General features: G+C 66.3%; 335 protein-coding genes and 5 pseudogenes. 175 read left to right on the forward strand and 165 right to left on the reverse strand.

All coding sequences use genetic code 11. From position 1 onward, the window contains the following. The 4 genes and pseudogenes from BN996_RS13630 to BN996_RS13645 form a co-directional block, all read right to left on the reverse strand. Positions 1 to 292: pseudogene (locus tag BN996_RS13630) on the reverse strand (hypothetical protein); the annotation flags it as partial. A gap of 93 nt (positions 293 to 385) precedes the next feature. Then, positions 386 to 988: a hypothetical protein gene (locus BN996_RS13635; protein ID WP_226908748.1), complete on the reverse strand. Its 603-nt coding sequence runs from the start codon at positions 986 to 988 to the stop codon at positions 386 to 388. Positions 989 to 1,148: 160 nt separating this feature from the next. Further along, positions 1,149 to 2,315 (reverse strand): aspartate-alanine antiporter-like transporter, encoded by a 1,167-nt coding sequence (locus BN996_RS13640; protein WP_089779966.1) that lies wholly within the window; start codon positions 2,313 to 2,315, stop codon positions 1,149 to 1,151. 259 nt (positions 2,316 to 2,574) lie between these two features. Beyond that, positions 2,575 to 3,837, reverse strand: coding sequence for a glycosyltransferase family 2 protein (locus BN996_RS13645; RefSeq protein ID WP_089779969.1), 1,263 nt, complete (start codon positions 3,835 to 3,837; stop codon positions 2,575 to 2,577). A 158-nt stretch (positions 3,838 to 3,995) separates the two neighbouring features. Between BN996_RS13645 and BN996_RS13650 the strand changes: the two genes are divergently transcribed. The 11 genes from BN996_RS13650 to BN996_RS13700 all read left to right on the forward strand — a co-directional run bounded on the left by BN996_RS13650 (position 3,996) and on the right by BN996_RS13700 (position 13,874). Further along, entirely contained in the window at positions 3,996 to 4,637 is a 642-nt protein-coding gene (locus BN996_RS13650) for a dimethyl sulfoxide reductase transcriptional activator DmsR (protein WP_089780516.1), read from the forward strand. A gap of 133 nt (positions 4,638 to 4,770) precedes the next feature. After that, complete coding sequence (locus tag BN996_RS13655; protein WP_089779971.1) at positions 4,771 to 5,010, forward strand: 4Fe-4S ferredoxin N-terminal domain-containing protein; 240 nt, start codon at positions 4,771 to 4,773, stop codon at positions 5,008 to 5,010. Then, positions 5,003 to 7,522 (forward strand): molybdopterin-dependent oxidoreductase, encoded by a 2,520-nt coding sequence (locus BN996_RS13660; protein ID WP_089779973.1) that lies wholly within the window; start codon positions 5,003 to 5,005, stop codon positions 7,520 to 7,522. Before BN996_RS13655 ends, BN996_RS13660 begins: the two co-directional genes overlap by 8 nt. Before the next feature lie 2 nt (positions 7,523 to 7,524). After that, positions 7,525 to 8,346: a sulfate reduction electron transfer complex DsrMKJOP subunit DsrO gene (gene dsrO / locus BN996_RS13665; RefSeq protein WP_089779975.1), complete on the forward strand. Its 822-nt coding sequence runs from the start codon at positions 7,525 to 7,527 to the stop codon at positions 8,344 to 8,346. Next, complete coding sequence (gene nrfD / locus BN996_RS13670; RefSeq protein ID WP_089779976.1) at positions 8,346 to 9,659, forward strand: NrfD/PsrC family molybdoenzyme membrane anchor subunit; 1,314 nt, start codon at positions 8,346 to 8,348, stop codon at positions 9,657 to 9,659. Before dsrO ends, nrfD begins: the two co-directional genes overlap by 1 nt. Next, positions 9,656 to 10,243, forward strand: coding sequence for a TorD/DmsD family molecular chaperone (locus BN996_RS13675; RefSeq protein ID WP_089779977.1), 588 nt, complete (start codon positions 9,656 to 9,658; stop codon positions 10,241 to 10,243). Before nrfD ends, BN996_RS13675 begins: the two co-directional genes overlap by 4 nt. 152 nt (positions 10,244 to 10,395) lie before the next feature. Next, a complete protein-coding gene (locus tag BN996_RS13680) occupies positions 10,396 to 10,869 on the forward strand; it encodes a molybdopterin-dependent oxidoreductase (RefSeq protein ID WP_089779978.1) in 474 nt (157 codons plus the stop codon). 4 nt (positions 10,870 to 10,873) lie between these two features. Beyond that, positions 10,874 to 11,644, forward strand: a complete 771-nt coding sequence (gene mobA, locus BN996_RS13685; RefSeq protein WP_089779979.1) for a molybdenum cofactor guanylyltransferase — start codon at positions 10,874 to 10,876, stop codon at positions 11,642 to 11,644. 56 nt (positions 11,645 to 11,700) lie between these two features. Next, positions 11,701 to 12,615 carry an extracellular solute-binding protein gene (locus tag BN996_RS13690; protein ID WP_089779981.1) on the forward strand — a complete coding sequence of 305 codons (915 nt, stop codon included), beginning with the start codon at positions 11,701 to 11,703 and terminating at the stop codon, positions 12,613 to 12,615. Next, positions 12,596 to 13,405, forward strand: a complete 810-nt coding sequence (locus BN996_RS13695; protein WP_089779983.1) for a molybdate ABC transporter permease subunit — start codon at positions 12,596 to 12,598, stop codon at positions 13,403 to 13,405. The genes BN996_RS13690 and BN996_RS13695 overlap by 20 nt, the downstream gene beginning before the upstream one ends. A gap of 67 nt (positions 13,406 to 13,472) precedes the next feature. Beyond that, entirely contained in the window at positions 13,473 to 13,874 is a 402-nt protein-coding gene (locus BN996_RS13700; RefSeq protein ID WP_089779985.1) for a MaoC/PaaZ C-terminal domain-containing protein, read from the forward strand. Between the two features lie 67 nt (positions 13,875 to 13,941). Here BN996_RS13700 and BN996_RS13705 read toward each other — a convergent pair whose 3' ends face one another. After that, positions 13,942 to 15,432 (reverse strand): aldehyde dehydrogenase family protein, encoded by a 1,491-nt coding sequence (locus BN996_RS13705; protein WP_089779987.1) that lies wholly within the window; start codon positions 15,430 to 15,432, stop codon positions 13,942 to 13,944. 388 nt (positions 15,433 to 15,820) lie between these two features. Here BN996_RS13705 and BN996_RS13710 point away from each other — a divergent pair, with 388 nt between their 5' ends. From BN996_RS13710 to BN996_RS13720, 3 genes are all read left to right on the forward strand, one after another. Next, the gene (locus tag BN996_RS13710; RefSeq protein ID WP_089779989.1) at positions 15,821 to 16,036 is read left to right on the forward strand and encodes a hypothetical protein; all 216 of its coding nucleotides are present in this window, start codon (positions 15,821 to 15,823) and stop codon (positions 16,034 to 16,036) included. 244 nt (positions 16,037 to 16,280) lie between these two features. Next, positions 16,281 to 17,018: a sporulation protein gene (locus BN996_RS13715; RefSeq protein WP_089779991.1), complete on the forward strand. Its 738-nt coding sequence runs from the start codon at positions 16,281 to 16,283 to the stop codon at positions 17,016 to 17,018. A gap of 78 nt (positions 17,019 to 17,096) precedes the next feature. Beyond that, positions 17,097 to 18,107, forward strand: a complete 1,011-nt coding sequence (locus BN996_RS13720; RefSeq protein WP_089779993.1) for an aldo/keto reductase — start codon at positions 17,097 to 17,099, stop codon at positions 18,105 to 18,107. Between the two features lie 25 nt (positions 18,108 to 18,132). Here BN996_RS13720 and BN996_RS13725 read toward each other — a convergent pair whose 3' ends face one another. Next, positions 18,133 to 19,152, reverse strand: a complete 1,020-nt coding sequence (locus BN996_RS13725; protein ID WP_089779995.1) for a lipid II:glycine glycyltransferase FemX — start codon at positions 19,150 to 19,152, stop codon at positions 18,133 to 18,135. Between the two features lie 260 nt (positions 19,153 to 19,412). On the opposite strand from BN996_RS13725, the gene BN996_RS13730 reads away from it, so the two are divergent. After that, a complete protein-coding gene (locus tag BN996_RS13730; protein WP_089779997.1) occupies positions 19,413 to 19,805 on the forward strand; it encodes a pyridoxamine 5'-phosphate oxidase family protein in 393 nt (130 codons plus the stop codon). A gap of 23 nt (positions 19,806 to 19,828) precedes the next feature. Here the strand turns inward: BN996_RS13730 and BN996_RS13735 are convergent, their stop codons facing one another. From BN996_RS13735 to tenA, 3 genes are read right to left on the reverse strand one after another with little or no spacing between them, the layout of a single operon-like run. Continuing rightward, on the reverse strand, positions 19,829 to 21,358 hold the full coding sequence (locus tag BN996_RS13735) for a sodium:solute symporter family transporter (protein WP_089779999.1): 1,530 nt from the start codon (positions 21,356 to 21,358) through the stop codon (positions 19,829 to 19,831). After that, on the reverse strand, positions 21,352 to 22,122 hold the full coding sequence (locus BN996_RS13740) for a TenA family protein (RefSeq protein ID WP_089780001.1): 771 nt from the start codon (positions 22,120 to 22,122) through the stop codon (positions 21,352 to 21,354). The genes BN996_RS13735 and BN996_RS13740 overlap by 7 nt, the downstream gene beginning before the upstream one ends. Continuing rightward, the gene (gene tenA / locus BN996_RS13745) at positions 22,119 to 22,784 is read right to left on the reverse strand and encodes a thiaminase II (protein WP_089780003.1); all 666 of its coding nucleotides are present in this window, start codon (positions 22,782 to 22,784) and stop codon (positions 22,119 to 22,121) included. The genes BN996_RS13740 and tenA overlap by 4 nt, the downstream gene beginning before the upstream one ends. Positions 22,785 to 22,996: 212 nt before the next feature. Between tenA and BN996_RS13750 the strand changes: the two genes are divergently transcribed. From BN996_RS13750 to BN996_RS13760, 3 genes are all read left to right on the forward strand, one after another. Further along, entirely contained in the window at positions 22,997 to 23,563 is a 567-nt protein-coding gene (locus tag BN996_RS13750; RefSeq protein ID WP_089780005.1) for a TATA-box-binding protein, read from the forward strand. A 760-nt stretch (positions 23,564 to 24,323) separates the two neighbouring features. Next, positions 24,324 to 25,556: a Cdc6/Cdc18 family protein gene (locus BN996_RS13755; RefSeq protein WP_089780007.1), complete on the forward strand. Its 1,233-nt coding sequence runs from the start codon at positions 24,324 to 24,326 to the stop codon at positions 25,554 to 25,556. A 123-nt stretch (positions 25,557 to 25,679) separates the two neighbouring features. Next, positions 25,680 to 26,837, forward strand: a complete 1,158-nt coding sequence (locus BN996_RS13760; RefSeq protein ID WP_089780009.1) for a M20 family metallopeptidase — start codon at positions 25,680 to 25,682, stop codon at positions 26,835 to 26,837. 53 nt (positions 26,838 to 26,890) lie between these two features. Here BN996_RS13760 and BN996_RS13765 read toward each other — a convergent pair whose 3' ends face one another. Together BN996_RS13765 and glyA are read right to left on the reverse strand one after the other, a co-directional pair. Beyond that, positions 26,891 to 27,310 (reverse strand): GlcG/HbpS family heme-binding protein, encoded by a 420-nt coding sequence (locus BN996_RS13765; RefSeq protein WP_089780011.1) that lies wholly within the window; start codon positions 27,308 to 27,310, stop codon positions 26,891 to 26,893. A gap of 221 nt (positions 27,311 to 27,531) precedes the next feature. After that, positions 27,532 to 28,779: a serine hydroxymethyltransferase gene (glyA, locus tag BN996_RS13770; RefSeq protein ID WP_089780013.1), complete on the reverse strand. Its 1,248-nt coding sequence runs from the start codon at positions 28,777 to 28,779 to the stop codon at positions 27,532 to 27,534. Positions 28,780 to 29,153: 374 nt separating this feature from the next. Here glyA and ilvA (BN996_RS13775) point away from each other — a divergent pair, with 374 nt between their 5' ends. Then, on the forward strand, positions 29,154 to 30,395 hold the full coding sequence (ilvA, locus tag BN996_RS13775) for a threonine ammonia-lyase (RefSeq protein ID WP_089780014.1): 1,242 nt from the start codon (positions 29,154 to 29,156) through the stop codon (positions 30,393 to 30,395). A 119-nt stretch (positions 30,396 to 30,514) separates the two neighbouring features. On the opposite strand, the gene BN996_RS13780 is transcribed toward ilvA (BN996_RS13775), so the two are convergent. After that, entirely contained in the window at positions 30,515 to 31,390 is an 876-nt protein-coding gene (locus tag BN996_RS13780; RefSeq protein WP_089780016.1) for a DUF8073 domain-containing protein, read from the reverse strand. A 242-nt stretch (positions 31,391 to 31,632) separates the two neighbouring features. Between BN996_RS13780 and BN996_RS13785 the strand changes: the two genes are divergently transcribed. After that, a complete protein-coding gene (locus tag BN996_RS13785) occupies positions 31,633 to 32,283 on the forward strand; it encodes a helix-turn-helix domain-containing protein (RefSeq protein ID WP_042665745.1) in 651 nt (216 codons plus the stop codon). A 24-nt stretch (positions 32,284 to 32,307) separates the two neighbouring features. Here the strand turns inward: BN996_RS13785 and BN996_RS13790 are convergent, their stop codons facing one another. Continuing rightward, positions 32,308 to 32,682: a hypothetical protein gene (locus BN996_RS13790; RefSeq protein ID WP_089780018.1), complete on the reverse strand. Its 375-nt coding sequence runs from the start codon at positions 32,680 to 32,682 to the stop codon at positions 32,308 to 32,310. After that, positions 32,675 to 33,817 carry an aromatic ring-hydroxylating oxygenase subunit alpha gene (locus BN996_RS13795; protein WP_089780021.1) on the reverse strand — a complete coding sequence of 381 codons (1,143 nt, stop codon included), beginning with the start codon at positions 33,815 to 33,817 and terminating at the stop codon, positions 32,675 to 32,677. The genes BN996_RS13790 and BN996_RS13795 overlap by 8 nt, the downstream gene beginning before the upstream one ends. Positions 33,818 to 34,014: 197 nt before the next feature. Between BN996_RS13795 and solA the strand changes: the two genes are divergently transcribed. The 4 genes from solA (at position 34,015) to BN996_RS13810 (ending at position 40,085) form a co-directional block, all read left to right on the forward strand. After that, positions 34,015 to 35,157 carry an N-methyl-L-tryptophan oxidase gene (gene solA / locus BN996_RS13800; RefSeq protein ID WP_089780023.1) on the forward strand — a complete coding sequence of 381 codons (1,143 nt, stop codon included), beginning with the start codon at positions 34,015 to 34,017 and terminating at the stop codon, positions 35,155 to 35,157. Between the two features lie 291 nt (positions 35,158 to 35,448). Further along, positions 35,449 to 37,203 carry a BCCT family transporter gene (locus BN996_RS13805; protein WP_089780025.1) on the forward strand — a complete coding sequence of 585 codons (1,755 nt, stop codon included), beginning with the start codon at positions 35,449 to 35,451 and terminating at the stop codon, positions 37,201 to 37,203. 35 nt (positions 37,204 to 37,238) lie between these two features. Next, positions 37,239 to 37,397: a hypothetical protein gene (locus tag BN996_RS20200; protein ID WP_167344146.1), complete on the forward strand. Its 159-nt coding sequence runs from the start codon at positions 37,239 to 37,241 to the stop codon at positions 37,395 to 37,397. A gap of 174 nt (positions 37,398 to 37,571) precedes the next feature. Further along, complete coding sequence (locus BN996_RS13810) at positions 37,572 to 40,085, forward strand: GcvT family protein (RefSeq protein ID WP_089780026.1); 2,514 nt, start codon at positions 37,572 to 37,574, stop codon at positions 40,083 to 40,085. Positions 40,086 to 40,230: 145 nt separating this feature from the next. Here the strand turns inward: BN996_RS13810 and BN996_RS13815 are convergent, their stop codons facing one another. The 4 genes from BN996_RS13815 to BN996_RS13830 all read right to left on the reverse strand — a co-directional run bounded on the left by BN996_RS13815 (position 40,231) and on the right by BN996_RS13830 (position 42,202). Next, entirely contained in the window at positions 40,231 to 40,605 is a 375-nt protein-coding gene (locus tag BN996_RS13815; protein ID WP_089780029.1) for a type II toxin-antitoxin system VapC family toxin, read from the reverse strand. Further along, positions 40,606 to 40,836, reverse strand: coding sequence for an AbrB/MazE/SpoVT family DNA-binding domain-containing protein (locus BN996_RS13820; RefSeq protein ID WP_004968458.1), 231 nt, complete (start codon positions 40,834 to 40,836; stop codon positions 40,606 to 40,608). Between the two features lie 95 nt (positions 40,837 to 40,931). Continuing rightward, positions 40,932 to 41,342, reverse strand: a complete 411-nt coding sequence (locus BN996_RS13825; protein ID WP_089780031.1) for a DUF7970 domain-containing protein — start codon at positions 41,340 to 41,342, stop codon at positions 40,932 to 40,934. Further along, entirely contained in the window at positions 41,339 to 42,202 is an 864-nt protein-coding gene (locus tag BN996_RS13830; RefSeq protein ID WP_089780033.1) for a ParA family protein, read from the reverse strand. The genes BN996_RS13825 and BN996_RS13830 overlap by 4 nt, the downstream gene beginning before the upstream one ends. 262 nt (positions 42,203 to 42,464) lie before the next feature. On the opposite strand from BN996_RS13830, the gene BN996_RS13835 reads away from it, so the two are divergent. The 6 genes from BN996_RS13835 (at position 42,465) to BN996_RS13860 (ending at position 50,758) form a co-directional block, all read left to right on the forward strand. After that, entirely contained in the window at positions 42,465 to 43,835 is a 1,371-nt protein-coding gene (locus BN996_RS13835) for an SLC13 family permease (protein ID WP_089780518.1), read from the forward strand. Between the two features lie 145 nt (positions 43,836 to 43,980). Then, a complete protein-coding gene (locus tag BN996_RS13840; RefSeq protein WP_050460023.1) occupies positions 43,981 to 44,634 on the forward strand; it encodes a helix-turn-helix domain-containing protein in 654 nt (217 codons plus the stop codon). A gap of 183 nt (positions 44,635 to 44,817) precedes the next feature. After that, positions 44,818 to 46,683 (forward strand): ABC transporter substrate-binding protein, encoded by a 1,866-nt coding sequence (locus BN996_RS13845; RefSeq protein WP_089780035.1) that lies wholly within the window; start codon positions 44,818 to 44,820, stop codon positions 46,681 to 46,683. A 51-nt stretch (positions 46,684 to 46,734) separates the two neighbouring features. After that, positions 46,735 to 47,730, forward strand: a complete 996-nt coding sequence (locus BN996_RS13850; RefSeq protein ID WP_089780037.1) for an ABC transporter permease — start codon at positions 46,735 to 46,737, stop codon at positions 47,728 to 47,730. Continuing rightward, positions 47,727 to 48,647: an ABC transporter permease gene (locus BN996_RS13855; protein ID WP_004972224.1), complete on the forward strand. Its 921-nt coding sequence runs from the start codon at positions 47,727 to 47,729 to the stop codon at positions 48,645 to 48,647. The genes BN996_RS13850 and BN996_RS13855 overlap by 4 nt, the downstream gene beginning before the upstream one ends. After that, complete coding sequence (locus BN996_RS13860; protein ID WP_089780039.1) at positions 48,644 to 50,758, forward strand: dipeptide ABC transporter ATP-binding protein; 2,115 nt, start codon at positions 48,644 to 48,646, stop codon at positions 50,756 to 50,758. The genes BN996_RS13855 and BN996_RS13860 overlap by 4 nt, the downstream gene beginning before the upstream one ends. A 394-nt stretch (positions 50,759 to 51,152) precedes the next feature. Here BN996_RS13860 and BN996_RS13865 read toward each other — a convergent pair whose 3' ends face one another. Further along, positions 51,153 to 52,193, reverse strand: coding sequence for a zinc-dependent alcohol dehydrogenase (locus BN996_RS13865; protein ID WP_089780041.1), 1,041 nt, complete (start codon positions 52,191 to 52,193; stop codon positions 51,153 to 51,155). A 99-nt stretch (positions 52,194 to 52,292) separates the two neighbouring features. Between BN996_RS13865 and BN996_RS13870 the strand changes: the two genes are divergently transcribed. The 3 genes from BN996_RS13870 (at position 52,293) to BN996_RS13880 (ending at position 55,920) form a co-directional block, all read left to right on the forward strand. Beyond that, a complete protein-coding gene (locus BN996_RS13870) occupies positions 52,293 to 53,066 on the forward strand; it encodes an SDR family NAD(P)-dependent oxidoreductase (RefSeq protein ID WP_089780043.1) in 774 nt (257 codons plus the stop codon). 763 nt (positions 53,067 to 53,829) lie between these two features. Further along, complete coding sequence (locus BN996_RS13875; protein ID WP_089780045.1) at positions 53,830 to 54,699, forward strand: fumarylacetoacetate hydrolase family protein; 870 nt, start codon at positions 53,830 to 53,832, stop codon at positions 54,697 to 54,699. Positions 54,700 to 54,942: 243 nt separating this feature from the next. Further along, the gene (locus BN996_RS13880; protein ID WP_089780047.1) at positions 54,943 to 55,920 is read left to right on the forward strand and encodes a D-xylose 1-dehydrogenase; all 978 of its coding nucleotides are present in this window, start codon (positions 54,943 to 54,945) and stop codon (positions 55,918 to 55,920) included. 27 nt (positions 55,921 to 55,947) lie between these two features. Here the strand turns inward: BN996_RS13880 and xacC are convergent, their stop codons facing one another. Further along, positions 55,948 to 56,808 carry a pentonolactonase XacC gene (gene xacC, locus BN996_RS13885; protein WP_089780049.1) on the reverse strand — a complete coding sequence of 287 codons (861 nt, stop codon included), beginning with the start codon at positions 56,806 to 56,808 and terminating at the stop codon, positions 55,948 to 55,950. A 73-nt stretch (positions 56,809 to 56,881) separates the two neighbouring features. Beyond that, positions 56,882 to 57,622, reverse strand: a complete 741-nt coding sequence (locus BN996_RS13890; RefSeq protein ID WP_042665766.1) for an SDR family oxidoreductase — start codon at positions 57,620 to 57,622, stop codon at positions 56,882 to 56,884. 323 nt (positions 57,623 to 57,945) lie between these two features. On the opposite strand from BN996_RS13890, the gene BN996_RS13895 reads away from it, so the two are divergent. The 5 genes from BN996_RS13895 to xacK are packed head-to-tail and all read left to right on the forward strand — an operon-like array spanning position 57,946 to position 63,601. Further along, a complete protein-coding gene (locus tag BN996_RS13895) occupies positions 57,946 to 59,328 on the forward strand; it encodes an ABC transporter substrate-binding protein (protein WP_226908750.1) in 1,383 nt (460 codons plus the stop codon). Between the two features lie 54 nt (positions 59,329 to 59,382). Then, a complete protein-coding gene (gene xacH / locus BN996_RS13900) occupies positions 59,383 to 60,336 on the forward strand; it encodes a xylose/arabinose ABC transporter permease XacH (RefSeq protein ID WP_042665761.1) in 954 nt (317 codons plus the stop codon). A 2-nt stretch (positions 60,337 to 60,338) separates the two neighbouring features. Continuing rightward, positions 60,339 to 61,268: a xylose/arabinose ABC transporter permease XacI gene (gene xacI / locus BN996_RS13905; protein WP_042665763.1), complete on the forward strand. Its 930-nt coding sequence runs from the start codon at positions 60,339 to 60,341 to the stop codon at positions 61,266 to 61,268. 3 nt (positions 61,269 to 61,271) lie between these two features. Beyond that, complete coding sequence (locus tag BN996_RS13910) at positions 61,272 to 62,447, forward strand: ABC transporter ATP-binding protein (RefSeq protein WP_089780051.1); 1,176 nt, start codon at positions 61,272 to 61,274, stop codon at positions 62,445 to 62,447. A gap of 2 nt (positions 62,448 to 62,449) precedes the next feature. Next, a complete protein-coding gene (gene xacK, locus BN996_RS13915; protein WP_089780053.1) occupies positions 62,450 to 63,601 on the forward strand; it encodes a xylose/arabinose ABC transporter ATP-binding protein XacK in 1,152 nt (383 codons plus the stop codon). Between the two features lie 268 nt (positions 63,602 to 63,869). Here xacK and BN996_RS13920 read toward each other — a convergent pair whose 3' ends face one another. Further along, positions 63,870 to 65,108: a xylonate dehydratase gene (locus BN996_RS13920; protein ID WP_007274193.1), complete on the reverse strand. Its 1,239-nt coding sequence runs from the start codon at positions 65,106 to 65,108 to the stop codon at positions 63,870 to 63,872. Positions 65,109 to 65,264: 156 nt separating this feature from the next. Between BN996_RS13920 and xacF (BN996_RS13925) the strand changes: the two genes are divergently transcribed. Then, positions 65,265 to 66,713 carry a 2,5-dioxovalerate dehydrogenase gene (xacF, locus tag BN996_RS13925; protein ID WP_089780054.1) on the forward strand — a complete coding sequence of 483 codons (1,449 nt, stop codon included), beginning with the start codon at positions 65,265 to 65,267 and terminating at the stop codon, positions 66,711 to 66,713. Between the two features lie 316 nt (positions 66,714 to 67,029). On the opposite strand, the gene xacR is transcribed toward xacF (BN996_RS13925), so the two are convergent. From xacR to cobN, 11 genes are all read right to left on the reverse strand, one after another. Then, on the reverse strand, positions 67,030 to 67,785 hold the full coding sequence (gene xacR / locus BN996_RS13930) for an HTH-type transcriptional regulator XacR (protein ID WP_089780056.1): 756 nt from the start codon (positions 67,783 to 67,785) through the stop codon (positions 67,030 to 67,032). 660 nt (positions 67,786 to 68,445) lie between these two features. After that, complete coding sequence (locus BN996_RS13935; protein WP_089780058.1) at positions 68,446 to 70,284, reverse strand: IucA/IucC family protein; 1,839 nt, start codon at positions 70,282 to 70,284, stop codon at positions 68,446 to 68,448. An 8-nt stretch (positions 70,285 to 70,292) separates the two neighbouring features. Then, entirely contained in the window at positions 70,293 to 71,666 is a 1,374-nt protein-coding gene (locus BN996_RS13940; protein ID WP_089780060.1) for a lysine N(6)-hydroxylase/L-ornithine N(5)-oxygenase family protein, read from the reverse strand. Further along, entirely contained in the window at positions 71,663 to 72,304 is a 642-nt protein-coding gene (locus tag BN996_RS13945) for a GNAT family N-acetyltransferase (RefSeq protein WP_089780061.1), read from the reverse strand. The genes BN996_RS13940 and BN996_RS13945 overlap by 4 nt, the downstream gene beginning before the upstream one ends. Further along, positions 72,301 to 74,082 carry an IucA/IucC family protein gene (locus tag BN996_RS13950; protein WP_089780063.1) on the reverse strand — a complete coding sequence of 594 codons (1,782 nt, stop codon included), beginning with the start codon at positions 74,080 to 74,082 and terminating at the stop codon, positions 72,301 to 72,303. The genes BN996_RS13945 and BN996_RS13950 overlap by 4 nt, the downstream gene beginning before the upstream one ends. Beyond that, positions 74,079 to 75,638, reverse strand: coding sequence for a pyridoxal phosphate-dependent decarboxylase family protein (locus BN996_RS13955; RefSeq protein WP_089780065.1), 1,560 nt, complete (start codon positions 75,636 to 75,638; stop codon positions 74,079 to 74,081). The genes BN996_RS13950 and BN996_RS13955 overlap by 4 nt, the downstream gene beginning before the upstream one ends. Then, positions 75,635 to 77,014: a diaminobutyrate--2-oxoglutarate transaminase gene (locus tag BN996_RS13960; protein WP_089780067.1), complete on the reverse strand. Its 1,380-nt coding sequence runs from the start codon at positions 77,012 to 77,014 to the stop codon at positions 75,635 to 75,637. The genes BN996_RS13955 and BN996_RS13960 overlap by 4 nt, the downstream gene beginning before the upstream one ends. A gap of 439 nt (positions 77,015 to 77,453) precedes the next feature. Beyond that, the gene (locus tag BN996_RS13965) at positions 77,454 to 78,662 is read right to left on the reverse strand and encodes an ABC transporter substrate-binding protein (RefSeq protein ID WP_089780069.1); all 1,209 of its coding nucleotides are present in this window, start codon (positions 78,660 to 78,662) and stop codon (positions 77,454 to 77,456) included. A 78-nt stretch (positions 78,663 to 78,740) separates the two neighbouring features. Next, entirely contained in the window at positions 78,741 to 79,535 is a 795-nt protein-coding gene (locus BN996_RS13970) for a cobalt-precorrin-7 (C(5))-methyltransferase (RefSeq protein ID WP_089780071.1), read from the reverse strand. Then, positions 79,528 to 80,208, reverse strand: coding sequence for a precorrin-8X methylmutase (locus BN996_RS13975; protein WP_089780073.1), 681 nt, complete (start codon positions 80,206 to 80,208; stop codon positions 79,528 to 79,530). Before BN996_RS13975 ends, BN996_RS13970 begins: the two co-directional genes overlap by 8 nt. Continuing rightward, positions 80,201 to 84,067, reverse strand: a complete 3,867-nt coding sequence (cobN, locus tag BN996_RS13980; protein WP_089780075.1) for a cobaltochelatase subunit CobN — start codon at positions 84,065 to 84,067, stop codon at positions 80,201 to 80,203. The genes BN996_RS13975 and cobN overlap by 8 nt, the downstream gene beginning before the upstream one ends. Positions 84,068 to 84,111: 44 nt before the next feature. On the opposite strand from cobN, the gene BN996_RS13985 reads away from it, so the two are divergent. Then, entirely contained in the window at positions 84,112 to 86,220 is a 2,109-nt protein-coding gene (locus BN996_RS13985) for a VWA domain-containing protein (protein WP_089780077.1), read from the forward strand. A gap of 35 nt (positions 86,221 to 86,255) precedes the next feature. Here BN996_RS13985 and BN996_RS13990 read toward each other — a convergent pair whose 3' ends face one another. From BN996_RS13990 to cbiT, 11 genes are read right to left on the reverse strand one after another with little or no spacing between them, the layout of a single operon-like run. Next, complete coding sequence (locus BN996_RS13990) at positions 86,256 to 87,494, reverse strand: PQQ-binding-like beta-propeller repeat protein (RefSeq protein WP_089780079.1); 1,239 nt, start codon at positions 87,492 to 87,494, stop codon at positions 86,256 to 86,258. Positions 87,495 to 87,500: 6 nt separating this feature from the next. Next, positions 87,501 to 87,884 (reverse strand): DUF3209 family protein, encoded by a 384-nt coding sequence (locus BN996_RS13995; protein ID WP_089780081.1) that lies wholly within the window; start codon positions 87,882 to 87,884, stop codon positions 87,501 to 87,503. A 2-nt stretch (positions 87,885 to 87,886) separates the two neighbouring features. Continuing rightward, positions 87,887 to 89,107 (reverse strand): CbiX/SirB N-terminal domain-containing protein, encoded by a 1,221-nt coding sequence (locus BN996_RS14000; RefSeq protein ID WP_089780094.1) that lies wholly within the window; start codon positions 89,105 to 89,107, stop codon positions 87,887 to 87,889. Then, complete coding sequence (locus tag BN996_RS14005) at positions 89,104 to 89,826, reverse strand: cobalamin biosynthesis protein (RefSeq protein ID WP_089780096.1); 723 nt, start codon at positions 89,824 to 89,826, stop codon at positions 89,104 to 89,106. The genes BN996_RS14000 and BN996_RS14005 overlap by 4 nt, the downstream gene beginning before the upstream one ends. Continuing rightward, positions 89,823 to 90,080 carry a ferredoxin gene (locus tag BN996_RS14010; protein WP_089780098.1) on the reverse strand — a complete coding sequence of 86 codons (258 nt, stop codon included), beginning with the start codon at positions 90,078 to 90,080 and terminating at the stop codon, positions 89,823 to 89,825. The genes BN996_RS14005 and BN996_RS14010 overlap by 4 nt, the downstream gene beginning before the upstream one ends. Before the next feature lies 1 nt (position 90,081). After that, entirely contained in the window at positions 90,082 to 91,101 is a 1,020-nt protein-coding gene (gene cobJ, locus BN996_RS14015) for a precorrin-3B C(17)-methyltransferase (RefSeq protein ID WP_089780100.1), read from the reverse strand. Positions 91,102 to 91,104: 3 nt separating this feature from the next. Then, positions 91,105 to 91,992, reverse strand: a complete 888-nt coding sequence (locus BN996_RS14020) for a precorrin-3B C(17)-methyltransferase (RefSeq protein ID WP_089780102.1) — start codon at positions 91,990 to 91,992, stop codon at positions 91,105 to 91,107. Continuing rightward, positions 91,989 to 92,957 (reverse strand): cobalt-precorrin 5A hydrolase, encoded by a 969-nt coding sequence (cbiG, locus tag BN996_RS14025; protein WP_089780105.1) that lies wholly within the window; start codon positions 92,955 to 92,957, stop codon positions 91,989 to 91,991. Before cbiG ends, BN996_RS14020 begins: the two co-directional genes overlap by 4 nt. After that, positions 92,954 to 93,790, reverse strand: coding sequence for a precorrin-4 C(11)-methyltransferase (cobM, locus tag BN996_RS14030; protein ID WP_089780107.1), 837 nt, complete (start codon positions 93,788 to 93,790; stop codon positions 92,954 to 92,956). The genes cbiG and cobM overlap by 4 nt, the downstream gene beginning before the upstream one ends. Continuing rightward, positions 93,787 to 94,494, reverse strand: a complete 708-nt coding sequence (locus BN996_RS14035) for a cobalt-factor II C(20)-methyltransferase (protein ID WP_089780109.1) — start codon at positions 94,492 to 94,494, stop codon at positions 93,787 to 93,789. Before BN996_RS14035 ends, cobM begins: the two co-directional genes overlap by 4 nt. Beyond that, entirely contained in the window at positions 94,491 to 95,045 is a 555-nt protein-coding gene (gene cbiT, locus BN996_RS14040; protein WP_089780111.1) for a precorrin-6Y C5,15-methyltransferase (decarboxylating) subunit CbiT, read from the reverse strand. Before cbiT ends, BN996_RS14035 begins: the two co-directional genes overlap by 4 nt. 170 nt (positions 95,046 to 95,215) lie before the next feature. On the opposite strand from cbiT, the gene BN996_RS14045 reads away from it, so the two are divergent. The 4 genes from BN996_RS14045 to BN996_RS14060 all read left to right on the forward strand — a co-directional run bounded on the left by BN996_RS14045 (position 95,216) and on the right by BN996_RS14060 (position 97,200). Then, on the forward strand, positions 95,216 to 95,401 hold the full coding sequence (locus BN996_RS14045) for a CbtB domain-containing protein (RefSeq protein WP_089780113.1): 186 nt from the start codon (positions 95,216 to 95,218) through the stop codon (positions 95,399 to 95,401). A 2-nt stretch (positions 95,402 to 95,403) separates the two neighbouring features. Next, entirely contained in the window at positions 95,404 to 96,240 is an 837-nt protein-coding gene (locus tag BN996_RS14050) for a CbtA family protein (protein WP_089780115.1), read from the forward strand. Continuing rightward, the gene (locus tag BN996_RS14055) at positions 96,240 to 96,581 is read left to right on the forward strand and encodes a (2Fe-2S) ferredoxin domain-containing protein (RefSeq protein ID WP_089780117.1); all 342 of its coding nucleotides are present in this window, start codon (positions 96,240 to 96,242) and stop codon (positions 96,579 to 96,581) included. The genes BN996_RS14050 and BN996_RS14055 overlap by 1 nt, the downstream gene beginning before the upstream one ends. Positions 96,582 to 96,705: 124 nt before the next feature. After that, positions 96,706 to 97,200: an Lrp/AsnC family transcriptional regulator gene (locus tag BN996_RS14060; RefSeq protein ID WP_042664723.1), complete on the forward strand. Its 495-nt coding sequence runs from the start codon at positions 96,706 to 96,708 to the stop codon at positions 97,198 to 97,200. A gap of 126 nt (positions 97,201 to 97,326) precedes the next feature. Here the strand turns inward: BN996_RS14060 and BN996_RS14065 are convergent, their stop codons facing one another. Together BN996_RS14065 and BN996_RS14070 are read right to left on the reverse strand one after the other, a co-directional pair. After that, positions 97,327 to 98,739, reverse strand: coding sequence for an APC family permease (locus BN996_RS14065; RefSeq protein ID WP_089780119.1), 1,413 nt, complete (start codon positions 98,737 to 98,739; stop codon positions 97,327 to 97,329). Between the two features lie 264 nt (positions 98,740 to 99,003). Then, positions 99,004 to 100,383, reverse strand: a complete 1,380-nt coding sequence (locus BN996_RS14070; protein ID WP_089780520.1) for an NAD-dependent succinate-semialdehyde dehydrogenase — start codon at positions 100,381 to 100,383, stop codon at positions 99,004 to 99,006. Positions 100,384 to 100,640: 257 nt separating this feature from the next. Between BN996_RS14070 and BN996_RS14075 the strand changes: the two genes are divergently transcribed. After that, complete coding sequence (locus tag BN996_RS14075) at positions 100,641 to 101,951, forward strand: aspartate aminotransferase family protein (protein WP_089780122.1); 1,311 nt, start codon at positions 100,641 to 100,643, stop codon at positions 101,949 to 101,951. Positions 101,952 to 101,984: 33 nt separating this feature from the next. On the opposite strand, the gene BN996_RS14080 is transcribed toward BN996_RS14075, so the two are convergent. The 10 genes from BN996_RS14080 to BN996_RS14125 form a co-directional block, all read right to left on the reverse strand. Next, positions 101,985 to 102,515 (reverse strand): Lrp/AsnC family transcriptional regulator, encoded by a 531-nt coding sequence (locus BN996_RS14080; RefSeq protein ID WP_089780124.1) that lies wholly within the window; start codon positions 102,513 to 102,515, stop codon positions 101,985 to 101,987. Positions 102,516 to 102,719: 204 nt separating this feature from the next. After that, positions 102,720 to 103,835, reverse strand: a complete 1,116-nt coding sequence (locus tag BN996_RS14085) for a DUF917 domain-containing protein (protein ID WP_089780126.1) — start codon at positions 103,833 to 103,835, stop codon at positions 102,720 to 102,722. Then, entirely contained in the window at positions 103,832 to 104,920 is a 1,089-nt protein-coding gene (locus BN996_RS14090; RefSeq protein ID WP_089780128.1) for a DUF917 domain-containing protein, read from the reverse strand. Before BN996_RS14090 ends, BN996_RS14085 begins: the two co-directional genes overlap by 4 nt. After that, on the reverse strand, positions 104,920 to 106,464 hold the full coding sequence (locus tag BN996_RS14095) for a hydantoinase/oxoprolinase N-terminal domain-containing protein (protein WP_089780130.1): 1,545 nt from the start codon (positions 106,462 to 106,464) through the stop codon (positions 104,920 to 104,922). Before BN996_RS14095 ends, BN996_RS14090 begins: the two co-directional genes overlap by 1 nt. Then, entirely contained in the window at positions 106,457 to 107,548 is a 1,092-nt protein-coding gene (locus BN996_RS14100; protein ID WP_089780132.1) for a DUF917 domain-containing protein, read from the reverse strand. Before BN996_RS14100 ends, BN996_RS14095 begins: the two co-directional genes overlap by 8 nt. Next, complete coding sequence (locus tag BN996_RS14105; RefSeq protein WP_089780134.1) at positions 107,545 to 108,609, reverse strand: ABC transporter ATP-binding protein; 1,065 nt, start codon at positions 108,607 to 108,609, stop codon at positions 107,545 to 107,547. Before BN996_RS14105 ends, BN996_RS14100 begins: the two co-directional genes overlap by 4 nt. A 1-nt stretch (position 108,610) precedes the next feature. Next, positions 108,611 to 109,723 carry an ABC transporter ATP-binding protein gene (locus tag BN996_RS14110; protein ID WP_089780136.1) on the reverse strand — a complete coding sequence of 371 codons (1,113 nt, stop codon included), beginning with the start codon at positions 109,721 to 109,723 and terminating at the stop codon, positions 108,611 to 108,613. Further along, the gene (locus tag BN996_RS14115; protein ID WP_089780138.1) at positions 109,720 to 110,619 is read right to left on the reverse strand and encodes an ABC transporter permease; all 900 of its coding nucleotides are present in this window, start codon (positions 110,617 to 110,619) and stop codon (positions 109,720 to 109,722) included. The genes BN996_RS14110 and BN996_RS14115 overlap by 4 nt, the downstream gene beginning before the upstream one ends. Further along, on the reverse strand, positions 110,616 to 111,647 hold the full coding sequence (locus tag BN996_RS14120) for an ABC transporter permease (protein WP_089780140.1): 1,032 nt from the start codon (positions 111,645 to 111,647) through the stop codon (positions 110,616 to 110,618). The genes BN996_RS14115 and BN996_RS14120 overlap by 4 nt, the downstream gene beginning before the upstream one ends. Next, positions 111,644 to 113,365 carry an ABC transporter substrate-binding protein gene (locus BN996_RS14125; RefSeq protein ID WP_089780522.1) on the reverse strand — a complete coding sequence of 574 codons (1,722 nt, stop codon included), beginning with the start codon at positions 113,363 to 113,365 and terminating at the stop codon, positions 111,644 to 111,646. Before BN996_RS14125 ends, BN996_RS14120 begins: the two co-directional genes overlap by 4 nt. A gap of 745 nt (positions 113,366 to 114,110) precedes the next feature. Here BN996_RS14125 and BN996_RS14130 point away from each other — a divergent pair. Continuing rightward, a complete protein-coding gene (locus BN996_RS14130) occupies positions 114,111 to 114,986 on the forward strand; it encodes an SMP-30/gluconolactonase/LRE family protein (protein ID WP_089780141.1) in 876 nt (291 codons plus the stop codon). Between the two features lie 84 nt (positions 114,987 to 115,070). Here the strand turns inward: BN996_RS14130 and BN996_RS14135 are convergent, their stop codons facing one another. Together BN996_RS14135 and BN996_RS14140 are read right to left on the reverse strand one after the other, a co-directional pair. After that, the gene (locus BN996_RS14135; RefSeq protein ID WP_089780143.1) at positions 115,071 to 115,487 is read right to left on the reverse strand and encodes a GlcG/HbpS family heme-binding protein; all 417 of its coding nucleotides are present in this window, start codon (positions 115,485 to 115,487) and stop codon (positions 115,071 to 115,073) included. Between the two features lie 169 nt (positions 115,488 to 115,656). Continuing rightward, positions 115,657 to 117,291 (reverse strand): glycoside hydrolase family 28 protein, encoded by a 1,635-nt coding sequence (locus BN996_RS14140; protein ID WP_320055250.1) that lies wholly within the window; start codon positions 117,289 to 117,291, stop codon positions 115,657 to 115,659. 56 nt (positions 117,292 to 117,347) lie between these two features. Between BN996_RS14140 and BN996_RS14145 the strand changes: the two genes are divergently transcribed. Further along, complete coding sequence (locus tag BN996_RS14145; protein ID WP_089780145.1) at positions 117,348 to 118,775, forward strand: sulfatase family protein; 1,428 nt, start codon at positions 117,348 to 117,350, stop codon at positions 118,773 to 118,775. A 118-nt stretch (positions 118,776 to 118,893) separates the two neighbouring features. Beyond that, complete coding sequence (locus BN996_RS14150; RefSeq protein ID WP_089780146.1) at positions 118,894 to 120,024, forward strand: enolase C-terminal domain-like protein; 1,131 nt, start codon at positions 118,894 to 118,896, stop codon at positions 120,022 to 120,024. Positions 120,025 to 120,173: 149 nt separating this feature from the next. On the opposite strand, the gene BN996_RS14155 is transcribed toward BN996_RS14150, so the two are convergent. The 7 genes from BN996_RS14155 to BN996_RS14185 all read right to left on the reverse strand — a co-directional run bounded on the left by BN996_RS14155 (position 120,174) and on the right by BN996_RS14185 (position 126,998). Next, the gene (locus BN996_RS14155) at positions 120,174 to 120,392 is read right to left on the reverse strand and encodes a hypothetical protein (protein ID WP_089780148.1); all 219 of its coding nucleotides are present in this window, start codon (positions 120,390 to 120,392) and stop codon (positions 120,174 to 120,176) included. A 133-nt stretch (positions 120,393 to 120,525) separates the two neighbouring features. Next, positions 120,526 to 121,587, reverse strand: coding sequence for an ABC transporter ATP-binding protein (locus BN996_RS14160; protein ID WP_089780150.1), 1,062 nt, complete (start codon positions 121,585 to 121,587; stop codon positions 120,526 to 120,528). After that, positions 121,584 to 122,654: an ABC transporter ATP-binding protein gene (locus BN996_RS14165; protein WP_089780152.1), complete on the reverse strand. Its 1,071-nt coding sequence runs from the start codon at positions 122,652 to 122,654 to the stop codon at positions 121,584 to 121,586. Before BN996_RS14165 ends, BN996_RS14160 begins: the two co-directional genes overlap by 4 nt. A 45-nt stretch (positions 122,655 to 122,699) precedes the next feature. Beyond that, positions 122,700 to 123,722 (reverse strand): ABC transporter permease, encoded by a 1,023-nt coding sequence (locus BN996_RS14170; RefSeq protein ID WP_089780154.1) that lies wholly within the window; start codon positions 123,720 to 123,722, stop codon positions 122,700 to 122,702. A 2-nt stretch (positions 123,723 to 123,724) separates the two neighbouring features. Further along, positions 123,725 to 124,729 (reverse strand): ABC transporter permease, encoded by a 1,005-nt coding sequence (locus tag BN996_RS14175; RefSeq protein WP_226908753.1) that lies wholly within the window; start codon positions 124,727 to 124,729, stop codon positions 123,725 to 123,727. Between the two features lie 73 nt (positions 124,730 to 124,802). Beyond that, on the reverse strand, positions 124,803 to 126,602 hold the full coding sequence (locus BN996_RS14180; RefSeq protein WP_089780156.1) for an ABC transporter substrate-binding protein: 1,800 nt from the start codon (positions 126,600 to 126,602) through the stop codon (positions 124,803 to 124,805). Between the two features lie 174 nt (positions 126,603 to 126,776). Further along, positions 126,777 to 126,998, reverse strand: coding sequence for a hypothetical protein (locus tag BN996_RS14185; RefSeq protein WP_089780158.1), 222 nt, complete (start codon positions 126,996 to 126,998; stop codon positions 126,777 to 126,779). An 87-nt stretch (positions 126,999 to 127,085) separates the two neighbouring features. Between BN996_RS14185 and BN996_RS14190 the strand changes: the two genes are divergently transcribed. Beyond that, entirely contained in the window at positions 127,086 to 127,547 is a 462-nt protein-coding gene (locus tag BN996_RS14190) for a universal stress protein (protein ID WP_089780159.1), read from the forward strand. 122 nt (positions 127,548 to 127,669) lie between these two features. Here BN996_RS14190 and BN996_RS14195 read toward each other — a convergent pair whose 3' ends face one another. Next, positions 127,670 to 129,322 (reverse strand): right-handed parallel beta-helix repeat-containing protein, encoded by a 1,653-nt coding sequence (locus BN996_RS14195; protein ID WP_089780161.1) that lies wholly within the window; start codon positions 129,320 to 129,322, stop codon positions 127,670 to 127,672. A gap of 130 nt (positions 129,323 to 129,452) precedes the next feature. Further along, on the reverse strand, positions 129,453 to 130,292 hold the full coding sequence (locus tag BN996_RS14200; protein WP_089780163.1) for an NAD-dependent epimerase/dehydratase family protein: 840 nt from the start codon (positions 130,290 to 130,292) through the stop codon (positions 129,453 to 129,455). 228 nt (positions 130,293 to 130,520) lie between these two features. On the opposite strand from BN996_RS14200, the gene BN996_RS14205 reads away from it, so the two are divergent. The 4 genes from BN996_RS14205 (at position 130,521) to xacF (BN996_RS14220) (ending at position 135,700) form a co-directional block, all read left to right on the forward strand. Next, entirely contained in the window at positions 130,521 to 131,459 is a 939-nt protein-coding gene (locus BN996_RS14205) for a dihydrodipicolinate synthase family protein (protein WP_089780165.1), read from the forward strand. 610 nt (positions 131,460 to 132,069) lie between these two features. After that, positions 132,070 to 133,104, forward strand: a complete 1,035-nt coding sequence (locus BN996_RS14210) for an SGNH/GDSL hydrolase family protein (protein ID WP_089780167.1) — start codon at positions 132,070 to 132,072, stop codon at positions 133,102 to 133,104. A gap of 98 nt (positions 133,105 to 133,202) precedes the next feature. After that, on the forward strand, positions 133,203 to 134,111 hold the full coding sequence (locus BN996_RS14215; protein ID WP_089780169.1) for an AEC family transporter: 909 nt from the start codon (positions 133,203 to 133,205) through the stop codon (positions 134,109 to 134,111). Between the two features lie 137 nt (positions 134,112 to 134,248). Then, a complete protein-coding gene (xacF, locus tag BN996_RS14220) occupies positions 134,249 to 135,700 on the forward strand; it encodes a 2,5-dioxovalerate dehydrogenase (RefSeq protein WP_089780171.1) in 1,452 nt (483 codons plus the stop codon). Between the two features lie 19 nt (positions 135,701 to 135,719). Here xacF (BN996_RS14220) and BN996_RS14225 read toward each other — a convergent pair whose 3' ends face one another. Beyond that, positions 135,720 to 136,493: an IclR family transcriptional regulator gene (locus BN996_RS14225; RefSeq protein ID WP_089780173.1), complete on the reverse strand. Its 774-nt coding sequence runs from the start codon at positions 136,491 to 136,493 to the stop codon at positions 135,720 to 135,722. Between the two features lie 185 nt (positions 136,494 to 136,678). Between BN996_RS14225 and BN996_RS14230 the strand changes: the two genes are divergently transcribed. After that, positions 136,679 to 137,746 carry a glycoside hydrolase family 88/105 protein gene (locus BN996_RS14230; RefSeq protein ID WP_089780175.1) on the forward strand — a complete coding sequence of 356 codons (1,068 nt, stop codon included), beginning with the start codon at positions 136,679 to 136,681 and terminating at the stop codon, positions 137,744 to 137,746. Positions 137,747 to 137,847: 101 nt separating this feature from the next. Then, entirely contained in the window at positions 137,848 to 138,945 is a 1,098-nt protein-coding gene (locus tag BN996_RS14235; protein ID WP_089780177.1) for a Gfo/Idh/MocA family protein, read from the forward strand. A gap of 543 nt (positions 138,946 to 139,488) precedes the next feature. Here BN996_RS14235 and BN996_RS14240 read toward each other — a convergent pair. Next, a complete protein-coding gene (locus tag BN996_RS14240; RefSeq protein ID WP_089780180.1) occupies positions 139,489 to 139,791 on the reverse strand; it encodes an L-rhamnose mutarotase in 303 nt (100 codons plus the stop codon). A 79-nt stretch (positions 139,792 to 139,870) separates the two neighbouring features. Here BN996_RS14240 and rhcC point away from each other — a divergent pair, with 79 nt between their 5' ends. The 13 genes from rhcC to BN996_RS14305 all read left to right on the forward strand — a co-directional run bounded on the left by rhcC (position 139,871) and on the right by BN996_RS14305 (position 155,218). Further along, positions 139,871 to 140,740: an L-rhamnono-1,4-lactonase gene (gene rhcC / locus BN996_RS14245; protein ID WP_089780181.1), complete on the forward strand. Its 870-nt coding sequence runs from the start codon at positions 139,871 to 139,873 to the stop codon at positions 140,738 to 140,740. A 211-nt stretch (positions 140,741 to 140,951) separates the two neighbouring features. Further along, positions 140,952 to 142,295 carry an ABC transporter substrate-binding protein gene (locus BN996_RS14250; protein ID WP_089780183.1) on the forward strand — a complete coding sequence of 448 codons (1,344 nt, stop codon included), beginning with the start codon at positions 140,952 to 140,954 and terminating at the stop codon, positions 142,293 to 142,295. 58 nt (positions 142,296 to 142,353) lie between these two features. Beyond that, entirely contained in the window at positions 142,354 to 143,280 is a 927-nt protein-coding gene (locus tag BN996_RS14255) for a carbohydrate ABC transporter permease (protein ID WP_042665828.1), read from the forward strand. Next, complete coding sequence (locus tag BN996_RS14260) at positions 143,280 to 144,245, forward strand: carbohydrate ABC transporter permease (RefSeq protein ID WP_004041047.1); 966 nt, start codon at positions 143,280 to 143,282, stop codon at positions 144,243 to 144,245. The genes BN996_RS14255 and BN996_RS14260 overlap by 1 nt, the downstream gene beginning before the upstream one ends. 95 nt (positions 144,246 to 144,340) lie before the next feature. Continuing rightward, positions 144,341 to 145,522, forward strand: a complete 1,182-nt coding sequence (locus BN996_RS14265) for an ABC transporter ATP-binding protein (protein WP_089780185.1) — start codon at positions 144,341 to 144,343, stop codon at positions 145,520 to 145,522. A 168-nt stretch (positions 145,523 to 145,690) separates the two neighbouring features. Then, entirely contained in the window at positions 145,691 to 146,725 is a 1,035-nt protein-coding gene (rhcE, locus tag BN996_RS14270; protein ID WP_089780187.1) for a 2-keto-3-deoxy-L-rhamnonate dehydrogenase, read from the forward strand. A gap of 87 nt (positions 146,726 to 146,812) precedes the next feature. Further along, on the forward strand, positions 146,813 to 148,018 hold the full coding sequence (gene rhcD / locus BN996_RS14275; protein WP_042665832.1) for an L-rhamnonate dehydratase: 1,206 nt from the start codon (positions 146,813 to 146,815) through the stop codon (positions 148,016 to 148,018). Between the two features lie 2 nt (positions 148,019 to 148,020). After that, entirely contained in the window at positions 148,021 to 149,049 is a 1,029-nt protein-coding gene (locus BN996_RS14280; protein ID WP_089780189.1) for a TIGR03560 family F420-dependent LLM class oxidoreductase, read from the forward strand. A 215-nt stretch (positions 149,050 to 149,264) separates the two neighbouring features. Then, positions 149,265 to 150,023: an IclR family transcriptional regulator gene (locus tag BN996_RS14285; RefSeq protein WP_089780191.1), complete on the forward strand. Its 759-nt coding sequence runs from the start codon at positions 149,265 to 149,267 to the stop codon at positions 150,021 to 150,023. A 90-nt stretch (positions 150,024 to 150,113) separates the two neighbouring features. Beyond that, complete coding sequence (gene rhcF / locus BN996_RS14290; protein WP_042665834.1) at positions 150,114 to 150,965, forward strand: 2,4-diketo-3-deoxy-L-rhamnonate hydrolase; 852 nt, start codon at positions 150,114 to 150,116, stop codon at positions 150,963 to 150,965. A gap of 51 nt (positions 150,966 to 151,016) precedes the next feature. After that, positions 151,017 to 151,814, forward strand: a complete 798-nt coding sequence (gene rhcB / locus BN996_RS14295; protein WP_089780193.1) for an L-rhamnose 1-dehydrogenase — start codon at positions 151,017 to 151,019, stop codon at positions 151,812 to 151,814. Between the two features lie 751 nt (positions 151,815 to 152,565). Beyond that, the gene (gene rdfA / locus BN996_RS14300; RefSeq protein ID WP_042665835.1) at positions 152,566 to 153,189 is read left to right on the forward strand and encodes a rod-determining factor RdfA; all 624 of its coding nucleotides are present in this window, start codon (positions 152,566 to 152,568) and stop codon (positions 153,187 to 153,189) included. Positions 153,190 to 153,268: 79 nt separating this feature from the next. After that, a complete protein-coding gene (locus tag BN996_RS14305; RefSeq protein WP_089780195.1) occupies positions 153,269 to 155,218 on the forward strand; it encodes an archaea-specific SMC-related protein in 1,950 nt (649 codons plus the stop codon). Between the two features lie 130 nt (positions 155,219 to 155,348). Here the strand turns inward: BN996_RS14305 and BN996_RS14310 are convergent, their stop codons facing one another. Beyond that, positions 155,349 to 156,113 (reverse strand): IclR family transcriptional regulator, encoded by a 765-nt coding sequence (locus BN996_RS14310; protein WP_089780197.1) that lies wholly within the window; start codon positions 156,111 to 156,113, stop codon positions 155,349 to 155,351. Between the two features lie 363 nt (positions 156,114 to 156,476). Here BN996_RS14310 and BN996_RS14315 point away from each other — a divergent pair, with 363 nt between their 5' ends. Then, positions 156,477 to 157,889: an amidohydrolase gene (locus BN996_RS14315; RefSeq protein WP_089780199.1), complete on the forward strand. Its 1,413-nt coding sequence runs from the start codon at positions 156,477 to 156,479 to the stop codon at positions 157,887 to 157,889. Positions 157,890 to 157,985: 96 nt separating this feature from the next. Here the strand turns inward: BN996_RS14315 and BN996_RS14320 are convergent, their stop codons facing one another. After that, on the reverse strand, positions 157,986 to 158,690 hold the full coding sequence (locus BN996_RS14320) for a creatininase family protein (RefSeq protein ID WP_089780526.1): 705 nt from the start codon (positions 158,688 to 158,690) through the stop codon (positions 157,986 to 157,988). Between the two features lie 221 nt (positions 158,691 to 158,911). Here BN996_RS14320 and BN996_RS14325 point away from each other — a divergent pair, with 221 nt between their 5' ends. From BN996_RS14325 to BN996_RS14340, 4 genes are all read left to right on the forward strand, one after another. Continuing rightward, on the forward strand, positions 158,912 to 160,498 hold the full coding sequence (locus BN996_RS14325; protein WP_089780528.1) for an ABC transporter substrate-binding protein: 1,587 nt from the start codon (positions 158,912 to 158,914) through the stop codon (positions 160,496 to 160,498). A gap of 60 nt (positions 160,499 to 160,558) precedes the next feature. After that, complete coding sequence (locus BN996_RS14330) at positions 160,559 to 161,566, forward strand: ABC transporter permease (RefSeq protein ID WP_089780530.1); 1,008 nt, start codon at positions 160,559 to 160,561, stop codon at positions 161,564 to 161,566. Further along, positions 161,559 to 162,539: an ABC transporter permease gene (locus tag BN996_RS14335; RefSeq protein ID WP_193310960.1), complete on the forward strand. Its 981-nt coding sequence runs from the start codon at positions 161,559 to 161,561 to the stop codon at positions 162,537 to 162,539. The genes BN996_RS14330 and BN996_RS14335 overlap by 8 nt, the downstream gene beginning before the upstream one ends. A gap of 180 nt (positions 162,540 to 162,719) precedes the next feature. Next, positions 162,720 to 165,227 carry a dipeptide ABC transporter ATP-binding protein gene (locus tag BN996_RS14340; protein ID WP_089780203.1) on the forward strand — a complete coding sequence of 836 codons (2,508 nt, stop codon included), beginning with the start codon at positions 162,720 to 162,722 and terminating at the stop codon, positions 165,225 to 165,227. 26 nt (positions 165,228 to 165,253) lie between these two features. On the opposite strand, the gene BN996_RS14345 is transcribed toward BN996_RS14340, so the two are convergent. Both BN996_RS14345 and BN996_RS14350 read right to left on the reverse strand, forming a co-directional pair. Next, the gene (locus tag BN996_RS14345; RefSeq protein WP_089780205.1) at positions 165,254 to 166,078 is read right to left on the reverse strand and encodes a polysaccharide deacetylase family protein; all 825 of its coding nucleotides are present in this window, start codon (positions 166,076 to 166,078) and stop codon (positions 165,254 to 165,256) included. An 82-nt stretch (positions 166,079 to 166,160) separates the two neighbouring features. Continuing rightward, positions 166,161 to 167,114, reverse strand: coding sequence for an LLM class flavin-dependent oxidoreductase (locus BN996_RS14350; protein ID WP_089780207.1), 954 nt, complete (start codon positions 167,112 to 167,114; stop codon positions 166,161 to 166,163). A gap of 119 nt (positions 167,115 to 167,233) precedes the next feature. Between BN996_RS14350 and BN996_RS14355 the strand changes: the two genes are divergently transcribed. From BN996_RS14355 to BN996_RS14370, 4 genes are all read left to right on the forward strand, one after another. Further along, entirely contained in the window at positions 167,234 to 167,959 is a 726-nt protein-coding gene (locus tag BN996_RS14355; protein WP_089780209.1) for an SDR family NAD(P)-dependent oxidoreductase, read from the forward strand. 582 nt (positions 167,960 to 168,541) lie between these two features. Next, positions 168,542 to 168,949, forward strand: a complete 408-nt coding sequence (locus BN996_RS14360) for a PPC domain-containing DNA-binding protein (protein WP_089780211.1) — start codon at positions 168,542 to 168,544, stop codon at positions 168,947 to 168,949. Positions 168,950 to 169,491: 542 nt separating this feature from the next. Continuing rightward, the gene (locus BN996_RS14365) at positions 169,492 to 170,355 is read left to right on the forward strand and encodes an HFX_2341 family transcriptional regulator domain-containing protein (RefSeq protein ID WP_089780213.1); all 864 of its coding nucleotides are present in this window, start codon (positions 169,492 to 169,494) and stop codon (positions 170,353 to 170,355) included. A gap of 66 nt (positions 170,356 to 170,421) precedes the next feature. Next, positions 170,422 to 171,651: an outer membrane protein assembly factor BamB family protein gene (locus BN996_RS14370; protein ID WP_089780215.1), complete on the forward strand. Its 1,230-nt coding sequence runs from the start codon at positions 170,422 to 170,424 to the stop codon at positions 171,649 to 171,651. Positions 171,652 to 171,712: 61 nt separating this feature from the next. On the opposite strand, the gene BN996_RS14375 is transcribed toward BN996_RS14370, so the two are convergent. The 4 genes from BN996_RS14375 to BN996_RS14390 all read right to left on the reverse strand — a co-directional run bounded on the left by BN996_RS14375 (position 171,713) and on the right by BN996_RS14390 (position 176,041). Beyond that, complete coding sequence (locus BN996_RS14375; protein WP_089780217.1) at positions 171,713 to 173,344, reverse strand: hypothetical protein; 1,632 nt, start codon at positions 173,342 to 173,344, stop codon at positions 171,713 to 171,715. Further along, the gene (locus tag BN996_RS14380; RefSeq protein WP_089780219.1) at positions 173,341 to 174,117 is read right to left on the reverse strand and encodes an ABC transporter ATP-binding protein; all 777 of its coding nucleotides are present in this window, start codon (positions 174,115 to 174,117) and stop codon (positions 173,341 to 173,343) included. The genes BN996_RS14375 and BN996_RS14380 overlap by 4 nt, the downstream gene beginning before the upstream one ends. 86 nt (positions 174,118 to 174,203) lie before the next feature. Then, on the reverse strand, positions 174,204 to 175,070 hold the full coding sequence (locus BN996_RS14385; RefSeq protein ID WP_089780220.1) for a DUF7847 domain-containing protein: 867 nt from the start codon (positions 175,068 to 175,070) through the stop codon (positions 174,204 to 174,206). Positions 175,071 to 175,222: 152 nt separating this feature from the next. Beyond that, positions 175,223 to 176,041: an alpha/beta fold hydrolase gene (locus tag BN996_RS14390; RefSeq protein ID WP_089780222.1), complete on the reverse strand. Its 819-nt coding sequence runs from the start codon at positions 176,039 to 176,041 to the stop codon at positions 175,223 to 175,225. 131 nt (positions 176,042 to 176,172) lie between these two features. Between BN996_RS14390 and BN996_RS14395 the strand changes: the two genes are divergently transcribed. After that, positions 176,173 to 176,859: a helix-turn-helix domain-containing protein gene (locus tag BN996_RS14395; RefSeq protein ID WP_089780224.1), complete on the forward strand. Its 687-nt coding sequence runs from the start codon at positions 176,173 to 176,175 to the stop codon at positions 176,857 to 176,859. A 66-nt stretch (positions 176,860 to 176,925) separates the two neighbouring features. Here BN996_RS14395 and BN996_RS14400 read toward each other — a convergent pair whose 3' ends face one another. Then, entirely contained in the window at positions 176,926 to 178,149 is a 1,224-nt protein-coding gene (locus BN996_RS14400; RefSeq protein ID WP_089780226.1) for an outer membrane protein assembly factor BamB family protein, read from the reverse strand. Next, positions 178,146 to 179,435, reverse strand: coding sequence for a PQQ-binding-like beta-propeller repeat protein (locus BN996_RS14405; protein WP_089780228.1), 1,290 nt, complete (start codon positions 179,433 to 179,435; stop codon positions 178,146 to 178,148). Before BN996_RS14405 ends, BN996_RS14400 begins: the two co-directional genes overlap by 4 nt. Before the next feature lie 127 nt (positions 179,436 to 179,562). Between BN996_RS14405 and BN996_RS14410 the strand changes: the two genes are divergently transcribed. The 3 genes from BN996_RS14410 (at position 179,563) to BN996_RS14420 (ending at position 183,097) form a co-directional block, all read left to right on the forward strand. Beyond that, a complete protein-coding gene (locus BN996_RS14410) occupies positions 179,563 to 180,753 on the forward strand; it encodes a PQQ-binding-like beta-propeller repeat protein (protein ID WP_089780230.1) in 1,191 nt (396 codons plus the stop codon). After that, positions 180,743 to 181,999: an outer membrane protein assembly factor BamB family protein gene (locus BN996_RS14415; protein WP_089780232.1), complete on the forward strand. Its 1,257-nt coding sequence runs from the start codon at positions 180,743 to 180,745 to the stop codon at positions 181,997 to 181,999. The genes BN996_RS14410 and BN996_RS14415 overlap by 11 nt, the downstream gene beginning before the upstream one ends. An 87-nt stretch (positions 182,000 to 182,086) precedes the next feature. Next, on the forward strand, positions 182,087 to 183,097 hold the full coding sequence (locus tag BN996_RS14420; protein WP_089780234.1) for a HEAT repeat domain-containing protein: 1,011 nt from the start codon (positions 182,087 to 182,089) through the stop codon (positions 183,095 to 183,097). A 102-nt stretch (positions 183,098 to 183,199) separates the two neighbouring features. Here BN996_RS14420 and BN996_RS14425 read toward each other — a convergent pair whose 3' ends face one another. From BN996_RS14425 to BN996_RS14435, 3 genes are all read right to left on the reverse strand, one after another. After that, positions 183,200 to 184,246 (reverse strand): sensor histidine kinase, encoded by a 1,047-nt coding sequence (locus BN996_RS14425; protein ID WP_089780236.1) that lies wholly within the window; start codon positions 184,244 to 184,246, stop codon positions 183,200 to 183,202. 209 nt (positions 184,247 to 184,455) lie between these two features. Continuing rightward, a complete protein-coding gene (locus BN996_RS14430) occupies positions 184,456 to 186,630 on the reverse strand; it encodes a hybrid sensor histidine kinase/response regulator (protein WP_089780238.1) in 2,175 nt (724 codons plus the stop codon). After that, a complete protein-coding gene (locus tag BN996_RS14435) occupies positions 186,627 to 186,935 on the reverse strand; it encodes a hypothetical protein (RefSeq protein WP_042663654.1) in 309 nt (102 codons plus the stop codon). The genes BN996_RS14430 and BN996_RS14435 overlap by 4 nt, the downstream gene beginning before the upstream one ends. A gap of 485 nt (positions 186,936 to 187,420) precedes the next feature. On the opposite strand from BN996_RS14435, the gene BN996_RS14440 reads away from it, so the two are divergent. After that, positions 187,421 to 188,482, forward strand: a complete 1,062-nt coding sequence (locus BN996_RS14440; RefSeq protein WP_089780239.1) for a zinc-binding dehydrogenase — start codon at positions 187,421 to 187,423, stop codon at positions 188,480 to 188,482. An 84-nt stretch (positions 188,483 to 188,566) separates the two neighbouring features. Here the strand turns inward: BN996_RS14440 and BN996_RS14445 are convergent, their stop codons facing one another. Then, positions 188,567 to 189,406, reverse strand: a complete 840-nt coding sequence (locus tag BN996_RS14445) for an aldo/keto reductase (RefSeq protein ID WP_089780241.1) — start codon at positions 189,404 to 189,406, stop codon at positions 188,567 to 188,569. Between the two features lie 181 nt (positions 189,407 to 189,587). Here BN996_RS14445 and BN996_RS14450 point away from each other — a divergent pair, with 181 nt between their 5' ends. The 6 genes from BN996_RS14450 to BN996_RS14475 all read left to right on the forward strand — a co-directional run bounded on the left by BN996_RS14450 (position 189,588) and on the right by BN996_RS14475 (position 196,387). Further along, positions 189,588 to 190,394, forward strand: coding sequence for an aldo/keto reductase (locus tag BN996_RS14450; RefSeq protein WP_089780243.1), 807 nt, complete (start codon positions 189,588 to 189,590; stop codon positions 190,392 to 190,394). A 316-nt stretch (positions 190,395 to 190,710) separates the two neighbouring features. After that, positions 190,711 to 191,055: a cupin domain-containing protein gene (locus BN996_RS14455; RefSeq protein ID WP_042663657.1), complete on the forward strand. Its 345-nt coding sequence runs from the start codon at positions 190,711 to 190,713 to the stop codon at positions 191,053 to 191,055. A 149-nt stretch (positions 191,056 to 191,204) separates the two neighbouring features. Beyond that, a complete protein-coding gene (locus BN996_RS14460; RefSeq protein ID WP_089780245.1) occupies positions 191,205 to 191,711 on the forward strand; it encodes an LUD domain-containing protein in 507 nt (168 codons plus the stop codon). Then, positions 191,708 to 193,903: an LUD domain-containing protein gene (locus BN996_RS14465; protein ID WP_089780247.1), complete on the forward strand. Its 2,196-nt coding sequence runs from the start codon at positions 191,708 to 191,710 to the stop codon at positions 193,901 to 193,903. The genes BN996_RS14460 and BN996_RS14465 overlap by 4 nt, the downstream gene beginning before the upstream one ends. Positions 193,904 to 194,031: 128 nt before the next feature. Continuing rightward, positions 194,032 to 195,384 carry a nickel pincer cofactor-dependent isomerase, group 22 gene (locus BN996_RS14470; RefSeq protein ID WP_089780249.1) on the forward strand — a complete coding sequence of 451 codons (1,353 nt, stop codon included), beginning with the start codon at positions 194,032 to 194,034 and terminating at the stop codon, positions 195,382 to 195,384. 49 nt (positions 195,385 to 195,433) lie between these two features. Then, positions 195,434 to 196,387 (forward strand): mannonate dehydratase, encoded by a 954-nt coding sequence (locus BN996_RS14475; RefSeq protein ID WP_089780251.1) that lies wholly within the window; start codon positions 195,434 to 195,436, stop codon positions 196,385 to 196,387. A gap of 127 nt (positions 196,388 to 196,514) precedes the next feature. Here BN996_RS14475 and BN996_RS14480 read toward each other — a convergent pair whose 3' ends face one another. The 5 genes from BN996_RS14480 to BN996_RS14500 all read right to left on the reverse strand — a co-directional run bounded on the left by BN996_RS14480 (position 196,515) and on the right by BN996_RS14500 (position 202,402). Continuing rightward, positions 196,515 to 197,555, reverse strand: a complete 1,041-nt coding sequence (locus tag BN996_RS14480) for a 2-hydroxyacid dehydrogenase (RefSeq protein WP_089780253.1) — start codon at positions 197,553 to 197,555, stop codon at positions 196,515 to 196,517. Further along, entirely contained in the window at positions 197,545 to 199,089 is a 1,545-nt protein-coding gene (locus BN996_RS14485) for an FGGY-family carbohydrate kinase (RefSeq protein WP_042663666.1), read from the reverse strand. The genes BN996_RS14480 and BN996_RS14485 overlap by 11 nt, the downstream gene beginning before the upstream one ends. 5 nt (positions 199,090 to 199,094) lie before the next feature. Continuing rightward, positions 199,095 to 200,093 (reverse strand): class II fructose-bisphosphate aldolase, encoded by a 999-nt coding sequence (fba, locus tag BN996_RS14490; protein ID WP_089780254.1) that lies wholly within the window; start codon positions 200,091 to 200,093, stop codon positions 199,095 to 199,097. Positions 200,094 to 200,544: 451 nt separating this feature from the next. After that, positions 200,545 to 201,414 (reverse strand): fumarylacetoacetate hydrolase family protein, encoded by an 870-nt coding sequence (locus tag BN996_RS14495; RefSeq protein ID WP_042663667.1) that lies wholly within the window; start codon positions 201,412 to 201,414, stop codon positions 200,545 to 200,547. A gap of 256 nt (positions 201,415 to 201,670) precedes the next feature. Beyond that, positions 201,671 to 202,402 (reverse strand): fumarylacetoacetate hydrolase family protein, encoded by a 732-nt coding sequence (locus BN996_RS14500; RefSeq protein WP_042663669.1) that lies wholly within the window; start codon positions 202,400 to 202,402, stop codon positions 201,671 to 201,673. 192 nt (positions 202,403 to 202,594) lie between these two features. Between BN996_RS14500 and BN996_RS14505 the strand changes: the two genes are divergently transcribed. Further along, positions 202,595 to 203,359, forward strand: a complete 765-nt coding sequence (locus BN996_RS14505; protein ID WP_042663671.1) for an IclR family transcriptional regulator — start codon at positions 202,595 to 202,597, stop codon at positions 203,357 to 203,359. Positions 203,360 to 203,550: 191 nt separating this feature from the next. On the opposite strand, the gene BN996_RS14510 is transcribed toward BN996_RS14505, so the two are convergent. From BN996_RS14510 to BN996_RS14520, 3 genes are read right to left on the reverse strand one after another with little or no spacing between them, the layout of a single operon-like run. Continuing rightward, positions 203,551 to 204,663 carry a UxaA family hydrolase gene (locus tag BN996_RS14510; protein ID WP_042663672.1) on the reverse strand — a complete coding sequence of 371 codons (1,113 nt, stop codon included), beginning with the start codon at positions 204,661 to 204,663 and terminating at the stop codon, positions 203,551 to 203,553. Further along, complete coding sequence (locus tag BN996_RS14515) at positions 204,660 to 204,974, reverse strand: UxaA family hydrolase (RefSeq protein ID WP_089780256.1); 315 nt, start codon at positions 204,972 to 204,974, stop codon at positions 204,660 to 204,662. The genes BN996_RS14510 and BN996_RS14515 overlap by 4 nt, the downstream gene beginning before the upstream one ends. After that, complete coding sequence (locus tag BN996_RS14520) at positions 204,971 to 206,158, reverse strand: UxaA family hydrolase (protein ID WP_089780258.1); 1,188 nt, start codon at positions 206,156 to 206,158, stop codon at positions 204,971 to 204,973. Before BN996_RS14520 ends, BN996_RS14515 begins: the two co-directional genes overlap by 4 nt. 85 nt (positions 206,159 to 206,243) lie before the next feature. Here BN996_RS14520 and BN996_RS14525 point away from each other — a divergent pair, with 85 nt between their 5' ends. Next, entirely contained in the window at positions 206,244 to 207,533 is a 1,290-nt protein-coding gene (locus BN996_RS14525) for a four-carbon acid sugar kinase family protein (protein WP_089780259.1), read from the forward strand. Beyond that, positions 207,520 to 208,521 carry a 4-hydroxythreonine-4-phosphate dehydrogenase PdxA gene (gene pdxA / locus BN996_RS14530; protein WP_089780261.1) on the forward strand — a complete coding sequence of 334 codons (1,002 nt, stop codon included), beginning with the start codon at positions 207,520 to 207,522 and terminating at the stop codon, positions 208,519 to 208,521. Before BN996_RS14525 ends, pdxA begins: the two co-directional genes overlap by 14 nt. A gap of 48 nt (positions 208,522 to 208,569) precedes the next feature. Here the strand turns inward: pdxA and BN996_RS14535 are convergent, their stop codons facing one another. The 3 genes from BN996_RS14535 to BN996_RS14545 all read right to left on the reverse strand — a co-directional run bounded on the left by BN996_RS14535 (position 208,570) and on the right by BN996_RS14545 (position 212,461). Then, entirely contained in the window at positions 208,570 to 209,667 is a 1,098-nt protein-coding gene (locus tag BN996_RS14535) for a Gfo/Idh/MocA family protein (protein ID WP_089780263.1), read from the reverse strand. 2 nt (positions 209,668 to 209,669) lie between these two features. After that, positions 209,670 to 210,845 carry an enolase C-terminal domain-like protein gene (locus BN996_RS14540; protein WP_089780265.1) on the reverse strand — a complete coding sequence of 392 codons (1,176 nt, stop codon included), beginning with the start codon at positions 210,843 to 210,845 and terminating at the stop codon, positions 209,670 to 209,672. A gap of 722 nt (positions 210,846 to 211,567) precedes the next feature. Beyond that, positions 211,568 to 212,461, reverse strand: a complete 894-nt coding sequence (locus BN996_RS14545) for an NAD(P)-dependent oxidoreductase (RefSeq protein WP_089780267.1) — start codon at positions 212,459 to 212,461, stop codon at positions 211,568 to 211,570. 96 nt (positions 212,462 to 212,557) lie between these two features. Between BN996_RS14545 and BN996_RS14550 the strand changes: the two genes are divergently transcribed. Next, positions 212,558 to 214,243, forward strand: a complete 1,686-nt coding sequence (locus BN996_RS14550) for a TCP-1/cpn60 chaperonin family protein (protein ID WP_089780268.1) — start codon at positions 212,558 to 212,560, stop codon at positions 214,241 to 214,243. 55 nt (positions 214,244 to 214,298) lie between these two features. On the opposite strand, the gene BN996_RS14555 is transcribed toward BN996_RS14550, so the two are convergent. Next, positions 214,299 to 215,855: a TCP-1/cpn60 chaperonin family protein gene (locus BN996_RS14555; protein WP_042662167.1), complete on the reverse strand. Its 1,557-nt coding sequence runs from the start codon at positions 215,853 to 215,855 to the stop codon at positions 214,299 to 214,301. 131 nt (positions 215,856 to 215,986) lie between these two features. On the opposite strand from BN996_RS14555, the gene BN996_RS14560 reads away from it, so the two are divergent. From BN996_RS14560 to BN996_RS14600, 9 genes are all read left to right on the forward strand, one after another. After that, positions 215,987 to 217,570, forward strand: a complete 1,584-nt coding sequence (locus tag BN996_RS14560; protein ID WP_226908755.1) for an ABC transporter substrate-binding protein — start codon at positions 215,987 to 215,989, stop codon at positions 217,568 to 217,570. Between the two features lie 64 nt (positions 217,571 to 217,634). After that, positions 217,635 to 218,576, forward strand: a complete 942-nt coding sequence (locus BN996_RS14565) for a carbohydrate ABC transporter permease (protein ID WP_226908756.1) — start codon at positions 217,635 to 217,637, stop codon at positions 218,574 to 218,576. Between the two features lie 2 nt (positions 218,577 to 218,578). Continuing rightward, positions 218,579 to 219,412: a carbohydrate ABC transporter permease gene (locus BN996_RS14570; protein WP_089780273.1), complete on the forward strand. Its 834-nt coding sequence runs from the start codon at positions 218,579 to 218,581 to the stop codon at positions 219,410 to 219,412. A gap of 93 nt (positions 219,413 to 219,505) precedes the next feature. After that, positions 219,506 to 220,660 carry an ABC transporter ATP-binding protein gene (locus tag BN996_RS14575; RefSeq protein ID WP_042662164.1) on the forward strand — a complete coding sequence of 385 codons (1,155 nt, stop codon included), beginning with the start codon at positions 219,506 to 219,508 and terminating at the stop codon, positions 220,658 to 220,660. A 101-nt stretch (positions 220,661 to 220,761) separates the two neighbouring features. Then, complete coding sequence (locus tag BN996_RS14580; RefSeq protein WP_089780275.1) at positions 220,762 to 221,817, forward strand: 3-isopropylmalate dehydrogenase; 1,056 nt, start codon at positions 220,762 to 220,764, stop codon at positions 221,815 to 221,817. A gap of 7 nt (positions 221,818 to 221,824) precedes the next feature. After that, complete coding sequence (locus BN996_RS14585; RefSeq protein ID WP_089780276.1) at positions 221,825 to 222,964, forward strand: hypothetical protein; 1,140 nt, start codon at positions 221,825 to 221,827, stop codon at positions 222,962 to 222,964. A gap of 34 nt (positions 222,965 to 222,998) precedes the next feature. Next, on the forward strand, positions 222,999 to 223,283 hold the full coding sequence (locus BN996_RS14590; RefSeq protein ID WP_042662186.1) for a hypothetical protein: 285 nt from the start codon (positions 222,999 to 223,001) through the stop codon (positions 223,281 to 223,283). Between the two features lie 4 nt (positions 223,284 to 223,287). Then, complete coding sequence (locus tag BN996_RS14595) at positions 223,288 to 224,361, forward strand: hypothetical protein (protein WP_089780278.1); 1,074 nt, start codon at positions 223,288 to 223,290, stop codon at positions 224,359 to 224,361. Positions 224,362 to 224,425: 64 nt separating this feature from the next. After that, a complete protein-coding gene (locus BN996_RS14600; RefSeq protein ID WP_089780281.1) occupies positions 224,426 to 225,202 on the forward strand; it encodes an HpcH/HpaI aldolase family protein in 777 nt (258 codons plus the stop codon). A 147-nt stretch (positions 225,203 to 225,349) separates the two neighbouring features. Here the strand turns inward: BN996_RS14600 and BN996_RS14605 are convergent, their stop codons facing one another. Next, a complete protein-coding gene (locus BN996_RS14605) occupies positions 225,350 to 226,252 on the reverse strand; it encodes a dihydrodipicolinate synthase family protein (protein ID WP_089780283.1) in 903 nt (300 codons plus the stop codon). Positions 226,253 to 226,344: 92 nt separating this feature from the next. Here BN996_RS14605 and BN996_RS14610 point away from each other — a divergent pair, with 92 nt between their 5' ends. Both BN996_RS14610 and BN996_RS14615 read left to right on the forward strand, forming a co-directional pair. After that, the gene (locus BN996_RS14610) at positions 226,345 to 226,773 is read left to right on the forward strand and encodes a universal stress protein (protein ID WP_042662159.1); all 429 of its coding nucleotides are present in this window, start codon (positions 226,345 to 226,347) and stop codon (positions 226,771 to 226,773) included. A 19-nt stretch (positions 226,774 to 226,792) separates the two neighbouring features. Next, the gene (locus BN996_RS14615) at positions 226,793 to 228,112 is read left to right on the forward strand and encodes a nickel pincer cofactor-dependent isomerase, group 22 (RefSeq protein ID WP_089780285.1); all 1,320 of its coding nucleotides are present in this window, start codon (positions 226,793 to 226,795) and stop codon (positions 228,110 to 228,112) included. Positions 228,113 to 228,977: 865 nt separating this feature from the next. Here BN996_RS14615 and fdhF read toward each other — a convergent pair. Both fdhF and BN996_RS14625 read right to left on the reverse strand, forming a co-directional pair. Continuing rightward, positions 228,978 to 232,304, reverse strand: coding sequence for a formate dehydrogenase subunit alpha (gene fdhF, locus BN996_RS14620; RefSeq protein WP_089780288.1), 3,327 nt, complete (start codon positions 232,302 to 232,304; stop codon positions 228,978 to 228,980). Next, positions 232,301 to 233,821, reverse strand: coding sequence for an NADH-ubiquinone oxidoreductase-F iron-sulfur binding region domain-containing protein (locus BN996_RS14625; RefSeq protein ID WP_089780290.1), 1,521 nt, complete (start codon positions 233,819 to 233,821; stop codon positions 232,301 to 232,303). Before BN996_RS14625 ends, fdhF begins: the two co-directional genes overlap by 4 nt. 198 nt (positions 233,822 to 234,019) lie before the next feature. Here BN996_RS14625 and BN996_RS14630 point away from each other — a divergent pair, with 198 nt between their 5' ends. Then, positions 234,020 to 234,295 carry a DUF8113 family protein gene (locus BN996_RS14630; RefSeq protein ID WP_089780291.1) on the forward strand — a complete coding sequence of 92 codons (276 nt, stop codon included), beginning with the start codon at positions 234,020 to 234,022 and terminating at the stop codon, positions 234,293 to 234,295. Between the two features lie 108 nt (positions 234,296 to 234,403). On the opposite strand, the gene BN996_RS14635 is transcribed toward BN996_RS14630, so the two are convergent. Further along, positions 234,404 to 234,784: a Rid family detoxifying hydrolase gene (locus tag BN996_RS14635; protein WP_089780293.1), complete on the reverse strand. Its 381-nt coding sequence runs from the start codon at positions 234,782 to 234,784 to the stop codon at positions 234,404 to 234,406. Between the two features lie 316 nt (positions 234,785 to 235,100). Here BN996_RS14635 and BN996_RS14640 point away from each other — a divergent pair, with 316 nt between their 5' ends. Next, entirely contained in the window at positions 235,101 to 236,258 is a 1,158-nt protein-coding gene (locus BN996_RS14640; protein ID WP_089780295.1) for a glutathione-independent formaldehyde dehydrogenase, read from the forward strand. 69 nt (positions 236,259 to 236,327) lie between these two features. Next, positions 236,328 to 236,489 carry a hypothetical protein gene (locus BN996_RS20205; protein ID WP_167344148.1) on the forward strand — a complete coding sequence of 54 codons (162 nt, stop codon included), beginning with the start codon at positions 236,328 to 236,330 and terminating at the stop codon, positions 236,487 to 236,489. On the opposite strand, the gene BN996_RS14645 is transcribed toward BN996_RS20205, so the two are convergent. Further along, the gene (locus tag BN996_RS14645) at positions 236,490 to 237,623 is read right to left on the reverse strand and encodes a CobW family GTP-binding protein (protein ID WP_089780532.1); all 1,134 of its coding nucleotides are present in this window, start codon (positions 237,621 to 237,623) and stop codon (positions 236,490 to 236,492) included. 269 nt (positions 237,624 to 237,892) lie between these two features. Between BN996_RS14645 and BN996_RS14650 the strand changes: the two genes are divergently transcribed. Together BN996_RS14650 and yqeC are read left to right on the forward strand one after the other, a co-directional pair. After that, entirely contained in the window at positions 237,893 to 239,647 is a 1,755-nt protein-coding gene (locus tag BN996_RS14650) for an aldehyde ferredoxin oxidoreductase family protein (RefSeq protein WP_089780297.1), read from the forward strand. Positions 239,648 to 239,775: 128 nt separating this feature from the next. Continuing rightward, entirely contained in the window at positions 239,776 to 240,507 is a 732-nt protein-coding gene (gene yqeC / locus BN996_RS14655) for a selenium cofactor biosynthesis protein YqeC (protein WP_089780299.1), read from the forward strand. Here the strand turns inward: yqeC and BN996_RS14660 are convergent. Next, entirely contained in the window at positions 240,504 to 241,115 is a 612-nt protein-coding gene (locus BN996_RS14660; RefSeq protein WP_089780301.1) for a molybdenum cofactor guanylyltransferase, read from the reverse strand. The two genes, yqeC and BN996_RS14660, sit on opposite strands and share 4 nt — an antisense overlap. 615 nt (positions 241,116 to 241,730) lie before the next feature. Between BN996_RS14660 and BN996_RS14665 the strand changes: the two genes are divergently transcribed. Together BN996_RS14665 and BN996_RS14670 are read left to right on the forward strand one after the other, a co-directional pair. Beyond that, positions 241,731 to 241,988 carry a hypothetical protein gene (locus BN996_RS14665; protein WP_089780303.1) on the forward strand — a complete coding sequence of 86 codons (258 nt, stop codon included), beginning with the start codon at positions 241,731 to 241,733 and terminating at the stop codon, positions 241,986 to 241,988. Between the two features lie 181 nt (positions 241,989 to 242,169). Beyond that, positions 242,170 to 242,379, forward strand: a complete 210-nt coding sequence (locus BN996_RS14670; RefSeq protein ID WP_089780305.1) for a helix-turn-helix domain-containing protein — start codon at positions 242,170 to 242,172, stop codon at positions 242,377 to 242,379. A gap of 635 nt (positions 242,380 to 243,014) precedes the next feature. On the opposite strand, the gene BN996_RS14675 is transcribed toward BN996_RS14670, so the two are convergent. Both BN996_RS14675 and BN996_RS14680 read right to left on the reverse strand, forming a co-directional pair. Then, complete coding sequence (locus tag BN996_RS14675) at positions 243,015 to 243,899, reverse strand: bile acid:sodium symporter (protein WP_089780306.1); 885 nt, start codon at positions 243,897 to 243,899, stop codon at positions 243,015 to 243,017. Positions 243,900 to 243,917: 18 nt separating this feature from the next. Continuing rightward, positions 243,918 to 246,236: an arylsulfatase gene (locus tag BN996_RS14680; RefSeq protein ID WP_089780308.1), complete on the reverse strand. Its 2,319-nt coding sequence runs from the start codon at positions 246,234 to 246,236 to the stop codon at positions 243,918 to 243,920. Positions 246,237 to 246,460: 224 nt separating this feature from the next. Between BN996_RS14680 and BN996_RS14685 the strand changes: the two genes are divergently transcribed. Beyond that, complete coding sequence (locus tag BN996_RS14685; RefSeq protein WP_089780310.1) at positions 246,461 to 248,176, forward strand: cation:proton antiporter; 1,716 nt, start codon at positions 246,461 to 246,463, stop codon at positions 248,174 to 248,176. Positions 248,177 to 248,263: 87 nt separating this feature from the next. On the opposite strand, the gene BN996_RS14690 is transcribed toward BN996_RS14685, so the two are convergent. The 4 genes from BN996_RS14690 to BN996_RS14700 form a co-directional block, all read right to left on the reverse strand. Further along, positions 248,264 to 248,932, reverse strand: coding sequence for a DUF2238 domain-containing protein (locus BN996_RS14690; RefSeq protein ID WP_089780312.1), 669 nt, complete (start codon positions 248,930 to 248,932; stop codon positions 248,264 to 248,266). Further along, positions 248,929 to 249,531, reverse strand: coding sequence for a hypothetical protein (locus BN996_RS14695; protein ID WP_089780314.1), 603 nt, complete (start codon positions 249,529 to 249,531; stop codon positions 248,929 to 248,931). Before BN996_RS14695 ends, BN996_RS14690 begins: the two co-directional genes overlap by 4 nt. Positions 249,532 to 249,677: 146 nt before the next feature. Then, the gene (locus BN996_RS20840; protein WP_394326172.1) at positions 249,678 to 249,896 is read right to left on the reverse strand and encodes an SUMF1/EgtB/PvdO family nonheme iron enzyme; all 219 of its coding nucleotides are present in this window, start codon (positions 249,894 to 249,896) and stop codon (positions 249,678 to 249,680) included. After that, entirely contained in the window at positions 249,809 to 250,561 is a 753-nt protein-coding gene (locus tag BN996_RS14700) for an SUMF1/EgtB/PvdO family nonheme iron enzyme (protein WP_209446891.1), read from the reverse strand. The genes BN996_RS20840 and BN996_RS14700 overlap by 88 nt, the downstream gene beginning before the upstream one ends. Before the next feature lie 390 nt (positions 250,562 to 250,951). Between BN996_RS14700 and BN996_RS14705 the strand changes: the two genes are divergently transcribed. Both BN996_RS14705 and BN996_RS14710 read left to right on the forward strand, forming a co-directional pair. Further along, positions 250,952 to 251,578, forward strand: a complete 627-nt coding sequence (locus BN996_RS14705) for an HdeD family acid-resistance protein (RefSeq protein WP_089780316.1) — start codon at positions 250,952 to 250,954, stop codon at positions 251,576 to 251,578. Between the two features lie 412 nt (positions 251,579 to 251,990). Next, positions 251,991 to 253,316 (forward strand): AI-2E family transporter, encoded by a 1,326-nt coding sequence (locus BN996_RS14710; RefSeq protein WP_089780318.1) that lies wholly within the window; start codon positions 251,991 to 251,993, stop codon positions 253,314 to 253,316. A 665-nt stretch (positions 253,317 to 253,981) separates the two neighbouring features. On the opposite strand, the gene BN996_RS20210 is transcribed toward BN996_RS14710, so the two are convergent. The 6 genes from BN996_RS20210 to BN996_RS14735 all read right to left on the reverse strand — a co-directional run bounded on the left by BN996_RS20210 (position 253,982) and on the right by BN996_RS14735 (position 259,818). Beyond that, on the reverse strand, positions 253,982 to 254,158 hold the full coding sequence (locus BN996_RS20210; RefSeq protein WP_167344149.1) for a hypothetical protein: 177 nt from the start codon (positions 254,156 to 254,158) through the stop codon (positions 253,982 to 253,984). A 237-nt stretch (positions 254,159 to 254,395) separates the two neighbouring features. Next, positions 254,396 to 255,355: an energy-coupling factor transporter transmembrane component T gene (locus BN996_RS14715; RefSeq protein WP_089780320.1), complete on the reverse strand. Its 960-nt coding sequence runs from the start codon at positions 255,353 to 255,355 to the stop codon at positions 254,396 to 254,398. Beyond that, on the reverse strand, positions 255,352 to 257,172 hold the full coding sequence (locus BN996_RS14720; protein ID WP_089780321.1) for an ABC transporter ATP-binding protein: 1,821 nt from the start codon (positions 257,170 to 257,172) through the stop codon (positions 255,352 to 255,354). The genes BN996_RS14715 and BN996_RS14720 overlap by 4 nt, the downstream gene beginning before the upstream one ends. 19 nt (positions 257,173 to 257,191) lie before the next feature. Next, positions 257,192 to 258,055 (reverse strand): DUF8171 family membrane protein, encoded by an 864-nt coding sequence (locus BN996_RS14725; RefSeq protein ID WP_226908759.1) that lies wholly within the window; start codon positions 258,053 to 258,055, stop codon positions 257,192 to 257,194. 235 nt (positions 258,056 to 258,290) lie between these two features. Continuing rightward, the gene (locus tag BN996_RS14730; RefSeq protein WP_089780536.1) at positions 258,291 to 259,088 is read right to left on the reverse strand and encodes a sugar phosphate isomerase/epimerase family protein; all 798 of its coding nucleotides are present in this window, start codon (positions 259,086 to 259,088) and stop codon (positions 258,291 to 258,293) included. Continuing rightward, positions 259,081 to 259,818, reverse strand: coding sequence for a 2-phosphosulfolactate phosphatase (locus BN996_RS14735; protein WP_089780323.1), 738 nt, complete (start codon positions 259,816 to 259,818; stop codon positions 259,081 to 259,083). Before BN996_RS14735 ends, BN996_RS14730 begins: the two co-directional genes overlap by 8 nt. Positions 259,819 to 260,503: 685 nt before the next feature. On the opposite strand from BN996_RS14735, the gene BN996_RS14740 reads away from it, so the two are divergent. The 6 genes and pseudogenes from BN996_RS14740 to BN996_RS14765 all read left to right on the forward strand — a co-directional run bounded on the left by BN996_RS14740 (position 260,504) and on the right by BN996_RS14765 (position 265,838). Next, a complete protein-coding gene (locus BN996_RS14740; protein WP_089780325.1) occupies positions 260,504 to 260,944 on the forward strand; it encodes a DoxX family protein in 441 nt (146 codons plus the stop codon). 96 nt (positions 260,945 to 261,040) lie between these two features. Beyond that, on the forward strand, positions 261,041 to 262,015 hold the full coding sequence (locus BN996_RS14745) for a deoxyhypusine synthase (protein ID WP_089780327.1): 975 nt from the start codon (positions 261,041 to 261,043) through the stop codon (positions 262,013 to 262,015). Between the two features lie 161 nt (positions 262,016 to 262,176). Then, positions 262,177 to 263,280, forward strand: a complete 1,104-nt coding sequence (locus BN996_RS14750) for an extracellular solute-binding protein (RefSeq protein ID WP_089780329.1) — start codon at positions 262,177 to 262,179, stop codon at positions 263,278 to 263,280. A gap of 2 nt (positions 263,281 to 263,282) precedes the next feature. Next, positions 263,283 to 264,220: pseudogene (locus tag BN996_RS14755) on the forward strand (ABC transporter permease). Then, the gene (locus BN996_RS14760; protein WP_089780331.1) at positions 264,217 to 265,098 is read left to right on the forward strand and encodes an ABC transporter permease; all 882 of its coding nucleotides are present in this window, start codon (positions 264,217 to 264,219) and stop codon (positions 265,096 to 265,098) included. Before BN996_RS14755 ends, BN996_RS14760 begins: the two are co-directional and overlap by 4 nt. Beyond that, positions 265,098 to 265,838: an ABC transporter ATP-binding protein gene (locus BN996_RS14765; RefSeq protein WP_089780333.1), complete on the forward strand. Its 741-nt coding sequence runs from the start codon at positions 265,098 to 265,100 to the stop codon at positions 265,836 to 265,838. The genes BN996_RS14760 and BN996_RS14765 overlap by 1 nt, the downstream gene beginning before the upstream one ends. On the opposite strand, the gene BN996_RS14770 is transcribed toward BN996_RS14765, so the two are convergent. Next, positions 265,760 to 267,055, reverse strand: coding sequence for a DUF6498-containing protein (locus BN996_RS14770; RefSeq protein ID WP_226908761.1), 1,296 nt, complete (start codon positions 267,053 to 267,055; stop codon positions 265,760 to 265,762). The two genes, BN996_RS14765 and BN996_RS14770, sit on opposite strands and share 79 nt — an antisense overlap. A 121-nt stretch (positions 267,056 to 267,176) precedes the next feature. Here BN996_RS14770 and BN996_RS14775 point away from each other — a divergent pair, with 121 nt between their 5' ends. Further along, entirely contained in the window at positions 267,177 to 267,524 is a 348-nt protein-coding gene (locus BN996_RS14775; RefSeq protein WP_089780337.1) for a DUF8153 family protein, read from the forward strand. Between the two features lie 284 nt (positions 267,525 to 267,808). Here BN996_RS14775 and BN996_RS14780 read toward each other — a convergent pair whose 3' ends face one another. From BN996_RS14780 to BN996_RS14790, 3 genes are all read right to left on the reverse strand, one after another. After that, positions 267,809 to 268,120, reverse strand: coding sequence for a DUF7521 family protein (locus tag BN996_RS14780; RefSeq protein ID WP_089780339.1), 312 nt, complete (start codon positions 268,118 to 268,120; stop codon positions 267,809 to 267,811). Position 268,121: 1 nt separating this feature from the next. Continuing rightward, the gene (locus tag BN996_RS14785) at positions 268,122 to 268,493 is read right to left on the reverse strand and encodes an ArsR/SmtB family transcription factor (protein WP_089780340.1); all 372 of its coding nucleotides are present in this window, start codon (positions 268,491 to 268,493) and stop codon (positions 268,122 to 268,124) included. 340 nt (positions 268,494 to 268,833) lie between these two features. Then, on the reverse strand, positions 268,834 to 270,018 hold the full coding sequence (locus tag BN996_RS14790; RefSeq protein WP_089780538.1) for a LolA family protein: 1,185 nt from the start codon (positions 270,016 to 270,018) through the stop codon (positions 268,834 to 268,836). 300 nt (positions 270,019 to 270,318) lie between these two features. Here BN996_RS14790 and BN996_RS14795 point away from each other — a divergent pair, with 300 nt between their 5' ends. From BN996_RS14795 to BN996_RS14805, 3 genes are all read left to right on the forward strand, one after another. Next, entirely contained in the window at positions 270,319 to 271,884 is a 1,566-nt protein-coding gene (locus BN996_RS14795; protein WP_089780342.1) for a PAS domain-containing sensor histidine kinase, read from the forward strand. A 785-nt stretch (positions 271,885 to 272,669) separates the two neighbouring features. Further along, on the forward strand, positions 272,670 to 273,131 hold the full coding sequence (locus BN996_RS14800) for a nucleoside deaminase (protein WP_226908762.1): 462 nt from the start codon (positions 272,670 to 272,672) through the stop codon (positions 273,129 to 273,131). Between the two features lie 1,032 nt (positions 273,132 to 274,163). Then, a complete protein-coding gene (locus tag BN996_RS14805) occupies positions 274,164 to 274,538 on the forward strand; it encodes a fumarylacetoacetate hydrolase family protein (protein ID WP_089780344.1) in 375 nt (124 codons plus the stop codon). A 236-nt stretch (positions 274,539 to 274,774) separates the two neighbouring features. On the opposite strand, the gene BN996_RS14810 is transcribed toward BN996_RS14805, so the two are convergent. Beyond that, positions 274,775 to 275,908: an ABC transporter ATP-binding protein gene (locus tag BN996_RS14810; protein WP_082256299.1), complete on the reverse strand. Its 1,134-nt coding sequence runs from the start codon at positions 275,906 to 275,908 to the stop codon at positions 274,775 to 274,777. Positions 275,909 to 276,112: 204 nt separating this feature from the next. Here BN996_RS14810 and BN996_RS14815 point away from each other — a divergent pair, with 204 nt between their 5' ends. The 4 genes from BN996_RS14815 to BN996_RS14830 all read left to right on the forward strand — a co-directional run bounded on the left by BN996_RS14815 (position 276,113) and on the right by BN996_RS14830 (position 280,027). Beyond that, entirely contained in the window at positions 276,113 to 277,498 is a 1,386-nt protein-coding gene (locus BN996_RS14815) for an ABC transporter substrate-binding protein (RefSeq protein ID WP_089780346.1), read from the forward strand. 63 nt (positions 277,499 to 277,561) lie between these two features. Next, the gene (locus BN996_RS14820) at positions 277,562 to 278,437 is read left to right on the forward strand and encodes a carbohydrate ABC transporter permease (RefSeq protein WP_052367789.1); all 876 of its coding nucleotides are present in this window, start codon (positions 277,562 to 277,564) and stop codon (positions 278,435 to 278,437) included. Further along, the gene (locus tag BN996_RS14825) at positions 278,430 to 279,305 is read left to right on the forward strand and encodes a carbohydrate ABC transporter permease (RefSeq protein WP_042662769.1); all 876 of its coding nucleotides are present in this window, start codon (positions 278,430 to 278,432) and stop codon (positions 279,303 to 279,305) included. The genes BN996_RS14820 and BN996_RS14825 overlap by 8 nt, the downstream gene beginning before the upstream one ends. After that, positions 279,302 to 280,027 carry a YesL family protein gene (locus BN996_RS14830; RefSeq protein ID WP_089780348.1) on the forward strand — a complete coding sequence of 242 codons (726 nt, stop codon included), beginning with the start codon at positions 279,302 to 279,304 and terminating at the stop codon, positions 280,025 to 280,027. The genes BN996_RS14825 and BN996_RS14830 overlap by 4 nt, the downstream gene beginning before the upstream one ends. Positions 280,028 to 280,036: 9 nt before the next feature. On the opposite strand, the gene BN996_RS14835 is transcribed toward BN996_RS14830, so the two are convergent. Together BN996_RS14835 and BN996_RS14840 are read right to left on the reverse strand one after the other, a co-directional pair. Next, a complete protein-coding gene (locus BN996_RS14835; RefSeq protein ID WP_089780350.1) occupies positions 280,037 to 281,365 on the reverse strand; it encodes a glycosyl hydrolase in 1,329 nt (442 codons plus the stop codon). A gap of 78 nt (positions 281,366 to 281,443) precedes the next feature. Beyond that, positions 281,444 to 282,979, reverse strand: coding sequence for an alpha-N-arabinofuranosidase (locus tag BN996_RS14840; RefSeq protein ID WP_089780352.1), 1,536 nt, complete (start codon positions 282,977 to 282,979; stop codon positions 281,444 to 281,446). Positions 282,980 to 285,343: 2,364 nt separating this feature from the next. On the opposite strand from BN996_RS14840, the gene BN996_RS14845 reads away from it, so the two are divergent. Next, positions 285,344 to 286,648 (forward strand): acetamidase/formamidase family protein, encoded by a 1,305-nt coding sequence (locus BN996_RS14845; RefSeq protein ID WP_089780354.1) that lies wholly within the window; start codon positions 285,344 to 285,346, stop codon positions 286,646 to 286,648. On the opposite strand, the gene BN996_RS14850 is transcribed toward BN996_RS14845, so the two are convergent. Next, a complete protein-coding gene (locus BN996_RS14850; RefSeq protein ID WP_042662773.1) occupies positions 286,649 to 286,909 on the reverse strand; it encodes a ubiquitin-like small modifier protein 1 in 261 nt (86 codons plus the stop codon). An 879-nt stretch (positions 286,910 to 287,788) separates the two neighbouring features. Here BN996_RS14850 and BN996_RS14855 point away from each other — a divergent pair. The 6 genes from BN996_RS14855 to BN996_RS14880 all read left to right on the forward strand — a co-directional run bounded on the left by BN996_RS14855 (position 287,789) and on the right by BN996_RS14880 (position 296,414). Next, positions 287,789 to 288,490 (forward strand): polyprenol monophosphomannose synthase, encoded by a 702-nt coding sequence (locus BN996_RS14855; protein WP_089780356.1) that lies wholly within the window; start codon positions 287,789 to 287,791, stop codon positions 288,488 to 288,490. Then, the gene (locus BN996_RS14860; RefSeq protein ID WP_193310963.1) at positions 288,487 to 289,608 is read left to right on the forward strand and encodes a glycosyltransferase family 4 protein; all 1,122 of its coding nucleotides are present in this window, start codon (positions 288,487 to 288,489) and stop codon (positions 289,606 to 289,608) included. Before BN996_RS14855 ends, BN996_RS14860 begins: the two co-directional genes overlap by 4 nt. Further along, positions 289,605 to 292,328 carry a GtrA family protein gene (locus tag BN996_RS14865; RefSeq protein WP_089780358.1) on the forward strand — a complete coding sequence of 908 codons (2,724 nt, stop codon included), beginning with the start codon at positions 289,605 to 289,607 and terminating at the stop codon, positions 292,326 to 292,328. The genes BN996_RS14860 and BN996_RS14865 overlap by 4 nt, the downstream gene beginning before the upstream one ends. Beyond that, positions 292,325 to 293,677, forward strand: coding sequence for a sulfatase (locus BN996_RS14870; RefSeq protein WP_042662776.1), 1,353 nt, complete (start codon positions 292,325 to 292,327; stop codon positions 293,675 to 293,677). Before BN996_RS14865 ends, BN996_RS14870 begins: the two co-directional genes overlap by 4 nt. Positions 293,678 to 294,127: 450 nt before the next feature. Next, on the forward strand, positions 294,128 to 294,931 hold the full coding sequence (locus BN996_RS14875) for an inositol monophosphatase family protein (protein WP_089780360.1): 804 nt from the start codon (positions 294,128 to 294,130) through the stop codon (positions 294,929 to 294,931). A gap of 685 nt (positions 294,932 to 295,616) precedes the next feature. Beyond that, positions 295,617 to 296,414: an IclR family transcriptional regulator gene (locus BN996_RS14880; protein WP_089780362.1), complete on the forward strand. Its 798-nt coding sequence runs from the start codon at positions 295,617 to 295,619 to the stop codon at positions 296,412 to 296,414. Between the two features lie 51 nt (positions 296,415 to 296,465). Here the strand turns inward: BN996_RS14880 and BN996_RS14885 are convergent, their stop codons facing one another. Next, entirely contained in the window at positions 296,466 to 298,133 is a 1,668-nt protein-coding gene (locus tag BN996_RS14885; protein WP_089780365.1) for an aldehyde ferredoxin oxidoreductase family protein, read from the reverse strand. A 158-nt stretch (positions 298,134 to 298,291) separates the two neighbouring features. Between BN996_RS14885 and BN996_RS14890 the strand changes: the two genes are divergently transcribed. Together BN996_RS14890 and BN996_RS14895 are read left to right on the forward strand one after the other, a co-directional pair. Further along, a complete protein-coding gene (locus BN996_RS14890) occupies positions 298,292 to 299,671 on the forward strand; it encodes an aspartate aminotransferase family protein (protein ID WP_089780367.1) in 1,380 nt (459 codons plus the stop codon). A gap of 42 nt (positions 299,672 to 299,713) precedes the next feature. Then, positions 299,714 to 300,100 carry a Rid family detoxifying hydrolase gene (locus BN996_RS14895; RefSeq protein ID WP_089780368.1) on the forward strand — a complete coding sequence of 129 codons (387 nt, stop codon included), beginning with the start codon at positions 299,714 to 299,716 and terminating at the stop codon, positions 300,098 to 300,100. A gap of 76 nt (positions 300,101 to 300,176) precedes the next feature. Here the strand turns inward: BN996_RS14895 and BN996_RS14900 are convergent, their stop codons facing one another. After that, positions 300,177 to 300,830 (reverse strand): DUF8102 family protein, encoded by a 654-nt coding sequence (locus BN996_RS14900; protein WP_089780370.1) that lies wholly within the window; start codon positions 300,828 to 300,830, stop codon positions 300,177 to 300,179. A gap of 452 nt (positions 300,831 to 301,282) precedes the next feature. On the opposite strand from BN996_RS14900, the gene BN996_RS14905 reads away from it, so the two are divergent. Both BN996_RS14905 and BN996_RS14910 read left to right on the forward strand, forming a co-directional pair. Then, the gene (locus BN996_RS14905; RefSeq protein WP_089780371.1) at positions 301,283 to 302,917 is read left to right on the forward strand and encodes a BCCT family transporter; all 1,635 of its coding nucleotides are present in this window, start codon (positions 301,283 to 301,285) and stop codon (positions 302,915 to 302,917) included. A gap of 194 nt (positions 302,918 to 303,111) precedes the next feature. Further along, positions 303,112 to 304,470 (forward strand): aspartate aminotransferase family protein, encoded by a 1,359-nt coding sequence (locus tag BN996_RS14910; RefSeq protein WP_089780373.1) that lies wholly within the window; start codon positions 303,112 to 303,114, stop codon positions 304,468 to 304,470. A gap of 74 nt (positions 304,471 to 304,544) precedes the next feature. On the opposite strand, the gene ilvA (BN996_RS14915) is transcribed toward BN996_RS14910, so the two are convergent. After that, entirely contained in the window at positions 304,545 to 305,843 is a 1,299-nt protein-coding gene (gene ilvA / locus BN996_RS14915) for a threonine ammonia-lyase (protein ID WP_089780375.1), read from the reverse strand. Next, complete coding sequence (locus BN996_RS14920) at positions 305,840 to 307,147, reverse strand: amidohydrolase (RefSeq protein WP_089780377.1); 1,308 nt, start codon at positions 307,145 to 307,147, stop codon at positions 305,840 to 305,842. Before BN996_RS14920 ends, ilvA (BN996_RS14915) begins: the two co-directional genes overlap by 4 nt. A gap of 129 nt (positions 307,148 to 307,276) precedes the next feature. On the opposite strand from BN996_RS14920, the gene BN996_RS14925 reads away from it, so the two are divergent. Further along, entirely contained in the window at positions 307,277 to 308,245 is a 969-nt protein-coding gene (locus BN996_RS14925; protein ID WP_089780379.1) for a D-2-hydroxyacid dehydrogenase, read from the forward strand. A gap of 6 nt (positions 308,246 to 308,251) precedes the next feature. Then, positions 308,252 to 311,416, forward strand: coding sequence for an FAD-binding and (Fe-S)-binding domain-containing protein (locus BN996_RS14930; RefSeq protein WP_089780381.1), 3,165 nt, complete (start codon positions 308,252 to 308,254; stop codon positions 311,414 to 311,416). Between the two features lie 81 nt (positions 311,417 to 311,497). On the opposite strand, the gene gdhB is transcribed toward BN996_RS14930, so the two are convergent. Both gdhB and BN996_RS14940 read right to left on the reverse strand, forming a co-directional pair. Next, positions 311,498 to 312,802 (reverse strand): glutamate dehydrogenase GdhB, encoded by a 1,305-nt coding sequence (gene gdhB / locus BN996_RS14935; RefSeq protein ID WP_089780383.1) that lies wholly within the window; start codon positions 312,800 to 312,802, stop codon positions 311,498 to 311,500. 29 nt (positions 312,803 to 312,831) lie between these two features. Further along, positions 312,832 to 314,010 (reverse strand): M24 family metallopeptidase, encoded by a 1,179-nt coding sequence (locus BN996_RS14940; RefSeq protein WP_089780385.1) that lies wholly within the window; start codon positions 314,008 to 314,010, stop codon positions 312,832 to 312,834. A 358-nt stretch (positions 314,011 to 314,368) separates the two neighbouring features. Here BN996_RS14940 and BN996_RS14945 point away from each other — a divergent pair, with 358 nt between their 5' ends. Both BN996_RS14945 and BN996_RS14950 read left to right on the forward strand, forming a co-directional pair. After that, complete coding sequence (locus BN996_RS14945; protein ID WP_089780388.1) at positions 314,369 to 315,391, forward strand: LLM class flavin-dependent oxidoreductase; 1,023 nt, start codon at positions 314,369 to 314,371, stop codon at positions 315,389 to 315,391. Between the two features lie 67 nt (positions 315,392 to 315,458). Next, positions 315,459 to 315,815: a DUF5658 family protein gene (locus tag BN996_RS14950; RefSeq protein ID WP_089780391.1), complete on the forward strand. Its 357-nt coding sequence runs from the start codon at positions 315,459 to 315,461 to the stop codon at positions 315,813 to 315,815. Between the two features lie 27 nt (positions 315,816 to 315,842). On the opposite strand, the gene BN996_RS20365 is transcribed toward BN996_RS14950, so the two are convergent. The 5 genes from BN996_RS20365 to BN996_RS14975 form a co-directional block, all read right to left on the reverse strand. Beyond that, on the reverse strand, positions 315,843 to 317,723 hold the full coding sequence (locus BN996_RS20365) for a hypothetical protein (protein WP_089780392.1): 1,881 nt from the start codon (positions 317,721 to 317,723) through the stop codon (positions 315,843 to 315,845). Positions 317,724 to 317,730: 7 nt separating this feature from the next. Next, a complete protein-coding gene (locus BN996_RS14960) occupies positions 317,731 to 318,537 on the reverse strand; it encodes a signal peptidase I (RefSeq protein ID WP_089780394.1) in 807 nt (268 codons plus the stop codon). A 3-nt stretch (positions 318,538 to 318,540) separates the two neighbouring features. Next, positions 318,541 to 320,217 carry a TasA family protein gene (locus tag BN996_RS14965; protein ID WP_089780396.1) on the reverse strand — a complete coding sequence of 559 codons (1,677 nt, stop codon included), beginning with the start codon at positions 320,215 to 320,217 and terminating at the stop codon, positions 318,541 to 318,543. A 110-nt stretch (positions 320,218 to 320,327) separates the two neighbouring features. Beyond that, positions 320,328 to 320,960, reverse strand: a complete 633-nt coding sequence (locus tag BN996_RS14970; RefSeq protein WP_089780398.1) for a TasA family protein — start codon at positions 320,958 to 320,960, stop codon at positions 320,328 to 320,330. A gap of 207 nt (positions 320,961 to 321,167) precedes the next feature. Continuing rightward, the gene (locus BN996_RS14975; RefSeq protein WP_089780400.1) at positions 321,168 to 323,144 is read right to left on the reverse strand and encodes a helix-turn-helix domain-containing protein; all 1,977 of its coding nucleotides are present in this window, start codon (positions 323,142 to 323,144) and stop codon (positions 321,168 to 321,170) included. Positions 323,145 to 323,348: 204 nt separating this feature from the next. Between BN996_RS14975 and BN996_RS14980 the strand changes: the two genes are divergently transcribed. The 3 genes from BN996_RS14980 to BN996_RS14990 are packed head-to-tail and all read left to right on the forward strand — an operon-like array spanning position 323,349 to position 325,874. Next, positions 323,349 to 325,055, forward strand: coding sequence for a sensor histidine kinase (locus BN996_RS14980; RefSeq protein WP_089780402.1), 1,707 nt, complete (start codon positions 323,349 to 323,351; stop codon positions 325,053 to 325,055). 58 nt (positions 325,056 to 325,113) lie between these two features. After that, entirely contained in the window at positions 325,114 to 325,479 is a 366-nt protein-coding gene (locus BN996_RS14985; protein WP_193310964.1) for a DUF8064 family membrane protein, read from the forward strand. After that, the gene (locus BN996_RS14990; RefSeq protein ID WP_089780404.1) at positions 325,476 to 325,874 is read left to right on the forward strand and encodes a hypothetical protein; all 399 of its coding nucleotides are present in this window, start codon (positions 325,476 to 325,478) and stop codon (positions 325,872 to 325,874) included. The genes BN996_RS14985 and BN996_RS14990 overlap by 4 nt, the downstream gene beginning before the upstream one ends. A gap of 269 nt (positions 325,875 to 326,143) precedes the next feature. On the opposite strand, the gene BN996_RS14995 is transcribed toward BN996_RS14990, so the two are convergent. Further along, positions 326,144 to 327,118 carry a DMT family transporter gene (locus tag BN996_RS14995; RefSeq protein WP_089780405.1) on the reverse strand — a complete coding sequence of 325 codons (975 nt, stop codon included), beginning with the start codon at positions 327,116 to 327,118 and terminating at the stop codon, positions 326,144 to 326,146. Between the two features lie 196 nt (positions 327,119 to 327,314). Between BN996_RS14995 and BN996_RS15000 the strand changes: the two genes are divergently transcribed. Next, positions 327,315 to 328,103: a helix-turn-helix transcriptional regulator gene (locus tag BN996_RS15000; protein ID WP_089780407.1), complete on the forward strand. Its 789-nt coding sequence runs from the start codon at positions 327,315 to 327,317 to the stop codon at positions 328,101 to 328,103. A 286-nt stretch (positions 328,104 to 328,389) separates the two neighbouring features. After that, positions 328,390 to 329,391: an outer membrane protein assembly factor BamB family protein gene (locus tag BN996_RS15005; RefSeq protein ID WP_089780546.1), complete on the forward strand. Its 1,002-nt coding sequence runs from the start codon at positions 328,390 to 328,392 to the stop codon at positions 329,389 to 329,391. Positions 329,392 to 329,504: 113 nt separating this feature from the next. On the opposite strand, the gene BN996_RS20215 is transcribed toward BN996_RS15005, so the two are convergent. From BN996_RS20215 to BN996_RS15015, 3 genes are all read right to left on the reverse strand, one after another. Continuing rightward, positions 329,505 to 329,666, reverse strand: a complete 162-nt coding sequence (locus tag BN996_RS20215; RefSeq protein WP_167344150.1) for a hypothetical protein — start codon at positions 329,664 to 329,666, stop codon at positions 329,505 to 329,507. 107 nt (positions 329,667 to 329,773) lie between these two features. After that, positions 329,774 to 330,391 carry a class I SAM-dependent methyltransferase gene (locus tag BN996_RS15010; RefSeq protein WP_004971616.1) on the reverse strand — a complete coding sequence of 206 codons (618 nt, stop codon included), beginning with the start codon at positions 330,389 to 330,391 and terminating at the stop codon, positions 329,774 to 329,776. 359 nt (positions 330,392 to 330,750) lie between these two features. After that, positions 330,751 to 331,152 (reverse strand): hypothetical protein, encoded by a 402-nt coding sequence (locus BN996_RS15015; RefSeq protein ID WP_089780409.1) that lies wholly within the window; start codon positions 331,150 to 331,152, stop codon positions 330,751 to 330,753. Positions 331,153 to 331,579: 427 nt separating this feature from the next. On the opposite strand from BN996_RS15015, the gene BN996_RS15020 reads away from it, so the two are divergent. The 4 genes from BN996_RS15020 to BN996_RS15035 all read left to right on the forward strand — a co-directional run bounded on the left by BN996_RS15020 (position 331,580) and on the right by BN996_RS15035 (position 335,614). Further along, a complete protein-coding gene (locus BN996_RS15020) occupies positions 331,580 to 333,133 on the forward strand; it encodes a helix-turn-helix transcriptional regulator (RefSeq protein ID WP_089780411.1) in 1,554 nt (517 codons plus the stop codon). A 110-nt stretch (positions 333,134 to 333,243) separates the two neighbouring features. Next, entirely contained in the window at positions 333,244 to 334,017 is a 774-nt protein-coding gene (locus BN996_RS15025) for a helix-turn-helix domain-containing protein (RefSeq protein ID WP_089780413.1), read from the forward strand. A gap of 97 nt (positions 334,018 to 334,114) precedes the next feature. After that, positions 334,115 to 334,417, forward strand: coding sequence for a stress response translation initiation inhibitor YciH (gene yciH, locus BN996_RS15030; RefSeq protein ID WP_089780415.1), 303 nt, complete (start codon positions 334,115 to 334,117; stop codon positions 334,415 to 334,417). A 168-nt stretch (positions 334,418 to 334,585) separates the two neighbouring features. Further along, positions 334,586 to 335,614 (forward strand): transcription initiation factor IIB, encoded by a 1,029-nt coding sequence (locus BN996_RS15035; RefSeq protein WP_089780417.1) that lies wholly within the window; start codon positions 334,586 to 334,588, stop codon positions 335,612 to 335,614. Positions 335,615 to 335,742: 128 nt separating this feature from the next. On the opposite strand, the gene BN996_RS15040 is transcribed toward BN996_RS15035, so the two are convergent. Together BN996_RS15040 and BN996_RS15045 are read right to left on the reverse strand one after the other, a co-directional pair. After that, the gene (locus BN996_RS15040) at positions 335,743 to 336,180 is read right to left on the reverse strand and encodes a hypothetical protein (protein WP_089780419.1); all 438 of its coding nucleotides are present in this window, start codon (positions 336,178 to 336,180) and stop codon (positions 335,743 to 335,745) included. Between the two features lie 93 nt (positions 336,181 to 336,273). Further along, the gene (locus tag BN996_RS15045; RefSeq protein WP_089780421.1) at positions 336,274 to 336,777 is read right to left on the reverse strand and encodes a TRAM domain-containing protein; all 504 of its coding nucleotides are present in this window, start codon (positions 336,775 to 336,777) and stop codon (positions 336,274 to 336,276) included. Positions 336,778 to 336,927: 150 nt separating this feature from the next. Here BN996_RS15045 and BN996_RS20220 point away from each other — a divergent pair, with 150 nt between their 5' ends. Beyond that, positions 336,928 to 337,101, forward strand: a complete 174-nt coding sequence (locus BN996_RS20220; RefSeq protein ID WP_167344151.1) for a hypothetical protein — start codon at positions 336,928 to 336,930, stop codon at positions 337,099 to 337,101. A 46-nt stretch (positions 337,102 to 337,147) separates the two neighbouring features. On the opposite strand, the gene BN996_RS15050 is transcribed toward BN996_RS20220, so the two are convergent. The 3 genes and pseudogenes from BN996_RS15050 to BN996_RS15060 form a co-directional block, all read right to left on the reverse strand. After that, a complete protein-coding gene (locus BN996_RS15050) occupies positions 337,148 to 337,666 on the reverse strand; it encodes a phage tail protein (RefSeq protein ID WP_089780423.1) in 519 nt (172 codons plus the stop codon). Next, positions 337,663 to 338,286: a phage tail protein gene (locus BN996_RS15055; protein WP_089780425.1), complete on the reverse strand. Its 624-nt coding sequence runs from the start codon at positions 338,284 to 338,286 to the stop codon at positions 337,663 to 337,665. The genes BN996_RS15050 and BN996_RS15055 overlap by 4 nt, the downstream gene beginning before the upstream one ends. Before the next feature lie 162 nt (positions 338,287 to 338,448). Further along, positions 338,449 to 340,546 (reverse strand): annotated as a pseudogene (locus BN996_RS15060) (heavy metal translocating P-type ATPase). 439 nt (positions 340,547 to 340,985) lie between these two features. Between BN996_RS15060 and BN996_RS15065 the strand changes: the two are divergent. The 8 genes and pseudogenes from BN996_RS15065 to BN996_RS15100 all read left to right on the forward strand — a co-directional run bounded on the left by BN996_RS15065 (position 340,986) and on the right by BN996_RS15100 (position 348,403). Beyond that, positions 340,986 to 341,580 (forward strand): annotated as a pseudogene (locus BN996_RS15065) (helix-turn-helix transcriptional regulator). Between the two features lie 220 nt (positions 341,581 to 341,800). Continuing rightward, positions 341,801 to 342,157: a hypothetical protein gene (locus BN996_RS15070; protein ID WP_089780427.1), complete on the forward strand. Its 357-nt coding sequence runs from the start codon at positions 341,801 to 341,803 to the stop codon at positions 342,155 to 342,157. A gap of 57 nt (positions 342,158 to 342,214) precedes the next feature. Continuing rightward, complete coding sequence (locus BN996_RS15075) at positions 342,215 to 342,565, forward strand: SHOCT domain-containing protein (protein WP_089780429.1); 351 nt, start codon at positions 342,215 to 342,217, stop codon at positions 342,563 to 342,565. Between the two features lie 126 nt (positions 342,566 to 342,691). Beyond that, entirely contained in the window at positions 342,692 to 343,750 is a 1,059-nt protein-coding gene (gene bioB, locus BN996_RS15080; RefSeq protein ID WP_089780431.1) for a biotin synthase BioB, read from the forward strand. A 248-nt stretch (positions 343,751 to 343,998) separates the two neighbouring features. Then, positions 343,999 to 345,471: an ABC transporter substrate-binding protein gene (locus BN996_RS15085; protein ID WP_089780433.1), complete on the forward strand. Its 1,473-nt coding sequence runs from the start codon at positions 343,999 to 344,001 to the stop codon at positions 345,469 to 345,471. 23 nt (positions 345,472 to 345,494) lie between these two features. Beyond that, on the forward strand, positions 345,495 to 346,388 hold the full coding sequence (locus BN996_RS15090; protein WP_089780436.1) for a carbohydrate ABC transporter permease: 894 nt from the start codon (positions 345,495 to 345,497) through the stop codon (positions 346,386 to 346,388). Between the two features lie 4 nt (positions 346,389 to 346,392). After that, positions 346,393 to 347,259 (forward strand): carbohydrate ABC transporter permease, encoded by an 867-nt coding sequence (locus BN996_RS15095; RefSeq protein WP_089780438.1) that lies wholly within the window; start codon positions 346,393 to 346,395, stop codon positions 347,257 to 347,259. 10 nt (positions 347,260 to 347,269) lie between these two features. After that, entirely contained in the window at positions 347,270 to 348,403 is a 1,134-nt protein-coding gene (locus BN996_RS15100; RefSeq protein WP_089780440.1) for an ABC transporter ATP-binding protein, read from the forward strand. A gap of 35 nt (positions 348,404 to 348,438) precedes the next feature. Here the strand turns inward: BN996_RS15100 and BN996_RS15105 are convergent, their stop codons facing one another. The 5 genes from BN996_RS15105 to BN996_RS15125 form a co-directional block, all read right to left on the reverse strand. Continuing rightward, positions 348,439 to 348,840, reverse strand: coding sequence for an avidin-fold protein (locus tag BN996_RS15105; protein WP_089780442.1), 402 nt, complete (start codon positions 348,838 to 348,840; stop codon positions 348,439 to 348,441). A gap of 100 nt (positions 348,841 to 348,940) precedes the next feature. Next, positions 348,941 to 349,126: a hypothetical protein gene (locus BN996_RS15110; RefSeq protein ID WP_089780443.1), complete on the reverse strand. Its 186-nt coding sequence runs from the start codon at positions 349,124 to 349,126 to the stop codon at positions 348,941 to 348,943. Between the two features lie 676 nt (positions 349,127 to 349,802). Next, complete coding sequence (locus tag BN996_RS15115; protein ID WP_089780445.1) at positions 349,803 to 350,570, reverse strand: IclR family transcriptional regulator; 768 nt, start codon at positions 350,568 to 350,570, stop codon at positions 349,803 to 349,805. A 103-nt stretch (positions 350,571 to 350,673) separates the two neighbouring features. Beyond that, the gene (locus tag BN996_RS15120) at positions 350,674 to 351,780 is read right to left on the reverse strand and encodes a Gfo/Idh/MocA family protein (RefSeq protein ID WP_089780447.1); all 1,107 of its coding nucleotides are present in this window, start codon (positions 351,778 to 351,780) and stop codon (positions 350,674 to 350,676) included. A 99-nt stretch (positions 351,781 to 351,879) separates the two neighbouring features. Continuing rightward, entirely contained in the window at positions 351,880 to 353,982 is a 2,103-nt protein-coding gene (locus BN996_RS15125) for a pectate lyase (RefSeq protein WP_193310965.1), read from the reverse strand. Positions 353,983 to 354,362: 380 nt separating this feature from the next. Between BN996_RS15125 and BN996_RS15130 the strand changes: the two genes are divergently transcribed. Continuing rightward, a complete protein-coding gene (locus BN996_RS15130; protein ID WP_089780450.1) occupies positions 354,363 to 355,511 on the forward strand; it encodes a Gfo/Idh/MocA family protein in 1,149 nt (382 codons plus the stop codon). A 24-nt stretch (positions 355,512 to 355,535) separates the two neighbouring features. After that, positions 355,536 to 356,912 carry a nickel pincer cofactor-dependent isomerase, group 22 gene (locus tag BN996_RS15135; protein ID WP_089780451.1) on the forward strand — a complete coding sequence of 459 codons (1,377 nt, stop codon included), beginning with the start codon at positions 355,536 to 355,538 and terminating at the stop codon, positions 356,910 to 356,912. 46 nt (positions 356,913 to 356,958) lie between these two features. Here the strand turns inward: BN996_RS15135 and BN996_RS15140 are convergent, their stop codons facing one another. The 3 genes from BN996_RS15140 to BN996_RS15150 form a co-directional block, all read right to left on the reverse strand. Next, positions 356,959 to 358,497 carry a glycoside hydrolase family 28 protein gene (locus BN996_RS15140; RefSeq protein WP_089780452.1) on the reverse strand — a complete coding sequence of 513 codons (1,539 nt, stop codon included), beginning with the start codon at positions 358,495 to 358,497 and terminating at the stop codon, positions 356,959 to 356,961. Positions 358,498 to 358,592: 95 nt separating this feature from the next. Beyond that, positions 358,593 to 359,657: an alpha/beta hydrolase family protein gene (locus BN996_RS15145; RefSeq protein ID WP_089780550.1), complete on the reverse strand. Its 1,065-nt coding sequence runs from the start codon at positions 359,655 to 359,657 to the stop codon at positions 358,593 to 358,595. A gap of 498 nt (positions 359,658 to 360,155) precedes the next feature. Next, positions 360,156 to 360,398 carry a hypothetical protein gene (locus tag BN996_RS15150; RefSeq protein WP_226908766.1) on the reverse strand — a complete coding sequence of 81 codons (243 nt, stop codon included), beginning with the start codon at positions 360,396 to 360,398 and terminating at the stop codon, positions 360,156 to 360,158. Positions 360,399 to 360,558: 160 nt separating this feature from the next. Here BN996_RS15150 and BN996_RS15155 point away from each other — a divergent pair, with 160 nt between their 5' ends. Both BN996_RS15155 and BN996_RS15160 read left to right on the forward strand, forming a co-directional pair. Continuing rightward, complete coding sequence (locus BN996_RS15155; protein ID WP_089780460.1) at positions 360,559 to 362,652, forward strand: ABC transporter substrate-binding protein; 2,094 nt, start codon at positions 360,559 to 360,561, stop codon at positions 362,650 to 362,652. Positions 362,653 to 362,859: 207 nt separating this feature from the next. Continuing rightward, entirely contained in the window at positions 362,860 to 364,986 is a 2,127-nt protein-coding gene (locus tag BN996_RS15160; RefSeq protein ID WP_089780462.1) for an ABC transporter permease subunit, read from the forward strand. 233 nt (positions 364,987 to 365,219) lie between these two features. Here the strand turns inward: BN996_RS15160 and BN996_RS15165 are convergent, their stop codons facing one another. Next, positions 365,220 to 365,438 carry a hypothetical protein gene (locus BN996_RS15165; protein WP_089780464.1) on the reverse strand — a complete coding sequence of 73 codons (219 nt, stop codon included), beginning with the start codon at positions 365,436 to 365,438 and terminating at the stop codon, positions 365,220 to 365,222. Between the two features lie 215 nt (positions 365,439 to 365,653). On the opposite strand from BN996_RS15165, the gene BN996_RS15170 reads away from it, so the two are divergent. Together BN996_RS15170 and BN996_RS15175 are read left to right on the forward strand one after the other, a co-directional pair. Then, a complete protein-coding gene (locus BN996_RS15170) occupies positions 365,654 to 366,715 on the forward strand; it encodes an ABC transporter ATP-binding protein (RefSeq protein WP_089780466.1) in 1,062 nt (353 codons plus the stop codon). Further along, positions 366,712 to 367,827 carry an ABC transporter ATP-binding protein gene (locus BN996_RS15175; RefSeq protein WP_089780468.1) on the forward strand — a complete coding sequence of 372 codons (1,116 nt, stop codon included), beginning with the start codon at positions 366,712 to 366,714 and terminating at the stop codon, positions 367,825 to 367,827. The genes BN996_RS15170 and BN996_RS15175 overlap by 4 nt, the downstream gene beginning before the upstream one ends. 85 nt (positions 367,828 to 367,912) lie before the next feature. On the opposite strand, the gene BN996_RS15180 is transcribed toward BN996_RS15175, so the two are convergent. The 3 genes from BN996_RS15180 to BN996_RS15190 form a co-directional block, all read right to left on the reverse strand. Beyond that, positions 367,913 to 369,034 carry a Gfo/Idh/MocA family protein gene (locus tag BN996_RS15180; protein WP_089780470.1) on the reverse strand — a complete coding sequence of 374 codons (1,122 nt, stop codon included), beginning with the start codon at positions 369,032 to 369,034 and terminating at the stop codon, positions 367,913 to 367,915. A 78-nt stretch (positions 369,035 to 369,112) separates the two neighbouring features. Then, positions 369,113 to 370,138: a Gfo/Idh/MocA family protein gene (locus BN996_RS15185; RefSeq protein WP_089780471.1), complete on the reverse strand. Its 1,026-nt coding sequence runs from the start codon at positions 370,136 to 370,138 to the stop codon at positions 369,113 to 369,115. Positions 370,139 to 370,264: 126 nt separating this feature from the next. Next, positions 370,265 to 371,449 carry an MFS transporter gene (locus BN996_RS15190; protein ID WP_320055251.1) on the reverse strand — a complete coding sequence of 395 codons (1,185 nt, stop codon included), beginning with the start codon at positions 371,447 to 371,449 and terminating at the stop codon, positions 370,265 to 370,267. 155 nt (positions 371,450 to 371,604) lie between these two features. On the opposite strand from BN996_RS15190, the gene BN996_RS15195 reads away from it, so the two are divergent. The 3 genes from BN996_RS15195 to BN996_RS15205 all read left to right on the forward strand — a co-directional run bounded on the left by BN996_RS15195 (position 371,605) and on the right by BN996_RS15205 (position 373,334). Next, positions 371,605 to 372,288: a carbohydrate-binding family 9-like protein gene (locus tag BN996_RS15195; protein WP_089780476.1), complete on the forward strand. Its 684-nt coding sequence runs from the start codon at positions 371,605 to 371,607 to the stop codon at positions 372,286 to 372,288. A 79-nt stretch (positions 372,289 to 372,367) separates the two neighbouring features. Continuing rightward, positions 372,368 to 373,021, forward strand: a complete 654-nt coding sequence (locus BN996_RS15200; protein ID WP_089780478.1) for a ThuA domain-containing protein — start codon at positions 372,368 to 372,370, stop codon at positions 373,019 to 373,021. A 70-nt stretch (positions 373,022 to 373,091) separates the two neighbouring features. Continuing rightward, on the forward strand, positions 373,092 to 373,334 hold the full coding sequence (locus BN996_RS15205; protein ID WP_089780480.1) for a DUF8074 family membrane protein: 243 nt from the start codon (positions 373,092 to 373,094) through the stop codon (positions 373,332 to 373,334). A gap of 56 nt (positions 373,335 to 373,390) precedes the next feature. On the opposite strand, the gene BN996_RS15210 is transcribed toward BN996_RS15205, so the two are convergent. The 4 genes from BN996_RS15210 to BN996_RS15225 all read right to left on the reverse strand — a co-directional run bounded on the left by BN996_RS15210 (position 373,391) and on the right by BN996_RS15225 (position 377,756). Next, the gene (locus tag BN996_RS15210) at positions 373,391 to 374,473 is read right to left on the reverse strand and encodes an LLM class flavin-dependent oxidoreductase (RefSeq protein WP_089780482.1); all 1,083 of its coding nucleotides are present in this window, start codon (positions 374,471 to 374,473) and stop codon (positions 373,391 to 373,393) included. 78 nt (positions 374,474 to 374,551) lie between these two features. Next, positions 374,552 to 375,985, reverse strand: coding sequence for a family 4 glycosyl hydrolase (locus BN996_RS15215; protein ID WP_089780484.1), 1,434 nt, complete (start codon positions 375,983 to 375,985; stop codon positions 374,552 to 374,554). 64 nt (positions 375,986 to 376,049) lie between these two features. Further along, positions 376,050 to 376,514, reverse strand: a complete 465-nt coding sequence (locus tag BN996_RS15220) for a universal stress protein (RefSeq protein WP_042665194.1) — start codon at positions 376,512 to 376,514, stop codon at positions 376,050 to 376,052. A gap of 105 nt (positions 376,515 to 376,619) precedes the next feature. Next, positions 376,620 to 377,756: a mandelate racemase/muconate lactonizing enzyme family protein gene (locus tag BN996_RS15225; protein ID WP_089780486.1), complete on the reverse strand. Its 1,137-nt coding sequence runs from the start codon at positions 377,754 to 377,756 to the stop codon at positions 376,620 to 376,622. 264 nt (positions 377,757 to 378,020) lie between these two features. On the opposite strand from BN996_RS15225, the gene BN996_RS15230 reads away from it, so the two are divergent. Further along, the gene (locus BN996_RS15230; RefSeq protein WP_089780488.1) at positions 378,021 to 379,232 is read left to right on the forward strand and encodes a hypothetical protein; all 1,212 of its coding nucleotides are present in this window, start codon (positions 378,021 to 378,023) and stop codon (positions 379,230 to 379,232) included. Between the two features lie 63 nt (positions 379,233 to 379,295). On the opposite strand, the gene BN996_RS15235 is transcribed toward BN996_RS15230, so the two are convergent. Next, positions 379,296 to 380,540, reverse strand: coding sequence for a mandelate racemase/muconate lactonizing enzyme family protein (locus tag BN996_RS15235; protein ID WP_089780490.1), 1,245 nt, complete (start codon positions 380,538 to 380,540; stop codon positions 379,296 to 379,298). Between the two features lie 93 nt (positions 380,541 to 380,633). Next, entirely contained in the window at positions 380,634 to 381,686 is a 1,053-nt protein-coding gene (locus BN996_RS15240) for a Gfo/Idh/MocA family protein (RefSeq protein ID WP_089780492.1), read from the reverse strand. Between the two features lie 114 nt (positions 381,687 to 381,800). Here BN996_RS15240 and BN996_RS15245 point away from each other — a divergent pair, with 114 nt between their 5' ends. From BN996_RS15245 to BN996_RS15255, 3 genes are all read left to right on the forward strand, one after another. After that, a complete protein-coding gene (locus tag BN996_RS15245; protein WP_089780494.1) occupies positions 381,801 to 382,739 on the forward strand; it encodes a dihydrodipicolinate synthase family protein in 939 nt (312 codons plus the stop codon). Between the two features lie 243 nt (positions 382,740 to 382,982). After that, on the forward strand, positions 382,983 to 384,932 hold the full coding sequence (locus BN996_RS15250) for a DUF8034 domain-containing protein (RefSeq protein ID WP_089780498.1): 1,950 nt from the start codon (positions 382,983 to 382,985) through the stop codon (positions 384,930 to 384,932). A gap of 496 nt (positions 384,933 to 385,428) precedes the next feature. Then, complete coding sequence (locus tag BN996_RS15255; RefSeq protein ID WP_089780500.1) at positions 385,429 to 386,151, forward strand: ThuA domain-containing protein; 723 nt, start codon at positions 385,429 to 385,431, stop codon at positions 386,149 to 386,151. Between the two features lie 202 nt (positions 386,152 to 386,353). Here BN996_RS15255 and BN996_RS15260 read toward each other — a convergent pair whose 3' ends face one another. Continuing rightward, complete coding sequence (locus tag BN996_RS15260; protein WP_089780501.1) at positions 386,354 to 386,779, reverse strand: DUF5518 domain-containing protein; 426 nt, start codon at positions 386,777 to 386,779, stop codon at positions 386,354 to 386,356. Between the two features lie 250 nt (positions 386,780 to 387,029). Between BN996_RS15260 and BN996_RS15265 the strand changes: the two genes are divergently transcribed. After that, a complete protein-coding gene (locus BN996_RS15265) occupies positions 387,030 to 387,383 on the forward strand; it encodes a cupin domain-containing protein (RefSeq protein ID WP_089780503.1) in 354 nt (117 codons plus the stop codon). A 42-nt stretch (positions 387,384 to 387,425) separates the two neighbouring features. Further along, positions 387,426 to 388,250 carry a carbon-nitrogen hydrolase family protein gene (locus BN996_RS15270; RefSeq protein WP_089780505.1) on the forward strand — a complete coding sequence of 275 codons (825 nt, stop codon included), beginning with the start codon at positions 387,426 to 387,428 and terminating at the stop codon, positions 388,248 to 388,250. Between the two features lie 21 nt (positions 388,251 to 388,271). On the opposite strand, the gene BN996_RS15275 is transcribed toward BN996_RS15270, so the two are convergent. From BN996_RS15275 to BN996_RS15300, 5 genes and pseudogenes are all read right to left on the reverse strand, one after another. Continuing rightward, entirely contained in the window at positions 388,272 to 390,575 is a 2,304-nt protein-coding gene (locus BN996_RS15275; RefSeq protein WP_089780508.1) for a pentapeptide repeat-containing protein, read from the reverse strand. Positions 390,576 to 390,791: 216 nt separating this feature from the next. Continuing rightward, positions 390,792 to 391,748 (reverse strand): DUF8108 domain-containing protein, encoded by a 957-nt coding sequence (locus BN996_RS15285; protein ID WP_089780510.1) that lies wholly within the window; start codon positions 391,746 to 391,748, stop codon positions 390,792 to 390,794. Between the two features lie 22 nt (positions 391,749 to 391,770). Continuing rightward, positions 391,771 to 392,301: a hypothetical protein gene (locus BN996_RS15290; protein ID WP_089780512.1), complete on the reverse strand. Its 531-nt coding sequence runs from the start codon at positions 392,299 to 392,301 to the stop codon at positions 391,771 to 391,773. A gap of 5 nt (positions 392,302 to 392,306) precedes the next feature. Continuing rightward, entirely contained in the window at positions 392,307 to 394,142 is a 1,836-nt protein-coding gene (locus tag BN996_RS15295) for a spermidine synthase (RefSeq protein ID WP_089780514.1), read from the reverse strand. Positions 394,143 to 394,217: 75 nt separating this feature from the next. Next, a pseudogene (locus BN996_RS15300) lies at positions 394,218 to 394,652 on the reverse strand (hypothetical protein); the annotation flags it as partial.

Genomic DNA, 394,652 nt, shown 5'->3' on the forward strand with positions numbered 1-394,652 from the left:
CTCGTCGGCCGCCACCGCCGCCGCTCTTGCCTTTCGCGCTCGCGACCCCGACGGGGCTGAGCGCGGCCAGCGACTGCGGGTCGAATCCCGACAGCGACGACTGGTCGGCGGCTTCGTAGCGGGACATCACCCACGTCTGGTCGGCGAGGTCGACGACGAGCGAGCCGTCGGACACCTCGAAGTCGGAGACGACGCTCGATTTCCGCGGGGGAGGGGAGTTCGAACCGAGACAGCCGGCGAGTCCGCCGACGGCCCCGAGACCGGTCAGTTGGAGGAACGTACGACGCTTCATGGGGACTCTCGTCTCTGTCAATCAGAAAACTAGGATAACAGTCTTGTGGTTCGATACGTCTCGCGCGACGGACAGTACGGTTCGCTGATCGGTCTAGGAGGGAACCACCCGGAACGCGGCTCTGACGCTCCCGACGACCAGCCTGTCGAGCGAGCGCGTCGCCGCGCCGAACGAGACGAAGAAGACGACCATCACGAGGAACTCGACGAGGGGGAACGCGCCGAACAGGAAGACGCCGAGACCGAGGTCCGCGACGAGTCGGATGAGCGCGATGCCCGCGTCGACGGCGCGGTCGAACGTGACCGCGGCGATGAACCCGGCGACGACGGCGACGACGGCGGACGACAGAAGTCGGAGCGCAGAGGGGGCGGCCCGCACCGACCGCGCGCCGTCGGTTCGGCGGCCGTCGTCGGAGACGAGCCCGAGCGCCGCGAGTTGCCGGCGGAGTTGGTCGAGCGTCGTCACCGCGAAGACGAACCACAGCACCGCCGCGAGTCCGAAGCCGACCGCCGACGCAGAGAGCCCGGTGACGGCGCTCGTCAGGATATCGACGACGGTCGGCGTGGCGCGCTCGACGAACAGGTAGAAGACGACGAACCCGAGTGCCGCGTCCACGGGTCCGTACGCCGGGAAGGGCTCGCGTCCCCGGGGCCGGTCCGGGTCGGGTTCGGGGTCGGCCCCCGCATGCGCGTTCATGTGTGAGCGGACGTGCCCCGAGCCCATCAATCGGCCAGTCGATTTTGTCACGGCGCGGGAGCCGGCCCCCGAGCGTCGTCGGTGTCACCGACTTCGACCGAGGGCGGGCGCGACCGCACTGGGCGCGCGACCGCGTCGAACGCACTCGATTCTCGACTCGCTACGCGGCGAGCGGGATGACGAGGACGAGTAGCTTCGCGTAGACTACCATGAACAGGAGCGCGAAGGGGTAGGTGTTACCGTAGCCCGCGGCGACCTCGTCGGCCCCGGTGGCGTCGACGGCGGCCGCGAGCCCTTTCGTGTCGGTGTGGCCGCCGGTGATGCCGCCGGCGGCGCTTATCCAGTCCATGCCCCAGACGTACCGCGTGAGCGCGAGGCCGGCGAGGATGGCGACGAAGCTCGTGAGCGCCGAGGCCGCCACGATTTGGAGGCCGTACTCGGCGATGGTGGCGAGGAAGCCGCCGCCGGCACCCACGCCGACGACCGCGAGGAACATCGCCAGCGTGAACGCCCGAATCTCCGAGAGGATGCCGGTGTCCATCCGCGTCGGTACGGGGCCGACCCGGCCGAAGTAGCCGAAGACGAGCGCCGCGACGAGCACGCCGCCGGTCGTCCCGAGCGAGGGCGTGCCGAACGGTCCCATCGGAATCGGAATCGACCCGATGACCGCGCCGGCGACGATGACGAGCGCGTAGCCCATCACGCTGAACGTCACCTCGGTGACCGACGAGCCCGATTCGTCGTCGTCGGTGCCGCCGATAGCCTCGTCGAAGCGGCGTTTTTCGTCATCGAGGTCGAGGCGGGCGATGACGGGGTACAACTGCTGGAACACGACGATGACGAGCACGCCGACGACGTAGCCGACGGAGTGACCGATTTGGTAGTCCTGCCGGACGGCCGCGGGGAGCGCCTCGATGGCCGACCCGAGCCCCGGACTGCTCGTCAGCGCGCCCGAGAACGACCCCATGATGAGGGGCGTCGACGCGTTGGGGAAGACGAACTGCGTCCAGACGTACGTGAGCGCCAGCGCGACGGTCGGCATCAGCACCGCGACGGCGACGAAGTTGAGGCCGTACGCCTTGACGGTTCCCTCGATTTCGTGGGCCGCGATGAGGCCGACCGCGGCGACGAACAGCGCCAGCGTGAGTCCGCTGTACGCGTCGGGGACGGTGAAGCCGAAGTGGCCGAGCACCAACCCCGCGAACAGCGGCCCCGCGACGCCGAACTTGACGCCGCGGACGCTGATTTTGCCGAGCCCCATCCCGATGAGCACCGCGAGGAACAGGACGAACAACCCGTTGCCGACGAGTGAGTCGACTATCGCCACGGGAACTCACCCCCGGTACCGAGACGGTACGCGCGGGCCGTCGTGCCGGTCACAGCCGAGCGCCGTGAACGATAATGATGAATTTGATTTCTCGGTGACATACGAGTAACAGTTCGCGGATTCGGTGGATAAGGCTTGATTCGATTCCCACGGGATGGCGACGCGGGAAAATCGACAGACAGTACCGGCGAACACGCTGTATTTATCGGGGTATTATCGGGCGCAACCGCGAGAACGACTCGGCTCGGACGAGCCCATATTAATCATCATCGATATGAAACGATTCGCGGAGTTCGCTCGTGAATCTGGTCACATCCAGCTGTTCCGGCAGGTCGTTCCGGCCGTCGTGGTCCGTGAGCGAGCCGGGTTCGAACGCGGGGTTGCGCTCTTCGACCGTCTCCAGCGGCACCTTCGTCGTGACGGTGAAGTGTTCGACCGGGGAGACGAACCCCCAGAGGGCGCCCGCGGTGTTGAGGACGACGAGAATCGGCGTCCACGGGACCGCGAGGAGCGCGAGTTTCGACTCGGCCCAGTAGCTCGCGACGCCGACGCCCGTCACGACGAACAGCGTGGCGAACTCGATGAGCGAGCCGATTCGGTAGAGCATCAGGTCGGGGAGCGCGCCGGGGACGAGGAACGTGACGACCGTTATCAGCGGGATGAGCGGCGAAAAGCCCCACGCGACGAGGCGGAACTGCAGGAACGCCTGATAGTGCAGCGGGAGCAAGTCTGAGTCCTGCCGCGTCCCGGAGAACCACCGCCGCCGCTGTTTGAGCATCGTCGGCACCGACGGCGGGGCCTGATTGCGGAACTTGCAGTTCAGCACGGTGAAATCGAGGTCCGACGCGCTGGCGGCGCGCCACGCGAAGTCCGTGTCCTCGGTGATGGTCTTCGAGTCCCACGTGATTTCGTTTTCGAGGCTCGACCGAATCGCGATGCCGCCGCCCCACGCGTACAGCGGGAAGCTGAACCGGCCGAACGCCCGCTGTTCGCGCTGGTAGCCGATGCGGAACACCTCCGAGAGGTACGTCACCCACGACCCGGTGTACAGCGGAAGCTCCGTAATCTGGACGATATCGCCCTCCGGCAACCCCGCGAAGTTCGCCATCAGCGTGTCCTCGTCGAGGTAGAGGACGAACTCCTCGTCGCAGGGCACCTCGCGGCGCGCCCATTCGAGCGCTCGGCCCTTGTGGGTCGCCGTGCAGGTGAACTCCTCCGGGACGACGTGGACCGACGCGCCGTCCACCGAAATCGGCTTCTCGGCGACGACTCGCACGTCCGCGAGGTCGTCGGGGACCGCGTCGACCGTCGACTGGACGATGTCCGCGGCGTCGATGGTGATGACGCGCACTTGGATGTCGTCGTAGCCGTAGACGACATCGCCGGCGGAGGTCGTCTGTCGCCACGCGAGGACGAGCACCTCGACGAGCCACGTGAAGACCGACGCCGAGTAGAGCACGAAGACGGTCCAGACGAGCATCAGGAGGACGAATACCGCCAGCTCGGACTGGACCCCGAACATGTAATTCAGAAATGCTTTCTGAGAATAATGAATGTGTGGATTTCGGACCCGACGCCTCGATTCGGGCCGGCGACCGTCTATGCGCCGACGAGACGGCGGAGTTCCGAAACCTGAGAACCAGCACAACCCACTTCCCCGGTGTTGACCGACTGAACACGATGGCTGATTCCACGGGCGGCGTCGCGGAGGCGGAACACGACACGTCGCGAGAGCAACACATCCGACTCCTGTTGGAAATCGAGCCCGCGAAACGCTGTTCATGCCCGTTAGCCGCCCCCGAGTCGTCGGTCGAGAACGTTCACACCCAGCTTGACGGAGACACCTGCCACGCCGAAGTAACCGTCGGCGACGGGGAAACCTCGAAGGTGGTTCACACGACGACGCACGTCGGCGACGACTGCCTCTGTCGGGCGTTCGGGGAGTTCGGGTGCGTGCCGCGTATCCGACGCGCCGACGGGAAACACATCGTCGTCGAGACGTATCTCTCGGACCGCGAGACGATTTCGAACCTCGTGGGGCGGCTCGACGAGGTGGCCGAGCGCGTCTGTCTCAGGCGGCTCACCTCCGACGGGCGCGGCGATTCGAACGAGTCGAAGACGGCGACCATCGACCTCTCGTCGCTCACGGCGAAACAGCGCGAGGCGGCGCTCATCGCCGTCCACCACGGCTACTACGAGACGCCGCGGCGGACGGAGTTGGCGGCGCTCGCGGAGGCGCTCGGCATCTCGAAGTCGGCGCTCTCCCAGCGGCTGAACGCGGTGGAAGCGAAGCTCGCGACGGCGGTGTTCGACTCCGAGTGACGGCCGAGTCGGCCGAGCGAAAAACGGCAGACGGTTGACGTCCGAGGCGGTCCGCGCGTCGGCGAGTACATAAACTGCTTCATTATCCAGCGGGCGGCCTACCGGGGGAGGCCTCCACAGTACGTGTGTACCTATGACCGACCCACAACAGCCGCGACTGACTCCGCTCGACGAGTGGGAGTCGGAAGCGGCGACCATCCTCGACGGGGGCGACTACGACGCCGAGTTGGGACTGCGGATGGCCCGCGACGCGATTCGGGTCTCGAACGGCGAGCTCTCCGACGCGGCGTTCCACGAGAAATATCACGAGGCGGTCGTCGCGGAGTTCGGCGAGGACTCCCGCCCGACCGAGCCGGAGGGGTTCGATGAGTGACGACGGGAGCGGCCCGAAGGGGGGTGACGGCGACGGCGTGTTCAGACGCGACGTGCTGAAGGCCAGCGGGGCCGCGGCCGTCGCGCTCGGACTCGGGGGCGGCGGCTACGCCTCCTCGCTGGCCGAGACCGGCGACGAGGCGGCGTCGAGACAGAACCCCGGCATCGAGAGCTACGTCGGACAGGACGAGATTATCAGGACGGCGTGCGCGCCGAACTGCCGCGGGAAATGCCCGCTCGAAGCGCACGTCCGCGACGGGCGCGTCAGGAAAATCGAGCCGCAGATTCCCGAAGACGAGCGGTACAAGCGCGCCTGCACCCTCGGGCTGTCGCACACCCAGCGCATCTACAACGCCACGCGGCTCAAATACCCGATGAAGCGCGTCGGCTGGGAGCCGGGGAGTCCGAACCCCGAGGGCCGCGGCGACGACGCCGAGTTCGAGCGCGTCGCGTGGGACGAGGCGCTCGACTACATCGCCGCCGAGATGGAGCGCGTCCGCGACGACTACGGCCCCGAGAGCGTCTACTTCGAGACGGGGTCGGGAAACAACGGCGTCAGCGGCACCATCCAGAGCCGGCTGTCGTCGCTGTTCGGCGGGACCCAGAAGTCGTGGTCCATCGACATCAACGTCGGACTCGGCTTCAGCCGGCTCGCCGGGGCCGGCTTCTTCAACGTGCCGACCAACGAGGTGGTCGACTGGCGGAACGCGAACACCGTCATCGTCTGGGGGTCGGACATCTTCGCCAGCAACCTCCAACAGGACGCCTCGAAGCTCCTCGACGCGGTCGAAAACGGCGCGAAGCTCGTCTGCGTCGACCCCGTGTTCACGAACACCGCCGCGAAGGCCGATCTCTGGCTCCCCATCAAGCCGGGCAAGGACACGCTCCTGACCCTGTCGATGATTAAGACGGTCCTCGACGACGAGACCTACGACACCGAGTTCCTCAGAAGGCGGACGCTCGGGCCGGCGCTCGTCCGCGACGACACGGGCGAACTGCTCGACGCGAGCGACGTGTTCGACGACGTGACCGAGGACCTGCCCGTCGCGGTCGACGAGTCGACGGGCGAGCCGGTCGCGCTCGAACCCGAAACGTACGGCGAGTACGCGCTGTTCGGCGAGTACACCGTCGCCGGCGTCGCCTGCCACACGGCGCTTTCGCTCCTCGAAGCCCACGTCGCCGACTACGACGCCGACGCCGTCGCGGCCGAGGTCGGCATCAACGCCGACAACATCCGGACCGCGGTCCGGTGGCTCGCCACGCGCGGCCCCGGCGGCATCGCCTCGGGCTACGGCGTCGACCGCTACAAGTACGGCCACACCTTCGGGCAGGCGTACGCCATCCTCCTCGGGCTGACCGGCGACTTCGGTCGCCACGGGAGCATTCAGGGGAGCCACCCGCTCGGCGGGTCGTACGACGACGGCGGCTACGGCTCACCCGAGGACGGGCCCGGAACGACGTCGCTCCCGCAGACGGACATCCTCACCGCGATAGAGTCCGGCGACCCCTATCAGCTGAAGGTGATGTACTCCCAGGAGTCGAACTTCATCGCCAACCAGATGCCGGACAGACAGCGGTGGCTGGAGGCGTCGAAGAACCTCGACCTCATCGCCGTCGCCGACATGCACCACACGCCGTCGGTCCAGCACGCGGACATCATCCTGCCCGCGTCCCACTGGTTCGAACGCGAGGACGTCGTGGACACGTGGGGCGGCCACCCCCACATCATGTACCGCCAGCCCGCCCACGACCCGCTGTGGGAGTCGAAGTCCGACCACTGGATGCTGGTCAGGCTGGCCGAGCGCCTCGGCTTCGGCGACTACTTCAACCGCGACAAGTCGGCGACGCTGCGCGAGATGCTCGCCCACGACGACGAGGTGGACTACGAGACGCTGAGAGAACAGGGGACGGTGAAGGTGAGCACGCCGGTCGTCAAGTTCACGGGGCCGTTCAACACCCCGTCGGGCCGGCTGGAACTGTACGACGAGGACGCGCCGACCGAAAACGGCGTCACGCTGGAACTGCCGAAGCACATGGAGAGCCGGACGGCCGACGACTGGGACACGGCGGCGGACTATCCGCTGATGTTCATCCAGAAGCACTCGAAGTGGCGCATCCACTCGCAGTACGAGTACCAAAACTGGCTCCGGGAGATAAACAACGAGCCGCAGTTGGACATCAACCCGAAGGACGCCGCCGCCCGCGGCATCGAGGACGGCGACTACGTCCGCGTCCACAACGAGCGCGGCGAGATGGTCGTGAAGGCGAAACTGAACGACGGCATGCAACCCGGGCTGGTGAACACCGACCAGGGCTGGTGGGGACGCGACTACGTCCGCGGCCACCACAACGACCTGACGCACACGGACGTCTGCGAGGTGACCGGGAACTTCGCGTTCTACGACACCAGGGTCGAGGTCGAACCGGCACCGAGCGACGTCGACACGAGCAAGTACACGAGCGGCCAGCCGACCGGTTCGGGCGCGACCAGCGCCGGGGCGGGAGGTGACTGACCATGACTAACTACGGCTTAGTAATCGACCAGGAGCGGTGTATCGGCTGTCACGCCTGCGCCGTGACGTGTAAACAGGAGAACAACGTCGGCCTCGGCCAGTACTGGAACCGCGTGCTCACCGAGGGGGGCGACAAGATGGACACGCCGGCCGGGACGTACCCGGAGAACGGCGAGGACGGCACGCTGGAGATGTCCTACCAGCCGACGGCCTGCCAGCACTGCGAGAACGCGCCGTGCGTGAAAGTGTGTCCGGTCAACGCGACCTACACCCGCGAGGACGGCATCGTCGAAATCGACTACGACAAGTGTATCGGCTGTCGCTACTGCATGGCCGCCTGCCCGTACAACGCCCGCGTGTTCAACTGGGACGAACCGCAGACGGTCCCCGAAGACGGGACCGGCGACGTGCCGGCCCGCCCGCAGGGCGTCGTCGAGAAGTGTACGTTCTGTTCCCACCGCGTCGAGGAGGGGCTCGACCCCGCCTGCGTCGTGAACTGCCCGGCTGACGCCCGCATCTTCGGCGACCTCGACAACGAGGAAAGCACCGTCTCGAAGTACATCAGGAAGTACCAGACGACGCGACTGCTCGAAGACCGCGGCACCGACCCGAAGACGTACTACATCCGCGGCGAGATGAGTCCGGGTCGCCCGCAGACCTCCGACAAGATGGAGAGCGAACTCGACGACGTGTCGGTCTGGTCGGAGCCGAAGGACAACGGTCCGGTCGAGGAAACCGGCGGAAGCGGCGGCGGCGGGTCGCACGGCTCGCTGTCGAACGACGCGCTTCCGCACGTCCCCGCGTTCGAGGGGGGTGACGACTGATGTCGAGAGAGACCGCCACCTCGCGGTTCGTCGTCCCCGAGTTCGGGAGCGCCGGGAAGCTCTGGGTGGGCTTCCTCGCCGCGCTCGTCGTAGTCGGCGTCGCCGCGTGGGCCTACCAACTCGCCACCGGCCTCGTCGTCACGGGGATGCGCAACGTGTTCTCGTGGGGGCTGTACATCATGATGTTCGTCCTGTTCGTCGGGCTGTCGGCCGGCGGGCTCATCATCTCCAGCGCGCCGAAGTTCTTCCACTCGCACCGCTACGAGGGATTCGCCCGCCTCGGCGTGCTGGTGAGCCTCGCGTGCATCACCGTCGCCGGGCTCCTCATCCTGCCCGACATCGGCCGCCCCGAGCGCCTCTACCAGTTTTTCACCTCGCCGGACTTCCGGTCGCCGATGGTGTGGGACTTCGGCATCGTCATCCTCTACGGCGCGCTGAACCTCTGGTATCTCTGGCTCCTGACCCGGCGCGACCTCGCGGCCCGCGGGTCGCGGCTGGCGCTCGGCGTCGAGGACACGGACGCCGGCCGCGAGCGCGACCGGACGCTCATGTTCTGGACCGCCGCCGTCGCACTGCCGACCGCGGTCGCGCTCCACTCGGTCACCGGGTGGATTTTCGCCACGCAAATCGGCCGCGGCGACTGGTTCAGCCCGCTCGTCGCGCCGGTGTTCATCGCCAAGGCGCTCGTCTCCGGCCTCGGCCTGCTGTTGGTCGTGTCCGTCCTCGCCTCGCGGTTCACCCGCTTTACCGTCGACCGCGAGGAACTCACGAGCCTCGGGAAGGTGCTCGGCATCTTCCTCGCGTTCCACGTCGTCTACCTGCTCGCGGCCGAGCGCCTCCCGCACGCGTGGGCCGACCACTTCGGGTTCTGGGCCATCACGGGGAGCTTCCTCATCGGCGAGTCGGCGTACTTCTGGCTCTGGACGGTCGTCGGCGGGGCGGTCCCGCTGGCGATGCTCGCGCTCCCGTCGTTCCGCGAGCGCGTGTCGGTCATCTTCACCGCCAGCGCCCTCGCGGTGTTCGGGACGACGTTCGAGGGGGTTCGGTTGGTCTTCACGGGCTACGACGCGGCCAACATCGACGCCGCGCCCGGCATCTCCGTCGGCGGCGAGTACGCCGGGGTGACGACCGACATCTGGGCGAGCGCGGGGTCGTACACCCCCACGCTCGTCGAGATTGCGGTCACCGCGGGCGTCATCGCCATCGGCGCGCTCATCGTCACCTTCGGACTCCGGTACGTCCCGATTCAAGCCGAAAACGAATCGACCGCGGTGGCGACCGACGGAGGCGAGACGCGGGGGGAAGACCGATGAACGAACCCGCCGCGCGAAACGCGAGCGAGGAACACGACGCGGCCGGCGGCGCGGCCGGCGACGCCTTCGAGTCGGCCCGGACGGCGACGTACGCGGTCCTCGCGGCCTGCTGGCGCGAGCCGACCGAGCGGTTGGTCGACGTCGCCAACGGCGGCGGGCTGTCGGCGCTTTTCGGCCCGCTGGAATCGCTCGAACTCCACGCGCTTCGGAGCGAGTACGCCCGGCTGTTCATCGGCCCGGACGGGCCGCCGTGTCCGCCCTACGAGAGCGTCTACCGCGACAGGGAGAGCGACGACGAGTTCGGCGAGGTACTGGGGCCGGCGACGATGGCAGTCGAGCGCTGGTATCGGGCGTTCGGCGTCGAGCACCGGCCCGAGCAGCGCGACCTGCCGGACCACGTGGCGACGGAACTGGAGTTCTGCGCGCACCTCGCCGAACGCGGCCGCGACGACCGCCTCGACCAGTTCCGCGACGAACATCTCACGCGGTGGGTCGGCGACCTCTGCGACCGGGTCGAAGCCGAGACGCGGTCGCCGTTCTACGCGGCGCTCGCCCGGACGACGCGAGAGGTGGTCAAAGACTGACACTCGGCCGCGTTGGAACCGCCGAACCGAATAGAATCGCCAGTTCGCTCTCGCACCGAGCCGACTCGGTTTTCGGGGGCTCTTTAAAAGCCTTAATTATCAGCGGTTACATACACCGTTAGAGTCAACCAATATCGGACTAGTGAGTACGCATGCACGCACACCACGACCGGTCGCGGCCGGCGACCCCCCTCTCCGAGCCGATTCTCGTCCGCGGCGACAGTAGGGTGTCGCTGTCCGGCCCGGAGCTACGCGGGTTGCCCGCCGAGGACCGAACGGTGACGGTCGCGTGCGCGTCGGGGACGCGACACACCGCGACGTGGACCGGGGTTCCGGTCCTCGACCTCTTTGCCGACGCCGGCCTCGACGACGAGACGACGCACCTCGTGGTCGAGAGCGCCGACGGCTATCGGGTCTGCATCGACGTGTACGCCGCGTTCGACGCCGTCGTCGCCTACGCCCGCGACGGGACGCCCATCCGCGAGGAACACGACTACGAGACGCGCTTTATTGCCCCCGACGTCGACGGGTCGCGGACGGTGAAAGGCGTCCGCGCCGTCGAGGCGCGCGCGCTCGACCCCGCAACCGACCCCGAATCGCTCGAAGACATCTTCAAGAAGCCCTGACCAGATGACGCGAGAGAGACAGAACCGACCGAGCCGGACGGACGCGCCGACAGCGGCGACCCCGCCGAGTCCACGGACCGCGCCGGACGCGACGGCCGTCGTCCTCGCCGGCGGCGAGAGCAGTCGCTTCGGACCCGGACACAAGGCCCTCGCGACGCTCGACGGAGAGCCGCTAATTCGGCGCGTCGTCGGGACGCTCCGAACCGTGACGGGTCGCCCCCCGATAGTCGCGGTTCGGACCGCCGGCCAGCACGAGCGTCTCACCGCGGCGCTTCCGGCGGCGTGGGGCGTGCGGTTCGTCGGCGACGACCCGAGTCTGTCGGGGCCGCTCGCCGGCGTCGCCGCGGCCGCCGAGGCGGCCGCGACACCGTGGCTGTTCGTCGCCGGCTGTGATATGCCGCTTCTCGAACCGCACGCGGTGGCGGCGCTGTTCGAGCGCGCCGCCCGGCGAGACGGCGACGGCGACCACCTCGTCTCCGCGGACGGTGACCGCCTCGCCTCCACCGGCGGCGACCGTTCCGTCCCGCCGGCCATCGTCCCCGTCTCCGAGCGGGGTCACGAACCGCTCCACGCCCTGTACCGTCGGTCTGCGGTCCGGGACAACGCCTTCGAACTCGCTCCCGACGACGGCCTCGGGGCGCTCTTGGACCGCGTCGACGGCGTCGAGTACGTCGGGTTCGACGCGCTTCCCGAGAGCGTCGGCCGGTCGGTGACGAACGTGAACACGCGCACTGAGTTGGCGCGGGTCGCCGCCGGGTGCGAGGTGCGGCGATGAGATGCGAGGTGCGGCGATGAGATGCGAGGTGCGGCGATGAGATGCGAGGTGCGGCGATGAGTCGTGACGCGCGCGGTGCGTCGAGCAGGCGGACGTTCCTCGCGGCCGTCGGCGGGGTCGCGGCGGCCGGTTTCACCGCGACGGCGGGCTGTCTCGGCCGGGCGGGCTCGACACCGACCGTGTCGGTTCTCGCCGCCGGAAGCCTCCAGCGGGCGCTCACCACCGAATTCGAATCGCCGGAAGGGACCCGCGTCGAGGTCGAGGCTCACGGCTCAGCGCGCGTGGCTCGGATGGTCGCCGACGGCCAACGCGACCCCGACATCGTCGCGCTCGCGGACCCGACGCTGTTCGACGCGCCGCTTTCGGTGCCGTGGTACGCCACGTTCGCCAACAACGCGCTCGTCGTCGCGTACAACCCGCAGACCGACGGCGGAACGCGGGTCGCCGAAGCCGCGTCGTGGCCCGACGCCCTCCTCGACGACGCGGTCAGCCTCGGCCGAACCGACCCCGACCTCGACCCGCTGGGCTACCGGACGCGGTTCGCGCTCGCGCTCGCGGCCGACCACTACGACCGGCCGGCGCTGGCCGACGACCTGCTCCGGCGCGACCAGGTATACCCCGAGACGCAACTGCTCGCGCAGTTCGACGCCGGCGGCGTCGACGCGGCGTTCGTCTACCGGAGCATGGCCGTCGAGCGCGGCTACCCGTCCCTCGAACTCCCGGCCGCAATCAACCTGAGCGACCCCGACCACGCGTCGGCGTACGAGACGGCTTCCTACACGCTTCCGGGGGGCGTCACCGTCCGCGGTGCGCCAATCCGGTACGCCGCGACGCGCCGCACCGACACGGCGGCGGCGAAGTCGGTGTTCGAGGCGCTCGTCGGGACCGCCGGCGACCTCCTCGAACCCTCCGGGTTCACCGTGCGCGAGAGCCACCCACACTACTTCGGAGATGTCCCACCGACAGCCTAACCGCCGCGAGCGCGGCGTCACGCGACTCCTGCCCGAGACGTGGCGAGGCCTGACGCTGGTTCTCGCCGGGATGCTCCTCATCTACTACCTGCTTCCCATCGGCGCGCTCGTCCTCGCGCAGTCGCCGGCGTCGCTGGCCGCCGACGTGACGAGCGAGGTCGTCCTGACCGCCGCCACCAACTCCGTCGTCGCGGCGACGCTCAGCACGCTGGTCGCCGTCGCCTTCGGCGTCCCCTTGGCCTACTGGCTCTCGCGCACGTCGTTCCGCGGCCGCGACGTGATTCTGGCGCTGGTGATGCTCCCGCTGGTTCTCCCGCCGGTCGTCAGCGGGATGCTACTCCTCAAGCTCGTCGGCCCCGCCGGCCTCGGCCAACTGACGAGCGTCCCGCTGACGCGCTCGCTCGTCGGGGTCGTCCTCGCCCAGACCTACGTCGCCTCGCCGTTTCTGGTCGTGACCGCGAAGACGGCCTTCGACGGCGTGGACAGACAGCTCGAAGCGGCGGCCCGCTCGCTCGGCGAGGACCGCGTCGGGAGCGTCCGGCGCGTGACGCTCCCGCTGGCGAAACAGGGCATCCTCGCCGGCGTGACTCTGACGTTCGCCCGGGCGATGGGCGAGTTCGGCGCGACGCTCATGCTGGCGTACTACCCGCGGACGCTCCCGGTGCAAATCTGGGTGTCGTATCTCTCGACCGGCCTCGACGCCGCGTTCCCCGTCGCGCTCGTCCTCGTCGGCATCGCCGTCGGGGCGATTTTGCTGGTCCACGCGCTGGGGACAAACCCGTGGGAGTGAGGGCGGGCGAGACATCGGCGTCACGCCGCACCCGAGGATTGAGTTCGGCGGCCGTCGAAGCGACCGTATGCCAGTCGCGACCGTCGGCGACCGCGCGGGAGCGGAGCGCGCAGTGACCGAGGAGACAATCGACCGATTCGCCGAGGTATCGGGCGACGAGAACCCGATTCACCTCGACGCGGAGTACGCCGCCGAGACGACGTTCGGCGGGCGCATCGCCCACGGGATGCTCGCCGCGTCGGTCGTCAGCGCCGCGCTCGCGCGGCTTCCGGGCGATATTGTCTACCTCTCGCAGGACCTGTCCTTCGAGCGGCCGGTCCGCCCCGGTGACACGGTGGTCGCCGAGGTGGCCGTGGTCGAGTCGCTCGGCGGCGACCGACTCGCCGTCGAGACGACCGCGAGCGTCGGCGACGAGACGGTCGTCTCCGGCGAGGCCGTCGTGTTGTCGCTGGCGCACGACGGGGCGTGAGAGGACGGAACGAAGGGAGGAATCGGGCCACCGACCGCAGTTCTCACTCAGTTCGGCGTCGTCCGGCTTACAGCGGGTAGTCGCGCGGTTCGTGCTGGAGAGAAATCCACTTGTCCTCCGTGATTTCGTCGAGGAAGGCGTCGCTGTTGTAGGTGCCGACGCCGGAGGCTCCGATACCGCTGAACGGGACGTGCGCCTCGTCGTTGATGGGTTGGTCGTTGACGTGGACGTTGCCGGTCTCCATGCGGAGGGCGATTTCCTTGCCTGCGGCGAGGTCGCCGGCGTGGACCGACCCGGAGAGACCGTACTCGGTCGCGTTGGCGAGTTCGACCGCCTCGTCCACGTCCGAGAACGGAATGACGGGCGCGATGGGACCGAAGTGCTCGTTGCAGGCCGCGGCCATGTCGTTCGTCACGCCCGAGAGGACGGTCGGTTCGACGACCAGCGAGTCGTCGACGCCGTCGAGGTCGGCCGTCGAGCCGCCGGTTTCCAGCGTCGCGCCGGCGTCGACCGTCTCCTCGACGTAGCCCAGCATCTCGTCGCGCTGGGACTCGTCGATGATGGGGCCGACGACCGTGTCGCCCTCGTGGGCGGAGCCGACGGGCAACTCCTCGGCCCGGGCGGTCAGCTTCTCGACGTACTCGTCGTAGACCGACTCGTGGACGATGTGGCGGTTGATGGAGATACAGACCTGCCCCTGGTGGACGAAGCTCCCGAAGACCGCGGCGTCGACCGCGCGGTCGACGTCAGCGTCCTCGGTCACGACGTGGGCGTTGTTGCCGCCGAGTTCCATCGCGGGGACGGCGAGGTTCTCTCCGGCGATGCCCGAGACGCGCTTGCCGACTTCGGTCGAGCCGGTGAACGCCACCACGTCGCTCTCGGGGTGGCCGGCGACGCGGTCGCCGATTTCGGAGCCGCGGCCGGTGACGACGTTGACGACGCCCTCGGGGAGGTCGGTCTCCTCGAACAGCTTGGCGAACAGCAGCCCGCCGGTGATGGGGGAGTTGGTCGAGGGCTTCAGCACGACCGCGTTGCCCGCGGCGACCGCGGGCGCGACCGCCCGCATCGACAGGTTCAGCGGGAAGTTCCACGGCGAGATGACCGTCACCACGCCCTTCGGGTTCTTCTGGACGATGTTCTCCTTGCCGGGGATGTTGGAATCGACGTACTCGCCCCGCATCCGCCGGGGGAGCGTCGCGGCCTCGCTCGCGTGGTCGGTGGCGATCTGGACGGACGTCTCGCCCATGATGCGCGAGCCGCCGACCTCGTGTGCGAGAAGGTCGATGATTTCCGCTTCGTACTCCCGCAGTTTCTGGAGGAACTGCTCGACGACTTCCTGTCGTCTCGCGGGCGGCGCTTCGGCCCACTCCGCTTGGGCTTCGGCGGCCGCCTCGTAGGCGGCGTCGACGTCGGCCTCCGTCCCGCGAGGGACGTGCGCGACCGTCTCGCGGGTCGACGGGTCCTCGACTGCGATGCTCTCACCGCTCTCGCTTTCGGTCCACTCGCCGTCGATGTACAGGGCGTTCCAGTCGGCGTCGGTGGCGATTTCGTCGACCATGTGCAGCCGTTCGTTGGGGACTGCCGGATAAATGGGGCCGTAATGGGGAGAAGGGCTCGCGTTGCGACAGCCTCAAAAACGTCTGTCCCTACGACGCCGGCCGACGGTTCGAAGTCCCACGGTAACAGCAGGACGAGGCAGACAGGACAAGGCAGGACAAGACAGCACAGGACAGCTATCGGTTCACGCATCCGCGAACGGAGCGAGCGGTTCACCGCCGGCTTCGAGGCGGAAGCCCGAGGAGTCGGCCATTTTCGCCCGGGGGGTTTCGAGGAGCGGTGTGCGACGAAGCGAGAACACCCGACGAAGAAGAACGGAGGGTATCGGAACACCCGAATCGACACCCACCTTCTTTACGGAGCGCTCCGTGGTTGCGAATAGAGGCTCGATGACACCGAATCAGGGTGGACACACGCCGCTTTCTCCTCGCGCGACGCGAGCGTTCGAGCATCTCCGACCCCTCGTCACCGACCGCGACGCGGGGATGCCCGTGGCGGACGCTCGCCGCCGGGTTCGCTCGGCGGGCGAAGACCCCGAGGCCGTCGACGAACTCCTGAACAAGGGGTATCTCTACGAAGTCGAAGGCGACGTGTACGTGACGTGACGGCCGTCGCGCCGGCCTAACCGGACCCCGATGGTGGGCACCGAACCCGGTCCGGACGCGAAGCGGCGCGAGGCCGAACGCCGACCCGTGACCCGCTTTCGGGGTCGGGGGTCGACTACCCCGTGACACGCGAAATCCTCGAACGATATACCGACCGGCCGACTCGTGAGACGCACGGATCCGTCACGAGAATCGCGAGGGCCACGAGATACTTACACCGCGAGCGACACCTGCGGCGTGCATCATGAAGAAGGTCCTCGCACGAATCGGGATCGGCAACGCGACCGTCGATACCGTCCTCCCCTCCGACACCGTCCGCCCCGGTGAGACGGTCGACGCCGAGGTTCGCATCGAAGGAGGGTCGACGGAACAGGAAATCGGGAAGATTCGGTTCGAACTGGAGACCCGCTACCGGACCGAAGAGGGCTACCGTGAGATCGATATCGCGCAGTACACCCTCGCGGAGAGCCTCACGGTCCACCCCGACGAACAGGAGGTCCGGGACGTGTCGCTCGACATCCCTCACGGAGCCCCAGTCACCCTCGGGAACGTCGACGTGTGGGTCGAGACGGAACTCGACATCGAACTGGCAGTCGACCCCGAGGACAAAGACTACCTGAACGTCCAACCGACGCCGCGGCTGCAGTCCGTCTTCGACGCGCTCGACGACCTCGGCTTCTCGCTGCACAGCGCCGAGTGCGAGGCCGACCCCCACGGCGTTTTCGCCTCGACCCGGCGGTTCGTTCAGGAGTTCGAGTTCCGACCCACGTCGGGGCCGTTCGCCGGTGAGTTGGACGAACTCGAAGTCGTCCCCCGACCGGGAGAAGACGCGCTCGAACTGTACCTCGAAGTCGACCGCCGCGGCGGCGTGCTGAGCGAACTCGGCGACTTCGACGAGCGGGCGGTTCAGACGACGGTTCGGACCACCGACGCGAGCGAGGTACGCGACGAACTGGCGTCGCTGATTCGCGCGAACGCCTGACTGGAACGCGGTCAACTCACCCCAATCGCCTTCCGGCTACCCAACGTTTTTGCGGTAATTCGGCGTATCTGCGCGGGCATGACGACACTCGAAGACATCGACCTGGATTTCGTTCCGTTCGGCGAGACGGGCCTCCGGACGAGCGAACTCCAGTTCGGGACCTGGCGGTTCGGCAAGGAGACCGAACGGGGGAACGTCGAAATCGACGAGGAGCGCGCGCACGAACTCCTCGACGCCTACGAAGCGGCCGGCGGTCGCTTCATCGACACCGCGGACATCTACGGCGGCGGGGCGAGCGAGCGCTGGATCGGCGACTGGCTCGAAGATCGAGACCGAGAGCGGTTCACCATCGCGTCCAAAATCTACTGGCAGATTCGAAGCGGCGACCCGAACAGCCTCGGGACGAACCGGAAGAACGTCCGCCACCGCATCGACGCCCTGCTCGACCGCCTCGATACCGACTACGTCGACGTGCTCTACATCCACCGCTGGGACGACGAAACCCCCACGCGCGAGATGATGAAGACGCTCAACGGCCTCGTCGAAGACGGGAAGGTCCACTACCTCGGCGCGTCGACGCTCCGACCGAACGCGTGGAAGGTGGCGAAGGCGAACGAAATCGCCCGCGCCGAGGGCTGGGAACCGTTCACCGTCGCACAGCCGCGGTACAACCTCGTCGACCGCGAAATCGAGGGAGACTACTTGGAGATGACCCGCTCGTACGGCATCGCGGTGTGCCCGTGGAGCCCGCTCGGACAGGGCTTCCTCACCGGGAAGTACACCCGCGAGGAGGGCCTCACCGGCGAGTCCCGCGCCGCGGAGTCCAGTCGGTTCGAGGACTCCTACCTGACCGAGGAGAACTTCGACGCGCACGACGAACTCGACGCGGTCGCCGAGGAAGTCGACGCGACGCCCGCACAGACGGCGCTCGCGTGGCTCATGCACCGCGACGGCGTGACCGCCCCCATCGTCGGCGCGCGCACGGTCGAACAGCTGACCGAGAACCTCGAAGCCGCCGCCATCGACCTCAGCGACGAGCAGGTCGACCGCCTGACCGAGGCGAAGCCCGACCCCTACGCGGGGCTCTAACAGTCAGGCGAGGCAGTATAGTCCGCTACACCCCCTCGCGAATCGTCTTGTAGAGGTGCGCGAGCGTCTTCATCCCCGCCGCGTTCCGTTCGAGGCTGTAGAAGGGGTGGAGTTCGGGGTTGAACTTCGCCTTGTATCGGTTGATGCGGCGGTTGTTCGCGCCGACGAGGTCGTAGGTGGTCCGCCCGCGGTCCATCGCGTCGCGCATGATGCGCCAGTCGAGCAGGTCGTTGATGGCGAGGTCGGAGTCGATGTCCGTCCGAACGCCGCCTTGCCACCGCGAGACCGTCTCCTTGTAGTCGACGACGAGGATACCGCCCGCGAACTCGCCGTCGGTTCGGAGGACGTAGGGTCGAATCTGTCCCTCGGGGAGGGTCGAATAGAGGTCCCTGACGAACCCCGGAGTCGACCGATAGGAGATACCCTGCGACTCGTAGCGCGAGGCGACCTGTTCGACGATCTGTTCGATTGCCTCCGGGCCGCCTTCCTCGATGGTGTACGCGTCGTCGGGCGCGTTCCGGATGTTCGACCGGGCGTCGCTGCTGAAACTCATGAACACGTCGTCGACGCCGGGCGAGAGGTCGACGTGGTAGGTGTACTGCGGCGTTATCGCGTAGTCGTTCCACGAGAACGCTCTGAGGTCGTCGTACCGGCCGCCGAGGCGGATGTGAGTGTACCGCGGACGAATCTCCTCGCGGACCCAGTCGAGGCAGTCGTCGATGAACTCGTGGTGTCGGCCCTCGCGCTTTCGCTGTTTCATGTGGTCCATGTTCAGGAGGACCGGACCGAGGTACGCCACCCGAAGCTCCGGCGGCGGTGAGAACACCGTCGCTATCGGCCCCTTGTTGATTCGGAACAGCGGGAACAGCCCGACGACTTCCTCGCCTTTGCGACCGACGAGCGGAATCAACTCCGCGCCGGCGTGCGCCGCCTGAATCTCCAGTGCGTCGAACTGATGGAACGCGTTGCCGTGGGGTGACTGTTCGACGAACGTGTCCCAGTTGTGGACGTCGTCTTCAGTCGCCCGCCGAACCTCGATACTCATGAGTAAGCTGCCTGAACTGTCGCGTCCGACCCCTTTGTTATGCGCCCGTTATGCGGGGGATTTCACCCGGTTCGGACGGGTCACAACCGCATCACGGCATCGGTTAACGGCAAATTTCTGATAAGAATCCGAAGACGGTGCGAACGTTTACGGGTCGGAAGTCGGCGAGCCGGGAGACAACCGTCGAAGCAGGGACTACCCTCGCGTTTGTAAAATCGGGTCGGAGCCACCGTTTTACGCCGGGAGACAGATATCTAACCATGTCAAGCCTCTCCGAACGCGCCGCGGCGCTCGTGACGAGCGAACCGCTCATGGCGCACCTCGCGACCAGCGTCGACGACCGGCCTCACGTCGCCCCCGTCTGGTTCGACTACGCGGCCGACCGCGGGGTGTTCGAGGTGCTCACTTCGGGTCGAAAGCTCGAAAACATCCGCGAGAATCCGCGCGTCGCGCTCTCCATTCAGAAAGACGAGCGGGGACAGGCGCAATGGAAGGTGACGGTGCTCGGGACGGCCACCGTCGTCACCGACGAGGACGCCGTTCGAGACGCCACGCGGCGAATCAACCGGAAGTACGGGACCGAGGAGTCGGCGTGGCCCGAAAACGAGTTGGTCCGAATCTCGGTGGGGACCGCGGCGGTCAGCGAGTACTGAGGCGGACAGCCGGAAGGCCCGCGTCAGTCGGACGACCGCGCGTCGGTTCGGCCGTCGTCGAACCGCCGAATCTCCCGCGAGAGCCGGCCGAGGTCGAACCCGGCGTCCGTGAGTCGGGCGGCGACGAGCGCCGCCGCCGTCGACACCACGAACGCGCCGCCGAAGGAGGTGAGATACAGCGGGTCGGCGGCGGGCAGCAGGCCGCCGACGACCGGAATCGACGTGATGACGCCGCGGAGGTCGGGGAAGAACGCGAGGCCCACAGCGAGCCCGGTGAGACTGCTCGCGAGCGCGCCGGGACCGGTGATTCGCGTCGAGTACAAGCCGTAGACGAGCGGGAAGGCGACGGCCGCGCCGAGCAGGTCGGCGAAGAAGAACAGCCGGAGGACGCTCTGTGCGCGGAGGCTGACGTAAATCGCGGCGACCGCGACGGCGATTGTGAGCGCCCGCGACCCGAGGGCGAGGCGGCGGTCGCTCGGCGCCGCGAGCAGGCGGGCGAGGTCCGCGGTCACGAGGCTCGAAAGCGCGTTGAACAGCGTGTCGATGGAGCTCATCACGAGCAGGAGCGCGAGGAGGACCGCCGCGAGGACGAGCCACTCGGGGAACGCCTCGCCGAGGAGGACGAAGAAGGCGGCGTCGGCGTTGTAGCCCGCGCTCGCGGGGTCGGTGACCACGGCGGCGTTGCCGACCGCGACGACGCCGAAGAAGGCGGTGACGAACACGATGGCACCGTTGGCGAGCGCCGCGGTCCGAAAGCTCCGCCCGACCGTCTCCGACGAGTCGGCCGCGTAGATGCGTTGCCACCACGTCTGGTTGATGAGTTCCGCGCCGAGGATGGCGAACGCGAGCGCGAGTCCGAACTGGAGGCCGGCGACCGCGCCGAGGTCGAGGAGCGCGGGGTTCGTCTCCGTGATGCCGTCGATGGCGGCGGCGGGGCCGCCGAGCGCGACGAGCGCGCCGGCGAACGCAAGCAGGAGAAGCGGGATGACGATGACCGCTTGAACCGCATCGGTCGCGATGCTGGCCCGGAGGCCGCCGTAACTCGTGTAGAGGAGGACGAAGCCGCCGACGAGGAGCGCGGTCTGCCACTGCGGGACGCCGGCGACGAGCGAGAGCGCGCCCGCGATGCCGGTCAGTTCGGCGGCGAGGAAGATGAACATGTAGAGCGCGCTCACGAGGAGGACGAAGGCGTACATCGCGGTCCCGTAGCGCGCGTGGGCGTACTCGGTCAGCGAGTGGCCCTCGGGGATGAGCTTCCGGATTCGCGGGCCGAGGCGGGCATAGACGAGCATCGGGACGGCCTCGCCGACCGCGTAGCCGACGACGGCCGCGATACCGAAACTTGCGCCCGCTTCGGGAGCCGAAAAGAGCACCCAGACGCCCATGACGGACGCGACGAGCGTCGCCGTCGTTCGCCGACTCCCCGCGGAGTCGCGCGCGGTGATGAGGTCCTCGACGGAGCCGACGCGACCCCGGGAGAACCACACGCCGACGCCCGTGAAGGCGACGAGCGTTGCGACGGTCAGTCCGAGCGCGACGGTCGAGCTCACCATCGGCCGTCACCCGGCTGGGAAGAACCGCCGGTCGAATCGGTGGACGGAGCCAGTTCGTACGCCTCGTCGAAGAAGGCGACTTCGAGTTCGACCGTGCGACGGAACAGCTGTTCGAGCCGCCGTTGCCGACGCGGCGAGGCCGCTGCGCCCTCGCGGTCGAGTTCGGTTCGGAGCCACCCGACGAACGCCGCGAAGTCGTCGACCGCGTGGAGATCGATCCACTCGGAGAGGTAGAACCGCGAGGGAGAGTTGGCAGAGTCCGCCGCGGCGGTCGCCCACGACAGGTAGACCCACTCGGCGGGGACGAGCACCGCCAGCGTCTCGGCGTACCCGCCCTGCCCCCCGGCGCGTTCGAGGAGGTCGATAAAGGCGCGCGTCGTCGGCGTGGTTTTCGGGTCCGCGTAGACCGACTCGGGAACGTCGAGCGCGTCGAACGCCCGCAGGAAGTAGTCGTCCTCGTCGTCGGTCAGAACGCCGAGAAACGAGACGAGTTCGGACTTCGACTCCATGGTCGGCGCGGTGCCGACGGCGTGGCCGAAGACGCCGACGAGCGTCTCCACGAAGGCGTAGTCCTGCACGAGATACTGCCTGAACACGTCGTCTGCGAGTTCGTCGGCGGCGAGTTCGCGCGTCAGTCGGTGAGCGGTCGCGTCGTCCCACGACTCGCCCGCGCGCTCGCGGAGCCAGTCGGTAAAGCGCGGGTCCGACCGCGACGCGGCGAACTCGTCGTACGTCTCGGGGGCCGACGGCTCCGTGTTGCTCATAGCGGCCACTCCTCTTGCCGCCACGCGGCGTCCCAAAACAGGTACTCGTACTGCGCCGACGTGCGGAACAGGTCGCGGAAGCGCTCGCGGTCCGATTCGGTGGCGCTCGCGGCCACGTCGTCCATGAGCGACTTACACCAGTCGGTGAGTTCGGTGAACTCGTCGCCGGCGTACATCTCGACCCACGCGGCGTACTGGTCGTGGTCCGGAACGCCCGCGTCGGCGAGTCGGCGTCCAGTCTCGTTGAACCCCCACATACAGGGGAGCAGGGCGGCGACGATGTCGCCGAACGAGCCGAGCGTCGCGGTGCGAACGAGGAAGTCCGTGTAGGCGCGGGTCGTCGGCGACGGCGTCGTCGCTTCGAGGTCGGCGGTGTCGATGCCGAACTCGGCGGCGTAGCTCCGGTGGAGGTCCATCTCCTCGTTGACGGTCGATTCGAGGAGGCTCGCGAACGTCCCCATCGAGTCGAGCGTCGGGGCCTTCGCGGCACCGAGCGCGAAGAGGCGACTGTACTCGACGAGGTAGACGTAGTCCTGCCGCACCCAGTAGCGGAACGGCCCCTCGTCGAGGCTCCCCTCCCCGAGTCGGGCGACCATCGGATGGTCGAGGATGGCCGACCAGAACTCGTCGGCCTCGTCGTGAATCGTATCTGTGAACGCCATAGCGAGTAATCGGAGAAGACGCTGAAAAGAATTATGAAGAGATGATATTCGCCGGTTATCCGTCGCGTAAGAAACCCCGTTTCTCGGTTTTTGTCTCGTGGGTTAGCCATCGACTTCGTCGTGCGTTTCGATTGTTGTCCAGTTGTCCGGTGATTAACGCGGGCGAACGACCCCGGTAGTTTAACACGACCGAGTGTCAACGAGTTCACAAGATGTCGCACGTGAACGCCGTCAGGTCCATCGAGATTCAGAACGTCGTCGCTTCGACGGAGGTCCCGGTCGAACTCGACCTCGAACGACTCTCGCTCGATATGGACGGAACCGACTACGACCCGGAGAACTTCCCCGGTCTCGTGTATCGAACCCGCGACCCGAAGTCGGCGTGTCTCGTCTTTCGGTCGGGGAAGATCGTCTGTACCGGCGCGAACAGCGTCGACGACGTGAACACGGCCATCGAAACGCTGTTCGACGAGTTCACCGACTTCGGAATACCGATTCCCGACGAGCCGGACATCACGGTTCAAAACATCGTGTCGAGCGCCGACCTCGGTGCGGCGCTCAACCTGAACGCGCTGGCTATCGGCCTCGGTCTCGAAGCCGTCGAGTACGAACCCGAGCAGTTCCCCGGACTCGTCTACCGCCTCGACGGACCGAGCGTCGTCGTCCTCATGTTCGGGAGCGGGAAAGTCGTGATTACGGGAGCGAAGCGAGTCTCCGACGCTGAAACGGCTCTCGAAGTGGTCGATGAGGACGTCCGCGAACTCGGACTGCTCGGGTGAGCACTCGGCAGGTACTCGGTGGGCGTCGAGGGACGGGATGTCGTACTGACGTGCTGGCGTCGCTGGGTAGGCGGTGGACTGGAACCCGGTAGACTGGTCTCTGGTTCGTTGTTCGTTGTTGTGTTGTGTTGTGTTGAGTAGTAGAACTAGTAGTGTAGCTAGACTACTAGTGTGGCTACACTACTAGCCTAGCTACTAGTGATAGCTCGGTGTCGAGAATCGTGGCTGTTCTTCGAGAAACGGGTGTTGCTCGTGATTTGTCCGTCTACGTCCGGGAACACACACACACCACCCTCGCGTTTGTAACGGCTACGCCAGTCCCTAGGAGGATTCGACACACCCCCCTCGCGTTTGTAAATCTAGGGGCAAAATAAACCGATAACACCTCGCTCGTCGACCCACCCCCACACCGATTCGCGTTACAAACGCGAGGGTGGTGTGTCTGCACCACCGCTCCCAGCGCTCGGCGTTACAAACGCGACGGTACTCCCCCGCTCGATTACAAACGCGAGGGTGGTCTGTCGGGTCCCGTGTTACAAACGCGAGTGTACCCCCACGAACCGTGTCATCCACGTGACCGTCTCGCGCGTTACAAACGCGAGGGTGGTGTCTGACGGTCTTACTTGCGCGACACTACTCGTTGATCATCGAATCCAAAACCGGGTTCAAAGTACGGTTCAAACGGCCGTATTTGTCGCTGTTACAAACGCGAGACCACCCCTTCACCTTTATTAGGGGTGAGTATGAATACCGAACTCACATGACATCGGACGAGGGCGAGGGTGGGACTCGCGACCCGCTGTTCCGGTACGACCAACCCATCTTCGCGAACGAGGATATCCTCAAAATCTCTCATCTTCCCGGTCCCGACAAGATTGTCGGCCGCGACGAGCACATGTCGAAAGTCGCGCAGGCGCTCAACCCCGCCATCTTCGGACGCGAACCGACCCACCTGTTCATCTTCGGGAAGACGGGGTCGGGCAAGACGCTCACCGCCCGGCTCGTGAGCGAGCGACTCCAACAAGAGGCGGTCCGCGAGGACGTCGACGTCCGTATCGCCGTCATCGACTGCGGCGAACAGCACACCGAGGCGTCGGTCATCAAGACGCTCGCCTCGCAGGTCAACGACCCGGCGAAAAGCGGGATGACGATTCCCGAGCGCGGGCTGTCGACCGGCGACTACTACAATCGACTGTGGCAGGTGCTCGACACCTGCTCCGACGTGACCATCGTCATCCTCGACGAGATAGACATGCTCCGCGACGACGAGGTGCTTCGAAAGCTCTCGCGTGCGGGCGAAAACCAGAAGATAGTGGACTCGCGCATCGGCATCATCGGCATCTCGAACAAGATCGATTACCCCGAGGAACTCACGGAGCGCGTCAAATCGAGTTTCGCCCACGACGAACTCGTCTTTCCGTCCTACGACGCGAACCAGCTTCGCGAAATCCTCGCAAACCGGAAGGACGCCTTCAAACCCGGCGTTCTCACCGACGACGTGATTCCCCTCGCGAGCGCGCTCGCCGCCCAGGAACACGGCGACGCTCGGAAGGCCATCGACATCCTCCGGAACGCCGGCCGCATCGCGCGAAACGAGAGTGCCGAGACCGTCACCGACGACCACGTGCGGGCGGCCAAGGAGAAAAGCGAGGCCGACCGCTTCAGCGAACTCCTCGAAGGGACCGCCACGCAGTCGAAGGCCGTCCTCTACTCGCTGGTCCTCCAGACCGGCGGCCGAAAGACCGCCGAAATCACGACGAACAAGATTTACCGGCAGTACCTCACCGTCGCCGACGACCTCGACATGGACCAGCTCTCCGAGCGTCGCGTGCAGGAACTCCTGCAGGAACTCGACTTCCTCAACGTCATCCAGTCCGAAGTCCGCGGGCGCGGGCGCGGTCAGGGCGTCCACGGGACTCACCGTCTTCTCGAAGACCCGGACATCGTCAAGCGGGTGCTCCTCCGAGACAGCCGTATCTCCACGCTCGAATAGCGACGCGCGACGCACGGCGTTCGAACGGGGCCGGAACCCTCCGACGCTGACAGTCGAATCGGAAAAAAGCTACCGCACGAACCATTATCCCGCGCCCGTCTCTGTCGATAGACGACCGAAACCATGGACGAGGAGTTACTATCGTTGCTCACGAGTCTCGTCGAAATCGAGACCGAGAACCCGCCGGGAGACGAGGCGGCGGCGGCGAACTTCGTGTACGACTGGCTCGAATCCCGAGGCGTCTCGGCGACGCTCGTCGAGGAACCGTATCCCGACCGACCGCAGGTCGCGGCCCGCGTCGGCGAGGGCGAACCCTCGGTCGTCCTCAACGGCCACCTCGACGTGGTTCCGGCCGGCGACCGAGACCAGTGGGACCACCCGCCGTACGAGCCGACCGTCCGAGACGGAAGGCTGTACGGCCGCGGGAGCGCGGACATGAAATGCGGCGTCGCCCTCGCGATGCTCGCGACGGTCGAGTTCGCCGACGCGCTCGACTCCGGAGAGCTCGACGGCTCGCTCGTGTTCCACGCGGCGGTCGGCGAGGAGACGGCCGAACCGGGGACGAAGACGCTCCTCGAACGCGGCTACGACGCCACCTACGGCGTCGTGCTCGAACCCACGTCGTTGCGGACCGCGACGAGCGCGAAGGGGCTCGGCTGGTACGAAATCTCGGTCGGCGGCGACCCGTCGCACGCCAGCCGACCGGACGAGGGAGACAACGCGATACAGAACGCCCGGCCGGTTCTCGACGCGCTCGAAGCGTACGACGAGGAGATTCGAGCGCGCTCCGACTCGCTCGTCGGTCGGCCGACCGCGACGGTCACGCGGTTCGAGGCGGGGACGAAGGAGAACGTCGTCCCGGAGGGCGCGACGATAACGGTCGACAGGCGGTTCGTTCCATCGGAATCCGTCGAGGCGGTCGACGCCGAAATCGACGCGCTGCTGTCCGACGTGGCGGCCGAACACGACCTGCGCGTCGAGTGGACGCGAACGCGGGTCTACGAGTCCGCGGCGGTTCCGACCGACAGCGAGGTCGCGGCGCGCTTTCGGGACGCGGCCGCCGAGCGGGCAGACGTCGACCCCGAGCCGTGGGGTATCCGGGCGGCGACCGACGTTCGGAACCTCGTCAACGACGCCGGGATGGACGCGATTACGTGGGGACCGGGGTCGATGGCGCAGGCCCACGCCTACGACGAGTACATCGAGCTGTCGGAGGTCGAGGTCGGATACGACATCCTCCGCTCGGCGCTCCGGGCACTGTTCGAAGACGGCGGGAACTGAGCACTCGGCCGTCGAACGAACGGCTCGAAAAAAGCGGCTGACGGCCAGTTCGGCTATTCGACGAGCTCTTCGAACCGCTCGACCGCGGCGCTCGCGACCGCCATATCCTCGGACACTTCGCCGCCGCTGACGCCGACGGTCCCGACGAGTTCGCCGTCGACTTCGAGGGGATAACCGCCGCCGAAGACGACGAGTCGGTTCTCGTCGGTCGTCTGGAGTCCCCACAGCGACTCGCCGGGCTGGCTCCCCTCGGCGAGTTCGTGGGTGGGCATCTGCAGCGCGGCCGCCGTGTACGCCTTGTTCCGAGAGATGTTGACGCTCGCCAGCCACGCGTCGTCCATCCGGTGCTGTGCGACGAGGTTACCCTCCGGGTTCGCGACCGTAATCACCATCCGCAGCCCCATCGACTCGGCCTCCGCTTCGGCCGCCTCGATGAGTACCTTCGCGGTTTCGAGATTGATTGCGTCGGACATATCGCTTCGTCGAAACCGGTCTCGACGACCGTACTTATACGTGTGCCGCCGCCCCGACTCGGCGGCCGAAATCGGCGTGTACACGCCGATTTCGGCCGCTTGAGGCTCCCCGAACGACGCTGCCGGCGAAACAATAGTAGTCGAAATACCGACAACTCGTGTCGGCGACGACGGGAGCGACCCGGGGACCGGTCGGTTCGAGGTGAGTCGCTCGGACCGACTCAGTCGTACAGTGGGTACTCCTCGGTCAGTTCGTCGACCTTCTGGTCGACGAACCCCTTGACCGACTCGTCGTGCGGCGCCTCGACGATTTCGTAGATGAGGTCGGCGACGGTCCGGCAGGCCTCCTCGTCGAAACCGCGGGTCGTCAGCGCGGGCGTGCCGGCGCGAATCCCGCTGGGGTTGAACGCCGAGCGACTCTCGCCGGGGACCGTGTTGGCGTTGAGGACGATGCCGACCTCTTCGAGGGCCGCTTCCACGTCCTTGCCGGTCGTGTCCGGGTGCGACGGACGGAGGTCGACAAGGACTAAGTGCGTGTCAGTTCCGCCGGAGACGAGTTCGAGGCCGCGCTCCTGTAGCCGCTCGCCGAGGGCGGCGGCGTTATCGACGACCTGCGAGGCGTACTCCTCGAACTCGGGGGAAAGCGCCTCGCCGAAGCCGACGGCCTTACCGGCGACGTTGTGCAGTATCGGCCCGCCTTGGAGGCCGGGGAACACCGCGGAATCGACGTCGTCGGCGTGTTCTTCGTCGCACATGATGATACCGCCGCGACCCGAGCGAATCGTCTTGTGGGTCGAGCCGGTGACGAAGTCCGCGATGCCGACGGGCGAGGAGTGTTCGCCCGCGGCGACGAGGCCCGTGATGTGGGCGATGTCGGCGAGGTGGTAGGCGTCGACCTCCTCGGCCGCGGCCTGCACGCGCTCCCACTCGACCTCCCGGGGGTACGCGGAGTAGCCCGAGATGACGATGTCCGGGTCGAACTCCTCGGCCTTTTCGGCCAACTGGTCGTAGTCGACGTAGCCGGTCTCGGCGTCGACCTCGTACTGTTCGACCTCGTACGTCTTCCCCGCGACGTTCACCGGGTGTCCGTGGCTCAGGTGACCGCCGTGGGTCAAATCGAGCGAGAGAATCTTGTCGCCGGGGTCGAGCACCGCGAGGAACACTCCCATGTTCGCCTGCGACCCGGAGTGCGGTTGGACGTTCACGTGGTCGGCTCCCCAGAGTTCCTTCGCGCGGTCGATGGCGAGCTGTTCGACCTCGTCGGCGTACGCACAGCCGCCGTAGTACCGACTTCCCGGGTAGCCCTCGGCGTAGTTGTTCGTCAGCTCCGAGCTTTGGGCCTCCATGACCGCCTCGCTGACGTGGTTCTCGCTCGCTATCATCGCGAGGGTGTCGTTCTGTCGCCCGCGTTCGCCTTCCAGCGCGTCGGCGACGGCCGGGTCGGTCTCTCGAACGGTGTCGTAAGGCATCGTGGGTGCATCTCGACTCTGCGGTATAACGCTTCGCTGCGGCCGGACCTGAGGCGACGACGACCGACGAAAACCACAAATTGACAGAAAACGTATGGTATGTGGTCGCGTCGGTCGCCCCGACGAGGTGGCCCTTGGTGGTCACGAAGAATCTCCGAACATGAGGTCTCTAATTCCCGGAATCGACGTTTTCAGTGTTTCGTACGCCTCACCGCAGTTCGTCGACCGGCGATAGCTCTATATTGGAACTTCGTCACGTTCGTCACACATACCGTGCTAAGAACTATCACAGCTCACCGGAAGTCCCGGGGCCGAGGCGACGGGCGTGCGTCGCCTCACCGCGCAGGACGGCGGATCGCCGGAGTGGGTCGCCGATGAACGAGACGCGGCCGTCCCCGATACAGTACAGCGACATCGAACGCGCGCGTGAGCGTCTCGAAAACGACCGCGTCGTCAAGCGGACGCCGATAGAGCGGAGCACCTCCCTCGGCGACCTCGTCGGCGCGGACGTCTACCTGAAGATGGAACACCTCCAGTGGACGGGGTCGTTCAAGACGCGGGGCGCGTACAACAAGATTCGACAGGACACCGACCGGGGAATCGACGAGTTCGTGGCCGCGAGCGCCGGCAACCACGCGCAGGGCGTCGCGCTCGCCGCGACCGAGTGCGGCGCCGACTCCACGGTCGCGATGCCGGAGAACGCCCCGCAGACGAAAATCGACGCGACGCGCGACTACGGCGCGGACGTCGAACTCGTCGGCGAGGACTTCCAGGAGACGATGGCGTACGCGCAGTCGCTCGCCGAGGGCTCGGACGCCGAGTTCGTCCACGCGTACGACGACCGCGACATCGTCGCCGGGCAGGGGACGCTCGGCGCGGAGATGTATCGCGACCTTCCCGAGATGGACACCGTGGTCGTCCCCATCGGCGGCGGCGGACTCATCTCGGGCATCGCCACCGCCATCAAACACCACGACCCCGAGATTCGCGTCGTCGGCGTGCAGGCCGCGGGCGCGGAGACGGTCCACGAGAGCCTCGACAAGGGCGTTCCCGTGACGCTCGACGACACGAACACCATCGCCGACGGCATCGCCACCGGCGGCATCTCCGAGTTGACGCTCCGAACCATCGAGGAACACGTCGACGAGGTGGTCACGGTCTCCGACGGGGAAATCGCAGAGGCGATTCTCCTCCTGCTCGAACGCGCCAAGCAGGTCGTCGAGGGAGCCGGTGCCGCCTCGGTCGCCGCCGTGCTGAGCGACGACCTCGACGTCGAGGGCGAGACCGTCATGCCGCTTCTCTGCGGGGGGAACCTCGACATGACGATGCTCCAGACGGTGCTCGTCCACGCGCTCACCGGCCGCCGACAGACCCTCCGACTGCGAGTTCGGATACGCGATCGACCGGGCGAGATGGCGCGGCTCTCCCGACTCATCGCCGACCGCGACGCGAACATCCACGACGTTCGGCACGTCCGCGCCGTCGACGCCCTCGACGTCGGCGAGGCCCATCTCCTGTTCCGCATCGAGACCAAAGGAGCAGAGCACGCGGCCGCCGTCGTGGACACCATCGAAGACGCGGGCTACGCGGTCGACGACGTCTCGGAGGAGAGATAGCTCCGACCTCCCGGCGTCTCGACCGTTCTCGTCGCCGAACCACGTGCTATCTCACTTCTAACAGGAGCCGCGGGCCGCGGCCGTCGAAGCCGTCGCCGCGGCCGAGTCGCGCAGCGCCGCTAGTTCTCGCCGGCCGACTGTCTGATACGCGCGACGACGTCGTTCCGACTCACGTCGGGGTCGTCGTCGGTCGTGAGACGCCCCATCACGAACTCCAGCAGGTCGAGCGTCTGGAGTAGTTCGAGCGCTTCGGTTCGGTCGAGGTCGATGGATTTCCCGAACTCGCGAATCGTCTTCGCGTCGTTGGCGGCGTCGGCGAGTTGGTCTATCGTCACGGACTCGGGCAGGCCGATTCCGTCGGCGAGCGCCTCGGGCGACCCGCCGGAATCGTCCGCGGCCGTCGGTCCCGGTGTTTCCACCGGCGACTCGTCGGCGAGCGACGTCTCGTAGGAGTCCGGTTCGTGGACGCCCTGTGCGATCATGTACCGTCGGACCGTCTCGTCCGACACGTCCATCTCGAACGCCGCCGCCATCCGGTCGAACGTCTCGTACCTCGCGTACACCGCTTCGAGATACGCCGTGTCCTCGAACGCCGGCACGTCCGGACTCCGCACGCTACCGAGCGATTCGGGAACGTCGGGCCCCGCGGAACCCTCCGCGGAGGGCGCGTCGGTTGTGACCGTCACGACGGCCGTCGGCTCGGCGTCGAGCGAGACTTCGGCCGCGTCGACGTCGACGTGTTCGTGGTCGCTCGGAACGACGTCGTCGATTTCGAGCGTGAGCCCGATGGTCCCGTCGGACTCGATTGCAGTCTCCCGGGTCCGGGTCCGCACGGGCGACTCGGCTTCGTCGCTCGGCGAGAGCGCGAACTCGATGTCCGCCGACGCTCCCGACTCCGTGACCGCCACGGACGAGTCCCGGACGCTCGCGGCTCCCGCCCGCTCGCACTCTTCGAGGAATTCACCCAGTCGCCGAAGCGATGTGCCCACGCTCATTGTGCGGTTCCCCAGACGCGCCGAGGCCCCCTGAAAAGCGGTGTGGAATACTGAGTCGGTTTATATAACCCCACAGAATATACGGCGAAAACTATAAACGAGAATCTGCTGTTCAAAATACTATACCGTGCCCATGAGACACGTTTCTATCGCGAACGTCGAAACGACTTCGCGTACTTCAACCGATTCGACACTCTGGTTTGGTCGGTGTCGAATCCACTGGGCCACGAGGTGAAGCCACAATGAGCTTGATAACTGTCGCCGACATCGCGCACGACGACCTCGCGCTGACGCCGACGATTCAGTCGGAAGCCGCGAGCGAGATAGACGTTGTCTCTCAGTCCGGGACTGATCCCGAGACGGGCCAGTTCTTCTTCGCCGTGAAGAACGCGGACGTCGCCGCGTTCGAAGAGGCGTTGGAAGCCGACCACACCGTCCGCGACTGGTGGCTCGTCTCCGAGCGTGAGGACTCCGTCGTCTATCGCATCGGCCACACGAACGACGCGATACTGCTGTCGCCGATAGTCACGGAACTCGGCGGACTCATGCTCGACGCGTGCAGCAACGAGACGTCCGGGTGGCGGGTCCGTCTCCAGTTGTCGGACCGCGAGGCGCTCGCGGAGCTCTGGGAGTACTGCGAGGCCAACGACATCTCCTTCGACCTGAATCGGATGTTCCAGCAGGACGGCTGGATGAACGGCGAGCCGAGTAAGCTGACCGACGCGCAGCGCGACGCGCTCGTGGCCGCCTACGAGCACGGCTACTTCGAGGAGCCGCGAGAGGCGGCGTTAGACGACCTTTCGGACGTACTCGACATCTCGCCGACTGCTGTTAGTGGGCGTATCAGGAGAGGGACCGCGGAGCTGGTCGAGTCGATTCTCGTAGACGAGTGACCGCCTCAGAAGGGGCTGCGGGAGTCAGACCGCGAGAACGTGGTCGTCCCGCGGTTCGTAGATTTCTCCGCTCATTCGCAGGTCGTAGACGGCGTCGAGCGCGTCGCCGATGGCGACGCCGCTGTCCGTGAGCGCCGCGGCGAGTCGCCCGAGTTCGACGCCGTCCGGGTGACGTTCGCCGAGTTCGACGAGGGCTGTTTTCACGTCTTCGGCGTCGACTTCGGCGTCGAACGCGACGCGTTCCCACTCGACGTCGTGGCCGGTGACGTCCGCGTGTCGCCGGTACAGTTCGACGGCGTCGTTGGGCTCCGAAACCGCGACGTGGAGGTCGCACGACGGGCAGGTGACGACCCCGGCGCGGGGCTTTTCGGCCGGTTCGACGTCCCCGTCGTCAGGCATTGTAAGCGTCCTGCGCGAGCCGGTGGAGTTTGTGGACCGTGTGTTCGTTCGGCCCGAGCTGCGCCTGCCCGAGCGCGCCGGACGTGAGCCCCTCGTACTGCCGCTCGACGAGCTCGAAGTCCTCCTCTTGGAGCTGGCGGCTCGTCTGGACGAACTCCTCTTCTTCGTCCGAGAGGTCGGCGTCGCGGAAGTAGTAGTCCGCGATGAGCTGGAAGCGCCCCTCGTCGATTGGGTCGATGATGTACGTGCCGTAGCCGTCGGCGGTGCCGTACATGTTGACCGTGAAGTTCGGCCAGAAGTAGTAGAACTTGGCCTCGTGTTCGGGGTGGATGCGCATCTCGTCGTCGACGTCCTCTCTGTGCTTGTAGTGGAGCACCCAGTGGTAGTCGTTGACTTCGAGCTCGGATTCCATGAGTTCGAGCCCCTGCACCCAGTCTTGGTGGTTCGCCTGACAGTGGTCGCACTCCGAGTAGTTCCCGCTGAACGTCTTCCAGTTGCACTCGACCTCGGAGACGTAGCGCCGGGCGTGTTCGTACTCGCCGAGCGGCAGGTCTTCGAGTTCCGTCTTCATCGACCCTGCCTGTTCGGCAAGCGAGAGGCTCGGTTCATCCTCGAAGTTGACGAACACGAGCGGCCCGATGGCGTCCGTGTTGACCTCCATGAGGCCGTTTTCTTCGGGGTCGAGCTCGCCGACGGCGTCGTCGTCGAGGTCGGGGTTCAGACTCGCCTCCTCGAAGCTCTTCGGGGTGCTCTGGAGCGACCCGTCGAGTTCGTACGCCCAGAGGTGGTACGGGCAGGTGATTCGACTCAGGCTTCCGGGGTCGGTCATCGGCGTCTCGTCGAGCATCTTCGACCCGCGGTGGGCACAGACGTTGTAGAACGCCCGAACGTCGCCGTCGCCGTCGCGGGTGACGATAATCTGCTTGTCGCCGATGGTCCGCGTGAAGTAGTCGCCCGCGTCCGGGATGTGGGTCTCGTGACCCGCGTAGACCCAGTACTGACCGAACACTTTCTCCTTTTCCATCTCGTGGACTTCGGGGTCCGTGAAGTACTTCGCCGGTAACGCGTTCGTTTCCGCGGTGATGTCGGCACTTACTGCACCGATTTCGTCACGACCGTTGTTCCACCGTGTCATGGGAGGAAGAAACACACATCCGATGAAAAGGATTCGTCGGGAATAGTTGAGCCGTATAAGTGGCGGTGGATATCCGCGAGCGGTCGGCGTTCGGCCGCCAGCGCCGATATCGACGACTCAGGCGTCGTCTCCCTGAAAAAGGGGCTCCGTGATACAGGTCAAGAGTGAAGGGGGGACGTTCCGAACCGCCGGACACCATGAGTGTCCGTGACAACCGATACGACGTCGCCGTCGTCGGGGTCGGCGGGATGGGGAGCGCGACCGCGTACCACCTCGCCGACCGCGGCCTCGACGTCGTCGGTCTCGAACGCTACGACATCCCCCACTCGCAGGGGTCCTCGCACGGTATCACGCGCATCATCCGGCGCGCGTACTACGAACACCCCTCGTACGTCCCGCTCATCGAGCGGGCGTACGACCTCTGGGACGACCTCGCCGAGGAGACCGGCCGCGATGTCATCCACCGAACCGGCTCCATCGACGCCGGGCCGGTCGACAACGACGTGTTCGCGGGTTCGAAACGCTCCTGCGAGGAACACGACATCCCCCACGAGGTGCTGACCGGCGCGGAGGTCAACGAGCGGTTCCCCGGCTACGAACTCCCAGAGGAGTACCGCGCGGTCTATCAGGAAGACGGCGGGTTCGTCGTCCCCGAGCAGGCGATTATCGCGCACATCGAGGCCGCACAAGCACGGGGTGCCGAGATTCGCGCGCGCGAGCGGGTCGAAGACTGGGCGGAGACGAACGACGGCGGGGTGCGCGTCCGCACCGACCGGGGGGTCTACGTCGCGGACGCGCTCGTGCTCGCCGCGGGCGCGTGGAACTACAAACTCGCCGACGCCCTCGACGGGCTTGCGGTCCCCGAGCGACAGGCGCTCGCGTGGTTCCAGCCCGAGTCGCCGGCGACGTTCGCGCCCGAGGAGTTCCCCGTCTGGAACCTCAGCGTCCCCGAGGGCCGGTTCTACGGGTTCCCGGTCCACGACGTGCCGGGGTTCAAACTCGGCAAGTACCACCACCGCGACGAGGATGTCGACCCCGACGACTTCGACCGCGAGCCGAACCGCGCCGACGAGGCGATACTCCGGGACGTCACGGAGAAGTACTTCCCGGAGGCCGCGGGGCCGACGATGTCGCTCGCGACGTGCATGTTCACGAACTCGCCGGACGAACACTTCATCCTCGACACGCTGCCCGACCACCCGCAGGTCGCGGTGGGAGCCGGCTTCTCGGGACACGGCTTCAAGTTCGCCAGCGTCATCGGCGAAATCCTCGCCGACCTCGCCGTCGACGGCGAGAGCGACCTGCCGCTCGGCATGTTCTCGCTCGACCGGTTCGAGTGACGACGGACGCGTTTCGATTGTCATCCGTAAACTGTTCATGCGATATTATCTTTGCACTATCTATTCATTTGCGTATAAATACCACTATTATCGGAGACTACTCGTTATGATGTGTAATACCAATGGGTTGGTTGAATCGTGAGGGGTGTGGACTCGCAACATGGGTCAAACTGACGTGCCGAACCTGACCATCGACCGTCTCTCGGCGGTCGCGGCGGGTGCCCCAAAGCGGGGAAAACAACATGATCGAACACGAACTCAAGTGGCGGTCGTCCACGGAGGGTGTGACGGATGACAGATAACAACGACTCGGCCGGTCGGTCGACGAGCGGACTACAGGCGGACCTGTTCTACCCCGAGACGGAGCGGGAACCCGGCGACGGGAACATCCAGCGGTGGGGGTTCGACATCCACCCCGTCGTCTTTCCGGTCGCGCTCTTGATCATCGGCGTCTTCGTCGCGGTGACGCTCGTTCTCGGTGAACAGGCGGCGACTATCTACTCGGACGTCAGGGGCTTCTTTGAGGGCAACTTCGGTTGGTTCTACCTCCTGTCGGTGAACCTCTTTATCGTCGTCTTGGCGTACTTCGCGCTGAGTAAGTACGGCGAGATAACCCTCGGCGGCGTCGAGGCCGAAAAGGAGTTCAGCGACTTCTCCTGGATGGCGATGCTGTTCAGCGCGGGCATGGGTATCGGGCTCATGTTCTACAGCGTCTCGGAGCCGCTGTACTACTTCACCAACGTCCCCGGCTTCTTCGACGTCGAGGCCGGGACCGGTGGTGCGGGCATCGCAGCGATGACCCAGACGTTCTTCCATTGGGGGTTCCACCCGTGGGCCATCTACGGTCTCGTCGGACTGGGGCTCGCGTTCTTCTCGTTCAACCGGGGGCTCCCGCTCACCTTCCGGTCGATTTTCTGGCCGCTCCTCGGCGAACGAATCTACGGCTGGCCGGGTCACCTCATCGACCTCGTCTCGGTGTTCGCGACGCTGTTCGGCCTCGCCACGTCGCTCGGTCTCGGGGTCGCACAGATAAACACGGGCGTGTCGTACATCCTCGGCGAGAACATGCTCGGCATTCTGAGCGTTCCCAACAACACCGGCATGCAAATCGCGCTCATCGCCGTGATAACTCTCATCGCCACCGCCTCCGTCGCGGCCGGACTCGAAGCCGGAGTGCGGCGGCTGAGCACGGTGAACGTCTTCTTTATGTTCGCGCTGTTGGCGTTCCTGCTCGTCGTCGGCCCGACGATGAGTATCTTCGGCGCGTGGGTGCAGGGTCTCGGGAACTACTTCAGCGACTTCCTCTCGCTCGCGTTCTTCACCGGGACGCTCGGCGACGGCGCGTCGACCGTCCACAGTTGGACGGTGTTCTACTGGGCGTGGTGGATCGCCTGGTCGCCGTTCGTCGGCATGTTCGTCGCGCGCATCTCCAAGGGTCGCACGGTCCGCGAGTTCGTCTTCGGCGTGTTCGTCCTGCCGTCGCTGTTCTCGACCGTTTGGCTCTCGGCGTTCGGCGGCAGCGCGCTGTTCAACTCGCTTCAGGGTAACGGCGCGGTTCTCGCGACCTACGGCGAGGCAGGACAGACGGTGGCGATGTTCGCGCTCCTCGAACAGTTCCCGTTCAGCGCCGTCTCGGGGCTGCTCGCCGTGACGCTCGTGGTGACGTTCTTCGTGACCTCCTCGGACTCGGGGTCGCTCGTCGTCGACCACCTCACGTCGGGCGGTAAACACAACGTTCCGCGGAGGCAGCGTGTCTTCTGGGCGGTCACGGAGGGCCTCGTCGCGTCGCTTCTCCTCTACGGCGGCGGGCTCGGCGCGCTCCAGACCGCGGCCATCGCCACGGGATTCCCGTTCGCCGTCGTCCTCGTCGTCATGTGCTACACGGTGTATCTCGGCCTCGACAAGGAGTACGAACTCCTGCAGTCCGAGGAGTTCGCCGAGCGGATCGAGGACTTGGCCGACGAGGACATCGACTTCGCCGTCGGTCGCTCTCGGACGTCGGTCGTGACCAACGTTCGGGAGAACCCCGGCACGACGGACGATTGACGACCGACTCACCAAACGATGACTCGACGCTATCGATGAACGCGCTCGCTGTCGGTTCGGCGGCGTTCGCGGTCTTCCTTTTCGCCGTTGCGCTGGTCGCGATGACCGTCGGTGAGCTACGGGGGGCGGGGCTCGCGTTCCTGAGCGCCAGCCTCGTCATCTACCTCAGAGAGAAGCACCTCGTCGGCGACTGACGCCCGCCGGCGACCGCTATTCGTCGGCGTGCGATTCTCGCCGGCGCACAATTCTTGCCGAGGCCGACGTTCGTCCGCGACGAGACCCGGCTCTCGTCACCCCCCGGTACGTATACACCTCAGATAGTGGACCCGGAGAGATATCCGGGGGCCGCAGTCACTACTGTTTGGTACATGAACACATGGTCTACGTTTCCCGAACGCGCCGGAACGGTTGTCGTCGGGGCCGGCTGTGTCGGCTGTAGCGCGGCGTATCACCTCGCCGAGTCGGGCCGCGAAGACGTCGTCGTCCTCGACCGCGGACCGCTGTTCGAGACCGGGGGGTCGACGTCTCACGCACCCGGGCTCGTGTTCCAGACGGCCGGGAACAAGCTGATGACGGAGATGGCGTCGTACACGCGCGACCTCTACGACGGGTTCGGCGACTTCCGGACGTGCGGCGGCATCGAAGTCGCCTACTCCGAAGCGCGCTGGGACTTCCTCAAGCGCAAGCGCGAGTGGGGACAGTCCTACGGCATCGACGAGGGCGAACTGCTCACGCCCGAGGAGGTCGAAGCGCGCGTCCCGCAGATAAACTCCGACGTCATCTACGGCGGGTACTACGTCCCGTCGGACGGGAAGGCTGACGCCGTCAGCGCCGCCGAGTCGATGGCGGAGGAGGCGCGTGAGGTCGGCGTCGAGTTCTACGGCCACACCGAGGTCACGGACATCGACGTCTCCGACGGCAGTATCGACGCGGTCGACACCGAACACGGCCGCATCGAGGCCGACGAGGTGCTCGTCGCCACGAACATCTGGGGGCCGCTGTTCGGCGAGATGGTCGGCACGGACATCCCGCTCGTTCCCTGCGCGCACCAGTATCTCGTCTCCGACGAACTGGACGAACTCGAAGGCGCGGAGCGCGAAATCGAACAGCCGCTCCTCCGGCATCAGGACCACTCGCTGTACTACCGCCAGCACGGCGAGCGCTACGGTATCGGCTCGTACAACCACGAGTCGCTTCTGGTCGACCCGGCGGACATCTACGGTCCCGACAAGCTCGACGACCTCGGACTCGAATACCCGTCGCTCCGCGAGTTCACGGAGGAGCACTTCTACGAGAACACCCACCCGGACCACGACCGGTCGGCGTTCGACGCCGCTAGCGAACTCGTCCCCGGCTTCGAGGACTGCGAGTGGACCTCCGCCATCAACGGCATGTTCTCGTTCACCCCCGACGGGATGCCCATCCTCGGACCGGACGAGGACACCGAGGGACTCTGGTGGGCGCTCGCCGTCTGGGTCACGCAGTCCGGCGGCGCGGGCGACATCGTCGCCAGCTGGATGGAAGACGGGACGCCGCGGCTCGACGGCTCCCGCGTCAACGCTTCCGGCGCGCACGTCTCTCGGTTCCAATCGCACACGGGCAGTCGAGAGTACACCTACGGGCGCGGCGCACAGCAGTACCGCGAGGTGTACCAGCTCATCCATCCGCGCGAGCAACCGAGCGGGCAGCGCGCGCTCCGCCGGAGCCCGTTTTACGACCGGCAGGACGACCTCGGCGCGGAGTTCTACGACAGCGACGGCTGGGAGGTCCCGCAGTGGTACGAGTCCAACGAGACGCTGCTCGAAACGTACGACGTGCCGGACCGCCCCGACTGGCTCTCCCAGAACTGGTCGAAGGTCCACGGCGCGGAACACCAGCACCTCCGCGAGAAGGTCGGCATGGTCGACATGACGACGTTCACGCCAATCGAAGTGACGGGACCGGGCGCGCTGGAGTTCCTGCAGGGTCTCCTGACCAACGATATGGACGTCACGCCGGGTCGGATGCGCTACTCGGCGATGCTCAACGAGGACGGCGGCGTGCTCGCCGACCTGACGGTCGCCCGTCTCGGCGACGACCGATTCGTGCTGTTCACCGGCGGCGGAAGCTCGGCGACGCTCCACTCGCGGTGGGTCGAAGAGCACGCGCCCGACGACGGCTCCGTCGACGTGACCGCACACGTCTCCAGTCGGACCGGCATCGGCGTCTTCGGACCCGACTCCCGGAAGGTGCTTTCGGACCTCGTCGAGGCCGACCTCTCGAACGACGAGTTCCCGTTCTACTCCGCACAGGAGACCTACCTCGGAAGCATCCCCGTCACGATGCTTCGACTCTCGTACGCCGGCGAACTCGGCTGGGAAATCTACGCCCCGACCGAGTACGGAAGCCAGCTCTGGGACGCGATTCGGGAGGCCGGCGAGGAGTACGACATCGCGCCGGTCGGCTGGGCCGCGCTCGACTCGACGAGCATGGAGAAGGGGTTCCGCCTCTGGGGGACGGACCTCACGCCCGAGCACAATCCGTACGAGGCCGGAATCGGCTTCGCGGTCGACCTCGACACCGACTTCGTCGGGAAGGCGGCGCTGGTGGAGGACAGGGAGGGCGACGGTCCGAGCGACCGAATCGTCCCGATAACGCTCGACGAGGAGGAAGCCGTCGTCGACGCGGGCCATCCGGTGGTCGCCGACGGTGACGTCGTCGGCTACTGCTGTCGGGCGGACTACGGCTACACCATCGACGCCGGCATCGCGTACGCCTACCTCCCCGAGAAATACGCCAGTTCGGGGCAAGACGTCGAAATTCGGTACGAGGGCGACGCCCACCCCGCGACGGTCCGGTCCGGGCCGCTTTTCGACCCCGACCGAGACAAGATGATTCGGTGAGTGCCGGATTTCGACGCGTCACCGCCTCCGCCTCGATTTATCGGCGCTGTCGAACTTCAGTCGCTGATAATCCGCCGCGGCCGTGTTGAACTCGGCAGATCTGTGGGGAACCGGGACTGTCTGCAGAATAACTGCCCTACCGCTGTCACTCGTCTCGGACGGCCTTCAGGTCGAGCCGCGGGGCAAACGACTCGTACGTCTCGTCGCTCGACACGATCGTGTCGCCATCGGACTCGACGAGATGGAGCGCGTCGAAGGGCGTGAACCCGTGGTCTTCCACGTAGGTCGCGGCCGTGAGAACCGTGTCCACGTCCCCGCGCACTTCCAACAGCGTGGCGACGTTCGCGACGACCCGCTCCGTGTCCCGCTCTTCTCGATACGCGACCATGAGGAGTTCGATGAGCGTGAACTGCGACGTCCACAGCTCGTCTCGGTGGTCTCGGTAGACCGCCTCTGCGGCGTCGCCGAGCCAGTCCTCGTCCTTGATGAGCGCCAGCAGGAAGTCCGTCTCGGCGTACATTCAGCGGCCGGCCTCGTCTATCGCCGCGTTCCGGGCCCCGTGGCGGAGTTCTTCGGCCGTCTTCTCGACGTCCGCGAACTCGGTGCGGAGCGCATCGAGCGGGTCGTCCTCGATTGGTATCAGCTTGATACCGTCGTGCAGTTGGACGATGCGGTAGTGTTCGCCGTACCGCTCTCTGACCTCTTTGGGGAGCGTGAGGCGTCCGCGACCGTCCAGCGTCGCTTCGGACATACGTCCTACTACGATGGGTAGAAACAAGAGTTTTCCCCATATTTCGATTCACGACCCACTCGGATAGAACCTTCGACGGTTTCGGATTATTCGAATTACTCGGACTCCTCGTCGTCGACGCCGCGCTGTTCGAGGACGCGTTCGACGATTTCTTCGGGGTGTTCGGTCGCCACGGCGAGCGCGGCGTTGTGGAGTTCGCTCTTCGTGACGCCCCTGAGACCGTGGTCGCGGGTCAGTTCGCGCTCCACGTCGTAGGTGATGATGTCGTCGAACTCGTCGGCGACCGCTTCGAGGACGTACAGCGCCTTGTGGACGGTCTCGTCGAACTCGAAGGCGGGGCGCTCGCGGGGGTCTACGGGTTCGGCGGACGCCGATTCCGACTCCCCCTCCGATTCGACCGCGTCGTCGGTGCCGGCGTCTTCGGGTTCGGGTTCCGGCTCTGGCTCCGAGGCGGTTTCGCCGCTCCCCATCGCGGCGTCGAGGTCGCCGAAGGGGTCTTCGCTCATCGGGCCACCTCGCCCTCTTCGACGATTTGCGCGAGTTCGTCGTAGCACGCCAACTGGTCGCAGGTGCTGTCGTAGTCCCGCAGGGGCATGTGCTCGCGAATCGACGCGTCGATGGCCGACCGATGCCGAATCCCCGGCTTCGGCAGGTCGCCGTCCCACTCGCCGTTGTCGATGGCCTCGAACACTTCAGGGTCGGTGTACGCGAAGTTCGGGAGCTTCGAGGCGATGTTCGGCTTCGAGACGAGCGCCTCCACGAGCCGTCTCGTCGGGCGGTCGTGGTCGATTCGGTCCCGGAGGTCGGTCGGTACGACGGCGAGGATTTCGAGGTCGAAGTGCTCCCGCGCGGGCGTGATAAGCCGCTTGACCGTCTTTTCGAGCCCCGAGAGCGCGCCCGACTCGGGGCGCATCGGCAAGACGAGGTTCTGCGTGGCGTACAGCGCGTTGTCGTTGAGTTTCCCGCGCGCCGCGGGGCAGTCCACGACGACGTAGTCGTAGTCGTCGCCGAGAAGCGGGTCGATGACGCGCTGTTTGAGCCGCGCCGACCCCATCATCACGCCGCCGAGGTCCGACTCGACCTGTTCGATGCGGTCGTTCGACGGGAGGAGGTCGATTTCGAACCCGGTCTCCAAGATGAGCTCCCGCGGCTCCAACTCGGCGTCGTCGAGGAGCACGTCGCCGAGGTGCGCTTCCGAGTAGAACTCCTCGCCGAACCCGAGGCCCGTCGTGGTGTGTCCGTTCGGGTCGAGGTCGACGAGCAGCACGTCGCTGCCCCGGTGTGCGAGCTCGCGGGCGAGGTTGATGGAGGTCGTCGACTTTCCGATACCGCCTTTGAGGAGACAGACGCTGACTGCACGTGACATGATGGGGATATCCGTGATAGCGAGATTCTCGGCACAGTTGAAATAATTATGGTTACTCCGACTCTTTGAGAAGTTCAAATAATCCAAGTAATTCTAATAGTTTCTATTCGGGTCGTGTCAACTCGATTCGCGCTCTCTCCTTCGACTGGCGGCCCGAATTGTCGCCGGCAGTAGCTATTTGGGCCCGTTGTGTGCAGATAAATTCGTGACAGATTGGTTGCCCGGCCGAGGGCTACGCGCCCCCGAACTCTCGCCGCAGACGGTGACGCTCGCGGTCGCCGCCGCCTTGCTCCTCGCAGTCGTCGGGCTCCACCCAGTCTCCGTCCTTCCGGTCCGGTCGCAGTACGCGCTCTCGGTTTTCGTCGTCGCGCTCCTGCTTTGGTTGACGAAACCGGTTCCGTACGTGATTTCGAGTCTGGCCTGCGTCTCCCTGTTGTACGCCCTCGGCGTCGTGGACTCCTTCGAGGCCGCGGTGAGCGGCTTCACCTCCTCGCTCGTGTACTTCCTCCTCGTGCTGTTACTCCTCGGCAACGCGGTCCGGTCGGTGGGGTTGGATACCCGGTTAGCGAGCCGACTGCTGTCCCCGGACAGCACCCCTCGCGGGGCGTTTCGTTCCATCGCGCGAAACGTCCTCGTGCTGGCGCTGTTCATGCCGTCCGCGATGGCCCGTGCGGTCGCGTTCATCCCCATCGTCGAGGAGGTGACCGAGGAGTTCGACCTCCCGGCGCGAAGCGGGTTCGAACGGGCGACGTTCCTCCTCTTGGGTCACATCAATCCCATCGCGTCGATGGCGCTCATGACCGGCGGCGGGATGGCGCTGGTCACCTCGGGCATCCTCGCGACGAGCGTCCGACCGCTCTCGTGGGTCGAGTGGGCCGTCTTGATGATTCCGCCGACAGTGGTTCTCTACGCGCTCGCCGCCGCGGCCGCCGGTCTCTTCCACGCCGTCGATGCCGACTCGACTGTCGACCCCGGCGAGCCGGGGATTGCGGACGCGCCCCCCGACGGCGAGTTGACCCGCGAACAGGGACTCGTCGCGGCGGTGATGGCCGGTACCGTCCTCGCGTGGGTCGTCGGTTCGTTCGTCGGACTCCCCGAGATTCTCCCGGCGGTCGTCGCCGTCACAGTCCTCGCGCTTCCGGGAGTCGACGTTATCGACGCCGACGACGTCAAGCAACTCAGTTGGGGCGTCCTCTTTCTCATCGGCGCGACGCTGTCGATTCTGGACGCCCTGGAAGCGACCCAAACCATCGCGCTCGTCGTCGACCTCCTCGCGCGGTTCGTCCCGTTCGAGGCGTTCAGCCACTGGCAACTCGTCGGGCTGCTTCTCGGGTTCGCGGTCGTCGTTCGCGTGCTGTTTTCGACCGGGTCGGCCGCCATCGTGGTGATTCTCCCCATCGTGCTGCGATTCGCGGAGACGTTCGGCGTGACGCAACTCTATCTCGGACTCGCGGTCCTCCTCGTGGTGGGGTCGACCACGATTCTCCCGTTCAACACGACCGCCGTCCTCGTCTCGCTAGACCGCGGACCGCTGACGAACCGGGACGTGACGCTGTTCGGGTTCGTGACGATGGGCCTGTCGCTCGTCGTCGTGACCCTCTCGTGGCTCTTCTACTGGCCGCTCGTCGCCTGAAACGTTGACGAGGGCGTCGCGAACTCGGGCCGGTATCCTCGCCCGTTGCGGTAACCACCGGTCTATTTGTAGGTGAACGGTATCTGCCCGGTACGGGTGAGTTCGCATCTTACGTGTTGAGTTTACGACGGCTCCGACCGGCGTCATGTCGAAGATAGATCGCCGCCTGCGAGACGCACGGAGCATCGAGTTGGACAACGCGTTTTACGTCGAGGACGGGACGTGGATCGAGTCGCTCACCATCGCCTCGAACGGCCCCTTCGACGTGGAGTCCCTCCTCGCCGACATCTCGGGCGTGACCGTCTTCTACGACGAGGAGATTCCGACCGCCTCGACCGACGTGCAGATACGTCGAGTGACGATTCTCGCCAACGAGTCGTACCCGTTCATCCTCGGACTGGTTCTCAGACAGGAGACGATTCCGAACCGCATCGTCCTCCAAGACGGCGTCTTCGAGGTCGTCGCCACCGCCCAGGACTGGGACCACTTCAGGGAACTCGCCGACGAGATTCAGGAGACGCTCGGGGAGTTCGAACTCCGCTCCGTCACGCAGGACGAAGCCCCGGGTGAACCGCTCGACAGCGGCCGATTAAAGGAGGTGTTAATCTCCAAGCTGACCGACGACCAACTCGCGGTTCTGGAGACGGCATTCAACCACGGCTACTTCCACATTCCGCGGGAGATCTCTGAGACCGAACTCGCCGAGGAACTGGGTATCGCGCAGTCCACGCTGAGCGAACGACTCCGGACCGCGGAGCGAAATCTGCTCGAACTCATCTACGGTCCGCGACAGGAGTAGCTCACTGCTTGTTGGAGAATATTGCCGCATCCCGCCGACCGAGTATATAAAGAACGATAGATATCGGGCCGTATCGGGAACAGCACCATGGAAGATACTCCATAACAAGCGGTCGCAATGTCGGAGAAAAATCGTGATAGTTCGGGTGTCGAACGTGGAACTGGCCTTACGCGACGCGACTACGTGGCGGCGACTGCGACCGCCCTCGGCGTGACCGGACTCGCCGGGTGTACCGGTGGCGGCGACGGAAGCGGCGGGAGCGACGGCGGGTCGAGTCTCACCCCCGAGGTCCCGTCCGGAACCCCGGAGACGGTCGAGACGAAGTACTGGCGCGAGTGGGAGACCATCGACGCCGACGAACCGCCGCTCGACTACAGCGCGACCGCCGGCGCGGTGTTGGACCCCGTCCCGGTCGAATTTTCGAGCGAGGACGACCCGTGGATGCGGGAACACGCGCTCATGGTCCAGCGCGGGCTTGACGCCCTCGGCGTCGGGACGCAACTCAACGACCGACCGCTGAACCAACTGTACGCCCAGAGTTGGGACACGAAGGGGCTCGAAGCGATCATCTCGATGAGCACCCACGGTCCGGACCCGCAACGCGGGCTGGACCCGAACCCGCTTTTGATGCGGCGGAGCGAGACGAGCCTCTCGAACTACGACAACTACTACCACCCCGACCTGCAGGAGGTGCTGACGGAACAGAGTCAGACGACCGACCGCACCGAGCGCGAGGAGCTCGTCGCCGAGGCGCAGCGCATCTTCAGCGAGGACGTGGGCGCGCTCATCACGCTGTTCCCCGATATCATCACCGCGGTCAACACGGAGCGCTGGAGCGGCTACGTCCAGACGCCGGGCAACGGGCCGACGAAGGACTCGTTCGTCTGGTCGGAGGTGAACCTGCAACCCCAGACCGACGACCGGACCTACATCAAGGGCGTGACCACCTCGATGAACTCGCTGAACCTCCCGTGGGCCGCCGGCGGCGCGGAGGCGAAGCGGCTGACGTTCATCTACGACGGCCTCTTCGACGCCACGCCGGACCTCGAAGTCGTCCCCGCGCTGGCGACCGGCGGCGGGTTCGTCGACGACACCACCGTCGAACTCACTCTTCGCGAGGGCGTCGAGTGGCACGACGGCGAGCCGTTCACCGCGGAGGACGTGAAGTTCACCGTCGAACTGTACAAGGAACACTCCTCGACCAGTCAGACGCCGTTCTACGAACCGGTCGAGTCGGTCGAGGTGCTCGGCGACCACGAGGTTCGGTTCAATCTGAAGGGCCCCGACGCGGCGTTCATGACCCAGCGCGTCGTTCGCAGCGTCATCATCCCCAAGCACAAGTGGGAGGACGTGGAGAACCCGTCCCAGCACAACCCCGAGTCGCCCGTTGGCACGGGGCCGTTCACGTACGAGAACTGGGAGCAGGGAACCCGCTTCGAGGTCTCGAAAAACGAGGGCCACTGGATGTTCGACGACGACTGGCGGGCAGACGTGCTCGGCGACCAGGCCACGACCGGCGAGGGCGTCGACCGCGTCATCTGGATAAACGTCGGCAACATCGACTCCATGATCGGCTCGCTGCAGGGCGGCGAAATCGACGCCATCGGCACGACGCTCTCGAACTCGCAGGCCGACCGCGCCGCGAGCACCGGCGGCGTCGAAAAGATGACCTCGGGCAACTTCGCGCCGCTCGACACGAAGCTGATGTTCTCCTGTCCGCTCGTCCGCGACAAGGAGTTCCGCGTCGCCCTCGCCAAGTCGGTCGACACCGAGGGCTTCGCCGCCGACGTGCTGCAGGACCGCGCGACCGTTCCGAGCGGGGAGAACCCGATTTCGGACCTCACGCCGTGGCACACGTCGGACACGACCCACTACGAGTTCGACATCGACGGGGCGAAATCGCTCCTCGAACAGGCCGGCTACACGCGGGACGGCGACGGCAACCTCCGGTTCCCCAACGGGGACGCGTGGGCCGCCTTCGTCGAGCGCATCCAGCCCGGGAACATGCACAAGCGCCGCGACGAACTCGGACAGGCGGACTTCTCGTGAGGTGACACGCATGTCGAACACTATCCACTCGTGGCGTTGGGTGGTCCGGCCATGAGCGAGTTCCAGCGGTTTCTCGCAAAGCGGCTCGCCATCTCCATCGTGCTCACCCTCGTGGCCGTCTCGGTCATCTTCGTCGTCCTGCGGCTGCTTCCGGGGAGTCCGTTCGAATCTCTCGTCACCGCGGGCAACCTGAGCCAGCAACAAATCACCGAGATTCGAGCGATGTACGGCCTCGACCAGCCGATGTGGCGGCAGTACCTCAGCTACCTCCAGAGCATCCTGCTGTTCCAGTTCGGCTACTCCATCCTGCGGAGCCAGCCCGTCTGGGGGGTACTGGCCCCGCGGCTCGTCAACACGCTCATCCTGCTCGTCCCCGCGTTAGTGACGACGGCGGTCCTGAGCTCCCTGCTCGGGATGTACGTCGGTTGGAACCGCGGGAGTAAACTGGAGAAGCTCAGCATCATCGCCACGACGTTCCTCCGGTCGACGCCGGTGTTCATCACGGGCATCCTGTTCGTCATCGTCTTCGCGTACAACCTCGAACTGGTGCCCGCCTTCGGGATGCGCTCTATCAGCGCCTCGCCGGAGGGCTACGTCGAGACGTTCGCCTCGCTCGACTTCCTGCACCACTACGTCCTGCCGTTTACCGTGTCGGTGCTGTACTACAGCGGCGACTTCCTGCTTTTGGCGCGCAACGGCGTCGTCGAAAAGCGGGGCTCTGAGTTCCTCAAGCTCCACCGCGCCAAGGGGCTCTCCGAGATGCAACAGCTCTCGCGGGCGGGTCGGAACTCCATGCTTCCGATTCTGACCTACTTCGCGCTCCGCCTCGGGATGATATTCCAGGGGCTCATCCTGCTCGAAGTCGTCTTCGGCTGGCCCGGCATCGGCCGCGAACTCGTGCTCGCCATCCAACAGCAGGACTACCCGCTGGTGCAGGCCGCCGTCTTCATCATGGCGCTCGCGGTCATCGTGGCGAACCTCGTCGCCGACGTGCTGTACGCCTACTTCGACCCGACCGTCTCGACCAGCGGAGGTGGTGCCGCGTGAGCACCGAGACGAAGCCCGAAGCCGAACTGAAAAAGCGCGTCGAGGGGGTCGCGGAGACGCTCCGCGACCAGTTCACGTTCCTGCGCCGCGACCGCCTCGCGTTCGCCGGCGTCCTCATCGTCGCGGCGTTCGTCTTCCTCGGTCTCCTCGGCCCCGCGCTCGCCCCGCACGACCCCATCGAGCACACCGTCCGCGACGACGCCGGCTCGATGCTGCGGCTGTCCGAACCGACCGGCGCGGCTCCGTTCGGGACGACCGCCTACGGCAAAGACGTACTGAGCCAGTTCCTCGCCGGCGCGCAACCGACGTTCATCGTCGGACTGTTCGGCGGCATCGGGACCGGTGCGCTCGGCTTTCTCGTGGGACTCGTCAGCGGGTACTACGGCGGCTGGGTCGACGAGGTTCTCATGCGTATCACGGACCTCACGTTCTCGCTGCCGTTCACGCCGATGGCGCTGTTACTCCTGACGTTCGTGACGCCGAGCGTCTGGCTCATGACGGGTATCATCGTCGCGTTCCTCTGGAAGATGCCCGCCCGCGTCGTCCGCTCCGAGGTCCTCTCCGTCAGAGAGCGCACCTTCGTGAAGTCGGCGCGCGCCAGCGGCGCGAGCGACCTGCGGACGATGCTCTACCACGTCGCGCCGAACGTGCTTCCCATCGGATTTCTCTACACGGCCTACGGCATCGCGTGGGCCATCGCCGCGCAGGCCAGCCTGGCGTTCCTCGGCTTCGGCGACCCGACCGTCACGAGTTGGGGCCGGATGCTCCGACAGGTGTTCGAATCGGGCAACATGCGCGTCGCCTGGTGGTGGGTGCTCCCGCCCGCACTCGGCATCGCGGCCATCACCACCTCGGTGTTCCTCATCGGCCGCGCCTACGAAGAAGTCATCAACCCGGAAATTCAGACCGAACAATGAGCCTCCTCGACATCACGGACCTCACGGTCACGTACTCGACCGACAGCGGAACCGTCCACGCCGTCAACGACGTGTCGTTCAGCATCGACGAGGGCGTCAACTACGGCCTCGCCGGCGAGTCCGGCTCGGGGAAATCGACGCTGGCCGAGGCGGTTCTCGGCCTCCTCCCGAGCAACGGCTCCGTCGAATCCGGCAGCATCGAATTCCAGGGCCGCGACCTGACCGGCCTCAGCGAGCGCGAGCGCCGCGACGTGCTCTGGGAGGACATCGCCTACATCCCCCAGAGCGCGATGGACTCGCTCGACCCGGTGATGTCCACCGGCGCGCAGATTCGACAGGCGATTCAGACCCATCGGAACGTCACCGACGACAAGGCGCGTTCGCGGGTCAGAGAACTGTTCGAAATCGTCGGGCTCGACCCCGACCGCATCGACGACTATCCCCACGAGTTCTCCGGCGGGATGCGCCAGCGCGTGACTATCGCCATGGCGCTCGCGCTCGAACCGGACCTCATCATCGCCGACGAGCCGACCACGGGTCTCGACGTCATCGTCCAAGACAAGATTATCGACAAGATTCTGGAGATACAGGACCGGATGGACAGTTCGCTGCTTCTCATCACCCACGAAATCGGCGTCATCGCCGAGACGTGCGACGAGCTGTCTATCCTCTACGGCGGGAAGGCGATGGAGCAGGGGAGCGTCGACAACGTCCTCGTCAACCCCACGAATCCGTACACGATGGGGCTGAAGAACTCCTTCCCCGAGATTGAGGAGGGCGACCAAGACCCCGTCTCGATTCCGGGGTCGCCGCCGAACCTGAGCGAGTCACCCAGCGCGTGCGTCTTCAAGGACAGGTGTCCGTTCGCGACCGAGGAATGCGAGGCGTCCCATCCGGACCTCGTCGACCTGCCGAACCGCAACCACCGCTCGGCGTGCCACCACGTCACCAAAGCCGCCCAGATGCGGCGCGACGCCACCGACCCGGAGACGTGGGGCATCCCCGACAGTCACGACGAATCGGACCGCGGCGAAGTGCTCCTCGAAACCGACGGCCTTGAGAAGTACTACGAGCAGAGCCAGCCGCTCTTGGAGAAACTCAGGGGCAACGACCCGAACTACGTCCGCGCCGTCGACGGCGTCTCCCTGCGGGTCCGGCGGTCAGAAATCCTCGGCGTCGCCGGCGAGTCCGGCTGTGGGAAGTCGACGCTCGGCGAGACCATCGCGCTTCTCAAACAGCCGACCGGCGGCGAGTTCGCCTTCGACGGCGAGTCCTACGAGCACTACGCCGACGGGAACATGCGCGAGTTCCGCCGGAAGGTGCAGATAATCTTCCAGGACCCCTTCGACTCGCTCAACCCGAGACAGACGGTTCGGCAGTTGGTCGGCGAACCGCTCACCATCCACGACTACCGGACCGACGAGCGCGAACGGGCCGTCGTCGAGACGCTGGAGAAAGTCGGGCTCACGCCCGCGCGGAAGTTCCTCGACCAGTACCCCCACCAGCTCTCGGGGGGCCAACGCCAGCGCGTCGCGGTGGCCAAAGCGCTCGTCCTCGACCCCGACTTCCTCATCTGCGACGAACCGGCGTCGATGCTCGACGTGTCGCTGAAGGTGAACCTGCTGAACCTCCTTCGAGAACTCGCGGACACGGAGGACATCGGTATCGTCTACATCTCTCACGACCTCGCCAGTCTGGTGCAGGTGTCGGACCGGCTCGCGATTATGTACCTCGGGCGGGTCATCGAGGAGGGTGACGTCGAGTCCGTCGCGGCCGAGCCGAAACACCCGTACACCACCTCGCTCCTCGCGGCCGCCCCCGAGAAGGACCCGACGGTCGACCGCGACCGCGTCCTGCTCGACGGCGAGCCTCCGAACCCGGTCGACCTCCCGCCGGGGTGCGTCTTCGCCCCGCGGTGCCCGAAGGCCGAAGACGAGTGCCGGGAGAGCGAACCCGGACTCGACACCGCCCGAAGCGGCGACCACCGCGCCGCGTGCTACTTCCCGGACGGGGAGACCCCCGCCGCGGACGACCCCGCCGACGACCGCTCCGGCACATACGGGGACCCCGAGTTCTCGTCGCCGGCTAGTGGCGATTCGGCGAGCGACTGACGTCCTCCTTCGATTCCGCTCCCGTCGTCTCTTTGGCGACCTCCCGGTAGCGCCGCGTCTCGATTCGGATTCGAGGTCTGGACCGCTGCAGTAGTATTGTGGAAAATAAAAAATTACATCGGAAACTAGATTGGAAAGTCTCCAATATATCGGCTAAATTCATCTGTTTTGGCGGTTTAAAGCGACCACAACTGAATGAAAATGCTTCACCATTGGGTATGATTGATATTTCATCCGGAATATCTGAATATGTCCGGTAGGAATCAGTTGAAAAGCAAAAAACACCGAGCTATTAGTGTTTATTTGGGGCTTTTCCCTGATTTCCTCCGTATATAGTATTGTGGTTGTTTTGGTTTTCCATCTCGGTTTGGGTTGCGGCCGTTCGAGGGCTCGCTTACGCCAACTCCGAGACGTCGAACACCGGCTTGCACGTCCCGCCCTCGATGAACGTCTCGAAGGCCTCGTCGGCTTCGAGCAGCGAAAACCGGGTGTCGACGAACGTCTCGCAGTCCACGTCGCCGTCGCGAATCAGGCGGAAAGAGCGCTCGAAGTCCTCGTACATGGAGGCGTACGAACACTGGAGGTCGATTTCGGCCCGGACGAGCGGGGAGTAGGGCATCGTGGTCTCGCCGGTCTGCCCGACGAGGACGATTTGACCGCCCTTGCGGACCTCCTCGACGGCCGTCGTGAGCCCCGAGGGGTGGCCGGTCGTGTCGAACACCACGTCGTAGCCGACGCCGCCGGTGTGGCGCTCGCGTCGCGCCTCGGTGTCGTCGTCGGCGACGTTGACCGTCTCGAACCCGAGTTCCTCGGCGAGCGGGAGCCGATACTCGGCGTCCTGTCCCACGCCGGAGACGACGACGGTCCCGCCCTGCGCGGCCGCGATTTGGGCCGTGAGGAGGCCGATTGGCCCCGGTCCCTCGACCAGTACGCGGTCGCCCGCGCCGACCCGCGAGTTCTCGATGACGGCGCGCGCGGCGATGCTCGTCGGCTCCGCGACCGCGGCGTGTCGCTGTTCCACGTCGTCGGGAATCGGGTGCAGGGCGCGTTCCGGGACGGCGATGAAGCGCTCGTACGCGCCGTCGTGGTCGACGCCGGTGATGACCGCGTCCTGGCAGACGTTCTCCTCGCCGATGCGACACTGGTAACACTCGCCGCAGCCCCGAATCGGCCGTTCGACCACGCGGTCGCCGACACCGAACTCAGTCACGCCGCCGCCGACTTCGACCACGCGCCCGGCGTACTCGTGGCCGATGACGGTCGGGAGCTCCATCCGCTCGAAGGCGGATTCGAACTCGTAGATACCCGCGTCACTCCCGCAGAGGCCGGCGTAGTCGACCTCTACGAGCACTTCTCCCGTCCCCGGCTCCGGTTTCTGTCGCTCGACGAACTCCATAGCGCCGGAGCTACGCTCCACTTTGGCAAGTCCTCGCATGAGAGCACATGTGGCACGGGTCGGTAAAAACGTATTGCATGCGGCACTCCAGTCGCGCGTTCCGCAACTATCATGTCGGCACCGTGCGGACTGGAACCCATGGTCGCATACGAGCACACGCCAGTCTCCGTCAGTGACAAGCGCGTCGTCGTCGTCGGCGGAACGAGCGGTATCGGACAGGCAATCGCCCTCGGATTCGCCAGCGAGGGCGCGGACGTCCTCGCAACCAGCCGACGCGAGTCGGCGGTCGACGAGACGGCCGACGCGATCGAGGACTTGGGGGCGAACGCGGTTCGAGAGACGTGCGACGTGACCGACCCGGCCTCGCTCGAACGCGTCCGCGAGCGCGCCGTCGAGGAGTTCGGGGGCATCGACGTGGTCGTCGCCTCGCAGGGCGCGATTTCGCGCGACTCGGTCCTCGATATCGACGACGACGCGTGGGACCACGTCACCGACATCGCGCTCGGTGGCGTCCGCCGCGTCACGCAGGCGATGGCCCCGGCCGTCGCCGACGGCGGGTCGATAATCAACATCTCCTCTCTGGCCGCGCGACTCTCGATGGCGAACCTCCCCGCCTACTCGGCGGCGAAGGGTGGCGTCGAGGCGTTCACCCGCGCGTCCGCGAAGGAACTCGCGCCCGAGATACGCGTCAACGCCATCGCGCCCGGGTTCGTCATCACGCCGCAGAACGCCGACACCTACGCCGAGGGGACCGAAAAGCGCGAGCGAATCGACGAGCGAACGCCGCTCGGTCGGGTCGCGGAGCGAGAGGAAATCGTCGGTGCGGCGGTCTTCCTCGCGAGCGACGCGTCTTCGTTCGTGACGGGCGAAGTCGTCACCGTCGACGGCGGCTTCGCGGACAGCGCGTTCTGACCGACTGTTCTCCTTTTGCGTCGCGGATTCGTCGCTCGTGACCGCGCGCGCCGCCTCTCGGGTAGTCTCCGGCCTCTCCCCGCTCCCCGGCGGGCCGTCTCCGTTTGATTCCGGTCACCGCAGGACGGTAATTCTGTAATAGGGAACGACACCGTCGAATCACACACCGCCTCGTCCGTGCCCGTTCGTCGCCGCGGTGACTCGGTAACATCGCGTCCGTTTCCCGTCGTCAGCCGTTCTGTATTACAAGCGTACTCGTGTAATTCATGCGGTCCTCTTCGACCGTAGAATGCACCAATCGCGCGATTTCTCGTTCGAATACGGCGAGACTCTGTTCTGTAATAGACAATATTCAGTTATCACTGCCTCTCGACTCGAAAGCCCCCGAATATCGACGTAGACGGTTCAAAGCGGTCGAACTGCCTTCTGTTCGAGACTCGTTTTCGTCAGTCCCTTCCTCAGTTCTCTGTGACGGTCTGATACGCCCATGTCCGAGTCGTTCGGTCGACAGTTCCCTGCATCCGACTCTGTTCTGTCTCTGAGAACATTTGTGTCGGCCTTCAGCACGGTGGTCCCGAGTGCGCGTCGACCACGATGCCCCGGCCTGCCGGCGGTCGAGCGAGACGAGGGCGGCCACTACCCGCGCTCGCCAGGGGTTCGAGACCGAACCCGCCGCCGTTTCGTGGTTCTGTGTCTCACCCCCTCGCACCCCGCTCGCGTCGGGACGTACTTTTTTAACAATCGCTGGTAATGGGGTTACTGAATGCACTACCACCAGCTAGCGGTGTCGGGAGAGCGACACCTCACGGTGAGTCGTGACTCCACGACGTACGACCTCACGAGCGCCGACCCGGACCTTCGGACGTTCGGAGACTTGGCTCGGGTGGCGAGTATCGCCCGGACTTCCATCGACCGACTCGCGGCCGAACTGACCGAGGACGCGGACGTGGTCGACGACGCGTTCGTCGACCGACACGCGACCGTCCCGGTCGACGCGGAGGAGGTTTGGGCCGCGGGCGTCACCTACCAAATCAGCGAACAGGCGCGCGAGGAGGAGAGTTCGATGCCGGACATGTACTTCGACGTGTACGACGCCGACCGGCCGGAGATCTTCTTCAAAGCGACACCGTCGCGAACGGTCGAACCGGGCGACGCCATCGGCGTCAGGGACGACTCAGAGTGGGACGTTCCCGAACCCGAACTCGGAATCGTCCTCCGCCGCGGCGAAATCGTCGGCTACACCGTCGGCAACGACGTGAGCAGTCGTTCCATCGAGGGCGAAAACCCGCTGTATCTGCCGCAGGCCAAGGTCTACGACCGCTGTTGCTCTATCGGTCCGTGCGTGGTCACGCCGGACGACGTCGACGACCCCCACGAGTTGGAGATGAGCATGACCATCGAACGCGACGGCGAGGTCGTCTACGACGACGCCACGAACACGAGCGAGATGGTCCGGAGCTGTGAGGAACTCGTGTCGTACTTCACGCGCCACAACACGGTCCCCGAACTGGCGGTCATCCTCACGGGCACGTCGCTCGTCCCGGACCACCCGTTCGACCTGCAGGCGGGCGACCGCGTCGACATCACCGTCGAGGGCATCGGCACGCTCTCGAACTCCGTCACCACCGTATGAGCCCACAGCCATCGACCTCGTCGAGGAGTTCACGCGCCGGGACTGGCGGGACGACGACGCGGCTGGCACCGACGGGGTCGCCGTGACCGGCCTCGGGTGGTGGACCCGCGACGAGGCGTCCGAGCTCTGAGAGACCGCGGTCGTCGTTAGCTCGAAGGCGAACCACGGTGCGACGGCGCATAGACCCGATTCGACGGGGGTTTCTCCAGCAGTTTTATCACCGGAGTCGCCTGAATTCCTCCCATGAAATTCGGCATCGTCGGCACGGCGGGCATCGGCGTCAAATCGGTCATCCCGGCGGTTCAGGCGAGCGAACACGCGGCGGCCGCCATCGCGTCCCGCGACGAGGCGCGGGCGAGCGCGGTCGCCGACGAACTCGGTATCCCCACCGCGTACGGGAGTTACGAGGCGCTTCTGGCCGACGACTCCCTCGACGCGGTCTACATCCCGCTTCCCAACAGCCTCCACGCCGACTGGGTCCGGGCGGCCGCCGACCGCGGCCTGCACGTCCTCTGCGAGAAGCCGCTGACCGCCAGCGCCGACGAGACGGCCGCCGTCTTCGACTACTGCGAGGACGCGGACGTCACGCTGATGGAGGGGTTCATGTACCGGTTCCACCCGCGGACCGAGCGGGCCGCGGAACTCGTCGCCTCCGAGCTCGGCGAGGTCGTCTCGGTCACGTCGAACTTCTCGTTCCGGCTCCCCGACGGGGCCGAGAACATCCGCATCGACCCCGACCTCGCCGGCGGGAGCGTCATGGACGTGGGCTGTTACGCCGTCAGCGCGGCGCGGCTCTTCCTCGGGACGCCCGACCGGGTGTACGCGACCACGACCGACACGTGCGACTGCGGCGTCGACACGCGGATGTCGGGCGTCTTGGAGTACGACGACGGCGCGACCGCCCGCGTCGAGTCGTCGTTCGACACGCCCGAGACCCAGTACTACCGCGTCCAGACCACCGACGGCTGGCTGGAGGCGAAGACCGCGTTCAACGTCGACCCGACGGCCTCGGCCGAACTCACCTACGCCACCGACGGCCGCGTCGTCACGGAGACGTTCGACCCGACCGACAGCTACCGCCGCGAGGTCGAGGCGTTCGCCCGCGCCGTCGAGACCGGCGAGACGCCGCGAATCGACCGCGAGGAGTCCGTTGCGGTCATGCGGACCATCGACGCGATTTACGAGAGCGCCGAGACCGGGGCCGCGGTCGACCTGAACTGACCGCCCGCGGTCGCTGTCCGCTTCGGCTCAGTCCAGCCGAACGTCAGAGCGGAACTCGGGCCGTCCGGTCGCCGCCACGTCGAGGCGGAACAGCGCACCCGCGTCCTCGTCCTCGTCTGCTCCGCCGTCCGGGTCGCCGCCGGCGGTCGTCACGTAGAGCGAATCGAGGTCGGCCCCGCCGAAGGCGACGCTCGTCACTTTCTCCGTCGGCACGTCGAACCGGTCGAGTTCGGTTCCGTCGGTGTCGTACTTGACCACACAGCTCCCTTCCCAGCGGGCCGACCAGATGTTGCCCGCCGAATCGACCGTCATCCCATCAGGGAGTCCCGGCGTTTCCGGCGACTCGACGAACCGCTCGCGGTCCGCGACGGCCCCCGTCTCCTCGTCGTAGGCGTACCGATAGATAGTGTGGGCCTCGGTCTCCGTGAAGTAGAACCGATCGCGGTCGCGGGTAAAGCCCATCCCGTTCGGGATGCCGACGCCGGTTTCGACCGTCGTCACCGTTCCATCGGTGTCGAGTCGGAACAGCCGTCCGCCCGCAGCATCCGAGGGCATCGTCCCGCAGAACACTCGTCCCGCGGGGTCGGCGATGACGTCGTTGAACCGGGTCGGCGAGTCGACGATTTCCGTCGCCCCTGTGAGTTCGCCACCGACGACGCGCCCGACGCGGCCGCGGTCCATGAACGCCAGGAGCGACCCGTCGCGCTGAATCGTCACGCCGGCGATGACCGACGTTTCGACGGGACAGTCGTGCGCCCCGGTTTCGGGGTCGTAGCGGTGCAACCGGCCACCTTCGATGTCCACCCAGTACAGTCGCTTCTCTTCGGGGTGCCAGACCGGCCCCTCGCCGAGTCGGCACGACGTGTCGACCACTCGCGTGACGGTCATAGGCGTTCGTTCGGAACCGACCGCAAAATACGCTTCCCTCGATTGTTGGGGGTGCCGTCGCGCCCGCCCCCGTTCAGAAGTGCGAGAGCTTGTCGCGCCGGTAGAGGTCGAGCGACAGCACCGTGTTCGGCGACCGCTGGCGGACCGCGTAGGCGATGGCGTCGGCGACCTCTATCGCCTCCGTCACCGACCCCTCCTCGAACGACTCTTCGAGCGTCTCGCCGCTCTCGGAGCCGAACTCGGTCCGGACCTCGGTCGGGTTGACGCAGGTCACGCCGACGTTCTCCTCGCCGATGGACCCCTGCAGGCTCGACGCGAACCCGCGGACCCACCACTTCGTCGCGGCGTACACCGGGTTGTGGGGTCGGGGGTGGTTCCCGGACATGCTCCCGAGGAAGACGAGGTTCCCCTCGGACTCCACGAGGTGCGGAATCGCCTCTCTCGCCGTGTAGAACATCCCGTCGACGTTGACGCCGGTCATCAGGCGGTACTCCTCGTCGGTGAGTTCGGCGACCGACTTGTCGATGCCGAGGCCGGCGTTGCAGACGACGATGTCGAGCGAGCCGAAGCGCTCGACGGTCGCGTCGACGAGCGCCCGGACCGCGTCGGAGTCGGTCACGTCCGTCGGCACGACGCTCACGGCGGCGTCCGTCGTCTCGCGAATCTCCTCTGCGAGCGATTCCAGCCGTTCGGCTCGGCGGGCGGCGAGACACACGTCCGCGCCGTCCTCGGCGAGCACGCGCGCGGTCGCCGCGCCGATTCCCGAACTCGCACCCGTGACGAGTGCTGTGCGTCCGTCGAGCGGATCGTCCATGGCGGTTGGTCGGTCGACCATACGCCGTGATTAGCTCCCTGCCGCATACGTGTTTCCCCGCGACAACGTCGCGCCGAACGCTGAGACTCGTCGAACGCCGTCTGCGGACCGCGACGCGAGCTAGAGCCCGCCTGCGAGGGGGTGTCGCGGCCGACGACAGTTCCCGCACGGGCTTCGCTCGGTTCTCGACCGCGCCCCCACGCTCGTCCGACGCAGTTCCGCCCGCAATTCTTGCGAAAGACGTTCGCTCGACCCTGTGGAGCTGTTACATAACCATCATTCATTCACAACCTATATATGCGGGTAGCTAACATGGGTATAACATGGCTGAGAACGACAGTAGCGATAAAAGTGTGAACCGTCGAAAGTATCTCACTGTCCTGTCCGCGGGTGTCGCAACCGGCATCGCTGGATGTACCGGCGGTGGCGGCTCCGAGACGGATGGAACCGAAAGCGGAAGCGAAAGTGGAAGCGGTTCTGACGGTACCTCCGACACCGAGACCGGCGGGAGCAGTTCGGGCGGCACGTGGGACTCGCAACTCGAAGTGCTCCACGGTTGGGCCGGCGGCGACGGCGAGGCGGCGGTCACCGCGCTCATCGAGGCGTTCGAGGAGGAGTATCCAGAGATGGATACGAACTTCCAAGCGGTCGGCGCGAGCGCGAACGTGAACCTCAACGCGACGATTCTCCGACGACTGGCGAACAACAACCCGATGAGTTCGTTCGCCAACTGGCCGGGGAAGAACCTCGAACGGTACTCGGGCGCGCTGATGGACCTCGAAGCCGACGTGTGGGACGCCGAAGGATTCAAAGACACCATGCAGTCCCGCGCGGTCGAACTGTGTAAGTTCAACGACAAGATGCCGGCGGTCCCGATCGGCTCCCACCGGATGAACAACCTGTTTTACAACACCGCCGTGTTCGAGGAGGCCGGCATCGACGCGTCGAGCCTCGACAGCGTCGACGCGCTCCTCGACGCGCTCGAAGCTATCGACCAGAACACGGACGTGACGCCGATGGCGCAGGCGATGGTCGCGCCGTGGACGAACCTCCAACTTTGGGCGCAGATTCTGACGAGCCAGAGCGGTGTCGAGGCGTACACGAACTTCATCGAGGGCAACCCCGACAGGGCGGCCGTCGTCGAGGCGCTCGAAGCGCTGAAGACCATCAACGAGAACTACATCACCGCCGACGCCTCGTCCATCAGCTTCACGACGGCGGGGCAGAAGGTCATCTCGGGGAACGCGGCGACCATCCATCAGGGGAACTGGGTGTACGGAATGTTCCGCGCCGACGACAGCTTCAACTACAAAGAGCAGTGGGACTGGATACCGTTCCCGGGGACGGAAGGTATCTACTTCTACCACGTCGACTCCATCGTCGCGCCGAGCAACAACCCGAGCCGCGAGGAGACCATCGCGTGGCAGAAGTTCGTCGGCACGAAGAAGGCCCAAATCGCCTTCAACAACCCCAAGGGGTCGGTCCCGCTTCGCACCGACATCGACCCGAGCGAACTGACCGACTTCCTCGCGATGACGTACGAGGACCTCACCGACTCGGAGGCGTACCCGCCGACCATCGCCCACGGTCTCGCCGTCACGCCCAAGACGATGGGCGCGTGTAAGACCGCCTTCGGCGATAACTTCATGGGGCCGTTCAAGGTCGAAGCCACCGCCGACGCGCTCGTCGAAGCGGTCTCCGAGTAACGCCTCGGTCGAAATCACAGCCCCATCATCAACAAATAACATATAGGTACATCGATGGCAACACACGATAACACGGAGCACGTCGCCGACGCGACCGACGAGGCGGTCGGGTGGGAGTCGAAGCTCCGGTATTTCCTCAACAGCGACTTCGTTCGCTCCTCGCCGTACTGGGGAATCCCGTTCGTCCTCATGAGCATCGCCGTCTACGGTGGCATCGGCTACAACTTCGCAATCTCGTTTACGGATTACGAGGGCCTCGGGACGCCCGATTACTCCACGCTCGACTTGGATATGTACGCACAGGCGCTGTCGAGCGAGGCGTTCAGGGCCGCCGCGCAGAACAACTTAGTCCTCCTCGTGGGCTTTACGACCGTCTGTCTGGTGCTCGGGCTGTTCCTCGCGGTCCTCTTGGACCACGGCATCAGGTTCTCCGAGAAGTTCCAGACGGTCTATCTCCTCCCGATGAGCCTCTCGTTCGTCGTCACCGCGCAACTGTGGCTCTGGATGTTCAACGTCGAAAGCGGCATCCTCAACCTCGTCGTGACGACTCTCGGGTTCAACCCGGTGGACTGGCTCGGGAATCCGTCGATAGCGCTCGGGGCGGTGATATTCGCCCTCATCTGGCAGTTCAGCGGGTACACGATGGTCGTCTACCTCGCGGGACTCCAGTCGATTCCCGACGACCAGTTCGAGGCGGCCCGCGTCGACGGCGCGAGCATGATTCGGACCTACCTCCGCATCATCGTCCCGCAACTCAAGGAGGCGTCCGTCAGCGCGGCCGTCGTGCTGATGGTGTTCGCGCTGAAGGCGTTTACCTTCCTGTACGCGCTCGTCGGCCGGTACCGCCCGCCGAACGGGACGGACATCCTGGCGACGCTCATGGTCCGCCGGGCGTTCAAGTTCGGTGAGTGGGCCTACTCGGCCGCCATCGCGACCATGCTTCTCATCATGGCGCTCGGCGTCATCGGACCGTACCTCTACTACCAGTACAAACAGGGGAGCCTCTGACCATGTCACAGCCGTCATCCACAGGCAGCTTCGACGTCGCATCGCTCGTCGAGGACGTGAACCTGCGGCGCGTCGCTCAGTACGCGCTCGTCGTGTTCTTCCTCGGATTCTTCCTCGTCCCGCTGGAGACGGGAATCATGACCGCCATCAAGACGAACGAGTCGGTCGCTCGCTCGCTTCCCTTCGCGCCGCCCGTCGGCGAGGGCTTCACCCTCGGGAACGTCCAGTTCGCCCTCGAACAGCTCTCGGGGTCGTTCTTCAACTCGCTCATCATGTCGATTCCGGCGACCATCGGGAGCGTCCTGTTCGGGAGTATGGCCGCCTACGGCCTGACGATGGTCAACTGGCGGGCGCAGATGGGCATGCTGATGCTGTTCGTCATCGGCGTCTTCGTCCCGTATCAGGCCGTGTTGGTCCCGCTCGCGCGCTTCTGGAACAACATCTTCCCGCTCGCACGGATGATAGAGCCGATGGTGGCGTCGATACCCTTCTTCCAGGGGTACCACGCCGACCTCGTGCCGCTCGTCATCACCCACATCGCTTACGGGATTCCCATCTGTACGATACTGTTCCGGTCGTACTACCAGAGCCTCCCGAACTCGCTCGTCGAGGCCGGGAAGATCGACGGCGCGAGCATCACGAAGATTTACCGGCGCGTCATCCTGCCCATCTCGAAGCCGATGTTCGGCGTCGTGTTCATCTACCAGTTCACGCAGATTTACAACGAGTTCCTCTTCGCGTTCACGCTGGTCACCGGGTCCGACGCGCCCGCGGCACCGGTCACGCTGGTGCTGCCCGCAATCGGGGCGTCGACCTCCGGCATCGACTTCGGTATCAGGATGTCCGCGGCGTTCCTCGCGGCGGTTCCGACGCTCATCCTGTACGTCGCGTTCGCCGAACAGTTCGCCAAGGGACTTCGGACGGAGGCCTAACCTATGGGAGAGATTCAACTCACCGACCTGACGAAGCGCTTCGGCGACACCGTCGCCGTCGACGACCTCTCGCTCGACATCGACGACGAGGAGTTCCTCGTTCTCGTCGGTCCCTCGGGGTGCGGCAAGTCGACGACGCTCCGGATGCTCGCCGGCTTGGAGACCCCGACCAGCGGCGACATCTACATCGGCGGGGACCACATGAACTACCGCGTCCCGCAGAACCGCGACATCGCGATGGTGTTCCAGGACTACGCGCTGTACCCGCACATGACCGTCCGGCAGAACATCCGGTTCGGGCTGGAAGAAGAGGAAGGGTACACGTCTGCGGAGCGCGACGAGCGCGTCGTCGAGGTCGCCGAGACGCTCGGCATCTCGGACCTGCTCGACCGGAAACCCGACGAACTCTCCGGCGGCCAGCAACAGCGTGTCGCCCTCGGTCGCGCCATCGTGCGTGACCCGGAGGTGTTCCTGATGGACGAGCCGCTGTCCAACTTGGACGCCAAACTGCGCGCGGAGATGCGCACCGAACTCCAGAACCTACAGGACCAACTCGCGGTCACGACCGTCTACGTCACCCACAACCAGACCGAGGCGATGACGATGGCCGACCGCATCGCCGTCATGGACGACGGCGAACTCCAACAGGTGGCCTCTCCCTTCGAGTGCTACCACCGCCCGAACAACCTGTTCGTCGCGGAGTTCATCGGCGAGCCGATGATAAACCTCGTCCGCGGGACGCGCTCGGAGACGACGTTCGTCGGCGAGCACTTCTCGTACCCGCTCGACGAAGACGTGATGGAGTCCGTCGGCGCCCGCGAGGACCTCGTCTTGGGGATTCGCCCCGAAGACATCGCGGTCGTTGACGCGACGACCGACGACACCGCCGACGACACCGCCGACGACACCGCGCTCGGCGACCACGAACTCCGGATGGACGTGACCGTCGTGGAACCCCACGGCGACCAGAACGTCCTCCACCTCTCGCACCCGGACCAACCCTCCGCCGACGACGCCCTGCAGGCGGTCACGGAGGGGATGCACCTCGTCACGCGGGGCGACCGCGTCACGGTGACGATTCCGCCGGACAAGATTCACGTGTTCGACGCGGAGACCGGAACCGCGGTGCACAACCGCCGCTACGACCAGGAAGCCGACCGCACGCAACTCGAACAGTAGCCATGGCACGATTAACACTCGACGACGTGACGAAGGTGTACACTGACGACGGCGGCGGCGACATCGTCGCCGTCGAAGACCTCTCGCTCGACATCGACGACGGGGAGTTCCTCGTGCTCGTCGGTCCCTCGGGGTGCGGGAAGTCGACGACGCTCCGGATGATGGCGGGCCTCGAAACCGTCACCGAGGGCGAGCTCAGACTCGAAGAGCGCGTCCTCAACGACGTGTCCGCGCAGGACCGGGACATCGCGATGGTGTTCCAGTCGTACGCGCTGTACCCGCACAAGAGCGTCCGCGGGAACATGTCGTTCGGTCTCGAAGAGTCGACCGACCTCCCTGACGACGAGATACGTCAGCGGGTCGAAGAGACGACCGATATGCTCGGCATCTCGGACCTGCTCGACCGCAAGCCCGGACAGCTTTCGGGCGGCCAGCAACAGCGGGTCGCGCTGGGGCGGGCCATCGTCCGTGACCCGGAAGTGTTCCTGATGGACGAGCCGCTGTCCAACTTGGACGCCAAACTCCGGGCGGAGATGCGGACCGAACTCCAGCGCCTGCAAGGGGAACTCGGTGTCACGACCGTCTACGTCACCCACGACCAGACCGAGGCGATGACGATGGGCGACCGCGTCGCCGTCCTCGACGACGGCGAACTCCAGCAGGTCGGCACGCCGCTGGACTGCTACCACCGCCCGAACAACCTGTTCGTCGCGGGCTTCATCGGCGAACCGTCGATGAACTTCTTCGACGGGTCACTGGAAGGCGACACCTTCGGCGGCGACGGCTTCGACTACCCGCTTTCGGGCGCGACCAGAGACCAACTCGGCGACGTGAGCTCCCTCACACTCGGTATCCGGCCCGAGGACGTCGCGGTCGGAGACCAGCGGTCGAGCGGCCGAACGTTCGACGCCGAGGTCGTCGTCGTCGAGCCGCAGGGGAACGAGAACACCGTCCACCTGCGGTTCGTCGGCGGGGGCGAGGGGACCCAGTTCACCGCCACCACGACCGGCAAGTCGAGAGTCGAAGCGGGCGACCGCACGACCGTCTCGTTCCCCGAAGACGCGGTTCACCTGTTCGACGGGGAGACCGGCGACGCGCTGAAGAACCGAGAGCTCCCGTCGAACCGCGCCATCGGCGCGTTCGTCTCGGACTGACCGGTCACCGCTTTCTGCGCTTTCTGTTTCTCGTCCGCGGTTCGCGCGCCGTTCTCAGCCGTCGAGCTATCCGCGTCGGCGTAGCGACTGTCTCCGCGAATCGCGTCGCTCCGGTATCGAACTCCAGCGAGTGAAAAGGCGGCCGCGACGGCGCGCCGCGAGCCGAGAGACGCTCACTTCTCTCGTCCGCGGTGGTGCGTCCGGGTTATGGGTGTTGCATGTCAGGTTGATGCGGCCGCCGTGGGACAGTCTCGTCCTCGGTGTCGGCTTACTCCTCGTCGAAGAGAGTCTCCCCTTCGACCATGTGTTCTCCGACGGCGTCGAGGTCGAGCGTCAGCCCGAGACCGGGCTTCTCGGGAATCTCCATCCGACCGTTCTGAATCAGGTCGTCCTCCTCGACGAGGTCCTCCCACCAGCCGAGCTGGTAGGAGTGGTATTCGAGGGCAAGCGAGTTCGGGATGGCCGCAGCGACTTGTGCAGACGCCATCGTCCCGATGGGCGACGAGACGTTGTGCATCGCCACGGGGATGTAGTACATGTCCGCGAGGTCGGCTATCTTCCGCGTCTCGCGCATGCCGCCGACGCGGGGCAGGTCGGGCGCGATGATGTCCACCGCCTGCGGTTCGAGCAGCGTCCGCTGGCCGAACTTCCGGTAGACGTTCTCGCCGACCGCGATGGGCGTCGTCGTGGACTGCGTCACGAGCTTCTGTACGTCGTGGTTCTCCGGCGGGACGGGGTCTTCGAGCCACCACACGTCGTAGTCTTCCAGCTCGGCGGCGAGGCGCTTTGCGCTCCCGCCCGTAAAGGACCAGTGGCAGTCGAACGCCACGTCCGCGCGGTCGCCGACGGCTTCGGTGACGGCTTCGACGATTTCGACCTTGTGGTCGATTTCGGGGTTGCGGAGGTGGCGGTTCGCGCGGTCCTTCTCGTGGCCCGAGGGCACGTCGAGGTCGAACTTGATGGCGTCGTAGCCGAGCTCCTCGACCACGCGGACGCCCTCCTCGGCGCAGGCCTGCGGGTTGGCCTCGTCTTCGGTGTGGAGGTCGCAGTAGACGCGCACCTCGTCGCGGTACTTCCCGCCGACGAGCTGATAGGCGGGCACGTCGAGGAGCTTTCCGGCGACGTCGTGGAGCGCGATTTCGATGCCCGAGATGGCGGAGATGACCTTGCCCGAGACGGAGCCCTCGCCGGACATCTTCTGGACGAGATGCTCGTACAGGCGGTCGATGTCGAGGGGGTTCTCGCCGACGAGGAACGGCTTCATCCGCTCGATGATGGCGGTGTCGCCGCCGCCCCAGTAGGCCTCGCCGGTACCGACGACGCCCGCGTCGGTGTAGACGCGGACGAGAATCCACGGGTAGTTCCCGTCGACCATCGTCGTCTGTACGTCCGTGATTTCGGCGTCGCGGACGCCACCTCGCGGATTCGTGATGTCCATCGTCTCCGCGGACAGGTCGCGCATCGTGTACTCCGCGTTCGGGTCGCTAAGCTTCGCTTGCTCAACCATTGCGCACGTATATCTCGAAAGCCACTACAAAAGTGTGTGGGTCGGTAGTCCGTCGCTCACCCCGACGCGCGCTCCCGAACTCGCCCCGTCGTCGACAGCCAACAAATAGTGACAGCTTCGCAAGAGTTGTATGTCGGAAGACAGAACGTGTACCCGATGACGGACCCTAGTAAAAACTACGTCAACGGTGAGTGGGTGACCTCGGAGACCGGCGAGACGACCGAGGTGACGAACCCCGCGAACCCGAGCGAAGTGGTCGCGGCGTATCAGCACTCGAACGAGAACGACGCCGCGGCGGCCGTCGACGCCGCCGTCGCGGCGGAAGACGAGTGGCGAAACACGCCCGGCCCCGAGCGCGGGCGCATCCTCCGCGAGGCGGGGACGCTCCTCGCCCAGCGGAAGGACGAACTGACGGAGATTCTCATCGCCGAGGAGGGGAAGGCGCGGCCCGAAGCGGCGGGCGAGGTACAGCGCGCCATCGACATCTTCCACTACTTCTCGTCGAAGGCCGCCGACCTCGGCGGCACGAAGAAGGGTGCGAGCGGGCCGAACACGAACCTCTACACGCGACAGGAGCCGGTGGGTGTCGCGGCGCTCATCACGCCGTGGAACTACCCGATTGCGATTCCGGCGTGGAAGCTCGCCCCGGCGCTCGCCGCCGGCAACACCGTCGTCCTCAAGCCCGCCTCCATCGCGCCCGGCGTCGTCATCGAAATCGCCCGCGCGCTCGACGAGGCCGGCCTCCCGGACGGCGTCCTCAACGTCGTCACCGGCCCCGGAAGCTCGGTCGGCACCGAGTTCATCACCAACGAGGGCACGGACCTCGTCTCCTTCACCGGGAGCAGTCAGGTCGGCGAGATGGTCTACGAGCAGGCCACCGACGCCGGCAAGCGCGTCCAGACCGAACTCGGCGGGAAGAACCCGACGCTCGTCGCCGACTCGGCTGACCCCGCCGAGGCAGCCGATATCGTCGCCAACGGCGGGTTCGGAACCACCGGCCAGTCGTGTACGGCCTGTTCCCGCGCCATCGTTCACGAGGACGTGTACGACGACTTCGTCGCCGAGCTCGTCGACCGCGCGGAATCGCTCGACGTCGGTCCCGGCACCGACCACGAGATGGGCCCGCAGGTCAGCGAGTCCGAACTCTCCTCGACGCTCGAATACATCGACATCGCCGAGGGCGAGGGCGCGACGCTCGCCGCTGGCGGCGGCGTCCCCGAGGGTGAGGAGGTCGAGACGGGCCACTTCGTGGAGCCGACGGTGTTCACCGACGTCGACCCCGACATGCGCATCGCGCAGGAAGAGGTCTTCGGCCCGGTCATCGCCGTCATCGAAGTGAGCGACTTCGACGAAGGGCTGGAAGTCGCAAACGACGTCGAGTACGGCCTCTCGGCGAGCGTCGTCACCGACGACCACACCGAGGCGAACCGCTTCGTCGACGAGGCAGAAGCCGGCGTGGTGAAGGTCAACGACAAGACGACCGGTCTCGAACTCCACGTTCCCTTCGGCGGGTTCAAGCGCTCTTCCTCCGAGACGTGGCGCGAACAGGGCGACGCCGGCCTCGACTTCTACACCATCGAGAAGACCGTCTACGACAACTACTGAGCTTCACCGGTCATCGAACCGGCCCCGCACCCGCCGTTTTCTCGGTTTTTCTTCTCTTCGGTGCTCGTCTCTCAAGGCACCTCTTTCTCTCTCGCTTGTTTCGTCCCACCCTGCCAGCACCACCTCAATACCGGCCTTCTGCCCGTCGCCAGCCGATTCTCTATGGCAGAACGCTCCTTCTCCGAATTCGGGGCTTGAATTACACGCATAGCTGTGTAATAGAGGGCGCGGTTCACTAGCAAGAACTATGCTAACACGGTTATCCGTTGAAAATTCCGGTTGCTCGCGTCTCGTTCCGAGATAGCGAACGCGGGGTTCAGTAGTTGATGTTGAGCTCGACGACGTTGGCCGCGCTCAGGACGCGTTCGGGGAGCGACCCGTGGAGGTCTTCGTCGCTGACTCGGCTGGCCGGGGCCGAGACGCTGATGGCCCCGAGGACTTCACCGGCCGAGGATTTGATAGGTGCCGCGAGACAGCGCAGCCCTTCGAGGCGCTCGCCGTCGTCGATGGCGTACCCCCGCTCGCGGACCCCTTCGAGCACCTGAAACAGTTCTTCCCGCGTGCCGATGCTCTTCGGCGTCTTCCGTTCGAGACCGTGACGCTCGATTATCTCGTCGACCCTCGACTCCGGGAGGTTCGCGAGAATCGCCTTCCCGAGGGCCGTCGTGTGCAGGTGCGTCCGCAGGCCCGCGTAGGTGTCGAGGTCGACGGCGTCGTCGCCTTTCGCCCGCATCAGGTAGACGCCCATCCCCTGTTCTTCGACGAGGAGGTTGGCGAGTTCGCCCGTGTCGGCGGCGAGCGATTTGACCTCTGGCTCGGCGACCTGATACACTTCCATCGACTTCCGACTGTGGCCGCCGACTTCGAGAAACTTCAAGCCGACGCGGTAGTCGTCGCCGTCCTTCAGGACGTAGCCGTGCTTCTGGAGTGTCGTCAGGTGGTTGTGGACCGCGCTCTTTCCCATGTCGAGGTCGCTGGCCAACTCCGTGACCCCGCACGGTCCCTTCTCCATCAACTCCTCGACGAGTGCGAGGGTCTTCTCAGTGGTTCGCACCGGATGCTTGGCGTCCATGATTATTCGTTATCGAGTACCCGATTAAATGTTCTGGTCGCGAGAACGAGATGCCGTGAGCGTAGAATGTCGCTCGATGCGAGGTCGGGTTCGTCACTCGCGGCCGATGTCGGCCTCCGCTTCGTGAACCCCATCTCGAAGGGCTGGTCGGCCGCCTCCCGGTATCCGCAGTCGCTCCGAGAACTCCAGCAGAGGCCCTACCACCTGTCCAGTGACCGTCTCCCCCGACCTTCGACTGCTGTTCCCGTACTACACAATTCAGTATGCGGCGAATCTTCGGTTCTGTTCCTCGACGTGACCGGACTCCGTCCGTAACTCGACAGGTCCTCGCCGAAACGGTACTGAATGTCTGCCCCCGTCTCTCGGTTACTTTCGGAAAAGATCCGAGAAAATCTGGTTCTCAGATAACTTTTGTGTAACCATTTCGATACATTCGCACTGCCGACGAAGTAGTTCCCGAGGACTGCCGATTCACCTTTCTACGCAACCAGATGTGTGTCCACTGGACACTATCTTCCGGGCCTCTCTGTCCCCACCGGCCAGTTTCACGCTCCACATCTCGATGTTCCGCGACGGAGACTAAAGGGGCGAGACCGCGCAACGGGGCTCGGCGGCGGGTGCGAACCGCCGTCGACGACGACGCGCCGGAACCCCGCCGGGTCAGTCGTCCACCGTACCCGCCTGCTTCGCGTCGCTCGCTCGCTCGCCCGCGACTTCGGCGAGGGCGTTCGTCACCGTCCCGTGTTCGGAGGCGTGCGGACGACCGGGGGAGTCGTCGTAGCCGTAGTCGAAGATGCGGTTCCGGTTGAGACTGAGCTTCGTGAACTCCGGTCGGAGCACGTCGAACAGGTCGAACCGCGCTTGGAGTTCGGGGAACTGCGCCTGATAGTCCAGAACCGCGCGTCGCGCGTGCGTCCAGAACTCCCGCTCGGCGTAGTCTTCGTGTTCTTCGAGCACGTCGGCGACGTACCGGAGGACGCAGACGAACAGCCCGGAGAAGATGAACTGACAGAGCCCCTCCGGCGGCTCCTCTCGGAGCACGTCGTGCACCTCGTCGGGAAGCGATTCCAACTCCGGGAGCGACTGGTCGCTCACGTTCACGTCGTCCGCGAAGTCCTTGACCGCGAGTCGGGTGGGAACGCCGTCTTCGACGACGAGGATGGTGTTTTGGCCGTGCGGGGAGAACACCGTTCCGTAGCGGTAGAGGAAGTGCAACAGCGGCGGCAGGACGGTGTCGAAGAACTCGCTCAGCCACTCGTCGAGGGTGAGCCCTGACTGTTCGACCAGCCGCGAGACGAAGGGTTCGCCCGCGCCGTCGACGTGCATCAGCGACGAGAGCGTAATCGCCCGCTCGTCGTCTTCGAGGAACGTGTAGATGGATTCCCGCCAGACCGCGCCCAGCAGTTCGTGGTACTGGTACGGCGAGCCGTCGATGTCGGTGAAGTCCGCGTGGTCGTAGTTGAGACCCGCAATCTCGCCGGGGAGAATCAACCCCCGTTCCTGCAGGAAGTCGTCTCGGTCGTAGATGCCCTTGATGTACTCGGTGACCGTCGGCGCGAGTTCGGTCCGCTCGCCGGGAAGCCCCCGCCAGACCAGCGTGTTGAGGATTCGCATCGGCACCTTCACGTGGTGTTTCTCGGCGTCGTCGACGTTGACGAAGGTCCGGACCGACTGTTGCGGGAGGTACTCGTCCGGCCCGTCACCGAGCGGGACGATGTCGCCGGCCGCGATGTGGTCGGGAAACAGCGGAACGACGCTGTGTTCCCACTGCCAGTCGTGGACCGGCATGAAGAAGTAGGCGTCCGGGTCGTACCCCTTCGCGTCGAGCCGGTCGCGGAACTGGTCGTAGTGGTCGCCGAGTTCGCCGCGGACGAGCGAGTCGTGGTCGACCTCCTCGGTCCCGACGAACGTCGCGTGTTCCTTGCGGACTGCCGCCCACGAGAGCGTCACCGGTTCTTTGCGTTCGGGCGCGTACTGCTTGTAATCGTCGTACCCCCAGCCGAGTCGCCCCTTGTTGTACGTAATCCACGGGTGGCCCTCCATCTCGCCTTCGAGACGGGCGTAATCGAGTTCCGTCGGGTCGAAGCCCTCTCGGTCCCGCTTCCGCGACTCGATGTGGGCGTCCGCGAGCAGCGTCCGCTTGTACTCGCGGACGAGATTTCCCTCGGTGAGGCCGTCGAGGTCGGTCGTCTCGCCGAGGTCGCGCAGTAGTCGAAGCGGGTCGCCGAGCGGTTTCCACGGTCCGTCGGTCCGGCGCTCGACCGTGTCTCCGTAGACGTGGAGACTGTCCATCAGGCGGTCGGCGGCCTCGAACCGATAGCTCGTCTCGCCGAGGTCGAACCGGTAGACGTGGCGGTCGTCGCCGGCGTCGACCGTCCGCGGCTCGATTATCTCCTCGTAGGCGAACTCTTCGAGCATCTTCGTCAGGAGGCGGCGTTCGACCGTCTCCCAGACCTCCGGGTCCAGTGCGTCCTGCAGCGTGGTGTCGTTCGGATTCATCGGTATCGTTAGTCGTCCTGCGTCGGCGTGGGTGGTGTCTCGCTTCCGCCCGCGCGGGTAGCGTTCGGTGCGTGTTCGAGGAACTGCGCCACCGAGAAGTCCTGAAAGACCGTGTCGCCGTCGTCGGGGTAGACCTCGCGGCCGACGAGTCGGTTGACGAACTTCGCGTTCCGGTAGCACCCGAGGCCGAGGTCCGGAACCCCGACGCCGTGGGTGTGGACCTCGGCGTTCTGGAGGAACACGTCACCCGGCACGTCGACCGCGAGCCGGTGGTCTTCGGTCACCTCGAACCGGTCCTTTTCGTCCCACTCGATGGCGTCTTCCATCGGTTCGAGGAACTCGGGAATCGGTCGTTCGTAGCCCGTGCCGAGAATCACGACCTCGCTCTCGTGGACGAACGACTCCTCGGCCTGCCACTGGTGACAGTCGAGGGCGTACGCGTCGCCGACGGCCTCGATATCCCGGACCTCGGTCATCGCAAAGAGACCGACGTCGGGGTCGCGGTCACCGATGGAGCGCCGGTAGAGCAGGTCGTATACCTCGGCGCTCGTCTCCGGGTCGATTCCCTTGTACAGCAGGTCCTGATTCGGGATGAGGTCGTCTTTCACCGCCTGCGGGAGGTCGTAGACGTACCGCTCGTACTCGGGCGTGAAGTGCTGGAGGCCGAGCTTCGAGTACTCCATGGGGAAAAAGCCGTCAGACCGAGTCAGCCAATCCAGCCGGTAGCCGTGTTCTGGCTGGCGCTCCAAGAGGTCCCGAAACACCTCGGCCGCGCTCTGTCCGGACCCGACGACGGTGACCGTGTCCGCGTCCACGACGCGCTCGCGGTTGTGCCGATACCGCGCCGTGTGGTGGACGTCTTCGCTCGGGTGTCCGCGGAGGTGCTCGGGGACGTTCGGCCGAGAGCCGATTCCGAGCGCGAGGTTGTCGGCGCGGTACTCGAAGCGGTCGCCGGTCTCCGGGTTCCGCGCGGTGACCGCGTAGTTCCCCTCGCGTTCGTCCCAGCGCACTTCGGTGACCTCGCGGCTGAACCGGCAGGCGTCGAGTCGGTCGACCACCCATCGGAGATAGTCGTTGTACTCTCGTCGGGGAATCTGGAACGTCTCGTAGAAGTAGAACTCGTAGATGCGGCCGGTCTCCCGCAGGTAGTTGAGGTAGCTGTGGGGACTCGTCGGGTCGGCCAGCGTCACGAGGTCCGCGAGGAACGGGACTTCCAGCGTCGTCCCCTCGATGAGCATCCCCTCGTGCCAGGCGAACTCGGCGTCTCGTTCGAGGAACGCCGCGTCCACGTCCTCGGGCGCGCCGTCGAGCAGGGCGGCCAGTCCGAGGTTGAACGGGCCGAGACCGATTCCGACCACGTCGTGGACGTGCGACTCGCTCATCGGCTCACCTCCGCCTCCGCGTCCTCGGCCACCGCGTCGAAGAACCGGTCGCGCTCGCAGTGCATCAACAGCGCCTCCTTGTCGGGCAGGTCGATACGTCTCTGTGCCTCGTAGCCGCACCGCTCGAAGACGTGGATGACCCGCTCGTTTCGCACGTCCGGTTCGCTGACGACGCGGGCCGCGTCGGTCGAGCGGAACTGAAACGCCGTCATCGCCCGCAAGAGCGGTATCGAGTAGCCGTGGCCGAGATACTCCGGCGGCCCGATGAGCAGGTGGACGCCGCGGTCCTCGGGGGCGGCGTCGTAGCGCGACGCGACGACGTCGTCGGCCGCGCGGTACGCCTCCCAGTAGCTCATCGGCGTGTGGTCGAGCAGTCCGACGTACGGGGTGAGATGGTCGTCGGCCAGCTTCTCGTCGAGCCGCTCTCGAAACGCCGGCTCGGGGAGGTCGAGTTGCCAGTACGGCTTGACGTGGTCGGAGCCGAGCCACGCGTGAAGCCGGTCGAAGTCCAGCGCCGGGTCGACTTCCGCGAAGGCGATGGTCCGGTCGATGGTCTCCTCGCGGACGCGGTAGGCGTACTCGCGGCCCGCGTCGTCCGTCGCCGGGCTTGCGGCGGTGTTTGCCGACGCGTCGGTCACGGCGTTGGCACCTCCAGTTCCGTGACGAGCGGGTTGTCGATGTCGGCGTACACCGACTGGTTCGCCAGCAACCCCTCCAGTTCGTCCATGTCGTGGAACCGCGTGAGCAGGTTCGCCTTGCAGGGAATCGTCGCTCTCGTGAGGAGGTCGTCGAGCAGCGACGACGACGGCCGGTCGTACCGGCGAAGCGATTCGAGCTCCTCGCGGAGGACGCCCAAGAGGCGTCGCTCGTCGACCAGTCCGGCCGTGCCGAAGGCGTTGACGAGGCCGAAGGCGTTGTTGATGATGACGTAGTACCGGACGCGCTCGTCGGCGACGGCGTCCGGACAGACGGTGTCGGCGCGCTCGCCGATACCGGGCAGGAGCGCGTCCACCTCGTCGTACATCGACTCGGGGAGGTAGTAGCCCTGGTTGTCGCGGTAGCGGAACGTCTCCGGATAGCCGCCGTCGAGCGTTAGGACGCTGTTTTGCTGGTGGGCCTCGACGCCCAGTCCGCGTTCGAGATACAGCCACAGCACCGGCCGAACCGACAGTTCGAGGTACTGGCGGAACCAGTCTTCCGCCACCTCGTCTGTCGGCCGTCCCTCGTGGTCGGCGATGCCCTCCACGAGCGTCGCCAGCCGCGACGACCCGTCGCCGAGGTGGTCCTGACAGAGGCCGACCACGGGCGTCGCGTTCGTCGCCGCGTTGCCGCGGAAGGGGTTCTCGCGGAGGACGGTCTCGAAGCCGGACTCGCCGTCGCCGAGGTCGACCGTCAGGTACGCCGGGTCGCGGACGACGTCGAACGCCGGGAACCGGGATTCCATCTCATCGCCGAGTTCGGTGTCCAGCAGTTCGGTGACGGCGACCCCGCGCTCCAGTTCGGGGCGTTTGTTCGTCCGCTCGGAGTTGGTGATTTTGACGTTCAGCGACGCCTTGACCATGAACGGCGAGTCGGGGGCGTACAGGGTCCGCACCGACGAGGTCGGGTAGAACTCCCGGCCGACTTGGCCGACGTGTTCGAGGCCGTCGCCGAGGTGCGCCCGCACCTCGGGTTGTGCGCGGAGGTAGTCCGCCTGCCACGGGTGGACGGGAAGCAACACCCTGTCCGAATCGACGTGTTCAGAGACGAACGACTCGGGGACCAAGTCGTCCGCGCGGAGGGCCGACGCGACCCACTCGGCCGCCGAGTCGTCGCGGGCGGACTCCTGCACGACGAGTCCGGGGTCAGCGCTGAAGTACGAAAGCGAAAACGACCCGCGGAGTTCCGGCGCGTAGGTCCGCGACTCGTGGTCGGGGATGCCCTGTCTGCTCTTGGGCGTCGGGTGCAGCGGGTGGCCGAAGACGAGCGACTGCTCGGCGTCGCGGAAGGAGGTGTCGAAGCCGTACAGTCGCTCCTCGTCGCCGCGGCGGGCCTCGACGAACCGCTCGATGTTCTGACAGCTCTTGACGACTCGGAGGAGGAGTTCGTCGGCCGCGCCGGCGGCGTCGCGCCCGAGTCTGAGTTCGGACGTGACGAGGGTCACGAGCACCGTGTAGTCGAGGGGGAACGTCTCGCCGTCGGGGAGTCGGTAGACGCCGGGCAGGTCGAACAGGTGGCGGTCCGTCGGCGAGCGGTACGAGAGCGGGACGTAGAGGTCAACGCCCTGCCGGGAAAGCGGCGCGTGGACGACTTCTTCGGCGTCCGTCTCGACCGGCGCGTCCCCGGCTGGGACGACGGCGTAGTCGCCGGTTTCCCGCAGGTAGCAGTTCAGGAAGCTGTGTATCGTCGCTGACTCGGCTGTGTCGTTCGGATTCATGCGTGTCGGTCGTCGGTCGTCGTTTCGAGTTCGGTTCCGCGAGTCGAAATCTCGCGCAGGAGGTCTCGGAGGTCCTCGCGCGTCGTTCGGGGGTTCAGGAGCGTCAGCTTCAGGCACGTCTCGCCGTCGACGGTGGTCCGGGCCACCACGGCCTCGCCGTCGTCGAGGAGCGAGTCGCGGATGGCCTCGTTCAGGTCGTCGGCGCTCGGGCCGTCGGCCGGGTCACCGCCGTCTCGTCCGTGGTCGGGGACGTACCGGAAGACGACGACGTTCAGGTCGGAGTCGTGGACGAGTCGGAGGCCGGGGTCGGCCTCGACGAGCCTCGCGGCGTCGTCGGCGAGGTCGACGGTGTACTCGACCATCGACGCCAGCCCCTCGCGGCCGAGCGCCTGCATCGTCACGAAGGGTTTGAGCGCGTCGAACCGCCGGGTCGTCTGGACCGACTTCGAGACGAGGTTCGGCACGCCCGCGTCGTCGTCGCGCTCGGGGTTCAGGTAGGCCGCGTTGCGGTCGATGAGGTCGTACGCCGACTCGTCGCGGACGAGGACCGCGCCGCAGCTAATCGGTTGGTAGAACAGCTTGTGGAAGTCGACCGCGACGGAGTCGGCGGCCTCGATGCCGGCGAGTTTGTCGGCGTGGTCGTCGCTCAGAGCGAGCGCGCCGCCCCACGCCGCGTCGACGTGGTACCAGCAGTCGAGTTCGGCCGCGCGCTCGGCCAGCGGGCCTAACGGGTCGATACTGCCGAAGTCGGTCGTCCCGGCTGTCGCGACGATTGCGAACGGTCGTTTCCCGCGCTCGCGGAGGTCCGCCACCGCCTCGTCGAACGCTTCCATCGACAGGCGGCGGTCGTCGTCGGTCGGGACGGTGACGACGGCGTTCTCACCGAGGCCGAGGTGCGAGGCCGCCTGCGTGGCGGTGAAGTGGGCGTCGGCCGAACAGAGGATTCGCAGGTCCCGCGCCTCCGGCGGGAGGCCTGCCTGTTGTACATCGACGCCGCACTCCTCCAGGACGACCCTGTTGCGCGCGAGGAGCAGGCCGACGAAGTTCGACTGCGTGCCGCCGCTCGTGAACACGCCGTCGCCGTCCTCGTAGCCGAACAGGTCGCACAACTCGTCGACGAATCGCCGTTCGAGCTGCGTCGCGGCGGGGCTCTGGTCCCACGAGTCCATCGACTGGTTCGTCGCGGTCAAAAGCACCTCGGCCGCGAGCGCCGGAATCGTCGGCGGACACTGGAGGTGCGCGACGCAGGCCGGGTCCGAGACGCCGACCGAGTTCCGCAGAATCGGTTCGGTGCGGTCGAGCGCCGCGGCCACGCCGTCGCCCTCGTGGGGCAACATCTCGAACCGGGCGAGCGCGTCGTCGAGTTCCTCGGGCGTCGCCCCCGAGTACGGCGTCGCCTCGTCGGCGAACTCGTCGAGGACGAGGTCGCGCGCCCGGCGAATCGCGTCCCGGTAGCGCGCCCGGTCGTCGTCGTCGCCGCTCAGGAACCACTTCGCGGCGTCCGGTCGCGGGTCGCGGCGCTCGCCGACGCCGTCGACGCCGCCGACGCCGTTCATGCGGCGACCTCCCGGCGGCCGTCGGCGTTGACCTCCTCGATTGCGGCCTCCACGGCGTCGGCGAAGATGCTCCCGATGGCGTCCACGTCGCTCGGGGTGACGACGAGCGGCGGGAGGAACCGGACGACGCTCCCGTGGCGGCCGCCGAGTTCGACGATGAGCCCGCGGTCGAAACACGCCGCGCGGACGGCGTCGGCGAGGTCCGGATGCGCCGGGAAGCGCCCGCAGGCGTCGGGCTCGCCCGCGGGGTCGACGAGTTCGACGCCGAGCATCAGCCCGCGGCCGCGAACGTCGCCGACGGCGTCGTGAGCGCGTTTCGTCGCGTCGAGGTGGCCGCGGAGTCGGTCGCCCATGCGCGCGGCGTGGTCGTCGAGGTCGTGTTCGAGCACGTGTTCGATGGTGGCGATGCCGGCGGCCATCGCCAGTTGGTTGCCCCGGAAGGTCCCGGCGTGCGCGCCCGGCTCCCAGACGTCGAGCGACTCGTCGTAGACGACGACCGAAAGCGGGAGCGACCCGCCGATGGCCTTCGAGAGCGTGACCGCGTCGGGGACGATGTCGGCGTGTTCGAAGGCGTACAGTTCGCCGGTCCGGCCGAGGCCGGTCTGAATCTCGTCCACGACCAGCGGGATGTCGCGCTCGCGGGTCATCCGCCGAATCTCGCGGGTCCAGTCGTCGGGCGCGGGAATCGCGCCGCCCTCGCCCTGCACGAGTTCGACCACCATCCCCGCGGGCTCGGTGATGCCGCTTTCGGGGTCGTCGAGGGTGCGTTCGACGTACCGCGCGGCGAGTTCGTGGCACTCGTCGCCGCCGACGCCGAACGGACACCGGTACTCGTACGGATACGGGAGGTGGTGTACGTCGGGCATCAGTCCCGGCACGTCCTCCTTCGGGTCGGTGTCGCCCATCAGGCTCAGCGCCCCGTTGGTCATCCCGTGGTAGCCGCCCTGAAACCCGAGGACGCTCCGGTTGCCCGTCGCCGTCTTGACGAGCTTGAGCGCGGCCTCGACGGCGTCGGTCCCGGCGGGGCTACAGAACTGCACCCGCGCGTTGTCGGCGAACTCGTCGGGGAGGCTGTCGAACAGCGTGTCGACGAACTGCTCTTTGACGGGCGTCGTGATATCGAGGGTGTGGAGCGGCCGGTCCTCCGCGAGGACGCGCTCCATCGCCTCGACCACTCTCGGGTGGTTGTGGCCGAGCGCGAGCGTGCCGGCCCCCGCGAGACAGTCGTAGTACTCCTCGCCGTCCATGTCGGTGACGGTGACGCCCGAGGCCTCCCGTATCGCGTGCGGGAGGTGTCGGGGGTAGGTCCGCGCGCTCGACTCGCGAGCGGCCTGCTGTTCGAGCAACGCCTCGTTGCCGGCCGTCGGGCCGGTCATCGCGCATTCCTCCGCCGGTTCGCCGTCGGTGTGTCGCTGTCGAGCATACGATTTTAGGTCTACCTAAAAACACAAAAGGTTTACTGCAATATATATTTTAGTGAAAATAACGGAACAGCGCGGCCGCTCTTCGGTCGCCGCGGCCCGTTCGCGGCGGTTGACTCACCGGCCGCCGGCCCGCTCGCCTCACGGACGCGGTCGGATGTTCGGACTCGCGTCGAGTCGTCCCGACGACTTAGCTCGCTTCCGCTCGGTGGGCCGTCGTCACGAGTGGAGCGTCACCCCCGGAACGCGGCGCGATGGCCGCGAGGGACCGTCCGAATCTCGGTTGGCTGCCATACTTTTAGGCTAGCCTAAAACACAATAAGGATTCTGGCGGACCGCGTCGCTCGCCGCCGAGCGAACGCGGGGAAAAGCGGGGCCGCGAGGTCGGACCGGGTTACAGGTTACCGTTGGCGATGTCTGCGACGCGCTGGGCGTCGAACAGGCGCTCGTCGGCGTCGTACAGCGTCCGCGCGAGTCGGTCCGTCACGACGAGGTTCGTGATGGGGCCCTGATAGAGCGCGCCGGCGCGGTAGACGTCGCCGTTCTTGACGGCCGTGAGTTCGCTCGCGACCTGGTGGTTCTCCATGAACGAGATGACAGTGTTCTGGAACTCCTCGCGTGTCTTGGCCTCCTGTCCGCGCAGGAGGATTACCTCGGGGTCCACCTCCAGAAGGGTCTCGAAGTCGACCGCGCCGCGGTTGCTGTAGAAGTCCTTCACGTCGGTCGCCGCGAGCGCGTCGTCGACCTCCAGGTCGTTGAGGTGCTTGAAGCTCGTCCCCTCGTCGATGATGTAGGGGTAGAACTCCTCCGGTTCGTCGCCGCCGCCCCAGACGACGGCGGCCGAGGGCCGCTCGCCCTCCGCGGGGAGGACCGACGCGAGGTTCGACTGGAACTCCTCGTGGACCCGCTCGAACGCCTCGAAGCGTTCCTCGCGCTGGAACACCTGTGCGAGCTTCTCGAACGCCTCGTAGAGGCTGTAGTAGCGGTAGTCGTCGTGCCACGCGTAGCTGCGCGAGAAGATGCTGTTGCCGAAGAACGGCCCGACCTGCGTGCTGATCTCCTCGATATCGGCCTCGCTCCACTGGCCGCGGTTCAGGAGGAAGTTCGGGTCGGCGATGTGTACGTCGGCGTTCAGCTCGTAGAACTGCTCTTTGCCGACGCCGCTGTCGCCCCACAGCTGGCGGATGGACGACTTGTCGACGCTCACGTCCGGAATCTCGTCGTAGTACTGCGTGTGGTACCGGCCGGGGAGCCAGACGCCCATCGGCGCGTCGAGACCGAGCGCGACGCCCATGTCGGCCCAACTGCCGTTGTTCGCGATCCACGTCTCGGGAACCGAGTCGAAGGCGACCTCGCCGACCGGCTCTATCGACACCGAGTAGGACTCCGACGCCTCGGTCGCCGTCTCGGTTTCGGTCTCGGTCTCCGTCGCCGCGCTCGTCGTGGTCGCGGCCGCGGTCGTCTCGGCCTCGGACTCCGTCGTCGTCTCCGACCCGCTACCGCCGGTACAGCCGGCGAGCAGGCCACCTGCGACGACTGCCCCGCCGTATCGCAGGTACTCGCGCCGCGTCGATTCCCGTCCGCTTTGTCCGTCGTTTGCCATGTCTTTTAGGCTTGCCTAAACAGTTAAAACGTCTTCGGAATTTAGGCGGGCCTAACCACCCTCGCGCGGCGGGGCGGCTCAGTCCGCCGCGTCGACGGGCGCTCTGACGGCGAGCACCGAGAGGTCCGAGTACGGCGTCGAGTCGGGGCCGCTCCCGCCGGCCGAGTCGCGCAGGTCGCCGAGCGTGGTCCGGGTGATTCGCTCGTCGTCGTGGGTCAGTCGTTCGAGTACGAGCGCGTCCAGCGACGCGTCCGCGCCCGAATCGAGGAGGAACTCGGCGATGTCCCCCGGCATCCAGTCGAACGGCCGCGGCAGGACGAGCAGGTGGCGCTCGCCGACCGCCTCGGCCAGTCGGTCGAGGTCGGCGTCGAGCGACCCGCTTTTGTGGAGCGTGACGAACCGCGTGTCCTCCATCGGCGTCCGGGCGCGACTCGCGGCTATCTGGAGCGACGAGATGCCCGGAATCACCCGCACCGGTCGCTCGACGGCCCGCTGGACCTTCCCGAGGAACTGGTAGCCCGAGTGGTTCGGGTCGCCCATGAGCACCGCCGTTCCCCGGTCGCCGGCCGCGACGCGCCGCCCGAACTCGGCCAGCGCGTCGGCCTCGTCGGCGTAGCCGCAGGTGAGCAGGTCGGCGTCGGTCTCGCCGGCGACGAACTCGACGACCGTCTCGAAGCCGACGACCACGTCGGCCTCCCGAATCGCCCGCTTCCCGCGAGGTGTCAGGTACTCCGGGTTGCCGGGGCCGACGCCGACTGCATAGACCGGCGCGTCAGTGTCTTTATCCATGCTCTGCTCGGGAGCGGCGGCCGCGAACGTCGCCGGGTCCGGCCCCGAATCGAGGTCGTACGGGTCGTTCTCGTCCTCACTCATGGTCCCCGAGGTCAACGTCGCCGTTGCGCACGTCGCTGGCGACGTGAATCAACTCGTTCGTGAGCGCGGCCGCGAGACCGCTCCCGCCGCGTTTCCCGACGTTCGTCACCGCCGGAACGTCGTACTCGTCGGCGATGTCGCGGACGCGCTTCCGGCTCTCTTCGGCCTTCACGAACCCGACGGGCGTCGCCACGACGGCCGCCGGACGAGTCCCGTTTTCGATGCAGTCGCAGAGCGCCAACGCGGCGGTCGGCGCGTTGCCGACGACCGCGATTGCGCCGTCGTAGACGCCTTCCTTGTCGAGTTCGAGCACCGCGGCCGCGGTCCGGGTCATGCCCGTCTCGGCGGCGAGGTCCGCCCCGTTGCCGATTGCCTTCCGCACCGGGCAGTCGTGGCCGCGGCCGGTGATGCCGGCTTTCGCCATCGTGATGTCGGTCACGATGGGGCGCTCGTCGAGGACGGCCCTCGCGCCCGCGACGACCGGGTCGTTCTGGCACCGGATGAGGTGCTGGAACTCGATGTCGCCGGTCGAGTGGACCGCTTTCTGCCGCAGTCGGTCGGTCAGCGTCTCGTCGGGCACGAACGTCCGGACGATGTCCATGCTCGTCTCCGCGATGTCCATCGCTTCCTGCGTCGTCGCGCCGAGGTCGGCGTAGGCGTCTCGTTCAGTCATCGGATTGGGTCTGCGTCATGGCGTTCGTCGTGTTCGCTTCGAGGTCGCCCTCCACGGAGAGGTTGATGTCCTGCAACCGCTCTCGCACGTCGTCGTCGGCGTCCCACAGGTCGCGGTCGATGGCTTCGAGGAACGTCGCGGTGATGCTTTCGAGCGCCCACGGGTTCACGTCGCGCATCCACTCCTGTCGGTCCTCGTCGAAGGCGTAGGCGTCGGCGAGACTCTCCCAGAGCGTGTCGCTGACGACGCCTGTGGTCGCGTCCCAGCCGAGCGCGACGTCGACCGTGGTCGAGAGGTCGCCCGCGCCCTTGTAGCCGTGTTCCTCCATGCTGTCGAGCCAGTCGGGGTTGAGGACGCGCGCCCGCATCGCCTTGCGGACTTTCTCCTCGTTCGTGTAGACGCTGACGTTGTCGGGGTCGCTGGAGTCGCCGACGTACGAGGCCGGGTCGCTCCCCGAAATCTCGCCGACGGCGGAGACGAACCCACCGTGGAAGGCGTACCAGTCCGAGGAGTCGAACTCGTCCTGCTCGGCGGTGTCCTCGATTTTCACCGTGGCCTCGACGCCGCTCAGGCGGCGCTCGAAGGCGTCGTGGGCCTCGGTCACCTTGCCGCGACTCCCGAGGGCGTAGCCGCCCCACTGGACGAACACGTCCGCGAGGTCGCTCCGGTCGTCCCACTCGCCCTCGTCGACGGCCTTGTTCGTCCCCGCGCCGTAACCGCCGGGCGTCGTCGTGAACACGCGGTGTTTGGCCAGTGTCTCGGCCTCGTCGGCGTCGACGCCCTCCGATTCGAACTCGGCGGCGTCCTCCTCGACGTGCTTTTTCACGTAGTTCATCTCGTGGGGTTCGTCGAGTTCGACCACCGCGTCGACGGCGTCGTTGACGACGCTCGCGGCCTGCGGGAACGCGTCGCGGAACAGCCCCGAGACGCGGGTGGTCACGTCGATTCGCGGGCGGTCGAGTTCGTCCAGCGGAATCGGCTCCACGTCGTCGACGCGGCCCGCGTCGGTCCACACCGGTTCGACGCCCATGAACGCGAGCACCTGCGCGATGGTCTCGCCGCGGGTCCGGACCGTCGGCGTCCCCCACGCGACGACCCCGAACTCCTCGGGGTACTCGCCGTGGTCGTCGTAGTGGCGGTCCAGAACGCCCTCGGCGACGCGCTCGCCGACGCTCCACGCCGGCTTGGCCGGGACTTTCCGCGGGTCGAGCGTGTAGAAGTTCCGCCCGGTCGGGAGCAGGTCCACGCCGCCGCGGGTCGGCGCACCGGAACCGCCGGGCCGGACGTACTCGCCGGCCAGCGCGTCCGCAGTCTGAGGAATCTCGGCTTCCGCGGCCGCGACTCGCGGGGCCGCCTCGTCGCAGATGAACGCCAGCACCTCGCGCAGGTCGTCGTGCGCGCCCCGCTTGGCTTTCGCGTCGCCGAGTTGGTCGATATCGACCACGAGCAGGTTCATGTTCACCTCGTCGTCGGGGCCGGCGTCGACCTCCGACTCGGGCACGTCGAAGCCGCGGTCGGCGAGTGCGGAGACCAGTTCGACGCACTGGTCGTAGACGCGGTCCGCGGCCTCCGAGAGGTACATCCCGAGGTCGTCGTCGTACGTCCCCGGTTCGTCCCGCATCCGGTCGTAGTCGACGCCCATGACGCCCGCGACGCTCTCGCGGAGACTCGGCGTGTCGGCGTTCGGGAGCCGAGTGAGCGCGACGAGGTACTCCACGAGCCGGTCGCGCTCGGGCGGTTCGCCCATCGTGTGGAGGCCCATCCGAATCTGCGTCGTCTTCACGTCGGTCAGGTACTCGTGGACGCGCTCGACCAGTTCGTCGAAGTCGACGGCGTCGGCATCGACGCCGGAACCGGAATCCGCGCCGCCGATGGCGTCACCGACCGCGTCGGCGTCGTCGAACCCGAGTTCGACCGCGAGGTCGAGGTCGTCGACCGCCGCAACGAGGAGTTCGCGGAGTTGGTCGCCGCGCTCGGGGCGGGCCTCGTCCATGCCCGCCTCGCGGTACTCGCGGGCGAGTTCTTCGAGGTCCGCGAGGTCGTCGTAGGTCCCCGCCGTGCGCATGACCGGCGTGAGGTAGTCCACGATGGCCGCGTACGACCGGCGCTTGGCCTGCGTCCCCTCGCCGGGGTTGTTGATGATGTACGGGTAGACGTTCGGGAGGTCGCCGACCAACTGGTCCGGCGCGCTCTCGCCGTTCAGGCCGACGGTCTTGCCGGGGAGCCATTCGAGACTCCCGTGGGTGCCGAGGTGGACCACGGCGTCGGCGTCGAACTCCTCGCGGAGCCACGCGTAGAACGCCACGTAGTCGTGCGGCGGCTGGAGGTCCGAATCGTGGTACACCTTCGAGGGGTCCATCCCGAACCCGCGCGGCGGCTGGACGGTCACGAGAACGTTCTCGAACTCGACGCCCGGAATCGCGAATGGTCGCTCGGGCGGGTCGCCCCACTCCTCGACGACGTTGTCGCGGAAGCGGTCGTCGGCGTCGGCGAACCAGTCGGCGTACTGGTTCGGAGACACCACGTCGACGCTCAGGTCTCGCACGTCCTCGGGGGCGACCCAGCGGTCGTCCAGCGTCAACTGCGAGGTGAGGTCGTCGATGAGCGCCTGCCCGTCCGCGGGGAGGTCGCCGACGGCGTAGCCTCGACTCCGGAGTTCGGACAGGAGGTTGACCGTGCTCTCGGGGCTGTCCATCCCGAAGGCCGTCCCGATGCCGTCGTCGCTCGGCGGGTAGTTGTGGAGGACGACCGCGACGTTCTTCTCGTCGTTCGGCAGGTGGCGGAGTCGCGCCCAGTTGACGGCGAGGCGGGCGACGTGGTCCACGCGGTCCTCGATGGGGAAGTGCTGTTTCGGCGCGCTCCCGACGCCCGCCTCGTCTTCCATCCGCTCTTTCCCGCTTATCGGGTGGGTGATGACGTTGCCGTCGAACTCCGGGAGCGCGACCGACAGCGCGAGTTCGAAGCCCATCACGCCCGTGTCGCTCGATTCGTACCGGCTTCGAGAGCGCATGGTCGTGATTGCCTGCAACACGGGAACGCCGAGTTCGGTGAGGAACACGTCCTCGGCGGCCGCGCCCTCGTCGTCGGCGTCGCGGCCGCGCTCGCTCATCGACAGCGAGAACATGAAGGAGCTGACGACGGCGTCCACGACGGGGCCGTCGTCGTCCGAAAACCAGTTCCGGGCGACCCACTCGGCGTTCTCCTGTCCCTCCTCGTCGGTCGCGGGATTGCAGAACGCCGGGAGGACGTTCGCGCCGAGCGATTCGAGTCGCTCCACGAGCGCGTCCACGTACCGGGTGTTCGCGTGCGTCCAGTGGGACTCGTAGAACCAGACGCCGATGGTCGGCTTGTCGGGGTCGTGGGTGTCGAGCAGTTCGTCGTACTCGACGCCGGGGTAGTCCGGGTGGTAGACGCCCTCGGTCGGGAGTTCGACCGGGTCGTCAACCTCGGTCTCGACGCCGGCGTACTCGGCGGCGAGGAACCGACAGAGGTTCTCGACGTTCACCGCGCCGCCGCGGTCGAGGTACTCGCAGACGCGCCCGCGGTCCGCGTCGGAAACGGTCGTGTCCTGCCGCGCGAAGGCGTCGCCCGTGGCCTTGACGACGAGCGGCACGCCCGCGGCTTCGAGTCGTTCGACCGCGTGGTCGTAGCCGGGCATGCTGTCTTCGGCCCCGTGGAGCCAGAAGACGGCCGCCGTCGCCGACTCCAACTCGTCGACGAAGGCGTCCGCGTCGGTCACGTCGTCCAAATCGCTCGCGGAGCGGACGACGAGGTCGATTCCGTCGAGTCGGCGCGCGGCCCGCTGGACCGCGCCCAACTCGTTTTCGGTCGCTGTGTACAGTCCGATTGTCGGTGTCATTGATAAAGTGTTATTGTCTTACTGCAACTACGATTTCGCATTCGATGACGACTCAGACGCTTCCGTTCTCGGCTATCGTCGGGCAAGACGAACTGAAACGGGCGCTGTTGGCCGTCGGGGCCGACGACGACGTCGACGGCCTGCTCGTCCGCGGCGAGAAGGGAACCGCGAAGTCGACCGCGGTCCGCGCGCTCGCCGACCTCTTGCCCGAACAGGCGGTCGTCGCGGGCTGTCCGTACGGCTGTCCGCCGGACCCGGACGACCCGGCCCGCCAGTGTGACTCCTGTCGCGCCCGCGACGACCACGAGGTCGAACATCGGCCGGTCCCGCTCGTAACGCTCCCGCTCGGCGCGACCCGCGACCGGGTCGCGGGCACGCTCTCTGTCGCCGACGCGCTCGACGGCGAGGCGTCGTTCGACCCCGGGCTCTTGGCTCGCGCGAACCGCGGCATCCTCTACGTTGACGAGGTGAATCTCCTCGACGACCACCTCGTCGACCTGCTTTTGGACGCGGCCGCGAGCGGCGTCAACCGCGTCGAACGCGACGGGGTGAGCGTCGAGCACCCCGCCGAGTTCACCCTCGTCGGGACGATGAACCCCGAGGAGGGCGACCTCCGCCCCCAACTCCGGGACCGCTTCGCCCTCCAGGCGACCGTCGTCGGCAGCCGCGACATCGACGACCGGGTGGAGATTATCGACCGGGCGCTGGCGCGCGGCGACGACCCGGAGACGGTCGCCGACGCCCACCGCGAGGAGACCGCGGCGCTCGAAACCGCGCTCCGCGAGGCGACCGACCGCCTCGACTCGGTCGCCCTCCCGGCCGAGTTCAAACGCGACATCGCCGAACTCTGCGTCGACGCCGGCGTCGAGGGCCACCGCGCCGACATCGCCATCGCCCGCGCGGCCCGCACCCTCGCGGCGCTCGACGGTCGGACGAAGGTGCTCGAAAGCGACGTGCGCGAAGCGGCCGCCCTCGCGCTCCCGCACCGACTCCGGAGCCGCCCGTTCGACGACGACCCCGACCTCGACGACGTGCTCGACGACCACTTCGACGAGGACGCGGACCGGGACGACTCGGGCGATGGAGACGGCGGAGACGACGCCAGCGATGGCGACCGCGCGAGCGACGGCGGAGACGGCGAAGGCGACGCCGAGAGAGACGACGCCGGGGGAGACGATGACGGCGACGCCGCGGGAGAGGCTCCCGGCTCCGACGCCGGGAACGACGATACCGGCGGCGACGACCGAGACGGTGGAGTCGGCGGAGCCGACGAGAGTGGTGCCGAGAATGGCGATTCGGAAGACGGAGCTTCCGAAGACGGCGACTCCGGTGACGCCCCCGACGAAGCGACCCCGCTTCTCCCCGGCCAGAACCGGGCCGCCGTCGGCGACACCGAGCGCCCGCCGGTCGAGGACGCGGGCCTCGACGCGGAGACGCCGGGCGACGGAAGCCGCGCCGCGGTGCGGGAGTCGCGGCAGGGGCGAGGCTCGCGGGTGCGAACCGAACCGGCGACGGAGACCGACGACATCGACGTTCCGGCGTCGGTCCGGGCCGCGGCCTCGGCCGGTCGGTCCCGCGTCACCCGGTCGGACCTCAGAACCGCGGTCGCCCGCGGGTCGGCCGCGACGCTCGTCGTGTTCGTCGTGGACGCGAGCGCGTCGATGCGCGCCGCGATGCGGCGGGCGAAGGGTACCGTGCTGTCGCTCCTCGAAGACGCCTACGAACAGCGCGACGAGGTCGCGTTCGTCGCGGTCGCCGGCGACGACGCCGAGGTGTTGCTCCCGCCGACCGACAGCGTCACGCTGGCGGCGCGGCACCTGAAGGAACTCCCGACGGGCGACCGGACGCCGCTTCCGTCCGGGCTGGACGCCGCCCGTCGGGTCATCGACCGCTCGGACGCCGACGCCGCGCTCGTCGTCGTCGTCACCGACGGCCGGGCCAACGTCGCGGACGGGAGCCCGACCGGACAGACCCGGTCGGCGGCGCGGGGCCTCGCCGCCGCCGACGCTTCGGTCGTCGTCGTCGACGCCGGCGACGACGGCATCGGCGTGACCGACATCCTCGTCTCCGAGACGGGCGCGCGGCGCATCCCGCTTTCCGACTTGTCGGCCGAGCGGGTCGCCGAGGTCGCGCGCTCCGCGGACGGGCAGTAGTCGGGGGTCGGTCGTCTCGTTTCGCATGGTGTCTCCTATCGAATCGGTCGCGTTCGGAGTCGGTACGCCCCGCGCGTGACGCCCTCGTCGTGGTACTCGACCGGCTCTTCGACCACCGCGAGGACGCCCCCGCCCGCGGCGACCGCGGTCGGGATGCCCGGGAGGTCGTCGGTCCGGACGTGCCCCGCCGTCGCATCGAACGTGTGGACCCCGTGGCGGTCGGCCTCCCGCTCCCGGAAGTGCTGGGCGGACGGCACGAACACCCGCGGGCCGGCGGCGACGGCCGAGCGCGCGAACCCGCCGGTGTCGCGGGTCCACAGGCGCTCGCCCCCGTCGACCGAGACGCCGACCGCGGTGTGTTCGTCGGGGTGTCGCGCGTCCGGGTCGCGGGTCGACTCGGCGAACGTGTTCCCCGTGACGAAGGCGGCGGCTCCGTCGGCGACGCAGACGTGGGTCGGATAGGCGTAGACGGTCTCGTCGCCGACGCGGCGCTCGGTGGCGAGGTCGAGTCGCCACCGCTCGTTCCCCTCGAAATCGAGGAGATAGCCGCGTTTGTCGCCGTGGCTGGCGACGGCGAGCGCGTCGCCCGCGAAGGCCACGTCGCCGACCCGTCGGTCCCCGTCGGTGCCGGGGTCCCACGACGCGACCCGTCCCCCGGTGTGGGCGTCGAGGAGCACGAGGCCGTCCTGTTCGGAGTTCGGACAGCGGTTGTACGCGACGGCGACGCGGTCCCCGTCGGCGGCGACCGCGATGGGCGACGCGTGGACCCGTCTGCGCCACGCGAGCCGCCCGTCTCGGTCGAACCCGAGAACGACGCTCCGCCAGACTCTGTCCTCGCCGTCGCGTTCGTAGCGCCGGGCGGCGACGACGACCCTGTCACCCGTCACCGCGAGGTCGACGACGTAGGGTCGGAAGAACAGCGAGTCCTTCGTCGCCGTACCCACGTCGTCGGCCGTCGCGTACGTCCAGCGCGCGTCGCCCGTCTCGGCGTCGAGGACGCGAACGAGTCCGTCGCCGCCGCGCTCGCCGACGACGAGAACGTCGTCGGTGGCGGCCATCGACACGACGGGATTGTCGCCGCGCGTCTCCCAACGTTCGCCGCCGTCGGATGCGGAGTCGGCAGCAGTCTCCAGCGCGACGACGCGGCCGGCCGCGGTTCCGACGAAGACGGCGTCTTCGGTCGCTTCGACCGCGGAGCGCGCCCAGTTGTGGCGACTGCTCGCGGGGTCGACTTCCCCGAGGTCGCGGCGGGCCGTGAGTGGGGACGGAGCCATCGGAACTCAGTCCTCGACGGGGAAGGCGTCGTGGAGCGTGTGGTGCGCCTCTCCGAGGTCGTCGAGCAGCGAGTCGGTTCCCTCGCGGACGCGGCGAAGCGACCGTTCGGCGTCGCGGACGGCGACGAGTCGCCCGCGGAGGTAGCCGGCTCGCGGGTCGTCGTCGTCGATTCGCGTCGCCTCCTCTTCGAGGTCGACGAGCGCGGCGTCGAGGTGTCGCTGGGCCTCGTCGAGGGTGGTCGCGTTCGCGAGCGCCCGAATCGGGCCGGGGTCGGCGTCGCCGAGGTAGTCTTCGAGTTCGGCTTCGGCGTGTCGCTTCGCGTGTTCGTCGGTCGTTCCGGTGATGTTCAACAGCGCCAGTCGGAGCGCTTCGAGTTCTGCGCAGGCCATGGTTAGAGTGATTGGTGGACGAGGTTCGAGACGATGCGGTCCCGTTCGAGGTGGGACGAGACGATGCGGTCGGTGTCGTCGGGCGTCACGCCGCCGTACCAGACGCTGTCGGGGTAGACGGCGACGATTGGGCCGTCACCGCACTGGCCGAGACACGAACTCCGCGAGACGTGCACGTCGCAGTCATCGGCGTCGCGCACGCCCTGTCTGAGTCGTTCGAGGACGGTCGCCGCCCCGCTCGCGGCGCAGGTCTGGTTCGTGCAGACCGCGACGTGTTTCTCGGGGGCGTCGTGGACGTGCGGGTCGTCGTCGACGTCGCTCCGGTCGGCGTGTTCCGCCTGATGGACGAGCGAGCGGAGCATCGCCCGAGCGCCCCCCTCGTCGTCCTCGTAGCCGGCGAGTTCGACCTTGTACTTGCAGGTGTCGCAGGACATCTCGACGCTTCCCGTGCGGGCCTCTCGGTAGCGGTCCGCGAGCGTCTCGACCACTCGGTCGTCCGTCCCGAGCGGTCCCGACGCGCCGGCGTCGACGTAGGGGTACTCCTCGTCGAACGTCTCGGCTTTGTCCACGATTCGCCCCGTCAGCACGCCGTCGCCGAGCATGTACGGGAGGACGACGACGGCGTCCGGGCGGTCCCTGGCGACGGTGTGAAGCGTCTCCTCAAGTCGGGGCGTGGTGACGCCGATGAACGCCGATTCGACCCGGGTGAACTCCCGGCCCTCGTACAGCAGGCGCGCCAGTTTGTGCACGTCGCCGTTCGAGTCGGGGTCGCTCGACCCGCGGGCGCAGAGCACGACCGCCACGTCGTCGTCCTCGCGGTCGACGCCGAGGTCGGACTCGACCGCTCGCGCCCGCTCGTCCAACAGGTCCACGAGCGAGGGGTGGATGCCGAGATGCGACCCGAACCGGAACTCGGTGTCGTCGTGGGTCGCGCGGGCCCGCTGGACCGCCAGCGGCACGTCGTTTTTGACGTGGCTCGCGGCGAAAAGCGAGAGGGGGACGACGGTCATCGTCCGGCAGGTCGGGGCCATCGACTCGATCGCGTCGTCTATCGACGGCTCGGCGAGTTCGATGTACGCCGCGTCCACCGGGACCGACAGCCGCGATTCCAGCTTCGCGGCGAGCGTCCGCACCTGCTCGTTCGACTCCTCGCGGCGCGAACCGTGGCCGACGAGGAGCACCGCGTCGTCGTCGAGCACCGGGTCGGGCCGTTCGAGACTCATGCGTTCTCGGCCTCTTCGAGGCTTCGGACGAGCTTTCGACGCCGCGTCGGCGCGAACAGGCTCGTCTCGTCGCTTCCCTCGTAGACCCACTCGCCGAAGTCGGCGGCCGCGTCGTCGTCGATACCGAACCAGTAGCCGCCCGAGGAGGTCTCCCCAATCTCGCCGGTCGGCGCGTCGACCGGGCAGGCGTCGAGCAGTCGGTCCACGGTGTCGAGGAGCGCCCGGTCGTCGTGGACGAACGAGATGCCGACCGTCCCCGTCGAGGACTTGAAACAGACCGTCCCGCAGGATTCGAGGAGACCCCGAAGGAGCTGTTTCCGCCGGTCTTCGAACGCGTCGAAGCGGTAGCCGCCGGCGTCGTCGCCGACGGGGAGGCCGAACGCGGCGCTCGCGCTTCTGACCACGTCGCCTTCGACCATGACGTGGTACTCGTCTTTGACGCGGGTGACGGCGGTGTTGTGGGCGTACTCTCGTGCCGTCTCTCGGCGGTCGATTTCGCCGCCGCCGGCGATGACCGCGAGGCGGTTCGCGCAGGTCTCGTCGCCCGTCAGCACCGTGAACTGTCCCGGCTCGACGCGGCCGCCGCCGGCGACGTGGCCCCACAGGTACGCCGTCTCTGGCGCGCTCTTCAGGAGGTCGTCAGCGGGGGCGACGCCGGAGTCCACGCTCGCGTCCGAGTCGGCGTCCGCGGCCGAACCGTCGGCGTTCGCGTCGCTCACGCGTCCACCTCCCGGACCGAAATCGCGCCCGGCGGACAGGCTCGCGCCGCGAGCGTCGCGTCGTCGTCGTCCGCCTCGGCGTCGCCTTCGAGGAGGGCGACGACGCGCTCGTCGGTTCGCTCGACGCTTACGACGCCGGCCGCGTCGGGGTCGATTGTGGCGAGTCCGTCGTCGTCCTCGACGAACCGGCCGTCGCGGGCGAGACAGGCGAAGATGCCGTCGCAGGCGTCTCGGTCGATTGCGATTTCGAACATCTCAGTACTCGTACTTCTGCTCGTAGCCCCGGGGGGTCACCATCCGGTCGTCCCAGACGTACGTCTCCTCGTTGCCGACCAGCAGCGTCGTCGTCATGTCCACGAGGTCGGTCTCGCCGAGGTCGGGCAGGTCGCCGAGTTCGACGATTTCGACCTCCTCGTCGTCGCGGCCCGCGCCGTGGACGACGCCGACCGGCGTGTCGGGCGCGCGGTGTTCGAGGAGAATCTCGCAGCACTTCTCGTAGTTCGACCGGCGCTTGCGGCTCCACGGGTTGTAGATGGCGATGGTGAAGCCCTCCTTGGCGGCCGCGTGGAGCCGCGATTCGATGGTCGGCATCGAGGTCAGGTGGTCCGAGAGGCTGATGGTCACCGTGTCGTTGACCAGCGGCGCGCCCAGTCGGGCCGCGCAGGACTGCGCCGCCGGGACGCCCGCGACCACGTCGAAGTCGACCATGCTCGCGGTCGCGCCCTTCGATTCGAGGATTTCGAGCGCGAGGCCCGCCAGCGCGTAGACGTTGGGGTCGCCGCTGCCGACGATTGCCACGTCGTTGCCGGCGAGCGTTCGGTCGACCGCCTCTTCGGTCCGGGAGACTTCGCCGCACATCGGCGTCGAGTAGATGTCTTCTGCCCCCTCGACGACGTCGTCGGGGAGGAGTTCGATGTAGGTCGTGTAGCCGACGATGTGGTCGGCCTCGCGGAGGGTGTCTTTCGCCAGCGTGGTCATCTCGCTCGCGCGACCGGGTCCGAGGCCGACGGCGACGAGTTGCCCCGGTTCGCCGTCGAAGTCCTCGATAGTGGCTTCGACCTTCTCGGCGGTCTGTTCCTTCTTCGATTCGCCCGAACTGCCGCCGCACTTCGAGGACGACCCGCCGTCGGATTTCGAGGACGACGCGCCGCACTTCGAGGTCGTGTCCGACTCGGCCTCCGTCTTCGCCCCGCCGCACTTCGATTCCGATTCCGATTTCGATTCGGTCGTCGCCCCGCCACAGTTCGATTCGGTTGTGGTGTCTGAGTCGCTCATGTGTTAGAAGTCGTCGACGTCGCGCCCGCCGCGGGGCGTGACGAGGTACGTTTCGTAGTCGTTGCTCCAGGGTTCGGTCTCGTGGGTCCCGATGAGAATCGAGGTTCCCATCCCGCCCACGTCGTCGTCGTGGGCTTTCGCGTCGCCGAGGGTCGTAATCGAGAACGTCTCGTCGTCCAGATTCCGGCCGGCCTCGCCGCGGCCGGCGTCGTTGAAGATGCCGACCGGCACGTCGTCGGCCCGCTCCTCGCGGACCACGTCGATGGCGCGTTCGTAGTTCCGCCAGCAGTTGTACAGGACGATGACGAAGCCGCTGATGGCGGCCGCGCGCAGTTTCTCCTCGATTTCGTCCCAGCCGCGCCACTTGTCGGATAGCGAGACCGTACAGAAGTCGTTCGACAGCGGCGCGCCCATCATGGCCGCGCCGCCGAGCGCCGCGGTGACGCCGGGGACGATTTCGATGGGCACGTCGGTCGCCTCGTCCGTCTCCGCCATCGTGAACACGAGGTCGGACTTCCCGTAGACGTTCGGGTCGCCGCCGGAGACGTGGACCACGTCCTCGCCGTTTCGGACGCGCTCGAACGCCTCGCGGGTCAGTTCGACCTGCTTTCCCATCGACGAGCGGACGACCTCCGGCCCCTCGTCGCTCTCTTCCGGCGGGAGGGTTCCGTCGTCGCGGAGGAACTCCTGATAGAGGTTCGACGCGACCACGCAGTCCGACGTCGAGATGAGTTCCTTCGCCCGCTTCGTCATGTGGTCCGGGAGGCCGGGACCGATGCCGACGACGTAGAGCGTCCCGTAGTCGTCTGGGACCTCGTTTCGGCCGTCGGAATCGGTCGCCGATTCGTCGCGGCCGCCGGCCGTCGATTCGGGTTCGCCGCCGTCGCTCATCGTCCCACCGCCACGGTCACGGCGTCGTCGTAGCGCCGCTTTTCGACGACGAGTTCGTGGTCGCGGCCGCCGGCGATGGCGCTCGCCTCGGCGATACCGGGCCAGCCGATGAGTTCCTTCGACCGCGAGGGCGTCGGCCCCTCGAACTCGGTGAGGGTCTCCTTTTCGAAGTAGACGACGCCCGCGCCGATTTCCTCGGCGGCGTCGAGCATGCCGGGTTCGTCGGCCTTCCGCGTGCCGGTGGCGACGAACTCCACGTCGTCCCAGTCGCAGTCGGCGTCGTCGAGCGCCCGTTCCCACGCCGTCAGGAACTGTTCTTTCTTCGCGCCGGAGACGCTCCCGGTTCCGAGGACGACGCCGTCGTCGCCGTTGCGCTTCAGGACGGTCACGTCGTCGCCGACGAGCACCGCCTTCGGGCCGTCGAGGCGAGCGACGGGACCGAGTTCGTCGTTGAGGACGGCGAGGTTCGTCGCCACGGTCGAATCTCCGTTGACGACGTGGGAGTCGAGCGCCTTCGCCTTGCTCTCGACGCCCTGCTTGCCCGCGGCCTCCGAGGCGGTCGTCATCGCCGGGACGGCCCCGAGCTTCGAGAGGTCGTGGGCGACCTGATTCGCGCCGTGGTGGCCGCCGGTGAGCGGAATCGCCCACGTCAGTTCCTCGTCGACGACGACGACCGCCGGGTCTTCCCACTTGTCGTCGAGGAGGCCGGCGGTCTTCCGCATGGCGATGCCGCTGGCCATGAGGCCGACGAAGCAGTCGTACTCGCCCCAGTGGTCGGCGAACACGTCGCCGTGGTACGTGAGGACGTCTATCCGGTCGTAGTCGTCCGCGAGGTCCCGCTTGATTTCCTCCGCCGTGTCGAGCTTTCGCTCGAAGCTGACGATGGCGATTTCGTCGGCGACCTCGCCGTCGCTGTCGGGAGTGCTACAGTGGCCGCCTCCGGAGTCTGTCGAGTTGTCGCTCATTGTGTCTGCCCCTCTGTTTCAGAATCCGGTTCGTCGTTCGGTGCGTCGCCGCCGCGGGCCCAGTCGCCGTAGAGGAACGACCGCTCGTAGTCCGAGCCGTTCACCGCCTCGCCGATGATGACGAGCGCCGAGGCGCGGTAGCCGGCGTCTTCGACCTTTTCGCCGATGGTCTCGATGGTGCCCTCGATGACGTCTTCGTCCGGCCACGAGGCGTGGTAGACGACCGCGACGGGCGTGTCGGGGTCGTGGCCCTCGTCCAGCAGGCGGTCCATCGTCTCGGCGACGGCGTGGGTCCCGAGGTAGATGCAGACCGTGGTGTCGCCGAAGCCCACGAAGTCGCCGATGTGGTCTTCCTCGGGCGAAAGCGTCCGGCCCTGCGGCCGGGTGAAGACGACGTGGTTCGACACCTCGTTCAGCGTCAACTGGGTGCGGAGCGTCGCGCTCGCGGCGAACGCCGAGGTGACGCCGGGGACGAGGTAGCTCGGCACGCCCGCCTCGGCCAGCGCGTCCATCTGCTCCAAGGCGGCCCCGTAAATCGCCGGGTCGCCGCTGTGGAGTCGGACGACGGTCCGACCCGACTCGTAGGCGTCGGCCATCAGCGGAATCAGTTCTTCGAGGTCCTTGCCGACGCTGTTGACCTGCTCGGCGTCGGCGCAGAACTCGTCTAGGAGTTCGCTGTTGACGAGCGACCCCGCGTGAACCACGAGGTCGGCGTCCTCGACGAGTTTTCTCCCGGCGACGGTGAGCAGGTCCGGGTCGCCCGGTCCCGCGCCGACGAAGGGGATTCCCTCCTCGTCGGTGAAGCCGGTGTCCGCGTCGCCGTCGACGCTCACGCCGACCCCCCCGATTCGACGCCGTCGAACGCGGCGGTCGCCACGTCGCGCTCGACGCCCTCGCGCTCCGCGTAGGCCAGCGTGTAGTAGTCGCGTTCGGCGAGTTCCTCGGGGTCGTCGGTGACGACCGTCTCGCCCTGTTCCATGAACAGCCGGCGGCCGAACCGGACGTCGTAGCCCGCCTCGGTCAGCTTCTCGTGGGTCGCCGGCGCGTCGGTGACCTTGAACAGCACCATTCGGTCGGGGCCGGTCGGCGCGGAGCCGTTGGCGGCCTCGCGGAGCGCGAGCCCGGTCCCGGACTCGATTTCGACGCCGAGCGCGGTCGCGAAGGCCGTCATCGCGCTCACGCCGGGGACGACTTCGAGGTCGACCTCGGGGTGGAACGCGTCGAGGGTGCGGCGGAGGTGGCCGAACGTCGAGTAGACGTTGGGGTCGCCGAGCGTCACGAACGCCACGTCCTCGGACTCGGCGCGGGCGGCCACCTCGGCGGCGGCCTCCTTCCACGCGCGGCGGAGTTCGTCCGGGTCGCGCGTCATCGGGAAGTCGAGGTCGCCGATACGCTCCTCGGGGACGTGGTTCAGCGCGACCGTCCGGGAGAGGCGGCCGGGCGAGTAGACCACCGCCGCAGATTCGAGCAGGCGCTTCCCCTTGACGGTCACGAGGTCGGCGTCGCCGGGGCCGAGACCGATGCCGTAGACGGTCATAGCCCCTCCGCGCCGCGTCGACCGACGACGACGTACACCGGGTTGTTCGACCGGAAGCTCGTCGCGCCGGCGAGTTCGTAGCCGTGGCTCACCTGCATCTGGACGACCTCCGAGAGCAGGCCGCGCTCGCGGAACGCCTCGATGGCGTCGCCGGCGGGTTCGACCCGCGAGACGTTCATGACGACGCGGTCGACGCCGGTGTCGACGGCGTGGTCGAGGACGGCATCGAAGTTCCGACTGCCGCCGACGAACATCGCGTCGGCGTCGTCCGGGAGGCCGTCGGGAGCCTCCGCCTCGCGGAGCGTCACGTCGGCGTCGTACTCGTTCGCCGCGAGGTTCTTCCGCGTCACGTCCAGTCGGTTCGGTTTGCGCTCGACGGCGGTCACGCGCTCGACCCGCCGGGCCGCCTCGATGGTGACCGAGCCGGTACAGGAGCCGACGTCGACGAAGTGGTCCGTCGGCCGCAAGCCGAGTTTGTCGAGCGTGACCGCTCTCACCTCCGGTTTCGTGGGCCCCGCCTTGGCGTCGTGCGGGAGCGTTACCTGTGACATTCGACCTGACAATCCCGGCGCTGTTTGAAAACAATTGTGCTTGGAGTATAGCAAATCAACTTTCATAAAATCGCCCCGCCGAGTTATTAAATCTGAATTGCCCAAACACAATCTCGGTTGTTCTCGAAAGTTTTACAACTGTGCTTGGTTTTCATCAACCCGAGTTTACCATGGCTACGGCGAACACCGTCAACGGTCGCATCGAACGCGCTCGAACCGAGCTGTCACCCACGCAGATGGCCGCGGGAGCCCTCTTTATGGCCGCGCTGGGCTTTACGCTCCTGTTCGTGCAGGACCCGCTCGTCCACGACTCGCTGCACAACTTCCGCCACGCGGCCGGCATCGCCTGCCACTGACGATGTTCGCCGAGTACCTGACTCGGGGGGTGAAGGCGGGGTTGGTCGCCGGACTGGTGTTCGGCCTGTTCATGGCCGTCGTCGCTAACCCCCTCGTCGGCTACGCGGACGAACTGAACCACGCCGCCGTCGAGGAGAGCGGTCACGCCCACGAGGCCGAAAGCGCCCACAGCCACGGGACTGACGGGAGTCACAGCCACGACTCCGAAGGCACCCACGCCAGCGAGAGCGGTGGCCACCACGATACCGCGGTGTCGATGGCAGTCACGAAGGCCGTGAGCGTCGCGGCCGGCGGCCTGTGGGGCGTCGTGCTCGGCGGCGCGTTCTTCGGGGTCGCCTTCTTCTTCCTCGAACCCGCGATTCCCGGTCCCGACGCCGCCAAGAGCTACCTGATGGGGCTCGCGGGATTCGTCACCGTCTCGGGCGCGCCGTGGCTGGTCCTCCCGCCGGTCGCGCCGGGGGCGGAACAGTCGCTTTCGGTGGCGACGCGGCTCCCGCTCTACGCCGGGATGATGCTCGCCGGGGCGCTCGCCTGTCTCTCGGCCGGCTACGCCTACACCCGCCTGCGCGAGTCGAGCGGCCTCGCCGCGGCCCTCGTCGGCGCGGCCGTCCCGTTCGGCCTGCTCGCGGTGCTCGCGGTCTTCGCTCCCGAAAACGCGGTTCACGGGGCGCTGTCGCCGACGCTCGAAACCGGGCTCACCGGCCTGTTCGCGTTCGGACAGGTCCTCCAGTGGCTGGTCCTCGCGGCGGCGCACTCGCGGCTTCGGCCGTCGAGCGAGTCCGAGCCCGAACCGGCGATTCCGACCGCGGGCCGGGACTCGGCTCCCGCGGCCGACTGATGCGCGACCGAACCGACGAGGTCCGCGAGCACGGCTTTACGGACCACGTGTTGGTCTGTACGAACGGTCGGGACTCCGAGTACGCCGACTGCGCCGAGGCCGACGGCCCGGCGGTGTACGACGCGGTGACCTCGTGGTTGCGCGACCGCGGCGTCTTCTGGTCGCGGGTTCAGGTCGCCGAAACGAGCTGTCTCGGACTCTGTAGCGCCGAGGGGGCCGCGGTCGCCATCCACCCGCGGAACCGGTGGTACTCGGACGTTCGCCCCGGGGACGTGCCGTCGCTGTTGGCCGACGAGTTCGGCCCCGACGCGTCGAACCTCGGCGTTCGACCCGACCGCTGACCGCCGACTCGCCGACACCGGCGGCCGCGACGCGCCCGTCTCACCACCGTCTTGCCGCCATCTCCCCGACGCGGACGGGGTTGAACGCAGAACAATAATATCGTTGCACTTCTGATTACGGTTCATGGACGAGAAGGACCTTCGAATCCTCAAGGCCATCGGGACGCTCGAATCGGGGAGTCCCGACCGGATAACCGAGGAGACGGGCATCCCGAAGTCGACGGTTCACTACCGCCTCGAACGGCTCCAAGAACAGGGCATCATCAAGAACGACATCTTCGACGTCGACTTCGAGAAAGCCGGGCTGAACCTCACGCTCATCACCGAGGTCTGGGCCGAGTACGGCTCTGAGTACCACAAGGAGGTCGGCGACAAACTCGGCGAGGTCCCCGGCGTCAATCAGGTGTACTTCACGCTCGGCGACACCGACTTCGTCCTGATTTCGCACCTCGCCTCGCGCGGGATGGTCGAAGACCTCATCTCGGAGTTCGAGGAGATAGACGAGATTTCGCGGACGAGCTCGACGTTCGTCATCACGACCATCAAGGACGAGCCGAACCCGCTGAACGACTACGAACTCGAAGAACTGAAAGCGGCGCTCCTCCCCGACGTGTCGTAACGCGGTCCGCGCCGACTCCCCGGGTGCGACGAGTCGCACCCGCGATGCGTTCGACCCGCATCCGCGTCCGTGTCCGCATCGCGGCTGAACCCGCACCGACACCGCGCTTCGACCGCCGGAAGCGAATCAGTCTTCGAGCTGCTGGGCGCTCAGGTGCGCCTTGGCCTCCGTCCGGGTCGGGAGCCCGCCGGCGACGGCCAGCAGGACGACGCCGAGCAGGCACCAGCCGCCGACCATCGCCCACTCGTAGGGCCACGCCAGCGCCGAGGGCGAGCCGGGGAGGTAGAGGCCGACGAAGAACACCGTCAACAGCAGGCCGAGCGCGCCGACCGCGTAGCCCGCCGGAAGCTTGAACGGCCGGTCGAAGTCGGGGTCGCGGTACCGGAGCACGAGGAACGAGACGACGACGAGGAGCCACGCCGTCACCATGCCGAGGCCGCCGGCGTTGACGACCCACACGAGCATCTGCTCGCCGAACAGGGGCGCGAGCGCCGCCAGCCCGCCGACGAGCACGATTGCGGTCGACGGCGTGTCGTGGTCGTCGTGGATCGTCGCGAGCCGCTCGGGGAGCATGTTCGAGTCGGCCATGGCGTAGATGGCGCGGCTGGCTCCGAGGACGAAACCGTTCCAGCTCGTGAGGATGCCCGCGAGGCCGGCCAGCGCCATGATGCGGCCGATGGTCACGCTGTCGAACGCGATTTCCATCGCCGTCGCGGCGGGGAGCGAACTCTCGACGAGCGTCGCGCCCGTGGCGACCTGCCCGGCCGCCCAGATGACGGCGATGTAGAACGCGGCGGCGCAGGCGACCGAGAGCCCGATGAGCCCGCCGAGGAGCTTCGGCGACACGTCGGCCTCGCCCGCGGCCTGCGGAATCACGTCGAAGCCGACGAACATGAACGGCGTCATGATGGCGACCGTGAACACGCCGCCGATGCCGGCCCCCGCGAGCGGTGGCGAGGACGGCGAGGTGCCGTTGAACAGCGCGCCGAGGAGGAGCGTCAGGCCGGACAGCGTGATGACGAGCGCGAGAATCGCCTGGAACTGCGCGGCCGGGCGGACGCCCCGGTAATTGAGGTACGTGATAACCACGGAGCCGATGACGCCCGTCGCCACCCACGTGCCGTAGACCGGCTGGCCGGCGACCGTCCAGAGTTCGAACACGTTGAACCCGGGGACGATGTACGCGAGGGCGCTCGGGAGCGCGACCGCCTCGAACGCGACGACGCTGATGTAGCCGAAGATTATCGCCCACGTGCAGACGAACGCGCCGGCCGGCCCCAACGCCCGCATGCTGTAGACGTGCTCGCCGCCGACGAAGGGCATCGCCGAGGCGAGTTCGCCGTAGATGAGCGAGACGACGGACACCATGAACCCGCCGAGAACGAACGCCGAGATGGCGCCGGTGACGCCGCTCTGGTCGATGAAGTACCCCGTCTGCACGATCCAACCCCATCCGATCATCGCCCCGAGCGCGAGCACGAACACGTCGCGCTTCGAGAGGACGCGTGAGAGTTCTCCTGTCATGGTTATGATTGACATCACCACATTCTAACTTACCCACTATATATCTTACTGTGTTCAATTTTTAGAGAAAATTAGGGACACAGTTCAATAGATAATCATGGTCTGGAACGACAAACTGGCCGACGATTCACCGGAAAATCGCCAAACGGCCGGCGGTTCGAATGGTAGTCAACTCGTCGAGCGGAAAGAAAAGCCGAGAACGCTCGATTCACCTTCCGGGCGGTCGTCGCGGCCGCCGCGCCGGTGTCGCTCCGGGCGTCGGGTCGGGTGCCGGCTCGGTTACTCGTCGGCGGGCGCGTCCTCGACCCGGACCGTCTTCGTGTTGACGAACTCCAGAATCCCGTGCCGGGAGAGTTCGGTCCCGTAGCCCGAGTCTTTCGTCCCGCTGAACGGGACTCGCGGGTCCGACGCGACGACGTTGTTGACGGCGACGTTGCCCGCGGTGAGTCTCTCCGTGAGCGCCTCGCCGCGCTCGGCGTCGGCCGTCCAGACGCTCGCGCCGAGGCCGTAGGGCGTGTCGTTCGCCACGCGGACCGCCGCAGATTCGTCTTCGACCTCGATGACCGTGGCGACGGGGCCGAACAGCTCCTCGGTCCTCGCGGGTGCGTCTTCGGGCACGTCGGTTAGCACCGTCGGCGGATAGTAGTGGCCGGGTCGGTCGAGCGGTTCGCCGCCGAGGCGGAGCGTCGCGCCGGCCTCGACGGACGCCGCGACCTGCTCGTGGAGCGTCTCCATGAGGTCCGCTCGGGCCTGCGGCCCCACGTCGGTCTCGGGGTCGGTGGGGTCGCCGACGGTCAGCGCGCGCATCTCCTCGGTGAAGCGCTCGACGAACTCGTCGTAGACGGCCTCGTGGACGACAAAGCGCTTCGCGGCGATACACGACTGGCCGTTGTTCTGGGTCCGCGCCCGCGCGGCCCGCTTCGCGGTCGATTCGAGCGGCGCGTCGTCGAGGACGACGAAGGGGTCGCTCCCGCCGAGTTCGAGCACCGTCGGCTTGAGTTCGCGGCCGCTCGTCTCCGCGACGGCCCGCCCGGCGCGGGTGCTCCCCGTCAGACTCACGCCGCGAACCCGGTCGTCTTCGATGACGCCGGCGACGCGCTCGGCGGAAATCTGCAGCGAGGTGAACACGTCGTCCGGATAGCCCGCCCGCTCGAAGACGGAGGCGATTGCGTCGGCACAGCCGAAGACGTTCGGCGCGTGCTTGAGCACCGCGACGTTGCCGGCGGTGATGTGCGGGGCCGCGAACCGGAACACCTGCCAGAACGGGAAGTTCCACGGCATCACCGCGAGCACCGGGCCGATGGGCTCGTAGGAGACGTACGTCTTCGACCCCGGCGCGGTGCCGATGTGTTCGTCCTGTAGGAACTCGGCGGCGTGTTCAGCGTAGTAGTCGCAGACCCACGCGCACTTTTCGACCTCCGAGGCCGCCTGCTCTATGGGCTTTCCCATCTCCTCTGTCATCAGTTCCGCGTACTCCTCGCTGTGCTCGCGCAGCACGTCGGCGGCGGCCGCGAGCAACTTCTCGCGCCGCGAAATCGGCGTCTCGCGCCACGATTCGAACCGGTCCCACGCGGCGTCCAAGCGCGCGTCGACAGTCGCCTCGTCGTGCTCCTCGTGCGTCTCGATGACCTCCTCGGTCGCGGGGTTGATGGATTTCATGGTCGGCTCTCGGGAGCGCGGCGGTCGCTCGCGGCTCCCGCTTGGCTCCACCGTCGCCCCATATGTTGATAAATGTTCCATCTGTGTCTGAATGTTTGGACTGTGTTCAAAACCCATCGGTGACGAACGCAGTCGAGTACGTGGTCACCAGCTACGTTCGAGTCTGGAGCACCGGTTTCGACCCGATACAATCGGTGTTTTCTGAACTTTATCCTACACAGAACAATTTATTAGGATTCAGTTTAGAATCTGTGTTCATGAGAGAACGGACGACGAATTCGTCGGTCGAGGCGGCGTACGACGACTACCTCATGCCGATATGGAAATCGCTGAACGTCCCGGTCGAGCGGGCGTCGGGGTGCACGCTCGAAGACTTCGACGGCAACGAGTACCTCGACGTGTTCTCGGGTATCTCGGTGACCAACGTCGGGCACAACAACGAGGCCGTCGTCGAGGCCGCGACCGAGCAGTTGGAGGAGTTCGTCCACGGCTGTTCGTACGTCCACCCGAACCGGCCGGTGGCCGACCTCGCCGAGACCATCGCCGAGGTGACGCCCGGCGACCTTCAGAAGACCTTCTTCTGTAACTCCGGCACCGAGGCCGTCGAGGGGGCCATCAAGCTCGCCCGGAAGTACACCGGCTCGAAGGAGGTCATCTCGCTGGAGATGGGTTTCCACGGCCGCACCCTCGGAAGCCTCGCGCTCACTGGCAACAGGGCCTACAAGCAGGACATGGCCCCGACCATCAACGACGTGGCGCACACCGCGCCGCCGTACGCCTACCGGTGTCCCCGCTGTGACGGCGACACCTGCGGCGCGGACTGCGCCGACGCGCTCGAACGGGTCATCGGCTCGCACACCAGCGGCGACCTCGCGGCGGTCGTCGTCGAACCCGTCATGGGCGAGGCCGGCATCGTCGTCCCCTCGGAGGCGTGGCTCAAGCGCGTCCGGGACATCGCCCACGACCACGGCGCGCTCCTCATCGCCGACGAGGTCCAGACCGGCTACGGCCGCACCGGCGAGCTGTTCGCCAGCGAGCACTTCGGCGTCGAACCCGACATTCTGACGCAGGCGAAGGGCATCGCCAACGGCCTGCCCCTCGGCGCGTTCACGGCTTCCGCGGAAATCGCGGACGCGTTCGGCTCCGGCGACCACCTCTCGACGTTCGGCGGCAACCCCGTCGCCTGCGCGGCCGCGCTGGCGACTATCGAGGAACTGCAGAACGGCATCATCGACAACGCCCGCGAGAACGGCGAGTGGCTCTCGGCCGAACTCGCCACGCTCGAATCCGACTACGACGTGGTCGGCGAGGCCCGCGGCCTCGGGCTGATGCAGGGCATCGAACTCGTCGACCCGGAAAAGTCGGGCCCGCAACACGTCGCACCGGCTCCTGACAAGGAACTCGCGGCCGCGGTCGGAGACCACCTCCGCGAGGAGTCCAACGTCGTCATGGGCGTCGGCGGCTACTACAAGAACGTCATGCGCTTCCAGCCCCCGCTGACGATTTCGCGGGCGCAACTCGGCGAGGCCGTCGACGCGCTCCGCGTCGCGCTGGACGACCTGGCCTAAACGAGAGTCCTCCGTACCGCGCTCCCGACCGATTCAGGGGCGGTCCAGCTCTTTGTCCCACGCCTTCCACGTCTTCAGAAGCGGGATGATGGTGTAGTCGTCGACGATGTCCTCGCCGTCGAAGAGGTCCCAGACGTACTCTTTCAGCGCGTTCAGGTCGGTGTGCCACGCGCTGAAGACGAGGTCGTACTCGCCGAGACAGGAACTCGCGTTGTAGACGAGTCCCTCGTCGATGAGCATCGCGATGAACTCGGTTCGCACCTCGGACGAGACGTGCTGGTCGAACGAGACGAGTATCTGCGCGTCGGCGAGGTCGGCCTCCTGGAGGACGATGACCGCGAGGATTTCGAGCACGTCGCTCTCCTGAAGGTTCTCGCGGCGGCGACGGACCGCGGTCCGGGAGAGTCCGACGCGCTCGGCGAGTTCGGTGTCGGAGATGCGGCCGTTCTCGTTGAGCGCGCGGAATATCTCGTAGTCGTGCTCGTCGAGGTAGTTTTCGAGGACCGCCTCCGGCGTGTTCGGGTCGGACGGGGCGTCGGCGGACGTGAGGTCGGGGTTTTCCATGGTCGGATATATTTTCGGGGTTCGATTTGAAACTGCTGGTGGCGTAAACGTATCAAAACGACACAAGAGCTGTGCCGAATCGGCTAGTTCGCGGCTTGTGGTGTGTGGGTGACGAGTTGTTCGATTGTGGGACGCCGCGGGGACCGCGGCACCGGGGGCGGTTCAGCGGTTACGTCGGCCGGTACGGTTGCGGCGACCGCGTCGTCACCACCCCGTCTCGTCCCGCGGAAGCGGGTCGTACGGAACCTCGTACCCGAACGCTTCGGGGCCGATGACGTCGAGCGCCTCGGGCGTCGTGAGCAGTTCGGGCGCGGGCACGCCGAGGACGCGGACGCGCTGGCCGTACCGCAGGGCGTCGGTCGTGACCGGCGCGCCGGTGTCGGTGTCGACCAGACAGATGAGGTCCGGGACCGTCGTGCGGAGGTCGCCGTCGTCGTCGCGGGCGACGAGGAACTCGTTTTGGAACTCGATTTCGAGGGTCGCGTCCTCGTCTATCCCGGCGAGCGTGACGCTCCCGAGCGCGAAGCCGTCGCGGTTGCGTCGGTGGACGTCCACGATTTTCCCGGCGAACAGCTCCTCGCCGCCGAGGAGTTCGCGGCCGGCGTCGACGGGGTCGGTGCCGGAGTCGCGGGCGCGTTCGACCGCCCGGCCCAGTTCGGTGGCGAGCGAGACGGTGTGGGGAACCGCGTACTCCGAGACGAACTCCCCGGTCATGAGCGGGAAGGCGTAGCCCGAGCGGCCGCCCATCTGGACGGTGATTGCCCGCGCGAGGTCTTCGAGGCGCTTGGCCGAGTCGATGTCCCGGTAGACGACCTGATTGCCGCGCTCGTCGGTCGTCGCCGCGTAGTTCACGGGCGTCCCGTAGATGAAGAACGTGTCCATCTGGAGTTCGGGGAACGCCCGACCCATGCCGTCGGCGTCGACCACGGGGAGGTCGGTCATCGCCGCCACGCACAGCGGGGCCATGCTGTTCGCCCCGCCGATTTCGCCGGGGATGAGCGCGTCGACCGTCTCGCCGGAGAGGTCTTCGATGGCGCGAAGCGACTGCACCTCCTCGTCGCCGCCGGCGAACTTCTCGACGCTGATGGTGGGCGCGCCCATGCCGCCGACGCTCGCCACGGTGGCGTCCGCGGGGAGGTCCCGCGGGTCGACCAGTTCGACCGAGTCGGGGTAGGCGTCGTCTTCGAGGAGCGTCTGGAGTCGCAGCCGGCCGAGGCGGGGGTTGCCGCCGCCGCCGGTGCCGAGGATGCCCGCGCCGATGCCGACGGCTTCGAGGTCGTCGAGCGTTATCTCCGTCAGGTGTGGGATGTCGAAACTCATGGGTGGTCCGCGAGTGGTTCGTAGGTCGCGTCGAGGCCGAACGACTGCGGCCCCCACACGTCGAGCGCGGCGGGCGTCCGCATTATCTCGGGCGTCCGAATGCCGAGCACGCGGACTCGCGCCCCGTATCGGAGGCTCTCTGTCGGAATCGGGCCGCCCGTCTCGCGGTCGAGGACGGTGATGAGGTCGGGGACGGTCGCCACGTAGCTCCCGTCGACGGTCGCGCCGAGGTTCTCGTTTTGGAACTCGATGCGCATCGCCGACCCCTCGTCGGAGTCGAGGCCGTCGATATCGACGTGCCCGAAGACGAACCCGCGTTCGGTGCGGCGCTGGACGTCGACGATTTTCCCCTCGAACAGCGACCGCGCCTCGCCGTAAATCGACTCGCGGGTCACCTCGCGGACGGCGCTCATCGCGTCGTCCTCGGCGAGTCGGAGCGCGCGGCCGAGGTCGCGGGCGAGCGACATCGTGCCCGGAATGGCCGTCTCTTTGACCTGCGCGCCGGTCATGGGGTAGTCGGAGACGTAGCCGACGCCGCCCATTCTGACCGTGACGCCGCGTGCCAGCCACTCCAACTGGTCGTTGTCTTCCGTCTCGATGAGACAGGTGTTCCCCCGCTCGTCGCTGACGGCCGCGGGCGTCCCGCTGACGCCGTAGATGTTGAACGTCTCGTGTTGGAGTTCTGGGAACGCCCGGCCCATGCCGTCGGCGTCGACCACGGGAAGCCCGCGGCGGGCCGCGACGGCGAAGGGGAACGTCGAGTTGATGCCGCCGCACTCTATCGGCATCGTCGCGTCGGCGGTCTTTCCGAGTTCGCGCTCGACGCGCTCCAGCGAGGTGACGGCCTCCCGCCCGCTCGGGAGTTTCTCGACCGAGACGGTCGGCGCGCCCATCTGGGCGGTCGGCACGACGAAGTCCTCGGCGTCCAGTTCGTCCGGGGAGACGAGTTCGACGGGGCCGAACTCCTCGATTGCCTGCTTCGCGACGAGTTTGCCGACGTGGGGGTCGCCCCCGCCGCCGGTCCCGAGGACGGTCGCGCCGAGCGCGATATCCTCTATCTCCTCGACGCCGATTTCGACCGTCATCAGTAGTCGAGCGCCCCGGCGGCTTTCACCTTGATTCGCACCGCGTTGCCGGGCAGGTACGAAAGCGGGACCTCCTCGACGTCCACGATGTCCACGCTGTCGGGGTCAGCGCCGGCGGCGAGCGCGTTGTCGGTGGCCTCGTCTTTCGCGTGCTGGATGGCCTCCTCGCGGTCCATCTCGTCGAGGCTGTAGATGCGGTCGACCTCGCCGGAGACCTGCGCGATGGCGACGCCGACGGCGTTCGCGACCTCGTAGTGGTCGGGCTTGTGGACCTCGCTCGCGCCCGCGATGTCGTCGGGGACGAGGATGCTCCCGCCGCCGACGATGACCACGGGGACCGGCTCGGCGCTCGTCTTCATGCGGTCGACCTCGCGCTCGACGCGCTCTCTGACGTACTCGCGGGCGGCCTCGACGATTTCATCGTCGACGGCCGGCGTCTCGGAGCCGATGTCGATGGTTCCCGCGGCGACTTCGAGGTCGGTCGCGGTCAGCGTCTCGCCGCCGAAACACCTCGCCTCCTCGGTCAGTTTGTAGCCGACGCTCTGGGGGCCGACGGTGACGCCGTCGTCGGTCGAGACGATGGAGCCGCCGCCGATGCCGATGGCGATGATGTCTGGCATGCGGAAGTTGGTCTTCACCTCGCCGATTTCGACGGCGACGCTGCTCTCGCGGGGGAAGCCCTCGGTGACCGCGCCCACGTCGGTCGTCGTGCCGCCCACGTCGACGATGATGCCGTTTTCGACCTGCGAGAGGTACGCCGCTCCCCGGACCGAGTTCGAGGGGCCGCTGGCGACCGTGAAGATGGGGTAGCGGATGGCGTAGTCGACGCTCATCAGCGTCCCGTCGTTCTGGCCGAAGTAGAGGTTCGCGTCGATGCCGCGTTCGTCCATCGCCTCGACGAAGGCGTTCGCGGCCTCCGAGGCGACGCCGGTGAGCGCGGCGTTGAGCGCCGTCGCGTTCTCGCGTTCGAGCAGGCCGACGCTCCCGATTTCGTTCGAGACGGAGATGGGCACGTCGTCGCCGACCTCCTCGCGGATGAGTTCGGCGACCCGCGTCTCGTGGTCGTCGCGGACGGGCGAGAAGACGCTCGTCACGGCGAAGGCGTCCACGTCGGCGAACTCGCGAATCTGCGCTCTGACCTGCTCCTCGTCGAGGTCGTTGAGGAGGCGGCCGTCGAACTCGTGGCCGCCGTCGAGGATGGCGACGTTGTCGCCGATTGCCGCGGCGAGGTCGTCGGGCCATTCGAGAAGCGGGCGGATGCTCTGGGTCGCGGGCGCGCCGATGCGGATGACGCCGACCTCGTTGAGGCCGCGCCGCTCCGTGATGGCGTTCGTCGCGTGGGTCGTGCCGAGCATCACGTAGTCGAGTTCGTCTTCTGAGACGCCGCTGTCGTCGAGGACCACGTCGAGGGCGCTGAGGATGCCCGAGGTGATGTCTTCGGTCGTGGGGGTCTTCGTCTTCGCGAGGAGGTTGTCGTCGCCGTCCATGACGACGGCGTCCGTGTTGGTGCCGCCGACGTCGATTCCGATTCGGTAGTCAGTCATGTCTGGGTTGCTGGAGAGTTTCGATTGGTTCGTAGTCGATGCTGTAGTCGAAGTACCTCGGCCCGACGAGGTCGAGTCCCTCCTCGGTCCGCCACTTCGGCGAACACGGCATGCCGATGACCCGCACCCGGTGGCCGTAGGCGAGTCGCTCGGTGGTGACGGGGTCGCCCGTCTCGGCGTCCACGACCGTAATCAGGTCGGGGGTGCTCGCCACGACGCCGCGCTCGGAGTCGCGGGCGACGAGGTTCTCGTTCTGGAAGTCGAGGGTGAACGTCCGGCCCTCGCAGTCGTCGATGCCGTCGAGGGTCGCCTCGCCGACCGCGAAGCCGCCTTCGGTCCGGCGCTCCACGTCGGTTATCTTCCCCGCGAACAGCTCGTAGCCGTCGGTGAGGTCGAGGACCGACTCGACGGGGTCCCGCGAGCGGTGCTTGGCGGTGCGAATCGCCTCGCCGATGTCGTGGGCGAGGGACATCGAGTCGAGAATCGCGTGCTCGCGGACCTCTGCGCCGGAGAGCGCGTAGGTTCCTATCATGCACGCGCCGCCCATCTCGATGCTCGTCACGCGGGCGAACGCCTCGGCGTACTCGTTGCTGACGGTGTTCACGAGAAGCGAGTTGCCCTTCTCGTCGGCGATGCTCATCGGGGTGGCGCTGACGCCGCCCATCGTGAGCGTCACCATCTGCACCTCGGGGAACGCCCGGCCCATGCCGTCGGCGTCCACGAGGGGGAGTCCGAGCGCGGCGGCGACGGCGATGGGGACGGTGCTGTTCAGCCCGCCCGCCTCGATGCTCATCGTCGCGTAGGCCTCCTGTCCGAGGTGCGTTTCGAGCGCCTCGAACGCGGCGAGCGCCTCGGTACCCTTCGGCATCTTCTCGACCATCACGGTCGGCGCGCCGAGCATCGCGCTCGGGATGACGAGCGCGTCGTCGGGCACGTCTCGCGGGTCGATGAGGTCGACGGGACCGTGCTCTTCGATAGCCTGCTGTGCCATCAGCTTCCCGATGTAGGGGTCGCCCCCGCCGCCCGTCCCGAGGACGGTCGCGCCGGTGGCGAAGTCGTCGATGTTGTCTGTGGTTATCTTCATGGCTCGTTGGTGTTCGATGCGACCCCCTCGTCGGCGACCGCCGCGACCGCCACGTCGGGCACGTCGTCGAACGCGTCGGCGTACGCCTCGTCGTAGATGTGACACCGGACGCTGGGGCCGGCGTCGACCGCGACGAACTCCGGTTCGTCGGTCGAACACGCGTCGGTCGCGTAGGGACACCGCGTGTGGAACCGACAGCCCGCGGGCACGTCCCGCGGACTCGGGATTTCGCCCCGGAGGGGTTCGTGCCGCGGCTTGTACGCTTCTTCCTCGTCGGTCGTGACGGGAATCGCGGAGAGGAGCGCCCGCGAGTAGGGGTGTCGCGGCCGCTTGAACACCTCCTCCGTGGGGCCGCGCTCCTGAATCTCGCCGAGGTACATCACGGCCGTCTCGTCGGCGAAGTTGCGGACCAGAGAGAGGTCGTGGGTGATAAACAGGTAGGTGAGTCCGAACTCCGCCTGTAAGTCTTCGAGGAGCGCGATAATCTTCGCCTGCACGCTCACGTCGAGGGCGCTCGTCGGCTCGTCGAGCAAGAGCAGTTCCGGCTCGACCGCGAGCGCGCGGGCGATGTTCACCCGCTGTTTCTGCCCGCCGGAGAGTTCGTGGGGGTATTTGTTCCAGTACTCGTCGTTCAGTTCGACGCGTTCGAGCAGGTCGACCACGCGCTCCCGGAGGTCCGATTTCGGCACGCCACGCGCTTTTAGCGGGACTGCGAGCGACTTGCCGATGGTCCGCCGGGGATTCAGACTCGACGTGGGGTCCTGAAACACCATCTGGACGCGCGACCGGAGGCGAGCCAGTTGCTCGTCGGTCGCGTTCGTGATGTCCTCGCCGTCGAATCTAACCGTCCCGCCGGTCGCGCCGGTCAGGCCGATAACCGTCCGCGCGACGGTGCTTTTCCCACTGCCGGACTCGCCGATGAGCGCGAGGGTCTCGCCGCGCTCGATGTCGAACGAGACGCCGTCGACCGCTTTCACGTGGTCGGACGTGCGCTTGATGATGCCGCTTTTGACGGGGAAGTACTTCTTCAGGTCGTCGACTTCGAGCAGGGGTTCCGACATCTCAGTCGCCCCCCGCTTGTTTGCCCGGTCGCCGGGTCATGTGGCTCCGGGTCTCCTCGACGGTCGGCCGCTCGGACGCCGGCACGGCCTCGTCGTAGAGGACGCACTCGACGCCGGTCTGCGGGCCGCGCTCGTACATCTCCGGGCGGGCCTCCTCGCACTCGGCGGTGGCGTAGGGACACCGCGGCGCGAACCGACAGCCCGGCGGCGGGTCGAGGTACTCGGGAATCGAGCCGTCGATGCCCGTGGCCATCTCGTCGCCCGTCAGGCGCGGAATCGACGCGATGAGGCCCTGCGTGTAGGGGTGCTTCGGGTTCTCGAACAGCTCTTCGGTCGGTGCGGTCTCGACGATGCGGCCGCCGTACATGACGTACACGCGGTCGCTCACCTGTCGGGCGACGCCGAGGTTGTGGGTGATCATCAGGACGCTCAGGTCGTGGTTCTCGATGAGGTCCTTCAGCAGGTCGAGAATCTGGTCGTGAATCGTCACGTCCAGCGCGGTGCCGATTTCGTCGGCGATGAGCAGGTCCGGCTCGTTCAGCAGGGCCTGCGCGATGAGCGCGCGCTGGCGCATCCCGCCGGACAGCTGCGACGGGTACGAGTCCATGATGTTCTCGGGGTCCGGCATCTGGACCTCGCGGAGCATCTCCAAGACGCGCTCGCGCGCCTCCTCGCGTTCGCCGCTGAAGCGGCGGCGGAAGAACTCCACGACGCCCGTGTCGCTGTCGCCGCCGAACTGCGCGGTGTCGGTGAGCTGTTCGCCGATGGTGAACGTCGGGTTCAGACTCGACATCGGGTCTTGGAACACGAGGCTCATCCGCTGGCCCTTGACGCGCTCGAACTCGCGGTCCGAAAGCGACAGCAGTTCCGTCCCGTCGAACGTGATGTCGCCGCTGACGCGGGCCGGCGGCTGATTGAGCAAGCGGAGGATGGACTTCATCGTCACCGACTTGCCACAGCCGGTTTCGCCGGCGATGGTGACGACCTCGCCTTTGCCGATAGAGAGGTTGACGCCGTCGATGACCTCCGCGAGGCCGTCGAACGACTCGAAACCGACTTCGAGGTCTTCGACGGTCAAAAGCGGGTTCTCGGCGACCGGCTCGTCGAGTCTCATCGGTTCACCTCCACGTCGAAGAGGTCACGCAGGCCGTCGCCGAGCATGTTGAACCCCATCACGAGGACGAAGATGGCGAGCCCGGAGAAGACACTCACCCACCACGAGTCGGGCAGGTAGGAGGTCCCTTGGCTGACCATCGTCCCGAGGCCGGGCTGGGGCGGCTGGACGCCGACGCCGATGAACGACAGCCCCGCGCCGATGAGGATGACGAAGCCCGCGTCGAGGGTCACCTTGACCAGAATCGGCGACAGCGTGTTCGGGAGAATCTCCCGGAAGAGGATGTGCGGCGTGCTCGCGCCGGCGAGCTTGGCGGCCTGCACGTACTCCTCGCTGCGCTCGCTGGCGACGATGCTCTGGACGAGGCGGGCGTGCCACGTCCACCACAGCGCCGCGATGGCTATCATCGCGTTCGTCAGCGTCGGCTCCAGGGCCGACGTGATGGCCAGCGCCATCACGAGCGGCGGTAAGGCGAGCGCCGTGTCGGTCGCCCGCATGATGATCGTCTCGGTCCAGCCGCCGTAGTAGCCGGCGACGAGGCCGAGGAGCACGCCCACGGGGACGCCGAAGCCGAGGACGACGGCCACGAGCATGAGCGACAGCCGGTAGCCGAAGAGGATGCGCGAGAGCACGTCGCGGCCGACGTGGTCGGTCCCCAGCGGGTGGTCGACGCTCGGCGGCTGGAGCGTGTTCGAGAAGTCGGTGAACTTCCCGGCGTGTTCGGGGTACGGCGCGACGACGGGCGCGAAGACGGCGAGCAGGACGATGGCGACGATGATGCCGAGACCGACGACGCTCATCGGCCTGCTGGTAAAGCGTTTCCACGACCGTTGCCAGAGTTCGCGGCGCTCGGCCGAGACGACCCGGTCGAGGACGCTCGCCGACTCGGTGCTCATGTCGCCTCCTCCATCGCCAGTCTGATTCGGGGGTCGACGCGACCCAACAGCACGTCGACGAGGAAGTTGATGCTCACGAACGCGACGCCGATGGTCATCGTGACGCCGACGACGGCGTTGAAGTCGTTGTTCAGCACCGCGGTGACGCCGTAGGACGCGAGGCCGGGCCACGAGTAGACGAGTTCGATGAGGAACGCGTTGCCCAGAAGCGAGGCGTACAACAGCCCCAGAATCGTGAGCGTCGGGATGAACGCGTTCTTGAGGGTGTACTTGTACGTGACGAGCCACGACGGAAGCCCGAAGCCGCGCTCGGCCTCGACGTAGTCCTGGTCTTTCACGTCAATCATGCTCGACCGGGTGATGCGCATCACCTGTCCGATGCCGGCGAGCGAGAGCGCGAGCGCCGGGAGGATGATGTGCGCCCACGCGTCGACGTGGGCCGCGAGGTTCCCCGACAGCAGTGTGTCCACGAGCAGGAAGCCCGTGAACCGCGAGACGCCGGACCCGAACTCCGAGCCGAGCCGGCCCGTGATGGGGAGCCATTCGAGCAGGTAGCCGAATATCAGCTGAAACATGATTGCGATGAAGAAGCCGGGCACGCTCACGCTGAAGAACGCGACGAGTCGCGTGGCGTTGTCGGCGAGTCCGTCTTTGTTCTGCGCGGCGATGACGCCGAGCGGGATGCCGATGACGACGGTGAGGAACATCGACACGGTGATGAGTTCGAGCGTCGCCGGCAGGTAGTAGACGATGTCGGTGCTGACCGCGCGCTTCGTTTCGAGGCTCGTGCCGAGGTCGCCGACGAGTAACCCCTGCATGTAGTCGAGGTACTGCAGGGGAATCGGCTTGTTCAGGCCCATCTCGGCCGCGAGCGCCCGCACCTGTTCTTCCGACGCGAGCGCGCCGAGGGCCATTCGCGCGGGGTTCCCGGGGAGCACTCGTGACGTGGTGAAGATGATTATCGACAGGCCGATGAGGCTCACGAGGATGCCCGCGAGCCGGCGCACGAGATACTGCCAGTACTTCATTCTTGGTAGAAGTCGGGGAACCAGTAGTCGAAACTCATCGACGGGCGGAAGGTGTAGCCCGCCACGTCGTCGGCGAAGGCGTGTTTCTTCGACTGGACGAAGATGAACAGGTCGGGGTACTGGTTCGCGATGCGTTCTTGGACCTCGGCGTACAGTTCGGCGCGGGCGTCGGCATCGACCGTCGAGCGCGCCTCGTCGATGAGGGAGTCGACGTTCTCGTCTTCGAGGTGTTCCATGCTCATCCACGTCGAGGCGGCCTCGGAGTGGTACTGGTTGTAGAACACCGTGTCGGGCGAGGGGTACACCGGTCCGTAGAACACCTGATTGATGTGCGGCGTGTCCTCGACGCTCGTGGCGAGTTCGGTCATCGTCCCCCACGTCTGGGGGTTCAACTCGACGTCGATGCCGATTTCGTCCATGTTCTGCTGGAACAGAAGCCCCATCTTCTCTTCGAGGCCGTAGTCCTTCACGTAGGTGTTCTGGACGGTGATGTCGCCCTCCTCGTAGCCGGCGTCGGCGAGAATCTGCCGCGCCCGCTCGGGGTCGTAGGTCGGCTGGACGATGTCGTCGTTGTGGACGCCGAACGACGACGGGAGCGGGCCCTGTGCGGGGAGCGACCCGGGCGCGATCTCGTTGCGCGCCGTCTCGTAGTCGAAGCCGTAGGCCATCGCCTCGCGGACGGCGGGGTCGTCGGTCGGGGCCTTCTGGGTGTTGATTTTGAAGTAGAACGTCGTCACCGTCGGGACCGACTCGACGCGGATGTCGTCTTCGGCCGCGAGCGCCTCGTAGGTCTCCTCGCTTTGGTACTGGCTCGACATGTCGAGTTCGCCCGTCTTCATCAGCGAGCGGACGGTCGGGTCGTTCGTGATGATTTGGACGGTGACGTTGTCGTACGCGCCGTCTTTGAACGACCCCCAGTAGTCGGCGTAGCGGCTGAACGAAATCTGCGCCTGCCGCTCGAAGCCCGCGAGTTCGTACGGGCCGGAGCCGGCGTCGTTGTCGTTGAGGAACGACTGGGCGTAGTCGCCGCGGTCGCCGAAGTCGCCGTCTCCGACGTTGTCGAGGACCAACTGCTTGTCGACGACGAACAGCAACACGAGCGTCGCGAGGAACGGCGAGTGGACGCGGTCGAGCGTGAACGACACGGTCCGCTCGTCTTCCACGGTCACGTTCTCCTTCGAGAGCACGTTCCCGAGCAGCGACGAGTAGCCCTGGTTGATATCGAGGAAGCGCTCGGCCGAGAACTGCACGTCCTCCGCCGTGACGGGGTTGCCGCTGTGGAACGTCGCTCCCTCGCGGAGCGTGAACGTGTAGGTCCGGTTGTCGTCCGAGACGGTCCAGTCCTCGGCGAGGTGGCCCTGTAGGTTCCCCTCCGTGTCGGGGAACACGAGCGGGTCGTAGAGGTTGACCAACGCGAGCACCTGCGTGTAGTCGGTCCCCTTCGCGGGGTCGACAGTCCCGAAGCGCTGGGTCGCGCTCATGCGGAGCGTCGAACCGCCGTCGTCGCCGCCGGACGACGACTCCGTCTCTGTCTCCTCGTCGTCGCCGCCCGAGGCCGTGGTCTGTTCTTGGCCGTCGTAGCTCTCGCCGCCGCCGGAACAGCCGGCGAGGCCGGCGATACCGGCCGTTCCGAGCGCCTTGAGGAAGTTCCGCCGACTCGCCGCGTCTCCGAACCGAGCGCGGACCGACTCCGACGCCGACCCCACCTGCGACCGCATCTGTGTGATGTCTTTTCTCGACATACGTTACTCATTCTCACAGAGGTGTATTGGAACATAAAGGTACCGTATAGTAACCTAAAACAATATTCTCGGGTCAAAACGGAATACTCTACGAACGATATGGAACAATCGAGCGATGTGTCGTCTGCCGTCCGGCTGAGACGGAGGTCCGTAATCGACCGACGGCACCACCCTTCGGAGGTTATCGTGGACGACCGAACGGTTCGATTTCTCCGAACTGGGGTCTGTTCACGCCGCCCGCCCGCGCTTCTCGTCGTTGCTGTGACGAGTGCCCGTCCCCGGCTATACCGTTGTCGGTCGCGCTGCCGCGATAACTAACAAATCACAATTATATATTGGCATTTGGTAGTTTAGAGCTCGTCTTTCTATCCGAGCCTAGTGCGTTTCAAATTTTGATAAAATCCCTGAATTTTCCGCCATCTAGATTAATAGTCACGGCAATTCACTACTATACCTGAGTTATTCAAATAACTTCAATAACTCAGATATCGTTGAACTATCTTTAGTATGGGTGGTGATTTATACGGTAATTATACTGTTCTATTTCGTGCCACCCCGCTGACTCTGTAACACGCCGCGTCGTTTCCGGCCACGACCGAACCGACGTAATCGCGTGGTCCCACGCCCAAAACTGATTCTCGAATCGGAAATCAAATTGACAAATCGGGACGTGACGGAAGTCGGGCGACGTTTAAGGTCTCGTGGTCAAAACGACCATTCGATGGCATGGGAGTTCGAGCGAGTCGCGGGTCCGTTTCGGGCCACCGAGGGTCCGATTTGGGCCGTCGACGCGGTTCGATTCACGGAAATAAAGGAGCATCAGGTCCTCGAATACGACCCGGAGACGGGACAGACGAGCGTCTACATCGACTCGACCGCCGGCGCGGTCGGCCTCCACGAGGGGCGCGACGGCGAGCTGTACGCCTGCGAGGCCGAGGGTCACCGAATCGCCGCGCTGACCCCGGACGAACCCGCGTCGGTCGTCGTCGACGGGTTCGATGGGACGCCGCTCAACGGGCCGAACGACCTCGAAATCGACCGCGACGGGGATATCTGGTTCACCGACCCCGACGACAAGGACCGGGGACTGCTCGGCCACACCTCCGTCTTCCGCGCCGAGCGGCCGGATGTGGACGCGAACGCGAGCGGCGACTGGCAACTCGTCCACCTTACAGACGAGATGGACCGCCCGAACGGCATCCTCCTCTCGCCGGACGAGACGCGCCTCTACGTTGCTGAATGCACTTACGGCCCTGACCAAGCGACCGACTTGCGGGCCTACCCGATTCGGGACGACGGGTCGCTCGGCCCCCGCGAGATACTGCACGACTTCGGCGACCACCGCGGTATCGACGGCATGACGCTCACCGAGTCGGGCGATATCGTCGCCTGCGCCGGCTGGGAAAAGGGCGGTCCGGGACCGTCGGTTTACGTGTTCTCCCCGTCGGGCGAGGTGCTCGAACGTCATCCGTTCCCCGAGGACCGCCCGACGAACTGCACGCTCGGTGGGCCGGACGGCTCGACGCTCTACGTCGCGGACATGACCGGCAGTCTCTACGCGGCCGAGACCGACCGCTCGGCGTACGTTCGATTTTAACCGAAAAGGGACCGTGAGGACAGATACGCTGGGTTGTGTGTCGTCGGAACCGAAACCGAACTCGGCGACTCCGACGCGGGCGTCTCAGCGGAGCGGTTCGAACGCCTCCAGTCCCGCTTGGGACGCTTCCATGTCCTCGGACACCGCGCCGCCGCTCGCGCCGACCGCGCCGACGACGACGCCGTCGTGTTCGACCGGGAACCCGCCGCCGAAGACGACGACGCGGCCGTTGTCGGTGGTGTGGAGGCCGTACACGTCGCCGCCGGGTTCGGCTCCCTCCTTCAGTTCGTGGGTCGGCTTCTTGACCGCGGCCGCGGTGTAGGCCTTGTTCTGTGCGATGTTGCTCGCGACGAGTTTCGCGCCGTCCATCCGGCGGAAGCCGAGGAGGTTGCCCTCGCTGTTCGTCACCGCGAGGTTCAGCGGCACGCCGAGGTCTTCGGCTTTCTCCTCCGCCGCGTCGAGAATCGTCTTGGCTTCGGCTAGCGTCAGCTCTTGTACCATCGACTCGACCGTCGGCGGCTCGGAGCAAAAACCCACCGCTCACGGGGAGAACCGCCGCTGGAACGGCCACAGACGGCGATACGGCTATCCGAACCGAATCGAACGCCGCGGGATCGACTGCGCGGTTTCGCGTTCCCCCGTCGTCGTCGCGTCGGCTTGAACGTACGGGTTATCTCGGGAGGGCGTTCCCCGACCGCTCGAACGACTCCACGTCGCCGGCGTCGGCGGCGTCGATGAGGTCGTTGTTGACGAACAGACGCTCGCCCTCGGTGTCCGACAGCGAGAGGAACGTTCCCGTCCCCTCGGTCGCCCGCGAGTTCCGAACCGTGATGTCCGTCGTGTCGACGAGCGAAATCGCCGCCGCGTCGTCCGCGTCGTCCGCGTCGTCGTCGCGGTGGGCCTGTCGGCCGACGAAGCCGTCGACGAGCAGGCCGTTCACGTCCTCGCAGGCCAGCCCGCTCCGGTAGTAGTCTGGCAGGTCGCCGTCGTCGTCCCACTCGACGGTCACGTCGCGCATCGTCACGTCGCGGGCGTTCTCGACGTGGACGCCGGCGATGTCGTTGGCGAAGATTGGCGTGACGACCGAACTCGGCTGGAGGTCGAAGTTGCCGCCCACCTCGTCGGCGTGCTCGCTCCCGGTGAGTTCGATGCGGACGTTGTCGAACTCGATAGTCTCGATATCGGAATCCTCGGAGCCGTAGACGAGCGCCCCGTTCTCGCTTCGCGCGACGATGTTCGAGAAGCGCACGTTCCGAATGCCACCGAGGTCGGTGTCGTCGTCTCGCGGGACCGACGTGACGTAGATGGGCTCGCCCTTGCCCCACCACGGGCCGGGGAGCATGTTGGAGTTGACGACGATATCGGTGAAAAGCACGTTCTCGACGACGCCCGAATCGCGGTGCTGGATGCCGAGGCCGCGGTTCGACTCCTGCACGACGATGTTCTGGAACAGGCAGTCGCGAATCGTGTCGTCGGTGCCCGAGCCGAACTTGATGGCGCAGGCGCTCGACCGGAGCGTGCAGTTCGTCACGACGATGCCCTCGCAGGTCGTCGGCTCGTCGGGCCGCGCGCCGAAGGTGATGCTGTCGTCGCACGACTGGATGGTGCAGTCGGAGATGTGGACGTTCTTCGTGTCGCCGAGCGCGATGCCGTCGCAGTTCGGGATGAGCAGGTGGTTGAGGATGTCGACGCCGCGGATGTCGACTTCTTCGGTCCCGTGGAACGACAGCGTCCACGCGGGCATGTCGCGGATGGTCACGTCGCGGACGCGGACGTTCGTGCAGTTGTTGAACCGGAACATCGGGCCGGGCCGGAAGTCGGGCTTGGCGACGGGCCAGCCCTCGGTCCCCCTCGTCCGCGAGAGGTAGGCGTCTCCCTGTCGCGCCTCGTGGGGGCCGTTCGAGATGAGCGGGTGCGACGCGCTCTCGTTCGAGTGGCCCTGAATGGGCGTGTCCATCCGCATGAACTCGGTCCCGAGGCCGTCGAACTCGCCCTCGCCGGCGATGGTGACGTTCTCCACGCCCTCGGCGAGGAAGAAGATGCGCTCGTTGTCGGGGCCGATGAATTTGTCCGTGTACTCGGCTTCGTCTTTCGCGGGACTGACGACTGCGCCGGCCTCCAGATACAGCGTCACGTCGCTTCGGAGATGGACGGTTCCGACGGTGTACGTTCCGCTGGGGACGGTGACGGTTCCGCCGCCCGACTCCGAGCAGTCGTCGATGGCCGTCTGGAACGCCTCGGTCTGGAGGTCGTCCGTCTCGTCGGCGTAGGCTGTCACGTCGAAGGCACTCGCTGCGGGTGGCATGTACCCGTACCGTCGCGGTGGCCTATCTTTATACTACTGGTGGTCGGAGTTCGGCCGTGAGTGATGCTCGCCCAAACGTCCTGTTCGTGATGACTGACCAGCAGCGGTCGGACACGATTCGGGCGCTCGGAAACAGTCGAATCCACACCCCGAACATCGACCGACTCGTCGACCGCGGCGTCTCCTTCGCCAACGCCTACTCGCCGGACCCCATCTGCATCCCGGCGCGGCACACGATTCGAACCGGCTGTGAGGCCGTCTCGACGGGCTACCTCGGGAACGAAAAGCGCGACGCGCGACACCTCGAACAGCGGTGCGGCCCCTTCCTCGCCCGAAGCATGCGCGAGCGGGGCTACCGGACGTTCCTCGTCGGGAAGTACCACGCCCACCCGCGCGACATCGACCTCGGCTACGACCACCACCTGAGCTTCGAGGCGTTCCGCGAGGAGACCGGCCACGAGGTCAAGACGACCGCCCGGCAGGGCGCGATGGTCCACCTCCCCCAACAGAACCGGCTCCCGCCGGACGACAACTACGAGGCGTGGATGACCGACCGCGCGGTCGACCTCATCGGCCGCGACACCGACGAGCCGTTCTTCGGCCTCGTCTCGTACGAACCGCCGCACCCGCCGTTCGCGCCGTCGCCGCCCTTCGACCGGATGTACGACCCCGAGCGGCTCGAAAACCCGGTGAAAGGCGACATCGAAACCGACCACATGGACGAGAAGATTCCCGCCCAGAACCACCACTTCTGGACGACCCGCGAGGGCGGCATCGACGACACCACCGTCCGGGTCATCAAGGCGTACTACTACGGCATGATTTCGGAGGTCGACCGCCGCATCGGTCGCCTGCTCGACGCGGTCGAGGCCCGCGACGACGCGGACAACACGCTCATCTGCTTCTTCTCGGACCACGGCGAACTCCTCGGCGACCACCGCGGCTGGGAGAAGTCGTCGTTCTTCGAGCCGTCGTGTCGCGTCCCGTTCCTCGTGAGCTGGCCCGCGGAGCTACCGGGCGGCGAGCGCCGCGACGACCTCGTGGCGCTGACCGACCTGTTCGGCATCGCGACGACCGCCGCTGGCGACCAAGAACTCCGCGAAGGCGTCGATGTGCTCGGGACGATTCGGGGCGACGCGGAGCCGCGCGAGCGGCTGTTCGGCTACCACCGGACGCCGCGGCTCCCGCCGAACTTCACCGGGATGGTCCGCGAGGGACGCTGGAAGTACGTGTTCATGCGCAACGGCGGCCGCGAACAGCTGTTCGACCTCGCCGCCGACCCGAACGAACTCGACGAGTGCGCCGCCGATCACCCCGAGGTCGTCGCCGAACTCCGCGACGCGCTGGCGACGAAGCTGACCGACGCGGGCGCGGACGAGTTCGTCGAGAACGGGACGCTCAGACGCTCGCCGTACCAGGAAATCGACATGGGCCGGCTCGTCCGCGAGCCGTACCCCGAGGAGCCTGCGGACGTACTGGACTGACGGACCGGCGTGCCGGTTTCTCCTCCGCTTTCTCCCCGCCGCCCACCCCACCGTCTGGCCCCGAAATCGCCGGTCCCGCCGTACTTTTATCACCGTTCCGCGTAACCGACTACCACGAATGGAGATCAGCGACATCCGTACCATCCGGTTCAGCTGTGAGTCTCACATCGACCCCGACGAGAAGGGCCACGGCCACCCCGGCGAGCCGCGGGAGTCGACGCGGACTATCACGCACGTCGTCGTCGACGGCGGTCCCGACGGCTACTGCCGCGGCGGCCACGAGGCGGCCAACGAGTTCGCCAAGAAGCACCTCGTCGGCGAGAACCCGCTGTACCGCGAGAAGCTCTGGCAACTGCTCTGCCGGGCCGAGCGACTGAACAAGGGGACGCTCACCGACAAGCGCGTCGCGCCCATCGACTGCGCGCTCTGGGACATCGCCGGCAAGGACGCCGGCCTCCCGGTCTACCAACTCATCGGCGCGGCCCGCGATTCGGTCCCGGCCTACGGCAGCACGATGGTCGGCGACGACGACCCCGACGGACTCGGCTCGCCCGAGGCGTACGCCGACTTCGCCGAGGAACTCGTCGCGGAGGGCTATCAGGCCGTCAAACTCCACACGTGGATGCCCCCGTTCGGTGACGACCCCGAACGGGACATCGCCGCCTGCCGGGCGGTCCGCGAGCGCGTCGGCGACGATATCGACCTCATGCTCGACGCCCACCACTTCTACAGCCGAAGCGAGGCCAAGAAAATCGGCAAGGCGCTCGAAGACCTCGACTTCCGCTGGATAGAGGAGCCGATGGACGAACACTCGATGTCCTCCTACGAGTGGCTCTCGAACGAACTCGACATCGCCGTCGTCGGCCCCGAGACCGCCGAGGGTCGGATGCACACCCGCGCGGAGTGGATTAAGCGGGACATCGCCGACATCATCCGCGTCGGCGTCTACGACGTGGGCGGCATCACGCCGGCGCTGAAGGCGGTCGGTCTCTGCGAGTCGTTCAACATCGAGTGCGAGATTCACGGCCGCGACGCGCCCAACCTCCAACTGCTCGGGACGATGGCGTTCCCCGGTCGGTACTACGAGCGCGGCCTCCTGCACCCGAAACACGACTACGAGACGTACTTCCCCGGCCTCGAACACCCGCCGGACGAAATCGACGACAACGGCGTGGTCGAACTCCCGCAAACGCCCGGACTCGGCTACGCGTTCGACTGGGACTACATCGACGCTAACCGCGTCGAGTAACCGCGTCGGACGCGACGGCCGGGAGCCGGGACAACCGGCGAGGCCCGTTACGAAACAGAATCGACGGCGGTCGCTCGCGGAACGCTGCACGCTGCTTTTCGGGTCGGTGATTCAGTTCGACGTTCGGTTCCGGTGGCGGGCCTCCGCGGTCAATTGTACGAGCCCCACAGCCGGAGCAGCAGGTAGCCGCCGATGCCGACCCCGACGAGCGAGATTCCCCAGACGCCGAACATCCCCGCTATCGTTCCGTCGAGGACGAAGCGCGCGAGGAGAATCATGAAGACGCCGGCGAGTACGGTCATGATGAAGTTGCGGTTCGACGACGCGGCCTTCCGGAGCGAAGGCACGCGCGATGCGTTGACTGACATACGTACTCACACGGTAGCTCTCCGCACACAAATAGATACTGTTCGCACGGGGGTCGTTCGACCGGCTCGCACGGCTCTTGGGGGCGAAAACGGATGGTTGAAAACCGGGTCGCGGCGTCCGCGAACGGGTGACTCAGTCGTCGACGATGCTCGGACTATCCCAGTACTCGTGGGTGTCGTCGGCGCGGAAGCACCGCGCGGCGTGGCCGGTCTCGTCTTCGAACGCGCCCGGGTCGTTGGTCTCGCAGACCTCCCGCGCCTTCGGACAGCGCGGGTGGAAGTGACAGCCGCTGGGCCGGTTCGTCGGGTCGGGGATGTCGATTTTCCGAATCGGGAGGTCGTCGTCCTCGTCGCCCTCGTAGAGGTTCGGCGTCGCCCACTTCAGCGCCTGCGTGTAGGGGTGCTGGGGGTCGCCGATGACCTGCTCTATCGGCCCGACCTCGACGATGCGGCCGAGGTACATGACGGCGATGCGGCCGCCGGACTTCTCGGCGATGTACCGGGCGTTCGAGAGGTCGTGGCTGATGAAGACGTAGGAGGTGTTGAACAGGTCCTGCAGTTCGAGCATCAGGTCCATCATCTCCACCCGGAGGCTCACGTCGAGCGCGCTGATGGCCTCGTCGGCGAGGATGACGTCCGGGTTCAAAAGCAGCGACCGGACGAGCACGACGCGCTGTTTCTCGCCGCCCGAGAGCTGGTGGGGGAACCGCTCGACGAAGTCCTCCGCGGGCGTGAGTCCGACGCGTTCGAGGAGCGCGTAGACGCGCTTTCGGCGCTCTTCTTCGCCGAGGTTCGGGTTCCACTTCTTCAGCGGGAGCATCAGCGAGGTGAGGATGCGCTGGTTCGGGTTCAGCGCGCTGCCGGGGTCCTGATGGATTATCTGGAGCGACCGCCGAATCTCCGAGAACGGGATGTCCGGGTCGCCGCCGTTCTTGGCCTCCCAGATATCCTGTCCGCGGTAGGTTATCGAGCCGTGGGTCGGCTCCTGCGCGCCGATGATTGTCTTGCCCAACGTCGATTTGCCACAGCCGGACTCGCCGATGAGTGTGACCACGTCGTTCTCGCCGATGTCGAGCGAGATGCCGTCGACGGCGCGGACCGTCTGCCGCTCGCCGAACAGGCCGAGGAAGCCGCTACTGTCGGTGAAGTGGACGGACACGTCGTCCACCGAGAGGATGGAGTCGTCGACGCTCATTTCGACTCACCGCCCTCTTCGGCCGCCTCCATCGCGGGAATCGGAATCTCGTCGGACACGTCGTCGTGGTAGAAACACGCGGTCCGGTGACCGCTTCCGCGGTCGGCCATCGGCGGCTCCGCCTCCGCGCAGGACTCGTCGGCCATCGGACACCGGGGCCGGTACGAGCAGCCCGGGATGTTGGTCACCGGGTCGGGCTTCGAGCCCGAGATGGACTGCATCTCCTCGATGGGCGCGTTCAGGTCCGGCGTCGCGTTGAGGAGCGACCGCGTGTAGGGGTGCGCCGCGTCGTACAGAATCTCCTCGGTCGAGCCGACCTCGACGATGTCGAACGCGTACATCACGACGAGCCGGTCCGCGAGCTTGGTGAGAAGCGGCAGGTCGTGCGTGATGAAGATAATCGTCAGGTCGTACTCCTCTTTGAGCTCCTTGAGCAGCGAGACGATAGAGCGCTGCATCAGGAGGTCGAGCGCGGCGGTCGGCTCGTCCATCACGAGCACCTCCGGTTCGAGGATGAGCGCGAGCGCGACGAGCGCGCGCTGTTTCATCCCGCCGGAGAGCTCGTAGGGGTACGAGTCGAGGACGCGGTCGGGGTCGAGATAGAGGTCGCCCAGAATCTGGTGGGCGCGTTCGAGCCCCGCTTCCACGTCGCGGTTGTGGTCTTCGAGGGTCTCCCGGAAGTGACCACGGACCTTCTTGACGGGGTTGAACGAGCTCATCGCGCCCTGGAACACCATGGCGACTTCGCCCCAGCGGAACTTCCGAAGCTCCTCTTCGTCGAGGTCGAGCACGGAAATCGGCTCGCCGCCGTCGGGCGGGTAGTACGTGACCTCGCCGGAGGTCTCCCCCGGGCTGACGACCGCGTTCATCAACGCGGACGAGGTCATGGACTTCCCGCTACCGCTTTCGCCGACCATGCCGAGCGTCTCGTTTCGGTAGATGTCGAAATCGACGTTGCGGACGACTCTCGATTCGCCTCGATTGGTCCCGAAGGTGACCTCCAGGTCGCGGACTTCGAACACGACGTCTTGGTCCGGGTCCGAGTCGTTCTGATTCGACGTTCGCATTGCTTGGTTGGTAGTCATCGTCTGGTAATAGGTGTTGGCACGGGGTCAGTCCCCGCCGGTCGCCTGCGATTGGTTGTTCTTCGAGGTGCCTTTCTTCGAGGTCTTCGCGTGGCGCGCCCGGAGGCGGACGTTGAACAGGCTGTCGAGCCCCTGCGACAGGAGGACGAGCCCGAACGACAGCAGGAAGATGCAGACCATGGGCGCGACCATCCACGGGAGCATGTCCGGGCGGGTGAGCGCGTTGCCCTCGTACGCGAGGTTCATCATCACGCCCCAGTTGAACGTGGTAAAGGGCAGGATGCCGAGGAAGTACAGCCCCACGGACTCGAAGATGATGCGACGGGAGGTGAGCGCCCCGTTTATCATCACGTACGGCATGAGCTGCGAGAGGATGTCCCGCCGGAGAATCGACGACAGCGGGATGCCCATGATTTCGGACGCCTCGACGTAGGACTCCTCGCGGATGCTCAGCACCTGCGAGCGGACGGTCCGCGCCAGCCCGGGCCAGTTGTCGATGCCGAGGAAGACCCCGACGATGTAGGGGTTCTCGGGCTGGAAGATGGCCGTGATGACGATGATGAGCGGCAGGCCCGGAATCGTGATGACCACGTCGGTGACGGTCATCAGGAACGAGTCGATGCGCGTGCCGTGTTCGAAGCCGGCGACGACGCCCACGAGGGCGGCGAAGCCGACGCTCACGACCGCGCCCGCGAATATCATCTTGAACATGCCCGGCGTCGCGTGGATGAGCTGGGCGTGAATCGGCTGGCCGAACACGTCGGTGCCGAGCGGGTACGCGAGCGACTCGAACGGCGCGGCGAGGACGGGAGCGTCACCGCTGGTCGGCCGCTCGACGAGCCAGACGCCGACGGTTCCCATGAGGAGGAAAAAGGCGAGAATCGCGCCGCCGACGAGCGCGCGCCAGTCGTCGGCCGCGATGCGCGCGGGGGCGACGACGTTCATTTCGAGGAATCGCTTTGCGCGGTCGGCCCGCGATTCCGGGTCCGGGTCGATGTCTTCGTCGTAGAGGTCCTTCAGGTCGAACGAGTCGGAATGTGCTTCGCTCATAGTTACTCCTCACCCACCGAGATGCGCGGGTCGATGAGCGTGTACGTGAGGTCGGCGATGAAGATGGCGGTCAGCGAAATCGCCGTGAACACGAGGAGCGTGCCCATCAAAAGCGGGTAGTCCTGCGTCTTGACCGCCTCGAACATCAGGAGGCCCATGCCCGGGTACGCGAAGACCTCCTCGACGATGACGGCGCTGCTGAAGACGCCGGCGATGCCGATCATGAACTGCGTGTACATCGGGAGGATGGAGTTGTGCCCGAGGTACTGCGTGGCGATGCGGGTCTCGCGGAGACCCCGCAGTTGCGCCACGCGGATGTAGTCCTCGCCGAGGACGCGAATCGCGTTGCCGCGCATGGCGAGCGCGCCGGAGGTCGCGAGCGCGCCCATCGAAATCGCCGGGAGCGCCGCGTGTTGCACGAGGCTGAGCATGAACTCGGGGTTGTACCCCGCGGCGATTCCCGAGCCGATGCGGCCGCCCGTCGGGAAGTAGTTGTTCTGGATGGCGAGGAAGTAGATGAGCACGACGCCGACGATGTAGTACGGAATCGAGTTGAGCCCGATGATGAGCGATGACACCGTGGAGTCGAACCGCGACTTCTCGCGGTAGGCCGTCATCACGCCGAGGAAGATGCTCAGCGAGTAACCCAGCGCGAGCGCGTAGACGCTGATGAACATCGACCACGGGATGCGCTGCATGATGAGCGTCGTGACCTCCTCGTTTTTGAAGAACGAGGTGCCGAGGTCCTGCCGGAGAATCACGTCAGACGCGTAATTGAAGTACTGTACGTGCATCGGCTGGTCCGGGTTCACGTTCGTGTAGAGCTGTATCATCCTGTTCAGTCGGTCGATGTCGACGCTCCCGCCGCTCTGCGAGAGAATCACGCTCCGCATCGCTTCCGTCGGCCCGCCGGGCATGGCCTGATACAGCAGAAACGAGACCGTCATCGTGACGAGAAACGTCAGTATCGCTTGCCCGAGACGCTTCAACAAATACTTTGGTGTCATTATTAATAGTTTGGCTTCTAGCGTGAGAGAGCTTAATTGTGGTGGTTAAGCCCGTTGGGGGTGCCGTCTCACCTTACTGCGAGTTCGAGCTAATCCATCCGTTCTTGAACGAGAACTCGCCCGGCCGGTTCGTGTTGAGTTCGTAGTCGTCGCCCGTCGGCATGGAGAAGTCCTGCGTATCGCCCCAGTAGCCGGAGTCCTCCTCGACGAAGACGAAGTCGGGAAGCGCGTAGTTGAACCACTGGACGAGGTCGCGGGTTCGCTCTCTGACCTGTTCTGCCGACTCGGAGTTCGGCAGGTCGTTCATCAGTTTCGCGGGCTGAATCTCCCTGCCGCTGCCCGAAATCTCGGCCGCGCCGACCTCGCTCGGGATGGTCGTCGTAAAGGGCTTGCCCGTCGGACCGGTCTCGTTCCCGCTGGACGGGTCGCCGACCTCGATGCCGTAGAAGTTGTTCGAGAAGTACGCCGTCGGGTGCCACAGCGCCTTCGCGACGTGCCATATCCAGAAGATGTCCGCCTCGTACGTCTGGAGGCGCTGGTAGTAGTCGGTCGAGCTGACGGTGCTGATTTCGGTCTGGAGGCCGAACGCGTTGAGCTGGTCGTTGAAGACCTTCGTGGCCTGCACCTGGGTGTTGTTGTTCTGCGTGAGGACGGTGAACGTGAAGGACTCGCCGTTCGGGTCGACCCACGTGCCGTTCTCCTTGGTGTAGCCGGCGTCTTCGAGCAGTTGCGTCGCGGTTTCGAGGTCCTTGCCGACCGGGTAGTCGATGAGCTGGTCGACGAAGTCCGAACCGAGGTACTCGTCGTGAATCGTCGAGCGCAGCGCCGTCTGGTTCTCGGCGGGCTCGCCGACGGTCCCGGCCTGCCGCATCGCGGCGACCATCGACTCGAAGTCCACCGCGTTGACGATGGCGCGTCGGACGGGGAGCCGCGCGATGTGCTCGTTTTTGAAGTTGAACGTGAACTTCTGGGTGCGGAACCAGTTGAGCCGGTAGACGTTCTCGATGTTGTCCGGGTACCGGGACTGCTGGGACTCCGACATGAGCACGTCGGGGTTCATGTCGAGCTGGTCGTTCACCGACAGCGACTCCACGTCGGAGGTCGTCTCGGGGATGATGCGCACCTTCGGGATGTCCGTGCGGCTCGCGTACGGGTGGTCTTCGAACTTTTCGAGGATGGTCTCCGAGGAGTTGAAGCCGGTGACGCGGTACAGCGCGTTGCCGAGTCCCTCGTCGATGAGCTGCTGGGTGGTGATGCTCATATCGAGGAGGTCGCTCGTCACGCTCTCGCGCTCGCTGTCACTCGATGCTTCCTCGTAGCGGGTGAGGTACTCGCGGTAGACCGACCGCGGGGTGTTGACGAACGTCTCGGCGACGTTCGCCTTCATGAGGTTGGGCGAGACGGCCGTCTTGAACGTCCGCTCGATGGTGTAGTCGTCCACCAGCGTGTTGCTCTCGATGGGCGACTCCTCGGGCGACTGCAGGCGGTCGATTTCGAGGCCGACGTAGTAGTCTTCGGCCGTCAGGTCGTCGCCGTTCCACCACTTGAACCCCTCGGGGAACGTCAGCGTGAGCGTCCGCCCGTCGACGCTCATGTCTTCGAGCAGGTCGGGTCGGACCGTCCCGTCGGCGTAGCCGCGCGCGACTTCCTCGAACAGTTGGTCCTGCAGGGTGTGCGCGTAGTTGCCGAGGCTGTAGCGGTTGAACTGCACGTCAGTCGCGGGTCGCCCCGCGGGGTAATCGAGGGTGTCGTCGGCGATGGTCGAGCCGCCCTCGGTGTTCGTGCCCCCGTCCGTGCCGTCTTCGGTGTTTCCGCCCTCGGTCGTCTGCCCCGAGCTATCGAAGCAACCGGCCAGTCCGGCCGTCCCAGCCACCGCTCCGTACTTGATAAGGTCTCGTCTACTCCAGTTGGTTGAACGCTTTCCAGCCATGCGGTATCATCTATCATGATACTCCCTGTTAATATAGATACTGGATTTGCCCATACTATCCATGATAGAGAAAATACCTGTTGCGCCGCTCGTCACGATGGTCGGTCGGCGTCCGTCTCACGCGCTCTTCGCCGTCCACAGCAACAGTCCGAGCATCACGACCGCCAGCCCGCCGAACGTCGTCAACTGGAGGTAGACGAGCGCGTGGGTCGTCGTTCCCGGCTCTATCGACGGAAGCGAGACGAGGAGCAGCGCGATGGAAGCCAGCGAGATGACGAGGACGAACTTCATCCGGGTCTCGTAATCGCGGAGCACGTCGGCGAGACTCGATTCGGGCATGCCTACGTAGAGTACCGCGGTGTATTTCAGTATACTGCCCCCGGTTCCTGCGGTAGACTTAGATAAGACGAGACGGAATGCAGGTGCATGGACAGAGGATTAGTACTCATCGAGAACACCGACTCGCACGCGGACCTCCTCCGGGAGGCCAGAGAACACGCGCTCGGCGCGGACGCCGACCTCGTCCTCCTCGTCACGCTCACCGAAGACGAGTTCGAGGAGACCCAGGAGGTCCTCGACACCATCGGGGACGTCGAGCACACGTCGTACACGGAACAGGACGCGTTCAAGGGCGCGATGAACGACGCCGAGGAAGTCGCCCGAGAGGTGTTCGGGACCGACGACGAGGTGTCCTACGACATCGTCCCGCGAATCGCCGCCGAGAAAGAGCGCGCCGAGACGGTCATCGAAGTCGCGGAAGAGGAGGACGCGGACCACGTGTTCATCCTCGGCCGGAACCGCTCGCCGACCGGGAAGGCGCTGTTCGGCGACCTCGCGCAGTTCGTGATTCTCAACTTCGACGGCTACGTCACGCTCCACACCGAGTGAGCGTCGTCGCGGCGGGCTGCCCCGCCGCCATCATTTTTCGGACTCACCGACTCGCGCAGTAGGCGATACGTCCGTCGTCAGCCGCCAACAGCGAACCGACGGCCGCCGGTTCGACGACCGCCTCAGCGCGTCTTGTCCACGACGTAGTCGAGCGTCACGTCGACGCCGGGGTCGGTGCGCCACTCGAAGACGAGGTCCCAACACCCGGCGGAGCCGTTCCACTCCACGTAGCTCTCCCACGCGTACGTCTCGGCGGTCCCCGTCGTCGCGGGCTTCGCGCGGACCGAGAGCGCCGACGCCTCGAAGTCCTCCGGTTCGTCGACGCTCCCCGGGATTGTCACGTCGGGGAACTCGCTGACGCCCTCGACGCGGGCCGCGGGCGATTCGCCGGCCGAGAGCGTCACCTCGCCGTCGGCGAAGCCGCCGCCGACGTTGTCCCGAACGACCGTCGTGTTCGAGAAAATCCCGATGTTCCGGGTCGTCCCGCCGCCCCGAACGTCGTTGTTGACGATGCGGTTGTGGTTGCACGCCGGCCCGGTTTCGAGGATGCCCCACGTCTGTCTCGGCTCGTCGCGGTCGTCGTAGACGCGGAGGTTGCTGATGGAGACGCCCTCGGCCGGAAGCTGTTCGCCGTCGTCCCGCGAGTCGATGCGGACGCCGTCGCCGTTCGTGTTCTTGACGACGCCGCCCTGCACCGCGAAGTCCCGGCAGTTCTGCACGAGGATTCCTTGGTCCTCCGCCCCCTCGATGTTGACGTGGCCGATGGTGACGTCGTAGCACTCGGAGACGCCGAAGACGCCCCGGTTGCCGCCGCGGCTGACGACCTCGCCGACCGTCACGTCGTGTGCGCCGTTGGCGACGCGGAACGTCGCGTAGCCCGCGGGGCCGCCCGGTTCGAGGCCGACGACGCTGTTGACTGTCGCGTCGACGGTGTCGTTGAGGAGGACGACGCAACTCGCGGGGTCGTTGCCGACGACCTGCTCGATTTGGATGCGGTCGACGCCGTAGGTCTCGACGCCGTGGTGGTCGTTCCCCTCGACGTATATCTGCTCCATCTGGATGTCGGTCGAGCGGGGCGCGTCACCCCGGCCGTCGATGCGGATGCCGTCACTCGTCACGCCCGTGATGCGGACGTCGCCGATGCGGACGTTCGAACAACTGGTGAGTCGGATGCCCATCGCCGCGGGTCCCTCGACGACGAGCGACTCGACTTCGACGTGGTCCGCGCCGACGGCCCGGACGACCGGCGGCACGGACTCGCCCTCGGGAACCGAGAGCGTGGCCGGCGCGTCGAGCGTCGTGTAACTCGGGAGTTCGAGGCTCCCGTCCCCGCTCGTAATCTCGCCGGGCGAGGCGATGAGCACCTTCTCGTTCCACGTCCGCCCCTCGGTGAGGCTATCGATGGCCGCTTGCGCGACCGGCACGACGCTGTCGCCCGACGCGACTTCGCCGTCCGCGCCGTCCGCGTGGAACGCCCCGTCGTCGTCCTTCCAGACGATGACGTCGGCGTCGCGCGCCGAGGTGTACACGTGGTCCACGTCGAGCGACGCGAGGTTGTACAGCCCGTTCCCGTTCGCGTCGACGTCTCGGTTCCACGGCTTGCCGTCCGCCCCCCGACCGTCGTCGCGTTCCTCGCCGTCGCCGCGCTCGCCGTCGGACCGGGCGGCCGCGGGACCGGATAGCGCCGCGACCCCGGTCCCTCCGAGGAGCGCGAGCGCTGTTCGTCTGCTGAGCGATGCCCGATTCGAATCGCTGTCTGTGGGTGTGTCTTTCATACCCACGAAAACGTGTCTGACAACTACATAAAAATCTGATTGCAGAGTTCCCTTCGCTCGTGTGAGCTACGGGGGTCGTTGGAAGCACCGAAAACGGGACAGACGGCGGGACGTGGCTCGGACTTCGGGACTACTCCGGCGGGCTGTCCCACTCCTCGCCGTCGTCCTGCGGGTGATACCCGATTTGCGAGCGGGCGTGTTCGAGGTCGTACCACCGGCGCTGGTTGTCGCTCACGCCGCTGAAGATGCCGAACTCGACGTCGTCGTCCTGCAGGCAGCAGTCGATTTCGTGGGCGAAGTCGCGGCGGGACTGCCACATCGCCTTCATGCGCCCGACGGTCTCCTCGTACTCGGCGCTCCCGCGCTCGAACTCGCCGTTCTCGACGGCCTGCTCGGCGTCGCCGTAGGGATGGTCGTACTCGGGCATCCGGACGCTGCACACCCGGAGGGCGTAGAACTGCTTGGGGTATTCGTAGTTCTCGACGTAGTAGCGACCCATGTCCTCGCCGTAGGCCTTCGACGCGCCGTAGAACGAGTCGGGGCGGACGGGGTCGTCGTGCCCGATGACGAGGCCGTGACCCGGTTCGTAAATCTCGGGGGAGAACTCGTCTTCGTAGCCGCCCATGACGTGGTTGGTCGAGAGGAAGACGAACGACTCGATTTCGTTCTCGCGGGCGACTTCGAGCGCGTTGTACATCCCGATGATGTTGGGCTCGAAGATGTCCTCCCACGTGCCGTCGGTGTAGGGGTACGCCGCCATGTGAATCATGGCGTCCTGTCCCGCCGCGGCGTCGTTGAGGGCGTCGTAGTCGGACACGTCGCCGACGACGGTGTCGTAGCCCCCGTAGGGGTGGTCGTCGGGTCGGTCAGAGCGGTTGAAATACGTGAAGTCGTAGGCGTCGTCGTCGTGCAGGTGGTCTATGACTGCGGTGCCGCACCGGCCATAGACGCCGGTCATCAAGACGTCCATACGAATCCACTCTGACCAAATCGTAATAAATTGATGGGTGGCGAAGTCGGGCCGCGCGTCGGAACACTCCGCACCGACCGAACCACCCCGTCGCCACCCGCCCCGCTCAGTTCACGAACGCTGAACGTCGCGTTCCGGACCGGACGACTCGCGGGCGCTCTCACGCGCGTACGACGGGTTCAAGGGTTGACGATGGCTTTATCACGGTTGACTCAGATTGACTGTACCATGCCACTCGCAGACGACCGTGTACGTAGTCGTCTCCGTGGCGTCGCCGTCGGCTTGCTCACGCCGTTCGACGACGACCTGGAGATTCAACACGACAAACTCGAAGCGAACGCGAAGTCGCTTTCCGGCGACGGTATCTCGTCGTTCCTCGCGGCCGCGAACATCAGCGAATATCACTCCCTCACCCAGCAGGAGCGCGTCGACGTGACTGAGACGGCGGTCGACGCGCTCCCCGACAGCGCCTGCGTCCTCGCCGGCGTCGGCGGGTCGACGAAGGCGGCGACTGACCTGATGGACGCCTACGACCGCGTCGGCGTCGACGCCATGATGGTCATGCCGCCGGACCACACGTACGTCCACGAGCGCGGCCTGCTTCGCTACTACGAGAAACTCGACGCCGCGACCGACACGCCGCTCGTTCCCTACGTCCGCGGCTTCGACCCCTCGGTCGCCTTCCTCCGCGACCTCTCTCGCATCGAGGGCGTCGTCGGCGTCAAGTACGCCATCGAGGACCCGGTCAAACTCGGCTCCGCCGTCGCCGCCGCGGACGACGACGTGGTCTGGGTGGACGGCCTCGCGGAGCCGTACGCCGTCTCGTTTTGGAACGAGGGTATCGAGGGGTTCTCGGCGGGGGTCAGTAACTTCCGCCCGGAAATCGGCCTCGCGCTGTTCGATGCGCTCTCCGAGGAGAACTGGGAGCGCGCCCGCGAGATTCGCGACCTGACGCTTCCCTTCCAAGCCCTCCGCGGCGAGACGGGAGAAGACAACGACCTCCCCGGCGCGATCAGCGTTCCGGTGGTGAAGAAGGGCCTCGAACTGGCCGGCCTGCACGGCGGGGCGGTCCGCGAGCCGATTCGGTCGCTGTCGGCCGAAGACGAGCGCCGCGCCGAGGAACTGTACGAGGAGCTGTCCGACGGCGTCGCCCGCGTCATCGACTGACTGGCGATATCGACCCGAGCGCGCACCGACATCCGGCCGCATCGACGACGACTGACCACCACCCACACTGCCTGACGGCTCCCGACTGTGTCGGTCGGAAGCACCCACCACTATCTTTGAGCCCCGAGTCGCGTCTCCGCCTCCCCTACCGTTCGGAGCGGTGCCAGCCCGTCTGGAGGCGACGACCCTCCCCCGCTGCGCTCACCTGTCCCAGACAGCCGAGGGCTGAACCGCCCAAGCCGACCACCGCGGAGTCGCCGTGTTCCTGCCCTCCGTTCGCAGGTGGGGAACGCATTATCGGAGAATTGTGCCGATTATTCCCCTGCAATGATTTCGATGTTCCTCTCTCGCGAACGTGGGTTGTTGTTGACTGTAACGTAGAAATTCGGGCGATTAGGGGGTTTAGTGTTCCCGGGGAACCACCCGATGGAGGCGACGAACGCGCGAATTCGGAGGCACAGTAGCCCAGATATTACAAGCATATGGGTGTAATTTTCCCGCCTCGGGAACCCGGCTGTCGAATCAGGCCGTAGCCCGCGGTGGCGCTCGCCGCGCGTCGGCGGTCGGAGGTAGCGATAAGTAGGTGCGGAGTGTGCGTGACTCACACGGTATGCAGCACGACGATATCCAGCACGACGACGTTCAGTTCCACAACGTCAGGGCGCTCCAGCGGGTCAGACCACACGAGGGGCTTCGACTGCTCCGCGTCCCGGAGGCCGTCAGGAGCGGCCTGAACACCGGCGCGCAGACGCGGATGTGTCACCCGGCGGGGACCGAGATTCGGTTCGTCCCCGAGGGGACGGTTCGAATCACGCTCTCCTCCGAGGAGCGAAACAGCCTCGTTCGACCGTTCTGGGGGGACTTTCAGGCGAGCGGCGAGGAGTTCACGCTCGGCCCGGAGCCGACGACGGTCGAACTGTCCCTCCCGGAGTCGCTTACCGACCTCGACCCGGAGGCGACCGGCGAGATGCGCTATGCGCCCGACGTGTGTCGACTCGTCTTCCCCGGCGACCACCGCGGCGGCCACATCTACTATCACGACGTCGAGGGCGCGCGACGGCCGCCGACCGCCGACGAGGTGCCGAGCCTCCGATACCTCGCGTACGGAACGTCGATTACCGAGGGCGAGGCCCCGTCGGCGGAGATGCTCACGTACGTCAACCAGACGGCTCTCCGACTGGGCGCGGACCCGATAAACCTCGGCTCCTGCGGGACCGCCTACTGCGACCCCGCGATGGCCGACCACATCGCCGCCCGCGACGACTGGGACGTGGCGACGCTCTCGCTTTCGGTGAACATGGTCGGTCGATTCTCGCCCGACGAGTTCCGCGAGCGGGCCGCTGACATGGTCGAAACCGTCGCCGCGGCGAACCCGACGAAACCCGTCGCCTGCATCACGCTGTTCCCGCACGTGCGCGAGTATCAACGCGACCACGAGGAGGCGACGCTCTCCGAGACGTTCCGCCAACACCTCCGCGACGTGGTCGCCGAGTGCGGCTACGACAACGTCCACCTCGTGGAGGGGCCGGACCTCCTGCCGACCGCCAGCGGGATGACGACCGACCTCGTCCACCCCGGCGACGACGCGATGATTCGCGTCGGCGAACGCCTCGCTCGTGAGCTCGAATCTCTCATGGACGATTAACCGGAATACGCGCGATTCAGGCGCTCTCGTGCTCGAATTACCCGAACGAAATCTCCGCGAGCGTAACACCGAAGAACCCCCCTGTTCGATGGAAGGGTATGACCGTCGCCGCAAATCTGGGCTACATGCTCGGGGTGCTCTGCCTCGGGGCGCTAGCGAAGCGTCTCGGCGTCCTCGACAGCGGCCGCCGCGACAAGCTCACGTTCTTCGCGTTCGCCTTCGCGCTCCCCGCGCTCGTGTTCACCTCGACGTACGACCAGCCGATTCGCGAGGTCATCGAACCGACGCTCCTCCTGGGTTTCTGGCTCGTCCTCTTCACCATGCTGTTCGTCGGCTGGGTCGTCCACCGCCGGGTGTCGCCGGACTCGGCCCGCAGCGTCGCCATCGTCCAGTCGTACTACTCGAACCTCGGCTTCCTCGGCCTCCCGCTCGTCAAGTCGACGTTCGGCTCGCTGGCGTCGGCGAAGGCGGCCGTCATCCTCGGCGTCGGCGCGCTCACGCACGTCCCGCTCACCATCACCGTCCTCGTCCTCGTCAACGGCGCTGACGTATCGTTCAGAGAGGAGTTCGTCGGCGTGCTCAAGACGCCGGTCATCCCGGCGCTCGTGTTGGGGCTCGCCTTCTCCGGGCTCGGCCTCGGCGTCCCCGGCGTCCTCCTGACGGGTCTCAACGCGCTCTCCTCGCTCGCGCTCCCCGTCGCGCTGCTCTCTATCGGCGCGTCGCTCACCGTCTCCACCGAGTCGTTCGACTTCCGCACCGTCGGCGCCGTCGTCGGGAGCAAGGTCGTCCTGATGCCGCTTCTCGCCTTCGCCGTGTTCTCGACGTTCGCGACGAGTTGGTCGACGGTCCAAGCCGGCGTGACGATGCTCGCGACGCCGACCGCCGTCTCGTCGTTCGTCTACGCGAACGAACTCGGCGGCGACGCCGACCTCGCGTCGATGAACGTGTTCGCCACGACCGCCGTCTCGGTCGCGACGCTCTTCGTCGTTCTCCAGTTCCTGCTCTGAGTCGGCGGCTCGTCGCTCTTTCTTCGAATGGTCCAAATTCGCGTGCCCCACGCCCGGTGTCGCTCACGAGCGCGGGCCGGCCACCGGCGTTCGGCATGAGAAGCTTACTTAGTGATGGGTGTGCATGGCTAGGTCGAATGTCGAGAACCTACGGTAACTTCATCGACGGCGAATGGACCGACTCCCAGTCGGGAGAGACGTTCGAAGTGACGAACCCCGCGGCGGCCGGCGAAGTCGTCAGCGTCCACCCCGCGTCCACCGAGGCGGACGTCGAGGCGGCGCTCGACGCGGCCGTCGCCGCGCAGGACGAGTGGGCGTCGACGCCCGGCCCGTCCCGCGGCGCGATTCTCCGCGAGGCAGGTAACAACCTCGAAGCGCGGAAGGACGAGGCGACCGAGGTGCTCGTCCGCGAGGAGGGCAAGACGCGCTCCGAGGCGGGCGGCGAGGTACAGCGCGCAATCGACATCTTCCACTACTACGGCGCGAAGGCGCGGGACGTCGGCGGCACCGTCAAGTCGGCGAGCGCCCCCGGAAAGGACCTCTACACGAAGCACGAACCCCTCGGGACGGTCGCGCTCATCACGCCGTGGAACTACCCCATCGCCATCCCGGTGTGGAAGCTCGCCCCGGCGCTCGCCGCCGGCAACACCGCGGTCCTCAAGCCGGCGTCAGAGGCACCGGGCGTCGTCGCTATCGTCCTCGAATGCCTCGACGACGCGGGCCTGCCGGCCGGCGTGGCGAACACAATCACCGGGTCCGGGAGCGAGGTCGGCGGCCCGCTCATCGAGAGCGAGCGCATCGACGGCGTCTCCTTCACCGGGAGCACCGCCGTGGGGACGATGGTCGCCGAGACGGCCGCGGTCGACCTCAAGCGCGTCCAGTGTGAGATGGGCGGCAAGAACCCGACCGTCGTGATGCCCAGCGCGGACATCGAAGACGCCGCCGAGACCGTCGGCGTCGGCGCGTTCGGCACGACCGGCCAGTCGTGTACGGCCACCTCGCGCGCCATCGTCCACGAAGACGTCTACGACGAGTTCGTTGCGGCCGTCTCGGACTACGCCGAGTCGCTCGTCGTCGGCGACGGCCTCGACGACCCCGACGTGGGCCCGCACGTCTCCGAGAGCGAACTCTCTTCGACGCTCGAATACATCGACATCGGCTCCGCCGAGGGCGCGACGCTCGAAGCCGGCGGGAGCAGGCTCTTCGGCGACGACTACGACGACGGCTACTTCGTCGAGCCGACGGTGTTCTCCGGCGTCGAAAACGACGCTCGCATCGCCCAAGAGGAGATTTTCGGCCCCGTGCTCGCGGTCGTCAAAGCCGACTCGTTCGAGGACGCGCTCGCCCTCGCCAACGACGTCGACTACGGCCTGTCTGCCAGCATCGTCACGCAGGACCTCAGCGAGGGCAAACGCTTCGTCAACGAGGTCGAAGCGGGCGTCGCGAAAATCAACGAGAAGACGACCGGCCTCGAACTCCACGTCCCCTTCGGCGGCTACAAGGACTCGTCGACCAACACGTACCGCGAGCAGGGCGACGCCGGACTCGACTTCTTCTCGTCGGTGAAGACCATCTACGAGAACTACTGAGCCGCGGGCCCCCGCGCGCTCAGGAAAACTTCGTGTTCAGTTCGATGACGTTCGCGGCGCTCCGGACGTAGTCCGCGAGTTCGCCGTGCAGGCGGTCTTCGGTGAACCGACTCGACGGACCGGTGATGCTTATCGCGCCGAGGATGGTCTCGTCGTTCTTGACGGGCGCGGAGACACAGCGCAGACCGTTGATGTTCTCCTCGTCGTCGATGCCGTAGCCCTGCTCGCGGATGGTTTCGAGTTCCTCGAACAGTTCTTCGGGGCTGGTGATGGTGTTCGCCGTCTTCGGCTCGTACTCCATCTCCGCCGCAATCTCCTCGATGCGCTCGGCGGGCAGATACGCGAGAATCGTCTTGCCGAGCGACGTGGAGTACATCGGCTGTTGGGTCCCCACCCGGGAGAGCGTCTCGACGGCGTGGTCTCCCTGGGCCTTGTGGAGGTACGAGACCATCCCGTACTCCTCGACGCCGAACTGGACGATTTCGCCCGTCTCATCGGCCAGCGAGTCGACCTCCTTCTGGACGATGTCGAAGTTCCCTATCTGGTCGCGGACGTGCGAGGCGACGTCGAGAAACCGCAGTCCGAGCCGGTAGCCGTCGCCCTCGCGCACGATGATACGCCGCTCTTCGAGCGTTCGGAGGTGGCTGTGGACGGTGCTCTTGGAGTGACCGAGCTCGTCGGCGATTCTCGTCACGCCGATACCCGCCTCCTCCTGTAGGAGGTCGATGATGTTGAACGCTATCTGGACCGAGCGGATGGTTCGGCCGGGGCGTTTGTTCGGTTGGGGGCTCATGGTGTGACAGTCGGACCAAAGCCGTATATATCTGTTCCCGCTTGGGGAACGCCCCGTTTTGGCGACCGAGCACCCCCGAGGCGTCCCGGCCGGCCGAGTGGCGCACACGGCCGCCGACCCGCGGCGGCGCGCGGGCATGGGATACATTTTTCATCCTCGGACGTATTCGTGTGGGTACCGTACCCATGCCAGCAGACGAGCTTACACCAGTCCAGCGCGCCGCCTCGTATCTCCGGTCTTTGGACATCGACGGTCAGTCGTGGATCACCGGCGTCGCCATCAACGGCCTGCTCGCCGAGGGCGGAGACGAGTCGGTCGAGCGCGCGAAACGCCTCGTCGATACCGCGGTGGCGACCCAGAACGACGCCGGGCAGTTGAGCTACGGGCCGAGCTACCCGATAGAGGTGTTCAGCCACGGCCGCGAGTACGAGGCGAGCTGGGAGCTGACCGTCAAGAAGTGCATGAACACGAACAACAGCACCGCCATCGGTCACGGCGTCCTCGACTTCTACGACCGGACGGGCGAGGACCGCTACCTCGACGCGGCCGAGCGCGCCTACGAGTCGCTTCTGTCCTTCGAGCGGACCGAGGACGGCGGCATCCCCCACCACGACCCCGAACTCGCGGGCATCAAGTCGCTGTGGATAGACTCCGTCTACATGATGTGTCCGTTCCTCGCCCGCTACGGCGAGGCCGCGGGCGACGCCGACGCCTTCGACGAGGCGGTCGACCAGATTCTGATTCACGCCGCGCACCTCCGCGACGGCCACACGGGGCTGTTCCGACACATCTGGGTCGAACAGCCGAACCACTACCCGCAGGGCGCGTTCTGGGCGCGCGGCAACGGCTGGGCCGCCGCCGCGTCGGCCGACGTGCTCGAACGGCTCCCCGAGGACCACCCGAAGCGCGACGACCTCCTCGACCTGTTCCGGTCGCACTGCGAGGCGCTGCTCCCGCTCCAAGACGGCAGCGGCTTCTGGCACAACCTCGTCGACGACCCGCACACGCCGCTGGAGTCGTCGGGGACGCTCATGTTCGCCTACGCCTTCGCCCGCGGCATCGACCTCGGTATCCTCGACGAGGAGACCTACCGCCAACCCGCCGAAGACGGACTCGCGGCCGTCTCCCGCGTCGTCGGCGACGAGGGCGCGGTCAACCGCGTCGCCGGGCCGCCGGGCGGTCCCGAAGCACCCCTGACGGACACGCCTTACGGGCAGGGCTGGTTCCTGATGGCCGCGGCCGCGCTCGACTGAGACCTTCGACCTCGGCGTCCTTCTCGACTCGTTCCGAGCCGGCACCACAGTTATGCGCCCCGGCGCACAGTGACGAACGAACGCGAGCGACAGAAGACACTATGACCTACCACGCAGGCATCATCGGCACGGGCGGCATCGCAGGGATGGGCATCCTCGGCATGCACGACGAGGAAGCCATCGGCAGAGAGAAAATCGACGCGAGCCACGCGGGCGGCTACGCCGCGACCGACGACGTCGAACTCGTCGCCGTCGCCGACGTGGACGAGTCGAAACTGGACACCTTCGGCGAGGCGTGGGATATCCCAGCGGACCGCCGGTACGTCGGCCACGAGGCGATGCTCGAAGCCGAGGACCTCGACGCCGTGTCGGTCTGCACGCCGTCGTTCCTCCACCGCGACCACGTCGTCGACGCCGCGCGCTCCGCCGCCGGCCCCTCGGTCATCTGGTGCGAGAAGCCCATCGCGTCGTCCGTCAGCGACGCCGAGGAGATGGTCGCCGTCTGCGACGAGACCGACACGGAACTCGTCATCAACCACTCGTTCCGGTTCACGGACAAGCTTCGTCGACTCCGCGACCTCGTCCGCGAGGAGGGCATCCTCGGCGACGTGAAGTCCGTGAGCGCGCAGTACCGCATGGAACTCATGCGGAACTCCACGCACGTCCTCGACACGCTCGTCTACCTCCTCGACGCGCGGGCGTCGCGGGTGAGCGGGCACATCACCGGCGAGAACGAGGCGCTCGACGCGCTGGACGCCACGGAGTCGGTCGTCGATGCCGGCGGCGGCGGGCACGTCGTCATGGACGACGGCACGTTCGTCACCGTGGACTGCACGATCCCGCGCGACGTCTCCTCGATGACGCTGAGTTTCATCGGCACCGAGGGCAAACTCTACATGAACAACGACGACGGCGAGTGGCGCTACTGGTCGCTCGAAGACGGCGAGCACGTCGAGCGACCGCTCCCCGGCATCGAGGGCGCGTGGACGTGGGAGGACGACTACGAGGGGTCGTTCGCCAACGCGGCGGCCCACGTGCAGGACCTTCTCGACGGGCAGGTGGAGAACTACTCGCCCGGCGGCGCGGCCACTCGCTCGCTCGAAATCATCGTCGGGTTCTACCTCTCGCACTACACCGACTCGACGGTCGATGTCCCGCTTCCGGGGCCGCTCCGCGAGGTGCCTATCACGTCGTGGTAGTCCGCGGGCGGTCGGTTCGTCGCTCATGACGGAAAGCCATCCGGCATGGCCGGACGCTCGCTCACCGTCGGCGTTCACCGATAACGTTCCGAATATACGTGACTGACGCGCTGTCGGCACGGAGTAGCGCCGTTTCGTGACGCGTGCCCGCGGTCGCCTACGGCGTCACCGATTCGAGCCCGACCGCCGAGCGATTCCTTCGAGAATCCGGTCGGAATCACGTCCGAATTACATTTCTATGGGCGTAATGATTCGTGGGCGTACGACCCGCATTGACGGCGGGAGTGCGCAACTAGCCCTGCGTTCTCGCCTCGACGGACGACCGCAACTGGTCGGTTCCGTCCCGAACGAACTTCCGATATCGCCGGACGGCCATCCGGCAGAGCCGGAGATTCGAGACATTCGGAGAATCGCCCCGACATTCGGGTTAAAGTGGCAAAAGACGGGGACCTACGGGGATTGATTCGATACTGATGGTGTTGATAAATTCGGTCGGCACGGCGTTTCGTCCGCCATGTCCGGACAATCCTCGTTTTTCGGGCGTCAGACCATCCGGTAGACTTCGTCCATCCAACTGTCGTCGGTCTCGACGGTGATACCGCTCATGACCTCCGCCCAGTCGGCCTGCGCCTCGCTGTTGTCCATCACTTCTTGGATGGCCTCGGGGTCGTCGACTTCCATGAAGCCGAAGACGTGGCCGTTCTTCTCGAAGACGCTGTAGGTCCGCAGGCCGGCGTCAGAGTCCAAGTAGGCCGATTCGAGCGCCTCGGGGACGTTCTCGTGTTTCGTTCGGTACTCCTCTCGCTTGCCGTCTTCTATCTCCAGGTGGAACGCGATTCGCGCCATACGGCCTCCGATTCGGCGGCACCCGTCTTAGCTTTTCGGCGGGTAAGATTTAGTACGGGGACGCCCGTCGTCGATTGTAATGATAGATTCTCACACCCACGCGTGGGGTGCCGCGAGTCCGGACCACCCGTGGACCAACGGCCCCATCTTGGACCTCGTGGACAGCTTCGACGTACACACCGTCTACACCGCCGACCGCTTGCTCGCCGACATGGACCGAAACGGCGTGGACGAGGCCGTCGTCGTGGGCTATCCCATCTGCGACTGGACGGACAACTGGTACACCCGCCGGGTCGCCGCCGAGCACGACCGACTCCACGGCGTCGTGATGCTCGACCCCTTCGCCGACGACGCCGTCGAGCGCCTCGACCGATGCATGGAGACCGACGGCGTCCTCGGCTTCCGACTGGGCGCGGCCTGCCCGTACGACCGGATGTGGGAGACGTTCGACCCGAGCGTGACGTGGCTCAGAGAGAGCGTCGAGGAGACCGCCTTCTGGGAGGCCGCGGTCGAACACGACGCCACGGTCCAGATTCTCTGCGACCACGGGCAACTCGACCAGGCGCTCGAACTCGTCGAGACGTACCCCGAACTCACCTACCTGTTCGACCACTTCGCCCACGCGGGCCCGGACACGCCCACCGACGAGGGGACGTTCGGCCGCTTTGCCGACCTCGCGGAACACGACTCGGTCGCGGTGAAGGTCTCGGAGATCGTCCACATGTCCGACTCGGCGTTCCCCTATGCCGACATGCACGACCACGTCCGGTGGCTCCTCGACACCTTCGGGCGCGAGCGGGTCGTCTGGGGTTCCGACTATCCGAACGTCAGCGACGTGGCCAGCTACGCGGAGGCGTGCAACTGGCTCAAGCAGGTCGACTCGCTGTCGGCGGCCGACCGGTCGTGGCTGACCGGGAAGTCGTTCCGGCGGCACGTCGACCTCGGGTGAGCGTGACGGTCGCTCAAGCGCGCTCGCTCGGCTGCGTCATTCGCCACCCGTCGAGCCGTGACACGCGATTCTCACCGACATATTTATTATAATGAACTATAGTGGTTTGTAATGGCACATCATGATAGACAGTGGTTCACAGAACCGGCTCAGTAGGCGGCGGTACGTGACCGGGTTCGGAGCGGGTCTCACGGCGGCGTTGGCGGGTTGTATGGGTGGCGGAAACGACGGTGGCGGCGGTTCCGGCGGCGGCGGGTCCGGGTCGCAGTCCCTCGACTTCTGGCTGTTCGGCGGCATTCCCGCAGAGCGGGAGTACATCAGCAATCACTACAGCGGCTACGGCGACCACGACGTCACCTACCAGCACCAAGAGTGGGGACAGAAGTACCAGATTATCGCGTCCGCGGCGGCCAACAACAACCTCCCGGACGTGATGGCCGGCCAGACCCAGCAGATTCCGGACTACGTCGGCGCGAGCGCAATTCAGCCGCTCGACCAAGAGCAGTTCGCCGACCAGTTGGAGGAGATAAACAGCCGGTTCATTCAGGCGAACGTCGACACCCAGATTTACGACAGCCTCGGCGACACCGACGGGGAACGACAGTGGGGGCTCCCCGGCGGCTACGCCGACCTCGGTCCGTTCGTGGACATCCGAACCGACTACCTCGAACAGACGAGCTTCGACAGCCCGCCGCGCAACTGGGAGGAACTCATCCAACTCGGCGAGGAGATGCAGGAGCTCGACGAGGTGTCGGCGGCAATTACCGCGCCGGGAACCGACTTCGGCCTGACGACCGGGTACTTCATCGGCTTCGTCTACGCCAACGGCGGTCGGTACTTCGACCCCGAGACGCTGGAGGCGACGGTCGACCAACCCGGCTTCGTCGACGCCGTCAAGCTCTATCAGGACATCGCCGAGGCCGGGCTGTTCCCCGACTCGATGGCCGAGAACGACCACATCGGTGCGGGACGGCTCCTCCGCGAGGGCGAGTCCGGCATCTTCATCACGTACTCGCACGCCAACGCGGTCTACCAGACGACCGGCGCGCCGCAGGCGTGGCTGGACGGCGAGGGCCACACCGTCACCCGCGCGCCGCTTCCGGACAGCCCGTCGGGGAGCTTCGAACCTCGCGACCTGCTCTTGCAGAACGCGCAGGGCTTCATGCTCGGCAACGGCACCGACTCGGAGGCCGAACTGCAGGCCGCGTTCGACTTCACCGAGTGGTGGAACTCCGAAGAACAGCTCGCGCCGTGGACCTACGACGCCGAGAACGACGTGGGCATCCGCGGGCGCGTCCCGACGCTCAAGAGCGCCTTCGAGGACCCGAGTGACCTCTTCCGGAGCCAGTTCGGCGACCTCGTGACGCTGTACGAGAACGACGACCTGTTCACGCGCACCTCGCGGTTCCCGTCGTTCTCGGGCATCGCGTCGGTCCAGAGCATCATCAACACCGAGGTCATCCAGCCGGTCGTCCTCGGCAACGCGACGGCCGAAGAGGCCTGTAGCACCGCCAACGAATCGGTTCAGGAAGTCATCGACGAGGAGCTCGCCTGACGATGCGACTCGAACCGTCGCTCGAACGACGGCGGCCCAACGGCGGTGAGTTACGGCCATGAGTTACTCGAAGCAGGCGAGGGGCTCGTTCGAGAGCGTCTCCGAGCGGATTCCGGAGGGTGTCAAGGTGTACCTCCCGGTCCTGCCGGTGACGGCGCTCGTCGGACTGTTCATCCTCTACCCCATCGCGCAAGCCATCTATTCGAGCTTCTTCAACAAAGACCTGCTCGCGCCCAGCGAGGCCGAGTTCGTCGGACTGGCGAACTACGCCGAAATCTGGTCGAATCCGACTATCCATCAGGTCCTGTGGAACACGCTCATCTGGGTCGTCGTCGGCAGTTCCGCCGCTATCGTCCTCGGCTTCCTGATGGGTTGGCTCCTCCACGAGAAACTGCCGTACACGAGCGTCGCGAGCGCAATCGTGCTCATCCCGTGGGTCCTCCCGCGGGTCGTCGGCGCGTCCATCTGGCAGTTCATGTTCGGCGGGTCGCAGGGCATCATCAACGAACTGCTCGTCCAGCTCGGCGTCATCGACGAGTACATCGTCATGCTCGGCTCGACGGAGCTCTCGCTGTGGCCGCCCATCATCGGGATGATTTGGCGGCTCGCACCGCTTTTCGCGCTGTTGACGCTCACGTCCCTGCAGGGCATCGACGAGCATCTCTACGAGGCCGCGCGCATGGACGGCGCGACGCCGTGGGAGCAGTTCCGGTTCATCACCATCCCGATGATGCGGTACAACCTCGCCATCGGGTTCCTCCTGATGCTCATCTACAACATCAGGAACTTCTCGATGATTTGGGTGATGACGAAGGGCGGCCCCGGCGTCTCCAGTAGCACGCTCCCGGTCATGATTTACCGGACGGCGTTCGTCGACTTCGACGTGGGGCTGGCGTCGGCGCTGTCGCTCATCCTGTTCGTCGTCCTGCTCGTGTTCTCGTACTACTACATTCAGGTGTACGACCAAGTGCGGGGTGACGTCTGATGGCGGCGAAAGACCCCGACACGGCCGCCGAGTTCCGGCGGAACGAGTCGTGGCTGTTCGACACCACGGCGGGCGCGTACGTCCGCAAGACGGCGGTTTCGCTCCTGACGCTCGTCGTCTTCGCGTTCGTCCTCTTCCCGCTGTACTGGATGGTCGTGACGGCGTTCAAGACCACCGCGGAGATTCAGCAGATTCCGCCGACGGTGTTCCCGAACGACTTCTCGTTGGAGGGCTTCCGGCTCGTCGTCGAGTCGTCGATTCAGGCGGGCGGCTACACCTCGCTTTTCGCTAACCTGTTCGGCTGGCAGGCGTCGTCGGCCATCGACATCGACATCCTGTCGCTCGTGCTGAACAGCCTGAAAGTCGCGATCGGCGCGGGCGCAATCGCGCTCGTCTTCGGGACGGCCGCGTCGTACGTGCTCTCGCGCCGCGACTTCGCCGGGAAGAACGCGCTCATGAGCATCTTCCTCGCGTCGCTGATGTTCCCCGGGACCGCCATCATGGTCCCCGAGTGGGAACTCGTCTCGGCGCTCGGCCTGTTCAACACGCACCTCGTGTTGATCTTCATCTACGGCGCGATGACCGCGCCGTTCGTCGTCTGGCTGATGAAGGGCTTCTTCGACGACTTCCCGGACTCGATTATCGAGGCCTCCCGCATCGACCAGTGTAGCTCGATAGAGACGTTCTGGTACGTCATCGTCCCGATGGCGCGGAACTCGCTCATCGCATCGTTCATCTTCGCGTTCCTCCTCGCGTGGAACGAGTTGGTGTTCGCGCTGACGCTCCTCGACAACTCGCGGTACACGGTTCCGCCGGGACTCCTGACGTTCGTACAGGGGTTCAACACCCAGTGGAACGTCGTCGCCGCGGCCTCGATTATCATCTCGCTTCCCGTCCTGCTCGGACTGGCCTACATCCAGCGCTACTTCGTGCAGGGGCTCACCGGCGGCGCGATTAAGGGATAATACCCTTCGCCCGCCGTCTCTCGGTGCCGCACGTCGCGGTCAATTTTCGTCGTCAGTCGCTAGGTTTAAGGGGTGTTCTACGGTAATGTTTTACAATGACACACCTAACAGTAGACGGTGTCACGAAGATTTTCGGCGACCCCGACAAGGACGGTGTCGTCGCAGTCGACGACCTCGACATCGACGTCGAAGACGGGGAGTTTCTAGTTTTGCTCGGCCCGAGCGGGTGCGGGAAGACGACGACGCTCCGGATGATCGGCGGACTGGAGACGCTGACCTCCGGTGAAATTCGCTTCGACGACGTCGTCGTCAACGACATCAAAGCCCGCAACCGCGACGTGGCGATGGTGTTCCAGGACTTCGCGCTCTACCCGCATATGACCGTCCGAGAGAACCTCGGGTTCGGCCTCAAGCGGGAGGACAACGGCATGTCGACGGCGGACGTCAACGAGCGGGTCGAGGAAGTGGCGACGATGCTCGAAATCGAACAGCTCCTGAACAACAAGCCCGCACAGCTCTCGGGCGGGCAGAAACAGCGCGTCGCGCTCGGCAGAGCGATCATCCGCGAGCCGCGGCTGTTCCTGTTCGACGAGCCGCTCGCGAACCTCGACGCGAAGCTCCGCAAGACGATGCGGACCGAAATCGACGAACTGCAGTCCGAGGTCGGAATCACCTCCGCGTACGTCACCCACAACCAGGAGGAGGCGATGACCATCGCCGACAAAATCGCCGTCCTCAACGACGGCGCGCTCCAGCAGTTGGGCCGCCCGGAGGAGGTGTTCAACGAGCCCGCGAACCTCTTCGTCGCGCAGTTCGTCGGGAGTCCGGACATGAACATCTACGACGGCGTCGTCGAGGAGGCCGCCGACGGCGTTCGCGTCGAACTCGACGGCGTGAGCTTCGAACTGCCGAGCGACGCCCTCGACGCGGAGGTGCCGCCCGGCGGCGTCAACGTCGGCTTCCGGCCGCAGGACTTCTACCAGACGGGGAAGCGGCGCGCCGACGGACTGACCTTCGACGTCGATATCCGCGTCATCGAGCCGGTCGGAACGAAAGCCATCGTTCACGGCGACGGCCCCATGGGCGACGTCACCGCCGAAATCGGCGAGTTCCACGGGCTGTCGGCCGGTGACACGCTGTCGCTTTCCATCGCGCCCGAACACGTCTACCTGTTCGACGCCGAGACGGAGGCGCTGCGCAAGGGCCGGCGTATCGAGAACCGGGCGTCCGTCCAATCGCAGTCCCAGTCGTCGGAGTCGGACGGCGTCGAAATATAACTCGGCGCGACTGCCGCCCAGCAAACGTCAGCGGGCGTGGTGTCTCGCGGCACGCAGAGCCGCGGCTTCAGCCGCGCTACGGCCGAAATTCTCCGACCGCACCCAAACATATTAATCGGTGTGTTCACATGGTGTAACCGAGACGAACTCACACGGTTATTCGCAACTATGAAAGCCATTATTCAGACCGGGCCGCGCTCGGTAGAGACACAGGAGCGGGAGGTCCCCACACCCAGTGCAGACGAACTGCTCATCAAGGTCCACACCGCGGGACTCTGCGGCAGCGACGCCCACGCCTACAAGTACGACGGCGGCTACGAGTGGATTCCCATCCCGCGTATCATGGGCCACGAGTACTCCGGGACGGTCGCGGAGGTCGGCGAGAACGTCGAGACGTTCGAGGTCGGCGACAAGGTCGTCGAGGAGCCGATTCACGACTGCGGTCACTGTTTCCAGTGTCAGAACGGCCAGCCCAACGTCTGCCAGAACTTCTCGATTACGGGGATGCACCGCGACGGCGCGTACACGGAGTACGTCACCGTCACGCCAGAGCACGTCCACGCGGTGCCCGAGGGCGTCCCCCTCGAACACGCCGCCATCACCGAGCCGACGAGCATCGCCACGCGCGCGGTCCTCGACCAGTCGGTGACGACGCCCGGCGACAACGTCCTCGTTGAGGGGCCCGGCCCCATCGGCATGCTCGTCGCCGCCGTCGCCGACTCCCTCGGCGCGAACGTCGTCGTCTCCGGGCTCGGACAGGACGCGGCGTATCGCCTCCCGCTGCTCGAAGACCTCGGCATCGATACGGTGAACCTCCAGGAGGAAGGCGTCCTCGACGAGCGGGTCGAGAGCCAGACCGACGGCATCGGCTTCGACGTGGTCTTCGACGCGACGGGCCACCACAGCGGCGTGGTCTCCGGCAACGACGTGGTCCGTAAGGGCGGCCAAATCGTCGTCGTCGGCATCCCGAACTCGCCGAGCGAACTCAGCCTCACCTCGACCGTTCGCGGTGAAATCGACATCAACACCTCCTACGGCTCGACGTGGACGAACTTCGAACAGGCGCTCCGTCTCATGGAGCGCGGCGAAATCGCGGTCGACAAGATTCTCGACACCTCCTACGGCATCGACGACCCGGCCGAGGCGTTCGAGGCGTTCCTCGACTCCGAGACCTGCAAGCCGGTCTTCCAGTTCGACGGCTGAGCGACCCCGCTTTCCGGCCGCGAACCGTCCGACGACAGAAACTATTTTACCCGTGCCGATTGGATGTGAGAACGTACCAAACAAATCATGGAGATTACAGACATCTCAGCGACGAAAATCAGCAACGAGTCGTGGGGCGAGTTCATCGAGTTCCCGCTCGTCACCATCATGTCGAAGTACGACGAGTACCGCAACGTCGACGGCGAGAACCCGCAGGCCCGCCGCAAGTGGATGGGGCCGGTGGGCGACGTGGTGGTCGAAGTCGAGACGGACGCGGGCATCACCGGTGTCGGCGTCGGTAACTGGGGCACCGGAGCCATCGCGACCGTCGTCGAGGAGACGCTCTCGAAAATCGTCGTCGGCGAAGACCCGGCACAGCGCGAGCTTCTCTGGGAACAGATGTACCGCGCCACGCTCCCGTTCGGCCGGAAGGGCGTCGCCATCATGGCCATCAGCGCGGTCGACCAGGCGCTGTGGGACATCGCCGGGAAGGAAGCCGGCAAGCCGGTGTACGAACTGCTCGGCGGCCCCACCAAAGACGAGATTCCCGCCTACGCGTCGAACCTCCACCCCGTCGACATGGAGAAGCTCGAACGCGAGGCCGTCCAGTACGTCGAGGAGGGCTTCGACGCGATGAAGCTCCGCTTCCTCCACGGCCCCGAGGACGGCCGCGCGGGCATGAAGAAAAACGAGGAAATCGTCGCGACGGTCCGCGACGCCGTCGGCGACGACATCGAAATCGCGGGCGACGCCTACATGGGCTGGTCGGTCAAGTACGCAAAGGAGATGACCAAACGCCTCGGCAAGTACGACATGGCGTGGGTCGAGGAGCCGGTCATCGCCGACGACATCTCCGGCTACGCCGAGGTTCGCGAGGCCGCGCCGATGCCGATTTCGGGCGGCGAACACGAGTTCACCCGCTGGGGCCACGAGGACCTCCTCGAAGAGGGCGCGGTCGACATCCTTCAGCCCGACGTGGGTCGCGTCGGCGGTATCACGGAGCTCCAGAAGGTCGCCGACATGGCCGAAGTCCACGACGTGCCCGTCATCCCGCACGCCGGCACGAATCCGACGCTCCACGCCATCGCCGGGCACACGAACATGCCGATGGCGGAGTACTTCCCGACCCCCGAGTGGTTCGAGGAGCGACAGGAGAAACGCGAGTCGACCTACGCCGACGCCATCTTCCAGAACCCGCCGTCGCCCGAAAACGGGTCGATTCCGCTCCCCGACGAACCCGGCGTCAGCACCCAACTGAACCGCGAGGCGCTCGAACACTTCGCCATCGAGTGACGATGTCTGACATCAGCTTCGAGTACAACGTCCCCGTCTTCGCCGGCGCGCCCGACGAGGGGTCCGAGCCGACGCACCGCGACACGCCGCAGTACGAGGCGCTCGACTGGGAGGCGACCAAGATGGGCGTCCAGAAGGCGGAGGAACTCGGCTTCGACGCGGCGTGGGCACCCGACCACCTGCTGTTGGGCCGCGACCACGCCGAGTACGAGTGCTGGACGCTGCTGTCGGCCATCGCCGGCTTCACGGAGGACATCAACCTCGGCTCGCTCGTCCTCTGTAACGACTACCGCAACCCGGCGCTCGTCGCCAAGATGGCCGCGACGCTCGACGTGATTTCCGACGGGCGACTGGAACTCGGTCTCGGCGCGGGCTGGCACGAGCCGGAGTACGACGCCTACGGCTGGGAGTACCGCGACGGCTTCGAGCGCCTGATGCGGCTCGACGAGTCCATCCGTCTCATGAAGCGCATGTGGGCCGCCGGGACCGACGGCGCGAGCTTCGACGGGAAGCACTACCAAATCGAGGACGCCTACTGCGTTCCGGGTCCCGTACAGGACCCCCATCCGCCCATCCTCGTCGGCGGACAGGGCGAGGAGGTCACGCTCAAACTCGTCGCCAAGCACGCCGACGTGTGGAACACCGACGTGTTCAACGGCGACGTGGAGACGCTCGAACACAAAATCGGCGTCATCGAAGACCACTGCGAGACCGTCGGCCGCGACCCCGACGACATCGAGTACTCGTGGGACGGCCACGTCATCTGCACCCGCGACGAGGAGAAGTTCGACCGCCTGCTCGACCTGATGACGCCCATCCAGTTCGAAGCGGAGTATCAGGACCAAGCGCCCATCGTGACGGAGGAAGACGCCCGGGAGTACTTCATCATGGGGACGCCCGAGGAGTGCGCGGAGGCCATCGAGCGCCGCATCGACGCGGGCGTGACGAAGTTCCAGGGCTGGTTCATCGACTTCCCCGACACCGACGGCATGGAACTGTTCGCGGACGAAGTCATCCCGCAGTTCAGCTGAGGCACCCTGCGGGTCGACCGCGCCGCGGTCGGTCCGCTTTTTCGTTCTGGATTTCACTCGTTGATTCGTTTTTCACGTTGTTTGGTTATCACCGCATAGACCCCGTGAGCGCCATCACTTCGCCATTTCAGACGCGCTGGAACACGTTCTTCGACGCTGGTTCACTTCCGGCCATAGCGGAAAGACCTTTGAAGGATGGAGTTTCATAACTAACTATGACGTCAGACGTTCCGGTCAACGCGGTCAAAATCTCGCTCGAACTCGTCGACCTCTTGCGGGAACTCGACGGGGCGGGCGTCTCGGAGGTAGCCAAGCGACTGGACAAGCCCACCAGCACGATTCACGACCACCTGCGGACGCTGGAGCAACAGGAGTACCTCGTCAAGGAGGACGACACCTACTACGTCAGCACTCGCTTTCTCCAACTGGGTGCGCACGCGCGGTCCCGCCAGAAGGTGTTCAAAATCGCGCGTCCCGAGATAAACGAACTCGCGCAGGTGACCGGCGAGCACGCGAACCTGATGATAGAGGAACACGGCGTCGGCGTCTTCCTGTACCGCTCGCGGGGTCCCGACGCCGTCAGGCTGGACACCCACGCAGGGATGCGCGTCCCGCTACAGACGACCGCGCTCGGGAAGTCCATCATGGCGAACCGGCCGCGAGAGGAGGTCGAACGAATCCTCGACCGCCACGGCTTGGAGGCGGTGACGGACCGGTCTATCACCGACCGCGAGGAACTGTTCGACGTGTTGGAACAGGTCCGCGAGCGCGGCTACTCGTACGACGACGAAGAGCGCGTCAAGGGCATGCGCTGTGTGGCCGCGCCGATACTCAACGAGGACGACTACGCCATCGCCGCCGTGAGCGTCTCGGGGCCGAAAAGCCGGATGCGAGAGGAGCGGTTCACCGAGGAACTGCCGAACCAGATTCTCAAGAGCGCGAACGTCATCGAGGTGAACCTGACGTACTCGTAGTTGACCACCTCGCGCCCGCGTTTCCGCCCGGCCGTCGTAATGCTGCGTAGAGCGCAACAGTTACGTATCACGGTGTGGCAGACTGTAACGATGCAACTCGTTCGATACACCGCGGGCGGTGCCCCCGAATGGGGCGTCCGCCGCGACGACGACGTCGTCCCGCTCTCCGGCCTCCGCGAAGACGTCACCGTCCAGAACCTGAACAGCCCCGGCTTCCTCACCGTCGTCGAGGACGCCGCGGACGCCGCCGAGGACCAGTCGGTCCCCGTCGAGGACGTGAAGCTCCTCGCGCCCGTCCCGCGCCCCGGAAAAATCGTCTGCGTCGGGCTCAACTACCACGACCACGCCGAAGAACAGGACGAAGAAGTCCCCGAGCGCCCGCTCCTGTTCGGTAAGGCCGGCACGTCCGTCACGAACCCCGGCGACCCCATCGTCCACCCGGCGGCCATCGACGAGGTCGACTACGAGGTCGAACTCGGCGTCGTCATCGGGCAGACGGCCAAGAACGTGGACGCCGAGGACGCCTTCGACTACGTCGCGGGCTACACCGCCATCAACGACGTGAGCGGCCGCGACGCGCAGTTCGACGACGGCCAGTTCTTCCGCGGCAAGAGCTACGACACCTTCGCCCCGATGGGGCCGACGTTCGTCCCCGAGGGCGACGTCGACCCGCACGACCTCGACGTGGCCTGTCGCGTCAACGGCGAGACGAAACAGGAGTCCAACACCTCCGAGTTCATCTTCGGCGTCGACGAGGTCGTCGAGTACATAAGCGGCATCACGACGCTCCGACCGGGAGACGTCATCTCCACCGGCACGCCCGGCGGCGTCGGCATCTTCCGCGACCCGCCGGAACTGCTCGAACCGGGCGACAGCGTCGACGTGGAAATCGAGGGCATCGGCACGCTCACCAACCCGGTCGTCGCCGAGCGCGACGAGTAACCGGCCGCCGCACAGCGCAATTATTTATACGATATCCCGGTACTACCGACTATGAGCACGCACACAGACACCCGACTGAGAGACAAGCATATCGTCGTCACCGGCGGCGCGCGCGGCATCGGCCGCGGTATCGCGGTCCGCTGCGCCCGCGCCGGAGCCGACGTATCGATTTTCGACACGAAACCCGAGGTGGCCGCCGAGACCGCCGAACTCGTCCGCGAGGAGGGCGGTGAGGCCGCGGTGTACGAGGTCGACGTGACGGACGCCGCGGGCGTCGAAACCGCCGTCGACGCCGCCATCGAGGCGCTCGGTGACATCCACGGTCTCGTGAACAACGCGGGCGTCCAGCAGGCCGTCCCGCTCCTCGAAACGACCGAAGACGACTGGGACCTCCACTTCGAGGTGAACGCCAAGGGTACGTTCCTCGTCTCCAAGGCCGTCGCCGCCCGGATGGTCGACCGAGACGTCGAGGGGAGCATCGTCAACATCTCGTCGGTCGGCGCGGAGCGACCGTTCGCCGGACAGGGCGCGTACGGCGCGTCCAAGGCGGCAGTCCTCGCCTTCACGACCGTGCTGGCGAAGGAACTGAGCGACCACGGCATCACCGTCAACGCGCTCAAACCGGGTACCGTCGAGACGCCGATGGTCGAGACGTGGCTCGACGAGCACGCCGAGCAGTCCGGTAAGTCGTCGGACGAAATCCTCGCGGAGACGCTCGACGCGCACATCCTCGACCGAATCGGCCAGCCCGAAGAAGTCGGCCACGTCGCGGTTCTCCTGCTCTCCGAGGAGGGCGACTGGATAACCGGCGAGTCCATCGCCGTCGACGGCGGTTACCTCAAACACTGACTTCGACGAGGAGGCGCCCGGTGACTCGCCCACATAGGTCCGCGCGATATTTGTGGGTTCCGATCGTCTCCCCGTGAGCGAACCCGTCTTTTCGAACTGGTCCCTATCGCCCGAGTCGTCCGTCCCCGCGCTCTTCGCGTCGATGCACGGTCGCCTCCGCCGGTCCGGCATCGTCGGATATAGATTACGTCAATGTTCGGTGACGGTCGCCCCGGAGGCGTGCCACGACGCGCGCCGCAGAGGGGGGCCAACCAGTCTGAGACGTCCGCCTCGCGCGTTCCTCTCGTTCGGAGGCGAGGTCCGGCCTCCGCCCGTGTGACCGCGGTTGCCAACTACACAACTGTTATATCGATGTGTCTCGTGGTAACATGTGATCAGATCGGTCTGATCACGTGCGACCAGTATCCCGTGCGTCCAGCACGATAGCCATCAGTACGACGACCATCACGTACGCTCGGTGGCCGCCACGGAGTACACCTGCCAATCGGTACTCGCGGATATGCAGTGCGGCCGCCACCCGAGCACGACGTCCCATTGATACTCCATTTTTTGATGACCAACGTCCGGGTACGGCCGAGTCCGACTCGTCGGTCTGAGGGACACCGGTCCGCGCCACCGGCTCTTCGTTCGCGCGCTCGGTCCGGCACTGCCGGATACGCCCCCTTCGATTCAGTCCGTGGGCGCACCGCTCGGGCCGTCGAACCGGGCTCGAACCTGAAGATATTTTACGCTACCGTGTGAAATCCGGGTAATGGGTACCGATCAAAGCACGAACCGTCGCCTGAGTAAGGTAGAGCGGGTCATCGAGACGTACGACTTAGACGGGTTCGGCGAGCAACTCGCCGAGCGGTGGACGGCCCCCGAGGACAGCGATAGCCTCCGGGACCTCGCGGATCTGATGAACGAACGGGTGCTCGACGCCGCGCTGCGCGAGGCGGGCGAGGACGTTCTCGAAGGCGAGGTGGAGAACCTCTATACGCTTCTCACCGGCGACGAGACCACGGAGGGGATGCGCGTTCAGGCGAAGAACACGCTCCAGTCCCGCGGCGTCGACGTCGACCAATTGCTCTCGGACTTCGTCTCTCATCAGGCGGTCTACACCTATCTGACGGAGATTCGGGGCGTCTCGAAAGAGTCCTCGTCCGGAAACAGAATCGACAACGTCGTCGAGTCCATCCAGCGACTCCGCGGTCGACTGGTCGCGGTCATCGAACAGAGCCTGAGCTCGCTCCGCAACACGAGCAAACTCCGGCTCGGAGACTTCGACGTCCTCGTCGATACGCAGGTGTACTGCCGAGACTGCGGGACGCAGTACGAAGTCGTCGAACTGCTTCGGCGCGGCGGGTGCGACTGCGACGAAAGCACGTCGAACTAAACGATTACATACTTAGCTCTGTCACATTCCGCTCGATTCAACGGGTGATTTTATATTGATGTACCTATAGCATCAAGGTATGAGCTCAGAACAAGTGTCAAGATCCAAAGTCCACCTTTCGGTCGAGAACATCGGTGGCATTGACAACCTGTCAACGTCGTTCGAGCCGGGTGTGACGGTGTTGGCGGGTCGGAACGCCACGAACCGAACGTCGCTCTTGCGGTCCATCATGGCCGCACACGGGAGCGACGACGTCGCGCTCAAAGGCGACGCAGACGAGGGGTCGGTCGAACTCACGATCGGCGACGAGACGTACACCCGGACGTTCGAGCGACAGGGCGACGCGGTCATCTCCGGTGGGAACCCGGTCCTCGACGACCCGGACCTCGCTGACCTGTTTGCGTTCCTGCTCGAAACGAACGACGCCCGGCAGGCGGTCGCCCGCGGCGACGACCTCCGCGACCTCATCATGCGCCCGGTCGACGTCGAGTCGATAAACGAGCAGATCGAGTCGCTCCAGCAGGAGAAACGCGACATCGCCGACGAGCTCTCGACGCTCAGCAACCTCTCTGACCGCCTGCCGCAGCTCGAACGCCGGCGGACGAAGCTCGAAGACCAAATCGAGGAGAAAGAAGAGGAACTCGCCGAGAAAGAAAAAGAGGTCGAGGAGTACGACGCCAGCGTGAGCGAGCGTCAGGAAGTCGAGAGCGAACTCGAATCCAAGCTCGGCGACCTCCGGAGCAAGCGCCGCGACATCAACGACGTCGACCGCCGCATCGAGACGGAGAAACAGAGCCTCGACGCGCTCGAATCCGAGGAAGACGAACTTTCGGACGACGCCGAGGACCTCCCCGAGGTCGTCGGCGGCAAGATCGACGAAATCGACTCCGAGATCAGCCGGCTCCGGACGCGCCGACAGGAGATTCAGTCGACCGTCAACGAGCTTCAGTCCGTGATTCAGTTCAACGAGGAGATGCTCTCTGGAACCTCCTCGGACGTCGTCGACGCGCTCCGAGACGCCGACGACTCCGGCGGGAGCGTCACCGACCAACTGCTCGGCGACGACCAGGTCGTCTGCTGGACGTGCGGCTCCGAGGTCGACAAGTCCGAAATCGAAGGGACGATCGAACGTCTCCGGACGCTCCGCGAGGAGAAACTCGAAGACAACCGCGAACACCGCGAACAGCTCTCCGAACTCGAAGACGAGAAGTCCACCTACGAGCGCCGCCAGCGCGAGCGCGACCGCATCGAGCGCCGCCTGTCTGAAATCGAAAGCGAGCGCGAGACTCGCCAGGAGCGCATCGAGGAGCTCAAGTCCGACCGCTCGGACCTCGAAGCCGAAATCGAGTCGCTCGAACAGACGGTCGACGAACTCGAAAGCGAGGAACACGGCGACCTGCTCGACCTCCACCGCGAGGCGAACCAGCTCGAATACGACCTCGGACGCCTCCGCAGCGACCTCGAAGACGTCGAAGACGAAATCGACGACATCGAGCGCAAACTCGACGAGCGCGACGAACTCGAAGCGGCCCGCGAGGACATCGAAGACGAACTCGAAGAGCTCCGGACGCGTATCAAGCGCCTCGAATCCGAGGCCGTCGAGGAGTTCAACACCCACATGGACGACGTGCTCGACGTGCTCGAATACGACAACCTCGAACGCATCTGGATCGAGCGCACCGCAAAGCGGGTTCGGGAGGGCCGAAGGAAGGTCACGAAGTCCGTCTTCGACCTCCACGTCATCCGGACGAACGAAGACGGCGTGAGCTACGAGGACTCCGTGGCGCACCTCTCGGAGTCCGAGCGCGAGGTGACCGGCCTCGTGTTCGCGCTCGCGGGCTACCTCATCCACGACGTCTACGAGACGGTGCCGTTCATGGTCCTCGACTCGCTTGAGGCCATCGACTCGAACCGCATCTCGCGGCTCGTGGACTACTTCGCCGACTACGCCGACTACCTCGTCGTCGCCCTCCTCGAAGAGGACGCGCAGGCCGTCGACAGCGCGTACCCGCGCTACTCGCCGGCGTAACGAGGTCGTTCTCGTTTTCTGTTTTTTCGACCCCGAACTGTGCCGCGTCTCGGCCGAAGTGGTCCGTTTCGAGTTACACTAATAGCGATGTAACGTTGACCGGAGAACTGCGAGGACGACTGCGGCGCGTTCAGGAGAGCGCGATGCTCAGTTCGAGTTCCTCGGCGATGCCGAGGAGGACCTCGGTGAGACGGTCGAACTGCTCGCCTTTCATTCGGTTTGAGGGGCCGGCGACGCTCAGCGCGCCGAACACGTCGCCGTCCGGTCCCATGACGGGAGCGCCGACCGCGCGGACGCCGCTAATCTGCTCTTCGACGTTCAGCGCGTAGCCGCGCTCTCTGATCTCGTCGAGTTCGTCGAACAGCGCCTCCTCGTCGTGAATCGTCTGTTCGGTCTCCTTCGGGAGGCCGATCCGGTTGATGATTTCTCGGACCCGCTCTCGCGGCATATTGGCGAGAATGGCCTTCCCGCTCGCCGTCGAGTGGAGATAGACGCGCTTTCCCACCGTCGACTGCGTCCAGACGCCGTGTTTTCCGGGTGCGGTGTGGACGTACACGCCCCGCCCGTGCTCCTCGACGGTGAAAATCGAGCGCCGTTCCGACTCCTCGGAGAGGACGTTGGTGTAGTGTTCGGCCTTCCCGAATTTTCGTTTCCGCGTCCGGACGAAGTTTCCGAGACCGAGGAAGCGAAGCCCGAGATGGTACGTATCGCCCTCTTTAACCACGTATTCCTGCGCTTCGAGGGTCGTCACGTGGGTGTGTGCAGTGCTCGGCGCGATGTCGAGTTCGCGGGCGATTTCGGTCACGCCGGCACCGTCGCGTTCCCTGAGCAATTCGACGATTCTGAGGGTTGTGACCGTCGTTTTGAGCGAGCGGTCGTTCGGGGTTTCGGTCATTACCTGCGGGTCGTCACCATTGCACATAGTCGTTTCGGCTCTCCCGAATACCAGTTGTTCGATGGCGAATGCGGGCCACGCTGTCGCCGAAACGAGTCGTTTGTGAACGATACGCACGCCCTGTGGCCGGACCGGGGTGCGACGCCCCGGCCCAGAGACGGCGAGGTCGGCGACCGAAATCGGCAGAGAGCGGTACGGACGCATCCGAAAGGCGGGGGGTACGCCGCTCGCACGATTTCGGCGTCTCCCGGTGTTCGCATTCGTTCCTCGTGAATAGTCTCTTCTGTGGGTTAATCGGAGCCCGAACGTCCACCGGTCCGGAAGTGTTATTATCGTTTCTCCAGTCGATTCGGACGAAACTCAATGAACCACAACGAGACGTTCGAAACGGTCGAGTCGCTGGAGGCGGAGCTCGTCTCGCTCGCCGAGTCGCTCTGGGAGACGCCCGAACTCGGGCTTCACGAGACCGAGTCCGCCGAGTCGCTTTCGTCGGTCCTCCGCGACGCGGGATTCGACGTCACCGAGGGCATCGGCGGGATGCCGACGGCGTTCAGCGCGACCTACGGCGAGGGCGACCCGCACGTCGGCATCCTCGGGGAGTACGACGCCCTGCCCGGGCTGTCCCAGACGGTGTCGTCGAGCAGGGAACCCGTCGAAGTCGGCGCGCCGGGCCACGGCTGTGGACACAACCTCTTCGGCGTCGCCGGCGTGGGGGCCGCCCTCGCCGCGAAGCGCGCCATCGACGACGGGCGGGCCGAGGGGACGGTCACGTTCTTCGGCTGTCCCGCCGAGGAGATTCTCGTCGGCAAGGTGTTCATGGCCCGCGACGGGGCGTTCGACGACCTCGACGCCGCGCTCACGTGGCACCCGAGCCACCTCAGCGCGCCGTTCATGGCGCAGACGCTCGCGATGAACTCCGTCGAGTACACGTTTCACGGCGAGTCGGCCCACGCCGCCGACAGCCCGCAGTCGGGTCGGAGCGCGCTCGACGCCGTCGAACTGCTGAACACCGGGTCGGAGTTCATGCGCGAGCACGTCTCCGACGACGCCCGCATCCACTACACCATCCCCGACGGCGGCGGCGCGCCCAACGTCGTCCCCGCGGAGGCGACGGCGTGGTTCTACGTCCGCGCGCCGACCCGCGACGAGGTCGACCGCATCACCGACTGGCTCGACGACGTGGCCGAGGGCGCGGCGCTCATGACCCAGACGACGGTGTCGCGGCGGTTCCACACCGGCTGTTACGACTACGTGGCGAACCACGCGCTGTCGGATACACTGCTGGAGAACATGCGACTCGCCGGCCCCATCCCGTACACCGACGAGGACCGCGAGTTCGCCGCGGAGCTTCGGGAGACGCTGTCGGCGGAGACCATCGAGGCGCGGACGGCGCAACTCCCCGAGGAGCGGCGGGAGGCGGCGCGCTCGTCGGTGCTGTATCCGGACGCCCAGCCCTCCTACGACGTGGGGACCGTGCTCAACGGCTCGACGGACGTCGGCGACGTGAGCTGGATTACGCCGACCGCGCAGTTCTGGGCGGCGTCGTGGCCGGTGGGGACGCCCTCGCACACGTGGCAGGCGGTCGCCGCAAACGGGAGCTTCGGGTCGAAGGCCGCGGTGTACGCCGCGAAGGTCCTCGCGGCGACGACGCTCGACCTGTTTTCGGACGAGGCGCTGGTGGCGGCGGCCCGCGAGGAGTTCGAGGCGTCCGTGCCCGGCGAGTACGAGACGGCGCTGCCGGAGGGGACGGAGCCGCCGTTCCACCTCACGCTGTAGGCGGCGAGCGTCGGGAAAATCAGCCCTCGTTTCGGCTCCGGTTCCGGTACGCGGTTTCGCTCGCTTCTGTCCGTTCTTCCGTCGCCGAGACTCGCGTTACTCCAGTTCCGACCGGAGGTGCGTCAGGATGCGGTCGGTCGTCGCCTCGATGACGTCTTCGAGGAACTCGGGATCGGACTGCGTCGGGTCGCCGAGGCCCCCCTCGACGGTCAGGTCGTCGAAGTGGGCGTACTGGCGGACCTCGTAGCGGTTCTTCTTCGTCTGCGGCGTCTTGCGGTCGCCGCGGACGAGGTCGGGTCGGTAGTGTTCGATGACGCTCGTCTCGTACTCGCCGGCGTGACCCCACTCGGTGCCGAACCGCGCTTCCAACTGGTCGCGGGCGAAGTCGGTCCAGTGGGCGTAGTACGAGTCGAGTTCGTGGTCGCGCTGGAGTCGGTCGAGGGCGAGTTTGTGCGGCTCGATGTTGCCCCCGTGGAAGTTGGCGACGAGAAACCGGGTCGCGCCGTGGCGCTGGACCGACCGGCCCACGTCGATGATTATCTCTTGGTACGTGTCGGCTCCGAGCGAAATCGTCCCCGCGTAGTTGATGTGGTGCTCCGAGTAGCCGTACGGGAGGACCGGCAGAACGAGGAGATTCAAGTCGTGTTCCGGCGCGGCCGCGGCGAGTTCCGCGGTCAGGTTCTCCGCCCGGATGGAATCGACCGAGGTCGGGAGGTGCGTCGAGTGCTGTTCGGTTGCCCCGCAGGGGAGCACGACGAAGTCCGCCTCGTCGAACGCGGTTTCGGCTTCCTGCCACGTCATCTCCGCTAGGAGCGACTGTGACTCCGTTGAGTCCATAGAGAGATACGCACAGTTCCGATATATAATGGTTCACAATTAGGCAGTCTGAGTGGGTAAGCGGAAACGAGTGCACAGTATGCAAATGCTTATGTTGGTGATGCCGAAATGATTCGGCGTCAATGATGAGAGAGAGTGTCTCACGTAGAGATATACTGAAAACGACGGGTGCGTCGATACCCGTCCTGCTCGCCGGTTGTACGTCCGACTCCGGGTCCGAAGCGACGACCGAGGGCGACGGTGGCGGCGGCGAAACGACTACGAGTGGCGGCACGGAGACGGCTGCCGGGAGTTCCGGCGCGACGATACGCATCGGCCAGTCGCTGAACCCCGTTCGATTCGACCCGATAACCCAGCTTTCGAACCCGGACGCGCTCGTCGCCAACCGAGTGTTCAGCCAGCTGTACACCTACGGCGAGGGGACGGACGTGGTCCCGAACCTCGCGACGAGTATGCCGACCATCGAGCGGGACAACACCCGTTACACCGTCGAGATCGTCGACAACGCGATGTTCCACAACGGCGACCCGGTCACCGCCGAGGACGTGGCCTACTCGTTCCGCGCGCCCATCGAGGAGGAGACGCCCCTCCTGGGCATCTTCAGCGTCATCGACTCCGTCGAGGCCATCGACGAGACGACGGTCCAGTTCGACCTCTCGAACCCCTACGCGATGTTCCAGCACGTCCTCACCCATCAGGTCGTGCCGGAGACCGTCCGCGAGGAGGACAAGGAGGCGTTCAGCACCGAACAGCCCATCGGTTCGGGGCCGTTCCGGTTCGTCGAGTGGGAAGAGAGCAACTACGTCACGCTCGAACGCTGGGACGACTACTGGGGCGACGAACTGCCCAACGTCGCCGGCGTCGAGTTCACGCCCATCACGGAGTCGACGACGCGCGTCACCAACCTCAGAACGAGCGACGTGGACGTCATCGAGACGATTCCGCCGCGGCTCTGGGACACCGTCGAGAGCACCGAGGACACGAGCATCTCCGAGGTGGAGAGCGTCGGCTACTTCTACGTCGCGTTCAACTGCAACGAGGGGCCGACCGCCGACAAGCGCGTCCGCGAGGCCATCGACTACAGCTTCTCGATGGACGACGCGGTCGAACGCTACATCGACCCGGCCGGACTCCGCCAGTACGGCCCGCTTCCGGGTCCGATGGTCGAAGAGTGGGACATGCCGCTCGAAGAGTGGATGGAGATTCCGAACGACAAGGACGTCGAGCAGGCGACGGCGCTGTTCGAGGAGGCCGGCGTCCCCGCCGACTGGGACGCGAAAATCATCGTCCCGCCGGACGACAACCGCGAGAACATCGGCCTCTCTATCGCCAACGGCATCAAGGAGGCCGGCTACGAGGCCCACGTCGAACGGCTCGACTGGGGCGCGATGCTCAGCCGCGCGTACACCGGAAACGCCTCGGACTACAACATCTACGTCCTCGGATGGGTCCGCTACCCCGACCCCGACGACTTCATCTACAACCTGTTCCACGAGGACTCCGAGGGCGTGAATCAGGGCGTCTACTACCGGAACGACGAGGTCATGGCGCAGATTCAGGGCGCGCGCGAGTCGACCGACCGCGACGAGCGCCAACAGCTCTACCAGTCGGCCATCTCGACGCTCTTGGAGGAGAAGGTCCACCTCCCCGCGTTCAACTACAAGAACTCCTACGGGGTGAAGTCCACCGTCAGCGACTTCCAGGTACACCCGGTCTCGCCGCAGAACCCGCGGCTCCTCACCTCCTACAACAACGTCTCGGTCGACAGATGATCTCCAACAGACGGTAACAGTTACCAAACGTTATATGCTCTCTCCCCATCCACCCTATCAATGACGACAACCGGCTACATCGGACGGCGATTACTCCAAATCGTCCCGGTCTTGTTGTTCGTCGTTACGGTCACGTTCGTCCTCATCAACTCGATTCCCGGCGACCCGGTTCGCATCTTGGTCGGGCCGAGCGCCGACGCGGCGGCCATCGAGGCCGCTCGCGCGAGGTACGGCCTCGACCAGCCGCTGTACGTCCGGTACGTCAAGTACGTCGCGGCGGTCGCCACGGGCGACTTCGGGACGAGCATCCACTACGGGGGAGTCCCGGTCACGGAGAAGATTCTGGAGCGGCTTCCGGTGACGCTGCTCCTCCTCGCGTCGAGTTTCACCCTCGCTATCGGCTCGGCGATTCCGCTGGGTATCTTCGCCGCCAAGAACCGTAACAACGGCTACGACCACCTCGCTCGCATCACGTCGCTCGTCGGCGTCAGCACGCCCAGCTTCTGGGTCGGCCTGCTGCTCATCATCGTGTTCGCGTACTACGGCGACCTCCTGCCGCCGAGCGGGCTCGTCATGCCGTGGGCGGACCCCGCGTCGGTCGACGGCGCGACGTCGAGACTGGACGTGCTGGCGACCGCGGCGTCGCATCTGATACTCCCCTCTATCACGCTGGGGACGCTCCAGATGGCGGCCATCACGCGCATCGAGCGGTCGTCGATGCTCGAAGTGCTCAACAAGGACTACGTCCAACTCGCCCGCGCCTACGGCGTCTCCGAGCGGACGATTCTCCGGCGGCAGGCGTTCAAGAACGCGCAACTGCCGGTGCTCACGGTTATCGGCATCCAGATGACGACCGCCCTCGGCGGCGCGGTGCTGACCGAGACGGTCTTCAACATCAACGGGATGGGGAACCTCATCATCACCGCGGTCCGAGCGCAGGACTACCAGCTCATCATGGGCACGACGATATTCTTCGCCATCGTGTTCGTCCTCGGCGTGCTCGTCGTGGACGTGCTGTACGCGGTCATCGACCCGCGCATCTCCTACGGGGGTGGTGCCGGTGAGTGATTCGACGGCCGCCGTCGGCGACTCGGCTCACACGGGCGGCGTCGCGGACGCGGGCGAGCGGAGCTCTGTCTCCCGCACGTCGCAGGTGCTCCGACAGCTCAGGCGCAATTCGGCGTCGCGCGTCGGCCTCTACGTCATCGGGCTCGTGACGCTCGTCGCGCTGGTGACGACCATCGACGCCGACCTGTTCGACTACCAGTTCGCGGCGACGTACTGGTACCATCCGGAAAGCGACTCCGCGGGCAGCGCCATCCTGCTCCCGCCGGTCGGCATCGAAAACAGCTTCGGGACGGGGACGTGGGCCCATCCGCTCGGGACGGACCACCGCGGCCGCGACGTGCTCGTCAGACTGGTGTACGGAACGCGCATCGCCGTTCAGGTGGGTCTCATCGCGACGGGCATCGGGATGACCATCGGGACGGTCGTCGGTGCGGTTTCGGGCTACTACGGCGGCTGGGTCGACGACGTGCTTCAGCGGTTCGTCGAGTCGCTGTACGCGATTCCGTTCCTCATCCTCGTCATCGCCATCATGTCCGCGTTCGGCCGCGAGCTCGGCATCGCCATCGTCGGCGTCTCCATCACGACGATTCCGGTGTTCACGCGCCTGATTCGCTCGCAGGTGCTGAGCGTCCGGGAGATGGAGTACGTCGAGGCCGCGAAGGCCGCCGGCGTCCGCGACCGCCACATCATCTTCCGCCACATCATCCCCAACAGCTTCGCGCCGGTGCTCGTCCAGTCGACCTTGCAGGTCGGCGTGAACATCCTCATCGTCGCGTCGCTGTCGTTCCTCGGGTTCGGGGTCCAGCCCCCGACGCCGTCGTGGGGGCAGATGCTCGCCCACTCGCGGCAGTACATGATCGTCAACCCGTGGTTCAGTCTCTGGCCCGGCCTCGCGATTCTCGCGACGGTCGTCGGCTTCAACCTGCTGGGCGACGGCCTGCGCGACGCAATCGACCCGCGGTCGAACGACTGACGATGAACGGACGACACCTCTCACCGACCGTTCGCCGCGGGCCCGGGAGTCGCCCGGCCTCCGCCAGTCGCTCGCCCGCCGAACCACCGCTCCCTACTCGGGGCGGCGTCGGAACTCGCTCTCGCGGTTCTGCAGAGGCACCCATCTCACGCACCGGCGCCCCCCACGATTCCACGACCAATGTCTGACACGCTACTCACCGTCCGCGACCTGCACACCCACTTCCGCACCGACGCGGGGACCGTCCGGGCCGTCGACGGTATCTCGTTCGAGGTACAGCGCGGCGAAGTGCTCGGTATCGTCGGCGAAAGCGGCGCGGGAAAGAGCGTCGCGGCGCGGAGCATCATGCGCCTCATCGACTCGCCGGGCGTCATCGTCAACGGCGAGGTCCGCTTCGAAGACGACCTGCTCGTCGGCGTCGAGCGCGGCGACGACCCCGACGGCGAACCCCGGCAGGACCCCGAGATGCTGTCGAGCCGCGAGATTCGCGAGCGCGTCCGGGGCCGCGAAATCGCGATGATATTTCAGGACCCCACGGAGAGCCTCAACCCGGTGTTCACCGTCGGCGAGCAGTTGAGCGAGATTATCGGGCTCAACCGCGACGTGTCGGCGGCCGAAGCCGAGGCCATCGCGGTCGAGCGCCTCCGCGAGGTCGGCATCCCCGAGGCCGAACGCCGGATGGACGACTACCCCCACGAGTTCTCCGGGGGGATGCGCCAGCGCGTCCTCATCGCGATGGCGTTCGCGTGCGAACCGAGCCTCGTCATCGCCGACGAGCCGACCACCGCGCTCGACGTGACCGTCGAGGCGCAGATTCTCGACCTCGTGAAGGACCTCGCGGCGCGCTACGACACGTCGTTCGTCTGGGTCACCCACGACATGGGCGTCGTCGCCGAGATATGCGACCGCGTGGCCGTGATGTACCTCGGCGAAATCGTCGAGCAGGCGACCGTCGACGACCTCTTTCACGACACGAAACACCCCTACACCGAGGCGCTCCTCGGGTCGATTCCGCGGCCCGACCGCGACGTGGACGGCCTGTCGCCCATCGAGGGCATCATGCCGGAAGCCATCAATCCGCCGCAGGGCTGCCGCTTCCACACGCGGTGTCCTCACGCCCGCGAGGCGTGTCTGCACGCCCACCCCGACGCCCGCGTCGTCGACGGCGGGAGCGAACAGGCCCGAGACGTAGAAACCGCTGACGGCACCGCTCTCACCGAAGTCGCCGCCGCGCCGCACCGAGCGGCGTGCCTGCGCAACGACGCGTTCGCCGAGGCGGGCTACTGGGAGAGCGTCCCGCTCGACGACGCCGAGTCGGTGTCGGCTTCGACCGCCGCCGAGTCGGCTTCCGATTCCGCCGGTGACGCCGCCACCGACGCTACCGGCCCCACCGACGCCCCTGACGCTACCGCCGCCGCCAGCAACGGCTCCACCGTCGACCCGGACGCCGACCCGCTGCTCAGCGTGCGCGACCTGCGGAAGTACTTCGACGCGAGCGACGGCTTCCTCGACCGCCTCCGGTTCGACCGCGACGCGGGGCTGCTCCCCTTCTCGGCCGACCGCGAGCACGTCCGCGCGGTCGACGGCGTCTCGTTCGACATCCTGCCCGGCGAGACCCTCGGCCTCGTCGGCGAGTCCGGGTGCGGGAAGTCCACGCTCGCGCGGACGCTCCTCCGGTTGGTCGACCCGACGTCCGGCGACATCGTCTTCGACGGGGAGAACCTCGCCGAACTGTCGAAGGAGGAGCTTCGGAAGCGCCGCAAGCGCATGCAGTTCGTCTTTCAGGACCCGCAGGCGTCGCTCGACCCGCGGATGACCGTCGGCGAAACCGTCGAGGAGCCGATGCGGGCCCACGGGCTCTACGAGGGCGACCGCGAGGGGCGGGCGCGCGAACTGCTGGAGACGGTCGGTCTCGACGCCGACCACTACAACCGCTATCCGCACCAGTTCTCCGGCGGTCAGCGCCAGCGGGTCAACCTCGCGCGGGCGCTCTCTGTCGACCCCGACTTCATCGTCTGCGACGAACCGACCTCGGCACTCGACGCGTCGGTGCAGGCGCAGGTGCTCAACACGATGAAGGAACTTCAGGACGAGTTCGGGCTGACGTACCTGTTTATCAGCCACGACCTGAGCGTCATCCGCCACGTCTGCGACCGCGTGGCCGTGATGTACCTCGGCGAACTGGTCGAACTCGCGGACAAGGACGACCTGTTCGAGTCGCCGAAGCACCCCTACACCCGGGCGCTCCTCTCGTCGATTCCGGTGCCCGACCCGCGGGTGTCCCGCGAGACGGTCCCGCTGTCCGGCGACGTCCCGTCGCCGATTCATCCGCCCACCGGCTGTCGGTTCCACACCCGGTGTCCGAGTCTCGTCGCCCCGGCGGAACTCGGCCTCGGTGACGACGAGTGGGACCGCGTGCGCCGGTTCGTCAGGGCCGTCCAGCGCGAGTCCCCGGACGTCGTCGCCGACGATGCTCGCGCGACCTACTTCCCAGACGGCCTCCCAGCCGGCGACGCCGGCGCGACCGTCGAGCACGCGCTCTCGCTCGCGGCCGATGGCGCGTGGCGCGACGCCGCGTCGCTCCTGACCGAGACGTTCGTCGAGCCGAGCGTCTGCACCTCCGAGGTGCCGACGCTGGACTCGCCCGGCGGACTCGACCGTATCGTCAGCTGTCACCACTACTCCTGAAAAGCGCCGCCGCCTTTACTTCGTCCTCACGCCGACCCGAATCGGTCGGCGACCTCGCCCACGGTTTCGAAGGCGACGCCCGGCGCGTCGGCGACGTGTTCGACGAACGATTCGAGCCGGGCGAGCCGGTGGGACTGCCCGATGACCTGCGGGTGCATCGTGAGGACGAACACGCCGCCGTCGACGTTGTCGACCATCCAGTCGAACTGCTCGCGCCACTGGCGGAACACCGCTTTCTCGTTCGCGTAGCCCCGCTCGCGGTTGAACGCGAACGCCGGGAAGTCGTCGCGTTGCCACGACACGGGCACCTCGACGATGTCGGTCTCGGTGCCGCGTTCGAAGGGGGCGTCGGCGGGCGCGGCCCACCCCTCGCGGACGCGGTACGGCTCGAAGTCGGTCGCCATCTGGCTGGAGTCCCACTCGAAGCCGAGTTCGTCGAGGATGCCGAGCGTGTGGGTCGAAAAATCCCACGAGGGCGAGCGGTAGCCGGTCGGCCGCCGGCCCGTGAGGTCGACGATGCTCTCGACGCCGCGTTTCACGTCGTCGTACTCGGCCGCCCTCGACTCGTACTGTCGCGGGCGGGTGTGCGACCAGCCGTGGTGCTGGACGTCGTGGCCGCGGCTCCACACCTCCTCGGCGGCCTCGGGGAAGCTGTCGATGGTGTGGCCCGGCGTGAACCACGTGGCCTCGACGCCGAACTCGTCCAAGAGGTCGAGGACGCGGGGCGCGCCCACGTCGACGCCGAACAGTCCTCTCGACAGTTTCGTCGGGCTGTCCGGCGACCCGAAGGAGTGTATCCACGAGGAGACGCCGTCGAAGTCGAACGTGAGGCAGACGCTGTGGTGAGTCACGCTTCGACCTACGAAAATCGATGTGATAGCTGTTTCCATGCCGCACTCCCGTCCGGCGACCTATCGTCTCCTGCCTCGCGAGTTACCGAAACGCCGGCGCGACGCGCTCGGCGAACAGTTCGGCGCTCGTCGTCTCGGGGAAGTCAACGAACTCGACGACGACTTCGCCGAAGCCCATCCCATCGAACGTCTCCAGTCGCTCGCGGACCTGCTCGGGCGTGCCGACGAGCGGGTACTCGCTGTCGGCGACGTTCTCGGGTTTGAACCGCGGGAAGTGTTCGTCGAGGAGGGCGTCGAGTTCCGCCTCGTCCTCGCGTATCAGACACCGCGCGAACCACGAGCGCTCTATCTCCTCGAACGGCCGGCCGTAGCCCTCGCAGTGGCGTTCCAGCACGTTCAGTTTGTGTCGCATCACCTCCGGCGGCCCCCAGAAGTTCCACGAGTCGGCGAACTGGGCGGTGATTCGGAGGGTGAACGACTCGCCGCCGCCGCCGACCATGATGGGCGGGTGCGGGTCTCGGACGGGATACGGCCGGCACATCGCCTCGTCGAGGCTGTAGTAGTCGCCGTCGAAGCTGACCGTCTCCTCGGTCCACAGGCGCTTGAGCATCCGAATCGACTCCTCCAGCATCCGGAGGCGAGTCGGCGCGTCCGGCCAGTCGTAGCCGTAGGCCCGCGCCTCGCTCTCCTTCCAGCCGGCTCCCATCCCGAGTTTCAGTCGTCCGTCGCTCACGGCGTCGAGGGTCGCGGCCTGCTTGGCGAGGAGCGCGGGGTTTCGGAAGTGGTTGTTCACCGTCTTCGGGTAGAGGTACACGTCTTCGGTCTCGCGGGCGATACCGGCCAGCGTGACGAAACACTCCGTCGTGGGGCCGGTGCCGGTCATGACGTGGTCGGGGACTGCGACGCCGTCGAAGCCGAGGCCCTCCATCGCCACGGCGAACTCGACCTGCGCGTCCCACGAGATCTCGTCGCAGAACGCCAACTGGGAGTGAACCGAGTCGCCGGCGCTGGTCGGAACGTTGACTGCGAACTGCATACGAACGGCTCACGCGCGACCACGAAAACAGTTACCACTTCTCGCATCGCGTCACCCGCTGCTACACTTCACTCGCCGTCACCCCAACACGTACTACGGTTCGCGCCCTCCGGAACAACATGACGGACCACCAGCGCGCGGCAATCGTGACCGGCGCGTCCAGCGGTATCGGTCGGGCGGTCGTCGAGCGACTCCGAGCGGACTACGACCACGTCGCCTGCTTCGACGTCGCGACCGGCGAGAACGACTGGGACGACGAGCGCGTCCACGAGTTCGCGGTTGACGTTCGCGACCCCGACGCGGTCGCGGACGCGGTGGCCGCGGTCGAATCAGTCGCCGACGTGGCGGCGCTCGTGAACAACGCGGGCATCTCGCGGGCCGTCTCCCTCGCGGACCTCGACCCGGACGAGTGGGACCGCGTCCTCGGCGTGAACCTCAAAGGGCAGTACGTCGTCGCCCGCGCCGTCGCCCCGGGGATGGTCGAACGCGGCGAGGGAGCCATCGTCAACGTATCGAGCGTCGCCGGCCTCCGCGGGAGCGCCACCGGCGGCGTCCACTACTCCTCGTCGAAGGCGGGCGTCTTCGGGCTGACGAAGGGGCTGGCGAAACAGCTCGGCCCCGAGGTGCGCGTCAACTGCGTCGCGCCGGGACTCGTCGAGACGCCGCTTCTCACCGAGTCGAACCTCTGGACCGAAGCGGCGCTCGCCGAGTACGCCGCCGACCTCCCGCTCGAACGCATCGGAACCCCCGAGGAAGTCGCCGACGTGGTCGCGTTCCTCTGCGACGGCGCGAGCTATATGACGGGCACGGTGCTGACGGTCGACGGCGGGTCGATGCTCCGGTGACGCGACGTGCGATGTACTCAGGGGCGGTTCCGCGTCGCGCCGACTGAGCCGACTGATATCGAACATATCAGAATAAATTTTATATATAATTTTGAATGTGTCGTTTTGATTTTCAATTCTTGCACGACTCGCCATCGGTGAGTCTCGTCGGTGGCCGCGATAGCGCAATCCGGCGGGAAAACGCGCTAGACCGCCCTAAATCTGCCCTTGGTCCTTTCTCCATGTCCGTGTGTCCGAGGTGACGACCGGACGAGCGTGGTTGGACTGAATGACCGTGTCGGTAGTCCGAGATTTCGACGGCGATGCTACCGACTGCTCCCGTCTATCCGAGGAGAAAGCGTCTATAGCGGGCTGGTAACCCGGGGACCCCGATGAATGAGGAGACGGGGATAGTGGTCTCTGGTCGATGCGAAACCGGCCAGTCGAGTGTCGAGAGAGAGCTCGGACGAATATATACAAAAATTGATTAGTTTGTAGTTCACTCAGATAATCGAGTACTCTGACACCACCGTTGGCCCGCAACGTTGAGTCTTTCAAAACATATTACGCAGCCGCCGCTGTACCGGACCCTCGGGCACAATCATGGACTACGTCAAAGAAGACGACACGGTCGTCGTCAGGTTGGACCCCGGCGAACAGGTCCTCGACTCGCTCGCGTCGGTGCGCGACGAGTTCGACATCGAACACGGCTTTCTCACGGGTATCGGTGCGGTCGACTCCGTCACGCTCGGCCACTACGACGTGGACGATCAGGAGTACCTCGAAGAGGAGTTCACGGGCCAGTTCGAGGTGACGAGCTTCCTCGGCAACATCGGCCCCGACAAGATTCACACGCACATTCAGGTCGGAACGCGCGACTTCGAGACGCTCGGCGGCCACTGTTCCGGCGCGCGCGTCTCCGGGACGTTCGAGGTCGTCATCCACCTCGGCGAGACGCCGTTGACCCACCACCTCGACGAGCGGACCGGACTCGACGTGTTCGATATCTGAACTGGCCCAGCTTGGGCCGAGCCGAGCCGAACTGAACCGAACCGAGCGAGCCGCGGTGCGGACACCCGGTTTCTTTTCTGTGCGACTGTCGCGGGTCGAGAGCGCCGCGCTCGTCGGGCGACGTGAGACGGTCCGGGGAAGAAAAGTCGGCGCTGTCGGGGCGTCGGCCGGTGGTGGAGGGCCGAAGCGAGGGGGTGGGGGGCGTGCGGTCGGCGGACTGGCCGGCGCCCCGAACGCGCCGAACGAGGGTTCCGGGGGGCGTCCGCCGACGCGGGTTCCGCCGCGGGGACGCGGCCGGGGACCGGTGGTCGCGTCGCCGTCGGCGGGGCAACCGCCGTTCCGTCTGAGTGCGGCCGGCGGCAACTATTCGTAGTCGGTACCCCACATTGTCGGTTCCTCGGTTACTACCGTGTGTAACGTGAGTAGCGTGAGTAGCATGTGTACGTCGGTATGTGTGGCTTCAGGCGCTCTACCGCCGGCTCGTGCGAGAATCTCCCAATCGAATGACTTTCGACGCGGGGGGTCGTGGCCGAGAGTGATAGATGAAACGACACCTCCGCGTTCACATCGTCCCCCTGTGGCGCGAACACGACCGCATCGTCGGCCCCATCGAGGACGACCGGCCGGATAAGGTCTACCTCCTCGAACACGACGACCCGTCGGTCGAGCGCCCGACGTATCACGAGGCGGTCGTCGACCGCATCGCCGACGTAATCGGCTCCCCACCGGACGTCGAATACTTGGACCTCTTCGACATGTACGAGGTGATGGGCGCGATTACGACCATCGCCGACTGGCACCCCGACGACTTCGTCCGCGTCAACGTCACCGCCGGCACCAAGCGCGCGGCCGTCGGCGCGACGATGGCCTGCATGGACGAACACACCGACGCCGAACCCTACGTCGTCGACCCCGAGGTCCGGCCGCACGGCCTCGACGCGCCGGTCACTGAGGGCTTCGAGCGGGCGTCGCTCCTGACCACCTACCAAATCGACTCTCCTTCACCCGACCAGGTCGCCGCGCTCGCCATCATCGAGGCCCACGACACCGACGCCAAACACGCGAAGAAGAAGACGCTCATCACCGAGGCGGCCCGCTACGGCCTCGACTTCATGCGCGGCCGCGTCGACGGCGACGCCGCCGACTACGACCCCGTCACCGGCGACTACAACGTCCTCGACAACCGCGTCACCGCGACGCTCGAACACCAGGGCTACGTCACCGTCACCCGTCGCGGAACCCGACGGTATCTCGAACTCACGGAGGAGGGCAGACAGACGCTCCGCGCGTTCCGCCACCGGGCCGAATCGGTCGTCTCGGACCTCGAAGCCCGGACCGAAGACCCCTCCGAGAACGTCGATTTCGCCCTCGACAACCCGGTCGACGCGCTCGTCGAAAATCGGTAGGGATAGTCGCCACTCTCGCACCCCGAGGGTAACTGTTAGTACAGTCGAGAAGATATGCTGACATATATGCCCTCCAACAAGCAGACGCGCAGAGCCGTCCTCGCGGCCGGCGGCGCGACCGCCCTCGCGTCGCTCTCAGGCTGTGTCGCCCGCGCGTTCAGTGCCCTCGACGTTGAGCGCGAGTACCGACGCGACGCGCCCGTCGGCGACGTGGCGGGTGCGTGGCCGACCTACCAGCGCGATTTCGCCAACACCGGCCACACGACCGACCCCGGGCCCTCGGCGGACGCGAGCGTCGAGCGAATCGCGTCGGGCGACGCGGCGCTCGGCACGTCGGTCGCGCTCGCCGACGGGCGCGGCGTGCTCGGCTACAGCGACGGCGAGGGCGAGGACGGGGTCTACCGCGCGCTCGACCTCGATTCCGAGACCGCTCCCGCCGAGTCCGACGACGCGTGGACCATCGACTACGCGTACGGCAAATCCACGCCCACGCTCGCCGGCGACGCGATGTTCGTCTCGACCGCCGAGTTCGTCGCGGCCTACGACGCCCGGACCGGCGAGCGGTGCTGGCGGACGAGCGAGGGTGGGTACGGGACTCCCGCGAACGCGCCGGTGCTCGCCGCGGGAACGCTCGTCGATGGCGGCGGCTCGACGGTCTTCGGGCGCGACCCCGCGACCGGAGAGGAGCGATGGAGCTACGACGCCGGCAGGGCGTCGCCGGGACTCGTCGCCCGCGACGGCGTCGTCTACACGCCAATCGGCGCCGACGGACTCGCCCTCGGCGTCGCCGCGCTCGACGCCGCGACCGGCGAGGAGCGGTGGCGACGCGAGGACATCCCGCAGACCGGCGTCCCATTCGCGGTGGGCGACGCTCACCTCTACTACAACGCCCACCGCGGGAACGTGTTCGCCCTCGCCCTCGAAGACGGGTCGACGCAGTGGCGGGCGTCGATCCCGCTCCCGGAGAACGGAAGCCCGCAGACCGCCGTCGCGGGCGACACGCTTCACGTCCAGTCCTCGCGGGGGAGCCTCGCCGCGTTCGACGCCGCCGACGGCGCGACGAACTGGTCGCTGTCGCTCGATGCGGATACGTTCTCCCGACCGCCGGTCGTCGCCGACGACACCCGGTTCGTGGCGACCGACGACCGAATCTCCGCAATTTCGGCGGCGTCCGGCGAGGAACTGTGGTCGAAGGCGCTCGACGCCCGTCCGACGGGCGGTCTGTCGGTCCGCGGGTCTGAACTCTACTTCGCCGGAACCGGAAGGAACCCCGGCGTGTTCCGCGTGGCCGACTGACGGCCGCGGGCCGTCGTCGTCGAGTTTGTCGCCCGCGGCGAGACCATGAACCGCCTCGCCGTCAGTCGAACGTGTACGTCCGATACCGTCGAATCGCGTACCGGTACGAGCCGTAGGAGACGCCGACGGTCACGAGGAGGTACAGGCCGAGTCCGACGGCGAGAAGCGGCGTCGCCGAGACGTGGCCGGTGACGCCGAACCACGTGGCAACGAGGCCGATGACGGTGCCGGGGCCGACGACGAACATGAACGCCATCAACACGAGCGTCGAGGGAACGACCGTCTTCGCGCCCCAGAACTCGCGTTCCTCGTATATCGGGTAGGCCGCGCCGATGCCGACCGCGAAGGCCGCGGCGGCGACGCACATGAAGACGCCGACGAGCGCGAACCCGACCGCCGACAGCGGCGACGTGCCGAGGGCGACGGTCAAAAGCGGGAGCGCCGCGGCGACCGGCACGCCGAGGACGACCCCGGCGAGCACGCGCCCGCGGACCAGCGCCCGCGGCGCAGTCGCCGTCAACAGCAACAGCGGGAACTGCGGGCGGTCGTCGCCGAGGGGATTGAGGCCGAACGTCGCGCCCGCCAGATAGGTCCCGAGGCCGGCCCCGCTCGCCGCGAGAAGCGGCCCGAGACCGTCGGCCGAGGACTGGACGATGGTCGTCCCGAGCGGGCCGAGGAAGAACGCCAGCATCACGAGGTGCGTGAACTTCTGGGGGTGGCGGACGCCGCGGACGAGCAGGCCCCACGCGACGCGGCCGCCTTTCGTCGCCGACAGCGGTCGGGGGACCGAGAAGCCGCCGGGCGAGCCGTTCGCCTCCGCGTCCGCCGCCGCCGACGAGCCTCGGTCGCCACCGGTCGCGCGGTCGGTGAACCAGAGCGCGCTCGCCTGTCGGGTGGCGACGACGAGGCCGACGGGCGTGAGCGCGACGATGGCCGCGAAGGTGGCGACGGCGACCGCAGAAAACGGTCTGGCGAGCGGCGTTCCGACGAACGCGAGCGCGAGGTAGTCGCCGAGCGGGCCGACCGCCAGCGTCGCCGCCAGCCACTCGACCGGGAGCGACCCGTCGGCCAGCGACCGGCCGACCGACTGCGAGACGAGGACGAACGCGACCGTCGCGACGAAGCCGACGACCTTGAGAATCCGCCGGACGCCGGGCAGGCGCTCGAACGCGCGGAGCACGGCGATGCCGGCCGCGTAGCCCCAGACGGTCGTACAGCACGCGAGCGGGACGACGACGAGGGCCGCCGTCACCAACAGCGACGGCGCGCCGAGACCGGCCGTGAACGTCGCGGCGACGACCGCGAACGGGAGTCCGAACCAGAGGGCGACGCGCCCGATTTCGGCCGCGATGAGTCCGATGACGACGGCCCGCGGATGGACCGTCGTCAACACGAGCGACTCGTGTTCGACGCGGCCGATGCGTTCGAGCGTTCGGAACGTCGCCAGAACCGCGAGCGCCACGGGCACCCCGGTGGCGGCGAGGTCGAAGAAGGGAATCTCGGTCACCGACTGCGCGCTTCGGCCGGCGACGTAGACGACCGGGAGCGAAAACAGGAGGCTGCCGCCGAAAAACAACAGGAGTAACAGGAGCCCGACGATTCGGCGCGTCTCGGAGGCGTATCCGCGGAGGCTCCGCACGAACTCGGCGCGCCCGATTCGCAGGCCGTGGCGAACGTCTCGTCGGAGGCTCATTCGTCTTCGACACCCGACAGTTGCGGCTCGTCGCTCGTGACCGCGAGGAACGCGTCTTCGAGCGAGCCCTCGCCGCCGGTCTGGGCGCGCGATTTCACCTCGTCGGGCGTCCCCTCGGCGACGACGCGACCGTCGAACAGGACGCCCACCTCGTCGGCGACGGCCTCCACGACGGGGAGGATGTGCGTCGAGAGGAAGACGGTCGACCCCGAGTCGGCCACGTCGCCGATGGACGTCCGAATCTGCCGGGCCGCGCGGGGGTCGAGCCCGGAGGTCGGCTCGTCGAGAAACAGCACGTCCGGCTCGTGGAGCACGCTCTGGATGAACGCGGTCTTCTGTTTCATCCCCTTCGAGTACGTGCCGATGCGCTTGTTCGCGTCGCCGACGAGGTCGAACTGGTCGAGCAGGTCGTCGATGCGCGTCTCGGCCGTCTCCGACGGAATGTCGCGGAGGTCGGCGACGTAGTCGAGCTGTTCGCGGGCGCTGAACTCGTCGTACAGCGGCGGCGTCTCCGGGAGGTAGCCGACGTGGGGTGCGAGCTGTCGACGGTCACTCGCGTCGAGTCCGCAGATGCGGACCGAGCCACCGGTCGGCTGCGAGAGTCCCGTCAGAATGCGCATCGTCGTCGTCTTCCCCGCGCCGTTCGGCCCGAGGAAGCCGTACACTGTTCCGCTCGGAATCGACAGCGAGACGCCGTCGAGCGCGACCTCGGAGCCGTACGATTTCCGGAGGTCAGTCGCTTCGATGGCGACGGCCGCGTTCGTGGAGGGCATGGGACGACCCCCGATTCACCCTCCGGACGCCTAACGGTTGCGACTTGATACACGAGCGACAGAACCGCGTCGATTCGCCCGCCGTCTCAGGGAGTCGTCGTCTCGGGGTTCGTCGGGCGAATCGACCGATAGAACGCCGTCGAGTACGCGGCGAAGAAGCCGCCGATGAGACCGCTGAAGAGCACGAGTCCGACCGCGAGGGCGACCATGCCGACGACGCCGACCGTCGGGAGACTCGAAAACGCCGACGCGGCGGGAGCGCCGGTACCCGACCCGGCCACCGCGGTCCCTTGGTGCCGGAGCGACGGGGTGAGCAGGAGCGAGATGACGACAGCGAACGCGCCGGCGAGGACGCCGCCGAGGCCGGTGATGACCGAGTAGCCGAGGACCGAGACGATGTTGCGCCTGACGCAGGAGACGCTTCGCTTGATGCCGTCGACCGCGCCGAGGTCGTCGATGACGATGGCGTGGCCGAAGAACTGCACGACGAACACCACGGCGAGGTAGGTGAGGGCCACGGCGAGGACGACGACGGCCAGAATCGCGAGCGCGACGGTACTCGTCTCCCCGCCGACTCCGAGGACGGCGATGCCGACGAACACCGAGGCGAAGACGCCGACGAACGACAACACGAGATTGACGGCCAGCAGGGAGAAGTACACCACGAGCAGCGAGACGTAGTGTGACCTCCCCTCGCTGACGAACGTGCCGAGCGAGGTGCGACCGTCGATTGCCTCGTTGGCCATGCCGAGGACGCCGCCGAGGAAGAACGGGGCGATGAATATCGTGAGTCCGCTGAACCCCAGCGAGATGATGCTCCCGATGAACGGGCTGACCGCCTGCGCGAACACCGACGGGAGTTGAATCAGGCTGAACGCCGCGGCGACGGCGAACAGTATCGGGTTCCGTCTGAGGGACCCGGCGGCTGTACCGATGGATTGGAGGGCTGCCATACCGGCCACGTCTCGACACCGCACAATCAATGTTTGGTTGACAGGACCTCTCATTCCGCCCGCGGCCCGAACCGCGAGCCGGCCGAAGACGACCGCGAGACGGCTCGTTCTCTGCAACTGTCGTTACACGGGTCTCCCCGTGTTCGACGTCTTCACGAGTGACCGGCCCGGTCACGGAGGAACGCGTCGACGGCGGCCGCGACTCGTTCGGGGTCGTCACCCGGGCCGCCGTGGCCGAGTGCGTCGAACTCCACGAACCGGCTGGTCGGGAGGGCGTCGTGGACGTTTCGTGCGCTCTCGCGGAGGAAGTCGGGGCCGTCGGTGCCGGCCAAGACCACGGCGGGCGCGTCAACGTCCAAGCGGGCCGGAAGCCGGTACTGCTCGACGGCGCGGTTCATCCGGACGACCTCCTCGGCGAGGGCGACGCAGTCGGGCCAGACGGGCCACTCGTCGAGCCACGCGTCGAGGTCGTCGATGCCGTCGGGGTGGAGCACCTGCTCGACGTAGCGCTTGACCGCCTCGCGCCGCTCCCCCGCCTCGACGAGCGCGGCCATGCGCTCCGAGAGGTCCGCCTCGCTTCGGTACGCCTCCGGGAGCACCGCCGGTTCGTAGGCGGCGACGGCGGCCACCCGCGCGTCGGTCGCCGCTTCGAGGGCGGTGAGCGCGCCGTAGGAGTGACCGAACAGCACCGGGTCGCGTCCGGTCACCTCATGAATCTCGTCGACGAGTTCCCGGACGTACTCGACTTCGCGCTCCAGCACCGCCTCGGCGGGCGTCGACTCGGCGTCGTCCAGACAGGTGCCGAAGCCGGGTCGCTCCGGGACGACGACCTCGTAGTCCCCGAGATGCGGGACGACCGGGTCCCAGAACGCCGGCGGTGCCATCCCGCCGTGACAGCACAGGAGCGGCGTGTCGTCTCCGAATCGGTCGTCGGACGGTTCGGCTCCGGGTTCGAATCGAATCGGTTGCATCGCACTCTCGCTTGTCGCCGGCGTCGGCTAAGTCGCACTCTCAGCCGTGCGGCCGTTTAAGTACGACCCGAGACTGCGGCCGCCTCGGCCGCTTCGACACGCCCATGACCGACCGCCGAGAGAGCGGACGTATGGGTCTCATCGCCGAGTTCGACATCGACTGCGACGCGCTCCCGCTGACCGGGGTCGCGGCGGCGGTCTCGGAGGCGACGCTCGCGCTGGAACTCCAGTACAACCACGGCGAGCGCCCGATGTTCGTCGTCACGGTCACGGGGGGGTCGGCGCGGGCGCTCGAAAGCGTCATCGACGACTCTCCCGACGTGGCCGACTGGACCCGAATCGGCGAGTCGGGCGAGACACGCCGGTATCAGGCCGTCCCGGCGCGGAGCTTCGAAGAACAGCTCGGTGACAGCCTCGACGACCTCGCCGGACTGGAATCTCTCGCCACCGCCGACGCCATCATCGAGCGCATCGAGGTCCGGCCTGCGGGCTGGCGACAGACCGGCTGGTTCGCGGACCGCGACGCGTTCGGGCGGTTCGCGTCGTTCTGGCGGCGGAACGCCGGTTTCGACCTCCGACGCCTCGCCCGCGACGGCGACCCCGAACCGCCGGGCGAGGGACTCACCGACCGACAGGACGAGGCGCTCCGGTCGGCGTACGAACTGGGCTACTTCGACATCCCCCGCGGGGCCACCCTGCGGGAGGTCGCCGACGAACTCGGCATCACCGCTTCTTCGGCCTCCGAGCGACTCCGACGGGCGCAGACCCGGCTCATCGCCGAGACGGTGGCGACGACGTGGCCGCCGCTTCCGAACTGACGGGTCGACGAACCGGAACCGACGAACTCGACGAACCACTCGGGTCGGTCACGCCCGAAGACCGACCTAACTCAGCCGAACGACGGCGCTCCGGCCGGCGAAGTAGACGCCGCCCTCGGCGATGCTCGGGCCGATATCGAAGCGCTGGCGCTTGCCCGCGGCCAGTTCTTGTCGCGTGTTTCCGGTCGGGGCGTCGAGAACGGTTACCGCTCCCCCGCTGTCGTCGTGCGTCGGGACGAACACCCTCCCCGCGCCGACGGCGATGCCGCTCGCATAGCTTCCGGCGTAGCTCCGATTATCCCAACAGCGAGTGCCGTCCGCCAGCGCGAGCGTGACCAGTCGGTCGTCGGTCGCGACGTACACTCGACTCCCGTCGGTCGCGATGGTCTCGGGCCGTCTCGGTCGACTCTCGCCCCTCGTCTTTCTCGGTTCGAGCCGATAGCGCCAGCGCCGTTCGCCCGTCTCGGCGTCGAATCCGAGCACGCTCCCGGCCTCGGTCCCGACGAGGACGGTTCCCTCGACCACCGAGACGTTGCACGCGATTCGGGCGTTCGTCTTCGCCCGCCAGCGCTCCGTCCCGTCAACCGCGGCCAGCGCCCGGACGTAGGTGTCGTCGCCGGCGGTGTAGACGGTGCCGCCGGCGACGGCGGGCGTCGAGTCGGACGGGAACCCGGTCGCGGCCCGCCAGCGGGTCTCGCCGGTCGAGAGCGCCAGCGCGCGCGTCGCCACGCCCGCTTGGACGTAGACGGTGTCGCGCGCGACGATGGGGCTCGCGCCGAAGATGCCGCCGCCGAGTCCCTCCCGCTTCCAGCGTCGGTCACCCGTCGCCGCGTCGAAGGCGTGGGTCTCTTCGCGGGTCACGACGACGAGCGTTCCGTCGCCGACTGCGGGCGCGGGCTCGGGGTCGGTGAGCGGTCTGGTCCACGTTCGCTCGCCCGTGTCGGCGTCGACCGCGGAGAGTTCGTCGTCCATGTCGTGGACGTAGACGGTGCCGTCGGCGACGACCGGGACGTGGTGGCCCACGTAGGTCTCCACGGGGACCGTCCAGTCGATGGCGAGGTCGCCCTCGGGGACGGCCTCGGCCGCGACGGCCCCGGTGTTCGTCGTCGGCCCCATCACGCCGCGCCAGTCCGTGGTCGCCGGCTCGACGGGGTCGTACTCGGGGCACTCCCCGCTCGTCGGGTTGTGCTCCGACGGCGTTCCGAGACAGCCCGTCGCGCCGACGGCGACGGCGCTTCCGAGACTCGCCAAGAGCCGTCGCCGAGTCGGGCGCTGGTCGGCGTCGGTCATGCGACTTTCACCACCCCGTGGTGCGCGTGGGTCAGATACGTCGCGTCCTCGGTGACGACCGGAGACGCCATCGACCGCTTGTAGTACGGTTCGGCGAAGTAGTTCCCCGTCTGGAGCCACTCGTCGGCGTCGTCGCCCCACAGCCGCGTCCCGTCGGCGGCGTCGAAGGCCCCGGTTCGGAGGTAGACCCGGCCGTCGGCGACGGGGGGACGAGCGAGATACGGGAGCGCCGTCGGGTCGCGCTCGTGGCTCGGCGGCGCTTCGTTCACCACGCGCCACTGTTCGACGCCCTCGTTCCGCGAGAGCGCGTAGAGGTTCTTCGCGCCGACGTACACTCGCTCGTCGTCGACCGTCGGCGGGCCTGCCACCGCCGAGCCGGTTACGAACCGCCACCGCTCCTCGCCGGTGTCGGCGTCCAGCGCGTAGACGGTACCGCCGACGGTCGCGTACAGCGCGTCGTCGGTGACGGCGAGGCCGTTGGGCGACCGGCCGTACCGCCCGTCGAGCACCGTCCGCCAGCGCCGCCCGCCGCCGTGGTCGTAGCCGAGGACGACGACCGCCTCGCGCTCCCGCTCGAACGGTGTGAAGGCGGCGTAGACGCCGCGCTCGTCGGCGACGGGCATCGTCGTCTCGACTGGCTCGTCCGGGCCGACGAGAAGCTCTGCCGGCCCCGGCCGGTCGGCGGTCCACAGCCGACTCCCGTCGTTTCCGACGGCGTGCAGGCGACCGCTCCCGCTTTCGACGTACAGCCGGTCCCCGTACGCCGTCGGCGTGCCGAGCCGGCCGCCGAGGTCCGCGGTCCACCCGCTCGACCCGTCGCTTCCGACGGCGTGGAGCGCGCCGTCGTACCCGCCGACGACGACGGTTCCGGAGTCGTCGCCGACGACCGCGGGGCCGCCGCCGAGTCCGTCCGCGAAGCCTTCGACCCACCGGACCGACCCGGACGCGGCGTCTATCGCGGCCAGCGGGCTCACGAAGTCGTTCGGCCTGTAATAGTGGGTGGCGAATCCGGCGACGTAGACGGTGCCGTCGGCGACGACCGGCGGGGAGAGTGCGCCGTAGAGCGGCGGGTCGGCGGCATCCCGCGAGACGCTCCACGAGAGGGTTCCTTCGGTCGGGCCGGCGGGGGCGCGACCCGTTGCCTGCGGGTCGTAGCCGGCGGTCGGCCACGCCGTCGTCGGGGCGTCGAACGTCGCGTCCGGGGTCGGCGAGGAGCCGCCACAGCCGGCGAGACCACCCGCGAGCGCGGCTCCGCCCGCGGCCAGCACCTCGCGTCTGGAGAGCATACGCCCGCCGTCTCGGCGCGGGATAAAAACCTTCGTGGCTCCCCGCTCGGGGACTCGCCGGACGCGACCGGTCGCGCCGCCGTCGGAACCACAGACGTATTATCAGTCGGGCCACACGTCCTCGCTGATGCCCTCCTATTCGAGACGCGACGCGCTGAAGGCGATTCCGGCGCTCGCCGCCGGTCTCGCCGGCTGCGCGACCCTCACGGGCCGCGACGACTCGCTTCCGATGCCGACCGCGTGGACGGCGGACGTGCGAACCCCGACCCGCGCCCGCCGGCCGCCGTCCGGTCCCCTGCTCGTCGGGACTGGAAGCCCGTTTCACGACGACCCGATGGTGACAGCGGTCGACCCCGAGACGGGCGAGGAGCGCTGGGCGGTGACCGGTCGAAAGGGTCACCGGTCGCCCCTCGGCGTCGACGACCGCCGCGCCTACCTGCTTTCGAAGGCGGGACGGGCCGCGGCGGTCGACTACGAGGCGGGCGAGCGAGCGTGGACCACCGAACTGACGGGCGTGGACAGAGCCGACCCGGGCGTCGTCCAGTACCCGCCGGTCGTCGCCGGCGACACCGTCGTCTTCCCCATCTCGGGCACGGAGAACGACGTGGTGGACCGACTGCTCGGACTGTCCCGCGCGGACGGCGACCGACGCTTCCGGGCCGAGCTTCCGGCCTCGCTCGCCGGCGCACCTGCTCCTGCCTCCGCCGTGGGCGACTCCGAAGCGGGCGTCGTCGCGCCCGTCCTCGACGGGACGCTCCGCCGGTTCGCCACCGATGGCTCCGAATCGTGGCGCGTCGACGTTGGTCCGTCGCCGTCGTCCGTGGCGGTCGCCGGCGACACCGCCTTCGTCGGGAGCGCGACCGAGGAGCTGTTGGCGCTCGACGCGGCGACCGGCGAGGTTCGGTGGCGCGCGCCGCTCCGAAACACCGTGTTCGCCCGGCCGCTCGTCTCCGACGGCCGCGTGTACGTCGGCGGCGCGGACTACTTCCTCTACGCTTTCGATGCCGAGTCGGGCACCCGGCTGTGGCGGGACGAGCTGGCCGCCCCCGTGACCTGCGGGCCGACCCGCGTCGGCGACCGACTGGTGACCGTCGTGGGGTCGGACATCCTCGTCCGGGGGCACAGCGGGACCGTCCCGTTCGACCCGACCGCGCTGTACGTCCACGCGACCGACGGGACGCTTCTCAACGAATATCGGTTCGAGGGCTACCTCGACGGCGGCAGGGTGAACTGGGCCGTCGCCGCGGGCGACGGCGTCTACGTCGGACAGGAGTGGCAACTCGCCCGCCTCGACGCGGAGGTGCTCGATGCCGAGTGAGCGTCCGGACCGGTCTGAGGCGACCGGGAACCGGGACCGAAACGTTTCCCGTCGAGAGGTGCTCGGCGGCCTCGCGGCCGTCGGTTCGCTCGCCGTCGCCGGCTGTAGTTCGATTCCCGGACTCGGCGGGAGACGACCGGTCTGGCGACGCGATATCGACGGCGCGTTCATGGCCGGCCCGCCCGCCGTCACCGACGAACTGGTTCTCGTCGGGATGCAGGACAAAGCGCTGTACGGCCTGCGGCGCGAGGACGGCTCGACCGCCCTCCGGTTCGAGACGGGCGGACCGATAGAGGCGCGGCCCGTCGCTCCCGCGTCCGGCGGCCCGTACCACGTCCACAGCACCGACGGCGACCTCTACGCCGTCGACTCGGCGGGCGACGAACTCTGGCGCGACGAGGGCACGCCCTACCGAGCGCGACTCGTCCGCACCGGATCGCTCGTCGCCGAACTCGACCTCGCCGGCCCCGAGAACACGCTCGCGGGCTACGACCCGCAAACCGGCGACCGACGCTTCGAACGAGCCGTCTCGTCGTACTTCCTCAACGGCGTCACCGACGACTCGTTCGTGGTGCCCGTGCCGGTGAGCGAGACCGAATCGCGCGTCACGTCGCTCTCGCCGGCGGACGGAAGCGTTCGATGGCGGACCGAGCCCCGGCGGTGGTATTCCAACGTGGTCGCGGACGCCCGACTCGTCGTCGCCGCGAGGGACGGAACGCTGACGGCCTTCGAACGGTCCGACGGGAGCGTTCGGTGGCGCGTCCCCATCGGCGACGTGGGACGGACGATGGTGCTCGGGTCGCAGGCGTACCTCACCCGCGACCGGGACGGCGGGCGGCAGGAACTGCTCGCGTTCGACCGGGAGACCGGCGAGCGCCTGTGGGAAAATCCCACGGGCTACCAGATTCGGGCGGTCGAGGCCACGGACGACGCGGTGTTCGTCGGGAGCCGCGTCGACGACCCCGACGGCGGGATTCTCGGCCGAATCGACTGCTTCGGTCTCGACGGGACGCGACGGTGGCAGACCGTCACCGGACTCCCGTCGCTCGACTCACTCGGCGTCACGGACTCTCGCGTCGTCGCCGTCTGGGACCGGGGCTTCGAGGTGCTGGCCCGCGAGACCGGCGCGTCGCGGTGGTCGTACGAACCGGAATCGTACAGTCGGCTCTCTCTCCGCGTCGAGCCGTCGTCGGTGTTCGTCTCGTACGTCGGCGACGGTGCAGTCGCGCGGTTCCCGCTGGACTGACTTCCACTCGGCGCTGGCGGCGCGCGATGCACCAACCAACTTATTGCTGTACCGAGGGGATACTGCGCCAACGAGGAGCACGAACCGATGGACGACACACGCCGCGCACCCCCGCTGGAGCGCCTCATCGAATCAGTCGAGGACCGCGCCTACGGCAAGGTGAGCGACTCGCTCGGGGCGCTCCGGGCGGCGTCGGCCGAGGACCGCAAACAGGCGCTCCGCGAACTTCGAGACCTCGCGGACGACCGGCCGACCGCGTTCGAGTCGTTCCTCCCCGCCGTCACGCCGTTTCTCACCGACGACGAGCGCGCCGTTCGACTGCTGACCGCGAAGGCGCTCGTTGCGGTCGCGGAGGCCGCTCCCGATGCGGCCGCTCCCGCGGTTCCGGCGCTCGCCGAGCGCCTCGCCGACGAAGACGAGTTCTACTTCGTCCGCGCCCGGTCGGCCGAGGCGCTGGGATACGTCGCGCTCGAACACCCCGACGCGGTCGCCTCGCCGGCGGTGCTCGCGGACCTCCGCGTCGGCCTCTCGTTCGACGAACCCGAGGTGAAACGGAAGCTGGCGAAGGCGCTCGAATGCGTCGCGCTCGGCGACCCCGGCCGGCTTCGCCACCGCGTCTCGACGCTCGTCGAACACCTCGACGACCGGGACGTACTCGTTCGATATCACCTCTGTACGGCGATGGCGGCCGTCGGCTGTGACGCCCCGGACTCGCTCGGCGCGGGTCGGTCGGCGCTCTCCGCTCGGCTCGCCGACGAGAACGCCTTCGTCCGGGGGCGCGCCGCCGAGGCACTCGGGCTGTTGGCCCGCGAGCGCGGCGGGTCGGTGACGGTTCCGGACTCGGTACTCGATACGGAGTCAGACGCGGCGGCCGAGTTCGTCGCCGAGCGGGTCCGCTTTCTCCGGGCGTCGGGTGACGGCGATGGCAGTGACTCGCCGGCCGACGGCGTTGGGACGCTCGCCGGCGTTCGAAACACGACCGCGGACGCGGTCGCCGAGATTACGTCGCCCGACGCGGACGGCGAGTGTCCCCATTGCGGTGTCGACCTCCCCGAGGGCGCGCCGCCGATGTGTCCGAGTTGCGGCGTTCCGCACTGATCTCTCCCGTCTGCTCTCCGCCCTCGCTCGCGGGAGGCGATACGCGCGGTCGGTTGTGGTCTGACGGCGACGGCCCGTGTGTGGCCGGCCGAACGGTACGGTTCACTCGGTGCGGACTTCGAACCTCGCGCCGCCGGTCTCGGCGTTCGTGACCGTCAGTTTCCACCCGTTCGCCTCGACGAACTCGCTCACGATAGCGAGCCCAACGCCTGTCCCGTCGGCGGACGTCGAATAGCCGTACTCCAAGACGGACGCAACCCGGTCGGGCGGAATCCCCTCCCCGTCGTCCGCCACGTAGAATCCGGCGGTATCCTCCAGCGGGCCGACCGTGACCGTGACCGTGACCGGGTCCCGGTTATGTTCGACCGCGTTTCGAAACAGGTTTTCGAGGATGTGGTCGAGCAGTCCAATATCGGACTCGTACTCGACTGCCGGGTCTATCAACACCCGGAGTTCGCTGTCTTCCGTCTCGGTCACCGACCAAGAGAGCTTCGCGTGCGAGGCGATGGACGCCGACACCGCGTTCGCCTCCCGGCGTCGTCCCATGGTGAGCGTCCGTAGTTCGGTTATCATTCTTGACATCCGATTGAGCGGTTCCACCATCGCGTCGAGTTCCTCGCTCTCGAACTCCTCGCGCGCACGACCGAGCCAGCCGATGGCGACGCTGAGCGGATTCCGGAGGTCGTGTGAGACGATGTCGGCGAACTCCTTGAGGCGCTCGTTGGCGCGTTCGAGTTCCTTTCGCTGTCGTTTTCGCTCGGAGATATCCCGCGTGTTGATGACATAGTAGCCGTCGGAAGTCGGTTCCGAGGACGTGACCGACTCCACCCAGACGTAACTCCCACCGCCCTGCAAATGCCGGTACTCGATGGCTTCGACGACGTATTCGTCGCTTGAGACGACGTTTTTGAAGGCGTCGTACACCCTCTCGCGGTCGTCTGGATGGAAGCACTCCGTGCACGGCACGCCGACTAATTCGTCTTGACCGAACGCTAATAGCCGCTCGACTGAGGGGCTCTGATACCAGACGACACCGTCTTCGTCGAGCAGTGAAAGCAGGTTGGTCGAGTGAAGTGGGATGTCTTCGAGCGGAATTACCCTGTCGGATGTCTCGACCCGACCCGGCGTATCCCCCGTCTCATCACTCATGGGGTGTATCATTACAGAGGATGATATTATCTCTTTGCGAGGGAGAAGTCGCGACCGAATCGAGTCGAACGGGGGAACAGTTTCGCCGACAGGCTTGGGGCCGTCGTTCCCTGAGCGCGGCTGTCCGGTCGGCCGCGTAGCGGCGCGACGCAGGTCTCTTCTTACCGGTGGCCGGGCGACCCGGCCCCCACCGCCCTCCGCTCCGATTCTCAGTCGTTCGCGTCGGCGAAGTCGACGCCCGTGATTTCGAAGCGAGTGCCTCCCTCGGCGGATTCGGTGGCGCGGACCTCCCAGCCGTGGGCTTCCGCCACCTGCTTGACGATGGCGAGACCGAACCCGGTTCCCGAGCGCGACGTGGTGTACCCGGCCTCGAAGACGGTGTCGCGGTGGTCGGTCGGGATGCCGTCGCCGTCGTCGGCGACGTAGAAGCCGTTCGGGAGGTCGCCGACCGTCACCGTCACGTCCGGACCGCCGTGCTCGACTGAGTTACGGACGAGGTTCTCGACGAGTTGCTGGAGCCGGCTCCGGTCGGCGACGACGGTCACCGTCAGCTCGTTTCGGAGGTCGGCGTCGGCCGTCTCGACGGTCCGCCAGCAGTCGGCGACGAGCGAGGACAGCGACACGAGTTCGCGGTCGCCGACGTCGTCGCCCTCGCGGGCGAGCGTCAGCAGGTCGTCGATGAGGTCACCGATACGGTCGAGCGCCTCCGCGGCGGTGGCGAGCCGGTCGCTGTCGTGTTCCTCGCGGGCCAACTCGACGTTGCCGGCGGCGACGTTCAGCGGGTTCCGCAGGTCGTGGCTGACGACGCTGGCGAACTCGCTCAGCCGCTCGTTCTGCCGCTGGAGCTGTCGTTCGTGCTCGCGTTGCTCGGTCGTGTCGCGGTACATCCAGAGATGGCCGGTCCCGTCGGGCAGTTCGATGGGTTCGTAGCTGCGGGCGAGCGCCCGGCCGTTCTCCAGTTCGACCGACTCGGCGTAGACGGGTTCGGACTCGGATATCAGTTCGTCGACGCGCTCGACGAAGCCCTCCGGGTCAGTGGTGAGTTCGCCGGCCTCCCGTGCCAGTTCCCGACAGTCCGCGTCGACGAGGTTCGCGGGCGCCCCCGAGATGTCGAACAGTTCGAGCAGTCGGTCGTTGACGGCGAGGACGGTCCGGTCGCTGTTCTCGGCGAGGACGCCGACCGGGAGCGCCCCGACGAGCGTCGAAAGCAGGGCGTTGGTCCGTTCGAGCTCGTCTTCGTGATCGACGCGCTCGGAGACGTCGCGGCTGATTGCGACGAAGCGGTCCTCGCCGGCGAGGTCGAGTCGGCGGGCGTGGACCTCGACCGGGAACGTCGAACCGTCCTTGCGGGTGTAGACGCTCTCGGCCCGTCGTCTGCCGCCTTTATCCATGTCGTTCCAGATGGCCGTAGCTCGCTCGGCGTCCAGCGTTCGGTCCAAGTCCCAGACCTTCATCTCGGTGAGCTCCGCGGCGCTGTAGCCGGTCGCCTCGCACAGTTGGGGGTTCGGGTCGATGATGTCGCCGTCGACGTTGTGGACGTTGACCATGTCGGGCGACTCCTCGAAGAGCGCGGTGAGCCGCGCCGTCGTCTCTCGGAGTCGTTCCTCGCGCTCGATGCGCTCGGTCACGTCCTGAAACAGCGAGAAGACCGCGACGACCTCGCCGTCGTCGTCGGTGACGACGCGGTTGTGCCACTCGCAGCGGATGTGTTCGCCGTCCTTCCGGACGTTCTCGTCGACGCTGTGGTAGCCGCCGGTGTCCGTGGCGAGTTGGTCCGTGACTGTGTCGACGTTCTCGTAACTGTCCTCCGTGACGATGGCCTCCCAGGTGTGGCCGCGCAGTTCCGCCTCGGAGTAGCCGAGAATCCCCTCGGCGCGCTCGTTGACGCCGACGATGCGGAAGTCCCTGTCGTACTCTATGACGCCGAGGGGCGACTGCTCGATGAAAAGCGAGAGCCGTTGCTCGCTGGCCTTGAGAGCGGTCCGCGAGCGGTACTGCTCGACCGCGTTCTCGATGCGGTTGGCGAGGACGGTGTACTGGCTGGTCCCGTGTTCCTTCTGGAGGTAGTCGGTGACGCCCGCGGAGATGGCGTCGCTCGCGACCTCCTCGCTTCCTTTCCCCGTGTAGAGGATAAACGGCAGTTCGGGGTCGTCCTCGCGGACGGCGTCGAGGAAGTCGAGACCGTCGAGGCTGGGCATGTCGTAGTCCGAGACGACGCAGTCGAACTCCTCGTCGGCAAGTCTGTCGAGTCCCGCCGCCACCGACGCCGCGGTCTCGACCCGGAATCGGTCGTGCTCCCGTTCGAGGAACGCCGCCGTCAACTCCGCGAAGGATTCGTCGTCGTCGACGTGCAGGACGGCCACCTCGTTCACCGTCTCACTCATAGCTGTTCGCCGTGAGTGTTCGACGGAAGATACTTAATCGTGACTGGGCCGGCGGCTCGGTCGAAGACGCGCGAGTTCGCGGCCTCGGTGAACTGTTCGCTCGCCTCGCGGGCCTTGACCTCCAACACCGCGGGGGCGCGGCCGCGCTGTTGCTGTCCGAACCGTAGACCGGTCCGAGACGAGACGCTGCGAGCGGCGGCGGCCGTCGACGACGACTGACCGCGAACCTCCGTCGTCCTCCTCACGAACCCTCTCATCGCGGACCGCGAGACGTACCGACGGTTCCCGACTGCGAGAGTAACCATCCGATTAAAAATATGTTTTTGAAAACACAATTAGTCTGATATTTAGATGCTCGTCTTTCTCCCGACGCGTTCGAAAAAGCGATGCCACAGGCACACTCACGAGACGCTGTTCTACCGATACCGCCGTTGAGGGGCTTTAACGGGACTCGACGGTGGTATCTCGTCTGCGTGTGAACCTCTCTCGAAAGCCATCGTCCACGAACCGTGGTTCGTGACAGCATTGACCCCGGGGAGCGGGAGATACCGTTCCTCGCTGGCTTGAATCGCGGTTTCACCAATGAGTCTCCCCTGAACTACACCCGGCTTGCTATCGCTCGTCTTCGGAGGCTTGCGGGTGACGAGCGGTTTTCGACACCAATAGTATCAGATACTAATATAATCTCTAATTCTGATTATTCCGTGTTGAAAACCCGGCTAGCGAGCTCGTGGGCCGGCGCGGGCGTCCCCGTACAACTATACTGATTGCCGGCAATCACGACGGTACGATGCGCGCAGTGACTTTCACAACTCCCGGCGGCCCGCTCGAAATCCGGGAGATTGACGAACCGGAACTGGACGAGACGGGCGTCGTCGTGGAGACGGAGGCGTGCGGTATCTGCCGAAGTGACTGGCACGCGTGGCGGGGGGACCCGCTCTGGGAGTCCCGGGATTTCGACGACGGACACGTTTTCGGCCACGAACCGGCCGGTGTCGTCGTCGAGGTCGGCAGCGAGGTCGAGCACGTCCGCGAAGGCGACCGAGTGACGGTCCCCTTCAACCTCGGTGACGGGACGTGTCCGTCCTGTCGGTCGGGTCGCTCGAACGTCTGCGACAACCGTATCCCGCTCGGACTCGCACCCGAATCGAAAGGAGCCTTCGGAGAACGGTTCCACGTGCCGTGGGCGGACTACAACGTCGTCCACCTCCCGGACAGCGTCTCGTCGGTCGAGATGGCCGGTCTCGGCTGTCGGTTCATGACCTCGTTTCACGCCCTCGTCCACCGCGCAGACGTCACCGCGGGCGATTGGGTGGTCGTCTACGGGTGCGGTGGTGTCGGCCTGTCCGCCGTTCACATCGCCGACGCGCTCGGGGCCAACGTCGTCGCCGTCGACCTCTTCGACGAGAAGCTGTCGTTTGCGAGCGAACTGGGCGCTGTCGAAACGGTCAATGCGAACGACGTCGCCGACGTCCCGGCGGCGGTGAGGGCGCTGACGGACGGCGGTGCCCACGTCTCTGTCGACGCCCTCGGAATCGCTGAAACGTGCCAGAACGCGGTCAAGAGCCTTCGAAAGAGGGGCCAGCACGTGCAGGTCGGGCTCACGTCGAACGAGGAGGGCGGCGAGGTCGCGCTCCCGACGGACCGGATGGTACTCAACGAACTCCAGTTCATCGGCGCGGTCGGTATGCCTCGACCGCGGTACGACGAACTCTTCAGAATGATGGACCGTGGCGGGCTCGACCCGGCGGCAGTGATATCCGAGACGGTGTCTCTCGACCGGACCCCCGAGATACTGGCTTCGATGACGGACTTCGACACCGTCGGCATTCCAGTGATCACCGAGTTCTGACGGTGGCACTGGGAAAGAGCGCAGCCAAACGGGGGACTCCGCGCTCGCGTCGGCAGCCCGAACCCCTTCGACAGCCCGAATCGACTACTCCGGAATCCCGTATACCTCCCGAGACCAGTCTTGTTCGAGCGTATCGTAGACCGGCCGGTTCCGGTCCAGCCCGTCGATACGTCGTTGGTCTTCCGTGTCGAGTTCCCAGTCGAACAGCGTACCGTTCTCCGCGATGTGCGTCGCGGAACTCGATTTCGGCAGGACGACGACGTCCTTCTCGACGGCCCACTTGAGGACGATTTGCGCGGGAGATTTGTCGTACGTCGCTGCGATATCCTGAATCGTCGAATCTTGGAGCACCTCCGTCCGCCCGAGCGGTGCGGCCGCTTCGACGGCCACCCCGTTCGACTGGCAGTAGTCGACCAGTTCGCGCCGCTGGAACCAGGGATGGAACTCGATCTGATTGACGGCGATGGGGACGTCGGTGACGTGCAACGCGTTGCTGAGCTGATAGCCGCTGAAGTTGGATACGCCGACGTTGCGAACCTTCCCGTCGTCGGAGAGCGTCTTCATCGCGTCGAGCGTCTCTCGGAGCGAAATCGCCGGGTTCGGCCAGTGAATCAGATACAAATCGAGATAGTCGGTGCCGAGTCTGTCGAGCGAGTCCTCACACGACTCGATGACGCTCCCGTAGTTGAGATTCGCCGGCAGTACCTTCGACGTGAGAAACAGCTCCTCGCGGTCGTAGTCCGCGAGCGTCTCGCCGATTTCGCGCTCGTTTCGATACCCTTCGGCCGTGTCGACGTGGGTGTAGTCGCCGTCGAGCGCGGCGCGAACAGATGCGCGAACGGTCGCTCCATCGATATCCCACGTTCCGAGGCCGACCTTCGGGAGGTCGTCTCCGCTCGGAAGTCTGACTGTCGAACTCGTCATCGGCCGATACATCAGTACGCCATCGTATCAATCTACCCCCGTGCGGGGAGACGAGGACGAACGCAGTTCGGGTCAGACGGGTCGGGACTGAACGCGCAACGGTTCGGAGTTGTCCCGGTCGCTGCGTCGTGGACGTGCCGACGGCGAAAGAGTTTACTTGCAGATGCGGGTGATACGTCGTATGGTACCATCGCTGCCACCAATCGGGCTCGGAACGTGGGAGAACGACGACCCGACGCAGTGCGCCCGGTCGGTCAGGACCGCCATCGAACTGGGATACAGACACGTCGACACCGCAGAACACTACGGAAACGAATCGGCCGTCGGCGACGGGATCGCGTCCGCCGACGTGCCCCGCGACGAGCTGTTTCTCGCCACGAAAGTCCACCCGATAAGCGGTGGGATGACCCACGACGACGTCCTCGACGAGGCCGAAGCGAGCATGGAGCGACTCGGCGTCGACTATCTCGACCTCCTCTACGTCCACTGGCCGGTCGGGGAGTACGAGGCCGGGGAGACGCTCGGCGCGTTCGAACACCTCGTCGAGGAGGGTCTCGTGCGGAACGTCGGCGTGTCGAACTTCGACGTCGACCTCCTCGACGAGGCCCGCGGAGTCCTCGAATCACCGCTTTTCGCACACCAAGTAGAGATGCACCCGTTTTTACCGCAACGAGAACTCGTCGAAGACGCACAGCGCCACGATTACACGCTCGTCGCGTACTCGCCGCTCGCACGCGGCGCGGCTCTCACGAACCCGGTCATCTGTGATATCGCCGACCAGTACGAGACGTCGCCCGCGCAGGTGTCTCTCGCGTGGGTGACGAGCCACGAGAACGTCGTCGCGATTCCAAAAGCCACCTCGCGTGCCCACCTCGAAGACAATCTCGGTGCCGCCGCGCTCGAACTGGACGACGAAGCCATCGCCCGCATCGACGACATCGAACGGCGCACGCGATTCGTCGAGCGCGATGGTGCGCCGTGGCAGTGAGCGCCCCGACGAGTCGGTGTGCGACGAGAGTGAACGTGTTCGATGGTCACCACGAGGACGCGAGGACGATATGACAGGCGTACCCGTGTAATGCGCTGGGAATCGGACCGGCCTGCGTCCGACGATAGTAAACCGCGGCGTGGCGGGCGACGACCGCGCTGAGCGTCCACAGCTACGGTTCGCTCCCGTGGTCAGGGGAACGCAACCCAATCGACGCTGTCGCGTCGCAGCGTGCGAATGTTCAGTCGTGTCGAACGCGACCCGAACGCAGTGAACGAGGGAGATTGGTTAAGTCGCTCCCACACGAGGGGCCCGTATGGACGTGCAATCGATGACGGACGACGGCGAAGAGGTACTGGACGGCGTCCACCTCGCGCAACTCGCAGCGGGGAGTCGGGGCAGCGTTCAACACTTCCGTATCGAGTCGGGCGCGCTCGTCGGAACGCACAGCCACGAACACGAACAGATCGGATGGGTGTCGTCGGGGGAGTTGCTGTTCACGGTCGACGGGGAAGAGTACCTCGTCGGCCCGAACACCTCCTACGTGATTCCCGGTGCGACCCCGCACTCGGCGGAGAACCGCGGCGAGGTCGACGCCGTCGGTATCGAGGTGTTCTCTCCGCCGCGACCGACACCGCCGTGGGAAGGTGACGACGAATAGGCGGGACCCCGCCCCGCGGCGACGGACGCGCCGGCGACAGCAGTCGGCGACACCGGTCGAGCGCAGTGAGCGCCGCGACCGCTCGGTATCGATACGAGTCTCCGAGGCCCATGCCAACAATTATCATTTCCGTCCCGCATGATACTGTCATGGCTACCGGTACTATCGGGGCGTTCGAACGGTCGCTCACGGACGTCGGCGTGGAGTTGACGCGTACGACCCCCGCGACGTTTGCCGAGACGCTCGCGGGCGTCGTCGACGAACCGGCCGTCGGAACCCCGCTCGGGTTCGACGGCGTCTCGCTGAAGGACACCCCCGTAACGACGGAACTCACGCCGAGAGCCCTCACCGAAGCGCAGACCGGCGTCACGCCGGTCGGACGCGCCATCGCGCAGTACGGGACGCTCGTCGTCGAGTCGAACGCCGCCGGGAACGAACCCGTCTCGCTCTACCCGCCGACCCACGTCGGCGTCGTCCGCGAGAGCGATGTCCTCGCGGACGTGACCGAGGCGATGCCGCACCTCGCCGGGCGGTTTTCCGACGGCGGGTCGGTCGTCTTCGCCACCGGTGCGAGCGCGACCGGTGATATGGGCGCACTCGTGAACGGCGTCCACGGGCCGAAAACGGTGCGCGTGGTCCTCGTGGAGGGACTATGAGCCTCGAAGACCGCCGGGAGAAAGCGAGGCACATCCGTCATCTCCTGGAGACCGAAGGCGGCGCGATTCGCGAGAACACGACCGTGTTCAACGAAGACCGGTACGAAGTCTCCGAGAGTTTCGACGACTACGAGGACCTCCGCGGTCGGGCGCGCCGAATCAAGGAAGACGCAATCGACCGATTACCGGAACTCATCGACCGGCTCCGCGAGAACGTCGAAGCGAACGGCGGCGAGCTGTACGTCGCCGACGACGCGGCGGACGCCAATCGGTACATCGAAGGCGTCGTCGACGGCGAAGACGCCGAGACCGTGGTGAAATCGAAGTCGATGACGACGGAGGAGTTGGACGTCAACGACCACCTCGAAGACGTCGGCGTCGACGTCTGGGAGACCGACCTCGGCGAGTTCGTCCTGCAGGTCGCAGACGAATCCCCGTCGCATCTCGTCGGCCCCTCGCTCCACCGGTCACAGGAAGACGTCGCTCGACTGTTCAACGACCGCTTCGACCCGGACGAACCGTTCGAAACGGCGGAAGAGCTCACGGCGTTCGCGCGCGACTACCTCGGAGAACACATCCGCTCTGCGGACGTGGGAATGACCGGTGCGAACTTCGTCCTCGCGGATTCGGGCACGATTACGCTCGTCACGAACGAGGGGAACGCCCGCAAGACCGCGGTGACCCCCAACACGCACATCGCGGTCGCGGGCGTCGAGAAAATCATCCCGAGCGCCGACGAACTCCAACCCTTCGTCGAACTCATCGCGAAGGCGGCGACGGGACAGCCCATCTCCCAGTACGTCACGATGCTCACCCCGCCCGTGGAGTCGCCGACCATCGACTTCTCTCGGCCGACAGAACCGCTCGGGTCGGGCGACGACGACAGGGAGTTCCACCTCGTCCTCGTCGACAACGGTCGGATGGCGATGCGAGGGGACGACCACCTCGAAGAGACGCTCTACTGCATCCGGTGCGGGGCGTGCGCGAACTCCTGTGCGAACTTCCAGCACGTCGGCGGACACGCGTTCGGCGGCGAGACCTACACCGGCGGCATCGCGACGGGGTGGGAAGCCGGCGTTCACGGACAGGACTCGGCGGCGACGTTCAACGACTTCTGTACGGGGTGTTCGCGCTGTGCTGACGCCTGCCCCGTCAAAATCGATATCCCGTGGATAAACACGGTCGTCCGCGACAGAATCAACCACGAACCGGACGAAAGCGCCTTCGACTTCCTCGTCGAGGGGCTGACTCCCGATGCGGAGCCCGGGGGCCTCGACGCGCAGAAGCGCCTGTTCGGGAACTTCGGCACGCTGGCGAGGGTCGGGTCGGCGACGGCACCGCTCTCGAACCGACTCGCGGAACTCGGACCGGTGCGGTCGGCGATGGAGCGATTGTTCGGCGTCGACGCCCGGCGCGACCTCCCGACGTTCGAGCGGGAGACGCTCACCGACTGGTTCGCCGCCCGCGACTCGCCGGACAACGACGGGCGCGAGGTCGTCGTCTACCCCGACGCGTACACCAATTACGTGCTCGTGAACCGGGGGAAGGCGGCGGTGAGGACGCTCGAAGCGCTGGGCGCGCAGGTCGAACTCGCCACGCCGCAGGAGAGCGGCCGGGCACCGCTCTCGCAGGGGATGATACGGACCGCAACTCGGCGAGCGTCCGCGGTTGCCGCCGACCTGACGACGTACATCGACGACGGGTTCGACGTCGCGGTCATCGAGCCCTCGGACCTCGCCGCGTTCCGCCGAGAGTACGGGAAGCTCCTCGACGAGGAGACACACGAGCGACTCGCAGAGAACTCCTACGACGTCATGGAGTACGTCTACGGCTTGCTCAACACCGGGGCCGACGCGGGCGTGCTCGCCGAGCCGTCGGAGCCGCTGGCGTACCACAGCCACTGCCAGCAACGCACCCTCGGCGTCGAGACGTACACTGAAGCCGTCCTGACGGAACTCGGCTTCGACCTCCTCACCTCGGACGTCGAGTGCTGCGGGATGGCGGGGAGCTTCGGCTACAAAAGCGAGTACTACGAACTCAGCATGGACGTCGGGGGGGATCTCGAAGCGCAGTTCGCGGACGCGACCGACCGCACGCTCGTTGCGAGCGGGACCTCCTGTACCGAACAACTCGGCGACCTGTTCCAACGGGAGGTCGTCCATCCGGTCGAACTCATCGCACCGGACGGGTGACGTAGGCCGGTTCGGACGCTCCCCCCGCGGAGCGGTCAGCCGAACTCTCTCGCGGGCGTCCGCGGTGACTCTGGAAGCCGAGGGCTGACGGCGGCAGACTTTTCTCAGACTGTGCGAAGGTATAGCATATGGCAAATAACGGCACTCAGCGGGACGGACCAGTCCCGATTTCCGAGGAGGCCGTCCTCGAAGTGAGCGGCATGGACTCGGTCCCGGAGATGGGAATCGTCGAACAGTTGTGGGAGACGGACCCGATTCCGAAAGCGGAGCTTCGAGACAGCGTGTTCGATGCGGTCGAAACGCTCGACTTCGACGCGGTTCCGGACGGCGGCGAAGTCGCCGTCGGGGCGGGGAGTCGCGGTATCGCAAACCTCCCGACCATCGTTAGCGGCGTCGTCGACGCGCTCGACGACCGCGGGTACGAGCCGTTCGTGTTCCCGGCGATGGGGAGCCACGGGGGCGCTACCGCCGAGGGCCAACGCGAGATGCTCGAAGCGCTCGGCGTCACCGAAGCGCGCATCGGCTGTGAGATTCGAGCGACGATGGACACGGTCGTCATCGGGAAGACGCCCGTCCGAGACGTCGAGGTCCACGCGGACGCGAACGCGGCGGCCGCGGACGCGATAATCCCGGTCAACCGCGTGAAGCCCCACACGGACTTTCAGGGCGACGTGGAGTCTGGGCTCTCGAAAATGCTCGTCATCGGGATGGGGAAACAGCGCGGCGCGAAAGCGGCACACGACTGGGCCGCCGACTGGAGCTTTCGGGAGATGCTCCCCGAAATCGCGCGTCTGCACGTCGAGAACCTCCCGATTGCCGGCGGCATCGCCATCGTCGAGGACGAACACGACGACACCGCGCTCATCGAGGGGGTGCCGCCGTCGGGCTTCTTGGACCGAGAGGCGGAACTCCTCGAACTCGCCTACGAGCGCCTCCCGACCATCCCGTTCGACGAGCTCGACGTGCTCGTGGTGGACCGGATGGGAAAGGACGTCTCCGGGGCGGGCATGGACACGAACGTCATCGGCCGAATCGTGTACGGGTTCGAACCGGACCCGCCGAAACCGGACATCACACGGATATTCGTTCGCGGGCTGACGCCAGCCTCCCACGGGAACGGTTCGGGACTCGGGTCGGCGGACTTCGTCCACGCGGACCTGTTCGAGGAACTGAACTGGGGCGACACGCTGGTCAACGTTCTCACCGCGAGCACACCGCGGGCCGCTCGGATTCCGCCGGCCGTCGAAACCGACCGGTCCGGTCTCATCGCCTCGCTGTCCACCGTCGGCGTGAGTGCCCTCGAAGCGCCGCGCGTCGTCCGCATTCGCGACACGATGCGCCTCGACCGCATCGCCGCGTCGGCACCGCTCGTCGAGGAGGCGCGCGAACGCGACGACCTGCGCGTCGTCGAAGAGCCAACCCCCGTCGAGTTCGAAGACGGGCAGTTCGCCGACGACGTCCTCGAAACGGGCGACCACTGACCGTGGATGCACGAGAAACACTGATAACGCTCGAACGAAACCGTGTGGTATGGAGCCATCACTCATACTACCGCCGGAGCGCGACGAACGGTGGGACCTCGCGAAACAGGTCGGCGTCGACACCGCCGTCGTCCACACGCTCGAAATCGGCGACGGGTCGCGACCGTGGCAGTACGACGAACTGCTCGCGTTGACTCGGGAGTTTCGTGACTACGGCCTCGACGTCGGGGTCATCGAAGGCTGTGTCCCGATTTCCGACGACACTCGACTCGGGCGCGACGGTCGCGACGAGGAGATAGAGCGGTTCAAGCAGTACCTCCGAAACCTCGGTTCACTCGGCGTGCCGGTCGTCGCCTACGACTGGATGGCGGGCAAGCGCTGGGCGCGAACCTCGACGGCGCTTCCTGCCCGCGGAGGGTCGCTGACGACGGCGTACAGTAACGAGTTCATGGAGGACGCGCCCGAACAGGAACTCGCCCCCGTACGCGCCGACGAGTTGTGGGACGCTCTCGAACACTTCCTCAACGAGGTGGTCCCGGTCGCCGAGGAAGCGGGCGTGAAACTCGCCTTGCACCCCGACGACCCGCCGATAGAGAACCTCCGCGGGGTCGACCGAATCATCACGTCGCCGGAGCACTACGAGCGCGTGATGGGGATGTACGACAGCGAACACAACGGAATCACCTTCTGTCAGGGGAACTTCGCCGCGATGGGCGCGGACGTCCCGGAGACGATTCGGCGCTTCGGCGACCGAATCAACTTCGTGCATTTCCGCGACGTCGAGGGAACGAGCGAGCGGTTCGTCGAGACGTGGCACGACGAGGGGCCGACCGACATGCGCGCCTGCGTCCAGGCGTACCGCGACATCGGCTTCGAGGGCCCGGTCCGACCCGACCACGTCCCGACGATGGCCGGCGAGGAGAACTCGAACCCGGGGTACATGACGCTCGGGCGACTGTACGCGACGGGGTATCTGAAGGGGCTGCTAGAGGCGGTCGAGTAACGGCCGGACGCTCGCGCCGTGACCGCTCTGCTCTCGACCGATGTACCGACGCCAGAGGCGGCGGTTCGACACGGGCGAGTACGGCGGAATCCCGGATGCCGGCCGCCGAACTCGGTTCCGGAGTCGGTCAGGCGATTCGGTTGTCGGGGTCCGCGCCGCCGATGAGGCTCTCTATTCCCTCGGCAATCATCCGGGGGCCGTTCGTCACGGCGTCGCGCGTCGACCCCGCGGTGTGCGGTGAGAGGACGACGTTGTCCATTTCGAGGAACGGGTGGTCCTCCGGGAGGGGCTCGGTCTCGAAGACGTCGAGCGCCGCCCCCGCAATCGACCCCGTTCGCAACGCGTCGACGAGCGCGGCTTCGTCCACGAGCCCCCCGCGGGCGGAGTTGACGAGTATCGCGGACTGGTTCATCCGAGCCAACTCGTCCCCGCCGAGCAGACCTCGCGTCTCCTCGGTCAGTCGCGCGTGAAGCGTCACGGCGTCCGCGCGTTCGAGCAGGCCGTCGAGCGTCGCGCGTTCGACACCGGCGTCGTCGAACGTCGACTCGTCCTGATAGGGGTCGTACGCGAGGAGTTCGGGGCCGAACCCCGAGAGCCGTCGGGCGACTTGTTGGCCGATGTTTCCGAACCCGACGATACCGATGGTCATCGCCTCGACGTCGCGGGGTAACCGGTCCGGGTCGAACTCTTGGCTCCACTCGCCGGCGTGGAGCGCGCTCGTGTGGTGCGGAATCTCGCGGACCTTCGCGAGCAAGAGGCTGACGGCGTAGTCGGAGACCGCGTTCTTGTTCCGTCCGGGCGCGTGGAGGACGGCGACGTCGTTCGTTTCGGCGGTCTCGATATCGACGTTCTCGACGCCTCCCCGTGCGGCCCCGACGACCTGCAGCGAGTCGCCCGCTTCGATTACCGACGCGGAGACCGGCGCTTTGTGAACGACGAGAGCGTCCACGCCGTCGAGGTGCGCTTCGATACTCGACGTGTCGTAATCGGACGGCCCCCTCGACTCCATCTCCATCGTGACTTCTCGAAACCGTTCCGCGGAGACGTCGGCTTTCCAGTCGATACGGGAGAGCGACACGCCTTCGGATTCGAGGAACGACGCCGCCTCGTACATGTACTCGCTCGGCTGTTGTGGGTCTCCGCAGAGGAGCACGGTTTCAATCGTCATTCGTTTGGGTCTCCCGCTCAATCGACGTTAATTTTTCCCACGTGGCGGCGGTCCCCTCGGCGGCCAGTCGGTACGCGTCGTGGACCTCCCGGTACGCGTCAGTGTGCGCCGGCGTCGGGTCGTGCCGGCGTTCGACCCCGACGACGCGTTCGACGGCGGATTCGACGTCGTCGTACAGGCCGACGGCGAGACCGGCGCAGATGGCGACACCTCGGGCGCCCGCCTCCTGACCCGTCGGGACGGCGACCCGTTCGCCGAGAACGTCGGCGAACATCTGGGACCACACGGCGCTCTTTGCGCCGCCGCCGCCGAGGCGAACGTCGGTGAGCCCGTCTCCGGACGCCAGTTCCAGCAGTCGGTCGCTCAAGGAGAGGGCGACACCTTCGTATATCGACCGTACCATCGCGGCCCGGTCGTGTTCGATAGTCAGGCCGACGAACGCGCCGCGTTCGTCCGGGTCGTCGGTCGACCCCTGAAGGTTCGGGAGGAACACGAGCCCGTTCGAGCCGATTGGGACCTCCGCTACCGCCTCGTTCAGTCTGGCGTAGAACGCGGCGTCGGACGCCGCCTCGTCGTCCCAATCGCGACAACACTCCCGAGTGAACCAGTCGACCGCGGCCGCGGCGGACCGTGTTCCGCGGTACTGGAGCCACGCGTCCCCGAGGTAGCGCCGACTCAGCCCCCCGCCGTCGGCGGTGTTCGGGTCGGCGGAGACGTAGATGCTCTGCCCCCACGTACCGACGATGAGCGACCCTTGCCCCGGTCGGAACGCGCCCGACCCGAGCGCCACAGCGCCGACGTCGTGAAGGCCGGACGCGACGGGCGTCCCGGCTTCGAGTCCGGTCTCGTCGGCCGCCGCCGCCGTCACCTCGCCACAGACCGCCGTGCTCTGGACGACGGGCGGCAGCGCGTCAGCGCAGTCGCCGAGTCCGAGCGTGTCGAACAGCTCCGACGAGTACGCCTCATCGTCGATGTCGTAGAAGACGCTCGCTTCCATCTCGTCCGTACAGACGACGTCCGTAAGCCGATATTTGAGGTAGTCCTTGCAGAACAGGAGCCGGTCGATGGCGTCGTAGACCGCCGGTTCTTCCTGCCGAATCCACCCGAGGATGCTCAACGGATCGGCGACGAACGGGTCGTACCCCGTAATCGCGCGAACCGCTTCCGAGCGGCCGCTTTCGTCCCACGCCTCGACGACGTCGCTCGCGCGGCTATCCAAGGACGTGATTCCGTCTCTGACCGGCTGTCCGCGGTCGTCGAGGGCGTACAGTCCGTGTCCGTGGCCGGAGACGCCGACCCCGGCGATGGCATCCGCCTCGACGGTGGACTCGCCGAGGACCGCTCGAATCGTCTCACACGTCACGTCCCAGAACGCCGGGAGGTCGCGCTCGACGCGGCCGGCGCGGGGGCGCTCGTTCGGTGTCGGCCGAACCGCGACCGCCCGCTCTCTCCCGTCGGTATCGAACACCGCGGCTTTGACGTTCGTCAACCCCGCGTCGACTCCGAGGAGGAGTGGGTCGTCTGCCGTCTCCATGGGACTCACGCGTACAGGCTCTCACCGGCGCTCCCGGAGAGCGCGGCGACCTCCGTCATCACGTCGGCGATTCGGTCCTGAACCTCCCGGCAGACCCGGTGAGGCGTGAAGTCGCGTTTGTCCGGCGACCACTCCGCGTCGCCGAAGAACCCCTGTCGGTCGTCGTCGACGCCCTCGGGGGGGAGGATGCTCGACTCGTGGTCCCGATAGAACTCGCAGGCCGTCCTGGCGAACTCGTACTGATATCTGGTGTTCTTGTTCAGTTTACACACCCCCGTCGAGAGGAGCTCTCGGACCTGACTATCGGACAGCCCCGACGACCCGTGGACGACAAGCGGGGTGTCGAGGCCGTGGTCCGCCAACGCCTGCCCCACGTCGCGTGCGATGTCCGGGCGGAGTTCGAGGTCGCGCCCCTTCGAAACGCCGTGTTCCGTCCCGATGGAGATTGCGAGGAGGTCGACCCCCGTCCTGTCGACGAACTCGACGGCCTGTTCGGGGTCGGTGTAGTACGCTTCGGTCGTCTCGACGCCGCCTTCGAGACCTTTGATCATGCCGAGTTCGGCCTCGACGAGCATATCCTGTTCGCGGTTTCGAACCATCTCGACCACGTCGCGGGTGCGCGAGACGTTCTCTTCGAACGGCTCGTGCGAGGCGTCGACCATCAGCGAGGAGGGGACCCCGGAGGCGACGCACGATTCGAGGAACGCGCGGTCGTCTGCGGGAACGTGGTCGACGTTGAGAAACACGCCGACGTCGGCGTCTTCGCCGAGTTTCTCGACGTGCGTCGCCAGGATATCCAACCCCGTGTCGGGGTCGCCGTTTCCGGCGAACGCGGCGGTGTCGCGCTTCACCTGAACGACGAGGTCCGAATCGGCACGCTCCGCGCCGCGGACGAGTCCGGTCAGGATGTTCGTCTCCGTGATGTTGCTCGCGACGAACCCGTACCCGCTCGTTCGCGCCCGGTCGTAGACCGTGGATAGCTCCGACCCACGTGAGTATGTCATTGGTTGTCATTCACGGAGTGCTCTGAAATACGTGTCGGATACTTTCGAACGTCGCGGCGTCCACCGGCTCGAACCGATTGGTGGCAATCTGTTCGACGATGGTGAACGCGACGGCGATAGCTTCACTTCACCGCGTCGAACGGGACCCCGCGCCGGTCGGTCGATTCGGCCGGATTAGCAACGAACCGTTACGATAATAGAAATGTAACACGACTCTCCCGACGCTGTGCGACGATAGCGAACGGAGAGCTGCGTGCCGGCGGTTTCTCGGATAGAGTTCGTAGAACGTGCGGGTCGAGAGGTCGATATCGAACCGATTCGACACCCGCTCGTCACGTTCGCGGGTCGGACCATCCGGTAATAGTGAACTGGACTCGGGAGGTGGAGTGATTCGAAGCCGGGAACGCCACGGGACGGGTCGCTCGGCCGGGTGCTCTCGTACCGACCGGCGTTAGACAGTCGTGACCGTGTTTTCGAGGACGCCGATGTCGTCGATTTCGATGCCGATGTGGTCACCGGGTTCGAGGGTGAATCCCTCGTCGGGGACGAGTGCCGTCCCGGTCAACAAGACCGCCATCTCGGGGACGACGTTGTGTCGAGTGAAGTACGAGACGAGTTCCTCGCACGACTTCACCATCTCCGACGTCGAGGTCGACTCCTCGTAGAGAACGGTCCCGTCGCGTTCGATGCGCATCGACATTTCGAGCCCGTGCGGGTCGCTCACCGACTCGGTGGACGCGACGCACGGTCCGATTGAACAACAGCGGTCGTATATCTTCGCTTGCGGCAGGTACAGCGGGTTCTCGCCCTCGATGGAACGACTGCTCACGTCGTTGCCGACAGTGTAACCGACTATCTCACCCCGGTAGAGGACCACCGCGAGTTCGGGCTCTGGGACGTCCCACGTGGAGTCGCCTCGGACACCCACTGTCTCCCGTGGACCGACCGTCCTGCTCTCCGTCGCCTTGAAGAAGATTTCGGGACGGTCCCCCTCGTAAACGTCGAGGTAGACGTCCGGTGTCCCGCTTTCGGCCTCTCGCGCCTGCTCGCTGATGTGGTACGTGACGCCCGTGGCCCACACCTCGTCGGGAGCCACCGGACGCCCGATTCGCTCGTCGAGATAGTCGGAAGAGAGTCGCTCCGCGTCGTCGATGAGCCCCTCGGCGACGTCGTCGATAGTCTGCTCAGTGATGTTTGCCGCCCGAGCGAGATCAGAGAAGGTCTCTACGTTGGGGTTCGCACTGGTGAGATCGTAGACGTCGTCGCCGTCGGACGCAGCGAGTGCTGAACGCTCTGTCCCCGCAAGTGCGTGGTAGCGCATGAAAAGACGGAACGCCCACTACTACATAATTGTTACTGAGGGATGTGAGTTCCGTATCGCCGCGAGTGGACGAGGGGCCCGCTCACGATATGGATGGGCCGGAAGTAACGGAAAGAAGAGACGGGTTGGTTGCGGCGGTGTCACAGTTAGTCACGCGACCGATGGCTGATAGTCTGATGTGCCGCCTCTTCCTCCCGTACAACACACCATGTGTTATCGTTGCACATGAACCTTTGGGCGGAACCCCGCTTTCCGGTCAGTCGGACCGGACGGTATGCTCCAGCGTCCGAATGCCCTCGATATCGACTTCGACACGGTCGCCGTCGGAGAGCGGACCGATGCCTTCGGGGGTCCCGGTGGAGATCACGTCCCCCGGTTCGAGCGTCATGTACGTCGTAATCTCTGCGATCAGTTCTGGAATCGTGAAGATGAAATCGGCCCGCGAGGAGTCCTGTCTCGTCTCTCCGTTGACTCTGAGTTCGATGCTCGCGTCTGCCGGGACCTCGTCGGGGGTCGAGACGACGGGCCCGAGCGGTGCGCTGTTGTCGAACGCCTTGCCGCGAATCCAGTTCTGTTCGACCTCTTGGTCGTCTCGGTTCGAGATGTCGTTCAGACACGTGAACCCGGCGACCACGTCCATCGCGTCGTCCGGTTCGACGTTCCGGCACTGCTCGCCGATAACGACGCCCAGTTCGGCTTCGTAATCGACGCGCTCTTTCCCGGCGGGAAGGGTGACCGCGTCTCCGTGCGCTGCGAGCGCGTTCGGCGGCTTGAGGAACAGCAGCGGGCGCTCCGGGATGTCCATCCCCGTCTCCTCGGCGTGTTTCTCGTAGTTCAGACCGACGCATACGATTTTACTCGGCTCACACGGCGGAAGAATGTCGACCGCTGTCGGGTCGAACGTTCTTCCACCGAACGAGACTCCGTCGTCGGTCCATTCGCCGGTTCTGACACTCCCCGCCGGGTCGCGGAATCTCACGCGATGCATGTCTGAGGGAGACACGCGCTCCTGGCAAAACGGTTTCGCCGTCGACAACTCCGGCGTCGAAACATCGACTTTTCACCGCGATGGTCCCGACTCCGTTCGCGGGCGAGTGACGCGGGTACCTAGCGATGACGAACAGATATCCGACAATCGTGAACAACAATTATTAACGATGAATGTTAACCAGTGTCTAGAATGGGAACGAACATGGCAAACACGATCGGGGCGTTGGGGACCTCGCTCGAAATCCTCGAAGCGCTGAAAGAGCGGGAATCAGCGGGCGTCACGGAGTTAGCCACCGAACTCGGCCTCCCGAAGAGTACGGTGTACAGTCATCTCCGAACGCTCCGAGAACACGAGTACGTCGTCCAGCGAGACGGGAAGTACTGCATCGGCCTCAAGTTCCTCAGTCTGGGCGAACACACCCGAGACCGGATGCCGCTTTACGAGGTGGCGAAGCCCGAGGTGAACGGACTCGCCGAGCAGACCGGAGAACTCGCGAACCTGCTCGTCGAAGAACACGGCGAAGGCGTCTACCTCTTCCGCTCGAAGGGCGAACAGGCGGTCTCGCTCGACACGCACGCCGGCATGCGCGTCAAGCTCCACTGTACGTCGCTCGGGAAGGCAATCCTCGCGTACCTCTCCGAGAAGCGAGTCGATGAGATCATCGAGCGCTGGGGTCTCCCCGCACAGACCGCGACGACCATCACCTCGCGCGAGGCGCTCGAAGAAGAGCTCGCGGCGGTTCGCGAACGCGGATACGCCTACGACAAGGGAGAACGTCTCTCGGGCCTCCGGTGTATCGCGGCACCCATCAAGAACCCGGACGGTCACGCTATCGGGGCCGTGAGCGTCTCCGGCCCGACGAGTCGGATGAAGGGCGAGCGGTTCGAATCGGTGGTCCCAGAGCAGGTCATGAGCGCCGCAAACGTCATCGAACTCAACCTGACGTACTCGTAGCGGTCTGCACGCCGAGAGGCGTGCCTTCCGGACATTCACGCGACCGACCTTCGTTTCCCCTCCCTTCCGGCCGCTGTCGCCGTCCCGTTCTGTCTCGAACTCGCGGCCGACCGACGCACTCTCCCGAGCAACTGCGCTGGGCGTCCGGTTGGCGGCGTCGACAACGAAAACACGGTGACTCAGCAGAGCCGTCACATAGACGGGCCGACGCGGGTGATAGCGAACTCTGTCAGGCCGTGTCCCTCGGCGAGACACGCCTCGCCGTTTGCGACGGCGACCAGTCGCTCCAGTAAGTCGCCCGGCGCGCCGCGCCGCGCCGAGAGGTCGATATCGTTCGGGAGCGCCGCCGCGGTCCCCGGGTCGCCTGTCACCTTGACGACCGGGACGAGCGGGTGCCCGGAGAGGATTCCGTCGCCGGTGACGTGAACGACGACGTTCGCGCCCGCTGCGGCGAGCGCCGTCGTCGCCTCGGCGAACCGAGACGGCGCGTCGACGGCGGCGAGGCCCGCCGAGAGGGTCGCGCGCTCACCGTACGGGAGCACTTCGGAGACGGCGTTTTCCCCCCACGCTCGCGTGACGTCCTCGAACGGGCGGTCGCGGGCGAACTGGCCGACGCGAGTCGCGCGAGCCGGGTGGCCCTCGTGTCTGTCGAGGAGGGCGTCCATCGAATCCCGTGCCTCGTCCGTTGCGGCGTCGCGCGCCTCGTCCGGGTTGGCGACCAGACGCTCGTTACCGGCGGCGACCACGCGACCCCCGGCGTCGACGATTTCGTCGGCGACGTGGCCCACGAGCGGGTCGGCAGACTCTATCGTGGACGCGTCGAGGTCGCTCGAAACGACGCCGAGCGTCAGGTCGCTGAGGTCGGCGACCGTCTGTGACGTGCGCCGCGACTGGGCGAGTTCGGTCGCGGCTTCGACGCCTCGTTCGACGCACTCGTCGGTCCCGCCGACGCCCTGAATGGACAGTTCGCGGACGGTGACGCCGCGGGATTCGAGCGCGGTCGCCACCTCGGCGCTCTGGACTTCCTCACACCCGAGTCCGACCACGACCGTTCCGGCGACGTTCGGGTTCTGCGCTATCGACAGGAGCGTCCGGCGAGTCTGTTCGTTGTCGGCACCGAGCTGGGCGCAGCCGTGGTCGTGCGGGGTCGCCACGGCTCCGTCCACGCGCGCGGCGATTCGCTCGGCGACGATGTGCGAACAGATGACCGACGGGAGAACCAAGACGTTGTCGCGGACACCGACCGTTCCGTCCGCTCGCGGCGTCCCCTCGAACGTCCGACCGGAGATTCTCGGAGTGCTCATGCCGTCTCCCCTCCCGCGGCCGCGCGGTCACCGCGTCCCCGCGTACTCTCGCAGTTGTGGGTGTGGACCCACTCGCCGACCGCTATCGCCTGCGTCGCCGTTCCGATGACCTCGCCGTACTTCCGGACTTCTCCGCCCGAGTCCACCGGTTCGAGCGCGACCTTGTGCCCGAACGGAACGTCCCCCGCGAGGACGACAGTCCGGTCGTCGGTCTCGATTTCGGTGTCCGCGTCGAGGTCGTCGACTGTCGTTCCCACGTTGTCGGACGCGCTCAGTCGGAGGAGCGCATCGTCCAGGACACGGCCCTTCATCCGCTGACCTCCGCGGTCAGCTCTTCCGGCTGTATCTCGTTTATCGCGAACTCCTCTAACCGCCGATGTTCGGCCTCAGTGCGGCGGCCGTTCGCCACCTCGACGAGCGTCTCGAAGATGCGGGCACCGACCGAGTCTATCGACTCGCCGTCGAAGACCGTCCCCGCGTTCACGTCGATGTTGTTCGACATCCGGTCCCACGTCTTCGGGTTTCCGGTCACCTTGATGACGGGCGCGAGGGGATTCCCGGTCGTGCTCCCCCGGCCGGTCGTGAACGCGACGACCTGCGCCCCGCCAGCGACCTTCCCGACGACGCTCTCGACGTCGTACCCCGGCGTGTCCATGAGGACGAGTCCGCCGTTCGTCGGCAGTTCGTCACCGTAGTCGACGATGCCGCGAATCGGCGTCGTCCCGCCCTTGGAGATGGCTCCAAGGCTCTTTTCTTCGATAGTTGTCAGCCCGCCCTCCTGATTTCCGGGCGTCGGCTGTGCGCCGCGGAGGTCGACGCCCATCAGCTCGGCCATCCCCTCGCGCGCCTCGACGCGTTCCAAGATACGCTCCCGCGTCTCCTCGGAGACGCATCGGTCGGCGAGGATGTGTTCCGCGCCGATGAACTCCGGCGTCTCGCTGAACGAGGCGGTCCCGTCCGCCTCGACGAGGCGGTCGCACGCGGCACCGACGGCGGGGTTGGCGGCGATTCCGCTCGTCGCGTCGCTCCCACCGCATTCGACCCCGAAGACGAGTTCGGAGACGTCGGCCTCTTCGCGCCTCGCGCGGTCCGCTTCCGCTTTCAGTCGACCGAGGCGGTCCGCACCTTCCGACAGCGCGTTCGCGGTTCCGCCCGCCTCCCTGATGGTGAGCGTCTCCGTCGCCTTCCCCGCGGTTGCGATGCCGTCCGCAACCGTCTCGGCGTCGATGTCCTCCGTTCCGAGTTCGACGACGAGCGCGGCGCCGACGTTCGGGTTTCGACCGGTCCCGACGAGGACGCGCTCGGTCTGTCGTCGTGCCGGGTCGGGCTGGCTCGTTCCGAGTTGGTGCGGCGTCGCCCGCGCCCACGCCCCCGCCTCGTCTGCGATGGCGGACGCGACCGAAGACGCCGCGACCGACGTCGGAACGACGGCGACGTGGTTTCGGACACCGACCCGGCCGTTCGACCGTCGGTATCCTTCGAACGTATGTCCCATGTTCACAATCCATGGCTAGCACCGTGTTAGTCTTTTCGCTGGCGGGGGAGGGATTTTAGTAGTAGTCCCCCCCGTCTCCACGTGTATGCTTCCGTCCGGACTCGTCATCGCAGACGACCTCACCGGGGCGACGGACACGGGTCACGAGTTCGCCGCTCGCGGACTCCGAACGCTCGTCTCGGCGTCGCCCGCGCCGTCGGGGAACTCCCGTGCCGAGACGGACGTCTGGGTCGTCGATACGGACAGCCGGTACGCCGACCCGTCGAGGGCGGCGGCGGCGGTCCTCGACGCCGTCGCCACCGGTGACCACTCGTTCGTCTACAAGAAGGTCGATTCGACGCTCAGGGGGAACCTCGTGAGAGAGACCGACGCCGTGCTCGACGCGACGGCGGCGGACCTCGCGCTCGTGGCACCCGCTTCCCCGAGAAACGGGCGGACGACCGTCGAGGGCTACCATCTCGTCGACGGCACTCCGGTCGCGGAGACCGCCGCCGGCGACGACCCGGACAAACCCGTCGAGACGTCGCACCTCCCCACGCGGTACTCCGCGTCGTCCTATCCCGTCTCTCGGTTGCCGGTGAACCGCGTGGCAACGGGACCGGCGGCCGTCGCGGACGCGCTGCGGGAACAGGCTCGGACGGGCCGCGGCATCGTCGTCGCCGACGCGTCGCACGAGCGGCACCTCGAAGCCCTCGCGGACGGCGCGGCACGTTCGGGACTGGACGTCGTCTACGTCGGGAGCGCGGGGCTCGCCCGATACGTCGAGACGCCGCCCCCCAGCGGTGCCGGCCCGGCGTCGGTTCCCCCGCGAGACCGAACGGTCCTCTGCGTCGTCGGGAGCACGAACCCGGCGACGCTCGACCAACTCGACGCGCTCCCGGCGGAGTCGGTCGTCTCGCTGGACCTCGGGAGGGCCGTCGAGAACCCTGCCGGTGCGAGCGCCGACGCCGCCGCGGCCTGTTCGGAACGCCTCGCGGACCGCGGGGTCGCCGCGTTGGTCTCCGCGCCTGACGACGACGCCCCGCGACGCGCGCTCGACGCGGGCCGACGCCTCGGCATCGATGGCGCGACGGTCCGCGCTCGGGTGGGCGAGACGCTGGGTTCGACCGTCGAACGGCTCTGGGCCGAGGGACCCCCGACGCCGGGGTCGATGTTCGTGACCGGCGGCGCGGTGGCCGCCGACGCCTTCGAGTCGCTGGACGCGGACGGCGTGGTCCTCTCCGGGACGGCCGTCGAAGAGGGGATTCCCCTCGGTCGCCTGTCGGGTGGGGTCGCCGACGGCGTCCCGGTCGTGACGAAGGCCGGCGCGTTCGGCACCCCCGGGGCAATACGTAAGTGCATCGCCCGTTTGAGTGGGGACGATGAGCACGAGTAACCCCCTAATCGCCGTGACGATGGGCGACCCCGCGGGTATCGGTCCGGAAGTCGCCGTCAAAGCGTTCCCGTCCGTGACGGAGTTCGCGCGCGTGGTCGTCGTCGGCGACCTCGGCGTGATGCGACGCGCGAGAGACGCCTGCGACGCGGAGTTCGACGTGCGCGCGGTCGACTCCGTCGAGTCCGTCGACGACGACCCGACCGCGCTGTCGGTCATCGATTGCGACAACGTCGACGACCTCGTCCACGGCGAACTCCGCGAGGAGTACGGTGCCGCGAGTCTCGCGTACGTCGAACGCGCCATCGACCTCGCGGTCGAAGGGGAGATAGACGCAATCGCCACGGCCCCCATCAACAAGCAGGCGACGCGGATGGCGGGAAGCGAACACGCGGGCCACACCGGACTCCTCGCCGCGCGGACCGACACGGAGAACTACTCGATGATGCTCATCGAGGACGACCTGCGCGTGACCCACGTCAGCACGCACGTCCCGCTCCGCGAGGCGTGCGAGCTCGTGACGACGGAGAACGTCCTCGAAACCGTCCGCGTGACCGACGACGCGCTCCGGAACCTCGGTATCGAGTCCCCCCGCGTCGCCGTCGCCGGGTTGAACCCGCACGCCGGCGACGGCGGCCTCCTCGGCGACGAGGACGACGACGAAATCGCGCCCGCGGTCGAGCGTGCCGTCGCTGACGGCATCGACGCGACCGGACCGATATCACCGGACACCGTGTTCGTCCGCGCCGCCCGAGGCGAGTTCGACTGCGTCGTCTCGATGTATCACGACCAGGGTCACATCCCGTTGAAGATGCTCGGGTTCGACGCGGCGGGGGGCGTCAGCGGCGTCAACATGACTATCGGGTTGCCCATCGTCCGAACCAGCGTGGACCACGGAACCGCCTTCGACATCGCCGGCGAGGGAATCGCCAGCGAGACGAGCATGGTCGACGCGATTCGGGTGGCCGCCGACGTCGCCCGTCATCGCTGATGTCGACGGTGACCGCGGCGACCCCCGCCGAACCCGACTGGCCGACGCTCACCACGACGTGATTTCGACGTCGCGCAGTGGCCGTTCGAGGGGAACGCTCACCTGACCGCCCGTGAACTCGGAGACGTACAGCGCGACGATAATCTCCAGCGACCGCGTCGCCTCCTCGCCCGTCGACGGGTTCTCCGCGTCGCCGCGGAGCATCGCCTCGACGTGTCTCGCCGCGTTCGGGAACGCGTTGCGGTAATCTTCGTCCCAGGTCCACGCGCCGTCGATACCGGGGAGGTCGGTCTCGACGTGCTCTCCGTCTTCGAGCCGCCAGTACCGCCACTCCCCGTCGTCGTTGTTCATGTACAGTTTCCCCTCGGTGCCGACGAACTGGAGCGTCATCGACGAAATCTCGCGCGGGACGGTACAGTCGACGGTGACGAACGTCCCGTCGTCCGTGACGACGAACCCCCCACCGCCGGCGTCGTCGACGTCGGCCGCCGCGTCGAGCGACTCGACGGCCTCGTTCTCCCCGTTGACGTAGCCGGCGACCCGGTCGGCGCGGGCGTCGAGGAGGTAGACCAGCGTGTCGAGGAGGTGGGTGGAGTTACGCATGAGCTCCATGCGGAACTGCGTCGCCACCGAGCGGACGTCGCCGAGGAGTTCGTCTTCGACGAGGAGGTCGCGTAAGCGACGCAGTTTGTCGGTGAACCGAAACGAGTGGTTGACGACGAGTTCGGTGGCCGTCTCGTCGCAGGCCGCGACCATCTCCTCCGCGTCGGAGACGGCCGAGGCAATCGGTTTCTCGCACCAGATGACGTCCGGGTCGGCCGCCGAGCGGGCCGCATCGATGACGTGGTCGGCGTGGAGGTACGAGGGCGTGCAGACCGAGACGACGTCGAGGTCTTCGTTCGCCAGCATGGCTTCGTGACCGATGTACCGCCCCGCCTCGGGGACGTCCCACGCCTCGCCGAAGCGACCGAGTTTCGCCTCGTCGACGTCGGCCACCGCCACGAGTTCGATGTCCTCGGTCTCGTCGTACCCCCCGGCGTGGCTCGCGCGCACTTTCGCCTTCCCGATCTGTGAGTCGTCGTGCATCCCGAGGATTCCCATTCCAGCGATGCCCCCGGTTCCGATGATTCCGGCCCTGTAGGTCATGACTACTCGTAGATGTGGACGCTGCCGGTCGCGTTCGCTTCGACGTACTCCCAGTCGTAGTCGACGCCGAGGCCCGGCCCGTCCGGGACGGGAACGGTCCCGCGCTCGTCGATGGTATCGAACATGTCCGAGTAGTCACCGCGGTAGACCGGGGGTTGGGTGTTGTTCGCGAGCGGGTGGACGAGCGCGAGTTCGTAGTAGTTCGCGTTCCGGGCCGCCGCCATGCAGTGTCTCTGTGCGGGGCCGGGGGCGTGGAACTCCACGTCGAGGCCGAAGCCCTCGGCGACGCGGACGATTTTCATCGCGCCGGTGATACCGCCGTCGTACTCGGGGTCCGCGCGGACGAAGTCGGTCGCCCCGCTGGCGACGAAGTCCGTGTGCGGTTCGAGCCCGCGGACGTGCTCGGTCTGGAGCAGCGGCGTGTCGATGAGTTCGCGGAGCTTCTGGTGGCCGTGCTGGGAGATGCCGCCGTCCCGATAGGGGTCTTCGAGCCAGAGGTAGTCGTACTCGTCGCACGCGCGACCGACTTTCAACGCGTCGGCGAACGTCGCCAGTTCGCACGCGGGGTCGACCATCAGGTCCATCTCGTCGCCGACGCGTTCGCCCACCGCCCGGACCGTCTCGACCTCTCGGCGCACGTCTCGCGCGTCGTCGCCCCCGCCCCAGCCGTGAATCTTGAACCCGGGGAACCCGGCGTCACGACACTCCTCGGCGAAGTCGGCGTAGGCCTCGGGCGAGTCGAGACCGCCCGCCTCGTCGCCGTGATACGTCGACGCGTACGTGGGGAGTCGGGTCCGATACGTCCCGAGGAGTTCGTGAATCGGCGCGTCGTAGTACTTCCCGGCGAAGTCCCACAGCGCGATATCGACCGGGCCGATTCCCATCCGGTCGTACTTTCGGAGCGCCCGCTTGACCTCGCTCCAGTGTCGCTCCCGTTCGAGGGGGTTCTTCCCGACGAGGTAGTTCGCGAACGTGTTGATCTGCGCCGCGCCCGGCGAGTTCCCACCGATGTACTCGCCAGTGATTCCCTCGTCCGTGTGTATCCGGAGCGCGAACAGTTTTCGCTCGGTCGTCTCACCGGGGGCGTAGACGAGGTTGAACCCGTGGCCGTCCGTGCCGACGTCGTCGAGCGTGTAGCTGAATTCCGTCGACTCGATTTTCGTGATAGTCGGTGCCATACGTCGGCTCACACAGGGGCACCTAATAAATGCTCTCACGCCCCCGGCACTCGGTTTGCCCGAAACTCACGTCGTGTTCGCCCTTCGAGAGAAACTGCGTTCGAAGCCACGCGACCCCGGCGGGACGTCGACACCGGCAGTCCCACGATGAACACTCCTTCGAACGCGGGACGAGAAGGCTCCCAGCGTCCGTCCTGTGATATTCGATTTCCGCCCCGCCGTTTACTATCGCCGCACGAAAACCCGAATCGGCCCTGTGAGACGCCGATACGCACGTTTTGCGGTGTCTCTCCATCACCATTACAACCGTATGGGTGTAAGTGTGTGATTAGGTACAGATACTGCGACGGCGGAAGCTATCAATGAACGATTGTTCCGTGTTACTTGAGTTCATCATTATTGTTCATATGGTAGCCGGACAAATCCACCGAACGTACACCTATTCTCGAATCGTAATCCGTGGGTTGACGCTCTCTCATGTGGGGTGTTGTCAATACTCACGTTCATCATCGGTAAACGGAACCGAGCGGACGGACGCAGACGGACCTGTGAAGGCGACTCAGAATCGCCGTTCGAACGCGTCCACCCATCCGAGGGACACCCGACCGAGAGAGCGCGGTTTCGCCCGACCGCCGTGGTCGAATCCACGGTATCTGAACCGACCGACGGGCGCTGTTCGATACTGTCGCACGATTCCGCGGAACGCACTCGTTCGGTTCGGGCTACTCGATTCGGGCGGCCTCGTCGACCGTGTCTTCGAGGATTTTGATGACCGCAGAGTGGTCGTCGCGGCCGTACCCGGAGGTCTCCATCGCCTTGTACGCCTCGTGGACGACGGACGTCGCGGGCATCGGTGAGCCGTACTCCTCTCCGGCCGCCGTCGCGATTCTGAGGTCTTTGTACTGATACGAGGCGAAGAACCCCGGGTCGAAGTTTCCGCGGATGACCCGCGGCGCTCGCTCGCGGAGCGCCCAACAGCCGGCGGCACCGCCACTGATCGCGTCGACGACGGCTTCGAGGTCGGCACCCGCCCGCTGCGCCAACACGAGCGCCTCGGAAACCGCCTGTAGCGTACACCCGACGACGATTTGATTACACGCCTTGGTAATCTGTCCGGCGCCGGCGTCGCCGCAGTAGGTGACGGTCGACCCCATCGCGGCGAAGAGCGACGCGTGCGCGTCGAACGTCTCGCGCGAGCCGCCGACCATTATCGAGAGCGACCCGTCTCTGGCCCCCTCTTCGCCGCCGCTGACTGGTGCGTCGAGCATCGAGACGCCCCCCGCTTCGAGCTCCTCGGAGAGCCGCTCTGTGGCGACGGGAGAGATTGTGGACATGTCGATGAGCACGTCACCGCTGTCGAAGCCGTCGGCCAACCCGTCGTCGCCGTACACGACCTCCTCGACCGCCTCGGTGTCCGGAAGGACGGTGACGACGACATCCGCTTGGGATGCGACCGCGGACGGAGCCGACGCGGCCGTCGCCCCTAACTCGGCTAACGAGTCGACCGCCTCCCGCGAGCGGTTGTGAACGACGACGTCGAACCCCGCATCGAGGACGTTCTCCGCCATCGGTTTTCCCATGATTCCAACGCCGACGAACCCGATAGTTTGTGGCATGTGGTATCACGAATCTCGCCCCGTCCACTTAGCAGTTGAGGTGACAGCAATCGAACAGAACATAGATTTATATACCGTGCTACGCTCCGCCAAACTATGGCTCACGACACGAACGCGGAGACGGGCGATTGGCTCGCCCGTGACGAGGCGGCGCGAGCGTACGTCGTCGGTGCGACCCGTGCGGTCGAGTCTCTCCTCGCTTCGACCTACGGCCCCCGAGGGTCCACATCTCTCGTGCAGACGGTCGACGGGCAACAGGTGCCCGAGACCGTCGTGACGGCCGATGCGGGTCGACTCCTCGACGCGATAGAACGCGGTGACGGGTTCGTTCACCCGATTGCCGCGCTGTTCGTCGACGGCCTCGACTCCGTCCGACGCGGACTCCACGACGGGACCACGACCGCCGCGCTCCTCGCCGCCGGACTCGTCGAGGAAGGTGCTCGACTCAGCGAGTCGGGCCTTCACGAGGGCACGTTGACGGTCGGATACGCGATGGCCGCGAACCGGGCGGGGAAGGTACTCGACGACCTCGCGCGCCCGATTACCGCCGCCGACCGCGACCGCCTTCGCGAGGTCGCCGACACGGCCATGACGACCGACCTCTCGCAGTCTCGTCGGGACGCGTACGCCGACGTCGTCTCGACGGCGGTCGCCGAGCTCGCGGGGTCGACGGAGGGGCAGTGGTTCGACACCGACGACGTCAGCGTGCGAACGCGCGCCGGCGACGGGGTAGCACTCGTCCGCGGCCACGTCATTCGACGACGACCGGGTGCCCACGAGACGAGCGAGAAGAGCCGGCTCTCGTTCGACTGGACACCGTCCGTCGAAGGTGTTCTGTCGGACGCCCGAATCGCCGTCCTCGAACGCGACATCGATGTCGAAGAGACGGCGACCAGTTTCGGAAGCGGCGAGGGCGCGGCCGTCTCGCTCGGCTCGGCAGGGGCGGTGACGGCCTACACCGCGGCGCGTACCAGCGCGATAGACGACGTGGCGGCGAGCGTCGCCAGCCTCGGTGTCGACGTGCTCGTCGTGCGCGCGGAGCTCGATGACGCGGTCAAGAACGCGCTCGAATCGCGGGGCGTCGCGGTCGTCGACCGCGCGCAGTACCCGAAATCGGACGTCCACCGCGTCGCCCGTGCGACGGGGGCGCAGGTCGTCGGCCACGTCTCCGACCTCGACGAGTCGAAGCTCGGCCGAGCGGGGCGCGTGACCGAGCGGCGAGTCGGAGACGAGAAGTGGACGACCATCGGGGAGTGCGAGGGACCGGTGTTCACCGTCGTCGTCGAGACGCCCACCGAACAGGGGCGGACGGCCCACGAACGACTCGTCGAAGACGCCGTCGAGACGACGGCGGTCGCGGCGATGGACGGACAGGTCCTTCCGGGTGCGGGCGCGGCACCGCTCGCGGTCGCTCGGGACCTTCGACGGTTCGCGAGCGGCGTACAGGGGAAAGAGCAACTCGCGATCGAGGCGTTCGCCGACGTGTGCGAATCGCTCGTGCAGACGCTCGCCCGTAACGCCAGCTACGACCCGCTCGAAGCTCTCGCCGCCGTTCGAACCGCGCACGCTGACGCGGCGACCGACCCGGCACCGGTCGGCTTCGATGCCGCGCGCGGCGAACCGGCGGACGCGTGGGAACTCGGCGTCGTCGAGCCGCGACGAGTCTTCTCACAGGCGCTCGACAGCGCCGTTGCGACGTCGGAACAGCTCTCCACCATCGACGCCGTCGTCTCTCCCGGTATCGATCTGGACGAGCTCGACCCGCAGATAGAACACGACTAGCTCGAAGCGATTTTCGCGCTCCGCAGAACAGAGACAGTGACGACCGGGGAGCCGGTTACTGTACCGGCGGCGTCGGTTCGTCGTCAGCGAGGTCCGACGCGGAAAGCTGTCCGTCGATTCGGATGAGTTGGACCGCGAGGTCGGTCGCCGCACCGAGGATATCGCGCTGGAGACGACGCGGTTCGACGACCGGGTCCGCGTCGAGAACGTCCCGAATCTCGCCCGAGAGCGCGTCGACGCCCATCGAAGAACGGCCCTCCGTGTGAGCGACGCGCAGGCGGAGCACGCCCGTCCAGCCGTCGAGTCCCGCGCTCGCGGCCAACTGTCGCGGGATTGCCGTGAGCGCGCGAGCGAACCCCTCCATCGCGAGCTGTTCGCGGCTCGCGGTCCCCCGCGCGGCCTCCCGAACCGACCGTTCGAGGTCGATTTCCGTCGCCCCGCCGCCGGGGACGACCCGCTCGTCGGCGAGCGCGTGGAACGTCGCGCTGATGGCGCTCGTGGCACTGGCCTCGAACGCCGAGACCGACCGCGGGTCGGGTGCGCGACACAGGAGCGTGTACACCCGTTCGGCGGTCCCCTCGACGGTGACGAACTCTCGTCCGGCGAGTCGTTCGAACCCCACGTCGGCGGTTCCCATCGTCTCGGGCGTCGCGTCTTCGAGCGTGGGGACGACCTGCCCGCCGGTGTTTCGAACGAGCCGCCGCATGACGTCGTCGTCGACGCGCTCGATTGCGGTGATGCCCGCGTCTGCCACCCGCGTCTTCACGCGGTCGTTGATTGCGCCCTGCGTCGCGATGAACCGGCACCCGGCTTCGGCGGCGTCCGACAGCGTCCGCCGGAACTGGTCGCGCTCGTACGCACCGATGTCCGCTCGGTCTTCGAACGAATCCACGTCGAGTGAAATCGACCGCTCGGACGAGTCGGTCGCCCCGCCGAGTCGAGGGACGTCCACCGTCGACGAGAGGAGCGCGACGCCGGCGTCTCGTTGACGACGAGGCATCGCCTCCGAGACCAGCGGGGTCTCGATGACGACACCGTCGACGAGTTCGGTGTCGCCGACGCCGCCGATTCGCGCGACCACGTCGACGCTCGCCCGACCGCCGTCGACGGAATCGTCTGCCGACGCGTCGGTGACGGCGTTCGCGATGGCTTCGCTCACGTGTCGGCGGGTGGCCGGGTTCCGCGTCCCGGTGAGCGCGGTCTCCGCAACCCGCTCGGCACCGACGAGCGACAGTGGACGGGCACGCGCGTCGAGTCGGTCGATAGCGACGTCGAACGCGTCCCTGTACCCGCGCGCGACGACCGTGGGGTGAAGCCCCCGTTCGATGAGGTCGTCCGCCTGACTGAGCAGCGCGCCCGTCAACAGCACCATCCGAGTCGAGCCGTCCCCCCGCTCGTCGCGGAAGTCGGTCGCCGCGTCTCGGAGCAGGGTCGTCGCGGGGTCGTCGAGTTCGAGTCGTTCGAGGAGCAGGCTACTCGAAGCGGTCGTGGTCACGCGCCCGCCCGATTCGACGACGAGTTTGTTCGTCCCGAACGGCCCCAGCGTCGTCCCCACGAGGTCGCACACGCGGTCGACGTCGGCGAGGAGCGCGTGCCGTGCGTCGGAGTCCATAACCGTCCTGTCGATGGTCGCTCATCATAAGTGTACGGGACTGATACACAATACCATTCTCATATTGTGTATGATAAATCGCCATCAATGGAGAAACATTTAAGTCGATTGTGTATGTTGACCTTATCACAATGTCACGTAGTGGCACGGGCAGTGGTGAACGTAGTGAAGACGCCAGTACCGAGACCGACGAGCATCCATCGAGACGGCGGTTCATGCAGTCGGCGGCGGCCGCGTCGACCGTCGGGGCACTCGGTGCGCTCGCAGGTTGTACTGGTGGCGGCGGAGAAAACAACGACGACAGCGGGTCCGACTCGGACACGGACTCGGGGTCCGACTCGAACACGGACTCGGGGTCCGATTCCAGCGGTTCCGAGAGCATTACCATCGACTACCTGAACGCACAGGCGGCGGAGAACTCTTCGATTAAGTCGCACTTCCAGGAGTCGTTGAGCACCTTCGAAGAACAGCAGGGCAACGTCACGGTGAAGATGCAGACGGCGTCCTACGGGGACATCCGGTCGAAACTCGCCTCGACGGTGTCGAGCGGGAATCCGCCGACGATGGCCGAGTCCGGCGGTGGTGGGCTCCAGTTCTACCTCGACGGGAAGGTGCCCGACCACTCTCCCTTCATCGAGGGGACGGACCGACTCCCCGGCGACTACACGGCCGCGAACCTCGATTCCGCGAAATACCGCGGTGAGTACTGGTCCGCGGGCGGGATGCGCCACACGAACAGTAACCTCGGAATCAACCCGAAACTGTTCAGTCAGGTCGGCGTCAGCGACCCGGCCTCGGAGCTCTCGACGTGGAGCGGGTTCCTCGACGCGGTCCGTCGAATCGACGAGCAGACTGACGCGATCGCCTACGAGGAAACCGGCGTCCCCGGCGACCTCGAATCCTACTGGGGGTACGCACGGACGGCATACACCGGCGGCACCGACCCGTGGATGCGTCAGAGCGACGACCCGGAGCACCCGACTATCGTCGTCGCCAACGAGGACCACGAAGACCAGGGCAAGACCGACGGCATGATCAAGACCTGTGTCAAGATGGCCCACGAGTTCAGCAGTTCGGAGTCCGCCCAGCGCGGCGACGAGGAGATACCGTCCCTCATGCTGACCGGCAGGGTCGCGTCGTTCAACTACGCCGTCCCGACGGCGAACCGCTGGCGCGCTATCAAAGAAGACGTCCAGTTCGGCTGGAACGGCGGCGAGGGCGACTTCATGCTCCTCCCGCACCCGAAGGTCGACGCCGAGTTCGGCAGCAACTTCGGCATCAGCGAACTGGAGGGCGTCGAAGGCGAACACGGCGGCCACATGTGGGCACTCGAACAGCAGCAGACGCTGTTCAACGCGAGCGACACGAAGCAGAACGCCGCGTGGGACCTCAACATGTTCCTCCTCGGCGACGACGAGTTCGTCCTGCCCGCGTGGGGCGAACACTACGAGTCGCTCCCCGGACTCCAGCCCAAACTGCAGAAGATTCTCGACGAGTACGAACTCGCACAGAGCACCGAGCAGGCCTACAAGAACGCCGACACCTACGGCGAGCAGTACTCGACGACGGGCGCGTCGTGGGACGTCAGAGACACCGACCCGATTCGGTGGACCGATATCAACGAGACCATAAGCGAAGCCATCGCCGGACAGCACACCATCGAGGAGACGCCGTCGCTCGTCCGCTCGCGCATCCAGGACCGCCTGGCACAGTAGACGGAGGGAGACACCTCAACAGGCCACCCAAACGATTTTATACGCTATAAAATACAAAAATATCATGTCACAAGAAACCACACAAAACATCAGACAGAAGTATGGGCTAGAGGAGACCACGCTCATGGACCGGGTTCGGGAGAACTGGATCGGCTACCTGTTTATCGTCCCGACGTTCGTGATGTTCACGATCCTGTTTTACTACCCCATCGTCAGAGGTGTCTACCTGACGTTCACGAACACCCGGCTCGGCCAAGCCGGTAGTTTCGTCGGCCTCGAAAACTACTCGTGGCTGCTGACGAACGACCTGTTTCACTTCGCATTCGGCTGGACGCTGGCCTTCGTCTTCGGCACGACGCTCCTGCAACTGGTCATCGGCCTCATCGCGGCCCTGCTCCTGAGCGAACTCCGGAGTCGATGGCGAGACTGGACGAGCGCGATCATCATGTCCCCGTACTTCTCCGCGCCGCTCGCGGGAGGTGTCATCTGGATGTGGTTCCTGAACAGCGACTTCGGGATGCTCCCCATGATACTCTCCGACTTCCTCGGCGTTCAGGCGCCGGCGTTCCTCGCCGACGGTATCTGGCCGTACGTCTCACTTATCGTCGCCCAGTCGTGGCACGACTACGGGTACGCGGGCATCATCTACGCCGCCGCTATCGTGGGAATCCCCCGCGAGCAGTACGAGGCGGCGGCGCTGGCCGGGGCGGGGCGACTCCGGCGCTTCCGTGACGTGACGTTACCGCACCTCGTCACGCCGACGATTATCATCCTCGCGCTCCGCACCGCGTGGAACGTCGCGGAGTTCGCACAGCCGTTCGAGTTGACCGGCGGTGGCCCGGGAACCCGGACGATGTTGATGAGTATCCTCACGTACGAGACCGCGTACGTCAACCTGCAGTTCTCGCGGGCGTACACGCTCGGGATGGCCATGATCCTCGTCTCCATGACCGCGGCCATCTTCTACGTGACCGTCATCAAGGACGAAGAGGAGCTGTACGTCTAACCATGATTAACGAGACTCGCCGCAGCCGATTCCTGCTGTACGCCGCCCTCGGTGTCTTCGCGGTCTTCGCGCTGACGCCGTACTTCTGGGTCGTCCGAACGTCGCTTCTGACGAACTTCGCCGCGATTAGCCCCGAGACGGGCTACCTCCCGGCGCTGGACGCGCTGACGCTCGCCGCGTACACGGACATCTGGAACCAGTTCGACTTCGTGACGTTCTTCAAGAACAGCGTTATCGTGTCCATCTCGGCGACGCTCATCTCGTTGGTGTTCTCGATTCCGGGCGCGTACGCGTTCGCACGACTGGACTTCCCCGGGCGGAAGCTCCTGTTCTACACCGCCGTGTTCACGATCATGTTCCCCTGGATCGTCATCACCATCCCGGTGTACGAGGTGTTCTACGTCTTCGGACTGATAAACACCCTGCCGGGTATCATCATCGCGCTGTCTATCTTCGTCCTGCCACAGACCATCTGGCTGTTACAGGGCTTTTTCAGACAGGGCATTCCGGAGAACATCGAAGAGGCGGCGCTCATCGACGGGCACACGGAAATCGGTGCGTTCCTGCGCATCGTCCTCCCGCTTTCGGCACCCGCGGTGGGCGCGGCCGCGCTCTTCTCGTTCCTCACGGCGTGGAACAACTTCCTGTGGGTGTTCGTCCTCACGAGCGACGAGGACGTCCGAACCGCCACCGTGGCGATTCACTTCATCCTCGGGAGCGACGTGCTCCGCGAGTGGAACATCCTCATGGCGGCCGTGGTGCTACTGGTCGCGCCACCGGTCGTCTTCTACGGCCTCTCACAGCGCTACGTCGGAGAAGGCCTCGGGGGTGCCTGAAGACCCGAGTTCCAGTGGTGGACGGAGACCGTCTGCCACCCCGGGGACACGAATAAATAACAGACCGACAAACCAACCACACAATACGTTACCATGGCACGCGTTGAATTTGACAACATTACGAAAGTATTCGAAGACACGTCCGGCCCAATCGTCGCCGTCGAGGAGCTGTCACTCGACATCCCCGACGGCGAGTTCGTCGTCTTCGTCGGCCCCTCGGGCTGCGGGAAGTCGACGACGTTGCGAATGCTCGCCGGGCTCGAAAACATCACGGACGGGGAGATTCGCCTCAACGGCGAACCGGTAAACGACGTCTCACCCCGCGACCGCGACATCGCGATGGTGTTCCAGTCGTACGCGCTGTACCCCCACAAGACCGTTCGCGGTAACATGGGGTACGGCCTCAGCCTGAGTACCGACCTCAACAAAGAGGAGGTCGACCGGCGGGTCGTCGAGGCCGCGGAGATGATGGGTATCGAGGACCTGCTGGACAAAAAGCCCGGTAGCCTCTCGGGCGGGCAGCAACAGCGCGTCGCGACTGGCCGCGCAATCGTCCGCGAACCGGCGGTGTTCCTGTTCGACGAACCCCTCTCCAACCTCGACGCCCAACTCCGCAAACACATGCGGACGGAGCTCTCGCGCATCCACTCCGAACTCGGCATCACGACGATATACGTCACCCACGACCAAGAAGAGGCGATGACGATGGCCGACCGAATCGTCATCCTCAACGACGGACAGCTTCAGCAGGTCGGCTCGCCGAAGGAGGTGTACTACCGCCCGGCGAACACGTTCGTCGCCGACTTCATCGGGAGTCCGAGCATGAACTTCTTCGACGTCGACCTCGAAGTCGCAAGCGACGGGACCGGAACGCTCGTCGGGAACGGCTTCAGGTACAGCGTCTCCGATTCGCTCGTCGACCTCGTCGGCGGCGAGGGAGAATACGTCCTCAGTGTCCGTCCGGAGAACCTCAACGTCGACCCGTCGGCCTCCGGCGAGAAGTCCTTCGAGGCGACCGTCGACGTCGTCGAGGTCATCGGCTCCGACAACTTCATCTACCTCGACGTCGCGGGCAAGGAGTGCCGCCTCCGCGCCCCGTCCGAAACCGAACCCGAAGAAGGGGACGTCATCACCGTGACCTTCGAGGAAGACGACCTCCACCTGTTCGACCGCAACACCGAGGAAGCGCTGATTCACGGACACGAACGCGCTGAATCGTCGCCGAAGATAATCGAATCGGAAGCCTAACGAACCGCACCCCCCGTCCCCCGCCTCCCGCCGCAACGGCGCCGTCGGCATTTCCGCCCCCGCGGGGGAACGCTTTTGCTCTCACTCGGCGACGTTCGTGTGTGACATACTCTATCTCGATTCTCCCGGGGGACGGTATCGGCGTCGAGGTCATCGATGCGACGCGGCCGCTCCTCGACGACGCCGCTAACGCGGGCGGATTCGACGTCGAGACGACGCGGTACGACTGGGGGAGCGAACGCTACCTCGAAGCGGGGTCGATGATGCCGGACGATGCCATCGAGACGCTCGAACCGTGCGATGCGATTCTCCTCGGTGCCGTCGGACACCCGGAGATTCCGGACCACGTGACGCTCCGCGGGATGATGCTCCCGATTCGAAAGGCGTTCGACCAGCAGGTCTGTAAGCGCCCCTCGGTGCTCTTCGACGGCGTCGAGAGCCCGCTCCGCGGATACGACGGGGGCGATATCGACTTCGTCGTCTACCGGGAGAACACCGAAGGCGAGTACGCCGACGCGGGGGGCCACGAGCATCGGGGCTATCCGCACGAAGTCGCGGTTCAGACGGCCGTCTACACCCGAAAAGGGACCGAAACGGTCGTCCGTGCGGCGTTCGAGGAGGCCCGGTCGCGCGAGGGCCGGCTGACGAACGTGACGAAGTCGAACGCACAGGCACACGGGATGGTGTTCTGGGACCGAATCGTCGAGGAGGTCTCGTCCGAGTATCCCGACGTGACCGTCGAACGCCTGCTCGTCGACGCGGCGTCGATGGACCTCGTCCGACGGCCGGAGGAGTTCGACGTCCTCGTGGCGTCTAACCTCTTCGGCGACATTCTCACGGACATCGGAGCCATCGTCAGCGGGAGCATGGGGATGGCCCCCTCGGCGAACATCAACGTCGAGGGGCACTCCCCGTCGATGTTCGAACCGGTCCACGGGAGCGCCCCGGACATCGCGGGACGGGGAATCGCCAATCCCCTCGCGACGGTCCTCTCGGTTTCGATGCTCTTCGACCACCTCGGCGAGAGCGAGGTCGCCCGTGACATCCGGCGCGCGGTCGAGTCACAACTCGCCGACGAAACGGCACCGAGAACCCCCGACCTCGGCGGGTCTTCCACCACCGAGACGGTCGTCGAAGACATCAGGACGCGCCTCTAATCGACCGATGCACCGCCTTCGCGGGAACCGAGGTGACGACGCGAGCCAGTTCGCGGCGCGGCTGCGCCGCCTCGACGTGGAGACGTTCGCCCGACTGGTGTCCGACCTCTGGGTCGAACGCGGCCGGTCTGTCGCGCGGGATGGGGCCACCATCACTGTCGGCGACGGGAGCACCCCGCGTTCCCTCGTCGTGACTCACCGGCCCCCGTCGGCGGTCGCCGGCGATGTCGTAGTCACGTCCCGGCTCTCCGACGACCCGAGCGTCGTCGACGCGGCCGAGTTACTCGACGTCGTTCGGTACGCGGTCGACAGAGACCGGTCGGCCGAGATACTCGCGGGCTATCTCGGCCCCTCGGCGGACCGCTTTTGCTCGCCCCGATTCGATTCCGCCGACGAGTCACGGGGCGTCGACCGGCTGACGACCCTCACGAGCGGTGCAGTCGTCGCAGTCGTGGCGGTGTTCCTCTTCGCGGGCGTCGGTGTGGTCTTCACTCACGCCGGTCTGACACCGGTTGTGGATTCACCCGCCACCGCGACTGCCGACCAGCGCGAGGGGGAACTAACGACGGCGACGGCGCGACCGAAGTCCGAAACCGACGCTCAAGGCGGTGAAAACGGAAGCGAGAACGCGCCTGCCGACGTCGAAACAGTCTCGTACTCGGCCATCGGCTGTCCCGCTCCACCGAGAAACGTTCGCCCAGCGGAACTCGCCCCGGCCGTCGTGCCGGGGGCGAGCGCCGGTGGACTCGACGGGTGGCGGCAGAGCCCGGCGACGTCCGACCCGCCGGACGAACCGGACCGACTTCGCGACCCGACTGCGCGGCACGCGGTGACGTACGTGCCACCGTCCGGTCACAGGCTGACGCTCGAAATCAGTCTGTGGCCGTCGCTGCGAGCCGCGCAGTCGGATGTATCGGCGTTTGCACCGCGCAACGAGACGGTCGTACGGTGGGGTCAGTACACGCTCGTCGTCAGTGGGACCACGCCGGACGGCGACCCCCTCGCGAGGGACCGGACGACCGTCTGGTCCCGGCCGCTCCTCTCGGAGGTGCGGTCCCCGTCGGGGAGTCGGCTGGGGTACCGGTGTCTCGATTCGTTGCTCGACGAATCCGCGCCGTCGACGGCCGCGCCTCCGACCGCCCCGTGAAAGGTTTATGGTCGATGAAACCAGACGAACGAACATGACACACGGACCGGACGCGGTTCACGCTCTCGTCGAGGAGTCGGGCTGGGAGTACCCCGTCTCAGTTCGCCGAGTGGAGCGCGAGCACGCGTTGGCGAACGTGCAGGTGGACGCGGACGGGAACTCCATCATGGTCGCGGAGTTACTCGGGAAGGCCGAGGCGGACCGATTCGAGAGTTACGATGACCTCGTCACCAAACTCGGACCGGTGTTCGAAGCCGAGAGTAAGCGGCGGAAGGTCGGGCTCTTCGGCCGCATCAAACAGACGTTCCTCGGGGGGTGACGGCATGAACAAACTCCGCGCGTTCGTCGTCGTCGGCTGTTTGACGCTCGCTGTCGCCCTCGCCTTCGTCGAACTCCGATACGGCTACGGCCCCGCTTCGAGAGGCGGGTACGTCACGGCGCTCGTCGCCGTCGTCCTCCTCCCGGCGGTTCCGGTGGTCGCCGCACACGCGAAGTTCGCGCTTCGACGGCTCGCCGAGTACCGACGAAACGGCTCCGGACTCAGTTTCGAGCGCGACTCCATCTTCGTCTCGGCGGACACCGTGAGCGACGCCGAGCAGGCGCTCACCGACATCGAAGCGGCCGTCGAAGCGGCGGACGAGTACGACGAGTGCCGCCGCGACAGATTCGGAGAGGGGCGCGGCCTCAACGTTCGCCACACCGGATTTCACAACTCGTTCGTTCGCGTCGCCGGCGACGGCCGCCTCGTCGTGACGGGGGCGTCGCAGAACACGCACTCGCTGGCGGCGCTCGTCGAACGCGTCGCGTCGCTGACGATGGAACGGACGCGCGCACACCCCTTCTTCGCCCGCAAGCCGGTTCGAGGGGCCCCCAGAGCGTTCCTCGGGCTCTTCCTCGTCGTGGTGTTCGTCTTCGGTGCCGGCGGCGTCGTGGGTGCGGCCTACCCGGCGGACGCCTACAGCGCACCCGAGCGGGCCGTGCTCGTCGGTTACGACGCGCGCGCGGCGGCGACGCCCGGATACGACGCGACGGACGCCACGCTCGACAAGGCCGCGTTCCTCGTCGACTCGCTCGGCGAGGAGGCGGTCGAAATCGGGTGGGACCGCGACGACGCGGACAAACTCACCACCCACGGGCGACAGGCGGTCTTCCTCTCCGAGACGGTGTCGGCACAGCTCAGCGCGGCCCGCGAAGACGCGTCGGCGACGAGCGAGCGCGAACGCGTCGCCACGCTCGAAGCCGACCTGCACGCCGCGGAGTGTCGGGTCGCCGCGCAGATAACCGACCGCGTCGAGTCGGGGAACGTCGAGGGAGACGCGAGCGCGCTCGTCGGTGCGGGCGAGTCGCTCCGCGCGAGCGCGGCGGATGCGGGGTACGCGTGTTCGACCGAGGCGTGAACCGACCGCTGGAACCCCCCGAGCATTGCGAAGCTATACCTGCGCTACCCCCGAGTGTGGTCACATGGTCGAACACGATGGGTTGAAACGCGCCGGACGGTCGCCGGACCAACTGATTGGCACGTGGGCCGTGATTCCCCACCCGAGCACCGCGGAGCTGCTCGCCGGCGTCGGATACGACTTCGTCGTCTTGGACGCGGAGCACACGCCGATGTCGTACGAGACGATAGCGGACATGATTCGCGCCGTCGACGCGGCACCGGGTGAGACGGAAACCCTCGTCCGGGTGCCGGACGACGCCCCCGCGACGCTGAAACGGACGCTCGACCTCGACCCGACCGGCGTCCTCGTTCCGATGGTCGAGACGCCGGAACAGGCCGCGGCGGTCGTCGACGCCAGTCGCTACCCTCCGGCGGGAACGCGGGGACTCGGTCTCGGCCGCGCGACGGGGTACGGGCGCACGCTCGGCGAGCACGTGGAGGCCGCCGAAGAGACGGTCGTGAGGTACGTTCAACTGGAGTCCGAGCGCGCGGTCGGGAACGCCGACGCCATCGCGGCGGTCGACGGAATCGACGGCGTGTTCATCGGACCGGTCGACCTCTCGATGTCGATGGGCTGTTTCGGTGAGTGGGACGACGACGACTTCCTCGAAGCGGTCGACCGCACCGTCGCGGCCGCGGCCGACGCCGGAGTGGCGGTCGGAACCCTCGCGACCGACGCCGCCCAGCGGGCGACCCGCATCGACTGGGGTGTCGACTATCTGGTCGCCGGCGTCGACGCGCTCCACCTCTCCGACGGGGCCGTCGACGCCCTGGACCACAGCACCACGCTCGGCGACTGACGCTGCGACGGCGCGCCTGTCGTTCGGTCGCCCCGCACCATCTTTCCGTCCGCCTGCGACGCCGTCGGGTGGCATCCCCGTCGGATTTCGCATCGCCTACGATTCGGGTCCGAGCCCGCGGCAACCGAAGGCGGCGAGTGCGCTCCGTCAGCGATACGCGGCGACGGTCGGCTCGACGAGCGACGAAATCTCGTCGCGGGCAGCCTCGTCGACCCCGACGAGCGGGGGTCTGACCTCGTCCGTTTCGAGGACGCCGCGGGCGCGGAGGGCCGCTTTCGTCGCCGGCGCGAACCCGTGTTCGACGCACTGTTGGAACAGCGGCGCGATGTGTCGCTCGTGGATTCGGCGCGCCTCGGCGACGTCGCCGCGGTCGGCCGCGGTCGCGGCGGCGACGAACGCTTCGGGGACCACGTTCGAGAGCGCGTTGACGCCCCCGGTCGCGCCCAACACGAGTCCCGGGACGAGGTGGCTGTCGAACCCTTCGAACAGTTGGAACCCCTCGGGAGTCCGTCGGAGTAGCTCCGAGAAGTAGTTCAAATCGCCGCTCGAATCTTTCAGACCGAGGACCGCGTCGCGCCCGGAGAGTTCGACGACGGCGTCCGCGTCGAGCGACCGGCCGACACAGGCGGGGATGTTGTAGAGGTACAGCGGGAGCGCCGCATCGTCGGCGACCGCCTCGACGAACGCGACGTCGCCGGCCGGGTCGTTCGCTCCGTGGAAATACGGAAGCGTGATGAGCGCGGCGTCTGCACCGGCCTCGGCCGCGGCGTCGATTCGGTCGACAGTCGCTTTGACGCTCGTCGCGGCGGTGCCCGCCATCACCGGCGTGCCGTCGGCCCGCTCGACCGTCGTCGAGAGAACCGCGCGGAACTCGGCGTCGTCGAGACTCGCGAACTCACCCGTCGTTCCACAGGGGACGAGTCCATCGACGCCGCCGTCGACGACGTGGTCGACGAGTGTTTCGAGCGCCTCGTGGTCGACCGCGCCACCGTCGAACGGCGTGACGAGCGGGCAGTGTACACCAGCGAACCGTCGTGCTACGTCTGTCATCGTCTCGTACTCCCGCCGATGCCAGTTATATGTTCTCACGGCTCGGCGCGAGGCGTCAAGATTTATGTACATATGTGAAAACATGGCACACGATGACGATACTGGCAGCAGTCGATGGAGAGCAGAAACCGGACCGCGTCGTGACGATCGGCGAAGACCTCGCGGACGCGTTCGACGACCAACTCGTCGTCGTCAACGTTCTCAACCAGAGAGAGTTCGAGGAGAGAGACGACGTCCACCAGACGGGGTACACGGTCGAAGACGGTCAGAACGACGCCGAATCGGTGGCACGCTCCGTCGTCAAAGCGACCACTGACCGGCCGGGACAGGTCCAGACGCGCGGCCTCGTCGGCGAGGTTGTCGACGAACTGCTGGGCGAGACGGAGCGACTCGACGCGTCGTACCTCGTCATCGGCGGGCGAAAGCGTACGGCGGTCGGGAAGGCGCTGTTCGGAAGTACGACGCAGTCGGTCCTCCTGAGCGCGGACGTCCCCGTCGTCGCGGTCATGGACGAAAAGTGAACACGGGACTCAGACACAGATGGTTACACTCGACCTCCCCAGCCGAGAGCGACTCGAAGCGGTAAACGACGCCTCGGTAGACGACCTTCCGGCCTTCGCGACCGTCCGCTCGGTTTCGGACCCCCCGGAGGTAGACGACGTCCGAGCGAGCGCCGTCGAGGCGCTCGACGACATACCGGCGTTCGAGACGCTTCCGTCGGGGTCGTCGGTGGCGATTACGGCCGGAAGTCGCGGCATTCACGACATGCCGGCCGTCCTCGCGGCGGTGGTCGAGGAACTCCAAAACCGGAACCTCGACCCGTTTATCATGCCCGCGATGGGGAGCCACGGCGGCGCGACCGCGGACGGACAGGTCCAGACGTTGGCCTCGCTCGGCGTCACCGAGGCGTCGATGGGCTGTGAAATCCGCTCGTCGATGGCCGTCGAGCGAGTCGCCGAAGACCCGAACGGCGAGCCGATATACGCGGCGAGAGACGCGCTCGAAGCCGATGCAATCCTCCTCGCGAACCGCGTGAAACTCCACACCGACTACCGCGGTCCGATCGAATCCGGGCTCTGTAAGATGGCCGTCGTCGGCCTCGGGAAGCACCGCGGAGCCGAGAACATGCACAACGCCGCAATCGCTCGCGGGTTCGACGAGGTCATCCCCGAGCGCGCGGAGATACTGCTCGCCGAGACCGATATCGTCGGCGGTATCGCCGTCGTCGAGAACGACCACGAGCGCGCCGCCTTCATCGAGGGCGTCCCCGCCGAGGGGCTTCCCGAACGGGAGTCTGAACTGCTCGAACGGTCGAAAGAGCTGTTCCCGTCGCTCCCCGTCGACCAGTTGGACTTCCTGATGGTCGACGAACTGGGAAAGAACATCAGCGGGACGGGGATGGACACGAACGTCGTCGGCCGGGTCTGGTTCCACAACCAACCCGAAGTGAACTCGCCGGAGATAACGCGCATCTACGTCCGTTCGGTCACGGCGGAGTCGCACGGCAACGCAATCGGCATCGGCCTCGCCGACTACGTCAACCGAAGTCTCGTCGAAGCGGTCAATTTCGAAGATATGTACGTCAACATCACCACGAGCGGCGAACCCGAACGCTCGAAGATTCCGTTTGTCGTCCCCTGTGATGCGACGGCGTTCGTTCTCGCGGCTTCGATGACCGGTGTCCCCGACCTGAGTGAGATGCGCATCGGCCGCATCACCAACACGCTCGAACCGGGGACGATGCTGGCTTCCGAACCCGTGCTCGAAGACTTAGCGGGACGAGACGACGTCGAAATCGGCGAACGTCGACGCCTCGAATTCGATGCCGACGGCACGCTCGTCTCTGCTATCGAGGAGTAGTCACGGCGCGGACCGGACCGAGCGAATGGCGGTCGGACCGACTCGGTCGCACGCCGCTTCGAACTATCTCACGAATTGTCAGTTTTCACAAATACGTTATATTCTATCACGAGGCGGTTAGAATCTCCGTAATCGCGTTCGCCCGTCGAGCGTAGGTCCGGTTCGCTATTCGAATGAATTGTGCAGGTGATCTAAAATACTACTGCGTCCGCTTGTGTCCTTTTGCCCCGCGGCACTGGGAACGACCGACTGGAATCCACGGGTCTGAAACCGGGTGTCGACGAAGATTCGAACTGAACCGCCGGCTCCGCCGTTTATCAGACACGAGCTTGAATCCCGGACTGTGGCTAATTCGGAAGTCTACTCGTCTCTGGACAATGTCGTCTCTCACGTCTTTCGTACAGACGCGAGTCGTGGGGACCGGTCCAACCCTCCGAACAGCGCAACGTCGAGAGTCACGGTTCTCCCGCGCTATAGTGTATTGAAACCGCATTTCCAACAGACGTTGAATCTGACGGCAGATTCGTCGGCTACGAATCCCTCCGAGTCGAATACGGCGTCTGCGGTGCTTTTGACGTTCAAGACGAGGTGTGTGACTAAACTATCCGTAGTAACTGTGCGGAGTCGGTGGACACCCCCACGCCGGCCCGCTCGAACACATATGCGAACTAGTATTTTCTCGAATAGTTAATCTGACGTACTAGACGCGGTAATCCGGACCAGTCAGCATTCGCCTCGGTCCCCATAGAGCCACCCGCAGTTCTCGTCGCTGTGCCCCGACGCGTCGGGTCAGTTGCAACGCCCAGTTACAACCGCGCTGTCTGACTCGCGCAGAAGGCGGGGACGAACCGACCGTTCGCGGCACTCAGTCGTCGCCGCGTGCGGCGCTGCCAGCGCCCGCGTCCGGAGTCCGCAGCACGTCCGGGTCGGCGTCCGGTCCGAGCGGTTCGACGCGCACGCTCGACACCTTGTACTCCGGAATGCCGGCCTGCGGGTCGAACGTCTCCTGCGTGAGTTTGTTGACCGCGCCGGCCGCGAAATGCATCGGGATGAACAGCGTCCCGTCGCCGACGCGGTCGGTCACCGTCGCCTTGACGACGATGTCGCCGCGGCGGGACTCGACCTTGACGTACTCGCCGTCTGAAACGCCGAGTTCCGCGGCCGTCGTCGGGTTAATCTCGATGAAACTCTCGCCGACGTGGCTCATGAGACCCTCGACGCGCCGGGTTATCTGTCCGGTGTGCCAGTGGTAGAGGACCCGCCCGGACGTGAGCGTGAGGGGGTACTCCTCGTCGGGGAGTTCGCCGGGGTGGCCGCCGTCCGCCGGCACGAAGCGGGCGAGTCCGTCGTCGAAGTTGAAGTTCCCCTCCTCGTAGTCGTAGAGGTACGGCGTGCCGGGGTGGTCGTCGTCCCAGCACGGCCACTGGAGTCCGTGCTCGTCGCCCGATTCGAGACGCTCGTAACTGACGCCCCCATAGATGGGAACTAGGTCGCTGATCTCATCCATGACCTCTCGCGGGTGGTCGTAGCCCCACTCGTAGCCCAGTCTGGCCGCCAGTTCCTGCGTAATCTCCCAGTCCTGACGCGCCTTCCCGGGCGGTTCCGCGGACGCTCGAACCCGCTGGACACGACGCTCGGTGTTGGTGAAGGTGCCGTGTTTCTCCGGCGAAGTCGCCGCCGGCAGCACCACGTCGGCGTGCTCCGCGGTCTCCGTCATGAAGATGTCCTGTACGACGAGGAAGTCCAAGCTATCGAGCGCCTCGCCGGCGTGCTGGATGTCGGGTTCCGAGAGCGCGGGGTTCTCCCCGACGATGTACATCCCGCGGAGATTGCCCTCGTGGGCTTCGGCGAGCATCTCCGGCACTTTGAGACCGGGTTCCGTCGGTGGACGCTCGCCCCACACCTCGGCGAACTTCTCGCCGACCTCGTCGTCGGCCGGGTCCTGGTATCCGGGGAGACTGCCGGGCAGAGTCCCCATGTCGCCGCCGCCGCCCTGCACGTTGTTCTGGCCCCGGAAGGGCGACAGTCCGGCACCCGGTTTCCCGACCTGCCCGAGCGTGAGCGCGAGGTCGGCCATCGCGAGGAGGTTCTCCGTGCCGTGGCTGGATTGGGTCATGCCCATCGCCCAGCCGAAGACGACGTTCTCGGCGGCGGCGAGCGTCTCGGCGGCCGACTGCAGTTCGGCGGGAGAGACGCCGGCCAGTTCCTCGACTTTCTCGGGGGTGAACGCCTGGACCTTCTGCTTGACCGCTTCGAATCCGTTCGTATTCCGTTCGATGAACGCCTCGTCGTGCAGGTCGTGCTCGATGAGGTATCGGATGAGGCCGTTGAGCCACGCCACGTCGTAACCGGGCGTCGTTCTCGTGTACTGGTCTGCGTGTTCGGCGATGCCGATTTTCCGGGGGTCGAACACCACGAGGTCGGCCCCGTCGCGGACGTTCTGCTTGATGCGGGTCGCCAACACCGGATGCGACTCGGTCGTGTTCGACCCGCTTATGAGGTAGGCGTCGGCCTCGCCGATGTCCTCGTTGATGCGGTTCGTCATCGCGCCGTAGCCGAGCGTCTGTTGGAGCGCCGCCACCGTCGACGAGTGGCAGAGCCGGGCGCAGTTGTCGATGTTCTTCGTGCCGAGCACCTGCCGCGCGAACTTCTGGACGAGGTACGCCTCCTCGTTGCTCCCTTTCGACGATGCGAGGCAACTGACCGCGTCGACGCCGTGTTCGTCCTGAATCTCGCGGAGTTCGCCGGCGACGTAGTCGAGCGCCTCGTCCCACGACGCCGCCTCGAACTCGCCGTCGTCGTTTCGAATCAGTGGTCTCGTGAGCCGGTTTTCGCTGTTGGCGAACTCGTGTCCGAACTTCCCTTTCACGCACGTCGAGAAGTTGTTGGCCGGTGCGTTGTCCGGGTCGTCGACGGGCTGGACGCCGAGGGCGTTCCCGTCTTTGCCCCACATCTCGAACCGACAGCCGACCGCGCAGAACCCGCAGGTCGTCTCCGCTTTGTCGACCTTGCCCAGTCGGTAGTCGCTGACGAGCGACGCGACGTCGAACAGCCGGCCCTCGGAGAGGGTCCGCGCCGCAAGGTTCTCGGCGGTGTGTTCGCCCGCGAGCATGGCCTTCCGACCGTACTCCCCGAGGAAGTCGGACGCTCGGCGTTTGCTCTGGGCCATGTATCGGGCGACGCCGCTCCGTCCATCCTGTCCCGCCTCGGCTTCGCCACCGGCGCTCCCCGCGCTACCGGGGGCGGGCGAGCGGTTCGGTGCCGTCGTGTCGTCGATGGTCTCCGCCTCCTCGTGTTCGATGACGTTCCCGACGGAGTTCCGCTGCGTGAACCCCGGGAGCGGGAGCGTCCCCGCGCCACCGATGTCCTTCTCGGTCAGGGCTCCGGTCGGACAGACCGTGGCGCAGTGACCGCAGGAGACGCAGTCTGAATCCCCCATCGTCTCGGCGTCGGACTGGAAACCGATGCGGGTGTCCGCACCGGACCCCTCGATACGGAGCACGCCTTCGACCTGAACGTCGTTACAGCCCTCGACGCACCGGTTACAGAGGATGCACTTGTTGCGGTCGATTTGGATGAACGAGGAGCTGTCGTCGAGCGGTTCGTACTCGCTTCGCTCGTCGAACACGCCGTAGCGCGGATGGTCGACCCCCTCGCTGATGGCCGTCTCCTGGAGCTCGCACCGGCCGTTCCCGTTACAGGTCGTACAGCGCAGATTGTGGTTGGAGAGGACGAGGTCGAGGTTGACGCTCCGGCACTCCTCGGCGGCCGACGTATCGGTCTCGACCGTCAGCCCGTCCGTCGCCGGGAACGAACAGGAGGGGACGACCCCGTGTTCGTCCGTCTCGACCATGCAGGTTCGACACTCGCTCCGAGGGCCGATTTCGTCGCTCGCGTCGCCGTCGCGGTCGTAATAACAGAGCGCCGGAACGTCGGCGTCTCCGTCGAGGCTGTCGGAGCCGGGGTCCACGCTCACGACCTCGTCGTCGACGGCCTGCATGGCGTCGATGACGGTCGACCCCGGCGGGACGGTGACCGGGGTCCCGTTGACGGTGACCGTCGTCGGGCTCTCTCCGCCGGTTCCGACGGGCGGGTCGTTCGCGGTCCCGGTCTCGAACTCAGCCGTGACCGACGTCTCGTGCTGTGGGTCGTCTATCTCCGGAACGCCCGGAAGTGGGTCGTCAGTACTCATAGTTTGTCAGTACAGGTTCCGCTGGGACAGCGGCCGTCGGCGTGTGCTTCGAAACTCGATTCGAACTCGTCCATCGCGGTCAGCACCGGTCGCGGCGCACGAGCCCCGATTCGGCAGTTGCTCGACCGGGCCATGACCCGCCCGAGTTCGCGTATCTTCTCCCGGTCGTACGAGCCCCGGTAGACCGCTCGCACCAGTTCGGTGAGTTGGACGGTTCCCTCCCGACCCGGCACGCACCGCCCGCTGTTGGCTTCCGAGGCGAAGTTCGCTCGTTGACCGGCGGTGGCGACCGGACACCGCTCGTCGTTCAACAGTTCGACGACGCCGTCCGTGCCGAGGCCGGCCGCGGTCAGTTCGTCCGCGGTCGGTGTGATATCCAACGTCCGAGTGACCCCGCCAAAGACACCGCCGACGCAGGCCATCTTGAACGAGCCCTCCAGTTCGACGGCGTTCCGAACCGCCGAGAGGCGGGCGTCCGACCCGACCTCTATCGTCGCGGGCGCGGCCACGTCCCCGGTGACAGTCAACAGTCGCGTCGCCGAGGCGGACCCGTCCTCATCGGTACTCTCGGGACCCGAGAGTGCGTGGTGTACCTGTGCGAACGTCCGCGGCGAATGGATGACCGTGGGGCGACCGAAGAGTCCGTACTCGGCCGGCGATGGTGGCTGGAGACGGGGTTCGATTCGGTCCGCACCCTCAATCGCTTCCAGCGCCGCCGTCGGTGCGCCGGCGCGGTACTCGTCCGGCCCCGTGGCGACTCTCGGAACGACCGGTAGTTCGTCCGCGGCGGCGTCGACGGCCCGCCGGAGGTGTTCTCGGAGTTCGGTGTCGGTCTCCGCGAGATAGATGACCGCGTCGGTCGTCCCGAGGTACTCGGCGACGGCCGCCACGCCGTCGAGCACCGACATCGGCGACCCGGCGAGGAGCGTTTCGTCCGCCCACTGCCTGTCGTCCGCGTCGTTCGCGTTCACGACGACCACCGGGTCGCCGTCTGTCTCTCGCGCGCGCCGCCACGCGTCGGCGACCGGGTCGTCAGCGCTGGCGTCGCCCCTTCCTCGACCGACGAGGCCGGCGTCCGCGATAGCACCCGCGTCTTTGTCGAGCGACTGGAACTGACACCCCTCCGGGTCCAGCGGGTCGACCCACCCGCAGGGACCGAGGACGCGCCGCCGACCTACCGCGAGCGGCCCGTTCGTCGGCACCGGTAGCGTCGTCGTCTCGGCGTCGTGCTCGACGACCGCCGCGGCACCGTCCGTCGGTAACGCCCCGTCTTCCACGTCGGCGACGATTTCCCGGGCTCTCGGTGCGTCCGGAGCCGGGAAGAACGCGGTCCGCCCCGCTCTGGTCGCCAGAACCAGCGGGTCGTACTCGCTGATTCCGGTCGGTCCCGTTCGCAGGACCGGGACGGAGTCGGCGGCGGCGCGCGCGCTGCTCAAGACACGCTCCCCGCGCTCCGTTCGTCCGGCTCCCGAAACCCGGACGGTCGGCGACGGGGTCGCCTTGCCTGTGCGATTCATTCTCACGGTTAAAAAGACGCGGTGGGGTTAAAAAATCATCCCAATCCGGTCCCGGTGGCGCGCGGTTTCGGGGCGTTCAATCCCCCGGACTCGAAGCCGGTCCAACCGCGATTGGCACGAGATTGCCACGGCAGATGGCGCTCCCAGACGGCAGCGACCGGAGCAAAGAGCTAATGCGGCGACGCGTTGTTCCCCGAGGTGATGACGAACCCACGGTTCGACGACGTCCGAGAGACCGCGGCCGACGCGACCCGCGAAGACGACGTCCTGTCTGTGTACACCGGACTCGTCCACGACGACGGTCGACGCGAGTACTACTTCGCCAACGACACCGAAGACGCATCGGAGCTACGCGAGACGGCGGCCGTCCAACTCGGGATGATGGTTCGGGTCCTCGCGGACCGCTCCGAGAGCGACGTCGAGGAGATCACCGACCTCGCGGCCGAGCGGGCGGAGAACATGCGGTTGGAGTGACCGCGGTCTCCGACACCGGCCGCTCGAACGCGAGTTCTCGTCGGTGAGTGTCGTCTCAAAAATCCTCACGCGGGTCGGGGCCAGATGCGTCCGCTCGGGACCGCGACCCTATTCGGTCGCCGCTATCGCTTCGATTTCTATCGCCGCCCCTTTCGGCACGTTCCCGACCTCGACCGCGCTACGCGCCGGCGGTTCCTCGTCGAAGAACTCGCTGTACACCTCGTTGAACTCCTCGAAGTCGTCGATGTCGTCGAGGAAGACTGTCGTTTTGAGCACGTCGTCGAGGGAGCCGCCCTCCGAGACGAGAATCGCTTCCACGTTTTCGAGACACCGCTTCGTCTGGTCGCCGACAGAGGCGTCGTCGAGTAGCTCCCCGTCGGGCGTGAGCGGCAGTTGGCCCGCAGTGAGGACGAGGTCGCCGTTCGTCGTCGCCTGACTGTACGCGCCAACGGCCGCCGGTGCGTCCGAAATGCTAATCGTGCGCTTCATAGCCGGCCGTTTCGAACGGGCCGTATTAAATCCACGTCCGGGACGAACCGGTCTCACGATATGTGTGCCATCTGCCATTCCGTGGCGTCACTCGGCTTGCACGTCGGCTACTCCTCGTCTCGAACTTCGGAGCCTCGCGGGTGTCTCGGCCCTGCCGACACCCACGCAGAAAACACGAATAGTAACGAACATGACACGATGAAACACCCACCAACGATATTTAAGCGTTGAAGTGCCGAGAACCGTGAAAGACATTCGCACCCGATCTATAAATGGCATCCGTCCGCAGAGACCGAGCGGAGCCCGAACAATGTCAATGGACGCAGTCGTCTACAAAGGCGAACGAGAGGTCGCAGTCGAAGCGGTCGAAGAGCCGCAGATTGAACATCCGAACGACGTCGTTATCGACATCACGACGACCTGCATCTGCGGGTCCGACCTGCACATGTACGAGGGTCGGACGGCGGCGGAACCGGGAATCGTGTTCGGCCACGAGAACATGGGTATCGTCGAGGAGGTCGGCGAGGCCGTCAGCGGCCTCGAAGTCGGCGACCGCGTCGTCGCGCCGTTCAACGTCGCCTGCGGCTTCTGCGAGAACTGTGAGAACGGCTACACCGGCTTCTGTACCAACGTCAATCCGGGATTCGCCGGGGGAGCGTACGGCTACGTCGCCATGGGGCCGTATCAGGGGGGTCAGGCCGAGAAGCTCCGCATTCCGTACGCCGATTTCAACGCGCTCAAACTGCCGGACGGACGGGAGCACGAGGACTCGTTCTCGCTCCTCGCGGACATCTTCCCGACGGGCTGGCACGGCACGGAACTCGCCAATCTCGAATCCGGTGACTCCGTCGCTATCTACGGGGCCGGTCCGGTCGGCCTGATGGCCGCCTACAGCGCCAAGCTCAAGGGCGCGGCCGAGATTTACGTCGTCGACCGCGTCCCCAGTCGCCTCGCGCTCGCCGAGGAACACTGCGACGCCACGCCCATCAACTTCGAGGAGGGCGACCCCGTCGAACAGATCAAAGAGATTCACGGCGGCGGCGTCGACAAGGGCGTCGACGCGGTGGGCTATCAGGCCATCGACCCCGACAAGGAAGCCGACAGCGCGTACGACCCCGCCCGGGAGAACCCGGCCGTCGTCATCAACAACCTCATTCGGACGGTCCGTCCGACCGGCGAACTCGGTATCCCGGGTCTCTACGTCCCCGACGACCCCGGCGCTCCCGACGAGATGGCTGCGCAGGGACGTCTCGGCATCGACTTCGGTCTCCTGTTCGAGAAAGGGCAGGCGCTCGGTACCGGCCAGTGTAACGTCAAGGAGTACAACCGAAAGCTCCGAGACATGATAATCGAGGGCCGAGCCGACCCGAGTTGGGTCGTTTCCCACCGCGTCGACCTCGAAGACGCGCCCGAGATGTACGAGAAGTTCGACAACCGCGAGGAGGGCGTCACGAAGGTCCTGCTGGAACCCTAACGGTAACCGTCGCTTCCCCCTCTGATTTTCACCGGTACTCCTTTGACGGTCACCCCGGTAGTTCGGTCTATGTGCCAGTACTGTAGCTACCGGTACCACGACGGCTGGACCCAGCTGTTGGAGTACGACGAGGTTTACCAGACGGCGGTCGGCGGTGAGTCGGAGTCGACCTACGGCTTCCACGAGTCGTGGGACGAACTCCGAGACGAGGTCGACCTCGGCGCGGCCTAATCAGGCGGACTCCCGGGGGAACGGGTCGTCGGGATACGACGCCGCCCGCTCGTCCGTCGTCGCTAGACACTCGTCGAGTTCTCCGCTCAGTGCCGCCTCGTCGAGGTCGCGGCCGATGAACACGAGTCGCGTTTCGGGGTCATCGTCTCCCCACTGACCGATGGGGCCGGCCTGTACCGACGGCCCCGCCTGACTCACGCCGAGCACCGTCTCGGGACGACTCGCGACCCACGCGAACCCCTTCGCGCGGACGACGTTCCCCCGCCAGTCGTCGAGCCAGTCATCGAGTCGGTGCGGATGGAACGGGCGGTCCCGCCGGTAGACGAAGGACTCGACGCCGTGGGCCGTCGCCGCCGAGACGTCCTCGTCGTGGGCGCGTCCGCTGTCGCGGCCGTGGTCGTGGTTGCCGTTCGCCTCGCCATCGTCGCCCGTGAGCGCGCGTTTCCAGCCTTGGTGGTGTTTCGCAGCGTCGAAATCGAACCGTCCCGTATCGAGAACTCGCCCCGACTCGACTCCGCTGTGTGTCGTCCGGTGGATGGTCGCACGGGGCTGGAGTTCTCGAATCTCGGCTTCGACGGCGTCCAGCGCGTCGTCGGGGACCATGTCGCACTTGTTCAGCAACAGCACGTCACAGAACTCGACCTGCTCGACGAGAACCTCCGTCAACGGACGCTCCGGGTCGGGGGCGGCGTCCGGGAGCGATTCCGCCGGGTCGAACGCCTTCCAAAACCCGTAGGCGTCGATGACCGAGACCGTGGTGTCCAACCGGAACTGCTCCGGCAGACCGCCCTCCTCCGACTCGCGCGTCAGCACCCGCGCAATCGGGAGCGGTTCGCTGATTCCGGAGGCCTCGATGAGAAGGTAGTCGAACGAACGCATTTCGGCCAACCGCGTCACTTCGGTCACGAGGTCGTCCTGCAATCGGCAGCAGATACAGCCGTTCGAGAGGTCGATTAGCCCGTCGTCCGCCTCGGAGGCGACTAACTCGGCGTCGACGTTCAGTTCGCCCATGTCGTTGACGACGACGGCTATCTCCCTCCCGCCGGGGTCGTTCAGGAGTCGATTGACCAACGTCGTTTTGCCCGCGCCGAGGGGCCCGCTGATGACCGTAATCGGAGTTTCAGCCGTGGACATGTCGATGCTGTGTGTCGACTCGCGGGTGGCTGTAATCAATGCTGGGTCGCCTCGCTCGACCCGAGTGTAGAACCCCTCACACCGGACCTCCGTTCGAAACTCGTCTTCTTCCATTACTGATAGGTCGGGTTTCGTGGCTGTTCGCGTCGGTCGACCCCCGCGAATCGAACTCTCGGCGTTGTTGGACACGTTCGCGCCACCGAACCCGCTCGCCCGCCGTGGCACACCGGCATCATCTTTTTTGCTCGCCGGTCCTGACGGATGATCTGATGGTCCCCCCCGTCCCCGACCGACTCCTCACGGTCGACCTGTCTTCCGGTTCGGTCGAGAGTACGCCGATTCCGGACGAGTGGCGACAGCGGTACCTTGGCGGAAAAGGGCTGGGCGCCCGCTATCTCTACGACGAACTCGACGCCGGCGTGGACCCGCTGGGTGACGAAAACGCGCTTCTATTTATGCTCGGCCCGCTGTCGGGGTATCTCCCGGGCGAGTCGAGATACGCCGCTATCACGAAATCCCCGCTCACGGGCTGTTTTCTCGATTCCTATGCGGGCGGCGAGTTCCCCGACTCGCTGGCCGGCGCGCTCGGGCCACATATGGGTCTGCTCGTGACGGGTGTCGCGTCCGACCCCGTCACCCTCGTCATCGAAGGCGGGGACGCCACGATTGCTCCTGCCGAGACGTGGGGGGCCGACACGGTCGAAACGGCGCGAGCGTTCCCCGACGCGTCGGTCGCGTGCATCGGCCCGGCGGGAGAACACCATATCGCCTACGCCACTATCGCCTCGGACGAAGGCGAGCACCACGCTGGTCGAGGGGGCGCGGGAGCGGTCATGGGTTCGAAGCGACTGAAGGCGGTCGTCGCGCGGGGAGAGCCACCCGAGGGGTTCGACGACCTTCGGGAGGCCTACGCCGCGAAGTACCGAGAGACCGCCACCGGACGCTGGCTCCGGGCCAGTGGAACCGTCGAGACCATCGATTTCGCGAACGAAATCGGCGCGCTCTCGACGCGAGGCTGGCGCGATGGACACCTCGAACAGACGGACGAACTGGGAATCACTGCGGTCGAAGACAGCGCCGTCGGTCGCGAGTACGCCGACACGGCGGCTCCGGGGGGATTTCGCGTACCGACGGACGAGGGCGACCACGTGCCGCGGGGCGCCACCGCGATGACGCTCGGGGCCGGACTCGACATCCACGACTTCGACGCCGTCGCCGAGTTGGGACAGACCTGTGACCGGCTCGGGATGGACCTCATCAGCGCCGGCAGCGCGGTCGCGTGGACCATCAACGCCGACGCCGCCGGCGTCCTCGACCGTCCACTGTCGTTCGGTGACGCCGACGGAGCGCGCGCCCTCTTACGGGAAATCGCCAACCGGACGACGGACCTCGGCGACGCGCTCGCGGACGGGGTCGATGCCGCGGCGTCGCGGTACGGCGGGAGAGAGCTCGTCCCCACGGTCAAGTCGATGGAGCTACCGGCCTACGACCCGCGCGGCGCGCAGAGCATGGCGCTGGCGTACGCGACCAGCGACCGCGGGGCCTGCCATCGACGGGCGCGACCCATCGAACGCGAGGCGTTCGACGGAGAGTGGGGAGCCGACCGGACCGCGGAGGCGGTCGTTCGCGAGCAGGACCGGCGGTCGGTACTCTGGAGTCTCATCGCCGACGACTTTTTCGGCGACGCGCTCGACGACCTCGGGCGAGCGTGGCTCGAATCGGTCGGTCTCGAACCCGCCGGGGAACTCGCCACGGTCGGTGAACGGATTTGGAACGTGACGCGCCTGTTCAACGTCCGTGAGGGAATCTCGCGCGCTGACGACGCATTGCCGGCCACGCTCCAAGAGCCGCTTGAGAGGGGCCCGCGCGCCGGTGCAGTCGTCGACCGCGACGACTTCGACTCGATGCTCGACGCGTACTACAGCCGCCGCGGCTGGGCCACCGATGGCGTGCCGACGGCGCAGACCATCGACCGCCTCGACCTCACCGAACTCGCCGCCGACCTGCACGCGCTCCGCGATTGAACACCGCCCGAACGCCCGGTCGGCGACCGATACGGGCGAACCAGCTGTCCGCGGGTCCTCGACCGCCCACTCGCGGCTGACGAACCCCACCCCGTGTCACTTTAATCGCGTCCCCTCGTGGAACGAATATGAAGCTTCGTGATGCGCTCTGCGCTCGAAGCGGCGTGATCTGCGTCGTCGGCGCGGGCGGGAAGAAATCCACGCTGTACGCGTTGGCGCGTCAACTCGACCGCGCCGTCGTGACGGCGACGGTTCGCATCCCAATCTTCGACCAGCACGTCGACGACGTGCTCGTGACCGACGCTCCGGTCGCCGCGCTCCAGCGCGTGACGGACTGGCCGGTGGGCGTCGTCCCCGACCGCGACCGCGACGACCGCTACCGGGGGTACGACCCCGACGTGGTCGACGACATCGGGGCATCCGACGCCGCCGACGCCGTGCTCGTGAAGGCCGACGGCGCTCGGATGCGCGAATTCAAAGCACCGGGCGACCGCGAACCTCAGCTCCCGGCGACTGCCGACACCGTCCTCCCAATCGCCAGCGTCCACGCGGTCGGTGAACCGCTCGCTGACGATACCGTTCACCGCCCCGAACGGGTCGCCGCCCTCACCGGTCTCGACCCCGGCGACACGATTCGCCCGTCTGACGTCGCAACGGTCCTCACGAGCGAGCGCGGCGGCCTCGCGGACGTCCCCGACGGCGCGACGGTGATTCCCGTGCTGAACAAAGTCGACGATTCGGCGCTCGAAGCGGTCGCGCGAGAGGTTGCTTCGGACATCCTCGCTCGGTCCGACGTTCCGCGCGTCGCTCTGACGCGGTTGACGGCGTCCGATCCCGTCGTGGCCACCGTGGAGCGCTAGCCCAACCGTTCCGCCGCGTGGGCGAACTCTTCGGGGGTGTTGATGTTCTCGAAGGTGTCGAGGCTCGCGTGCTCGCACACCTCGTCCTCCCCGAGGACGACGTAGTCAAGCGCGAACAGCGGCTCGATGATTTTGTGGTTCCCCTCGGCCAGCGCGAGTTCGCACGCGTCGGCCATCGCCGAGGCTCGGTACACCGCGTGAGTCGGTTGGAACCAGCCGTCACCGACCCGCGGCACGGCGGCGTCGCGGCCGGCCGCCCGGTCGAACAGCCGGTCGATGAGCACGGGTTCGAGAAAGGGCATGTCGCAGGCGGCGACGAACGCGTACTCCGTCTCCACGGCCCGCAGGCCCGTCATGATTCCCGCCATCGGTCCCTCGTCACACTCCGCGTCTTCCGCAACCGTCACCGGGTGGTCGTAGCCGTCGAGCGCGGTTCGGAGTGCAGCGGTCTGTTCCGGTCGGCAGTTGACGACGAGGGTGTCGATTACGCCGGCCATCCGGTCGGCGACGCGGCGGATGAGGGGAGTCCCCGCGAGCGATGCGACCGCCTTGTCCCCCTCGCCGAACCGCGTCGAGTATCCCCCGGCGATGATGACTCCAGTTCGCATACCGGGGTCCACTCTCTCGCTCTCCAAAGCAGTTGTGCTCCGAGCAGTTGTGCTCCGACCCGTGTCGCCCGGCGGTCGACGACGCCGCCGGACTTCGCGCGTTTCCCGTTTTTCCGAGGCATCCCATCCCCCGAGTTCGGGCCGTGAAAGCGGTCGAGAACGCATCACAGTCATGACACGGCTAGCCCTGTTATCCAATTTTCAATCCGATTAAAACTAACGCGGCACCCTGAGACGAAGAAACGTCGCGTGGACCGGCGTAACGCGTGGTGTGCCGAGCCGCGTCTCTGGATACGTCTCGATGTTTCGGAGACTATCTAGGATGCTAGCGGGACACCTGAAGCGACCGGTTCGCCAGTCGGTGACGACGAGTACAACACCCGACAACTACGCTGACGGCTGTCGATACCACTCGGCGTCGTCGTCGTGGACGCGGTCACGTGATGCTTCGACGAGTGAGTTTCGTATCTTACACGAAATCGAAATTGACATATTCGATATCTTTCTATCTAACGAGACTATCCGACATCAAACCATCTCCCGTCAGAGATATCGACAGTCAGTAATCACTGAGTATATCGCAATCAAACTACTTATATGATTATCTGATAACTGATGACGACGCTCCTCGGCCGGACCGTCGTCACGTCGGACCACGGGAACATGATCGGAGACCGCGCCGCACCGGTTCCGATTCGAGAGTGGGGCCACCCGCCGGGGATATACACCAAGGAACTCGTCACGATTCCGTGGCTCGTCCACGACAACGGAGAGCGAAGAGAGATCGTCTCGGGCGAATCCGTCGCTACCGACGCAGCGGTCTCGTCGGACGTCGTCACGAAGCGGTTGGAGAACCTCGGCTACGTCGATTGAGGCCGGCGTCGGCTTCCTCGGTGTTTGACCTCGGTGGGCGACCCACCACTCACACGATTCACGCCGCCGAGACGAAAACGACGCGACGGCCCGACAGCGTCGTCGAACTCACGTTCCGGACGCGGAACTGCTCGCCCGGACGACGCGAACCCGCCCCCTCGAAACGCAGTCCTCGCTCCGGATGACCCTCGAAGACCGCCTCACGCCCCGACAACTCGAAGTGCTCCAGACGGCCTACGAAAGTGGGTACTTCGAGTCCCCGCGCGCCCAGACCGGCACGGACCTCGCCGCCGTTCTCGATATCTCGCAGGCGATCGACTTCTCCTGTTACGACGACAGACGACTCCGACGCCGTCGCATGGGCGGAGGAGATTTTCGAACGGTATCGTGACGCTGGCGAACTGGTGGCCTGACCGCGGTCCTTCCCCTCGCCCGCGTCGCCACCGCGATACCGTCGCTTCCGATAAAATGTCATATTATTTATATTTTCGGATGAGCTCTGCCGTCGGGCGAACCGAAGCGGTTAGACAGTATAGTATTGCATAAATTATGTGAAGTCCTTCGGTGTTCGACCGGCATCTCACCCGCGGGTCCGGAGCCGGACAGTCGGTGCCACCCGTCTGAACGAAACACGGCAGATACAGCCCCTAACAGTCGTGTTTCTCATAGATTCGACGGGGTGACGAAGCCGTCGGAATCGATCGCGAAGCGCGTGAACCCCGCGACACCACGAGTCGCTGATCCACCGATTGATAATGTTATTTTTACCCAATACTACTTGTTGTCGTTGGTCGGTTTCGAGGATATTCTCTCGTGGAAATATCCTCACATATCAGATGGGATCTATTATTGGAACCGCTCGGGAACCGCGCTCAGCGTCGAGATACGGACGGACCGATGGCCTCGATGCGCGAGTGTGTCCGAGTCGTTGGGCGACCGTGATGACGGCGGGAGACGCCGTGACGCCGCGTTCGCTCCGCGACCGTCGCCCCGAACTGTTCGTTCCAGTGTGGGCTTCTGCTCGTATCAGTCGTCGACAGACTCCGTGGTCTGAGCCGATTGGCCCCGTTCTCGCGGGGTTCGCTTACCGAGTTCGCCGCTCGCAACCATCAGCGCCGCGAGCATCACCAGCGCGCCGACGAGGAGGACGGTCAGCACGTCCGGGTCCTGGAAGTTCTGCGCCCCGACGACTAACGCGGCGGAGATATTCCGCTGTGCCGTCCCCAACCCCAGCACCGATTTCCGGTCGGTCGCGTCGCCGCCGAGGAGATAGCCGATGGCGAACGCCCCGGCGACGAACGCCAACAGGGCGACGAGCACGCCCGTCCCGAGGACGGCCAGCAGGTTCTGGACGTTCAACACCAGCATGAGCACGACGAGGAACACCAGCGCGGTGGTCGACGTCTGCGCCATGATGGGTTGGACGCTCGCGGCGAGGTCGGCGTAGCGGGCGTTCACCACCAGTCCGAGGGCGAGCGGGAGGAGCATCAGCAGTATCAGCGAGTTCGCGATATCGAATGGATTCACCTGAACGCCCGGCAGCAAAAGCGGTAACACCAACGGGACGTACGCCACCGTCGTCACCATCAGGAGCACCATCACCCCGACGTCGAACGCGACGTTCCCCTTCGCCACCTCGACGAGTTTCGGGAGGAACGGTGCTCCCGCCGCGGTCGCAAGCAGTAGCAGGCCGATGCCCTGTCCCTCGGTCATCGGGACGACGGCGACGAGTGCGTACCCGAGCACCGGGACGAACACGAAGTTCGCCGCGAGCGCTTTCGCTACGACGGCCACGTCCTTCAGCGGGTCGAGTATCTGGCCGAGCGTCAGGCTCAACCCCATCGCAAGCATGCTGGTCACGACGAAGACCAACACCGACAGCGTTGCGAGTGATTCGAGGACGACGGCCATCGTCGGTGGTCCTCCGAGCTACTCCTGTGCCATGATGCGGTCCATCTCGGCCTCGGGGTGGACGAACGCATCTCCGCTGACGTCGACGGTCACCCGGGCGATGTCGCCGGTGAACGCGAACGGCACTCGCTCGCGGTACGCCGCGGTGACGGTGCTGAGCGCGTCGCGGCCACAGCTCAACCCCGCGGTGAGCCCCATCGTTATCGGGAGCGTCCGCGGAATCGTTCCCTCGCCGACCTGTTCGTCGTCGTAGTAGAGTCGGACCGTTCCGGGCGCGCCCTTCCCCTCGGCGGGGTCCGCCTCGCCGGTGGCCTCGAACTCCATCCGGAGGCTGACTTCGCCCTCCGGAACGCGCGTCTCGGCGACGACGTCGTACTCCTCGACGCCGACGTAGTTGTACACGTAGCGCAGGCGGTCGTCTTCGACGTACAGCGAGTACCCGCCGGAGCGAGAGCCGTGGGCGAGGAGGGTTCCCTCCGCGCCGCCCTCGGGGATGGTCACGTCCGCGGTGATGCTGTGGCTGCGATTGAGCACCTTGACCGCGGCGTTCACCGGGACGTACTGGCCGCCGGGGTAGTAGACGTACTGTTCGCGGGGGCGACCCGGCTCCGGGCGCTCCTCGACGAAGCGCTGGACGCTCCGCCCGTCGAGCGGCAAGACGTCGTACTTGCCGGCCTCGGTCCACCACAACTGGACGAGTTCGAGCAGTTTCTCGGGGTGGTCAGCGGCGACGTCGTGGGCCTCCGAGAAGTCTTCGGCGACGTGGTACAGCTCCCAGTCGGAGTCCGCGAGCGAGGTGGTCGAGAGGTCTTCGGCGGTGATCTCATCACCGAGCGGCCACGGGTGAACGGCCCGCCATCCGTCGTGGTAGACCGCCCGGTACGCGAACATCTCGAAGTACTGGCTCGTGTGCCGTTCGGGCGCGTCGGGGTCGTCGAACGTGTACGCGAAACTCGTCCCTTCGATGGGGGACTGGGCGATGCCCCGTATCTCGTCGGGGGCCGCCACGCCGAGCAGTTCCAGAACCGTCGGGACGACGTCGATGGCGTGGACGAACTGGCTCCGTATCTCGCCCGCCGCGTCGATACCCGCGGGCCACGAGACGACCATCGGGTCGCTCGCGCCGCCGCGGTGCGTCTCGCGTTTCCAGCGTTGGAACGGGGTGTTACCGGCCCACGTCCAGCCCCACGGGTAGTGGTTGAAGTAGTTCGGGCCGCCGAGTTCGTCCATCGCTTCGAGGTTGTCTTCGAGGCTCTCCGGGACGTTGTTGAAAAAGCGGTTCTCGTCGACGGACCCGGTCGGGCCGCCCTCGGCGCTCGCCCCGTTGTCCGAGACCGTCACGACGAGCGTGTTCTCCAGTTCGCCGAGCTCTTCGAGGTAGTCGAGCACCTTCCCGACCTGTGCGTCGGTGTGTTCGAGGAAGCCCGCGAACACCTCCATCATCCGCGCGTAGAGTCGCTGTTCGTCGTCGGAGAGGGTGTCCCATCGCCGAACGTCCGGGTTCTGGGGCGAGAGCTCGGTTCCCTCGGGAACGACCCCCAGTTCGATTTGTCGCTCCAGAATCCGCTCGCGGGCCTCGTCCCACCCCATGTCGAACTCCCCGGCGTACTTGTCGGCCCACTCCCTCGGCACTTGGTGCGGGGCGTGACACGCGCCGGGACAGAAGTAGGTGAAAAAGGGCTTGTCGGGGTCGACCTGCTTGGCGTCGCCGATGAACTCGATGGCCCTCTGGGCGAGGTCCTCGGTGAGGTGATAGCCCTCCGCCGCCGTCGCTGGGGGGTCGACCTGGTGATTGTCGTAGACGAGCGAGGGGGTGTACTGGTCGGTGTCGCCGCCGAGGAAGCCGTAGTAGCGTTCGAACCCGCGGCCGAGCGGCCAGCCGTCGTACGGGCCGGCCCCGCTCATCGACTCCGCCGGGGCGAGGTGCCACTTCCCGACGGCGAAGGTGCTGTAGCCCTGTTGGCCGAGCACCTCCGAGAGGAAGCCGTTCTCGTGGGGGATGTGGCCGTTATAGCCGGGGAACCCCGTCGATATCTCGGTGATACCGCCCATCGCGTTCGAGTGGTGATTGCGCCCGGTCAAGAGACACGAGCGCGTGGGCGAACAGAGCGCGGTCGTGTGGAAGTTGCTGTACTGGAGGCCGTTCTCGGCGAGTCTATCGATGTTCGGAGTGTCGGCGAGGCCGCCGTAACAGCCCAACTGGCCGAATCCGACATCGTCGAGGACGACCATGAGGACGTTTGGAGCGGTTTCCGACGCTCGGGTCGGCTCGGGCCACCAGGGTTCTGATTCGTCGTACGTGCGGCCGATACGGCCGTGAAACTCTTGTTGAGACATGGTCTGGTCGTTCTGGTCGTTGCATCAGCACCGAGTTACTATCGCGGACGGACAGTTTGTGCAGCAGCCAATGACAACGAAACTATCGATGTGTTGTCTATTAAATCTATTTCGATGACAATTGTATAGTCAGCCGCCGACAACTGTCTGGGCGGGCGTCATCTGTCGATAGCCGGTCGTGTTGGCGCAGAACCATTTATCTGTATTTGAATCGAATACGAGCCATGGCCGGGGTCGAAGAGCAGTTACTGACACTGCTGTACCTGTTCGGGGTCGCCGCAGTCGCCGGTCTGCTCACGGTGCGATACACCCGTCTGCAGTACACGACAGGACTGCTGCTTGCCGGATTACTCATCTCCGTACTCGGTTCGCCCGTCGAGGTCGCTCTCACGTCCGACCTCATCCTGCTGGCGCTGCTCCCGGCCCTGATATTCAACGACGCAATCGAGATCGACGTCGAGGCGTTCCGCGAGAACCTCGTTCCGATACTGGTGCTCGCGGTCGTCGGACTGCTGTTCTCCATCGCGCTCATCGCCGCCATAGGACAGTTCGCGTTCGGGTTCTCGCTGGCGGTCGCGATCCTCTTCGGTGCGATTATCATGCCGACCGACCCCGTGTCGGTCCTCGCAATCTTCGAAGACCTCGGCGTTCCCGAGCGACTCAACATCCTCGTCGAGGGTGAGAGCCTCTTGAACGACGGCGTCTCTATCGTGGTCTATTCGTCGGTCCTCGCGGTCTTCGTCGAGGCGAGGTCTCGGGGGCTCACGGTCCGGGAGTTCGCCACTATCGGCGCGTTCATCACCGACGTCGGTCTCGGTATCGTCGTCGCGCTCGTCGGCGGGGCGCTCGTCGGGGCCGCGGCCGGGTACGTCGGGTACGCCCTCGTCTCGCGGGTGGACGACGAGCTAATCGCGGTTGTCCTCTCGTTTCTCGTCGCCTACGGCGTCTTCATCCTCCTCGACATTCTCGGCAGTAGCGGTGTCATCGGCACGCTGACCGCCGGTGTCGTCCTTGCGAGTCGCCTGAGCCGCACGGCGGTTTCCCCCGAGACGAGTTACACCGTCGGCGCGGTCTGGGAGTACGCGGCGTTTATCGCCAACACGCTCGTCTTCGTCGCGCTCGGGGTTATCACGCCCTTCGACCTGCTTCTCGAATACGGTGTTCAAATCGCCGCCGCCATCGTCTTCGTGTTTCTCGCGCGGGCGGTGGTCGTCTACCCGCTCGTCGAACTCCTCAATCGGCGGTCGAGCCCCGCGATTCCTCGCGGCTACCAGCACGTGCTCGTCTGGAGCGGTATCCACGCATCGGTCTCAATCGCGCTCGTTCTCGGATTCGCGGAAGCGTTCCCCGGCCCCCTCGCGGAACAGCTCTCGGCACTGGTTTTCGGCGTCGCCGCGTTCACGCTCCTCGTCAACGGGCCGACGATGGGAGCCGTCATCAGCCGCGTCGGAATCAGCGGACAACGGCCGTCGCAACGGCTCTACGAGGCGCTCATCGGCCGCCTGCACGGGGTCGACGCCGCGCTCGATACCGCGGAGCGACTGCTCGAACAGGACCGCATTCCGACGAGCGTCTTCGATGACCTCACCGCGACGTACAAACGCGAACGCCTCGAACTCGAAGCCGCCATCGAATCCCTCCTCGCGCGGTATCCGGACATTCGAGAACACGAGGAACGACTCGGGCGCCATCGCATCCTCATCGCGGAGTTCGAGGCGATTCGCGGGGCAATCAAGCGAGGAGAGATAAGTCAGGAGGTCGGCGACCGCTTGTTGCGTGACGTCGAAGCGGACATCGACCACGCCCTCTCCGACGAAGGGACAGTTCCCGGGCCGAGACCGGGTCGGGACCCCTACTGGCGTCACCAACTCGAACAAGTCGGCCTCGATGCCGAGCGGGCCGACGACGCAACCATCGGTGAGGGAACGGAGGGCCCCTGACGCAACCCGACGGCCCTGACGACCCTGACGACTCCCAACGGCACCGACGCAGGTCTCGGCTCTCGGCTCACCTCGGCTCACCTCGGCTCACCGGTTCGGCGACCTGCCTTCGAGCCTCTCCGCGAGGTCCGTGGAGAGACCGGTCAGGTGGGCCGTCCCGAAGGCGGCGACCAGTAGACCGCCGAGCGTGTTGTAACACAGGTCGAGGACGGTATCGTCGAGGCCGTACTGCGTGAGCACCTCCGCGGTGCCAAACACCCGGGCCGCGACGCTGATGTAGAACTCAAGGAGTTCCCACAGGACGCCGAACGCCATGACGAACAGGAGGAGGTACGCGAACATGAACTTCGGCGGCATGTTGATGTTCGCCGTGCGCACTTGGAAGGTCCGAGTCACGGCGTAGGCGGCCCCCGCGACGAGGGACGACGACAGCGCGTGGGTCATATGATCCCACCACCAGACCGCCGTGTACGCGCTCAGGAAGTCGAGGCCGGGAAGCGGGAGCGTTCCCAGCGCGTGGAGGAACATCGCGACGGTAATCCAGAGGACGATTCCGACGTGCATCGTGAACGCGTATCTGCGCTCGATGACCGCCGGGAGGAGCGTCACGAGCAGCCCGACCGCGGCGTTGACGGCGACCCCCGAGTTCCCGTAGGAGACGCCGACGGCGAAGATGAGAAGCATCAGAACCTGCAGCGCGCGAGTGACGGCTCGCTGGGCGGTGAGCGAGACGCTCGACCCCCGTTCTTGAATCATCCCGCCACCCCCTCGTCGGGACCGCGTTCGAGGTTCGCGGCGAGTTGCCGGCGGAAGTACCAGCGGAAGACCAGCCCTGCCGTGACGCCCGCGAGCAACGCCGCGGTGAAAATCACCATGAGTTCGTCGTTGGTCTCGACGAATCTCGTCCCGAGATACGCGGCCGAGGCCGCGGAGCCGACGGTCCAGAATCCCGTCGTTGCGAGCGTCGTCAGCACGACGAAAACGATTGCGAACCCCGGCGTCATCCGGACCGTCGTCGTCATCTGGAGCGCGACGACCACGAGCATCGCGAGGGTGGCGATGCTGAGACCGACGACGACGTCGCGGAAGAACGACGGCTGGACCGCTCCGGCCGCGAGTGGCAGCGACGCGAGGAGCAAGAGGGGCCAAGAGACGATTCGCGTCCAGTCCCCGCCGGTAACCGCCGGCACGACGGCGACGACCGCCGCGATCCCGGCGACTGTCGCGTGTACCAACAGGCCGTTTCGGACGCTCAGAACCGAGATTCCGACGAGTAGCGCGACGAGCATCCAAGCGATGACCGCGTTCGTTCGGTCGGCTCTCACAAACCACTCTTCGGGTAGCTGTTGACTCATGGGTAGGCACCGACCACCGAGGGAGTCCGTCCGTGGCTCCGCTCTGCGGGTTCGTACGGTACCGACTATTCACTGCGAATATTAATAAAGATTCTCGCGTCGGTTCGTGGCGGTCGGGAGGCGGTCAGTCGGCAGTTAGTCGGTAGTCAGCCGGTGGCACCGGAGACGACACAGCGGAACCCGACGTGCGTCGTCGTGGTGTCGATGGGCTCGGGGTAGCGCGCGGCGGGGCGGTACCGAACGCAGTAGTTCGGAGCGCAGAGGTGGGACCCGCCTTTCAGCACTTTCCGCGGTATCCGACTCGGGTCCCGCGGGCCCACGCTCTGCGCCCTGGTCCCGCCGCGGGGGTTCTTCGGCGCAAGCACGCGGGCGTCTCGCCGCCGGTTCGGGCGCGGAACCAGTCGTTCGTCCACTCCCACACGTTCCCGATGATGTCTTCGAGACCGTACCCGTTCGCGGGGAACGCGCCGACCGGCGACGTGCGGACGTATCCGTCCACCTCCGTGTTCTCGTAGGGGAACGTCCCCTGCCACGTGTTGGCCATCGGGTTCCCGTCCGGCATGAACTCGTCTCCCCACGCGAACTCTTTTGCTTCGAGCCCGCCGCGCGACGCCCGCTCGTGTTCGGCCTCCGTCGGGAGTCGCTTGTCCGCCCACTCGGCGTAGGCCGCGGCGTCCTCGTGTGCGACGTGGACCACCGGGTGGTTCGAGCGGTCCGTCTCGTCGCCGTCCGGTCCGAGCGGCTGTCGCCAGTTCGCCCCGGGGACGTACGCCCACCAGTTACTCGGCTCTCTGAGGCTGACCGGCCGGTCGGGTTGGACGAACACAGCGGAGCCGGGAACCAGCATCTCCGGGTCCGCGCCCGGGTAGTCCGCCGGATCGGGGTCTCGCTCCGCCAGCGTGACGTAGCCGGTGTCTTCGACGAACTCGCGAAACTCCGCGGTCGTCACCGGCGTTCTGTCCATCCAGACTCCGTCGACTTCGACCCGACGAGTCGGTCCCTCCTCGGGGTAGTGGTCGTCCGAACCCATGGTGAAGGTCCCGCCGGGAACCCATACCATCCCCTCGCGTGGTGGGTCAGTCGGCGCGTCCGTCTGCGGTGAACTCTCGTGGCTCATAGTCGTGCTGTTGCGCCGCCAGTCTCCACCGGGAGTACGGCGACGCTCTCGACACGAGTACAGCGGCAGCCGACTTAATCCTTGTTCGCCGCCGACAGGTCGAACCCCCGAGCGCCGCCTCGGACACGTCGCGTCCAGCTCCGACGGGGGTCTGCTCTCCGGTCGTCGCGGCGACGGCTACGAAACGCGCGTCGGTCTCTCAGCGCGAATTCGGAGCGAACCGCGCCATTCTTCGGACGCGGAGTTTCACGACCAGTGCGCTTTCCCTTTATTGTCCGGTCCGTCGTACACCAACTTGTCGCTATGAGCACTGACACGCAGGCGGAGTCGGAGATGCCCGCCACGTCCGAGGTATCGCTATCGAACGCGCTCCAGAACGAGGGCCGGACGCTGATGGTCGTCGGCGGCCTGCTCGCAGTCTTGGGGTTCGGCGCGTTGCTCTTTCCCCTGCTTTCCTCGCTGAGCGTCGGACTGTTCTTCGGTGCCGCGCTCGCGGTCGCCGGGTTCGCCCACGTCGCACACGCCTTCTCGGCACCCGGCTGGAAGGGCGCGCTCGGCGAAATCGCCCTCGCCGTCGTCTTCCTCGTCGCCGGCCTCGTGATGCTGGTCAATCCCGTCCTTACGCTGGCGACCCTGACGCTCCTCATCGTCTCGTACTTCGCGGTCGAGGGCGTCGTCCTCCTGTACTTCGCGTGGTCGCTCCGGAGCGAGCGGGGTTGGGTCTGGTCCGCGGTGAGCGGCGCGCTCTCGTTAGCTCTCGCCGGACTCCTCTTCGTGGGGCTCCCCGCGACCGCCGCGTGGGCGCTCGGACTGTTATTCGGCGTCAACCTCCTCGCGACCGGCCTGTCGATGATTGTCGTCGGGAACGGCGCTAGAACGACCGATGTCGCGTCGTCGCCGTCGGTGACCCGTCCCGATACGGGTGACTGAGGCCCCCGCGGCGCTCGACCTGCGTGTACCCTCCAATTTCTGCGCTGTTCTCGTCAGTTGACACACCGTCCGGCCTCGCTCCCTCCGGTAGTTTGCGAAGCAGAGCAGGCCGGTGTCCCGAAATAAATGTGGACGAAAGCGTACTTTCCATTACATACTTAATTCTGTAATGTCTGACGTTCCGAACAACCGCGAGAGACCGCGTTCGGGCCGACTCGGAGCGTCCACGCGGCCCCGAACCGATGACTCTCGGCTATCTCCCCGGCTGTCACGCCCGAGCGCCGCCTCGCTGGTGTCCCGACGGGCGTGTCTCGCATCGGTGACGTACGGCCCCTCATCGCCGCGGAAAGAGCTATCTGTCGGACACGCGTTATGACGTGTATTCCGCGGGTAAGCGCCCGCTCACACACTCATGCCGGAAGAACCCACCCGCGACTCGACGGCGTCGGCACCGACGGACGACTCACCGCTGGAGCGACTCGCGGCGGCGCTCCGGTCGCTCTCGTTCGAACGGGCGCGTGTGGCTCTCTGGTTCGTCGCCATCGCCCTCGTCTTTGAGCTCATCTACCTCGGCTGGCGGTTCGTCGGGACCGTCGTCATCGGCCTGTTCGTGTACTACGTCACGCGTCCGATATTCAGACGCATCAACGCTCGCATCGAATCGCGGACCGTCGCCGTCGCCGTGACGTTGGTGACGGTGGCACTCCCGCTGCTCTTCGTGGTCGGCTGGGCGTTCGCGATTCTCGCGGGGTCGCTGAACGAACTGCTCGAATCGGACGCCTTCGACGACTTCGAGATACTCTTACAGCCCTATTTCGACTTCACCGCGCTCGTCGCCGAGACGGGGCAGTTCGTCGACGACGTGGTCGCCGACCCGAGTCGACTCGCCGACCTCCAATTCGGGTCGGTCCTCGGTGAGGTAGTCGGAGTCGCTCTCTCCTGGCTCGGCGTGGTGTTCAACGCGGGGATTCACGGCTTTATCGTCCTCATCTTCGTCTTCTATCTCCTGCGGGACGACTATCGCCTCGCCCGCTGGGCGCGGGCCAACTTCATCGAAGACGGCGGGGTACTGGACACGTACTTCACGGCGGTCGACAGCGACCTCCACAACGTCTACTTCGGCAACATCCTGAACGCGCTGTTGACCGGGGTCCTCGCGGCGGTGGTGTACACGGTTCTCAACCTCTTTGCACCCCTCAGCGTTGGGATTCCCCAGGCGGCCTTCCTCGGTCTGCTCGTCGGCATCGCGAGCCTCGTTCCGGTCATCGGCATCAAACTCGTGACCTGGCCGGTCGCCGCCTACCTCCTCGGACGCGCGCTCTGGCTGGACCCGGAAGCGCTCTGGTTCCCCGTCGTCTTCCTCCTCGTCTCGTTCGTCATCGTGGACTACATCCCGGACCAGGTGCTCCGTCCGTACGTCAGCGGGCGAACCCTCCACGTCGGAGCGGTGATGCTCGCGTACACCGTCGGTCCACTGCTTTTCGGCTGGTACGGCATCTTCTTGGCCCCGTTGCTGTTCGTCGTGACGTTCGAGTTCGGACGGATGGTCTTCCCGTGGCTACTCCATCCGGAGCGCCCCCTCGTCGCGACACCGGGCCTCTCCGGGGAGTCCTCCGAAGGAAGACCAGAGACGAGCGCGCCGACCGAGTCGCTCCTGACGGGCGGAGCCGCCAACGACAGTTCGGCAGTCGACGAGCACGTCACCGACTCAGTTGAGGGGACGAAAAGCGACCAGTAATCGACGTGCCGGCGGAGCATCGGCTGGTTTCCCGTCCTTCGAAACTGCGGTGGCGACCGGCTACTCCCTTCGGTATCGCGGCATTCGATATATCGACCGGAGCGGTCGGTCATTTCAACCTCCCTCTCGGTTCACCCGCCGTCGTTCCTGCCACGGGCCGCCGAACAGCGTGTCCGCAGAGCCCGACACTCGAACCTACGCCGATAGTATAGCACATATCAGTCACAACACCCCACTTAGAATTGTAGTGATTTTCTCAACTGGTGGGAGAGTACCGGCTGATTCGAAACTGTCGCTGAGATCAAATGACTAGATAGTGAAAGAAAGGCCGGCAGAATATCGCGATGCTCGCATATTTTGTAGGGAAGTAACCAAAGACTGATTATATGATCATTACTCCACTCAGCTCTCGAATACTAAAACGTCGTTCGCCGACGAAGTATATAGTGGAGGAACCACAACAGCAACTACTTCACGGAGAGTAGCATTGGATAACTAACGCATTCGTGTCGTGGCGTCGGTACGCACAGACAGTGTGGGCGGGGCGCTCAGACCAGCTATTCAGTCGCGTTCCGGACCCCGGTCGCCGCCGCGGAGCGCTTGATTACCCTGAGGTAGCGGCTCCCGTGCTTGGGGGAAGGCCCGGTCGAGACTACGCGCCCGCGTCAGACTTCATCCGCGCGGCGCGTCGGCCAGGCGGACGGTGTCACCATAAAGAGGTACCGGGTGCCCTCCAACCGGATCATCTGCGAGAGCGATATTTCCCGGTTCGGAAGCGCCCGAGCCAACTCGACGAGCGGGAGCGCCTCCAACGACAGGAAAATCTCTGCGACGATAGCCATACACGCCAATCGGGTCGAGCCGTATAACTCCTGTTCGGTCGGCTCAGCCGAACGCCGAACCGTCGAGCGAGTTTCCCGCCCGACGTTCGGCGTCCGTCGATAACAGGCCTACCCGTGTAACTCCGCTGTGTACGTCGATTCGGCGATGATATACCCATCTCGACGGGATTCACTTCTGACGACGACCGACGAAGTGGCTGCGACGCTGAGTATCGTCCGCAAGGTACCGAGCCCCGGTCAGGTGAAGGCCCAGACCGCGGCGACGAACAGCAGCGACCCGAAGACGAAGGTGACGTCTCGGGTCCGAACCATCATGCCCTCGGTCCGGAGGGCTTGGCTCCGTTCGTCGCCCAGCGAGCGCGAGAACCCCTTCGTCTCCATCGCTTCCACGGTGACCCGCGAGCGCTTCGCCACGTTGAAAATCAGCGGATAAAACGCCTTGACCGAGAGCGTCAGCAGGTAGTAGAAGTAGCGCCACCTGAACAGTCCTTGTTTCTCGGGGACCTTACTTCGAAGGCGGAACGAGTTGATCAGCGCGTGGTACTCCTCGACGAGGAGCGGCATCATCCGGTAGCCGTACGCGATTGCGAACGTGAGCTGTCGGGGGACGCCCAGACGCAACATCCCCTTGCTGAGTTTCTGCGGGCTCATCGCCGAGAAGACGGCGAGGCTGATGACCGAGATAATCGTGAGCTTGAGGAAGAACGGGACGAGCGCCCCGACGGCGTCGATACCGACCTCTTGGCTGGTCGTGGCGGTGTGGACGCCTCGGCCGACCGCGGCCGCGACGATCGTGCCGGTCTCGGCGAACGCGCTCACATCGCCGGTCGTGACGCCTTCGACGACCCGACCGGCGTTGTCACCCAAGTGACCCACCGCTCGCATCGCCCCGCCGATGAGCGGGACTAACACCACGAAGAAGCCGACGTTGGTGACTTGTCCGAACAGGAGCAACGCGAGCAGGTATTTGCTGACCTGCGAGAGCGCGGCGAGCGCGAAGGCCGCCGCGAGCAGGATAGCCAGCGGGAGCGTGTCGTAGAACAGCCACGGGATAATCATGAACAGCACGGTCCACAGCAGGACGACCCGCGGGTCGAAGCTGTTCAACAGCGCGTCCTCGTTGTCGTAGGCGGTCCGCATCAAGTCGACCTTGACGTCGGCGACAGAGATGTCGGTGAGCGCGTCGACGTACTTCATCGCGCCCCTCCGTTCGGCTCGGCGTCGCCACCCACGTCGCCGACACCGCCGTCGGCGAACGCGTCGTCCTCGAACGAACGAGCCAGCGTCTCGCACATCGCGTCGGTGCTGAGCGCGGGGGATTCCAGCCCGAGTCGCCGGCTCAGTTCGACCACCTGCGGCTGTCGCAAACCGGTCTCCGCGAGGAGGTCCGGGTCGGAGAACACGGCCGCCGGCGGCGCGTCCGCGAGCACCTCGCCCTCGCCCATGACGAGGACGCGGTTGGCCCACGCCGCGACCAGTTGCAGGTCGTGCGAGGCGACGACGACGGTCTCGACGCGGCTCTCCGCCTTTCGGAGCATTCCGGTCACCTCGCGGCGGCTCTGGAGGTCGAGGCTGCCCGTGGGTTCGTCCAGGAGGACGACCGTCGGGTCGGTCGCGAGGCCGATGCCGAGCGACGCGCGGCGCTGTTGGCCGAGGCTCATCAGGCGGCCGTCGCGGTCGGCGAGGTGTTCGAGGTCCAGATACGCGAGAATCTCGTCGACGCGTTCGTCAACGTTCGGGGCGTCGCGGTTTTCGAGGTAGTAGGCGACGTCCTTGCGGACGGTGTCCTCGACGAACATCTCCTCGGGGTTCTGGTGGATGTAGACGGTGTCGTCGGCCAGTTGCTCGGGGAGCGTCTCGCTCGTGTCGCGGCCGAGGACCGTCACCCTCCCTTCGTCCGGGGACTCCAATCCCGTCATCAACCGCAACAGCGTCGACTTGCCAGAGCCGTTGGCACCGACGAGCGCGACCCGGTCGCCCGCGTGCAGTTCGAGGTCCAGCCCATCGAGGACGCGGTTGTACCCCTCTCGAAGCGTGGGGTAGCCGTGGCCGACACCGCGCATCGTCACCAGCGCGTCCCCGTCCCGCTCGCGCCCGGTCAGCCCGGCCGCGGCGTCTGTACCTGTTGCCACCGCGCCACCGTCGACGGCGGCCCGCGACTCGCGCGTCGTGGCGGGCTGAAACGCCGTCGCCGCCTCGTCGACGGTCACGGGGTACCGTCCGTCGGGCAGGGTCCCCACCTCGGGCGGCAGGCCGTCGGCGATTTGCGTGACCTGCGGGGGGTGGATGTCGTGTGCGAGTAAGTCGTCGAGCCTGTTGAGTCCGACCTCGACCGGTTCCTTCCAGGCGACTCCGCCGTCGGAGACGAGCACCATCTCGTCGCAGTAGTCGGCGATGAACTCGGAGTGGTGTTCGATGACGATTATCGTCTTGTCGCGCTCCTCGTTGAGTCGTCGGAGCTGTTCGTACGTCTCGCGGGCGTTTCGGGGGTCGAGCTGTGCGGCCGGCTCGTCGACGAAGATGAACTCGGGGTCCATCGCGAGCACCCCCGCGAGGGCGACGAGGTGTTGCTGGCCGCCGCTCAGCTCCCAGATGAATCGGTCTTCGAGATGATCGAGACCGAGGGTTTCGAGCGCTCGCGTCGCCCGTTCGGCGTAGTCGTCGAGCCCGTGGTTGAGGGGCGCGAACTCCACGTCGTCGCGGACCGTCTCCTGGACGAGTTGGTTCTCGAAGTCCTGGAAGACGTAGCCGACCGTCTTCGAGAGCTCGGCGACGTCCGACTCGCGGGTGTCGGTGCCGGCGACGGTGACTCGCCCGTCGAACGTCCCCTCGAAGAAGTGCGGGATGAGGCCGTTAAACGTCTTACACAGGGTCGTCTTTCCGCTTCCGTTGCCGCCGACGACGGCCGTGAACTCGCCCGGCTCTATCGTCACGCTCGCATCGCGCAATACCGCCTCGTCGCCGCCGGGGTACTGAAACGTCAGGTTCTCGACGACGATGTTGTTGCTGCTCATAAAATCAAAGCGATGGGGTTCAGTCCTGTAGGCCGTCGACCTTGCGCTGGCGGTAGGCGACGAGCCCGAACGAGACGACCGCCGCGATGACGATGGGCACGAACAGGAACGCTTGGCCGTACGTTTCGACGAACTCCGGCGTGAACGTGATGAGCCCGCCGCTGGTCTCGCTCAGCGTCTCGAACGCGAACGCGACGGGAATCAGCGCCACCCACGCGATGAGTCGCTTCAGAGACGTCCGCGTGAACATCGGACCGTCGCGGCCCTCGACGGGACTCATTCCGAGCAGCGGCTCGATTTTCCCGCGGAGTCGCGGGTAGAGGAACAGCGTCGGAATCGCCCCGAAGACGACGCCGGCGATGATAATCTGCAGCAGGGCACCGATTCCCTCGGTGGCCCACACGGTCTCGGGGAGCCACGAAATCGCTTCGAGCTCTTCGACGCCGACGTAGAACTTCCCGACGTCGATGAACCACGCCGCGGTCTCCTCCATCGCCTTCGCGAGGAAGCCCAGCGCCGCGATTTGTTTGACGTCTTTCGGGTCCGTGATGAGCGACATCACGAAGAACCACGACAGCGTGACGACGATGAGCCCCTCGACCGCCCCGAGGGCGCTGAAGTCGCCGATGAGAATCTCTCCGAAGACGATGCCGCCGACCGGAATCGCGAGACAGGCCCAAAACGAGCGGAACAGAAGGACGACCGACATCGCAACGAACCAGAACGGTCCGATAGAGACGCCTAACCCGCCTATCGAGAACTCCGGAAGGAGTTCCGTAATCATACTCTGCAGACCGTGTAGCGACATGACGAGGATGAACGCCATCATGTCCCGATGGTCGAAACTGAACGCACTACCCGAGTTGTTGGACGTTGTCACCATCCGGGTGGTGGTGGTTAAGCAACCTGTTTAATCGTTGGTATGAGTATAGCGTACGACTGTATATCGAACTATACTCTGCGTATCGATCGGTGGACGTACATAGAAATCGCGGTGGTATGTTCCGCTCCGGATACTACCCGGTCGCGGCGCTCGCGGACCGATTCGGACGCTACTGAGCGTGACTGCCGGTCTCGAAAAAACCGAGCGACGGCGACGCCGACGTCGACGCCGACCGTCAGGCGTCGCTCGCGCCCACGCAGCGTTCGACGTCCGCGCGGGACTTCATCTCCAAGACGTTGTACGGGGCGTCGATGTCCGCGGCGACCGACCGGAACGACGGAAGCGGTTCGTGTGCGTCTTCGGTGCCGTCGTTGTCGTGGAGGTGCGCGACCCGAATGCGGTCGCCGAACCGCTCGACGAACCGCCGGTAGTCGACGCCCGTCGCCTTCGCGTGGCCCACGTCGAGCGTCAGCTTCAGGAACTCGTCGCCGACGCCGACGTCGTCGAGGAACGCGGCGAGTCGGTCGGGAGTCGCCGTGTGCCGACGCGTCTCCCGTTTGTCGCGCTGGTTTTCGAGGCAGACCGGAACGCCCGCCTCGGCGGCGAACTCGGCGCACTCGCGGAGCGTCTGGACCGCCTGCTCGCGGGTGTGCTCGCGGACGTGGTCGGGATAGCGGGTCCGAACCGACCCCCCGTGGACGATGACGCCGCCGGCGTCGATTGCCGCGGCGAGTTCGATTGCCTCTTTGGTCGCCGCGACCGTGGCCTCTCGAAGTCGCTCGTTGACGTTCCCGGGCGCGACATCGAGGTGTGGGCCGTGGACCGTGTACGTCACGTCGAACTCCTCGGCGACCGCCCGCAGGCGCTCGGCGTCTCGCTCGTTCGCCCGAACGTCCAGATAGCCCGCGCGGAGTTCGACGTGGTTCAGGTCGAATCCGCGGAGGAACTCGGCGAACGAGGCGACCTCGTCGGCGTAGCGGATGTCCATCGACGCGCCGAACCGCGGTCGCTGGACGGGCGTCGCCTCAGACATCGACCCGGCTCGCGGGGACGAGGCGGTCGCCACGGAGGACGGGCACGACCGACCGGGAGTCGATTGCCGTCTCGAACTCGTGGAGGTCGCGCCGCCGAATCTCGTGTTTCTCCTCGTATCGCGGTCCCTTCGCGGTCACGAGGAGGCGCGCGTAGCGCTCGCGCTCGCGGTCGGTGAGACCGTCGCCGTGGAGGTAGTCGTCGATGAGCGCCGCGCCGAGCGTGTCGTCGGGCGTCGGCTGGCCGCTCGACCCGCTGGCGACGATGGTGACCGGCCGCCCGCGGTCGTCGAGCAGGTCCGCGACCGCCGCGGCGTTCGTGTAGCCGCCGACGAACACCTCGACGTCGGACCCGCCGCGCTCGCGGAGCGTCGAGACTGCCCGCCCGCCGTTCGTGGAGGTCATCGCGGTCGGCCGCCCGTCGAGGTCCAGTCGCTGGACGTAGCTCGGCGAGTTGAAGAAGTCGTAGCCGGGGTTCGGTTCGTAGTCGTCGGTCTTGCCGCCGCCGATGAGGCACTCGGGGTGGTCCTCCCGATACGCCGGTTCGTCGCCGCGCTCGTCGGTCACGTGAACGTACTCCGCGCCGAGCGCGAGCAGTTCCGCCACGGTCGCCGAGAAGTGAGTCACGTCCACTACCACGTAGTCGCCCGGTGTCGGCTCCGGCGGGATGTTCTCACAGCCCTCTATCAACGTCTCTGCGAACGCCGCTGTCTGTCGTCCATCTGCGGACATGGCCCACGGTCTCGACAACACCTACAAGTCGATTGCTAGTAGCGATATATATCGGGGCGTACTATCCGTAGTTCGCTTCGCCCGCTGGCGGGCTCTCGACTATCGCCTTCGATGGAGAAATAGTCAGAGAGAGATACTAAAATAAAACTGGAGAATTACATAGCTAACTCACCAGTTCCATCTCGAAATCAGGTGCCGAACGCGCCGTCGGTCGCGAGGAAATCGAGCCGTCTTGACCGCGTTCTCGAACCACGACTACGAGTTCGACTCGTTCGGCATATCCCCGGAAAACGGAGTAGCTCTGGCATGAGAACACGTTTTCAGGTGCGAGCGGCGTCGGCGGATTGCTCGCACTCGGGAGCACGGTTCTCTGGGACGGGTGTGACGGGTACGCTCCTTCGAACGCCTGGAGACGCCGAAAAGAGCGGTTGCGACGAATGGAACGAGCCCGACTGCGAAGTTTCGCGCCCGTCGCGGTCGCCCGGGGAGCACGCCCGAGTGGAACCGCAATCGCACAGCGGGAGTCCTCAGATTCGGTGACGGATATGATGGAATTTCTACATCAGTACTGTACGACTATTGATTTTCGAATACGCGGTCTCGGCTCCCGGTTCAGTACCGACCGCCGCTTCGCCGAAACCGACGCCGACAGCGTCTTTGACCGCCGGTCCAACGTCGAGTCGAGATGGCCTTCGCCGCCGAACGACTCACTCGACTCAAGACGCCGCTCCGGTACGCGATGGGTGCGCTCTACGTCCTCGCCGGCGTGATGCACTTCGTCGTACCCGACGCGTACGCGCAGGTCGTCCCGCCGGTCTTCCCGGCGGCGCTCGCGCTCGTCTACGTCTCGGGCGTCGCCGAAATCGCTCTCGGCGTCGGCGTCGTCTTCCGCCGCACCCAACGCATCGCCGCGTGGGGGCTCATCGCGCTGCTGGTCGCGGTCTTCCCCGCGAACGTCTACATGGCGACGAGCGATATCGCCCTCGAAGGCGTTCCGTCGGCGCTTCGGGAGCCCTCCGACGCCGCCCTGTGGCTCCGACTGCCGCTTCAGGGCGTGCTCGTCGCGTGGGCGTGGTGGTACACGCGACCGGAGTCCGACGGCGTCGACCCGTCTCCGAGCCGGTGACCGTCACCGAGTGAATCGGTGTCGAGCCCCACGCTGTCCGGCTGTTTTCGGGACCGAACGGAACTGATTCAAGCGCGCCGGTGCGAGCCGTACCCGATGACCGAAGACGACACTCACGACCACGTCGTCCCCGGAAGCGACGAGGCCATCAATTCGGCCGACGTTCGGGGCTACGACTTCGACGGCCCGTTCGACTTCGACGAGTTCCTCGACGCGTACGCGACGACCGGCTTTCAGGCGACGCAGCTCGCCGAGGCCATCGACATCGCCGAGGAGATGCAGGAGGCGGACGCGACCGTCTATCTGACGTTCACCTCGAACATCGTCTCGTCGGGCCTGCGCGAGGCCGTCGCCTACCTCGTCCGCGAGGGGTTCGTCGACGTGCTCATCACCACCTCCGGCTCGCTGACCGAGGACGTCATCAAGACCGCCAAGCCGTTCAAGATGGGCTCGTGGGACGCCGACGAAGGCGCGCTCCGCGAGCGCGGCATCAACCGCCTCGGGAATATCTACGTCCCCTCCGACCGGTACGTCTGGCTCGAAGAGTACCTCTACGACTTCTTCGAGGACTTCTTCGCGGAGGAGAAGGTGCGGACGCCGACGGCGTTCGCCCGCGAGCTGGGCGAGACGCTCGACGACGAACATTCGGTGTTGAAGCAGGCGGCCGACAACGACGTGCCGGTCTACTGCCCGGCGCTCACCGACGCCGAGGTGGGTAACTTCCTCTACTACTACCGACAGGGCTACGACAAGGACGTCGGCATCGAGATTCTCGACGACTACGACTCGCTCATCCAAAACGGCCTCCTCGCGGACGAAACCGGTCTTATCGCCGTCGGCGGCGGCGTCCCCAAACACCACGCAATCATGACGAACCTCTTCCGCGGCGGCGCGGACTACGTCGTCTACATCTCGACGGGGATGGAGGGCGACGGCTCGCTGTCCGGCGCGCCCCCGAACGAAGCCGTGTCGTGGGGGAAAATCAAGGACCACGACACGAACTACACGCAGATCGAAGCCGAGGCGACGCTCGTCTTCCCGCTCCTCGTTGCGGGCGCGTTCAAGAGCTAGCGCGCCGCCGCGCCCTATTGTCCCCTTTGTAGCGGTATGTGGGTGTCCCAACCGTCGAAACGGCTACGTTAGGCTCATAGCAATCCCCTTTAGGGGTCGGTCGTGTTGCCCGAGTGATGGTATCAACGAGGCGAAGTTTCATCGGGGGTTCTGCCGCTGCGGTGGCGGGTCTCGCCGGCTGTCTGACGACGAGCAGTTCCGAGAGTGACGCCGACGCGACGGGTTCCGGTGGCGGCGACGCGGAGACGTACGAGGTCGGGTATCAGGACTTCCAGACGAACATCGAGGCCACCGCGTTCCCCGATATGCTGTACTTCTACTGCGTGCAGTCCGGGTGGATGAACTGGCCGTCGCTGATGCAGTCGTTCGAGGATTCCTACGGCGTGGCCGTCCACGACGACGACCGCTCGTCGGGCGAGGCGCTCCAGCACATGCGCTCGCACTCGAACAACATGACGCACTCCGGGTACAACGGCGGCTACACCTACGGCATCGTCGCCCGGAACGAGGGCTTCACGCAGGCGTACAAGCCACAGGGGTGGGACAAGGTTCCTGACTCGCTCAAGACCGACGACGGCCACGTCACGGCGACCCGCCGGGTGACGACGGCCGTGACCTACCGGAAGGACATCTACGAGGAACGCGGCCTCGACGAGCCGACCACGTGGGAGGACCTGCTCCAGCCCGAAATCATGCAGGACCTCGCGCTCCAGACCCCGCAGGCGGCGGTCGGGCTCGCGGCGGCGCTGTCGGTCAACAACGCCCGCGGCGGCAGCATGGACGACCTCCAGCCCGTCATCGACTACTACGAGCGGATTCAGGAGGGCGGCGCTGAGTTCACCGACAACTTCCTCGCGCAGTTCTCCCGCGGCGAGTACGCGACGTTCATCCGGTACGACTACTCCGGGCTCGACCTCAAGTACAACAACGACGAGGTCGCAGAAGAGAACGTCGGCGTCGCGCTCTTGGGCGGCGAGAACGGCGATAAGGGCGCGCTCAACATGCCGTACGGCTACGCGCTCTTGGAGGGCGCGCCGAACCCGGCGGCGGGGAAGCTGTTCATGGACTACGTCCTCTCGCTGGAGGGCCAACAGCAGTTCCTCGACGCCTACGTCAGGCCGATTCGCTCCTCGGAGCTGGAGCTTCCCGACGAGTTCATCGACCCGAGCGAGTACGACCGGACCGAATTTCAAGTCGACTACGGTCAGTTGGTCGAGAAACAGGAGGGCATCATCCGAGAGATAACGCGCGGCGCGAACATCTGAGGATGTCCGACCGACACGCCGGGAACAGTCCGCTCTCGACGCTCCGGGCGCTCGCGGCGCGGGTGGTCGGCGCGTCGAGAGCGTCGCGAACCCCGTCACCGAACGAGAGCGCGAGTACCGCCGCATCGTCGCGCTGTGCGCGCCGTTTTCGGTGCTGTTGCTCGTCGCGGGGCTGTACCCCCTCTCGGAAGTCGTTCGCATCAGCGTCTCGACGGCCCAGTACCGGTCGGTCGGGTTCTCGCTCGACGCCTACGCGACGCTGTTCGGCGACCCCTACTACCGCCGGGTGGCGTTCAACTCCCTGTGGCTGACCACGGGAACGACGCTCGTCTCGGTCGGGCTCGCCGTCCCCATCGCGCACGCCCTCGAAAAGTACGACCTGCCCGGCGAGGACCTCCTCGTCACGCTCGTCTCGTTTCCCATCAGCCTCCCCGGCATCGTCGCCGCGTTCATGATTCTGGTGCTGTTCGGGAACAACGGCGTCGTCACGGCGCTCGCGGCCGCCCTCACCGGGAGTCGGCCCACCGACCTCGCCTTTGCGGTCAGCGTCCCGGGGCTGTTCGTCGCCTTCGTGTACTCGATGGTGCCGCGCGCGACGCTCATCCTCCGCGGGACGTACGCCGAGGTCGACTCGGCCGCCGAGGAGGCCGCGCAAGCCCTCGGCGCGACGCCGTTCGAGACGTTCCGGTACGTCACCCTCCCGCAGATTCGACCGGGCATCACCGGGGCGCTGATTCTCACGTTCCGGACGGGACTGGCGATTTTCGGGACGCTCGTCGTCATCCAGACGCTCGTCGTCTGGACGCTCCAACTCTCGCGGGAACTCGGCGTCGGCTACGACGTGCAGGTCGCCGGCGCGATGGCGACCGTCTACTTCGCGTTCACGTTCCTGTTCACCGTCCTCGGGCTTCGGTACACCAGCGCGGAGGTCGGGATATGACGCCGTCCCTCTCGCGTCGGTTCGGACGGTCGGCCGTGACGCTGGCCCTGTTTTCGACGGTCGCGTTCCTCATCGCGCCCATCGTACTCACGATCGTCGCCTCGTTCGCCGCGAGTTGGACCGGCGTCCTCCCTTCCGGGTTCGTCACCTTCGAGAACTGGCGGGCGGTGCTGGGGCTCGCGGATACGATTGGCTCACAGCGCAGTATGGGATGGGACCCCCTGTTCAGCCTCCCGCTCGGCGGCGAGACGCTTTCGGTGTTGGTCCCGGCGGAGCTGGCGTTCAGCATCGGATTGGCGCTCGGCGGCGTTCTCATCAACCTCGTCGTCGGCGTGCCCATCGCGTACGCAGTCTCTCGCTACGAGTTCCCGGGGAAAGAGTGGGTCAACGCCGTCTCGGTGCTCCCGCTCGTTCCGGGCGTCATCTTGGGCGTCGCGTTCCTCCGGGCCTACCCGGACCTCTCGGCGACGAGCTTCGGGCTCATCGTCGGTTACTCGCTTTTGAAAGCGCCGTTCATGGTGATGGCCGCCCAAAGCGAGTTCGAGTCGATGCCGCTGCGACAACTGGAGGAATCGGCCCGCTCGCTGGGGGCGTCGTGGCCGCGGACGTTCCTGACGGTCATCGTGCCGAACGCCCGCTCGGGCATCGTCTCGGGAGCCATCATCTGTTGGGCGCTCGCGGCCGCGGAGTTCAACTTCTCGTACATCGTCTGGGCGAAAGGCACCCAGCCGCTGGCGCTCTTCTTGCAGCGACACATCTCGAACAGTTCGTTCACCAAGGCGGCGGCCGCCGTGTCGATGTTCTTTTTCATCATCGTCGCGGTCACCCTCTTCCTACAGCGGGTCGGTCGCCGCGGATTCGACACCAGAGGTAGCTAATGGCAGACGTGACACTAGACGCGGTCCGAAAGGACTACCACGACACGACGGCGCTGAACGGCGTTTCACTGACTGTCTCGGACGGCGAGATTCTGGGCGTGCTCGGCCCCTCGGGGTGCGGGAAGACGACGACGCTTCGAACCGTCGCCGGCTTCGAGACGCCGACCGACGGCGCGGTCAGGTTCGACGGCGAGGACGTGACGAACGTCCCCCCGGAGAACCGAAACGTCGGATTGGTCTTCCAGGAGTACGCCCTGTTCGACAACATGACGGTCGCCGAGAACGTCGCGTTCGGGCTGAAGATGCGGGGCGTCGGGAAGCGCGAGCGACGGAACCGAGCCGAGGAGCTGCTCGAAATGCTCGACATCGGCGAGATGGGCGACCGCGACCCGACGACGCTCTCCGGCGGCCAACAACAGCGCGTCGGGCTGGCTCGCGCGCTCGCCATCGAGCCGAACGTCCTTCTCTTGGACGAGCCGATGACGGGGCTCGACGCCCAACTGAAGGCGCGCCTGCGGACCGAAATCGGCGCGCTCCTCGCCGAGTTGGACGTCACCGGCCTCTACGTCACCCACGACCAGGAGGAGGCGATGGTGATGTGCGACCGCGTCGCGGTGCTGAACGAGGGTCGCGTCGAACAGGTCGGCACGCCCCGAGAGATCTACGAATCGCCGGCGAACGAGTTCGTCTCGGAGTTCGTCGCGCTCGACGCGCCCGACCTCCCGTTCGTCAGCTGGTGATTCGACCGTGGCGACGCGATATCGACGGCGTCCGAGGAGAGGTGCGGCAGTCGGTACACGCGGTCATCGCGTTCGAGCCGAAGCGTCTCGGTTCCGAACAGTCGGTCGGTGGCGCTCCGGACGCGCTCTAGTTCGGACCGCGGCTCGGAAGCGAGTCGCCACTGCGGCCCGAACAGCCGGTCGTAGCCGACGAGTCGCCCGTTCCCGCCGTCCTCGTCGTCGACGCGGTACTCCATCGCCAGATACCGGAACGACCAGTCGAAGACGCCCAGTGCGGCGAATCCCACCGCAATCACCACGGCTCCCCCGAGCAGTTCGACCGCGACCCCGTCGGTCGTCGCGGTGCTGAACAGGCCAATCAGCGTCAATCCGGCCACCAGCAGGACCGAAAGCGGGGAGCGAAGCCCGCGGACGACTCCGCCAACGACGACCGCCGACGGCCTCGGTCGGACGAGGTCTGAGCCGTCCCGCGTGCTCTCGATTCGCTCCCACTCGGGGAGGTCGGGAGCGAGTCCGAGTTCGACCGACGTGCGCTCGTCGTACGCTTCCAGTTGGTCGCGGTAGACGTCGACGATATCGGCGAGCAGTTTCACCGCGAGGACGAACGCCAGCACGAACGGCGGCGGGGCACCCGCGATGACGAATCCCCCGCCGATGAGGAGCGCCGAGCCGGTTCCCGCCATCGACACGAGCGCCGACTGAAGCGGTTGCTGCGGCGGGACCGACGCGTAGGTTCCGCTGAGGACGTACCGACCCACGTCGACGGCGCGGCCGAAGATAACGGCGAGCACGCCCAAGCCGACAGAGAGCGATTCGGCGTCGGTCATCGTCGTGCCCGTGGTCTCCCCGACGCCGCCGACACCGATTGCACCGAAGAGGGCCCAGCCCACGCTTCCGATGGCGAGGGCCACCAGGATGGCCGGGAGATTCGCGACCTGAATCGACAGCGGCAGGACGGGGAGACCGATTCGCCCGCGCTTTTCCGACAGAGCACCGAACACGAGCCACGAAAAGCCGTTCGCGTCGTAGGTCGGCTTGCCCTCCGCGAACAGCGCCTCCACCGCGGCACCGACGAGGCACGCGCCGAGTTCGACCCAGTAGACCGCCAACAGCGCCACGAGCGACCAGTCAAGCGCGAGCACGCCGACGAGGGGCACGGCGTTGACCGCCATCAACACCGCCACTTTCGCTCGCCGCCTCTCGCTGGGAGTGAGCATTGTTAGTGCAGAGACATTTCGCTCGGAACAGTTAGGTGGTCTGACTCGCGTCGGGCGGTCGGAACCGCGCCTCCGCGACCGGAAAACAAGATTGATACTGTCAACTAATCATCTAGAATGCGTGCGTCCCTTCATTCGATACCTCGCCTCGCTCGTCGTCGGTCTCGTTGTCGCCGGTGTGGCCGTCTCGGCCGCCGACGCGCCGGGGTTGCTTCCCGTGGCAATCGCTCCGCTGTACGCGGCGACGACCGCACTCGTCCTCCGCCACCGCGACGGTTGGGGGCGACTCTTTCGGTTCGGAGACCAACGCTGGAGCGACCGGAAGCGGGGTGCGCTCGGGGGCGGCATCTGTGCGATCAGTTTCTCGCTGCTGCTCTCCCTCTCGGTCCCGGCTGGCATCACCGGAATCGGGCTGATGCTCTTCGGACAGGCGCTGACGGTCGCCGACTACGAATCGCTCCCCGGGTAGTCGCGCGCCGTCGAGACCGGTCGAGAGCGTTTTATCAGATATATGATTGGATGGGCGAAACGGCGCGTACGATGGCCCCTCCACGGTGGTCGGCGTCGTCCCCACGCTCCGGGAGCTCGCGCACCCGTGAGGCGGGCTTCGGACCTGTCGCTTCAGGGTTGACGACGAGTGAACGATGTTAGTCACGAGTGAGCGATGAATGAGCGACGAGTGAGGAGAGAGTGCGAGGTGAACGTGAGTGGGGAGTAGCCCCGGTGGGACCGCCGCGACGGCCCGCGAACGGACTACCCTCGCGAATGTAACGAGTAGGCGATGAGGAGGACGCCGCAGAACTGGAACAGCCGCGTGACGAGCGTGAGCGGCTGCTGGTACTGGAGGCCGATGTAGCCCTGACGCAGGAGCACCGAGCCGACGAAGGCGACGCCGAACGCGACGGCCGTGAGGAGGAACAGCCCCGCGGAGAGCGCCCGCATCGTCCGGCTGTCGTGACGGCGGTAGCCGCGGTAGGCCTGATAGCCGACGTAGCTCCCGACGAGCGTCGACCCGAGGGCGAGCGCGACGATGAGCCAGTCGAGGACGGCCGACGGGGTCGCCATCTCAGAGGTCCTCCCACATCCGTTTGAAGCGGTCGGCGGTGTCGGGTTCCCCCTCGCCGGGGAACGACTCGTCGCCGGTGCGCGTCAGGGACGCCTCGAACGACCCGTCGTCTAATTCGACGGCGAACTCCGAGAGCGTGGCGGTGTAGACGCTGTAGTGGTTATTACTGGTTCGAATCTCGGTCTGTTCGTCGAGGAGTCCGTACGCCTGTAATCGTTCCACTCGGCGGTAGACCGTCGGTTTGGACATCTCACACTCGTCGGCAAGCTCTTGTGCGGACATTGGTCTGGTACTCGTTGCTGCGAGGATGTCCCGGGCGTACTCGTCACTGAGGAGATCGAGAACATCACCCAACGCCGGATCCTCACTCACGGTGGTCGAATGACTGCTCGGCGGATTAATAGGCCCACGGGTTTCCACCCCTGTTGGTCGCGGCGACCGGCTCGGGACGGGGGTGCGGTGGGGCTGTCGGGATAGCACGGTGGTTCGGATTACTGCGACGGTACTGCGGGGCAGTACGGCGATGCCGTGGAGGGACTGCCGCGTCAGCGATGACCGCGATGGGTGCCGGAGTGCTGTCAGAGGGCACAGTACGGTACTGCTCGGGAGGGCAGCCCGATATCAGTTCGGCGGGGCCCATCGCAGTTCGACCGACGCGACGTGAGATTATATAAAAAGGGGGCCAGTTTCTGACCCAGAAACTCGCGCGATTTCAGGCCGGACAGCCGACGGAGCGACCGACTTCGACGAGGCGGTCCGTCTCGACGCCGGTCCCCCGGACGGTGTAGCCGTAGCCGTCGCAGTTCCACGACAGCGACGTGGTCGGCCCGTAGTCGAGCGTCGCCGGCCGCCCGCCGACCGTCGCGTCGCGCTCGTCGGCGTCGATATCGAGGGTGTAGTTGAACTTCGCGACCGTGAGTTCGCGGCTGCCGGCGGCGTAGCGGAGTCCGACCCCCTCGATGCGGCCGGTGGTCCGCGTGGCGTAGACCAGTTCGTACGCGGGCGGGACCGTCGGCTCCGGAACAGAAATCGAACTCCGCGCTTCCAAGTCGGCTCTGTTCCGGAACCACTCCGTGTTCGGTGTCCGCTTGCGCTCTACGGTCGTGTTAGCGTCGATGTCAGGTCGGAACGCGTCGGCCGACAGCGACGCGTCGAACGTCACGTTCGTATACGTCGTCGTCACCGACCGCCGAGTCCCGTCGGCCGTCCACGCGGTCTGTTTGCGAAGCGGGTAGAACCGCTCGGTGTCGAGCCACAACCGCTGGTGGTAGCCCGCCTCGCTCCGATTCGTCTCGGGCGCGATGTCGAGGACGTACGCCTCGCGCCCGCCGACGGTATCGGTCTCGACGAACTCGACGGCGTAGCTGCGGTTCGCGTCGGCTCGCGGGGCGGCACCGGCGTGCCGCGGCACGACGGGGAGCGGTGACACGCCGATGGACTGCGGGCGACCGGCGTCGTCGGTCAGCCCCGCGGCCGCGACGAGCAGTTGGAGCCGTTCGGCCGTCCGCGACTCGGCCGGCGGGCCCGTCAGTTCGATGACGGTGACCTCAGCACCGTCTGTGTCGTGAAGCCAGAGCGTCGACCCGTTCGAGACCTGCCGGTCGTACTGTCGATTCGCGGCGCTCCGGAAGTCCACGCGCTTCCGCTCGGTCTCCGGGACGAGCGTCACGTCGGCGACGGTCCGGGACGTCGTCGTGCCGTTGGCTCGAACTTCGACCGTCTGCGTTCCGGTGAGCGTGTCGATGCCGCGGTAGCGCTCGGTCACGTTCGCGTCGACCGAGGGGTTCGCGTCACCTATCGCGCCCCCCGTCGTCCAGAGGACCGCGGAGAGCGCGACGGCGAGAAGCACGAACGCGGCGAGCGTGCGTCGGTTGAGGCGGAGTGGAGGGCGGGTCATGCTGGTTGCACCCTGACAGGGAGTTCGACTGCGTGTCTGGGAGCCGACGGCTAAATACTTCTGGACGACGGGGACGGTCGAACCGACACCGACCGACAGCGATAGCTCCGTCGCGGGGGTCAGTTCGGCCATCCCATCCACTCGCTTTCGCGGGATATCCGGCGTTCGGTCCGAAACGACGTTCGTGACGCAGTTTCCCGGCGACAAGCACTCGACGTCCGTGAACGAACAGGCATCCGAGTGGTTCACCCGCCGAGTCTCGGGTAGATTAATGCACGCCTAGGAGGTATACAAACAGTAATGTCAGACGAGCCGGTTGGATTGTTCGAACACGTCGAAGCCGACCTCATTCTCCGAGAGTTCTTTCAGGAGGTGACCGAATACGCGATATTTCTCCTCGACGCGGACGGGTTCGTGGCGACGTGGAACGAGGGTGCGAAGCGGATCAAAGGCTACGAGCGCGACGAGATTATCGGTCGCCACCTCTCCGTGTTTTACCCCGACGAGGGCGACGGCACGTCCCCCGAGACGGTGCTCTCAATCGCCGAATCCGAGGGGAGTTACGAGGAGAAGGGGTGGCGCGTCCGGAAAGACGGGTCGCGCATCCTCGCGCACGTGACCGTCCGCGCGCTGAACGACGACGCCGGGGAACTCAAGGGCTTCACGAAGATCGTCCGGGACGTCACAGAGACCTACGAGTACCGACAAGAGTTGGAGCGAAGCCGAGACCGACTCGAACGCACCGAGCAACTGGCCGATATCGGCGGGTGGGAAGTCGACTACGAGACCGACGACCTACAGCTGACCGATGGAACCAAACGGCTGGTGGATATCCCGCCCGACGCGGAACTGACGCTCGACGAACTCAGAGACCACTTTCACGAAGACGACCACGAGATTATCGACGGGGCTATCGAGGGCGCGCGAACCGACGGCGAGCCGTTCGACATCGAGATGCGAGTGGTAACGGCGACGGGGCGAACGCGGTGGGTCCAAGTCCGCGGCGAGCCGACGGGCGACCGGATGAACGTCCGCGGCGCGGTGCGCGATATCTCGGACAGAAAGGAGCGCGAAGAGCGACTCATGGTGCTGAATCGAGTGCTTCGCCACAACCTTCGGAACAACCTCAACATCGTCAGCGGCTACGCGCGGGAGCTTCGTCGGGACCTCGACGGGGTCGATATCCCGGCGCTGGGCGATGACGACCACAAACGGTTACACGAAACGCTGGAGAACATCAGCGAGACGACCAAGGGCATCGACACGGAACTGCGGACGCTCGACAAGTTGGTCGACGCGGCGAGCAAGTTCTCGGCGGACGCGATGGTGTCGAAGACGAACCGAATCATCGAGAACGCCGACGGGCTCATGGCGACCGGCGAGAAGGCTCGTCGATTCGAGAGCGTCGTGAAGGAGGACGCCGACAGACGCCCGGTTCGCGTCGACGACGTGTTCACCGACCTCAAACAGATCTACGAGCGGAAATACCCCGAGGTAGAGATTCGACTCGAACCGGGCGAACAGACCGTACTCGCGGGCGAACACTCGCTGTACCTCGCGCTCGACGAACTCGTACAGAACGCCATCGTCCACAACGACGAGGACTGTCCCGTGGTTGCGGTCGCGTCGCGCCGACTCTCCGGCGAGCGAGTCGCAATCACGGTCGAGGACAACGGCCCCGGCATCCCGCGGATCGAACGCGAGATTCTGAAACGCGGGAAAGAGACCCAGCTGGCACACGGGAGCGGGATGGGGCTGTGGACCGTCCACTGGTTCGTCACGCAGTTCGACGGCGAAGTCTCTATCGCGGATCGCGACGAACGCGGGTCGTCGGTCGAAGTGAGGCTCCCCACGCCGGAGAACTGACGACCGATTCGGACCGTGCACCACGTTCTGCACGGACGGAGAACTCGGGTCGACAACGACGGCGTTCTGGATTACGGTGGGATGATGAGGCAGACGACGTTCCCCAGATACGCTCAATTATTTAGATTATCCGGGAGTTTCTGAATTTCTGAACGATGTGGATTATGCGGATATTTCATACTATTTCGATAGCGTCGATTCCGTAGATTCGGTGCCCACGATTGAAGAGATACGTAACCAGGAACACCCCAATTATTCACATACCTCAAATAATTTGCAATATCCACTGAACTTGGATTACCCACATAATCACCGATTCAGCCGCGTCGAATCTGTGTCCGAACGCGAATCGCGGGGAGGCGCTCGATTTTCCAGAGTATCCGAATTATCCAGATACTATCGCTTATCGGGGTTGCGTAACTCGTCCGCCGTCGCCAAGAAATCTCTCCGAGAGAGATTATGAACGCAGTCTGGGAAATATACATAATTCGGATTACTTGGCTTTGTCAGATAATCCATATAGCGATGACTAGTCACGGGTGCGGAACTCGGATAACGCATTATATCTGAGTGTCGTGGATTATTCAGATTACCAAAAGTAGGTGAGTGACTCAGATACTTCTTCTAGTCGAGAAATCTATCGACTGTCGATTCTCCAGAGAACTCGGGAGCCTCGAATAACCGAGGAAATCTGCTAAATCCACGCTCTCTAGATAATCTGAAGTATTCAGATTGTTCGAGCGCCGTTCGATTTAACTCGCGTTCGAGCGTGGCAGTAGGCGACTGTGACGACTCACTTCGACGACTTCGACCACGAGACACACATGCGCGAGAGTTTCGAGCTCGCTCGGGAGGCCGCCGCTCGCGGCGACGAGCCGTTCGGGTCCGTGCTCGTCCGCGACGACGAGGTCATCATGCGCGACTCGAACCGCATCGTGACGGAGTCCGACATCCGACGCCATCCCGAGTTTCACCTCGCCTACCGAGCGTGCCGGGAGTACGACGCTGACGAGCGAGCGGCGATGGTGATGTACACCAGTACTGAGCCCTGTCCCATGTGCGCCGGCGGAATGGCGACCGCCGGGTTCGCACGCGTCGTGTACGGCGTCGGCGGCGACGAAATCGGAGAGTTCGTCGGGTCGGCTCCGGGCGTTCGGTCGGCCGCGGTTCTCGACGGCGTCACCGAAGTCGTCGGCCCTGTGCTGAACGAGGAGGCCCGGCGAGTTCACCGAGCGTACGAGTGGTAGGAATCTGCCCGGCTTTCACTGCGACTAAACACCGACTCGGCCGGAGCGCGAACGCCCGAAACCCGGGAGCTTCGAACAATAGAAAATCCGATATTATTTTCGAATACCTTGGTCTAGAACCTATTCTTACTTCACCCACAGGTTGATCCCGGATGGACGGACGTTCGGGCCCACCTGTCGAGATATTTATTCCGATAGAGGCCTGTTCTATCCCTGAAATTCACGTTCTGCCGACGAAACTGTATTTGAACTGAACGAGCCATTCGCTTTCTCACGTCGGTCTCCGAATAGCTCTCTTTTTCACGCTTAACGGGTGTTTGAGGGCTATTGTGGGTGCTTTACCGGTTCGACGATAGACGAGATGCGTTCGACAACAGTAGTCGTTCGGAAATCTGTGGTAGCTATTTGACTAGTCTCTTAGTAGTATTTGAAATTGATATGACTGGGTGACACGGAGGGGTTGGTGTCGAATTACGGACCGACCCGTAGTCGGTTGGTATCGAGATGCTCACTCGACCGAGAGGCGACGAACCGATGCCGATTAACGAGAGCTTGTTCCGAATCGCAGAATGATTTTCGGAGACGGGCCTACATCCCTCTGTGGGCCCTTTACGGCTAATAATGAGTTTGAGTGAGAAATTCATTACACCACTATATCCGTAATTTCAGGTGCGAGAATGGGGACCTTCAGACCAAATAATCAGAGTGGTACAGAGGAGTTCGCGCGGATGGGTTCTGAAAACGAGAACTAGATATCAACGTACTAACACCGCCATACGGCTCGAACAGTAGGTCAACTCAAAGATAGCTCGAACGTCTAACAACGGATAGCTCTACTGTCACCCGACGAGAGCGGCGAGGTGTCCTGCTTAGTCTCAGTTACGCACCCGGACCCGCACTCACGCACAACGGAGCCACCAGTATTCTGTAACTCAGAACGAGTGCGCTTATCTCCCGGACTGCGGAGACGACGCGTGGTACGAGTCCCACAGAACAGAAGTTCAGTAGATTCGATTATAAGCGAGGTTTTGAATGGAGTACCACCAGCTTGAGGTGTCGAGAGAGCGCCGACGCCGACCTTCGGACGTTCGGGGACGTGGCTCAGGTGGCGAGTCCCTCCCACAGGCGAAGGTCTACCACCGCTGTTGTTCTATCGGCCCGTCCGTGGTCACGTCCGAAGGTGTGGATGGCCCGCACGGATTAGCCACGAACACGAGCGAGATGGTCCGGGGCTGTGAGGAACTCGTGTCGTATGTCACGCGCCACAACGCGGTCCCCGAACTGGCGGTCATCCTCACGGGTACCTCGCTCGACCCCGAACAGCCGTTCGACCTCCAAGCGGGCGACCGCGCCGATATCACCGTCGAAGGAGTCGGGGCCCTCTCGAACTCCGTCATCACCGTATGAGTTCCACACCGACAGCTATCACGGGGGCCCAGTCTTCCGCCGGGTTGAACACACGGGGCCCACGGGACCGTCGATAGGGTCACCGCGCCCGGTCGTGTGCGCTGAATACCGACGACAGGTCGTTTGGCGACGAGTCAGGCCCGCCTCACTTGCGTCTCGCTCGGGGGAAACGCTGGTTTCAGTCGGTCATCTTCGCTGGCGCGCTGAATCGTCGAGTTGACAGGACTGCTATCGGCCTATTGGCCCGCCGCCGCCTCTAACGGCTGTTCGCCGCGAGAGAGAATGTTAATGCCGTCCGAGCGCCGAAAGAGATGCAGTCGCTCCTCGTCGAAGGCCAACGAGAGTTCCTGATTCGTGTCGGGTTTGACGTCCCCGGGCACGCGGACCCAACACTCGTCGCCGTTGATGTCGAAATGGAGGTAGTTGTCCGAACCCACCGGCTCGCGGACGTCGAGGTACGCGCGAACCGCGTTCGGCTCGCCGCCGTCTGTGAGCGTGATGTTCTCGGGGCGGATACCGAGCACGAACTCGTCGATACCGTCCGCGTATCGGTCGATGCGTTCGAGGACCCGCTCGGGGAGGTCGTAACTGAAGCCGTCGGCGACCAGCGACGACCCGGACAACTGCACCTCGAACTGGTTCATCGGCGGGTTCCCGACGAAGTCGCCCACGAACAGGTTCCGCGGTTCGTTGTATATCTCCTCCGGCGTCCCTATCTGCTGGAGTTCGCCGCCGTCGACGACCGCGATGCGGTCGGACATCGTCATCGCCTCCTCTTGGTCGTGGGTGACGTACACCGTCGTCGTCCCGAGCGTGTCCTGTAGCTGCTGAAGCTCCGTCCGCATGTGCAGTCTGAGTTTGGCGTCCAGATTCGAGAGCGGTTCGTCGAACAGGAAGACCGACGGCTCGCGCACGATGGCGCGGCCCGTGGCGATGCGCTGTTGCTGCCCCCCCGAGAGGTTCCCGGGATACTTGTCGAGTTGGTCCGTGACGCCCATCATCTCCGCCGCCTCCGTCACCCGCTTGTCGATCTCCTCTTCCGGGAGGTCGGTCGTCAACTGCAACCCGTAGCTCATGTTCTTCCGCGCGGTCATGTGCGGGTACAGCGCGTAGTTCTGAAACACCATTGCGACGTCGCGGTCCTGCGGCTGTACCCCGTTGACGACCCTGTCTCCGATTCGTATCGTCCCGTCCGTGATATCTTCCAGACCCGCAATCATCCGGAGCAACGTCGACTTACCCGACCCAGAGGGACCGACAATCGTCAGAAACTCCCCGTCTGCTATCTCGAAGCTGATGTCGTCGACGGCGACGATGTCCGAGTCGCCGCCGTAGACTTTCCGCACGCTTTCGATGCTAACAGTACTCATACTGCGTGGGTTGCCAAGAGAACTAATAATAGTTGTGGTTACGCTTTTCAGACCGAATCAATCGGGAGCAGAATGTGTTCTGAGCTCCGTCCGCTCCCGTACGTCCGCGGCGGACTACCGACGGGGACGAGTCCGACCACATCTACCGGCAGTATTAGTCACGGAAAATAGTTTAATCCATACCCCTACACGTAGGTACGACACATGGTTCGAGAAGCCTTCACTAGTAGCACCCGTCGAAAGTTTATCAAGTCGGCAGGAGTCACAGGGACCGTCGCACTCGCAGGCTGCGCCGGTAACGGCGACAACGGCGACGGCAGTGGCAGTGACGGCGATAGCAGCGGCGGCGATAACACCGACGGCGGCAGTTCCGGCGACACGAGAAGCGAATCCTACGAGATCACGTTCTGGGAACTGTTCAGCGGTGGCGAAGGGCCGATCATGGAGAGCATCGTCAACAAGTTCAACGAGGAACAGCCGCTCGACACCGACGCGGAGGTGACCATCAATCGGCAACGAACACCGTGGAACGAGTACTACAACAAGCTGTTCACCGCGCTCTCGGGAGGGCAAGCGCCCGACATGGCGGTCATGCACGCGGCGTATCTTCGAGCGTGGGACGGCGGTATCGACGCGATGGGAACCTACACCGACACGGCCTCCATCGAGAGCGATTACACCGCGAGCCACTGGGACCTCGTCACGGTCGACGGCAACGTCAACGCGCTGCCGATGGACATGCACCCCATCGGCGTGTACTACAACAAAGACCTATTCGAGCAGGCCGGACTGGACCCGGAGAGCCCGCCGACGAACTGGTCTGAGTTCCAGCAAGCGGGCAACGCAGTCGCCGAGAACACCGACGCGGCGGCGTTCACCCAGTCGCCGTACAACGACGGGTTCGGGTCGTTCCGGACGTGGAGCACGTGGGTCAAACAGCAGGGTGGGAACCTCTACGACGACGAGTGGAACCCGACTTTCGACAACGAGGCCGGCACGAACATCGCCCAACTGTTCTCAGACATGACCGGCGACATGGGCTGGGCCCCCGCCACGAGCGAGGACACGTGGGGGAACAACGCGTTCCAGAACGGGACGTGCGCGATGGCGATGAACGGAACGTGGTACGTCGCGGCACTCTCCGGTGTCGAGGACCTCAACTGGGGCTTCTTCGAGCCGACCGTCGGACCGAACAAACAGCAGGATAAGGTCTGGGCCGACGGCCACTCCATCGTCCTCCCGAAGAAGGAGGGCCGGAGCGACGCTAAGTCGGAGATCGCCGCCGAGGTCGCCCACTGGATGACCACGCAGAACCCCTCGTGGGGTGCCGAGGCCGGTCACCTGCCCGCCGCGAACAGCATCTACGAGTCCGACGCCTTCCAGAACAGCCCGTACTACGACAAGACGCTCAACAAGTACGTCGAGATGGCCGAGAACGGCGACTACTTCTACCACCCGAAGGTCCCGAACGGCGACCCGAACGCGCAGAACTGGTACACCTGGCTCGTCGACATCTGGGCGCACAACACCGACCCGCAGTCGGGTATTCAGTCCGGCATCGAGACGGTCTCCAACGGCATCTCGGAGTAAGTACACATGGGGATAGCAGAACGCATCACGGGAGGTGAGACCGCGGCGAACAGCAAGACAATCATGGGCTTCCGCAAGGAGACCATCGAGGGTGCCCTCTGGTCGCTTCCGTACCTCGCCGTATTCACGGTGTTCCTCGTCTGGCCCGCGGTGAGAGGCCTCTACATGAGCCTCCACACCTACCCGAACAAGTTCGACCTCACACAGACGGAGTGGGTCGGCCTCCAGAACTACGTCGAACTGTTTCAGGACCCGGTGTTCTACAACGCCATGGAGGGAACGCTCCTCTTCGTCGCCGTCTCGGTCCCGGCGCTCGTACTCCTCGGACTGGTGATGGCGCTCGGCGTGAACCGAGACGTCGCCGGTAAGCGGACGCTCCGTGCCATCTACTTCAGCCCGTACGTTCTGACCGTCGCGGTCGTGGCGCTGGTCTGGGGACAGGTGTACTCCCAGAGCTACGGGCTCATCAACTACTACCTCGGCTTCGTCATGGAGAACCCGCCGGGGTGGCTCACCTCGTCTGACCTCGTGATGGCGTCGCTCGCGTTCATGACGGTGTGGTGGCTCGTCGGCTTCAACTTCGTCATCTTCCTCGCCGCCCGGCAGAGCATCCCCGAACGGCTCTACGAGGCCGCCCGGCTCGACGGCGCGACCGGCTGGCGCGCGTTCAAGGACATCACGCTCCCGCAGATGCGAAACTCGGTCGTGTTCGTCGTCATGGTCCAGTTCATCCTCCAGTTCCAGGTGTTCGCACAGCCCTACATCATGACGCAGGGCGGCCCGAGCGACTCCTCGGACACGCTGGTCTACTACCTCTACCGGAGCGCGTTCTCCCAACAGCAGTTCGGCTACGGCGCGGCAATGGGGTACGTGCTGGTCGCCATCCTCATCCTCATCGCAATCGTGAACTTCAAAGTAATCGGTGATTCAAATGACTGAAACGACGCAATCGCGCTCGGTCAGCTCCTACCTGACCGAGGACGCCGTTCGAAACGCCCTGTTGCACGTGTTCCTCTACGGGCTCGCGTTCCTCATGTCGGTCCCGTACCTGTACACGCTTTCACGGTCGTTCCAGCCGAACGAGCTGTTGCGCGACCCGCAGCCCTACTGGATTCCGCCGCTCGTGGGAGAACCCATCACGCTCGAACACTACCAGTACCTGCTGAACAACACGCTCGTCGTGGAGTGGACCATCAACACGTTCATCATCGCCGGCGGGGCGACGATTCTCATCGTGGTCATCGACTCGATGATCGCGTTCTCGCTCACCCGGCTGGACTGGCCCGGACAGGGCGTCATCATGGGGATAATCCTCGCGAGCTTCATGGTCCCGTACTACATGAACATCGTCCCGCTGTACCAGATCGTCTCGGACCTCGGGCTGATTAACTCCTACTGGGGCGTGATCATGCCGGCGGCCGCCAGCCCGCTCGGCGTGTTCCTCCTGTATCAGTTCTTCAGAGACATCCCGGTCGAGTACGAGGAGGCGGCCAGACTCGACGGGTTCACCACCTTCCAAGTGTACACGCGCATCATCCTGCCGCTCGCGAAGCCGATTCTCTCGGCGCTGGCGCTGTTCATGTTCGTCTACAACTGGAACGCGTTCCTCTGGCCCCTGCTCGTGCTGTCGAACGAGACGGCCTACACGCTCCCAATCGGGCTCGTGAACCTCTATCAGGGGAACATCGACACGCCCGGTCTCCACATGGCCGTCGCGATTCTGGGGTCCCTGCCGCTGTTCATCATCTACCTCATCTTCCAGGGACAGATCGTGCGCGCGGTGCAGATGCAGGGCGCGACGGGATGACTACGAGTGACGGCGACGCCGCGGACCCCACCGTCGGCGTTCATCGCGCGCTCGCGACCGCGGCCCGGCAGGTATACCGCCACCCCCTGCCGATGGTGGCGATCAGCGTCGGGTGGGTCCTCGCGTCCCTCCCGCTCGTCACCATCGGGCCGGCGACGCTGGGCGCGTACGGTGCGGTTCGGTCCGTCCGAGAGAACGGTCGGGTCGACCGCGAGGCGGTCAGGGAGACGCTTGCAGCCCACTGGCTTGATTCGGTCCTGTTCAGCGGGCTGCTGGTCGTGTTCCCGGCCATCGCCGTCCTCTATCTGGGACAGTACGCGGCGACGAGCGACCCCCTTTCGGGCGTCTTCGGTGCGGTCGGCTTCTACCTGGCGTATCACGCCTGGGTCGTCTTCGCCTTGGCGTTCGTCTCGCTCGCCGACGGCGCGGACGCGGTCGACGCCGTCACGGGAGGATACCGGTGGTCGGTCGAGAACCCGGTCGCGACCGTGCTCGTCGGTATCGTCACCGGGACGCTCTTGCTCGCGAGTGCGGTGCTGACGATTGCGCTTCCGCTCGTGTTCCCCGCGCTCGCGGCCGCGTTCCACACGGAACTGGTCGCCTCGACGGACGACTCGTCAGACGGCGAGGAGACGGACGCGACCGAAGCGACCGTCTCGAAGGAGCGTCCTATCGCCGGAGACGGCCGAAAAAACGACGTTTCGACGACGTCCGGGCGGTAAACGCCCCCGTCAGTCGTTCAACCGTAACGAGGCCACTCCGTAGTTAATCTCACACAGCTCCGCGTCGGCCGCGGTCGACGTCAGTTGAAGCAGTTCGTCGCCGTGCCGGGAGGGAAGCAGCGGCGTCGTCCAACCGACGAACGCCCGGCCGCCGAGTTCGCTCTCCGTCTCGAACGACAGCGGGGCGTCGACCGCCTCCCAGTCGCCGCTCCCGTCGAGGTTCGAGTTCGCGAGCACGACCTCACCGTTCCCCTCGGCGAGGTCTCGGTTCCCGTCGACGAGCTGTTTTCCAGACACGAGTATCGTTCCGTCTTTGCCGCCGGCCCGCGTCCACGTCACGTACGGACCGTTGATGAACCGCCGACCGTCGGCCGTCGAGACGAGGGTCCCCACGTCGGTCGGGTCGCCCCAGTCGCGGCCGTCCGGCGAGGTCTTGACGTGGACCTCGCCGTACAGGTAGTCCGGCCCGATGACCTCGTAGCTCATCATGTACGTGCCGTTGGGGAGCGGGGTGACGGTCGGCATCCCCGGGCGCGTCGTCTCGTCCGGGACGGCCGCGACCAACTGCTCGTCGCCCCACGTCTGGCCGCCGTCCGCAGAGGCCTTGTACGCGACAAGCTGATTGTAGTCGTCGTCGCTCCCCATCCGTTCGTCGGCGAAGTAACAGACGAGGTTCCCGTCGTCGTCGAGCCCCAGTTCCGGCTCCCAGACGGGGCTGTTCCCGTCGTAGGGGACGGCCTTGCCGCCCGTGACGACGGTGCTCACGAACTCCCAGGACTCCCCGCAGTCGGTGCTGGCGTACAGGTCGATGCTCGTCTCGCCGAGTTTGCCGATCTCGCCCTCGGGGACGTCTTCGGGGTCGTCGAGTATCGGGATGGAGTTCCCGGCGGCGAGGACCGTCCCGGCCGGCCACGAACCGACCGCGTGCGGGAGTTCGAACAGCGTCGGCTGGTACCGAAGTCCCCAGTCCTTCCCGCTCGTGTCGTGAATCTCGGAGAACTTCGACCAACTCTCCCCTCCGTCGGTGCTCCGGTAGACGGGGAAGTACGGCTCCGACCCGCCGCTCATCGACGGGTAGTACTCGAAGGTCGCGAGCAGTTGCTTCTCGCCGCCAGTTCCCGACCCGTGTTTCAGTCGCGTGACTCGGGGATACAGCGCGCCGGGCGCAGGCGCGCCCGACGGGGGCGAGTACAGCGTTCCTTCGACGTCTGTCTGTTCGTCGTCGCGCCCGCGGCCCGCGATAACGCCCGTGGACCCGACCGCTGTGGCCCCGACGGCGCCGACCGCGGCGAGGTACTTCCGGCGGCTGTGCTGGCGGCTGGAATCGCGTTCGTTCATGACGCTGTTATGCGTTCACACGATACGATAATAACTGTATCCCCGCTGTCAGCTCGAAAAAGAACGACGACGGCTCCGTTACTCCGTCAGCGTCAGGCCGACGACGGACGCCGGGGGCGCGTCGAACGTGACGGTTCCGTCGCCTTCGTCGGTGACGTCCAGAGGGCTGGCTTCGAACGATTCCGCGTTCTCCTTCGTAGAGTACTCGCGGATGTCGTTGCCCTCGAACAGGACGGTGGCCGTGGACACCGAGTACGACGACGACCCGACGTCGACGGTGAGCGACTCCGGTTCGTCGTGACGGCGGTTCGAGGCCGTGACGAACAGTTCTCCGTCGCCCTCAGAGGCCGACGCCGAGACCATCGGAACGTCGTGGTCCTCGCCCTCGATAGTGCGATTTTCCGTGTCGACGCTCGTTTCGAGCGCCGTCTGGCCGATGTGGTTCTCGTAGAGGTCGAAGACGTGATACGTCGGCGTGCGCCACGCGGCCTCTTCGTCGGTCTGGACGAGACACTGCAGGACGTTGACCAACTGTGCGATGTTCGCCATCGAGACGACGTCGGCCCGCGCGTGGATGAGGTCGAGGACGCCCGCGGTCGTCAGCGCGTCCCGAACTGTGTTCTCCTGCTCCAGTCCGTTGTCGCTCCGCGCCTCGGGGTGCCACACGCCCCACTCGTCGACGATGATTCCGATTTCGCCCTCCGGAACGTACTGCGAGATGGTCTCGGCCGCTCGGTCGATGTCCCCGCCGACCTTCTGTGCGCGCGCGAAAATCTTGTAGTACTGCTCGTCGGTGAAATCGGTGTCTCCGCCCGCCTGATAGTAGCGGTGGACGGAGAAGTGGTCCATCAGGTTGAACGGCGACCCCATGCCGAGGAACGACCCCGGACCGTACTCCATGCCGCCGTTGAGGCTGTCGAAGAAGACCTCGTTCCAGTCGTCCGTGAGGTGTCCGCAGGCGATGAACTCGGTGGACTCCTCGTTCATCAGCTTATCGAAGCCGTTGAAGTAGTTCGCGAACCGGCGGTACTCGTCGGCGTACTCGTCCGGCGCGAACCGACCGCCACAGCCCCAGTTCTCGTTCCCGATGCCCCAGTACTTCACCCCGTACGGCTCCTCCTGTCCGTTCTCTCGCCGCCTGTCGGCGAGTTCCGTGTCGCCGCCGTAGTTGCAGTACTCGATCCAGTCGAGCGCCTCCTGCGGCGTCGACGACCCGACGTTGACCGCGATGTACGGGTCCGTATCGAGGAGTTGGCAGAGGCGAAGGAACTCGTCGGTCCCGAACTCGTTGGACTCTTCCGGGACGTTTTCGCGCCCCTGCGTCCACCACAGGTTTCGGCGGCGGGGGCGCTCGTCGCGCGGGCCGATACCGTCTTCCCAATGGTAGTCGTCGGCGAAACAGCCCCCCGGCCAGCGGAGCACCGGCATATTCAGTCCGCGGAGCAGCGACACGGTGTCCATTCGGAGGCCGTCTTCGGTCTCGACCCTGTCGTCATCACCGACCCAGAGGCCACCGTAGATACACCGCCCGAGGTGTTCGGCGAAGTGACCGTAGATGTTCTTCGAGATGTAATCTATCGGCTCGTGGCTGCTAACGCGTACTTCACTCTGCATACATTTTCACATTAGTAGCCGGTTAAATAACTATTGTGCCTTGTGTTCAGTGTACACGAGTCAGACCTGACACCGCGCAGTTTCGCGGCGAACGGATGAAACGCTCGCGAGTCAGACCACGGTAAGCACGCCTTGCGGCAGTCTCGACACCCCGACGGACGGGTCACGAGTCCAGACGCGGAGGTCATCTCCACACCGGACGACATGTGTAGTCGACCAGACACCGGTCCGAGACACGACCACGAGACGAATCCGCACCGTCGGAACGAGAAGACGGCCGAGCCGGACGTACGTCGCCCCCGGTCTGGACGTGATGCGCTACAGACGATAGTCCGTGACGGAGAGTCCAAACTGTCCCAAGTACGGCGATACGGTAAGAAGCCACGACTAGTAAATCCGTCGCCGACACGACCATTCTGCTCTCGATTAAATTCCCTATGTCAGAACCGGACTACACCATCCTACGACGTAGGATTACAGACTTATATGTGTAATTATCATCGGTCCACCAACGGATATTCTACGAAGATGGAGTTTTCAGTCGATGTCACGACAATCGAGATACTGTTCCGTCATACTGAACAGTCGCCGATGGTCGACGGAACGAGCAGTCAGACTGAGTTCGACAGCGTTGATGCAACTGTGATTCCATTCGAGGCGTTCCCGTCGTCGGCATCTCGTCGGCGTCCGCGAACCACCTTCAGTATACCAAAACTCCGTCAGGCCTCCAGCCCCTCACCGTCCCGTCCGAGGCGATTGCTCGATACTCCCATCGGTCGCATCAGGTAGCCACCATCTCTGTACTTCCACACCGATTTCGACAGTCTCAACCGATTCTGGGAACCGTCGTCGCCTCGGAATCGTGATTTGCGATACGCACCCGTTATTCGAAGCGTCGTCGATCGGTTGGGTCCGCGTTTCCCCGCGTCGAAACCGTTGAACACTGCGAGGAACAGTAGACGGAACCGATGTGTCGGCTCAGATGCCACGGCGATTGGTAGGCGGGGGTTCTATCATCGAGAACAATATCGCGTCTGGGGAAAACGGAACGGAACTACTATCGCGAGAGCTCGGTCGGAGTTCGACTGGTTCACGACTGGGTAGCTTTCAATCGACATCGGGGAGCGCTAACCCGACTCCGAGACTCGTGACTGAGGCCGTCGTCGATCGAGAGCAAAAGATGAGTAGCGGTGGTGTGCTGAACTCGACGTGATGCTGTCAGGCGTTCATGAGTTTCGGGACAGACCTACTCGTCGCGTACTGACACGTCGAGATATGACTGACACGCTGGCTCACGTTGGTCGGTTACGCAGTCGACCACGTACACCTAAGACTGGCCCCCATATTATTTTTTCCCCCGCCATTTTTCAGCGGGAGTACGATAAACCGGCGCGTAATCACGATAACCGCCGGTGAGTTCACGTGGTTACCGACAGTTTGGGTGCGTTCTCATCGAGACGATACCGCGACCGAGATGTAGTGACCTGCATTTCTGAGGAACGCTCGTCCGCTACAGAGAACCGAGCGTTCTATCTGCGTCTAGCACGCTGGCAGACCGAAAACGAGTAGAGAACGGCAACTCCGGGTTCTGCGATACCGTCGCGAAGACGAGCGAGCGAGCCTGTATACTCCGACTGCCGTGTTTCCACAATACCTGCGACACACCGATTCTCACTGAAAGTCAGACTCGTTCGAGATGGATATTGCGGTATACGGTTCATCGAACTTTCGGGCCTCCCCCGACTGCGACTGAGACAGCCGATATCGAACGCGAACAGGCTGAAGGCGTAGGTCCACCGTAGTATACCAAAACGGTAGTACCGTCACCGGACAGAGAGACGTTCGCCCGAGCATCGGGTAGATACAGGACGAGAGCGCCGACACGGCAGTGTCAGACAGTACTGAGTCACGATACGGTCCACGAGCGAACCGTAGGGTTGAGTCTTCGGCCCACGAACCGGGGCCGAAACCCACCAAAGTAGTTCTCCACAGATTGATCCGAGTCTAGATATGCGATTTTCGCGAGCGTCAACGATTATGTTGAATTTCTTATTTGAACACTAGTGTCGTTGTCTGTATTAGACAATGAGGTTAAGCTCTCCGTCGCCGGTTACTCCCACACCACACATAAATCACATTCTGCTATATCAAATCGGTGTCGTGAGACAGAAGCGTTTTGCAATCGAATACCGAGAGAGAGTGACCGTCACACCCGCGTTTCACGGTGAATTCCGCCGAACACCGAGAGTCTCACGTCCCGAAATGGCCGTCCACAGCAAGTCGGTACCGGTAAGCGAATTCGAGCGAGACGCGGGCTTCCGCATACACAATAGCTAACACACGACAGGTCGAAGGTCACAACTGATGTCTGAAAAGCCTGCTGAGACACTCGAGGTAGACGAGTTCACGCTCGGACTCGTCGGGCCCGAACAGGAGTGGGCGGGAACGGTCCGCGACGGCGGGACGGTCAAGACGCACACGCCCGCCGGCTGTTGGGGACCGATGATCACTCCGTCGTTCCGCGGCGGACACGAGGTCACGCGACCGATTCGAGTCGAAAACGCCGAACCGGGCGACGCGCTCGTCGTCCGAATCAAGGACGTCGAGGTGACGAGCGTCGCGACGAGCACCGGGAGCATGGCGGAGCGAGCGGACGCGTTTGGTGACGACCCGTTCGTCGACCACCGCTGTCCCGAGTGCGGGACGCCGTGGCCCGAGACCGTCGTCGAAGGGACGGGAGAGGAGTCGATTCGCTGTGCGGAGTGCGGCGCCAACGCGTCGTCGTTCGGGTTCGAGTACGGTTACACCGTCGTCTTCGACGACGACCGAACCGTCGGCATCACCGTCGGCGCGGACGGTGCTCACCAGTTAGCCGAGCGCGCCGACGAGGCGATGGCGCTCCCCGAGAACTCGCGGCAACACCCGATTTTGCTGTACGAACCCGACGAGATGCCCGGAGCGCTCGGGCGTCTCCGCCCGTTTATCGGCAACATCGGGACGACGCCGGCCGTCGAACTCCCCGACTCGCACAACGCGGGGGACTTCGGGCAGTTCCTCATCGGTGCCGAACACGACTGGGGACTCCCGGACGAAGCGGCGCTCGAAGCCCGGACCGACGGCCACCTCGACTCGAACGAGGTGCGGCCCGGGGCGGTGCTCATCTGCCCCGTTCGGGTCGACGGTGCCGGGCTGTACGTCGGCGACCTCCACGCAAATCAGGGTGACGGCGAACTCTCGCTCCACACGACGGACGTGAGCGGGCGGACCGAACTCGAAGTGGAGGTCATCAAGGGCCTCGACCTGCCGGGACCGTTGTTGCTCCCGAACGAAGAAGACCTCCCGCACATCGCGAAACCCTACACCGACGCCGAGCGTGCCGCCGGCACTGCGCTCGCAGACGAGTACGACGTCGGGACGCTCCACGACGCCCTGCCGCTCCAGGTCATCGGGTCGGGGGCGACCATCAACGAGGCGACGGAAAACGCGTTCGCGAGGGCGAGTTCGCTGTTCGGTATCAGCGAGGGAGAGGTCCGCTCTCGGTGCACGTTCACCGGCGGCGTCGAAATCGCTCGCCTGCCGGGGGTCGTCCAGTTGTCGATGTTGGTCCCGGTCGAACTCCTCGACGAGGTCGGCCTCGCGGAGACCGTCCGCGAGCAGTACGGGGCGTAGTCAGCCGCCCCGCATCGCCGGGAACAGTTTCACCGTCTCTCCGTCCGGTACCGCGTCGTCCAACGAGACGGGACGGTCTCCGATCATCACCCGGACGCTCGGACGGACGTCGCCTTCGTCGTCGCAGAGATGCGTTTCCGCGTTGGGATAGCGGGCGACGAACGCGTCGAGCAGGTCGCGAACCGTCTCGCCGCTCGGGGCCACGTCGGCCGTCTTTCCGCCTGCTGCGGACCGAAGCGGCCCGAAAACGGTTATCTGCATACGGATTGCAGGGAGTCAACGCACAAATTACTACGGGTCCAGATACGTGGACTGAACTGGCCGTCCGACTACTCCCAGAATCCGATAATTGCCCATCGAACGCGGTTGTGGGCGTTCTGAGTGCGACTCGACGGCCTTCGTGTTCCGCATACGAGTGTTGAACCACCGGAATCGGGTCGCGTGATTGGAGCGAAGTGACGTGGAGTGGCCGACTACAGGGACGCGCAACGTAGTCGCTGTCGTAGTGACGGCGGGCCACGGCGTCCGTCAGAGTCTCACGTTGTTTTTGGACGTTTTTACTACGTATAAATGGTAGATTAATCGGTCAGCAGACGTGAGTTACGTCGGCGATTTCGCATCGATGGCACGGCTGCGACGAGAGGTTCGGGGAGGCAAATCGCGGGTCAGACACCCGTGCCGTCTACAGGACGCGACTGTTTTCGCGAGGCGTGGACAGCTATTCGAAGAGCCCGCATACCTGCGGTGAGTTTCGCGGACGCGCGAGGGGAGGGCGAACGCCCCGCCGAGCGTCGACGGGGCGCGTCGCGTACCGGTGTGCAGACCAGACAGGGCGTCCGTCGCCCCGACGACTCGCGGAGAACGCGTCTCTCCGGACGGCACGTACGCGTTCGCGTGTAATTCAGGGAACCGACTTCGTCACGCGCGCAAAAAATACTGTAAAGATTATAAATAAATTTAGAATAAACTTCTAGAATATAACCGTTGTGGAGAGAGTATATGTCATCTCAACCCATATTATCATGGTAACGCATAGCACCCATGAGTCAGCCCGAACCACACTACAGAGAGGTATCTTTCGGTACCCATACGGCCGCTCACTCGGCCGTACGGGAGGAGGCGACGCCCGCCACCCCACGAGTGTCTGTCATCATTCCGACGTACAACGAAGCGGAGAACATCCTGCAGGCGATCGACCGCTGTCTCGACGCCCTCGCCGACCACCCCTCCGAGATCATCGTCGTCGACGACGACTCCCCGGACGGGACGTGGCGACTCGTCGAACGGCGGTACGACGCGACTGACCACGTTCGCGTCCTCCGGCGCGAGGGAGCGCGCGGGCTGGCAACCGCTGTCGCCTACGGATTCGCTCACGCCACCGCCGACTGCTGTGCGGTCATCGACGCGGACTTACAGCACCCGCCCGAGTTGCTGCCCGTCCTCGTCGACACGGTCGCCAACGACGTTGACATCGCCATCGCCAGTCGGTACGTCTCCCGCGGCGGCGTCGCCGCCTGGCCGTGGCACCGCCGGGTCGTCAGTTACGGCGCGACGGTTCTCGCTCGGCTCTGTATCCCGTCGGCGAGAGGCGTCGCAGACCCGCTCAGCGGCTACTTCGTCGTCCGCCGCGACCTGCTCCGGGAGGCGACGCTCAGCCCGACCGGGTACAAGATCCTCTTAGAACTGCTCACGCGCTGTGACGGGGCGCAGGTCCGGGAGGTCCCGTACGTCTTCGTGGACCGGCGAAACGGCGACTCGAAGCTCTCGTCTCGGGAGTACCTCGAATATCTGCTGCACCTCGCGAAGCTTTCGTACCACAGTCACCGGCGGGTTCGCGCATGACCGACTTTCCACCCGTCCCGTTCGGTGACGACCGCGGCGCGTCGCGCGCGGCACCCCCCGCCCAACCCGCTACCGCGACCGCCACCGATATGCGCGTTGCGCTCTGTCCGCACCTCTCGCTCGAACACTACCGCGGCGGCGAGAAGTGGACCGCCGCCCTCGCGAACCGACTCGTCGCCGACGGCGTGAACGTCGCCGTCCACGCGCTCCCGTACGCGCCCGGGAACACGCGCCGCGTCGCCGTCAGAGACGTTCTCGACGCGGCCGTCCCGTACCGCGAGGCGTGGCGACACGACCTCTCGGCGTACGATACCGCGTACGTGTTCTACGCGCCGCTTTCCGAACTGTTCTTCACCGGAGCGAGTCGGACCATCGCCGGCATTCACTCGTGGGTCTACGTCTCGCCGCGGCTGTTCGAATCGCACTACGGACCGGTTCCGACGGTCGTGAAGGCGCTCTACCGAACCATCGGTGCGACCGACATCAGACGGTACACCGCCGTCCACACCGTGACGCCCGCGTTCAGGTCGCCGCACCCGAACACGGTGTACATCCCCAACTTCGTCGACACAGACCGCTTCTATCCCGGGCGGGTCCCGCTCGACGACGAGTTCACCGTGCTCGTTACCGCCGCGCGCATCCGCGAGAAGGGATGGGACACGGTGCGAGCGGTCGCCCGTCGCCTCCCGCCGAACGTTCGGTTACTGGCGACCGGAACGGGGAGTGACCCGCACGTCACGGACCTCGGGTTCCTTACGGAAGACGAACTCGCGGACGCGTACGCCCGAGCGCACGTCGTCCTCCACGCGGCCCGCGTCGACACCGACAGCATGGTGATAAACGAGGCGTGCGCCTCCGGAACGCCGGTCGTCACCACGTCGCTGCCGACCCACGACGTCGAAAACGAGGCGGTTCTCCACCGGGACACGCCGGACGAGATACTCGGCGCGATAGCGATGCTGTACGACGAGTGGGAACGCGGCGACGGCTACGACGAGCGGTGTCGCGTCTCGCGCCGCGAGGGCGAGACGCACGGGTTCGACGTCGTCTACCCGCAACTCAAGCGGTTACTGCTCGGGCAGACGGTCCCGGCGTCTCGCCCGGAGGTCGTCGGATGAGCGGCGACCAATCGGTCGCCGACCGACTCCGTTCGCTCCCGCTCACCGGGCGTAACAGGCGGTTCGTCCAGTACCTCATCGTCGGCCTCGTCGGTATCAGTATCAACGAGGGGTTACTGTTCCTCGTGAGCGGCATCGGCGGCCTCTCGTACGTGATCGGGGGCACGGTCGGTCGGGTAGTGAGCACGTTCGTCAACTTCGTCATCAACGACCGCTGGACGTGGCGGTCCTACGGGGGCATCGGACACCGGCCGTGGGCGTGGCGGGCGACGAAGTACGGGATGACGCGGCTCGTCGGTATCGCCATCGGCGTCGTCGCGCTCGTCGCGTTCGTCGAACTCCTCGGACTGCACTACCTCGTGGCCAACGTCGCCGCTATCGGCGTCGGCGCGCTCTGGGGCTTCACCGCCAGCGACCGATTCGTCTGGCAGGCGAGTCGAGAGGGCGCGGTCGCGGGCGACCTCGATTGGCCCGCGGTGCAGGAGCGACTGGCGAAGGTCGACAGACCGACGTGGTCCGTCGTGGCCGTCTCGGCCGGGGTGTTCGTCGTGTTCAGCCTCCTCACGGTCCAACTCTACCGGGGTTACTGGACGACGGGGTCCGACTTCGGCTCGTACGTCCACATGCTCTCGACGACCCTCGATGGACAGGGATTTCTCATCCACGGGAAGTACCGCGTGAGTCACCCGGAGGGCTCCTACTGGGGTGCGCACTTCTCGTTGACGCTCCTGTTATTCCTCCCGCTTTTCGCGGTCGTTCGGTCGCCGATGACGCTCCTCGTCGCGAAGTCGTTCCTCCTCGCGTCCAGCGTGCTGGCCCTCTGGTTCGTCGCCCGAACGCACATCCGGAGCGACCGCCTCGCCGGGGCGGTCGTCCTCTCGTACGCGCTCAACCCGTTCCTCTGGTCGGCGTGGCTGTTCGACTTCCAGGAGCAGTCGCTGCTCCCGGTTCTCATCTTCGGCGCGTACTACGCGTACGCCCGCCGCCGATACGTCGCGTTCTTGGGCCTTCTCGCGCTCGTACTCCTCACGAACGAGTTCGTCATCTTCATCGTCATCGGCGCGCTCTCCGGCCTCGTCGTCGCGGCGTACCGCGGCGGCCGACTCGACGACGAGCGCTGGGTGCTCCTCGCCGGCTTCCTGTTCGTCCTGTTCGCGCAGGTGCTCTCCGGGGCGGTCATGGACCGATTCAGCCTCTACGGCGGTATCCCGATGGCGTCCATCGCCGGCCCGCTCAAGCCGTACGTCGGTCCGCGGGTGGGCGTCGGCGAGCTACTCGCGCTCGGCGTGCGCGACCCGACGCTCATCGTCAGCGCGCTCGGCGTGAACCTCTCCGACAAGCTGCTCTACTTCGTCGTCTTTCTCGTCCCCGTCGTCTTCCTCTCGCTGAACGACGAGGTGTCGGTCGGTGCGCTCGCCCCGTACCTCCTGTTTTCGTGGTTCTTCGCGGGGCGGTCGATTTACTACATGTTCGGCGCGCACTACCCGCTTTACCTCCTCCCGTTTCTCTACGTCGGAGCCGTCCGCGTCGTGGGCCGGAGCGCGATTTCGATACCGTCTCAGGAGCTCCTGTTTCGGTTGCTGGCGACCGTCATCGCCATCAACATCGTCACGGGAGCCGTCGTCGGGTTCGACCTGAACGTCGTCCCGGTACCGACGCAGAACGAACACACTGAGACGCTCGAACGCGCCATCGACGGCATTCCGGCCGACGCGTCGTTGCTCACGCAGAACGATATCTACCCCCACGTCGCGATGCGGCCGAACGCGACCTACGTCGTTCGACCCGATATGTTCCACCAGTACCAACTGGAGTACGGGGCTATCACGCCGGAGTACGTCCTCTACGATACCCGCCTCACCGGCCGGCCGTACGACTGGTCGCGGGCCGTTCAAGCGGCGTTCGGCGACCGCCTCGGAACCGAGTACGGTCTCTATCAGTACCAAGACGGCATCTACGTCTACAAACGGGGCTACAGCGGGCGGATTGCTCTCATCGACGACGACTACGAGTTCGACGAGCGGTTCGACGCCGGCGAGTTCGAACTCAGTCAGGAGAACGCGCGAGTCGTCGGTGACGACATCGTCGGCAGCGGGGCGGGCGAGGGCAACCTCTGGTTCGGTCCCTATATCGAACTCCCGCCGGGGAACTACACCGCGACCTACCGCGTGAACGTCGAGAGCACCGGCGACGACCCCGTGTTGCGACTGAACGTCGGCGCGGGCCACAACAGCCGGGTCGTCGCCGAGCGGACCGTCGGCGCGACCGACGGTTGGGAGAACGTGACGCTCGCGTTCACGCTCGACCGACCCACGACGGGCGTCGAGTTCCGCGGGGCACAGGCGGGCGGCAACGGGACGGTTCGGTTCGACGCCGTCCGCGTCGTGCTCCAGTCGACCGACTACGAAACCGGCGGCCCGGGGAACGGAACGACCGCAGCGGGAAGCGCGGTGCCTCCCGAGCTGTGGATGGAACTGAACTCGGTCCCGGCCGAGGACGACCCGTCCGTCGACGCGAACGAAAGCGACGCCGACGTGAACGCGAACGAAAGCGACGCCGAAACTGACGATACCGGTCCCGCCGAGACAGGCGGGTCCGGCGTGGCTCGACTGGCGGCGTTTCCCGCGGGGCTGACCACCGGTCCGCCACCTGCGTCCCCCGCTCGCCCGTCACGAATCGACAGCGACCGCGCACCGTCCGCCGAGGTATCCGACGAATGAAAACGCTACTCATCACCGTCGACGCGTGGCGCGCCAGCCACGCGTCGTTCATGCCGAACAGCACAGCGTCACGAACGCCGGCCCTGGAGTCGCTCGCCGAGCGCGGCGCGGTCTTCACGCAGGCCGTCAGCCACGGCCCGGCGACGCCGTACGCGTTTCCGGCGCTGTTGACATCGACGTATCCGCTCGATTTCGGGGGGTACGAGCGGATTCGAGAGGACCGGACGCTCCTGAGCGAACGGCTCGCCGACGCCGGATACACCTGTACCGGGATTCACGCGAACCCGTGGCTCGGCGAGAGATACGGCTACGCGCGCGGCTACGAGAGCTACCGCGATGTCGGGGCGTTCAGTTCCCCGACGCTCGATAGCGGCCGGGAGTTCCTTATCAACCGATTCGGCCTCGACCACCCGGTGTACCGGGCGGCACAGTACCTGTTCCGGTTCGGCAGTGCCCCGCTGTACCGCCTTCGCGGCGGGGCCGACGAGGTGTCGCTGGCGCGGCGAGCGCTCGCCGATGCGCCGGCGGACAGTTTCGTCTGGGTCCACCTCCTCGACCCGCACGCTCCCTACACGCCGCCGAAGCGACACCGCGAGGCCGTCGGCGTCCGGTTGGGTCGGTCGTCGGCAACCCAGTTGACGACGCGGGCGCAACACGCCCCGGACAGCCTCAGCGAACGGGAACGCGAGTTGGTTCGCAAACTCTACGACGCCTCGGTCCGGCACGCGGACGAGCGCGTCGGAGCGCTCCTCTCGGAGGTCGGCGACGACGCGCTCGTCGTCGTCACGGCCGACCACGGCGAGGCGCTCTTCGAGCACGGACAGGTCGGTCACGAACCCGCGCTGTACGACGAGTTGGTTCACGTCCCGCTTTTGATTCGCCCGCCCGCGAGCGGAATCGCCGGCCCGCTCGTCGTCGACACGCAGGTCAGACACGTCGACATCGCGCCCACCGTCCTCGATTACGCCGGCGTCGACGCCCCGTCGTCGTTCAGGGGGCGGTCGCTCCGGCCCGCAATCGAGGGGAGGGCGATTCCGGAACGACCGGCCGTGACGGAAGTCGCGTCGACCCGGCAGACGCCCGGTCGCATCGACGAGTCCGCGTTACAGATCGGCGTCAGACTGCCCACGCACAAACTCATTTCGCGGGGAGACGAACTGTACGGGTTCGACCTGCAGGCCGACGCGGGTGAACTCGCCCCGATTCCGAACCCCGAGGGTGCCGACTGGCGGCCGCTGCACCGTCAGCTACGCGAGCGCCGCGACGCCATCGACTTCACCGGGACGGTCGCCGCCGAGCGCGACGCGGCCGTCGAGGAGCGACTCCGCGAACTCGGCTATCTCGACTGACCCGCTCTGTGTCCCGTGGGGTCGCCCGGCGAGCGCGTGGCTCGGCCCGCGTTCGCCCCCATCTCGTGCGAAGACGACGGCCACTCACGGGACCCCACATATTGTGACAATCAACTACCAAACTCATTATTAATAGTAAATTTATGTTGTATATATACCATATGATACTCGAACTGAGTCGTTCTACAGAGTCTGACCAGACGACGTCAGTCGCGGATATCGAGCGTCGAGATTTGACCGAGATACGAGGCGGAACGTCGGCGGCGGGGACGGCATCATTGGCCGGTTGTGCGGGCGAGGCGGTGACGGTGTTCGCCGAGCCCGCACACCCGTACGCGCGGGCGCTTCTGTCGGGCATCCTCAGTCCAGACCCGTCGGCGTCGGCGGCGGAGAGACAGAAGCGCTGTCCGCTGTCCGAGGCTTTTTCTCGCCGCGTAATGCACAGTCGTCATGGACGCAGACCCCCGCGAAGCAGTCGCAGTCGCCGCCGCGGAAGTGGGAGCAGAGCACGCGTCGGCGCGGTTCAGGACCGAACTTGACATCGAACAGAAGGACGACGAAATCGACCTCGTGACCGAGGTCGACCGCGAGACGCAACGGCGGGTCATCGCGGAGATTCGAGAGCGGTTCCCCGACGACGCGGTCGTCGGCGAGGAGGAAGACGAACTGAAGACCGTCCCCGAGTCGGGCTACGCGTGGATTATCGACCCGATAGACGGGACGCAAAACTACACGCGGGGGGCCCGCGAGTGGGTGACGAGCGTCGCCGTCGTCGAAGACCAGACGCCGATTGCGGCGGTGAACGTCTCCCCCGAGACGGGCGACACGTACGTCGCCACGGAGGCGCGAGTCGAGCGGAACGGACGGCCCATCTCGGTCAACGACGAACCGAACACCAGCGCCTTTCTCGTCTCCTCGACGCTTCGGTACCGGGAGGGTGACAGACCGGGAATCGAACGGCTTTCGGGGGACGTCTTCGGGACGTTCGGGGAGATGCGGAAGCTCGGAACGACGCAGCTAACGCTTTCGAGACTCGCCGACGGCTCGATAGACGCCGTCATCGGACTCGACGAGCATCCGAACGCGTGGGACACCGTCGCCGGAGCCTACCTCGTCGAGCGCGCGGGCGGGATAGTAACCGACATTCACGGGAACGGGTGGGGACCGGGGCAGCCCGGCCTCGTCGCGTCCAACGGGCGCGCACACGACGAGGTACTCGACGCGGCGCAGGCGGCGTTCGAGGCGACGCGATAGCGGCGTCAACGCTCCGGCGTCTACGACAACCGCCCGTGGCGGCGTGACCGTGACCAACCGAATTACACAGTTACGCCTGTAATGGGGCGGGAGAGCGAGCGGGCCGAGGACGACAGCGGCGGCAAGAGAGCGACGACAGCAGCGGGACGATGCCGGCCGACCGTGGCGACACCTCAGTTCCGTTATGAATCGGTGCGAAGGGGACGCGCGGTGAATCGACGACGAACGAACACCACGGCGACGGCGCGTCAGCGGACTGGACGGGGGACGAGTCGGGGGGAGTCTCCGGTCGCAGAGGTTACTTAAACGTTCACGCGTCCAAAAATCTAGTCGAAAGCGGTCGTTTCGGGCGCTCGTTCGCCCCTGAAACCCGATTTCGCGCGACTCGGGACAGGCGGCGTTCCTCGCTTCCGAATACGTATATACAGACGAGCCGAGACGCCCGCCGAGGAACGGATAATTCCAATCTCGGTGCTTCGTAATCAGCTTAGAGTCGCGTGTTAACTATTGTCACACTCGGCGATTGCTGATAAATGTTCGACCCTGCGGAACGGTCAGATGGCAGATGAGTCGGGGCGATTCGTTCACAAGCGAGCGCCCAGTTCGAGCGTCGCCGTCGCCGGTCGGCACGACGGCAGCCTCGAACGGAGGTACAGCTTTAACCCCTGACCGTTGACTCCCCTCCATGAATAGACACGACCCGTCCGGCGTGCTCAAGACGACCGCCGCCTCGCTGGCGCTCGTCGATCACATCCTCGAACTGGAGGGGGCGACGATGAGCGAGCTGGTCGAGGCGACGGGCCTCGCGAAGAGCACGGTCCACGCTCACCTCAAGACGCTCGCCGAGTACGGCTACGTCGTGAACGTCGACAACGAGTACCACCTCGGGGCGAAGTTCTGCCACCTCGGCGACTACGTCAGGACGCGCAAGGAGTACTACCGCGTCGCGCAGGAGACCGTCTCGTGGCTCGACAGCGAGTCGTCGATGGACGCGGACTTCGCGGTCGAAGAACACGGTCGCATCGTCTCGTTGTACGGCGACCTCGAATTCGCGAACTCTCCGCGGTTTCTCATCGACGGCAGTCCGTTCCACGTCCACACGACGTGTTCCGGCAAGGCGATTATCGCCGAGTACCCGGAGACGCGGGTGCGGGAAATCATCGACCGGTGGGGGCTTCCGGCGGCGACGGACGACTCCATCACGACCGAGGACGAGCTGTTCGCGGAGCTGGCGACCGTCCGCGAGCGGGGGTACGCCGAGAACAGCGGCGAGGCGGTCGAGGGGTTTTGGGCCATCGGGAAGGCCGTAAAGTCGCCGCGCGGCGAGGTGTACGGGTCGCTGAACCTGAGCGGCCCGGCGTACGTCGTCGACGAGGAGACGCGGGCGACGCAGGTGGAACTGCTCGAACGCGCCGCCGAGCGGTTCGAACAGGGCGTCGCGGAACTGTACCAGACCCAAGCGAGCGAGCCGAACGAAGAGTGAAAACGAGAGGGCGAGAGAGGCGGTGAATCCGTCGGGCGGTACTCGGACGCGTTACGCCGGGACGTTTCCGGACGGAACGACGCCGTCGTCAGTCCAGCCGCGACGCTCGTAGTACGCTTCGAGCGCCGCCTCGAACCCGTCTAACTCGTCGGCGTACGGGAGCGTGTCGTCGCCGCGGTCGAAGCCGCGCTGGTTGTTGAAGTGCCGTTCGAGCGTGACGATGCGGTCGCCGACCGCCAGCAGGTCCTCGAAGTCGGCACCGAACAGCATCTCGTAGCGCTCGGGGGTCATGAAGTCCCGCGAGAACTTGCAGACGATGCCGCTGTCGTTGAGCGCCATCTGGTTTTCCTTCTCGATGAGGCGCTTGGGCTTGCCCTCGAACCCCTCCGGCGGGTAGGCGTCGTCTTTACCCACCAGCGGGTACTCCTGGGAGTAGAACACCGCGTACATGTGGTCCGCGCCGCGGTTGGCGACGGCGTACGACAGGCCCTGTCCGTGGAGGACGCGCCCCTCGTGGGCGGCGAAGTCCATCCCCTTGACCGTCCAGTTCTCCACCCCGAGGTCGTCGTGGACGCGGGCGATTCCCTCCGCGAGGTCGTCGCCGACGCCCTCCCGGAGCGCGATTTTCTCCACGAGGTCGTGGATGAGGTCGGTGTTGCCGAACTCGTCTTCGCTGGCGAGGTAGGCCGCGACGGTGTTGCCGGCCGAGATGGCGTCGAGGCCGTAGCGGTCGCACAGCTCGTTCGACTTCATCACCTCGACGATGTCGTCGACGCCGGAGTTCGACCCGAACGCCATGGTGACTTCGAACTCGGGGCCCTCGGTCTCGACGCCCGCTTCCTCGTCTCTCGTTGGGAGCTTACACGCGAACGCGCAGGCCGAGCAGGTTCCCTTCTTGTACTTCTTCTCCTCGACGGCGTCGCCGTTGATACCCTCCGCGCCCTCGAAGTGGCGCTCGGAGAAGTAGTACGACGGGAGCCCGTCCATCTCGTTTGCGAGGTCCAGCACGGCGACCGTCCCCTGACGCTTCATGATGTGGTCGTCGGTGGCGGCCTCGCGGTGAATCTCCATCTGCGACGACGGAATCTCGATGTCCGGCGCAGAGTCGCCGCCGAAGGTGAGCGCCTTCACGTTCTTCGACCCGAGGACCGCGCCGAGACCGCCGCGGCCGAACGCGCGCTCCTCGCTCGTCATGATAGAGGCGAAGCGCACGAGGTTCTCGCCGGCGGGGCCGACGACCATCGTCCGGTCGGCCTCGATGCCGTGTTCGTCGTCGAGGTACGCGACCGTCTCGGGGACCGTCGCGCCGGCGAGGTCCGGGACGGCCTCGAACTCGACGCCCTCGTCGGTGACGTGGAGGACGACCAGTTCGTCGCTCGTGCCCGTCAGTTCGACCGCCGAGTAGCCCGCGTCCGCGAAGTTCCGCGAGACGAACCCGCCGGCGTTCGACGAGCAGAGGCCGCCGGTCAAAGGCGAGACGCTGGTGCAGTTCGTCCGGCCGGTGAAGCTCATGTTCGACGCCTGCATCGGGCCGGTACTGAAGTAGACCCGGTTGTCCGGGCTGAACGGGTCCACGTCGAAGGGAACGCGCTCGTGGGCGAGTCGGGTGGCCACCCCGCGTCCGCCGACGTAGGATTCGAGAATCCCGTCGATGTCTTCCGTCCGACTCGTCTCGTCTCCCAAGTCGACCGTGAGAAGCGGACCTTTCGAGTGTAACATTGGAAAAAGAAGGAGTTGCCTCGCACAAATCCATTGTGGTTACTGTCGTGTCGCTAACCAAACCACCACGGGAAGCCGGTTCCGAAACCGGATACTGTGTACGTTATCAATAGGAATCGTGGACAAATTATTTATGACTGTTCTACATGGGTGGAGGTATGGTCGCAGGTCCGCCGATTCACGAGTTGCACTTCGACGACGCGCCGAGCGTGGGCGACGTTCCGGGGCCGAAGTCGACGCGACTCCTCGAAAAGCAACAGCGAATCGACAGCAGCGCCGTCTCGTACCCCGAAGACATCCCCATCGCGTTCGAAAGCGGGAAGGGCGCGACGGTGCGCGACGCCGACGGCAACACCTTCATCGACATGTTCGCCGGCATCGGCGTGCTGAACGTCGGGCACTCGAACCCGTACGTCCTCGACGCGGTCCACGAGCAGACGGACAAGTTCGTCCACACCGTCGACTTCCCGACGGAGGCGCGACTCGACCTCATCGAGAAGTTGGACGAAATCGCGCCCGAGGGACTCCGCGGGAACAACCGCGTCGTCTTCGGCGGCCCGACGGGGAGCGACGCCATCGAGGCGTCCATCAAACTCGCCAAGTACAACACCGGGGGGACCGGTCTCGTCGCCTTCCGCGGCGCGTACCACGGCGCGACGAGCGGCGCGATGAGCCTCACCGGCAACAAGAAGTTCAAGGGCGATTACTCGCCGCTCCTCCCCGACGTGGTCCACGCGCCCTACCCGAACACCGTCGAGATGGGCAAGGGACCGCAGGAGGCGGTCGACCACTGTCTCGAAGAGGTCAAGGCCATCTTCGAGGACCCCTACGGCGGCCTCGCCAACCCGGCGGGCATCTTCGTCGAGCCGATTCAGGGCGAAGGCGGCGTCGTCACCCCGCCGAAGGGCTTCCTGAAGGGTCTCCGCGACATCGCCGACGACAACGACGTGCCGCTGGTGTTCGACGAGATTCAGAGCGGCCTCGGGCGCACCGGCGAGTGGTGGGCCAGCGAGTGGTACGGCGTCACGCCGGACGTGATGACCTCGGCGAAGGCGCTCGGCGGGACCGGCTTCCCGCTGTCGGCGACCATCTACCACGAGGACCTCGACACGTGGGGGTCGGGCGACCACGCGGGCACGTACCGCGGCCACGTCGTCGGGATGCGCGCCGGCACCCGCGCCATCGAGTACATCCAGGAACACGACCTCCTCGCGCACGCTCGCGACCTCGGCCAGTACATCCGCGGTCGGCTCTCCGAGGTCGCAGAGGACAACCCCCGAGTCGTGGACGTTCGCGGGAGGGGGCTGTTCATCGCCGCGGAGTTCGTCGACGCCGACGGCAACCCCGACGGCGACGCGGCCGACGCGCTCCAGCAGTACTGCTTCGAGCGCGGCGTGCTGGTGTGGAAGGCCGGCCGGCACGGCAACATCCTGCGTCTGCTTCCGCCGCTCGTGCTCACCCGCGACCTCGCGGAGACGGCGCTCGACGTCATCACCGACGGTATCGAGGCGGTCACGGCCGAGAAACAGCGGCTCTGAGTCGCGCGCTAAGCGCACACCACACGATTCACGCACACCACGATGCCACCGGAACGAGTCACCACGGACGACGCCCCGCGCACGGACAACCCCTACTCGCAGGGCGTCGTCGCCGGCGACACGCTCTACGTCTCGGGCTACGGCCCGGTCGACCCCGAGACGGGCGAGGAGGTCGACGGCGACATCGAGGCACAGACCGACCGCGTGCTCGACAACATCGCGGCCGTCGTCTCCGAGGCCGGCGGCGACGGTCTCGACGACGCGGTGAAACTGACGGTGTACGTCGCCGACCTCGACGATTACGAGCGGGTCAACGAGGCGTACGGCGCGCGGTTCGACGAGGTGCCGCCGGCCCGCGTCTGCGTCGAGGTCGCGCGACTGCCCGGCGACGTGCGGGTCGAGATGGACGCGATAGCGTATCTCGGGTAGGTCGCGGGGCCTGGGGCGCACCCGGCCGCGTCCCGGCCGCACGGCCGCCGACCCGTGGAGGCCGACGAACCGCGGTTCAGTCGTTCAGTTCGTCGACCCGGCGGTCGCGCCGCTCGTTCGCGGCGTCGATTCGGTCGACGAACTCGGACATCTGCGCTTTCATGTCGGCGCGCAGGTCGGTCGCGGAGAAGTCGTCGGACTCCGCGAGGAGCCTGACGAACGCCTGTAACTCCTCGTCGGTGAGCTGGTCGAACGCGCCGCGTTCGAGCTTATCGATGACGGCGTCGACGTCGATTTGACCGACCGGTTCGACGTTGAAATCGACCGTGACCATCCGGTAGTCGGAGCCAGCGAGCTCCTGTTCGGCCTTGTTGACGCCCTCGGCGAGCATGTCCTTGAACGGCGTGTAGTAGCCCATCGTCCCGAGGTGGAGAAAGGCGAGCATATCGGTGATGCCCCGAGTGTACGCCTCGCGGTCGGCGGCGTCGGGGTTGAACACCGTCTCTCGGTCGCGGTCTTCGAGCGACTCGAAGAGGATGGTGAAATCGAGTATCGCGTTGCGGAGGCGGCGCCGAATCCGGTTTCGCTTCTGCTTTTTCGAGTGGTCGGTGTAGTCGGTCTTCCGGCCGAGCAGGAACTCGCGGTCGCTCGGCGTCAGGATACCGCGACCGCGGTCGGCGGCGTAAGCGAGGTCGTCGGTGCCGTCCGTTCCGTCGCCGTCGTTTGCCATATACAGAACGCGTGTACGAATTCGATTAAGCGTTACGAACGGACCGGATATTCGGCCGAAACGGGCCAAAGTCCGGCGAGTTCCGGCGGTCTGTCTACAGTTCGTGTGAAACGGGCGAGCGAGGAGGAGACAACGGGCGTCGAGAGCGCCGCCCCGACTGCGACGAGACGGCTCACCCGCGCCGTGTCGGCGACTTTTCGACCGTTTGTAAACGGATTTCGTTCTCGGCGTTACCGATAACCACAAATTTTATTGGGAATGTACGCACTTGTCGTGATGTGAGACATCACGTAGCATGGTGTCCGGCGGAGCGATAGTATGACAGATCATACCATAGCACACGCGTGCAACGGTCGTCGTGTCGCACAGCACGGGGCGCGGGCCTCGACCAGACAGTTGAGAGGTGGCGGTCCCGTCCAGACGGGGGCCGAGGGCGCTCCCGCGCTCGGGGGGTGTCGGCGGTGAGTTCCTCGAACGGCGCGGTCGGTGAGTTCCTCGACGAAATCGAGCCGGTGGTGTTCGCGTTCGGGGCGGCGATAACGCTGCTCTTCGTCGGCGCGTTCAGTCTCAACCCCGAGGCCTCCTACGACTTCGTCCTCGGGATTCGCCGGTGGATTCTCGCCACGTTCAACTGGTTCTTCCTGTTGGCGATGCTCGGGTTCGTCCTGTTCTTGGGCTTCGTCATCTTCGGGCCGTGGGGGAACCTGAAGCTCGGCGACGAGGACCCCGAGTACAGCTTCCTCTCGTACTTCGCGATGATGTACTCCGCCGGGCTCGCGGCGGGTATCGTCTTCTGGGGGCCCGCCGAGGCGCTGTTCCACTACTCGTCGGTCCCGCCGCTGTACGGGGCCCAAGCCGAGTCGGCGGCGGCGATGCCGCTCGCGGTCCAGTACTCAATCTTCCACTGGAGTCTGACCCAGTGGTCGTGTTTCACCGTGATGGGCCTCGCCATCGGGTACTTCGTCTACAACTACGACGCGCCGCTTCGAGTGTCGGCGGTTCTGACGCCGATTCTCGGCGCGGACAACGTGGACGGCGCGATAGGGAAAGTCGTCGATATCCTCGCCGTGTTCGCGACGCTCGGCGGCGTCGCCACCTCGCTGGGCTTCATCGGGAGCCAGTTCATCACCGGCCTGAACTTCCAGTGGGGTATCCAACTCGGCGACGTGGGGACCGTCCTCGTCATCACCGGCATGGTGGTCATCTTCACCGTCTCGCTGGTGTTGGGCGTCGACAAGGGGATTCGCCGGCTCTCGAACTTCAACATGGCTCTGTTTTCCCTGTTGATGCTGGCGACGCTGATATTCGGGCCGACCTTCCGTATCCTCGAACTCGGCACGCAGGCGACCGGTGGCTTCGTCGGCGACTTCTTCGAGATGAGCCTGTTCACGCAGGCCACCGCGACCAGCGCCACCAAGTGGGTCAACGCGTGGACCGTGTTCTACTGGCTCTGGCCGCTGGCGTGGTCGCCCTTCGCGGGCCTGTTCATCGCCCGCATCTCGCGCGGTCGGAGCGTCCGCGAAGTCGCGTTCGCCGGTATCGGCGCGACCTCGCTGGCGACGGTCCCGTGGTTCGCCATCGTCGGCGGCGCGGGCGTCATCATGCAGCACACGGGCGCGGCGAACGTCCTCGGACCGGTCTCGGAGTACGGCGAGGCGGTCTCGGGGTACGTCCTCTTCGGTAACCTCCCCATCGCCGGGCCGCTCCTCCTGTTCGCGTTCCTCGTGCTCGTGACGACGTTCTTCGTTACCTCCGCCGACTCGTCGACCCTCGCGGTGTCGATGATGACGACCGGCGGAAAGGAAGAGCCGTCGGCACTCAACCGCATCTTCTGGGCCGTGCTTCAGGGCGCGGTCGCGTCCATCCTGATGGTCGTCGGCGGCGTGAACGCCCTGCAGTCCGCGGCGATTATCACGGGCGCGCCGTTCGCGATTATCTGCGTGGTTGCGACGCTCGGGCTCATCAACACCTTCCAAGACGACTACGGGAGCCTCCTCCTCCAAGACGAGACGAGCCTCTGGGGGAAATCGGAGTCGACCGGCGGGCAAGCGCCGGCCGCGAACGTCTCCAGCCACGACGACGACTGACGCCGAATCAAGCCGAACGTCGTTCCGTCCCCGTCTCTGTCCCCGTCGCCGTCCGTCTCCGTTCTCTGCGGCCCGGTTCCGACCGCGAGCGCCGGCGGCGCGGCCGATGCGGTCGACCCGACCGTCGCGAACAGACCCACACGGTCGTTCCTGAGATACCAAGTTTTAATGTACACCATTAACAAATCCTGTGTATGGATAGGGATACCGCAGAGCCGGACGCAGCAGCGCTGCCCGGACCCAACGCCGAGAAGTGGGTCGAGTTCCACCACGAGCACGCCGCGCCCAGCGAGTACTCCCACGAGTTCGTCTGGGACGTGACCGCCGAGGCCGACGGCCCGTTCGTCACCGACGTGGACGGAAACGTCCTCCTAGACTTCACCTGTCACATCGGGGCCGCCCCGCTCGGCTACAACAACGAGAAGGTGCTGTCGAAGCTCCGGGAGTTCGACCTCGTCGAGCCGATGAAAATCGCCGGTCAGGACATGTACTTCGGCGCGGGACCGGACCCCGAGACCGCCGAGTTCCCGGGGTCGAGTCACCTGATGGACAAGCTCACCGACGTGTCCTCTCACTACGGGATGGACACGGTGTTCCTGTCGAACTCCGGGGCCGAGGCCGTCGAGAACGCGATGAAGATAACCCACGACCGCAAGGCCCCCGCGAAGTACGGCTACGCCTTCGAGGGGAGCTTCCACGGGCGGACGCTCGGGACGCTCTCGCTCACGAAGTCGAAGGAGGTCTACACCCGCCACTACCCGCAGGTCGCGGGCATCGAGACGGTGCCGTTCTGCGCGGATTCGGGCTGTTCGACCGAGACCTGCGACTGCGGCTTCTTCGCCGGCGACGGGTCGCAGTTGCGGAGCTCGCTGTCGCCGGAGGGCGGCCACGTCAACCCCGACGAGGTGGCGTTCGCGATTCTCGAACCGATTCAGGGCGTCGGGGGGTACCGCTTCCCGAGCGAGGCGTTCATGGCCGAGGTGGGCGACGTCTGCGACACCTACGACATCCCGCTCGTCGTGGACGAGATTCAGTCCGGCGTCGGTCGCACCGGCGAGATGTGGGCCGCCGACCACTACCCCATCGAACCCGACGTCATCGCCAGCGCGAAGGGCCTCCGCGTCGGCGCGACCGTCTCGCGGTCCGAGGTCTTCCCGACCGAGAAGAACCGCCTCGGGTCGACGTTCGGCGGCGGCGACCTGCTCGCGTCGATGCAGGGCGCGCTCACGCTCGACGCCATCCAGGAGTACGACCTGCTCGACAACGCGACCGAGCGCGGCCGACAGGCGAAGGAACTCCTCGCCGACGACGCGCCCGACCACGTGGTCGATATCCGCGGCAAGGGGCTCATGCTCGCCGTCGAGTTCGACACCAAACAGCGCCGCGACGCCGTCGTCGAGGCGGCGCTCGACCGCGGTCTGCTCACCCTCGGCTGCGGGAAGAAGACGATTCGCCTCCTGCCCCCGCTCGACTCCACGGAGCGCGAAATCGAGATGGGCGTGGGCATCTTCTGCGAGGCGATGGACGCCGTGGCGACCGAAGTGCCCGCGTGAGCGTCGGCGTCGCCGAACGAACAGCACAAAAAGACGCGGACCCGAGACGGGCCACCCTCGTTTTTCCGGACTCGTCAGGCCGACTCGGTGGACTCGCCGACGCGCCTGTTCAGCGAGTGTGAGACGACCTCGACGCCGTCGAGAGCGGCCAGCGAGTCGAGCGCGTCCGCGAGGTGGTCCGGGCCGCTCCCGGCGAGTCGGACCTCGACCGGAACCCGGTTCGGCGCGTCCGCGGCGGTCCGGGCGGCGCGCTCGACGCTATCGAGTTCGGCTCCCGCGTCGGCGACGGTCTCCGAGAGGTCGCCCAGCGCCGCCGGCCAGCCGTCGAGTTCGAGACGGGCTTCGACGGCGCGCCCGAGCGCCTGCATCCCGACGCGAGTCAGTTCGGCGTGTTCGGACAGGCCGACGTTGCCGCCGGAGACGACGGCCGCGACGCGTTCGCCCTCGACGTCGACCGCGCCGGAGAGGAGCGCGGCGACCGGGGCCGCGCCGGCCGGTTCGGCGACCGCCTTCGCCCGCTCGGCGAGGACCGTCGTGGCGACCGCGAGGTCCGTGTCTTCGACCGAGACCACGTCGTCGACGCGGTCGCGGACGACAGCGAACGTCCGCTCTAACAGTCGCGCGTCGGCGATGCCCTCGGCGACGGTATCGACCTCCGAGAGCATGCGAATCTCGTCGGCCTCCAGCGAGGGCTTGGCGTGGGCCGCGCCCTCGGGTTGGACGCCGACGACGCGCACGTCTGGGTTCCGCGCCTTCATCGCGGTGGCGATGCCGGAGATGAGGCCGCCGCCGCCGATAGAGACGAGAACCGTGTCCACGTCGGGCGCGTCCGCCGCGATTTCCCGCCCGACGGTTCCCTGTCCGGCGATGACGGCCGCGTCGTCGAAGGGATGGACGAACTCCAGCCCCTCCTCGTCGGCGAGGCGCAGGGCGTGTTCGTACGACTCCTCGTAGATGTCGCCCTCGACGACGACGTCCGCGCCGTAGCCGCGGGTGGCGTCGATTTTCACCGCCGGGGTGATTTCGGGGACGACGATGGTCGTGTCGATGCCGAGCAGGTCGCCCGCGAGCGCGACGCCCTGCGCGTGGTTGCCGGCGCTGGAGGCGACGACGCCCCGCTCGCGCACCGACTCGGGGAGTCGCGCCATCGCGTTGTACGCGCCGCGAATCTTGAACGACCCCGTCCGCTGGACGTTCTCCAGTTTGAGGTCGACCCGCTCGGCCCCGCAGCGGTCGGCGATGGTCCGCGAGCTATCGAGCGGCGTCCGGTGGACCACGCCGTCGAGTCGCTCGTGGGCGTCCGCCACGTCGTCGGCGGTGACGACGTCGGACGCCGGCGGGGCCGACTCGCCGGTGACGCGCCCGTCGCTCATCGATTCGCTCCCTCGATTTCCGGTGCCGACTCGACGCCGGCGACAGAGAGAATCGACCGCGTGAGCACTTCGACGCCGGTTTCGAGGCTTCGCTCGTCCACGTCGAACGTCGCGGTGTGGTGGCTCGTCGGGTGGTCGGTGCCGACGATGGAGTAACACGCGAGGCCGCCGTCCTGCTGGACGCGCTCCATGAGGAACGTCGCGTCCTCGCTCGCGCCGAAGTCGGCGGTCGGCACGACGCGGTCGACGCCCCGCACATCCTCGGCGGCGTCGGCGACCGCCTCGACGAGTTCGGGGTCGCTGTCGGCTCGGGGGCTCTCGCTGACCACGTCCACGGTCGCCTCGCAGTCGTGCAGTTCGGCCGCCTTCTCGAACCGCCGGCGGAGTTCGGACTTCGCGTACTCCATGAGTTCGGTCGTCTCGCCGCGCGCCTCGGCGACGGCCTCGACCTCGTCGGCGATGACGTTGCTCGCGGTGCCGCCTTCGACCCGGCCGACGTTGACGCGGGTCATCCCGTCGGAGTGCCGCGGAATCCCGTAGACGCTCTCGATGGCGGTACCGAGCGCGTGGATGGCGTTCGCGCCGGCCTCCGGCGCTTTCCCCGCGTGGGCCGTCGTGCCCTCGATTTCCGCGTCGATGTGGCACATGGCGAGCGGTTTCTCGATGCCGGCGACGACCTCGCCCGTCGGGTGGTCGAGGCCGACGTGGACCGCGAAGAAGTAGTCGATGCCGGCGGCGTACTCGCTTTTCGCCATGGGCGCGCCGCCGCCCGAAACCTCCTCCGCGGGCTGGAAGAACACGACGAGTCGGCCCGAGAAGTCGCTCTTCTTGACGGCTTCGAGCGTCGCCAGCCCCCACGTCATGTGGGTGTCGTGGCCGCAGGCGTGCATCGTCTCGCCCGTCTCCGAGCGGAAGCCCTCGGCCGCGGGGTCGTGGGCCGCGTCGTCCGACTCCTCGATGAACAGCCCGTCGATGTCGACCCGGAGGCCGACCGTCGGCCCCTCGCCGCGGTCGAGGACCGCGACACAGCCGGTCGTCCCGCCGCGGAGCGGTTCGAGGAGGTCCGGGTCGGTCCCGCTGTCGAGCGCCCGCTCGTACCACTCGTCGAGCCGGTCGTCGCTCGGGACGGCCATCCGGTCTGCGGGGTCGTAGGCGTCCGCGCCGACGGCGAGTTCGTCCACGCCGATGGCGCGCAGTTCCTCGACGAGCCGCGCGGTCGTCCGGAACTCGCACCAGCCGGGTTCGGGGTGGCGGTGGAGGTCTCTGCGAAGCTCCGCTAATCGCGCTCGAACGGCGTCAGCCATGCGTACACGTACCACTCGCCACCCACTTAAGCATAAACGGTATCCGTGGACACCGGCTACACAAAAAGACTAAGGGAGCGTCACCCAATCGATGTAGCAACCGCGCCCGCGACGCGCGCGACTCACACCATGACCGAGACAGACATCGTCGTCCTCCGCGAGGGGACCGAGGGCCTTTCGATGGAATCGTACGCCGACGCGCTCCGCGAGCGCCTCCCGGACCGGACCGTCACGCTCGCCCGGACGCCGAAACAGGAACGCGAACTCGTCGCCGACGCCCGCGTCGTCACGGGCATCACGATAGACGAGGACCTGCTGGACCGCGCCGACCGACTCGAACTGTTCGCCTGCACGTTCGCCGGGACCGACCACGTCCCGATGGACGCGCTCGCGGACCACGGCGTCGCCGTCACCAACGCCGGCGGCATCCACGCGCCCGGCATCGCCGAGCAGGCCATCGGCAACATGCTCGTGTTCGCCCGCCGGCTCCACGAGGGCTGGCGGCGCAAGCAGAGCGCCGAGTGGCGGCACTTCCAGTCCGGCGAGTTCACCGACAGCACGGTGACGATTATCGGTCTCGGCTCCATCGGGCAGGCCGTCGCCCAGCGCTTGCAGGGCTTCGAAGTCGAGACCATCGGCATCCGCTACACCCCGTCGAAGGGCGGCCCGACCGACGAAGTCGCCGGCTTCGAGGCCGACGCGATTCACGACGCGCTCTCCCGGAGCGAGTACGTCGTCGTCGCGTGCCCGCTGAACGACCTGACCCGCGGACTCATCGGCGTCGCCGAGTTCGCCACGATGCCGACCGACGCGGTGGTCGTCAACGCCGCCCGCGGCGGCATCGTCGACACCGACGCGCTCGTGTCTGCCCTCCGGTCGAACAAGATTCGCGGGGCCGCCCTCGACGTGACCGACCCCGAGCCGCTCCCCGCCGACCACCCGCTGTGGGGGCTGGAAAACTGCCTCATCACGCCCCACACGGGCGGCCACACGCCCAAACACTGGGACCGCCTCGCCGACATCGTCGCCGGAAACCTCGGGCGACTCGACGAGGGCGAGGAGTTGGAGAACCAAGTGCTGGCCGCCGAGTCGAACTGACTCCCGATGGCGACGCAGGAACGACCCGACGACCCCCGCGGCGACCGGCAGGCCGACCCGCCCGCTGACTCGCGGGTCGACCCCAGTAACGACCCGCGCGCCGACTACGACTACGTCGGCGGCGACACCGACCGCGAGGCGCTCGTCTCCGACCTCGACCGCCTCGTCGACGGAGACGTGCGGTTCGACGAGTACACCCGACAGCTGTACGCGACCGACGCCTCGGCGTACGAAGTGCTCCCCGTCGGCGTCGTCATGCCGGCCTCGACCGCCGACGTGGCGGCCGTCGTGGAGTACTGCGCCGACCGCGAGATTCCCGTCCTCCCCCGCGGCGGCGGCACGAGCCTCGCCGGACAGGCCGTCAACGAAGCCGTCGTCCTCGACCTCTCGCGGCACATGGACGGCGTCGAGTCGGTGGACGCCGAGGCGGCGACGGCGACCGCGCAGGCCGGAGTCACGCTCGCGGACCTCAATAACTCCGCGGCCGACCATGGTCTCACGTTCGGCCCGGACCCCGCCGCGGGCGACCGGAGCGTCCTCGGGGGCGCTATCGGCAACAACTCCACCGGCGCGCACTCCCTGAAGTACGGCAAGACCGACTACTACGTCGAGGAGTGCGAGGTCGTCCTCGCCGACGGGAGCGTCCACCGCTTCGGCGAGGTGCGCGTGGACGACCTCCGGGAGAAGGCCGACCCCGAGAGCGACGCGTGGGGGGCCGACGGCCCGGCGAGTCCGCTTCTCCCCCGAATCTACGCCGAGGTCGTCCGCGTGCTCGACGAGGAACGCGACGAAATCGACGCCCGCTACCCGGACCTCAAGCGCAACGTCTCCGGCTACAACCTCGACGCGCTGGTCGAGGAGGCTCGCGGGGAGCGCCCGCTGGCCGACGGGACCGGTACCGACCCGGACTGCGAGTCCGGGACCGTGAACCTCGCGCGCCTGCTCGCCGGGAGCGAGGGGACCCTCGCCGTCGTGACCGAGGCGACCGTCTCGCTCGAACCGCTCCCGGAGACGAAGGCGGTCGCGCTCCTCACCTACGAGGACGTGTTCGACGCCGCCGCCGACGTGGCCTCCATCCTCGACCACGACCCGGCGGCGGTCGAACTCATCGACGACGTGCTCATCGACCTCGCGCTCGACACCGCCGAGTTCCACGACGTGGCCGCGTCGCTCCCCGACGGGACCCGCGCGGCCCTGCTGGTCGAGTTCTACGCCGACTCCGACGCCGAGGGCCGGCGGAAAGTCGCCGACCTGCTGACGGCCCGCGCGCCCTCGGTGACGCCGGAGGCGACGCCGTCTTCGGGCGTCGGCGTCGCCGACGACGCCCGCGCGTTCGACGCGCTGGAGGCCCACGACGAGGCGGCCCGCGCGGGGCTCTGGGAGATGCGCAAGGCCGCCGCGCCCATCCTGCTCTCGCGGACGACCGACGAGAAGCACATCTCGTTCATCGAGGACTGCGCCGTGCCGGCCGACGAACTGCCGGGGTACGTCGAGCGCTTCCGCGAGGTCATCGACGACCACGACGCCAACACGAGTTTCTACGCCCACGCGGGCCCGGGCGTGCTGCACGTCCGCCCGCTGGTCAACACGAAGACGCTCGACGGCCTCGACTCGTTCGAGACCATCGCCGACGAGGTGACGGAGTTCGTCGTCGAGGCCGGCGGGTCGGTGTCGGGCGAACACGGCGACGGCCGCGCGCGGACCCAATGGAACCGCAAGCTGTACGGCGACCGCCTCTGGAACGCCTTCCGCGACCTCAAAACCGCGTTCGACCCCGACTGGCTCCTGAATCCGGGGCAGGTCTGCGGCGACGTGTCGATGACCGAGAACCTCCGCTTTTCCCCCGACTACGAGTTCGACGCCGGTTTCGACCCCGAACTCCACTGGGACACCGAAAACGGCTTTCGGGGGATGGCGGAGCTCTGCCACGGTTGCGGCGGCTGTCGGGGCGACCAATCGACCACCGGCGGCGTGATGTGTCCGACCTACCGCGCCACGGAAGAGGAAGGACTGTCGACCCGCGGCCGGGCGAACATGCTCAGACAGGCGATGAGCGGCGACCTCGACGCCGACGCGACGGACACCGAGTTCATGCGCGAGGTGCTGGACCTCTGTGTCGGCTGTAAGGGCTGCGCCCGCGACTGCCCGAGCGAGGTCGACATGGCGAAGCTCAAAGCCGAGGTCGAACACGCCCACCACCAGCGCGAGGGCGCGAGCCTCCGGGACCACCTGTTCGCCGAGGTGGACCGCCTGAACGAACTGGGGTCGCGGCTCGCCCCGCTTTCGAACTGGGCGGCGAAGATTCCGGGCGCGCGGACGGTCATGGAGAAGACCGTCGGCGTCGCCAAGGAGCGGTCGCTCCCGACGTTCCACAGCGAGTCGCTGGAAGAGTGGTTCGAGGCGCGCGGCGGCGCTCGCGTCCCCGAGGCCGAGGCGACCGACAAGGTGCTTCTGTTCCCGGACAGCTACACCAACTACAACCACCCCGACGCGGGGAAGGCCGCGGTTCGCGTCCTCGAAGCCGCCGGCGTCCACGTCTCGATTCCCGACGACGTGACCGCGACCGGCCGCCCGGCCCACTCGAAGGGCTTTCTCGACCGCTCGCGGGCGCGCGCCGAGACGAACGTCGACGCGCTCGCACCCCGCGTCGAAGCCGGCTGGAGCGTCGTCCTCGTCGAGCCGTCCGACGCGGTCATGCTCCAGTCGGACTACCTCGACCTGCTTTCGAGCGAGGACGCCGAGCGCGTCGCCGCCGAGACCTACGGCGTCATGGAGTACCTCGATTCGAAGCGCCTCGTGGAGGACCTCGACTGCGACGCCGCAACGTCGGCGGGCGCGGACGACGAGACGCTGACGTACCACGGCCACTGCCACCAGAAGGCGACGCGAAAGGACCACCACGCGGTGGGCGTCCTCCGGCGCGCCGGCTACGACGTGGACCCGCTCGATTCGGGCTGTTGCGGCATGGCCGGGAGCTTCGGCTACGAGGCCGAACACCACTCGCTGTCGAAGGCCATCGGCGGCATCCTCTCGGACCAAATCGGCGAGAGCCGCGGCGACACCGTCGTCGCCCCCGGCGCGTCGTGTCGGACGCAACTCGAAGACATGGACGGCGCGGCCGACGACCCGCCACATCCGATAGAGAAGGTCGCCGACGCGGTCGCTGACTGAGGAGCGCGCCGAAAAAGAAACCGGACCGCACCGCGGCCCTCGGGTCGCGGGTCGATTGGGGGTCGCGCGAGGCTCAGCCGCTCAGGGCCAGAGACCCCGCGTCTCCTTCGCGCCGCCGATGCGGGAGAGCGCGACGACGTAGGCCGCGTCGCGCCACGTCAGGTCGCGTTCTTCGACGTGTTCGCGGACCGCGTTCCACGCCTTGAGCATCTCGGCTTCGAGTTCCTCGTGGACGCGTTCGAGCGACCACTGGCGGCGGTTGATGTCCTGGAGCCACTCGAAGTACGAGACCGTCACGCCGCCGGCGTTGGCGAGGATGTCGGGGAGGACCGGAATCCCGCGCTCTTCGAGGACGGCGTCGGCCGCGAACGTCGTCGGCCCGTTCGCGCCCTCGACGACCATCTCCGCCGAGACGGCGTCGACGTTCTCGGTCGTGATGACGTTCCCGATGGCCGCGGGGATGAGCACGTCAACGTCGAGTTCGAGCAGTTCCTCGTTCGTGAGCGACTCGGGGGCGTCGTAGCCCGACACCATGCCGGGGCGCTCGTCGTGGCCCTCGACGTCCTGCGTGTCGAGGCCGGCGGGGTCGTAGATGGCCCCGTCCACGTCGGAGACGGCGACCACCTTCGCGCCCCACTCGTCGAGGAGGCGCGCGGCGTTCGCGCCGACGGACCCGAACCCTTGGACGGCGACGGTGGTGTCTTCGATGTCCCAGTCGTAGAAGTCGATGGCTTCGCGGGTGACGATGGCGACGGAGCGACCGGGGGCCTCCTCGCGGCCGTACGACCCGCCGATGACCGGCGGCTTACCCGTCACGACGCCGGGCGTCGTCTCGCCCTGCTGCATCGAGTAGGCGTCCATGAACCACGCCATCTCCTGCGGGCCGGTTCCCATGTCGGGCGCGGGAACGTCTTTCTTCGGCCCGACGACGTTCCGAATCTCCTCGGCGAAGCGGCGCGTGAGTCGCTCGCGCTCCTCGTCGGAGAGCGTCTTCGGGTCGACCGCGACGCCGCCCTTGCCGCCGCCGAACGGCAGGTCCATCACGGCGCACTTCCACGTCATCCACATCGAGAGCCCGATGCACTCGTCGGCGGTCACTTCCGGGTGGTAGCGAAGCCCGCCCTTGTACGGTCCGCGAACGTCGTCGTGCTGGGCTCGGAAGCCCGTGAACACGTCGAGGGAGCCGTCGTCGCGGCGGAGCGGGACCGACACCTGCTGGACTCGCGTCGGGTGCTTCAGGCGCGCGACGACACCGTCGTCGACGGCGGCGTGACTCGCCGCGCGTTCGAGCTGTCTGCGCGCCGTCGCCAGCGCCGATTCGGATTCGGACTCCGTGCCGCCGTCGGCGACCGCCTCGCCGCGTCGATTTTTGCCATCTTCGTTCATCCTATTAGGGCTGTGACCCCGAGTCATAATTAGGTTGTGAATAGTCGCCGGGGGAAGTCGGCCAGCGGCTCCGCCCCGTCGGACGTGACGACGAACGTCTCGCTGAGTTCGACGCCGAAGTCGTCGAACCAGAGGCCGGGGATGGTGTGGAACGTCATGTTCTCTTCGAGGACGGTCTCGTCTCCGGGACGGAGGCTCGCCGTGTGTTCGCCCCAATCCGGCGGGTAGCCGAGCCCCATCGAGTAGCCGATGCGGTCTTTCTTCTCGATGCCGTACTCGGCGATGGTGTCGCGCCACGCCCTCTCGACGGCCTCGCAGGTCACGCCGGGTTCGACCGCGTCGAGCGCGGCCTCCATCCCCTCGACGACGATGTCGGCCCGCCGGGACAGCTCTTCGGGGGGGTCGCCCACGAACGTCGTCCGCGCGAGCGGCGAGTGGTAGCGGTGGCGACAGCCGGAGAGTTCGATGATGACCGGGTCGCCGTCCTCGAACTCGCGGTCGGTCCACGTGAGGTGCGGCGTGCCGGTGTGGTCGCCCGAGGGCATCAGCGGGACGATAGACGGGTAGTCGCCGCCGTAGTCGTCGGTTCCCTCGATGAGCGCCGAGTAGATGGCCTCGGCGGCCTCGTACTCGGGGACGCCCGCCTCGATGACGTCGAGGCCGGCCCGCATCGCGTTCTCGGAGATGCGGGCGGCCTCGCGCATGTAGTCGAGTTCGGCGTCGGACTTCTTGATGCGCACGCGGTTCACGAGGAGCGTCGTGTCCTCGAAACTCGCCTCGGGGAGGTTCTTCTGCAGGCGCGTGTACGACTTCGCGGTGAAGTAGTAGGCGTCCATTTCGAGGCCGACGCGCGCGTCGTCGACGCCGAGGTCCTCCAAGACGGCCGCGACGAAGTCCATCGGGTGGAGGTCGTGCGGCGACTGCACGTGGTCGTCGCTGTACGGCCGGATGCTGTCCTCGCCCAACGTGGTCGTCGCGCGCGCGCCGTTAGCGTCCATGTCGCGGCCGACCCACACCGGCTCGTCGCGGTCCTGCGTCACCACGACGCCCTGATGGACGTAAAAGGACCAGCCGTCGTAGCCGGTGAGGTAGTTCATGTTCGCGGGGTCGCTCACGAAGAGCGCGTCCAGTCCCCGCTCGGCCATCCGCTCTTTCGTCCGGGCGATGCGTCTGTCGTACTCGGCGCTGTCGAATACGGCTCTTGGCATGGGAACCTCTATCGAACCATCGGATAGTGCCCGTAAAAATTTTTTGTGGACCGTGGTGACGGATACTGTGTACACGGGTGAGATTCGAGAGAGACAATATTGAGCTATTTAGACAATACTATGCCCATAGTTTGTGGAGGATAATGATGGAATCGCCGGGCACTGAGTGCTATCCCTCGTATTGTGCGTTTCGTGTCCAGTTGTAAATTTGAATAACCCAGATTATTTAGAATATTTGAAAAATGTAAATTGTAGTAAAGATAGTTCAGAGCAATACTGCCTGTTTTAGAAACCGCAGGAACAGTACGCATCTGCTGGGAGCCAAATCGTTATTCCTCGCAGTCTCGGAGGCGGGGGTATGGACCTCTCTATCGTCGACCTCTCGCCGGTTCCAGAGGGCGGGACCGCGACCGACGCGTACGCGAACACCGTCGAAACCGCCGCGCAGGCCGAGCGACTGGGCTACTCGCGCTTCTGGGTCGCCGAGCACCACGGCATGGCGAGCACCCTCGCGGGGACGACGCCCGAGGTGTTGCTCGGTCACCTCGCCGCCGAGACCGACTCGATTCGGCTCGGTTCCGGCGCGGTGCTGCTCAATCACTACAGCCCGTTCAAGGTCGCCGAACAGTTCGGCGCGCTCGACGGACTCGCGCCCGGTCGAATCGACGCGGGACTCGGCCGAGCGAACGGGTCGCCCGCGTCGGACCAGGCGCTCGGGACGGACCGGCACGTCGAGGACCCCGACGGCGACCACGCCGAGAAGGTCGAGGCCGTCGTCAACCACCTCTACGACGACTACCCCGACGAACACCCCTACGCCGACCTCGAACTCCCGCGAGGGGACGGCGACCCGCCGGTCCCGTGGGTGCTCGGGTCGAGTCCGTCGAGCGCGACCATCGCGGGCGAACTCGGGTTGCCCTACTGCTTCGCGGGGTTCATCAGACCGCAGTTCGCCGTCCACTCCTTCGAGGAGTACCGCGAGAGCTTCCGGGCGTCGCCGCTGGCCGGCGGCATCGACGAACCCCACGGGATGGTCGCGGTGAACGCCGTCTGCGCCGAGACCGACGAGGAGGCGGCGCGAATCCGCGCGGTGGCCGAGGCGACGTACAAGCGGATGCGCCGCGGCGAGGTCGGCACGAGGCCGACCGTCGAGGAGGCGATAGACGAACTCGGCGGGGTTCCCGAACCCACGCCCGCGACCCTCGGAGCGAAGGAGTGGCCGCGCGCGATTTCCGGCAGTCCCGAGACGATTTCGGGGCTGTTGGACCAGCTCGCGGAGCGCGTCGGGGCCGACGAGATGATGATTCAGCACGTCGTCGGCGACCACGAAGACGGACTCCGCTCGCACGAACTGCTCGCCGAGGGCGTCGGCCTCGTCTGACGCGTCGGCGTCCGCGACAGTCTGCCTGCCCGGATAATTCATATTGCAGTCCCCCGGAATAAGGAGTGTGTCACGACTTCGGCATCTCCGGCTCGAAGACACGCCCTTCGAGGCCAGAGAGTTCTCGCTGCTCTGGCTCATCGCGCTCGCTACCTACGGCGTCGGCGACATCGTCACGACGCTGACGATTCTCTACTACGAGCGCCGGTTCGACGAGGCGAACGCCCTCCTCGTGGCGAGCACGGACGCACTCGGACGGTGGGGGCTCGTCCTCCCGAAGCTCGCCGTCTTCCTCCTCTGTCTCGGCATCTGCGTCTACGGCGCTCGCGTGGGCGACAAGGTGCTGTACTACCTCCCGCCGGTCGCGCTCGCCGTCATCGGAGCGTTCGCCACGGCGTTCAACCTCCGGCTCTTCGTCGGGTGAGCGGCGGAAAATCGGGGCGAAGAGCGCTCAGTCGGTCGCCTGTTCGAGCGTGAAGACGAACTCCACGTCGACGCTGTCGGTCTGTATCTCGTTTCCGGCTGACTCCCGAATCTGCCACTCGACGACGAGCGACAGTGACTCCCCGCCGTCGAGTCGGCCGAGCGAGACGGACTCGTTCCACACGTCGGCGAAGTCGAGATACGTCGTCTCGTCGCCGAGGACGTAGGTGCTCGTCCCGTTCGCCCGCTCGACGCGGAGCCGGACGGCGAGCGCCTCGTGGAGTTCGCCCTCGTCGGCTCCGCCGGTCGAGTCGACCGACAGTTCGGGGCCGGAGCGGCCGTTCTCGGCTGACTCGAACGGCATCGAATCCAGCGTCAACACGCCGGGGTCGCGCCCGCGGTTGGTGAGCGTCCCCGTCGAGTTACCCGCGGAGCCGGGCGCGACCGACTGCGTGTCGAGAAGCGAGACGCCCGCCCCGCCGGAGCCGAGTTCGAGGTCGACGCCCTCCGGGGCGCTCCCGGCGGTGTTCTCGACGGTCACGTCGAACGACGCGGTCTCCTCGGTTCGGGCGACTTCGGTCGAGCCGCGGAACAACACCGCGGTCACGGAGACGTAGCCCGTCGTGACGGCGGTCTCGCCGTCGTCGGAAGCCGCGAAGCCGGCGGTTCGGTTGCCGTCGGCGTAGGTCACGTCGGAGCCGAGTGCGGCGGCAATATCCACGGGGCTCGACTCCCGGACAGTGACGCGACGCTCCTCCTGCCAGCCCTCGTCGGGGACCCACGCGTTCACCACGAGCACGACGCTGTCGACCGCGCCGGTCCACGAGAGCGTCCCGGTCACCGGGCCGCTGAGCGTCCCGACCGTCCCGTCGGCGCTTCGGACCGTCGGCGGGTCGGCGGCCCCGACCGAAAGCGTCGGGTCGGGCGACGCCGACGATGCGGCCGTGGTCGTCGTTTGACTGCCGCCACCGCCTCCACCACGGCCACCTCCTCCGCCTCCACCACCGCCACCTCCTCCGCCTCCACCACCGCCCCCAACGCCACCGTCAGTGCCCGAGCGCGCCGTGGTGGTCGGCTCGGGACTGCTCGTCGGCGCGGGCGTCGGCGTGGGCGACGACGGGGTCGGGTTCGATGTCGTGGTCGCGGTCGGCGTCGACGCGGGCGTCGGTGTGTCTTCGTCCTCGTCGTCCTCGTTTGGCGGCGTATCCGACGTCGGCGAGGGCGGCGTCACGGTGACGTCCGGCGGCGACGGCCCGGGGTCGTCGCCGCCCCGGAGGTCCGAAATCGCGTCGTTGATTCCGCTGTCGTCGAGGAAGCGGTCGACGCTTCCGGGAGCGGCCAAGCCGGTGCCGACCAGCACGATGCCGACGACCACGAAGACGATGACCAACCGACCGGCGACCTGCGAGATCCGCGGCGAGAGCGTGCCGAGGAGCTTCGCCGACAGGAGCGAGGCGAGCGACAGCGGAATCGGGAACAGCCCCGCCCGCGACGGACGGTACTCGACCACCAGCGCCGTCTCGGTCGGCCGGTCGCCGGGTTCGACCTCGTCGCCGACGGCGACCGGGCGCGAGTCGGTACGGAGTTCGTCGCCCTCGTCGGGCGAGGGTCGCTCGCGTTCGACAAGCGCGGGTGTGGCGTCGGCTTCGGTGCCGGTGCCGGTGCCGACGAACGACGCCGAATGCGCGTCCCAACGCCGGACCGCCCGAACGACCCCGTGGACGGGCAGACGCTCGCCGGGAAGACAGAGGACGCGGTCGCCCCGTTCGAGCCGCTCGAAGTCGACCTCCTCGAAGTCGTCCGCGTCGCCGTCGACGAGGCGTCGACACCGGGTCGCGTCGGCGAGCATCAGTTCGGGCGACTGCTCGGGGGTCCAGTCGGGTGCGTTCGCGTCGTCCGGGCTGGTCACGAGGGATTCACCGCCCGTCCTCGAAGGTTTCGTCGGTCGGCGCGTCGGAAGGGCAGTCGACGGGGTCGGTCACCCACTCCATACCGTCGGCCGAGTCGGAGCGCGCGGGGGCGGACGCCGAAGGAGACGGGTCGGCGACTGCGACGGGGGGCGCCGAGAGGCGGACGCCCGTCCGCTCCGGGTAGAGCGCGACGCCACCGTCCGAGGCGCTGACGTAGTCAGTTCCGGCCGTCCCGGTCCCCGCGTCGGGCGAACCGTCGCTCCCGTCCGACTCGTCGGAGTCGACCTCGACGAGCGCGTCGGTGTACAGCGAGTAGAGTTCGGTCACGACGAGGAGCGCGCCGGGGAGGATGACGAACAGGACCAACCCGAGTCCCGACTGGACGAACTGCGCGGCGAGCCCGAGATACGGCACGTGGAACCAGACGCGACCGACGACGCGGTCGGCCGCGACGGGGTCCGAGTCGACGTCCTCGTTGGCGTCGCCTTTCGTCCGGAACACCGGGCCGTCGGCGCTTCGGTCCACCGCGACGACCCGGTGGGTCACGCGGTCGGTCCGCTCGTCGGTGATGGCGCTTCCGGCTTCCCGGTAGGTGATGATATCACCCTCCGAGATGTCCGCGGGCGGCACGTCGCGGACGACCACCACGTCGCCGGCGTCGAACGTCGGCGACATACTCCCGGAGAGGACGGTGTAGCTGGCGTCGGCCCCGAAGGCCTGCGGCGCGGCGAGCACGACGACGAGCGCGACGGCGACGAGGAGGACGACGCCGCCGAGGACGCGGGCCGCCGCGGCGAGACGAGACCAGTTCATCGGTCAGGCACCCCCGTCGGCGTCGTCTCCGTTCCCGTCGTCACCGCTGACGCTCTCGGGGGCGGCCGATTCGGTTTCGGTTTCGGAGTCGGTCGAGTCGGTTTCGGTTTCGGAGTCGGTCGAGTCGGTTTCGGTTTCGGAGTCGGTCGAGTCGGTTTCGGTTTCGGAGTCGGTCGAGTCGGTTTCGGACTCGGAGTCGGCCGTTTCGTCGCCTTTCCCGACGTCACCGTCTTGGCCGTCTTCACCGTCTCCGTCCTCTTGCTCGGATTCGGCTTCGTCGCCTCGTCCGGATTCGGTCTCGACGTCTTGGTCTTTCTCTCCGGCTCCGTCCTCGACATCCGCGTTCTCGACTCCACCGGCTTCTCCGTCCTCGGATTCACCGTCTTCCTCGGTCGTCTCGACTTCGTTCGTTCTGACTGCGTCGCCCGTCTTGACGTCGACGCGCATCACGAGGTCGTCGGGGTCGGCGTGCGAGTAGTGGTGCCACGAGAACTGGAGCGTGCCGGTGAGCGAGAACGACCCGTCTATCTCGCGGTCGATTCGGACGTGGTTCGTGCCGGTCGCATCGACCGAGACGTCGGCGAGAGTGCTCGTCTGCCCGGCGGCGGTGAGTTCGAGGTCCGAGACCGCGACCGACGACCCGGCGGCCGAGGCGGAGACCGTGACGCCGAGCGCGACCACGTCGTTCGCGCCGACGCCCTGTCCCTTCCACCCGTGTTTGTCCGGGTACTCGGTGCCGCCGACGGTCATCGTCACCTTGCTGCCGTCGAAATCGACGCGGAACGACTCGGTTCGACCCGACCACCACGCGTGTTGCCAGTCGCTGTTCTGCCTGTGGAGGCGAGTCTCGGAGCTTCCGGAGCGCTTCAGCACCGCGACTTCGTAGTTCTCCGGCTCCGAGTTGCCGTACACGAAGCCGTCGTAGGGCTCGCCGTAGCGGGCGAGCGTCGCCCAGTCCCAGCCGCCCATCGCGTCGCGGGCGTCGCCGGTGCCGGACGTCGAACCGTCGTCGCCTCCGTCATCGTCGTCGACCTCGCAGGACGCGCCGTCGTCGGCGTCGGGACGCTGGTCGAGCGCGAACCGGAGGTCGACGCCCGCGACGTCCGAGGCGACCTCGTTGCCGGCGCTCGACGGGAGCCGCCACGCGATGACGAAGTCGACCGACTCGCCGGGCGCGAGTTCGTAGTCGAGGTCGAACGTCTCGTCCGCGACGAAAATCGAGTCGAGGGTCGCGTAGTCCGAACTCCCGCAGAGGTACGTCTTCGACCCGTCGGCGGCTTCGAGCCACGCGCGGACTTCGAGCACCTGCGCGAGTTCGCCGTCCCCGACGCGGGGGTCGTTCTGCGACGGGGGCTCGGACTGGCCGTTCTCGTCGTCGGTGACGCTGAGCACGTCGATATCGAGGAAGCCGGTGAGCGACCCGCGGTTGCGGAGCGTCACCGACGCGGTGCCGCTGTCGCCGGGCGCAAGGCCCGACTCTTCGAGGAACGTGAGTTGCTCGTCGTCGCCGTCGACCGTCAGGTCGAGCGTGCCGACGCCGAACGACGCGTCGGCGCGCTCGGTGTCGGAAAACGCCGAGTAGGTGCCGACGCCCGCGGCGGCGCTTCCGGCGCTAATCGTGAAGAGTCCGCCGAGGAATCGGCGTCGAGTGAGCGTCAGCGTTGGTGTCTGTTTCGGCATCGAGAGGCGTGAAGTCGTCGTGCGCGTTCGGAGGGCCGGAACGAAAGAGCTGGACGCGGTCGGTTCGACCGGGTCGCGTCGTCCCCGTCGCCCGCGAACGCGAACTGTGGTTACTGGCTGTCTCGCTGGTTCAGTTCGAAGTCGAACTGGATGTCGAGCCCGTCGGCTTGGAACTCGTTTCCGGCGCTCTCCCGCATCTCCAGCGCGAAGGAGAACGTCTTCGTCTCGCCGGACGCGAGGGCGATGTCTTGGACGTTGGAGTCGTCGTCGCCGTCGGCCGCGTCGCTGTTGTTGTCGACCACGTCGGCCAACGTGGCCGAGCCGCCGAACCGGTCGGCGAGCACGTCGAGGCTCCCGACTTCGAACGTCGTCACGTCGAGGACGCCCGCGAGGTCCGCCACCGAGGCGTCCGCGTCGCCGTCGTCGCCGGCCGTGGCGTCGCTGTCGTTTTCGGTCAGCGTGAGGTCGATATCGAGGCTCCCGTCGAGCGTGCCGTCGTTTTCGAGGTCGACCTCGAAGGTGTCGGTCTCGTCGCCGGGCGCGAGGCCCGTGGCGCTGAAGCTCGCGGAACTGGCCCCGTCGGCGAGGCTCAGCGTCCCCGCCTGAAGCGTGTTCTCGGTGCTCGATTCGGTGTCGTTGAACAGGGCGAACGTGCCCACCCCGGCGGCGGCGCTTCCCGCGCCGATCGTGAGGAGGCCTCCGAGGGCGCGGCGTCGTGTGAGTTTGAATACTTTTTCTGCCATTGAGTTCTCCGTGCGGCCCACCGTACACCCACTCCCTTCCGTGACATTCTGGGTGGGGTGACCTTCAGACATCTCTACTCGATTACGCGGCAATAACCCGATACCACCATTATGCGGTATCCGGCAAAAACCGAGCGGCGTGATAGCCTTCGGCACAGTCCCGCCGGGACGAGAGGCAAGGCCGCCCCAGTGAGGCGACGCGTCGCCTCACTCGGCGTCGAACAGTTCGGCGAAGACCTTCCGCTGGGCCGCCCTGAGGTGTTGGGTGAACGTCGACCGCGAGACGCCGATGGCCTCGGCCACTTCGGCGGCGCTGCGGCGCTTCGGTCGCTCGAAGTAGCCCGTTCGGTACGCGACTTCGAGCGACTCGCGCTGGCGGTCGGTGAGGCCGGCCAGCACGCTCGCGCCGATATCGGACTCGACGGTGCGGTGGCTCCGCGCGGTCATCACGACGCTGTCGAAAGCCGCCGCGAGCGCCTCGACGAACGGGCCCGCCGGTCGCCGCCGGGAGAGGTCGACGACGACCGTCGCCTCGCCGTCCACGACGACGACCCGGTGGAGAACGCCGCCCGCGTCGGCGATGGCCGTCCCCAGCGAGGGCGCGAGCGTGTCGAACTGCGCCCGGACGACCCCGTCGCCGGGGGTCACGGCACCGGGCGTCACCCCGTCGAGACTCGCCAGCGCGTCTGTCACCGCGGCCTCGGACGCGCCGCGGACCGTCACGAAGTAGCGCTCGCTGTCGCCGCGGGGCAACGCCGTGTGGACGACGAGTTCCGCGTCCCGGCCGAGCGCATCGCCGACCGCCAGCAGCCCCGCGTCGCCGTCGCGGACGCGGAGGCGGACGCGGACGACCTCGTCGGCAACCAGCGCCTCGCGGCTCTCGGCGGTGCTGAGGGCGTAGCCGAGCGTCTCCGCCAGCTCTTCGAGCCGCCGGCGCTCCCGGTCGTCGTCGGCACCGCGGCGGTACACGCCGAGGACGCCGTAGTCGACGCCGCCGTGCCGGAGCGCGACGGCGACCGCGGTTTCGATACCGCCGGCGGCCGCGGCCGCCGTCCACCCGGCGTCGGGAGCGGTCGCCGGTGCGTCGGCGTCGGTGTCGGGTTCGTCGCCGACGGCGCGGACGACCGTCGTCCCCTCGCGGAAGGCGGTCAGACTCGGTTCGGTCGAGCCGCGCCGGACCGCCGCGTCGGCGTCGAAAACGCCCGCCATCCGGAGATACGACTCGTCGCCGACGACGGCGAGCGGGGCGAGTCCGCCGCCCGCGGTGCGCTCGCCCACCCACGCCGCGACGGTGTCGGGGTCGCTCCCGATGTACCGACAGAACGACTCCGCGACCTCGACGCGCGACGACTGTCGGACGAGAATCTCCCGAATCGCCTCCTTCGTGTCGCGCTCGCGTTCGAGTCGGCGCTGGTGGTGGACCTGCGCCGTGATGTCCCGGAGGACGCCGATGGTGCCGGGGAGTCCGTCGTCGACGACGTCGTCGGTATCGAGGATGCAGTGGCGCGTCTCGCCGCCGCGGTTGCGGATACGAATGTCGAGCGACTGCGGGACCCCCCGGTCGAGCGCGTCGCGGACGCGGGCCCGGTCGTCGGGGTGGACGACCGTCTCGACGATGTCGCCGGCGGTGAGCGCCGCGCGGTCGTAGCCGGTGAGCGTCGTCGCCGCCTCGTTGACGAGGACGACGACGCCGTCGCCGGCGACGAAGATGGCGTCGCGGACGTTCTCGACGAGCGTCCGGTAGCGAGCCTCGCTCTCGGCGAGCGCGCGCTCCGTTCGGTGCTTGTCGACGGCCGTCCGAACGCGTGTGGCGAGCGCCGCGGCGCTGTCGTCGACGCTCGTCTTGACGATGTAGTCGTCCGCCCCGGCCGACAGCGCGCTACTGGCGAGCCCCTCGTTTCCGGCACCCGTAAACAGGAGAAACGGGATGTCGGGTCGGTCCTCGCGGACCTCGGACAGCAGTTCGATGCCCGTCCGCCCGGGCATGTAGTAGTCGCTGACGACGCACTCGACGTCGTCTGTGAGGCGGTCGAGCGCGTCATCGGGACTGTTTGCCTCCCGGACGTCGAAGTCGGGGGCCACCTCGCGGAGTCGATGCACCACGAGCGTCAGCCAGTCGCGGTTGTCGTCGACGAGGAGGACCGTGACTGGGTCCGCGCTCGTCTCGTCTGTCGTCTCGGTCACGGCGGTTCTGTCGTCCGTGGTACATCTACTGAGATAAACTGTTCGGGTGCGGAACCCGAGCGGTAATCGAGAGAATAGGGAACGTTCGTTCGGTTTATTCCGACAAAGACGGGCAGAACCTCTCGCGAACAGACACGTCTAAGTACCAGAACGGGCACAGAACACGCACCGATGGACGCGAAAAGCGGTCGGACGCGGTGAGAGATGGGCTGGCAATACACAGTCTTGGCGCTTCCGACCCTCTTTGCAATGGTTACCGCGGTCCTGCTCGGAGCGTACAGCCTGCGGTACATGCGGGTCCACGGCCGGTCGCCCGAGCTCGTCGCGTTCTTCGCCGTGAACGTCGGACTCGTCCTCTGGACCGGGTTCGCGGCGCTCAAACTCCTGCAGACCGATCCGGAACTGAAGCTGCTTTTCTACCGGTTTCTCTACTTCGGCGTCGCGCCGCTCGGCGCGCTCGCGTTCCTCTTTACGCTCTTCCACACCGACCGAGTCAGCCGAACCACGCCCGGACTGGTCGCGGCGGTCATGACCGTGCCGGCCGTCTTTCTGGCGGTCCTCTTTGCGAACCCCGACGGTCTCGCTATCGAGGCGACGCACCTCGTCGAGACGAACGGCCTCGTCGTCCTGCGGGTCGACGTCGGTCTCGGTCACGTGGTGTTGCAGTTGCTCTACAACGCGGTGCTCTGCGCGCTGGCCGTCGCGCTCATCCTCTCCGAGGCGATTCGGTTGGGCCGGCCGTACATCCCGCAGGCGGTGTTGGTGAGCGTCGGCCTCGTCGCCCCGTTCGTCTTCACGGCCTGCAGTTCGCTCGGAGTCCCGCCGTTCGGGAGCGACGGCGTGAACCTCGTGCCGACCTCGGCCGCGGTCACGTCGGCCGCCATCGGCGTCGCGCTCTTTCGCTACCGGTTTCTCGACCTGCCACCCATCGCCTACACCACCGCGATGGAGGAGTCGCCCGACGGCGTGTTCGTCCTCGACGCCGACGAGCGAATCGTCCACGTCAACACCCGCGGCGCGGCGCTGTTAGAGCGCTTCGGCGCGGCCGTCGGCGACCCGGTCACCGCGGTCTCGCCGGACCTCGACCTGACGACCGAGAGCAACGACAGCGTCAGAACCACCCGAGAAGGCGGCGAAGCGGTGTACCTCAGCGCCCGCTCCCAGCGGCTCAAACGAGGCGACCAGACCGTCGGCTGGGTCATCGTCCTCCGCGACGTGACCGAGTTGCACCGCCAAAAACAGACCATTCTCTCCCAAAACGAGAAGCTCACGCTCCTCAACCAGATCGTCCGCCACGACATCCGAAACGACATGGCCGTCATCCTCGGCAACGCCCGGCTTATCGAGGAGTCGGTCGACGACGAGGTCGTGCGCGAACGCCTCGCCACGATACTCAGAAACGGGGAACACGCCACCGAACTCACCGTGAACGTCCGGAACCTCATGGCGACGATGCTCGACGACGAGGAGACGACCCGGCCGACGACGCTCGCCGGGCCGCTCTGGGCGGAAGCGAGCGCGGTCCACGACGGAACCGCCGACGCGGCGGTCTCGCTCCCCGACGAGCCGCCGGACGTGACCGTCGTCGCCGACGACATGCTGGGGACGGTCTTCCGAAACCTCCTCACGAACGCGGTGCGGCACAACGACGCCGACCGGACCGAAATCGACGTGTCGGTCGAGGTTCGAGACGGCGAGGCGCTCGTCCGCATCGCCGACAACGGGCCGGGCGTGCCCGACGAGCGCAAAGAGGAGGCGTTCGGCCGCGGCGAGAAGGGCCTCGAAAGCCCCGGGACCGGCCTCGGTCTCTACCTCGTAGACACCATCGTCAGCGGCTACGGCGGCGACGTGTGGGTCGAGGACAACGAGCCCCGGGGCGCGGTCTTCGTCGTCCGCCTGCGGCGGGCCTGAGAGCGGGACGACCGCACAGTCCCAACATTCAAAAAATCAGCACGCCGATAGGAAGGCGATGCCCTCCACCGTTCTGCCCGCCGGCGTCAGCCGATGGCGACTGGCCGTGTTCGCGGTCGTCGCCGTCGTGCTCGCCGGGCTATTGTCTCTCACCGACGAGCCGGTCAGTCCGGCGCTCGCGGCCATGGGACTGCTCACCCTCGTCTACATAGCCTCGACCGCGGTCGACGCCGTCCGCGAGCATCCCGCCTTCCCGCTCGCCTCCGCGGTGTACACGACGCTCCTGTTCGCCGGCGGGTACGCCAGCGGCGCGCTGTCGAATCTCCTGTGGGGCGTCCTCGCCGTCCTCTCAGCAGTCGGCGTCGTCGTCGAGGCGTACAACTACCGGCACGGAACGAGCTATCTCAGACTCGATTTCGAATGACGAGACTGAGCGAGACCACCGTTTCTGGGGCGATTGCCGTCGCGTCGCTCATCGTGGGACTCATCGTCGCCTTCGACGGCCCGGAGGTCGACCTCGCGGCCGGAGTCGTATGGACCAGCGCGACCGGCATGGTACTCCTGAATCTTCGCGGGAAAGTCCGCGAGGCTCGGAGCGACGAGCCGCCCGAACCGGGACCGCTCCTGCGTCTGGCCGAAGTCGATTACGACCCGCGGTACGACCGGTATCTCGGCGTCGTCCTGTTCGTCCTCGGTCTCGCGGCGTTCGCGGCGGTCGTCGCGGTCGACACGTCCGACTCGAATACGTTGTTCCTCGTCGGCGTCGGACACTTCTGTCTGATTTCCGCGCTGGCCGCGGTCGCGCTCTCCGATAGATAGTGCGAAAAGTCGGAATGACCACGCCGCCGTCAGCTGTTTTTTGAGAATCGGGCCAAAAAGACTACTTAGCTGGCTGGCAACTCTCAGGTGTCCGCTCGATACTGTCTGGTCGGCGGACTGGTGACATAACATCGCAGGCAGGCGGCCCATCCCGTGCCACCGGTACTCCGACCCTGCCCCCTCGGACTGCCGCCCGATGGTCCGCCCCTACATTTCTACCCTCTCACCGCGCGTTCCGCTGAGCGGCCGGCCCGCGACCAGTCCGCGACTCAGTCGCGGCTCGGAGCGCCGCCCCCGACGAGACCGGCCACGCGGGACTCGACTTTCCCGTAGGCGCGCGCGACTTCCGCGAGGAGCGACTCCGTCGCGAGGACGGCGAACCCGGTGAAGATAGTCGCGAAGCCGACGACGGTGAGCGTCGAAATCGACTCGCCGAGGAGCGCCGTCCCCCCGAGCGTGGCGACGATGGGCACGGCGTAGAAGACGAGGTTGCCGCGAATCGGCCCCACGTCGTCGAGGAAGCCGAAGTAGGTGAGATAGGCAACCGCGCCGGCGAAGACGCCGACGTAGGCGAGCGCGAGGAGCGCCGTCGGCGACCACGTGGCCGCGGCGAGCGACTCGCCGGAGGCGACGCTCAGGCCGTGGGTGAGCGCCGCGCTGACGGGGAGCGCCCACGCCGTGCGGACGGGGCTCGAAAGCGACGTGTCGGCCCAGCGGATGAGGACGGTCCCGAGCGCGCCGCTAACCGCGCCGAGGAAGACGACGCCCTTCCAGAGCGCCTCGCCGCCGAGCAGGTTCGCGGGGTCGACGCCGACGACGAGGCCGACGCCGAGGAGGCCGATGAGCATCCCGAACGCGCCGCGGGTGGAGAGTCGTTCGTCGGCGAGGAGCGCCATGGCGAACACGGGCGTCAGAATCGGGTTGAGGCTGAAGATAATCGACCCGACGCCGCTGGAGACGTGCTCCTGTCCGACGAACAGGAGAGCGTTGGCGAGTCCGATGACGAACACGCCGGTGGCGAGGATGCCGACCACGTCGCGGACCGACCGCGGGAGCAGTTCGGCGCGCGGCCGGGTGGCGACGACGTAGCCCACGAGCAACACCGCCGCGATGTCGAACCGGAGCGCGACGAACAGGAGCGGCGGCAGGTAGTCGAGGCCCGCCTTCGCGGCGACGAACGTCCCGCCGAAGAAGAACGCCGTCAGGGCGAACAGGACGAACCGCCGGCGCGTCGCCGTCACCATGCCGCACCTCCGAGCGAGAGACCGAACGCAGAGTGAAGTGAACGCATCTTGGATAGTCGTACGACTCCCCCACGTATAGTTTGATTCAGAAATTAATTCATGGCAAGAAAATCCGGCGGCGGTCGAGTATGATTCATGGTATGAAATTATTTCGAGACGCGAAAGGTGTTTAATCGAGCGCGCACAACTCCGCCCCATGGAGTCGGCATTAGACGAGATAGAGTTTCTCGCGCTCTCGCAGAACCGCGTCGACGCGCTCAGACACCTCTCGGAGCGGCCGCACTCCAGACGCGAACTCGTCGAGCGAACCGGCGCGTCGCAGCCGACGATGGGCCGGATTCTCAGCGATTTCGAAGCCCGGTCGTGGCTCGTCCGCGAGGACGGCGCGTATCGGGCGACGGTGACGGGCGAACTCGTCTCGCGAGGGTTCGACGACCTCGTCGACATCCTCGACACCGACGCCAAACTCCGGCCGGTCGTCGAGTGGCTCCCGACCGACGCCATCACGTTCGACCTCGAACATCTGACCGAGGCGACGATTACCACGCCGAGTCAGGTCCGGCCGAACGCGCCGGTCAAGCGCGCCGTGTCCCTCCTGAGCGAGGCCGAGGACGTGCGCATCTTCTCCTACGCGTTCAACGAGCAGAACCTCGACATCGTCAGGGAGCGGACCGCCGCCGGCGACCAGCGGTTCGAGGGCGTCTTCTCCTCGGCCGCCATCGACGCGCTCGCCCACGACTCCCAGCTTCGCGAACAGCTCCGCGACCTCCTCGACGCCGACGCGGCCGCCGTCCGCATCACCGACGAGCCGATTCCGATGGCGGCGACCATCGCCGACTCGACCGTCCACCTGTTCCTCCGCGACGACAGCGGCATCCTCCAGGCCTCCATCGACGTGACCGAACCCGAAGTCCTCGCGTGGGCCGACGAACTGTTCGAGCGCTACTGGGAGGCGGCGGAGCCGCTCGACCTCGACCGGCTGTAACGGGCGGGCGTCTCCGAGAGTATCCGCGTCGCCGACCCGTCAACCGACCCACAATACATATCAGCGACCTGTGAGAAGCCGACGTATGCCCTCGCCTTCGTCCCCTCCCTCCCACGCACCCTCCGGTTCTCCCGCGAACTCCGACACCGGTTCCGACGCCGGTTCCGACACCCCGTCGCGCCGCGCGTTTCTCGCCGCCGCCGGCACCGCCCTCGCGAGCGGGCTCGCCGGCTGTTCGTCGCTTCGGCGGTTCCGGTCGCCCGACGGAACGGACTGGTCCGCCTCCGTGCCCGAACCGAGCGTCCTCTCGCCGCCGTCGGCCACCGATGGGGTCGTCGCCGTCATCGGCCACCGGAGCGGCGACATCGACGCGGGGCGCGTCGTCGCCTTCGACCGAGAGAGCGGCGAGCGCCTGTGGGACATCGATTTCGGCCGTCCGACCGGGCTGCTCGCCGCTGACGGCTCGGTGTACGCGGGCGAGAGACTCGGGTCGGGTCGCGGGCGAATCTACGCGTTCGACGCCGCGGACGGGAGCCAGCGATGGTCCCAGACCGTCGGGAACATCGGTTCTTCGATGGCCATCGCGGGCGACTCCCTCTACGCGGCGAACGGGACGCTCGCGGCGCTTTCGACCGACGACGGCGCGGTTCGCTGGGAGCAATCGGCGGTCGACGGCGTCGGCTTCACCGTCGTCGTCGCCCCGCAGGACCAACTGTTCGCCGACGAGCGGGCGGTGTACTACGGTGACGACGAGGGCGTCTTCGCGATGGCCCCCGAGGACGGGGGCCTCCGGTGGGCGTGGCGACCGGACGAGTGGGACTGGACCGACGTGGGGCCGGTTCCGGCCGGTGGCGGCGTTTACGCCGGCGGTGGCGGCGACATCGCCATGCTCGACGCGGACGACGGGTCGCTCCGGTGGCGCACCTCGTTCGGGGCCGGCGCGCAGGTCGTCGGCGTCCACGAGCGGGGTTCGACGGTGCTGGTCGCGGAGGGGACCGACGAGTCGCCGTCGGACACCTTCGGAACGCTGTACGAACTCGCGGTTCGGGACGGCTCGGAGCGCTACGAAGTCCGGTTCGACAGCCCGGTCGAGCGAACCGCCTCGACCGAAGAGACGTTCGTCGTCGGGACCCGCGCGGGTCGGATTCGGTGGTCCCGCGGCGCGTCGTTTTTCGAGCCGTTCGAGACGACGCTCTCGGCGGACGGCTACCTCCTCGGCGCGGCCGGGGCGCAGGCGTTCGCACAGACGGGCGAGGGGACGCTCTGGGCGCTCTCGCCTGACCAGTAAGTCACGAATTCGAAGCCGTCGCCGTGGAACCCCGCGTCAGAACGAGCCGCGCCGTGCGCTGAGCGCACCGGCGTCCGAAACCGCTACCGAACGATGCCCTCGCGTCCCACCCGTCAGTCGAGTTCGTCGAACGAGTCGAACTCGTCCCAGCAGGAACACGGCAGGTCGTCCAGAGAGGTGACTTCGTCCGGGAGACTGGTGATGGGAATCCCGGAACCAGCTTCGTCGCAGTCGCGGAGGTGAACGCTGAAGTCGTCGCTGGACATCGTGTACATAGTCAGCACGCTCTGTTCGCCGGCTTCATTGAAACAGTTTGTGAGTGTGGCAGACGCGAGGGGAAATCCGCCGGCGCGCGATATCGGCCGTGCGGACGGGCGCGGGGTCAGAGCACCCGAAAGACGCGTACCGTGTCGCGCTTGCCCGGTTCGCAGAGCAGTTGCGCGAGGCCGAGGTCGGAGAACTCGTCCTTCCAGTTGCGGTGGTACAGCGGGAAGTCGTCGTTGACGTAGCTCACCTCGGAGCCGGAGCGCCCGCGGGTCGGCCCGTTACCCTCGTTTTCGGCGGTTATCACGAGGTCCGAGGAGACGCGGGCGATTTCCTCGAACACCCACGTGTCGTCGGGGTGGACGTGCTGAAGCGTCTCGACCGAGTAGATAACGTCGAACTTGTCGTCGGGGAAGTCGGGGAGCAGGTCCTCGATAGCGCCGGTGAGGAACGTGCCGGTGTCGACGAGTTCGGGGAAGTACTCGGCCATCACCTCGAAGGAGTCGTCGTTGATGTCGATGCCGGTGAGGTCCTCGTAGCCGCGGTCGCGGAGGTGCGCGAGGTGGCGACCGGAGCTACAGCCGAGTTCGAGAACCGACGCGTCTTCCGCCGCGTAGTGCTCGAACACGGTCGCGAGCGTCTCGCTGACCTCGTTCGGGCCGATTTGGGCGTAGTACTCCGGCGAGAAGTCGCCGGAGCGCTCGGCCCACCCGCGGTGGTTGTCGTCTGCGTCCATACCCCGAGTAGCGAACGGGCGGGTAAATGTTCCGCGGAGTGCGCGCCGTCGGTGCGACGCGCGGACGGTGCGACAAATCCGATGACCGCGCGCGGGACGGGTGCGCTGGAGGGCGCGAAAAGGGCGTGCCGGAGGGCACGTTTGGGAGGGCTTCGCCGATTAGGGGTGCGTCAGGGGGACCGAATAGGGGAGGGAACGTCAGCGGGGAGTCGGGCGTCCCGCGAAGGGACTGGAAGCGAGCGTGCCGTGGAGGGCTGGAGGATCGTCGCGCCGCCGCGAACACCGGCAGTCGGGTGTACCAGTCGAGCGTGCCGTGCTCGCTCGCGGCGCGTGCGTCAGCGGGTCGTCGACCGCGACGGTCACGCCGAGTCGTCGGTCGTCGTCTCGTTCGCCGTGGTCGTCTCGTTCGCCGTGGTCGTCTCGTTCGCCGTGGTCGTCTCCTCGGTTGTCTCGTCTTCCGTCGTCGTTTCGTCCTCGGTTGTCTCGTCCTCGGTCGTCTCTTCCGTCATCTCGTCTTCCGTCGTCGTCTCTTCTTCTGTTGTCGTCTCTTCTTCCGTCTCTATCGTCGTCTCGTCTCCCGTCGTCGTCTCAACACCGCCGGTCTCTGCCGTCGTCTCGGTGCCGCCGACGGCTGGTTCGGCGTCCGTGCCGTTCGTTCCGTTCGCGGAGCCACCACCGCCCGTGTCCGTACAGCCGGCGAGTGCGACGGTCGCCGCGGCGACTCCGACACCGAACTGCCGTCGAGTGAGCGTTTCGCGCATCGCAGTCAGCAGTATCGCTCGGCGGAAGATAATGGGAGAGAGTCGTCCCGACCGTTCTCCGCCGAGCAACCGTTTCGACTGTCTGTTTCGGCCGTTTCAGTCGCATTAACGGAACGTTTGGCGGTGAGCCGAACGCCGACGAAGGAGACGGAGTTCGTCGATTACCTCGTCGCTGAGAGCGACCCGACGAGGAGAGCGGTTGTCGGTCACCCGCGGCGACGGGCGGTGGTGGAGACCTGTCGAGAAGCGACGGACGCGCCCGAAAACCACAGTGATGACTGCCGATGCGGACGCCGCGTCGGTGGATGAAAACCATGATTCATGAACATTCTAAACACATTGACTGTCAAAATAGTTGAAAAAAGAGTATCGAACAGATAAACAAAACATTATGCACTAGCAGAGTCGACAAATAAGGAACGAACACATGCCAGTCAAACGCGTCTCGGGGGTCGGGTGGGTGCTCGTGGCGGCGTTACTCGTCGTCGCGGCCGGCGTCACGCCGATCGTCGTCGCCGCGGACGGCGTCGAGGTGCAGTCGGTCGACCACACCGGCGCGGGCGTCGTCGCGACGGACAACGGCCGAACGTACATCGCCTCGTGGCGGCCATCGACGGTTTCGGTGGCCGTCGCGACGGACAGCGGCGACTACGAGGTCTGCCTGCAGACAGACCTCGACGACGGCTCGACGATGTCGTTGGGGTGCGAACCGCTCGGGAGCGCGGAAACGAACACGAGCGGCGAGGCGCGCGCCGAGTTCGACGTGACCACGTGGCCGGTGAACGCGACCGGCGAGCGCACCGTGACGGCCCTCGTCAGACCCACCGGAGGCGGCGAGCCGGTCGCGCAGGCGAGTCACGGCGTCACGGTGCTCGCGCCGGCCGGCGACGCCGACGGCGACGGTCTCGGCAACCGCGACGAACTCGACCGGGGGACGGACGTGCTCGTCGCCGACACCGACACCGACGGCGTGCCCGACGGCGAGGAGGTGAACCGCTACGAGACCGACCCGACGAGCACGGACACCGACGGCGACGAACTCAGCGACGGCGTCGAAATCAACGAGCAGGGGAGCAATCCGACCGAGACCGACACCGACGGCGACGGCCTCGACGACGGCGCGGAGGTGACGACCTACGGCACGGACCCGACGACCGCCGACACAGACGGCGACGGCCTCGACGACGGCCCCGAAGTCAACGACTTCGAGACGAACCCAACCGAGGCGGACACCGACGGCGACGGCCTCGACGACGGTCCCGAGGTGAACGTCCACGAGACGAACCCCACCGCCGCCGATACCGACGGCGACGGCCTCGACGACGGCCCCGAAGTCAACCGATACGAGACGAACCCAACCGAGGCGGACACCGACGGCGACGGCCTCGACGACGGACGCGAAGTCAACGTCATCGGGACCGACCCGAACCGCGGCGACACCGACGGCGACGGGCGCGGGGACGGCGCGGAGGTCGAAGCGGGGTCAGACCCGAACGCCGCGCCGGGGTCGGTCGTCGGGTCGCTCGAACTCGGCGACGACGGCTGGCTGTTCGTCTTCGCGGTCGGGGCCGTGGCCGTCGCCCTGCTCGCCGTCGGCGCGGTGGTCCGCGGAAGCGACGTGCGAGCGCGCCTGTCCGGCGTTCGCTCCCGTGGGACCGACCGCGTCGGCGACCGACGCAACGGAGGGTCGTCCGGCGGGGTCCCGACTGCCGGAAGCGACGGCGCGGGAGCGACCGCCGACGCCGAGGAGCTCATCGACGATGAGACGCGCATTCTCAAACTCCTCGACGACAACGGCGGCCAACTCCGGCAGTCGAAGGTCGTAGAGGGGACGGGGTGGTCGAAGTCGAAGGTGAGTCGCGTCCTCTCGCGGATGGCCGAGGAGGGCGCCGTCGCCAAGATAAACCTCGGTCGGGAGAACCTCATCGCCCGCCCGGAGAACGTCCCCGAACACGCCCGGTCGCCGTTCGACGAGTCCTGATCGAAACGCGTCGCGGTCGGAGCGGCTCGCGAGTCGGAGCGCGCGAGTCGCGTCTCGGGGTTGGAACATACCAACCAAGGCTATAGGGCTCGGGCGACTAGGTGAGAGCCATGCGCGAATTCGTCTTCACGGTCGAGTACGAGCGGGGCGTCGACGAGGTGATGGACCTCTTCATCGAGAACCCGGACCTACACTCCAAGACGATGGCGATACACGCCACGAGCGAGTCGATGTGGCGGCTCGACCGCCTCACCGGGCCGACGGAGGCGCTCGAAGCGTTCGACGAGGTCATAGAGCAGGCCACCCGATGCAACGGCGTCCTCGGGATGTGCGGCGCACCCGTCGTCGAGTGGGACTACGAAGTGCTCTCGGAGACGCCAAACGGGCGCATCGTCTACTCCTGCCGCGAGGAGGGCGACGGGATTCAGTCGATACCCCACGTCGCCGCGAAGCACATCGGCGACGGTCTCCTGATGCAGGCCGAACGCCGGGGGGCACAGAACCAGTGGCGACTGCTCATCTCCGACGACGACACGGTGAGCGAGATTTACGAGGAGGTCAAAGACAGCCTCAGCGACGGCCTCTCGCTGAGCGTCCAGCGCATCAGCGAACCCGAGTGCTGGCTCGAAGAGGGCGTCTCCGCCGACGGCCTCCCGCCGGAACAGCAGGCCGCGCTCGAAGCCGCCGTCGAGTTCGGCTACTACGAGACGCCGCGACAGCACACCGTCAAAGAGATTTCTGAGGAACTCGACATCCCGAACTCGACGCTCCAGTACCGCCTGACCCGCGCCGAGGCGTGGCTGGCCCGGCAGTTCGTCACCGATACGCTCGGCACCGAGGTCGAAGAGCGCGTCGACCCCGAAAAGCTCGAAGCGAGCGCCTGACCGGCGAATCTCGACCGGGAGCGCGATAGGACGCGTCCGAAGCCGATTGGAACATTCCAACCGCACCCTGATACGGTGAGGAAGCGTACTCAAGTACGTGGAAAAGGACACTTTCAGCGACGTCACCGGCCTACCGGACGACCTCGGAATCGGCGACGACCTCGCGCGAGCGGACCAGCGCGCGTCGATTCGCGTCGATACCCGACGGTACGGCAAGCCCGTGACGGTGGTCGACGGCCTCGACCTCCCGGCCGACGAACTGGACGCCCTCGCGTCGACCCTGAAGCGACGGCTCGCGGTCGGCGGGACCGTGACCGACGGACGCATCGAACTGCAGGGCGAACACGGCGAGCGCCTCGAAGCCGCGCTCCGCGACGAGGGCTTCGACGTCGAGCGCTGAGCCTGTTTTCGTGATTCGGTGCTCTCGCGGCCGCGAGAAGCGGATGACGGACGTGACGACTACGTAGCCGAGCGGCCGTCGTCCGCCGGTTACGGCTCGGAGTCGGGTGCGTTTGGCATATTCCAAACGAGGGCCCATTACCCTCGATACGGAATACACGGGTACTCAATGGACACGAAACACGTCGACTGGCGTTCGATGCGAGACGAGTCGGCACCGACGGCGAAGCCCGAGGCCCGACAGTCCGGCGACGAGCGCGACGAGGACGGGGCCGAACCGTCCGAGGCGTCGGTCGCGGAGCGGACCGACCTCGTCTACGACGAACAGCACGGCGAGTGGGTCGACCCCGAGACGGGCGAGATTCTCCGCGAGGACGAGATCGACCGCGGTCCCGAATGGCGCGCGTTCGACGCCGCCGAGCGCGACAGCAAGTCCCGCGTCGGGTCGCCGACGACGAACATGATGCACGACAAGGGGCTGTCGACCAACATCGGCTGGCAGAACAAAGACGCCTACGGCAACTCCCTGTCGACGGGCCAGCGCCAGAAGATGCAGCGACTCCGGACGTGGAACGAGCGGTTCCGCACCCGCGACTCCAAGGAGCGCAACCTCAAGCAGGCGCTCGGCGAAGTCGAGCGGATGGGATCGGCGCTCGGCCTGCCGGACACCGTCCGCGAGACCGCCTCGGTCATCTACCGGCGCGCGCTCAACGAGGACCTACTGCCCGGTCGCTCTATCGAGGGCGTCGCCACGGCCGCAATCTACGCCGCCGCTCGGCAGGCCGGCGTTCCGCGCTCCCTCGACGAGGTGCGGCGCGTCTCCCGCGTCGACAAGATGGAACTCACCCGGACGTACCGCTACGTCTCCCGCGAGCTGGGTCTGGACATGAAGCCGGCCGACCCGGCGCAGTACCTCCCGCGGTTCGTCTCCGAACTCGACGTGACCGACGACGTGGAGCGCCGCGCTCGGTCGCTTCTGGACAACGCGAAGCGGCAGGGCATCCACAGCGGGAAAAGCCCGGTCGGACTCGCGGCGGCGGCAATCTACGCCGGCGCGCTCCTCGCCGACGAGGAACTGACGCAGTCCGAGGTGAGCGACGTGACCGACATCAGCGAAGTGACTATCAGGAACCGCTACCGCGAGCTCCTCGAAGCGACCCAGAAGTCGGGCGAGAGAGCCGTCGGAACGACCGCCTAAGGCGGCGTTTCGGGCGCGAAAATCGGATTTCCTCTTCGGTTCAGTTCGTTTTCAGTCGATACGTTCGAGTCGATACGTTCGGACCGGCCGGGTCGACCGCGAGCGACGCGGCGACGGTCTCACAGCCGTCAGCGGTTGCACGAACACGTCGAGCGAGTCGAACCGCCGCGTCCCGGCCGAGCGTCGCGGACGCGGTCGACGAGTTCGCCCGCGGTCTCGCGGACGGCGCGTCGGGCGCTCGGTTCGGGTCGCCGCGCTCGGAAGTCGAGGTAGAGCGCCGTCGGCAGGAGAAGGGAGGCGTACACGCCGCTGACGGCGACGGCAATCTGCACCGGATGGTCGGCGGGAACGACCGCCCATCCGACCGCGATGAGCGCCCACAGCGCGATTCCCTGTCGGATAGTCGGACGCCATCGGTTCGGGCGCGCCGACCGCGACCGCACCTCCGGGGAGACGTCAGCGTCGGCGTCGCCGCGCGACTCGGACGGCGGGCGGTCTGCTCGGCTGGACTCGGTTCGCGTGTCGTCACGTGGAGAAGCGGCGTGACGAACCGTTCGTTCGGACATAGGATGGTACCGCCGGCTACGGCTCCGAGCCTAATGGGGACACGGTTGGAATATGCCAATCGAGAGGGCGTCCGGGCAGGAGGCCGCTGGGGCTCAGTTGATGCTCGAACCGTCGACCGGTTCGGCGAACGCGACGGTCTGTTTCACGTCGGTGACTTCGACTTCGACGCGGTCGCCGGGGTCGGTGCCGGGGACGATGATGACGAAGCCGCGTTCGACCTTGGCGATGCCGTCGCCCTGGTCGCCGAGGGTGTCGATGATGACGGTCCGAACGTCGCCCTCCGCGACCGGAGGCTGTCGCGGCTGGGAGGGCGCTTCGCTGGGAGCGGACGCCGAGTCGACTGTGACCCGGTCGTCCGAACCGGTGTCGCGGTCGTCCGCCGGAGTCTCCGTCGCCGTCGCGGCCGTCGGTTCGACCGAAGAGTCGGCCGCCGACGCGGTGTTCGAACTCGAAAGCAGTGCGACGCGGTACAGTTCCTCCGTCGAAATCGACCCGCTCTCGACGAGTTCGCTCGGAATCGACACCACGTATCGGTCGCCGTCTCGCTCGACCGAAGTCTCGAAAAGGAGCCGAAGAGAATCTGAGATATCAGTCACTACCGCTACTTCGCCTCAGACCAAATAAAAGGTGGTGAAAATTCCGCACCCGCCACGGTCGCCGGGGGACGGTGAAAACCGACCGAGACCGGCTGTCCACGACCAGAGGTGCGCCCGAAAGCACATGACAACCGGACACAACTTTCAGCCATGGCCCGTGACACGCTCGTTTCGTGGCAGACGTTCGCGCTGTTCGTTCTGTTTCCGCCGGCGGCGCTCGTCGCCCTCGTGTTCTTTCCCGTGACGTTACTCGTCTTCGGGTGGCTGTACTACCGCGGCAAGTACGAGGCGCTGTCGGAGACCGACGGCGAAAAACGGGTGTGAAGCCGGACGACCCCAGCCCGTGAGGCGACGCACCCGCGGGGGGACCTCAGTCGTCGCAGTCGTCGAGGTCGGTTACGGCGTCGATTCCCTCGTGTGTCAGTTCGAGCGACTCCGTCGCCACGGTGGCCGCGTCGGCGACGAGATGCGGGCCGGTCCACCTGACCGGCGTCGCCGCCCGGCAGACCCACCCGCGGACCGGGTCGCCGGTCGCGTCGAGGAGGCAGATTCGAACGTCCTGCGGGGTCGCCTCGCCGTCGACCCACGCGCGGAACCACGCCCACAGCGACCGGTCGTCGGTGACGCCGCGGCGGAGTTCGAGCGGCGGCGAACTCGTCGCTCGGCGGGACGACGAGGGTGGCCGCGGTCGCGGCGTCGGGCGCTTCCGCGCGCGGCGGCCGCGTCCGTCGGCACCGGGCGACTGCGACTCGGACCCTGAGTCGTCCCCGTTCGCGGACTCGACCGCCACCGAGAGCCCGCGGACCTCGGAGAACCCCAGTTTCGGGAGCGCGTCGCATCGGACGCGAAACCGGTGTGCGCCGTAGGGGTCAGACTCGGCCGCGGTCACGTCTCGTCCGACGCCTCGCCTTCGGCGCGGGTCGCCTTCAGCCGCGATTCGTCGATGCCCTGCGGCAGTCCCTCGCCGACCGGGAAGTCGAGGTCCGGAAGCGACGGGGAGGAACCGCCGTCGCTCTCGGAGTCATCGCCGTCGTTCTCACTCTCGTCGCCCTCGTCGGAACCGGTTTCGACCGCGATTCGTGCGAAGCCCTCGTGGACGACGACGAGGCGCTCGACGGCGACTTCGGAGGCCATCGCGTCCAACCGGGGCGCGTCGTACTTCGAGGGCCACGCCTCGCGGAAGACCCAGCGAGCGGCGGGGTTGCCCGTCGCGTCCAGCAACACGACCGCGGCGTCGCGCCGGGCCTCGTCCATCTTGCCCTGTTCGACGAGCGTTCGCCACTCGGACAGTTCGAGCGAGCGGTCGGTCACGCCGACTTCGAGCACGAGCGGCCCGTACTCGTTGAGACAGGGGAGCTTCCGCGGCGTCGGCGGGTCCGCCCCCTCGCGGTACTCGACGACCGCCGAGGTCGCCGACGGGAGGTCACAGCGACTGAACCCGGCGGTCACGAGTCCCTCGATTTCGAGGATGAACCGCAGCTGTCGGTACGGGTCTGTCCGGGTGGCCATCGTCAGCGGCCTCCGAGGAAGGCGGGAGCCGGCGACCGGGTCGCGACCAGGCGCGAAGCAGCGTCATGTGAGAACATAGCAATCGAGACTCGCAGTGGCGGCTAATGAACGTGTACCCTACGTGCGAAAGCGCGCACGGAGGCTTCGAAGTACGCGGCGTCGTCACGCCGAGAGGTCGACGCCCCGGAGCCGGCGGGCGTTGATGGCGACGATAATCGTCGACAGGGACATGAACACGGCGCCGACCGCCGGCGACAGGAGGATGCCGAACGGCGCGAGGACGCCGGCAGCGAGCGGGAGCGCGAACACGTTGTAACCGGTCGCCCAGACGAGGTTCTCCTGCATCTTTCGGTAGCTCGCCTTCGAGAGCTTGACGAGCCGAACCACGTCTAGGGGGTCGTTGTCGACGAGGATGATGTCGCCGGATTCGATGGCGACGTCGGTGCCGGAGCCGATGGCGATACCCACGTCCGCCCTCGCGAGCGCCGGCGCGTCGTTGACGCCGTCGCCGACCATCGCGACCCGCTTCCCCTCGGACTGGAGCCGCGCTACGTTGGTGTCTTTCTCCTCGGGCAGGACCTCCGCGAAGTACCGGTCGATGCCGAGTTCCGCAGAGACGGCGCGGGCCACGTCCTCGGAGTCGCCGGTCAGCATCACCACCTCGATACCCATCGCGTGGAGCGCTTCGATGGCCCGCCGGCTCTCCTCGCGGACGACGTCGGCGAGCGCGAACGCCGCGACCACCTCGGACTCGTCTCGAATCAGATAGACGACCGTCTGAGCGTTCGAGCCGGCCTCGTCGGCGAACGACGCGATTTCGTCGGGACGCTCGATACCGAGCCTCTCCAGCAGGTTGGGGCCGCCGAGGTGAACCGTCTCACCGTCACCAGAACCCGATTCGGGTTCTGGTTGGCTCGACGGAGCGCCGCTCTGTCGAACGTCGACGGTCGCCCGGACGCCGAGCCCGCGGAGGTTCTCGAAGTCCGAGACAGGGGCCGGTCGAACGTCGCGTTCGGCGGCGGCGTTCCGAATCGCGCGAGCAATCATGTGCTCCGAATCGCCTTCGACGCCCGCGGCGACACCGAGAGCGCGCGTTTCGTCCCACTCGGCCGCGGTCTCGACGGCGACGACCCCCTGTTCGCCCTTCGTGAGCGTGCCCGTCTTGTCGAAGATGACGGTATCAAGCTTTCTGGCTTCTTCCATGGCGATTCGGTCGCGGACGAGCATCCCGTTCTGGGCGGCCGTCGAGGTGTTGATTGCGACCACGAGCGGGACCGCCAGACCGAGCGCGTGCGGACACGCGATGACGAGGACCGTCACGACGCGTTCGAGGACGTCGACGCTGAACCCGACCGCGAGAACCCACGCGACGGCCGTGACTCCCGCGACGGCGAGCGCGGCGTAGAACAGCCACCCCGCCGCGCGGTCCGCGAGGAGTTGCGTCCGGGACTTTGGACTGCTGGGCGTCCTCGACCAGCCGCATGATTCCCGCCAGCGCCGTCTCGTCTCCCGTCTTCGTGACTCTCACCCGGAGGCTCCCGTCCTGATTGACCGTGCCGGCGATGACCTCCGAGCCGGAGTCCTTGTCGACGGGCCGCGACTCACCCGTAATCATCGACTCGTCGACGGACGACTCGCCCCCGACGACCTCGCCGTCGGCGGGAACCGACGCACCGGGACGGACGAGCACGACGTCGCCTTCCGACAGTTCCGAGACGGGGACTTCCTCGGTATCCCCGCCCTCGGTGACGCGCTCGGCGGTATCGGGCATGAGTTTGGCCAGTTCATCGAGCGCCCCGGAGGCCTGTCGGACCGACCGCATCTCCATCCAGTGACCGAGGAGCATGATGTCGATTAGCGTGACCAGTTCCCAGAAGAACGGCGTCGTCCCCTCGATGAACAGGCTCGCAATCGAGTAGACGAACGCGACGGTAATCGCCAGCGAGATGAGCATCATCATCCCCGGTTCGCGGTTCTCCAGTTCGGTCTGCGCCATCGAGAGGAACGGCACACCGCCGTAGGCGAAGACGACGGTAGAGAGGGCGGGGGTAATCCAGACGCTTCCGGGGAACGTGGGTGCGGTGTAGCCGAAGACACCTTGGACGAACTCGCTGAAGAAGACGACCGGCAACGAGAGCGCGAGCGACACCCAGAACCGCCGACGAAACATCCGCTCGTGGCCCGAATGGTCGGTGTGAGCCTGGCGATGGTGGTGCGACGAAGCGTCGTGGTCGTGGTCGTAATCTGGGTGGGTGCTCATGGATTGGTGGCTGGTGCGGTTCCCCGTATCTTATCCAGAGCCTGAAACAGCGCGGCGCGGTCGGGCGAAGGAGATTCGGGTGAGAGCGGCGAGTCGGTCGCCGAATGGGACGCGGTCTCGAACGGTCTCGGACGGTTCCCGCAGACGCGGGAAACGCATCGTATCACGCGAGTTCGGCTATCTGCTCACGGTCAGCGGGCTATCCCCCGGCGGAGACAGCCGCCGACGTACACGGAAAGTACGCGCTCCGACCTTATCCGGATTTTCCCTACGAATCATCGGCTCCGGGACGGCCGATAACTTGGAATCGAAACAGCACGGTGCATCCCGAACCCCATCGGGCGCACGCGGGCGTGGACGCAGCAATCACAACTGGTACACCGGTGTCCCCCCAATTACCGTGCATGAACGAGCACCACGGTGAACCGAGGTGGGACAGATGAATCGGCGACGAGCCGACGCGGTCGTCGGCGCGCTCGTCGCTGGCACCGTTCTCATCGGCGGAGCGCTCAGTTGGCAGGCGTACCAGCGACAGCAGGCGTTCGAGCAGATGGGGTCGATGATGGATATGGGAACGTCGATGGGGGCCGTTCACGGGACGAACCCGCTGTGGTACGTCCTCGGGACAGTCCTCGCCGCGACCGTCATCGGCGGCGGGTATCTCGCGGTTCGAGACGCGCTCAACGGTGCGGACGCGAGCGAGCGCGTCCAGAACCGGACGGCAGATCCGACCGACCGTGAGCGGTCCGAACCGCCGGCGGAAGTCGGCCAATCGGAGGAGACGAGTACCTCGACGTCACACCCGCGGACTCGCGTGTTGGACCTCCTGCCGGAGGACGAGCGTCGCGTCCTCGAACCGGTCGTTTCCTCCCCGGGTATCACGCAAATCGAACTCCGGGACCGCTCTGACTTCTCGAAGAGCAAGGTGAGCCAGACGGTGAGCGCCCTCGAAAAACGCGGGTTGCTGTACCGCGAGCGCCAGGGACGGACGAATCTATCCGAGTGACGAGCTACAGCAGAACCAAGCGCCGTAGCCGACTGCCGCGGCGTCTCCTCGCCCGCGGGTCGCCCAAACGAGATGGACTGCGAGTGCGAAAAAAATCCCAACACCGACGAATTCGGTGGGGATGAACGGTCTCGTTTCTGAAAAACGATTAGAACGACGTATAAACGTTCTCGAACGCTCTCAGGGATGGATTCACACCCAGCGAGATAACTCCGAAGCGGTCCTACGACCAACCGAGGAGAAACACAATGACCAACTTCGAACTCGGCCGCTGGCTACTCGTGGCGCTCGCAATCGCCGGACTCGCAGTCGCCGCGCCCGTCGTCAGTGCACACGGCGACGGACCGACCGCAGACGACGCACCCCCGGCCGACGGAACCGCCGCCGACTGGGCGGCGTGGATGGAATCGCAGATGGCCGAACACATGGGACCGGAGAGCGTCGAGTGGATGGAGTCGCACATGGGCGTGACCGTCGACGAGATGGCCCGATACATGGCAGACAACCACGACGACAGGACGCACGGACAGGGCGGATGGATGTACGGTCAGAGCGGCGGAACGTACGGTCAGAGCGGAGGGATGTACGGACAGGGCCACTGCTGACGGCCCTGGCCGACTGAATCGCCTCGACAGAACACCGCAATCCACCGATTCGAAATAATGACACAACGTGACACTCACCTCGGGCGTACTGCTCGCCGACTCGCGATGCTTGCGGTCCCGCTACTGGTCGCGGCGACCGGCACGGCCGCCGCCATGGGCGGCGGATACGGCGGTGGCATGAGGGGCGGTAGTTGGGGACTCTTCGGCGGCGGGATGGGCCTCTGGGGACTCCTCTGGATGGGGTTACTGCTCGTGGTTCCGCTGTACCTCGTCTTCGCCCTCGGGAAGCGGCGGGAGAGCGAACCCGACGAACGGCCGCTGTCGGTCCTTCGAACCCGCTACGCGCGCGGCGAACTCTCCGACGACGAGTTCGAACGGCGGCGCGAACGGTTGAAGCGCTCCGAATAGAGTCGTGGAGTCAGGGGGAAGGCCCCCTCTCGGAGCGGTCAATGGGGGGTACAGACCGACGGACGCGACCGCACAAGCTGTCGGTAGGTCAACGGGTTTTTGAACTCGTCAACTGAGATGTGAAGTATGGTTTACGAGACTGGAAACCCGACGGTCGACGACGCGGTGCGGCGAGTGCTCGACGGCGAGGAACTCGACCGGACCGACGGCGTGGCGCTCATCGCACAGCCGGCCGAGCCCCTCGCGGCGGGGGCCGACTACGTCCGCTCGGTCCGCTCCGACGGGACCGTGGACGCCTGTTCCATCGTCAACGCGAAGGCCGGCGATTGCGCCGAGGACTGCGGCTTCTGCGCGCAGTCGGCGCACTTCGACACCGGTGTCGAGACGCACGGGTTTCTCGGGCCGGAAGCGGTGTTGGACGCCGCGCGCCGTGCCGAGCGCGACGGCGCACAGCGATTCGGCATCGTCGTCGCCGAGAAGGGCGTCTCGAAGGAGCGCCGGCCCGACGAGTGGGCGGAGGTGCTGGCGGCGATTCGACTCGTCCGCGACGAGACGAGCGTCGAAATCGACGCCTCGCTCGGCCTGCTCACCGAGGAGGAGGCGCGAATCCTCGCCGACGAGGGCGTGAACCACTACAACCACAACATCGAGACCTCGCCTCGGTACTTCGACGAGGTGGTCGGAACCCACGACTTCGAGGACCGGCTCGTGACGCTTCGTCGGGCGAAAGACGCCGGGATGGACCTCTGTGCCGGCGTCGTCCTCGGGATGGGCGAGACGCCGGCGGACCGCGTCGACGCCGCTATCGAACTTCAGAAAGTCGGCGTCGAGTCGCTACCGGTGAACGTGCTCAATCCCGTTTCCGGGACGCCGCTCGGCGACGCCGACCACGCGGACATCACGACGACGGAACTCGTCAAGGCCGTCGCGGTCTACCGACTGCTCCACCCCGACGCGCGCGTCCGGCTGACCGGCGGGCGGGAGGTCAACCTCGCGCCCGACGAGCAACACCTGCCGTTCGAGGCCGGCGCGGACGGCGTCCTCACCGGCGATTACCTGACGACCGACGGCCAGTCGCCGGCGGCGGACATCGAAGTGGTCGAGCGGGCGGGGCTCGAACCGAACCGCGCGGTCAACGACTTCGACGTGGACGCGGTCAAGCGCCGGGAGTCCGGAGACGACTGAGGGACAGGGGACCGTCGAACCGCCGAATCGCCGAACCATCGAATTATCGAATCGCCGCCAGAGACGCGCCGCTCACCCAAGGGGTTGTGCCGAGACAGGAGCGAGATGACCTGCCGGTGGGGCGCTCGGTTTGACGCGACGACGTCCGTATTTTATACAGCAATCAGAGCAGTATGGGGCACACCATAGAACAACGTATGTCTAATTATCTTGCTTATAATAGTAAAATTTAAACTATATGTTCGGATATGTCCCGGTACATGCCTGAGAATGGCCCTGACGGCGAGCGAGCCGAAACGACGAACCGAACTGTCGGACGCACAACCAGTCGACGCGGATTCCTCGCAACGGCGGGGGCCGTCGGCGTCGCGGGACTCGCGGGCTGTTCCGGCGGGAGCAACTCGCCGACCGGAACCGAGGGCGGGAGCACCGAACAGTCGGGAACGACGGCCGGCGCGTCCGGCGCACAGGACGTGACGATTTCGTTTTGGCACATCTTCGGCGGCGAACTCGGCCAGACGCTGGGAGACATGGCCGCCGAGTTCTCGCAGCAGAACGACGGAATCACCATCGAGGCGGTCAACAACGGCGGCTACAGGCAGAACCTCAACCAGTCGCTACAGGCGTCACGGGCGGGAGACCCGCCGGGAATCGTCCAGATATTCGAGGTCGGAACGCGACTCGCGCTCGACAGCGGCTCGTTCACGCCGGTCGAGGAGATTCTGCCGGAGGACAAAATCGACTTCGACGACTTCCTGCCGTCGGTCCTGAACTACTACCGCATCGACGGGACGCTGAACTCGATGCCGTTCAACTCCTCGAACACCGTCATGCTCTACAACAAGAGCGCGTTCGAGGAGGCCGGCCTCGACCCCGAGAGCCCGCCGCGGAGCCTCGCGGAGGTCCGGCAGGCCGCACAGACCATCGTCGACCAGACCGACATGGAGAGCGGAATCAGCTGGCCGAACCACACGTGGATGCAGGTCGAACAGCAGTTCGCCAAGCAGGACCAGGTGCTCGTGAATCAGGAGAACGGCCGCGACGGTCGGCCCGACCAGACGTTCTTCAACTCCGAGGCGGGGCGTCGCGTCTACTCCTGGTGGAAGGGGATGGCCCAAGACGGCCTCTATCTCAACCCCGGCATCGAGGCGTGGGGCGAAGCGCGGCAGGCGTTCCTCACCGGGAAGGTGCCGATGCTGTGGGACTCCACGTCCAACATCGTCTCGATGCAGTCCGGCGCGAAGGAGAACGGCTTCGAACTCGGCTCCGGCTACCTGCCGACGCCCGACGGCGCGAACACCGGCGTCGTCATCGGCGGGGGGTCGCTGTGGGTGCCCGACGCCCTCTCCGACGAGAAGAAGCGGGCCGCGGGTGAGTTCATCGCCTACGTCACCCAGACCGAACAGCAGGCGCGGTGGCACCGCAACAGCGGCTACTTCCCGGTCCGACAGAGCTCCATCGACCGGCTCACGGACGACGGGTGGTTCGAGAACAACCCCAACTTCAGCACGGCGTTCGACCAGCTACAGGACACCGAGGACACGCCCGCGACGCGCGGCGCGGTGATGGGCGTGTTCCCCAAGAGCCGGTCGATTAACGAGGAGATATCCGTCAGCATCATCAACGACCAACTCGGCGTCGAAGAGGGGCTGTCGCGGATGGACACGCAGGTCGGCGAAGCGCTCTCCGGGTACAACGGCAACTACGACGGGAGCCAGTAGGCTCTCCCCGCCACGTCAGTTACATGTCTACTGCCACAAAACCGTACGACTCGACGCTTCAGGCGGCGCTGTTGTTACTCCCGACAGCGGCGGTACTCGTCGCGTTCCTGTACTACCCCGCGCTCGAAACGTTCCGTCTCAGCCTCTACGAGACGCTGTTTCTCGGACAGCGACAGACGTGGACCGGGCTCGGGAACTTCGTCACCCTGCTCACCTCGGGCACCTACCAGTACAGCTTCTTCGTCACGGTCGCGTTCGCGGCGGTCGTCGTCTTCGGGACGCTCGGCGTCTCGCTGTTGATCGGCTACATGATATTCTCCGTCGACGTCCGAACGTCCGTCTATCTCGTCGCCGCGATTTGGCCGTACGCGCTCCCGCCGGCGGTCGCCGCGGTTCTCCTGAACTTCATCCTCCATCCGAACCTCGGCATCTTCACCCACTACCTCGAACTCCTGACGCCGCTCACCTTAGACTGGTTCAACGACGGCCCGCAGGCGTTCGCCATCCTCGCGGTCGTCGCCGTCTGGAAACAGCTCGGCTACAACATCATCTTCATCGTCGCCGCGCTGAACAACATCCCCGAGATACTGACGGAGAACGCGCGCATCGACGGCGTCGGCCGGTTCAGAATGCTGTACAAGGTGTACGTGCCGATGATTGCACCGACGATGACGTTCCTCGTCGTCATGAACACGATATACGCGTTCTTCTCGACGTTCCCGCTCGTGGACCTGATGACGAGCGGCGGGCCGAGCGACGCCACGAACTTCCTGATATTCAAGCTCTACCGCGACGCCTTCCAGTTCAACAGCCTCGGGCTGGCGTCCGCGCAGTCCGTGATTCTGTTCGTCGTCGTGTCGGTGCTGATGTACGTCCAACTTCGGTTCGCGTCGGGCTACGGGCGGTACGGAGGATAACGAGATGGCCACAGAGACAGACACCACGACGTTCAACGCGAGACAGCTCGCGCACCGACTCCCCGACGACGCGCTGCTACACGGCGGCATCGTCTTCGCAATCCTCCTGATGGCGTCGCCGCTGCTGCTCGCGATTATCATGAGCACGCAGTCGACGACGGAGGTGTATCAGGTGACGAACCTCGGCCTCGGGTCGAGAGGCCTCTCGAACTACTCGGACGCGCTCGTGAACTACGACTTCAGCACGTACATGCTGAACTCGTTCGTGATGAGCGTCATCGTCGTCGTGGGGAAGGTCACGCTCTCGCTTTTCGCGGCGCTCGCGCTCGTCTACTACCGCTTCCCGTACGAGCGGGCGGTGTTCATGTTCATCCTGCTGACGCTGTTGTTGCCGGTGCCGGTTCGAATCGTCCCGCTGTTCCAGTTGATGGCCGACCTCGGGTGGACGAACTCCCTGTTGGCGTTGACCGGGCCGTACATCGCGAGCGCGACGGCCGTGTTCCTCTTTCGCCAGCAGTTCATGGGAATCCCGGCCTCGCTCGTCGAGGTCGCGCGCCTCGACGGCGTCGGCCCGCTCACCTTCCTGTTCAGGGTGCTCATCCCGATGTCGAGAGGGATGATCGCCGGGGTGTGCGTTATCACGTTCATCTACACGTGGAACCAGTTCCTCTGGCCGCTGGTCGTCGTGACCGACAAGAGCAGTCAGGTCGTCCAAGTCGGGATTCGGTACCTCCAGGGCTCCGCGCAGGCGGGGCTGACGCAGTGGGGGCTCATCATGGCCGGCGCGGTGCTCGCGTTGCTCCCGCCGCTCGCGGTGCTCGTCGTGCTACACCGACCGCTCCTGCGAACGCTCACCATCCAACAGAAATAGCGAACTCACCATGTCAGACATCACGATTCAGAACCTACGGAAGACGTACGACGACGTGCGCGCCGTGAAGGGTATCGACCTCGAAATCGACGACGGGGAGTTCCTCGTCGTCGTCGGCCCCTCGGGGTGCGGGAAATCCACGACGCTCCGAATGCTCGCCGGCCTCGAATCGGTGACGGACGGCTCCATCGCCATCGGCGACCGCGTCGTCAACGAGGTGCCGCCGAAGGACCGAAGCATCGCGATGGTGTTTCAGAACTACGCGCTGTACCCCCACATGACGGCGGCGGAGAACATGAAATTCGGCATGAAATCGGCCAGCGAGTTCTCCGCCGACGAAATCGAGCGCCGCGTCGAACAGGCAACCGAGACGCTCGGAATCGCGCATCTCCGCGACCGGAAGCCGAAGGAACTCTCCGGCGGGGAGCGGCAGCGAGTCGCCATCGGCCGGGCGCTCGTCCGCGAACCGGACGTGTTCCTGATGGACGAGCCGCTTTCGAACCTCGACGCGAAGCTCCGGGTGCAGATGCGCGCCGAGTTGCTCAAGCTCCACCGCGACCTCGATACGACGACCGTCTACGTCACCCACGACCAGACGGAGGCGATGACGCTCGGCGACAGAGTCGCCGTGCTCGAAGACGGGAAACTCCAGCAGGTCGCGCCGCCCCAAGAGCTGTACGACTACCCGACGAACCGGTTCGTCGCGGGCTTCGTCGGCGAGCCCGCGATGAACTTCGTTCCGGTGGCGGTCCGTCGGCAACGCGGTGAACACGTCGCCGAAGCGCCGGGACTCTCGCTTACGCTCCCCGCCGGGTCCGGACTGGACGACGTGGACGACGACGGTCTCACGCTCGGCGTCAGACCCGAAGACGTGTCTCTCGTCTCGAACACCGCCGGGGCGTCGGAGTCGTTCACCGCCGAGGTGACGGTCACCGAACCGCTCGGCGAGCTCCTGCTCTTGCACTGTCGCCTCGGCGACGAGGAGATTCGGGTCAAGGTCGAGCCGCGAAGCCGAATCACGGCCGGCGACACCGTCGAACTCGCCGTCGATACGGACCGTCTGCACCTGTTCGATTCGAGCGGCGACGCCGTCTACCACTCGTCGGTTCCCGAGCGGGCGACCGAGAGCGTCGCGGCCGATTGACGAGGCGAGCGGCGAAGCGAGCGCAGGGCGCGCCGCTACCGCCCGTCGAACGATTCGGGTGACAGGTCGAGGCCCGCCCGCTCCTCATCGGTGAGTTCTTCGAGAACGCTCGTCCCGGAGCCGGGCTTCGAGTCCCACGACCAGTCCTCGTGGAGGCGGAGGCGGCCGTCGCCCAGTCGCTCGATGCGGTCCGTGGAGTGGCCGGTCGCGGTCGTCCCGTCTTCGGTGACGTGAGAGTACCGGAAGTCGAGCGTGTCGCCGAGGTGGCGGCCGACGAGGTGGCCCAACCTGACGGTTCCGCCGCGGTACGTCGCGTGAAGCAGGTCGTCGGACTGGTCGAACCAGAAGTAGGTGTCGCCGCCGACGTCGCCGCTCTCGGCGTTGGCGACCGATTTGAAGACTCGTCCGTCGAGCGACGGCGCGTGAGATTCGGGCATAGTCCGTGTGCGAGGCCGAACGATATGAGTGGTCCGCCGAGACGCGCGAGATACCCGCTTGTCTCCCGACCGACCGTCACGACCCGTCACGACCCGTCGGTCAGTGGCTCCCCCGGTCCCCCGAGCCGCCGTCAGAGCCGGTTTCGACCGCGTCAGTCGCCTTATCGATGCCTCTCTTGGCCTTCTCCTCGCTCACCTTCGTCCGCTTTCCGACTTGTTTGGCGACTTCGTCTTCGCGTCCCTCTACGAGGCCGAGCAGCCGTCGAAGCTTGCTCATCACGCCCATAGCGTCGGCGGTAACGACTCCTCGGAAGAAAAGGTGGCGGCCGTCGAACGAACACGGCGGGTTCCGAGAGCACACGCCGATGAAATATAAATAATCAGATATACATTTGAAATTGGTATTTCACGGGGAGCCACTTCGAATCTCGATTCGTGGTTCGGGGGTACGAGGGAACGAACAAGAGAGGCGAACGGGCCGCAACGACGGTTAGTTCGACGTTTACGGGGTCTTTTCGGGGGCGAATCGCAACGACCCGAACCAGCGTTGGTCGGTACCGGAAACCGAGTCGAAAATCGGAGCGAACGGGATATATTGTGCTCTTCACCGTTTCAGCGTTCAAATAGTGACGTTTCTGATATCGTCGAACGCGAGTCGAGAGATAGCCTCTCAGAAACGAATTATTACTGGATTCCGATAGTACAGAAGACTAGTCTTGTATTCGATAGTATTGATACGCCGGCCGTAATCGAGAGCGTTCGGTCACTGCGTCCGAACGCCCGTTCAGGCGGGTGGAGCGGTACGAGAATATATTACAGACGTACGAGCGTAATTTGTTGATTCGTAGTAATAATCCAGCGGAGAGCGCGGCTGTAACTATCGTGGGTATATAACGTTCGGCGATTCCGAACGCCCGAGGACGCTCGACCGCGGAGAGTGACGCGGGGCGGTCCCACCCGAGTCACGCGAGCGCGAGCTCCAGTTCGAACTCGCTGACGATGTCTCTAACCGTGTGTGCGAGTTCGGCTTTCCTGTCCTCGCCGGTCACCGAGTGAGCCGGTCCCGTGACGCTGAAACCGCCGATAACGTCGCCGGAGCGCCGCGTCGCGGCGACGCCGATGGCGTAGAGTTCGTTGAAGTTCTCGGCGCGGTTGACGGCGTAGCCCTGCTCGCGGACGCGCTCCAGTTCCTCGAACAGCGCCTCGCGGTCGGTGGTGGTGTTTTCCGTCTCCCGCGGGAGGCCCCACCGGTCGATTATCTGTTCGATGCGCGGCTCCGGGAGTTCCGCGAGAATCGCCTTCCCGACGGCGGTGTTGTGCAGGAACAACCGGTTACCGAGTTGCTCGTGGGACCACCCCATCTTACTCCCCGACGCGGTGTGCAGGAAGACGGCCTTCCCGCCCATCTCGACGGTGAAAATCGACCGGAGGCGTGTCTCTTCGAACAGTCGCTCGGTGAACTGTCGCGCGAGGACGAACGCCGGCTCCCGCGTCCGGACTTGGTTCCCCAATCGGAGCAGTTCCGGACCGATAAAGTAGAAATCGCCCTCTTTGATGACGAACTGTTCCTGCTTGAGCGTCGCGAGGTGACCGTGAATCGTGCTCTTGGGCTTGTCCATCCGCTCGGCGATTTCGGAGACTCTCGCGCCGTCTATCGCTTCGAGTTGCTTCAGAATCGCTATCGAAGTGGCGGTCGTCCGAAGCGTCGTGGGCGAGTCATCCGTTGGCATACCTCGATATCTTCGGCCACGTATTTAAAGTTCAGGAAGGCCGAACGGCCGGTCGGCGACGCGGCGCGGCGCGGTCCGCCGGGCACAGCGTCGGCGAGCGCGTTCATCCCTCGACTTCGACCCAGCCGCCGCGCTCTCCGGACTCGTAGGCCGCGTCGAGGACGCGCAGCAGTTGCACGGCGTCGTCGACCGTCGCGGGCACGTCGCCGGTGTCGTAGCCCGCGAAGTAGTCCTCGAAGTAGTCCTGTACGAAGTCGCCCCACGCCGGGAACCGGTCGTAGGTGAACTCGAACTCGACGGTCCGTTTCGGCGCGGCGGTCCAGTCGGGGTGCTCCGAGGTGATGTCGAGCGGGACCGTGGGTTCGTGCTGCAGCGAGTCGTGGTGCAGCGGCGTCAGCGCCTGCGCGTCGGTGCCGTAGATGCCGAGGTGCGTGTCCTTGCCGCGGTCGCTCAGGTAGTAGCCGGTGTGATACGTGCCGAGCGTCCCGCTTTCGGTCTCGAACTGGAGGACCGCCCCGGCTTCCACGTCCGCCTCGACCGCGTCGTGGAATCGGGCGTTCACCCGCGCGATGGGGTCGTCGAGAATCCACGGCATCACGTCGACCCAGTGCGGACCGATCCACTGGAGCGCGCCGCCGCGACTCGTCTCTCGGTCGTAGAGGTAGTGGTCGGTGTCCCGGTAGGAGAGCTGGCTGGCGTTGAAGCGGCCGTCGAGCGTCCACACGTCGCCGAAGAAGCCCTCCGAAACCCGGTCGCGGAGCGTCATCGCGACGGGGTTGCGACGGTAGTACATCGTCGGCGAGACGGTCACGCCGAGTTCGTTGGCCCGCTCGGCGATGGCTTCGAGGTCGGCGGCGGTCCGGGCGATGGGCTTCTCGCTGATGACGTGGACGCCGTTTTCGACGGCGCTCTCGACGATTGCCGGCGTCTCGTCGCTCCGGTGGGTTATCCACGCCACGTCGACGTCGGCGTCTGAGACGAGTTCGTGAGGGTCCTCGTACACCGCCGCGCCGCCGACGAGGTCCGCCATGTCCTGTCCCTCGGTCGTGATTTCGTCGGGTCGGTCGTCCATCGCCGCGATATTCGCCACGTCGACCCGTCGTCCCGGTTCGCAGACCGCGGTAATCGTCGCGTCCAACTCGCTCGCGACGGCGAAGTAAGGGTCCCGGTGGTGGTGGTCGATACCGATGTATCCGATGTTCGCACCCATACACGTAGTTCATAGAAAATAATTTAAAAATATGTGGGTACGGGCAAGATAGCCGGCGGCGAACGGGGTGGCGGCGGACGGTGCGTCGGCCTCGTGCGGTCAGCGCCGCGGCGTCTCGACCCGCCGGGACCACGACCGGAGCCACGGGCGGGTTCCGCCGTTGGGGACGTTCAGTTCGTGGCTGTTGACCGGGAGGTCCGGGTAGCCGCCGACCCGCTTTTGGCTGTCGACGAGATAGCTCGCGCCGAGTTCGACGTGTTCGAGGATGCGCTCGTCGGTCGCGGTCCGGTCGGCGGGCCGCGCGCCGACGTTTGCGAGGTTGTGTTCGAACGTCCGGTCCGACGGCATCGCGGCCAGTCCGTCGGGCCAGAGCGGCCGCTCGTCGACCACGGTCACGTCGTCGTCGACCATCGCCACGTCGTCGTCGTCGGTGACGTTGTCTTCGAGGTACACCACGGCCGTGTCCACGCCGTCCTCGGCGAAGACGTTCGCCTTCTCCGAGTTGGGCTGGAGGTAGGCGTTGCCGACGATGCTCGCCTCGGTGTCGGGGTCCAACCACGTTCCGTCCTCGAAGTCGTACATCACGTTGTTGACGACGACGCTCTCGGTTCCCTCCTTGAGTCTGGGGTGGCGGTCGGTGTTGAACGCCCAGACGTTCCCCAGCATGGCGACGTTCTTCGCGTCGTTGCCGATGAGCGAGCCGTAGCCGTGTTCGCCCTTCGGGTGGACCGAGTCGTCGAGCGCCTCGGCGACGAGGCAGTTCGAGACGGTCGTGTCGGCGGTCTCGTAGCCGACCGAGAGACACTCGTCGACGCTCCACGAGGCAGAGACGTGGTCGATGACGTTGTTCTCCGTCTCGTCGGCCGTGTTGACCGTGTCGAGCGCCCAGTCCTCTGTCGGTTCATCGATGCCCGCGTCGCCGAGTCGAACCCGAACGTGCTGGAGGACGCAGTCGCTCGCCGCGATATTCACGCGTCCTTTGACCAGCGTGACGCCCGGCGAGGGCGCGGTCTGACCCGCGATGTAGCACTTGTCGTACGGAATCGGGAGGTCGCGCACGCCGAGGTCGATTGTACCGCTGGTCTCGAAGACGACCAGTCGCTCGCCGTCGACGGTGACCGCCTTCTCCAGTTGGCGGCGCGTCGGCTCGGTTATCACGATGACCGGCGTGTCGTCGTCGAGCCACGGGGCCGCATCGGCGAACCCGTCACTCGGTCCGAACTGCGACGCGCTGTCCGGGCCGGCGTCGGCCGGGACCTCGCTGTTCGACGGGCTCGGCGTGCTGAACGTGGAGACTGCGCCCCATGCAGTATCGCCGTCTGCCGTGTCGGCCACCGCGCGCACCTCGTAGTAGCGGCGTTCCGTCAGGTCGTCAGCCTCGACGTTGAACGCGCCCGACGAGGTGAGTTGCGTCGATTCCGTGGTCTGCCACGCTTCGGTCGGTACCTCCCGATACTCGAAGTAACAGTCCGCGGAATCGGCACCGCCGAGGTCGCCGAGTTCGCCGGTGAGCGTCGCGGAGTCGGGACCGACGTCGGTCACGTCGCCGGTCGAGACGAGCGGGACGCCCGTCGTGTTCTCCACGCTCCCCGCGACGTCGACGTCGCCGATATCGCGGTTCCGGTCGGGTTCGACGCCCGAGAGGCTCTGAAACGTCGCCGTCGCGAGCGTCCCCGAGAGGTGACTGGTGACGGCCAGTCCGACGTAGACGCTGTCGCCCAGCGAGATGTCGTCGGCCCCGAGCGTGTTAATCGACGTCCACGTCTCGCCGTCCGTGGAGCGGTACGTCTCTATCGTGTCGCCGTGTCGCGTGAGGCGGAGCCAGTCGGCCGATGTGCCGCCGACGCTATCCGTCTCAGCGCCGTCTTCGGGCCGATACTGCATCGACGCCTCGCCGTTGGGTCGCCGGCGGACCATGACGTTCTTCGAGTCGGGGTCGAGCGACTCGCGGACCATCGGACCCGCCTTCGTCCAACTTTCGACGTTGTCGATGCCGGTGTTCTGGACGGCGACGTCGAAGTCGCCGCTCAGCTCCGTGTAGTGGTAGTGGAACGCGTCGGCCGTCCCCCAGATGTCGTCGCCGCCGCCTCGCATCGTAATCACGGTCGCGGCCGCGGCACTGCCGCCGAAGAGGCCAGTCGTCGCCGCACCGATACTCCCGGCTCCGAGCACGCGGAGGAACGTTCTCCTATCAGGTTTCATGAGCGTATCACTCGAACAGATAACATATTCAACGATTGTTATAATTTACGGCGGCCTCGAACCCCGGCGGCCGGAAGTACATAAAGTTCGAACCAGTCGAACAGATTCCGTCGTTTCGGGGGCGAGATAACGGGATAGAGCCGAATGTATTACAGACATATGTTTGTAACACATTGTTCATTGCTTATAAAGTTCGGAGAGTTCGAATCGGTATGCGAATCGCTCGCGGCGCGGGCGGGGACCCGCTCTCACGCGGGGTGCGATGAGTCAGATTCACGACGAAGAGCCGTTCGAGCGCGCGAATCGCCGTCCATTGGGAACCCGATTCATGCAAAAGGTTATTACGCTCCGACAATCAGGTTGGTGCAACGAGTCAGCCCATGCAAGAGCTAGGTATCATTATGAACGGCGTGACCGGCCGGATGGGAACGAATCAGCATCTCATCCGCTCTATCGTCGCGCTGCGCGAGGAGGGCGGCGTGGAACTTCCCAGCGGGGAACGGGTGATGCCGGACCCGATTCTCGTCGGCCGCAACGAACGCAAACTCCGCGAACTGAGCGAGGAACACGGCATCGACCGCTGGACCGTCGACCCCGACCTCGAAACGTGTCTCGACGGCGACGACGAGGTGTACTTCGACTCGCAGATTACTCCCCGCCGGCCGGACAGCGTCATGAAGGCCATCGACGCCGGAAAGCACGTCTACTGCGAGAAACCGCTGGCGAGCGACCTCAGCGCCGCGCTCGACGTGGCCGGGATGGCCGAAGACAGCGACGTGAAACACGGCATCGTGCAGGACAAACTCTGGCTCCCGGGGCTGTTGAAGCTCCAGCGGCTCATCGAACAGGACTTCTTCGGCGATATCCTCTCCGTGCGCGTCGAGTTCGGCTACTGGGTGTTCACCGGGCACGGACAGGAGGCACAGCGCCCCTCGTGGAACTACCGGGCCGAGGACGGCGGCGGCATCGTCGACGACATGTTCTCCCACTGGAGCTACGTGCTGGAGAACCTCTTCGGCGAGGTGGAGTCCGTCCGCTGTCTCCAGAAGACCCACATCGACGAGCGAATCGACGAGGACGGCGAGCCGTACGAGGCGACCGCCGACGACGCCGCCTACGCCATCATGGAACTGGAAGACGACATCGTCGCCCAGCTCAACTCCTCGTGGACCGTCCGCGTCAACCGCGACGACCTCCTCGAAATTCAGGTCGACGGGACCGACGGCAGCGCGGTCGCCGGCCTGCGCGACTGCAAGACGCAGGGCCACGCGAACACGCCGAAACCGGAGTGGAACCCGGACACGCCGAAGGAACACGACTTCTACGAGGACTGGACGGGCGTCCCGAACAACCGGGTGTTCGAGAACGCGTTCAAGCTCCAGTGGGAGAAGTTCATCCGCCACGTCGTCGCCGACGAGCCGTTCCCGTGGGACTTCACCGCCGGAGCGCGCGGCGTCCAACTCACCGAGGCGAGCTATCGGTCCTCCGAGGAGGGCCGCCGCGTCGTTCTCGACGACCTCAACGCGTAGAAAAGCCCCCCGACGAACAGTTTTATGTCGAACTCGGCCGTCGAGTGGCGCATGCACACAGATGGCGACGAGAACCCCACAGACTGGCTCTCCGTGCCGGAGGACGTTATCCTCGAAGCGTGCGGAAACCCCCCGCTCCCCGAGTTAGGCGTCATCGAACAGCTCTGGGAGACGGAGCCGATTCCGGAAGCCGAGGTCCCGGAGGCGGCCGCGAGCGCCGTCGCCGCGCTGTCGTTCGCGGACGTTCCCGACGGCGGCGAGGTCGCACTCGGGGTCGGGAGCCGCGGTATCGCGAACATACCCGAAATCGTCGCGGGCGTCGTCGACGCCGTCTCCGAGGCGGGCTACGAGCCGTTCGTCTTCCCCGCGATGGGGAGCCACGGCGGCGCGACCGGCGAGGGACAGCGGGAGATGCTGAACGAACTCGGCGTCACCGAAGCACGAATCGGCTGTGAGATTCGGTCCAGCATGGAGGTCGTGGAGGTCGGGCGCACGCCGGACCGCGACGTGCCCGTCGTCGCCGACGCCAACGCGGCGGGCGCGGACGCCATCGTCCCCATCAACCGCGTCAAGCCCCACACCGACTTCGACGGCGAGGTCGAAAGCGGGCTGTCGAAGATGCTCGTCATCGGCATGGGCAAACAGCGCGGCGCGCAGATCGCCCACAAGTGGGCGGTCGACTGGTCGTTCCGGCGGATGATTCCCGAGATAACCGAGCAACTCTTGGACTCGCTTCCCATCGTGGGCGGCGTCGCCATCGTGGAAGACCAGCACGACGACACCACGCTGGTCGAGGGCGTCCCCCCGTCGGGCTTCCTCGACCGCGAGCGCGAACTGCTCGAAACCGCGTACGAACTGATGCCGAAGCTCCCGTTCGAGGAGCTCGATTTGGTCGTGTTCGACCGACAGGGCAAGGAGATTAGCGGGCAGGGGATGGACACGAACGTCATCGGCCGCCGGCCGTTCTCCATCAACGAGCCCGCCCCCGAGAAGCCGAACGTCAAGCGCATCTACACCCGCGGACTGACCGACAAGACCCACGGCAACGCGATGGGCGTCGGGTCGGCGGACGTGATTCACGAGGACATCGTCGCCGAGTTGGACGCGGGGACGACGCTCATCAACGCGCTCACCGCGAGCACCATCCGCGGCGTGAAGCTCCCGCCCGTCGTCGAGACCGACCGCGCGGGCGTGGTCGCGGCGCTGTCGACCATCGGCGTCGTCGACCTCGACACGGTCCGGGTCGTCCGCGCGGCCGACACCATGCACCTCCACCGGCTGTACGCCTCGCCGGCGCTGGTCGAGGAGGCCCGCGACCGCGACGACCTGCGCGTGGTCGAGGAGCCCTCGGCGATTGCGTTCGAAGACGGCCAGTTCGCCGCGCCGTCGCTCCGGGACTGAAGCGCGGAAGCGTCTTTTTCGAAAAATCGAGTGCGTCGGGCGTCGCCTACCGCTCGACCGGTTCCGGCTGCACCGGGACGACGGCTTCGGCCATGTCGCCGTAGTTGCCGGCGAGGAGCACCGAAGACTCGCCGTCGCCCTCGTCGCGGACGTGAGCGAACGGTTCGCCGTCCTCGGGGGCGACGCAGCCGCCGATTCGGAGGTGTTCGACGCCGTCCGCCTCGACTGCCGGCCCCTCGTCGGACTGGGCTTCGAAGCCGTCGAGAACCACGGTCGAACTCGCTTCCGCGGTCAGCGGGGTTCCGCCCCCGTCGGGGACCGTCACGCGAACGTCGTTGAACGAGACGCTGCCGAGCGACTTACAGAAGACGCCGTGTCGCTGGTCGTAGCCCTTCGCCATCGCCGGCGAGAGGTCCGAGGCGTCGAACGGGCGGGTCGCGTCGATGTCCACGTCGGTAAAGGAGATGCTCTCGAAGCGCCGTTCGGGAAGGCCCGCGAGGAACGCCGCCGACTCGACCTCCTCGGCGGTGATGTGGTGGAAGTCGACGTTGCGGACGTTCGGCGTCGCCTCGGTGACGGGCTCGGGGTCGCTGTCGATGTCCGTCTGGTAGTAGCCGTTGATGACGAACGGGCAGGCGACGCGGCGCATGACGATGGTGTCGAACCGGAGGTCCTCGACCGTCCCGCCGCGGCCGCGCTTGGACTTGATGCGGATGCCGCGGTCGGTGTCGGTGAAGGTGCAGTTCGTGACGGTGACGTGTCGCACGTCGCCGGCCGTCTCGCTCCCGATGACGACGCCGCCGTGGCCGTGTTCGACCGTGCAGTTCGTCACGACGACGTTCTCGGTCGGGCGACCGACCTCGCGGCCCTCCTCGTCCTTGCCGGACTTCAGGCAGATGGCGTCGTCGCCGGCGTCGATGTGGGTGTCGCTGACCCTGACGAACCGCGAGGAGTCGATGTCGATGCCGTCGCCGTTCGGGGCGTCCGGCGGGTTCTGAATCGATACGTCGTGAATCGTCACGTCCTCGGAGTAGACGACGTGCGTGTTCCAAAACGGGGAGTTCCGAAGCGTCACGCCGGAGACGGTCACGTTCTCACAGCCGTCTATCTGGAGCAGCGGCGGGCGCACCGTGAACGTGCTCACCTCGTCCTGCTGGTTGCCGCGCCGAATCTCTTCGAGTCGCTCGGCGAGTTCGGAGGGGTACTGTTCGGGCGGTAACGACACGAACTCCCACCAGTAGGAGCCGCCGCCGTCGATGACGCCCTCGCCGGTGATGGTGACGTTGGAGGCGTCGGCCACGTGGAGACACGGGTGGAAGCCGTCTTGGTCCCACCCCTCCCATCGGCTCTCGACCGTCGGGAACTCGGTGAAGTCCTCGACGAACCGGAGTTCCGCGCCGTTCGCCAGCCTGAGAGTCGTGTCGTCGCCGACGCGGAGCGGGGCGCTTCGGTACGTCCCCGGCGGGAGATACACCTCGCCGCCCTCGCCGGCGCAGTCGTCGAGCGCCGCCTGAATCGCCGCCGTGTCGAGCGAATCGTCGTCGTCGGTACCGTAGTCACGCACGTTCCGCTGTTCGAGAGTCACGCCTCAAGCATCCGCGAGCGAATTGATAAACGTTGTGCCGGGGTAACACGACGCAGCACGGCCTGTCCCCGTGGGGAGGGGTACGGCGAGTCGGCTCAGAGTCGGTCGCGCAGGAAGGGCCACGCGCCGGCCTCGAAGAAGCGGTGGCCGCCGTCGCCGACGAACAGGCTACATTCGCCTGCCGCGTCCGCGGCGCAGTACCGCCCGCGAATGCGGTCGAACGCCCGTCTCGCCCCGGCTATCGGGAAGATGGGGTCGGCGTCGCCCGCGACGACGCGGAGCGGCCGCGGGGCGACGAGACCGGCGACGTCCCACACCTCGCCGAGGCGTCGGAGACCGGGGACGTAGTTGCACAGACAGTGGTCGATGGGGACGATAGAGTCCTCGAACGGGCAGACCGACGCGCAGGCGACGACGGCCCCGACTCGCTCATCGAGCGCGCCCGCGAGGAGCGCGACGGTCCCGCCGCCGGAGTGGCCGCAGACGGCCAGTCGGTCCGCGTCGAGGTCGGGACGGTCCGCGACGAAGTCGACCAGGCGGCCCACGTCCCAGACGCGCTCGCCGACGAGCGACCGGCCGACGAGTTGGGCGCGCTTCTGCCAGTACGCACACGCGCTGACGGCGTCGGACGCGTTCGGTTCGTCGGCCGCGTCGGGACGTAGTTCGCCGAAGGCGCGCATGTCGGGAGCGACGACGGCGAAGCCACGGCGGACCGCCTGCCGCGCGATGTCCCGTCGGTCGTCGGCGATGTGACGGCGGGCCGCCTCGTCGTCGGCGACGCCGGCGGCGAGGTCTTTGCCGTGTTCGGAGTGGCCGTGCAGCGCGACGACGACGGGATACGGCGGGTCCACCGAGTCGGGGACGAGCAGGTAGAACGGGACGCGGAACCCCCGTTCCGTGCGGACGCTCCACGTCTGTCGCTGGTACCGCCGGCGTTGAACCGTCGCTCCCGGGCGCTCCCGTCGCCTCGGGTCGATGTCCTCGACGGTGCGGTCACGCATCGTCGGAAACCCGAGCACGTCGCGCAGTTCGCCGCGGAACGACGCCTGCCACGCCGCGAACGCCCGGCCGGGTTCGCCCGCAGACGCGGCCGAACTGTCGCCGCTGTCGCTCGCTCGGAGGACGCCGTCGAACCAGTCGTCGTAGTCGAAGCCAGTCATTCGGTGTCGGTCCGACGAACGCGACGGGGTCACAAGTGCGTGTCGACGCCGCGAATTAGCGGAGTCGTTCCCCGTGTGCGAACGCGAGGGCGATTTCGGAAAACGGTCGTCTGAGACACTCTTTCGTCCGACTTCAGCAAGCGCCCGCGTCAGTCGAGTCGCCCTGAAACCGAGTGAGTGAGTATTACGCTTGTAGCGGCGTCACGGTGGGAGACATTTCGCTGTTCTCCCCATATTCGGCGCACAAAGGCCACGAAACGGGATATTCACTCGTACGAGACACTGACCGAAGTCCGGTTCGGTGCGAACGTTCAGACGTCGGCTGTGGGTGAGTTCCCCCTGTGCGAACAGAAACGGCCGTCTCGGAGGCGATTGTGGCGCGGAAATCGAGAGACTGCGGCGTGTTCGGGGTCGAAAATGGCATCGTACTACGAAGAACGGAGGTGATGCGAGTCGAGGGCGGCGGCGAGAACGAAAACGGGGCGGACCGACGGCCGGTCAGTCGAGGGCGTCACTCAGGTAGCCACAGCGCCAGAAGACGACGCCGACGGTCAGGAGGAGTACGCCGGCGAGAGCGAAGTCCATCATGAGGACGACGTACGACGCCGTCCCGCGTTCGATGCCCGTCATCGCGAGGAGGCCGAGCACGACGATAAGCAGGGTGAACGAGAGCACGCTCGTCCAGAGCATCTTCTTTCGGCAGATCCAACATTTGAAGTACGACCGTTCTGAGGTTCCCATTACCGGCGGTTTCGGGAAACGCGATAATAGTCCTTTGGGGCCACCGTCCTTCGGTTCGGCCGCCGCAGGTCCCGGGAGCGGCCGCGCTACCGTGTCGTGTCATTATACAATCAGCATTATCGATGGATGTATATAGAATAGTCATAATGGGTAGTGTGTGATGGATTCGCAAAGCAGCGCTGAGTCCGACAAGTGGATCAGCGACGGAGAATGGGAAGACGTGTCGTCGCAGACGCGGCGTCGTCTGCTTCGAAACGCGTTCGGTGCCACGGCCGGCGCCGCCGCGCTGGCTGGGTGTAGTCAGGGCGGAGACGAGGACACGCCGACGCCCCTCGAAAACGAGGGCGGCGGCGGCGGAAGCACGACGACCGACGGCGAGTCGAGCGGCCAGTCGTCGGGGACGACACTCAACCACATCATCTCGCTCGCGCCGACGAACGCCCGGTTCAACCCCTACGGTAACGCCGCGAACTTCTCGTTCCGGTGGTACTGGGCGATGTTCGACCAGTTGGCAGTCCACGACAAGGTGTCGAACAAGACGAAGGGGATGGTCGTCAAGGACTGGGAGTACGCCGACAACGGACAGGTCACGTGGAACATCCGCGACACCTACACGTGGCACAACGGCGACGACCTGACGGCGGAGGACGTGACGACGCAGCTCAAAATCGGTCAGCTGATGCAGACCGTCCACAAGGGCTACGGCGCACAGCCCCTGTACGAGAACGTAGAGCAGACCGGGAAGTACGAACTCACCTTCGACCTCGTCGAGCCCGGCATCAGCCGGGAGATATTCGAGTTCGGTCACATGAAGCGCCGGGCGTGGCTCTGGGCGCACCGAGACATCTGGGGACAGTACGCCGAGATGTTCGACGACGCCACCACCGAATCGGAGCGGACCTCCGCCCAGCAGGAGATGATGCAGGCGATTCAGCAGGACGTCTGGGACAACGCGAACGTGCCGGGGAACTCCGTCTGGGAGTTCGTCAGCGGAGAGGAGAACGTCGCGCACTTCGAGCCCTACGACGACTACGTCAGCCCGTTCAGCGACGCCGAGTGGTCGAGCGGCGAAATCACGGGCGACATGATAGACTACAACCTCGATTGGCACCGCTACCCGAACCAACAACAGCGGACCAAGGCGATGCAGGAGGGCGTCATCGACGTGAGCTACCCGCCGGAGTCGCAGTCCGCCCGAGACCAACTCAAAGAAAACGGCTGGGGGCCGGCCGACAGCCTCTCCGAGGACCAGATCACGCCGCAGATGCGCAGCGGGGCGATGGGCGTCCTGCTCAACTGTCAGAGCGACATCACCGGCGACCCGCGCGTTCGGAAGGCGATTCACCACATCGTCCCCCGGAAGCCGCTCGTCGAGTGGGTTCCTGACTACGGCACTTACTGGGTCGAAGACCGCATTCCGTCCGGCATCGGGCAGGACAAGGAAGTGCCGTGGTTCGGCGGGAACTCCAACTGGCCGAGCGGGGACCTCGCGAGTCTCGAACGGTACGCACACACGGAGAGCGACGTGGACGAACAGCGAGCGACCGAACTCCTCGAAGCCGCCGGCTTCACGAAGCCGGGCAACCGCTGGAAGGACCCCAACGGCGAGAACGTCACCCTTCGGTTCTACACGGCGACCTCCGACGAGGAGCCGATGGCCCTGCGGTTCGCCCAAATCGCGAAGACCTACCTGGACGACTTCGGCCTCCAGACCGAAGTGACCGCACAGGAGGCGACCATCCGCGCGGGGAAGACGCTGGAGTCAGGCGACTGGGAGCTGCTGTTCGACAACTGGGGCGGGGCGAAGTCCGGTCCGCCGTTCCTCGGCTTCTCGAACTCGTTCAGAGTTCAGGAGTCGCTGTCCGGACAGCCGCTTCCGACCAACGACAACTGGGCGATGGACCGCGTGGTCGAGGTGCCGTACCCCATCGGCGACCCGAGCGGCGACCTCCAAGAGGTCGACGTCATCGACAAGCTCAACGAGCTTCGGACGCAGATGTCGGACGAAGAGCGCAGACAGAAAGTCGCCGAAGTCTCGTGGATATTCAACCAGTCCCTACCGATGATGCTCATCAACGAGGAGGGCGGCACCGGCGGCTACTGGTTGAATCACGACAACTGGGAGACGAAGCCGCCGAACAACAACCGGAACCCCGCGTACCGCTACGAAATCGTCGAGATCGGCCAGTACTCGTACTGTCAGTACATGGCCAAGATGGGAACCGAGTACTTCCACTCGGCCGGAGGACAGTAAGCGCCGAGAGCGCCGCCCTCTGAACCAGAACCCGTCGTCTCACCGAGTCAGTCAGAACGTATCAGCCATGCGGTGAACTCCTCGTCCGGAGGCCGAGATACTCGCCTCCGGGCGCGACGACGGCGAGGTCGGTTCGGTCGAGTGCGGTCGAAAGTAGCCCTATTCATAATGATTAAGTGCGCTCATGAGAGCTAACAACTAGCAAGGATGGTCGAGAAAAATTACTACGTGCGCCGGATAGCGCAGGCCCTGATAACGGTCTGGGCGGCGATTACGTTCTCGTTCGCGACGGTTCGGCTCATACCCGGTGGGCCGATGGACTACATCGCCGCGCAGATCAGACAGCGGTCCGGAGGGGCGGTTTCGACGACCCGCCTCAACCAGATGGTCGAGATGTACTCGAACGTCAATCCGGACAAGCCGATGCTGCAGGCGTACGTCGAATACATCGTATCGGTCGCACAATTTGACTTCGGACGGTCTATCTTCTACGCGCAGCCGGTCTGGGACGTGCTCGGACCGGCGATTCCGTGGACGATGTTCGTCTCCCTTTTCGCCCTCGTCATCGGCACCATCATGGTGTTCCTCATCGGCGGCTTCCTCGCCGTCCACGAGGGCGACAGTTGGGACGTCGTGGGGAGCTACTTCGTCATCTTCTCCGACGCGGTCCCGTACTACATCGTCGGACTCGTGTTGCTGTTCACGCTCGGGTTCGGCACCGAGTTCTTCCCCAACGGCGGGCGGTACGACAACGCGCTCACGCCCGGCTTCAACGTCGAGTTCATGGCCAGCGTGCTGCGACACGCGGCGCTGCCCATCATGTCGTTCGCGCTGACCTCGTGGGGCGGCCTCGAATTCCGGGCGCACTGTACCCGCATCATCGGCGAAGACTACGTCGACGTGGCGGAACTCAGGGGACTGCCCGACAGCAGGATTCAATTGCGCTACATCGGCTGGAACTCGATGCTCCCGATGTACACGGGTCTCATGGCCGGTCTCGCCAGCCTCTTCGGCGGGTCGGTCATCATGGAGCAGATATTCCGCTACCGCGGCATGGGCTTTTACTTCTACGAGGCCACGATGGCGCGGGACTACACGACGGTCATGGCGGCGGTCATCCTCTTTACCCTCGTCACCGTTATCGGCCTGCTCATCGCCGACTTCACCTACGGCTTCATCGACCCCCGCGCCGGGCACACCCAGCGCGAGTCCTACTCGCGGTCGTACCGCGAAACGCTCCAGCGGTTCGTCAACCGCCTGCGGGGCGGCGGCGCGGACGAGACCGAAACCATCGACGACCGCATCGAAGGGAACCGCATCTCGTCCAGCGGCGCGATGAGCTTCGACGTCGATAGCTCCGACTTCTCGCGCGGCGAGTACATCAGAGAGCGAATCGACCAGAGCCTCCTGACCCCGTTCCGCATCATCTGGACCTCGCCGCGAGCGCGGGTCGGTGCGATAATCCTCGGCATCTTCGGGTTCCTCGGGCTGTTCGGGCCGTACATCGTCCGGCCCGTCGAACCGTTCCAGGGAGACATTCTCCTGCAACCGCTGGAGAACATGGCCTACCCGCTCGGCACCGACGACATCGGCCGCGACCTCCTCGCACAGCAGGTGCTCGCGACCCGTCCGATGCTCATCATGATGCTGTCGGGAGCCATGCTCACGCTGGGACTCGCCATCTTCTTCGGCGTCACGTCCGGCTACCTCGGCGGCGTCATCGACAAGGTGCTCATGACGGTGACCGACGTGATGATGAACATCCCCGGGCTGGCGCTCGTCATCGTCCTCGCCGTGATTCTCGAACCGAAGAGTCCGGTGTTCGTCGGGTTCGTGCTGGCAATCGACAACTGGCCACGGTTGGCCCGACAGCTCCGCTCGCAGGTGCTCACCATCCGCGGTGAGTCCCACGTCGAGGCCTCGCGGGTGCTCGGACTCCCCACGTCGAGCATCCTCTCGAAGAACGTCATGTCCCGGCTCATGCCGATGCTGACGATGGGAACGGTCGGGTCGATGCGGAACATCCTGATGGAGTCCGTCGGCCTGTACTTCATCGGCGTGCTGCCGTTCACGACGAGCAACTGGGGCGTCATCCTCAACGTCGCCCGCACCGGCGGGGCACTGTCGGGGATGGACCGCTTCCACTGGCTGCTCGCGCCGATACTGTTCATCGTCACGATGACGTACGGCCTCCAGCTGTTCGCGCAGGGGACGGACCGACTGTTCAACCCCCGTCTTCGCGCCCGCCACGCGGCCACCGTCTCGACCGACGACATGGAGGGCGGTCGCGGTGGCTCGGAGGGCGGCGACGGTGCCGCGTCCGCCGCGGACTGACTAGCACGACCCGGTCGGTCGGTTTCGCGTCGCTGTTTTTTCCGTTGTCTCGACCCGAGAGCGGCCGTGCTACGCCGCCCCGGGGAAAAGGTTAACACACGCGCTATCGACCTACCAAACGGACTTCAACTATGAAAGTGGAGAAAGAAGGAAATACGACGCGGTACCTGCTCGGCCTCGTGATACTCGTTATCCTGCTCGTCGGGGTGTACTACGGATTCACCATGATGTGATCAGACCAGTCGGTACGCCCACAAGAGCACCCGGAACGCGACGGCGACGAACACCAGTAACCCACCGATTATTCCGAACATCCCCGCCCAGACGCCGGTCTGAAGGGCGGCACCGAAGAGAATCAACAGCGCGCCGAGGAGAATCACCGTCGAGGTGATGCCGCCGATTTTGGAGCGAACTGTCCACAGTACGTTCTGTCGCGTTTGTGCTTGCGCCATGTCAGCACGGACATCGCGGGCGAACTTATAGTTTTCCGGTATCGCTGGCTGAACCGTCCGAAGTGGCCGAAATTGGTCGAACCCGCTTGCACCGGCGGAAAGTATTAAGTAGGATTGAACGTGATATTTTCCTACTACGGTCACATGTTGACGATACGCACGCGTAACGGGCGGGGACGCTCGCCCGGCGCACGAACCGACGAGAGGGACTGACCATGGCGACACAACACACCAAACAGAAGATGCCAGACGAGCCGTCGGCCGAGCACAACGTGTTAGAGATAACGAACGCGAGCGTCGCGTTCGCGATGGAACGGGGGGACGCGCGGGTCCTCGACGACGTGTCGATTAACGTCCGCCGCGGCGAGGTGCTCGGCGTCGTCGGCGAGTCCGGGTCCGGCAAGTCGATGCTGGCGGACTCCATGCTCGACGCCATCGACTCGCCGGGGACGCTCACCGGCGACGTGGTGTTCAACCCGCCGGAGGGCGGCGAGCCCATCAGGGTCAACGACCTGAGCAAAGAGGAGCTTCGCCGGTTCCGCTGGGAACGGGTCTCGATGGTCGTTCAGGGAGCGCTCGACTCTTTTAACCCGACGCTCAGTATCGGCGATCACTTCGTCGAGACGCTCCGCGCGCACGACTACGATATTCAGGACGGGATGGAGCGCGCCCGACAGCTCATCTCCGACGTGCACCTCGAACCCGACCGCGTCCTCGACGCGTACCCCCACGAGCTCTCGGGCGGGATGAAACAGCGCGCGCTCATCGCGCTGAGCCTCATCCTCGACCCCGACGTGCTCGTGATGGACGAGCCGACCGCCGCGCTCGACCTCCTGATGCAGCAGTCGATTCTGAAGCTCCTCTCGGAGCTGAAAGCCGAGTACGACCTCACCATCGTCATCGTGACGCACGACCTGAGCCACGTCGCGCGCATCTCCGACCGCCTCGCGGTGATGTACGCCTTCGAACTGCTGGAACTCGGCCCGGTCGAAGACATCGTCATGGACCCCGCCCACCCCTACACGCGGGAGCTCCTCAACTCGATACCCGACATCGACGCCAACCTCGACGAGATGGCGTCCATCGAGGGGACGAGCCCGGACCCGCTGAACGTCCCGAAGGGCTGTTCGTACCACACCCGATGCCCACTCGCCGACGAGCAGTGCCGGGCGACGAACCCTGACCTCATGGAGGTGTCCGACGACCACGGGGCCGCGTGCTTCTACACGGACGAGGCCCGCGAGACGATTCCCCTCAAGAAGGAGGTCTCGAAATGAGCACCGACCCCCTGCTCCGCGTCGACGACCTGAGCGTCCACTTCGGCGGCAACGAGGGCATCCTCGACCGCTTCCTCGGCGACGACAAGGGCGTCGTCCGCGCCGTCGACGACGTCTCGCTCGACATCGGCGAGAACGACGTGGTCGCGCTCGTCGGCGAGTCCGGCTGTGGCAAGACGACGCTCGGGAAGGCCATGATCGGCCTCCAACGGCCCACCTCGGGGACGGTCAGCTTCCGCGGGCAGGACATCTGGAAGTCCGACCTCGAACCCGGCGACATCCCGTACAAGGAGATTCGGAAGTCGCTCCAGATGGTCCATCAGGACGCGGGGAACTCGCTTGACCCCAACCGGACGATATTCAAGAACCTCAATCCGGCGCTGAAGAAGTGGCGGCCGGAGCTCAACCTCGTCGAACGACGAGAGCTCGTCCACCAGATGCTCGATACGGTCGGCCTCACCCCCGCGGACGACTACGCCTCGCGGTACCCCCACCAGCTGAGCGGCGGGGAGGCCCAGCGGACCGTCATCGTCCGCTCGATGCTCCTCGAACCGGACCTCATCCTCGCCGACGAGGCCGTGAGCGCCCTCGACGTGTCGCTGCGGGTGAACCTGATGGACCTCCTCCTCGAACTGCAGGAGATGTTCAGCACCTCGTTCGTCTTCATCTCGCACAACATGGCGAACGCCCGCTACCTCGCCGGGCGCGCCGACGGTCGCATCGCCGTCATGTACCTCGGCCGCATCGTCGAAATCGGCCCGGCGGACGAGATTATCAAGAACCCCCAGCACCCGTACACCAAGAGCCTCCTGTGGGCGACTTCCGGTCTCTCGGAGATAAACGACCCCATCGAGACGCCGCCGGTCAGGAAAATCGACATCCCGGACCCGGAGAACCCGCCGAGCGGCTGTCGGTTCCACACCCGGTGTCCCGAGGCGCGGGAGTACTGTACGTCGAACACGCCGGACCTCTCGGGCATGAGCGGCCCGTCGGACCGCCACGAGGCGGCCTGCTTCGACGCCCACGACAGAATCGACTACCGGAACAGCGAACCGCTCAGCGACGACCTCGACATCGACGTCGCGGACGACGCGGAGCAACCGGCCGACTGAAAAACCTCGGTTCGGACTGCCGTTCAGGCGCCGGAACCGGCACCGAAACCCGCACTAAAACCTGTTTTCGCACCCGAGTTCAAGTTCACTCCGCGTCGTCCGCGGGACCGACGTCAGTCGGGAAGCCGTCGGGGACCGACGGGGGGCGCTCGCACTGCGCCGAGAGCTCGACGTACGCGCCCTCTTCGGCGGACTCGCGGATGCCGTCCATCGCTTCGAGGACGTGGAACCCGAGGTCGCCGCTGGTCCGGTGGTCCCAGTCGGAATCGAGCGAGTACGCGAGGTCGACGAGGCCGAGGCCGCGCTGTTGGCCGGGGTGGTCGCGCTCGACGGGAACCTCGCGCCACTCGCCGTCGTCGTCGTCGCTGCGGTGGACGCGGGGCGTCCCGTCGAACCGGTTGGGGTTGGTGACGCTCAGCGTCCCCTCGGTGCCGTAAATCTCGAACCCCGGCAGTTCGGACCCCCACACGTCGAAACTCGTCAGGAGCGTCCCCGTCGCGCCGTTCTCGAAGGTCACGACGGCCGTCTCGTGGGTCGGCACCGACACCGGAATCCGCTCGCCGCGGCGCGGTTCGCTCGTTATCTCGCGCTCTGCGAACGGCGTGTTCGCGGTGCCGGCGACCGACTGAATCGGGCCGAGAAGCGTCACGAGCGACGTGAGATAGTACGGGCCCATGTCGAAAAGCGGGCCGCCGCCTTCCGCGTAGAAGCCGTCGGGGTCCGGGTGCCAGTGTTCGTGGCCGTGGTTCGACCAGAACGCCGTCGCGCCGACGGGGTCGCCGATGCGGCTCTCGTCGATGAGGTCGCGGCAGGTCTGGATGCCGGTTCCGAGGACGGTGTCGGGCGCGACGCCGACGGTCAGTCCGCGCTCGGCGGCGGTCCCCAGAATCGCCTCGCCTTCGGCCTTGGTCGCCGCGAGCGGCTTTTCCGTGTAGGCGTGCTTGCCAGCCTGAAGCGCGGCCGACACGAGGTCGCCGTGGGTGCCCGCCGGCGTGAGCACGACCGCCACGTCGATTTCGGGGTCGGCGAGCAGGTCCTCGGTCGAGAGGACGCGGGGAACACCGTACTCGGCCGCTTTCGACTCCGCGCGGTCCGCGTCGAGGTCGGCGCAGGCGGCGATATCGAGGGCGTCGAAGCGGTTCCCCGCCTCGAAGTAGACGTCGCTGATGGCTCCACAACCGATGATACCGAGAGTCACGCGCTCCATACCGGGGCGACGCGGGAGAGGCCCAAATAGCTGTTGACGGGCGCGGGCGCGAGGGAGTCGTCGGGCGAGTCAGCGCGCTCAGTCGTCCGCGTCACCGGGGCCGGCGAGCGACGACACCGACACCCACTCGCCGCGGCTGTCCGAGCGCTCGGCGGCGAAAACGATGTCCAGCCCCGCCCTCGCCTCGTCCGGCGGCACCATCGGCGGTCGCCCCTCGGAGACGGCCGCGACGAAGTCGCGTATCTGTGTGACGTGCGGCCCGTCGGGGCACGGGTCGGGGAGGTCGACGGGTTGTGTCTCCCCGTTCACTTCGAACAGTTCGACGCCCGTCTCGGTGACGCGGAGCGTTCCCTCCGTCCCGTTGAATTCGAGACTGATGGGCTGTTGGGGTCGCGTCGCCGTCGTCGCCGACACCTGCCCGACCGCGCCGTCTTCGAATCGGAGGGAAAGAGCGGCCGTATCGGGTGCGTCGATGTCGTGGGACAGCGCGTCGCCGGTGCCGGCGACCCGTGACACGTCGCCCGCGACCCACTGGAGCAGGTCGACACCGTGGAGCGCCTGCGTGAACAGGACGCCGCCGTCGAGGTCGGCGCTCCCATGCCACGACGAGTCGTCGTAGTACGAGCGGTCGCGGTGCCACTTCACCCGCACGTCGGCGAACACGAGTCGTCCGAGCCGACCGTCGCGGACCGCCTCGCGGGCGAACCGCATCGAGGGGAACAGCCGCCGCTGGAGGATACACGCGAGGGTGACGCCGGCGTCGCGGCAGGCGTCGACCATGTCCGCCACGCGGTCGGGCGTGATTTCCAGCGGCTTCTCGCAGAGCACGTCGATGCCGTCCGCCGCGGCGTCGACGACGATATCGCGGTGGGCACCGTTGGGTGTGCAGACGCAGACGGCGTCGAGCGCGGCGTCGGCGAACAGGTCGGCGTGGCCGGTGTACGACGGACAGCCGTGCGTCTCGCCGAACGACCGGGCGGTCTCGGCGGTGTGGTCGGCACAGCCGACGAGTGTCGCGCCGTCGATGTCGGCGAGCGCTTCGGCGTGAGAGTGACCCATGCTCGCACAGCCGACGATGCCGACCCGAATCGGCGTCTCGGTCATCGGCGCTCACCGTCGGACGAGGGAGTGACTGTGACTGTAGGCGTCATCGATTCGAACGTCAGCGGGCGGTGTGATAAGCGTTTACGAGCGGCGAGCGGGGTCGCGCAGTTGCGCGGTCGTGCGGCCTCAGTCGGGCGAGAAGCTCTCGGTGAGCGTCCGCCCGACCAGCCCGGCGGCGACGAACGCGAGGACGCTGGTGCAGACGAACGCCGTCGCGTAGTCGAACCGGGTGGCGAGCACGCCGACGACGAGCGGCCCGAGGACGCCGCCGAGGCCGCGGGCGGTCGAGCGGAGACCCATTAGCTCGGATTCGCGGTCGACGGGGGCCACGTCGGCGACGAAGGCGATGGTGCCCACGGTGAGCATGGAGAACGTGACCGCGTGGACGACGAAGGCGGTGCTGCTGATACCGATGCGGGCCAACTGTCCGTCGGGGACGAGCGCGAGCACGACGACGAGCGCCTGCACGCCGCTGCCGGCGAGGCCGCCGACGATGAGCTTCTTCCGGCCGATGGTATCGCTCAGGCGACCGAAGCCGTACATCGAGACCACACGGACCGCGGGACTGACCGCGAGGACGGCACCCATGACGACGTTCGAGAGACCCACGTCGGCGACGAGGAACACCGGAACGACCGAGATAAAGCCCTTCTCGGTCATGTTCCGGAGGACGATGCCGACGTACAGCCAGCCGAGTCCGGTGCGCTCGAACAGTTCGCGCCGCGCGCCGCCGGGGAGGAGCCGACCGCGGACCTCCCGCAGGAGTCGGCCCGCGGTCAGCGTCGCCTCCGACGGCGGCGTCGGGTCGCTGATGCGGAGCGTGAGGAGCGTCGCCACGAGGCCGAGTCCGACGACGACGAGGTAGAGGTCTGTCGGCACGAGCAGGCCGACGAGATAGCCGACGAACAGCCGACCGCTGATGGCTCCGGCGGAGCGGGCGCTGCTGTAAAAGCCGATGGAGCGCCCGCGGTCGGAGTCGCCGCCCGACTCGCTCACGATGGTGAGGATCACCGACTGGAATCCGGCGGTGAACACCGCGAACAGTCCGCGACAGGCGATTTGGAGCGGGAGCGACGCGGTCACGGTCAGCGGAACGATGGCGAGCGTCGAGAGGAGCGCGGTCCCGACGAGTATCGCACGCCGGCGACCCGTGATGTCGGCGATTGCGCCCCAGACAGGGGCGAACACGAACAGTCCGAACGAGAACGCCGCGTACGCGAGGCTCACGGCGAACGGCGACCCCTGTTCGCCGATGTAGAGCGCCATCGCCGTGCCGAAAAGCGACCCGCACGCGACGCGCGAGAGGCCGATGAGCGCGAGCGCGCTTCGCTGCCCTCGACTCGCTGGTCGAGCCTGCTGATTGACTACCACTACGACCGGGTGTGACGCTACCATCCAATAAAGATTGGCGAGGCGGAAGGCCGCGGGCGGAACGCTCTTGCGGGCGGGTCGAGTGAGTGAGTCGTATGCGAACCTACGAGGTCAGCCGCATCGACGCGGCCAGAGCGGTCCCGCTGACCGGCGCGGTCGACGGCACGGTGTGGGAGCGGGCGAACGTCGCCCGGCTGGACGAGTACGCGTGGGGCGACGAGCCCGGCCCGGAGACGACGGTCAGGGCGCTGTACGACACGAAGGCGCTCTACCTCCAGTTCCACGTCGAGGACGGCGAGATAACCGCCGACGTGACGGAGCTGAACGGGCCGACGTTCGAGGACAGTTCCGTCGAGTGCTTCGCCACGCCGGAACCACCAGACGACGGCTCGTCGGGCCGGTACTTCAACTTCGAGGCGAACTGTTGCGGCGCGTTCAAACTCGCGTGGCAGGAGCCGGACTGGCGAGAGCGCGACGTCGGCCGCGACCTCGTCGCGCCGGCCGACGCGGCGGCCGTCGAGGTCGAGACGTCCGTCCCCGGACCCACGAAGACCGCGTCCCCGGACGACGACTCGTGGTGGCTCGCGGCGCGGCTCCCGGTTTCGACGCTCCGGTCGTTGACCGGCCTCCCGCTCGAACTCGACTCGGAGACGGTCTGGCGCGGGAACTTCTACCGGAGCGGCCTCCCGGACGCGCAGAAGGGGACGTGGAACCGAATCGAACTGCCGGAGCCGACGTACCACTCCCCCGAGTTCTTCGGGCGCATCGAGTTCGAGTGAGCGGTCGCCCCGGTCGGTTCAACGAGTGGACGCTGGTCGCACCGAAACGGCTTTTCGCGCGGGTCGTGAACGGGTGTTCATGCAACAGCCGTCAGCGTTAGTCATCGGAGAGACGACCTTCTCGTTCCACGATTTCGAGGAGATGCGACCGCACATCGAGTCCGCCATCGGCGACGCCGCCGCGGTGACCGCGACGACCGACAAGGACGCCCTCGCCGACCTCGCGGGCTACGACCTCGTCGTGGACTACCTGACGGACGTCACCCTGACCCCCGAGCAGTTGGACGGCCTCCTCGGCTTCGTCCGCGACGGCGGGGCGTACCTCGGTCTCCACTGCGCCGCCGACCTGACGAACGTCCACGACGGAAACGGCGGCCTCGACAAACGCGACGAGCCGTTTCCCGATTTCCGCGACCTCCTCGGCGGCCACTTCCTCACCCATCCCGAGCAGTCCACCTTCGGCGTCGAAATCGTCGCGGACCACGACGTGACCGACGGCGTCAGCGACTTCGAGGTGTTCGACGAACCGTACCAAGTCGACGTTGACGACGACGTGACCGTGCTCGCGCGCATGAATCACCCCGACCTCGCAGACTACCCGGTCGCATGGGTCAGAGAGTACGGCGCGGGCCGGGTCTGTTACGCGTCGCTCGGCCACACCGCCGAGGCCTTCGAGAACGACGACTACCGGCGACTGCTCCGCAACGCCGTCGGCTGGCTGGTCCGCGACTGAGCGGGGCGGCCGCGGCGTCGACGGCTGCGGCGTGTGAACGTTTATCCCGGTCGATTCCGAACGTCTGGGCATGAACCTTCGAGCCGCCGACCTGACCGTGTTCGTGTTCGTCCTCGGCGTCCTGCTCTCGGGAATGTGGCTGGCCCAGCAGTTCGGCATGGAGTGGTCGCCGACGCTGTTGGCCATCGTCGCCGTCGTCTCGGCCGTCTGGACGGCCTACTACCGGTTCGGCGTTGCGCCGCGAATCGACGCGAGCGGAGCGGACGACGACGCCCGAAATGAGACAGGAGTCGGCGACGGCGCACAGGAGTGACCGACTGACCGCATCAGCCGGTGTCGGCGACCGACACGCCGATTCGTCCCGCCGCGCTACCGCTCGCCGAAGTACGGAATAATCTCGTTTTCGTAGTGCCGCATCGTCTCCTCGAAGTCGCCGACCGGGATGAGAACGAGGTTGTCGACGCCCGCGTCGCGGAACGCCTCGATGCGCTCGATGGCGCGCTCGGGGTCGCCGGCGACGCAGACCTCGTCGACGGCCTCGTCCGGGATGCGCTCGGCCGCCGCCGACAGTTGCCGCTCCTGTTCCTCGTCGAACGCCATCTGCCACATGACGGGCGTCGATTCCGCGATGTCCTCGTAGCCCATCGCGGCGAGGAGCGGCGGCCGGAGCGCGAGGTTCACGCGGTTGCGCTCGATACCGGCCGCGCGGGCCTCGTCGCCGTCGTCGGAGACCGTCGTCGGAACCATGACGGCGCGGTCGATGGCGTCTGGGTCGCGGCCGCGGTCCGCGGCCACGTCGAGGACTTTCCCGAGGTCCGCGGCGTACTCGTCGGGCGAGTAAATCCACGGGAACCAACCGTCCGCGACCGCGCCCGTCAGGCCGCGCATGCTCTCGCCGTAGCCGCCTATCCAGAGCGGCGGTCGCGGCTCCTGTGCGGGCTTCAGCCCCATGTGGGCGTCGTCGAGGTCGAAGTAGTCGCCCGCGAAGGAAAACGGCTCGTCCGCCGTCGAGTTCCACAGCCCGTCGATGACGGCGACACACTCCCTGAACCGGGTGTAGGGGTCGTCCCAGTCGATGTCCGCAATCGGCGCGAAGTTGAACGCCTCGCCGGCCCCGATGCCGAGACCGGCGCGGCCGTCCGTCATCCGGTCCAGCGTGGCCGTGACGTGCGCGAGTTCGGTCGGGTGCCGGCGCACCGAGTCTGCGACCCCGGGCAGCAGCGTCACCTCCTCGGTGCGCTGGGCAACCGCCCCGAGAACGGAGAACGCCTCCCACGGCGGGTCGACCAGATACTCCTCGGAACCGGTCGGATGAAACAGGTGGTCCGGGAGGGAGACTGCGTCGAACCCGGCCGTCTCGGCTCGGACCGCCCGCTCGATAGTTTCCTCGACGTTTCCGTAGCTGACCACTTGACAGCCGAAGCTCAGGCCGCGACTCGTTGCGCTCGACATCGCGTGTACCGACTGAACGGCGAGATAAATAGCTGGCCCCGGAAGCGGGGGGAGTGACGCGTTCGCGGGGGGGCCGGCTTACGCCCGCAAGACAGACGCGTTGAGGTCGTAGTCGGAGAAGTACTCCCGCTCCAGTTCGACGAGTTTCGCGAACAGCTCCTGTGCCTCGTCGCGCGAGACGGTGACGAGCGGTTCGTTGAGGAACGCCTGAAACGCGAGGTCGAGGTCGCCCTCGAAGCCCGCGCGCACCAGCGTCTCCTGATTCGTGACGTGGGTTTCGACCATGCTCTCGACCTCGTCGGGCAGGCCGCCCGCACAGAGGGGCGTCACGTCGTCGCCGGAGAGCAGCGCGTTCGTCTCGACGACCGCGCCCTCGGGGAGGCCGTCGACCTGCCCCTCGTTGGGGTAGTTGAGGTGCGTGACGAACGTCCCCTCGCCGGCGAGCGCCCGCATGATGTCGACCGCCTCCTCGCCCGACTCGCGGAACTCGAACTCCGCGTCGCCTTCGAGGTAGCGCTCCATCTCGTCGGGGCCCTCGTCGTCGGAGACGCGGGCCGAACTCGGCGTGGTCCGAATCCCGTAGCGCTGGACTTCCTCGGCGTCGTCGATGCTCAGATACCACGGGACGAACTCCACGAGGTGACGGTCGCCCGCCGCGCCGAGGACGCCGAAGCGGTCGTAGAGGTCGAAGGCGACCTCGTCGTTGTTCACCCAGTAGGACTCGGCGTCGAGGTCGCCCGGCTCGCGGTCGAAAAGCGGCTTTCGGCGGTCGAGCTCCTCGTCGAGGTACCGGAACACGTCGCGGTCGCGCCACCGCGCCTCGTCGACCCACGTGAAGTGATTGACGCCCTTGACGTTCACCCGAACCTCGTCGCGGGCGACGTCCTCGGCCTCGTCGATGTGGCGCTCCGCCAGCTCGGCGAACAGTTCCTGCGTCTTGAACACCTCGTGGCAGAGCCCGATGGCGTTGATGTCGGGGTACTCCTCGTAGAGCGTCCGCGTGCAGACCGTCATCGGGTTGGTGTAGTTGATGACCCACGCGTCCGGACAGCGCTCGCGGACCGTCGCGGCGATTTCGCGGTACTGCGGAATCGCTCGCAGGGAGCGAATCGCTCCGCCGGGGCCGACGGTGTCGGCGACCGTCTGATAGATACCGTACTCCTGCGGCACGTCGATGTCGTGGACGAACGTCTCGCCCGGCGGGTCCTGTATCGAGCAGATGACGAAGTCGGCCCCGTCGAGCGCCTTGTCCATGCTCCGGGTCGCCTCGAACGACCAGTCGCCGACCGCCTCCTCGCGGTCCATCACGCGGTTGCCGAGGAGGGCGTTCTTCGACGCCATCTCGTAGTCGACGTCGTACAGCGTGACGCGCCCCGCGAGGTCAGGACACTGCGCGAGGTCGTTGATGAGCGTGTGCGCCCATCCCTGACTCCCCCCGCCGATGTAGCCGATGTCGATGGTTCGGGACGAACCCGACGGTACAGGCTCCGCTTGCTCCGACAGCTGATACATGTGATAACACGTGACGAGTCGCGGTCGCAAATAGCTGTCGTTTCGGGGGGTTCCGGCCGCTCCGTCACTCGGTCAGGATGGTGACCGGCCCGTCGAAGTTGAGGACGACGCGCTGTGCGGTGTCGCCGAACAGCGCCTTGCCGGTCGGCGAGCGCTGTCGCCCGGCGACGTAGACGTGGTCACAGCCGCGCTCGTCGGCGACGCGAATCACCTCCTCGGCGAACTCGCTCTCCTCGGCGACGACGCTGACGGCGTCGTACTCGACGGTCCCGTCGAGCGATTCGAACGCCTCGTCGGCGGCCTGCGACGCGAACCGGTTTGCGACCTCCCGCGCGGAGTTCGACTCCAGCGACGTGTTGGCGGCGTCGCTCATCGCCTGCAACGTCTCGGCGTTCTCGACGAGTTCGTCCTCGGTGACGCGCGTGAGGAGCACGAGCGGCGTGTCCGTGCCGGCCGCGATTTGTCCCGCCTCGGCGAGGAGGCGCTCGTTGGAGTCCGCACTGTCGACTACGACTAACGATGACTGCATACCGGTGCAACGGTGCTCCGGCGCATAAAACTATCCCGCGAGGCGGGACAGAGCGGGGTCGGTTCGACGGCGCAATGAGCCGAGAAGCGAGTCAGCGACCCGAACTCAGCGGTCGGCCCGGTACCGTTCGACCGCGTCCTCGTCGATTTCGACGCCCAGACCGGGGGCCTCCGGCACGTCAACCTCGCCGCCGGTCGGGTCGAACGGGGTCTGCAGAATCTCGTCGCGGAGCGGGTTCTCGCTCCGGTCGAACTCGACCATCATCGGCTCCGGGACGTGCCGCGTGTGCGGGTAGTCCGAGACGGACGCCGCGAACTGGACCGCCGCGGCGAGGCCGACCGCGCTGTTCCAGATGTGGGGCCGGACCGCCACGTTCTCCGTGCTGGCGAGGTCGGCGATTCGGCTCGCCTCCGAGAGCCCGCCGCACCGACCGAGATTGGGCTGGACCACGTCGACCGTCCGGTCGTCCACGAGGCGCTTGAACTCGAAGCGGCCGTAGTGCGCCTCACCGGCCGCGAGGGGCACGTCGACGCCGCGTTTGACCTCGCGGTAGCCCGAGAGGTTCTCCGGCGGGACCGGCTCTTCCATCCACGTGATGTCGAACTCCTCGATGGCCTTCGCGGTTCGAATCGCCTGTCGCGGCCGGTAGTTCCCGTTGATGTCGACCATCAGCCGCGCATCGTCGCCGAGGAGTTGGCGAGCGGTCCGAACCCGCTCCACGTCGGAGTCCGTGCCGTTGCCGATTTTTATCTTGGCCGCCGAGAACCCCTCGTCGACGGCGTCTCGAATCGGCTCGGCGATGTCGCGGTCCGCCTCGGTGAAGTACATCGTCGAGGCGTAGGCGGTGAGCGTCTCCCGCGGCGTCCCGCCGAGGAGCCGGTGGACGGGCTTGCCGGTGGCCTTGCCGACGAGATCCCACAGGGCCACGTCGATGCCGCTGAGGGCGCTCTGGACGAAGACGCTCCCGCCGAAGTGGTACGGGTCTGTGTACGACTCCTCCGCGAGGCGTCGCACGTCGAAGGGGTCCATGCCGACCACGTCGTCGCGGAAGAACTCGTCGACGACGGGCGCGACGACGCTCCCCGGCGCGAACGCCTCGCCCCAGCCGACCTCGCCGGTGTCGGTGTCGACGCGGATGAGCGTCGTCGCCCTGTCGTGGCCGAACCCGCGCGCGTCGCCGAGCCCCTGCCCGTCGGGCAGGCGGTGCGATATCGGAATGACTTCGATGTCTGTGATTTCCATGTCGGCTACACTGCGGACCGGTACAATATAGCTTGTGCCGAGCGGTCGAGCGGCGGCGCGGCGGCGACCCACCGACGTGACGGTGCCGAGTGGGGCGACCGAGGCGCTTGAGGCCGATTTCACTCGGTTTCGGGGTGTCCGGCCCGAGGAGCGCGAACCAACGATGTCAGATGGCCATAACTTTCATTAATTTTCACTTTGATTGACAATCGCTGGCAACCATGCCACACGTTAGCTACCATGAGACACAACAGACGGGAGTTCATGAGAGCGATTGGTGTCGGAACTATCGGGAGCTCGGCTCTGCTCGCGGCCGATTCGGCCGCGGCAGCGGACGGGTCCGAGCGTGCCGACTCGTCCGCCGGATCGTATTTCGACCCCGACGACGGGTTCGCCGATGCGGCCCCGTGGCTCGACGACGACACGCCGGTGTACACTGTGACCGAGCCCACGCGCGAGGCGTTCGAGGCCGCCGTCAACCGGAGCGGACCGCGCGTCGTCGTGTTCGAGACCAGCGGAACCATCGACCTCGGCGCGGAACGGCTCACTATCGACGAGGACGAGCTGTACCTCGCCGGACAGACCGCCCCGTCGCCGGGTATCACGCTCGTCCGAGGCGGGCTCTGGGTCGAAGCTGACGACTGCTTGCTCAGACACATCCGGGTTCGGCCGGGCGACGCCGGACAGGACGTCGGCTGGATTCCCGACGGGGTGCGGACGGCCGACGAGACGGAGAACAACGTCATCGACCACTGTTCGATTACCTGGGCGGTCGACGAGAACGGGTCGCCCGGGTACGACTCACGGCGGACGACCTACTCGAACTGCATCATGGCCGAGGGACTAGCCGACGCCACGCACCCGAAGGGGACCCATTCCTATGGGTCGCTCGTCGGCGACGGTGCAGAGGAGGTTGCGCTGTACGGGAACGTCTGGGCCCACAACATCGGTCGCAATCCGCGACTAAAGGCCGAGACGCGCAGCGCGCTCGTGAACAACGTCATGTACCACTACAACGAGTCGGTCAACCTCGGCGACTCGACGGTCGCGAGCATCGTGGGGAACTCGTTCCTCCGGGTCGACGAGGGGGACTACAATATCGAGGGCGGCGGCGAGGTGTACGGCGACGCCAACACCACCGACCCGGAGACGCCGATGTACGGGCCCGACGTGACGCTCCTCGACGAACCGCCGCTGTGGCCCGACGGCCTTTCGCCGCTCTCGACCGCCGACGCGACGCGACACAACCTCGCGTACGCCGGGGCGCGCCCGGGCGACCGAACGTATCAGGACCGGCGGGTCATCAACAACGTCCGAAACTTCGGTGGCGAGTACATCGACAGCCAGTCGGCGGTCGGCGGCTATCCGGACCTCGCCGAGAACAGCCGGGAACTGCACGTCCCCGAGAGCGACCTCCGACAGTGGCTCGAATCGCACGCCGTCCGCGTCGAACAGCGCGAGGCCGGGTCGCGCTGACCCGTTCGACGACTCGAAAAGAAACGCGGCGTCGTGGCGACTACCGACACACTACCGGCTTTGTCACTCGGCGTCGTCGTAGTGGAACTCGGTCCACGGCCCCTCCTCGAAGGGGTAGTCGTCGAGCGCGTCGAGGTTCGCCTCGACGCCCAGTCCCGGCTCGTCGGACAGCGAGAGGACGCCGTCCTCGACGGCCGGCCGTCCCTCGATGATGTCGAACGCGAGGTCGAAGGGGTACATGCCGGGGTCGGTGTCGGCGTCGAGGAGCGGGTCGTCCTCGAACACCGGGTATTCGAGGAGCGACACCTCGGGGGCGGCCGCGACGAGGTGCGCGTTGGCGAGCAGGCCGACCCACGTCCCGAAGTTGTGCGGGACGAACTCCACGTCGCGGCCGACGCAGGACTCGACCGCGGGGCGACAACCGGTGTAGCCGCAGTGGTGTCGAACGTCGCCCTGGAGAAAGTCGACCGCGCCCGTCTCGCCGAGCGCGACGAGGCCCTCTGGCGTCGGTTCGCTCTCGCCACCGGCCAGCGGCGCGCCCGTCTCCGCGAGGTCGACGTAGCCCGCGTGGTCGTCCGGCGAGACCGGCTCTTCGACCCAGTAGCAGTCCCGCTCGGCGGCGAAGGTGACGAGGTCTTCGACCGTCTCGCGGTCGTAGCCGTCGCGAATCTTCCACCACGTGTGCACGTCGAGCATCACTTCCATGTCGCCCGCGACATCCGAGAGGAGTTCGATAGTCCGGCGGTCCCCGTCGGGGCCGATTCCCGGTCGGTATTTGTAGCCGAAGAAGCCGAGGTCGCGGATGGTCGCCGCCTGTTCGGCGTAGCCCTCGGGTTCCATGTACATCCCGGCGCTGGCGTACAGGGGCATCTCCGTCGTCGGGTCGGTGCCGTACTCGTCGGCGAGCAGTTCGTAGATGGGCGCGCCGACCTCCTTCCCGCGGATGTCGTACAGCGCCACGTCGAGCGCCGAGATGGCCTCGCGGCGGAGTCGGTCGGGGAGGTCGGTGTCGCGGAGCATCGCGCGGGCGTCTTCGACTTCCTCGACGGTCTCGCCTTCGAGCGCGTCGGCGACCGCGCCGTTTACCACGTCCGCGAAGGTCCCCTGCGAGTCGCCCTCGAAGTACTCCCGCATCGCGGAACTGCTCGCGCCGGCGGTGGCGATGCCGCGGGTGCCCTCGGCCGATTCGACGACGACGAGCACCACGTCGCGTTTGAGGAGGCGACGGACGCCGCCGTGGAAGGGGCGGTCCTGCGGCGGTTCGATGGGTGACGAGAGAGCGTAGCCGCTGACAGTCGCGATTCGCATACCTCTACAGACTCGGCCACCACGATAAAACTCCGCTTCGGAACAGGAGACACGGGAAGGAGACGGTCGAGAGAAGCGGGAAAAACGAGCGCGCTACTGGAAGACGTCGGACGCGAACGGGTAGAGTTCGTCGAGGGCGACGCGCTCGTTGCGGCGGCCCGACTCGTAGGCGGCCATCGTGATGAGCACCGCCTTGAGGCCGTCGCGGGCGGTCGCGGGCGGCGTCTCGCCGGTCTCTATCGCGTCGAGGAACGCGGTGCCCTTGCTCAGCCACCGCTCGTAGCCGTCGTAGGGGTGGTGTTCGGTCCCCTCGTCGTCGATGACGTAGCCGGTGCGGTCGTCCCACTCGTGGCCTTCGAGGTATATCGCGCCCTCGTCGTCCCAGATGTGGACGTGCTCGCGGGTCCGCGCGACGACGCCCGTGTCGGAGACGTTCGCCACCGCGCCCTCCGCGAACTCGATGATGATGGAGGACTGGCGGTCGAACACCTGCTCGTCGTCGTGGAAGTCGACGTAGGCGTTGACGTGCGTGGGCGTGAGGCCGGTCGTCCAGAGGATGGCGTCGATGACGTGCGTGCCGACGTTCAGGAGGTGGCCGCCGCCGCTCAGCTCGGGGTTCATCCGCCAGTCGTCTTCCTGCTCGTAGTAGGACTGCCAGTCGTGGGTCACCTCGCCGGTGATAAACCGCGGGACGCGGTCGCCGTCGGCCCACTCGTCGCGGGCGCGCTTGTAGGCCGGGTTGAAGTGTCGCTGGTAGCCGACCATCACGGTTCGGTCGCTCTCCTCGGCGCGGGTCGTGAGCTCGTAGGCCTCCTCGGCGTCGGTCGCGAGGGGCTTCTCGCAGAGGACGTGGAGGCCGCGGTCCAACACGGCCGAGGTCTGTTCGTAGTGCAGGCCGTTCGGCGTCGCGACGGCGACGGCGTCCATCGGGGCCGAGTCGAGGAACGCCTCGAACGACCGGTAGCGGTGCGCCTCGGGAACGTCGAACTCGTCGCCGACCTCGGCGAGGCCGTCGGGGTCCACGTCGGAGACGGCGACGAGTTCCGACCGCGGGAGTTCGACGAACTGTTGACAGAGCCGACGGCCGAGGCTACCGAGGCCGACGACTCCGACGGCGATTGGAGACGAGTCTGTCTGACGCGGCATGGGTGCGACTACAGAGATGGGGCAGATAACTGTTGTGACGGTCCGCGGGCGCTCGGCGTCGCTCGCGACCCCCCTGTCCGAAGATTTTATGCGCGAGTACCCGGTGGTTCGGGTATGCCACTCGCAGAGAGCGGTGTGCGCGAGCACCTGCGCGGCGTCGCCGCCGGGCTCCTCACCCCGTTCGACGACGACCTCGACATCGAACACGACGAACTGGCAGCGAACGCGACGACGCTCTACGACGGGGGAATCCGAACGTTCCTCGCGGCCGCGAACATCAGCGAGTACCACTCGCTGTCCCAGCAGGAACGCGTCGACGTGACCGAGACGGCGGTCGACGCGCTCCCGTCGGACGTGTGCGTCCTCGCCGGCGTCGGCGGAAGTACGGCCGGCGCGACAGAGCTCATCGAAGCCTACGACCGCATCGGCGTCGACGGGATGATGATAATGCCGCCGGACCACACCTACGTCCACGAGCGCGGCCTGCTTCGCTACTACGAAAAGCTCGCCGACGCCTCGTCGGCCCCGCTGGTGCCGTACGTCAAGGGGTTCGACCCGTCAATCAGCTACCTCCGTGACCTCGCGGGGCTCGACGGCGTGGTCGGCATCAAGTACGCCATCGAGGACCCGGTCAAACTCGGCGCGGCCGCCAGCGCCACCGGCGACGACGCGGTCTGGGTGGACGGCCTCGCCGAACCCTTCGCCGTCTCGTTTTGGAACGAGGGCATCGAGGGGTTCTCGGCGGGCGTGAGCAACTTCCGTCCGGAAGTCGGACTCGCGCTGTTCGAGGCGCTCACCGAGGAGAACTGGGAGCGCGCCCGCGAGCTTCGGAACATCTGTCTGCCCTACCAGAACTTCCGCGACCAGACCGGACAGGACAACACCCTCGATGGCGCTATCAGCGTCCCGGCGGTGAAGAAAGGCCTCGAACTGGCCGGCCTGCACGGCGGGGGAGTCCGCGAGCCGATTCGCCCGCTGTCGGCCGAAGACGAGCGCCAGGCGGAGGAGCTGTACGACCAGCTCGACGACGACATCGAGCGCCTCATCGACTGAGCGCGACCGACGGAAGACGCCGACCGCGACCGACAACGACCGACTGGGGCCGCGAGAGCGACTGCGATAGCCCGCAGTAACGGCGAGAGGCCACGGCGCGGAGAGTGACGACTGAAGCGGGCGGTTCGGCGACAGCGGTGCGGCAACAGCGCGACCGCTCGGAGCGCCGCGAACCGACCCGACCTCGCGACTGCGACCCGCGCGACCCGAATATTCATCACCCGAGGCGCGGGGTATGTGGACATGCGCGAGTTCGAAGCGACCGCCGAGGCGACGCGACCGCCGACGTGGGCGCACAAGCAGCGAGCACTGTTCGACCTGACGGCCGACGCGGTCGACCGGTTCGTCGACGACTACACCGGTCCCGACGGGGAGCCGTTCTGGCCGCCGGACGACCACGTGGGCGTCGACGGCTTCGACGACGTGGTCGAGGGGTTCTACAACTGGCCGCTGTTGTACGCGATGGGCGGCGACGAGCGCCTGCTCGACCACGCCCGCCGCGCGTACGAGGCCGCGCTCGAACGCGGCGCGGCGACCGAAACGCCGTTCGGCCATCCGATGGTCGTCGACGAGTTCGAACAGTGCCGCGACTGGTTCCACCTCGGCGAGGGCAATCTCTACACGTACAACATGGGCCTCGCCGCGCCCGACGACGACGCGGTCATCGACCGGGCGACGAAGTTCGCGGAGTTCTACACCGCCGACTCGGAGACGGGGAACTACGACGCCGACGAGCGGGTGGTTCGCGGGCCGATGAACGGGAGCACGGGGCCGGAGTTCTGCGACTTCTCCGCCTACGAACACCACCCCTACGGCGCGGACTACCGCTGGGCCAGACACGGTCTCCCGTGGCGGGACTTGGAGTTCGACGAGGCCGCGGACCTCCTCGACCCGGCGAACGAGGAGCGCCTGTTCGAGGTGTTGAACGAGCGCTGCGCGAAGGGCGACATCCCGCTGAACCTCAACATCACGAGCCTGATGACGAACGCCTATCTCCACACGGGCGACGACGACTACCGGGAGTGGGTGACCGACTACCTCGACGCGTGGCGGGAGCGGACGGCCGAAAACGGCGGCATCATCCCCGACAACGTCGGGCGCTCGGGCGAAATCGGCGAGTACACAGACGGGTCGTGGTACGGCGGCTACTACGGCTGGTCGTGGGGCGGGTGGCACTACGTCGGCATCGGACCGACGGTCGCCGCCGAGAACGCGGTCCTGCTCGAAGGCGACCGGGAGTATCTCGACTTCCCGCGGTCCCAGCTCGACGTGCTCATCGAAAACGGCATCGAGGTGGCCGAAGACGACGTACACAGCACCCTCTACATCCCGCACAAGTACGGCGACGAGGGTGACTACCACTACGACGCGTCGGGCGTCCTCACCGAAGACGACGGGGAAGTGCTGTGGCGGGACGGCTGGTACGAGTTCCAGCCGCACACGGACGACCCCTACGCGGTCCACCTCTGGTACATGTCGATGCGCGAGGAGGACCGAAAGCGGGTCCGCCGGCTCCGCGACTGGGGGAAGCAGGACTGGCAGCGGGTCGACCCGCGCGCGAAGACGAAACACGACGACGGCCACGAGTACGCGTGGCTCGCCTACCTCGACGGAGAGTTCCCGGACTACCCGGACCGAATTTTCGACGCGACACGCGAGCACGTCGACGAGCGACTGCGCCTGTTCGACGCCGAGGGGAACGAACCGGCGACCGTCGACGAGGACTACCTCAGAGACCGGAACCCGGCGTTCCACAAGGCGCTGCTCCAACTCACGATGGGAGCGCCACAGCCCGTCTACTACGGCGGCCTCGTCATGGCGCAGGTGCGGCACTTCGACGCGCGAAGAGAGCGGCCGGGACTCCCGACCGGCGTTGCCGCGCTCGTCGAATCGGTGACGAGCGACGGACTCGAACTGACGCTCGTCAACACCGGCGCGAGACGGGAGGAGGTCGTCGTTCAAGCCGGTGCGTACGGCGAACACCGCTTTACGACGGTCGAGACCGACGGGACGGAGCCCCGCGTCGGCGACGACGGCGATGGAGGCACCGACAGCGCGAGCGACGGCGACGAAGGCACGGACGCGCTCCGAGTTCGGCTCCCGGCTGGAAGCCGAATGTCGATTCGCGCCGGCCTCGACCGCTTCGTCGATGACCCGAGTTACGACCACCCGTGGTCTGAGACGGGGTCGTAAGCGGGGCTCCGGCCGCGTCGCGCGGAGTTCGGAAGACGCGTACGAGGATTCGAAAGCCGCAGATTCGTTCCCAGCAGGGGAACGGCAGTATTCGACGTGTGGAATCTCACGATTCGGGAGAGCGACTGAGAAGTCTCGAAACCGGCGATTAGCTATCAGGCCGTCTCGAACCGGAAACTCCGAGCCGAACGCTGTTCCCGTGTCGGGAATTACTAATCAGGGAGTATCATGTGAGTGCGAGACAAGGTCCGTGAGAGAAGCCCACCAGACTGACATTACATGCATACGCCTGTAACGCAAACGGGTCGAAAATGTCGGGGCGACAGCTCGTAGTTCGTCAGCTATGATAGCTGAAATCCAATATTCGTCGGTGATAGCCGTTCTTCTTTCTCATTACACGTTGTTCCCGGTTGGGGAACGTATTTCGCGAGTGAACGAGGACCGCCGTCACGCTCGGGGTGAGAGAATTTATCAACGGGGGCGAACAGTATGGCGCATGCCGACACGAGTCACCGTCTGGAACGAGAACGTCCACGAGCGAGAGGAACCGGAAGTCGCGGAGCGGTATCCGAAGGGAATCCACGGGACCATCGCGGAGCATCTGGAGGCACCGGACCGCGAGGTGCGAACGGCGACGCTACAGGAGCCCGAACACGGGTTAGACGCAGAGACGCTGGACGCGACGGACGTGTTAATCTGGTGGTCTCACTGCGCCAACGACGAGGTGACAGACGCCGTCGCGGAGCGCGTCGTCGAGCGCGTCCACGAGGGGATGGGCTTCGTCCCGCTGCACTCGGGGAAGAACTCGAAGCCGTTCACGCGGCTGATGGGCACGACCTGCAACATCAAGTACCGCCACGGCGGCGAGCGCGAGCGCGTCTGGGTCGCGGACCCCGGCCACCCCATCGCCGACGGCCTCGACGAGCAGTTCGTCATCCCGGCGACGGAGACCTACGGCGAGCCCTACGACATCCCGGAACCCGACAGGACCGTCTTCATCTCGTGGTTCGAAGGCGGCGACGTGTTCCGCTCGGGCGTCTGCTATCGGCGCGGCCGCGGGCGAATCTTCGCGTTCCGACCGGGCCACGAGGAGTATCCCATCTTCCACCAAGACGAGGTCAAACGGGTCATCGACAACGCCGTCGAGTGGGCGGCCCCGACCGAGGGCGCGTCGGCGCGGTGGGGGAAGACCGACCCCCTCGAACCCGTCGACGAGTGAGCGGAGCGGCGCGCGTCGCGGCGTAATCTGTTCCCCGTTGAGGAACGGGTTGCCCTATCGTTGCTGAACGAGTTCGCATTCTCGTCGCTGAGTGGTCCAAGGAGATGTTCGAACCCGAGAGCAAGCATCAATATCAGAGAACATATCAGATTTAAATATATCTTTAAAATTTGGTGATTCGGTGTGAGATACCGCGAGGAAGCTACGACGTATTCACGGGCAAATTCCGCCGTGAGGCAATAGTTTGCACTACCCACCCGCCGATTCGACCGCATCCCAGTCCAAAGAGCGGGGCGAGACACAGGATGGCTCCCCCGGCGACCGCGAAGAACGCGACTCTGGACAGCGGCCACGCCGCCGTCGGTGCCGTCGTCACGGCGAATATGAGCAGTTCGAGACCACCACCGAGAAAGCCAGCGCGGAGACCGGCGGCGTCCGAATCCACAGAGCGGACCGCGGCGACGGCCCCAGCGATGAACCCGCCGAACAGCATCACACCAGCGCCGACGGTCGCCTCCGAGTCTGGGAGCCAGTTTACAAGCGTACTGACGGGTATCGATGCGATTGCCCCGACAAGCGCGGCGTTCCACGCCGGAGAGAGGGCCGAAAAGCGAGGAATTGAGACCATACTCGTGTATGTAAGACAGCTAAGATGTTATATATGTTGGCGGGGTTTGACTGCGGAGTTTGAACCGTACTCGACGTCTGGGCCCTTCGTGGTACTGTTCGCGGACTGAGGGGTCGGCAACGACAGTTCCCGGCTATCAATAACTATCGGAAATGATGGATGAATAGAGTTTGAAAAATATTCTTACATTTTTGTGACCGGGGTTTGGTACCGGCGCAAGAGATACTATCACGCCCGCGGAACGTGTTCTATGGCAGACAGTACAGAAGTTGACGAACTGGTCGTCACGGAGCTTTCCGACACGAACCCGACGGCGCTCGAAGCCGGCCGCACGGAGTCCGTCGAACTGAGCGGCGTGGCGGTCACGCGGGCGACGCTGGAACCGGAGTGGGGAACCGACGGCGACCGCGGGAGCGCGGAACCCGACTACTGTCAGAACGCACACGACATCTACGTCGTTTCGGGGACGCTCGGCCTCGAACTGGACGACGGGACGCGGACGGAGATTACCGCCGGCTGTACCGCGACCATCCCGCCGGGGCACCACGGCTGGACGGTCGGAGACGAGCGACTCGTCTATCTGGAGTTCGACCCGAGCGAGTAACCGTGACTACCATGTCGTCGGTCCGCGTAGTATTCCGACGAGATGTCCCGATTCGTGGCGGCCGCGTGCCAGCTAGACTCGCGAGACGACAAGGCGGCGAACGTGGAGCGGGCGCTCGGCCTCCTCGACGAGGCCGCGACCGACGGCGCTGACTTCGTCGCGTTCCCGGAGATGACGACCTTCATCGGCCCGGAGGAGCGGTTCGCCGAGGTCGCGGAGTCGCTCGACGGGCCGACGATACGGCGCTTCTCGGAGAAGGCCCGCGAGCACGGCGTCTACGTCCACACGGGCAGTTTCTTCGAGCGGATTCCGAACAGCGACCGGGTGTACAACACGTCGGCGCTCATCGGCCCGGGCGGCGAGGTGCTCGACACCTACCGGAAGGTCCACCTGTTCGACATCGAACTCGACGGGAGCGTCGAACACCGCGAGTCCGACCGCGTCGCACCCGGCGACCGAGCGGTGACGGTCGACACCGACCTCGCGTCGTTCGGCCTCTCTATCTGTTACGACCTCCGGTTTCCGGGACTCTACCGAACGATGGCGCAGTCCGGCGCGAACGTGCTTCTGGTCCCGTCGGCGTTCACGATGCACACCGGAAAAGACCACTGGGAGCCGCTGCTTCGCGCCCGAGCCATCGAGAATCAGGCGTACGTCATCGCGCCCGGCCAAATCGGCGACAAGCCGTCGTGGGTCGAGACCTACGGCCGCACGCTCGTCGTCGACCCGTGGGGGAACGTGATTTCGAAGGCGCGGGACCGCGAAGAGGTCGTCACGGCGACTATCGACCTGTCGCATCTGGACGAGATTCGCCGCGACATGCAGACGCTCCAGCACGCGCGGCCGGACGTGTACGAGCGCCGATGACGACAACGACGCCCGGCGCGATTAGCTCCCGCCGAGCACGCGCTTGAACAGCGTGAACGTGAGCAGGGTAAAGAACAGGCCATTCAACATCCCCTGACTCGCCGCGAGCACGCGCGCCGCCGGCCCGAGCGGGTTGATGTCGCCGTAGCCGACCGTGCTGAAACTGATGTAGCTGTAGTAGACGTTGTCGAACAGGACCTCCATCGTCGTCTTGTCGACCGCGGCGGGGTCGAAGACGCTCCCCGCCTGCGTCAGAAACGGCCCGCCGAGGGCGTAACACAGCCCGAACAGCGCCGGGAGGAGGAACGTGAACGCCGCGATTCTCGGGAGTCGGTTGCCGTAGCCGCAGGTGACCTGCATGAGCGTGTTCAGCCCCACGCTTGCGACCTTCTTGCCGCGGGCCCACGTGTTCAGCGAGTACTCGTTGAGGATGATGTCGAAGTTCTTCTGTCGGTTGTAGTAGTAGCGCTTGAACTCGAACTCGCGGCTCGCGGGGGTGTCGCCGACGGCGTTGGCGCTGTCCTGCGCCTTCCGGTAGGTCTCCTCGATGATTTCGGGCGTCAGTTCGACGGCGAACTGGCCGGTCGCGCCGTTGCCGACGAAGTCGTGGATGGTCCAGTCGTTGCGTTCGAGATAGCCGTGGTGGTCGCTGAAGTCGAAGCGGTCGAACTCGGTGAGACAGAAGCGGAAGTGGTCCAGAAGCTGGTGTTCGTTGCCGTCGCCCTCCAGCGTCAGGTCACCGATGGTCGCGCGGGTGAGGTCGTACGGCGTCGGCTCGCCGGAGCCCTGCGAAACTGTGCCGCCGGCGAGCGTCGCGTCGGTGAAGTCGAGGTAGGTGTCGCGGTCACCGACGAGCACGCGGAAACGCGCCGTTTCGAAGTCCGACTGCCGGAAGTCAGCGCGGTCGTGGAACGTCGTCTCCCAGAACGACGCGCTCGTGAAGTTCGCCGCCTCGAACTCCGCGCCGGCCTCGAAGGTCGCCTCGTTGAACGAGGCGTTCGCTTCGAGGTGTTGCAGTTCGCCCTCGAAGAAGGTCCCGCGGAACGAGGCCGGACCGTGGAACGTGGCGGTCTTGAACGTCACGTCCTCTTCGAACCGCGCCTCGCCGAACCGGGCGTTAGATTGGAACTCGACCGCCTCGAAGGAGGTGTCGCAGCCGAACGTCGCCTCCTCGGCGACGACGGCGTCTCGGAACTCGCTCTCGTCGAAGTTGGCTTCCCCGCCGAACGACGCCAGAGAGAGGTCGAACGAGCCGTCGACCCGGAGGCGGTGGCAGTCGGTGCGGGCGGTGAACGTCGCGCGGTCGAAGCTGACCGCGTCCTTGAACGCGGCGTCTTTGAAGTCCGAATAGCGGAAGCGCGCGAGTTTGTAATCGGCCTCGCCCTCGAACGTCGCGCCCTCGAACGTCACGTCGTCGTGAATCGTCCGGCTGCCGCCGTTGAACTCGACGCCGCGGAACTCGGCCAACTGCATGAACCGGGCGTCGGCGAAGCTCGCGTCGTCGTCGAACCGCGCCTCGTCGAAGTCGGCCATCTCGTCGAAGCGGACGCCGTCGAACCGGGCGTCACCCTCGAACGCGACGTGTTCGAAGTCCGAGCCGGCGGCGAAGCGCGCGCCCTCGAACGTCACGTAGTCGAAGGTGGCCTGTCTGAAGCTCGCGTCGTCGCGGAACGTCGCGTCCGCGAAGGTGATGTGGTCTTCGAGGACGTGACTGCTCCCGCTGGTCTCGGCGTCGCGGAAGCGCGCGGTGCCGTGGAACGTGGCGTCCGCGAAACTCGTGTCGCCCTGGAACGCCGTCTCGTCGCAGCAGACATCGCCGCGGAAGGTCGCCCCCGAGAAGCGAACGTCCTGTTCGAACGTCGCCTCGTCGGTCGTCACCGCGCCGGTGACGGTCACGTCGCGGGCGTCCACGTCGCCGGTGACGACCGCCTCGTCGAGTTTGAGCCGGTCGACCGTCGCCTCGCGGAGAATCAACCCCTGATCGAGGCGGCCGTGGGTGAGGTCCAATCCGTCGATGTCGGCGTGCTGGAAGTTGAGTACGTGATTCGTCGCGCCGTTGATGTCCTGATAGGTGAACGAGAGATGCGGGAGGTCCGCGCCGACGTACTCGTTGACGCGGGTGTCGGGCGACTGGAGGTTCGCTCGGAGTTCGTCGACGATATCGCCGCCAGTCACGTCGAGCGAGGCGCGCTCGTCGCGGCTCATGTGGAACACGCAGAACTCGCTTTCGGGGTGGGCCTCGTGCGGACACTCCCACGTCGTCTGGAGGTGGGCGTCGGTCTGCACCGACGGGTCGAACGTGTACCGGCACGACGAAGAGGACATCAGCGCCGGCGTGGATTCATTTCTCGACATGGCTGGGGAGGGGCGGACGGATACGCTGTGGACAGCGGGTGCGACGGGAGCCGCGAGTGGGGCGGGCGAGTCGGGGTCGGAGTCGGCGAACGCGCTCGGGCGTCGGGGCGACGCTCGAACGCGCGGACAGTCGTACGTGCAACATTGTCCTGTGTTCTGATATATATCTTCGGACCGGGACCGGCGTCAGTCGAATATCTCGCGGCGCTCGGACGCCGAGAGTTCGGCGTGAATCGCGTTCGGCGAGCAGTGTTCGCACTCGCGGGCGGGGTTGGTGCTCTGCTCGAAGGTCCAAAGCGGCCACCCGAAGAGGAAAAACGCCTCCATCTGGTGGCGCTCGATGATGGCCTCGGCGGGCTTGCCGCAGTTCGGGCACCACTCGTCGCCGTCGGCCGGCTCTTGGAACGTCACCTTCCGACGGCCGAATCCGGCGTTCGAGTAGGCCTCGCTTCTGGACATCTCGACGAGGTCCTCGGCGGGGTACGGGTCGGCGTCGACCGCGTTGTCGAAGCCGGTGTCGGTCTCGACGCTCGACGCGAGGTACGGGCCGACGCTGACGGTGTTGTCGTAGCCGACGAAGTGAACCGAGACCGCCGCGCCCCGACCCTCGACTCGCACCTCGTGGCCGTGGCCGACGAGGTAGAGTTCCACGTCGGAGCTGACTTTCGTGAGGTCGATGTCGTGGGCCATGCCGACCGCGTAGACGCCGGTGTCGGGGTCGGTCGCGCTCCCCGACTGCTGCCAGCCGAAGGTGGAGACGTCGTAGTCGTCGGGGGCGGCGGCGGGCGTCGCGTCGCCCGCGTAGACGTTCTCCGCGCCGGGCGCGGAGACCGCGCCGTCGGCGGCGTCGGCCGCGATGAACACGTCTTCGGCGTCGTCGAGGCGCACGTCGCCGTCGACCGACTGGACGTAGCCGTCTTCGAGACTGCCGCGGATTTCGGTCTCGACGGCCGCGTCGCCGACGGCCGCGTCGTCGCTCACCGGGGCGTGGGTGAAGACGTACTCGGCGTTCTGCACGGTGAGGTCGCCGGCGACGCTCGCGCCGCCGACGAACACGTCCGCGGGGGCGCGGAGTTCGACCGGGGGTCGTTCGGAGCCGTTGAGCGTCACGTCGCCGTCGTAGGTGGAAGCGTTTCGGGTCATCGGTGGGTCTGTCGTTCGGGAGTTATCGCTGAGCCGCTCGTCTGGGAGTCATCGTCGTCTCGGTGTACAGCGCGAGGTCGTACTCCGGGTAGGTGTGGTACGTCTCGTAGCCGCCGTCTGCGACGCGGATGGTGGTCCACGCCTCCGGTTCGAACCGATAGGCGACCGTCGCCGTCTCCGGGCCGGGGAAGGCGTCGAGCGGCCGCCCCTCGACGACCGTCCGGGCGTCGAGTCGGTCGCTCTCGAAGCGGAACTCGCGTTCCGCGCCGGCCGAAAGCGGCGTCTCGTGGGTTCGCTCGTGCGGCAGCGGCTCGCACGAACACAGCTCGTGGAAGTCGAGCGCCGGCAGGCCGACGTAGTGGGACGAACCGATGACGGTGAGCACCGCCGGTTCTCCCGCGAGCGTCGCCGGGGCGACCGTCTTCACGTCGACGGTCGTCAGGTCGGGGACGTCGGCGCTGTAGCCGAAGTACAGCTCCGTCGGTGTCTCGGCCGACTGCGATGGGTCGGAGCCGGCGGGCGGTTCGGTCGTCGGGTGTGAGTGGGAAGGCATAGTGGTCAGGTGTCGACGAGGATGTCGTAGTTCGGGTGGAAAATGGAGTTCTCGCGGACGCCGCGGTAGTGCGGGACCGCGTGCCACTCGACGGAGCCGTAGTGCTCCTCGCGGGCGCGGACGTACTCGGTCGCGCCGTCGCCGGTCAACCGGGGGCGCTCGCCGGGCGCGAGCACGTAGAACTGCTCGACGCGCTCGGTCTCGCCGTCGTCGTCGAGGTCCTCGCGCACCCAGTAGGACAGCTCTCGGGTGAAGCCCGCGGCACCGACGGTGTTGACGAACGCCTTGTGGTGTTCGGGGTAGGCGTCGGGCGAGTAGCCCCACGTCACCGCGACGCCGTCCTCGGAGAGATGCGTCCGGACGGAGCGGTAGAACTCCGTCGAGTAGAGCGTGAGCAGGTCGTCGTCGGTCGCGCCGGGAATGTCGAGCAACACGAGGTCGTACGTCTCGTTCGTCTCCTGGAGGTAGCGGTAGCCGTCGGCGACCGTCGTGTTCAGCCGGTCGTACTCGTAGGCGTCGTCGTGCCAGCGGCGGAAGAACGGGTCCGTCTTCGCGTCGCGCATGAACTCGCCGTCGAGGTCGACGTGGTCGACGGTGACGCCGTACTCCCGCAGGTGGTCGATGGCGATCCAGTCGCCGCCGCCGACGACGAGCACCTTCGTCTCGGGGCCGGGTTCGACGAGCGACATCGGCACGTCGACCAACCCCCGATGGTAGCTGTCGGCCCAGCTCTCGCAGAGTTGGACGGCCGCGCCGAGGCGGAGACACTGCTCGGTTCGCCCGTCGAAGTACGGGTTCGGACCGGTACCGGTCCACGTGCGGTCGTACCGGATGACGTGCTGGTAGGCGGTCGTCTCTTGGGAGGTGACCGTCGCGCGCATCGCGCCCGGCGAGTACTCGTTTTCGATCTGCTGTTCGAGATAGAGCTGTGACAGTCGCTCGTCGGCGACGTCGTGTTTGGCGACGACGCCCGCGTAGGTCGCCGTCAGGAGCAGGCAGACGACGAGAAGCGTCTTCGAGACGCGAGCGGCCGAGAGCGAGCGGTCGGCTCGCGCGCTGGCGGTCGCGTTCCCGTCGGGTGCGGCGCTGGCGGACGGAGCGGGACTTGCTGACGACGCGTCGCCGCCGAGGGGCCACCACGACCAGTCGCCGAAGTGGGCGACGAAGACGAGCGCGGCGACCCCGTTGAGGAGCGCCAGCACGAATATCGTCGGGATGAGGCCGAGGCCCGGGTAGAGGACGCGGGCGTAGACGACGGCACCGGCGAGGCCGCCGACGTAGTCCATCGCGAGGATGACCGAGAGCCCGCTTCTGCGGCCCTCGGTCCGCTCGACGGTCCAGAGGGTTCCGATGGCGGCCACGACGAAATCGTGGATTCGGGTTCCGGCGTCCCGGAGCAACGAGGGCGTCGCCGACCCGTCGTCGTCGAGTTCGTCGAACATGCGGGTCAAAAGCGGGAGTTCGAACCCGGAGAGGAACCCGACGACGACGACCGGCAGGCGGGCGACGGTCCAGACGAGTTCCGCGGGCACGGCCTGCGGGATGCGGACGCTGTTGAGACCGACGATGAGCAGGAAGCCCGCGGGCGCGGCCGCGGCCAAGAGCACCTCGGTTCGGAAGAAGTTCCCGCCGAGGGTCGCGCCGTCGAGGTCGTCTGAGAGCGCCGCGCCGATGCCGAGGCTGAAGAAGTACAGGCCGACCGTGATGACGTACTGGGTCACCGTCCCGCCGTACATCACCGTCAACAGCTCCGAGTAGACGAACTCGTAGGCGAAGCTACAGAACGACACCACGAAGGTGAGCGTCAGGAGCGTCGCCGTGTCGGTTCGTGTGTCAGACATCGATAGAGAGCGAATCGGTCGCGGCGGACGCGGCGGTGTCGCCGTCGCGGCCGCCGCCGTCGTCGTTCGTCCCGCTCAGATGCGCGGGGAGACTTTCCACTCTTCCTCGATGGAGTACCCCGCGTCGCCGATGCCGTCGGTGACTTCGAGGTCGTAACACTCCCAGCGGAAGTCGTGGTTCACGTCGTCGCCGACGACGTGCGCGCCGACGCGGTACCAGCCGTCCTGTCCGAGCTGGCTGTCGTCGTCGATGTCGTACTCGACGGTGTCGTTCGGGTCCTGAATCTCGCGGTCCCACGGCACCGGGCCGGCGTCGGGCGCGTCGTCACGCATCGCCGCGGTCGACCCGAGGTAGGCGACGCCGAGCGCGGCGACGCCGACCGGGAACCGGCTCACTTTCCCGGCGTTGTTCTCGTACCAGTCGTCGGCGTAGTCGCCGCCGTGGTACCACGCGTGGCCGTGGACCGTCCGCGGGGCGGAGGCGTAGCCGCCCGTGCCGCGGCCGGTCGC

The sequence above is a fragment of the Haloferax massiliensis genome (assembly GCF_001368915.1).
Taxonomy (GTDB): domain Archaea; phylum Halobacteriota; class Halobacteria; order Halobacteriales; family Haloferacaceae; genus Haloferax; species Haloferax massiliensis.

Excerpts from the sequence above, each read along its gene's own strand:
- BN996_RS13635 (WP_226908748.1), bottom strand. The coding sequence starts at position 988 with ATGAACGCGCATGCGGGGGCCGACCCCGAACCCGACCCGGACCGGCCC.
- BN996_RS13645 (WP_089779969.1), bottom strand. The coding sequence starts at position 3,837 with ATGTTCGGGGTCCAGTCCGAGCTGGCGGTATTCGTCCTCCTGATGCTC.
- BN996_RS13650 (WP_089780516.1), top strand. The coding sequence starts at position 3,996 with ATGGCTGATTCCACGGGCGGCGTCGCGGAGGCGGAACACGACACGTCG.
- BN996_RS13655 (WP_089779971.1), top strand. The coding sequence starts at position 4,771 with ATGACCGACCCACAACAGCCGCGACTGACTCCGCTCGACGAGTGGGAG.
- BN996_RS13660 (WP_089779973.1), top strand. The coding sequence starts at position 5,003 with ATGAGTGACGACGGGAGCGGCCCGAAGGGGGGTGACGGCGACGGCGTG.
- dsrO (WP_089779975.1), top strand. The coding sequence starts at position 7,525 with ATGACTAACTACGGCTTAGTAATCGACCAGGAGCGGTGTATCGGCTGT.
- nrfD (WP_089779976.1), top strand. The coding sequence starts at position 8,346 with ATGTCGAGAGAGACCGCCACCTCGCGGTTCGTCGTCCCCGAGTTCGGG.
- BN996_RS13675 (WP_089779977.1), top strand. The coding sequence starts at position 9,656 with ATGAACGAACCCGCCGCGCGAAACGCGAGCGAGGAACACGACGCGGCC.
- BN996_RS13680 (WP_089779978.1), top strand. The coding sequence starts at position 10,396 with ATGCACGCACACCACGACCGGTCGCGGCCGGCGACCCCCCTCTCCGAG.
- mobA (WP_089779979.1), top strand. The coding sequence starts at position 10,874 with ATGACGCGAGAGAGACAGAACCGACCGAGCCGGACGGACGCGCCGACA.
- BN996_RS13690 (WP_089779981.1), top strand. The coding sequence starts at position 11,701 with ATGAGTCGTGACGCGCGCGGTGCGTCGAGCAGGCGGACGTTCCTCGCG.
- BN996_RS13695 (WP_089779983.1), top strand. The coding sequence starts at position 12,596 with ATGTCCCACCGACAGCCTAACCGCCGCGAGCGCGGCGTCACGCGACTC.
- BN996_RS13700 (WP_089779985.1), top strand. The coding sequence starts at position 13,473 with ATGCCAGTCGCGACCGTCGGCGACCGCGCGGGAGCGGAGCGCGCAGTG.
- BN996_RS13705 (WP_089779987.1), bottom strand. The coding sequence starts at position 15,432 with ATGGTCGACGAAATCGCCACCGACGCCGACTGGAACGCCCTGTACATC.
- BN996_RS13710 (WP_089779989.1), top strand. The coding sequence starts at position 15,821 with ATGACACCGAATCAGGGTGGACACACGCCGCTTTCTCCTCGCGCGACG.
- BN996_RS13715 (WP_089779991.1), top strand. The coding sequence starts at position 16,281 with ATGAAGAAGGTCCTCGCACGAATCGGGATCGGCAACGCGACCGTCGAT.
- BN996_RS13720 (WP_089779993.1), top strand. The coding sequence starts at position 17,097 with ATGACGACACTCGAAGACATCGACCTGGATTTCGTTCCGTTCGGCGAG.
- BN996_RS13725 (WP_089779995.1), bottom strand. The coding sequence starts at position 19,152 with ATGAGTATCGAGGTTCGGCGGGCGACTGAAGACGACGTCCACAACTGG.
- BN996_RS13730 (WP_089779997.1), top strand. The coding sequence starts at position 19,413 with ATGTCAAGCCTCTCCGAACGCGCCGCGGCGCTCGTGACGAGCGAACCG.
- BN996_RS13735 (WP_089779999.1), bottom strand. The coding sequence starts at position 21,358 with ATGGTGAGCTCGACCGTCGCGCTCGGACTGACCGTCGCAACGCTCGTC.
- BN996_RS13740 (WP_089780001.1), bottom strand. The coding sequence starts at position 22,122 with ATGAGCAACACGGAGCCGTCGGCCCCCGAGACGTACGACGAGTTCGCC.
- tenA (WP_089780003.1), bottom strand. The coding sequence starts at position 22,784 with ATGGCGTTCACAGATACGATTCACGACGAGGCCGACGAGTTCTGGTCG.
- BN996_RS13750 (WP_089780005.1), top strand. The coding sequence starts at position 22,997 with ATGTCGCACGTGAACGCCGTCAGGTCCATCGAGATTCAGAACGTCGTC.
- BN996_RS13755 (WP_089780007.1), top strand. The coding sequence starts at position 24,324 with ATGACATCGGACGAGGGCGAGGGTGGGACTCGCGACCCGCTGTTCCGG.
- BN996_RS13760 (WP_089780009.1), top strand. The coding sequence starts at position 25,680 with ATGGACGAGGAGTTACTATCGTTGCTCACGAGTCTCGTCGAAATCGAG.
- BN996_RS13765 (WP_089780011.1), bottom strand. The coding sequence starts at position 27,310 with ATGTCCGACGCAATCAATCTCGAAACCGCGAAGGTACTCATCGAGGCG.
- glyA (WP_089780013.1), bottom strand. The coding sequence starts at position 28,779 with ATGCCTTACGACACCGTTCGAGAGACCGACCCGGCCGTCGCCGACGCG.
- ilvA (WP_089780014.1), top strand. The coding sequence starts at position 29,154 with ATGAACGAGACGCGGCCGTCCCCGATACAGTACAGCGACATCGAACGC.
- BN996_RS13780 (WP_089780016.1), bottom strand. The coding sequence starts at position 31,390 with ATGAGCGTGGGCACATCGCTTCGGCGACTGGGTGAATTCCTCGAAGAG.
- BN996_RS13785 (WP_042665745.1), top strand. The coding sequence starts at position 31,633 with ATGAGCTTGATAACTGTCGCCGACATCGCGCACGACGACCTCGCGCTG.
- BN996_RS13790 (WP_089780018.1), bottom strand. The coding sequence starts at position 32,682 with ATGCCTGACGACGGGGACGTCGAACCGGCCGAAAAGCCCCGCGCCGGG.
- BN996_RS13795 (WP_089780021.1), bottom strand. The coding sequence starts at position 33,817 with ATGACACGGTGGAACAACGGTCGTGACGAAATCGGTGCAGTAAGTGCC.
- solA (WP_089780023.1), top strand. The coding sequence starts at position 34,015 with ATGAGTGTCCGTGACAACCGATACGACGTCGCCGTCGTCGGGGTCGGC.
- BN996_RS13805 (WP_089780025.1), top strand. The coding sequence starts at position 35,449 with ATGACAGATAACAACGACTCGGCCGGTCGGTCGACGAGCGGACTACAG.
- BN996_RS20200 (WP_167344146.1), top strand. The coding sequence starts at position 37,239 with ATGAACGCGCTCGCTGTCGGTTCGGCGGCGTTCGCGGTCTTCCTTTTC.
- BN996_RS13810 (WP_089780026.1), top strand. The coding sequence starts at position 37,572 with ATGAACACATGGTCTACGTTTCCCGAACGCGCCGGAACGGTTGTCGTC.
- BN996_RS13815 (WP_089780029.1), bottom strand. The coding sequence starts at position 40,605 with ATGTACGCCGAGACGGACTTCCTGCTGGCGCTCATCAAGGACGAGGAC.
- BN996_RS13820 (WP_004968458.1), bottom strand. The coding sequence starts at position 40,836 with ATGTCCGAAGCGACGCTGGACGGTCGCGGACGCCTCACGCTCCCCAAA.
- BN996_RS13825 (WP_089780031.1), bottom strand. The coding sequence starts at position 41,342 with ATGAGCGAAGACCCCTTCGGCGACCTCGACGCCGCGATGGGGAGCGGC.
- BN996_RS13830 (WP_089780033.1), bottom strand. The coding sequence starts at position 42,202 with ATGTCACGTGCAGTCAGCGTCTGTCTCCTCAAAGGCGGTATCGGAAAG.
- BN996_RS13840 (WP_050460023.1), top strand. The coding sequence starts at position 43,981 with ATGTCGAAGATAGATCGCCGCCTGCGAGACGCACGGAGCATCGAGTTG.
- BN996_RS13850 (WP_089780037.1), top strand. The coding sequence starts at position 46,735 with ATGAGCGAGTTCCAGCGGTTTCTCGCAAAGCGGCTCGCCATCTCCATC.
- BN996_RS13860 (WP_089780039.1), top strand. The coding sequence starts at position 48,644 with ATGAGCCTCCTCGACATCACGGACCTCACGGTCACGTACTCGACCGAC.
- BN996_RS13865 (WP_089780041.1), bottom strand. The coding sequence starts at position 52,193 with ATGCGAGGACTTGCCAAAGTGGAGCGTAGCTCCGGCGCTATGGAGTTC.
- BN996_RS13870 (WP_089780043.1), top strand. The coding sequence starts at position 52,293 with ATGGTCGCATACGAGCACACGCCAGTCTCCGTCAGTGACAAGCGCGTC.
- BN996_RS13875 (WP_089780045.1), top strand. The coding sequence starts at position 53,830 with ATGCACTACCACCAGCTAGCGGTGTCGGGAGAGCGACACCTCACGGTG.
- BN996_RS13880 (WP_089780047.1), top strand. The coding sequence starts at position 54,943 with ATGAAATTCGGCATCGTCGGCACGGCGGGCATCGGCGTCAAATCGGTC.
- xacC (WP_089780049.1), bottom strand. The coding sequence starts at position 56,808 with ATGACCGTCACGCGAGTGGTCGACACGTCGTGCCGACTCGGCGAGGGG.
- BN996_RS13890 (WP_042665766.1), bottom strand. The coding sequence starts at position 57,622 with ATGGACGATCCGCTCGACGGACGCACAGCACTCGTCACGGGTGCGAGT.
- BN996_RS13895 (WP_226908750.1), top strand. The coding sequence starts at position 57,946 with ATGGCTGAGAACGACAGTAGCGATAAAAGTGTGAACCGTCGAAAGTAT.
- xacH (WP_042665761.1), top strand. The coding sequence starts at position 59,383 with ATGGCAACACACGATAACACGGAGCACGTCGCCGACGCGACCGACGAG.
- xacI (WP_042665763.1), top strand. The coding sequence starts at position 60,339 with ATGTCACAGCCGTCATCCACAGGCAGCTTCGACGTCGCATCGCTCGTC.
- BN996_RS13910 (WP_089780051.1), top strand. The coding sequence starts at position 61,272 with ATGGGAGAGATTCAACTCACCGACCTGACGAAGCGCTTCGGCGACACC.
- xacK (WP_089780053.1), top strand. The coding sequence starts at position 62,450 with ATGGCACGATTAACACTCGACGACGTGACGAAGGTGTACACTGACGAC.
- BN996_RS13920 (WP_007274193.1), bottom strand. The coding sequence starts at position 65,108 with ATGGTTGAGCAAGCGAAGCTTAGCGACCCGAACGCGGAGTACACGATG.
- xacF (WP_089780054.1), top strand. The coding sequence starts at position 65,265 with ATGACGGACCCTAGTAAAAACTACGTCAACGGTGAGTGGGTGACCTCG.
- xacR (WP_089780056.1), bottom strand. The coding sequence starts at position 67,785 with ATGGACGCCAAGCATCCGGTGCGAACCACTGAGAAGACCCTCGCACTC.
- BN996_RS13935 (WP_089780058.1), bottom strand. The coding sequence starts at position 70,284 with ATGAATCCGAACGACACCACGCTGCAGGACGCACTGGACCCGGAGGTC.
- BN996_RS13940 (WP_089780060.1), bottom strand. The coding sequence starts at position 71,666 with ATGAGCGAGTCGCACGTCCACGACGTGGTCGGAATCGGTCTCGGCCCG.
- BN996_RS13950 (WP_089780063.1), bottom strand. The coding sequence starts at position 74,082 with ATGAATCCGAACGACACAGCCGAGTCAGCGACGATACACAGCTTCCTG.
- BN996_RS13955 (WP_089780065.1), bottom strand. The coding sequence starts at position 75,638 with ATGAACGGCGTCGGCGGCGTCGACGGCGTCGGCGAGCGCCGCGACCCG.
- BN996_RS13960 (WP_089780067.1), bottom strand. The coding sequence starts at position 77,014 with ATGACCGGCCCGACGGCCGGCAACGAGGCGTTGCTCGAACAGCAGGCC.
- BN996_RS13965 (WP_089780069.1), bottom strand. The coding sequence starts at position 78,662 with ATGGCAAACGACGGACAAAGCGGACGGGAATCGACGCGGCGCGAGTAC.
- BN996_RS13970 (WP_089780071.1), bottom strand. The coding sequence starts at position 79,535 with ATGAGTGAGGACGAGAACGACCCGTACGACCTCGATTCGGGGCCGGAC.
- BN996_RS13975 (WP_089780073.1), bottom strand. The coding sequence starts at position 80,208 with ATGACTGAACGAGACGCCTACGCCGACCTCGGCGCGACGACGCAGGAA.
- cobN (WP_089780075.1), bottom strand. The coding sequence starts at position 84,067 with ATGACACCGACAATCGGACTGTACACAGCGACCGAAAACGAGTTGGGC.
- BN996_RS13985 (WP_089780077.1), top strand. The coding sequence starts at position 84,112 with ATGACGACTCAGACGCTTCCGTTCTCGGCTATCGTCGGGCAAGACGAA.
- BN996_RS13990 (WP_089780079.1), bottom strand. The coding sequence starts at position 87,494 with ATGGCTCCGTCCCCACTCACGGCCCGCCGCGACCTCGGGGAAGTCGAC.
- BN996_RS13995 (WP_089780081.1), bottom strand. The coding sequence starts at position 87,884 with ATGGCCTGCGCAGAACTCGAAGCGCTCCGACTGGCGCTGTTGAACATC.
- BN996_RS14000 (WP_089780094.1), bottom strand. The coding sequence starts at position 89,107 with ATGAGTCTCGAACGGCCCGACCCGGTGCTCGACGACGACGCGGTGCTC.
- BN996_RS14010 (WP_089780098.1), bottom strand. The coding sequence starts at position 90,080 with ATGTTCGAAATCGCAATCGACCGAGACGCCTGCGACGGCATCTTCGCC.
- cobJ (WP_089780100.1), bottom strand. The coding sequence starts at position 91,101 with ATGAGCGACTCAGACACCACAACCGAATCGAACTGTGGCGGGGCGACG.
- BN996_RS14020 (WP_089780102.1), bottom strand. The coding sequence starts at position 91,992 with ATGAGCGACGGCGGCGAACCCGAATCGACGGCCGGCGGCCGCGACGAA.
- cbiG (WP_089780105.1), bottom strand. The coding sequence starts at position 92,957 with ATGAGCGACAACTCGACAGACTCCGGAGGCGGCCACTGTAGCACTCCC.
- BN996_RS14035 (WP_089780109.1), bottom strand. The coding sequence starts at position 94,494 with ATGACCGTCTACGGCATCGGTCTCGGCCCCGGCGACGCCGACCTCGTG.
- cbiT (WP_089780111.1), bottom strand. The coding sequence starts at position 95,045 with ATGTCACAGGTAACGCTCCCGCACGACGCCAAGGCGGGGCCCACGAAA.
- BN996_RS14045 (WP_089780113.1), top strand. The coding sequence starts at position 95,216 with ATGGCTACGGCGAACACCGTCAACGGTCGCATCGAACGCGCTCGAACC.
- BN996_RS14050 (WP_089780115.1), top strand. The coding sequence starts at position 95,404 with ATGTTCGCCGAGTACCTGACTCGGGGGGTGAAGGCGGGGTTGGTCGCC.
- BN996_RS14055 (WP_089780117.1), top strand. The coding sequence starts at position 96,240 with ATGCGCGACCGAACCGACGAGGTCCGCGAGCACGGCTTTACGGACCAC.
- BN996_RS14060 (WP_042664723.1), top strand. The coding sequence starts at position 96,706 with ATGGACGAGAAGGACCTTCGAATCCTCAAGGCCATCGGGACGCTCGAA.
- BN996_RS14065 (WP_089780119.1), bottom strand. The coding sequence starts at position 98,739 with ATGTCAATCATAACCATGACAGGAGAACTCTCACGCGTCCTCTCGAAG.
- BN996_RS14070 (WP_089780520.1), bottom strand. The coding sequence starts at position 100,383 with ATGAAATCCATCAACCCCGCGACCGAGGAGGTCATCGAGACGCACGAG.
- BN996_RS14075 (WP_089780122.1), top strand. The coding sequence starts at position 100,641 with ATGAGAGAACGGACGACGAATTCGTCGGTCGAGGCGGCGTACGACGAC.
- BN996_RS14080 (WP_089780124.1), bottom strand. The coding sequence starts at position 102,515 with ATGGAAAACCCCGACCTCACGTCCGCCGACGCCCCGTCCGACCCGAAC.
- BN996_RS14085 (WP_089780126.1), bottom strand. The coding sequence starts at position 103,835 with ATGAGTTTCGACATCCCACACCTGACGGAGATAACGCTCGACGACCTC.
- BN996_RS14090 (WP_089780128.1), bottom strand. The coding sequence starts at position 104,920 with ATGACGGTCGAAATCGGCGTCGAGGAGATAGAGGATATCGCGCTCGGC.
- BN996_RS14095 (WP_089780130.1), bottom strand. The coding sequence starts at position 106,464 with ATGACTGACTACCGAATCGGAATCGACGTCGGCGGCACCAACACGGAC.
- BN996_RS14100 (WP_089780132.1), bottom strand. The coding sequence starts at position 107,548 with ATGAAGATAACCACAGACAACATCGACGACTTCGCCACCGGCGCGACC.
- BN996_RS14105 (WP_089780134.1), bottom strand. The coding sequence starts at position 108,609 with ATGTCGGAACCCCTGCTCGAAGTCGACGACCTGAAGAAGTACTTCCCC.
- BN996_RS14110 (WP_089780136.1), bottom strand. The coding sequence starts at position 109,723 with ATGAGACTCGACGAGCCGGTCGCCGAGAACCCGCTTTTGACCGTCGAA.
- BN996_RS14115 (WP_089780138.1), bottom strand. The coding sequence starts at position 110,619 with ATGAGCACCGAGTCGGCGAGCGTCCTCGACCGGGTCGTCTCGGCCGAG.
- BN996_RS14120 (WP_089780140.1), bottom strand. The coding sequence starts at position 111,647 with ATGAAGTACTGGCAGTATCTCGTGCGCCGGCTCGCGGGCATCCTCGTG.
- BN996_RS14125 (WP_089780522.1), bottom strand. The coding sequence starts at position 113,365 with ATGCGGTCGCAGGTGGGGTCGGCGTCGGAGTCGGTCCGCGCTCGGTTC.
- BN996_RS14130 (WP_089780141.1), top strand. The coding sequence starts at position 114,111 with ATGGCATGGGAGTTCGAGCGAGTCGCGGGTCCGTTTCGGGCCACCGAG.
- BN996_RS14135 (WP_089780143.1), bottom strand. The coding sequence starts at position 115,487 with ATGGTACAAGAGCTGACGCTAGCCGAAGCCAAGACGATTCTCGACGCG.
- BN996_RS14140 (WP_320055250.1), bottom strand. The coding sequence starts at position 117,291 with ATGCCACCCGCAGCGAGTGCCTTCGACGTGACAGCCTACGCCGACGAG.
- BN996_RS14150 (WP_089780146.1), top strand. The coding sequence starts at position 118,894 with ATGGAGATCAGCGACATCCGTACCATCCGGTTCAGCTGTGAGTCTCAC.
- BN996_RS14155 (WP_089780148.1), bottom strand. The coding sequence starts at position 120,392 with ATGTCAGTCAACGCATCGCGCGTGCCTTCGCTCCGGAAGGCCGCGTCG.
- BN996_RS14160 (WP_089780150.1), bottom strand. The coding sequence starts at position 121,587 with ATGAGCGTCGACGACTCCATCCTCTCGGTGGACGACGTGTCCGTCCAC.
- BN996_RS14165 (WP_089780152.1), bottom strand. The coding sequence starts at position 122,654 with ATGCGAACGTCGAATCAGAACGACTCGGACCCGGACCAAGACGTCGTG.
- BN996_RS14170 (WP_089780154.1), bottom strand. The coding sequence starts at position 123,722 with ATGAGCGAAGCACATTCCGACTCGTTCGACCTGAAGGACCTCTACGAC.
- BN996_RS14175 (WP_226908753.1), bottom strand. The coding sequence starts at position 124,729 with ATGACACCAAAGTATTTGTTGAAGCGTCTCGGGCAAGCGATACTGACG.
- BN996_RS14185 (WP_089780158.1), bottom strand. The coding sequence starts at position 126,998 with ATGCCCGAATCGAGTCTCGCCGACGTGCTCCGCGATTACGAGACCCGG.
- BN996_RS14190 (WP_089780159.1), top strand. The coding sequence starts at position 127,086 with ATGGACAGAGGATTAGTACTCATCGAGAACACCGACTCGCACGCGGAC.
- BN996_RS14195 (WP_089780161.1), bottom strand. The coding sequence starts at position 129,322 with ATGAAAGACACACCCACAGACAGCGATTCGAATCGGGCATCGCTCAGC.
- BN996_RS14200 (WP_089780163.1), bottom strand. The coding sequence starts at position 130,292 with ATGGACGTCTTGATGACCGGCGTCTATGGCCGGTGCGGCACCGCAGTC.
- BN996_RS14205 (WP_089780165.1), top strand. The coding sequence starts at position 130,521 with ATGCCACTCGCAGACGACCGTGTACGTAGTCGTCTCCGTGGCGTCGCC.
- BN996_RS14210 (WP_089780167.1), top strand. The coding sequence starts at position 132,070 with ATGCAGCACGACGATATCCAGCACGACGACGTTCAGTTCCACAACGTC.
- BN996_RS14215 (WP_089780169.1), top strand. The coding sequence starts at position 133,203 with ATGACCGTCGCCGCAAATCTGGGCTACATGCTCGGGGTGCTCTGCCTC.
- xacF (WP_089780171.1), top strand. The coding sequence starts at position 134,249 with ATGTCGAGAACCTACGGTAACTTCATCGACGGCGAATGGACCGACTCC.
- BN996_RS14225 (WP_089780173.1), bottom strand. The coding sequence starts at position 136,493 with ATGAGCCCCCAACCGAACAAACGCCCCGGCCGAACCATCCGCTCGGTC.
- BN996_RS14230 (WP_089780175.1), top strand. The coding sequence starts at position 136,679 with ATGCCAGCAGACGAGCTTACACCAGTCCAGCGCGCCGCCTCGTATCTC.
- BN996_RS14235 (WP_089780177.1), top strand. The coding sequence starts at position 137,848 with ATGACCTACCACGCAGGCATCATCGGCACGGGCGGCATCGCAGGGATG.
- BN996_RS14240 (WP_089780180.1), bottom strand. The coding sequence starts at position 139,791 with ATGGCGCGAATCGCGTTCCACCTGGAGATAGAAGACGGCAAGCGAGAG.
- rhcC (WP_089780181.1), top strand. The coding sequence starts at position 139,871 with ATGATAGATTCTCACACCCACGCGTGGGGTGCCGCGAGTCCGGACCAC.
- BN996_RS14250 (WP_089780183.1), top strand. The coding sequence starts at position 140,952 with ATGGGTGGCGGAAACGACGGTGGCGGCGGTTCCGGCGGCGGCGGGTCC.
- BN996_RS14255 (WP_042665828.1), top strand. The coding sequence starts at position 142,354 with ATGAGTTACTCGAAGCAGGCGAGGGGCTCGTTCGAGAGCGTCTCCGAG.
- BN996_RS14260 (WP_004041047.1), top strand. The coding sequence starts at position 143,280 with ATGGCGGCGAAAGACCCCGACACGGCCGCCGAGTTCCGGCGGAACGAG.
- BN996_RS14265 (WP_089780185.1), top strand. The coding sequence starts at position 144,341 with ATGACACACCTAACAGTAGACGGTGTCACGAAGATTTTCGGCGACCCC.
- rhcE (WP_089780187.1), top strand. The coding sequence starts at position 145,691 with ATGAAAGCCATTATTCAGACCGGGCCGCGCTCGGTAGAGACACAGGAG.
- rhcD (WP_042665832.1), top strand. The coding sequence starts at position 146,813 with ATGGAGATTACAGACATCTCAGCGACGAAAATCAGCAACGAGTCGTGG.
- BN996_RS14280 (WP_089780189.1), top strand. The coding sequence starts at position 148,021 with ATGTCTGACATCAGCTTCGAGTACAACGTCCCCGTCTTCGCCGGCGCG.
- BN996_RS14285 (WP_089780191.1), top strand. The coding sequence starts at position 149,265 with ATGACGTCAGACGTTCCGGTCAACGCGGTCAAAATCTCGCTCGAACTC.
- rhcF (WP_042665834.1), top strand. The coding sequence starts at position 150,114 with ATGCAACTCGTTCGATACACCGCGGGCGGTGCCCCCGAATGGGGCGTC.
- rhcB (WP_089780193.1), top strand. The coding sequence starts at position 151,017 with ATGAGCACGCACACAGACACCCGACTGAGAGACAAGCATATCGTCGTC.
- rdfA (WP_042665835.1), top strand. The coding sequence starts at position 152,566 with ATGGGTACCGATCAAAGCACGAACCGTCGCCTGAGTAAGGTAGAGCGG.
- BN996_RS14305 (WP_089780195.1), top strand. The coding sequence starts at position 153,269 with ATGAGCTCAGAACAAGTGTCAAGATCCAAAGTCCACCTTTCGGTCGAG.
- BN996_RS14310 (WP_089780197.1), bottom strand. The coding sequence starts at position 156,113 with ATGACCGAAACCCCGAACGACCGCTCGCTCAAAACGACGGTCACAACC.
- BN996_RS14315 (WP_089780199.1), top strand. The coding sequence starts at position 156,477 with ATGAACCACAACGAGACGTTCGAAACGGTCGAGTCGCTGGAGGCGGAG.
- BN996_RS14320 (WP_089780526.1), bottom strand. The coding sequence starts at position 158,690 with ATGACGTGGCAGGAAGCCGAAACCGCGTTCGACGAGGCGGACTTCGTC.
- BN996_RS14330 (WP_089780530.1), top strand. The coding sequence starts at position 160,559 with ATGACGACAACCGGCTACATCGGACGGCGATTACTCCAAATCGTCCCG.
- BN996_RS14340 (WP_089780203.1), top strand. The coding sequence starts at position 162,720 with ATGTCTGACACGCTACTCACCGTCCGCGACCTGCACACCCACTTCCGC.
- BN996_RS14350 (WP_089780207.1), bottom strand. The coding sequence starts at position 167,114 with ATGCAGTTCGCAGTCAACGTTCCGACCAGCGCCGGCGACTCGGTTCAC.
- BN996_RS14355 (WP_089780209.1), top strand. The coding sequence starts at position 167,234 with ATGACGGACCACCAGCGCGCGGCAATCGTGACCGGCGCGTCCAGCGGT.
- BN996_RS14360 (WP_089780211.1), top strand. The coding sequence starts at position 168,542 with ATGGACTACGTCAAAGAAGACGACACGGTCGTCGTCAGGTTGGACCCC.
- BN996_RS14365 (WP_089780213.1), top strand. The coding sequence starts at position 169,492 with ATGAAACGACACCTCCGCGTTCACATCGTCCCCCTGTGGCGCGAACAC.
- BN996_RS14370 (WP_089780215.1), top strand. The coding sequence starts at position 170,422 with ATGCCCTCCAACAAGCAGACGCGCAGAGCCGTCCTCGCGGCCGGCGGC.
- BN996_RS14375 (WP_089780217.1), bottom strand. The coding sequence starts at position 173,344 with ATGAGCCTCCGACGAGACGTTCGCCACGGCCTGCGAATCGGGCGCGCC.
- BN996_RS14380 (WP_089780219.1), bottom strand. The coding sequence starts at position 174,117 with ATGCCCTCCACGAACGCGGCCGTCGCCATCGAAGCGACTGACCTCCGG.
- BN996_RS14385 (WP_089780220.1), bottom strand. The coding sequence starts at position 175,070 with ATGGCAGCCCTCCAATCCATCGGTACAGCCGCCGGGTCCCTCAGACGG.
- BN996_RS14390 (WP_089780222.1), bottom strand. The coding sequence starts at position 176,041 with ATGCAACCGATTCGATTCGAACCCGGAGCCGAACCGTCCGACGACCGA.
- BN996_RS14395 (WP_089780224.1), top strand. The coding sequence starts at position 176,173 with ATGGGTCTCATCGCCGAGTTCGACATCGACTGCGACGCGCTCCCGCTG.
- BN996_RS14400 (WP_089780226.1), bottom strand. The coding sequence starts at position 178,149 with ATGACCGACGCCGACCAGCGCCCGACTCGGCGACGGCTCTTGGCGAGT.
- BN996_RS14405 (WP_089780228.1), bottom strand. The coding sequence starts at position 179,435 with ATGCTCTCCAGACGCGAGGTGCTGGCCGCGGGCGGAGCCGCGCTCGCG.
- BN996_RS14410 (WP_089780230.1), top strand. The coding sequence starts at position 179,563 with ATGCCCTCCTATTCGAGACGCGACGCGCTGAAGGCGATTCCGGCGCTC.
- BN996_RS14415 (WP_089780232.1), top strand. The coding sequence starts at position 180,743 with ATGCCGAGTGAGCGTCCGGACCGGTCTGAGGCGACCGGGAACCGGGAC.
- BN996_RS14420 (WP_089780234.1), top strand. The coding sequence starts at position 182,087 with ATGGACGACACACGCCGCGCACCCCCGCTGGAGCGCCTCATCGAATCA.
- BN996_RS14425 (WP_089780236.1), bottom strand. The coding sequence starts at position 184,246 with ATGAGTGATGAGACGGGGGATACGCCGGGTCGGGTCGAGACATCCGAC.
- BN996_RS14430 (WP_089780238.1), bottom strand. The coding sequence starts at position 186,630 with ATGAGTGAGACGGTGAACGAGGTGGCCGTCCTGCACGTCGACGACGAC.
- BN996_RS14435 (WP_042663654.1), bottom strand. The coding sequence starts at position 186,935 with ATGGTTACTCTCGCAGTCGGGAACCGTCGGTACGTCTCGCGGTCCGCG.
- BN996_RS14440 (WP_089780239.1), top strand. The coding sequence starts at position 187,421 with ATGCGCGCAGTGACTTTCACAACTCCCGGCGGCCCGCTCGAAATCCGG.
- BN996_RS14445 (WP_089780241.1), bottom strand. The coding sequence starts at position 189,406 with ATGACGAGTTCGACAGTCAGACTTCCGAGCGGAGACGACCTCCCGAAG.
- BN996_RS14450 (WP_089780243.1), top strand. The coding sequence starts at position 189,588 with ATGGTACCATCGCTGCCACCAATCGGGCTCGGAACGTGGGAGAACGAC.
- BN996_RS14455 (WP_042663657.1), top strand. The coding sequence starts at position 190,711 with ATGGACGTGCAATCGATGACGGACGACGGCGAAGAGGTACTGGACGGC.
- BN996_RS14460 (WP_089780245.1), top strand. The coding sequence starts at position 191,205 with ATGGCTACCGGTACTATCGGGGCGTTCGAACGGTCGCTCACGGACGTC.
- BN996_RS14465 (WP_089780247.1), top strand. The coding sequence starts at position 191,708 with ATGAGCCTCGAAGACCGCCGGGAGAAAGCGAGGCACATCCGTCATCTC.
- BN996_RS14470 (WP_089780249.1), top strand. The coding sequence starts at position 194,032 with ATGGCAAATAACGGCACTCAGCGGGACGGACCAGTCCCGATTTCCGAG.
- BN996_RS14475 (WP_089780251.1), top strand. The coding sequence starts at position 195,434 with ATGGAGCCATCACTCATACTACCGCCGGAGCGCGACGAACGGTGGGAC.
- BN996_RS14480 (WP_089780253.1), bottom strand. The coding sequence starts at position 197,555 with ATGACGATTGAAACCGTGCTCCTCTGCGGAGACCCACAACAGCCGAGC.
- BN996_RS14485 (WP_042663666.1), bottom strand. The coding sequence starts at position 199,089 with ATGGAGACGGCAGACGACCCACTCCTCCTCGGAGTCGACGCGGGGTTG.
- fba (WP_089780254.1), bottom strand. The coding sequence starts at position 200,093 with ATGACATACTCACGTGGGTCGGAGCTATCCACGGTCTACGACCGGGCG.
- BN996_RS14495 (WP_042663667.1), bottom strand. The coding sequence starts at position 201,414 with ATGCGCTACCACGCACTTGCGGGGACAGAGCGTTCAGCACTCGCTGCG.
- BN996_RS14500 (WP_042663669.1), bottom strand. The coding sequence starts at position 202,402 with ATGCATCGCGTGAGATTCCGCGACCCGGCGGGGAGTGTCAGAACCGGC.
- BN996_RS14505 (WP_042663671.1), top strand. The coding sequence starts at position 202,595 with ATGGGAACGAACATGGCAAACACGATCGGGGCGTTGGGGACCTCGCTC.
- BN996_RS14510 (WP_042663672.1), bottom strand. The coding sequence starts at position 204,663 with ATGAGCACTCCGAGAATCTCCGGTCGGACGTTCGAGGGGACGCCGCGA.
- BN996_RS14515 (WP_089780256.1), bottom strand. The coding sequence starts at position 204,974 with ATGAAGGGCCGTGTCCTGGACGATGCGCTCCTCCGACTGAGCGCGTCC.
- BN996_RS14520 (WP_089780258.1), bottom strand. The coding sequence starts at position 206,158 with ATGGGACATACGTTCGAAGGATACCGACGGTCGAACGGCCGGGTCGGT.
- BN996_RS14525 (WP_089780259.1), top strand. The coding sequence starts at position 206,244 with ATGCTTCCGTCCGGACTCGTCATCGCAGACGACCTCACCGGGGCGACG.
- pdxA (WP_089780261.1), top strand. The coding sequence starts at position 207,520 with ATGAGCACGAGTAACCCCCTAATCGCCGTGACGATGGGCGACCCCGCG.
- BN996_RS14535 (WP_089780263.1), bottom strand. The coding sequence starts at position 209,667 with ATGACCTACAGGGCCGGAATCATCGGAACCGGGGGCATCGCTGGAATG.
- BN996_RS14540 (WP_089780265.1), bottom strand. The coding sequence starts at position 210,845 with ATGGCACCGACTATCACGAAAATCGAGTCGACGGAATTCAGCTACACG.
- BN996_RS14545 (WP_089780267.1), bottom strand. The coding sequence starts at position 212,461 with ATGCCACAAACTATCGGGTTCGTCGGCGTTGGAATCATGGGAAAACCG.
- BN996_RS14550 (WP_089780268.1), top strand. The coding sequence starts at position 212,558 with ATGGCTCACGACACGAACGCGGAGACGGGCGATTGGCTCGCCCGTGAC.
- BN996_RS14555 (WP_042662167.1), bottom strand. The coding sequence starts at position 215,855 with ATGGACTCCGACGCACGGCACGCGCTCCTCGCCGACGTCGACCGCGTG.
- BN996_RS14560 (WP_226908755.1), top strand. The coding sequence starts at position 215,987 with ATGTCACGTAGTGGCACGGGCAGTGGTGAACGTAGTGAAGACGCCAGT.
- BN996_RS14565 (WP_226908756.1), top strand. The coding sequence starts at position 217,635 with ATGTCACAAGAAACCACACAAAACATCAGACAGAAGTATGGGCTAGAG.
- BN996_RS14570 (WP_089780273.1), top strand. The coding sequence starts at position 218,579 with ATGATTAACGAGACTCGCCGCAGCCGATTCCTGCTGTACGCCGCCCTC.
- BN996_RS14575 (WP_042662164.1), top strand. The coding sequence starts at position 219,506 with ATGGCACGCGTTGAATTTGACAACATTACGAAAGTATTCGAAGACACG.
- BN996_RS14585 (WP_089780276.1), top strand. The coding sequence starts at position 221,825 with ATGCACCGCCTTCGCGGGAACCGAGGTGACGACGCGAGCCAGTTCGCG.
- BN996_RS14590 (WP_042662186.1), top strand. The coding sequence starts at position 222,999 with ATGACACACGGACCGGACGCGGTTCACGCTCTCGTCGAGGAGTCGGGC.
- BN996_RS14595 (WP_089780278.1), top strand. The coding sequence starts at position 223,288 with ATGAACAAACTCCGCGCGTTCGTCGTCGTCGGCTGTTTGACGCTCGCT.
- BN996_RS14600 (WP_089780281.1), top strand. The coding sequence starts at position 224,426 with ATGGTCGAACACGATGGGTTGAAACGCGCCGGACGGTCGCCGGACCAA.
- BN996_RS14605 (WP_089780283.1), bottom strand. The coding sequence starts at position 226,252 with ATGACAGACGTAGCACGACGGTTCGCTGGTGTACACTGCCCGCTCGTC.
- BN996_RS14610 (WP_042662159.1), top strand. The coding sequence starts at position 226,345 with ATGACGATACTGGCAGCAGTCGATGGAGAGCAGAAACCGGACCGCGTC.
- BN996_RS14615 (WP_089780285.1), top strand. The coding sequence starts at position 226,793 with ATGGTTACACTCGACCTCCCCAGCCGAGAGCGACTCGAAGCGGTAAAC.
- fdhF (WP_089780288.1), bottom strand. The coding sequence starts at position 232,304 with ATGAGTACTGACGACCCACTTCCGGGCGTTCCGGAGATAGACGACCCA.
- BN996_RS14625 (WP_089780290.1), bottom strand. The coding sequence starts at position 233,821 with ATGAATCGCACAGGCAAGGCGACCCCGTCGCCGACCGTCCGGGTTTCG.
- BN996_RS14635 (WP_089780293.1), bottom strand. The coding sequence starts at position 234,784 with ATGAAGCGCACGATTAGCATTTCGGACGCACCGGCGGCCGTTGGCGCG.
- BN996_RS14640 (WP_089780295.1), top strand. The coding sequence starts at position 235,101 with ATGGACGCAGTCGTCTACAAAGGCGAACGAGAGGTCGCAGTCGAAGCG.
- BN996_RS20205 (WP_167344148.1), top strand. The coding sequence starts at position 236,328 with ATGTGCCAGTACTGTAGCTACCGGTACCACGACGGCTGGACCCAGCTG.
- BN996_RS14645 (WP_089780532.1), bottom strand. The coding sequence starts at position 237,623 with ATGTCCACGGCTGAAACTCCGATTACGGTCATCAGCGGGCCCCTCGGC.
- BN996_RS14650 (WP_089780297.1), top strand. The coding sequence starts at position 237,893 with ATGGTCCCCCCCGTCCCCGACCGACTCCTCACGGTCGACCTGTCTTCC.
- yqeC (WP_089780299.1), top strand. The coding sequence starts at position 239,776 with ATGAAGCTTCGTGATGCGCTCTGCGCTCGAAGCGGCGTGATCTGCGTC.
- BN996_RS14660 (WP_089780301.1), bottom strand. The coding sequence starts at position 241,115 with ATGCGAACTGGAGTCATCATCGCCGGGGGATACTCGACGCGGTTCGGC.
- BN996_RS14665 (WP_089780303.1), top strand. The coding sequence starts at position 241,731 with ATGACGACGCTCCTCGGCCGGACCGTCGTCACGTCGGACCACGGGAAC.
- BN996_RS14670 (WP_089780305.1), top strand. The coding sequence starts at position 242,170 with ATGACCCTCGAAGACCGCCTCACGCCCCGACAACTCGAAGTGCTCCAG.
- BN996_RS14675 (WP_089780306.1), bottom strand. The coding sequence starts at position 243,899 with ATGGCCGTCGTCCTCGAATCACTCGCAACGCTGTCGGTGTTGGTCTTC.
- BN996_RS14680 (WP_089780308.1), bottom strand. The coding sequence starts at position 246,236 with ATGTCTCAACAAGAGTTTCACGGCCGTATCGGCCGCACGTACGACGAA.
- BN996_RS14685 (WP_089780310.1), top strand. The coding sequence starts at position 246,461 with ATGGCCGGGGTCGAAGAGCAGTTACTGACACTGCTGTACCTGTTCGGG.
- BN996_RS14690 (WP_089780312.1), bottom strand. The coding sequence starts at position 248,932 with ATGATTCAAGAACGGGGGTCGAGCGTCTCGCTCACCGCCCAGCGAGCC.
- BN996_RS14695 (WP_089780314.1), bottom strand. The coding sequence starts at position 249,531 with ATGAGTCAACAGCTACCCGAAGAGTGGTTTGTGAGAGCCGACCGAACG.
- BN996_RS14700 (WP_209446891.1), bottom strand. The coding sequence starts at position 250,561 with ATGGGTTCGGACGACCACTACCCCGAGGAGGGACCGACTCGTCGGGTC.
- BN996_RS14705 (WP_089780316.1), top strand. The coding sequence starts at position 250,952 with ATGAGCACTGACACGCAGGCGGAGTCGGAGATGCCCGCCACGTCCGAG.
- BN996_RS14710 (WP_089780318.1), top strand. The coding sequence starts at position 251,991 with ATGCCGGAAGAACCCACCCGCGACTCGACGGCGTCGGCACCGACGGAC.
- BN996_RS20210 (WP_167344149.1), bottom strand. The coding sequence starts at position 254,158 with ATGGCTATCGTCGCAGAGATTTTCCTGTCGTTGGAGGCGCTCCCGCTC.
- BN996_RS14715 (WP_089780320.1), bottom strand. The coding sequence starts at position 255,355 with ATGAAGTACGTCGACGCGCTCACCGACATCTCTGTCGCCGACGTCAAG.
- BN996_RS14720 (WP_089780321.1), bottom strand. The coding sequence starts at position 257,172 with ATGAGCAGCAACAACATCGTCGTCGAGAACCTGACGTTTCAGTACCCC.
- BN996_RS14725 (WP_226908759.1), bottom strand. The coding sequence starts at position 258,055 with ATGGTGACAACGTCCAACAACTCGGGTAGTGCGTTCAGTTTCGACCAT.
- BN996_RS14730 (WP_089780536.1), bottom strand. The coding sequence starts at position 259,088 with ATGTCTGAGGCGACGCCCGTCCAGCGACCGCGGTTCGGCGCGTCGATG.
- BN996_RS14735 (WP_089780323.1), bottom strand. The coding sequence starts at position 259,818 with ATGTCCGCAGATGGACGACAGACAGCGGCGTTCGCAGAGACGTTGATA.
- BN996_RS14740 (WP_089780325.1), top strand. The coding sequence starts at position 260,504 with ATGGCCTTCGCCGCCGAACGACTCACTCGACTCAAGACGCCGCTCCGG.
- BN996_RS14745 (WP_089780327.1), top strand. The coding sequence starts at position 261,041 with ATGACCGAAGACGACACTCACGACCACGTCGTCCCCGGAAGCGACGAG.
- BN996_RS14760 (WP_089780331.1), top strand. The coding sequence starts at position 264,217 with ATGACGCCGTCCCTCTCGCGTCGGTTCGGACGGTCGGCCGTGACGCTG.
- BN996_RS14765 (WP_089780333.1), top strand. The coding sequence starts at position 265,098 with ATGGCAGACGTGACACTAGACGCGGTCCGAAAGGACTACCACGACACG.
- BN996_RS14770 (WP_226908761.1), bottom strand. The coding sequence starts at position 267,055 with ATGCTCACTCCCAGCGAGAGGCGGCGAGCGAAAGTGGCGGTGTTGATG.
- BN996_RS14780 (WP_089780339.1), bottom strand. The coding sequence starts at position 268,120 with ATGGCGACCCCGTCGGCCGTCCTCGACTGGCTCATCGTCGCGCTCGCC.
- BN996_RS14790 (WP_089780538.1), bottom strand. The coding sequence starts at position 270,018 with ATGACCCGCCCTCCACTCCGCCTCAACCGACGCACGCTCGCCGCGTTC.
- BN996_RS14795 (WP_089780342.1), top strand. The coding sequence starts at position 270,319 with ATGTCAGACGAGCCGGTTGGATTGTTCGAACACGTCGAAGCCGACCTC.
- BN996_RS14805 (WP_089780344.1), top strand. The coding sequence starts at position 274,164 with ATGGAGTACCACCAGCTTGAGGTGTCGAGAGAGCGCCGACGCCGACCT.
- BN996_RS14810 (WP_082256299.1), bottom strand. The coding sequence starts at position 275,908 with ATGAGTACTGTTAGCATCGAAAGCGTGCGGAAAGTCTACGGCGGCGAC.
- BN996_RS14815 (WP_089780346.1), top strand. The coding sequence starts at position 276,113 with ATGGTTCGAGAAGCCTTCACTAGTAGCACCCGTCGAAAGTTTATCAAG.
- BN996_RS14820 (WP_052367789.1), top strand. The coding sequence starts at position 277,562 with ATGGGCTTCCGCAAGGAGACCATCGAGGGTGCCCTCTGGTCGCTTCCG.
- BN996_RS14825 (WP_042662769.1), top strand. The coding sequence starts at position 278,430 with ATGACTGAAACGACGCAATCGCGCTCGGTCAGCTCCTACCTGACCGAG.
- BN996_RS14830 (WP_089780348.1), top strand. The coding sequence starts at position 279,302 with ATGACTACGAGTGACGGCGACGCCGCGGACCCCACCGTCGGCGTTCAT.
- BN996_RS14835 (WP_089780350.1), bottom strand. The coding sequence starts at position 281,365 with ATGAACGAACGCGATTCCAGCCGCCAGCACAGCCGCCGGAAGTACCTC.
- BN996_RS14840 (WP_089780352.1), bottom strand. The coding sequence starts at position 282,979 with ATGCAGAGTGAAGTACGCGTTAGCAGCCACGAGCCGATAGATTACATC.
- BN996_RS14845 (WP_089780354.1), top strand. The coding sequence starts at position 285,344 with ATGTCTGAAAAGCCTGCTGAGACACTCGAGGTAGACGAGTTCACGCTC.
- BN996_RS14850 (WP_042662773.1), bottom strand. The coding sequence starts at position 286,909 with ATGCAGATAACCGTTTTCGGGCCGCTTCGGTCCGCAGCAGGCGGAAAG.
- BN996_RS14860 (WP_193310963.1), top strand. The coding sequence starts at position 288,487 with ATGACCGACTTTCCACCCGTCCCGTTCGGTGACGACCGCGGCGCGTCG.
- BN996_RS14865 (WP_089780358.1), top strand. The coding sequence starts at position 289,605 with ATGAGCGGCGACCAATCGGTCGCCGACCGACTCCGTTCGCTCCCGCTC.
- BN996_RS14870 (WP_042662776.1), top strand. The coding sequence starts at position 292,325 with ATGAAAACGCTACTCATCACCGTCGACGCGTGGCGCGCCAGCCACGCG.
- BN996_RS14875 (WP_089780360.1), top strand. The coding sequence starts at position 294,128 with ATGGACGCAGACCCCCGCGAAGCAGTCGCAGTCGCCGCCGCGGAAGTG.
- BN996_RS14880 (WP_089780362.1), top strand. The coding sequence starts at position 295,617 with ATGAATAGACACGACCCGTCCGGCGTGCTCAAGACGACCGCCGCCTCG.
- BN996_RS14885 (WP_089780365.1), bottom strand. The coding sequence starts at position 298,133 with ATGTTACACTCGAAAGGTCCGCTTCTCACGGTCGACTTGGGAGACGAG.
- BN996_RS14890 (WP_089780367.1), top strand. The coding sequence starts at position 298,292 with ATGGTCGCAGGTCCGCCGATTCACGAGTTGCACTTCGACGACGCGCCG.
- BN996_RS14895 (WP_089780368.1), top strand. The coding sequence starts at position 299,714 with ATGCCACCGGAACGAGTCACCACGGACGACGCCCCGCGCACGGACAAC.
- BN996_RS14900 (WP_089780370.1), bottom strand. The coding sequence starts at position 300,830 with ATGGCAAACGACGGCGACGGAACGGACGGCACCGACGACCTCGCTTAC.
- BN996_RS14910 (WP_089780373.1), top strand. The coding sequence starts at position 303,112 with ATGGATAGGGATACCGCAGAGCCGGACGCAGCAGCGCTGCCCGGACCC.
- ilvA (WP_089780375.1), bottom strand. The coding sequence starts at position 305,843 with ATGAGCGACGGGCGCGTCACCGGCGAGTCGGCCCCGCCGGCGTCCGAC.
- BN996_RS14920 (WP_089780377.1), bottom strand. The coding sequence starts at position 307,147 with ATGGCTGACGCCGTTCGAGCGCGATTAGCGGAGCTTCGCAGAGACCTC.
- BN996_RS14925 (WP_089780379.1), top strand. The coding sequence starts at position 307,277 with ATGACCGAGACAGACATCGTCGTCCTCCGCGAGGGGACCGAGGGCCTT.
- BN996_RS14930 (WP_089780381.1), top strand. The coding sequence starts at position 308,252 with ATGGCGACGCAGGAACGACCCGACGACCCCCGCGGCGACCGGCAGGCC.
- gdhB (WP_089780383.1), bottom strand. The coding sequence starts at position 312,802 with ATGAACGAAGATGGCAAAAATCGACGCGGCGAGGCGGTCGCCGACGGC.
- BN996_RS14940 (WP_089780385.1), bottom strand. The coding sequence starts at position 314,010 with ATGCCAAGAGCCGTATTCGACAGCGCCGAGTACGACAGACGCATCGCC.
- BN996_RS14945 (WP_089780388.1), top strand. The coding sequence starts at position 314,369 with ATGGACCTCTCTATCGTCGACCTCTCGCCGGTTCCAGAGGGCGGGACC.
- BN996_RS14960 (WP_089780394.1), bottom strand. The coding sequence starts at position 318,537 with ATGAACTGGTCTCGTCTCGCCGCGGCGGCCCGCGTCCTCGGCGGCGTC.
- BN996_RS14965 (WP_089780396.1), bottom strand. The coding sequence starts at position 320,217 with ATGCCGAAACAGACACCAACGCTGACGCTCACTCGACGCCGATTCCTC.
- BN996_RS14970 (WP_089780398.1), bottom strand. The coding sequence starts at position 320,960 with ATGGCAGAAAAAGTATTCAAACTCACACGACGCCGCGCCCTCGGAGGC.
- BN996_RS14980 (WP_089780402.1), top strand. The coding sequence starts at position 323,349 with ATGGGCTGGCAATACACAGTCTTGGCGCTTCCGACCCTCTTTGCAATG.
- BN996_RS14985 (WP_193310964.1), top strand. The coding sequence starts at position 325,114 with ATGCCCTCCACCGTTCTGCCCGCCGGCGTCAGCCGATGGCGACTGGCC.
- BN996_RS14990 (WP_089780404.1), top strand. The coding sequence starts at position 325,476 with ATGACGAGACTGAGCGAGACCACCGTTTCTGGGGCGATTGCCGTCGCG.
- BN996_RS14995 (WP_089780405.1), bottom strand. The coding sequence starts at position 327,118 with ATGGTGACGGCGACGCGCCGGCGGTTCGTCCTGTTCGCCCTGACGGCG.
- BN996_RS15000 (WP_089780407.1), top strand. The coding sequence starts at position 327,315 with ATGGAGTCGGCATTAGACGAGATAGAGTTTCTCGCGCTCTCGCAGAAC.
- BN996_RS20215 (WP_167344150.1), bottom strand. The coding sequence starts at position 329,666 with ATGTACACGATGTCCAGCGACGACTTCAGCGTTCACCTCCGCGACTGC.
- BN996_RS15010 (WP_004971616.1), bottom strand. The coding sequence starts at position 330,391 with ATGGACGCAGACGACAACCACCGCGGGTGGGCCGAGCGCTCCGGCGAC.
- BN996_RS15015 (WP_089780409.1), bottom strand. The coding sequence starts at position 331,152 with ATGCGCGAAACGCTCACTCGACGGCAGTTCGGTGTCGGAGTCGCCGCG.
- BN996_RS15020 (WP_089780411.1), top strand. The coding sequence starts at position 331,580 with ATGCCAGTCAAACGCGTCTCGGGGGTCGGGTGGGTGCTCGTGGCGGCG.
- BN996_RS15025 (WP_089780413.1), top strand. The coding sequence starts at position 333,244 with ATGCGCGAATTCGTCTTCACGGTCGAGTACGAGCGGGGCGTCGACGAG.
- BN996_RS15035 (WP_089780417.1), top strand. The coding sequence starts at position 334,586 with ATGGACACGAAACACGTCGACTGGCGTTCGATGCGAGACGAGTCGGCA.
- BN996_RS15040 (WP_089780419.1), bottom strand. The coding sequence starts at position 336,180 with ATGTCCGAACGAACGGTTCGTCACGCCGCTTCTCCACGTGACGACACG.
- BN996_RS20220 (WP_167344151.1), top strand. The coding sequence starts at position 336,928 with ATGGCCCGTGACACGCTCGTTTCGTGGCAGACGTTCGCGCTGTTCGTT.
- BN996_RS15055 (WP_089780425.1), bottom strand. The coding sequence starts at position 338,286 with ATGGCCACCCGGACAGACCCGTACCGACAGCTGCGGTTCATCCTCGAA.
- BN996_RS15070 (WP_089780427.1), top strand. The coding sequence starts at position 341,801 with ATGACCAACTTCGAACTCGGCCGCTGGCTACTCGTGGCGCTCGCAATC.
- BN996_RS15075 (WP_089780429.1), top strand. The coding sequence starts at position 342,215 with ATGACACAACGTGACACTCACCTCGGGCGTACTGCTCGCCGACTCGCG.
- bioB (WP_089780431.1), top strand. The coding sequence starts at position 342,692 with ATGGTTTACGAGACTGGAAACCCGACGGTCGACGACGCGGTGCGGCGA.
- BN996_RS15085 (WP_089780433.1), top strand. The coding sequence starts at position 343,999 with ATGTCCCGGTACATGCCTGAGAATGGCCCTGACGGCGAGCGAGCCGAA.
- BN996_RS15090 (WP_089780436.1), top strand. The coding sequence starts at position 345,495 with ATGTCTACTGCCACAAAACCGTACGACTCGACGCTTCAGGCGGCGCTG.
- BN996_RS15095 (WP_089780438.1), top strand. The coding sequence starts at position 346,393 with ATGGCCACAGAGACAGACACCACGACGTTCAACGCGAGACAGCTCGCG.
- BN996_RS15100 (WP_089780440.1), top strand. The coding sequence starts at position 347,270 with ATGTCAGACATCACGATTCAGAACCTACGGAAGACGTACGACGACGTG.
- BN996_RS15105 (WP_089780442.1), bottom strand. The coding sequence starts at position 348,840 with ATGCCCGAATCTCACGCGCCGTCGCTCGACGGACGAGTCTTCAAATCG.
- BN996_RS15110 (WP_089780443.1), bottom strand. The coding sequence starts at position 349,126 with ATGGGCGTGATGAGCAAGCTTCGACGGCTGCTCGGCCTCGTAGAGGGA.
- BN996_RS15115 (WP_089780445.1), bottom strand. The coding sequence starts at position 350,570 with ATGCCAACGGATGACTCGCCCACGACGCTTCGGACGACCGCCACTTCG.
- BN996_RS15120 (WP_089780447.1), bottom strand. The coding sequence starts at position 351,780 with ATGGGTGCGAACATCGGATACATCGGTATCGACCACCACCACCGGGAC.
- BN996_RS15125 (WP_193310965.1), bottom strand. The coding sequence starts at position 353,982 with ATGAAACCTGATAGGAGAACGTTCCTCCGCGTGCTCGGAGCCGGGAGT.
- BN996_RS15130 (WP_089780450.1), top strand. The coding sequence starts at position 354,363 with ATGCAAGAGCTAGGTATCATTATGAACGGCGTGACCGGCCGGATGGGA.
- BN996_RS15135 (WP_089780451.1), top strand. The coding sequence starts at position 355,536 with ATGTCGAACTCGGCCGTCGAGTGGCGCATGCACACAGATGGCGACGAG.
- BN996_RS15145 (WP_089780550.1), bottom strand. The coding sequence starts at position 359,657 with ATGACTGGCTTCGACTACGACGACTGGTTCGACGGCGTCCTCCGAGCG.
- BN996_RS15150 (WP_226908766.1), bottom strand. The coding sequence starts at position 360,398 with ATGGGAACCTCAGAACGGTCGTACTTCAAATGTTGGATCTGCCGAAAG.
- BN996_RS15155 (WP_089780460.1), top strand. The coding sequence starts at position 360,559 with ATGGATTCGCAAAGCAGCGCTGAGTCCGACAAGTGGATCAGCGACGGA.
- BN996_RS15160 (WP_089780462.1), top strand. The coding sequence starts at position 362,860 with ATGGTCGAGAAAAATTACTACGTGCGCCGGATAGCGCAGGCCCTGATA.
- BN996_RS15165 (WP_089780464.1), bottom strand. The coding sequence starts at position 365,438 with ATGGCGCAAGCACAAACGCGACAGAACGTACTGTGGACAGTTCGCTCC.
- BN996_RS15170 (WP_089780466.1), top strand. The coding sequence starts at position 365,654 with ATGGCGACACAACACACCAAACAGAAGATGCCAGACGAGCCGTCGGCC.
- BN996_RS15175 (WP_089780468.1), top strand. The coding sequence starts at position 366,712 with ATGAGCACCGACCCCCTGCTCCGCGTCGACGACCTGAGCGTCCACTTC.
- BN996_RS15180 (WP_089780470.1), bottom strand. The coding sequence starts at position 369,034 with ATGGAGCGCGTGACTCTCGGTATCATCGGTTGTGGAGCCATCAGCGAC.
- BN996_RS15185 (WP_089780471.1), bottom strand. The coding sequence starts at position 370,138 with ATGACCGAGACGCCGATTCGGGTCGGCATCGTCGGCTGTGCGAGCATG.
- BN996_RS15195 (WP_089780476.1), top strand. The coding sequence starts at position 371,605 with ATGCGAACCTACGAGGTCAGCCGCATCGACGCGGCCAGAGCGGTCCCG.
- BN996_RS15200 (WP_089780478.1), top strand. The coding sequence starts at position 372,368 with ATGCAACAGCCGTCAGCGTTAGTCATCGGAGAGACGACCTTCTCGTTC.
- BN996_RS15205 (WP_089780480.1), top strand. The coding sequence starts at position 373,092 with ATGAACCTTCGAGCCGCCGACCTGACCGTGTTCGTGTTCGTCCTCGGC.
- BN996_RS15210 (WP_089780482.1), bottom strand. The coding sequence starts at position 374,473 with ATGTCGAGCGCAACGAGTCGCGGCCTGAGCTTCGGCTGTCAAGTGGTC.
- BN996_RS15215 (WP_089780484.1), bottom strand. The coding sequence starts at position 375,985 with ATGTATCAGCTGTCGGAGCAAGCGGAGCCTGTACCGTCGGGTTCGTCC.
- BN996_RS15220 (WP_042665194.1), bottom strand. The coding sequence starts at position 376,514 with ATGCAGTCATCGTTAGTCGTAGTCGACAGTGCGGACTCCAACGAGCGC.
- BN996_RS15225 (WP_089780486.1), bottom strand. The coding sequence starts at position 377,756 with ATGGAAATCACAGACATCGAAGTCATTCCGATATCGCACCGCCTGCCC.
- BN996_RS15230 (WP_089780488.1), top strand. The coding sequence starts at position 378,021 with ATGAGAGCGATTGGTGTCGGAACTATCGGGAGCTCGGCTCTGCTCGCG.
- BN996_RS15235 (WP_089780490.1), bottom strand. The coding sequence starts at position 380,540 with ATGCGAATCGCGACTGTCAGCGGCTACGCTCTCTCGTCACCCATCGAA.
- BN996_RS15240 (WP_089780492.1), bottom strand. The coding sequence starts at position 381,686 with ATGCCGCGTCAGACAGACTCGTCTCCAATCGCCGTCGGAGTCGTCGGC.
- BN996_RS15245 (WP_089780494.1), top strand. The coding sequence starts at position 381,801 with ATGCCACTCGCAGAGAGCGGTGTGCGCGAGCACCTGCGCGGCGTCGCC.
- BN996_RS15250 (WP_089780498.1), top strand. The coding sequence starts at position 382,983 with ATGCGCGAGTTCGAAGCGACCGCCGAGGCGACGCGACCGCCGACGTGG.
- BN996_RS15255 (WP_089780500.1), top strand. The coding sequence starts at position 385,429 with ATGCCGACACGAGTCACCGTCTGGAACGAGAACGTCCACGAGCGAGAG.
- BN996_RS15260 (WP_089780501.1), bottom strand. The coding sequence starts at position 386,779 with ATGGTCTCAATTCCTCGCTTTTCGGCCCTCTCTCCGGCGTGGAACGCC.
- BN996_RS15265 (WP_089780503.1), top strand. The coding sequence starts at position 387,030 with ATGGCAGACAGTACAGAAGTTGACGAACTGGTCGTCACGGAGCTTTCC.
- BN996_RS15270 (WP_089780505.1), top strand. The coding sequence starts at position 387,426 with ATGTCCCGATTCGTGGCGGCCGCGTGCCAGCTAGACTCGCGAGACGAC.
- BN996_RS15275 (WP_089780508.1), bottom strand. The coding sequence starts at position 390,575 with ATGTCCTCTTCGTCGTGCCGGTACACGTTCGACCCGTCGGTGCAGACC.
- BN996_RS15285 (WP_089780510.1), bottom strand. The coding sequence starts at position 391,748 with ATGACCCGAAACGCTTCCACCTACGACGGCGACGTGACGCTCAACGGC.
- BN996_RS15290 (WP_089780512.1), bottom strand. The coding sequence starts at position 392,301 with ATGCCTTCCCACTCACACCCGACGACCGAACCGCCCGCCGGCTCCGAC.
- BN996_RS15295 (WP_089780514.1), bottom strand. The coding sequence starts at position 394,142 with ATGTCTGACACACGAACCGACACGGCGACGCTCCTGACGCTCACCTTC.